Genomic DNA, 407,448 nt, shown 5'->3' on the forward strand with positions numbered 1-407,448 from the left:
TCATCAAACATGTCGGCAACTATGGCGAAATCTATGAACGCCATGTTGGTCCAAATACCCCAATTGGTCTGGATCGCGGTATCAACGCGCTCTGGACGCAGGGTGGCATCCAGTATGCTCCGCCCATCCGTTAAGACTTAAGACTTTGACCCGGCTTTCAATGAGAGCCGGGTCTTTCGTTTCGACGCCATTGGGCAAATTGGCTCGGAATTCATCAAGTCACGGTTGCACCTAACGGGGGTTGTATGGCCGCACAGGACTCAGAGCGCGCTCCGGCGCCACAAACTTCATTCTTTAATGATCCAGTCATTCGTGGCCGAATTTACCAGCTAATCGTGGCTTTGGTCGTACTCGTTTTCTTCTGGTTTATCGCCCAGAACACTGCTGAAAACCTGGCGCGCCAGAACAAGACCACCGGGTTCGATTTCTTCTTTGCGACTTCGGGCTTTGATATCTTTTTTACACTTATTCCCTATAGCCGAGCGTCCGAATATTGGCAGGCATTTGTGGTCGGGCTGCTGAACACATTGCTTGTGTCCCTACTCGGTATCATTTTCGCTACGATCTGGGGTTTCATCCTCGGCATTGCCAGATTGTCGAGCAACTGGATCATTTCGCGCTTGGCGGTCGTTTATATCGAGACGCTGCGGAATATTCCATTGCTGCTGCAGTTGTTCTTTTGGTATTTTGCTGTTCTCAAAGCCATGCCATCGGTCAAGCAGAGCTTCATTTTCTTCGGCGAGTTTGCACTCAACAATCGCGGCCTCAATATTCCGCGGCCGGTCTTTGACGACAAATTCTTTCTGGTCGTGATTGCAATCGTTGTGGCAATAGCCGGGGGCATTGTGCTCGCGAAGTGGGCGCGCAAACGTCTAGAGGCTACAGGGCAGAGATTTCCTACCCTTATTACCAGTTTGGCTGTCCTTATTGTGCTGCCGGCCATTGTCTGGCTGATATCAGGCACAAATGTCGGGTTGGATGTTCCCAAGCTTGCTGGCTTTAACTTCAAGGGAGGTATTTCGTTGCCACCTGAGTTCGTGGCGCTTCTCGTGGGGCTGATCCTTTATACGTCCACCTTCATTGCTGAAATTGTACGTTCGGGTATCCAAGCCGTCAGCCACGGTCAAACGGAGGCAGCAGCGGCACTTGGACTGAAAGAAGGGGACAGGCTGCGTCTTGTGGTCATTCCACAGGCAATGCGTGTCATCATTCCACCGTTGACGAGCCAGTATCTCAATCTGACGAAGAACTCGTCTTTGGCCGCAGCTATCGGTTATCCCGAACTCGTATCGGTATTCATGGGAACGACGCTAAATCAGACGGGTCGCGCCATCGAGGTCGTGTTTGTGACCATGATGGTTTACTTGACGCTGTCGTTGCTCACGTCGGCATTCATGAACTGGTACAACGCGCGCGTCGCGCTGGTTGAGCGGTAGGGGCAACAAGATGGTTGTTCAATCATTCAACTACGTTCGCACGGAAATGGAAGCCGAGGCGCCCGCGCCGGGCACCAGCGTCGGCTTTGTCGGCTGGATGCGGAAAAACCTGTTCTCCACGCCGGGAAATTCGTTGCTCACGGTCCTTGGGGTGCTGCTGCTGGTATGGGCTGTCCCACCGCTCTACAATTTTCTGATCGGCAAGGCTGTTTTCATTGCTGAGAACGGCGAGACCTGCCGTGTCGAAGGAGCGGGGGCATGCTGGGCGTTCATCTGGGCGCGCATCAATTTCTTCATATACGGATTTTATCCGATGGAGGAACAGTGGCGGGTAAACATCTGCTTTGTGCTCGGCATCATTCTAATCGTGCCCCTGCTTTGGCTGGATCTTCCAGGCAAAGTGCTCAATGCAATCCTGTTCTTCGTGATCTATCCGATCGTGGCGTTCATTTTGCTCAACGGCGGCATATTTGGACTTCAGTCCGTGCCCACCGAGAATTGGGGTGGATTGACCGTTACCCTTATTATCGGGATCACGGGGATTGTGGTTAGTTTGCCGATCGGAATAGTTCTGGCGTTGGGTCGGCAATCAAATCTGCCGGTCATCAAGACGCTCAGCATCATGTTCATCGAGCTCTGGCGCGCGGTGCCGCTGATTACGGTTCTATTTATGGCCTCGGTAATGTTGCCCTTGTTCGTTCCAACCGGGATGACCGTCGACAAGTTGCTGCGTGCCCTTGTTGGGGTTTCACTATTCTCGGCTGCTTACCTTGCCGAGGTTGTGCGCGGCGGTTTGCAGGCTTTGCCACGTGGCCAATATGAAGCGGCGAGCGCTATGGGTCTGAACTACTGGAAATCCATGTTGCTCATTATTTTACCGCAGGCCCTGAAACACGTCATTCCGGGCATCGTGAATAGCTTCATTGCGTTGTTCAAGGATACGTCACTTGTGTCTATCGTGGGCATTTTTGACCTGTTGCAGACGGTTCAATCGTCCAGCTCTGACCTAAAATGGGCGGGACCGCATCAGGCGATTACCGGCTATATTTTCGCAGCAATGGTATTCTGGATATTTTGCTTTTCGATGTCGCGCTACTCGATCTTTACAGAGCGTCGACTTGACACCGGACATAAGAGGTAGCGCAGATGAGCGTTCAAGAAACAGGCGAAGTGCTGACTGGAGTAGACCGCTCAAAGATGACGGTTTCCGACACCGATGTCGCAATAGATATTGTTGGCATGCACAAGTGGTATGGCGATTTTCATGTGCTGCGGGACATTAATCTGCGGGTCATGCGCGGCGAGCGTATCGTCATTGCCGGCCCTTCAGGGTCGGGTAAGTCGACACTGATCCGGTGCGTCAACCGACTCGAGGAGCATCAAAAGGGTCAAATCATTGTTAATGATGTCGAACTGACCAGCGATTTGAAGCGTGTCGATGAAGTGCGGCGCGAAGTGGGGATGGTGTTCCAGCACTTTAACCTGTTTCCGCATCTTTCCATTTTGGAAAATTGTACTTTGGCGCCGATCTGGGTACGTGGGACTCCCAAGGCGGAAGCTGAGGCAACTGCCATGCATTTTCTGGAGCGGGTCAAAATTCCGGAGCAGGCGCTTAAATTCCCAGGCCAATTGTCGGGTGGTCAACAGCAGCGCGTGGCAATCGCCCGCTCGCTGTGCATGAATCCCAAGATCATGCTGTTTGACGAGCCGACCTCGGCGCTTGATCCCGAAATGATCAAGGAAGTGCTGGATGTCATGGTGGGGCTGGCTGAAGAAGGCATGACGATGATTTGCGTTACCCACGAGATGGGGTTTGCACGTCAGGTTGCCAACCGCGTGATCTTTATGGACCAGGGCCAGGTCATCGAGCAAAACGAACCGGAAGAGTTCTTCTCGAACCCCCAACACGAACGTACGAAGTTGTTCCTGAGTCAGATTTTGCATTAGCCGCCAGGTTGGAGAAACAAGTAGCCATCCTGATTCCGGTCGGGATGGCTTTGTTCTGTGTGTTGCGAGGCAATTGGGGGGTTGGTGCTTGACCCCGGCCATGCGCTTGCCAATATGGCGGTATGGGAAGGCACATTTCTAGTATGGCGTTGGCGTAGATCATGAAAGCAAGAGTGGTTGGCGCTGCGCGCATCATTCTCATCTGCATTGGATATTTGATGATTGTCCAGGCCAGCGCTTGGGCCACTACGCTTGAGACGGTCCGCGAGCGCGGCTTTCTGATTTGTGGTGCAAATGCAGCGTTGCCGGGGTTTTCCGAGCAAGACGCCAATGGGCGTTGGTCTGGATTCGACGTCGATCTCTGCCGCGGGATTGCCGCAGCCATTTTTGGGAATCCCGACATGATCGAGTTTCGTCCCTTGCCAGGTGAGTCACGGTTTGCGCCACTGCAGACCGGCGATATTGACGTTATGACGCGTGATGGACCGTGGACGCAGAAGCGCGATAGCGTTTTCGGCGTGCGCTATGTGACGACGTCATTCTTTGATGGACAGGCCTTCATGGTGCCCCAGTCATTGGGTGCGGTTTCGGCGTATGAGCTGGACAATATTTCGATCTGCGTGCTCGACGGGGGCGACGAGCAGTCGCAGTTGCAGGATTTTTTCTTTTCCAACCAAGCCAGTTACACCGAAATTCTATACGAGGACGTTGCCGATCTGGGCGTCGCCTATCGGGCGGGGCTTTGTAAGGGAGTTTCGGCGCCCGCGCGCCAGTTGCAGGTTGTTCGTCGTAGTTTGCCAGATCCGGCCAATCATCGCATCTTGCCTGAACGCATTTCTAAGGAGCTGCTGGGACCGGTGGTCCGTGTCGACGACGATCAGTGGTTCAAGATTGTTCAATGGACTGTTTTTGCGCTCATCAATGCAGAAGAGGTGGGCATAACCTCGCTCAATATAGACTCGCTTTCGGCAGCGCGGACGCAAGGTGTACGCCGGATATTGGGCACGGAAGGGGATTATGGCAAACCGCTTGGATTGTCCGCGACGTTCATGAAAGACGCGATCCGGGCTGTCGGCAATTATGGCGAACTATACGACCGCAATTTTGGTCCGCAGACCGGGGCAGCTCTACTGCGTGGCCAGAACGCGCTTTGGAGCAATGGTGGGCAAATGTATGCGCCACCTATCCGCTAACCCCACGTATTAAAGCACGGGCGAGAGCAATTTTGCAGCTTGAGCAGCAAAATGGGCAGCCCATGGGCGGTTTTTTACTTCATCCAACTCGACTTTGCGGCAATTGGCAAAATCGCCCAGAAGCATGGTTTCAATTCTCGAGATCGTATCGGAGTTGGCAAACCAGAGGGTAATTTCGAAATTGATCGCAAATGATCGGTTGTCGAAATTGACGCTGCCGATGCTGGCGATCCGGTCGTCCATCAACAGAACTTTCTGGTGAAGAAATCCTGTGGTGTAGCGGTACATCGAGATGCCGTGACTGACCATGGCGTCAGCGTGGGCGATGCTGGCCAGATAAACAAGTAGATGGTCGGGCTTTTCGGGCAGCATGATGCGCACGTCAACGCCTCTTAACTGGGCCGCGTAAAGCGCCGTTCTGACATCGGTATCGGGAACAAAATAGGGGCTGACAATCCACAAACGTTCGCGCGCCTGGGCGATGACGTCGGTAAAGGCAATGGCGCATTCTTCGAGTTTGTCGGCTGGGCCGGTTCCCATGACGAGTACCGAATTGTCTCCGGGCGTGGGTACTTCGTGTGGGGGATTTGCTGGAAGGAGTTCGCCGGTTGCCCATTGCCAGTCCTCGCGAAATAGCAAAGCACACGCCAGCGCAGCGGGACCTTCGACGCGTGCATGCGTGTCGCGCCAGCGCCCAAGTTTTTCATCTTCGCCCAGATATTCAACCCCGACATTATGACCGCCGACCCAGGCACTTTTCCCGTCGGCGACAACAATTTTGCGATGATTGCGATAGTTGATGCGGGTGGGGCCATAAAACCGCAAAAATTTGTGCCGGTGGTTGAAGCCTGAGACCCTAATGCCGGCTTCGCGAAGACGATGCCGATAGGCCTTGGGCATGCCATTGCTGCCCACATCGTCATAAAGCAGGAATACGCGGACGCCGGCGTTGGCGCGTTCTATCAATCGTTCGGCGAGCTCCCGGCCCAATCGATCGTCGCGTACAATGTAGAATTGCACGAGCAGATAGGATTGGGCGGATGAAATGCCCTCGAAAATTGAATCAAAGGTTGCCTTGCCATCGACGAGTAATTCAACGGCATTGCCGGCCAAAAAAGGCACCTCGGAAACATTCTGGAGCACTGGCCATTGTGCGCCAGTTTCTCGATCGATCAACGCAAGATCCTTGGCCCGGAGTGGTCGTTGGGAGCGTCCGTTTTTCAGCCGGTCGGTGGCATAGTCGTCAAAAAATTTCCAGCCAAAAATCAGATAAAAAATGACGGTTGGAAATGGCAATAGGGCTAGTGACAAGAGCCATGCGATTGACCCTTGGGAAGTGCGTGAGTTCATGATTTCGCGAAAAGCGCACACAACCGCGAGAAAATAGACGGCGGTTAGCACGACGGCGATCAAATAGTAGTCTGCGGCGAAGGCGCGCAGAACGTCGTCGATGCCGAACACTGCTTTTCCATCAATTCGTTACATTCAACGTCAGCTTATCAGGAATGGACTGGCTTACAACCGGCGCTCAGGCGGGTTCGGTTTCATAGAGCTGGGCGATATCAATATCGGAGGCGCGCTCGAGCCAATCAGGAACGGGTAAATTTTTGGATCGTAAAAAATCGGGGTTGAACAATTTGGATTGATAGCGGTTGCCGTAGTCGCAAAGCATCGTGACGATGGTCTTGCCGGGGCCTAGGTCCTTGGCCATTTTGACCGCGCCTGCAATATTAATGGCGCTGGAGCCGCCGACGCAAAGACCCTCGTCCGTAAGCAAATCGAAGATATATGGTAGGGCTTCGGCATCGGAAATTTGATAGGGATTGTCTATCTCCAGCCCTTCAAGATTTGCCGTAATGCGGCCCTGACCGATACCCTCGCTGATGCTGCCACCGGACGATTTCAGCTCACCCGTCGTGTAGTAGCTAAAAAGCGCCGCCCCCTCGGGATCGGCCAGGCCGATTATTATTTCAGGATTTCTGGCACGAAGCGCCTCGGCGACACCTGCGAGTGTGCCTCCCGATCCAACTGCGCAGATAAAGCCATCGATCCTGCCGTCAGTCTGCTGCCAAATTTCGGGACCCGTTGTTTCTGCGTGGGCGCGGCGGTTGGCTGTGTTGTCAAACTGGTTTGCCCAAACTGCGCCGTTGGGCAGTTCGCGGTTCAGCTTTTCGGCCAGCCGCGCGGAAACCTTGATGTAATTGTTGGGATTACGGTAAGGCTTGGCGGGGACTTCAATCAATTCAGCGCCATAGAGCCGCAGGGCATCTTTCTTTTCCTGGCTCTGCGTATTGGGGATGACGATGACCGATTTATACCCCAGCGCATTGGCAACAAGCGTCAACCCGATGCCGGTATTGCCTGCCGTGCCCTCGACAATGGTACCGCCGGGTTTCAAGGCGCCCGAGGCGATAGCGTCGCGAATAATATAAAGCGCTGCGCGATCCTTGACCGACTGACCGGGATTCAGAAATTCCGCCTTGCCCCAAATCTCGCATCCCGTTTCCTTGGAGGCCTGATTTAGTCGGATCAATGGCGTATTGCCGATTGCGGATATCATGTCGGGGTGGTTTTTCATCATCGGCCATAATTTGGTTTAATGCACAAATGGTAGGTGCAGGCGCTAGGAGGAACAAGTCGAAACCGTTGCCGTGGAATGGGTTTTTCTCCGGGCGACAATATACGAAACTGGCGTGTCGCTGACACGCGAAACCGGCAAGCCCATTCCATACAGCCGGTCAACGACGGACGTGAAATCAGCTCATATTGATGGTGTCCGTCTTGGAACGTTGGCCAATTGGGTTCTGAAAGGTTCAACTGAAGGCCGAAACAAGAGTCGGCTGCCCGATTGATCAAGTTTGCCGTAGGCTCCAATTGCTTTCATGACATTGCGACATTATGGTGCGCGCCAATTGCATGCTCCATATTCAAGGCGTTCCATGTCCCAGGACAATATTTTCCGCGAAGTTGACGAAGAACTGCGTTCCGATCGCATGCGTGCGCTGTGGAAACGCTTCGCGCCACTGGTCATTGGGGCCGCTGTCGGTGTCGTCGTGCTGGTTGCAGTCAATGAAGGATGGAGCTGGTATCAGTCCTCCAATGCCGCACAATCTTCGGACAAGCTTTACGCGGCGTTCGACGCCGTAGACGGAGGCGATTCTGCCAAGGCAGAAACCATTCTGGATGATTTGATGGCCAATGGTTCGGGGGGTATCCAACATTGGCGCGTTTCCGCGATGCCGGCTTGCTCGCCAAAGATGGCAAGAGTGAAGCAGCAATTGCAGCCTATGACACTTTGGCAAACAACGAAACCAATCCGCGGCTGCGCGAATTGGCATTGGTGTTGGCGGGAAATTTGCTAGTTGACGGCGGCTCTCTGTCTGACGTTGAAGCGCGCGTATCCACACTTGCTGCCGAAGGTGGGCCGATGCGCAATGCCGCGCGGGAGGCCTTGGGCCTGGCTCAATACAAGGCTGGTGATTTTGATGCGGCTCGCGCCAATTTTCAGGCCGTCGTTGATGATCCGCGCAGCCAGAGCAGCGTGCGAAACCGCATGAGCTATTATCTGGCTCAACTGCTTTCTGAAGGGGCGATTCCTCCAGAGGCGCCAACCAGCAAAGCCGATGAAATTGAGAGCGTGCTCAACGGTAATTCTGACGCTGCCGATTCACCCGCAGCGCCTGAGTCAGTACCAACCGAATGATTTCGGTAACACTGCTGACTGATTGGACATCAAAGTCATGACCGTTACTGTTGCTATCGTCGGACGGCCAAATGTTGGCAAGTCCACGCTTTTCAATCGGCTCGTGGGACGAAAGATCGCTCTGGTTGACGATACCCCCGGGGTGACGCGAGATCGCCGCGAGGCGGAGGGCCGTATCGCCGATCTCACCTTTCGGGTGCTCGACACCGCTGGGTATGAAGATATCAAGGACGGCAGCCTCGAAGACCGGATGCGCCAGCAAACCGAACTGGCAATTCGTGAAGCGGACGTCATATTGTTTATGATTGATGCGCGTGCGGGCGTTGTTCCTCTCGATCAGCGGTTTGCCCAAGTCTTGCGCAAGGCTGGAAAGGTTGTTCATCTGGTCGGGAATAAGGCCGAAAGTACTGCCGCCGAAGCGGGGCTGGTTGAAGGCTTCAAGTTGGGATTTGGTGAACCCATCCCACTTTCAGCTGAACACGGATTGGGCTTATCGGAACTCTATTCGATTGTTTCAAAGGCTATCGACGAGGCCGCAGCGTCCATCAGCGCCGTTCAAAGTCGCAACCTCGAAGAAATGCCCGAAGTTGATGTCGATATCACCGAGGACATGCTTGAGGGGGAGGGCGAAGAGGCAACGCTTCGCTGGAATCCCAAGCGTTTCTTGAATGTGGCCATTGTCGGTCGCCCAAACGCGGGAAAATCCACATTGGTCAACCGGCTGGTCGGCGAGGACCGTGTGCTGGTCGGGCCCGAGGCTGGCATTACCCGCGACAGCATTCTGGTGCCGTGGGAATGGGAGGGGCGCGTCATCAATCTGGTGGATACAGCAGGCATTCGCCGGCGGTCCCGTGTTACCCAGAAACTAGAAAAACTGGCTGTTGGCGACAGTTTGCGTTCCATTCAGTACGCAGAAGTCGTGGTGCTGATGATTGACGCGACAATGCCATTTGAAAAGCAGGATCTGCAATTGGCCGATCTGGTTGAGCGCGAGGGCCGGGCAATGGTCATTGCAATCAACAAGTGGGATCTGATTGAAGACAAGAATGCAACGCTGGCGGCATTGCGTGAATCCTGCGAGCGCTTGCTGCCACAATTGCGCGGCATACCGATGGTGACATTGTCGGGATTGCAAGGGCGTAATATCGACAAGCTTATGGCGGCGATTTTCAAGATCGAGCGAAGCTGGAACTCGCACGTTTCCACAGCGCGTCTTAATCGCTGGTTGCAGGGAATGATCGAGGGGCATCCGCCGCCGGCTGTTTCGGGGCGTCGTCTCAAAATTCGCTACATGACACAGGCGAAAACCCGTCCGCCCAGTTTTATCCTTTTTGCCTCACGCCCGGACGCGCTGCCAACTTCATACTTGCGCTATCTCACCAACGGATTGCGCGAGGCGTTTGATATTCAAGGGACGCCAATCCGGCTCTGGGTTCGTGCGGGAAGTGAAAATCCATATTTCGATCCGAGTAAGCGGCGGATAGGGTAGAATATTTGATGGGTGACCCGGCGCCGAATTCGCGCCGCCCATAGTGCATCTGTGCAATTTTTCGATATAACTAGCGCGCCCAGAGTGACCCGATGCTGAGTGCGGGGCCGCCAACCAAGTAAAGCCCTTGTTCGCCGAAATCCTGATCGTTGTCGTCCTAACCATCACCAATGGTTTGTTGTCCATGTCCGAGTTGGCGGTTGTTTCCGCTCGGACGGCGCGCCTGAGGGTTCTTGCCGATCAGGGAAATCTGGGGGCTGGTGTTGCGCTGCGGTTGGCAGATAATCCGGGACGGTTTTTGTCGTCAGTTCAGATTGGCATTACGCTCGTTGGTGTTCTTTCCGGGGCATTCTCTGGAGCAACGCTGGGGCTAAGGCTTAGTCATTGGTTGCTTACCGTGGGAGTGTCTCCCAGTATTTCGAGTGTGCTTGGCGTTGGTCTGGTCGTCGTCAGCATCACCTATATTTCCCTAATACTGGGCGAGTTGGTTCCCAAACAGATCGCCCTTCGTGATCCTGAACGCGTGGCCGCACGCGTTGCGCCCGCCATGGAAATGTTGGCCAAAATTGGTGCCCCGATTGTTTTCATTCTCGACATATCCGGAACGGCCGTGTTGCGGATTTTGCGCCAGCATGGCGAAGGGGAAGATACGGTTACCGAGGAGGAGGTTAAAACCATCATCGCTGAAGCAACAACCGCAGGTGTCATTGAAAGCGATGAACATTCAATGATATCGGGCGTGATGCGGCTGGCAGATCGCTCTGCGCGTGGATTAATGACGCCGCGACTTGATGTGGAACTGATTGATCTTTCAGATGAGGCCGACGAAATCCGCAAGACCATACTGGCGACGCACAGGTCGCGTTTGCTCGTTCAGGATGGCGATGCCGATCTCGATCATCGGTGTGGTCGCAATCACTGATCTGCTTAGCGTTTTTGCCAACGGGCAGCCCCTCGATACCCGCAAATATGTGCGTCCGGTCCCTGTGGTGATGGATCATGCGGATGCGTTGGATGTTGTCCGCGCCATCCGCAATTCAACGGTCCATATGGCGCTGGTAGTAGACGAATATGGCCATTTCGAAGGCATTGTGACGTCGGGTGACATTCTTGAAGTCATCACCGGGGTCTTCCAGGAGGAAACGGGCGATGATCCCGCGCTGGTGCGTCGCGAGGATGGTTCGTATCTCGTGGCAGGCTGGATGCCGGTGGATGAGTTCGGCGACAAGCTGGGAATTCCGATATCGCGCGACGCAAAATATGAGACGGTTGCCGGCTATGTATTGTCGGCGATCAATCGGCTTCCCAATGAGGGGGAGAACTTTACCATTGACGGGTGGCGCTTTGAAGTGGTCGACCTTGATGGTCGGCGGATCGACAAGGTCCTGATGAGCAAAGTTGAATAGCCCATCAAGACCCGAAATTCAGGGGAGAGCGTTCTTATAGGGCACGATCCAATTCACCTTAGAGGTCTTCGAAACTGTCAGTGCTCACGTTGAACACTCGGCCGTTTTCGCTAAGGCTTGGTGCAATCAGATCCACGAGCCTGGGTGCGATGTCGCTGGGACGGGGAAGCGTCTCTGGATCTTCGCCGGGCATGGCCTTGGCCCGCATGGCGGTGCGGACGGCGCCGGGATAGAATACATTGGTGCGCACCGGAGTTTGGATCATTTCCCCCGCATACGACTTCACCATCGCGTCGACGGCAGCCTTGCTGGCAGCGTAAAGCCCCCAGTATGGTTTGGCGGAACGGGCAGACGAGGACGAGACAAAAACTGCTCGACCGGCGTCAGCCTGGCGCAGCAACAGGTCCATCGACCGCAGCAGCCGGAAGTTGGCGGTCACGTTTATGGCCATGACCTTGTCGAACTCTTCAGGCGCGATGTGGGGCAGGGGCGAGAGCGTTCCCAACAAAGCTGCATTGGCAATGAGCCCATCCAATGCGCCCCAGCGCTCGAAAATGGCAGCACCCAGTCGGTCTATTGCTTCACCGTCCTTGAGGTCAAGCGGCACCAGTGTCGCGGAAGACCCCATATCCTGGATTTCGTCATCCAATTCTTCGAGCCCACCGACTGTGCGTGCGATAGCCACCACATGGGCTCCGCGTGCGGCTGCCTCGCGGGCGGCTGCATAGCCGATTCCGCGCGAAGCGCCCGTCACCAGAACGACTTTTCCGGCTAATTCCTTGGCCTGCGGCCCCTTTGTCTTTGGCATCAGCCAGCCTCTTGCAGCATGGAAAACTGTTTGGGGTCGTTCTTGGTGCGCCCATTGAGGTCAGTCAACTGCGTCGGATAGTCGCCCGTAAAATAGTGGTCGGTAAATTGTGGCGCCTTGGGATTGCGTTTTTCGCCACCGACAGCCTCATAAAGTCCGTCGATTGACAAAAACTGCAAAGAATCGGCGCCGATGTATCTGCACATCGAAGCCAGGTCGGCGTGCTGGTTGGCCAACAACTTTTCGGGATCTGGCGTATCAATTCCATAATAGTCCGAATGGAAAATCATGGGGCTGGCAACGCGGATATGAACCTCGGTGGCGCCAGCCTCGCGGATCATCTGGACGATCTTGAGCGAGGTCGTGCCCCGCACGATCGAGTCATCCACCAAAACGACGCGTTTTCCTGCAATCTCAGCGCGATTGGCAGAGTGCTTGAGTTTCACGCCGAAGGCGCGAATTGACTGGGTCGGCTCAATAAATGTGCGCCCGACGTAGTGATTGCGGATGATGCCCAATTCGAACGGAATACCGCTCGCCTGCGCATAACCAATTGCGGCAGGTGTTCCCCCGTCGGGCACAGGGACGACGACGTCGGCTTCCACCGGCGCTTCTCTGGCTAGATTGATGCCCATATGCTTGCGCACCTTGTAGACGCTACGTCCGGCCACAACCGAATCGGGGCGGGCGAAATAGACATATTCAAAAAGGCACATAGCGCTCGCGGCGCGGCTTGAATGGGCGCAGGGATTCAATCGTGATTTGGCCGTCGGGCTGGATTTCGCAAACGACAACTTCGCCATTTTCTACATCACGCACGAACTTGGCGCCGATAATGTCGAGTGCACAGGATTCTGAGGCGAAAATTGGCTTGCCGTCGAGATCACCGAGAACGAGCGGACGAATTCCGTTGGGGTCACGTGCACCGATCAGCTTGGTGCGGGTCATTGCCACCATAGCATATGCCCCCTCGACAGCCCCGATTGCATCAACAAACCGATCACTCGATGAGGAACGCTGCGAGCGGGCGATCAGGTGGAGGATAACTTCGGTGTCAGAAGTTGATTGGCAAATGGCGCCCTGAGCAATCAATTTGCGTCTGAGCGTTAAACCGTTGGTAAGATTGCCGTTGTGAGCGATAGCGATGCCGCCAACTTCGAGTTCTGCGAAAAGAGGTTGCACATTGCGCAGGATGGTTTCGCCTGTCGTTGAATAGCGAACGTGGCCCATGGCCATGGTGCCAGGAATGCGCTTGAGTGTAGTTGGGTCAGTAAAGTGATCGCCAACGAGCCCCAATTGCCGTTCGGAATGGAATTGGCGTCCATCAAAGGTCACGATGCCTGCGGCTTCCTGACCGCGGTGCTGCAGCGCGTGCAAACCCAGCGCAGTCAGTGTGGGGGCGTCTGGATGGCCTAAAATGCCAAACACCCCACACTCTTCGCGCAGGGTGTCGCCATTAAGATCGAACGAGTCGTCGCTCGGATGGTTCAACGGGCTCTCCATTCCATACCGCAATCACTGCAGAACTGGTTTTCGGACCAATGGTACCGGCGCCAAAGCGTCGGACGGTGGGCGCTGGCCCATCAAATCTACTATCCCTGCACCGCTGCATCGGTGAAGGGGCTGCTGTCTTCTGTCTGGTCAGTTCCTTCTTCGGACAGCGGCGCATTGGTCGCGTCGGGAGGAGCCGAACCGTCATCGCGCGAAATATTGCCCTTTAGCAAATTGTCCAACTGGGTTTGTAATTGTGTGGGCAACAGGGTGCGCAGCGTATCGCCCATCTGGGTCAAATGGGGCAGAGTCTGGGAATCTGCAATGCCGGGCGGCAATTTGCCGGCAAGTAGCCAGTTGCCAAATATCACCACCACGATGGCAATAAGCAGGCCTCGCAGCAGTCCGAAGATGAAACCGAGCGTTCGATCGATTGGGCCGATCTTGCTGTCGACCACAAAATCGGCAATCCGCATGGTCAGTAAGTGTAGCACGATCAAAGAAACAATGAAGGTGACAATGACCGTTGCGATTTTAGCCACCGTCTCATCGGCAATATAATTCTGAGCAATTTCAGGATGATAAAGCAGCATATATACAGCGATTGCTGCCGATCCCGCCCATGTAGCCAGCGACAGCACTTCGCGAGTCAAGCCGCGTGCGGTCGCCAGAATGGCCGAGATCAGGAGGAGCACCCCGACTCCAACGTCAAATGCAGTCAACATATCGAATTCGCCCGTCCCAGCGTTTGCCCTGAGCCTATCTCGGGCATCGTTTAGCCGCTTTGTCCGCCTCTGCCAAGGGAGGGAACGCCACTCGTGGTCGATGTTCCCAGAAAGCATGACATTGCTGCAACATTTATTTTATTCTGCGGCTTCCGCTGGCCGGCCTTTAGCCGCGATACCGGCGACCAGGTCGGCAAGGGCAGTGAATTCAGCAATTTGCAGACCACTGTTTCGATCTGATGCGTTCATCCGTCCAGTCGAGACTGATCCGAAGCCGAGTTTTTCCGCTTCTCGCAGACGAAGCGAGCCATGGACGACGGGCCTAATGCCGCCAGCGAGAGAGATTTCACCAAAGTATACCGCGTCGGACGGTAAGGGTGAGCCGGTAAGTGAGGAAATCAATGCGGCAGCCACCGCCAGATCGGCGGCCGGTTCGTTGATCTTTAAGCCGCCAGCAACATTGAGGTAAATATCGTTGGCACCGATGCGCACGCCGCAGCGAGTCTCGAGGACGGCCACAACCATCGACAAGCGAGACGAATCCCAGCCGACGACGGCCCGACGTGGTGTCCCGAGTGGGGAGGGGGCAACCAACGCCTGGATCTCGACCAACAATGGCCTGGTTCCTTCCATTCCGGCAAAAACGGCGGATCCTGCGGCGCCTTCGTCGCGTTGATCGAGAAATAATGCCGAAGGATTGGCAACTTCGGCCAGCCCGAGCATGGTCATTTCGAAAACACCGATTTCATCGGTTGCACCGTAGCGGTTCTTGACACCGCGCAGGATGCGGAAAGTGTGACTGGTGTCGCCTTCGAAATAGAGAACGGCATCAACCATATGTTCGACGACGCGCGGTCCGGCGATCTGGCCATCCTTGGTGACGTGCCCGACCAAAACCACCGCCGCACCGCTTTTCTTGGCAAAGCGGGTCAGCGCCTGTGCTGATGTGCGAACCTGGGTGACAGTGCCGGGTGCGCTGTCGACGCGATCCGTCCACAGTGTCTGAATTGAATCGATGATGACCAGATCGGGCGCGGGACCACTTTCGAGTGTGGCGAGGATGATCTCAACGTTTGTCTCGGCCGCCAGCATGACGCCCGCTTCCCCCAAGCCAAGACGCTGGGCGCGGAGTCGAACCTGGGCAACAGCTTCTTCTCCAGATACGTAAATTACCCGCTTGCCCTGATTGGCCAATGCCGCTGCAGCCTGAAGCAACAGGGTTGATTTACCGATTCCCGGATCGCCGCCTACCAAAAGGGCGGATCCCATAACGAAGCCGCCGCCAGTAACACGGTCCAATTCGGCAATGCCGGATACGACACGTGCAGCGCTTTCGGTCTCGCCCGAGAGCGGTACCAATTGAGCCGGACGACTTCCGGCTTTTGCCGATTTGGGACCGGCGCCGACCCCGCTATCGGCCAATTCTTCGACTACGGTGTTCCAGTCGCCGCACGCCTCACAGCGACCTTGCCAGCGGCTATATACGGCGCCGCAGGCCTGACAGACGAAACTGGACTTGGTTCTGGCCAATGCGTTGATCCCCAAAAAAGGCTCAGTCGTCCAATACCGCCAAAATTGCATCAGGGCAAGAACAAATAGTGAACTTTAGCTCTCGATTTCGCCCAAATAGCTGCGGGTATAGCGGCCCTTCAGTGATGTGAGCACTTCGTAACCGATGGTTCCGGCAGCGTCGGCGACATCGTCCACGCCAATGGTTGGACCCAAAATTTCGACACCCTCGCCGGGTACCGGCAGATCGCCACCGAGTTCGGTAATATCCACGGCGATTTGGTCCATCGACACGCGTCCAACGACTGGACAGATATGTCCGCGGATGGCAACGGCGCCGCCTTTGCGGCCTGTTGAACTCGAAAGCGAGCGAAAGAAACCGTCCGCATAACCGATACCCACAATTGCAAGCCTTGTCTCCCGAGACAATGTAATGCCTGCACCGTATCCAACTGATTCTCCGGTTCGTGCTTCCTTGACCTGCAGGATAGGTGCGTGGAGCGTGACGACGTGTGCCATTGGATTTGTGCGGCCGATCACGGCCCGTCCACCGTAGAGAGCCACGCCCGGCCGGACCATCTGGAAGTGATAGTCCCGACCTCCCATGACGCCGGCTGAATTGGCAAGTGAGGCTGGAATGCCGGGGAACCGTGAAATTATTGACTGGAACAGGGCCAATTGGGTTCTATTTTTTTCGTGGTTCGGCAGATCAGCGCAGGCAAGATGGCTCATGATCATCTGCGGCGCAAAGCCTAGTCGTTCGATCTGTTCGGCCACAACCGCAGCTTCATTGAGCCTAAATCCGAGCCTGTTCATGCCGGTGTCGAAATGGAGGGCGGCGGGATAGGCTTCATTGCGCTCGACGCATTTTGCCAGCCATTCCTCTAGCATGGATGTTGAGGAAAGGACGGGCATCAGATTTTGTCGGACGTACAGATTGGCCGCGCCGGGATAAAGGCCGTTCAATACAAAAATGTGAGCGTCCTGCAGAACCGCACGCACGGCAATTGCTTCATCGACGGTTGCTGTGAAGAAGAAACGCGCACCCGCCGCGTATAAGGTCTTGGCGGCAGGAACAATGCCCGTGCCGTATGCATCCGCCTTGATGACCGCGCCGGTCAGCGCGCCGGCGCTGACTTTGTCCAGGGCACGCCAATTGCGCACCAAAGCGCCAAGATCAATGGTGAGGTGACCGCCGAGGCCGGATTGCAATGCCATGCCTATTCCATGCGCTCGGGCAGATAGTCGGCGCGAGCAAGATTGCCGAAGCGTGTAAACTGCGCCTCGAACGATAATTGGACTGTGCCGGTGGGGCCGTGTCGCTGCTTGCCGATGATGACCTCGGCCTTGCCGTAAACTTTTTCCATTTCCCCTTGCCACGCCAGATGGTCCGGTGAGCCCTCTTTGGGTTCCTTGTTCTTTAGATAGTACTCTTCGCGATAAACGAAAAGCACGACGTCGGCGTCCTGCTCGATAGAGCCTGATTCGCGCAAATCCGCCAATTGTGGATGTTTGTCGTCGCGGTTTTCGACCTGACGGGAGAGCTGGGACAGCGCAATAATGGGGACTTCAAGTTCCTTGGCGAGCGCCTTGAGGGTGGTTGTGATTTCAGTCAGCTCCTGCACGCGATTCTGGCTGGAAGCCTTGCTCGAGCCGGAGAGGAGTTGCAGATAGTCAACGATCAATAGATCGAGGCCCTTTTGACGTTTCAACCGACGTGCGCGCGCGGCAAGCTGGGCAACGCTGATGCCGCCGGTATCGTCGATGTAGAGAGGTACCTGGGCCATTTGCGCCGATACGTCGACCAGTTTGGAGAACTGACTCTCGTGGATGTTGCCGCGCCGAATGTCGGACGAGGAAATTTCGGACTGCTCTGCAAGAATACGCGTTGCGAGTTGTTCAGCGCTCATTTCGAGGCTGAAAAAGCCAACTACACCGCCATTGACAGTCTTGCTGCGCCCATCGGGGGTGACGTCGGCCTGCCATTCCTTTGCGACGTGGAACGCAATATTGGTCGCAAGCGAAGTTTTTCCCATAGCGGGGCGGGCGGCAAGGATAATCAAGTCCGATCGCTGCAGGCCACCCATTAACCGGTCGAGATCGCTTAGGCCCGTTGCTGTACCCGAAAGGCTTCCGTCGCGACTATAGGCGTCACCCGCCATCCGGATGGCATCTTTGAGCGCTGCGTTAAATCCTTGGAAGCCGCCATCATAGCGGCCTTTCTCGGCAAGTTGGAATAGCGCGCCCTCGACCTCTTCGATCTGCTTGTCGGGGGTGGTTTCAACTTCGGATTCGTAGGCGGTCGAAACCATCTCCTCGCCGATGGCGATGAGGCTACGGCGAATCGCCAGATCATGAACACTGCGGCCATAATCGGCCGCGTTGAGCACTGTGGTGGCCTCGGCGGCCAGGCGTGCCAGATATTGGGCCATGGTCATGTCGGCCAACAGCGCTTCGGGCAGATGCGTCTTGATGGTAATGGGGTCGGCGGACTTCCCCGCCCGGACAAATTTGCCGATTACATCGTAGATTTCGCGGTGAATAGGTTCGTAGAAATGATCCGACTCAAGGAAGTCCGAGACACGATAAAAGGCTTCGTTGTTGACGAGAATGGCACCCAGCAGCGCCTGTTCAGCTTCCACGTTGTGGGGCGCCAGACGAAAAGCTTTTTCTTCGGCCATGGGTAGCCGCGCGATTTCTGCCATTGCTGCCTCAAAAAGTTATCGCTTCTTAACCACGCGAGCGAGGCGTGTCGATTCACGAAGCGCGCACAACTCTGCTTTGTTTCCCATAGTTGATAACCGAAGGTTAACACTGTGATGAGCGGGGAAAAACGCGCCTGGCCATTGCATTTGCACAAGCGCGAATTGTGCCCGAGTCGGATTGTCGATGGCAACGGTAAGGGATGCACAGCGCAAAAAAAGGTCGGGCAAAATGCCCGACCCCTCGGCGTTCAGTTTTGGAATACTAGGCTTCGTCGTCGAAGCGGTCGTCCTGCTTGGCGTCTTTCTGGCCAGCTGCAAAGTCGCCGTCAACGTCGTCTTCATAAACGGTGACGGTCAAATCTTCGCCCAGATCCTGACGGGCTGCCTCGTCAGTGGAACGCGCAACGTTCACATTGATCGAAACAGCAACCTCGGCGTGCAGGCTGAGTGATACCGTGTGCATGCCAACTGTCTTGATCGGATCAACCAGATCAACCTGCGAACGCTGGACGGTGAATCCCTCGGCGGCCAGCGATTCCACGATATCGCGGGAGGCCACTGAACCGTAAAGCTGACCGGTTTCACCAGCCTGACGGATCATGACAACGGTGGTTCCATTGAGACCTTCGGCAATACCTGCGGCCGCTTCGCGGCGCTCGTCGTTGCGCTTTTCAATATTGACGCGCTCAACCTTGAACTTTTCGCGGTTGGCGGCTGTGGCGCGGAGCGCCTTGCCCTGAGGGAGCAGGAAGTTGCGGGCGAATCCGTCCTTGACGTCCACTTCGTCGCCGATGTTGCCGGTGCGCGCGATGCGCTCGAGCATGATCACTTTCATTGGATATATCCTTTGAGCTGTCCCGCCCTTACAGGACGGTTAGGAGCCGCAAACCATTCGCGACCCCAGCGATAGCGTCCCGTTTGGACGCTGGGTATTATTTGACCGCGTAGGGCATGATGCCGATGAAGCGGGCGCGCTTGATGGCACGGGCCAGTTCGCGCTGTTTCTTGGCCGAAACGGCCGTGATGCGGCTGGGAACGATCTTGCCGCGCTCGGATACGTAACGCGAAAGCAGGCGCACGTCCTTGTAGTCGATCTTGGGAGCGCCTTCGCCCGAGAATGGGCAGGTCTTGCGCCGACGCTGGAAAGGACGGCGGGCCTGGGCGGTGGTTAGGTCACGAATTGCCATAGCTTTGTTCCTTGTCTCTTAGAAGCGGCGTGGACGACGGTCGCCGCCACGGTCGGGGCGGTCGTCGCGATCGCGCTTCTGCATCATTGCTGAAGGGCCTTCTTCAAGTTCGTCCATACGAACGGTTAAGAAGCGCAGGATGTCTTCGTTGATGCGCATCTGGCGTTCCATTTCAGCAACCGCGGTCGCTGGAGCGTCAATATTCATCAGCGAGTAATGCGCCTTGCGATTCTTGCGAATGCGGTAGGACAGGCCTTTCAGGCCCCAGTATTCATTCTTGGTGACCTTGCCGCCATTGGCGGTCAGAATTTCGGTCAATGCCGTCGTCAGTTCTTCAACCTGCTGGGCGGAAACGTCCTGGCGGGCCAAAAAGATATGCTCATAGAGGGCCATTAACAGCGCCTTTCTAAGTGGGTTTCACTCAACATCTGTCGGGCGCGGAGCCTCTTTGAAGCCGGAAAGGCGACAAAGCAGTCTTGCAAAGAGCGGGAACACGGGAGGCCGGGATATTTCACCCTATCTGCATGCGCAAACCCTCCGTTCAGCCCCCGGCCAAACGAATGTTGGCGTTCAATTAAGCGAGCAAAAGGGAAAAGGCAAGGGAAATAGCCGACATTGGCGCCATCCTGATGGTGTCTGTCTTGACACCGTGCTCCAGTTTGGTCAAACGCCGGGCAACTGGACATTGTTGAGGCGTCGGGCCAATCTTATGTCAAACGGAGGCAACATGACCAAGCGCGCATTCACTTTTCCGGGGCAAGGAAGCCAGGTCGTTGGCATGGGCAAGGAACTGGCGGCTGCATTTTCAGATGCCAAGGCCGTTTTCGAGGAAGTTGATGCTGCATTGGGCGAGTCACTGTCGGCGACAATGTTTGATGGCCCTGAAGACAAGTTGCGCCTCACGGAAAATGCGCAACCGGCGTTAATGGCGGTCAGTATGGCTGTGGTGCGTGTTCTCGAGGCCAAGGGTATCAAACTCGCGGACCATGCGGCGTATGTCGCTGGGCACTCGCTGGGCGAATATTCAGCGTTATGCGCGGCTGGCACGTTCAGCCTGGCCGACACGGCGCGGTTGCTGCGGACGCGTGGGCTTGCCATGCAAAGAGCGGTTCCGGTGGGTCAGGGAGCGATGGCGGCACTATTGGGACTGGATGTGCCGACGGCGCGTTCTGTGGCTGCTGAGGCCAGTCAAGGTGAGGTTTGTGATGTTGCCAATGACAATGCGCCGGGGCAGGTCGTCATTTCCGGGGCCATCGGGGCCGTCGAAAGAGTACTGGAAATTGCCAAGTCCAAAGGGGCAAAGCGCGCATTGCTGTTGCCGGTGAGTGCGCCATTCCATTGCTCCCTGATGCAGCCAGCAGCGGAAGCCATGGCGGCGGCGCTGGCTGATATCGACATGAAAGCGCCCACTGTGCCTCTCGTGGCCAATGTGCTGGCAACACCGATCGAAACGCCGACTGACATTCGGCAGCGACTAATCGAGCAGGTGACCGGGGTGGTACGTTGGACTGAGAGTGTGGCGTGGTTGGCAGGGGCGGGCGAAGTCACCAATTTGCTGGAATTGGGGACTGGAAAGGTTTTGACGGGCCTTGCCAAGCGGATCGATTCAAATCTGGTGGCAGCTGCGATCGGTACTCCTGCAGATATTGAGGCGCTTGTCGCGGAACTGGGCGTTTGAGATCTAAATTTGACTTCGATTTGATTCTGACGGGAAGAGCATAGATGTTTGATTTGTCTGGAAAACGTGCGTTGGTAACCGGCGCGAGTGGTGGTATCGGCCGCGAGATCGCCAAGGCATTGGCTGCCGCAGGCGCCAGCGTTGCGCTCAGCGGTACGCGCCTCGGGGCACTCGAGGACGTCGCAGGCGAAATCGGCGGCAATGTTGCGGTCCTGCCGTGCAATCTCTCGAAGCTGGACGATGTGGACAAGCTTGTGCCAAGCGCTGAGGCGGCGTTGGGTGGGCTTGATATTCTGGTCAACAATGCCGGGATGACGCGCGACAATTTGTTCATGCGTATGAAAAACGAAGAGTGGGACGAGGTCTTGGCGGTCAATCTGACAGCCGCGTTTCATCTCACCCGCGCGGTCCTGCGTGGTATGATGAAGCAGCGTTTTGGCCGGATCATCGGCATTTCTTCGGTTGTGGGAGTTACCGGAAATCCGGGGCAGGGCAACTATGCCGCTTCAAAGGCTGGCTTGATCGGCATGAACAAGGCGTTGGCCCATGAGGTCGCCTCACGCGGCATTACCGTCAATTCGATTGCGCCGGGTTTTATTGCTTCGGCCATGACCGATGACCTCAACGACAAACAGCGCGAAGCTATTCTTTCGACGATTCCATCCGGACGTTTGGGCACAGCACAAGAAATTGCGGGATGCGCTGTTTTCCTTTCGAGCGACGCTGCTGGCTACATCACGGGGCACACGCTGAACGTTAATGGTGGCATGGCTATGGTGTGATAGTTCATCAAAAGGGAAATAAAGCTGGCGTGTGCCTTATGGCATTGCCAAAAGAAGTATGCTAATCGGCGCCGCTGTTGAACATGGCAAGCTATCTTGCGAGTGTCGCGCCGCCCGCTTACAGTTGGTGTGTGCAAGCCAACACCGTGCTTGAATACTTGGCAATGCGCCAATAAGAAGCGAACGAAACGTCGATTTCAAAAAGGGAAGTCAAACATGAGCGATGTCGCTGATCGGGTCCGCAAAATCGTTGTGGAACACCTCAATGTGGATGCCGAGAAAGTGGTCGAAAAGGCCAGCTTTATTGATGATCTGGGCGCAGACTCGCTTGATCAGGTCGAGTTGGTGATGGCTTTCGAAGAAGAATTTTCCGTCGAAATTCCAGACGACGCAGCCGAATCTATCCAGACTTTTGGGGACGCAGTGTCCTTTTTGACCAAGGCAGTTGGCTGATTCCTGCCGTTTTTTGTTAGTCTGGTAGGTAGATCATGGAATTGCGCCGCGTTGTCGTGACCGGGATGGGTATCGTCAGTCCTTTGGGCTGCGGTATTGAGACCACGTGGTCCAACATTCTGGCTGGAAAGAACGGTGTCAAACGCATCGACGATTTCCGGGTAGATGATATTGCCTGCCAGATTGCGGCTCGTATCCCTCTTGGGGACTATGCCGATGGCAAATACAATCCTGACGAGTGGATGGACGTAAAGGATCAGCGCAAGGTTGATCCCTTCATTGTCTACGCCATGGCAGCCGCCACCCAGGCGATCGCCGACGCCGGGGTTGAACCCAAGACCCAGGAAGATCAAGAGCGCACCGGTGTTTTGATTGGTTCGGGTATTGGTGGGGTCGGCGGCATTTACGAAGCTTCCGTCGCCCTGCACGAAAAGGGTCCCCGTCGGATAAGCCCATTTTTTATTCCGGGTCGTCTGATCAATCTGGCGTCGGGATATGTTTCCATTCGCTTCGGGCTCAAAGGCCCTAATCACTCGGTGGTCACGGCTTGTTCCACCGGTGCACATGCCATTGGTGATGCTGCACGTTTGATCGCTTTGGGTGATGCTGATGTGATGGTTGCGGGCGGTACCGAAAGCTGCGTCAATCGGTTGGCAATGGCGGGATTTGCTGCTTGCCGCGCCCTATCAACCCATTTCAATGACACTCCCGAAATAGCTTCGCGGCCTTATGACAAGGACCGGGACGGTTTTGTCATGGGGGAAGGCGCCGGAATTGTTGTTCTCGAAGACTACGAGCGTGCCAAGGCGCGAGGCGCCAAAATTTACGGCGAGATCATAGGCTATGGACTTTCGGGGGATGCGCACCATATCACTGCGCCGTCTGAAGACGGCGATGGCGGCTATCGCTGTATGATGGCCGCGATCAAGCGTGCAGGCATCACACCGTCCGAGATCGACTATGTAAACGCCCATGGCACATCGACCCCGCTGGGTGATGAAATTGAACTTGGATCGGTAACCCGGATGCTTGGTGACGCCGCTTCAACTGCAGTCATGTCTTCGACAAAATCGGCAGTTGGCCATTTGCTGGGCGCTGCGGGATCGGTCGAGGCGATTTTCTCTCTGTTGGCCATTCGCGACAATATGGCGCCGCCAACGCTTAATCTTGACAATCCTTCGGTCGAAACTGAAATCAATCTGGTGCCCAAAATGGCGATCGAGAAGGAAATCAACGTTGCGCTATCCAATTCCTTTGGGTTCGGCGGCACAAATGCAACGCTGGTAATGCGTCAGGTTGAATAGCTCGGCTGGTTGATTGAGATCGGTACATAACGGCGGCTTTCTTGGGTGATCCTTTATCAGGCTCTGCCAAGGCCGAGATTATGCCACGCTTGAGTGAGACAAATAGCCAAGTTTTATTGAACCATCGGCGCTGGGCGTCATGATGGTCGTGCTGGGGTTTTGAGCAAGATGAATGATCGCAAGTCACGCCGCGCCAAACCCCGTCGCCGCAACGGCTTCATCGACATCCTCAATGGTATTCTGACGCTGTTCGTATTGGGCATGCTGGTTGTCTGTGGAATCGTACTTTACGGCGCTTCCCAGTTTTATGGCGACGGTCCCATTTCAAAGGAAACAGTATTTCGGGTTGAATCGGGCAATGGCCTCGGCCTAACCGGCCAGCGGCTTGAGGCAGAAGGACTAATCAGCAACGGCATGATTTTTCAGATCGGCGGACGGGTTCTGGATATCAAAAAGCCGATCAAGAAAGGGGATTTCAAGATTCCCGCTGGCGCCAGTATGGCCGACATCCTGCGCGAACTGACCGAGGGTGATCCGATCCGCTATGCTGTAACCATCCCCGAGGGCTGGACCTCTTGGGAGGTCGTGCAACGGCTCAATGCTGATGCCAACCTCAAGGGTGAAATTTCCACATTACCCGCTGAGGGATCCGTTTTGCCCGGGTCATACGATTATGTGCCAGGGGACGACCGCAAGGACGTGCTTGGGGTGATGCAGAAGGCAATGACAGATGCGGTGGCTGAGGTCTGGGCGTCCCGCGCACCTGATTTGCCTATAGATACGCCCGAAGAAATGGTCGTTCTGGCCTCAATTGTCGAAAAAGAGACGGGCATTTCAACCGAGCGCCCCGAAGTGGCGGCCGTATTCGTAAATCGGCTGAAACAGAGTATGCGGCTGCAGTCAGATCCTACGATCATCTATGGAATTACCAAGGGGGAATCCAAGCTGGGACGTGGGTTGAAGCGCTCGGAAATCGAGCAGCAAACGCCTTTCAATACTTATCAGATTGATGGTTTGCCGCCGACGCCAATTGCCAATCCGGGCATTGATGCCATCAAGGCGGTAGCCCATCCTGATAGCCACGACTACCTCTATTTCGTGGCAGCGACGGCCAACCCATCGGATGGTCATATCTTTGCAACTAACTACAAGGATCATCGCGCCAATGTCGCAAAATTGCGTGCCATTGAACGTGAGGCGGCGAAAAATGCTGAGGCTGATGTTGAAGCTGCCAAGGATGCGATAGAAGCCGACCAAGCGGGTGAAGCGGCACCTCAATAATCGGGCGCTGATCGGATGCTGGTCTTGACCTCCCAACGATGATCGATCAACTAGGCGTCCAAGACTTTTCGGACAAGCAGGGCAGGGTATCGGAATGGAATATGCACGTCGCGGCGTCATGCTGGTCATTGCATCGCCATCGGGTGCGGGTAAATCCTCGATATCGCGTTCGCTGTTTGGGCAGGATCCCAATATCCGTTTGTCCGTATCCGTGACCACGCGCGCGCGGCGGACCGATGAGGTGGACGGCACGCACTATTACTTCATTGATGTACCGACCTTTGAGCGTATGAGGGCAAATGATGAATTGCTCGAGTGGGCGCAGGTTCACGACAATTTTTATGGCACGCCACGGGCCAAAGTCGAAGAACAGCTCTCGGTTGGCAACGATATTCTGTTCGACATAGATTATCAGGGCACGTTGCAGCTTTACGAGAAAAGCCGCGCCGACATGGTGACGGTGTTCATTTTGCCACCCACGATCAAGGAATTGCGGGCGCGGCTCGAGCGACGGGCGCAGGACAGTGTTGGCACAATTGAAAAGCGCTTGCGCAATGCCAAGCTTGAGATGCAGCACTACAACGAGTACGACTACATCATTATCAACGATGATCTGGAGGCGTCGTCACAAAAGGTGCGTTCGATTTTGGCCGCTGCCCGGCTGACCCGTCCACGGCTGATACAACTGGACGATTTCGTGAAAGATCTGCAATTGCAGATCGACCAGCTATAGGCCCGTTTTTCTAGGCGTTTCGGAGTGCCGGGAGCGCGCGGGCCATGGCCAGGAAGGCCTGGATTGGTAGCTCTTCGGCCCGTTCGTTGCCTTGGAGCCCCGCGGTTTTGAGCAGGGCCGGGACTGCAACACCTAGCGATTTAAGGCTCTGACGCACCATTTTTCGGCGCTGGCCGAAGGCGGCCTTGGTGACGTTCTCGAGGTCGCGGACAGCCACCGTGGGATCGACCGCACGTGGCTTGAGGTGAACGACAGCCGAAGTCACGTTGGGCTGTGGGGTAAAGGCCTCGCGGCTGACATTGAAGGCAATTCTCGCTTCGCTGCGCCATCCCGCCAGAACCGCCAGGCGTCCATAGGCTTCATCGCCGGGGTGGGCGCAGATGCGCTCGGCCACTTCGCGCTGGAACATCAGCGTAAGGCTTTCAAAGAACGGCGGCCACGGCGCGGTGGTCAGCCAGCCCGTCAACAGGGGCGTAGCTATATTGTAGGGCAAGTTGGCGATAATGCGGGTCGGCCCGGCGGCCAAAGAGTGGTAGTCGACCTCCAGAGCATCGCCTGAGACGACGGTAAGTTTGCCGGGGTAGGCGTCAGCGATCTGGGCGAGGGCGGGCATGGTGCGCGGGTCCCGCTCAATGGCGATCACTTCGGCTGCCCCTTCAGCGAGCAGAGCGCGTGTTAGCCCGCCTGGGCCAGGGCCCACTTCGATAACGCGGACACCCGTGAGTGCCCCTCCTACGCGGGCTATTCGGGCCGTCAGATTGAGATCGAGCAGGAAGTTCTGGCCCAGTTCCTTTTTGGCGCGCAGGCCATGTTTGGCAATGACTTCGCGAAGGGGCGGCAGCGCGTCGATCTGGCTCATTCAATCGCGTCCACGCGTCAACTCGTCCGCCACCCGGACTGCCGCGAGGAGGCTTCGCGTTGAACCACGACCGGTTCCGGCGAGTTCAAATGCGGTACCATGATCGGGCGAAGTGCGCACAATTGGTAACCCCAGGGTAACGTTGACGGCCTCTTCAAATGCTATTGTTTTGATCGGGATCAATGCCTGATCATGGTACATGGCGATGACCACGTCGTACCTGCGCCAATGGCGGGGATAAAAAAGTGTATCGGCGGGGAAGGGGCCTTCGACGTTGATGCCATTATAGCGCAGCTGATCGATGGCCGGGCCGATGACGTCGAGTTCTTCGGTCCCGATGTTACCGCTTTCCCCGGCATGCGGATTTAGACCTGCGACGGCAATGCGCGGCTGGCTGATGCCAAAGCGAAGTCGCAAATCATAATGGGCGGCGTTGATGGTTTCTACGATGCTGTTCCGCGTCAATTTTGCCGGGACATCCTTGAGGGGCGTGTGGATGGTAACCGGAATGACGCGCAGATCGCCGTGGGCGAGCATCATGACAGGCCGACGCTCCTTGCCACCGTTGGCGCAAAGGTAAGCCAGAAACTCGGTATGGCCGGGATGCTTGAAGCCAGCGTGATAGAGCGCCGCCTTGTGGATAGGAGCGGTGACCAGCGCGCGACACGTACCGGTCTGGACGGAGGCCACGGCCTGCTCGATAGCGCCAATGACTACTTTGCCAGTAAGGGCACTCGCTTTGCCGGGACTATCGGAAATGAGCCCGGCAATCGAAACGACTGGTAAGGCATCGGCAAAGATCTTTTGGGCCTCACCGGCATTGACGGCCGCAATGTCAAGTTTCAGGCCAAGCCTTTTGGCCCGCGTCTGCAAAAATCCGCATTGCCGAACAGGCAAAAGGGCGGAAGATCGTGCTTGGTGCGGTTTTCATAAAGTTGAAGGATGAGGTCCGGACCTATACCGGCCGGCTCCCCCATGCTGATGGCAAGCGGCTTTTCCATTCTGCCCCCAATACGCAGAACAACAGTGTGCGCCCGGTTTTCCGGGCGCTACTATCAATTGTAGATGATTTTTGCGCGGCTGCGCAGGTCTTCAAGATAATTGTTGGCCTTGGTTTCAAGGGCAGCGTTGCCAGCATTGGCGCGGAGATCGCTTTTGATAAAGGTCAAGTCCTCGGCCTCGGCCTTCTCGCAAACAGCGAGCATGGACACACCACTGTTCATGACACGGGGACGCGTGATGCCGCCCACGTTGAGCCCGGCCAATTCCTTGGCAACAGCTTCAGGCAACTGTGTCGCATTACGTCGACCCAAGTCGATGACCGCGGCGTCGGTATAGTTGAGCGACAAGTCGACTGCAGTGTCACAGCCCTTGAACTGCTGGCGATAACGATTTGCCTGCGAGGTGCGTCCACTAGCACCGCGTCCGCCAGGCGCCACGAAAATCACTTCCTTCAAAATATAGTCGAAGCCATTGTAGGCATTCATCTTTGCGGCAGCCTGCTGGTCTAACTCCAATTCTGAAACCTGAACTTGGGGCATGATGGCGGATTCGGTGATGCCGTTCCACGCGATGGCGGCCCGAAGACGATCTTGCAGTGATTCAATGCTGACACCCTGTCCCTGAAGCATTTGGGTCAACTTGTCCTTGCTGATCTTGATATTGCGGGCGACCTGCTGGTAGGCGCTGTCTACTTGCGCGTTGGAGACATTGATCCCCAGCCGCTTGGCTTCCTGCATTTGCAGTGCTTCGTCGATTAACTGCTTGGTCGCGCCAGTCCGTCCGGTCTTGTTGCCTTCGAGCGAGAAAAGCTTGACGCGCTGGGCAATCTGCACGTCAGTAATTGGCTGGCCGTTCACCGTCACCTTGACCGCGGCGGCTTGGCTCGGCGCTGCCGCTGCAAGACACAGAACTGCCCCGAGTAGAACAGCTCCAGCGGCCCGTTTCATTTGAGCAATCGCCATCATCTTCATCCGTCAGTTGTTGGCACTAGAGCCAATGGTTGCTGCGCAACGTGCTAGGCAAAAATTGCGGCTAAAATCCGGGCAGATTGCCTGTGTAGCCAACATTGAAACCCGCCGGGGCTTTCAACTTGACCGAACCAGTAATCCGCGTTTCATCAGGGCTGGTATGTGTGGGCCCCGTTCGGCTCGCCGTAGCCTGCAGCAAGAGGTAGCCATCGTCATACTGCAATTCGCCCCCTACCTGCAACCAGCTGTTGGCGCGCAAATCCCAATATGTACTGCCAGCGACAGACCAGTAATCGGCAATTTTCAGGCGGAGGCTGGTGCCGATTTCGTGTTGGTCATCCAGCACACCAGTAGCCGCGTTGGCGGCGATGAAGTCGTAGTCCAGCAGCGCCGAAAAGTTCGCATTGGCATAGCTGACGCCAAGTCCCGCGCGTGAAACCCCGCCGGTTGTGGTGTCAATCTGGACTTTTCCGCCGCCCATGATACCGGCAGTCATTGCACCATAGGCGCCGATGACTGCATAGGAGGAGGATATGTCCATGCCTGAACCAAGGCCGGTTTGTGCCTGGTCGGGCATGGCAAACGCATTGGGCCCCGCCAATTGGAAGGATTGACCGGCAATCAACTCAAGGTAGCTGCCGTCTGTGAAGTTGGCCTGATAGCGGCCGCCAATATTGGCCCTGAGGCCCGTTTCCTGACGATCTGAGCCCGAGAAACGATTATAGCTGAACAAATTTGTGTCATCGAAAACAAAGCTTTGGGCATTGTCATTGGTGATGCCGACGGCCGTGGTATCGCTGCCGCGATAAACCAGCTGTGCAATTGGTTCAATCAATTGAACGGTGGACCCGTCACTGGCAGCCATGGGGAAGCGGACATCCATCGCTGCTATCGGGGTGGCGCTGAACAATGATGTCGCGCCGCCGGGGAAAGTGCCGGTGCCATCGTATTGGGCAAGATCAAGGCGGGTGCCGAGATAAGGCGTAGCAACGAAGCCACCTGCTCCAATATACTGATTTTGCCAGCCGGCCTGCAGGGCAACATGAAGCTTGTTACCCGCGTAGCCGAATTTATAGGGCACGCCATTTATGGTGCGGGTCGGCGGTTCGTCGCTGCGCTGGATCCCTAGGAGGCGGCCGGATAACTCAAACTGGCCCATGCCTTGGGCTAGCCGTGTGACATTGTCAAACCGGACGACCGGCAAATTGCTGCCCTGGCGGTTTTGGGCTGCAGCAGTGACTTCGCCCAGCTGATTGAATTGTTGCAATCGGGCGTCGATGAATGTGTCCTGCGTCAGGTTTTGCGCATAAACTTCATTGATGCTCGATTTGTCGGTCGACAACGCATAGTCGCTAAAATAGGCGGCGTCGGTAAAGGCAGTATACGACCAACCTACTGTCCAGTCCTGAACCGGGCGAAATTCGCCTGATGTCTGAATGGCACCGCGCCAATCACGATCACCGATACGACCGGCAAATTTGGAGCGCCCGAACTGATAGAGGCCCGATGCCTTGATGCGGATGGCACCATTGTCAAATCGTTGTCGCCATTCTGCGCCGACCAGCAAACCCTGCTGGCTCAACAGTGTTGGCGTCAGAATTACGTCGGTATAGCGGCTGCTGTAAGCGCGATAGGGGACGGTGACCTTGGTTCCGTAATCCTCGCTATAGTCGACAGAAATGGTTTCGATGTCGTCGAGAATGGTGTCGCTGGTATCGGGCAACCACAGAAATGGCAGCCAGGCGATTGGTATGCCCAACACCTCGAGATGCGGTTGCTCCATATAGAGCGAACCATCCAGCTCGTTGGTGGTGATGGTTCTTGCCGAAACGGACCAACCAATGCGGCGACCCTTGTCGTCAACGCAACTGCCGCAGGGCGTGTATTTCGCGTTGGTCAACAAGGTCTGGAGCGCTGCGTCGTAGTCGGCGCTGTCGGCGGTCAGGCGCGAACCATCATAGGCCGTGATGGTGAAGCTGGAGATCAGGGCCCTCTTCATGCCCCCGGTCATACTGAAGTTTTCGGTTTCAAGTACGTTGCCGGAGGGATCAATAATCGTAACGGTGCCAATAAATTTAACATCGTTCGTCTGTCGATTGAAGACCAGTCTTTGGCCCTTGATCCGGTAACGATCATAGTCGAATACAACATCGCCAATGGCAGTGATGATGCCTGTTTTTGCATCAAACGTCAGCGATTGTGCATCGACCGCAGCGGGCGCGTCGTCGCTGATTGGCGCGTTAAACAGATCTTGGGGCATCAGGCTTTGCCCGAGTGTCGTACCGCCGATGCACAAGCTGATCGCTGCGCTCGCAATGGCGAGTCGCACCAAGCCTGGTGTTAGCATCTGTCGATTTACGCTCGTCACGTTCGCCCGTCCTCCTTGTAGAGGAGTACAGTTACTCCGATGACGATCGCCACAACGGCCGGCCCAATTGCTGCAAACCCCGGATCGAGTACGCCGCTGGACCCTGCTCGGTCAGCCATCTCGGTAATCATAAAAACCACAAAACCCAAAACGATCCCGTAGAGGATCGCTGCACCATATTTATCGGACCTTCGATAACCTGCGGTAAATGCAAATGCAATTAGCAGCGAGCCGCAAAGCACAAGCGGCAACGCCAATAGTTTGATGACCCGCATTTGTGCGGCCGCATGAATGCTCGGATCGGCGACCCCCCGGTTAAGCAGGTCCATCAACTCAAAAATGGTCATGTCTTCGGTGGAGGAAAGCTTCAAGCTGATTTCAGCCGGGGTCGATGTTGTGGGCAAAGTGTAATTGGGGAGGGGTTCGGGAGGGCGGTCGGGACTATCGCCGACAGCACCAGTTAGCAGCCAATGTCCATTGATGAGGCTGGCCTTATCTGCCGTAATGCGTTTTTGGGTGATTGCGCCAACGTTGAAAATGGTGACGCCGTTGAGAACGGCGCCGCCGGGTTCCATGCCGAGAGCCATCAAGACATAGCGCGTATCGCCGCTGCGCTGTTCGAGCCAAATTTCACCGGGCGGGGTGAGCGATGCGGCGGCGCCGGGCGGGGTGGGGCTCAATTCACGATTGATCCGGGTGCTTATTGTTTCAAGCCCCACAGATACCACCAGTGTTGCCAGAAACAGACCGATGAGCGGAGCGCGCACTACGCGCCAGATTGAGATGCCGCTGGCGTTGATGACTGTCAGCTCGCGATGTGACTTGAGATCCATTATCCCCAATATGGCGCCCATCAGCACTGTTACGGGCAGGGTCTTAATGGTCCAGCGTACCGCGCTGGCCATTACCATCAGAATTGCGACTGGGGTGCCAAATTTTCCCGACACATGTTGAAAGCGCCATGTGTCCAACGATTCGACCAGCGCAATTATGCAATAGATGACGAGCAGCGTTACGCCAATCCGGCCAGCAAGTCGTCGCAGTACCAGCCAGTCAATCGTGTTCATGAGGCCATACCCGGGATTGATCGGGGACGGGTGCGCACGAAAATCAGCGTCATGCCGAGGACAATCATGATCATCGCGCCACTGGTGGGGCCGGTGGGACTGTAGGTGCTGACCCCGCGTTCGGCAAAGCCCATGGCCAACACTGCGGCTTCCATCGGAATAACGAAGCCGGCGCGTCGGCCGCTCGGAAAGCCGCTGATGCCGACAACCAGCACGCATATGCCAAGGACACGAAGCCCCTCAGCAAACCGGGATGTCAGTGTGTCAATGACCTTGGGAGACCAGCTGGGGCTGTTCATGGCATCCTGAATGATGGTCAGGCTGTCCTGATCCTGCAGGCCCCCGTCAACTGGAGTGGCGCGTGTCAGCTGATCGATGGCCAAGTCATAGCGGTCAAAGGTGATTTCGGAAAAGCGGCCTGCGTCAATGGTTTGCAATGATCCCTTGCGCAATTCCAGCGTGTAGCCTTCGGTGGTGCGGGCGATGGTGGCAGACCGGGCGATGTAAGTTCGGCGAATGTCGGGCTTGCGCCGGTCGTCGGCAAAGAACTCGTTGATCTGTCCGGTTCCCGAGCGCCCACCGATCAAAAGCAGTACGCCGGGCGTTACCTGCGTGAACCGACCGGGTTTTAGGGTTGAACTGACCAGATCGGCTGCTATGGCGTTGGTGAGGTCATTGGACTGTCGCGCGGCCAAAGGGGCTATGAAATTGGACAGCGCCAATGCGCAAATGGCACCGATTATCGCGACCAGTGCCACGGCGCGGAACATGGCACCCATGCCGTTCACGGTGTGCACGATGTGCAATTCATGGCTTGATTGCAGTGCCTGCAGCGCGCGCGCCAGTCCGATGCCTACGCAAATGAACAGGAATGTCATGGCCAAAGGGGGCAGGTTGAGCAGAGCCTGCCAACCAAGTGTCGCAATGCCCTGACCTTTGACCGAAATAAGATCGAAGGCGCGAAGACAACCAACCAGCCACAACAAAAAGCAAACGACAGCGAACAGGATTACTGCGTCGGTTGCAAACAGGCGCGCCAGGTAAACCGTCAGTCTTTTCATAGGTCTGGGCGCATCCGGGGGTAATGGCGTCGACTGAATGGGGTGCGGCGCTGAATTCAACTAAACATTGTTGCAATATTTAGCCAGACTCAAGGGCATGTGCCACATTAGCTTGAATCCATAACGGTTTGAATGTCAGTGTTGCGGGATTGACGCGGACGTCAAAGCCAATAATTCTTTCCGCTGCCGCGTCCTGCGGCGAAAAAAGTGTTCTCCTGCCAGCAAGGCCATTCTTTATGCCCCAATATCTTCTCGTCCGGACCGCCCCATTGTCGGGTGCGTCAGCCGATCTACTCGTGATCTATGCGGCAGAAGGGAAGGCGCCTTCCGGGATGGGGCAAGCGGTATGGGCGGGTACCGGCCATGATTGGGAGCAGACCGCCAAGTCCGGTTCGTTTGCTGGCAAGCAGGGGCAGGTGCTCGATATCATGGGGCCGGCTGGAACGGATTGCCAGAGGTTGCTGGTTCTTGGTTCGGGCAACGCGGAGGCTTCGTCATTGACGGCTTGGACAGACCGCGGTGGCTCGTTGATGAACAAGATCGCAAATACGCGGGCGCGCAATATTGCGGTGATTGTCGATGAGGCCGACGCAACGCCTGAAGCGATCGCGGAATTGGTGGCGGGGGTGCGTCTGCGGCATTATCGGTTTGATAAATACAAATCGAAGGCTGATGAGGATCGGGCGGGCGATTTGACCATTACGATCCATGTTGCCGATGTCGCCAAGGTTGACGCTGCGATTGCTGATCGAGGTGCGGTTGTCGCCGGCACGATGTTGGCGCGGGATCTGGTCAATGAGCCGGCCAATGTGCTGGGCCCGCTGGAATTTGCCGAGAAAGCATCGGGTCTTGCAGCGCTGGGGGTTGAGGTTGAAATATTGTCGCCTGAAGAAATGCGGGCGCTGGGCATGGAATCGCTGCTTTGCGTGGCGCAGGGCTCGGAACGGCCGGCGCGGTTGGTTGTGATGCAGTGGCATGGCGGAGAGACCGGGGATGCGCCGCTGGCGTTTGTCGGGAAGGGCGTGGTTTTTGATACGGGCGGCATTTCGATCAAGCCTGCCAGTTCCATGGAAGACATGAAGGGCGATATGGGCGGCGCTGCGGCCGTTGTGGGGTTAATGCATGCGCTGGCGACGCGCAAATCCAAGGCCAACGTTGTCGGTGTAATCGGGCTGGTTGAAAATATGCCGGATGGCAAATCGGTGCGGCCGGGCGACGTTATCAAGGCAATGTCCGGGACAACGATTGAGGTGATCAATACCGATGCCGAGGGACGGTTGGTTCTGGCCGATGCACTTTGGTACACGCAGGATCGGTTCAAGCCCAGGTTCATGATCGATCTGGCAACGCTGACTGGTGCCATTCTGGTGGCGCTGGGGCATGAACATGCGGGATTGTTCGCCAATGACGACGCGTTAGCGGGCAAATTGCTGGCGGCGGGAATGGCGAGCAATGAAAAGCTCTGGCGTTTGCCACTCGCGCCCAGCTACAACAAGATGATTGAAAGCCGGGTTGCCGATATCAAGAATTCAGCGGGTCGGCTTGCCAGTTCTATAACGGCGGCACATTTTCTGGAACGGTTCGTCAATGGTGTCCCATGGGCGCATCTGGACATTGCGGGCATGGCGTTTGGCGGTGGTAGCACCAAGATCAACGAGTCATGGGGATCGGGATTTGGCGTTGCCTTGCTCGATCGCCTCGTCAGAGACAGTTACGAACTCTAGTTTTGCGATCCACCCTGAAGTGAACCATGGCTGACGTTTTATTTTATCACCTTGAACAGCGCCCGCTCGAAGCGGTTCTACCCCAGCTTCTGGAGAAGACGCTTGAGCGTGGCTGGCGCGCGGTGATCGAGGTGGGGAGCACTGAGCGGGCCAATTCCCTTGATGCTCATCTCTGGACTTATCGTGATGACAGTTTTTTGCCGCACGGACAGGCGGGCGACGATATGGATCCGTTGCAGCCAGTGTTGATCACAACGGGTGCGGACAACCCCAACGGGGCCAATGTGCGATTTTTCGCGGATCGGGCAGTGCCTCAATCGGCAGACGGATATGAGCGCATTGTTTATCTGTTTTCGGGACTTGATCCTGAAGCGGTGAGCGAAGCGCGATCGGCCTGGAAGACGCTACGCGAGGACAATCAGGTTACCTATTGGCAACAGGAAGGTTCGGGCCGCTGGGTCAAGCGCGCCTAGCGCCTCAATTGGCTCTTCCGTTGCGTCGGCTTTGGCCGGGTGCAGTCATGCCGTCCGGTACATCGTTGACGAAGAGTGAAATGAAATCGTCCATCAATTCATAGCAGTAGATGATCTCAACGGTGTCGGCGTCATAGTATGAATTGGCATCTCCATCGCATCTCTTGGCGGTGAACAGTACCTTGTGGCGCAAATGGTAGTTTCGGCGCAACTCATCGGCCACCCGGTCGAAAACGCCGCTATTCCGGAAGGCATCTGCTGCCTGTCTGAGGCTACCCGATACGGCTTGATAGTTCACAGTGACCTTTGTAGCGTCGGGGTTTTTCATTGTGCGACTGGCGAATACACCTTTCAGGCTCCGGCTGATCCGGCGGTAATCGTCGGCGCAGGAGATTTGTCGCACGATATCCATGCCATAGCCGTCGGCGATTTTATGAAATCGCTTTTCGTTGTTGCCAACCATCAGGCAGACGATTTGATAGGCGCGCTGGCGATCAAGACTGTGAGCGGCATAAAAATCGCTCTCGGTCGAGCCACTGTTGTAGGCGAGGCCGGTCAGTATCCAGCCGTAGGCAGCATCGTCCAACGCCTGCTCGGATTTTCCATCGGGCTGATTGAGCAGGGTCCAGGTGGCGAGATTGTCTGCCGCATCCTCTTCACGCCCCAGGATTGGAATGTTGAGCTGATCGAACAGCAGGTGGGCGACCTCATGATAAAGGACAAAAAGGCTGTTATTGGCTGCAAATCGCAGTGCCTGCCGTTGTGGCGTCAATGGCATGGCGCCGGCTGATGCGGCACTTGTGATTGCACCCAGGATCAGCAAAGCAACGAGAATTATCTGACCAAAACGCATGTACTGCTTCCGACAAGAATGCCAAGCACCAGCAGATGGCAATAGGGGCGAGGTGTCAACAAACCCCGGCGGGCGCGGTTAACCTGCGTTGTGTGACCAGTCGGGTTGGGTTGTGTCGAAGCTCGAAAATTGAAATCCGGGCGGCACCCTACATCCGACCAAGGTCCATTCGCCAGATGTGCGGGCACTTTGCCAGCTTTTGCGCGGTAAAATCGTCTGGGCGCGTTGGCCGGCTTTTGTGTCTGGCCCAAGAGTAATGGGTTCGCGCGTCAGCCCATCAGTGATCGTCAGTTCCAGTGGCGCGCCGGTGAAATAGTTCCAGATTTCAGCCGCATCGATCTGATGCCAGTTGCTTTCATCATTTTGTTCGAGCAACAAATAGATTGCCTTGGTTGGATTCGGGCCGTCCTGCTCAGTGCCATCGCCCAGGGTGCGGGCGTACCAGCCCCCTGCGGGATGACGCTTGAGCCCGAGGGTGAAAATCACATCCTTGGCGGTCAGTTCACTCATGCGCTCTCGAGACTTTCCAGTTCGGCACTCAATGTCAGCCAACTTTCCTCAAGCGATTCAAGATCGGCGGCGAAACGGGCCTTTTCCTTGCCCGCAGCGATAAGGCGATCCGCAGAGCCATTATAGAACTCGGGGTCGTCGAGTCGGTTGTCAATTTTTGCGATTTCCACTTTCAAACGAGAAATCTTGGTTTCTGTTTCCTTAATGGATTGCTTGATCGGAGCGACCTGGGCTCTTTTGGCAGCGGCTTCGGCCTTGGCGGCCTTGCGCTCTTCCTTGCTCATCGACGCGTTGCCGCCGCGGTCCTTGTTGCCGGTAATCGAACGCTGGTAGCTGTCCAGATCCTCGTCCAGTTCCTTGATTGTGCCGTCGGCGGCGATCCACAAGGTATCGCAGGTGGCTTCGATCAAGTGACGATCATGGGAGATGATTAGCACCGCGCCTTCATAGTCATTGAGTGCATGCACCAGCGCATCGCGACTGTCGATATCGAGATGGTTGGTAGGCTCGTCTAGGATCATCATGCCGGGGCCATTGAAGGTAATCAGCCCCATCAGCAGGCGCGCGCGCTCGCCGCCGGAAAGATTTTTTGCCAGCGTATCCATGCGCGACTTGGTCAGGCCCATTTGTGACAGGCGCGAGCGGCGCCTTGATTCACTATCGGTCGGCATCAAATCAATGACGTGCTCAAATGGGGTCCATTCCGGTTTGAGCTTGTCCATCTGATGTTGAGCGAAATGGGCGATTTCGAGCTTCTTGCCCTTGTTGAAGTAGCCGCCCATTGGCTGAATGTCGCCAGCCAGAAGTTTTGCAAAGGTGGACTTGCCGTTGCCGTTTACGCCGATCAGGGCAATGCGGTCCTCGGGATCTATGCGCATGTTGATGTTGCGCAGGATTTTCTTGTCACCGTAGCCGGCCGATACGCTATCCAGCGTGATCATTGGTGTTGCGACTTCGGCCTTGGGCTGCTGGAAGGTGAAAGGGGACGAATATTCGTCAAACATGGCGGCGGGTGGCTTGAGCTTTTCAATCATCTTGACGCGGGCCTGGGCCTGCTTGGCCTTGGACGCCTTGGCCTTGAAGCGGTCAACGAACTTTTGCATGTGCGCGATCTGATCCATGGTCTTTTCGCGGCTCTTGTTGTTGAGCTCCATCTGCATGCGGCGCGTGGCTTCAAATGTGTCGTAGTTGCCCTTGTAAAAAGTCAGCTGTTTATGTTCGAGATGAATGATCGAGGACACCGACTTGTTAAGCAGGTCGCGATCATGGCTGATCATGAAAACGGTATAGGGGTAGGTGGCGAGGTATTTTTCCAGCCACAGGGTGCCTTCAAGATCGAGATAGTTGGTGGGCTCATCGAGGAGCAACAGGTCGGGCTGGGCAAACAAAACGCCCGCCAGCGCAACGCGCATGCGCCATCCGCCCGAAAGCTCATGGGTGGGTGAATTTTGGCGATCCTGCTCAAATCCCAAGCCCTTTAGAATGGCAGAGGCGCGCGCTTCGGCGGTATGGGCGTCGATATCGGCCAGCCGGACGTAAATTTCCGAAATGCGATCCGGATCGATGGCGGTTTCGGCCTCCTTCATCAGGCTGGTGCGCTCAAGATCTGCCGCCAGCACAACATCGAGTACGCTGACTTCGCTGGCTGGCGCTTCTTGTGCTACCGCGCCAATCCGTGCCTTCTTGTTGAGTTCAATGCTGCCTGCGTCGGGGGCAAGGTGTTGTTGAATCAAGTGAAACAGCGTCGTTTTACCGGTACCATTCTTGCCAACAAAGCCAGTTTTTGCGCCGGTCGGCAGCACCACGGAGGCACCTTCGAACAATTCACGTCCCTGGATGCGATAAATGAGATTGTTGATCGTAAGCATGGCGGTACAGTTCGAAACAGAGGGCAGGGATATTGGCTGCGGGCGCTGGCAGGGCCAGAAAGGCGCGGGCAACCCTTATGCATGGGTGCTGGATAGAGTTTTGTGGCTCGATTGGCAACCGTTGCGGCTATGGGACGAGTGCGTCGGAAACGATCGGTAAGATTTCTGAGGCCGCGACATGAGGTGGTCTTGTCTATGTCATCGTCTGCCGTTACAAGGCGCCACCATTCGGACAGACCGATCCTAATTCATCAAGGACCTCACCATGGCTCTCGAGCGTACTTTTTCTATCATCAAGCCTGATGCGACCCGCCGCAACCTCACTGGCAAAATCATTGCCAAGTTTGAAGAAGCCGGCCTTCGGGTTGTTGCTTCCAAGCGCATCCACATGACACGGGCACAGGCCGAAGGCTTCTACGCTGTCCATAAAGAGCGCCCATTTTTTGGCGAACTTGTCGAACAGATGATTGCCGAGCCAGTGGTTGTGCAGGTTCTGGAAGGCGAAAACGCCATCCTCAAGAACCGCGAGATCATGGGCGCTACCAACCCAGCAAATGCTGACGCTGGCACCATTCGCAAAGAATTTGCCCTGTCGATCGGTGAAAATTCTGTCCACGGTTCCGATGCGCCTGAAACTGCTGCTGAAGAGATCAAGTTTTTCTTTAACGACGACGAAATCGTCGGCTAATCTCTTGGACGCGATGGGCGTTGCCGCCGGTTCGGCAATGCTCAACTGATTTAGGCCGCCCGCCGGGCGGCCTTTTTGCTTGTTTGTGCTATATCACTCCGCTGCCCCATTGAAAGAAACACAGTGTCCTTGCCTGAAACCATCGTTGCCCCACTTGCCCGCGCCCTGGCTGCCAAGGGTTATGAAAATCTGACAGAAGTGCAGAGCGCCGTGTTGACCGATGATGCGCAGGGGCAGGATCTTCTCGTTTCGGCGCAAACCGGTTCGGGCAAAACCGTCGCCTTCGGGATGGCCATTGCGCCAACATTGCTTGAAGGCGAGGAGCTGTTCAGCTCACAAGGGGCGCCCCTGGCGCTGATCATCGCACCGACGCGCGAACTGGCGCTGCAGGTTCAACGTGAACTTGACTGGCTCTATGCGGAAACCGGGGCCAAGACAGCATCATGCGTTGGTGGCATGGACATGCGCACCGAACGCCGGGCGCTGGAGCGGGGCGCTCAGATTGTTGTTGGGACGCCGGGCCGGTTGCGGGACCATATTACCAAGGGCGTGCTCGATACTTCGGCGTTGCGGGCGGTGGTGCTCGATGAAGCCGATGAAATGCTGGACCTCGGGTTTCGCGAGGATCTCGAATTCATTCTGGATGCGGCGCCCGCAGAACGCCGGACGCTATTGTTTTCGGCGACAGTGCCGCGCCAGATCGCTAATCTGGCCAAGACTTTCCAGAAAGACGCGCTGCGGATCGCGGCGACCAATGCAAGCAGCCAGCATGCTGACATTGATTATAAGCTGGTGCTGATCCCCGCTGCTGAGCGGGAAAATGCGATCATCAATACACTGCTGTTTTTTGACAGCGCCAATACCATCGTTTTCGCTTCGACCCGGGAAGGCGTGAAGCATTTGTCGGCGCGGCTGCACAATCGCGGGTTTGATGTGGTGACGCTGTCGGGCGAGCTGAGCCAGGCCGAACGCACCAATGCGCTGCAATCGATGCGCGACGGTCGGGCCCGAATTTGTGTGGCGACCGACGTTGCGGCACGCGGCATCGACTTGCCCAATCTGGATCTGGTTATCCATGCCGATATGCCGACCAATCCTGACACGCTGTTGCATCGATCGGGCCGGACGGGCCGTGCGGGGCGAAAGGGTACGTGCGTGCTGATCGTGCCGATGCATCGTCGCAATGCGGTGCAGCGCGTACTCAAAATGGCCAAGCTCGATGTGTCTTATATGGCCGCGCCGACAAGCACCGATATTGAGGCGCGTTATCGTGAGAGTATTCTCAACGATGCTTCGCTCAGCCAGGCACCAAGTGAGGAAGAGGCTGCGTTTGTTGCTGAACTGATGGCGCTTCACACGCCAGAGGCGATAGCTGCGGCCTATTTGCGCCAGCAGATTGCGGCCCGCCCATCGCCCGAAGAGCTGTCGGAAAATATGGCACCAGACAAGCCGGGGCCAAGCAATCCGCGCGAAAAGGCGCGATTTGAAACTGGGGTCTGGTTCAGGGTTTCGGTGGGACGCAAACACCGCGCCGAGCCGCGCTGGCTGTTGCCGATGATTTGTAAGGCTGGCGGGGTTACCAAGACGGCCATTGGCTCGATCCGTATTTTTGATGCGGAATCGCACTTTGAGGTGGCAACGCCAAAGGCGGATGTCTTTGCGGCGGCGATTGCGCAAAATGGGTCTGGTGAGCGCGGTGTGACCATTTCTGTGATCGAGGGCGATAGCCCGCCGTCTAACAAGCGGACATTCCCCAAGTCACCTCGTCGTCCCGAGGGGCCAATCGAGCGGTATGACCCGATGGCTGCGCGTCCAGAACGTGCGGACCGGGCGGCGCGATATGCGCCCGACAATCGTCGTCCTGACAGTGACGACGCGCGCCCAGAACGTGCTGCACGCATAGAGACGAAGCGCCCAGACACAGACAGGGCGCGTCCAGCGAAGGTCAATCCCAAGGATAAAGGCAAGCCCAAGTGGAAAGACAAGGTGCAGCCTGCCGCGCCGGGCGAACCGCGTCCCAAGAAGGAAAAAGTGTTCAAGAAGAAAGATCACAAGCCAAAACGTAAGCCGCAGCTTTAAGTTTTCGCGCATTGATGCGTGATCAATGCTGTTGCAAAAATGGCGGAATTCGGTCGAAAATTGGGCGCTCGCTACATTGTTAATAGCGTTTTGAGAGATGTTTGCTAGCCTTTGGGGGTCGGGATATTCCCGGCCTTAGTGATTTGCCGATCCGCGTCGCCGGCGTAAACCATTGGAGAGCATATTGCCTTTGCGCTGGCAGGAAGTGGCTATGCCACTGTTGATGATCGTTGTTCTTATTGCCCTGAAACATATCCCCATCGCCGAGGAGTGGCCGCTCGCGCGGACGGCGGGGGTTGTTGCCTTTGGCTCTGCGGCCTTTCTGGCTCTGCGCCTAGTGCAGAGCGAAGAGCCGGTTCAGGCCGATGGCTGGTCTGAATTGCGGCCGTCGATGGTTGAATATTTTGCGGTTTATGGTGCGGCAGCGCTGGCCGCAGCTTTGATGCTTGCCATAATCATTGGGGGGTTCAAGGCGGTCAATCCGGCCGAAATGGTTGCCGCGTTCATTGCCTCGATGGCGTTGGCTGGTGGCGCGGTTGCATTGGGACTGATGGGGCTCTTCGTCAAAATTCGCTGGAACCATGCGCAACTTGAATATTGCGATGCGTTCGGCCGCAAAACCATTGTGAAATGGGCGGAGGTACGCAGCGTGCATCCAAGCTGGCGCGGTGTGAACATTTCGACCAATGCGAAAAGCATCACGTTTTCCCAGTTCCACTCGGGTGCGGCCCATCTCGCCAAGCACGCGACCAACCGCGCGCGGCGCAATACCGAAACTGCGTCCAAGGCATTTGCAGGCCGCTAGATCAGCGCGACGGCACTGGCAATGAACGTCAGAAGGCAGTAGCGTGCACTGATCACCAGTAAGAGCCTTTAGATGAACAAGCCCGTTGCCGCCCGTACCGTTCGTTCGGTGTGCCCGCATGATTGCCCGTCGGTGTGCGCGCTTGATGTAGATCTGATCGACGCCCACACCATCGGGCGGGTGCGTGGTGCCAAGGATGACCCGTATACGGCGGGGGTTATCTGCGAAAAGGTCGCGCGATATGCCGAGCGGATCCATCATCCGGACCGTTTGCTGCATCCCATGCGCCGTGTTGGCCCAAAGGGTGCTGGGCAGTGGCAGAAAATCGAGTGGGACGAAGCGCTGGACGAGATCGCGGCGCGCTTTTCCGCAATTGAAGATGCGTTCGGAGCGGAAAGCATCTGGCCCTACTATTATGCCGGGACCATGGGACATGTGCAGCGCGATGGCATTGACCGACTGCGGCACGGCAAAGGTTATTCGCTGCAATATGATACGATCTGCACGGGCACGGCATGGCCTGGCTACATTGCAGGGACTGGTCTTTTGGGCGGCGTCAATCCTGAACAGATGGCTGAATCCGACTGTGTGGTTATCTGGGGCACTAATGCGGTTCATACCCAAGTCAATGTGATGACGCATGCGATGCGGGCCCGCAGGGAACGTGGCGCCCAAATTGTGGTGATCGACGTCTATGATACTGCCACAATGGCTCAGGCCGATATGGGGCTGGTGCTGCGACCTGGTTCGGACGGAGCGCTTGCTGTTGCAGTGATGCATGTGTTGCTGCGCGATGGCTTGGCCGACAGGGCCTATATGAGCCGTTTTACTGACTTCGATGCGGGATTTGAGAGCCATTTGGCCAGCAGGACACCGGAATGGGCTTCCGGGATTACTGGGTTGAGTGTGGAAGAAATTACTGCCTTTGCGCACTTGGTGGGTATGACGCCTGCTAGCTTTTTCCGGCTGGGATTTGGATTTACCCGCCAAAGGAATGGGGCCAGCAACATGCATGCCGCGCTCTGCATTCCGGCAATGACTGGCGCCTGGCGGCATCGCGGCGGTGGGGCATTCCATTCAAATTCAGGCACGTTTCGGCTCGATAAGACGCGTTTGACCGGTGCGGATCGCGCCAAAGGACAACCGCGTTGGCTGGACATGTCCGAAATTGGCCCAATCCTGACCGGCGACGAACGCGCTCTTCACGGGGGTGGGCCGGTAAAAGCCATGATTGTGCAGAATACCAATCCTGCGGCCGTTGCGCCGGATCAAACGCTGGTTCGCAAGGGATTTGCGCGCAAAGACTTGTTCCTCGTTGTGCACGAGCAATTCATGACCGAGACGGCGGAAGTGGCAGACATTGTGTTGCCCGCCACAATGTTTCTGGAACACAATGATTACTACACGCGAGGCGGGCACACGCGGGTTCTCTATGGGCCGCAGGTCGTTGAGCGGCCGGGCGAGGCGCGTTCAAATCACGAGGTCATCAACGCCCTGGCAGTTCGTCTTGGTCTGGACGATCCAAGTTTTGGGATGGACGACAAGGCGGTCGTGGCCGATACGTTTTCTCGCTCGGGATATGGCGACCTCGCGGAGATCGAAAAAACCGGGTTCGTTGATCGCGAACGGCCCGACGCTGAGGCACGGTTTGCCAACGGATTTGCTTGGCCGGATGGTAAGTTTCGGTTTGCGCCCAACTGGCAGGGAACCGCGGATATTAAGGGTTATCACTGGGTATGTGACCCTGCAGATATGCCAAGATATGCCGATTATCACGATGTGAACGAGCGCGCCGATGCCGAACACCCGTTTCGGCTGGCAACCAGTCCGGCCCGCGCGTTTCTCAATTCTACTTTCAACCAGACACGTGGCAGTCTGAAAAAACAGGGCGAACCGTCGGTGTTTATTCATCCAGACGATGCAAACGGTCTCAAAATCGCTGATGGGGATGCTGTAACGCTGGGCAATCGTCGCGGTACGGTTGAACTCACGGCTCGTTTATCGACGAGCACGCGAGTTGGTGTGCTGGTGGCCGAAGGGCTACACCGCAACAAGGCGCACAGACAGGGCAGGGGTATCAATACACTGACCAATGCCGCTCCAGCATTGCCATTTGGCGGTGCCAGCTTTCATGACGCTGCCGTCTGGCTGCGACCATCCGAGGCAAAGCATACGGCCTGACGTCCAGGCCAATTCGGCTTAACCAGGCAGTTGTAAACCGTACTATTCAGGGAGCTTCATTGTATTGGATTTAACTTGTGACAAAATTGTCTAAATAATTTTATGCCTACTCTTGCGAATGAATTTTGATTAAGACAATCCGTGGTTCATCAGGTGTAGTTGAAAGTAAAACTGAATCTTTTAGGATTAAATTGTTAGTACAGGAGGAACATTTCAGACCGAATCCGGATGAGTGGGCGGCGCTTAGTCATTGGTTAATATTAACAATATCCTAAAGACCTTGTTTTCAAAGCATGTAGATAGTGGCAATTACGTACTTACCGAAGTGTAGGTGCGGATTGTCAATGGTCTAATCGTCATCTTTAAGCGAATCGCTTTATTTGATGCATGGTTGTTCTTCTCAATTCAATCCTTGCCATTTTGACAGGAGATAGAACCATGAGTGCAGATAGCGAAACTCAGATGCCGACTGAAAGTGTACAGGCAGCTGCGGCCGCAAATCGCAACAACAATGGCCTTGCCGTCGCGGCAAGCAGCGATCCGGTTTCGATCAACTCGAACCGCTACTTTGACCCCAAGGTACACGACGAACTCGACCATCAGTTGCGTCGCCACCGGGCGGACCTTCACAATATCGATGGCAATATTGCCAAGTTGGAAGAAGCCATCGACGCCGACCAGAAGCGGATTCAGGAATTCAAACTGGCATTGGCCGATAAGTCGCAGGCTCGCACCCGTCTGGTCGCAGTCCGTACTGCAATGGCCCGCTTTATCCAGGGTCTGCAAGCCAAGGATGGCCGATAGACCACTATCGGCCCGTCCCTCTGTATTCAGATTGCGGAGCAAGCCAGATGCTAACACAAGATGATCTTCAATCACTTATGCGTACGATTGACCCCATTTCCCCCAACGTGCCTGCGGGTTCGAATCAAGACCCCACTGCTGAACTGGTGGAGAGACTTGAGGCCCACCGCGTCGACAACATGCTGCTGGCGATGATGGAAGAAACGCTGTTTTCGGCCGACACCGAAGCAGAAATGGTGCCACCGCCGGTTCGGGCCAAGCCGAGGAAACGCGCACCAAAAAACCAGCCAAGAGCCAGGCCAGGGTGGCGAAGACAGCGAAGACCCGGTCAAAGACCGGCTCCAAAAAGTCGCAGCCGAAGTCCGCCGAGGGCGCCGATCACGTCAGCCCTGAGGCCGAGGCGCAAATGGACGAACTGGTTTGGCAGTTGACGTCACATCGGCACGAACTTGTGGTGATTGACACCCAACTGTCGCAGCTCGACGACCTGATCGGGTCGGAGAAGACCGCACTGTCGCAACATCGCGACATGTTACGATGCAAAATGCAGGATCGAGCTCGCCTGTTGCGTTTGCGCAAGGCCACGGCACGCCTTGTCAGTGCGTTGCAGCCACTTTCGACGGCAAGCGCGCAAGCATCCGACGAGACGCCGCTCGCGGTTTGAATTCGCTGGCCAGTCAGACGATGATGCGCCAGAAGAAATAGACGGTGGTCACCAATCCGTAGACTATGACGGCAAGCCTTATGGCCTTGGCGGGGACGAGATGTGCGTAGCGCGCTGCCAGGTATCCGCCGATGGTCACGCCAACCAAAGCCAATGAACCGTGGTACCAGTCGATTGACCCGCTTATGGCAAAGCGGATGACGGCGACGCTTGCTACGACGGCTGAAATCCAGAGTTTTAGCCCGTTCATGGCATGAATATCGGTCATGCCGGCGGTGGCCAGGAACGCCAAAAGCAAAATGCCGAGTCCGGCGTTAAAAAAACCACCGTAGATGCAGACCAACGCCAGAAATGCCAACAGCAGTGCTGCTCCGGCGAGCGCCATCCGGCGGCTGGCACCAGCTCTGGCTGCCACAAAATTGTTGATCTGCTTGCCAAAGGCGAACAGGACTACGGCGAATAGCATGAGCCAGGGAACAACAAGGGAAAACTGCCGGTCCGACACCACGAGCAGCAATTGGGCGCCTATATAGCCAAAAATGGCTGCGACTATCGAGTACAGCACAAGGCGATGACGGTATTGCAGAATGGCTTTCCAATAACCGATCGCGCCGCTGGCATAGCCGGGCAGGGCAGCATAGGTGTTTGAGGCATTGGCAATGACCGGCGGGACGCCAGCCAGCAACAGGGCAGGGAACACAATAAAGGAGCCGCCGCCCGCAAGGGAATTTACAGCGCCACCCAATAGGCCGGCCAGCAGCAAAAGCAATTCAGTCATTCTTGGATCCCGTTCGCACAGTCGGTCTTGACATTATCTCTATTCAATATCATTTAGCGGAAAGGTTGTTGACGCCTGCCGCTCGCCGGGATGTTCCCGATGGTGAAGTCAATCACGCACCGCGTGCCAATCGCATGAACAGTCTTGATAGTGAGGCATTCATGGCAAAGCGAGCCCCATGGGACTTTGGCCTCTTGCTATGAAGGACTTTATTCATGTCATATTCTCTCGATACGCCCAGCATTCAAACTCTTAAAGCCGAAGCCAGATCACTGCGCGACGAGCGCGTCAAGGCTGGGGGCGCAATTACCCACGCCATGGCGCTGGAAGAAGTCGCCAAAACCCATGGATATCGTGACTGGAATACCGCTGTCGCGATGTTGCCCGAGAGGGTTGCTGTACCTGTGCAGGTCGGTGATCGGGCGAGTGGCCATTATCTTGGGCAGCCGTTCAAAGGGCTGGTGATTGGCGTGCAAATACTAAGCGACATGCAGCATTATCAGGTGACTGTAAAATTTGACAACCCGGTGGACGTTGCAACCTCGAAGCTGTTTTCCGCGTTTCGTCATAGAGTTACGGCCACGATTGATGTGCACGGCGTTTCCCCCGCCCACACTAGCAACGGCGTGCCGCAAATGCGGGTGCGCCGCATTTGACCCGGCGGCAACGAGCGTAAACGGCGCTCGTTGCTTGCCATTCATCGTTAAATGACGATATAAGGCGCTGATTGAATATTCCCCTGCATCAGCAGGCGACACATGGATGACGGCATGACCGCGCAGAACAAACCGATCGAACTCTACTTTTTCCCAACGCCCAACGGCTACAAGATTTCGGCGATGCTTGAAGAATTGGGCGTTCCTTATGATCTGCGGATCATCCATATCGGGAAGGGCGACCAGTTTACGCCAGAGTTCCTGTCGGTTTCGCCGAACAACAAAATTCCCGCAATTGTCGATCCAGAAGGGCCGGACGGCGTGTCCATCTCGGTCTTTGAGTCAGGTGCCATTTTAAAATATCTGGCGACCAAGTTTGGCAAATTCTATCCAACTGATCAACGATCACAAGTTGCCGTGGACGAGTGGTTGTTCTGGCAGGTTGGTGGGTTCGGCCCCATGCTGGGTCAGAACCACCATTTTGCTCTCTATGCGCCCGAAAAGATTGAATATGCCATCAATCGGTATCGCGACGAGACGCACCGGCTGTACGGCGTTTTGAACAAGCAACTTGATGGCCGGGACTATATTGTGGGCGACTTTTCCATCGCTGATCTTGCCTCGATTGGATGGGCGCGCGGTTGGGAGCGTCAGGGGATGGATATCAAGGATTTTCCGAATGTCGCTGCTTGGATCGAGCGTGTCAGCGAGCGGCCGGGCACCAAGGCTGGTCTTGCTTTGACGCTGGAGAGTGGCGAACGCGTTGATTTGACCAAGGATGTCAATGCCAAAGCCGTGCTATTTGGTCAGCGCGCGCGCTAATGAACTGCCGCGCCACCTTGGAGGTGACGCGGCGCAGGGCTGCCCTTCAATTCGTTGAGGAAATTTGGGTGGTCGCCGGATTATCGCTTGCCAACTCCGGCTCTCATCGTTAGACCGACCGGCGGAGAGGTGGCCGAGTGGTCGAAGGCACGCCCCTGCTAAGGGCGCAGATGGTGTTGAACCGTCTCGAGGGTTCGAATCCCTTCTTCTCCGCCACCACACCCCTAAGCCTTTGATGTTGCAGAAAACCCTTGTGTTATATGGGGTTTGGTCGCAAAACGAGTCACAAAACTGGTGACAAAATCGAGCGGCTGGCATGAAACATCTACATCAGATTAGGGGGCGGTGGGCGGTTCGGATCGGTGTGCCCGACACTCTTCGCAATATCATCGGGAAGCGCGAGTTACGCGAGTGGCTTGGCACCGATAAGAATGTTGCGCAGCGTAGCGCACCCGCAGTAATCGCTCGATTCTATCAACAGATCGACGAGGCAAAAGCTCTGCTTGAGGGTTCCTCCCAAACCCTAAGGGCCGCAGCACAGCATCACTACGCCCGCGAGCTTGCCGCCGATGACAGGGAGAGAAGCGCCCTTGGCGGAACTGCCGAGTTCCGCAGTTTTACCGCACCCATTAAAGCGGCCAAGTTGCGCCTGCTTGTAGCTCATCAACTCCCCAGGGACGAGGCCGAGGCACTAATTGGATATGCGGCGGATGATGCCATCGCTGACGGTGCCGTCAATCCGGCGCTTGAGCGTGGCGAATTGCTCCGCGTTCTTGCCGAAATTCATCTTGAGGCTATGGCACGCTTTGAAGAGCGCGACGCCGGGCGAATTGCCCTAAGTGATCCGAAAAGTGAATGGTTAGCTGCTGAACAGCCTGCCGGAGTTGTATAGACTCACCGACCCGCCGTGCGGGCCGATGGTCCGCCACTATCGGAACTTGTGACTGAAATGCACAAGGAGCGTCGCGCCGGAAACGGCAATCTATCTGAAGGAACGATAAACGAGCAGGTCGTAGCGGTTCGGATGTTGGAGGAATTTCTGGGAGGCCCGACGCCCGCCTGTGCCATCACCAAAGCTGATATGCTCAATTACAAGCGCGCTCTGATGGATACGCCGACAAATTATCGACTTCGCTTCCCTGGCAAGACGCTACCCGAAGCTATTACCGCCAATGCAAAGCTCGAAAACCCGCACAAAGTGCTTAGCCCCCAAACGATCAATATCAAATGGCTCACTCATATTGGCACGATTATGGGATGGTGCGTGGCGAATGATTTGATTGAGGCAAACCCGGCGCGCGGCGTGAAAGTGGCGACAAAAAAAGGAAAGAGTGAGCCGACGCGCGTCCCATTCAACCAAGATGATTTACAGAGAATTTTCGGCAATGAGCTATTCTCTGATCCCAAATCCTTCGAGACAAAGCAGTGGTCATTGCTCCTGGCACTTTACACGGGCGCCCGATCTTCGAGTGAAATTGCACGCATCAAGCTTTCGGATATTTTTCAAGAGCAATCGGTGAACGTCATTCATTTGGAGGATGCCAGCAAGAATGTCCGCTCGAAGAGGTTGGTGCCTGTTCACCGTGACCTAATTGACTTAGGATTTTTGGATCATGTAGAGGCGTTGCGCAAACAAGGTAAGAGGCGACTATTTTGGGATTGGGAGCCGGAGGACAAAATTAACCGCTGGTTTCTTCGCACTTTCAAACCGCAAGTTGGTATTTCTGACAGCCGCAAAGTGTTTCATTCATTTCGCCATTCACTCAAAACTGAGTTGGCGAAGCGTGGTGTGAACCGTGATGTATCTGATCTGATCACCGGTCATAAAGACCAGGCCGAAAGTGGCACCTATATCCACGATGCGAGTGTCACAATGATAGCTGCAATGAATGAAGGGTTGAATCGGGCAAACTTCAATTTGAAACTTCCTAGGAAAATAAACTTATATGTTTGAAAAAATTCCTATTTAGGTTAGAATGGGTTGTTCAATTAATTAGGAGCAACCGACTTGCCTATTTCCAAAATCATCGGCGGCTTGTTTGCCCGCAACACGAAGTCAGAGCCAATGTCCCCTGTCAGTCAGGCGGATCCATTGGCTGGGCTGTTGCTGGGATTTGCGCCGACCATCGCAGGCCCATCGGTCACGCCACAGAATGCAATGCGTGCGCCCGCCGTTGCTTCAGCCATTCAACTAATTTCTGAAACGGTTGGCACACTGCCCACCAAAGTTTTTAAGCGCACGAGCGGTGGCAAGGAGGCGGACGCCAAACATGGTGCCTATCGCCTGGTGCACGATGAGGCCAATGATTGGACCAATGCGGCCCAGCTTCGCACCCAGCTCACCGCCGACGCGCTGAAATATGACCAGGGCGGCTTTGCTCTGGCAAATCGCGTCAATGGCGGTGTTGTAGAGTTCATCCGTCTTGACCCCGCCAACGTTGCCATCAAAGCCGATGATGCGGGCGAACCAACCTATTTGGTCGGGAAGGGGAGCAAGCAAAAGACATACGGTTTTCGGGATATTTTGCATATCCAGGCCTTTGATGGTGTTGCGCCGATCAAACGAGCACGGGACGCGATTGGACTTTCGTTAGCCCTTGAAGAATACGCGGCCCGGTTGTTCCGGAACGATGCCCGCCCATCGACTGTTTTGGTCCTGCCTGAACGTATGCCCGGCGGTGATAATTCGACGGCGCTGCAAAACATGATGGCAAGTTGGACCGCAACCCATGGCGGTTCGGCCAATAGCGGCAAGCCCGCAATCGTGCCAGCTGGATCACAAATTGTGACCCTTTCCAATACAGCTACAGATGCACAGTTCGAGCAGATGCGCCGGTTTCAGACTGAAGAAATAGCCCGCGCCTTTCGAGTGCCGCCGACGATGCTTTTCGACTTGTCGCGCGCCACCTGGTCAAACTCCGAGGAAATGTGGCAGCAATTTTTGACGATGACGTTGCGGCCCTGGCTTGATGCCTGGCAGTGGGCATATGCGCGCGTGCTGCTTACCCCTGAAGAGCGTGCCGACCACTACATAGAATTTGTGACCGATGATCTTTTGACCGTGAGCCATGCCGCCCGCGCCGAAAGCTACGCCAAATATCGGGCCATGGGCGCGGTCACTGCCAATGAAGTGCGCGCGGGCTTGAACCTACCAGCGCTGCCCGGTGGCGACAGGTTGGAAAACCCAAACATTACGCCCGGCGCTGCCAATTCCGATGCACCCAAACCAGATCAGGAAGCGGCATGATGACCAAAGCATTTCTTTGGCGACAGCGAGCGGGATTTCTCGCTATCGCCCAATCTGATCCCAGAGCTCGAGCGAAAAACCAATCGCGGTATTGGCTCGCTTTGCCGTGATCTGATCGCTGGAAATTTCCACCTTGCGGAAATCACCGAAACAATCCGGCTTGCCATGATCGGCGGCGGCACCGCGCCTGAGGAGGCCGCCGCACTGGTTGGCACTTACATCGCGGCCCGTCCGCTTGCCGAGGCCCATATTCTTGCCGCCGACATTCTTGGCGTTGTTTGGGTTGGATCGTTAGATGCCACCGAACAAACCATGAAACCCAAGGAACCCGTCGATGACTTCTAAGCTCGAACTTAAGGCCGATATTGCGGTTGATGATGCTGGCACCATTACGGGCGTGGCGTGGCCATTCGGTGAACCGGACAGCGTCGGTGACGTGATTGAAAAGGGCGCGTTCTCTTTCCCCGCTGCCTTGCCCATTGTGCTTGAGCACGACCAGGGTGCGGTGATTGGTGTTTGGGAATCCTATTCTGAAACCGACGCCGGGCTTGAAGTTAAGGGCCGTCTATTTGTTGAGGGCGTTGCGCCGTCCAAAAAGGCCCATGCCGAACTTCGCAAAGGGCGCATGGCAGGCCTGTCGTTAGGTTTCAAAGGCAATGCGTTCACCGACCGCACCGGCGGCGGGCGCACATTCACCGACATTGACGTTACCGAAATTTCGCTATGCCGCAATCCGGTTCATCCCGGTGCGCGGATAACCGCCGTTAAGGCAACCCCTCCCAAGGAAAATCTAATGGACCCCGAAACTATCGACGAAACCGAAACTAAAGCCGCGCTCGAACTTAAAGCGGCAAATGACAATTTGACCAAGTTGACTGCCCGGCTGGAAAAACTTGAAGCCAAGGCACAGCGTCCGGTGGCAGCAAACGACAACGAACCGACAGCGACTGAAGAACGCAAGGCGTTCGCCCAATATCTTCGTCTGGGCAACACCGCTGGCGACACCGTGCTAAAGGCGCTCAATGTGAGCAATGATGCCCAGGGTGGCTATCTGGCACCGGCTGAGGTTTCGAGTGAGTTCATTCGTGAGCTGGTTGAGTTTTCGCCGTTGCGCACCGTCGCAACCGTGCGCAATACCGGCGCGCCATCGGTCATCCTGCCAAAGCGCACCGGCCAGACCAATGCCAAGTGGAAGGGCGAACTTCAGGCGACTACCGAAAGCGAAATCGGTTTTGGTCAACTTGAAATCCCGACCAAAGAATTGGGCACCCACGTCGATATTTCTGCCCAGCTATTGGACGACGCGCCGGTTGCTGAAGCTGAAGTGCGTTTGGCGTTGGCTGAAGACTTTGGCCAAAAGGAAGGCGTCGCCTTTCTTAATGGCGATGGTGTACTCGCACCACGCGGCTTAATGACCGACGACGCAATCACCCACACAGCCAACGGCCACGCCACCAACCTTGCCGCTGATCAGTTGATTACGCTCATGTATGCCTTGCCTGCTACCTATCGCAATCGTGGCACCTGGCTATTGAACGGCACCACGCTGGCAACAATCCGCAAGCTCAAAGACGGGCAGGGCAATTACCTTTGGCAGCCGTCTTACCAGGCTGGCCAGCCGGAAACGATTTTGGGCCGCCCGGTGGTTGAAATGGTCGACATGCCCGACGTTGAAGCTAATGCCTTCCCAATCATCTTTGGCGACTTTGGCACGGCATACCGCATCTATGACCGGCTCGAAATGTCGGTTTTCGCCAACCCCTATTTGCTCGCTACTGAAGGCCTTGTTCGCATCCATGCCCGTCGCCGCACTGGTGGTGATGTTGTGCAACCCAAAGCCGTCCGCAAACTCAAAATGGCCACGGCCTAAAAGGAGACTAGAACCATGCGTGATCACGCTTCCAATATCGCTTTGGCTTCGGCCATTGCGCCCGCCGTGCAAACGGCAACCGTCACCGGTGCGGCAATCGACGTGCAAGAGGCCAACGGCGTAACTGTTATCGTCCATACCGGTGCAATTGCTGGTTCTGGTGACTTCACCGCCAAACTTCAGGAAAGCGCCACAACCGCCGACGAGGATTTTACCGACGTTGAACACCTGATCGGCAGTTTCCCCGACAGCCTTGAAGCCAGCGCCACCATCAAGGTGGGCTACGTCGGTTACAAGCGCTACGTGCGCGCCGTGCTGACCAAGAATAGCGGCACCTCAATTGCAGCAAGCGCCTTGGTCGAGCTTTCCGCCTTGCGCGCCCGTCCGGCGGTCTAGAACGATGCGGCTCGCGGAGACAATCAATGTGGTCATTGCCGGTCAGCAAGTGACCTTGCACCGGGGCCGCCCTACGCCTTGCCCGTAAGCACGGCGATTTTGGCAAACTGGCGTCGGCGGTTATCCAAGGCCGCTTGGAAACCATGGCCGAATTGATAGGCGAGGGAACCGGTTCGCCCAAAGACGCCGAAACGTTCGGTTTCGATATTCACCACCTGGGTGCGCGCGCCTTGAGTGAATTTCAAATGCCCTTGCTCGAATTTATTACCTGCCTTGCCGGAATTGAGCCGGGCAGTAGGCAAGCGCCCACCACTGGCAATGCCATGCCGATGACCGATTATTTTGAGCACTTGTTCAAGATCGCCACCGGCTGGTTGGGCTGGACGCCAGACCAGGCCTGGGAAGCAACCCCGGCGGAAATCATTGCCGCAAAGGAAGGCCGCACTGATCTGGTTTCCGACATTCTAAAAGCAGTATTCGGCGGGGAAAGCGATTCAGATCAAGTGCAGTCGCCAACCGCCAATGACGAATTTGACCGCGCCGCCTTTAACGCGCTCAAAGCCAAGATTGCGAGGGGCTAGTATAAAGCCAGTCGCACCACCTAGGCTATGTGCCTGCGGCAAGATCGTCGCTTCTGGTGAACGCTGCCAGTGTCAGATCATCAATGACCGTGCCCGCAAGGCCCGGCATGATCGCCGCCGCCCATCGGCCCGCCAACGTGGTTACAATCATGAATGGCGCAAAGCGCGCCAAGAGTTCCTAAAGCACAACCCGCGCTGCGCAATGTGTGGCCAGCTAGCCAACACCGTTGACCATATCATTCCGCATAAGGGCGAAGACCGGTTGTTCTGGGACAAGGCCAACTGGCAGGCGCTTTGTGCCCACCATCATAACAGTGCCAAACAGCGTGAAGAGCACAGGCCGGTGCAGTCATGACGGTGAGGCACTTGTCAGTCGTTATGAAAGCAGAAGTCGCACATTGGGATATTTGCGTTGCCGCCTTTGGCAGCGTCAAACTCATTGCCGCAGTGAATGCAGGTCAGCATATGACCGTTGCTCCAAGTAGTTTGTGCATTCGCCCTGCGCAGTCTTTTAAGTTCAGCAGCAACTTCGGCCTCGGAGAATGGCGATGATTTGGGTGTTTTCTGGCTCATTTCAATACGCAATCAAATCCAACAGTAAAAAGCAACAACTAGACCCCCGGGTGGTTAGCAATTTCCCAGCCTTTAAGGGGACCGGCGCGGGGAGCGTCGCGCAAGATTTTTCCGAAATAGAGTTTTCACAATGACCGCGCTTGCCGACCTGAAAAACCAGCTTTCAATGACCGCCGACGATGACGTTGATGATGATTTCATCGCTGCCAAGATCGCCGCCGCTGAAACCTACACCACCGCAATGATCGGTGCGGAAACGCCCGTCGCCTATGATGAGGCGTCCGCCGACCTGCGCCAAGCGATCCTGATGCTTGCGGCCCATTGGTTTGAAAATCGGGAAGCCAGCACCATCGGCACTAGCGCTGCAATCGTGCCTATGGGCTACGCCGATCTTGTCGCTACCCATCGAAAATGGGTGTTTTGACATGGCAAAATCTAACCAATTGGCCCGGTTTGAGGCGCGAATGAACGCTATTCCGAAGGCCGTTCGTGAGGCTGTGCAACCGGCACTGGCGAAAAACGCCGACGAATTGGCGAGTGCCATGAAACACCTTGCCGAACCGTCGCGTGATACCGGGGCACTAATCGACAGTATTCACGCCACTTTGCCCGGCGAACGAACCCCGCCTTATTCCCAGCCAGGAGGCAACCAGACCGCAAGTGAGCTCGAAGCCCTGGTAACAGCTGGCAACAGTGAGGTGCGCTATGCGCACCTGGTTGAATACGGCACTAGCGACACCGACGCCCAGCCGTTCTTTTGGCCATCGGTTCGCTTGCTCAAAAAGCGGCTCAACAACCGCATGAAGCGCGCGATCAGCAAAGCCGTGCGCACGAAGTGGGACCAATGACAGAACCATCACTCGCTTTTCAGATTGCAATCCGGAACCACCTAGTTACCGCATCTAGCGTGACCGATCTGGTTGCGCCTGATTGGATCATCGACGGACCGACGCGCCCGGAACATTTTCCCTGCATCATTGTCGGCGAAAGCCAGACATTGATGGTCGGGCGCTCTTACCGCACGCGATCCATTGAGATTTTCTCGGACGTGCACATTTGGTCGGCCCAAGAGGGCGGGCTTGCCGTGGTCAAGGAAATCGGCGGCGTGGTTTGGAATGCGCTGGAAAGCCTTGGCGAAATTCCTGGGTTTTCTATGCCGGATGGCATTCGAATTGGAAGCCTTCGCACCATGCGAGACCCCAAAGGGCACGGCCACGCGGTGATTAACGTTCAGGCCATGCTTGAGGAATTGCATTATGCGTAGTGGCAGTCTCACCCACACCGTCAATATTGAACGCGCGGCCCGAACGGTTGAGCAATCCGGTGCGGTTGCTGCGACCTGGATGCCACTTTTTACGCTCAAAGCCGCCATCGATACCTTTGATAAAACAGAAATCGACGAACCGTTTGGGGAAGCCGCCGACGCACTAGTTATTTTCTCAATGCGCTACCGGCCCGGCGTTACCACCGATGATCGGCTGATCTATCAAGATGAGGCCTTCCATATTCGTGCCATTCGATTGATTGGGCGGCGCGAAATGCAGCTCAAAGCGGAAAGAGCCAACTGATGCGCGGGCGCAATCCAGCCAGCATTGTCGCTGGCACTTCACCGGTCACCAAGGTGCCACCAGCACCGTCTTATCTTTCAAAAGACGGCAAGGCCGAATGGCGCAAAGTCGCGCCGATCCTGATTACTGAACGCAAGACGTTGACGCACGCCGATTTAGCCACGCTGGAAAACTACTGCAATGCCGTTGCGATCATGCGCGAGGCCCGGCGGGTGTTAAACGCTGAAGGCTTGATAACGAGCACCGGCAAGCGGCACCCAGCGTTTGGGATCATGAACGCGGCCCAGACCACCCAAAGGCTTTGTGCCGCCGAACTTGGCCTTACGCCGGTGAGCCGGTCACGGCCCGCCGTGCGCAATGACGATAGAGACCATGACAACCCTTTCGGAATCTAGCACCTATCCCGCCTGGATTTATGACGGCACACCAATCGACGATACCTTTGGCCATGGCGAAAAGGCCGTCGAATTCTTACGCTGGTTGAAGCATCCCAAGAGCGGGCTACCAGGCAAGGCATTCCAGCTTGATCCATGGCTTGAACGTATCGTGCGCCGCATCTATGGGCCACGGCACCCTGATGGCTCACGCATTATCAAAACGGTGGTGTTGTTGTTGCCGCGTGGCAATCGCAAGACCAGCACCGCCGCCGCCTTGGCCCTGTTGCACACCATTGGGCCGGAGCGGGTGCCGCATGGCGAGGCAATCTTTGCTGCCGCCGACCGCAAACAGGCCAGCATTGCCTTCAAGGAGGCGCTGGGTATTGTGCAGGCGCGCCAACAAATAGCGGGTGCTGTGAAGGTCTATGATGCACACAACAGCGCCAAGAAAATCGTCTATTCCAAGGAACACGTGACCCTAGAAGTCATTTCTGGTGATGCAGGAACCCAGCATGGCCGGACGCCCAATTTCGTCCTGGCTGATGAGCTGCACGTTTGGCCTAACTTTTATCTCTGGGAAGCTTTGCAATCGGGTTTGGACAAGTCTGACAACACGCTGATGGTGGTGGCAACCACCGCCGGACGCGGGCAAGAAAACGTTGCCTGGGAGCAGATCGAAGACGCCCGCAAGGTTGCGCGTGGCGATATTGCCGACCCTTCAATTCTGCCAATACTTTTTGAAGCAGACCGGGGTGCCGATTGGCGCGATGAAGCCATTTGGTGCGCGACCAATCCCGGCTTGGCCCATGGCTATCCCAGCCTTGAGGGTTTCCGTCGCGCCGCCGCCGCCGAACGCAGCATGCGCGAACGTCAGAGTTTCAAGCAGCTAAAGTTGAATATCTGGCTGGATCAAAGCACCGAGCCTTTTGTGGATATGGAAGTCTATGACACCGGTGCAGGTGAAGTTGAGCCAATGGACAATGAGCCTTGTTGGATCGGCGTGGATATGAGCACCACCACCGATTTGACCGCCGTTGTTGCTGCATTCAAAGACGAGGACGGCATTGTTTCGGTGTTGTCGCATTTTTTCTTGCCCGCCGATCTGTTGCGCGACCGAGGTGACCGCGACGGCGTGCCCTATCCCGAGTGGGCAGCGCAGGGCTATTTGACCGCAACGCCCGGCAATGTGATCGATTATGGTGCCGTGACTGAGCACCTTCGCGAACTATGCGCGCGCTTTGATGTGCGCGAATTGAACTTTGACCCACACTTCGCCCAGCCAGTTATGGCACCGCTCATTGATGATGGCCTGCCAGTGCTCACCATGCGCCAAGGCTGGGTAACCCAATCACCAGCACTTAATGAACTTGAGCGCGTCATCGTCGGTGGAAAATTCCGGCATGGCGGGCACCCGCTGTTGCGTTGGTGCTTTGCCAATATTGCCATCCACACCGACAGCGCCGGAAACCGCACGATGCACAAGGGCAAAAGCACCGGGCGCATAGATGGCGCGGTTGCCACCTGGATGGTCGTTAGCCGTGCCGCAGCCAACGACAATGCACCCAGCTATTGGGACGACCCAGATTTAGCACAATCACTATATGGAGTGGCCTAACCATGGCAGATGAAGAACGCCTTGTTGTCGCGCTTGAGGCGCGCATTACCCAGTTTGAAAAGAACTTTGCCCGCGCCACGCGGACTAGCTCTGACAGCTTTCATAAAATGGAGACCCGTAGCAAAGAGGCGGCAAACAATCTTGAGAAAAGCATGGGTGGTGCTGCCAGCCGCACGGCCTATGTTGAGGTGGCGCGCAAGAATGGCAAATCGGTGCTGCTTGCCGGTACTGCGCTTTATGCCCTTGTTGCCGATGGCGAGCTGGGCGCGCATGTCTATTCCGCGGCGACAACCCGTGACCAGGCGCGCATCGTCTTTAGCGAGGCAAAGCGCATGGTAGGAGCAAGTAGCGCGCTACAGGCGAGGGTTACCCGTACAGTCAACAATCTTGCCGTTTTGCCGACCTCGTCCTGGTTTCGGCCTCTGTCGGCGGACGCGACGAAAATGGATGGTCTGAACGTTCACTTTGCTGCGGTTGATGAGGTGCACGAGCACCCGGGGCCTGAAATTATCCAGAAGTTGAACACCGCAACCGGCGCGCGCCGGCAATCGCTGATCTTTGAAATCACCACAGCGGGCTATGATCGCCATTCGGTCTGCCGCCAGCATCACGAGTTCTCGGTCAAGGCGCTGGAAGGCACTGTGCCGACAGAGTCCGCAGATAGTTGGTTTGGCTATATCGCCACCATTGATGCGGGCGATGACTGGACCGATCCTAAAGTGTGGGTGAAGGCCAATCCCAGTCTCGGCGTCACGGTGAAGACGGATGATCTGAAGCGCCAGATCGATGAGGCAAAAGAAATGCCGGCCCAGCAGAACGCGATCCGGCGGCTGCGCCTCAACGAATGGACTGAGCAGGTGACGCGCTGGCTCGACATAAGCGTTTGGGAGGAGGGAGGCCTCCCCGTCGCCACCGACTGGTGCGTCGTCAAACACGAGCTTGAGGCGCTAGAGCTGAAGCTGCTGGGCCGCGAATGCTACGGCGGACTTGATCTTGCCCGCGTCAACGATTTGTCGGCGTTCGTGCTCGCCTTTCCACCGACGCTGGAGGGTGACCTCGGCAATCTGGCGGACAAATGGATCGTGCTTTGCCGGTTCTGGATCCCAGAGGAAGACATCCTGCGTCGCGTGCGGCGCGACCGCGTGCCGTATGACGTCTGGCGCGACCAAGGATATTTGACCGCCACGCCGGGTAACGCGACGGACTTTGCCTTTGTGGAGACAGAAATCCTCGAGCTGGCGTCGCGATACGACATGCGCGAGCTTTCTTATGACCGGACCTTTGCAGGCGAAATCGTTCAAAACTTGCAGGACGAGGGCCTGAGCCTGGTGCAGTTCGGTCAGGGCTTTTTGAGCATGGCCGCGCCCACCGCGGAACTGGAGCGACTGTCGGTCTCGCGGTCCCTCTGGCATGGCGGTCATCCGGTATTGCGCTGGAACGCCTCCAATGTTGCGGTTCGCCACGATCCCGCCGGCAATATCAAGCCGGACAAGGAGCGCTCAACCGAGCGGATCGACGGCATCGTGGCTATTTGCAACGCACTCGGTCGGGCACTGGCCCGTGACGTCAATGCCGGCCGCTCGGTCTATGAGAGCCGCGGCATGCTGATGCTTTAGCAGCGCGGAAGAGAAACCAAATGGCATTCTGGTCAAACTGGTTCGGTGGTGCAAAACCGCCGAGCGCCTCTCTGCACGCGTCGTTCCAGGATGCTGGGGGTGGGATTGTCATTGCGACCAGTCAGCAGCTGGAAGAGGCATTGCGCGCCGGCAATGTGACGGGATCGGGGGCGACGGTCACCCCAAATAGGGCCATGCGGGTGGCCGCTGTCTATGCGTGTGTACGCATCATCTCCGGCGCCGTCGCTACCTTGCCGTTGCACATCAAACGCTGGGTGGATGAGCGCATCCGTGAGGATGCCTCCGACACGCTGATCTGGTCGGTGCTGCGACGCAAGCCGAACCGATGGCAGACGCCTTCTCAATTCCGCCGCATGCTGCAGGCGCATCTGCTACTGCGCGGCAATGCCTATGCCATGATCGTCCGCTCGCGTGGCCTGGTTCAGGAGTTGATCCCACTGCATCCCGACCGGGTCGCCGTAAGCCAGGCCGATGATCTGACGCTCGATTATCTTTATACGCGCGCGGATGGCCGCCGCATCAAGCTGTCGCAGGACGAAGTCTTTCACCTCGTCGGACTGACACTCGATGGCGTGCATGGTGTCTCCGCCAGCGGTAATCCTGCTTGCCATCGGCATCGGCGGCATCACGTTCTCCGGCTCGAACAAGATCGAGTTTGTGCTGACCCACTCCAATGATGACGTCAACTATTCGGCGGTCACTACCGACGACATGCTTGGCTGCACTGTTGGCACTGGCGGCATCATCAAGGCGCTTATCACTCTCCAGGCTGCCGCTGCGACCTATCGCTACGGCTACAAGGGCGGCAAGCGTTACCTGAAGCTGCTGGCCGACTTCACGGGCACCCACGGCACCGGCACCCCGATTGCCGCGATCGTGCTCAAGGGCCACGGCGCCGACAACCCACAGGCCAACCAGGCTTAACGAATTGGGGCGGCTTCGGTCGCCCCGTTCTCTTTTCTAGGGGCACTCATGATGCACAAACCCGTCCTTTTGACCGCCCCGACCATGACGCCCGTGTCTCTGGCTGAAGCCAAGGTGCAGCTGGCCGTCGACCATAATGAACATGACGACATGATCTTGAGTTTCATCGCGGCTGCGGTAGGCCATCTGGATGGATGGGTGGGCATCCTTGGCCGTTGCCTTGTCGAGCAGACATGGCGGCAGGACTTTGACAGCTTCAGCGGTTGTATGCGCCTGCCGCTCTATCCAGTGTTGTCCGTCACCAGCGTTGTTGCGAGCGATCGCGCGGGAGCACAGACAACCATCGCTGACAGCGATTATCTGCTGATGGATGACGCCGCTGGCGCATTCGTTCGTTTTAAGAGCGGCGCGGTGCTGCCTTCGGATTTGTACGCCATCAAGCCAGTGGCAGTGACCTATAAAGCTGGATATGCGACGGTCCCGGAAGTGCCGGGGGATCCTGCTATCCCGGCACAATCCTCCATCCCCGCCGCCATCAAAGCGGCAATCCTAATCCACGTTCGGCTGATGTACGACGCCTATCGACTTGGTGCGGATGCTGGACCGATTCCAACAGACGCGATTGACGCTCTGGTCGCGCCTTTTCGCCGGGTATCTTTCTAATGCTAAACGCCGGGAAACTCGACCGCCGCATCACCCTGGAGCGGCATGGCATCAGCTATAATAGCGACAACGAGCCTATCGAAGGCTATACCGCGATAGCCACGGTCTGGGCGTCATGGCGGCGAGCATCGGCGCGCGAGCAACTGGCAGCCGCAGAAATTCAGGCGACGGTCACCGACATCTTTGTCGTGCGATGGAGCACCACGACGGCAACAGTCACGCCAATGGATCGCTTGGTCTACAATGAACGCACGTACAACATAGCCGAGGCCACGGAGATCGGCCGGCATGAAGGGGTGATGTTGCGTGGATCGGCGATGGCTGAATAACGAGGGGAGCGGGCGCCTTGTTCTTTCGTCTTGTCACGACATTGCGTGTACGGACTATTACCGGCTAATAAAACGGCAGACTATTTTTTGCTGACGGGGAACCTTTGCAGCCTATCGTTGGATCATTTGTACGCCTTAAGTCCGACCCAACCCGCGCTGGTGTACTTCAGCCAGGCGAGCCGCGTTCTCGTGCGGGTAGCAAGATGCTCCCAGTTCTATTTCCAGATGGAAGCCAGGCTTGGCTACCTGAGTCAGCCCTTGAAGTGGTGCCTTTGGCGCTCCCTCCACTAGATCAAAGGTTCGAAGACGGCAGCTTTGCTGATCCCGAATGGTTGCGTCGCACCCTTGCTCGCCTCCGAGTCACCGGTCGACTCACCAACGTCATTTACAGCATGGAGGCTACGGACACTGACTTCTACGCTTTCCAGTTCAAACCCGTCCTTAAGCTGCTGAACTCGCCAAGAGATGGGTTGCTCGTCGCTGATGAAGTCGGTCTTGGAAAGACAATTGAGGCCGGACTTATTTGGACAGAGCTGCGTGCAAGGCTGCAGAGCAATCGCCTTTTGGTGATCTGCCCGAAGACGCTTTGCCAGAAGTGGCGCAGCGAACTTCACCAACGGTTTGGCGTTGATGCGCGCATTGTCAACGCTGATGAACTTTTGGAACTTGTTAGCGGTTCGGCCGGCGCTAACAGCGGCTTTGCGGCTATCGCGAGCATGCAGTCGCTGCGGCCACCAAGAGGGTGGTCTGATGATGAGACAGTTGGGCAAGGTAGAAGGTTAAATCCTCGCGCATTGCTGGCACGATTTCTAGATGCAGCCGCAGAAGAAACACCGCTTCTCGATTTGCTGGTGATCGACGAAGCGCATCATATGCGCAATCCAGAAACAGCACTTCATGCCCTTGGCTCACTGCTCAACTCAGTAAGTTCGCACAGGGTTTTCTTGTCAGCGACGCCAATTCACCTGCGCAACCGTGATCTTCAATCCCTACTCCGGCTGATTGATCCGGACACCTTTGAGTACGAGGATACCCTTTCCGAGCTTATTGAAGTCAACGCTCCAATTGTACAGGCCCGGGATCTGGTGCTTAAGCCTGATACAACCGCGGCCGATATTTTGAGGCGGCTAGACGAAGCAATGCGGTACCAGCTTCTCGCCGACAGCGCAGCTTTGCGATTAGTTCGAAAAGAAATCGAGAGCGCGGAACTGACAATGAGCAAGCGGGCGGAAATTGCTTCAAGACTGGAGCAAGCCAACCAACTCGCAAATTATGTTACCAGGACTCGCCGCCGGGACGTCGAAGAATTCCGAGTCAGAAGAGATGTGAAAGCTCCTACTCTGACTATGCTGCCGGTCGAATCTGTCTTCTATCATGCAGTGACCGAAGAGGTCCGTCAGTACGCTATTGAGAACGACGTGAGCGATGGCTTCTTGCTATCTATGCCACAGCGCTTGTTATCGTCGAGCCCCGCTGCAGCTTCGGCCTACTGGTCGAGCCTAGCTGCCGGGCAAATTTCTTCATTGGTGGATGAGGACGACGGGTCGGATGAGCTGGACGAACAAGACATGCCCTCGCCACACATCGGGCCGCTAGTGTCGCGCTTAGCCTTTCTTTCGAGCCGGTTAGGTTACACCCAACAGCTTCGCGCCTGTGACAGTAAGTACACGTTGCTGCTGGATCAGCTTCGGAAAGTGTGGGCCGACGACGCCCTAGCAAAGGTTATAGTATTTTCCACGTTCAAGCACACACTGGGCTATCTGCAAGAGAGGCTTACGGAGGACTTTGGGAGGGACAGCCTTGAGTTGCTGCACGGTAGCATTCGGGAGCCACGAGAAGTAGTGCTTCAGCGGTTTAAGGCTGATGTCAATCGAAAGGTCCTCCTGTCATCCGAGGTAGGCAGCGAGGGCATAGACCTTCAGTTCTGCTGGCTGGTTGTGAACTACGACCTTCCCTGGAATCCAATGCGGCTCGAGCAAAGGATTGGCCGCGTTGATCGCTTGGGACAGAAGCAGGACGTGGTTGTCATTCTGAACCTCGTGTTCGACGGCACTATCGATCAGCGCATATATAACCGGCTTTATGTCAGGTTGGGACTCGGTCAGAAAGCACTGGGAGAGTTTGAGGCAGTCTTGGGAGAGCCCATTCGTGACATGACAAGGAAGCTGGTCAATCCCCAACTGACAGATGCTCAGAGGATCGAGGCGATCGAACAGGCAGCCCAGGCGCTTGAGGTGCTCCGCCAGCAGGAGGACGCCCTGGAGGAGCAGGCGGGTGCCCTAATTCGGCACGGCGACTACATACTTCAGTCGATCGCAGACAGCCGCCGAATGAACCGTTGGCTTAGTGGAAATGACGTTCTGGTTTACGTGCGCGACCGCCTACATCGCTCGTTTCCGGGAAGCATGATCGAGATGAGCCCTGCGGGGTCAGATCGCTACCGTATCAAGCTCTCGACCGAAGCCGTGGAAAACTTTTCAAGCTATCTCGCTCGCAGAGGGCTGAAGGGCACCACCCGAATCCTTGGCGGAAGCGATCAACAGAGGTATCGCTTTGAAGCATCGGTGGCGCGAAAGCGAGACGGGGACGCCGAGGTGATTTCTCAGATTCATAGTCTGGTTCGGTTTGCAGCCTACCTAGACTCGACAGACGAGCTCCAACAGCCACAGCCCGTAGCTGCCACTCTACGCCAGTCTGACCTAGATTTTGAGTGCTCCACCGGCACCTTCGTGCTGGGAATCAGGCGCTGGAATGCCAGCACCCCGGAGGCCAGTGTCGTCGCAAACAACCGTATCGCATATGCTGGCGCTCATCTCGAAACAGGGGCTGCACTTTCTCCAGAAGAGGCGGAAGTGCTTGCATCTGCAATCGCAAACAATGGCAGGGTACTGCCGAACATTGCTTCTGACCCCCGACTGCCGGCTGGGGCCGCACTGTTGAGAATGAGTGTACTCACCGAGCTTGATGATAGGTTCGTTAACTTCGTCGCACAGGCGCAGGCGCAGGTCTCTGACCGGGTTCGCATCCGGCGGCGTGCACTTCAACGCCATCAAGACGCGAAAACACTGACCCTGGTACAAACTCGTGACAAACACTCTGAACGAGCAACAGATTTTGAGAAGAGGGGGCAGACCAAAGAGGCGAGGCAACGTCGATCCTTGGTGGAAGCTACAGAAGGAAAGCTACGAAGATTGCACGAGAGCTGTAGACAGAGACTAACAGAATTGGAAGTATTGGATAACATCACCCCAGAAATGAGCGACGTCGCGGTGGTAATGGTTCAGATAATTTAGGGGCTTGTGGGGGGGATTATGGGAGGACTAAGACGCGATGAACGCGGCTCTGTGGTGCGGAATACACTTTCAGACGATAATTTGCGTAAGCTTTCCGACCTACGTGCTAAGCTCGGCGACAAGGCCATGGCGACGATTGCCATTCAGAAACAGGCAGGGTCGGCTCATTCAACTCGAAAAGCGGAGCTTGCGATTGCTAAGCGTGTTCCGAATCGACCATCTGCAGCGGCTAAGCTGCCAAAACCGCCGAAGGTATTGGCAAGGAAACCCAGGCGAGGGTTGAAGCTGCGACCTGCGAAACCCGTCGAAATGTTGCCTGAGGAAAAGGCGCCTCCGTTTCAATGGTGGGAGTTGCCAGAGGGAGCGTCGGTTCGAGAGGTGCCACCGAACCGCATCTCTGAAAGCAGTCACGCTATCTTGGACTCCCTATTGACCCCCGGAGGGGGTGAAGAAGTTCGAGACGATCTCCAAGAACTTTTTGCGGTGATCGGTCTCGACTTTGGCACCAGCTGTACCAAAGTCGTCGTGCGGTTCCCATACGAAACCGGCGAACTGACGGTGGCGATACCCGCACCAGAGTATTGCGTAAGCAACAATCAGCCACACCTATGGCAGACTGTTCTGTGGCTCCGTCCGGATGGACAGTTCCTCGCTTGGCCGGAGGAGGGGGCGGTGCTGCTTCATGCCCTTAAGCAGGGCGTTATGGCGTCCGGTGCTGATGGCAATGTTACGCCGGGCAAATATCGCGGTCTATCCGTGTCAAAAGCCGACGCCGCCACCGCCTATTTGGCTTATGTGATCAGGTATACACGCGGGTGGCTTAGGACTCATCGACCAAACCTGTTTAGAGGAAGACATACCAGGTGGCTGCTTAACCTTGGCCTACCAGCAGAGAAGGCAGACAACGGCCAGCTGACGGCCACATATCGCCAGATCGCAGCAGCCGCGCTTCTTTGCGCGAATTACACTGACCGGCCAGACATTGAGATCATAAAGCTCTTTTTGACCGATGATGCAGTCGTCACGGCAGGCATGTCGGAAGACAAGGCTCTTGAACTCGGTATAGGCGTCTTTCCCGAGACGGTCGCTGAAGCAGTAGGTTTTGTGAAGTCAAATCTAGCCTCACTCGATCTCTACCTCATGGTAGATGTAGGAGCATCGACGCTGGATATCTGCACCTTCAGGCTCCACCGTTGGGAGCCAGGAACGTATCAGTATGCACTACAGAGCGGCATGGTTAGGCCGTTAGGTGTCGAGGCGATGCACTGGTTCCTCGGGCAGGGACGGACTGTCGCGGCTTTTATTCAACAGTGTGAGCGCGGTCTGTGGGAAGTTGTCTGGGCGACGCGAACAGACAAAGACCCCAACGCGCAATGTTGGCAGGACGGTCAAGACTTGTCAGTATTTCTTGTAGGGGGCGGGGCGAAAAGCTTGATTCACCGTAAGGTTATTGACGACCTTACCCCATGGCTTCGCACGAACACGAAGGGTAACGGTGTGAGGCTGGTTCAACTTCCAGTACCCAAAACATTAGACACCTCCACCCCCGTCATCGATTTCGGTAGGTTGGCAGTCGCTTGGGGTTTGAGTTACCCGGAAGACCAGATCGGCAAGGTGGTTCCCCCGTCTCAAAGTACAAATGTCCCGATGGCCGTACGCAGGGAGGTCTCCGAGGAATACGTGAGTAAAGATTTGGTGTGACCCAAATTTCCATCCCTAGCCGGAGCTGGCTTAGATTCAGCTACAACAAGCAGGCCGGCCTATTACACTTTTATCAGGGGCTATTCTCCAGAAATTTACATCGTCATAATCTATTGTTTAAGTGAACATTTTGCTACTGAAATTCCGCGAGGATATATTGTATAAAATTTTGGGAAAACAGTGAGGGACATCGACGGTCGCGCATTTCTGTCCGCCTCCGATCTCATGCGCTTCATGGGGTGCACGCACGCGACCACGCTCGATCTGGCACAAATGCGTGGCACCGGCCCGAAGCCGCGGGAAGACAGCGAAGATGCCGCCCTTTTGCAGAAGCAAGGCAACGCTCATGAGGCTGCGCACTTGGCGCGGCTCAACGCGGCGGGCCGAGGTATCGTCGAGATTACGCGTGGTACGCGTCTCGACGTGGCGGTCTCGCGGGCCAAGGGACTGGCGCTGGCTTTCGGTGCACCGCGATTGCGCGAAGCGAAATGTGAGACGGTCGAGCAGATGCGGCTGGTGAACACGCTTTGTGCATTGAACAAACCTTGCTCGCCACGCACGTTGCCGAGTAGCGCAATATCCTCTGCTAGTTGCGGCCATGAAAACACAGACAGCATGACTGCAGAGATCCCAAATGCTTAATGAAGCTTCCTTAGTTGATAGCCGCAAGCCAACGCGCCCCAGCACGCTCGAGGCCGTTATTTGCGCAGAGACCGGCGGCAAGATTCGCAGTTTTCTCTATCAGCTTGCAGAAGGGGTGACCGATTACCGGTCCATCCATAGCCTAACCGAGCAGGTACGGCACCAATACCACGGCCGCTTTGCCATCGAGCTGATCCAGAACGCTTACGATGCTGTCAGCCGGGCCGCGGATCGCAAAGCCTCACAATGCCGCATCGAGATGCGACTGGAAATGGATGGTGAGTTGGGAACGCTTTACGTTGCCAATGATGGTGCTCCTTTTTCGCATAGCAACTTTGAAAGCGTTTCCCGGCTTGGTCAAAGCGACAAGGATCCGGCCACCTCTGTAGGCAACAAAGGGATCGGCTTTCGCAGCGTACTCGAGATCAGTCAAAAGCCCCGCATCTGGTCCCGGCGACAGGAGGCCAGCCCAACATTCGACGGCTATTGCTTCGGCTTCGATCCTGAATTTGCTTGGTCGCTCCTAGACCCTTTGGTCGCCATCCTCGAAGATAGGCCGCTTCCATTCGAACAGAGATGGTTTGCAGAGATTGTCGATGAAGATCCAAGCCTTTCCGGGCGTTTGCGCGCCGGCGCGCTACGCCGTCAAGCACAAGGCGCTAATTCGACCCCGAGCTGGTTGCGCGAAGAGATCGGCTACCTTTCGCCGTATCTCTTGCCCTGGCCGCAGTCAGCGCGCAGCCCCGTGATCGACGACCTCGAAGCCCGCGGATTTGCATCCGTCCTGGCCTTGCCGTTGCTTTCTCCCGCAGCCACCACGCTGGTGGAACGCAAGCTCGCCGAGATCACAGCCGATTCCATGCTGTTTCTCGACCACCTGAAGGCGCTGACCATCACCACTCCGAATGGTTCCAGAGCGTTCCATCGTCGCGTCCTACAGGAAGCGACCGGACCGAGAGGTTTTGGCAAGATCTCAATCTGCTCGGGCGACACTACGAGGCACTATTCCATCTGGCGGCGTGAACTTGCGGTATTGGACATGCCAAAGGCAGTCCAGGAATCTATTCTCGGCTTGCCCGGCCATTGGCCAAAACTGGAACGGGCAGAGATTTCCATTTCGGTCAGCGATGACCATGAGCCAACACCGGGAAAACTCAGCATTTTCCTTCCGACCTCGCTGGAGACCGGTGCCGCCCTGCACATCAACGGGCCGTTTTTCGGCGACATGAGCCGCACGACGATCAGCTTTGATACCGAGGCAGAGGGCGCACAGGCCGGTGGAAGCTACAACGACTTCCTGCTGCATCAGACTGCCGTTCTCGCTCTGGAGGCGGTTGCCGGCGACTTGGCCGGATGCTCTGCGGCACAGGCAGCCGGAATCCTAGACATCCTAGCGCCACTTGCCACTGAGAGCACACCAAAGGAGCGCTGGCAAAACCACTTGCGCCAAGCTGCGGCGGATATGGGGATCAGCATTGAGACCGCCCCCTGGATGCTCAGCGATTACGGCTGGCGCTCGCTGTCAGAGACATCCCTGCTGCCGCTGCCAAACGACCCCAAGTTGCTGGATGCGAGCGTGCTTCGCCAGCATGCAACCTTCCCTGCCTATACCGCGGCACTGGATTCCCGCATGGGTTCAATCGAGCGCCTCTCCGAGCACTTTGACATCGACGTCATGCCTGCAGAAGCAGATCAAGCGACAATGATCGAAGCCGCCGCAAAGCGCTAGCGGGAGAAGCGGAGCTGAATTGGGATCACTTTTGGCGGGATGTCTGCGAAATTTTCTCAGACGACCTGTCCCACCTCAAGGGTAAGGACGTACTTCTATGCACAGATGGCAGACTGCATTCCGGCGGTGTTGCCGGGCAGGCCATCTATTTTCGTCCGCGCCAATTCGGTCAAGACGATGTGATAGCCCGGACGAGCCCGGCATCGACCAGATTCCTGCAGCGCTACAGTCGTTCATCGCTATCCTGGATCCGCAGATACCCGTCAGCGAAGTTCGCGATGGCCGCAGGCAGAACACCGAACTTCACAAGCGCCTGACCGATGCCAAACTGGTCAACACCTTCAGGCGCGAAGACGTACTTGCGGACATTCTGGTCCCTAATCTTCCCCAGATGCCCGTTGCTCGCAGGACCAGCGAAGCCGAATTGTGTCGCGATGCCCTTTCCTACGCGCTCCGTCTCGCTGCTTCTTTGGAGGCGCGCGGCGACGGGGAGAGTGTCACAAAAGCCATGGCCAAGATCCCCGTTCCCTGCCGGGGCGGATGGTATCCTCTTTCGCAGGCGATTTTTGGGGGGGCTGGCCGGGAACCCAAGGAGCCACGGTGGAGCGGTACCTACGACTTGCTGGCACCGAAAGCACCAAGGTCGTGCGTGCCCGGTTGCTCAGCGACCCCGATGACCCTAACTGGGGTGAGTTTGGTGGATACGCACGTCCGGTGCTTGAAAGCGCCGGTGTTTCCGACGGTTTGCCGCTCATGATGATCGGCGGTGACAAGCCTGCATTGACGTGCGAGGTCAGCTACCACCGTTTTCAGCAGCTCTCATCCGTCCCACCGCCCATAGACGATGAGACGTGGGGAGCTTTTAGCGACAATCTGCGCGGTTTGCAGAGCTATTACAAATCGGGACGGTCTAAGATCGACACTTTCCGGTGGCTGCCGGGGCTAGAAAGCCGCTCGTCGTTCGACAACGGCACCAAACAGGCATTCCTTGATGTCGTCATGGGCAGTGCTCTGCATTGGGGCAGCGGTTGGCAAAGCGTGGATCTCATGAGGAACACGGGGACCTATGAGCGCATCACGCTAGACTCACCGCTATCCTTGGCCTTGGCCATGTTTGACTGGATTCCCGATGGGGATCTGGAAAGCACCCGAAGCTGGAGTAAGCCCGCCGGACGCTGGTTTGTCCCGAGCCGTTACACCGCAAACGGCAGAACCTGGACCTTTGAGCATCTTGACCCGCTGCCCGCCCAAGTCGCGGTGCGGATCGAGCAGGACGACACCCTCAAGTCATTGTTTACCCGTCTCGGGGTCGCCCATTACGACCCAGAGACGCAAACAGACGATGTGCGTCTGCTAGACAGTCTAGGCAAAGCCGTCGAGAGCCGCTCATTCCGCAACGCGAGCATCTTGATCGGGCAACTCCGCGCGGCTTGGGACGCCTTTGATCCGGCATCACCGGCCGCTTTCCCTGCGCAGATTGTTGTGCAGCAGCCCGAGGGCAATCTGGCCTTGGTAGAACCTACCGCGGCTAGCCCGGTTTATCTGCCCAGCAACCGCTCATCTACTTCCGATCTCCGCGAGCTCGGCCTTTCGGTCATTGCGATCGAATCCAAGGCAGCGCAGCGCCTTGCCGATGGCTTTTCAGGACGTTTTGGGGTCGCGGTGAGGAATTCGGAACGCTTCGAATTGGTTGCGCTGTCAGGTGGTCGACCTCTCGCAGATATCGAGTCCATCGAGCTACCGTCATTTCGGGATCTCGATGGGGTTATTCCCATGGTACTGACGATCGCCGCCTTTCACGGGCAGAACGCCCAAGGGACGATGTCCGTGGGGTTCAACGACCTTGTCGCTGCGTTCCGCGAGGCGAGAGTGGCCGTCGTGCCGGAACTTTCGGTTGTGCCCATGGTAACCGACCAGCCCATTGCAGATCCCATGCCCCAGATGGCCTCCTGGCTTGCACGCAAAAGAACGCTCGTTCTTGATGCAAACTGGAAATCCGACATCCAATCAGTCGCTGACTCGATGTCGCAACTGATTGGTCGGTCCGACTTACGAGTGCAGATCCGTACCGGTCTCGATGAAATTTGGCTTAACAATGAGGATGTGATCCCTGAACGGACCTTGAGACTCCTTGATCTGTCGCCGGATCATTTCCACGAGGTTCTCGAACTCTGGCGCGGCGACCTTGGCCCGTTGGTTTCTCGGTTGTCAAAGCTTCTGCGTGTTCTTGCGCAAGAAGAGCTGGCTGGTCGTGTTGAGGCATCCGAGCAGCGCGACCAACTGAACTCCCTTCTTGATGAGGCTTTCCCGTCCCAAGAGCTCGCGCGGGAAGTGTTGAATGCAGCTGTTATATCACGAGAAAGCCTGCAATTCGGCATTGTTGCGCGCGATCTCTTGGGTCCACAGGTCGAGCTTGCACAATGGAACCGCGAGGGAGCTCGGCGCGGTGAGATCGCAATTTCCAACCCCTTGTACGAAAACCAATTCAGCCAACATCGCGATCGGATGCTTCCAGTCGTGAGGCGTATGGTTGCAGCACTTGCCGCTCGGACGCCTAGCGCGCCGCCTTTTACCACGATGGTGAAGCGCCTCGATGACATGGTGCCCCCCTCGGCTGCCGCCGAAGCTTATTGGGAGCTTCCGGCCTTAGTAGTGGCAGGGGCGATCGCTGGGGAGCTGGGACAGGCAGGTTTCGCGTTTGATGAAGCCGTCTTGCGCGACCTGCTGGCCTCACCTGAGCCTGGGCACGCCATCGCCTGCCTTCCGTTCGAAGTTTCACTGATTGACCCCGTGGAAACGGCAGCAGTGAACCGTCGGTTTTTAGAGGAGTTGCACAGCCAGCTCATGTTGATCGCGACAGCGTGGCATGCCGCAGCCGAGATGAACGAAAGCTCTGCTTGGCGCGCGATGAAGCTCGGTGACCCGGCTTCATCACCACGCCCCGAGGATCGCGACGTCTTCACCTTGCGTTGGAACGAGGCGCGCGCCCTGGACTACCTCCGCGCGGAATTGCCCCAGGCCACGCCACAGGCAATCCGTGACGCTATATCAGACGCAGGGTCGCTCAACGCGGTGATGACAGCACTGCAAGTGAACCCTGAGGAGATGGACCATGCACAGGACCGGCTGGCGGCCAAGCAGGCGGAAGACGAACGTAAGAAACGCGTGGTCCAGGTCTGCGGCGGCGATATCGATAATTCGGAGAGCGGTCTCGCAGGGCTCTTCGCACATATTTCGGCGCATGTTCCCGACGCCGGCGTCAGCGCACTTGCAGGATTCGATTTGACGGCGGTCACGCTTCCGCAAAAGGTAAAAAAGCCGAAGCCGAGCGATACGAAAGACAGGACCAAGCGCACACGAGTGCCTCCGAAGACGCGCCGGCACATGGAGGATCTGATCGGGGCAGCGGGCGAAATCCATGCCTTCCGTTGGTTGCAGTTCAAATACGGGCCCGAGATCATCACTCCAACAAGCTGGGTATCGGCCTACAGTGAGAAAGCCTTTCCAGATAACGCGTCATTCGTACATGAGGGGAAAGGCTGCGATATCTCGTTCATACTGGATGGGTGCACCTACAACATCGAGGTTAAATCCAGCGAAGAGGATGGCACCGGCTTCACGCTCGGCACCTCCGAGATCGGCCTCGCGAGAGAGATCGCCCGAAAGAGTCGGAGGCGGCAGCGCGAGGAGTTCTTCGTTCTTAAGGTGGATCGCGTACTGACGCCCGAGCCCAAGTTCACGCTGCTGCCAAACCCCTATGATCCAGCGCATCAGGATCGTTTTGCTATCATCGATGAGGGTGCTCGGGTAACCTACCGACCGTAGACCTACCGTGGACGGAGGTAGAGAAGGTTGGCTATCAGGCCCATCCCCTCCGCCATAAAACATCGATAAGCCGATGTATTTTTTAGGGTAATTTCTAAACCTTGTAGCTGTATGTACTTGGGTGCGCACTCTGTGCGCCCAACATCTAACGTGCAGCCTCCCCGAAAAGATGGGTTGGCTGCAAACCTTCGGTTGGGCTGCCAATAGCACATCTCTAAACGGCGTTGTCTCGCGGGAAATCCCGAGAGCCTAATACCTCGGTCGGCGCGTATCTGGCCCGGGCTCACGCTGCTCATGTACCGCCGCTGGTCCGTTCAGCCTGCCCAAGGCGGCTAAGCCTTCCAGTAAGGGGGCGACGCTGGTGGTGCGGGTGCGGGCGAAGCGGCGGGGCGATTTGTTCGGGGCTGGCTTCGCCCATATCTAACAGGGTTTCGCGCACGGCGGCGATCTGGCTGGGCAGCGTTTTGGGCCAAGGCTATTTTTCGATTTTGTCGGCGACTCCCATATCCAGCTCTGCCTGCTCGTCTTTGGCTTCGGCCACATGCCCTTCTGGATTTTGATAATCGAGACGGCCTCGGCCACGGCGGCATCGATAATCGTGCAGATCGCGCAAAATGCCGACGAGGCCTTGGTGGTGGATTTCTTTGTCTTTGCCCTAGGCTCAGGACTCATTGATTGAGCCAGAAGATGACGGTTGCAGCGATGCAGATGGCGGACATGAAGGTGTGTGCGCATCGGTCGTAGCGGGTGTGGATGCGTCGCCAGTCCTTGAGTTTGCCGAACATGTTCTCTCCCTTGTGGCGCTGGCGGTAGAGCCCTGCGTCGTGAGCGATCGGGACCTTGCGGTTGATCTTTGAGGGGATGCAGGCGGCAATGCCGCGCTCGGCCAAGGCGGCTCGGAACCAGTCGGCATCGTAGCCCCTGTCTGCCAGCAGCGTCTTGGCCTTGGGTAAGGCGTCGATCATCAGCGCTGCGCCCTTGTAGTCGCTCATCTGCCCTTCGCTGAGCAGCATGACCAGTGGTCGGCCCTTGCCATCGCAGACCGCGTGCAGCTTGGAATTCAGGCCACCTTTGGTGCGTCCGATACGTCTGGGAACGGCCCCTTTTTAAGCAGGCTGGCCGCCGTGCGGTGCGCTTTGAGATGGGTAGCGTCGATCATCAGTTGCTCCGGCTTGCCGCCCTTCGCCGCCAATGCCGCGAATATCTTGTTGAACACGCCCATCCGGCTCCAGCGAATGAACCGGTTGTAGATCGTCTTCGGCGGACCGTAAGCCGCAGGCGCATCACGCCACCGCAGACCGTTGCGGATCACAAAGATGATGCCGCTGATGATCCGTCGGTCATCAACCCGCGGCACTCCGTGCGACAACGGAAAATATGGCTCGATCCGGCGCATCTGCGCCTCCGACAGCCAGATCAGGTCGCTCATGGCAACGCCTCCTCGCGCTGCCAATGAATCAACTCATCGCCCGCTCTGCAAGCAATTTAATAGGGCCTGAGCCTAGATCACGTCGCCGACGCGCAGCTTTTCGAGTACGTTAAATATGTTTGTCAGTGTCAGCTTGGGATGGCGGCCTGTTGGCGTTTGCGGTGGGCGTCGAGGTTTTCGCCGATGGTGGCGGAGGTGGTTTTTTTGTGGGTCGGTACGATTTGGGGAGGGGAATTTATTGAAGCAGTTTGAATGGTTCTACCCAGGTTCGTTTCGAACGCCGAGCCATCCGCCTGCAGTTAAAGAAAAGGTTTCATGTATGTGAGACTTAGGATGGTCAGTTCGCCAGCACCGGACAGGGCAATCGCAAACATTTGCTTTCCGCTACAACCTCACTGTCAATGAGTTGAAAAAAGTCGAAATTTTGCGGTCCTTGTTGTCGCGATAAATCTAGTTTGGCCACCGATTGCTCGTCTCAAGTCCGGATGTGTCTTGCCGAGAATCCATCATTTTTTGGCATATTGGGCCGCATTTTTTTAGTTGGTAACTTTGGCGTAAAACGGCGGATTGCCAATGATGAATTCACCTTTGGGCCGTTTGTTTGCCTTGGGCTTCATATGCATAAACCTGCACGAGCACCGCCGGGTCTCTACACTGTTAAGTGGAGCGAGGGCTCGCATGACTTGGTCGATTGATGCAACAGTCCACACATTGTTGTTAGCGTATGCGATTACCGTCGGTGCCGAACAGCAAGACACTTGTCGGATTAAAACGCGCGACGAAATTTTGGCCGGGCTTGACGGCACGGGCATCCCGCGCGGCAACAGTGATCACCTCGCCATCATTGTGACTGGCATAAACATAGGTTTCGCCGCCGAGGTGCTCGATCATTTCGATTTTGAGATCGAGTTTTGTTCTGCCGTCCGGCTCGAATTGTTCGGGACGAATGCCAACGGTGACGTCAGTGCCCGCTGCAGGCCGGGCCACGCTGTCGTGCAGCGGGATGATCTGGTCACCATATTCGGGCAGCCGCACATCCGCGCCGGATTCAGCGACAACGCCCTTGAGGAAATTCATCTTCGGCGACCCGATAAAACCGGCCACAAACAAATTATCGGGGTCATCATAGAGCGTCAGGGGGCTCCCCACTTGTGCGACCGATCCATCGCGCATCACCACAATCTTGTCGGCCAGGGTCATCGCTTCGACCTGATCGTGGGTGACGTAAATGATTGTTGTCGCCAGTTCCTTGTGCAGCCGCGCAATCTCGATGCGCATGTGAACACGCAACTCGGCATCGAGGTTGGAGAGCGGTTCGTCGAAAAGAAATACTTCGGGATGGCGCACGATGGCGCGTCCGATGGCGACACGCTGGCGCTGCCCGCCCGACAGCTCTCCGGGCCTACGGTGCATGAGCGGCGCCAACTCCAGAATGCGCGCTGCTTCATCGACCTGCCGGTCGATCTCGTCTTTGGCGACGCCGGCGAACTTGAGCGCAAACCCCATGTTCTGACGCACACTCATATGCGGATAAAGCGCATAAGTCTGGAAAACCATGGCAATACCGCGTTTGGACGGATCGACATCGTTCATGCGCGTCCCGCCGATATCCAGCTCACCCTCGGTAATTCCCTCAAGCCCGGCAATCATCCGCAATAATGTGGATTTGCCGCAACCGGACGGACCAACGAAAACCACGAACTCGTTCGGCTCGATATCGAGATCAATGCCCCTGATAACTTCGACGCTGCCGAAGGATTTGCGAACGCCGCGCAGTTTCAATCCACTCATGCGATTTTCCTCATTCCGCTTTGAGTTGAACAGTTGTTGTGCCCAAGCGTTCGCTTGTCACAGTAACCGAGACAGGTCCGGTCGTGCCCGTCGATTCCAGCCAGAATCCCGTCGCGCCGCCACGCAGTGATACAAGTTTCGGGCCATGCACAACCGCCGGGCCCTCAACAGAGATACTAACCGGCTCGAACAGGAACGGCATCTTGTTGCCCGCCTGATCCAGTGCCCGCACCATGACGCGGACGCTATCCTTGCCTTGGGCGGCCAACATCTCGCGATCCGGTGCGACTTGCAGCGTTGTGAGCGCGGGATTGGCAACAAATCTGGTCGTCTTCATCGGTTTGCCGTCGACATAACCGACAATCTTGGCATCTTCCCATACCATCCCCCAGCGTCCCAGCTCGTCGGCGGAAAAATGCCGACGGTCGATGATAACTGGCGGATGGGGCAGGTGCGGGAAGCGCTCGACGTCGGGTTTAATCCGTTTTGGTGGATTGTCGCCGTAGGTAAACTCAACTTCGTCGCAATTGGTCAGAACGATCAATGGCAGCACGCCGCCAATATTGCGTTCGCCCCGCGCCCAGAAGGTCACTGGCGCCAAAACGGGATCATTGTCGGGCTCGGCCTGGCTGGCATAAGCGTAGGCGGCAAATTTGGGCTCGCGATACATATCCATCACGCCATGATGGCAAATGCGATCGCCCGAGCCGAAATCGGCATGCGTGTTATAGTCGAATGCACACCAGCCGATGCACCCCGAAACGGCCGGATCGCCATAGGTTGCGTTGAGTACCTCAAGATGACGGATCACATGCTCGGCCTGCCGCTGCTCCTGATCGTAGCTTTTGGTTGGATACATGTGCCCGTTATATTCGGTCACCAGATAGGGAACGGGTCGGTCTAGTCCAGTGGTTTCGGCAACGGGGCGCAGGGGCGTCCGTGGCCGATTGCCCCCCAGTTCCTCATTGCCCAGGATGAAGTCGTTCATCGTATAGACGTCTTCGAGCATTTCGCTTTCGGTGATGTAGCGAACGCCGCCGGTCTGCCGGGTGGTGTCGAGTTCATGGGCCACGCGGTTAGTCTCGGCATAAAAGTCGTGATCGTCCTGACTTTCGTTGATGCGCACGCCCCAGATGATGATCGAGGGGTGGTTCCAGTCTCGTTCGATCATGCGGCGGACATTCTTGACCGATTCCGCCTTCCATTCGGTACCGCCAATATGTTGCCAGCCCGGAATTTCCTCGAAAACCAGCAAGCCGATCTCGTCGCAGCGGTCAAGGAACCAGCTCGATTGCGGATAGTGCGAGGTGCGTACCGTATTGAGTTTTAGCTCATGCTTGAGGATATCCGCATCCCGCTCCTGTGCGGCGCGTCCCAGCCCATAACCCGCGTGGGGAAAGGATTGATGCCGGTTAAGGCCGCGGATTTTGAGCGGCTGGCCATTGAGCAGGAAGCCGTCCGGCGTGAATTGGGCACTACGAAAGCCAAATTTGGTCTCGGTGGCATCGGTGCCATGCGGGGTTTCGAGCACAAGCTCCATCGCATAGAGTTTGGGGGCGTCGATGTCCCACAGTTCAATGTTTTCGAGGCCATCAAATGCGAGGGCGATATCAGGCCCGGTCACCGGCGACGACGTCGTTGCCAGCACCGTGTCGCCGTCCCGAAGTGTGGCCCGGATGGTGCCGGAAAGGGCTTTGCCCTGCGGATTGGCCAGCGCAACGGCAATCCTGACCGATCTGCGCCCTTCAAGCACATTCGGTGTCTCGATCTTCTGGTTGGCGATAAAGAGGGGTGGCGTCACCCTTAGCCAGGCATCACGGTAGATGCCGGCATAGGTGAGATAGTCGATCATGGCGCCGAACGGTGGAATCTGAGGGTTTTCGCTGCCGTCGATTGTCACGGTCAAAAGGTTGCCGCCATCCTTGAGAAGACCGGTCAGTCTGGCCTCGAAGGGCGTATACCCATCCTTGTGCGCGGCGATTTCATGGCCGTTGAGATAGACCTTGGCATCGGCCATGGCCGCATCGAAACGCAGCGTGACTTCCTTGTCTGCCCAGGCGGGGTCAGGGTGAATCAGTTTTTGATAGGCATATGGTTTTTGGTAGGTCTTTTCATCGAAATAGTTGAACGGCAGTTCGAGCGCGTTATGCGGCAGCACAATTGGTTCGCCCTCCACGAAAGCCGATTTCACTGCATCGGTGGGATCGGCGTGGAACTGCCAGTCGGTATTGAATGATTGGATCGAACGCATCGTGAAAAGTGTGCCTATTTGACGGAGCCCAACATTCCCTGCACAAATTGTCGTTGCAGGACGAAGAAAATGATGAGCGTGGGAAGAGTGGCGAGCACGGTGGATAGCAGGATCACACCGAAATCGGGTGTATAGGCCGACGTCAGAGACGATATCACGAGGGTGATAGTCTTTTTGTCCTCAGTCTGAAGTACGATGAGCGGCCACAGATAATTGTTCCAGCTCGTCATGAAGACGATGATGGTTGCGGCCGCATAGGTCGAGCGCATCGACGGCAGATAAACATAAAGGAAAATTTGCCATTCCTTCAGGCCATCAACGCGCGCGGCATCGCGTAATTCACCGGGAAAAGCCTTGGTGGCCTGCCGGAAGTAGAAGATGATGAAGATCGAGGCGACCGTGGGCAGAATGACCGCGGTAAAGGTGTTTGACAGGTGCGCCCGGGAAATCATGACAAAAAGCGGCACCATGAGGGCGGCGAACGGAATCGACAATAGCAGCAGCAGTATCTGGAAAATGCGTTCGCGCACGCGCGATCTGAAGATCTCAAATCCGTAGCCGGCTAGCGACGATACGGCGAGTGTCAGCACTGTTGCGGCAATCGCCACCACGGCCGAATTCCAGAACACTTGCGCCAGGTCGACCTGGGCCAGCAAATTCTGAAAATTCGCCACAAGGTTGGTGCCTATAGTGCTCTTGCCGGTCACGATGTCACGGGACTCGTTGGTGGCCCCTACCACCATCCAGTAGAACGGAAATATCGAAATGAACGTGGCAATGGAAAGTGACAGATATACCGCCGCCCGGCGAACGATCATGAAGTTCATGCCGTCCTCCGGCGGTCGCGGGCGATCATGAACTGGGCAATGCTCAGGATCGCCACCATGATGACGATGACATAGGACACCGTTGCCGAATAGCCGAAGCTGGGCATGAAGCGGAATGTCAGGTTGTAGATGTAAAGCGACAGGGTCAGCGTCGCGTCCCCGGGACCGCCTTGGGTGATGTTGTTCACTTCATCGAACAATTGCAGCGTGCCAATGGTAGAAATGATGGTGGTGAACAGGATCACCGGCTTCAACATTGGAATGGTGATCTGGGTAAAACGGGCCCATGCCGGAACACCATCAATACGCGCCGCCTCATATATCGATTTATCGACATTTTGCAGCGCCGCCAGGTAGAAGATCATGTTGTAGCCGGTCCAGCGCCAGGTGATGGCAAGAATGATGACGATCTTGGCCCAGAACGGATCGGTAAGCCATGGTATGGGGTCGTTGACCAGATGGGTGGCCAGCAGCACATTATTGACAACGCCGTCACCGGAAAACATTGATTTGAACAAGACAGAATAGGCGACGAGTGAGGTCACGCAGGGCAGAAAGATTGCGGTGCGGAACAGGCCCCTGAAGCGCAGCGTGGAGTCGTTGAGTGCCACGGCGAACAGCAGGGCGAGGATGATCATGATGGGCACCTGCACGATGAAAAATATGCAGGTATTGGTCAGCGCGCGCAGAAAAACCGGATCATTCAGCAGCCGCTCGACGTTGGCGAGGCCACCGAATTTGAAATTAGTGCCGCGCCCAACCTGAAAACTCATCCAGAGCGACCACAATATCGGATAGACCATGAAGATACCGATGAGCATCATGGCGGGCATGATGAATGCCCATCCATTTAGCTGCGCGTTTCGGTCGAAACGAGTTTGAGCCATGCCGCCCTCCAAATCACGCTCAATCGTACCACCATGGCCATGCCAATGCCGTTTGATGGACGGAGAGGAGCGGGCCTAGCCCGCTCCTCGAAAATTCGTGGTTATTGAATCTGCTGACGGAGTTGGCCGTCGATCGCCTGGAGCGCTTCGTCGATGTTGCCACCGTTGGCGATGGTAGGAAGCTGAGCCTGGACCGCAGCACGGGCTTCGGGTGTGAATGTGCCATAGTTGACCGAGGGCACTTTGCTGAGCCAGTCCGAGAAGTTCTGCCAGACTGGCTCGCCACCAAAGAAGTCGTCGCTGGCTTTGTAAGCGTCGCCGTCGCGCGCTGCCAACAGCGAGCCAACGGCACCCTGATTGACGAGGATGCCCTGATAGAAGTCGACATCACCAGCCCAGACGGTCTTCAGGAAGTCGACGGCTTCGTCCGTGTGCTCGGACGAGGCCAGAACGTACCAGCTTGAGCCACCATTGTTGGAGTAATGCGTTGCGCCATCGACACCATCGAGCTTGGGCAAGGGTGCAACACGCCAGTCACCGCTCTGATCAGGCTGCGATTTGATTGTGCCGGTGATCCAGACGCCCTGTGGCACAGCGGCAACCTCGCCGGAGGTGAAGGAACCGGTATAGTCTGTCCAGCCGGTGATCGACTTGACCAGACCGGCCTGCGCCATCTTCTGGAAAGCTTCAAGCGATGCCTTTAGTGCCGCATTGTCGACGATATTGGGCTCGCTGCCATCCTTGAGATACCACTGCCCGGTGGACTGCATCATCATGATGATCATGCCGTCATCATTATAATCCATGCTCAGCAGCTGATGGCCGGTCTTTTCCTTGACGTCCGTACCGATCTTGATCAGCTGATCCCAGGTGATGTCGTTGAGATCGTCAGCGCCGTAGCCAGCCTGTTCAAGATAGTCGGAACGGTAGAACAATCCACCAACGCCGGAATCGAACGGGAGTGAATAGGATTTGCCCTCATAGGTTGCTGCGGCAACCTTGTAGGACGCGAATTTCGTCATGTCGATGGAATCAGACAGCGGGACGAAAGCGCCCGGAAATGACTGAAGAAAGCGCTGTGCGTTGTCGTCCTGGATCAGCACCATGTCGGGCAACCCGTCAGTAACTCCGGCAAGAAGCTGGGTTTGGAGCTTCTGGTTGATATCGTCCTGAGAGATGTTGTTGACGTTGAACGTTGTGTCCGGGTGATCCTTGGTATACCGGGCACCGGCATCGGTCATCGCCGGAATGTTGAAGTTTGGATCCCAGCACCAGACCGTCAGTTCACTGGCAGACACAGCGGTCGCCGTGAGCATGCCAACGCCAGCCATGGTGGTGCCGAGCAAGCGGCTCCATCGCGAAGCAAACAGATTCATGAATTCCTCCCAATTCATGGCAGGCTCTCTCCCTGCCAGATATCAATCCTTAACGGGTGTGGAGGGCTTGTGCAATATTTTAGTAAATATTTATCTCAGGCAATTTTTATCTCTTCCGGGGTGCGCGTACTGCGCCGCCAGATGATGCGGTTTGCGATGCTGACGTGTCGCGTGAGGTCACTGCCGTCGAGGCGCTCGATCAGTAGATCGACGGCGGTTTTTCCGATATCTTCGGCGGGCAGGCGGATGGTTGTCAAGGGCGGATTGAGAAACTGGGCCACGGAAATATCGTTAAAGCTGGCCACGGCAATATCGTCGGGAATACGCAGGCCGCGTTCGTGCAAGGCGCGATATATGCCCACCGCGATATTGTCGTTGGATGTCAAAATGGCATCAGGTAGCTCGGGTGAGGACAGCAGCCGAGGTGCGAGGCGATGCCCGAACTCTTCGGTGGTTCGATCCAAGCTGTGTTCGGTAACGCAACGGTTGGGCTCAAAGGTCGCAAATTCCCGAGACCACTCAACGTAGGCCCGGCAACGTGTTTCCGCGTACGGTTCATCGGGCGAGTCCGCCCATCCGGCAAACCCGATCCTGTTGTATCCCATGGATTTCAAGGCATTCAACATCTTGCGTGTTGCCGCCCGCAGGTCGCTGTCCACGCTGTTGAATTCATCACCGGGCGGCGAAAAGTCAGCAAAGACCAAATGTCGGCTATGTTCGCGAAGCCAGTCGATCTCCGCTGAGGAATGTATCCCGATGGCAATGACACCGTCGGCGGAGTGCAGCAAAGTCGGATCGGGCATACTGACGGTATGATAGACTTTTATCGTTTCAATCTTAAGCTCATGGCAGCGGCTTTCGATGCCAAGCCGCAATCCGACATAATAGGGGTCGATCAGTTCCTGTTCGGGCCGAAGAAAATGCACGAGAGCCACACGATGCAAATTACGTTGGCGCGTGCGCTTGCGTGCACGCGGGGTCGCATAGCTCAGCGCTTCAGCAGTTTCGATGATCGCCTGCCGTTTTTGAGGCGCGACCGACAAGGTGGTGTCGAAATTGAGCACGCGAGAAACCGTCGCAGGCGAGACGCCAACTTTTTTGGCAATTTCCTTGAGCGTGACCATTTTGAAATGCCTGAGAACGGTTGTATGCGACAGTGGCATGACTTAGCGCAGCGTCGTGCAATTGGCAAAGCGCTAGTTTTGGCTGGGCATCAGTTGCTCTTATAGACTGCCGCGTGCAGAGGCGCTTTAGAATACCCTTGCTACCCTGAAATGGATAAAATTGATTTCGCCCTGCCAATCCTTTGCCAAACCCTGCGAATATCTCCGCCGCGTGTGTCTGAGCCGCTAGAAATTCAGTTCGACGAAAAATCCGAAATTCGTTCGTCATCAGCAAAAATGACGCCCAAAGTCACCTTCTATGCACCGGAAGTTGGCAACATCGAGTTCCAGCTTCGGCAAACACAAGGCGCTATAAAATTATAAAACGACGTGAATCCAACTTGATGCAGGCAGGGATTTTCTGACGTTGCACAATTAGTCGCGCGCCGCAGCAGGCATGTTGTGCATCCGCTATTCTTCCGACCCAAAGCATGCCGAATGATCATATTCATGCCGGTCGTGAATATAAGAAATCTGGGCGATGTGAAGGCCGCCTCCATCACGGTTGATATATGCGGAGATTGTTCGGACACATTGATCATCGCTGCATCCGCATGGTTTGGAGATGAATTCAACTTAGTAATACTGGGATGTTTGCTTGGTGCCGGCAACAGGATTCGAACCCGTGACCCCCTGATTACAAATCAGGTGCTCTACCAACTGAGCTATACCGGCGCTGGGCGGGGAAATAGCAGGCAGCGCGGGCGTTTGCAAGGGATTTGGTGCTGACCAGTATGATTGAGTGTCAATTTGGGCTGAAAATGATTTTTCTGCACAACTCGCGTACAACGGGACGAAATCACGTCGATCGAAGGACTGGAGCGCCAGCACTTTTGTGTGCGGGGCAACAGGCAGACGAATTTGCTGCCGCCGATTTTCCATCCGAATTTGCGCTTGCCGTCGAGGCGATGACGGCCTTACCAATCATCCGAAATAGTGGCATGGTTTTTAGTGCACTTTTTGACGGGGGCCAGGCAAATGCCGACACTAGATATGAGTCACTTGCGCGCGCTTGAAGCGGAAAGCATTGAAATTCTGCGCGAAGTTGCGGCAAGTTTTGAGCGACCCGTGATGATGTATTCCATTGGCAAGGATTCAAGCGTGCTGCTGCATTTGGCGCGCAAGGCGTTCTTCCCGTCCAAAATTCCATTCCCGTTGCTGCATGTGAATACCACCTGGAAGTTCCGCGAAATGATCACTTTTCGTGATCGCATGGCCGAGCAATATGGGTTTGATCTGATCAGCCATACCAATTCGGATGGTTTGCGCGATGGCATCAATCCTTTCGATCATGGCTCATCGCGCTTTACCGACATCATGAAGACGCAAGCGCTTCGGCAGGCGCTGGACGCGGGGCGCTACGATGCAGCAATAGGGGGCGCCCGTCGTGACGAGGAAAAGTCGCGGGCCAAGGAACGAATTTTTTCTCATCGCAACGCTCAGCACGCCTGGGATCCTAAACATCAGCGTCCTGAGTTATGGCGCGTTTTCAATACTCGGTTGAATCCGGGCGAAAGCATGCGCGTATTTCCTATCTCGAACTGGACCGAGTTGGACGTGTGGACGTATATTTATGCCGAGCAGATTGAACTTCCAGCGCTCTATTTCGCCAAAAGCCGTCCGGTCGTTGATCGCTCCGGGACATTGATCATGATTGACGATGATCGCTTCCGCTTTGAACCGGGCGAAAAGCCTTGCGACGAAGTCGTAAGATTCCGCACGCTGGGCGATTATCCTCTGACGGGTGCCATTCGCTCCGAGGCTGCGACTTTGCCAGAAATCATCATGGAAATGCAGGCCAGTCGGACCTCTGAGCGAGAAGGACGACTGATCGATAGCGACAGTGTCGGTTCAATGGAAAAAGAAGCAGGAAGGCTATTTCTGACATGCAAACTGCTGCCAATCCTTCGCCCGACACCGATATCGCCCTCTGGCTTAGCCAGCAGACCAATAAATCGCTTCTCCGGTTTTTGACCTGCGGCAGTGTCGACGACGGCAAATCGACCCTGATCGGTCGGCTGCTCTATGACAGTCAGCTGATCCTGGATGATCAATTAGCCAGTCTGCGCAATGAGAGCCACAATCGAACAACTGGCGAGGAAGGCATTGATTTTTCGCTTTTGGTAGACGGGCTCACTGCTGAACGGGAGCAGGGCATCACTATTGATGTAGCTTATCGGTTCTTTTCGACCGACCAGCGTAAATTCATTGTCGCCGACACGCCGGGTCACGAGCAGTACACGCGCAATATGGCGACCGGTGCGTCCAATGCCGATCTGGCCCTGGTGTTGATAGACGCACGCAAAGGGGTGCTGACTCAGACCCGTCGCCACAGCTTCATTTTGTCCCTGTTGGGCGTGAAACACGTCGTGGTTGTCATCAACAAGATCGATCTGATCAACTATGACCAGCAAGCGATAGAGGGCATTGAACGTGAATATCGCTCATTTGCGCAAACTCTCGGGTTCAAGACTTTGGCTGCCATTCCCGTGTCGGCTCTCAAGGGTGACAACATGCTGGCAACCAGTGCCCGAACGCCTTGGTACAAAGGGAAGTCGTTGGTCCCTTATCTCGAGACAGTCGACATCAGCGAGGACAAATCTGAACGCCCGATGCGGTTTCCTGTTCAGTGGGTAAATCGACCAAATCTTGATTTCCGCGGTTTTTCTGGAACGGTTGCTTCGGGACAAATTGCGGTCGACGACGAGGTTTTGCTTTCCGCCTCTCGCCAGCCGGCAAAGGTTGCGCAAATTGTCACCATGGATGGTCAATTGCAGCGGGCGAGCGTCGGCGAGGCCGTCACGCTTGTGCTGGATCGCGAGATTGATGTTTCGCGCGGCGATGTGTTTTCCCACCCTGGCGAGATGCCCGAATATTCTAATCAATTTCAGGCACGGCTAGTTTGGATGAGCCAGGACTCAGCCTTTCAAGGTCGCTCCTATCTGCTCAAGATCGGGACGCAAATGGTGCCGGCGACTATCACTGATATCAAGTTTCGCACGAATGTGAACACGCTTGAACAGGCAGCGGCCAACAAGCTTGATCTCAATGAAGTCGGGACCGTAACCATTGCGACCGACAAACCGATTGCGTTTGACGCCTATTCCACCAATGCGTTGACCGGCGGGTTTATTCTGGTGGATCGGTTGACCAATGCTACACTGGGCGCTGGTACTATCGACTTTGGGCTGCGGCGTGCACAAAACCTGACCTACCAGTCTTTTGATGTGAACCGCGAAGTTCGCGGCGCCATGAAAAAGCAGACGCCGCAGATCGTCTGGTTTACCGGCCTTTCTGGGTCGGGCAAATCCAGCATTGCGAACCTTTTGGAACGGCGCCTTACGGCACAAGGCAAGCACGCTTACATTCTTGATGGCGACAATGTGCGCCACGGCCTCAACAAGGATCTGGGCTTTACCGAGGCGGCTCGTGTTGAAAACATTCGTCGCGTTGCCGAGGTGGCGCGATTGATGGCCGATTCCGGCTTGATCGTTCTGGTGTCGTTTATCTCACCCTTTGCCAACGAACGCCGACTGGCCCGCGAAATTGCTGGCGACATTCAGTTCGCGGAAATTTACGTCGATACGCCGCTTGAGGTTTGTGAGGCCCGCGATCCCAAGGGTCTTTACAAGCGCGCTCGGGCAGGTGAAATCAAGAACTTCACCGGTTTGGATAGCCCGTTCGAGCCGCCTGTCGGCGCCGATCTGGTTTTGCATGGCGCCGAACATGATCCGTCAATATTGTCCGACGAACTCTATGGTTGGCTGAAAATTGACTGATCTCGCAGGGGTGGTGATCGCAGTACGCTGCCCCACGGTCGCATTGCGATAGGCTTGCCCATGTGCGACACCTAGGCGATTGATTTGCCTGGGAGTTGCCAAATGAAGACGCGCGCCGCCGTTGCCTTTGAGGCTGGAAAACCACTCGAAATTGTCGAACTGGATCTCGAAGGCCCGCGCGCTGGAGAAGTTCTGATCGAAATCAAAGCCACCGGCATTTGTCACACCGATGAATTCACGCTTTCAGGTGCCGATCCCGAAGGTCTGTTTCCGGCAGTTCTGGGCCATGAAGGCGCGGGCGTTGTTGTGGAGGTGGGGGCAGGGGTCACCAGCGTCAAACCTGGTGATCATGTCATTCCTTTGTACACACCCGAGTGCCGCGAGTGCCCATCCTGCCTGAGTGGCAAGACCAATCTTTGCACGGCCATTCGCGCCACCCAGGGACTAGGACTTATGCCCGACGGTACGACGCGCTTTTCCTACAAGGGCACGCCGATCTTTCATTATATGGGCTGCTCGACTTTTTCCAACTATACGGTTCTGCCGGAAATTGCGGTCGCAAAGATCGACGCGGCAGCGCCTTTTGACAAGGTCTGCTACATCGGTTGCGGTGTTACTACCGGCGTTGGCGCGGTGCTCAACACGGCCAAGGTGGAGCCGGGCGCTACGGCTGTGGTGTTCGGCCTGGGCGGCATTGGCCTGAATGTCATTCAAGGGCTGAGGTTAGCCGGTGCCGACATGATCATTGGCGTAGACCTCAACAATGACAAGAAGGAATGGGGTGAACGCTTTGGAATGACGCACTTTGTCAATCCAAAGAAAATCGATGGCGACATCGTTCCTCATCTTGTCAATTTGACCAAACGACGTGGGGATGAGATCGGAGGAGCCGATTACACCTTTGACTGTACCGGCAATACCAACGTTATGCGCCAGGCACTGGAAGCCAGCCATCGCGGCTGGGGCAAGTCGGTGGTGATTGGTGTTGCGGGTGCCGGGCAGGAGATTTCGACGCGGCCATTCCAGCTCGTTACCGGGCGCACGTGGATGGGGACTGCCTTCGGCGGCGCGCGCGGCCGTACCGATGTGCCAAAAATCGTCGACTGGTATATGGATGGCAAGATTGAGATTGACCCGATGATCACGCACACCCTTCGTCTCGAAGATATCAACAAGGGGTTCGATCTGATGCACGCGGGGCAAAGCATTCGCAGCGTTGTGCTGTTCTGAAGGCAAAGCCGATGTCAGACCAGCCGCAAATTTATGTCGATGCCGATGCCTGCCCAGTCAAAAATGAGGCAATCAAGGTTGCCGAGCGACTGGGGTTGGTGATTTCGCTTGTTTCGAATGGGGGCGTGAGGCCATCGCGCGATCCCATGGTTCGCGTGGTCGTCGTGCCACATGGTGCCGATGCTGCGGACGACTGGATTGTCGAACAGGCAAATCCCAATGACATCGTTTTGACGGCCGATATCCCGCTGGTCGGCCGCGCGCTGGAAAAGAAATGCCACGTGCTTGGGTTTACCGGCAAGCTCTTTACCGAAGCATCGATTGGCATGGCGCTGGCCATGCGCGAATTGAACCAGCACCTGCGCGAAACCGGCGAGAGCCGGGGTCTAAACCCAACGTTTCGGCCAGCTGATCGTTCTGCTTTCCTCAGCGCCCTCGATACCTTGGGCCGCAGGGCGTTAATTTCCATTAAGTAAAAACCCCGCGTTGCCCAAGGGAATATTAACCATAATCATAAAAACTGGACTCTGTTGTGATTTAGCAGAGTTCATGCCGTGTCAGTCTCGCGTCTTGTTGTGTCTTTCGTTGTAGCTGGCATGTTGCTGGGTGGGTGTGCAAAGCCCCCACAAAAACACGCTGGCGATCTTTCGACCACGGGTAAAATGGCGACTGATGGCGTAGAGGCCATAGATACAAGCGCCGTTACGGGAAGCATTATGCGCACCGCGTTTGCCCCCGATTATCAAGCGATGCCACAATCTTTATTTTCGACCAGCCCACTTACCGGGCGAACGCTGGCAGTTGCGTCAGCAAACGACATTAAACTTGATCCCGGTGAAGTCATCCTGACTTTTGATGATGGACCGCGTCCAGGAAAGACCGATGCCATTCTTGATACGCTCGATAATTTCGCGGTCAAGGCGACATTTTTGATGGTGGGGCAGGCGGTGGCCGCTCATCCGCTGACCGCCCAACAGGTTGCTTTGCGCGGCCACACCATCGGCAGCCACTCTTATGACCACGCCGACCTTACGAGTTTGTCGCGGCATGAGGCGGTCAACGATATCGCACGCGCCGAGGATACGATTGTGCGGACATTGTCTAGGATTGGCGACGAACCTGCGCCATTCTTCCGCTTCCCATATCTGGCGCAGAACGGGTTTTTGCGCACCAGCTTGAACCGTGGCAGTGCGGTCATTCTTGGTGTCGATATTGATAGCAAGGATTACTACAACGACACTCCTGGGGCAGTGGCGGCGCGGACATTGAAACGACTGGATGAGCGCGGCAAAGGCATTATCCTGTTCCACGACATCCATGCGCGCACGGTTGCCATGCTGCCTGACTTTCTGCAGCAGCTTGAGGATCGGGGTTACACGGTTGTGCGATTGGTGCCCAAGGTCAATGGGCCGTTCGGCTCCGACATCATCAAGGCCGAAGCGCGCGCTGTGTCCATGCCGACTGCTGTCGAGGCGAGCGACAGTCTTTAGATTCGATCAGTCGTCATCATCATCGGTTTCATCCACCAGATAGACGGATAGCTCTATATCAATGTCGCAAAGCGCGATCGCCGCCGCTACATGCGCGGGCAGGCGAGCCGACATGGCTTCACCTTCGGTGGGGAAGTCAAACGCGAGATCGAGCACGGCCAGTCCGATTTGACGGGTTGCCAGCAGCTCTTTGATTACTTGTCCCGGACCTGACGCCAGTTCCAGCAATGCCCGGACCGGTTTGTCGTTATCCAGATCTATCTGGGCATAATGGCTATTGGCTGCGTCTTCGGGTTCGAACCGCACAACGTCCTGTCCCAGGGCCATGGTCAGTTCAGGCTGAGTCATGGTCACCCCGCTGAGACGCAGAGCCATGGCGAAGGGCTCGAAACTGCTCACTATGCTCGACCGGCGGTTGCGGCGAAAAGGGCAATTGCCGCAGCGTTTGAAACGTTGAGCGATTTGATCGGGCCGGGCATGTCCAACTTGACCATTTCGTCGCAAAGCTCGCGGGTGCGCTGGCGCAGGCCTTTGCCTTCGGCACCCATGACAATAGCCAGCGGAACATCTGCGTCGCGTGGGCGCAGTTGCTGTTCACTTTCCGAATCAAATCCGAGCACCAGCATGCCGCGTTTTTTGAGCGTTTCGAGCGCATCGCCAAGGTTGCGCACTTCAATCATCGGCACCAGATCCAGCGCGCCGGAGGCAGACTTGGCCATGACGCCGGTTTCTCTGGGGGAGTGCCGGGCTGTGGTTATCACCGCGTCCGCGCCAAAAGCGCAGGCGGTGCGCAAAATGGCGCCCACATTATGTGGGTCGGTAATCTGATCCAGCACGACTACCAGTCTGAGCGGCTCGATATCGTTGAGGCCAAAACGGTTGACCGGATCGACCTCGAGCGCCGCTCCTTGATGAACCGCGTCATCACCGAGCAGCTTGTCCAGCTCTTTGGGCGTGACCTCGCGGACCGGAACCTTGCCGATTTCACCGTTCTCGCGCAGGCGGTTGAGAGCATTTGGGGTTGCCAGAAGATTTTTTTGACGCGGCTGGCATTGTCCAGCGCCGCGCGCACCGTGTGGATACCGTAAAGGTAGACCGGTCCATCATCAGGGTTGTATCGTGGCTTGGGCGGAAATTTGTTGTAACTCATGGCGCAGCGATACCGCCTTTAGCCCGTCCCAGCAAGCGAACAAAATCAGGACAATTCATCATAGTGTGCGGATTTCTTGCGAGCAATCCTGATCGGGTGTTGACACAATCGGACAAGGCCAGCATAAACCGCCAACGAAACACTTCGGTGCTTCGTTTCTCGCTCTGGCGACTTTGTCCGTGGAGGGGTGGGAGAGTGGTTAAATCCATCAGACTGTAAATCTGACCGCTTAGCGTACACTGGTTCGAATCCAGTCCCCTCCACCATTCACCTTTTCTCAGACGCCGTCCCTTCAAGAAAATGCTGCGCGCGGCCTTTGGGTAATTTGGTTTCGGCGCCGGTTGGGTTGTCGCTATTATCGCGATAAGCTCGCGGTTTTGGTCTTTTCGGCCACGCGGATACGCCGTGCGACCGGCGGCCGACGGGTATTGGGTGAGCAACGATGGCGAGACCGCGGTCTCGTTGGAAATAAAGTCAGGTGAAACCGGGGTCTCGCCATCGCGTCGGGATTTTGCGCACACGCCTTAAGCAGCCACCCCTTTCGGGGCTGGTGACAAGACATTGGCAACTGAGCCCGGTCGTCCGGCTCCCATCCCCTTTGCCCCGCCACCGGGCTGGTGGGCAGCATCCATGCGAGAGACTGGCGCCCCAACCTCCCCGACTGTCCCCAAGCTCATCACGCGTCATGATCGGCTCTGGCCTGGGCGATGAATGAAGTTTACGTGGGGTTTTGAGGGCGGGGATATTTTTTGCATTCGGGCGTTGCGCCGGCTCGCGGTATTGTTCATTCGTCATTCAGGGGCACTAAAATACTTTGGCAAATGTTGAAACGGATCGCACTGTCAGGAGAGTATAAATGCGACATTTTGCAATGACTACACTGTTTATGACTGCCGCAATTACTGCGGCGGCAATGATTACCCCGGCGCAGGCAGCTTGCGTTAACTCACAATGGACCAAAATTTCGGGCGACGGACTGGCGAACACCATCAGGGGTCGGCTGTGTGGAAACAACATGGCAGTCAGATTGAATGGTATTGTCGATACTGGCTGGCTTGCCATGCACAATATCGGCGTCGGCAGATTTGATGCCGAATATGTCGACAATGACGTGACGACGAAAATCGACATGCAAACCAAGCTCAACGTCATGACGGTCAAGTTCACTCATGAGGCCAACAATGGTTCGGTTGGCCATACCCAGAGCAACTACAAGCTGGACTTCATGAACTAGATTTTTGTCACGGTTGATCTGGTTTTGCCCGTGAGATGAAACGTAACTGGCGCGGTCTCGCAATCTGGGATCGGCGCCGGTCGGCCAATCGGGTTCATCGAAATCCCGGCAGCGGCCGGGGTCCATTGTGATGTTTTTCCGCGCACGGAGGGCTGGGGCATCTCACGATGGGCCCCGGGTCCGGCCCGGGGTGACATGGTAGGGTTTTGGGATGGTGGTGAGGTGTTGGGCGCTGTGGTGCTGGGCGCGGAGCCTTTCCCAGTCGCGGTGTCACCCCGGCGGAGGCCGGGGTCCATCTTGAGGTTTTTCCACGATCACGGCGGGTTGGGGGATCTGAGGATGGGCCCCGGGTCAGGCCCGGGGTGACATGGTGAGGGTGGAATGATCGAGCGGGCGCGGAATGAACTGGTGGGAGTTGAAAGCGCCGAGGTGTCGTGCTTTGGTTTTCGCATGGACAAGATTTATCTCGTTTACATCATGGCCAATCGTAAGCACGGCGCGATCTATGTCGGTGTCACCGGCGATCCTGTAGCGCGCATGTGGCAGCACCGCGAACATATGTTTGAGAAGAGTTTCACCGCCCGTTACGACTGCACCTTGCTGGTCTGGTACGAGGTTCACGAGGACGCCGAGGCTGCCATCGTTCGCGAGAAGCGGATCAAGGAGTGGAAGCGTGCCTGGAAGGAGCGGTTGATCGAGGAGATGAACCCCGATTGGCGGGATTTGTCCCCCGATATTGATTTGTGACTGACGCTGGACCGAGTACTGTTCCGAAATATCCCCAATACGCCATGTCACGCCGGCGAAGGCCGGGGTCCAGCTTGATGTCTTTCCGCGCGCACGGAGGGCTGAGGCATCTCATGATGGATTCCGGCCTTCGCCGGAATGACCCGGTGGGGGTTGAGGGATGGTGGTGAGGTGTTGTGGTGCTGGGCGCGGAGCCTTTCCCAGTCACGGTGTCACCCCGGCGGAGGCCGGGGTCCAGCTTGAGGTTTTTCTGCGTGCACGGAGGGTTGAGGGATCTCAGGATGGATTCCGGCCTTCGCCGGAATGACCCGGTGGGGTCCGATACTTCCGCCCTGATGGGAGGGGCAACACAAAGTGTTTGTAGATCAGAGATGAGTAATTGTCCTTGGACGGACTCTAGTCTGCAAAACAAATTTACTTTTGACCCTGCTCTTCCTGCCGTGCGAGGACGCGAGCGCCCGGATCCGCGGATCCATACTGCACTGCGATAAGGCGTTTTTGGAGATGAAGAAAATCCAAGCGGGTGGCTTCCCAACTGACAGCTACTGCTCCAAGAGTGGTAGCTATCATTTCAGCCGTTATTTTATCCGCTGGTGCAGATACGTTTGATTTAGCATTTTGGAATAACTCAACAATATCCGAGATCAATGATGGCTCAAGAAGACCCATTTTGGGGATGCTAGCGTCGAATATCGGGGTTGGTGCCCCTAAAATTTCAATTCTGGCGCCAGCAATCAGTGATTCCTTGGGTATTGATTCGTAGATCAACTGCTGCATTTTCAAGACGCGCGCCCGATTGTTCAAATGTGTGTAGACAGCTAGGAGTTCTCCGTTGAGGGCGGCAGCGAGCGCCTTTTTCTGCAACTGCATTGTATGGTTGTCGTGCTCGGTTTGGAGTTCGAACTGATCGCGCCTAGCCTCTCGGTCAAGCTGTGCTTGTTCGTGTTGTGCAAGGCGAGCCAAACTTGCCTGGTGAACTTGAGATTGTCGCAAATTGCGAAGGCCAATTCTGGCCTGAAGAGCAACGATTGAGAGACCAACAACTGCGCCTATTAAAGTTGCCCAGCCTTGATCAATCTGCTTGGGGAACCAAAGCTTCCCGTTCAATAGCAAATCGATGAACGCGCTTGCCGAAAGGCCGAATAAGAGAATGGCGGCGCAAAACAGCGCCGCCGATCGCTTGAGAAACCATCTATTGGTATAACTTGTCACGCAGCGCGTTACCATCGCCAATGTTGTTGTTTACAACGCCCGCTCAACTACACCCCGTCGTTGTCCCGCACGTGTCGCACTTCAAACAGGTGCCGTTGCGGACCATGGTGAAGTTGTGGCACTCGGTGCATTGGTCGCCGGTGTAGCCTTTCATTTGGGCTTCGGCGCGGAGAACGACCGTGTCCTTGCTGGGCGGTGGGCTGGGGATCGGGTCCAGTTCGGCGGCGGAGAAGGCGGCCGGGGCAATCTGGGAGTCGGGTTTTAGCGCGGTTGCCGCATTCAGCGCCGTTACGGTTGAGGTTTGCATCGCCTGAACCGGGTTCAGATGCTGTTCGCCCGAAACGATCATCAGGGACTTGTTGGCCGTCTTGCCCCGGGTCATGCCGCGCGACACAAAGCGTTCGGCGGGAATGGGGGCCTGTTGGCTTGACTTGGGTGCCTGATCTTCGGCGGCACCCTTGCCCAGAGAGGTTGGGCTTTCGGGATTGACGTGCGCCAGATCATCGCGGTCGAGATAGGAAACCGCCAGTTCGCGGAACACATAATCCAGAATGCTGGTGGCGTTCTTGATCCGGTCATTGCCCATGACCATGCCGGCAGGCTCGAACCGGGTGAAGGTGAAAGCCTCGACATATTCATCGAGCGGCACGCCATATTGCAAACCAATGGAGATGGCGATGGCGAAATTGTTCATCATGGCGCGGAAGGCGGCGCCTTCCTTATGCATGTCGATAAAGATTTCACCGATGCGACCATCGGCATATTCGCCGGTGTGCAGATAGACCTTATGGCCGCCAACGATGGCTTTTTGGGTATAACCCTTGCGGCGATCCGGCATTTTTTCGCGGTCGCGGGTGACCGTTTCAACGATGCGCTCGACGATTTTCTCGGCGATCTGGGGGACACGCGCGGCGGCAGTTTGAGCCACCAGCGTTTCGACCGTATCGTCTTCGTCGTCTTCCTCGACGGCCAGAAGCGAAGAATTAAGCGGCTGGCTGAGTTTGGAGCCATCGCGATAAAGCGCATTGGCTTTTAGCGCCAGACGCCAGGACAGCATGTAGCTTTCCTTGCAGTCTTCGACTGTTGCGTCGTTTGGCATGTTGATGGTTTTGGAAATGGCGCCAGAAATAAACGGCTGGGCGGCGGCCATCATCAGGATGTGGCTTTCAACACTCAAATAGCGCTTGCCGATCTTGCCGCAGGGGGTGGCGCAATCGAACACCGGCAGATGGTCTGCCTTGAGGTGCGGCGCGCCTTCAAGCGTCATGGCGCCACAAATGTGAACGTTGGCGGCTTCAATGTCCTTTTTGGCAAAGCCAAGGAAGGGCAAGAGCTCGAACGAGAAATCGTTCATCTGGGCGTCGGTGACGCCGAGCGACTTCAGGAAATCAACGCCAAGCGTCCACTGATTGAAGACGAACTTGATATCGAAGGCCGATTTCAGCGCGGCGTTGAGCGCCTCGATCCTGTCGTCGGCAAAACCCTTGGTGCGCAGGGTTGCCGGATTGACGCCCGGTGCCTGATTGAGATTGCCGTGACCAACGGCATAGGCTTCGATCTCGGCGATCTGGCTTTCATCATAGCCAAGGGTGCGCAGGGCTTCGGGCACGGCGCGGTTGATGATCTTGAAATAACCGCCACCGGCCAGCTTTTGAATTTTACCAGGGCAAAATCGGGCTCGATGCCGGTGGTGTCGCAGTCCATCACCAGACCGATGGTGCCGGTCGGGGCAATGACGGAGACCTGGGCATTGCGATAGCCATGCTGCTCGCCAAGGGCAAGGGCATTGTCCCACGCCAGCTTGGCGCGCTTGGACAGGGCCCGATCGGTGAGCGAAGCATGATCAAGCGGCACGGGCAGGATGGAGAGGCCTTCATAGCCTTCAGCATTGCCATGGGCGGCGTTGCGATGATTGCGGATGACGCGCAGCATGTGCTGGGCGTTGCGCGGATAGTCCTTGAAGGCGCCCAGTTCCTTGGCCATTTCGGCCGAGGTTGCATAGGAAACGCCGGTCATGATGGCAGTCACAGCACCAGCAATGGCACGGCCTTCCGCCGAGTCATAGGGAATGCCCGACGTCATCAGGAAGCCGCCAATATTGGCGTAGCCGATGCCCAGGGTGCGATATTCATAAGAGCGCTCGGCAATGGCCTTTGAGGGGAATTGCGCCATCATCACCGAGATTTCGAGCACAATGGTCCACAGGCGCACCGTGTGCTCATAGGCGGCGGTGTCGAACGAGCCATCCTTGTTGCGATAAGGCAGCAGGTTTACCGACGCCAGATTGCAGGCGGTGTCATCAAGGAACATATATTCCGAGCAGGGGTTCGATGCATTGATCGGACCCGCTTCAGGGGAGGTGTGCCACTCATTGATGGTGGTGTGATATTGAATGCCGGGATCAGCGGAGGCCCAGGCGGCATAGCCAATGGTTTCCCACAGATCGCGGGCCTTGAGGGTTTTGGTGACCTTGCCATCCTTGCGACCCAGCAAATCCCAATCACTATCGGCCTCGACGGCGTTAAGGAACGCATCGGACACGCGGACCGAATTGTTGGAGTTCTGGCCGGAAACGGTCAGATAGGCTTCGCTGTCCCAATCGGTGTCGTAGATGGGGAAATCGAGATCGGTATAGCCCTGCTTGGCGAACTGGATGACGCGGTAGATGTAATTTTCCGGTACCAGCGACTTTTTGGCGGCGCGCACTTCGCGCTTGAGGGCCGGGTTCTTTTGCACGTCGAAGCAATCATCGCCCTGACCTTCGCAGTTGACGGCGGCTTTCATGATCAGCTTGAGGTGCTTGGAAACCGTCTTGGAGCCAGTGACAAGAGCGGCAACTTTCTGCTCTTCCTTGACCTTCCAGTTGATATATTCCTCGACGTCGGGATGGTCGATGTCGATCACGACCATTTTGGCGGCGCGACGGGTGGTGCCGCCCGACTTGATGGCGCCCGCTGCGCGGTCACCGATCTTGAGGAAACTCATCAGGCCCGACGATTTGCCGCCGCCGGAGAGCTTTTCGCCGCCGCCACGCAATTTGGAGAAATTGGTGCCGGTGCCGGAGCCATATTTAAACAGGCGCGCTTCGCGGACCCAAAGGTCCATGATGCCGTTTTCATTGACCAGATCGTCGTTGACCGACTGGATGAAGCAGGCGTGCGGCTGGGGATGTTCGTACGAAGACTGCGACTGCACCAGCTTGTGGGTGAACGGGTCAACATAGAAATGGCCCTGGCCGGGGCCGTCAATGCCGTAGGCCCAGTGCAGGCCGGTGTTGAACCATTGTGGCGAGTTCGGCGCGACACGCTGAGTGGCCAGCATATGGGCCAGTTCATCAAAAAAGGCGCGGGCGTCGTCTTCACTATCGAAATAGCCGCCCTTCCAGCCCCAATAGGTCCAGGTGCCAGCCAAGCGATTGAAAACCTGACGGCTATCCATTTCCGAACCATAACGCTCGTCTTCGGGTAGTTTGGCGAGCGCTTCCTCGTCGGGCACCGAGCGCCACAACCATGAGGGAACCGTGTTTTCCTCGACCTTTTTCAGGACTTTGGCGACACCGGCCTTGCGGAAGTATTTTTGCGCAATAATGTCAGCAGCAACCTGGCTCCAACTGGCCGGGATGGCGATATCTTCCAGCTTGAAGACGACCGAGCCATCGGGGTTGCGGATCTCGCTGGTGGCCGAACGAAATTCGAGGCCGGCATAGGCCCCCTTTTTGGCTTTGGTAAATCGGCGTTCGATGCGCATTCTTCTCGTAATCCCCAAATTACGCGGCCAAAATGAACCGCTGCCTGCAAAAGGCTTCACTGCTTAAATCTGTTTGACGCTGTACCAGCTTCACCGAAGCGACCCTGGTTTTGCCCTGTGCCTCACTCACCGCCCGGTCTTGATGCCAGTGGTTTATCGCGAGGTCCTGCCAGCGTCGCCAAAGCCTTGCTGACCGTCGTAAACTTTCTGCCGATTCAAACGCGGCGTCAACGTTGAATAATCAAGCCCTAGTGGTGCGTGCGGGGTAAAAAACTACAACTAGTAGGCTATATATGTGAATTATGGGGATAATCTGCAAGCGCTGCGAACACGATCCACACCGAAAATTGATGGTTCGGTGCGCCGCGCAATGATGCCAAATCAGAGCAGATATTTGGTATAAACCAATGCAAAATCTCGCAGATCGTGGGGTGGCGGCACCATGGGTGATTTCAACCTGCTAAGATGGGTGAAGTCGCGAGATCGAGCGTTGTCATTGTCAAGTCGATTATTGTTGGGGATGCTCGCAATGAGAGTGGCAAGTTGATCGACACGGGCTCGCTGGGTCTAGGCTTGCGGGCGGTGGCGTGATACATCGTGGCAACGGCAGCGCGTGGGCTGCAATACGACGGATAGCTAGAATGAAACAGTTCCTCGCGGAGATCTTTGTTTGGTGGCACGGACAGACTTGGGGCACGCGTTTGTGGTTGTGGCGTTTTGCCAAGCATGTCGGCACCGATGAACTTGGCAACAAGTACTACCTCGATGCCAAGTCCGACCGGCGTTTTGTTACCTACAATGGCCCAGCAGATGCATCCGCGATTCCAATGGGATGGAACGGCTGGATGCACCACCGCACCAACGTTATTCCCAGCGAGTCCAATTATAAGCCTCACACTTGGGAAAAACCGCACCTTCCCAATATGACCGGGACGTCGGCCGCTTATGTTCCTGATGGCAGCATGTTGGCAAAGGGCGAACGCCCCCGTGTTTCGGGCGATTATGACGCCTGGTCGCCAGAATAGTCCTTGGCATCTATTGCAGTGATAAAGCGCGTTACCCAATTGGCGGGGCTGGTAATGCTGGCGGGAAGCGTAGCGCTTCCCCATGTCAGTGCCGCGCCTATTGCCAATCGAGTCGCCACATTTGCGGGGCTCGACAAGATCACGGCGCGAGATCACACATTTTGACGTCTATATCGGCGAGACGGTGTTGTTCGGCGCTCTCGAGATAACGCCGAGGGCGTGTTACAGCCATCCGCCCAACGAGGCACAGCGCACGTCCTCCTTCATCGAGGTTGATCAGCGCAGCCTCACCGGATCGAGCCAGCGTATCTTTACCGGCTGGATTTTTGCCGATAGCCCGGCCCTTAATGCCATAGACCATGCCGTTTATGATGTTTGGCTGGTCGACTGCAAGAACGTGACCGATGTGCCCCCGCCTGATGAGCGCGGTACGTCCACAGAGTAGTGAGCGCGATCCCTCGGGGGTGGCTTTCGCGGCCGGGTGTCGCGTGTATTTCCATGGCCATGGCGGGCTAAGACATCTCAGGATGGATTCCGGCCTGCGCCGGAATGACCCGGTGGGGAGTGGGATGGCGCCTGGGTAGAGCGGCTTTATGCGGCGGGGTTATGGGGCGTGCGGATGGTCCAGGGCGGACCAGTTGGCATCGCGTTCCAATGCGTCGGCCAAACGCTCTTCATAGTCGGCGCGCGAAATTTCAACGCCGCCAAGGGACGCGAGGTGATCAGTCAGGAATTGGGTATCGAGCAGGGTGAAGCCGCCGACGTTCAAGCGATCGACCAGATGGGCCAGTGCTATCTTGCTGGCGTCTGTGCGGCGGTGAAACATCGATTCGCCACAAAAGACACCGCCGATGGCGAGGCCGTAAAGCCCGCCAACCAATTCCAAACCATCCCAGACTTCGACTGTGTGCGCGACGCCACGGCGGAACAGTTCGGCATAGACAGCACGAATTGAAGCATTGATCCAGGTGGTGCCGCGGTCTGAACCAACGGTTGCGCAACCCTCGATAATGGCGGAAAAATCTGTGTCCACGCAGATCCGAAAATTATTGCGGCGTATGGACTTGCGCAGGCTTGCTGAGATCTTGAATCCGTCTAGCGGGATTATACCGCGCAGATCCGGGCTGACCCAAAAGAGATCTTGGGACGAAGCATCTTCTGCCATGGGAAAGATGCCAGCGCGATAGGCGCGGATAATGAGTTCGGGTGTGATTTCGATGTCGAAGGGATCGGCGCGCGAGGCCATCACTGCCTCCAGTTCACAATTCGAAAACCGGACCTGCCTGGTATGCCGCACCGGATCACTGCGTTGAACCGATGCGGCGGAATATTCGTGGGCGCTTTTGCGACAGCGTTACGCCTTGTTTTCGGACAAATATTTTTCCAGCCAATGGATATCATAATTGCCCGCAATGATATCTGGTTCGCGGATCAACCGCTGAAACAGCGGCAACGTAGTCTTGATGCCGTCGATCACGAATTCATCCACCGCGCGTCGCAGGCGGTGCAGGCACTCTTCGCGGGTGCGGCCATAGACAATCAATTTACCAATGAGCGAGTCATAGTAGGGCGGGATCTTGTAGCCCTGATAGACCGCCGAGATCGACGCGAATGCCGACACCGCCAGCAGGATGATAGAATGTGATCGTGCCCGGTGAGGGGGCGAACGTCTGGGGATCCTCAGCATTGATGCGCACTTCAATGGCATGGCCATAAAAGCTCACTTGCTTCTGGCTCATCGACAGTTTTTCGCCCGAGGCCACGCGGATCTGTTCATAAACGATATCGACGCCGGTAATGCGCTCGGTGACGGGGTGTTCGACCTGCAACCGAGTGTTCATTTCGATGAAATAGAACTCGCCGTCCTCGTAGAGGAATTCGACCGTGCCAGCGCCGGAATATTTGAGCTTGCGCATGGCGGCGGCGCAGATTTCGCCGATCTTGTCGCGTTCATCGGGCTTGATCGTCGGGCCACCGGCCTCTTCCCAAACCTTTTGATGCCGACGCTGCAATGAACAGTCGCGCACACCGAGGTGCACCGCGTTGCCATGTCCGTCGCCAAGTACCTGCACTTCGATGTGCCGGGGCTTGCCGAGGTACTTTTCCATATAGACCGAATCATTGCCGAATGCGGCTTTGGCTTCGGTCCTCGCGGTTGACCAGGCAACCAGAACATCGGCTTCGCTGAGGGCGACCTTCATGCCACGACCACCGCCACCAGCGGTCGCCTTGATCAGAACTGGATAACCGATTTCCTTGGCGGTCTTAAGCGCTTCCTCGTCGGATTCCACAGCGCCGGCGGAACCGGGGACAACAGGAATGCCAAGTTCTACGGCGGTCTTTTTGGCCGTGATCTTGTCGCCCATGATGTCAATATGGTGGGCAGACGGGCCAATGAAGGTGACATTGTGTTCGGTCAGGATCTGGGCGAACCGGGCATTTTCGGACAAAAAGCCGTAGCCGGGATGCACGGCATCGGCGCCGGTGATTTCGCAGGCGGCCATGATCGAGGGAATGTTGAGATAGCTGTCCTTGGCCGATGGCGGGCCAATGCAGACGCTTTCGTCGGCCAGCCGCACATGCATGGCGTTGGCGTCGGCGGTGGAGTGAACCGCGACCGTCTGGATGCCAAGCTCTTTGCAGGCACGCAGGATGCGCAGGGCAATTTCGCCGCGATTGGCGATCAAAACCTTCTGGAACACGAGGTAGCCCTCCTATTCGATGACAACCAGCGGTTCGCCGTATTCGACTGGCTGGGAATCCTCGACCAGGATGCGCGTGACCGTGCCGGAGCGGTGTGCGGGAATCTGGTTCATGGTCTTCATGGCTTCAATGATCAGCATGGTCTGACCTTCGATGACCTTGCTGCCCACCTCGATAAATGCAGCCTTGCCAGGCTCAGGCGAGCGATAGGCGGTGCCGACCATTGGCGAAACGAGGGTGCCGGGGTTGCCTGAGAGGTCTTCAGCCTCTGCCGGTACGGCCGCAGGCACACTGGCCACGGGCGCTGCTGCCGGGGCCGCTGGTGCGTGAGCGACAGGCGGGGCAGCATAGGTCACAGTCTCATTGGCGTAGGAACGCGTCACGCGGACCCTGAAATCTTCCTGCTCGATTTCGATTTCGGCAAGATTTTCCTTGTTGAGCAATTCCGCAATTGCCCGGATCAAATCCTGATCTACTTGAGATGCCTTGGTCATTTTCTGGGTCTCCCGCGCCAACGCGATGATCCTTGTTTTAGAGTTTTTCGGCCAACGCGCGAAGGGCCAGAGTATACCCCGCCGCGCCCAGGCCGCAAATGACGCCCGTCGCCACGGCTGAAACATACGAGTGATGCCGGAACGCTTCGCGTTGATGGATGTTGGAAAGATGCACTTCGACTGTCGGCAGGCCGACGGCCTTGAGTGCATCGTGAATGGCAACCGATGTATGGGAATAGGCTGCCGGGTTGATGATTATGGCGTCGGCGTCCTTGCCAGCATCCTGAATCCAGCTGACCAGTTCGCCTTCGTGATTGGATTGGCGAAAGTCGATGGACAGACCTAGTTCGGTGCCGGTATCCGCGCATAACTGCCCGATATCAGCGAGCGTTTGCGCGCCATAGATGCCGGGCTCCCGAGTGCCGAGAAGATTGAGATTCGGCCCGTTGATGATGAGTATGCGTTTCGCCATGATAGAGCCTTTTGCACCGGCCCCTGCGCCAGCGCAAGGCTGACTATACGAATTGCACTAAAAACACAAAGGGATCGGGCGTATACCCACTTTATCCCTCACATTGTGTCTGGCCACAGGCACGCATATTGGCGATCCGGCTGCGCAGATCGTCAATCCCGATGGCGCCGGGAATGACCTCGTTGCCGATGATATAGGTCGGCGTGCCGGTAATATTGAGTGCCTTGGCGATATCGTAGGAGTTCTGGATGGTTTTACCGACCAACTCTGAATCGAGTTCAAGCTGCAGATTGACCGGGCTCAACCCCACATCCTTGGCTGCGGCAAGGGCGGTGTCGAGATCGTTCTGACCCCGTCCGGTGAACAGTGCCTGATGGAACGTCCAATAATCTGCGTCGCTCTTGCCGACCAGGACAGCCACGCGTGCTGCATCAAGTGATCCTTGAGATAAAATCGGGAACTCCTTGAGAACGACTCTTAATTCTGGATCGTCGGCCAACAAGTTGACCAGATCGGGCAGGGCGCTGCGGCAGTAGCTGCAGTTGTAGTCAAACATTTCGACCAGTGTCACATCCCCATCGGGATTGCCCAGAACGACCTGATTGGGATCGTTGAAAATGACATCTTTCATCGATGCGATGGCCGTCCGGGAAGCATCGGCTTCTGCGGTGCGGGTCTTGGTTTCGAGGGCATTTGACAGGCGTTGGAGAATTTCGGGGTCGCTCATCAGATAGTTTTCAATCATCGGATTGAGCTTGGCTGGATCAATTTGGGCGACTGTGGGCTCAGCGGGCTGTGTGGTCGCGAGGGCTAAATCGTGCTCGGTGAGCATATCGGCAACGATTGCTTCGACGCCGGCCTTGTCGATCGGGGCAGGTGGTGCCTCCTGTTTGGCCAGTACGTCGGAAACAATGGCGGTAATGGCGCCTGTATCGGGCGCAGGCTGGTTCAGCAACGATACGCCAAGTCCACCAGCCAATATGCCGGCTATCGCAATCAGGGCAGCAGTCAGACGTGGCATGGTAGCTCCAGGGGATGAATCGATTTGTTTGCTGGTAACACAATTAGCCCCAATAGAGCATGGGGTGTTAAAGGATCGGTTTGTTGTGACATCAATTCTGGTTGAGCCTGCGTGAGGTTCTGGGTAGGTGAGGGGTTGAACGGAGACATTCATGCCGACAGCAGCTGCCGATCTAATGCCTTTCAGGGCGATGGAAATATTGAAACGCGCCAAGGCACTGGAGGCGGCGGGCCGCAATATCTGTCATCTGGAACTGGGCGAACCGGGAGCGCCGCCTGCGCCAAAGGTCATTGAGGCGGTTCGAAAGGTCTTGCCAAAGGTTCAAAGCTATACAAATGCCATGGGCATGATTGAGCTGCGTGAACGTATCGCTGGATACTACCAGTCCCAGCACGGCGTTTGCGTTCACTCCGACAATATCGCGGCAACCACCGGATCGTCGGCGGGTTTTATTCTGGCGTTTCATGCCGCTTTTACGCCGGGGGCTCGGATCGCCATTACGCGGCCGGGCTATCCCGCCTATCTCAACACATTGGTTGGCCTTGGTTTTGACCCGGTCGAGATAGAACTGTCGGCGCAAAATGGTTGGGTGCTGACGGCGGCCGACATCGAGGCCGCCTACGCGCGGCAGGCCTTTGCGGGGCTATTGTTTGCCAGTCCGGCCAATCCAACCGGTGCGGCGGTTGACCGGGATGGGTTAGGCGAGATCGTTGCCTGCTGCAAAAAGCTTGGCGTTCGCTTGATCTCGGACGAGATCTATCATGGCCTTGATTATCGCGGCCCTTCGGTTTCGGCGCTCGAACTGGGGCGCGATGCCATCGTTATCAATAGTTTTTCAAAATACTACTGCATGACCGGATGGCGCATTGGCTGGATGGTGGTGCCGGATGAATTGATCCGCAGGACTGAAATGCTGCAACAAAATCTGTTCATCTCGGCACCGACCCTCAGCCAGATTGCTGCGACGGCCGCGTTGGGAGAGCGAGACTATTCCGAAGAGCAGAAGCGGAATTATGCAGAAAACCGTCGACTGCTCAGTGCTGGCCTGCAAGACCTCGGGTTTGATCTGGAACACGCCTCGGATGGCGCGTTTTACGCCTATGCCGGCATCAGGAAATTTTCCAATGACTCATTGGCATTTTGCAGCACTCTTTTGGAACAGGCAGGCGTGGCGGCGACGCCGGGCGTCGATTTCGACCGGAGGGATGGGCACAATTTTGTGCGCTTTTCCTATGCGGGTAGTCGCGAAACGATGACGATGGCTTTAGCGCGAATGGCAGCTTTTCTGCGCTAGCGTTCGAGCATGTACAAAAAAGGCGACCCGGAGGCCGCCTTTTTTGTTTCTAGCCGAGGCCGAGGCGGCGTTGCCACCATCCGCCCTTTTTCTTTTTCTCGGGTTCCGACGCGCCTTCAGCTTCAGCAGCGGCAGAGCTGGATGAGACCACGATGCCATCGGCCGGGAGTTCTTTCCTGGCGCGACGCGGCTTATCATCAACAGGCGCCGCTTCGGCTTCTGCTGCTACCGCGTCCACCGGCTCAGGGGCAGGCTTTTCAGCCGGTGCCTCTACTGTGGGCATCGGTGTTGCCTCTGCTGCTGCAACCTCGGTTTCGGCCGTAACTTTTGGCTTGCGCACGCGGGGTTTGCGTTTTGGCTTTTCAGGCGCGGGTTCGGCTTCCGGTGCTGCTCCCTCAACCGCTGTTGCGGCGGCGGCATCGGCAGCTTCAGCGGCTTTTTGAGCCGCGGTCTTGCGTGGACGACGAACCTTTTTGGGTTTTTCCGCTGCAGCCGCTACTTCAGCATCGCCTGGCGCTTCGGCGGCGGGAACGTCAGCTGGCGCGGCCTCGCTGACGACGGCTGGCGTTTCTGCCACGTCGGCGGGTTGCTCAACCTGAGCAACCTCAGGTGCGGGCGTTTCGGCCGGGGCGGCATCTGCCTGCTCGCCTGCAGTTGCGGAAATTTCTGCGCCTTCCTCATCACGACGATTGCGGCGACCACCACGACGGCCGCGGCGGCGGCGCTTCCGGGGGCCGTCGTCGTCGCCATCAGCGGCGGGTTCTTCGCCATTCTCGGCGGAGTCTGCCGGAGCGGCCTCATCGTCGGTCGATGCTTCTGCTTGGGTGACTGCCGGTTGGGTTGCGCCCTGACGTCCATTTTCGTCATTGCGCTCACCGCCACGACGGCGACGACGACGGCGACGACCACTACGGCCTGTTTCACCATCGCCAGCCTCGGCGGCAGGTGTTTCTTCTTCTGCTTCAGCCTCATCGGCGGCTGCTTGGTCAGCAGCATCGTCGTCAATGACGGCGCTGTCGACCCGGACGTGCTGGGCTGCGCGCTGCTCAAGGTGCGCGTTGGCGCGAGCCTCGCCTTTTTCAATACCGAACTGACTGCCGGTCAGTTTCCCGTCGGCTGTTACGGTGATCGACAATTGATATTTGTCCTCGAGCGCTGTCAGGCTGTCGCGCTTGAAGTTGAGAATATAGAGCGCCACGTCGACCGGGACGCGCACATTGATCGACTGGCCGGGGCGGCGCAGCACGTGATCTTCCACATTGCGCATAACCATCAAGGCGAGGCTCTCGACCGAACGGACCAGGCCGGTGCCGTCGCAGATCGGGCACTTGTGGGTCGAGCTTTCGACAACGCCGAAACGAATGCGCTGCCGGCTCATTTCCATCAGGCCGAAATGGCTGATGCGGCCAACCTGAATGCGGGCGCGATCATCCTTGAGCGCTTCCTTGAGGCGTCGTTCCACCGCGCGATTCGAGCGGTTTTCAACCATGTCGATAAAGTCGATTACAACGAGACCGGCCAGATCGCGCAGGCGCAACTGGCGGGCAACTTCGTCGGCAGCTTCCAGATTGGTCTGGAGCGCGGTGTCCTCGATATTGTGCTCCTTGGTGGAGCGTCCCGAGTTGACGTCGATTGAGACCAGTGCCTCGGTGGGGTTAATCACCAGATAGCCGCCAGAGGGCAGGGTGACCTGAGGCGAGAACATCGAGTCCAGCTGCTGTTCGATGGTGTATTTGGAGAATAGCGGCTGATCATCCTTGTAGAGCTGCACGTTCTTGGCGTGGCTCGGCATGATCATCCGCATGAAGTCCTTGGCTTCGCGGTAGGCGTCGTCGCCTGCCACGAAAACTTCGTCGATGTCCTTGTTGTAGAGGTCGCGAATGGTGCGCTTGATCAGCGAGCCTTCCTCGTAAACAAGGCAGGGTGCCTGGCTCTTGAGGGTCAGCGAGCGCACATTCTCCCAAAGACGCATCAGATATTCGAAGTCGCGTTTGACCTCGGCCTTGGTGCGACTGGCCCCTGCCGTGCGCAGAATGACGCCCATGCCCTGTGGTACTTCCAGATCTGAGGTGATTTCCTTGAGGCGCTTGCGGTCAGCCGCGTTGGTGATCTTGCGCGAGATACCGCCGCCCCGCGCGGTATTTGGCATCAGCACTGAGTAGCGACCGGCAAGCGACAGATAAGAGGTTAGTGCTGCGCCCTTGTTGCCGCGCTCTTCCTTGACCACCTGCACCAGCATGACCTGGCGGCGCTTGATGACTTCCTGGATTTTGTAGTGACGCTTGGTAACCGAACGGCGGCGCTCGGGGACTTCTTCGAGCGCGTCAGCACCACCGATGGATTCCACTGGTTCTGAGTCAGCGGGTGCTTCCTCAATGTGGCCAGTGCCTTCCATGTCCTGGGTGTCGGTTTCGGCGTCCGGCTCGGTTACGCCCTCGGGCAGCGAGACGTGATCATCGGCATCATCTTGCTTATGGTCATCTTCCTCGTCGCGCAAAAGCGCTTCGCGGTCAGCAACCGGAATTTGGTAATAGTCGGGGTGGATTTCGGAAAAAGCGAGAAACCCATGGCGATTGCCGCCATATTCAACGAAAGCAGCCTGTAGTGAAGGTTCTACGCGGGTGACCTTGGCGAGGTAAATATTGCCTCGTAACTGGCGACGTTGCGCCGATTCAAAATCGAATTCCTCCAGCCGGTTACCGGATGTGACGACAATCCGGGTTTCTTCGGGGTGGATGGCATCCACCAGCATTCTCTTGGTAGCCATAGTAAATTGCTCCGCGCCGTCGCGCGCCGACAAGGGGCAGCCGGTAAACCGACGTCCTGTGCAAGGCGCCATGCGAGGCGAATGGTTTGAGTTGGGTGACGTCGGCGACATTGATGCCGAGAGCGCCGGGTGTGTTGGTCACCAGCCCACAATTGATCGTGACAAAACGGCAATCGGATAGTTCGATCGCGTCGCATTTTGTCAGTCCGTGGGCCATATGACCTCTTCCTAATGGGCACCGCTGCCACGACTGGTCAGCTGTAACCGTCCGGCAAAAAGTGCCGAAATTCCTTGGGGAGGCGCAGGATTGCCGCTTCTGTGCCGGGAGCCGACACGATGCCGACCTCTTCGTCCCGACCACTTTTCGCGCCGATGTGAGAGCCTGTGGCTGCTCAAACGGGTCCGACGAAAAGCTGACGCCTCTATCTATAGCGTGTAGGGGGCCTGCACCAAATTGGCAACAGGAAAGTCATTGGCGCGGGCTTCTCACACAATTTAGCAACGAGTTTACCAAACTGATTCATGATTGCTTGACCTTGGTGTTTATGCCGCAGAATCGCCGTTTGAGTGATAGAGACCGGCCAGCAACTGATATGGGAGCGCCTCTTCATTGTTCAAATTGCTCGTTTTCGCCGTTGTCGCGGTCTGCCTGACATTTGTGTCAACGGCAGGCATGGGGCAGGAAGTTTCGCAACAGTCCACAGCGCTGCCTGTGGTGGAGGATGTGCGCGTTTCAGCGACGCCAGAACGGGCGCGGCTGGTCATCGACCTTGGTGCGATGACCGAGTTCGCCATGGTCTCGCTCGACGGGCCGGACCGTTTGGCGATTGATGTTCGCGCCTCCAGTCTGGCTGTCACGGAGCCAGGCAAGGTTGCGGGCCAGGGTATTGTATCGGATTTTACGGTTGAACAGGTGGCGTCCGACCGGGTTCGCACAATCCTGACACTTGCAGCGCCCGCGCAGGTTCAGCAAGCCTATGTGCTGGACCCGTTTGAAGACCAGCCAGCGCGTCTGGTGGTCGATGTCATTACTGCCACGCCCGAGATTTTTGCAACCAACGTTGCCAAGGATCTGGCAGCGACCGATGACATCGCCCAGCTTGGCGACAAAGAAGGGTCAACGCCTGCGGGTGGCTCCAATCTGCCTATGGCCACCAACCCCCTGGTCGTCATTGATCCAGGGCATGGCGGCATCGACGGCGGTGCCGAGTCTCCCGATGGGGTCAAGGAAAAGGACATTGTGCTGGCCTTTGCCCTTAAACTTCAGGAGCTTCTGGTCGATTCGGGGCGTTTTGATGTGGCGTTGACGCGTGAGGGCGATAATTATCTCAAACTTGAGGATCGCGTAGCGCTCGCCCGTCAGAACAAGGCGGATCTGTTCATTTCCATTCACGCCGATACGTTTCAGAAGTCCGATATTCGCGGCGCCAGCATTTATACACGCGACGAGAATGCGACCGATGTTCTGGACAAGATTTTGGCCGACAATGAAAACAAATCCGATGTGATTGCTGGCTATTCGATGCCGCGAATGCCACCGCAGGTGGTGGATATTCTGGTTGATCTGATGCGGCGCGAGACGCGCGTACAATCGTTCAAGGCGGCGCGTGACATTGTGCATCAGATGGAGCCGAGTGTGCAGCTTCGTCGATACCCCGAGCGGCAGGCGGATTTTTTCGTGCTGCAGTCGCCTGACGTGCCGTCGATCCTGCTGGAGCTTGGTTTTATCTCCAACCCGACAGACATGGCCAATCTACTCAAGGTCGATTGGCGTGATCGCACGGCGGAGGCCGTTGCGCGCGGCATTTCGAGTTATTTTGATTCCCTCAAGGCCGATGAATAGATGTGGCCTTTTTGCAACCTGCGCATCTAAGCGGCTGCGGGGTGCCATACTTGCATGCTTGTGATCCACATTTGCCCGCCGCTCTGCTATTGATTCCCCATCGAAAAATGGTGCGCAACTGATTTGCGCCGTTGATTGTGATGCTGTCGAGGGGTGCCTCGACCCTAGGGATATTGACTAGATGCTGCGGTTGCTCGGCGCGATTTTCGGATTTGGCGTATTTGTGGCTCTGGGAGTTGTGGTTGTCGCGGTGGTCTATCTGGCCAGCGTGGCGTCGCAATTGCCCGACTATACCGTTCTCAAGGATTACCAGCCGCCGGTCACAACGCGCCTGCATGCTGCCAACGGGACGCTGCTGGCTGAATATGCGCGCGAGCGCCGCTTGTTTCAGCCCATCGAAACCATGCCACCGTTGCTGCTCAATGCGTTCCTGTCGGCGGAAGACAAGGATTTTTATAATCACGGCGGCATTGCGATTGATGGTGTGGTGCGCGCCATGCGTGACAATGTCCTGCAGCAGTTGGATGGCGGGACTGGTCCGCTGGCGGGGGCGTCAACGATCACGCAGCAGGTGGCCAAGAACTTCCTTTTGTCCAGTGAGCAGACGTGGGATCGTAAAATTCGCGAGGCCATTCTGGCTATCCGGATCGATGCCACCTTTTCCAAGGACAAGATTTTTGAACTCTATTTGAACGAGATATTTCTTGGCCTCAACTCATATGGCGTTGCCGCAGCCGCGCTGAATTATTTCGACAAGGCCCTCTATCAACTTGATCTGGCCGAGGTGGCCTATATTGCCGCCTTGCCGAAGGCGCCGAACAATTATCATCCGTTCCGCCGTCCTGAGGCCGCGGTCGAGCGGCGCAACTGGGTCATCGACCGGATGGTCGAGAATGGATATGTCACGACCGATGAGGCTGAAGCGGCAAAAGCGGAGCCGCTCAATGTGATTCCACGTGTGTCGGGCAGTCAGATCTATTCGGCTGAATATTTCACCGAGGAAGTGCGGCGAGAGCTGGCCAAGCTCTATGGCGAGGATCAACTCTATGGTGGGGGACTTTCAGTCCGCACGACGCTCGATCCGCAATTGCAGGGTTATGCGCGCCGTGCGCTGATGGATGGGTTGATCGCCTATGACCATGGACGCGGATTCCGTGGACCGGTTGCCAGCATTGAAATAAGTGACGACTGGGGACTGGACATTGCCAAGATCCGCCCCTTGAGTGATGTGCCCGAGTGGACATTGGCTGTTGTGCTCGAAGTTTCCGGCAATCAGGCCAAAATTGGTTTGCGTCCGGGCTCGGACGTTGATGGTGGCCTGTTGGGGGATCGCACCGAAGGGACGCTGGCAGGGCCGGATGTCAAATGGGTCAGCAAGTCCATATCCAGCCTGCTCAAGGTGGGGGATGTGGTCTATGTTTCTCCGGTTTCAGGGAAGGTTGGCAATTATACGCTTGAGCAGGTGCCCGAGATTGAGGGCGCGCTTGTGGCCATGGATCCGCGTACCGGTCGGGTTCTGGCGATGGTCGGGGGATTTTCCTACGCAGAATCCGAGTTCAATCGCGCCACGCAGGCCATGCGGCAGCCGGGGTCATCGTTCAAACCCATCGTTTATTCGGCGGCGCTCGACAATGGCTATACCCCGGCATCCGTGGTTCTGGATGCGCCCGTTGAAATCCGCCAGGACGACGGCAGTATGTGGCGTCCCGAAAATTATGCGCAGCAGTTTTATGGCCCGCAGACCTTGCGGCGCGGCATTGAACGGAGCCGCAACGTCATGACGGTTCGGCTGGCCCGCGACATTGGCATGCCGCTGGTGGCTGAATATGCGCGCCTGTTTGGTGTTTATGACACGATGCAGCCGGTTCTCGCCATGGCGCTGGGGGCAGGCGAGACCACGGATATGCGTATGACGGCTGCCTATGCCACGATTGCCAATGGCGGCCGCAAGATTGTGCCGACGCTGATCGATCGTATTCAGGACCGCTATGGTCATACGGTTTACAAACATGACCAGCGCCAGTGCGAAAACTGCAATGCCAAGGATTGGCACGAACAGGGCGAACCGCGAATTCTGGATAATCGCGAGCAGGTTCTCGATCCAATGACCGCCTACCAGATTACCTCGATGATGGAAGGCGTGGTCCAGCGCGGTACCGGCACTGCTGCCAAAGTGCTCAATCGGCCCGTTGCTGGCAAAACTGGCACGACCAATGACTATAAGGATGCATGGTTTATCGGGTTCACACCTGAACTGGCGGTTGGCGTTTATGTTGGCTATGACCGGCCCAAATCGATGGGCCGGTCAGCAACTGGCGGCACGTTGGCGGCGCCGATTTTTACTGAATTCATGCAGAAGGCCCTCAAAGGCAAACCGGCGACGGATTTTGCCGAACCGCCCGGCATGGACGACGAATGGATCAGTCCATCGTCGGGCGTCCGCACCGCCGGTGGCAGCGGCTCAATTCGGGAGGCCTTCAAGCCGGGTACCGGCCCCAACCTGGCGTCTTCAGTCATTGGCGTCGACTCCGGGTCGTTCGTTTCGGTCCAGGAGCAACAGCGCATGGTCGATAATCCGGGGCAGGGCACATTCATGGACCCCAACCTTGGGCGCGGTGGCCTGTTCTAAGTGCCGGAATTCGTGCGCTATCCAGACCCGGTTCTGGAGCAGATCGCGGGCTTTTGTCCGGTAGATGCCAATCTATTGGCAATTGGTCGTGACCTGCTGGCGGCACAGATGGATGCGCGCTCATATGGGCTAGCGGCCGCGCATATCGGGATTTGCGCGCCCGTGATCATCATAAATCTGGCCTCCGAGGCCGCGGCGCGCAACGATGTGTTGTTGTTTAATCCTTCCATTGCAGCGGTTTCGGAAACGACCGGGCTGGGTAACGAAGGCTCAGTCTCGATGCCCGGCATTGAGGTGCGGATTGCGCGACCCGTCTGGGTGATCCTTGACTATCAGGACGCGGACGGACGGGACCAGCAAAAGCGTCTGGAAGGCTTTGCTGCCCGTTGCGCGCTGCATGAAACCGATCAGGTCAATGGCGTGTTTTTTCTCAAGCGACTGTCGCGTCTCAAGCGGGAAGCGGCAATCAAGCGGTTTCGGAAAAGTCAGTCGGCAGGTTGATTGCCCACAAGTCTTGATCGCCGCTGCGGGCTCGGCTACACGAACGCCACGAACAAAGGAACCTGTGATGCGTACGGAAGTTGAAAAGGCCGTGGCCGGAATTGAGCAGGTGTTGACCCTGCTGAGGAGGCATCTTTGACTGGGATACAGCACAACTTCGCCTCGACGCGCTGAACGCGCAAACTGAATCTCCCGATTTCTGGAACGACCCGGAAAAGGCGCGCGCTGCGATGCGTGAGCGCGATGATCTCGATGTAGCAGTTAAATCGGTCCACGAGCTTGAAAGCGGCATTTCTGACAATGTCGAATTGATCGAACTTGGCGAGGCCGAGGGCGACGATGAAATTGTTGTCGAAGCTGAAACTGCGCTGTTCGACCTGCAATCGATGGCCCGCCGGCGTCAGATCGAAACGCTGCTTTCGGGTGAAGTCGACAGCAATGATTGCTATCTGGAAATCCATTCTGGCGCAGGCGGCACCGAAAGTCAGGACTGGGCCAACATGCTTTTGCGCATGTACACCCGCTGGGCTGAACGCCGCAAGATGAAGGTCGAGACCATCGAAATGCACGATGGCGAAGAGGCAGGCATCAAGTCAGCCACGATCCAGATCAAAGGGCACAACGCCTATGGCTGGCTCAAGACCGAAAGCGGTGTGCATCGGCTTGTGCGGATCAGCCCCTATGATTCGGCAGCGCGGCGCCACACCAGCTTTTCCAGCGTCTGGGTCTATCCGGTTGTCGACGATAGCATCAACATCGAGATCAATGAATCCGATCTCAAGGTGGACACCTATCGGGCTTCGGGTGCGGGTGGGCAGCACGTCAATACGACCGATTCCGCCATCCGAATTACCCACGTGCCGACGGGAATTATCGTGGCCTGTCAAGCCGAGCGCAGCCAGCACAAGAACCGGGCGACCGCCATGGCGATGCTGAAGGCGCGGATGTATGAGGCGGAAATGCAAAAGCGCGAAGAGGCCGCCAATGCCCAGGCGGCCAGCAAGACCGACATCGGTTGGGGCCACCAGATCCGCTCCTATGTCCTGCAGCCCTATCAGATGGTCAAGGACCTGCGCACAAGCGTGGAAAGCGGCCAACCGGCGCTGGTGCTTGATGGTGACATCGACCAGTTCATGGAAGCAGCGCTTGCCGAGCGTGTTGGCGTCGCAACCGATACTGACGGCGACTAGCCGAGCAGCTGTTGCAGGCGCTTGCCGGCGTTGAGATAGTTGAGGGGATTGACGGCCTGACCGTTGCGCCGCACTTCAAAATGCAGGTGTGGCCCGGTCGAGCGTCCAGTTGAGCCGACCTTCGCAATGGGGGTGTCGGCGCTCACCGCCTGACCTTTTTCGAAAGGAAGGCAGACAGGTGGCCATATCGAGTTATGAGGCCGCTAGGATGGGTCACCTCAACGACATTGCCGTAGCCTGATTTTCGACCGACATAGGTGACGGTGCCAGCGCCTGCACTATAGACAATGGTGCCGGTTGCCGCGGCAAAATCCAATCCCGAATGGAAGGCGCCCTTGCCGGAAAACGGGTCGGTTCGGTTGCCAAAGCCGGAACTGCGCCGAAATGCACCGTTTAGCGGCATGTGCACGGGGGCGTCGCCAATGGCATTGCGCGCTGTCTTGTAGCGTACCAGCGCCGCCATCGTCGAATTTGCGTCATCAACAATGGAACCGCTTTGCGCGCCCGGTACCGCTGGCAAGAACGGACCACCGACGCCCAGTTCGTCATCGTCCGGCATGTTGATCTTGATGCCGATCTTGTTGAGTTCGCTTACGATACCTGTGGTTTTTTCCGTCGCGGACTGAGAAATCGCGCTCATGGCATAGCGGGTTTCGTGCATCATTTGCGAGACTGAGCGGGCCGTCTCGTCAATTTTCGCGTTGCCGGTAACCACCGGGGCGACTTCGTCGCTGTCATCGATGGCCGCCTTCTGATTTTCCGGCGGCGGAACGGCGTCGATTCCCAAGGCCTCGGCTTTGCCGACAAGAACCTTCACCAATTGCTGCTGCTCGAGCAAGACTTCCTGCTGCTGGGATACTTCCTGAAGCTGCAGGTTCAGATCGCCAGCCTGCGCGTAGCTGCGCGAATTGAGCCGATCTACTTCGATGCGAAGCTGGTCGATCCGCTCTTCGTAGGCATTGACGATCTGATCGTTCTGACCATTGGCAATCGCCGCAATATCTGGCGCAAACAGAAAGGCGGTACCCAGCAAGGCGTTGCCGGCCAGAAGCACGGTAAACATGGAATAAAACAGGGCCGGGTGAATGCCAGATTTTCGTGTCGACGCCGACTTTGCGGCGCTTTTATCTCCACCGCGGGCAAACCCACTCTGCTGACGCATACAACTGACCCCGAACGCTCGCTATATTTTGGTAAGGGTAACTGTGTATGGTTAACAAGCAGGTAAACCAGCCAATTCAGCCTGCCGGCCATTGGCGATTTAACTCCGCCAGTCGGGCAAGAACCTTTCCCGCATGGCCCTTGATCCGGGGTGCCGCGATGATGTCGGCGATGGTGCCATCCGGCGCAACGATCACGCTCGTGCGCACCACGCCCATATATTCGCGACCATAGTTCTTTTTCAGCCGCCAAATATCGTAAGGGCCGATGGCCTGGTGCTCTGGATCAGCGGCAAGGGCAACGCTCAGTTTGTACTTGTCACGAAAGGCGCAATGGCTGGCAATATCGTCCGGCGATATGCCGAGGAGTATTGCCCCAAGCTGTTCAAATTCCGGGGCCAGCGCAGAAAAGTCGAGGTTCTCAATTGTACAGCCTTCGGTGTCGTCCTGCGGGTAGAAGAACAGAACGACGGCTTGCCCACGATGTCCGGATAGCTGGAATTGGGTGCCTTGATCCGTTGGCAATGAAAAGTCTGGCGCTGCCGTGCCAACTGTCAGTGTTTGCATCGTTGCTTCCTTAGCTGTGGTAACAGTGTTTTCACCGTGTATCGCCATATTCCAGCCGGTATGATTGGCCAAGACGAGCGAAGTGGCAGTGATTCCACAATCTTGTCAGTAGACAGTGCCGCATTTGGCAGCAATTTGGCATAACTCAATTTGGCTGATCTGGCTGAGCCCAAGGTTGGCAGGACCAGACAGGAGGGGACAACTATCGCTGCAATTCCCCTATCTGGCCGCCAGTGAATAGCCAGCCAAAGGCCATGGAATCGCCATCGCCACGCCTGATAAAGCGACGCATGCCGCCGCTGCCGCGCGCCGCCCGAATTGTCGCGTGGGTGCTGGGTCTGCCTGCGCTTTTATCGCTCCTGCTTTATGCTGTCATGTTGATCACGCCGATCAAATTGCCATTCGGCAGCAATGCGGTGCAAGCGATTGTTGCTTCGGCACTGCCGCCGAGCAGCACGCTTGAGTTGGGTGACATGGCGTTGGCGCTGGAATCCGGCGTTTGGCCAGTCGTCCGGTTTAGCCCGGTGTTGCTGACCGATGCCAAATCCGGTGCGCGGGTAAATATCGGTGCGCTGGAAGTCGGCTTTTCACCGGTTCGGGCACTATTTGGCCAGCCCGGCGCGACTATCACCGTCGTGGCGCCCCATGTTCAAATCGTACAGGATCTCCTGGGCCCGCGCGTTTCCAGCTTCGATGTGGTTGATGATCCAGATGGCGGGCCGCCGACCGTGCGGGTGCTCGAAGGTGCGGATACATTTCCTTCGTTTGACATATCCACTGATGGCATTGATGTCAGCGGGCAGACGCCGGTGTCGCCCGGCTCCAAACTGCGCTCGGACAATGACTGGCTGATCTATAATCTGGAGGCGATGGAGCAGGGCGTTGCCCAGATTGTTGAACAGGCGACCCACGGACGTTTTTCGAAACTGGTGGTTCGCGATGGGATCGTTGATACAACGGATTCGGTCTATGGCCTGTTCAGGCGCATGGAAAAAGTCTCGCTGAACATTGCCCCGGGAACCGCAACTGGAAGCGCGACCGGCAGTTTTGCCGCAACGCTGGGCGGACGGACCATGTTTGGCTCGCTTGAGCGCAGTCTGGATCCCGACGGTGGTGCGCGGCTTGAAGCTGATGTTACAAATATTGATTTTTCCTCGGTGCTTCCCTTTCTAGACGATCCTGAGAGCCTGCTGGCGGTGCGCGGCGCTGGCGCATTGTCGGTGGATGTCCGTTTTGCACCAGGATCGGGAAAGCCGGAAAGCGGGCAGTTCAAGGTCGATTTGACGGGCCTGGATTTGTGGATCAAGGACGATAGTTTTCCCATTGCCAGCTCGATCCTTGACATTGACTGGTCGCCAAAGGATGCGCGCTTCACGTTGGGCGAATCAACGCTACAGGTTGGTGAAAGCCGCGCCCGACTTTCGGGCGTGTTCGTCATGGGGCTGGACAAGTCATTTGGACCGACGTTGGGCATCGCACTGCACGCCAGCAACGTGGCCATCCAGCCGCCCGACCTGCCTGCGCCTGAAGAGCCCTTCACATCCGTTGATTTTTCTGGCTGGTCTGCGCCGCTTTATGGCGCGATCGGCATCGACCGGTTGCTGGCGGTCAAGGATGATGCGCGGATTGAAACCACGGGGCGCGTCGATATGTTGCGGGCAGGGCTAGGCCTTCAACTTACAATTGCGGGCGAAAATGTTGGCGCTGACGATTTGAAAAGGATCTGGCCATCGCTGACCGGCAGCGACAGCCGCAACTGGTTCGTCGCCAATGTGCCGCAGGGGATGGTCGACAGTGCGACGCTAAAATTCAATTTTCCCGTCGGCACACTGGGTCTTGATGGCGAAGAAAAGCCGATCCCCAAGGATTCTATGACCATCGACATGGTTGGGACCGGGGTTTCCGTCAAACCAACGCCCGCGATGGATGCGATTGCCATCGAGGGAAAGACCCGATTGCAGGTGCGTGATTCCGACGTCACCATATCGGCAGATGGTGGGTCGCTGCAGACGGAGAACGGACCAATCAAGGTGGGCAATGCCGCCCTGATCATGGACAATTCCAACCCCAACGAAAGCGTTGTCGAAGTTTCAGGCGATATCGACGCTACCATTCCGGCGCTGGTGGCGCTGGCGCGCGAGCAACAACCCGAAACGCTCGATGCTCTAGCGCTGCCACTCGATCTCAAGTCATTGGCCGGATCGGTGGATGTGGGCATGGTGACGACCATAAAGCTGGCGAATGAAACCACCGGCGCACCGATGAAAATTGATTATGTGCTCAATGGTTCGGTCGATAATTTCGCCAGTTCCGAGCCCATTCAGGGACGCAAGATCGGCAACGGCCAGATCAGGTTCAGCGCCTCCCAGAATGGCTACCAGATGGCGGGTACTGCCGATGTCGATGGGATGAACGCTGAAATATCGGTCGATGGCACGCCCGATTCAGATCCTCGGTTCAAATTGTCCTCGGTGATCGACACAAAGGATCTGGCCGCGTTCGGGTTTGACGGATCTGAATATATTTCGGGTCAGGCGCGCTGGGTGGCCCAACCCATGCCCGACGGCACTATTCAGGTCGCGGTCGATCTGACGAATTCGGCCCTGACGATCAAGGATCTGGCGATCAACAAGGCCGTTGGTGTGGCAGGCATGCTTCGTGCCGTCGTTAAGATGGACGGGGACGTGACAGAGTTGAGTGACGTCGATTTGGCTTTCGATCAGACCCACCTTGCGGGCAGCTTGAGGTATGACGCCAAGAAAGGGCTGGAATCGGCCGATTTCACTCAGTTTGCACTGAGTGCGGGCGATAGTGCGCAAGTTTCGCTCTCGCCCACCACCGGCGGATATGAGGTGCGCATTCGGGGTGCACAGCTGGATCTGAAGCCGATGTTGCAGCGCTTTTTCGGTCTGGGGGAAGGCACGGGGGGCGTTGAGGCTACTCAGTTTACGCAAACGCTGGCGCTGGATATCAAGCTCGACCGGGCCTTGGGTTCATATGCGACCACCGCCTTTAATCTCAGTGCCAATATGCTGTTGCGCGGTTCGGACCTGCGGCGTGCCAGTCTGACGGCGCAATTTGGCGAGAACAACGCTGTTTCGATTACGACAAACCCGACGCCCGAGGGTCGCACCATGCTGGTGGCCTTCAATGATGCCGGGACGATCCTGCGCCTGCTGGGTGTATATTCTCAGCTTGCCGGTGGGGAGGGAAGCCTGGTGCTCAACACCATAACCGACCAGAAGGTGCAGGCGGGCGAATTGCAGATGCGCAATTTTGCTATCGTTGACGAGGCCAACGTCGCCCAGATTTTGGGCAACCATCAGGATTCTCGGACGGCGATCAGCAAGCAGAACCGGTTGGATTTCAATAGTGGCGAGGTCAAATTCGTTCGCCGTTCAGACCGGGTGGAGGTGAGCGAAGCCATCCTGAGTGGCGCAACTGTGGGTGGGACGGCGCGGGGTTTTATCTATACCGATCAGCGCCAGTACGACCTGACCGGCACTTATGTACCCCTGTTCGGCCTCAATAGCGCCTTTCAGAAAATTCCATTGATCGGCCCCTTGCTGGGCGGCCGTGAGGGTGAGGGGCTGGTGGGGGTTACGTTCGCGGTCACGGGACCGCTGGACAATCCGAAATTCAGGATCAATCCGCTGTCAGCGCTAGTACCGGGCGCGTTCCGGGAACTGTTTGAGTTCCGGGCAAAAGAACAGCCGCGCGCTGAGGAATAGCGCGTGGCTGCCGAATGGGCGGCGATCACACGGGTTTTAGAAGCGCGTGACGTTTTTTGCCGACAGATAGTTTTAAGACGCCTTCGGGCAACAAGGCGTTGTCGCCAAGGTTGAGGCGTTCGTCTTCGATCAGGGCGTCATTGACCCGCACAGCGCCGGATTTGACGTGTCGCCGCGCCTCACCGTTTGAGTTGGCGAGGCCGGCAAGCACCAGAGCGGCCTGAATGCCGATGCCGTTGGCCAGTTCGGCATGATTGAGGGTGACGGTGTGCAGCGACAGGTCCAGTGCACCGGTTTCAAAAGTCGAGCGCGCTGTATCAGCCGCTTCTTCTGCGGCCGAGCGGCCATGCAGCATGGCCGTGACTTCGGTTGCCAGTCGCTTCTTGGCTTCGTTGATGTCGCCGTTTGCGACGCGATCAATCTCGTCAAGCGGTAAGGTCGTATAGAGCTTGAGGAAGCGATTGACGTCGGCGTCATCGACATTGCGCCAGAACTGCCAGAAATCATACGCGGAAAGCAAATCCTTGTTCAGCCAGATGGCGCCGTTGAGCGATTTGCCCATCTTTGCGCCAGACGCCGTCGTCAGCAGGGGTGTGGTCAACGCGTAAAGCTGCGGGGTACCCGTGCGGTGTCCGAGATCAATGCCATTGATGATGTTGCCCCATTGGTCCGACCCCCCCATTTGCAGGCGAACGCCGTAGCGCCTGTTCAGCTCCACGAAATCGTAGGCCTGCAGGATCATGTAGTTGAATTCGAGGAAGGACAGCGATTGCTCGCGATCAAGGCGTTGTTTGACCGAGTCAAAGGCCAGCATGCGATTCACCGAAAAATGCTGGCCGTAATCGCGCAGAAATTCGAGGTAATTGAGCGGCAGTAGCCATTCAGCATTGTTAAGCATCAGGGCATCTTTGGAGCCCTCGCCAAAATCCAGATAGTTGGCGAACACCTGCTTGATGCCGTCGATATTGGATTGAATGGTGTCGGTGGTCATGAGTTTGCGCGCTTCGTCCTTGAACGAAGGGTCGCCCACCATACCGGTGCCGCCGCCCATAAGGGCCACGGGGCGGTGACCGGCTTTTTGTAGCCAATGTAGCATCATGATCTGGATCAAGCTGCCAACGTGCAGGCTGGAAGCGGTCGGATCAAAGCCGATATAGGCCGTCACCATTTCTGTGCTGAAAAGCTCATCGAGCCCGGTATTATCCGATGTCTGATGGATAAAGCCGCGCTCAAACATGGTGCGCATGAATTCGGATTTGAATTCGGACATGGAAGCCCTCGAAATTTGGTATTCTGAAGTGGGCGCGGCCTAGCGGCCCTTGCCCTCGGCGATTTCCTGACGGCGGCGGTCCAGATATTCGGCGCTGCGTTCAGTCAATTCGTCGATCTTGCCTTCAAAGAAATGGTTGGCGCCGTCAACAATCTGCTGCTCGATGGTGATGCCCTTTTGCGTCATCAGCTTGTCCACAAGCTTTTGTACTGACGTTGGCGGGGCAACGCGATCCTTGTCGCCATGGATAATCAGGCCGGAAGACGGGCAGGGGGCGAGGAACGAGAAGTCGTAGAGGTTTTCCGGTGGCGCCACAGAAATGAAGCCTTCCACCTCAGGACGGCGCATCAGCAACTGCATGCCGATCCAGGCGCCGAACGAAAAACCGGCGATCCAGCAGCCGCGGCTTTCGCGATTGATCGCCTGCAGCCAATCAAGCGCCGCCGCCGCGTCGGACAGTTCACCAACGCCATGGTCGAACAAGCCCTGCGAGCGCCCAACACCGCGCGAATTGAAGCGCAGAACCGAGAAACCGCGTTCGACGAACATATAGAACAGATTATAGACAATCTGATTGTTCATCGTGCCGCCAAATTCAGGATGGGGATGCAGCACGATGGCGACGGGAGCGTTTGGCTCCTTTCCGGGCTGGTAGCGACCTTCAAGACGCCCCTCGGGGCCGTTGAAAATGACTTCTGGCATGTGTTTCTTCCGGGGCCGATGTGGCTCTGTTGGTGTGGTTATGACGGCCCAAAAGACAGGCGAAGCGGCTTGACTAAGCGAACTCCGCTGCCTAAAACATGGGTCGAAAAACCAGTTTAGAATTATTCGAAACAGGTTTTCAGGCCGCCAGGCGGCTGATTAAGTGCGCCCCTTGTAATGAAAGTGGGCCTCGGAATTCAAGAAGTGTTTGTCCCGAGGTCGGCGCGATGGCGTTGTAGGGGCTATTTTGAACGGCGCATGGGCGTCATGGGTGCCAAAAAATGGCCAAATTGGCGATCTATCTTGATCACAACGCTGCCGCGCCGCTTTTGCCAGAAGTGCGGGCCGCGTTGATTGCTGCGCTGGAGTTGACGGGCAATCCATCTTCGGTTCATGCCCATGGGCGCAAATTGTATAATTTGATAGAAAATTCCCGCGATCAGGTTGCAGGTTTAGTCGGAGCCGAGCGGACGCAATTGGTCTTTACCGGCTCGGCCAGCGAGGCGATCACGCAGGCGATTGTTGGTGGCGCGACGGCATTGCCCGTTCAGCGCATCATTATGTCTCACGGTGAACATTCTGCCAGCATGAGTGCTGCGGATGCTAGCCGATTGCCAATTCACAAGATTGGTCTTGATGGGGACGGTGTGATCCGTGTCGGTGAGCTTGCTGACGCCTTGCGCCGCGCCGAAGCGGCTGGCGAAACGGTTCTCGTCGCGGTCCACTGGGTCAACAATGAGACCGGTGTTGTCCAGCCGATGGCAGCCATCAATGCCTTGGTTGGCGCGTCGCCTCATTATCTTTTTGTCGATGCGGTTCAAGCACTTGGCAAGCTGGATCTGGAATTTTCTGCCAACGCATCCGATATGATGGCTATCAGCGGTCACAAGATCGGCGCGACGGCTGGTGTTGGTGCCCTGTTGATGAAAAGTCACGCCGATCAGGTGCGCCTCATTCCGGGCGGCGGACAGGAGCAGGGACGCCGAGGCGGCACCCAATCTGCCGCTGTCATCGCCGGGTTTGGCGCGGCGGCCGCCGCTTTTGGTGAGTATTATCAAGCTGCTGAGCCGAAGACGCTGGTTCAGGAACTTGAAAACGGTCTAAAGCGATTGGCTTCGGACCTGATTATATTTGGGGCCAATGCCGAACGGATTGGCAATGTCGTCAATTTTTCGGTGCCGGGAATGAGTAGCGCGGTGGCGATGATGGGACTGGATTTGTTGGGCCTTTCGGTGTCATCAGGCTCGGCCTGTTCTTCAGGCAAGGTAGGCCGCAGCCATGTGCTGTCGGCGATGGGCATTGAACCTGAAATTGCAGACTGTGCCCTCCGGGTCAGTCTGGGCTGGAATTCGACGTCCGATGACGTTGCTGCCTTTCTGGCGGGATTTGAAACAGTGCTGACGCGTCAGCGCAGTCGGGCGGCATAGGCCGCCAAGCAAGTGATTTACAACCTAAGGCGTCCTTGAAACGCCGGTGGTCATAGGAGAAGTGATGATGTCTGCGCTCGATATTCCGACGCTCAAGGAAAATATTGATCGGGAAACCGTTGATCAGGTGCTTTCGCTTGACGTCGACAAGTACAAGTATGGATTTTCGACCGATATCGAATCCGATATGGCACCCCAAGGGCTGTCCGAAGATATCGTCCGGTTCATTTCCGCCAAGAAGAACGAGCCGCAGTGGATGCTGGATTGGCGTCTGGACGCTTACCGGCGCTGGCTGACGATGGACGAACCCGCCTGGGCAAAAGTGCATTATCCGCAGCTCGACTTTCAGGACATGTACTTTTATGCCGCGCCCAAGTCGACGCCGGCACCGACGAGCCTGGATGAAGTCGATCCAGAATTGCTGGCTATGTACGACAAACTGGGCATTCCGCTGAAAGAACGCGAAATCCTTGCCGGGGTCGAGCGGCCCAACGTAGCGGTAGATGCGGTGATGGATTCGGTTTCCGTCGTCACGACGTTCAGAGAAGAACTGGCCAAGGTCGGCATCATTTTCTGCTCGATCTCGGAAGCCATTCGCGAGCATGCCGAACTGGTCCAGAAGTATCTGGGTTCGGTTGTGCCGGTCACCGACAATTATTATGCGACACTCAATAGTGCCGTTTTTACGGACGGCTCATTTGTTTACATCCCAAAGGGCGTGCGCTGCCCGATGGAGCTGTCGACCTATTTCCGGATCAATGAAAAAAAGACCGGCCAGTTTGAACGCACGCTGATCATCGCCGAAGACGATAGCTATGTGAGTTATCTTGAGGGCTGCACGGCACCAATGCGCGATGAAAGCCAGTTGCACGCGGCTGTCGTTGAGCTCGTGGCGCTTGAGAATGCCGAGATCAAATATTCCACAGTTCAGAACTGGTATCCGGGCGACAAAGACGGCAAGGGTGGCATCTATAATTTCGTCACCAAGCGCGGCGATTGCCGTGGCAACGGTTCCAAGATCAGCTGGACCCAGGTGGAAACCGGATCGGCTATCACCTGGAAATATCCAAGCTGCATCCTGCGGGGCGACAATTCGCGCGGTGAATTTTATTCAATCGCGATTTCCAACGGCTATCAGCAGGTCGATAGCGGCACCAAAATGATCCATCTGGGCAAGAACACCTCCAGCAAGATCATCGCCAAGGGCATTGCCGCAGGCTTTTCGGACAATACCTATCGTGGGCAGGTTTCGGCACATGCCAAGGCAAAAGGGGCACGCAATTTCACGCAGTGCGACTCGCTGCTGATCGGCGACAAGTGTGGGGCTCACACGGTGCCTTATATCGAAAGCCGGAACGCTACTGCGGTGTTTGAACACGAGGCCACGACGTCGAAAATTTCCGACGATCAGATGTTCTACTGTCAGCAGCGCGGTCTGAACGAGGAAGAGGCGGTTGCGCTTATCGTCAATGGTTTTGTGCGGGATGTGCTTCAGCACCTCCCCATGGAATTCATGGTCGAATCGCAGAAGCTGATTGCCATTTCGCTCGAAGGCAGCGTCGGCTGACTACTTTTTAATTGCGGGTGGCGCCGTTGGCGACCCCGCTCCCTTTTTGGAGACAATCAATGACCAATCCAATTCTCGAAATCCGCAACCTGCATGCGCGGATCGAAGACCGTGAAATTCTCAAGGGCGTCAATTTGGCGATCCCAGCCGGTGAATTGCACGCGGTCATGGGCCGTAATGGTTCGGGCAAGTCGACGCTGAGCTACGTGCTGGCGGGCAAGGAAGATTATGAAATAACCGAAGGCGAAGTGCTGCTCGATGGCGTGGACTTGCTTGGCATGGAGCCCAATGAGCGCGCCGCTGCCGGCTTGTTTCTGGCCTTCCAGTATCCAATCGAAATTCCTGGCGTTGCCACGATGACGTTTTTGAAAGCTGCGATGAATGCGCAGCGCAAGTCTCGCGGCGAAGGGGAAATATCAACGCCCGACTTCATGCGCGCGGTCAAAGAGGCCGGGGCCTCGCTCAATATCGACGCAAGCATGCTGAAGCGCCCGCTCAACGTTGGATTTTCGGGCGGCGAGAAGAAGCGCGCCGAAGTTCTGCAGATGGCGCTGCTGGCGCCAAAAATGTGCATCCTTGACGAAACCGACAGCGGTCTGGACATAGACGCGCTGCAGGTTGTTTCAAAGGGCGTCAATGCCTTGCGCTCAGAGCAGCGCTCCATGCTGGTGATCACCCACTATCAGCGCCTGCTCAATCACATTGTTCCCGATGTTGTGCATGTTTTCTCGGACGGTCGAATTGTGGAAAGCGGCGACAAGTCGCTGGCGCTGCAGCTTGAGGCCAAGGGTTATGCCGATTTTGACAGCGAGCCCGCATAATGTTGAAGCCAAAAATGCCAGTGCGGCTGAACGCAGCCGAAGAAACATTGATTGCACAATTGACGGGAGCTGGTGACAGCGCGCAAGCCGAGCGCCTCAGCGTGACGGGTCTGCCGACACGGCGGGTCGAAAGCTATCACTACACCGACCTCAAAATGTTGCTGAAATCGGTCCCACCTCTGGTTGGGGCGGCCAATACGGCCAGTGCCCCCGCTTTGCGTCTGGCTGGCGCTTATCGGTTGCTGATTGCCAATGGCGAGCCGCAGGCCAGTGCCACCGCGCCAGCGGGCGTGATCGTCGGTTCATCTGACGGTGCGGCGCTGAGCGTCCACGATGATGTGCTGGTTCGGCTCAATACCGCATTTGCAAAAAAGAGCCTGAGCCTGACGCTCGAAGGCACGGTCGATCCGATCATCCAGATTGATCGGCGTACCGAAGGGACCGCAGCGCATTCCGCCAGTTCGGCACGCATCTTTGTGGCGGACGATAGTTCAGCGACAATTTTGGAGACCTATTCTGGATCCGACGAAGCGCACCTGACCAATAACGCCAGCTATATTGCCGTTGGCCGCAATGCGCAGGTTACCCATATTACGGTGGACCTATCCAGTGATGGAGTAACGCACTTTGCCACCAACGAGTATGTGCTGGCCGAGGGAGCCAAGTTGCGCACTTTGGCGATCCATGCCGGTTCAGCGCTGGCACGCACCCAGATATTCGCAAAATTTGCGGGTGAGGGCGCGCATGCTGACATTGCCGGATTGAACCTGGTTGATGACGGTCAACATCTTGATTTCACACTCGACGTCAATCACGCCGTGCCAAATACGACCAGCCAGGAAGTGTTCAAGCAGGTAGGGCGAGGGCGATCAAAGGCTGTGTTCCAGGGCAAAATCGTGGTTGCGCGGGACGCTCAGAAGACCGATGCAAAAATGATGATGCAGGGTTTGATGTTGTCGGATCAGGCGGAAATCCTCTCCAAGCCTGAACTTGAAATTTATGCCGATGACGTGGTGTGCGGGCATGGCTCGACGTGCGGCGAGTTGGATGCAGATTCCATGTTCTATCTGATGAGCCGCGGCATTTCCCGCGCTGAAGCAGAGACCATGCTGGTTCGCGGTTTCCTTAAGGAAGTGCTGGATCCGATTGAGGACGCCGAACTCAACGAGGCTTTGACCGCTGTCGTTGACGACTGGCTGGTTGGCGGCAAGTAGCGGCAGACGCTTTAGCCGCAAGGACACAATATGAGCTTTGATCTCGCAGCAGTTCGCGCCGACTTTCCTATCCTGGCCGAGCAGATTCACGGACATCGACTGGTTTATCTCGATTCTGGGGCTTCGGCGCAAAAGCCGGCTCAGGTGCTGGATCGCATGGATTACGCGTTCCGCCACGAATATGCCAATGTTCACCGTGGTTTGCACACGTTGGCAAGTCGGGCAACCGAGGCCTATGAGGGCGGTCGTGAGGTTGTTCGCAAATTTTTGAACGCGGCACGGCTCGAGGAGATCATATTTACCCGTTCTGCCACCGAAGCGATCAATCTGGTTGCGGCTTCCTTTGCCGGGCCGCGCATTGGTGAAGGAGATGAGATCGTCACCACCGTCATGGAGCATCATTCCAACATTGTGCCGTGGCATTTTCATCGGGAACGCAAAGGCGCGGTGATCCGTTGGGTAGACGTCCACGATGACGGCGGGTTTGATCTAGACGCATTCGAAGCGGCGCTGTCGCCACGGACCAAAATGGTCGCGATCACGCATATGTCGAATGTGACCGGTACGATCACGCCGATCCGGCAGGTCATCGAAATCGCACATGCGCGCGGCATTCCTGTTCTGGTGGACGGTAGCCAGGGTGCCGTTCATACGGAGGTCGACGTTCAGGCGCTCGACGCGGATTTCTATGTGATGACAGGGCACAAGCTTTATGGGCCAACCGGGATCGGTGTGCTCTATGGCAAATATGATCTTCTGGCGGAAATGCAGCCCTATCAGGGTGGCGGCGAAATGATCGAGTCGGTTACGCTCGATGATGTGACCTACAATGAACCGCCACACCGGTTTGAGGCGGGAACGCCACCCATTGTGCAGGCTATTGGACTGGGTGCTGCGCTTGGCTATATGGAAATGCTCGGGCGCACCGCAATTGCGGCACACGAAGCCGATGTTGCTTCTTACGCGATGGAAAAGCTCCAAAAAATAAACTCCCTGCGCCTTATTGGCACTGCTGAGGGCAGGGGCGGGATTTTTTCGTTTGAAATCAAGGGCGCTCATGCCCACGACATATCCACCATTCTGGATCGCTACGGCATTGCTGTGCGGGCCGGGACACATTGCGCGCAGCCACTACTGCAGCGATTTGGCGTCACCTCTACCTGCCGGGCCTCGCTGGCCCTATATAATGGCAAGGACGATGTTGATGCTCTCGTTGAGGGCATTGAACGTGCCCAGAAATTTTTCGCCTAGATTGCGGGGTTACCATGACTGAAGAATCTGAAATCGCACCCGCTCCGGCTTTGCCCGTTGATAATCGTGTTTTGCCGACTCATGATGGCAATCTGCCCGCCGATGAGGTCGAACGGATTACCAACGATCTGATCGGAGCGTTGAAAACCGTCTATGATCCGGAAATTCCTGTCGATATTTACGAGCTTGGGCTGATCTACAAGGTCGATCTGGATGATGATCGCAATCTGGCCATCGACATGACGTTGACGGCACCGGGATGCCCGGTTGCCGGCGAAATGCCCGGCTGGGTCGAGAATGCGGCCCTTTCGGTCGAAGGTATTCAGGGCGTTACGGTAAGCATGGTGTTTGATCCGCCGTGGGATGCCAGCCGGATGAGCGAAGAGGCTCAAGTTGCGCTGAACTGGTGGTAATTTGCCGCTAGAGTCGCTATATATCGCAAAAGGCCGATGAATGAGGTTGTGCGATGGCATTCAAGATCATGACGCTGAGTGATGCCGCTGCCGAGCGGATCAGGGAAATTATTGAAGACTCCGACAAGCCGGTAATCGGCGTGCGCGTTGGCGTGCGCAATGCCGGTTGTGCTGGCATGGCCTATACGCTGGACTATGTGACAGAGGCCCTTGCGGGGGACGATCACGTCGAAGACCAGGGGCTAGACGTTTATGTGGAGCCCAAGGCGACGATGTTTTTGCTTGGCACCGTCATGGACTTCGAAGAGTCCAAAATGAGCTCGGGGTTCACCTTCAAGAACCCCAATCAGACAGGCGCCTGCGGATGTGGGGAAAGCGTTCAGCTTGAACCGGCTGACCTCAAGGCCATTGCAGAGGCTCGCGCCAGCGCCTAGGCGTTGCGTTAGGCAGAAACTTGTCATAACAGTCGGCCATATTTTGCCGTGCTGCGAGTTAAGTTCATGAATATGTTGCCCCCAGCACTCACCATCGTCCCACCGAACCGTCCTTTGGTGGGGCGCGTAGCGCCTCCGGGTTCCAAATCCATTACCAACCGTGCCTTGTTATTGGCCAGCCTTGCCGACGGGACCAGTCGATTGACGGGTGCGCTCAAAAGCAAGGACACAGCGCTGATGGCTGCCGCTTTGGGGCAGATGGGCGTTCGTGTCGGCGAGCCTGACGATACCAGCTTTGTTGTCTCTGGGACTGGGAAATTGCAAGCGCCGAGCGGTCCGTTGTTTTTGGGCAATGCCGGGACAGCGGTGCGGTTTTTGACGGCGGCGGCAGCAACAATTGACGGGCAGGTGGTCATCGACGGCGACGAGCACATGCGCAAGCGTCCGATAGCGCCGATGGTTTCTGCAATCGCTTCGCTGGGGGTTGATATCAGTTCAGAAACAGGCTGTCCGCCAGTGTTGGTGCGTGGCGGCGGCAATTTTGGCCAAGGACGCGTCGAAATTGATGGCGGGTTGTCCAGTCAATATGTTTCGGCTCTATTGATGGTTGCGCCTCTGGGACGCGGGCCCATTGAGGTGGCGCTGACGGGCGGCAATATTGGTGCGCGTGGCTATATTGATCTCACATTGTCCGCGATGCGCAGTTTTGGCGCTGAAATCGAGCAAATTGATGATGGCACGTGGCGCGTTGCGCCGACCGGCTATCGAGCAACTGACCTTGCAATCGAGCCCGATGCTTCGGCCGCAACGTATTTGTGGGGCGCGCAGGCACTGACAGGTGGCGAAATTGATCTGGGCATCGCTGCGGACAAATTTACCCAGCCAGACGCGCGGGCCGAGGCGTTCATCGCTTTGTTCCCCAATATGCCTGCTGTCATTGACGGCTCGCAAATACAGGATGCCGTGCCGACACTGGCGGTTTTGGCGGCGTTCAACAACAACCCTGTTCGCTTCGTCAATATTGCTAATTTGCGCGTCAAGGAATGTGATCGGGTCGCTGCGGTTGCCAGCGAGTTGGACAGAATTCGTCCCGGTCTTGGCCGAGAAGATGGTGATGATCTTATTGTAGCAGCCGATCCGGGATTGGTAGGCCAGAAGTTGCCGACGCGAATTGAAACCTATGCCGATCACCGAATTGCAATGAGCTTTGCGCTGGCAGGGCTGAAGATTGAGGGCATTACGATCCTTGACCCCGCATGCAGCGGAAAGACCTACCCAGGATATTGGGATACTCTGGCGGGCCTAGGTGTCGAAATGAAGCCGGGGAATTGATCAGGCAGCGATGATTTTTGCCAGTTCCTGTTCGCTTACAACGCGATTGCGACCGGAATTTTTTGCTGCATAAAGGCATCGATCGGCGCGCTCGATCAGCGATGCCGACGTGTCTGAAGGCATAAACTGCGCCACGCCGAATGATGCTGTAATGCGTCCCAACTTCTCGTTGGTCGAGCGTTTCAGCAGTTCTTTGGCGTGAATAGCTTTGCGGATGTTTTCGGCCACGATCACTGCCCCAGCAATATCGGTCGTTGGCAATATGGTCATGAACTCTTCGCCGCCGTAGCGTGCGGCAAGGTCTCGGCCTTTGATATTGGCTTTAAGTGTGGTCGCGACCAGTCGCAAGACCTGATCGCCTGTTTGGTGTCCAAAGGTATCGTTGAAAGTTTTGAAGTGATCAATGTCAACGATAATCAGGCATAGGGGCTCACCCGTGCGGACAGCATCTTCGACAGCGTTGTCGATACTTTCATCAAAGCTCTTGCGATTGGCGATCTTTGTCAGCGAGTCGATCATTGACTCCCGCCGCACCTCTTCCAGATCGCGTTGAAGGGCGGAAATATCTTCGCGCGACGCTTCCAACTGATCTTCAAGATTGCTGTTGGTCTTTTGCATGTGCTGCGTTTCGCTGAGCAATTGCCGCGTCATTGATTTGAGATCATCGGCGCTTACGCCTCGATCCAGATCACCGCTGGCCACCTTCAGGGAGCCCGAATAGGATTCGGCGGTCAACATCGCCGTGTCGATAGCGTCATTTACTGATTCAATGCGTGCGTGCATGCGCTCGGAGACATTGGTAATCCGCTCGTTGACGTCATAAGACTTCAAGAATTCGACGCACAACGCCTCCACGACGTCAGTAGTCAGTGGCTGGCCGGAACGAAATAATTCATTCATCCGCGCATTCAGGGGCACGTTTACGCCAGTGGCATAGGTATAAAGTAACTCGTAAAAATGAGGATAGGCCGGAATCTCGCAACGCTTCAACAGCTTCATGGCTGCGTTTGCGTAGCTCAATGCGAGTTTGAATTCCTGCTCGGACAATGTTTCCTCACACCCATCACGTCATCCTGGGTTCAGCCTACATTTTGAATCGAATGTTCTTAATTTTACCTAAATGGCGGCATTAGCAAAAGTGTGTCAAGCAGCAACCAGCAATAGTTATACTGTCATCAACATGAAATACTCTTACAATTAGATTGGATGCGAATGAACGACGGTTGCTGTCGCCAACCGAATTAACAAGCAGGTCAATTGCTCCAGGCGCTGGTGCGGAGCAAAAAGGCCGGAATTGGGCCGTCATTGCCAAATGGGTTGCCGTTGTCGTTGCTTTCCTTTTCGGGCCGCTTTGACTGCTCGCGTCGGGGTGAACGTGACCGGGCAGGGGGCTTGGCTTCGGTGTTCGCTGCAACGCTGGTTTCGGTATCCCCTGGCTGCTCGGCCGGCTTGGCCTCGGTCTGTTGGCTAGCATCCGCACCGGAATTTGACTGGCCGCGGCCACGGGTTGCGCCGCGCCGCCGACGCGTGGGCTTGGTCTCTTCGGTAGGGGGGCCTCAGCTGATCGTTCCGCAGGCGCCGTGGGCTCATCATTTTCGGCGTAGGGAATATCTCGCTGAATGAGCTTGATGATCGAATCAAGGTGCTTGCCATCGGCAGGCGCTACCAGCGTGGTAGCAACGCCGGAACGACCGGCACGACCCGTGCGGCCGATGCGATGGACATAGTCTTCGGCATGAACGGGGACGTCAAAATTGTATACGTGGCTGACGGCTGGAATATCGAGGCCACGGGCGGCAACATCACTCGCCACCAGGATGGTCAGACGGTCACCGCGGAAGGCATCAAGCGTTTCGGTGCGGCGCTTCTGGTCCATATCCCCGTGCAATTCGCCAGCATCAAAACCGTGCCGCGACAGAGATTTGGCGACCATGGCTACATCGCGTTTGCGATTGCAAAAAACGATGGCGTTGGTCAGGCCATCCGCGGCGCGAATTTGCTGACGTAGTGCCTCGCGCTTCTGATCGGGCTTTGACCCAACGCGTACCAGTTTTTGGTCGATGTTCTCGGCCGTTGAATTTTGCCGGGCAACCTGAATGCGAACTGGATCACGAAGGAATTTCTTGGTGAGCTTTTCGATCTCGGGCGGCATGGTCGCGGAAAAGAACAGGGTTTGACGCCGCGCTGGCAGAAGTGAGCAGATCCGCTCAATATCGGGCACAAAGCCCATATCCAGCATGCGGTCGGCTTCATCGATTACCAGTAGGTCGACGCCATTCAACAGAATGCGGCCGCGCTCGAATTGGTCGAGCATACGACCGGGCGTGGCGATGAGCACATCAGCACCGCGATCAAGTTTTTTGTTTTGTTCTTCAAAGGAAACGCCGCCAATCAGCAGCGCCACGGAAAGGCGGTGGTTAATGCCGTATTTTTCGAAGTTCTCATGAACCTGCGCCGCAAGTTCGCGCGTTGGCTCAAGAATAAGGGTGCGCGGCATCCGCGCCCTGGCGCGGCCGCTTTCAAGCAAGGTCAGCATCGGTAGGACAAACGAAGCGGTCTTGCCGGTTCCCGTTTGTGCAATTCCGATAATGTCCTGTTTTTGCAGAACGTGCGGAATAGCCTGGGCTTGAATATCGGTGGGTTTGGTGTATCCCGCAGCGGCAACCGCATCGGTTACTTTCTGTGAAAGTCCAAGCCCGGTAAAATCATCGGTCAAATCTAGTAGTCCACTCATGGTGAAGGATTGGCGCGCAAGCAGCTCAACTCAAACGCATCCGTGACACGGAATTGGCCATTCGGACGCTTGTGCAGGAACTGCATATCGTTGGAGTGGCCCTGGGGCGTAGTCAGCATGGGCTGGCGTAAATATACATGGTCGCGATCGCCAAGCCGGAAAATGCTCCAGCGACGGGACCATAACGCAAAGGCCTTTTGAGTCAACGGTATTCGGGCCTCTTCCTTAATATGGCACGTTGAAATCAAATATCAAGGTCGGTAACGAACGCCGCATTTTCCTGAATGAAGTCAAAGCGGGCTTCGGGCTTGGTGCCCATCAGTCGATCAACAGTTGAGCGAGTGCCTTCCAGGTCCTCTTTGATCTTGACCTGCAACAGCGTGCGCGAGCGCGTTGACATTGTTGTTTCGCGCAAGTGTGCAAACGGCATTTCGCCGAGGCCCTTGAACCGAGTCATGTCAACCTTGGACTTGCCGGTAAACTCGGTGGCCATCAACTCGCTCTTGTGCGCATCGTCGCGGGCATAGAGCGTTTTACCGCCCTGGCTCAATCGATACAGTGGCGGCATTGCGAGGAACAGATGCCCGCCATCAATGAGTTGGGGCATTTCCTGAAAAAAGAAGGTGATCAGGAGCGATGCGATGTGGGCGCCGTCGACGTCGGCATCGGTCATGATGATGATCTTGTCGTAGCGCAGATCATCTTCGCGATAGCGATCACGCGTGCCACATCCGAGCGCCTGGATGAGGTCGGAAATGAGTTGGTTGGCAGCCATTTTTTCGCGGGATGCGCCTGCGACGTTCAGGATTTTACCGCGTAGCGGCAATACGGCCTGGCTTTTGCGGTCGCGCGCTTGCTTGGCGCTTCCCCCAGCACTGTCGCCTTCGACGATGAAGAGTTCGGCGCCCTGGGCTGCCCCCTGGGTGCAGTCGGCCAATTTGCCCGGAAGCCGTAACTTGCGGGTGGCGCTGGCGCGGTCGATTTCTTTTTCCTTACGGCGGCGTAGTCTTTCTTCGGCGCGCTCAACGGCCCAGTCGAGCAATTTTCCGGCCTGATTGGGTGAGGCGGCGAGCCAATGGTCAAAGGCGTCGCGCATGGCGTTTTCGACAATGCGCGCTGCTTCGCCGGACGCCAGCTTGTCCTTGGTCTGGCCAACAAATTCAGGCTCGCGGATAAAGACCGACAGCATGGCGTTGCAATGGGCAAAAACATCGTCGGCGGTCAGTATTGTTGCCGCCTTGTTTTTGGTCAGTTCTGCATAGCTTTTCAAACCGCGCAGCAGGGCGCCGCGTAGACCTGTCTCGTGGGTTCCGCCATCGGGGGTGGGCACGGTATTGCAGTATGAAGAAACAAAGCCATCACCCAATGACCAGGCGATTGCCCATTCAACCGCGCCCTGGGTGCCGGGTTTGCCTGCTCGCCCCGAGAAAATTTCGTCGACGATCCGGGTTTCCCCTTCAATGCGCGTCGTCATGAAATCGCGCAGACCATCGGGATAGTGGAAAGTCGCGCGGGCAGGGACCTCGTCGGTCGCCAATTCTTCGTCGCAGGACCAACGCAGTTCCACGCCGCCAAACAGATAGGCCTTGGCCCGGGTCATGCGGAAAAGACGCTGGGCCGAGAATTTTGCGCTGTCCCCAAATATTTGTGCATCGGGATGAAAGCGAACGGTCGTGCCGCGCCGATTGTTCACCCGTCCGACAGATTCAACATCCGACATTGGCTTGCCACGCGAATAGATTTGGCGGAACAATTGCTGGTCGCGGGCCACTTCAATAATGAGGTCGTCCGACAGGGCATTGACCACAGAGATGCCAACGCCGTGCAAGCCGCCTGAGGTTTCATAAGCCTTGGAGTCAAACTTGCCGCCCGCGTGGAGCGTCGTCATTATGATCTCGAGCGTTGACTGTGTTGGAAATTTTGGATGTTTTTCAACGGGGATACCGCGACCATTGTCCGTTACGGTCAGATAGCCGTCGGCGCCAAAATTGACTTCAATCCGGCTGGCGTGACCGGCAATGGCCTCGTCCATGCAATTGTCGATGACTTCGGCAAAAAGATGATGCAGCGCATTGGCGTCAGTGCCGCCGATATACATGCCGGGACGCCGGCGAACGGGTTCGAGACCTTCGAGAACTTCGATGTCGGCGGCGGTATAGGACGATGGCGCGCCGGACGGCGCTGCCGGCTTGGTCGCCGCTGGTTGCGGCGCGGTTGTGCGTCGCTGGGGATTATCTGCAAAAAGGTCTTCGACTTCCGACATTGAACATCCGTGTTGCGGCCACCGAATCGGGGTGCCTGCTTTTTATCATATAGTAGCGCAAGGCGGGATTGGACGTTCCCGGAACGCCTCTCCAACGAAATCGTTCACCCCCGACATGAACCGAAAATGAACATGTTGGTGCGGTTTTGTTCAAGATGGCGGTGCTAGCGTTCCTAAATCGCTCAGGCGCGAAAGCTAATGTGGGAACATGGCCAGCGTCGGGCATTTGCGGAGGGGAATGGCGGTTGTGGTCTTCAAGTCAATCTTGGTAACTAGCGATTGCCGATGCACCTGATTGGTGCGGTATGTACGGAAGGGATATGCTGATGTCGCACAATCGTTGGTTCTTGCCATCCAAACTGCGGTTGACTGCGGTTGCCGCCGGACTTTGTGGAATTGCCCTGTTGATACAGCCGACAGCTGCGCAATCCCGCAGCCCGGCATTTGGCTTTCAGTTTCAGCCGCCAATGCTGGATGGTGATTTTTTGGGCGATCCGCGCGATTTTGATTATCGCGCGCCGCAGCTACCGATGTGCCTGACTGATCGGCAAATACGCGATGAGATTGCAGCGCGTGGTTATTCCGCCGTTGCGCTGAATGTGCCCAACGACAAGCGAATTCAAGTGCGTGCGGTCAAAGACGGTTGGATTTATCTGTTAAATTTCAACTTCTGCACCAACCAGATCGAAGGTCGAACGCGGCTTCGATCGGCCAGCCGAAATCAATAGAGTCCCAACTTGGGCATTCTGTTTACCAAGCGTTTGTTTCTTGGCGACACTTTTTTAAAGGGCGACTGCTAAATACATGGGCATACGGTTTTTGTTTGGAGTTGCCGTATGCGTGCCGCCGCGAACAATAGTATTGCGTATCAAGACGTTCGCGAAAGCGCGTCGCCGTCTCATGGGTGGCAGCAGGCCGGGTTTATCAGTATTGCGTACCGGCTTGCCCATTTCCATGTTTCGCGCCCCGCTGTCACCATCGCTGTAGCGGCATTCTTCTATTTGGCTTGAACTGCAATTGCAGGTTGACGACGCGCGTCGGTCAGCGGTTTGTTCGCCATTTTTTCAAACAAACCCACCCATTACAATCATCGGTTTGACAGGACGCAACTGCTGATCGTTGCGCACGCTACAGTGTTAACTAAACTACGAATTTTTCTGTTTGGCCATTAGTAATGGTCCTTAAATGATTGCCCGTATAATGGAAGTAACATTGATCTGAAAAAGTATTTGGGGCCCATGTCTGCACTGGCAAAAAATGAAACGCCCTCCAATCCATCGTCCCAGTCGCTGGATGTTCGATATATTGGTGCAATTGCTGGATGTTTTTCGTTCTCGGATCGTGAATTGATCGAGGGCGAGCCACGACCGGTCTATGCTTGTCGTCTGTGCTCGATAACGCCGAAGAATGCAGTCATCATTGCTTCTGTGGCGGGGGCGCCCGGTGAAAATGTGGCGGCCCATTTCGAACCATTTGGTGTGTTGCGGGCAACGGTGGGCCGTCGGGTCCCTACCGGCTTTTCGCTCGAGTTGCTGCTGGGCGCAGCCGAGCAGGAAAAACTAGCCGCCAGAATTGAGTGGCAGAAGCGCCGGGTTCAGAGCACCGTCCCGGATCTGCGTGAGTTCAAGAGAATTTTACCCCGCAACCCGCGCGCCGTCATGGTTTTGAAAGACGGCACCAAAATGGATTGTTTTGTGGTCGACATATCGAGTTCGGGTGCGGCGATATCGGCGGAAACCCGTTTGCCACGCGGCACCCCGGTGGCGCTTGGCCAGTTGATCGGCCGGGTGGTGCGCCAGCTAGAAGTCGGGTTTGCGGTACAGTTTACGCGAACTTATGAGCCAGAGCAGCTTGAGACCTTGATGGCAACGCCGATGAAAACCAAGTAAGAACAAAAAAAGGGGCCGCGAAGCCCCTTTCTTCGATATCCAACCAATCAGGCCGAATAGTACATTTCGTATTCGGCTGGGTGTGGTGTGTGCTCGAACTTGATCACTTCGGCCATCTTCAGTTCGATGTAGCTATCGATCTGATCGTCGTCAAACACGCCGCCGGCCTTGAGGAAGTCACGGTCCTTGTCGAGGCTTTCCAGCGCTTCACGCAGCGAGGCAGAAACGGTCGGGATTGCCATCAGTTCCTGGCGGGGCAGTTCGTAAAGATCCTTGTCCATTGGGTCGCCAGGATGGATCTTGTTCTTGATACCGTCCAAGCCAGCCATCAGCAGAGCTGCAAAGGCCAGATATGGATTTGCCAGGGGATCGGGGAAGCGCACTTCAACGCGCTTGGCTTTTGGCGACTGACCAAAAGGAATACGGCACGAAGCGGAGCGGTTGCGGGCTGAATAGGCCAGCAGAACTGGTGCTTCAAATCCCGGAACCAGACGCTTGTACGAATTGGTGGTTGGGTTGGTGAAGGCGTTGATGGCCTTGGCGTGCTTGATGATGCCGCCGATATAGTAGAGCGCATCCATCGACAGGCCTGCGTACTGGTCGCCGGCAAACAGAGGCTTGCCATCGCGCCAGATCGACTGGTGGCAGTGCATGCCGGAGCCATTGTCGCCATATACCGGCTTTGGCATGAAGGTAGCGGTTTTACCGTAGGCGTTGGCGACCTGATGGACAACGTATTTGAAAACCTGAACGTCGTCGGCCGATTTGATCATCGGCTGGAACTTGATGCCAAGTTCGTGCTGTGCCGAGGCCACTTCGTGGTGGTGCTTTTCAACTACAACGCCCATGTCGGCCATTGCGGCCAGCATTTCGCCACGCATGTCCTGTGCGCTATCGAGTGGGGGAACCGGGAAATAACCCTTCTTGAGGCCGATATGGTGACCGTTGTTGCCGGTTTCATAGTCAGCGTCATTGTTGCTGGGCAGTTCGGAGTGATCGACCGAGAAGCCAACTTTATAGGGTGTGTTGGAATATTTCACATCATCGAAGATGAAAAATTCGGGCTCGGGACCGAAGACGACGCTATCACCAACGCCTGAAGACGTGACAAACGCCTCGGCCTTCTTGGCCGTCGTGCGCGGATCGCGGTTGTAGGGCTGATAGGTGAGGGGCTCGAGAATATCGCAGACGATACACAGGGTCGAAGCGCCAAAGAACGGGTCCATATAGGTTGCCGTCGGATCGGGCATCAGCACCATGTCGGATTCGTTGATGGCCTTCCAGCCGCCAATCGAAGAGCCGTCAAACATTGTGCCTTCTTCGAAAAGATCCTCATCGACGATGGTTGCGTCGAGGGTTACGTGCTGGAGCTTGCCGCGCGGGTCGGTAAAGCGCAGGTCGAGATACTTGATGTTCTCGTCTTTCATACGCTTAAGGATATCGCTACCGGTCGTCATTGGGTTCTTCCCCTGTATATTAGGAATGTGGGTTGGTTCGTGCGGTCGTAAGGCTCGTTGGGCGCTGTTCCCCTATAGGGCGTCGTCGCCAAACTCACCGGTACGGATTCGGATGGCCTGCTCGATTGAGTAGACGAAGATCTTGCCGTCGCCAATACGGCCTGTTTGAGCAGCGTTACGAATAGCTTCAATTGCTTTTTCGGTCAGATCATCTGGGCAGACAACCTCGACTTTGACCTTGGGCAGAAAATCGACGACATATTCGGCGCCGCGATATAGCTCAGTATGGCCCTTCTGGCGGCCAAAGCCCTTTGCTTCGGTAACGGTAATACCTTGCAGCCCGACCTCCTGGAGCGCCTCTTTGACTTCATCGAGCTTGAACGGCTTAACGATGGCCTCGATCTTTTTCATTGCGTGCCTCTATGTCGCTTGGTCGGTTGTGGCCCCATCTATGCACACTGCATGCCAGCGTGCCTGCGGGTCATTAAATAATTTAAATTCAAACAGTTACGCGAAATCATTTCTCTCACGCCAGTCAGGTGCCAAAGGGTTGTCGCTTAATGAATGATCAGGTTGCACATAAATTGGGCAGTTCAATATATCGAGGATGGCGACATTATAAGCATCGCATTTCGCCGCTGTCTAAAAAATACCGCAGAATGAGGCTTTGACTGGCACTTCAAGTTAGGTTAGACCCACGCCCAACCCGGCCAGCGGGTTTTTTTGCGGGTGTGGCGGAACTGGTAGACGCACTGGATTTAGGTTCCAGCGCCGCAAGGCGTGAAGGTTCGATTCCTTTCACCCGCACCAAATTTCCTTGGCACAACATGGTGCGCTGGCCTGATGAAGATCAATGAAGACGGGATTGAACCGAATGCAGGTTACTGAAACCCAGAGCGAAGGCCTGAAGCGCAAATTGAGCGTCGTCATTCCGGCCAATGACCTTGTGTCGCGGCTCGATGCGAAATTGGAAGAATTGAAGGGCACTGCCAACATCAAGGGCTTCCGCCCCGGCAAAGTGCCAACTGCCCACCTCAAAAAGGTATATGGCCGTTCGGCCATGTCCGAAGTGATGCAGGACGCAATCAACACCACTGTTTCAGAGACGCTGGAAAAGCGCGAAGAACGCGCTGCAGCCCAGCCTCAGGTTGATTTGCCTGATGATCAGGCGGTGATCAACGAGGTTCTCGAAGGCAAGGCAGATCTGGCATTTGATGTCAGCTATGAGGTGTTGCCGCCTGTTGAATTGATGGATTTCAAGGGCATTGCCATTGAAAAGCCCGTTGTCGACATTGCCGACGAAGAGGTTGAAGCCGAGGTAACCCGTGTCTTCAACCAGAATCGCGGCTTCACTGACAAGGGTGATGATGCGGTGGTTGAGGATGGTGATCGTCTGGGCCTGTCATTTGTCGGTAAGGTTGACGGTGTGCCGTTCGATGGTGGTACATCCGATCATGCACATCTGACCATTGGATCGGGCGAGTTCATTCCCGGCTTTGAAGAGCAGCTGGTCGGTGTCAAAAAAGGCGGTGCCAAAGAGGTCAAAGTCACTTTCCCCGCCGATTACAACAGTGCTGAGCTGGCAGGCAAGGAAGCCACTTTCGACGTCTCCGTTTTGCATATTGACGGGCCGAACAAGGGCGATCTGGACGATGAATTCGCCAAGAAGCTCGGGCTGGACGATGTGGCCGCCTTCCGGGCCGCGGTAAAGGATCAGATGGCAGCGGCTTTGGCTTCGATGAGCCGCCAGCACGCCAAGCGTCAGATTCTCGATGCGCTGGACGAAGGCCACAAATTCACCGTTCCCCAATCACTGGTAGATGCTGAATTCGAGTCGATCTGGACCCGCGTCAAGCACGAGATCGAGGCCCACGGTCGTAGTTTTGAAGACGAAGGCACCACGGAAGATGCTGCACGTGAGCAGTATCGTACCATTGCCGAGCGCCGCGTTCGCCTTGGCTTGGTAGTTGCTGAAATCGGCAACAAGAACGACGTCAATGTAACAGACGAGGAACACCAGCAGGCGTTGATCGCTGAAGTGCGTCGTTTCCCCGGTCAGGAACAGCAGGTCTACGATTATTACCGCAAGAATCAGCAGGCTCTGGCTGGGTTGCGCGCGCCTGTGTTTGAAAACAAGGTCGTGGATTTTGTTGCCGAGCTCGCCAAGCAGACCGACAAGAAAATGTCGCGTGAAGAACTGGCCAAGCTTATTCAGGCAGACGAAGATGAGGTTCCTCAAGAGCACCACCACTAAGGTGCACTGAGACCAGTTTGAAAGCCGCCCCGAAATGGGCGGCTTTTTTTATTGCAATGTTGTCGTCCACGTCTGATTTGCTGTAGGCAGGTTGCTGATGATCATGTCCAGCCAAACTCTTTTGACACCTGCACAAATGGCAGAGGCGGATCGTCTCGCCGTTGATGCCGGGGTGCGTTCGATCAAACTCATGGAGGCGGCGGGCCGGGCCGTCGCTGACGCCATTGTTGACCGGTTCTATCAGCGCTCGGTCATTGTATTGTGTGGCCCTGGCAACAATGGCGGCGATGGCTTTGTTGTTGCCCGTCTTCTCAAGGAGCGTGGGTGGCCTGTCCAGGTGCGGTTGTTCGGTGATCGGGCAGGGCTAAAGGGGGATGCCGCAGCCATGGCATCGCTATGGAGTGGGCGTTGCGACTATCCAACTGTTGAAAATGTTGGCGGCACTGATCTGATTGTTGACGCCCTTTTGGGGGCGGGAATTGATCGGGACGTCGAGGGGGACCTCAAAACTGTTATTGGGGCAATCAACGGCAAGGACCGGCCAGTCGTTAGCATAGACGTGCCGAGTGGCATGGACGGGGCATCAGGTGCCATTCGGGGCGCTGCCATCTCGGCGACGCTGACCGTCACATTCTTCCGCCGGAAGCCTGGGCATTTGTTGATGCCGGGGCGCAATCTGTGTGGCGACGTTCTTCTTGTCGATATCGGAATTCCAGAAACAGTTTTGGCGCAGATTGGCGCGCAGGTATGGGGCAATACGCCTGACTTATGGGAAATTCCGACTGCAGCAGCCAGCGGAAACAAGTTCAATCGAGGCCATTGCGTCGTGGTTTCCGGCGGGCCGCTGCAAACCGGCGCTGCCCGGCTGGCGGCCTGGGGGGCGTTTCGTTGCGGCGCAGGTCTGGTCACGCTTGCCGGGTCGAACGCGGCACTGATGGTGCACGCCAATCACGTCAGTTCAATCATGCTGAAGCTTGCCGATGAAGCGGACGATCTTCGCGATCTGCTCAAGGATGATCGCATCAATTCGGTGGTGATCGGACCGGCTGCGGGTGTTGGCCAAGAAACGGCAAACTGCGTCGAGGCGGTGCTTGCCTGCGGCGCCAACGTGGTTCTTGACGCCGATGCGCTGACCAGTTTCAAAGACCGGTGCGATGACCTTTTTGCGGCCATCAGATCAAATGAACACCGCTCGGTGGTGATGACCCCACACGAGGGGGAATTTGAACGTTTGTTTGGCGATACACACGGATCAAAGTTGGAGAGGGTAAGCAGGGCGGCGGCGCGTTCCGGCGCTGTTGTGATCCTCAAAGGAAGCGACACGGTCATTGCCTGCCCTGACGGGCGCGCCGCAATTAATTCGAATGCGCCGTCGATCCTGGGCACGGCCGGCTCTGGCGATGTGCTGGCGGGGATCGTGGGTGGCCTTTTGGCGCAAGGCATGTCCGGTTTCGAAGCGGCGGCGGCGGCGGTCTGGATGCACGCGGAAGCGGCCAATGCCTTTGGCAAGCCAGGCATGATCAGCGAGGATTTGCCGCGGTTGTTGCCTGAGGTGTTAGCGCGATTGATGACCGAGCAGGATAAACTGCGGTCACCAGGCCACGTCTAATCGCTGCAAGCCATGAAAATGATAGACATTGGCATAACTGGGCGGTTCGGCCAGTCGCAAGTGGGGCAGGCGGCGAAATAGCTCGCTGAAGGCGATTTGTAGTTCAATCCGCGCCAAGGGTGCGCCAATGCAAAAGTGGATGCCTGCCCCAAAACTGACATTGCCGCCATCATTGCGAAATGGATCAAATTTGTTGGGTTGGTTGAACCGCTTGGGATCGCGGTTCGCCGCGCCCAGCATCAGGCCGATGGTTTCGCCCTTTGTGAATTGGCGACCCCCGAATTCGATATCTGCTAGAGCGTAGCGGGTGAACATGTGCAATGGCGCGTCAAAGCGCAGGCATTCTTCAATGGTTGCCGCAACCTGCGCTTCGCTGGCGAACAGCGTTGCGGGGGCGATACCGCTTTCCAGTATTGATTTCACGCCATTGCCTGTTGTGTGCACCGTGGCTTCGTGGCCGGCGTTGAGTAGCAAAATAGCGGTCGATATTACTTCGTCGTCATTGAGTCTGGTGCCGTCTATCTCCGCGGTCAGCATGTGGGTTAGCAGGTCTTCGCGGGGCGCGCGGCGGTGCTGAGTAATCTGCGAGCGCAAATAGTCCATGAACTCGATCGACGCCTGATTGGCATCGCGTTCGGTCGCCTCCGTGACCCCAAACATGTACATGGCAACCATGCGATTGGACCATTTGAGCAGTTGGGGCGCCATTTCTGCAGGCAGACCAATCATTTCGGCGATGACAATGGCCGGGATTGGTGCGGCAAAATTCTGGATGAGGTCCGTGTCGCCGCTGGCGATGAACGTGTCGATCATTTCGTTGGCAAGTTGGGCAATGCGCGGGCGTAGCTGCTCAACGTGTCGAGAGACGAAGGCCCGGTTGACCAATCCACGAAGCCGCGTGTGCTCGGGTGGCTCCAGTGCCAGGAGTGAGTGTTTCTCGGTTTGGTCGAAGTCGGCAACATGCGGTTTGGGCGGTGGCAGGCCAAGCTCGTCGCGGGTTGCGACGTGCAAAATCTGGCGGCCAAAGCGCCGGTCGCGGAGCAGGGAACTGACGTCCTTGAAGCCCGTAAAACACCAATGATCGTAATTTTTCCAGAAGAATGTCTGATCGCCTCGGTGAATGAGGTCATACAATGGATAGGGATTTTGATAAAATTCTGGATCGCGCGGATCGACCGCGATGGGCGTGGAATTTTTGTCACGGTCTGAATCGGGTGCCAACTTGCCTCACCTGTGGTCGTAAATTCGGCCAAAGGGTGCCTGATTGCACGGAAAGGTGCAACGCGCGCCATCTTGGTCTTGCGATAGCGCCAAAAATGGCTAGTTCATAGCGCGAACGAATTCTACCGGAGACAAGACCCGTGACCGAACCAACCATGACCGAGGCGGTTGAAACCATCTATGCCTCACTGGCCAACAACAACGAGGACCTTGATATCCATATTGCGTCGCTCAAGGCCGCGATGGCCCGCGAGGGTGCCAAAGAAGCCATATTTGAGCCGTCCAAGCTCGCACAGAACAACCGACAGGGCCGCAAAACCATGCAGTCGTATTTCAAAAAGCGCGGGATCGCCGTCAGTTTTAGCGCCTGATCGATTAACCGTGGTGGCGCTCGCGGCAAGCTGGGTATTGAACCGCAGGCCAATGCCGCCTATCTGTCTTTTACCGCGTGTTAAGGCGGAATCTATGCAATCAGCACATCGCGCTGATTCGAATTCAAGGCATGGTCCCGGAAATTGGGATGTCCGGTTTCGGGATTAGACCATGCGCAACACGAGAAGTGGCCGAAGCGGTTTCGCGCAGACCCTCGGCTCAAGGGGCATCCGAAGAATGAGAGATCCACACGATCTTTATATGAACACGCTCATCCCAATGGTGGTTGAGCAGTCAAATCGCGGCGAACGTTCGTTCGATATCTACTCGCGTCTTTTGCGCGAGCGCATCATTTTCGTGACCGGTGTCGTCGAGGACAACATGGCGTCGGTTATCGTTGCGCAGTTGCTGTTTCTGGAATCGGAAAATCCGAAAAAAGAAATCGCTATGTACATCAATTCGCCCGGTGGCGTGGTTACGGCCGGCCTGAGCATTTACGACACGATGCAGTTCATTCGCCCGCCTGTGGCCACCCTTTGCATGGGGCAGGCCGCTTCGATGGGCTCGCTGCTGCTGACCGCTGGCGAGGCTGGTATGCGCGGTTCGCTACCGAATTCGCGCATCATGGTGCATCAGCCATCTGGCGGGTATCAGGGGCAGGTGACGGATATTCTTATCCATGCCAAGGAAGTTGAAGGATTGAAGCGGCGCCTCAATCAAATCTACGAAAAGCATACGGGCCGGACCTATGAGGAAATCGAGAACGCCCTTGAGCGTGACCGCTTCCTTTCTGCCGAAGAAGCCAAGACATTTGGGCTGATCGACAATGTGTTTGAGAAGCGCGCGGCGCCTGAGGCCACCCCCTGATCGGCATTAACGCCAAATCAAATGCTCCGTGGACTGTGACATACACGGAATTGCACCGAGCCGGATCGACCGTTAAGGTTGGTTCGGCTTAGATATTCTTTAGGCCTCATGCGTTAGCCTCTGAGTCAACGCAGATTTTGGGAACGCTTTTGCTCCCGGGAGTACCAGGATGTCCAAAGAGACAACAAACGGCGAAACCTCCAAGAATACGCTTTACTGCTCGTTCTGCGGTAAATCACAACACGAGGTTCGCAAGCTTATCGCCGGTCCAACCGTGTTCATCTGCGATGAATGCGTTGAATTGTGCATGGACATCATTCGAGAAGAGAACAAGACCTCGATGGTCAAGTCCTCTGATGGCGTGCCAACACCAGCCGATATCTGCAAGGTCCTTGATGATTATGTCATTGGCCAGTTCCGTGCCAAGCGGGTGCTGTCGGTGGCCGTGCACAACCACTACAAACGGTTGCACCACTCGTCCAAAAATCAGGATATCGAACTATCCAAATCCAACATTCTGCTGATCGGGCCGACAGGTTCGGGCAAGACCCTGTTGGCACAGACATTGGCGCGTATCCTCGACGTGCCGTTCACCATGGCCGACGCGACAACGTTGACCGAGGCTGGCTATGTCGGTGAAGACGTGGAAAATATCATCCTGAAACTGCTGCAATCGGCTGATTATAATGTCGAAAAAGCGCAACGCGGCATTGTCTATATCGACGAAGTGGACAAGATTTCGCGCAAGTCCGACAATCCTTCGATTACCCGGGACGTTTCGGGCGAAGGCGTTCAACAGGCGCTACTCAAGATCATGGAAGGGACGGTTGCCTCGGTGCCGCCCCAGGGTGGGCGCAAGCATCCCCAGCAGGAATTTTTGCAGGTCGATACCACCAATATCCTGTTCATTTGCGGTGGTGCGTTTGCCGGGCTTGAAAAGATCATTCAGGCACGTGGCGAAAGCTCCTCAATCGGCTTCAGTGCAACGGTCAAGGATCCTCAGGATCGACGCGTCGGTCAGATTCTGGCGGAAGTCGCACCCGAAGATCTGGTTCGCTTCGGTCTGATCCCCGAGTTTATCGGGCGACTGCCTGTGCTTGCCACGCTCGAGGATCTTGATGAATCGGCCTTGATCGAGATTTTGACGGCGCCCAAGAATGCGCTGGTTCGTCAATATCAGCGTCTGTTCAACATGGAAGAGGTCGAACTGACTTTCCACGAAGACGCTCTCAAGGCGATTGCGAAGCGCGCAATCGAACGCAAGACCGGCGCTCGTGGGCTTCGTTCCATCATGGAAGCGATCCTGCTGGATACCATGTACGATCTTCCTTCATTGGAGGGCGTGCAGGAGGTGGTCATCTCGGAAGAGGTGGTCAACGGCAAGGATGTGCGGCCGCTCTACATTTACGCTGACAAGAAAGAAGACGTGCCAGCGGAGGCATAAGGTCTTCTGGATTTTGAGACCAGGAGCCGGGGCAATTGCTCCGGCTTTTTTATACCCGTCGATAACATCGTTCTCGCGTTGACGTCAGGCAGCGACCGGGTGGCCGCCAGCCGTTCGGGCCGGTTGCCTGTCATTCCACTGTCATCGGTCATGTTCAATCCTGATTTTGTTTGACAAAACGCAGATGTTTGACGCCTTGCGGCTAGTCAAAAATGTATTCATTGGCTACACCTTGACCAGCCCGAAACCCTTCCAGCAAAGGGCCTTCAATGAGCACTGATACCGGCACACCACCCGATCACGAGGATGGGGTAGATCCAAATGGTCTGCGCGATAGCTCGGACTACATCAATCCGATCTGGATAGAGCGATTGCGCGTGCACTTGGGTGCCCACGATTCTGCTGAATTAATGGATATGATGGGTCCGTTGCATTCTGCGGACACGGGCGACGTGCTCGAAGCGCTGGAGTCAGCTGAACGTTTCGAGTTGGTCAAACTATTGGGCGACCAGTTCGATTTCTCTGCCCTCACGGAGGTCGATGAGTCGGTTCGTATCGAGTTGATGGACCTGCTGCCCAATGCGGACATTGCGCGCGGTGTCAGCGGCCTGGACAACGACGATGCGGTCTTCATTCTTGAAGATCTTGAACATCACGACCGTGAGGAAGTGCTTTCGGCGCTGCCCACGTTCGAGCGACTGAGCCTCAAGCGAAGCCTCGATTTTCCCGAAGAATCCGCTGGCCGGCGGATGCAGACCGATTTTATCGCCATTCCGCCATTCTGGACGGTCGGCCAGACCATTGATTATCTGCGCAATGAAGAAGATCTGCCGGACGAGTTTTACCAGATCTATGTGGTCGACGTTTCCTACAATGTCCTGGGGATTATTCCACTGGACAAATTCCTGCGCTCCTACCGGCAGCGCCGCATTCAGGAGATCATGAACACCAATGTGATCCTGGTGGATGCCAATGAGGATCAGGAAGAGGCGGCTCGCGATTTTGAGCGCTACGATCTGGTTGAAGTTGGGGTGGTCGACGAAAGTCGCCGGCTGGTAGGCGTTTTGACGGTCGATGACATGGTGGACGTCATTCACGAAGAGGCCGACGAAGACATCAAGCGTCTTGGCGGCGTGGGCGACGAAGACATTTCCGACAATATGCTCGATACGGTGCGTAGCCGAACACCCTGGCTGGTCGTCAATCTGTTTACCGCAATTGTGGTTTCGATGATCATCGGATTATTCAACGCCACTATTGAACAGATGGTGGCGCTGGCCGTGCTGATGCCAATCGTTGCCTCAATGGGGGGGAATGCTGGCACGCAAACCATGACGGTTACGGTACGGGCCCTTGCCATGCGGCAACTGGATGGGCGGAAGCTGCGAAGGCTCATTACGCGCGAAATGGCGGTCGGTCTGGTCAATGGCCTGATTTTCGCGATGTTGATCGGCGTGGTCACGGCGCTGCGGTTTGGCAATATCCAGCTCGGAATTGTTATCGGGCTCGCGATGGTCATAAATTTGATTGTTGCCGGTACCGCGGGGATTTTGATCCCGGTCACGCTGGATAAGCTTAAGGCGGACCCGGCAATTGCATCGTCTGTATTCGTTACAACAGTGACCGATGTTGTTGGTTTCTTTGTGTTTTTGGCACTTGCGGGCCTATGGTTCGGTCTGTTCTGAGTGGCGATAGTGCGCTGGGAAGACCCTGTTTCAATTGGATTGATCTCGCTTGGTCAACTGTTAACGAAAGGTTTTCAAAACGGTGCGCTGTGGCAGTTTCGCCGCTTGCAAAGCTCTTATGACGCGGTTAACGTTTTGCTACCGGATGCGATTTGCGGGACATATCGCGGTGATCCGGAGTGAACGGCTGACAAGGAGCACACATGCGAAGTCAACCGAAGGCCAATATGTGGCGAGCGGCAACCTGGACACTGGTTTGCCTATTGTCGATGGGATTGGTGCTTACCGTGGTTGCTGGCGTTTAATACGCAGAGTTCTTCACTAAGAAATTATGGTAAGGGCGCCCGGCCACCGGCGCCCTTACTTTTTTGGGCAAGGCTAAATCGATGAAACTTCTGATCGGCAATCGCAATTATTCGACCTGGTCGTTGCGGCCGTGGTTGGTTCTGGCTCACTTTGACATCGAGTTTGAGCACGAACTTTTGCAATTGAGTGGCCCACATTGGCGTGAAACGCTGCGGGAGCGTTCGCCCACCGGCAAGGTTCCAGTATTGATCGACGGCGATCTGGTTCTGCCAGAGACTATTGCCATCATCGAATATCTGGCCGACCGCTTTCCGAGCAAACAAATTTGGCCTGAAGACGTGTCGCAGCGGGCGTTGGCGCGTGCGGCCAGTGCGGAAATGCACGCTGGATTTCCTGACCTGCGTAGCAATGCACCGATGAATTTGAGGGCCAGCCACTCCGGCAAGGTTGCGCTCGATGCGGTTGCAAAGGATTTGCACCGGGTGGAAACGTTGCTGGGAGATCTGCTGGCGCGCTCGGGTGGTCCGTTCCTGTTTGGGCATTTCTGCGCAGCCGATGCGATGTATGCACCGCTGGCGACGCGTTTGCGGACATACGATCTGCCGATGTCGGATGTGTTAAATGAGTATGTCGAGGCGATTTACGGTTTGCCAGCGTTTCAGAGCTGGTTGGCCGAGGCACTCAAGGAGCCGTGGATCGTTGACGAAGATGAGATTGATGTGATTCAGGGCAGGGTGGCGCGAGGCACCCTGACGTGATTCATCTGGTCAAATTGTGTGTTGGCATTTCCAATGTCGAGGAACTGGAAAGCTACCGCAATGAGCGCTCGCATTGGTGGGGCGCAGATTATGGCGAAGATGTCCATGTTCATCGCACGCGCATGATGCCGAAGCGCTTCAGTGAAATAGAGGGGGTGTCATCTATCTATTGGGTAATCAGTGGTCTGATCAGCTGTCGGCAGCCCATTTTGCGCCTTGCACCCTATACCGACGTTGAGGGGAAGAGTTATTGCGACATCATTATGAGTCGCGATCTGCACCGGACATTGCCTTATCCCAAAAGGCCGTTTCAGGGATGGCGCTATCTCAATCCCAAGGATGCGCCGCCCGACTTGGGCGTGGACGGGAATGAGGGGTCCGAAGAGTTGGCCGCCGATTTGGTGCGGCTCGGCCTGATTTGAGGACGATCCGACCCTGATTTACTCGTGGTAGCCAAGTTTCATCCGGACGGCGCGTTTGCCGTTTGGTGCAAAAACATCAATATCGACCTGGGTGCGCGGGCGTCCGTGACGACGGGTGCGGGCGGACAGGGCCAGCACAGCTCCCAGCAAATCGCCAACCGTTCGGCGCACCGGACGAGGCTGCAGTCGGGAGATGATTTCATTCATCGTCCGACGGCGCTGGGTGGCGTCCTCGGATGTCAAGGTCGATTTACCAACAAAATTGGCCAGTTCGGTAAGCGCTGTCACTTCACTCATTGGGCTACTCCATACACAGGCGCCAAAAAGTCGTACTCGGGTCGTTCGTAAACTCAGCTTTGCATAGCCAGGCAGCTCAGCTTTTGCTGCTTGAGCTGATTGCAAACATTGATCGCGTCGTCTCGGCCTCCGAAGCCGATGAAGCGGGCGCGGAAGAAGATTTTGCCGTTCTTTTCGAAGCGCTCGACGTAGGAACGGGCGTTCTTGAGACTTCCCAACTTGCCCGAGGCGTCGCTCAACATGGTGCGGGCGCTGGATTCAGAAGGCGCTGCACCAATTTGCACGACCCAGCCACCGGGGGTTGGAGCGTCGTTTTCGGTGATGCTGCCACTGGTCATCAAATCAACTGGCTGTTGATGATCGCCAACGCTGACCGGGGGCAACAAGGGGGCGGAAGGCGCTGTTTGCCCCAAAGCTGTTGGGGGGCGCCTAGCTTGTAGGTATCACTGAGCCACGCGCCAATGACATCTTCTGACGGATAGGCCGGTTGAGGCGCCTGCGAGGGCGCAGCAAGAATGTTTGCGGCTTGCACGGCAGGCTGAAGACCAAGGTCTGCCGGCATGGGGGCAGGTGTTGGGGCGACGCTGGCGACTTGAACATCAGCCGGGGCGGGCGCTGCAACCGGCGCCGGACGTGCGCCATTTTGGGCAACCAGCTGGGCCAAGCGGAAGCCGGGAACCGGCATTGGTTCAACGAAGGTATTTTCCGGCGCGGTTTGCGCCACTGCAACGCGGGTGCTGCCTTCGCGGCCGGGCTGCGGGATCATTGCGCTCCGGAAATAGTCGCCGCGGCGGCTTCTGGGCAGATATTTTGCTACCAGCTCACGGACCTTCTGGTCGCGCGAGGCGGATGAGTTGAAGCCAAAGGCGACCACAACGATGTGGCGGTTGTCCTTGCGGGCGGCGGTCAGCAGGTTTGAGCCAGCGGCATTAATGTAACCGGTCTTGATGCCATCGACGGCGCCCATGTACCCCAAAACGCGATTGTGATTGCCGTAAGTTTTCCGGCCATAGGAAAAACTGCGGGTCTGGAAATAGCTATAGTAAGTGGGAAAGTGCTGATAAACGGCAATGCCAAGGATGGCCTGATCGCGCACTGTCGTGCGTTGCGCGCCGTCGGGCAGGCCAGATGCGTTGCGATAGGTTGTGTTGCGCATACCCAACGCCCGCGCCGTCGCTGTCATTCGCTGTGCGAATTTTTCTTCGGTTCCGGAGATATTTTCGGCGATAACCCGCGCCATATCGTTGGCCGAGATGGTCACAATCGATTTGATTGCATCTTCAACCGAAATGGTCGAGCCGGCCCGCAATCCCAGTTTGGTAGGGACCGCTGCTGCTGCGTGGGCTGAAACCTTCAGCTTGGTTGAAAGCTTCAGATTACCAGCCGACAGTTCCTGGAACAGGATATAAAGGGTCATGACCTTGGTGACGGAGGCGGGATAGCGGGGGCTATCGGCGGCGCTCTCATACATCACCTTGCCGGACTTGGCGTCCACCACGATACCTGCGTATTTGCGCAGATTTTCAATGGCTTGTGCAGGTAGTACTGTTGGCGCTAATGCGGCCAAGCATATTACTGCGGTCGCGAGGGCACGTGCTAATGTTGCACGCCAATGGGATTGCGCCTGAGAAGCCACCCGGTACTCCAACTCATACTCTCGGACACTTCTGTGTCCGTACACAACTGATTACTAACGACGCGAAATCGACTGCCCCCAATCGAAATCGACGCCTCTAAACTGGTTGCACGTTATCGCCGGGCCGTTACGAATCAGTAAAATGCAATGGAGTTTTGCCGGTTTTTCGCGGGAATTTCCGTACGCGGGTCAAAAGGGCGCGGAAACCGGAGGATTGTGACTCCATTTTCGTGGTCACAAATATGGGAAGGATTGGCCCTTAACACCGGCTCGTTTTTGCCTACATAATGGGCTCACTATGCTGCTTCGCTTTTACCTCGATCGGCAATTTGCCATGAACACACGACCGACCATTCACATTGTGCCACAGACACGTGGAGGGCCACCCGTTGCGGCTGCCGCATCGCGTTTGGGACCTGATGGGGAAGATGCCGATGACGGCAAGACCGGGATCGAAACCGGGACGGTTACGAAAACCCGGCCCAAGACCAAGCGCCCGAGCCTATATCGGGTGCTGCTACTCAACGATGACTACACCCCGCAGGAATTCGTCGTTCTGGTGCTTCAAGACGTGTTTAACAAGTCCAGGGAAGATGCCTTCCAGATCATGATGCATGTGCATCAAAAAGGCGTGGGTGAGTGTGGTGTCTATCCATACGAGGTGGCCGAAACCAAGGTGACTCGCGTGATGGATATTGCACGAAAGAACCAACATCCGCTGCAATGCGTGATGGAAAAACAATAGGAGCCTGACAATGCCCTCATTCTCTCGCGGACTTGAGAAAGCCCTGCATCAGGCAATGAATCTGGCTCGCGAGCGTTCGCACGAATTTGCAACGCTCGAGCATTTGCTGCTTGCCCTGACCGATGACCGTGAAACCATCGCGGTGCTGGCCGGGTGTGATGTGGATGTTGACGCCCTCAAGGGCGATCTGGAAGATTTTATCAATGAAGAGCTCGACAGCCTGATTGTCGCCAATGGTCAGGATGCACGTCCGACCGCGGCATTCCAGCGGGTGATTCAGCGCGCCGTCATCCACGTTCAGTCGTCGGGGCGTGAAGAGGTGACCGGCGCCAATGTGCTGGTTGCGATCTTTGCCGAACGCGAAAGTCATGCTGCCTATTTCCTGGAGCAACAGGATATGAGCCGGCTCGACGCCATCAATTTCATCTCACACGGCATCACCAAATCGGGTCCTAATGTTGATCGGAAGATCCACGGCACCGAAGAAGGCGAGGAAGGTGCGTCCGAAGGTGGGCGCGCTGAAAATGCCAAAAGCTCGGCACTGGCCGATTTCTGCGTTGATCTGAATGCCAAGGCACGCTTGGGCAAGATTGATCCGCTTATCGGGCGGGATAGTGAGCTGCGCCGCACCATCCAGATCTTGTGCCGCCGTTCAAAGAACAACCCGATCTATGTCGGCGACGCCGGCGTCGGCAAGACGGCCATTGCCGAAGGGCTTGCCCGCAAGATCACCGAAGGCGACGTGCCCGAAGTGCTCAAGGAAACTGTGATCTACGCGCTTGATATTGGCTCATTGCTGGCCGGGACACGCTATCGCGGCGACTTTGAAGAGCGTCTGAAGGCGGTAATGAAAGAGCTGGAAAAGCATCCAAATGCGGTGCTGTTCATTGATGAAATTCACACCATGATTGGTGCGGGAGCGACGTCAGGGGGCGCGCTGGACGCATCCAACCTGCTCAAACCTGCTCTGGCTTCGGGCACTATTCGGTGTATCGGGTCCACGACCTACAAGGAATATCGACAGTTCTTCGAAAAGGATCGGGCGCTGGTGCGTAGGTTCCAGAAGATCGATGTCAATGAGCCCTCAATCACCGATACAATCGAGATCATCAAGGGCTTGCGGCCGTACTACGAAGAGTTTCACAAGCTCAAGTTTACCGATGAGGCGCTGACTGCGGCGGTCGAGTTGTCGGCACGCTATATCAATGATCGGAAATTGCCCGACAAGGCGATTGACGTCATTGATGAAACGGGCGCCAGTCAGATGCTGTTGGCCGAAGACAAGCGTAAGGCGATAATTGATGTCGCTGACATCGAAGCTACAATCGCCACGATTGCACGCATTCCACCAAAATCGGTTTCCAAGACCGATGCGGAGATGCTGTCGAGCCTTGAAAGTAATCTCAAGACTGTTGTGTTCGGACAGGACGCCGCCATTACTGCGCTCTCGTCAGCGATCAAGTTGGCGCGTGCCGGATTGCGTGAACCCGAAAAGCCAATCGGCTCGTACCTGTTCACCGGCCCGACTGGCGTGGGCAAGACCGAAGCCGCCAAGCAACTGGCTGATACGTTGGGCGTTGAATTGCTGCGCTTCGATATGAGCGAGTATATGGAAAGGCACACGGTTTCTAGATTGATTGGTGCGCCTCCGGGATATGTCGGGTTTGATCAGGGCGGTCTGTTGACCGATGGCGTTGACCAGCATCCGCACTGCGTCGTGCTGCTGGACGAGATCGAGAAGGCGCATCCGGACCTCTACAACATCTTGTTGCAGGTGATGGATCACGGCAAGCTGACCGATCACAACGGCAAGTCCGTGGATTTCCGCAACGTCATTTTGATCATGACCTCAAACGTTGGGGCCATGGAGTTGCAGAAGTCGCCAATCGGGTTTGGGCGCAAGCGTGAACAAGGCGACGATGAAGAGGCGATCAACCGGCTGTTCTCGCCCGAGTTCCGCAACCGTCTGGACGCCATCATTTCCTTTGCTCCGTTGCCAGGCGATGTGGTTCGCCGGGTTGTCGAAAAGTTCGTTTTGCAGCTTGAAGGCCAGTTGGCCGAACGCGGGGTCACAATCAATCTGACACCGGAAGCCGCAGATTGGTTGGCCGAGAAGGGCTATGACGAACGAATGGGCGCGCGTCCGCTTGGCCGGGTGATCCAGGAGTATGTCAAGAAGCCGCTGGCTGAGCAGGTCCTGTTCGGTGAATTGGTCAATGGCGGCACGGTGACTGTTGCCGTGGTTGGTGTTGGTGATGAGGCCAAGCTGGAGCTGATCGCGGTTCCGCCACGCCCGGCCAAACCAAAGGCCATTCCCGGACCGCGCAAGAAGTCTTCCAAGGCAGCCCAAAAGAGCTGATTTGGTCAATGAGGTTTGAAAGGTCGGGGTTCGCCCCGGCCTTTACGTTGCTCTAGCTTCGTGCTTGGACCGCCACCCAGAAAGATCGGACGCCTAGCCCGAGATAGATGATGAGCGGCACGAGGAGGGCGTATATGCCAAACCGGGCATGAATAATTGCGCCCCAGACCGCCCCTATAAGAAGCGCACCCCAGATAGCAAGGTGTTGAATCCAGACCCGACTTGCTGTCTTTTCAATTAGTGTTCGAGCCAGTTCCTGGCTGGCCATAAACAGGGTGCCGGTCACAAAAGTCGTGCCCAGTCTGGCACTGCCGACCGGTCGCAAAATGGCGTTCTGTGCTCCAGCTGACGCAGCCAGAAATAGTAACGCCTGCGCCGCTGGGACACCGAGGCCAATCAGGACGAGCGTTACGGCCAGATAGCCCGCAGTTAGAGCAGTTACGGCCACATTGGTCCATCGGCTGTTCCAATGGGCAAGCAGACTGCCGGTCAGTCCGCCAGCAAAAAAGAACAATATCAATGCGGCCAGCGTCGCAATGTTGCCGAGTGTTCCGGTGGTCAGTTCGATGCCTAATTGGGTCGTGTTGCCGCTCATGAACGAGGTGAAAAAGCCACCCAGCTCAACAAAACCGATTGCATCTGTATAGCCGGCTGCCAGCGTCAAAAGCAGACCCACGGACAGTTTCGAAATGGGCGTCACGTCAGAATTGCAGCGATTTTTTTTGCAAGATCGGCAAGCTCAGCGTCGTCGGCCTTCTGGTTGCTGTGGGCGCCCAGCGGAACGTCGTCGTAGACCGGCATAATATGAAAGTGCAGGTGGAATACGCTCTGACCTGCGGCAGCCTCGCTGAACTGGGCCAGCCGGATGCCGTCGGCGTTGGTTACCTGTTTTACCGCGTTGGCAACGCGCTGGATCAACGGCATCATCGCGGAAAGGACGGCGGGGTCAGCGTCCAGAAGATTGCGAGCCGGAGCTTTGGGGATGACGAGCACATGGCCCCTGGTTTGCGGAAATGCGTCCATGATGACTAGGGCGGTATCGGTCTCGGCAACCTTGTGGGCTGAAAACTCGCCCCTGATCATCTTGGCAAAGATGTTGCTGGAATCATATTGCATAGCGCGCCTCGTTGAATTGCGAGGGCACGCTAGCGTGCTCGGTTGATACTGCCAAGGGGCGGCGGCTACTGCGCCGGTTTTGTCGTTTCTGGTTCGGTTTTTTGAAAGTAACGAAACCGGAAATAGTTCCAGAGAGCCATAGTGGTCAGTGTAACCGGCACATAGCTGAAACCTCGCCGAACGAAGAATAGCGTCATGGCGACCGCTGTCTTGGCGCTCATGGCACCTTTGCCCATGGAAGAGGTAAAGGACGAGGGGACAATATGGCGGTAAATGAGGGCAGGGCTTGCATAGTATTCACGTGCGCGCGCCGCGAACGCACGTTTTGAAGCGGCATAGTCCTTGAGTTCATCCATACCAAGATCGCCGTGCAACTCGATTTCGGAACCCAGTGCCCAGACTTCAGGCGGGGCGAGGCGCGATTTTCCGATCTCGATGAACCGGTCGATCATATCGACGAATGTCGTATAATTGGCATCCCAGCAGTGATCAGTCTTGGCGCCGTGCGCCAGGACAAGGACATCGGCACGTTCCAGTTTTTCTTGCATGGCCGAATAATCGCCGGGCGCAAAATCGGCACCGGACTTGGCGGTTTCCACAATACCGCCGAGCGATTTCAATTTTTCGACCATGGCAGCGCCATAGGCGCCGTTCGAGCCGGTAACCAGAAAATGTCGGCCCATTATCTGACATGTCGTGCCAAACATCAGATCGAAGATATTGACGAAGGACGAGAAAAAATTGTGCGGGTAGACATGGTGCATGGCGTGATAGTTTTGATTGACCCACAGCAACCCCTGCTGTCCGCCGACCCGATCCATCGACATGTGATTGAAATCCAGCCCTTCTTCCTTGAGTGTGCCAAACAGCATGAAGGTGCGGATGGCCGCAACAAGTGCGACAGGTGGCCAGGGAAAAACCAGCAGGAAGATCAGCGTTCCGGACATCGAGGTCAAATACTCGGGCAGGATATGAAGCCAGATATTTTGCCGCGCATAGGCGGGGTTGATCTGCATATCGAGGCCGAGGAACTTATGGTGCACCCAATGCCATGACGAAAATGTTCTGAGTAGTTTGAACCGCGAGCCTTCCCAGCGATGCAGAATGTAATGAAGCGCATCAAACAGCAGGGTTGAAACGACGAACACAACAAAAGCCTGTACGGCAAATATCGGAATATCCCAGAGGCTCATGCAAAATGTCCGGTTTGTGGCTTGGTGGGATACATATCCCCATCGACGCCCGGGAGAAAGGGGCCAGACCTATTGATCTGTCCTTTCGCCTTTTCGGAAAGGGGTGAATTGTCCAAGCAGATCCTGCTGTCGCGAGACTGCTCGACGTTCCTGCTCCAGAAAATCGGCCACAGCGCGGCGCAGGCCGGGATGGGCTATCCAGTGTGCCGAGTAGGTGGTGGCTGGAGCATATCCGCGGGCCAGCTTGTGTTCTCCCTGAGCGCCCGCTTCTACGACTTTTAAGCCGTTGGCGATGGCAAAATCCATGGCCTGATAGTAGCAGACTTCAAAATGCAGGAACGGCACATCACGGATGGCGCCCCAGTTTCGGCCATAAAGTCTGTCCTTGCCGATAAAATTGATTGCGCCAGCAATGGGCGTTTCGCCGTCATAGGCCAATATTAGCAGGGTCCTGTCGGCCATTGACTGGTTGAGCAGGGAGAAGAATTCCCGATTTAGATAGGGGCGGCCCCATTTGCGCGCGCCGGTGTCTTCGTAAAAGTCGTAAAATGCATCCCAATGGTGCTCCATCAGATCGGACCCGGTCAGGCACTTCACGGTCAAGCCATCAGCCAAGGCATCGCGACGTTCACGCTTGATGGCCTTGCGTTTGCGTGATGTCAGCGTGCCGAGGAAATCATCGAAACTGGCGTAATCATTGTTATGCCAATGAAATTGGGTGTCGACGCGCTTCAACCAATGATCGTGTTCTACTAGTTCTACTTCGGTCGATGGCAAAAATGTGAGGTGGACCGAGGAGGCGCCGCGCTGCGCCGCCAGCTGCTGGGCGGTGTCCAACAGGGCGCGGGATATCTCCGGATCGCCTGATTGAACCAACAACTTGGGGGCGGTGGCTGGCGTGAAGGGAACCGAACACTGCAGCTTTGGGTAATAGTCGCCGCCTGCCTGTTCAAAGGCGTTGGCCCAGCCATGGTCAAACACATATTCGCCCATCGAATGGGACTTGAGGAACAGCGGCATCAGGCCGACGATCCGACCGACCTGATCATGCAGAACGATATGTTGAGGTTGCCAGCCGGTATGGCCAGTGGCGCAGCCCGATTGCTCTAATGCCAGAAAAAATGCGTGGTCGAGAAATGGGTTATCGACCTTTCCATTTGTCGAGGGCACGAGCTGGTTCCAACTGCCCGCCGGAATTTCGGCGGTCGAAGGGTAAATGTTGGCAGTGAAAACGGGGGAAGCGGTCACGCAATATCCAGCAGATTGGCTACAGGGACAAGATAGTGCTCTTGTCCCGACTTTGCCAGCCCGAGATCGGTAGCTCTGATACTCAATTGCATCACGGGATCAGGGCGGAAAGCCCTCGAACACGATCTGATCGCATAGCGATTTGACGGCTTCTGCCTCGGCTTTGTTTCGTATGGTCCAGCTGGTAATCGGCTTGCCCAACTCCCGCCAAAAATTGAGAGCTGGCAAGGTCAGGGCTGACTTCTCGCAGGAAATGAAATCAAATTGTGTCTGATGCCAATGCAGCAAGTGACGTAGATTGTAACGCTCCTGGTCACTCAGGGACAGGTGGGAATCGGTGTTTGCATAATCATAGGTTATGATTCCGCGTGGACCATCAAAACCGCACTCACGAACGAGCGTGATCAGTTCCGGATCGAACGACTCAACAGTGGCCGGGCCAGCGTACGACTCCAAGCGTAGCGCCGCAGCGCTCGCCAGAGCATGGGTTGCCTCTGCGTTGCGCTGACGCTTCAATTCTATCTGCAGCAAAGTGCGACCCTTGACCAGCGTCAGAAATTCAGCAAATGGCAGGGGACAATCGTGATTGCTGCTTTGGAGCAATGGGGTGGCGCACAAAGTTGCCGCATCTATTTCGCGAACCAGTCCTTCCAGCCCCAAAAGCCGTTTGGGCGCGTCATCGTGAAAGACAACGACCTCACCGTCGCTGGTCAATTGCAGATCGCATTCGATGGCAAAATTGCCGACAATGGCCGCCTCAAAGGCGGTTGCACTGTTTTCAATGATGCCATTGGTGCGATCATGAAGACCGCGATGGGCAACAGGTTGCGGGAAAAGTAGTCCGGTCATGACCGCCTCGTGGGATCGGTATATTCAACCACCGACCATTTAGGTGTGACAAGGTGGTAACGGCGCGCGGCCCGGTTGAATTTGGCTAGATTTCAACGACCGCGTCGATCTCGACGGCCGCGCCAAATGGCAGCGAGGCGACCCCGAACGCTGCGCGCGCGTGTTTTCCCTTGTCCCCCAATACGCCGACAAGCAAGTTTGAAGCGCCGTTGGCGACCAGGTGCTGCTCGAAAAAATCGGACGTTGAGGCCACAAGGACAGTCAGTTTGACAATGCGTTTGATGTCGGCGAGAGGAACGCCGGCACCATGTACTATTTGGGAAAGTACGTTGAGAATGGCGAGTTCGGCGGCATTGCCGCCCTGAACAACGTTCAACGTCTCGCCCAACAGTCCGGTGACAACACCCTGTTCATTGCTTGATATCTGGCCAGATACATAGACCAGATTGCCGGTGGTGACCACCGGGACATAGCTGGCAACGGGCGGTTTGGGCGCCGGCAACTCATAGCCATATTCGCGGAGTTTTTCGGTCGGGCTCGTCATCTTGCTTTACCTTCAGTTTCGTCAGTAGGGCCGGGGCCCGTTGGTTCAGTCTTGGGTCGGTATAATTTTCCGCGCACAACGGCGTCACGGCCAAATCGCCCGCGTACGTGATCCATAGCACGTTCAGCGGCGGCCTTGCGGGCAATTGCTGGTTCCAGAAGATCGCTCGGATCACCTTGAAGGGCATTGTGAACGCCCGAAACGCCGATCCCGATGAGCCGGTATGCCGTACCATCGATTTCACGCGCCAACAGCTGTTGCCCAGTTTCATATAGTATATTGGCCAATTGGGTTGGAATCATCAAATGGCGTGCGCGGGTGCGCAAGCGAAACCCTGTTGATTTTAGCTTGAGCGTGACCGTGTCTGCGGTCAGTTTTTTCGCCTTCAATCGTTCGGACAGGCGTTCGCACAACCGGAGGAGTTCTGTCGACAGTGGCTCGAACGTGCTCAGGTCGTGGTTGAACGTGGTTTCGCTCGATACGGATTTTTCTTCGCGCGTCGACGAAATGCGGCGGACGTCCTGACCTCGCGCGAGTCGGGCCAGACGCGCGCCGGTTTCTCCGTAGCGCCGCATCAAGTCCTCGTCGGGGTGCTGTTGCAATTGGCCGATGGTTACAAAGCCATCGCGCCGAAGGGTTTCAGTGAGAACTTTTCCAACGCCGTAAATCAGGCTAATTGGCTTGGGCGCCAGAAAATCCAGCGTTTCGGCCTGACCGATAACCGCAAAGCCGCGCGGCTTGTCCAGGTCCGATGCGATTTTGGCCAGAAACTTATTGTGGCTCAATCCCACCGAGACGGTAATGCCCAATACGTTTTGAATATCGCGCGCCAAGCGGGCGAGCACCAGCACAGGCGGGGCGCGATGGACGGCCTCGGTCCCAGACAGGTCTAGAAAGGCCTCATCAATCGATAGTGGTTCGACCAGCGGCGTCAATGTATCCATCATGGCGCGGATTTGTCGGCTGATGCCAACATACTTGGCCATGTTCGGCTTGATGATGGTAGCGTTCGGGCATAGCTTTCTTGCCTGAAACATTGGCATCGCGGATCGAATGCCGCTTTGACGGGCGATGTAGCAGCATGTCGCCACAACGCCGCGGGTGCCACCACCGATAATAACCGGCTTGCCGGCCAGCTCGGGATTGTCGCGTTTTTCCACCGACGCATAAAAAGCGTCGCAATCGATATGGGCCACCGAGAGTTTCAGAAGCTCGGGATGACGTAGAACGCGGGGCGATCCGCACGTTGGACAGCGATCAATGGAGTTTGCAATTTTCCCGATGGCGAGACAGTCGCGGCAAAGAAATGCCTGCGTGGTCATCGCCTCAGCCAGCCGGGTTTAGTATTTGCCATACGCGCATGAAATTTTCCGGCTGGATTTGCGCATTTGCGCACAGGGCGAGCAGAATCGTTTCATTTGAGGCAAAGTAGTCGATGAGGCCATTGGTCATTTCGGAGGTTCCGATGGCTTGACGAAATGCTGAAGGATCATAACCGGCGTGCCCCATGAATCTGGCAAGATCCTCTGGGTTTTCGGCCAAATAGCCAATGCAGAGGTCTGCCATTGCGTTGGTTTGCAACTCGGTATGGTCTGACGCCTTCACGGGTGGTCTCATTTCAGGTTTTGTAACGGATTACATGGTAGCCCAATCAAGCGGCACTGCGAAGTGCCAGCGACGCCAGAACGGCGCAGGTGAGGAAGTATGGCCAAGACGGTAATGATCGTTGAAGACAACGAGCTTAACATGAAGCTGTTCAACGACCTGCTCGAATCACGCGGATATTCCGTCATTCAGACACGAAGCGGTCTGGAAGCACTTGATCTTGCCAAGGCGCATCATCCCGACTTGATCCTGATGGACATTCAGTTGCCCGAGGTTTCGGGACTGGTTGTGACCAAGTGGCTCAAAGATGATGATGAGGTTGCGCATATTCCCGTAATTGCCGTCACAGCCTTTGCGATGAAGGGCGATGAAGAGAGAATTTTGCAAGGCGGTTGTGAGGGTTACATCTCCAAACCAATATCTGTGCATCACTTTTTGGAAACCATTGCACGCTATATTGGTCCGGCCTGAGGATTTGGGAATTGGGCTGATCTGACCCGCTGTCACGCCATTTGCGTGTTGGCGGAGTTTGACCGTTTTGACGAATTTGAGTGAGGCCGGTAGTGACAGCGCGCGTATTGATCGTTGATGATATTGCAACCAACGTACGCCTGCTGGAAGCCCGACTCAGCGCGGAATATTTCGACGTCGTAACCGCAACCAGCGGCCCCGCGGCGCTGGATATCTGCGCCACTTCTGATGTCGATATTGTGTTGCTTGATGTCATGATGCCCGACATGGACGGGTTTGAGGTCTGTCGTCGATTGAAGGCGAGCCCGAAAACCCACCACATTCCGGTCTTGATGATCACCGCTCTTGATCAGCCATCTGATCGCGTGTTGGGGCTCGAGGTAGGGGCTGATGATTTTCTGACAAAGCCAGTTGATGATGTTCAACTCATGGCGCGCGTGAAAAGCCTTGTCCGATTGAAGGCATTAACCGACGAACTGCGGGCCCGGGCAACCACCGGACAGCAAATCGCTATTGAAGACGCCATTCGCGCCATGGATGAGATTGACACCAAAGGTGGTTCAATGCTGATCATCGACACGGATCAGCGCCATGCGGACCGGATCAAGAATCATCTGAGTGGCCAGCACAAGGTCGACATACTGGTGCATCCGGCGGATGCCGTTTTTCAGGTGACCGGCGCGCAATATGAGTTGGTGTTGGTGTCGATGGCGCTTGAGGATTTTGACCCGCTCAGGGTGTGTTCGCAAATTCGGACGCTGGAGCATACGCGCACATTGCCGATCATATTGATGGCTGACGAGGCCGATCGACCCCAAGTGGTGCGGGCGCTTGATCTGGGGATCAATGATTTCATTTCCCGGCCTATCGAGCGCAACGAACTGGCGGCGCGGGTGAGCACGCAAATCAGGCGGCATCGCTACGCTGTGGAGTTGCGCGAAAGTGTCAACAACACGATGGCGATGGCGGTGACGGACGATTTGACTGGACTGTACAACCGTCGGTACTTTGATCGTCATATTTCCCTGATGCTGGGCAAGGCGCAGCAGCAGGACCGGGACATGGCTGTGATGATGCTTGATATCGACCATTTCAAGCAGGTCAACGATAGCCATGGGCACGATGCGGGCGACATTGTGCTGCGTGAATTTTCCCAACGAATGCAGCGAAATATTCGCGGGGTCGACCTTGCCTGCCGGTTCGGCGGCGAGGAATTCGTGGTTCTAATGCCTGATACCGATGTGCGCCAGGCTGAGAGCGTGGCAGAGCGGGTGCGGGTGGCTGTGGCCGAAACACCCTTTGATATTGGGTCTGGCAAAAAACTGACGGTGACGGTCTCGCTGGGTGTGGCGTTGAATGAGGGCGCGGCGGATTCTCCTGAATCGCTGATGAAGCGAGCTGACGTCGCCCTGTATCGCGCCAAGCGCGAGGGGCGGAACCGCGTGGTATTCGACGCAGCTTAACCCTGTTTGTTAGGGTTATTTCTTATACTTAACAAAGGATTAGCCGGACAGTTATGCCGGTTTTCCTTGTGTTTGACGCGGCCGCTAGTAGGTTGAGTTCAACGAGCGTCGTCGCAAAGAAAAGCGGCGGGGTTCACGAGTTCCCTACGGTTTTACCCAGGTCCGCCGCAACGCCCGGGTCCGTAGGGCGGCTGGTCCGGACGTGGACAGAGTGGCCTCTTCGACATGCCACCCCGGATCAGCCACTCACTATTTTTCGGCCACAATTTGCTAGCATAGTGTTAGCACTGAGAACGACGCACACGTCACACGCATTCCTGCTCACGTCACAGAGTACAAAAAAGCCCCGCATCGGCCGATGCGGGGCTTTTTTCATTTCAGTATCAAAAACCAGATTACTTGATCTTGGTTTCCTTGAATTCGACGTGCTTGCGAACGACCGGGTCGTACTTGCGGAACGAGAGCTTCTCGGTCTGGGTACGGGCGTTCTTTTTGCGACATAAAAGAAGCCTGTATCAGCCGACGACACGAGCTTGATCTTGACGGAAGCGGCTTTGGCCATTTGGGTATCCTCTAAACAGCAAGAAGCGCCACGAAATCCATGGCGCTGGAATTTGGCCGCAAACTACGGATTTGGCGGAAATTGTCAACTGCTTGTTGCACGGGGCAGCGGTTTACTGAGGAAGCGCGATCCGGTGTGGCAGAAACGCCATTCGCGTTCGCGGGCCTTTGAGATGCCGATGCGTGTTGAGGCAGTAATTGGCAGAGTGTCTTCAGCGCGTTCCAGCCGAAACGGTGGCTGGTCGAGGGACAGACTATCGAACGAGCCGTCGATGCCGAGGGCCTGGGCTAGGCGACCGGGGCCGGCACAAAGCAGACGGGGCTGGGACAGGCCGCGTCGGTGCGCCATAGCATCCAACCCTGCCATTGGCTGGATGGCGCGGATCAGGACGGCATGAGCGGGGCGGCAAACGAAATTCAGACACCAATGGATGCCGTAGCAGCGGTAAACATAGGCGTGCCCGTGGGGGCCGAACATGACGCGATTGCGCGGCGTGGGGCCTTTGAAGCTGTGCGAGGCTGGATCGTCGGGGGTGTACGCTTCGGTCTCAACGATGCGACCGCCGACGCCGTTAACGAGGAGGGTAGTGCCGATCAGATCGGCGGCCACGCAAACGGCGTCGCGATCAAAGAAATCGCGGTCTAACGGAATTACGCGCCTCGGTAGGCAGGATCAAAACCATGCATGCGGTTGGCCCACTGCATGCCAACGACCGCGCCCTTGACCGATGGGAGCATGAGCAACGGCAGAATTATAGCCAACGGCCCTAGAGTAAAGAGGTAGACGGACGGGGTGACGTGCCAAGTCATATCCATGTGCAGCATGATGCCGATCAGCAGGTGGCCGACGATGACAATGGTGATGTATGGCGGGAAATCGTCGGCGCGGTGGTGATGGAGTTCCTCACCGCAGCTATCGCAGGTCTGGGCAACCTTGAGGTACGAGGAGAACATACGGCCGTTGCCGCAGTGTGGGCACTTGAGTCTCAGTGCCGCGCCATATGGACTGACCAATGTTGCGATCATCTGGCGTTTTGACCTTCACACCCATCATACTACCTCTTCTTGCGGCCCCGGGGACCGTACGACTTAGATGGTCGTTTTGAGCTGCGACGGGAAGACGACGGATTGACGCGGCTTCCCTCTGACAATAGCTCGAACCGCAGGGCACCTGCAAGCGGCGCGGCTTCGAGCAAGCGAACGGTTACGTCATCGCCCAGCGCAAATTTTTCCCCGGAACGATCGCCGATCATGGCCTGCTGTTCCTCGACATATCTGTAATAGTCCTGTCCGAGACTGGAGGCCGGAATAAAGCCGTCGGCGCCTGTTTCTCGCAAGCGGACGAACAGACCGGAGCGGGTGACGCCGGAAATCCGCCCCTCGAAGCGTGCCCCGATCTGGCTGGCCAAAAACTGCGCCAGCAGCCGATCATTGGTTTCGCGTTCAGCGATCATGGCGCGGCGCTCGGTGGCCGAAATATGTTGGGCGATTCCCGCCAGTTTTGTCGTCTCGGCGTCACTCAGGCCATCATCGCCAAAGTCGAGCGCTGTGATCAGACCGCGATGCACAATGAGATCGGCATAGCGACGGATCGGGGAGGTAAAGTGAGCGTAGTGATCAAGGTTCAGGCCGAAATGGCCATAGTTTTCGGGGGAATATTCGGCTTGGGCCTGACTGCGCAGGACCATTTCGGACACTTGCTGGACGTTACCGGCCTTACGGGCCTGATGCAGGATGCCGTTGAAATCACTGGGCCGCACGGCGTCGGACTTTTTGACAGCTATGTCGAGTGTGCCAAGAAATTCACGCAGGGCCATAAGCTTTTCGCTGCTGGGGGCATCATGGACACGGAAGAACAAGGGAGTCTGCTTCTTTTCAAGCGTTTCGGCGGCGGCAACGTTAGCCGCGATCATCATTTCTTCGATCAACCGGTGGGCATCGAGCCGGTCGGGGACATGGACGCGGGCAACCAGGCCATTTTCATCGAGAATAATCTTGCGTTCGGGCAGGTCCAGATCGAGTGGGCCGCGCTGGTCGCGCGCCTTGGCCATGGCAGCGTAGGCGGCCCATAGGGGCTTGAGGATGGGGCTAAGCAAAGGGCCGGTCTGATCGTCTGGCTGGCCGTCGATGGCGGCCTGCGCCTGCTGATAACTCAATTTGGCGGCGGAACGGATTAGGACGCGGTGGAAGCTATGGGTTTTCTTGCGACCATCGGCGCCGAGAACAAGGCGGACAGCAAGGGCCGGACGCGGCACACCCTGTTTTAGCGAGCACAAGTCATTGGAAATGCGTTCGGGCAGCATGGGGACAACCCGATCCGGGAAGTAAACCGAGTTGCCGCGCAAATAGGCTTCGCGGTCCAAAAGGCTACCCGGCAGCACATAGGCGGCAACATCGGCAATGGCGACGAGGACAATAAAGCCGCCGGGGTTGGCAGGGTCGGTGTCGGGTTCGGCAAAAACCGCGTCGTCGTGATCCTTGGCGTCGGCTGGATCGATGGTAACGAAAGGGATGTCGCGCCAGTCTTGGCGGCCCTTGAGCGTTGCTTCTGTTGCGGCCTCGGCTTCGCGCAAGACAGTCGCTGGAAAGTGATAAGGGATTTCCAGATTGTGAATGGCGATGAGGCTGACGGCGCCTTCGGACATCGGATTGCCGATAACAGCGGTTACCCTGGCGCGCGGGATCATCAAGCGCCCGGCCAGCTTGACCTCAACTTCGACCAGATCGCCATCCTTGGCATCGGCCAGATCGCCGAGCTGGATGCGCATTTCCCTGGATTTTCGATCAACGGGAATAAGCCGCGCGCCGTCGTCGTCCATACGCACAATACCAATGGTTCCCCGACGCGGTTTGTCGAGAATTTTCATAGGTTTGGCGGTATAGACCGGAACAGCGCCTTCGCCCGCGTCGATGCGCGCCAAGATGCGGTCACCGGGGCCGGGTACGACCCTTGCGCCCTTTAATTGCAAAATACTGACGCGGGGCTTTTCGCCTCCTTCATCGTTCCATTGCGCGGGAAAGGCATGCAGATCGTCGGGGTCGGCGTCACCTGGAATATCAAGGACGGTCACTGGGGGCAGGGCGGCGGTGCGGCGCAAAGTCTTGCGGGTGCGGGTGATGATACCTTCGCCTTCAAGATCCTTCAGCATGGCTTTGAATGCGGTGCGCATGTCGCCGCGAATGCCGAAGACTTTTGCCAGATCGCGCTTGCCCTTGATATCGGGATCGCGGGCCATGGCTTCGAGAACCTGCTCACGTGTCGGCAAGTCACCCGCTGCAATCAGTCGGGCGCGCTTGGGGCCGCTGGACGATTTCGATTTGGTGGGTGGCTTGGGCATGGTTGGCTTTCAATTGAACGGAGCCCAAAGATAGGGCATCCGTTCCAGATTCGCCAATTGGTCACGACGCAATGCTGCCGTGCTATTCGCTGGCAGCGGCGGCTGGCTTTTTGGCGGGTGCTTTTCGCGCTGCCGGTTTTTTGATTGTCGTCGATTTGGCCGCAGTCTTTTTAGCCACCGGTTTTTTGGCTGTAGCTTTTTTGGCCGGGGCCTTTCGCGATTTGCCGCCCGTTGCAGCGGCGCGGGCGGCGATCCACTCGACGGCCTGTTCCTGGGTCACATCGGCGGGGGCAATGTCCTTGGGAATGGTGGCGTTGATCTTGCCTTGATTGACATAGGGGCCATAGCGGCCTTCGCGCACGGCAATCGGGCCGCCGGGCGCATCGGCAAAAGTCTGAATGGCAGCGACCGCGCCGCCGCCGCGCTTGAAACCGTTGGCAGCCTTTTGAGCCAGCAGGTCGACGGCGCGATTGAGCCCGACGGAAAAGACTTCTTCGACATCAGGCAGGTTGGCATATTTGCCATCGTGCAGGATGAAGGGGCCATAACGGCCCAGCCCGGCACTGATGGGCAAGCCGCTTTCGGGGTGCATGCCAACTTCGCGTGGAAGGCGAAGCAGTTGAAGCGCTTTGTCGAGCGTCAGGCTGGCGGCATCCCAGCCTTTGGGAATCGAGGAGCGCTTGGGCGCCTTGTCGTTACCCAGTTGAACATAAGGGCCAAAGCGGCCGGTCTTGAGGAGGACCTCTTCGCCGCTTTCCGGGTCAGCGCCCAAGATACCGTCGCCGACAGCGGCTTCTGGCGATTGGCCCGAAGCCGCATCGGAAAGCTGCATGGTGTGCTTGCACTCGGGGTAGTTGGAGCAACCGATGAAGGCGCCGTATTTTCCGAGCTTGAGCGATAGCTGACCTTCGCCGCAGGTGGGGCAGAGACGACGATCCGAGCCATCTTCCTTGACCGGGAAAATGCGGTCTTCGAGCAAATCATTGAGCGCGTCGAGTACCTCGGTAACGCGCAGGTCCTTGATCTCGGTGGTATGACGGGAAAATTCTTTCCAGAAATCGCGGAGGACGGTTTTGTAGTCGAGATCACCCGCCGAGATTTTGTCCAACTGTTCTTCAAGACCAGCCGTGAACCCATATTCGACATAAAGGGCGAAAAAGCTCGAAAGGAAGGCGGTTACGATGCGGCCCCGATCTTCGGGGTGCAGGGCCTTGCCCTCAAGGCGCACATAGTCGCGGTCCTTGAGTGTCGTCAGCGTTGCGGCATAGGTCGAGGGGCGACCGATGCCGAGTTCTTCCATCTTCTTGATCAGGCTGGCTTCGGAAAACCGGGCCGGGGGCTGGGTGAAATGCTGGTCGATTTCGACCGACTTCAGATTCGGCTGATCGCCAACGGCAAGGGCTGGCAGCTCGCGGCTGTCTTCATCGTCGCTATCGTCATTGTCTTCCTTGGCTTCGACGCCATAAAGGGCCAAAAAGCCTGGGAATGTAACGACCGACCCGATGGCGCGCAGTTCGATAGCGCGGCTGGGCGCGTTGACGTCGATGTCAGCGGTGGTGCGGGCGATTTCAGCTGATTTCATCTGGCTGGCCAGGGTGCGACGCCAGATCAGGCCGTAGAGCTTTTTCTGGTCGGCATCCAGACGCAATGAGTCTGGATTTTTGAACATATCAGTGGGTCGGATGGCCTCGTGCGCTTCCTGGGCGTTCTTTGCCTTGGTCTGATAGATGCGGGCTTTTTCAGGCAAATAGTCATTGCCAAATTCCTTGGCGATGGCGCTGCGGGCCATGGCAATGCCTTCAGGCGCCATTTGCACGGCGTCAGTACGCATATAAGTGATCAAGCCGTCTTCATAGAGCCGCTGGGCGATCTGCATTGTGCGCGAGGGCGATAGGCCCAGCCGCGAGGAGGCATCTTGCTGGAGGCTCGAGGTGGTGAAGGGGGCGTACGGATTGCGCTTTGTGGGCTTTTTCTCGACGTTGGAGACGACGAAATTGCCGCTGGCGATGGCGGCCTTGAGCGCTTCGGCGTCTGCAGCATTCTTGACGGCGAGCTTGTCGGTTTTCTTGCCGTCTGCCGAATAAAGGCGAGCTTCAAAGTTCTTGCCAGACTGGCTGAGTTTTGCGGCGATCGACCAATATTCTTCCGGCTTGAATTTTTCGATCTCGGCTTCGCGGTCGCAGACGAGACGCAGGGCAACAGATTGCACGCGGCCAGCCGAGCGCGAGCCGGGTAATTTGCGCCAGAGAATGGGGGAAAGCGTAAAGCCAACCAGATAATCGAGGGCGCGGCGAGCGAGGTAAGCATCGACGAGCGGCTGGTCGATGTCGCGCGGATGCTTCATTGCCTCGGTGATGGCGTCCCTGGTGATGGCGTTGAACAGAACGCGGCGGACCGGGACGCCCTTTTTGATGGCTTTTTTCTGATTGAGCACATCAAGAACGTGCCAGGAAATGGCTTCACCTTCGCGGTCAGGGTCAGTCGCCAGGATCAGTTCGTCGGCGTCTTTGAGGGCCCTGGAAATGTCGGTCAATCGCTTGCGGGAGGCGGTGTCGACTTCCCACGACATGGCGAAATCTTCGTCGGGACGGACGGAACCATCCTTGGCCGGCAGGTCGCGGACATGGCCGAACGAGGCTAGAACTTCATAGTCCGAGCCCAAATATTTGTTGATTGTCTTGGCCTTAGCCGGACTTTCAACGATGACGACCTTCATACCGATCCCAATCCGCAACGCAGTTCACATTTGGCCGCAACATGGTGAAGGACCGGGGCAGTGTCAACGGGGACAGAAGCAGAGCCCGTGCGACGTCGGGCCGCTCCCCTTCGGGGAGGTGACTTGTCAAACTGGCAAGAATTGTGCTGAACTGTGGTAGCGCGATATCTGCGCCGCTCCCAGTGTTCATGCCATTCCCCCAGCTTTCGGTTAGCGCCGTTGTTGCGCTTTTGCCTTTGCTGCTGTGGCGACTGCGGGCGAATATTTTTGGAGGATATGTCATGGAATATCGCAAACTCGGCAATAGCGGGGCGGTGGTTTCCGCCTATGCAATCGGGACGATGACTTTTGGGGCGGAGGCGGATGAAGCCACCTCATTTGCCCAGCTTGACGACTATGCGGCCGCGGGCGGCAATTTCATCGATACCGCCGATGTCTACAGCAAGGGCGCGTCAGAGACGATTGTCGGGCGCTGGCTCAAGGATCGCAAATCGGTGGCCGAGCAGATGGTTGTGGCGACCAAAGGGCGTTTCCCGATGGGCGATGGGCCAAACGATCTGGGGCTGTCACGACGCCATCTGGGCGTGGCGCTGGATGCATCGCTCAAGCGGCTGGGGGTTGAACGGATCGACCTCTATCAGATGCATGCATTCGATGCGTTGACGCCACTCGAAGAGACGCTGCGGTTTCTTGATGATGCGGTGCGCAATGGCAAGATCGCCTATTATGGGTTTTCCAACTATCTCGGATGGCAGCTGACCAAGGCTGTTCATTTGGCCAAGGCACAGGGGTTTGCCGCGCCGGTGACCTTGCAGCCGCAGTATAATCTGCTGGTGCGCGATATCGAGCACGAGATTGTGCCCGCAGCGCTGGATGCTCAAATCGGGCTGTTGCCGTGGTCGCCGCTGGGTGGCGGGTGGTTGTCGGGCAAATACAAGCGTGATCAGGCGCCGACCGGGGCGACTCGATTGGGCGAAAACCCCAAGCGGGGGATGGAAGCCTATGAGCAGCGCAATGCCGAAGAACGCACATGGCAGGTGATTGATACAGTTGCCGAGATTGCCAAGGCGCATGGCGTGAGTGCGGCCCAGGTGGCGCTCAAATGGGTGGCGGTGCAACCGGCCGTGACCTCGGTTATTTTGGGTGCGCGGACGCAAGAGCAACTGGCGGACAATCTGGCGGCTGACAAGCTGACCTTGAGTGCGGCGGATATATCGCGGCTCACTGAGGTCAGTACGCCGCAAATGCGCGAATATCCCTATGGCAACGCCGGGATCGCACAGCGCCATCGCAAGTATGAGGGCGGCCGGTAAAGAAACTGGCGCTGCGGCTACGGGCGCAGCGCTACCAATTGGCCGCTGGACCATTCAAGCTGGCCGGACAGGTCAAGTTCGAGTAACAGCATCTGGACTGTGCCTGCGGCCAGATTTGACTGCTGCACCAGTTCGTCAACCTCAACCGGCGTGGTGCTGAGGGCGGAGCGAAGGCGGGTCAGATCATCGGGCGAGGGCAGAGATTGATCCAGAGGCTCGCCAATGCCGTTGTCTGGCTCCCACTCGCGGTCAAACAGTCCGGCGCTGGCTGGATCGGCTACGCTGAGCGTTTCAACAATGTCATTGGCACCGGTGATCAGCCGCGCGCCCTGCTGGATCAAGGCGTTGCCCCCTTCGGCGCGTGGATCGAGCGGGGAGCCGGGGACAGCAAAGACGTCGCGGTTTTGCTCAAGGGCCAAACGGGCCGTGATCAGCGAGCCGGATCGCTTGGCCGCTTCGACAACCACAATGCCCAAAGAAATGCCAGAAACGAGGCGGTTGCGACGGGGGAAATCGCGGGCGCGCGGCTCCCAGCCTAGGGGCATTTCGGTCAGGAGAGCGCCGCCATTGTCGATAATATCGTGGGCGAGCGGGATATTTTCGTCGGGATAGATCTTGTCGAGGCCCCCGGCGAGTGCGGCAACGGTCCCGGTTTGAAGCGAGGCCTTGTGTGCGCCTGTGTCGATGCCCCGGGCCAGACCCGATACAATTGTGTAACCGCGTTCGCCCAGATCCTGGGCCAGCAACCGGGTCATTTTCAGGCCGGCGGCTGAGGCGTTGCGTGCGCCGACGATGCCGACGGTTCGCTGCCAGTCAAGGTTTTCGCCGCCGATCATGGCCAGAAGTGGTGGCGCGCCTGCGATGTGGCGGAGCAGCGGGGGATAGTCGGGATCGGCCGTGGTAACCAGACGTGCGCCGTATTTTGCGAGACCGGCGATTTCATCTTCGGCGGCGGTGCGGGATGTTATGCGGGGTGTCTTGCCGACATTCTTGACGAGGTTGGGCAGGGCTTCGAGCGCGGCCTCGGCTGAGCCAAAGCGATTGAGCAATTGTCGAAAGGTGACCGGGCCGACATTTTCGGTACGGATAAGGCGCAGCCACGCGATTTTTTGAGCGGGCGTCAGTACCATGCCGTTTGGCGCATTAGCCAATTCACTGTGCCTTTTTGTCAGAACCGATCTTGGGTTCGGTGCCGCGCAACAACCGCACAAGATTGGTGCGATGCTGGATAAAAAGGATGACGGCCAGAACTCCAGCGGTGGCGGCCAGCCATTCGCCGTCGACAACATAGGCAAAGATGGGCGCGGTGGCCGCGGCGGTCAGGGCCGCGAGCGAGGACATCTTTTGCGCAAAGGCGATCACGAGCCAGACGGCGCAGAAGATGAGGGCAACGGGCCAGGAGAGTGCCAGGAGAATGCCAATAAAACAGGAAACGCCCTTGCCGCCCTTGAAATTGAGCCAGACAGGAAAGCAATGGCCGAGAAATGCCGCGATGCCCGCAACCATGCCAGCTTGATCGCCCCAATAATATTGCGCAAACAGAACCGGCAAAGCGGCTTTGGCGGCATCGAACAACAGTGTAAGAAGTGCCACCCAGCGATTGCCAGTGCGCAACACGTTTGTGGCCCCGATGTTGCCGGAGCCGATTGAGCGGATATCGCCGAGCCCGGCAGCTTTGGTCAAAAGCAGGCCGTAGGGAACGCTGCCGCTTAAGTATCCGATTACGGCGGCGATGAGTAAATTCATGATCACGGCGCTGTCTCCATCTCATGAGTGAAGACGGTTTGACCGCCCACAATGGTACGCATGACTTTGCCAGCAAGTCTGGCGCCTTCAAAGCTGGTATTGTGTGAACGCGAACGAATTTGCGTTTCGGTTACCTGCCAAGGGTAGTCGAGATCGAACAAAATTACGTCAGCTGGCGCGCCTTTGGCAATGCGACCGCTGTCTAGCCCAAGGATTTCAGCGGGGCGGGTGGTCATCGCCTTGAGCACGGTCTTGATGTCCACATCGTCGGAGTGGACGAGGCGCAGGGCGGCTGCCAGCAGGGTTTCAAGGCCGATGGCACCATCAGAAGCCTCCGCGAATGGCTGGCGCTTGACTTCAACGTCCTGTGGGTCGTGGTCCGAATGAATGGTGTCAATGGTGCCATTGCGCAGCCCATCAATGACAGCCTGGCGCTCGTCCTCGCAGCGTAGGGGCGTTGAGAGTTTGAAAAAGGTGCGGTAGCGGCCAATGTCGTTTTCATTGAGGGCGAGATTATTGATCGAAACACCGCAGGTGATGCGTTTGGAGCGTTTTTTCGCAGCGGCCACCAGCTCGACCGAATAGGCGGTTGAAATCTGGGCGGCGTGATAGCGCACACCGGTCAGAAGCGCCAATTGCAGGTCGCGGGCCAGGGGAATGGTTTCGGCTTCCCTGGGGATGCCCATGAGGCCCAGAATGGTCGCAAACAACCCCTCGTTCATGACGCCATTTGCAGCAAGATCGGTGTCGCAAAGGTGATGGACAATGGTCATGTCATAGTTGGCGGCGTAGCTGAAGGCAGTGCGCAGCAATGCAGTGGACTGGATCGATTTTCGCCCGTCCGACAGACAAACAGCGCCGGCTTCCCTGAGGAGACCAAACTCGGTCATGTCCTCGCCCTTGAGGCCCTTTGTGATGGCGGCGGCGGGCAGAATATTGACGACCGAAGTTGCCTTGGCGCGGCGCACCAGAAAATCGACCAGCGCCCCGTCGTCAACCGGCGGGGCGGTATCGGGCATCATAACAAAGCTGGTGACACCGCCAGCGGCGGCGGCCTGACCGGCTGAGGCCAGGGTTTCGCGATATTCCTTGCCCGGTTCGCCAGTAAAGACACGCATGTCAATCAGGCCGGGCGCGAGCACGAGGCCTTTGGCGTTGACGACTTCGGCGCCCTCCGGCACGCCAACCGGGCCGCCGGTCGAGAGGTCGGCGATGAGGCCGTTTTCGATGAGAACAGCGCCACGATGATCCATGCCACTGGCGGGATCAATGATGCGGGCGTTTTCAATGAGCAGGGGTTGGGTCATGGGGTGTTGTCTCCTGCCGGGAGCAAGGCATCCAGCACGGCCATGCGCACGGCGACGCCCATCTCCACCTGCTCGATAATCACGGCGGCCGGGCCATCGGCAATCGCTGGGTCAATCTCGACGCCCCGGTTCATGGGGCCGGGGTGCATAACGATGGCGTCGGGTTTGGCGAAGGCCAGCTTTTCGGCATCGAGCCCATAGAAGCGGTAATATTCACGCACTGAGGGAATCATTTTGCCGGTGGCGCGTTCGTGCTGCAGGCGCAGCATCATGACGACATCGGCGCCTTCAAGGCCTTCTCGCATGTCGGTGAAAACCTCGGTGGCGATATTTTCAATGCCGGCAGGCAAAAGGTTGCGGGGGGCGATGACGCGGGTGCGCACATTTAGGGCACCGAGCAACAACAGGTTGGATCGCACAACGCGAGAATTGGCGATATCGCCGCAGATGGCGACGGTAAGACCCGATATGCGGCCCTTTTGGCGGCGAATTGTCAGGGCATCCAGCAGCGCCTGCGTCGGGTGTTCATGGGCGCCATCCCCGGCATTGATGACCGCGCAGCCCACTTTTTGACTGAGCAGTTCGACGGCGCCTGCCGCTGAGTGGCGCACCACGATGACATCGGGGCGCATGGCATTAAGGGTTGCGGCGGTATCGATCAGTGTTTCGCCCTTGGTCACTGAAGAGGATTTGACCGCCATGTTCATAACGAGCGCGCCAAGACGTTTGCCGGCGATTTCGAATGAGCCTTGCGTGCGGGTGGAGGATTCAAAGAACAGGTTGATCTGCGTTTTGCCCGCCAATGTCGGGTGGGATTTGCGCTCCTGGCGAGAGATCGGCACCATTTTTTCGGCACGATCAAGCAGGTCTATGATCTCGTATGGCTGGAGATCGGCGATGGAAAGCAGATGGCGCTGACTGAATGGAGGATAATCACCAGTAGAACTGGTTTTGACGCTGGAAGCTTTGCTTGAGCGTGATTGAGCCATGCGCCTCTATCCCTCTGATTTGTTGCGGTCTAACCGAGGGCAAGGGTATTTTCAACCAGCGCGATAAATTATCCCCGGCGCAGACGATCCAGTGCGCCCTGAAGAATGTAGCTGGCGGCGAGCTTGTCGACGACTTCGGCGCGTTTGTTGCGGCGCATGTCGGCTTCGATCATCATGCGGGTGACGGCGCTGGTTGACAGGCGTTCGTCCCAGAAAACGATGGGTAAATCGATGCGCTGGCCGAGGCTGCGTGCAAAGGCGCGGGTCGACTGGACGCGCGGGCCCTCGCTGCCATCCATATTGAGCGGCAAGCCCAGGACGATGCCAACCGCCATGTTCTGAGCGATCAGTTCATCAAGACGAATGGCGTCGGCGGTGAATTTGGTGCGCTTTATGGTTTCGAGTGGGGTGGCCGAATAGCGCATGCCGTCGGATACGGCGACGCCAATGGTTTTTGTACCCAAATCAAGGCCCAGCAGCTTACCGGTGGCGGGCAGGGCGCTGAGCGGATTTTCGAACGGTTCGTCGGACATGGTGCGGTTCGCCTTGAGTTCTTGTGTCTCTCCTATAGTTTTGCGGCCGATTTGGCGACGGGGCAAAGCAATGAAACTGACGTGGTTTGGCGGCACGACGACGCGTATTCATATTGGCGGGCAGATATTGGTGCTGGATGCCAATGGTGCACCCGGCGGGATTGATCAAACGGAGTTGGTTTCGGGCGCCGACCAGACTTTGGAATTTGGAGGCGAATTGCCTGTGGCCAGCGCTGCAGATTGGGTGCGGCGGCTGGCGCCAAAGGTTCTAGATGATGATGGCGTTGTCGCGCCGGTGCAAATCTGGCGATTGTCGGCGGGCGTGTTGCTGGTCGACGCGACGGGGGAGGCGCCATTGGTGTTGGCGCGTGGGGAGGCACCGGGATTCGGACGCTGGGGACGCGATGCGGTGGTGGTGATTTTTGGCGATGGGGCAGAGTTGATCACGTTCGGTCGGGCGGTGTTGAGCGAGAATGGACCCCGGCTGTTGGCGCTGGCGGGAGCCGAGGTGGCTGTGGACATGGCTGTGCCCGCATTGAGCGCGCATTTGGACGGCGCCGGATTGTTGGCACTTGAAGCGGGGATGGGTGTCGAGGTCTAACGCCGGTGATGCGCCGTGGCAAAGGGGCATTGCAACTTGGGGTGGAGCATTGTTAAAAGCGCTGCAAAGCGGAATTTTGCCGCAACTCTCCCACTCTCTGGAGGATGAACATGTCGGTCGATGCCGCAACGGTCAAGCGTATCGGAAGTCTTGCCCGTATAAGAATTGAAGACAGCGAAGTTGGTACCTATCAGGACGAGCTCAATGTGATCCTTGGGTTCGTCGAGCAATTGTCCGAAGTTGATGTGAGCGGCGTCGAGCCGATGACATCGGTGATGCCGATGAGTTTGCGTCGGCGCGATGATGTGGTCAGCGATGGCGGTTATCCCGAAAAGATTGTGGCCAATTCGCCGTTGAGCGAAGACAATTTCTTCATGGTGCCGAAGGTCGTGGAGTAATCCATGGCCGTTTCCGTCGCCATAGAAACACCATTGCAGGACGATGTACGTCGGCTGGTTGCGGCACTCAATGCGCATTTGGTGCCGTTGTCGCCGCCCGAGTTTCAGTTCAAGATGACCGTCGAGCAGATGGCCGGTGAGGATACATCGGTGTTTGTTGCGCGGCGTGAAGACGGCTCGGCGGTTGGTATTGGTGCGCTCAAGGTGCATGCCGATGGGTTGGGTGAAGTCAAACGGATGTATACCGATCCGACAGTGCGCGGGCAGCGGGCCGGTTCGGCTTTACTCGAGGCCATAGTGGCGCTGGCGCGGCACAAGGGATTGACCAGAATGATGCTCGAAACGGGCGAAGGGCCGGGTTTTGCCGGTGCGTTTCGGCTCTATGAGCGAGCGGGCTTTACTGTGCGCGGTGCTTTTTTGGACTATCCGGCGAGCGAGTGGTCGCGGTTTTATGAAATGGCGCTCAGTCCGGAGGTTTCGGCATGAAGCGCATATTGGGCGCACTGGCGCTGGCAATGTTGCCGGGCGTTGCGTTGGCGCAGACTGATCCGGTCGAGCAGGACAGGCTTTATGTCAGCGATCCGGCGGCTTGCCAATTGTTGGAAACCAAGGGCGTTAGCGCGTTTGAAGATCTGGATTTTACCACGCTCAGTTTTGAACAAGGCATTCAATCGCTGGAATTTCACTGCAATTTCTTTGATGTTAAAACCAAGCCGGGCAATGCCTTCACGCTGGTTTCCGCTGTTTGCGAAACGCCGGGCGAGAACTATCCCGACATGTTTTCGATTGGCCGCTATAACGACGACACCATTCAGGTTACCTCGATGTCCGATTCCATGTTTTCTCTGTTGAGCGATGGGGAGGGCGCTGGGGAGGCCGAAGAAAATCCACTGCCGCTGGGCGTGACATTATATCACCGCTGCGAAAATCTAAGCGAGTTACCGCGTTGACCGAATTGAACAAACTAAGCCTTGCCGCCGCCCGGAAGGGTCTGTTGGACAAGAAATTTTCCGCAACCGAGCTGACCAGCAGCTATCTGGACGCGATTGGTGCGGCCAATCCGGCGCTTAACGCCTATGTGGCGGTGACGGGCGAGCAGGCGTTGGATAAGGCCAAGGCCAGTGATGCCAAGCTGGCGGTTGGTGAGGCGGGCACGCTTGAGGGCATTCCGCTAGGGGTCAAGGATCTGTTTGCGACCAAGGGCGTGCACACCCAGGCGGCGAGCCATATTCTGGATGGGTTCAAACCTGAATATGAATCGAGCGTCACGGCCAATCTTTGGCGCGACGGCGCGCTGATGCTGGGCAAGTTGAACATGGATGAGTTCGCGATGGGCTCGTCCAACGAGACGTCGTATTATGGACCGGTGGTGAGCCCGTTCCGGGCGGAAGGCTCCAACGCCAATCTGGTGCCCGGGGGATCCTCAGGTGGTTCGGCGGCGGCGGTTTCGGCGTGGCTTTGCGCCGGGGCCACGGCAACGGATACGGGCGGTTCAATCCGCCAGCCAGCGGCATTTACCGGCACCGTGGGAATGAAGCCGACCTATGGGCGGTGTTCGCGCTGGGGGACGGTGGCGTTTGCATCCTCGCTGGATCAGGCCGGGCCGATTACGCGCACGGTTGAAGACGCTGCGATGCTGATGACATCCATGTCGGGGTTTGATCCCAAGGATTCGACCAGCGTTGATATTGCGGTGCCCGATTTTGCGGCCGCGATCGAGCGCGGGGTCAAGGGGCTGACGATTGGCGTACCGCGTGAATATCGCATGGATGGAATGCCACAGGAGATAGAAACACTCTGGCAGCAGGGGATAGAGTGGCTGAAGGCTGAGGGTGCGACGTTCCAGGACATTTCGCTGCCGCACACAAAATATGCATTGCCGGCCTATTATATCGTCGCACCGGCTGAGGCCTCGTCCAATCTGGCGCGCTATGACGGGGTGAAATACGGGCTCAGGGTGTCGGGCAAGGACATCACCGACATGTATGAATTGACGCGGGCCGCCGGATTTGGCCGTGAGGTCAAGCGCCGTATCATGATTGGCACCTATGTGCTGTCGGCGGGTTATTATGATGCCTATTATTTACAGGCACAGAAGGTCCGCACGTTGATCAAGCGTGATTTTGAGGAGGCGTTCAATTCGGGCGTGGATACAATCCTGACCCCGGCGACGCCTTCTGCGGCATTTGGGATTGGCGACGAAGCCATGGCTGCAGACCCGGTAAAAATGTATCTCAATGACGTTTTCACAGTAACGGTCAATATGGCTGGGTTGCCGGGCATTGCGGTGCCCGCTGGTAAGGATGGCAAAGGGTTGCCGCTGGGGCTGCAACTGATCGGCAAGCCGTTTGACGAAGAGACATTGTTTGCCGCAGGCCGGGTTATCGAGCGCAGCGCAGCGATGGATTTTTCGCCCAAAGCCTGGTGGTAATTACCCAGGCGGCATTTGACGCGGCGGTTCGCGCCGGTGATTTTGTCGAGGGGCATGATCTTTCGGCGATAGACTGGCGCGATTTACCATCGGGCGATGTGCGGGTGCGCAATTGCTCGCTTGTGGCCGGCGACCTGTTGCAGGGTGAATTGAACGAAGCCGATTTTGAGGCGGTCACATTTGTTGACTGCCGGTTCGGTGGAGCGGAATTGACCAATGCCCGCTTTTCCCAATGTAGTTTTTTCGATGCTGAGCGACGGCTTGGTTGTGATTTTGCCGACGCGCAAATGCGTGGAGCAAGCTTTATCGACTGCAACCTGTCGATGAGCCGATTTGCCGGTGCCAACCTGCATGCTGTGCATTGGCAGGGATGCAAGGGGGCGGGCGCCGATTTTGAGGATGCCAGTTTCTCCCGCAAGAGCGGTCGGACGGTTTCGGTTGCCGGCAGGTTTGTCGATTGCGCGCTAGATTACGTCAATTTCACCCGCGTTTGTCTTGATGATTGTGTTTTCGATGGCAGCAGCCTGCGTCAGGCGGATTTCAAACGGTGCAGCATGGTGGGTGCAAGTCTGCAGAGAGCGGATTTGATTGGCGCGGTTTTTGATCAGGCGCGATTGGACAATGGGGACTTGCGCGGTGCGGTCCTCACGGGCTTTGACATCACCGGCCTTGAGGGTTTTGCCGGGATAAAACTCAACGATTCTCAATTGGGTGCCGTGGTCGGGCCGCTCGGGGTTCGCGTGTTCCCCGGCTGAATTTTTGGCGCAAACTTGATTGCCGCGGCCATGAAGGCTATGTGCGGCGCAATAGATATTTAGGCGATGGTATTGCCAAGAGTTCAGGTGCATTGAATGGCGACAGATATTTTTACAACGCTGGATTGGTCCGAACCGCCAAAAGACTTGTCCAAACCATTGCAAGCCCTGTGGTGGCTAAAGAAGGGTAGTTTGCGCGTTGGACCCGAGTGGGAACAGGCGCATAATATCGTGCAGGCCATGGAAGGCGTGCAGGCGTTCGATTGGGTGCATGCGTTGATGCACTGGATCGAGGCCGACATGGGCAATGCAGATTATTGGTACCGCCGCTCGGGCAAGAAGCGCGCGACAGCCAGCGTTTCGGCTGAGTGGGAACATATCGCTGTGGCGCTCAGCGAGATGACCAAGCACTAAGCGGGTTTGGTTTTCCGGCGGTGACGGGTTTCAGGTAGCCGAGAAGGATCATCGCCCCTGTCGTCATGTACCAAAGCGTATTGGGCCAGGCGGCGAAGCGTTCCATGACGCCGCGACCCAGTCCGAGATAGATTTCGCTGCCGTAGAGCACGGATGCGAGGACGCACACAACGCCGGTCAGGATCGAATAAATAGCGTAGCCCGCGTTTGTGCGTAGCGTTGCCAGACCAATCGCCATAAAGCCCAGCGCCCCGACGAGAAGAGCAAACGTCGCGCCCAATGAATGCAGCGTCATGCTGACATTGAAGGGGAAGATGCCGGCGATGAAGGCGCCGTCGCCGCCTAGCGCGAGCAACCACAAGCCAGCCAGAACAATGCGCCGACGCGGCCAGATGCTGCGCGTCGCCCATGTGCCCAGCACAACCAGAATGCCGTTGATGGCCAAACCGGCGTTAAAGACGAGGTTGAGCGGGGAACAAACATATTCGATTCCATCGGGGGCCGGATTTTCAACCCCGCACAATGTTGCGCCCAAAAGGCTGATGTCATTGGGAATCATGGAATAGTCGGACCAAAATGCCTGCGCCAGAAACTGGGCGAGGAAAAATTCGACCGTGAGGAGCCAGATGATCGCGCCGGTACGGAGTGATATATGCATCGGCGCGATCCTCTTTTGGTTAGCACTTTCCACCAGTCAGCTGCGGCAAACTAACGATTATCGACCTGGCTGCGCACCAGTTCGAGACCGCGCCGTGTGATCCGATAAGGCTTGCCGTTTGCCGAGGCGATCGCCTTTTTTGCTTTCAGTTTTCTGAATAGGCGCAAGTCGCAATTGTACATCAACCACCCCTCCCGATTGAAAAACTCGAGCCCGATGGGCTTGCCCCTATGGTCTTTGAGCAGCGCAATGCGACCGCCCTGGGCAAGTGCATGAAGCACCCGCTGTTCGTCTCTGGAAATATCCATGAATAATATGCCCGGCAATGGGCGGTAGTCGTGCCAAATTACGACCAATCCGCGCAAACAAACGCTCACGCCACCAGCAGTCGCATGGTGACGTCCAGTTCGTTTAGGCCCCGTCAACTCGTGGACGGGGCGTTAGCGGGTCTCAGACTGGTTAGACATAAACTTGGCCTTCTTTGCCAGCATAGGTTATGCCCAAAACATCGCGCCGCCAACGACGGCGTGAGAAAATTTTGAATTTAAAGCGGGGTCAGTGCAAACTGGCCACACCAACGACCGGACGAGCATTGGATGACGTCGTGAAAAGTGCCAAAATGCCTACTGAATGCGTAACCAAGGATGATGTTCGGGTTGAAATCGACCGAATCGATCATGCATTGATAAATTTGTTTGCTGAACGGCACCACTATGTGACCCGGATGGCAGAGATCAAGACCGACCCGCACGAGGCGCGCGATCCGGCACGGATCGAGTCTGTCATTGAACGCGTACGAGAACGCAGTTTGGCACTTGATCTTGATGAAGATCAGGCTGAACTTGTGTGGCGGACCCTGATCGACTGGAACATCAACTACGAGAAGGGGATTATCGCCGCGCGACGCGCGAGATAGCGGAGGAATGCATGCAGGCCGTCAGCATCCGCAAAGCAGAGACAACAGATGCTTCGATCCTGATCGAGATCGGGTTTCAGGCCTGGGAAACCAGTATTTTGCCGATCCTGGACCCGGCGCCCAATTTGCGCGAGATCGAGATGCAGCGGTTAAGACAGGCCGTCAGCGCTTCGCTGGACCGCGTCATCGTTGCCGAAATGGAGCGCGAGGTCGTGGGGTGGTGCTCACGATTGGCGGGTCGCGCCTATATCCCATATCTGTTTGTGACGCCCGACATGCAGGGGCACGGTATCGGATCTATGCTGTTGCGGCGCATGGAATCGATGATTGAACTGTCGGGCGCTGACCGGGTTCGACTTGAAACGCCGGCTGACAATGTCCGGGCTGTGCGGTTTTATGAAAAGCAAGGCTATCACATTATGTCGCGCCCGGCGGATCAACCAGCACATCGAGCCTATTTGAGCATCTGGCTGGAAAAGCCGCTGTCGCCATTTTTGGGGGCGATTGCAGACGACGAATGACGGCGGCAAAATTCTTGCTCCGAAGGGCGGGTGTCGGAGAGGCGCCAATTCTGGCCGCAGTCGGCATCGGAGCATGGTCAGCCAGCGCCTTTGCCGATTTTGACAGGGGACGCACTGACAGGTTTGAACTGGAAACCGAATTTTGCCGGTTCTGTCGCGAGTATGCTCATTTGATTACGGTGGCGTGGCGCGATGACCGAGCCTTGGGTTGGGGCGCGCGCGAACATGATGATTTTCGAATTTCGGACTTGTGGGTGACGCCATCGGCACAGGGGCAGGGTGTTGGTGCGGCCTTGCTTGTGAAGCTGGAAAACGATATCCGCAAAGCCGGACACAGGTTCGCAGAGCTTGAGACCTATGCTGGCAATTCTGGCGCGATCCGATTTTATCGCCGACAGGGGTATGAGATTGTCTGGCAAGGCCTTAAGCATTCGGACAGTTTGAACTACGCATTGGAAAAAGTGCGACTCGTGAAGTCTTTTGAACGCGAGCCGCCGAATGACACAAGGTTTCCGGCACCATGAGCCTCATCGATACGCGCACGCCCAACCCCAAATATTTCATCGCCGGGGCAACAGGGGATTGGGAAATTGTTGTCGGCATGGAAGTGCACGCGCAGGTGACCTCGGAGAGCAAGCTGTTTTCGGGTTCATCGACCGAATTTGGCAAGGCGCCCAATTCTAATGTTTCGTTCGTTGATTCCGCCATGCCAGGCATGTTGCCAACCATCAACGAGGAATGTGTGCGCCAGGCGGTTCGGACCGGGTTGGGCCTAAAGGCCGCGATCAACAAGCGGTCGGTTTTTGATCGCAAGAACTATTTCTATCCGGACCTGCCGCAGGGTTATCAGATTTCCCAGTTCAAGGACCCGATTGTGGGCGAGGGCATGGTCTTGCTCGATATGGGCGAGGACGGCGAGATCGAGATTGGTATTGAGCGGCTGCATCTGGAGCAGGATGCGGGCAAGTCCATCCACGATCAGCATCCCAATATGAGCTTTGTGGATTTGAACCGCTCGGGCGTGGCGCTGATGGAAATTGTCAGCAAGCCCGATCTGCGATCGTCTGAAGAAGCCAAGACATATCTGGCAAAATTGCGCACGATCCTGCGCTATCTGGGCACCTGCGACGGCAATATGGAGCAGGGTTCGATGCGCGCCGACGTCAATGTTTCCGTTCGGCGGCCGGGCGGCGAGTTCGGCACGCGCTGCGAAATCAAGAATGTGAACTCGGTGCGGTTTGCCGGGCAGGCGATTGAATATGAAGCGCGACGCCAGATTGATATTTTGGAGGACGGCGGCTCGATTGATCAGGAAACGCGCCTGTTTGATCCCAAGCTGGGCGAGACGCGCTCGATGCGCTCCAAGGAAGAAGCGCACGATTATCGCTATTTTCCGGACCCCGATTTGCTGCCGCTCGAATTTGATGATGCGTTCGTTGCAGACCTTGCGGCGCATATCCCTGAATTGCCTGATGAGAAGCGGGCGCGGTTTGTCGGCGAATATGGTGTGACGCCCTATGATGCGATGGTGTTGACGCTGGACCGCGAGGCCGCTGATTTTTACGAAACCACAGTCAAGTTTGGTGACAAGGCGCGAGACGGCAAAGCGGTGGTCAATCTGATCATGGGAGATCTGTCGGCCTATGCGAATACGCAGCAGGTCAGTTTCGCGGAAACCCATGTGACCCCGAGTCAGATTGCGGGAATTGTTGATCTGATCGCCAATGACACGATTTCGACCAAGATCGCCAAGGATGTGCTGGCGATGATTCTCAGCGATGAAAAGGACGCGGACCCCGCTGAATTGGTGGAGCGCAAGGGCCTCAAGCAGGTAACCGATACTGGCGCAATCGAGGCGATTATTGATGAGATCATTGCAGCCAACCCGGATCAGGTCGCCAAGGTATTGGCCAAGCCGACAATGGTGGGTTGGTTTGTCGGTCAGGCGATGAAAGCGTCAGGCGGCAAGGCCAATCCGAAGGCGCTTAATGAGTTGATGAAGAAGAAACTGGGGCTGGAATAGGCATGGCAAAGGGCTATTGGATCGTCAGTCTCGATATCACGGACACTGAAGCCTATGGCGCTTATCAGGCGTTCGTTCGGCCGTTCCTTGTGGCCAATGAAGGGCATTTCATTGTGCGGGGTGGCCAAAGCGAGGTGGTTGAGGGCAGTTCGCGGTCGCGGCTGGTGATCGTCGAATTTCCAAGCCTTGAACACGCGCGTGCCGCTTACCACTCCGATGCCTATCAAGAGGGCATGCAGAAGCGATTGAAGGCGAGTGTTGCGGATTTCGTGATCGCCGAGGGTTTTGACGCTTAAGCGATTGCGTCAGTTCCCCAGCGTTCAAACGCTGGCGCGTTGCCAGCGTCGGACGATGCGACCATCTATTAGAAGCAGACCAACAAAGATCGCGGCCATGCCCAGATAGTGCGAGGGTTGCAGGGTTTCGCCCAAGAGCGTTACACCCAGCATGATGGCTACCACCGGCGCGATGAAGGTGTTGGACGCGAAGTTGGTGGCCCCAATGCGTGGCAGGAGCCGATACATGATCTGGAACGCCAAGGCGGTTGAGATCAAGCCGAGCGCCAGCCATGCGGCCCAGGTTTCGATGTGGGTTACGTGGGGAATGCCTTCGCCGACCAGGGCGACCGGCACGGCAGCGATAGAGGCACCGGTCAGGGCGATTGTTGCCAAAACGGTCGGTTCGACGGCCTTGAAGCTGCGGGCGACGTTTAGGGTTATCGCATAAAGAATGGTGGCCATCAGGCAGGCGGCAATGCCCCAGAGGCGGGTGGAACCGCCCGCCGAAAGCGCGGGCCAGGCGATCAGCGCGGCACCGGCAAAGCCTGCCAGGACGCCAAAGCTCTTGTTGGTGCTGGCTTTTTCGCCGCCGGGCCAGAAATTTGAAACAATCACAGTCATGATCGGGGTGAGGGCATTGATGATGGCGGTCAGGCCACTGGGGATGACCTGTTGGCCCAAGGGAAAGAGCGTGAAGGGGATGGCATAACTGAAAACGCCTAGAAGCATGAGTTTGCCGATCAGCGCCGGATCGCGGGGGACGGGCTTTTTCATGGCCATCAGAGCAAGCCAACTGGCAATTGCCGCAATGGAGACGCGTCCGGCGGATACCCAGATGGGGCCGATTTCGCGAATGAGCACGGCGTTGAACAAAAACGAGCAACCCCAGATGCTGCCGATGAAAATAATTAGTAACCAGTCACGCACGGACATTGATTCCACTCCAGTTAGACGTGGCAGGCTATTCCTGTGAGATGGCCAGGTCGAACCGATTTTGACAATGGGTGTGATCAAAATGCGTTATGGACGCCAAAATGGAGGCAGATGGGCTGGCTTGCCTAATGGGGCAACCCATGACAAAAACGCGCAATAGTCTGGGGAGAGTAGAAGTGGCCAAGCTGGTGGGGTTTTACCCCGGTTCATTTGATCCGGTGACCAACGGTCATCTTGATGTTGTTGAGCGGGCCTGCAAGCTGGTGGATACGCTGGTGGTGGCCGTTGGTTCCAACGCGACCAAACAGCCCCTGTTGGCGCATGAAGCGCGGTTGGTTCTGCTGGAGCAGGTGTTGGCGCCGGTGGGCAAACGCACCGATACCGAATTCAGGATCGTGGATTTTTCCGGGCTGATGGTGCATGCGGCGCGCGACCATGGCGCCAAGCTGATCATTCGCGGCCTTCGCGATACCACCGACTATAATTATGAAATGCAGATGGTGGGCATGAACGCGCAAATGGCGCCGGACCTGCAGACGGTTTTCCTGCCCTCCAGTCCGCACGTGCGGCACATCTCGGCCACATTGGTGCGCCAGATAGCGCAGATGGGCGGCGATATTTCCGCCTTTGTTCCACAGATCGTTCTCAAGGCTTTGAACCCATGAATATTTTTTCATCGTCGCGCCGCTCGTTTATTGCCACCGTGGCATTTGCTGGTGCCGCAGTAGTTGCCAGTCTGTTTCCGGGTGCTGCGTTGGCGCAGACGCCGGCAGGCACGCCGCACATGATGCTGCAGCTTGAATCCGGTACGGTTGATATTGAGCTGGAACCCAGCCTAGCGCCGAACCACGTGGCTCAAATCGTCACGCTGGCCGAGCAGGGTTTTTATGATGGAATCGTATTCCATCGCGTGATTGAAGGTTTCATGGCCCAAACCGGCGACCCGACTGGTACGGGTATGGGCGGATCTGATTTGCCGGACATTAATGCCGAGTTCACCAGTGAGCCATTTGTGCGCGGCACTGTGGGCATGGCGCGTTCGCAAGACCCCAATAGCGCCAATTCTCAGTTCTTCATCATGTTCGCTGATGGCAGCTTTCTGAACGGGCAATATACCGTGTTCGGCAAGGTGGTTTCGGGCATGGAATTTGTCGACCGGCTGAAAAAAGGTTCCCAAGAACAGAACGGCACGGTTGCAAATCCCGACAAGATCGTGAAAGCAACCATTGAATACCGCGAGTAGCAGCGCTACCTGCATTTTCACAAACAACAGGAAGTGAGCCTCATGGCCGATTACGCCGATCCCGAAAACACCCTCGTCATTGAAACCTCGCAGGGCAATGTGGTTATTGCCATGCGCCCCGACCTCGCGCCAAACCATGTTGCGCATATCAAGAAGCTGGCGCGCGAAGGCTTTTACGATGGCATCGTGTTCCATCGCGTAATCGAAGGCTTCATGGCGCAGACCGGTTGTCCGCAGGGTCGCGGTACAGGTGGTTCGAAGTATCCAGACCTGAAGCAGGAATTCAATGCTGAGCCACATGTGCGCGGCACGACGTCGATGGCCCGCTCGTCCAATCCCGACAGTGCCAACTCGCAATTCTTCATCTGCTTCGACGACGCGCCATTCTTGAACAAGCAGTACACTGTCTGGGGCAAGGTCGTTGAAGGCATGGAGAATGTCGACAAGATCAAGCGCGGCGAGCCTGTGCAGAACCCTGACAATATGGTTTCGGTTAAAGTTGCAGCCGACATCGCTGCTTAATACCAACACCTGATTTTCGTTCGGCGGCGTGGGTTTTGCCTGCGCCGCCGATCTTGTTCATGCCAGCCGAAAATTGCGATGAGCCCATGCGCGTTTCCGATTTTGATTTCGAGTTGCCCGAGCGTCTGATTGCATTGCATCCGGCTGAACCGCGCGACAGCGCGCGCCTGTTGGTGGTTGATCCCGTCCACGGGTTATCAGACCGGCATGTGCCAGACCTCGAACGGCTGCTCAGGGCGGGCGACGTTCTGGTTATTAATGACACGCGCGTGCTGCCTGCTGAACTAAAGGGGCAACGCATTCGGGGCGAGAATCGCGCCAACGTATCGTTCAACCTGCACAAGCGGGTTGATGCGTACACCTGGCGGGCCTTCGCGCGCCCCGCCAAGCGTCTGGCACTGCTGGATCGGCTGGCGCTGGGCAATGGGGAGGCCGACGCGCTTGTCGCCAAGGTTTCGGGCAAGGGCGATACCGGCGAAGTTACCCTTGAATTCGAATTGGGTGGGGCGGTTCTCGACGAGGCGATCAAGGCGCACGGCGCGATGCCGCTGCCACCCTATATTGGTGCCAAGCGCGACGCTGAAGAGCGCGACAAGACTGATTATCAGACCGTTTATGCACGCAAGGACGGCGCGGTTGCTGCGCCGACGGCGGGTTTGCATTTTACCGATGCGCTGCTGGAACGCCTGCAAGACAAGGGCGTGGTGATCGAGCGGATTACGCTGCACGTTGGTGCGGGCACATTTTTGCCGATGAAGGTGGATGACACGCGCGACCATGTGATGCATTCGGAATGGGGCGTGATTGACGCCGATACCGTGGCGCGCATTGTTGCGGCGCGAGAGGCGGGGCATCGCGTCGTGGCGGTTGGCACCACAAGCCTGCGCCTTTTGGAAGCGGCTTCCCAGGCTACAGGGACGCTGCGCGCGTTTAGTGGCGACACCGATATTTTCATCACGCCGGGCTATAGATTTCGTACAGTTGATGCGTTGATGACGAATTTTCACCTGCCCAAATCGACCTTGTTCATGCTGGTTTCAGCGTTTTCCGGCATGGGCTTGATGCGTGAAGCGTATGAGTACGCTATTAACGATGGCTACCGCTTCTATTCCTATGGCGACTCATCCCTGCTATTGCGGGCTGAACAGCCAGAACCAGAAGACGAATGAAACAAGTCAGCTTTACCCTAGTCGCCACCGATGGTGCAGCCCGGCGTGGCCGCATTGACACGCCCCGAGGCGATATCCAGACCCCGGCGTTCATGCCTGTCGGCACCGCCGGCACCGTCAAAGCGATGTATCCCGAACAAGTGCGCGAGACGGGCGCCGACATTGTTTTGGGCAATACATATCATTTGATGCTGCGGCCGGGCGCGGAACGGGTGGCGGGGCTGGGTGGCCTGCACACATTCATGGATTGGGAACGGCCGATCCTGACTGACAGCGGCGGATTTCAGGTCATGTCGTTGAGCCAGTTGCGCAAGCTGACCGAACATGGCGTGACCTTCAAATCCCATATTGATGGGTCCTCGCATGAGTTGACGCCCGAGCGTTCGATCAAGATCCAGACGCTTCTTGACAGCGATATCATCATGCAACTCGATGAGTGCATTTCGCTGCCAGCTGAGCGTAAAGAAATCGAGCGGGCGATGGAATTGTCGTTGCGGTGGGCAGACAGATCCAAGTCCGCGTTCAACAATCAAGCCAACCGGGCATTGTTCGGCATTGTGCAAGGGGGCGACGATGCCTCGCTGCGGGCTCGATCTGCCCAAGGGCTGACCTCTATCGGGTTTGATGGTTATGCGGTTGGCGGTCTTGCGGTGGGTGAACCACAGGAAGTGATGTTTCGGGTTCTGGATGAAATCGTGCCGGAATTGCCCGAGGACCGTCCGCATTATCTGATGGGTGTTGGCAAGCCAGACGATATTTTGGGCGCCATTGGGCGTGGTATCGACATGTTTGACTGTGTGCATCCGACGCGGGCGGGCCGACATGGGCATGTCTATTCGCGGTTCGGCGTCATCAATTTGAAAAATGCACGGCATAAGGACGATCATCGGCCGATCGACGAAGCCTCGCCGAATTCAAACTGTCGACGGTTTTCGCGCGCCTATCTGCACCATCTGGTGCGGACCGAAGAGATCCTGGGGGCCATGATCCTGTCACAGATCAATCTGGCCTATTATCAGGAACTTGTGCAAGGCGCGCGGGCGGCAATCGAACGCGGTGGATTTACCGATTTTGCTGCGCAAACCCGGGCAAGCTGGTCCGCGGGCGACCTGCCACTACTTTAGCTAATAGTACTTCGCAACATGAAGGGTTCATCGCGATATGGCCAAATTCGGACGCAAGGCTGCCTTTGCGGCGCTGACCAAGCACAAGAAGCGGCTGGAAGATCAACCAATGCGCGTGCAGTTTGCGCTCGATCCGAACCGGTTCAAGCGCTATTCGGCGCAGGCGGGGGATATCCTTCTCGATTATTCAAAAAATCGCATCGATGAAGACGCCATGGCCGCCTTGTTCGACCTTGCGCGGGCTGCTGATGTCGAAGGGCATCGCACCGCAATGTGCGAGGGCGAGCATATCAATGTGACGGAAGATCGCGCCGTCATGCACATGGCGCTGCGCTATCAGGGCGATCATCCGATCCCGGTGGATGGTGAGGACGTCATGCCGGGCGTGCGCGACGTGCTGGCGCATATGAAGCAGTTTACCGACGCGGTGCGTGGTGGGGATATCCGTGGGCATACGGGCGAGCAGTTCACCGATATCGTCAATATTGGCATTGGCGGCTCCGATCTTGGACCCGCTATGGTCACGCTGGCGTTGTCGCCCTATGGGCGCGCCGAATTGCGGGCGCACTATGTGTCCAATGTTGATGGGGCGCATATTCATGACACGCTCAAGGGCCTTGATCCGGCCCGCACTATGTTTGTTATTGCCTCCAAGACATTTTCTACCGACGAAACGATGACCAACGCCGCCTCGGCGCGGGCGTGGCTCTCGGGTTCTCTGGGCGACGCGGCGGTCAATGATCATTTTGCCGCCGTTTCGACCAACCTTGAGGCCACAGGTAAATTTGGCATTCGCAGCGACCGCACGTTTGGGTTCTGGGACTGGGTTGGCGGGCGCTATTCGGTCTGGTCAGCGATTGGCCTGCCGATTGCGCTGGCGGTTGGGTTTGAAAATTTCGAAAAGCTGCTCAGGGGCGCCGACGCGATGGACCGGCATTTTTTGAGCGAACCGCTGGAAAAGAATTTGCCAGTGATCATGGCGGTGTTGGGGGTCTGGTATCGCAATGTCTGGGGTTTTTCGACCCATGCGGTGCTGCCCTATGATCAACGCCTGTCGCGTTTTGCGGCCTATTTGCAGCAGCAGGATATGGAATCGAACGGCAAGTCGGTGACGCTGTCGGGCAAGGCCGTCAACTGGTCTACGGGTCCCATCGTCTGGGGCGAGCCGGGCACCAACGGGCAGCATGCGTTTTATCAACTGATCCATCAGGGTACCGATGTTATTCCGCTGGATTTCCTTATTGCCGCTCGACCGCAAGAATCCTTGCCGCCGCATCACGACAAGTTGGTGGCCAACGTGTTGGCGCAGTCTGAAGCGCTGATGCTGGGCAAGACGATCGAGGAAGTGACAGAGGAACTCAGGGCGCAGGGGCTATCGAAGGCAGAAATCAAGGCGATGGCCCCGCATAAGGTGTTTCCGGGCAATCGCCCCTCCAACACGCTGTTTTATCAAAAGCTGACGCCCGAAACGCTGGGTAGTCTGATTGCACTTTATGAGCACAAGGTTTTTGTGCAAGGCGTGATCTGGAACGTCAATTCGTTCGATCAATGGGGGGTTGAGCTGGGCAAACAGTTGGCAAAGGCACTGTTGCCTAAGGTCGAGGGTAAGGTTTCGGGCGAGGGGCATGATAGTTCGACGCAGGGATTGCTGGGCTATTATTTGGCCAACAAGGATCAACAGGATTGATTGTTACCAGTGACGAGCAACTTGATAAGCTCAAGACCATCGGTAGTATTTGTGCTGTGGTTCTCAACAAGATGGCTGAAGCGCTTCGCCCCGGTATGACGACGGCGGAACTGGATGATCTGGGGCGGATATTGCTCGAGCAGGCCGGTGCACGTTCAGCGCCCCAGCTGACGTATGATTTTCCTGGCGCCACCTGCATTTCGATCAATGAGGAAGTGGCGCACGGCATTCCAGGGGACCGGGTGATCGGGCCAGGCGATCTGGTCAATATTGATGTTTCGGCGGAGAAAGATGGTTATTTTGCAGATATGGGGGCTTCCTACGTAGTCCCGCCGCAAAACGAGGTGTTGATGCGTCTGTGTCGGGATGGGCGCAAAGCGATGTGGGCGGGCATCCGTGAGGTTGCGCCCAAGGCACCGCTGGCCAATATTGGCAAGGCGATAGGCAAATTCGCCAAGAAGGGCGGCTACACGCTTATCACCAATCTGGCCAGCCACGGGGTTGGCGAAAGCCTGCACGATGAGCCGGGTGAAATTCCGACGTGGCCGGACAAATCCGAGCGGCGCAATATCGACGAAGGGCTGGTTTTCACCATCGAGCCATTCCTGTCGTTGGGCGGCAAATATGCGCGTGACAGTGATCTGGATGATGGATGGACGCTGGTGAGTGATCCCAAAGCGCCGTGCGTGCAATATGAGCACACGATTGTGGCGACCAAGCGTGGACCGGTGATTGTGACTGTGCCGCAAGGGTGATGCGGCGCGGGCGGGGTAAGGGCTCGGCTACCCATGCGTTGGTCAGGTCGGGAAATCGGAAAAACCGTCCTGTTCCCTCTGCCGCCTTGTCCGATTGACGCGCGCCGCATCGCTTGAACAATATCCGTAGAGCCGGTTTGGTTCCCCGATGGCGCGCTAAAAATGAAAGTTTGCGCCGAGCCGAATGGCACCGAAACGGAAGCTTGTGTCGGTCGGCGCGCCAGCACCGCTGAAGTAGGTTTGGGTGCCGAGATCGGTGTAGTCGTATTCGAGCTTGATGCTGACTTGTTCGCTCGCGGCGTACTCCACGCCGACGCCAGCGGTCCATCCGGAATGGTTTTGCGACTGGGAGAATGTGCCACCGAGTTGGGAATAGCTGCCGGTACCGCGACCAATGGCATATCCAGCGGTAATGAAGGGCATGAACTGATTGTAGGCGAGACCGGCGCGGGCGCGGGCTGTGCCATAATAGTCGAGGCCAAATGAGCTGTTGGTGATGCCGGCCACCGTCTGGGTGTGGTTTATGTTGGTGAATTGGCCGTCGATTTCGCCGCCAAGTATGAAGCCACCGAGGCTGAAATTGAAACCGGCCTGTGCGCCGCCGCCGAAGCCGCGCATGTCGTTTTGCTGGCTGGTGCCGGTCGCGGTCGAGGTTACGCTGCCAAAGCCATAGCCAAGACTGCCGCCTGCGTAAAAGCCATCCCAAGTGAATGCGGAGCCGCCGTAGGCGACGCTGGAAGATGGATCAACCCAACCTCCATCCTGCGCCTGGGCTGCCGTCGAGAAAATGGCGATGCAGGCGCTCAGAACGAGCGCCGCCGAAAAAGATTTTTGCATGGGATTGTCTCATTTTTGGTGTCGCGATCATCGCAAACGAGCGCAGCAGTGTCCAAGACGAACGGTTGGAAGGGCTAATTGTACGTAAACATTGAATGAATGGATTAGGCTTGGATTAACCAAGTTTGGTCAGTTACTTGGGGCACAAAGTGGCGATAGAATGTGGGCGGCGCGTATTTGCTGCGTTATTGCGGTTGACAGAACAGGGCCAGTAGCTATGTTCCGCCGCGACGCCAAAGGCGTCTGCGTGTGCCGGTAGCTCAGTGGTAGAGCATTCGACTTTTAATCGAATGGTCGAGGGTTCGACCCCCTCCCGGCATACCATCTTTCCCCATGACGGTTTGGACGATCATTGCCCTAAAGCGGGGTTCCGGAAAACGGAACCGGCATGCAGGCAATCGATATGCGCTCGAGCCGGGAACAAAGCGCTGTCGCTTCGCTCATCTGGGTAATGGGCCCGACCACGATACGCTTGTTTTCCGTATTGACCTGATCAACCAGCAAGGGGCCCAGGCCGAACAGCAATGGTCCCAATTTGATTGAAAGATCTTCCCATTCGGACTGCGCCTCGGAGAAGGGCACGCTGTGGCCAATGGCGATGCCAAAGGCATTTTCGTCGGGCGTTACCGTGGGTGCGTCGAGCGGTGCGGGAATGGGTTGCTGAGCGGACGAGTTGAGGGTTTCCAGCGGTTGCTGGCGAATTTTCACCGAGCCGCCGTCGGCGTCATAGGACAATGATTCGCCTTCCTTGATGCCGCCGGTCAGTGCAGAGCGATCAATCTGGGCCGAAGGGGGCAGCGCTTCGAGAAGTTTTGGCAGGCTGACCTCAAGGGAGCCAACGCGACGCGTGACTTCATTGTTGGCCTGTTCCTGTAGTGAAAAACGCGTCACCAAGGTATTGTTTTCGCGACGGAGGCGGGTGGCTTCATTGCGCAGGTCGCCGACCTGGCCCCGCAATTGTTCGAGGTTGGCACCCTGCAAGCGGGTAGCGTGCAGGCCCGAGAGAATTTCTGCTGGCAAAATGGCTGAGATGTTGGCGCTCATCACGGCAATGCCGCAACAAGCCAGCGCCACAATTCCCCAAATGGCGATGTCGGATTGCTGAAATTGGGCGGATGCTTTAGCCAATGCCGGACTCCGTGGCAGACAGTCGAATCAATGCGTCGGATGATGATACCATTGCTGACACGTTAGCGGTTCGCCAACGGAAGCGTGCGATATATTTGCGCAACTGAATTTTGCTGTGCCTGGAGAAGTGGACCATGACTGATTTGCTGTCGATTATTCTGGCTGCGGGCGAGGGCACGCGGATGCGATCGACAACCACCAAGGTTCTGCATCCTGTGGGTGGCATGCCCATCGTGGGGCATGTGGCTCGGGCGGCCCGCAGAGCTGGTTCAAACCGTATTGCCATGGTCACCGGTCCTGAACACCAGTCGATCCGCGATGTTGTCGGGGCCATGGACCCCGATATCCAGTTTTTCGAGCAGAGTGAAGCCAAAGGCACCGGGCACGCGGCGGCCATGGCGCGCGACGCATTTGCCGACGCTTCGGGTTACGTCGCGGTGGTTTATGGTGACCATCCATTGCTGCGAGGCGAAAATTTCCGGGTGGTGCTTGATCGGCTCGACGCGGGGCTGGATGTGGCAATTCTGGGGTTTGAACCGAACGACCCCACGGGCTACGGGCGCTTTATCACCGAAGGTGAGCGGTTATTGGCGATACGAGAGCATAAGGACGCGAGCGACAATGAGCGGCAAATAGGCTTGTGCAACGCCTGTATCCTGGCGTTTCGGGCTGAAGTTTTCCGCGATCTGATCGGCAAGCTGGGCAATGACAATGTGCAGGGCGAATACTATCTGACCGACATGGTTGGGTTGGCCAATGATGCGGGACACAAGGTTGGCTATGGCGTTGCGCCAGAAAACGATGTGATGGGCGTCAATGATCGGGCCCAGTTGGCGCGGGCGGAAGGGCTGTTTCAGGACGTGCGCCGCGACGACTTCATGGCGGCGGGCGTGACTTTGCGTGACCCGCGCAGCGTCTATTTTTCTTACGACACCGAGATTGCACGTGATGTGGTGATTGAACCCAATGTGGTGTTTGGGCCTGGCGTCGTGATTGATGAGGGCGCAACGATCCATGCGTTCTCGCATATCGAAGGCGCTCATATTGGGCCGAAGGCATCGGTGGGGCCATTCGCGCGATTGCGCCCGGCGGCCAATATTGGTGCCGGTGCCAAGGTGGGCAATTTTGTCGAGATCAAGAAGGCTGACGTCGGGGCGGGTGCCAAGATCAGTCACCTGAGTTATGTCGGCGACGCCATTGTCGGCGCTGATGTTAATATTGGCGCCGGGGTCATCACCGTGAACTATGACGGGTACAACAAGGCCCAAACGGTGATTGGTGCCAACGCCTTTATTGGCTCCAACACCTCCCTGGTGGCCCCGGTCAATATTGGTGAAGGTGCTTTGGTCGCCAGCGGCAGCGTAATTACCGAAGATGTGGAAGCTGATGCATTGGCTTTGGGGCGAGCGCGCCAGACCAACAAGGCAGGTCGCGGCAAGGCGGTGTTTGAACGAGCAGCGGCGTTGAAGGCCAGCAAGACCAAGGAGAAATAGCCGATGTGCGGTATTGTTGGAATTGTGGGCAGCGGGCCGGTTGCCGACAGGCTAGTCGATGCGCTCCGGCGGCTGGAATATCGCGGCTATGACAGTGCCGGGATTGCAACGCTGGATGGTGGCCTTATCGGTCGACGGCGGGCCGAAGGCAAACTGGGCAATCTGGCGCAGAAACTGGTGGGCGATCCGCTGGTGGGGCGGATTGGCATCGGCCACACCCGTTGGGCAACCCACGGCGCGCCGACCGAGCAGAATGCGCACCCGCATGCGACTGAGCGGGTTGCAATTGTCCATAATGGCATTATTGAAAATTTCCGTCAGCTGCTGGAGGACCTGGCCAGGGATGGTTATTCCCCCAAGACGCAGACGGACACCGAGTCCGTGGCGCTGTGGGTTACGCGGGAACTGGATCGTGGCGTGGCGCCCGAGCAGGCGGTTGCCAATACGCTCAAGCAATTGCGCGGGGCATTTGCGCTCGCTTTCATGTTCAAGGGCGACGAAAATCTTTTGATTGCGGCCCGTAGCGGCGCGCCTTTGGCCATCGGGTTTGGCGAGGGCGAGATGTATCTCGGGTCCGATGCGATGGCGCTGGCGCCGTTTACAGCCAAGCTTGCTTATCTCGAGGATGGCGACTGGGCGGTGATTACGCCGACCAGCGTTGTTATTCGCGATATGGATGGGGCGGTCGTTGAGCGCGCGCGGCAATTGTCGCAGGTTTCGGCGCTGCTGGTGGATCGCGGCAACCACCGCCATTTCATGGCCAAGGAAATTTACGAACAGCCAGAAACCATTTCGCACACGCTGAGCCATTATGTGGATATGGGCGCGGAGAAGGTTTCCATCCGCGAAACGATGCCGTTCGACTTTGCCAAATTGACCCGATTGACGATCAGTGCCTGCGGGACCGCCTATTTTGCTGGTGCCGTGGCAAAATACTGGTTTGAGCGCTATGCGCGCCTGCCGGTCGATATCGATGTGGCATCGGAATTTCGCTATCGCGAGCCACCGATGGAAATGGGCGGGCTTTCGCTCTTCATTTCGCAATCGGGCGAAACGGCGGACACTTTAGCCGCCTTGCGCTATTGCGCCGCGCAGGGGCAGCACGTTGCATCACTGGTCAACACGCAGGAATCGACCATCGCGCGGGAATCCGATGTGGTGTTTCCGATCTTGTGTGGGCCCGAGATCGGCGTGGCTTCGACCAAAGCGCTGTCGGCTCAATTGACGGCCCTGGCCAGTCTTGCCATTGCTGCGGGCCGGGCGCGCGGGGTGCTGAACGCTGAGCAGGAAGCGGACCTTGTGCGGGCGCTTATTTCGGTGCCAAACGCCGTTTCGCGCGCTTTGGGGCAAGAAGACCGGATCGTCGAGATTGCCAAAAAACTCTCCAAGGCCAAGGACGTGCTTTATCTTGGTCGCGGGGTGATGTTCCCGATTGCCATGGAGGGGGCGCTCAAGCTCAAGGAAATTTCCTATATTCATGCCGAAGGCTATGCAGCCGGGGAACTCAAGCACGGGCCGATTGCGCTGGTTGATGAAGCGATGCCGGTGATTGTGGTCGCACCGTCTGACGAGCTGGTCGACAAGACGCTGTCCAACATGCAGGAAGTGGCGGCGCGTGGCGGCAAGATTATTCTGATTACCGACGAAGCGGGCGCGGCTACCGTTGGGCAAGGTGTCGCGGAAACCATCCTGATACCGCAGGTATCGAATTTTGTGGCGCCGATTCTGGCACTGATACCCGTGCAGTTGCTGGCCTATCATACAGCTGTGGCAATGGGGACCGACGTTGATCAGCCGCGCAATCTGGCCAAGTCAGTGACGGTGGAATAGATCTTATCCCGCGCGAATGAGCGGGATGGCGAGGTCTTTGCGGAAGACATAGAGCAGGGTGCGCAGGGCGTCGCCTTCGGGACCGGTCAGGCCCGGATTTTTGGCAAGAGCGGCCTTTGCGTCGTCGTGCGCATAGTCGATCAGGTGGCGATGAACATCTGGCACGGCAAGGCGATAGCCGGGCATGCCGGACTGGCGGGTGCCCAGGACATCGCCCTGACCGCGCAGTTCGAGATCGCGCTCGGCGATGATAAAGCCGTCTTCGGTTGATTTGATGGTTTCAAGGCGGGCCTTGGCGGTTTCGCTCAAGGGATCCTTGTAGAGCAGCAGACAGGCGGAGCGAATGGCACCGCGCCCGACGCGGCCGCGAAGTTGGTGGAGTTGGGCCAGGCCGAAACGTTCGGCATGCTCGATGATCATGATCGACGCGTTGGGGATATCGACGCCCACCTCGATGACGGTGGTGGCGACCAATAATTTGACTTCGTTGGCAACAAATCGCTGCATGGCTGCCTGCTTGGCAGAAGCGCTCATTCGCCCATGGACAAGCGCTACCTGATCGCCAAACGCTTTTTGCAGTTCAGCAAATCGGTCTTCGGCAGATACGACGTCCAGATGTTCGCTTTCTTCAACCAGAGGGCAGACCCAAAAGGCCTGAGCACCTTCCTCCAGACGGGCGCGGAGGCGCTCGACGACCCGGGAATAGTCGGCGGCGGAAACGACGGCGGTGTCGATGGGTTGGCGGCCCTTGGGTTTTTCGCGCAGGGTACTGACAGCCATATCGCCAAAATGGGTGAGGACGAGGGTTCGCGGGATCGGGGTTGCGGTCATAACCAGCAAATCGGTGTGACGACCTTTTTCGGACAAAGCGAGACGCTGATGGACGCCAAATCTATGTTGTTCGTCAACGACATTGAGGCCCAGATTGTCAAAATCAACGCCGGACTGGAATAGCGCGTGTGTGCCAACAGCTATGGTCGTTTGGCCATTGGCGAGGCCAGCAAGGATCGAGCGACGTTCGGCTGCGCCCATTTTGCCCGTGAGCAGGGCTATGCCGATACCGGCTGCATCGCACAGTGGCTTGAGTGTCTTGTAGTGCTGGGTGGCCAAAATTTCGGTGGGTGACATCAAGGCAGACTGGGCATCGCTTTCGGCCATGGCGGCCATCGCCATAAGGGCAACAACGGTTTTGCCCGAGCCGACATCGCCCTGGAGCAAGCGCGACATACGGTCGGAGGAGCCGAGATCGGTACGGATTTCGTCTATCGCCGCGAGTTGGCCGGCGGTGAGGGAAAAGGGCAGGGTGTCGGTGACGCGGGTGGTGATCTCGCCAGTAAAGGTGCGGGCAACGCCGCGCGCGGCGACCATGGATGAGCGGATCAGCTGCAGCGTCAATTGGCCGGCGAAATATTCATCATAGGCCAGACGCATCCGAGCTGGACCCCAGAGTTCGGCGTCGGCAGGCGCATCCGGGACGTGAACAGCATGCATGGCGGTCGAGAAATCGGGCCAATTGAAATTGGCGACAGTGGCGGGTGGGATCCACTCGGGGATAGAGGGAATGGTTTCTACAACCTGCCGCACCAGTTTAGAGAGCGCCTTGGAGCTGAGACCATTGGTGAGCGGGTATATTGGTTCGACGAGAGGTAGCGTCGAGAACTTGTCGGGTTCAACGATATAGTCTGGATGGGTGATCTGCTTCTCGCCATTGAAAAAACCGATCTGGCCGGAAACGTAGCGCTCTTCGCCGACCGGCAGGGATTTTTCGACCCAACCGCCGTGGGCGCGGAAAAAGACCAGCTGGATTTCGCCGGATTCGTCGTGGGCGAAGACGCGATGGGGCACATACTGGCGATTGCGCGGCGCAGGCTGGTGACGGTCGATGAGCAGTTTCAAGGTAACGATCTGATTGAGGTAGGCGTCGGCAATGCCAACCTGCCGACTGCGATCAACGACGCTTGCTGGCATATGCATCAGGATATCGAGGGCGATGGCCTCCTGACCGTCGGGCGCGCCGAAAAAGCGGCTGAGCAGCGCAGCCAATTTGTCGCCCACCCCTTTAATGGTGTGAAGCGAGCGAAAGAGCGGGTCGAGACTGGTCGGGCGAGACACGATTCGGGGTTTCCTGTTGCGCCTTCAAGCTAGCCGCAGGTGCGTTGTTGCCCAAGCCCTAAGGTGCTGTTGGTCAGGCATTGATCGAATTGCGCGCAAAATACTGACAAGCGGGTGCAATGACGATATGAAAGCGGTCCAATCAACCATCACTCAGGATCATGGCGCTCAATGACTGCCGGTGACGACATTGCTATTCGCCGCAAGATGATACGCTATCGCGCGTGGCATCGCGGAACGCGGGAGATGGATCTGGTACTGGGGCCGTTTGCGGATGCCCATGTCGAATCGATGAATTCCGAGGGGTTGGATCGGCTGGAGAAGCTGATGAGCGAGGAGGATCCAGCGCTTCTAACCTGGGTCATGGGGCAGGCGGTGCCGCCGGAAAATGTTGACCGGGCCTTTCTCGACATAGTCATTGCCGACCATAGCGTGCGGGCGCGTTCATGAACGAGATGGTTCCGATCAAGCCAACGCGCACGCTATCGAATGTGCCCGACGGCATGCAGCCCATGGTTTTGGCGCGGCTGGTTGAGGAGCGATTGAAGGTGGCGCCGGATGACGCGGCCAGCGTCGTTTTTGTAGCGCGCGATGGACGGCGTTTGCAGCGTATGGCGGAGATTTTGAGCCAGATGTTGCCCGGCCATCCGGTACTTACACTACCTGCCTGGGATTGTCTGCCCTACGACAGGGTCTCGCCGAACGGGGTGACGATCGCGGCGCGGATGAATACACTTGCGGCGTTGACCTCGGGTGGGGTTAAGGGTGTGGTGGTGCTGACGGCAGTCAACGCGTTGATCCAGCGACTACCGCCGCGCGATGTTGTGGCTGGCATGTCGTTTTCAGCGGTTTCAGGCCGCATGGTGGACAGCGAAAAGCTGATTGGCTGGGCGGCCAATAATGGCTATCTGCGGGTGCCGACGGTTCGGGAGTCGGGCGAATATGCGGTGCGTGGCGGGTTGGTTGATCTGTTTCCAGCCAATGCCGAGTTCCCACTTCGATTCTGACTTTTTCGGGCAGACGCTTGAATCTATTCGTACATTTGATTCCGACACACAGCGCACCAATGGAACGCTTAAGCACATCGATTTGACGCCGATGAGCGAACTCGTCTTGACCCAAGAGACGATCAAGCGCTTCCGGCAAAATTATACCCGCAGCTTTGGTGGTAATACCGCTGACGATCAGCTTTATGCGGCTGTCAGCGGCGGTGCGCGCTATTCAGGTAGCGAGCACTGGTTGCCGTTTTTTTATGATCACCTGGACACGCTGGCTCAATATTGCGGTGATGCGCCGTTTGTTTTCGATGATCAGGCGATTGAGGCCTACTCGGATCGGCGGGGGCAGATTGACGACTATTACGAGGCGCGCGAAACTGCACGGGTGACGCCGCAGGTGGCCGGTAGCGGGGCACCGTACAAGCCTGTTCCGCCTGCCTTGCTGTATGCGGTGGACGACCATCCTTACGCGTTGGCGGGAGCCAGCGTCGTACAATTGTCGCCGTTTCTGGCGCCCAATGCGAACGACGATGAGGGTGGGCATATAGCGCCCAGTTTTGCCGCCGAACGTGCAGCAACCGATACCAATCTGTTTGAAGCAGTTGTTGAGCGGCTAATGGCGGAACGCCGCGCCGGGCGTCGCACCATCATTGCATGTTGGAGCGAGGGCACCCGCGACCGCATGGTGCAGGTGCTCAAGGACCATGGACTGACCAATCCGCGGTTGGCCGAAAATTGGCGCGATGCCGCAAGCACTAGCGCTGCGACCACGTCTCTAGTGGTGTTGGGACTTGAATCCGGGTTTGAAACCAAGGACTTGCTGGTTTTTTCCGAGCAGGACATTCTTGGCGAGCGCATTTTGCGGGCGCAACGCAAGAAGAAGGCCAGCGATGCGCTGACGGAAGCTACCAGTTTGGCTGCGGGCGATCTGGTGGTGCATGTCGATCATGGTATCGGCCGGTTTTTAGGCCTCAAGGTCATTTACGCGGGCGGGGCGCCGCATGAATGTGTCGAGATCGAATATGCGGGCGATACAAAGCTCTATCTACCGGTAGAAAATATCGAACTGCTGTCGCGCTATGGTGCGGAGGACGCCGGGGCGCAGCTGGACAAGCTGGGCGGCGTTGCCTGGCAGGCCAAGAAGGGACGCCTCAAAAAACGTATCCGCGAGATGGCGGAACAATTGATCAGGATTGCAGCGGCACGACTGCTCAGTCGTTCCGACCCAGTTGAAATCCACCCGGGTGCCTATGACGAATTCGTAGCGCGGTTTCCCTATGAGGAAACCGAGGATCAGTTGGCGGCGGTCGACGCGGTGTTTGAAGATTTGACCGCTGGCAAAGTGATGGACCGGCTGGTGTGCGGCGATGTCGGGTTCGGCAAGACCGAAGTTGCGTTGCGGGCAGCATTTGCAGTGGCCCTTGGCGGTCAACAAGTTGCGGTCGTCGTGCCAACCACTCTATTGGCCCGGCAGCATTTCAAGACCTTCAAGGAGCGTTTCGCCGGGTTGCCGGTCAATGTGCAGCATGCATCCCGGCTGGTGACATCGGCCGAGATGAAAGCGACCAAGGAAGGGCTGGCAGATGGTCAGGTCGATATTGTCATCGGTACGCACGCCCTGCTGGCCAAATCAATAAGCTTCAAAAATCTTGGCATGCTGATCATTGATGAAGAGCAGCACTTTGGCGTTGGCCACAAGGAGCGCCTCAAAGAACTCAAGGACAATGTGCATGTTCTGACCCTGACGGCGACGCCGATTCCGCGAACCTTGCAGCTGGCACTGACCGGCGTGCGGGATTTGTCGCTGCTGGCCACGCCGCCGGTCGACCGACTGGCGATCCGCACATTCATTTCGCCGTTTGACCCGTTGAGTGTGCGTGAGGCGCTGTTGCGGGAGAAATATCGCGGTGGGCAGTCATTTTATGTGGTACCACGGATCAAGGATCAGACCGAGATTGCCGAGTTCCTGATCGCTCAAGTGCCAGAGGTTTCCTTCGTGATTGCCAATGGGCAAATGGCGCCGGGGCAGCTCGATGACATCATGAATGCCTTCTATGATGGCAAGTTTGACGTGCTGGTAGCGACAACAATTGTTGAATCCGGGTTGGATATTCCAAACGCCAATACGCTGATCGTTCACCGAGCCGACAATTTCGGGTTGGCCCAGCTTTATCAGATACGTGGCCGTATCGGTCGGTCCAAGGCACGGGCTTACGCGCTGTTTACCGTGCCACCTGATCGGAAAATGACCGATACAGCAGAGCGGCGTCTCGGCGTGTTGCAATCACTAGAAAGTCTTGGTGCAGGCTTTCAACTGGCAAGCCACGATCTGGATATACGCGGGGCCGGCAATTTGCTGGGCGACGAGCAATCAGGCCATATTCGCGAGGTCGGGTTCGAACTTTATCAGTCGATGCTGGAAGAAGCCGTGGCGAACCTGCGCAGCGGGGAGGGGGAATATCAGGACGATAATGAATGGAGCCCCCAGATATCGCTTGGCATGCCGGTGATGATTCCAGAGACCTATGTGCCGGATCTGCAAGTACGGATGCAGCTTTACCGACAGTTGGGCGACCTTTCGGATGTGCGCGAAATTGATGCGGCGGGCGCAGAGTTGATCGACCGGTTCGGGCCTTTACCCGAGGAAGTTGAAGGTCTGCTCAAAGTCATCCTTGTCAAAGCCTTGTGCAGGGTTGCAAATGTTGAGAAAGTGGACGCCGGTCCGAAGGGAGCAGTGATAACTTTGCGCAATAATGAATTTCCGAATCCGGTGGCTCTGGTCAGGCTGGTTTCTGATGTCGCCAATCAAGTTCGGATCAAACCTGATCAAAAACTAGTGTTCGCGCGCAACTGGCCAACCGCCGAAGCGCGCCTCAAAGGGGCCGCGGGCATATTGTCGCGAATGGCCAAACTGGCCGAAAACGCTGACGGATGAGCACTTTCGCGGCAAATATTTACCTCTCGGACGACGATCCGCCACACTTTGTCTTTAAAGCTTTGGCAAGAACGTATGGTCATGTTATTGCCCGAATTCAGCACTTGAAGGGCAATTCATTGAAGGTGGCAAAGATGGCCACCGGGACTGCCAAGGAAGCCAAGGAAATTCTATGAACCTCAGGAAACCTCTAGTCGCCGGGATTTCGGTGGCTGCGATGCTGCTGTCCGCGATGTCGGCATATGCCCAGGATAATTCAGCGCCAGTTCCGGCCACGGCAACGCCCGTGCCGGCACAGAGCGATGCGCCCACACCGCCAGCCGTCGCGAGCCCGTGGCTCAAGGTTTGCGGCGACCCGATGGAAGATGGCAAGAAAGCCTGCATCATGAGCCAACAGGTCGTGGTCAACGGGCAACCACTCGCCTCGTTCACACTGCGTGACGATCCGGGTCAGGAAAGCCGGCTTCTGGCTGTGGCGCAGTTGCCGCTTGGCGTGCTGTTGCCGTTTAGCCTGACATGGCAAATCGACAGCGCAAAGCCTGTTCGCGTACCCTTCATGTTGTGCGATCCCGGCGGGTGTAGCTCGCAGCTCGTTATCAACGAGGCCTATATCAACTCGCTCAAGCACGGCAACACGCTTAAGCTGATCGCCAAGAACCGTTTCAACAAAGACCTTGTCATCAGTGTCAATCTTTCGGGCTTTACCGCCAAGTATGACGGTGAGCAGGACTATTCCTGGGACGAGTTCCAGAAAATCGCCAGCGGTCAGAGTGCACTGGATCAGAACAGTGGCGGTGCGGCACTCGAAAAGGGTGTTGCCGATCAGGCCGAAGAATTGCGCAAGAAGCTTACCGAGAGCGTCAAGCCCGATGGTGCTGCGCCCGCCAACTAGGATTGGCCAATTATCGAATATGGAAAGGGTGCCGGTGGCACCCTTTTTTGTTGGCTATCGCCGGCCCATGCCAATTGCGAAGGCTTGTTTGCGCAGAGCGGGCAAAAGTTTGAGCGCCCATAGGCCGCCGGAACGCAGCGCCTGGGCGGGCAGCATTTCCAACAGTAGTGACCGAAACAGCGCGTCGACGACCGAGCCGGTCTGGACCAGATCGGCATGGCGCAGCTGTGCATAGTCAGTGCTGGCGCGGCTTGCCCAATTGGGATCGGATTTGTTGATTGAACCGGCGATCTGGGCCAGATCGGCGACGTCGCGCAAACCGAGATTCAGGCCTTGCGCACCAATAGGAGGAAAGGCGTGCGCTGCTTCGCCGATAAGTGCGATACCGTTGCCGCCAGCTTTGTTTACGGTCAACGTGCTCAGCGGGAATATGAAACTGGACGACAAGATTTCCAGAGACCCGAACAACCGTTGCGATTTTTCCATCAGGCGGGCCGTTAGTGCCTCGGTGCCGCCCGATAGGGCTTGCCGGAGAGTTGAGTCCTGATCGATCCAGACCAGATTGGCGCGGTTGGCCCCGGCGGGGACCAAGGTGAAAGGTCCGTTGGAATAGTGGAATTCGACCGAGGCTCCGTTCAGCGGACGCCCAAGGGCGAGGTCGCACACAAGAGCGGATTGAGAAAAGGCGTGCTCGCGCGTCGAAAAGCCCGCCGCGCCGCGGACAAACGACTTTTTCCCGTCGGCACCGATGATCAGATTGGCGCAAAGTGTGGTGCCATCGGATAGCGTTAGGGTGTGAAACGCATCGCTCAAGGTAAGCGCAGCGAGAGTGCAGGGGGATGTCGTGATATTTTCAAGCGTTGCGGCGATATTTTTGAAGCTTTCGGTGAGCTTGATGTTGGCAAAATTCCAACCGAAGGCAGGAATATCTGCTTGTTGAGCGTCGAAGAGCGTTTCGGGTGCGCGCAACAGGCGATTTGTGGCGTCGATAATGCGAATTTGCGTCAAGGCATGGCCGAGCGCCTCGGGCGTATCGATCAATCCAGAGTCGGTGAGAAACTGAACGCTTGGCATCATCAGGGCAGAGGTACGCCGATCGGGCGGCACCTCTGGCGACAGGTGCAGCGTTTCAAGTCCTGCCTTTGCCAGAGTAATGGCGGCGGCCAGCCCGGTCAGACCGCCGCCGACGACAACGGCATCATATTGTGGTTCGAACTGGTTCATTGAGCATTGGCAAGTCGTTTGGCGTGCCCGCTGGGCACAAGGGCGCTGCCAGCATACGACCCGATGAACAAGGCGACCAGATAGATCCACAAATCATTGGGCAAAAAGGCAATCAGTGAAATTGCAGGGCCGGGGCAGATGCCGGACATTCCCCAGCCGACACCGAACAGGGCGGCGCCAATGATCAGGCGGCGATCGATCTTTTGATATTCGGGTTCATGAAAGGTCGTGTCAAAAAGGGGTTCTGCGCGGGCGCGACTGAAACGAACCGCAAAAAACATGACAAGAATGGCGGGAACAATAACAAATGCCAGGCTTGGGTCCCAACCCCCGGTTGGTATGGCGGTGAAATCCAGAAAGCGCAGTACTTTTAGCGGGTCAACCATTTGGGAGACGTAAAGCCCAGCACCAAACAAACCACCACTTAAGGCAGCCGTTGCCAGATATGGGAGGTGCAATCTGTGCATCAGACTATTCCTGTAATGGTGACGGTAATGATGGCGACGCCGAAAAAGACCAGTACTGCAACAAGCGAGCGCCTCGATAATCTGGCAAGCCCGCAGACCCCGTGCCCCGAGGTGCAGCCATTGCCGATTTTGGTGCCGATACCGGTCAAGAGACCGGCGATGGCAACCCAGACCGGGGTTGGAATTGACCAACCTGCTGGCGGGGCGACGAGTTGGGCTGGTTCGGTGCCGCCGACCCCGAGGTCAGGAAACAGACGCGATGCCAGAAATGTCGCAGCGATAAGGGCGGCAAGAAATACCAGACGCCAGATTACCGTCTGGGCCGGCGGAAGGAGCTGACCGAAAATGCCGGAAATGCCCGCGAGGCGACCATTGCCCAGCCAGAGCACGGCACTGGCGAGACCGATCAAAACGCCCCCGATTGTTGCGGTTAGCGGGGAAAATGCTTCCATAATTCATCAATCCAATTGGGTCGGGTTCGTTGAATATTAGCATTTGCGAATATGGTGAACTAGCGTCTGTCTTGCTCTAGCTTGGGGTGGAAGTGAAAAACTAGTGCGCAAATCAGCCCGGTTTTGGCTTTTATGTGCGAGCCGGTACCTCTAGATATAGGGACCGAATTGAATCGTCATGGAGCGTTAGATGCTTGAGTTGTTGAGTGATCCCAATGTCTGGATCGCCCTTGGAACGCTTACCGTTATGGAAATCGTGCTGGGCATCGACAACATTGTTTTCATATCCGTTCTGGTTTCGCGGTTGCCCACCGAACAGGCGGATCGGGCGCGCAAGTTGGGATTGGCGCTGGCGCTGGTGTTCCGCATCCTGCTGCTTTTGGTCATCAGCTGGATCATCGGGCTGACCCAGCCTGCCATCAGCGCCTTTGGGTTGGACCTGTCCTGGAAAGACATTATCCTGATCGCGGGTGGTGTGTTCCTTGTCTATAAGGCGACCCACGAAATGCACGCGGCAATTGAAGAGCCGCATGAGGTTGACCTGATACAGGCCGCCAAAGCCTCATTTTCGGCAATCATCGTTCAGATCATCATCATCGACATGGTGTTTTCCATCGATTCGATTGTGACGGCCGTGGGGATGGCTGAGCATGTCGAGGTAATGATTGCTGCAGTGATCATTGCTGTCGGCGTCATGTTTGTTGCCTCGGGGCCCGTTGCCAAGTTCGTTTCCGACCATCCGACGGTCAAGATGCTGGCGCTGGCGTTCCTTCTCCTAATCGGGGTGTCGCTGGTGGCTGACGGTCTTGGATTCCATATCCCCAAGGGCTACATCTATTCGGCAATGGGTTTTTCGGTGTTAGTGGAAGCCGTCAATATGGCCATGCGGCAGCGAAAGCTTGCCAAAGTAGGGGCGCACAAGGCCAAATCACAGGTCGAAGCGGTTTTGCCTGACGCAACGCAGGCCAAACGGAAATCCAAATCGACTTCGGCGGCGCGGGCGCAATCGCGCCCTAAATCGGCGCCGCGTAAACCCAAGGTATAGGCATGACCCAAGCTATTGTTGTTGAAAAGAACGGTGGGCCCGAACAACTCTCGGTCCAAAATATTTCCGTGGGCGCGCCAAAGACCGGGCAGTTGCGCATTCGCCAGACTGCAATTGGTGTGAATTTTATCGATACCTACCAGCGCTCGGGCCTCTACAAGATTGAAATGCCATTTGTGGCGGGCAATGAAGGGGTTGGCGTAATCACCGAGATCGGCCCGAACGTTTCGGGTTTTTCGGTCGGTGATAAGGTGACCTACCAAGGGCAGGTTGGCGCGTATAGCGCCGAGCGGCTGCTGGATGCCGAACGGGCCATACCCGTGCCGGATGGCATTGAGGATCAAACCGCTGCAGCGATCATGCTCAAGGGCATGACTGCCTATTATTTGATGTTCAAGACATGGCCGCTTGCCAAGGGCGAAGCGGTACTGTTTCACGCGGCAGCGGGCGGGGTAGGGCTGATCGCCTGCCAGTGGGCCAAGGCAATCGGTGCGCGCGTTATTGGCACGGCGGGCAGCGCCGAAAAGCTGGCGCTGGCCAAGGCGCACGGCTGTGATGAGGTGATCAACTATCGCGAGGAGGACTTTGCGGCCCGCGTCAAGGAATTGACCAATGGTCGTGGTGTTGATGTTGTTTACGACGGGGTTGGCAAGGACACGTTTGAAAAGTCGCTGGATTGTCTGCGGCCGCGCGGACTGATGGTCAGTTTTGGCAATGCATCAGGACCGGTTTCGGTGCCCGATCTCGGCATTCTGGCGCGCAAGGGGTCGCTTTATGTAACCCGACCGACTTCGGCGCACTATTTTGCTGATCGCCAATCAATGCTGGAAGCGGCCAACGCCGTATTTGACGTGGTCGCTTCAGGCAAGGTCAAAGTCGAAATTGGTGCGACCTATCCGCTGGCAAATGCGGCCGAGGCGCACGAGGCACTGGAGGGGCGGAAGACCACAGGGTCGGTAGTGCTTACGCCATAGTGAGATTGTGAACCATCGCCGTGAGTTTTTCACACCTGCAGTTGTACGGTGAACGAGAGTGCCTTGACAGACAAAGTCAAACCCCTGAAAAGGCACGCAGAGGCCACGTGGCGGAGTGGTGACGCAGCGGATTGCAAATCCGCGTACCCCAGTTCAATTCTGGGCGTGGCCTCCAAATTCCAGAAAATCTAAAGCACTCGCCCAAAATGATCGGTAGCTTTTTGCCGCATTGCAGGATGGGCGCTTGCGCATGCCGGGGGAAGGGGATATTCACGTCGAGCATATGAGCAGAGTCAGGGCGGCCACGAATGGATGAATATTTGAAGGCGCGCAAATACATGGTGGATAACCAGTTGCGCACCAGTGGAATAACTGATTGGCGGATACTGCTCGTCATGAGCGATATTCCAAGAGAAGACTTCGTTTCTGATTCAGCAAGTGTGGTTGCCTATTCTGATAATCATATGCCGGTTGCAGTCGGCACTGGCGCCAAGCGCTATCTCGCTGCGGCAGCGCCGTTCGCCAAACTCATTCAGTTAGCCGAAATCGGACCCACTGACACGGTTCTCGATGTTGGCGCCGTTACCGGCTATTCAACGGCAGTTATCGCGGGATTGGCCGCCACCGTAACCGGGCTTGAAATTGATCCAGCCATGGTCACCGCGGCAAACGCCCACCTTTCAACCCTCGGGATCAGCAATGCCAAGGTCATTGCCGGACCGCTGGCCGAAGGCGTTGCAGGACAAGGACAATACAGCGTTATCGTTCTTGAAGGCGTGGTTGCGGCGGTGCCGCAGGCACTTTTGGATCAACTGGCAGATGGTGGGCGGTTGGTTGCCCTGATTTCAAATGGCGGACCGGCAGTTGCTCATATTTTCGTGCGATCGGGCAGCGAAGTTGCCGGACGGGCCGAGTTCAACGCGAATATGCCCCAGCTTCCAATAGAAGTTCCGGAGCGGGAATTCGAATTTTAGGCATATTTTCCGATGTGTGTTGCTCGGCGAACACGCTTCAACATTAAATATTCAACAAATTGCGTCACCATCGTTCGATTAGTTGTGTGGCGTGAGTACCCGGCATAGTGTTTGCGGGATTGGAGAGGCTGATAATGAAATTTAGTGGTCAAATATTCGCTAGTGTTCTGGCGATGACGGCAGCCTTTGGCGTTACCGGTGTACAGGCGCAGTCCATTGCGGAAGCACTCACGCGGGCTTATCAGTACGCACCTGATCTGGCGTCGGCGGAATTAGCGGCCAAGGTTTCGAGTGAAGGTATCGTTGCTGCCAAATCTGCGAAACTGCCGCAGTTGGGAGCCACAGTCAGTGGTGATTATACCGTGCGCGGCGTTGGTGGTTCATTCACAGATACGCAGTCCCTGTCAGCGGGGCTCGGCTACAATCAGACGTTATTTGACAGCAACAAGACTGACTCCAATGTTGAAGCGGCGCGGGCGGGCGCCCAGGCGGCCGAATATAACATCCGTAATACGGAGCAGAATGTGCTGCTGGCGGTTGTGCAGGCTTATATGGCTGTGCTTGGCGGGCGTCAGTTGGTGCAGTTGCAGTCCGAAAACCAGACCTTTTATCAGGCGCAGCTGAAATCGGCGCGCGACAGACTGGACGTTGGTGAGGGCACCCGCATTGATGTGGCGCAGGCCGAGGCGCGGTTGGCGCAGGGCGTTGCCACCTATCGGGCAGCGGTCAACCAGCTCGAAATTAGCCAGGCGACCTTCCAGCGTTATGTCGGCCAGAAGCCTGGCAACCTGAGCCCATCGCACAATTTCACCCGTCTGGTACCACGTTCGCTGGATGCGGCGATTGCGGAAGCAGAGGGTGGGCATCCCGCCATTTTGATGGCCAAGGCCGCAATTCGGGCGGCACAAGCGGGCGGCGAAGCGGCCAAGGCCGCGTTCGGACCTACGGTTGCTTTGACCGGGTCGGTTGGGATGGGACTGACCGATACGGCGCCAACGCCCGTGGTTTCGGGCGCCGTCGGGTTCAAGATTTCTGTGCCGATCTACGCGGGTGGGGCTATCGGTTCGGGGGTTCGCAAGGCGAACCTGCAACAGATCAAGTCAGAGGTTGACGCCATGTCGGCCTACGATCGGGTTCGTGAATCTGTTATTTCGGCGTGGTCAGGTGTGCAAAGCGCCGACTCCCAAATCCAGGCGGCGCAGTCGGCCGTGTCCGCTGGTCAGGAAGTTTTGAGCGGGGTTATTCAGGAACGTGATCTGGGTGCACGCACGACATTGGACGTCCTTAATGCACAAAGCGATTTGACGACCGCCAGGCAAAGTCTGATCAATGCATCGACAAACAAGGTAGTCGCGACATTTTCTCTTCTGTCCGCCATGGGTCATCTGACGGCGACCGATCTCGGTTTGGGTGTCAAGATCAAGACCGCAGAGCCTTACACGGCGACTGTCGAGGATGTTTGGCAAGAATTGCGCTCCGTTAGCGACAATTAGGCGATCACGCCAAATTTAGACGCAAGTTATGGTGGTCGGGCAAGTCCCGGCCACAAGTTTTAGGGGAAGACCTAATTCTGTCGCCTTGCAGCGATTCCTTAATTCATGCGCTCGGTCTAAGGTACCTGCGCGAATCAGAGTAACGGCCAGTGCGGATGGTGGAGTTCTCTGGTGTCAGTGCATGAGTAAGAGGCGGATATGAACAAGCCTGCGACCAAAGAACCGTCGATGGACGAGATCCTATCGTCGATCCGACAGATTATTGCGGACGACGATGCGGCAGGAGCGCCACGCAAACCTGTGCTGCAGGCCGCGCCGCCACCCATGCAGGCAACACCGGCACGCACACAAATCACTGACGATGCGGATGACGGCTTTGACGAGATGGAGCCATTGGCGCTGTCTTCGGCCCAGATGTTGCCCGAGCAGGAGCCCGAGGTGCCAAGTGGTGGTGGTGGCTTGAGTTTTGACGACATTCTTGCTGATGCCGAGGACGAGGACGAGGAAACCGTGGATGTGGCGGGTTTGGTAGAACCCGATGATATTGGCTTTGAAGCCGATCCTGAGCCAGAAGCCGAACCAGAAATTGCGCGGGCACCGGTATCCGAACCTGAACCTGTTGTTGCGGTGCCCGAGCCCGAACCCGAACCAATCATGGAACGGTCGGCTGAGCCTGCGCCAATACCAACAGTGGAGCTGGTCCAGCCGGCACCACAACAAGCACGTGCAACGGAAAAGGCGCCTCCGATGCCAGATGCGACTTTAAGCCGGGACATGGCCGAACAACTGGTGGAACCCGCAACAAATGCTGCCGTTCGGAGCACGTTTGCGCGGCTCAACAACCTTGGCCTCGGCGCTCAGGGCGTGACCATTGAATCGATAATGCGCGATATGCTGCGTCCGATGCTCAAGGAATGGTTGGATGAAAATCTGCCTTCGGTGGTCGAGCGTATGGTTGAAAAAGAAATAGCGCGCGTTTCGCGCGGCGAGTAGCTGATTGGCCGTTTCGTTGGCGAGATAAGTCGTCGGGCCGCTGCAACGCAGTTGACCCTGCGGTCAGCATTTGCTTGAAGACATGCAATTCCCTATCGGCCCGTCCGAATCCGAATGTGGATTTTGGCGGGCTGTTGCTGTTGTGAGTGACAATATGATTGAAAAGACCTATCAGCCCGGCAGCGTCGAAGGGCGCATTTTCGAGCAGTGGCTGGAAGCCAACGCCTTTGCTGCTGGTGCCGGCGCGGCACCGGGCGCGGAACCCTTTTCAATTGTCATCCCGCCACCCAATGTCACTGGATCGCTGCATGTGGGGCACGCGCTCAACAACACGATCCAGGACATTCTGGTGCGGTTCAACCGGATGCTGAAAAAGGATGTGCTGTGGCAGCCGGGGATGGACCACGCGGGCATTGCCACCCAGATGATAGTCGAACGTCGCTTGATGGAAGCGCAGGAGCCATCTCGCCGCGACCTGGGGCGCGAAGAATTTTTGCGCCGCGTCTGGCAATGGAAAGGCGAGAGTGGCGGCACAATCATGAATCAATTGAAGCGCTTGGGCGCTTCGGCCGATTTTTCGCGCGAACGTTTCACCATGGGCGAGAACGGCGCGCCGGACGACCAGATGGTTCGCGCTGTGACCAAGGTTTTTGTCGAGTTGCACGAGCGTGGTTTGATTTATCGCGCCAAGCGGTTGGTCAATTGGCATCCGGGACTGGAAACGGCGATTTCAGATCTTGAGGTCGAGAATATCGAAGTGAAGGGCCATATGTGGCACCTGCGCTATCCGTTGGCAGATGGGGTCACTTACCAGTTTCCTATCGGCCACGATGATGATGGCACGCCGATTGAATTTGAAACGCGCGACTATATCATTGTTGCAACGACCCGGCCCGAGACGATGTTGGGCGACAGCGGTGTCGCGGTGCATCCCGATGACGAGCGTTATGCCTCGTTGGTCGGCAAATTTGTCGAACTGCCTCTCGTGGGGCGGCGCATCCCGATTGTTGCTGACGAATATGCTGATCCAAGTCTGGGCTCGGGTGCGGTCAAGATCACGCCGGCCCACGACTTCAACGACTTTGAAGTTGGCGTTCGCAACGATCTCGAGCAGATCAACATTCTGACGACCAGAGGCGAAATCGTTGACACGGCACCGGAAGTCTACCGGGGGCTGGATCGGTTTGTGGCGCGCAAGCGCATTGTTGCCGATCTTAGCGCTTTAGCGGAAGGGGATCCGACGCGTGGTCTGGACCATATTGAAGACAAGAAAATCATGGTTCCCCATGACGAAAAGTCCAAACTTGTAGTCATCGAGCCGTTTCTGACCGACCAATGGTGGGTCAAAGCCGACGTTTTGGCCGAACCAGCGCTTGCCGCGGTGCGCGAGGGCCGAACCCGGTTCGTGCCCCAGCAGTATGAAAATACCTATTTTGCCTGGCTTGAGAACATCAAGCCATGGTGCATTTCGCGCCAGCTGTGGTGGGGGCATCAGATACCGGCGTGGTACGGGCCGGACAATCATGCGTTTGTGGCGCAGAATGAAGCCGAAGCTCAGGCTGCGGCCAATTTGCACTATGGCAAGCCAGTCGTGCTGCGCCGCGACGAGGATGTGCTGGACACCTGGTTCTCCTCGGCGCTTTGGCCGTTTTCGACGATGGGGTGGCCTGACGAGACACCGGAACTCAAGCGTTATTTCCCAACCAGCGTGTTGGTGACGGGATTTGATATCATCTTTTTCTGGGTTGCCCGGATGATGATGATGAGCCTTGAGTTTGAAAAGACCGAGCCATTTCACACCGTTTACATGCATGCCCTGGTCCGCGACGAGAAGGGCCAGAAAATGAGCAAGACCAAGGGGAACGTGATCGATCCTCTGGCTTTGATTGACCAGTATGGAGCCGATGCGACCCGGTTTACGCTGGCGGCAATGGCGGCGCAGGGGCGCGATATTCGGCTGGCGATCAATCGTGTTGAAGGCTATCGCAACTTTGTCACCAAGCTTTGGAATGCGGCGCGCTTCCTTGAAATGAATGAGTGTCGTCGGGTTGAGGGATATGATCCCAAGGCGAACCGTCTACCGTTGAACCGTTGGATTGTTGGGGCCACGGCTCGTGCTGCGACCGCAATCACCAAAGGCATCACCGACTATAAATTCAATGAAGCGGCCAATGCTGCCTATGACTTTGTGTGGGGGACTTTCTGCGACTGGTATGTCGAGTTCGCCAAGCCGATTTTCATGGGTGACGATGCTGCTGCAAAGGCAGAGACCCGCGCAACAGCGGCATTTGCACTCGATCAGATTTTGAAGTTGCTGCACCCATTCATGCCGTTCGTTACGGAAGAATTGTGGGCTGAGACCGGCAAGCACGGACCGGCGCGCGATGGTTTGCTGATGTTGCAGGAATGGCCGCAGATGGATGGCCTTGAGGATGCTGAGGCGGATGATGACCTCAATTGGCTGTTGAATGTCATTTCGAGCGTTCGTTCGGTGCGGACTGAAATGAATGTACCGGCGTCGGCCAAATTGCCGCTGATATTGGTGGGGGCGGATGAGACGACGCTGCGTCGACTTGTGGCCAGCACGACACTGATTACCCGGCTCGCCCGGCTGGAAGAAATTTCGCCTCAGAGTGAAATTCCAAGCGGATCGGCCCAATTTGTCGTTGGGGAAGCCACATGGGCACTGCCGCTGGCGGGGTTTATCGACCTGGACGTAGAAAAGGCGCGGTTGACCAAAGATATTGGCAAGCTCGAGGGCGAAATTGCGGGTGTCGACAAGAAGCTGGCGAACGAGCAATTCGTCGCCAAAGCGCCCGAAGAGGTCATTGAAGAGCAAAAGAGCCGACGCGAAGTTGCGATTGATCGACGTGACCGCATCAAGGCTGCGCTGGCGCGACTGAGCTAGGCCATTTCTGTGCCCGACATGTCGACTGCTTTTGGTCGGCACCGTGCGGTGGGATGGATCGGCGGCAGGTTCTGTCGTCAACTCCAAATTTGTGACGATTCCGCAACAGCGATTGGCGATTCAATCGTCGTTGGTGCTTGTCAACGATTTGGCGATACATCTTGCCACAATGTAACCCCATAAAGAGCGAATGAACGAGAGAGGCAAGGTCGTGCTCGCAAGCATGTGAGAGCTTTGCCACGTTTTTGGCCTTAGATGGCGTTAATCTCAGTGCAAGGGGTGCGAAAACCCCGCCAATTTGTCCTTTGGGCAATGCGGAACAGGGCGACGAGATGACAGATACTCCCCATTGGGGAGGCAGAAGGAGAACTATGCGGAATTTTGGGGTTAAATCCCTGATCTCCGTTACGACGGCAGCATCGATCATCTTTTCGGTTGCAACAATGCCGACGTACGCACAGACCGCGCTCGACGCGACGCTGGAGATGGCAAAAATGCTGGACGGTGCCTCAAGTGGCATATCCGGCGACGAATTGGTTGTCGCCTTGCAAGAGGCAGCTGCGGCCGGACAGGCTATGGCCATGTGGCAACTCGGCACCATGTATGAGAATGGTGAAGGTGTCGCCAAAGATCCTGCCAAGGCTTTTGGCTATTTTTCCCAGATTGCTAACGACAATGCCGACACGGCGCCTAGAGGGCTTGAAGCCGATATCGTCGCGCAGTCTTTTGTGAAGGTTGGCGACTATTACCGCGATGGATTGCCGAGCGCAGGCATAAAGGTGAATCCTGCCCGATCTCACGCCTTATTGCTGCACGCCGCCTCCTATTTTGGCGATGCGGACGCTCAGTATCGTGTCGGGGAGCTATATCTCGAAGAAAATGAGCTTGGGATCAACCCTTTGCAAAGTGCTCGGTGGCTTTCGCTGGCCGCCCACAAGGGGCACGTTCGGGCGCAGGCGCAATTGGGTGACCTGTTGTTCAACGGCATCAAGGGAATCGAACCGCAGCCAGTTGAGGGATTGATGTGGCTGACGATTTCGCACCAGCGTTCAAACGGCACACCCGATGGCGATTGGGTTAACGAATTGTTCAACCGGGCTGCGTCGGTTGCAACTTCGGACCAGCGCGCACAGGCAACCGAACTTGCGGCCCGGCTGGGGCCACAGTTTTCGGGTGGGCAGTGACGCTTAGAAGCTGAACTGCCCCTCGACCGGCACATGGTCACTCGGCTTATCGCGGGCGCGCAAATCCTTGTGCACGAGTGAACCTTCAAGGCGATCTGCCGCTTGGGGCGACAGCATCAGGTGATCGATGCGAATGCCGGCATTGCGACGCCACGCACCGGCCTGAAAATCCCAAAAAGTATAGGACGGTTCATCGGTCATGGCGCGGATGGCGTCGGTTAATCCAAGGTTGGCCAGTTGGCGGAATCTATCAAGGCTTTCGGGCCGATAGAGTGCGTCGCCCCACCAAGCATCCGGATCATGAACATCAACCGGTGTGGGTATGAGATTGAAATCGCCCAACAAGATGAATGGCTCTTCAAAAGTCAGGCGCTGTTGCGCAAAAGCGATCAGCCTGTCCATCCATGCCAGTTTGTAGGGAAATTTTTCGGTATCGACCGGATTGCCATTCGGCAGGTAAATATTGCAAACGCGGACGGCGCCGCTGGGGACAGAAAACACGCCTTCAATCAAGCGGGCCTGCTCATCGGTGTCGTCGCCGGGCAATCCGCGCTGCACATCATCGAATGGCACTTTTGACAGTATGGCGACGCCGTTCCAGCTTTTCTGGCCATGCGTTTCGACATTGTAACCCAGCGCCTCAATAGCTTCGCGCGGGAAGCCTTCGTCAACCGACTTGATTTCCTGAAGGCATACGATATCGGGCTGTTCCTGCTCAAGCCAAGCCAGTAGCAACTCCAACCGAGCTTTGATGCCGTTGATGTTCCAGGTAACAATGCGCATTTTTCAATCCCTTAGCCGTGCCACCAGGCTAAACGGCGAGATCGGGGCGCGTCATCAGTTGTGTGCGCGGATACCGCCAGCATGGTGTTGTTTTTCTGGCGCAAGCCGATGCTGAGACAGCGAAGCTGGTACCGCAGCCACAGGATGCGACGGCATTGGGGTTCTTGATTTGGAACGACTGGCCGATCAGATCGTCGACATAATCGATCTCGGCGCCGCCCATGAACTCAACGCTCATGGAATCGATCAAAATAGTCGCGCCGTTGCGGCTTAAGACCAGATCGTCGCCGGTTGGCTTTTCCTGAACCAGATTGTACTCGTACTGGAACCCAGAGCAGCCGCCACCGGCGACCGCAATACGCAACACCGTACCTTCGGGCTCTTTGGAAATAATCCGGGCAACCCGCTTGGCAGCACGGTCGCTCATGGTTACTTCGGGGGCAATTGTCGTGTCGGTCATTGGTGCATCCATGCCGTTGGTGTAATTCCATAACGGTCAGGGTAAAATAGTAACTCTCAATGCCAATGAAAAGGGCCTTGTTGTCAAAGATGAGCGATCACGCTTCATACGCCGCAAATCCAGAGCAATCGCGCGGGCGCCTGTTCAGCACCGGGTCAAGCCCAACGCGCTCGGCGTTTCAACGCGACCGCGATCGCATAATTCATTCAACCGCCTTTCGACGGCTTCAAAACAAGACCCAGGTTTTTTTGCACCATGAAGGGCGGCATTTTCGCAATCGTCTGACGCACACACTGGAAGTCAGTCAGATGGCGCGTTCCATGGCGCGGGCGTTGTCGCTGGACGAAGATCTGGCGGAGGCTGTGGCGCTGTCTCATGACTTGGGGCACACCCCGTTCGGGCACGCAGGGGAGCGTGTATTGGATGAAAAACTGGCGCGGTTCGGCGGATTTGATCACAATGTGCAGGCGATACGTGTGGTCACCCGGCTGGAAAATCGCTACGCGGAACACGATGGGCTCAACCTGACTTGGGAAACGCTTGAAGGCATTCTCAAACATAATGGGCCGCTCACTGACAAAAGCGGCAAGCCAGTGGGAAAATACAGAAAAGATGGGCTACCGGTGGGGCTCGATGACATTCCAGTCAGCGAGGACCTGCAACTTTGGAACTATGCGAGTCTTGAAGCGCAAACAGCGGCGATTGCGGACGATGTGGCCTATAATTCGCACGATATCGATGATGCGTTGCGCGCCAATCTGATATTGTTGCGCGATCTTGAGGATGTTCCATTGGTCGGGCCGATCGTGAACGAAGTGCTTTCGCTTTATCCCGATATTGCGGGGGATCGACAGGCTCACGAAGTGCAGCGGCGGCTGATCACGCGCTCCATTGAGGACGTTATTGCGACGACCCGCAGCGCAATTGCGGGAGCCGGCATTGAAAATATCGAGGATGTTCGAAATTCCGGTCAGATGCTGGTGCGATTCTCGGATGAGATGGCGGCGGCTGAAAAAGGGCTGAAGGGTTTTCTGTTTGAACGCGTTTACCGCCACAAATCGGTGATGCAGTTGGTCGGCGAGGCTGAAGGAATGGTCGCGCGACTCTTCGATCAATATTTGAGTTCTCTCGAAATGCCGGGGCGCTGGGGCATTGCGGCCAAAGCAGCGCCAAACGATGCGGCACAGGCACGCGTTGTTGCCGATTTTGTCGCGGGGATGACCGACCCCTATGCGATTGATGAATATGTGCGGTTGTTTGACGCTCGGCAGTAATTCCGTTAACCGGGGCATAGTTTTTCAGTCAGGTTTGTCATGGACGTTTTCGCCCTGTTCGCCGCGCGTATTACTGACGCGCTCAAAGTGCTCTATCCTCAGTTGGATGATGAGGTAATTGCGCGCCTTGTGGTGGAACCGCCGCGCGATCCGGCGCATGGCGATTTGTCGACCAATGCGGCGATGGTGGTGTGCAAACCTTTGGGCATGAAGCCGCGCGATGTTGCCAGCGTCATTGCAGCACATTTTTCGGACAATGCTGATGTGGAATCGGTCGAGATTGCAGGGCCGGGCTTTATTAATTTCCGCCTGACCCTTCTGGTCTGGCACAAGGTACTGCGCTCAATCGCAGCGCAGGGCGATGACTATGGCCGGTCGAACCTGGGGCAGGGAGAAGCGGTCAATATTGAGTATGTTTCGGCCAATCCCACCGGCCCTATGCATGTCGGGCACACGCGGGGCGCGGTTTTTGGCGACACGTTGGCGGCGCTAATGGCCTATTCTGGCTATGCGGTGACGCGGGAATATTACATCAATGACGCCGGCAGCCAGATCAACACGTTGGCGGCCTCGACGCTTTTGCGCTACCGCGAGGCCCTTGGCGAAAAGATCGAAATTCCATCGGGGTTCTATCCAGGAGACTATCTGGTTCCGGTGGGTGAGGCGCTCAAGACCGAGTTCGGCGATAGCTTGCTCACCGTGCCCAAGGCCGAGGCCATTGTATTGGTCAAGGAACGAGTGCTCGCAGCGATGCTCAAACTGATCAAGGCTGACCTCGCCCTGCTGGGCGTGCATCACGACGTCTTCTTTTCGGAGCGCTCGCTGCATGGGCCGGAAGGCGACATTGCCAAGACGCTTGCCTGGCTGCGTGATCAGGGCATGATTTATGAGGGGCGGTTGGAGCCACCAAAGGGCAAGACACCCGAGGAATGGGAAGATCGCGAGCAGACCTTGTTCCGCGCTACCGATTATGGCGACGACGTCGACCGGCCGCTGGTCAAATCCGATGGTTCCTACACCTATTTTGCGGCTGACATCGCCTATCACCGCAACAAGTTCCTGCGCGGCTTTACCCACATGATCAATGTGCTTGGTGCTGATCATTCGGGGTACGTCAAACGGCTCGAGGCGGCGGTCAAGGCTGTGTCGCTGCAGGCGGCGGACATGGATGTGCGTATTTGCCAGCTGGTTCGGCTTATGCGAAATGGCGAGCCATTTAAAATGTCAAAGCGCTCTGGCGATCTGGTGACGCTTGCCGATGTTGTCGAGGAAGTTGGCGCGGACGCAACCCGGTTCATGCTGCTGTTCCGTCGCAATGACGCGGCCATGGATTTTGATTTCGCGCTGGTCAAGGAGCAAACAAAGGACAATCCGGTGTTTTATGTGCAGTATGCACATGCGCGGGCCTATTCAATATTTCGCAACGCGGCAAAAGAATTGCCGACCCTTGACATCAGTTCTGCGGCACTAAAGACGGCTGAAATCGAAAGGCTGGAATCGCCAGAGGAATTGGAGCTTGTTCGCGTGTTGGCGGCGTGGCCGCGGGCCGCGACTGCTGCAGCAATTGCCCATGAACCGCACCGAATTGCCTTTTATGTGCATGAACTTGCGGGTGCTTTCCATTCCTTCTGGGCAAAGGGCAAGGATAATGCTCAATTACGGTTTGTTAACCATGACGACCCAACATTGACGTTGGCTAGAACTCGCCCTCGTCGATGCCGTTCGTCAGGTTATTGTTAATGGTCTGCGAATATTGGGGGTTACTGCGCCCGAGGAACTTTCATAATTCGGGCGCAATAATGTGAAGACTGGCGGGAAATGCCCTGAGTAGGCGTACCGTTTCAGTAACATAGAGGGCGCTGATTTAATGACAACAGCGAAACCACAACAGACATCTGGCAATGGCGAAGCCGCCGATGATCTGATCGCTGAACTGGCAAAGTTGATGGCGCAGGATGCGCAGGCCGAACGACCCGAAGCAAAGTCGACGCCTGAACCCGCCCCGACGCCAGTTCGAATTCCCGGTGTGACGCACGATACCAATGCGCCCAAGGACACGGTTGTACCGCGCTCTGAACAGGTTCAACTTGAGCCCTCGCAAGGCGAAGTTCCTCCAGCGCAAGCCGACGGGCCTGTTGAGAAACAGTTTGTGCCGGCATCGCCGCAAACTCGGAGCGCGCCGCATCGTCCGGCACCTGACGAAAATGTAACGACGCCTGAGGTGGCATCTGATGACCATGACGCAATCGCTGACCTGATTGCGGCCGAAGCTGAATCCCCAACTCCGGCCGCGGAAAAAGCAGTGGACGAGCAGACGGACGCGCCAGAGCCTCTGGCGCTTTCGGGAAAGGGGTGGGCCGCATCAGAACATCTCACCCAGCCGTCCGGGCCGTCGTCACCGATTCGACGTGCCAATGTTCCCGTCGCGCCGTCAACGCCCGATGCAAGCGAGCAGTCTCATGCAGGCGGACGGGTTGAACCCGAGATGGGCACACCTGCCGGATCGTCACGCGATGACAATTTCAAGGTTGCGCCGATATTCGGATTGGGCGGTCCCAAAATCGATGGTCCATCCGAGGGCAATGCGCCTGAAACGCAGTCCAATGCTGCGGTGCAGGCAGAGTCGATTGTGGACAATACGCCGGTCGAGCCGTCAGTGACCGCTGACAAACCTCGGGTGGCTGAGAAGTCGGAGGATGTAAGTGCGGCGGAAACCGATCCAATTGCCGAGATCGAAAATCTGATTGGGCAGGCCGTTCGTGTGCACCTTGATCCGCAGCCAAAACCGGTGGCCAGCAATGCCTTGCGCGATCTGGCGGGGCAAGAGTCTCAATCGGCTCGGGTCGCACCGGAATTAGCTTCTCATGAAGGCGGGTCGGACAGCGATGCAGCAATATTGGCTGCGGCGCAAAGCCGCGGCGCGGAGGTCAGTTGGGCCGACACGGGCGAAATTGATGAAGCGGACGAATTGGACCCGCCACCGCGGTCCAACCGCAAGCGCCGAACAGGTGGTTTGACGCGCGCATTTGCGGGCCCAGTTGTTGCTGTAGCGCTGCTGCTTGTCGCCGGAATCGGGCTCTATTGGGTGCTTGGCATGGACGGGCCCGACAATGGTCCGGTGCCTACATTGTTGGCGGATACCACCCCAACAAAAGGTGCTCCTGAAACGCCACCCGCCGCTGAAACACCACAACAGTCTGTGGTTTTCAACGAGATTGACGGGGTAACGCCGACCGAAAATGAAACGCTGGTTTCCCGAGATCAAAGCCAGGCAGACGAAGTGACGCAACTGACAGCGTCAGCGGTCACTACGGAGGAAGGGCTGGCCAACCGCAAGGTGCGGACGGTTACCGTGCGCCCGGATGGAACGATCGTCAGTAGTGACGAGGCGGTTGCGGGGACGGCGATATTACCGGTTGACCGCCCTGACGTGCCCGATGTTCCGGGGGCTGGTACTGCTTCACCTGAGTTGTTGGCCGCGGCATCGGGCGATGTCGCTACCGCTGTTGCTGCAACTGAACCCGAACCCGTAACCATTGCGCCGGCTACGCCCGGTTCGATGGTTCCGGCTGTGGATGGCAATGGCGTGCCCATTCCCGGAAAGACGGCTCCGGTGGCAATGCTGCGCCCCAGCACCTTTACCAACACCAACGTGGCTGCCCCACCGGTTGAAGTTGCGCCAACTGTGCCAACCTCGCCAATCAATGCCGTGGTTTCCGAGCCGACGCAGACAACGCAAACATCAGCAGTCAGCACGGCGCCTGCCTATGTCCAACTGTCGTCCCAACGCTCTGAAGAAGATGCGCAGACAACGGTTGCCAATTTGCAGAGCCGTTTCGGAAGTCTATTCGGTGGTAGCTCATTGCAGATCCAAAGGGTCGATCTGGGGGCTAAGGGCATCTACTTTCGCGTACTGTTGCCATCGAGCTCGTTGCAGGTGGCCACCCAGACCTGTAGTAGCGTTAAAGCCAACGGTGGCGATTGCTTCGCATTTTAGCGCAAATTGTCCCAACGGACGGCGTCATTGCGCTTTGGCGCTTGACGCCGTCGCGCCGAAAACGCCAAGGTTTGCCATCAATTTACTCTGATGCGGCCTTATATTGATGACGAGCGTGCCGACAGACTGGTTTGAAGCGCCACCGGCAGCCAACGCCGATGATGTCATGTATGTTGACGTCAACGGCTATGAAGGACCGCTTGATCTTTTGCTGGAGCTGGCGCGGCGGCAAAAAGTCGATCTCGGGGCGATTTCCGTATTGGCTCTGGCCGAGCAATATCTTGGTTTTATCGAAACCATTCGCGAAAAGCGCATTGAAATTGCTGCCGATTATCTGGTGATGGCGGCATGGCTGGCCTATCTCAAGAGCCGGTTGATGGTGCCGCAGGCGAGTAGCGACGATGAACCGTCCGGCGAGATGCTGGCGGCAATGCTGCAATTCCGACTCAAGCGTCTGGAAGCGATGCGGCGCTCGGCCAGCCTGTTGATGAACCGACCCAGACTTGGGTATCAAGTTTATCCGCGCGGTAGGCCGGAGCCAATTGCGGTTAGCCGACGCAGCGTTTGGGAGGCGTCTCTTTTTGATTTGATCCGGGCGTATTCGTCGTTGCGAGACCGCTCAGCGGTGACCGACTACGCGCCGACCCTGCGTAGCGTATGGTCGTTGCAGGAGGCGAGCGACATTCTGGTGCGGCTCATCGGCGAGAGTTTTGACTGGGTGCCGATGGATCAATATCTGGCGGAATATCTGGGCACACCAATGGAGCGCGCAACCGTTCGGGCATCCAGTTTTTCGGCAAGCCTCGAATTAGTGCGGCAGGGCATGATTGATCTGCGGCAAACCGAGACATTTGGACCAATTTTGATGCGCAGGCGCAGGAATGAAGACGGTGATGTGTGAGCGCGGATAATATGCAGTCCGAGTACCGGGAGGTTGGGGAGCGCAATTTGCGTATTCTTGAAGCTTTGCTATTCGCATCGCGTGAACCTCTTACGGAAACGCAGTTGGCGACCTATCTTGGCGAGGGGGCGGACGTGGTGAGCCTGCTCGAAGTTCTGGCTCAGCGATATTCCCAGCGTGGGGTCAATTTGGTTCAGCGCGGTGGCGGTTGGGCCTTTCGAACTGCCGAAGATTTGGGACTGCTGCTGCGCCGCGAAGAGGAGGAAAATCGCCCCCTGTCGCGTCCGGCACTAGAAACTTTGTCGATCATTGCCTATCACCAGCCAACCACGAGGGCCGAAATTGAAGAAGTTCGCGGCGTGGCGACAGGCAAAGGGACGATCGACATTTTAATGGAAGCGGGGTGGGTCCGGATGCGCGGTCGTCGGCGAACCCCAGGTCGACCGGTAACCTATGGAACGACCGAGGCTTTTCTGGACCATTTTGGTCTGGAAACATTGGGTGATCTTCCCGGCCTGGAAGAACTGAAGGGGGCGGGACTGCTGTCGGGGCGATTGCCACCTTCGATGCAAATTCCACTGCCATTTGACGGCGCGCTTCGGGATGACGAAGACCCGCTTGATGAGGGGGACCCATCGGGTGATGAAGTTATGGAAGACAATTCACAGCCATGAATACAACAGATACGCGCGACGAACTGACGGGTTGGGGCGCGCGCGGCACCTCTGGCGTTAGCTTTGCGTCGGCGCTCAAATTTGACAATGTCGATGTAGCGCTTGGTGGGCGCACTGTTCTCGATAAATTTGAGCTTCAGTTGAACCCGGGCGAAATCGTGTGTCTGCTTGGTGAGTCCGGGTCGGGAAAGTCAACGGCACTGCGGGTCGCCGCCGGTATTCAGGCGGTTCACGGTGGACGCGTCTGGATCAATGATGAGGTTGTGTCGGCGCCCCATCGAACGTTGCCACCAGATCAGCGCGGCATTGGCTTGATGTTCCAGGATTTTGCTCTGTTCCCACATTTAAGTGTTCTGCAAAATGTGTGTTTCGGGCTTAAGGGGCTGGGCAAGGCAAACGCGCTGGTGCAAGGGCGTGCGGCGTTGCGGCGAGTCGGGCTTGGGGGCGGGAAGGGGACTTTCCGCACGTGCTTTCAGGCGGACAGCAGCAGCGTTTGGCCCTTGCACGAAGTGTTGCGCCACGCCCGGGGCTGCTTTTGCTCGATGAGCCTTTCTCGAGCCTGGATGCCCGCCTACGCGAAACCGTGCGCACGGAAACACTGGCGGTTCTGCGCGAAACCCATGCAACTAGCCTCATCGTCACCCATGATCCCGAGGAGGCGATGGTGCTGGGCGACCGCGTTGCGCTGTTGCGGCAAGGCCGGATTGTGCAGATCGGCACTGCGGCGGAGGTTTATCGCCAGCCCATCGACCTGAGTGCTGCGCGGTTTTTTTCACCATTGAGTGAACTTGAGGCGATTGTGAAAGACGGTCACGCGGAAACACCTCTTGGACCGCTGGCAACACCTGGCCTTGCCGAGGGTAGTGCCGTGACCATTGCGATCAGGCCTGCCGGGGGCGTCGAAATAGCGCAGCAGGGGCCGGGCGTTATTGGGCGTATTGTGTCAAAACGTGATGCAATTGGCGTGGACATATGCGAGGTCAAGGTCAATGGTATTGACGAACCGGTCGGTGTTCGACAACCGTCAAATGCGGCGCTGGCAGTCGGGCAGGAAGTGTTCCTTGCGCTAAATGGGGAACACGTTCTTGTGTTTGGGCGCGATTAAACCTATTTCTCAAGGTATCAAAAGCGTCTAACAGCGAATTTAGAGTTTAGGAGTTTATCATGCACGCACCAGGTATTTGGGGCATTCTCGTCGTCGCCGTTGTTGTTATTCTTCTATTCGGTCGGGGCAAGATCTCGGGCGTGATGGGCGAAGTTGCCACCGGCATCAAGGCTTTCCAAAAAGGCATGAAGGACGATGACAAGCCATCTGAGCGTATTGATACCGCGACAACGGTTGACGCACGCGAAGTTGACAAGAGCAAAGACGCCTAACAGCATCACTTTAATTTCCGGCGACCAAACAGGCTGCCGTATGGGTGCACCAAGGGAATACACATATGCTCGGTTTCGGCTGGTCTGAAATGATGATCATCGGCGTCGTGGCGCTGATCGTTATCGGGCCGAAAGATTTGCCCATGGTCATGGGGCGCGTCGGCAAGGTAATTGGTCAGATCAAACGCATGGGCAATGAGTTCCAGCGCGAGATCAACAAGACCACCGGTCTGAACGAAATTCGCAATCTGCGCAGTTCGATTACCGAGCCGCTCAAGAAAACTACGGACGAAATCCGCAAAGAGTTCAATGCGTTGACGCCTACAGGCGTTGAGCCGTCGGGTGCATTGAAGCCCAAGGATCCCAAAGTCGAAAGTGTCGTCGATGAAATTCATGCCGCCGCTGGCATGACTACTGCGAGCGCTAAAACCGAGCCACTCAAGGCTAATCCTGCACCCAAAAAGAAGCCTGCCAAGGCCAAGGCCGTCAATTCGAGCCGTGTCGCGTCAAATGATCTGGCGGCTGTCGGGACCGCAAGACCTGAAGCTGCCACATCAAAAAATGCTGCCGGGACCAGTACTGCCCGAGCCAGGCCATCGCGGGCGAAAGCCACGACAACCGCGAAACCTGCGGCAGCCAGGAAGGCGACGGCAAATTCCTCTTTCGCCCAAGTTGAGGCAGGCACAGCGCCGGGTTCGAAGCCTGCAGCCAAGAAAACCGTGACCAAGAAGGCCGCTGTCAGAAAGCCGGCAGCGAAAAAGGCCACGCCTCGCAAAGCTGCGGTTGAAAAACCTGTTGCCAGGAGCACGAATTCGGAGGCATCGGCAAACAAGCTTGACGTAGGCACCGTCACGGACAGCGCGAAAGCCGGGGAAGTTTAAGACATGGTCGACGCGCCGCAGATTGAAAATAAATCCACGGACGACGAGCTGGTAGGAAGCGAAGCCCCGCTGCTCGAGCATCTGATCGAATTGCGAAAGCGGCTGATCTATTCGGCGATAGCTCTAGTCGCACTGATGATCATTTGTTTTATTTTTGCCGGGCAGATATTCAACATTTTGTTGGGGCCATACCGGTCGATCTATTCCAATCCCGGTGATCTGGAACTTATTTATACCGCCCCTCAGGAATTTTTCTTCACCCAGCTCAATCTGGCGTTCTTTGGCGCGATGTTCCTGGGGTTTCCGTTCCTTGCTTCGCAAATTTATATGTTTGTGGCGCCAGGCCTATACAAGCATGAACGCAAGGCCTTCCTACCGTATCTGATCGCAACGCCGATATTTTTCCTTTTGGGCGTCTGTATGGTCTATTTTGCGGTTCTGCCGATGGCATTGCATTTCTTTGCTGGCATGCAGACTGACGAAATCAAGATGCTGACCAGCGTTTCGGAATATCTGGGGTTGGCTATGACGCTGATCCTCGCGTTTGGCGTCTGTTTTCAGTTGCCGGTCGTCCTCACGCTGCTGGCTCAGATTGATCTGGTAAACGTGGCCCAACTCAAGGTGGGGCGGCGTTACGCTGTGGTCGGTATCTTGCTGTTTGCTGCGTTCATCACGCCGCCAGACCCAATTTCTCAGCTTGGCCTTGCCCTGCCAATGTACCTGCTTTACGAGCTTTCCATCATGTCGGTGCGCTGGGTTGAGCGCAAACGCGCGGCTGCTGAAGCTGCTCGGGATGCCGATCTGTCGTAATCAGGGTTTTTATTTTACCCGCAATTCAGAGGCAGGTCCGTCGGGGCCTGACTGAACATGTTCGATATCAAGTGGATTCGTAACAACGCCGAAGCCTTTGATGCCGCTATGTTGCGTCGCAAGGGCGATTTTGCGACGGCAGCGGATCTGTTGAACATCGATGATCGGCGCCGTGACATCATCGTGCGGCTCAACGATGCGCAGGAAAAGCGCAACGCGATGTCCAAGCAAATCGGTCAAGCCAAGGCGCAAAAGGATGAGGCGAAGGCTTCTGAGTTGATGGCTGAGGTCGCCCGCCTAAAAGATATTATCCCAGTAGCGGAAGCTGATGAACGCCTGGTTGAGCAGGAACTGCACGTCGCCTTGTCTGTCCTGCCAAATTTGGTTTTCGATGATGTGCCGCAGGGCAATGACGAAAGCGACAATGTTGAATATTTCGGCAGAAACGGTACGGAGGAAACGGTTGCCAACGTTCGTGCGTCCAAGCCTGAATTTAGTTTTGCGCCCAAGGAGCATTTTGAAATTGGTGAGGCCAATGACGGGATGGATTTTGAAGTTGCGACAAAAATTTCCGGCAGTCGCTTTGTCGTGCTCAAGGGCCAGATAGCGCGACTGGAGCGCGCTCTTGGCCAATTCATGCTGGATCTGCACACAACCGAACATGGCTATACCGAAGTTCAGCCGCCGCTGCTGGTTCGGGACGAAGCGCTGTTCGGCACCAATCAGCTGCCCAAATTTGAGGAAGACCTGTTTTTCGCAGGGCATGGAGACGGCCGGCTGGCGCTGATCCCGACTGCAGAAGTGCCGCTGACCAATCTGGTTCGAGAATCAATTCTGTCCGAGGAAGAGTTGCCGTTGCGGTTTTCGGCTTTGACGCCGTGCTTTCGCTCAGAGGCGGGATCGGCGGGGCGCGACACACGGGGAATGTTGCGGCAGCACCAGTTCAACAAAGTCGAGATGGTTTCGATCACGCTGCCCAATGCGTCCTTCGATGAGCATGAACGGATGCTGGGATGTGCCGAGGCAGTGTTGAAAAAACTGGGGCTGCACTATCGGGTGATGGATTTGTGTACCGGCGATATCGGGTTTGGCGCAAAACGCACCTATGATCTGGAAGTGTGGTTGCCAGGGCAGGATACCTATCGCGAAATTTCGTCCGTATCAATTTGCGGCGATTTTCAGGCGCGGCGGATGAACACGCAATATCGTCCTGGCGGCGGTGAAAAACTCAAAGGCGGTCTGCCGTTCGTGCATACGCTTAACGGGTCGGGAACTGCTGTTGGGCGGTGTCTGATTGCGGTGCTGGAAAACTATCAGCAGGAAGACGGATCGGTTTTGATCCCCGATGTGCTGAAGTCGTATATGGGTGGGCTGACCTCCATTGGTGGGCGTAGTTGAGCCGGTCCATGCGCATTTTGATCACCAATGATGATGGCGTTGACGCGCCCGGCATTGCCATAATGCGCAAGATTGCGCAGTCGATTTCCGACGATGTCTGGATCGTGGCGCCGGATGGCAATCAAAGTGGAGCAGGGCATCGGTTTACGCTTGGACGAGAACTCTCGTTCGACCAACGCGAGCCGCAAGTGTTTGCAGTGGTTGGCGGGTCGCCGGCTGACTGTGTGGTCGCGGGATATACCCATTTGCTCAAGGATCGCGCGCCTGACTTGGTGCTGTCTGGGGTCAACCAGGGCCAAAACCTGGGGGATATCATCAATTGCTCGGGCACCGCTGCTGGCGCGCGCGAAGGTACTATGCAGGGCTCGCTGAGCATTGCGATGAGCCAAGCCGTCGACTATCAGGCGGGGAGCGACGTTGTCTGGGACAACGCCATTCAACATGGCGCGGCTGTCGTGCGGGCAATTGTTGCTCAGGCCCAGGGGCTTGATACCTACTATAATGTCAATTTCCCGCTTTGCGCGCCGACCGAAGTCAGCGGCATAGAGGTCGTGCCGCACCAGCGCTTCTCGCGCTCGGCCTTCCAATATTATGCCAGCGACAATGTCGGAAAATTTTTCATCGCGATTCCTGAAACGCCGATGCCGCTGGAGCGCACCCATGATTTTGAGGTGCTGCACAAGGACAGCGCCATCACTGTGACCCCGCTTAGCCTTATGCAGACCGATATGGGAACCGTTGGTCGCCTGCAGGGAAAGCTGGTGCTTTAGCGCAACAGCGCCGCGATTTTGCCAACGCGTGCACCCGGTTTGGTCTTAACCTTACCCAATTCAGAATCCCGATCACTAAACTTTGCGCAAATCGCATCGACTTTAAACTCGTCTTTACCTTACCGGCCTAGATTCAGGCTTGTGTTGAGTACCTGCGTACGAGTGAACTGATGAGTATCCGCGTATCCCTTCGGGCGCATAAAAGCGCCATTGCAATTGCGGGCGTTATGGCTAGTGCCGTTGCGCTTTCCGGGTGTACGGCGATTGGTGGTCGCGCTTTTAGCGACCCCACCGTCACAGGTTCGACAAACCAATATACCCCCGGCAATATCAACCAGCCCATGCCTGCATCGTTGGGGGCGCCAGCTGCCCAGGTTGCCGACGCGCGCTTTTTGCCGCCGCAGAATGTCGGATATGGGGGCGGCCAGGCGATAGCGCCGTCGCCGGCCGGGTACGCCGCACCCATGGCACAATTTCCATCCAGTCAGGGTGGCGCGCCGACGGTGACATCGCACGATTTACCAGTTCTGAACTCATCAACGGGAAACCAGCAAACCATGTCTGCACAGCAAAGCTTTGCCCCCGCTGCAGTCACTCCACCGACCGCCGCCATGGGTAGCCTACCAATCAATAGCGCAACCCCAACCATGGCGCCTGTCGCGTCGGCTGCGGCCAGTGGCGCGGTCTTCCGCCATACAATTGCGGGCGGCGAGTCTCTTTATACAATCGCCCGACGTTACGATGTGACAACGCAGTCAATCGTGCAGGCGAATAATCTCGGATCGCCGGATCGCATTGTGGTCGGGCAACAAATCATTATTCCCGGTCGCGCCGATCTTATTGGCAGCCAGATGGCGGCGCCAACGCCTGCGCCAACGCCTGCGCCGGCCCTCGTCGCAAGCGCTGCGCCTCACCTCATTGCTCCGACACCGGCAGGTCAGCGCCCAAGTCTGGCGCAAAGTGCCGTTCTTGCCCCTAAACCTGCCGCCGCGCAGCCGGTGGTCACCGCGCCAGTTGCCGCGCCTCAGGCTGCACCGGTGCAGCAGGCATCAATTGCGCCTCGTGAGCCCCAAATGTCGGGTTCGGACAAGTTCCGTTGGCCTGTCAGCGGTCGCGTTATTACGGACTTTGCCGCCTCCAAAGCTACGGGCATCAATATCGAAGTGCCAGAAGGCGCGTCGGTGAAGTCCGCCGAAAACGGAACCGTCATCTATGTGGGGTCCGGTGTCGAGGGGTATGGCAATCTCGTTCTTATTCGCCATCCCAACGGTTACGTATCGGCTTACGCCCACCTCAAGTCGATGAGCGTTGCCAAGGGTGCAGTCGTCAATCGCGGCGATGCCATTGGCGCAGCGGGCATGACTGGATCAGTTAGCAAGCCGCAGTTGCACTTTGAACTGCGCAAGGGCGCGACACCTGTTGATCCAGTGCCGCTTTTGGCCGGCTAAATTGAACACGGGGCCACTCGTGCGGGTCCCTGTGAAAACAGGGGCCTTTTTGTGTTCAGAGCTTCTTGCCTAGTTCACCGGCGAGAGTGCGGACCAATTGAATTGCAACCCGACCAGAGCGCGCGCCGCGTGTGGCTGCCCATTCGATGGCGCGGGCGCGCAACATTTCCTCATCAATCGGCAGGGCATAGTGGCTGGCATAGGCTCTGACCATGCTCAAGAATGTCTCCTGATCGCAATTGTGGAAGCCTAGCCACAGACCGAATCGATCCGATAGAGAAACTTTTTCCTCAACCGCTTCGCCGGGATTGATGGCAGTGGAGCGTTCATTCTCGATCATATCGCGGGGCATCAAATGACGTCGGTTCGATGTTGCATAGAACAGGACATTTTCGGGTCGCCCCTCCAAACCACCATCAAGAATGGTTTTGAGGGATTTGTAGCTCGCCTCGCCATTGTCAAAACTTAGGTCATCGCAAAAGACAATGAACTGGGCAGATTGGGACGCAATGGCGCGCATGAGGGCTGGCAGGCTCTCGATATCTTCGCGTGCGATTTCAATCAGAATCAGGCGGGCAAAACCCTCGCGACTGGCAATGTCGGCGTGAAGTGCCTTGACCAAAGAGCTCTTGCCCATGCCGCGCGCGCCCCACAGCAGCGCATTGTTGGCGCCATGACCGCGAGCGAACTGCTCGGTATTGCGCAGCAATATGTCCTGCACGGAATCAATGCCTTTGAGCATTGCCAACGGTACCCGGCTGACATTGGGGACCGGCATCAGGCGAGAATGGGCCGCATCCCAGTGGTAGGCGTCGGCATCGCTTAACGTTGCGGCATCAGCGTCTGATCCGGACGTAAGTGATTTCAGGGATGTCGCAATCGTGCTCAGCGATGATGCGATCTGGTCGAGATAGTCTTTGGTTTTCACCTGCAAGTCCTTGTCGAAGCCGCGTCAATTTGCGGCGTATTGAATGCCTTTGCAATGGAAGGTGCGCGAATGTATAGTCCGCGCGATTTTGTCCGGGGCGCAAGTGCAGATAGCTCCAAAAACGTCCAGTCGACGTTTGTTGGCTCAAACCGAGCCGCGACTTCTCTCAAGAAAAAGAACCCGTAAGGAACTCGACATATGTTTGTAACTCCAGCGTTTGCGCAAGCGGCAGGTGCTCCCGCCTCCGGTGGCTTCACCGATATTCTTGTACAGTTGGTGCCCATCCTGCTGCTGGTCGTCATTTTTTGGTTCCTGATCTTCCGGCCACAGCAGAAGCGGGTGAAAGCACAGCAGGCAATGCTCGGCGCTGTGCGTCGCGGTGATACGGTGGTTTCAACCGGCGGTATCGTCGGCAAGGTGACCAAGGCCGTGGATGGGGAAGACCTGGAAGTGGAAATCGCCCAAGGCGTGAAGGTCAAACTGGTTCGGTCCATGATCGCCGATGTCCGCTCCAAGGCGGAACCGGTCAACGACAACAAGCCAGCCTGATCTGACGTGAATGCCGGAGCCCGATTGGGCTCCGGTCTGTTTTTGCCCCAGGACATATCGATGAAATTCTCGCCGATCCGCACAGCCATTATCGTGCTCGTTACCCTTCTCGGGGTGCTTTTTGCCGTACCCAGCTTTTTGCCCAAGGCCGTACTTGATGCGTGGCCAAGCTGGCTACCGCAACAGACTATTGTCCTCGGATTGGACCTGCAGGGCGGTTCGCACCTGCTGCTGGAAGTTAACCGGGATAGCATTGTTACCGAGCGTTTGGGTGATTTGCGGCGCGACGCGCGCTCGATTCTGGCGAACGATAATGGTATCGGCAATATCATCACAACCGATGCGGCGACCAATTCACTCGACATCGAGTTGACCGATCCGACCCAGAAAGATACGGCGAAAACGGCCATCGAGGGCCTGCAAAACACGATTTCAAATTCGCTGTTCGCTTCTTCAGGTGTGGACGAGCTTGCGTTTGGCGAAACGTCGGACGGCAAGCTGACTATTTCGCTTACGGAAGCTGGTATTTCTGAGCGGATGTCGTCGCTGGTGGCGCAGTCGATTGAGGTTATCCGCAAGCGTATCGACGAATTGGGTACAACAGAACCGCTTATCCAGCGTCAGGGCACCAACCGGGTCCTGGTTCAGGTGCCAGGATTTGGTGATTCCGTACGACTCAAGGACATTATCTCGCGTACGGCGCGGCTGACTTTCCACATGGTCTATCCCGGAATGACTGCGGCGCAGGCCGAGACACAGGGCGTTCCTAGCGGAGCCGAGATCCTTGATAGCAATGACGGTGGCAAGGAACTGGTTTATGAAGACGTCGCACTTGGTGGCGAATCTTTGGTCGACGCGCAGCCCAGCTTTGATTCCCAGCGTGGTATTCCGGTTGTCAGTTTCCGTTTCGACACGCGCGGTGCCATAGCCTTTGGTGAAATTACCTCTGCCAACGTCGGCAAGCGGTTTGCCATTGTTTTGGATAATCAGGTTATCACGGCGCCGGTCATCCAGCAGGCAATCACCGGTGGCACGGGCCAGATTAGCGGTAATTTCACAACGGCAAGCGCCAACGATCTGGCGGTTCTACTGCGCGCGGGCGCGTTGCCTGCATCGCTGGACATTGTGGAAGAGCGCACGGTTAGCGCAGGACTGGGTGCGGATTCGATCCGCGCAGGTGTTCTGGCCGGCATTATCGGGGCAATTGCCGTCGTCACCTTCATGGTGATTGCTTATGGGCTGTTCGGCGTATTTGCCGATCTTGCCGTTATCGTGAACGTCGGGCTGATCCTTGGCGCGCTTTCGATGCTTGGGGCAACGCTGACGCTGCCGGGCATTGCCGGTATTGTTCTGACCATCGGTATGGCCGTTGACGCCAACGTGCTGATCTACGAACGAATACGTGAAGAACTGGCGGCGGGCCGCAGCAAGATTTCGGCGATTGAATCCGGCTTTCAGCGCGCCATGGGCACGATTTTGGATGCGAACATTACAACTCTTATCGCAGCGGTTGTGCTGTTCTATCTGGGCTCCGGTCCGGTTCAGGGCTTTGCTGTCACGCTGGCGCTCGGTATCGTTACGACCTTGTTCACGGCCTATATGGTCACCCTGTTCATCGTTGGACGCTGGTACAATTGGCGCCGTCCCAAGACGTTGACAATTCAGTTTGTTCGCCTGATTCCGGATGGCACCAAGATTCCGTTCATGGCAATCCGCAGGTATGCGATCGCCTTTTCGATCGTCACATCGATTCTGTCGCTAGGTTGGTTCGGCTATCATGGCCTCAACCTTGGTATTGACTTCCGGGGTGGCTCGTCAATCGAGATTCAGTCGAACGAGGGGCCTGCCGATCCGGGCGTGATCCGCGAGGCGCTGTCGCAACTCAATCTGGGTGACGTTCAGGTTCAGGGTTTTGGCGAGGAAGACCGTTTGCTGGTACGCGTTCAAACGCAGGACGGCGACAACTCGGCTCAACAGGAAGCGGTCAAGCGGATCGAGTCCACCGTTGTTGAAAAGGGATACTCCTTGCGCGGTACGGAAACGGTCGGGCCGACTGTTTCCAGCGAACTGGCGATATCGGGCGCAATTGGTTTGGCGGTCGCCATGTTCGGGGTGCTGATCTATCTGTGGTTCAGGTTCGAGTGGCAATTTGCGGTTGGTGCCATTATCGCTACGGGGCACGATGTCGTCCTGACCATTGGCCTGTTCGCGTTTTCCGGATTGGAATTCAATTCGTCCAGTATTGCGGCGATCCTGACGATTTTGGGTTATTCGCTCAACGACACGGTGGTGATTTACGACCGTATTCGCGAGTACCGAACGAAATACAAAAAGATCGATCTCGCAGAAATCATCGATATTGCGATCAATTCAACCTTGCCTCGCACGATCCTGACGGCGACAACGACATTCATTGCCTTGATGGCACTTGTGGTTTTCGGCGGCGAAGTCATTCGAAGCTTCACCATTTCCATGGCCTGGGGCGTGTTTGTCGGAACCTATTCGTCGATTTTCATCGCTGCGCCAATCCTGATCTATCTGGGTATCACCACCCGCGCGGATCAGCCTGAGGTTAAGGTCGAGGACAAGCGTGCGGATGGCGCGTCGGTCTGATCGACTGCCCAATACCAACAAATTTACGGTTTGACGGAGCAATTCTCCGCCAAACCGCTTTCGCGTTGTCCCAGCTGGAGGGGTAGATGAACGATATCGGACATTACCCCTATCAGGTTGGCATAGATGCCTACGGGAAGGGTGGCTTCCGGTTTGCGGACATGTCGCATCGGGGATCATTGCTTTGTCTACCGACCGGTATGCACGAGTGGCCTGTCGAGAATACGGCTCAACTGTCCCTATCGTCGCTCGATCCGGTACTGGCATTGTCCGAGCAGGTGGATGTGTTGCTCATCGGGCTTGGCGGCGACATAACCGCCCTGGGGCCTGATATTCGTGCCGCTTTGCGGGATAAGAAAATCATTGTTGAAGCAGTGGCGACCGGCGGCGCCGTGCGCACCTATAATATTCTGCTTGGCGAAAAGCGGGCGGTTGCGGCAGCGCTGATTGCGGTCGATACGGTTCGTTGATGCGTGAGACCAACCGCAAACTGACCGTAGAATTTTTGCGCGAGCATGATCGGGATAGATATCTGTCGTCATTGGTGTTGAGTGGAAACGCACGTGATGCGGTAACGGCTCTGCTGGCATTCAACGCAGATGTTGCGGCAATTCGTTCTCGCGTTTCCGAACCTGCGCCCGGTGAAATCCGGTTGCAGTGGTGGAACGACGCCCTGGCTGGGAGCGGGCATGGTGCGGTGCATAGCAATCCTGTTGCGGACTGCCTTCTCGCCACCCTCGATGAATTTTCGATACCCGTTGGCACGTTGCAGCGGTTGCTGGGCGCGCGGCGGTTTGATCTTTACGATGACCCGATGCCCGATCTGGAAAGCTTTGAGGGTTACGCAGGAGAGACCGCTTCCAGTCTTTACCAGATCAGTGCGATGATCTTGAATCAGGGAAATGTGGTGGAGGCCGGCGATGCGGCGGGTCATCTTGGCGTTGCCCACGCCATGATTGGTCACCTCCGAGCATTCGGTTTGAATGCCTCGGTGGGTCGCATATTTTTGCCGTGGTCGATTTTTGCTGCCAATGGCGTAAAGGAAGCAGAGATGTTTTCGGGAACCACCAGCGACGGCGTCGTTGAGTCACTCGGCCAGATTACAGAGTTGGCCGCGTCCCATCTCGACAAGGCGTCGGCAGCCATTGCGCAGTTGCCAAAGCAACTTCGTCCAGCCTTTGCAGCCATCGCGATGTTGCGCGCGCAGCATCGGCAATTGGATCAAATGCTGGAGCCGTATGCTGCGCCAGTCGATATGGCTGACTGGCGCAAGATTTTGGCGATGACTATCTGGACTTGGCGCAGCCGTTAATTAAGCCCATTCCATGATGTCCGTTAGCGCGCGGGACGTGATTGCCTTGCGCTTGGCTTTGGTTCTTTCGACGCTTTTCCAGCGGGTTACGCCTTCAGGCTTGGTGATGGTAACGGCCGGAAACAGGCCGAAATTGACATTCATCGGCTGAAAGCTTCGTGCGCCGCTATAGCCTTCAGCTTCGATATGCCCACCCGTGATATGGTTGATCAGAGCACCCATTGCCGTTGTCGGGCCAGGAGCGTCGAGCGGTTTACCGTGGAAATCACCTGCCGCCATTCGACCGGCCATCAGGCCGATTGCGGCACTTTCGACATATCCTTCTACGCCTGTCACCTGGCCTGCAAATCTGATACGCGGATCGGCCTTGAGCCTCAAGTTGCGGCCAAGCACTTTGGGGGAATTGAGGAAAGTGTTGCGGTGCAGCCCGCCCAGTCTTGCAAACTGGGCATTTTCCAGACCCGGTATCATGCGAAATATCTCGGCTTGTATGCCGTAGCGCATTTTGGTCTGGAAACCGACCATGTTCCACAGCGTTCCAAGCGCATTGTCCTGTCGTAACTGCACAATCGCGTAAGACTTGACGAGTGGGTCGCGTGGATTGGTCAGGCCAACGGGTTTCATTGGACCAAAGCGCAAAGTTTGTCGACCGCGCTCGGCCATTACCTCGATCGGCAGGCATCCATCGAAGTAGGGGACCTTTTCCCAATCCTTGAATTGATGTAGTTCGGCGCCAAGAAGTGCATCGACGAAATTATTGTACTCGTCCTCATTCATCGGGCAGTTGAGATAATCTGCGCCGTTTCCAGTTGGTCCAACCTTATCGTAGCGCGATTGGGCCCAGACGACTGATCGGTCAATGCTCTCTTCATGGACGATGGGTGCGATGGCATCAAAGAATGCCAACGAATCTTCGCCCGTCAGCGTGGAGATTCCCTCTGCCAACGCTGGGGAGGTGAGGGGGCCCGTAGCGATAACCACATTTGACCACTCTGCGGGCGGTAGTCCCGCAACTTCGCTGCGCTCAACTTCGATATTGGGATGCTGTTCAATGGCTTGGGTTACCGCAGCGGAAAAACCGTCGCGATCCACAGCCAGGGCACCACCTGCGGGCAAAGCATTCTTGTCAGCGGCTGCCATGATCAGCGAGTTGCAGCGGCGCATTTCTTCGTGAAGCAGGCCCACCGCATTGTGCTCATGGTCGTCGGACCGGAAGCTGTTGGAGCAGACGAGTTCGGCCAACCCTTCGGTCAAATGGGCGTCAGTCATACGCTGTGGGCGCATTTCGTGGATGATCACGTTTGCGCCGGATTGGGCGGCCTGCCATGCAGCTTCCGAGCCAGCAAGGCCGCCGCCGATGATGTGAATTGGTTCTGAATTTGCCATGCGAGGGGCCATAGCAAGCGGCTTGGCGCAAAGCAATCTCCATCGTTGTACGGCGATTGACCTGTAGATAAAACTCGGTAAACCGTGTGGTCAAAGGAGAAGAAAATGACAACCGATTTGACACTTTGGGGCCGCAAAAATTCTGCCAACGTCCAAAAGGCAGTCTGGGCGCTCGCCGAAGTTGGGAAAGAATATGAACACATTGCCGTGGGCGGTGCCTTCAAAGGACTGGACACACCCGAATACAGGGCGCTCAATCCCAATGGGCTGGTTCCGACGCTTCAGGATGGGGATCTGATCGTTTGGGAAAGTCAGGCGATCTTGCGCTATATCGCTGCTGAATATGGCGCGGAGAAACTTTGGCGGGCGACGCCGCGGGAGCGCGCTATTGTGGATCAATGGGCCGATTGGGGAGCGATAACATTTCAGCCTGCCTGGCTGGGAATTTTCATCAATGTGGTTCGCACGCCGAAGAGCAAGCAAAATCCAGACGCCATTGCGGCAGTAGTGAAGAAGTCGAACGATGCGATGGCATTGCTGGATGCACAACTGGCGGGGCGGGAGTTTGTCGCGGGAGATTTCAGCTATGCTGATATTGCCATCGGCGTGGCGTTATATCGCTGGTACACAATGGAATTTAATCGCCCGATACTGCCAAATGTTGATGCTTGGTATGATCGGTTGCAGTCCAGACCCACATTCAAATCGTCGATCATGGTCTCCTACGACGATCTTTACGTCCGCTAGAGCGGGTAAATTCCAGACACGAAAACGCCCGCTTTCTTTTGGAAGGCGGGCGTTCGAGCTTTTTGAGCGTTTTGGGTATTCTTTGCGGGCTTAGATGCTGCCGGCATGATCACGAGCAACGCGGCTGATGTCAGTGCGTGAAATGCCCAGATCATTGAGCTGACGGTTGTCGAGTGCAGTCAGTTCACGAACGGTCTGCTGATAAGCGGCCCACTTGCGGAAAGTCTTACGGATGTTCATTTGATAGTCTCCTTTGGTTACAAGACTATATCTAGTGGTGCGCACCCGATTTGAGCAGGGGTATATTGTTCAATAGAGCCATGCGCGGCCTGCAAGCCTTTAACCAATGCCGTTCATTCCGCGTTAACAATGTCCCAAATGCAAGGCCGCCGGACTTGATCCAGCGGCCCAATTTGCAATTGGTGGCAAAGGTCAGCGGTCGAACAGACCGCGTGCCATTTTTGAGAAATCTGGACCCGAAAGTCCCAAAAGGTCGGCATCACGTGTGGATGGTACGTCCATTTCCCGCAGCGTTTGCTTGATGTCGACTAGGCGCTTGACGCGCCAGACAGCACGGACAAACATTGGAAAATCCTCGAAAATTTCAACACCCCATAGTTGGGTGATTTGTTCAGGATCACCATACCCAAGCAGGCAAGTGAGCCATGTTGCGTATGCATGCCCAATTCGTCATCGCGACGATGATCCTGGCAGCCGATCTATTCGGCCGCGTCGCGCTCAAACTGGTGCCGACGACCTATCACCTCCTTGAGGAAGCGGCCGGTATGGGAACGCGGATTTGCGGCGATGTCTTCGGGCGTGCCAACGCCCACAATTTCGCCACCACCGTCGCCGCCTTCCGGCCCCAGATCAATTACCCAGTCTGCCGTCTTGATGACTTCAAGATTGTGCTCGATGACGATGACGGTATTGCCGCCCGCCACCAGCTCATGAAGAACATCCAAGAGTTTGGCCACGTCGTGAAAGTGCAGGCCCGTGGTGGGCTCGTCCAGCATATAGAGAGTTCGTCCCGTGGCGCGTTTGCTCAGTTCCTTGCTGAGTTTGACGCGCTGCGCCTCACCACCAGATAGGGTTGTTGCAGGCTGGCCGACCTTGACGTAGCCCAAACCCACACGCTGGAGCGTCGCGAATTTATCGCGAATAGAGGGCACGGCGGCGAAAAATTCGGCGCCTTCGTCAATGGTCATGTCCAAAATGTCGGAGATGGACTTGCCCTTGAACTGAACCTCCAGCGTTTCGCGATTATAGCGTTTGCCCTTACAGACATCGCAGGTGACATAAACGTCTGGCAAGAAGTGCATTTCAATCTTGAGCACGCCATCGCCTTCGCATTTGGCGCAGCGCCCGCCCTTCACATTGAAGGAGAACCGTCCGGGACCGTAGCCGCGGGTTTTCGATTCCGGCAGGCCAGCGAACCATTCGCGGAGCGGCGTGAAGGCGCCGGTGTAGGTCGCGGGGTTGGAGCGCGGGGTGCGGCCGATCGGCGACTGGTCAATGTCGATGACCTTATCCAGAAATTCCAAGCCGGTCAGGCTATCGTGTGGCGCGGGAATAACGCGGGCGCCGTTTAACCGTCGTGCAATCGTCTGATACATAGTGTCGATCATCAAGGTCGATTTGCCGCCGCCTGAAACGCCGGTGATAGCGACGAACATTCCCAACGGCACATCCACGGAAACGTTCTTGAGATTGTTGCCCGTCGCACCTTTAAGGCTCAATTTTCGCGATGGCGATGGTTCCCGGCGTACGGCGGGCATGGGGATGCCCATGCGACCCGATAAATACTTGCCGGTAATACTGTCTGGATGGTTGATGATATCTTCGGGAGAGCCCTCAGCAACGATATGGCCGCCATGCACGCCAGCGCCGGGACCAATGTCCAGAACGTAATCTGCGGTCAAAATAGCGTCTTCGTCGTGCTCGACCACGATCACTGTGTTACCGATGTCGCGCAGGCGCCGCAGCGTAACCAGCAATTGGGCATTGTCGCGTTGATGCAGGCCGATTGAGGGCTCGTCCAGCACGTAAAGCACGCCGGTAAGGCCGGAACCAATCTGGCTGGCCAAACGGATGCGCTGACTTTCGCCGCCCGACAATGAACCAGAATTTCGCGCCAGGGTGAGGTAGTCCAGTCCGACGTCGTTGAGAAAATTGAGGCGTTCACGAATTTCCTTGAGGATGCGTTCCCCAATGGTTGCCTGAGTTGGCGTCAGTTTGGCCAGCAGTGTGTCGAACCACTCCGCGCTCTTGCGAATGGACTTTTCAGTAACCTGACCAATATGCAGACCATCGATCTTGACGGCCTGCGCCTCGGGCTTGAGCCGGTAACCATCGCAGGCAACGCAGGGGGCCGAAGACATGTATTTTTCGATTTCTTCGCGCATGCCTGCGCTTTCGGTTTCCTTGTAGCGCCGCTCAAGGTTGCCAATAACGCCTTCAAAGGGCTTGGTTGTCTTGTACTGGCGCAAGCCATCGTCATAGACAAAATTAATCGGCGTCTTGCCGGTACCGTAAAGTACTGCTTCCTGAACGTCTGCGTCGAGCTCGTTCCAGGCGGTCCCTGTCGATGCGCCGAAATGTCGGGTCACTGCTTGCAGCGTCTGCTGATAATAAGGAGCAGATGTCTTGGACCAGGGCAAAATCGCCCCATCGCGCAGCGACAGCGTGTTGTCGGGCACGATCATGTCGCGGTCGATTTTCTTCTCAGTCCCCAGACCGTCACATACGGGACAGGCGCCGAACGGGTTGTTGAACGAAAACAGGCGCGGTTCGATTTCCGTAATGGTAAAGCCGGAAACAGGGCAGGCAAATTTTTCCGAGAGGGTGATCTGTCTGGCGGTACCGTCGGCCTCGGTTTCGTCGGCAAATTCGATCAGCGCAATGCCATCGGCAAGCTTTAGTGCTGTTTCAAAACTTTCGGCCAGCCGCCCACCGATATCCTCGGAAACAACAAGACGGTCAACGACCACCTCAACATCATGCTTTATCTTCTTGTCGAGATGTGGAGCATCCTCGATTTCGTGGAACTGGCCATCGATCTTGACGCGTTGAAAGCCTTTACGCATCAGGTCGGCAAGTTCTTTTTTATACTCGCCCTTTCGGCCGCGGATCATTGGGGCAAGCAGATAGATGCGGGTACCCCCGGGAAGCTCCAGTACCTTGTCGACCATTTGCGACACGGTCTGGCTTTCAATGGGCAAGCCTGTGGCGGGAGAATAGGGCACGCCGACGCGGGCAAAAAGCAGGCGCAGATAGTCATAAATCTCGGTAACGGTGCCTACCGTCGAGCGGGGATTGCGCGAGGTGGTTTTTTGCTCAATTGAAATGGCCGGGGACAGCCCCTCGATATGCTCGACATCTGGCTTTTGCATCATTTCAAGGAATTGACGCGCGTAGGCAGAAAGGCTCTCCACATAGCGCCGCTGGCCTTCGGCATAGATGGTATCAAATGCCAGGGAAGACTTTCCCGACCCGGACAGGCCAGTCATGACGATCAGGCTATCGCGGGGCAGCTTGACGTCGATGCCCTTGAGATTGTGCTCACGCGCGCCGCGAATGATGAGTTCACGATTTTGGCTGGGCTTTGTGGTCATCTTTTTTCCGTGGCTTAGATTTTTGGGGTGCGGGCCGCACCGGCGCGGCGGTACCCAGCCAGCTTCGCTGCAAGGCAATCGTTCAAATAGGCGCGGCATACAGCACAGACAAGCGTAGTGTGCCGAACAATGTTCAGATCACTCTCACCATATAGTGTCCGTCAAAATTGGCCAGACGGCGTCGCTGCATTCATGGAACATAAGCAGAACAATTAGGAGTCGGTCAAGTGCTGATATCTGTAGCCTAGATTCAAATGTACATTGACTCGCACGCGCAATGGAACATAAAATGAACAAAATTCGGTTCTGTCTGAAGCCGACGCCGTGAATGGCTTGTTCACAACCTGCATTTTCTGGCACTTTTGGGGCAGAGCCAAGGTAAGGTGGGGACAAGGCTCAAAGCTACCGCGGCGCGTGTTCGAGACGCGATTCAGTCGGGGCGAAAGCAAAATTCAGACCCCCGGCCAAGGGACACGGGGTTATCGCGAAAGGACATCACCATGGCGGGAAGCGTCAATAAAGTCATTCTGGTCGGCAATCTCGGCGCAGATCCCGATGTGCGCAGCATGACGAACGGCGGCAAGGTGGTAAATCTGTCGATTGCCACATCGGAACGTTGGAAAGATCGCAATTCAGGAGAACAGCGTGAACGGACCGAATGGCATCGCGTTGTAATTTTTTCGGAAGGGCTGGCCCGGGTAGCGGAAAGCTATTTGAAGAAGGGGTCCAAGGTATACATCGAAGGCCAATTGCAGACGCGCAAGTGGCAGGATCAGAGCGGACAGGACAAATATTCCACTGAAGTTGTCCTGCAGGGCTTCAATTCTAACCTTACGCTGCTTGACAGTCGCGGCGATGGGGACAGCGCTGGTGGGGGCGATGGCGGATTCCGCGGTGCTCGTCCGACCGAGAATGCTGGGGGCGGGGGACGCCGACCAGCTGCAAATGCGCCAGCATTCGAGTCTGGCGGTATGGACGACGATATTCCGTTCTAGTACAGCGGCGTCAGCCCAATTATATGGGCGGCCAAACGGCCGCTCTTTTCATTTGTCGGTTGGACCGATCACTGTGTGAACGGAATGTTGGCGCGGATTTTTTCGCCGCTTTCCACATACTCAACCTGAAACCGGACGTTGATCTTGCCGCTATCGAGCGCGATTTGTGCAGTGACAGTCACATCTTTGCCATTGGGGCCGTCTTCGCGGTCCCGCTCGTGCAGGTCGAATACGATGCTGCCATTGCGCTCCTGGCCGACGGCAATGCCACTAAAACGCGCGTTGGACGTCATGGCTGCCTCGAAACGGCTCTTGTCGGCGATATAGGCGAGGGTGCCTTTCAGGGCCAGGTTGTTACCGGCGACGACGCAGCGTCCCGAATAATTGACCTTGTCGCCATTTCCTTGCGTCAGTGAAAGGCGGCAAACGACCAGTTCGGTGTTTTTCCCTGTCAATGTGCCGCGCCCACGCCAGTCACCAATGTATGATTTGAGCAGGGCAACATCGCCCGGCGCTGCAGTCACCGGTGTTGCGTAGGCAGCGCCAGCGACCAACATTCCCACCATGGCGATTGATCGTGCCAAGGCACCAAGAAATTTCATGTCGACCATTCTCCCTGGGTCAATATCCCGCATGGCAGTTTCGTTGGCCGTTCTAGCAAATTTTTGAATCTCTTGCCCAGTGGATCCGGCCAAATTGAACGCCGCAACTTATTCTCGATGATCATGTTTTTTCGGATGGTATGGCTTGCCTGTGAGCCCGATCACCCAATCGAACGCGAAGTCGCCCCAATGGATTAAAAAATTTTCTACCCGACATCAAAATTGCCGGGAGCATGAACAAATCACCAATCAGGGCGAGTGCCAGCGACAGCACAAACAATGTACCGAACAGCGCCACTTGGGGCAGTTCCGAGAAGGCAACAATGACGGTTCCTGTGCACAGGATAACGGTAGTCGCCACGATGGCACCGCCAATTCGGAACAATGTGTTTTTGACCGCTTCTTCGTGATTGTGTTGATGATCGCGACGACTATGCACGTAATGGGCGAGGAAATGGATGGTGTCGTTGACGGCGATTCCGAAAGCGATTGTCAGGGCGATCACTGTGGTTAGTTGCAACCCGGACCCGCTGAACCACAAATAGGCCTCGGTTCCGAGGATGGGAAAGAGATTGGGCAGGATGGAAACCAGAGCAATGCGGAGCGACTGAAAAGCCAAGCCGATCAGAAGAATGTTGATCAGCACGCTTATGGCCAGCGAAATCTGTAGAGATCGCACGATATCGTCCGTCGCAAAGGTGGTCATGACGCGGAAACCACCCACCTCGGCATTGGGGATCCCTGCAGCGCGGATTTTTGTTTCGAGCCGATCTACCAGATCGGCAAGCTTTCCACTTTTGAGAATTGTCGGCATGAAGCCGGTAACCAGCGCCTGTGAGCCGTCGTCGGTAACGAAGCGCCGACGCATGAAAGGGCCCACAGCATCAAGAACCTGTGCCCGGCTAAATCCGCTTTGTGTGTAGTTGCTCATGCTGGCGGCGGAGATGACTTTGTTCACCCCCAACTCATGCTCAAGAATTTGATGCACGGTTCGGATCATCTCAAAATCACCGGGACCGATATCGGGGTCGTTTTCCTGCAGCGGTACGCGCACATAGATCGGGGCAACGCCACCAACGCCGGTGTCTATTTCTTCGGCGGTTTGCATGGCCGTGGAGTTCTTGGCCATGAAATCTTCAAGGGCGAACCTGGGCTCGATCAGAAAGAAGGGAATAAACAGCAGAATTACAGTTATTGCCGACAGCACTGTCAGTGGGCGGCCGTATTTCCTGGCCAGCTTCCAGGCGACCGGGATCGGCGCATTCAGTGCGAAATTGGGCGATCTTGGCAATTTGAAACCAAGCCTCAACGCGGTTCTAAGCAAAACCGGCAGCACCGTCATCATGCAGATAAACATGATTGCGCTGCCAACGGCGCCGGCAATCGAAAATTCCTCGACGCCGCGACCGGGCGAAAAATACAGCGAGGTAAAGGCCACAAGCGTCGTTAGAGTGGTGAGCGCCGTGGCTGGCCCAACCAACCTGAGGGTGGCATCAACGGCGTCGTAGGGATCCATGCCATCACGCCAATTGGCCAGCCAATTGAAGATAAAGAACATGCTCTCAGCGAAAGCCATCACAACCACCAGTGTCGTGACGATGATGGTCAGGAATGAAAACGAACCAAACATCATGATCACGGAGCCAATGGACCAGATGACGGCAATCAACGGGGTTGTAGCGACCAGAATTGCGCCAAAGAAGGACCGGAGGGCGAAAAACGCAATGAGCGAACCGATGGTGAACCCGTAGATAGTGAACTTGATTTGATCGTTGACGGCGGCGTCGAGCATTTCTGAAGTCCAGATTGGCGGACCGGTCAACTCTATCTGCAGGTTCGCGCTCTGATATTGCGCCGCCAACGCACGCAGGCTGGCCAACATCTCTTTTGTGCCACCATCCTTGCTCAGTTCGGAATTGGGAAACATGATGAGCACAACGCCAGTCAGGTCCGGCGTGATCAGATTGCGCATCATTGGATCGTTCTGCTGCAGATCGGCAAGAGCGTTTGCCACATGGGCTTTGTCAGTCATTCCTTCGGGCACCGCGGGCATTGACCCGCCAGTGCCGTCGGGTTTGCGCAGCGTGAATGGCGACATGGTGCCGTCAGCGAAATCGTTCAGTTCGAGATCGAAGGCCAGGTTGCGCACCTGCTCCAAAACCGTGGGGTCCGTCAGTTGGTCGGAATGGACCAGAACGTAGATGTCGTTTTCAAAGGTGCCAAACGTATCGGCCAGTCGTTGATACGCATCGAAATAGTGACCCGAATTGGCATAGACGCGCAGAAGGTTGCCATCAACATTGGCTTTTGGGAGCTGGAAAGCGCAGAGGAGGGTAAATGCGAGTACGCAAAGCGCCATGATGCGCGGAAAACGCAAAGTGGCGAGACCGAGATACTCAAGGCCAAATCCAATCGAGCGTTCAAGCGTCAAAATGCGCTGCAGGCGCGCGATCAAGGATTTTTGGCGCAACGGCTCGAATCTCCTTTTGTGGCCCTCAGAACAGAATTGGTAGGTGGTAAAGTCGGCGCCGTCCAGCGGGCGCGGACAGCAGCCATGGCAATCCTTGGCATTGTGGTGCGGAATCGCCTATAGGATATGCATGTTGGCCAACCAAGAATCAGCCCAGTGACAGATCAGCCAGAAGCCGGAAGCGGTTCGTCTCCTTCCGATATCGAGAACATCTCCATTACCGACGAAATGCGCAAATCATATCTCGATTACGCCATGAGCGTGATTGTGAGTCGCGCGCTGCCGGATGTCCGGGATGGTTTGAAGCCGGTGCATCGGCGAATTCTCTTCTCGATGAGTGAGAATGGCTACGAATGGAACAAAGCCTATCGCAAATCTGCGCGTGTCGTGGGTGATGTGATTGGTAAATATCACCCCCATGGCGATCAATCGGTCTACATGGCCCTGGTACGCATGGCGCAGGATTTTTCAATGGGACTGATGCTCATTGATGGGCAGGGAAATTTTGGATCGGTCGACGGCGATATGCCTGCTGCGATGCGCTATACTGAAGTGCGCATGGAGCGGGTCACTAATACCCTGCTGGACGATCTAGACAAGGACACGGTTAATTTCCGTGAAAACTATGACGGCTCGGAAAAAGAGCCAGTGGTGTTGCCGGCGCGGTTCCCCAATATGCTGGTCAATGGCGGCGGCGGCATTGCTGTTGGCATGGCGACCAATATTCCGACGCACAATCTGGGTGAAGTGATTGATGCAGCGCTGATGCTCATCGGTAATCCGGATGCAACTGTCGATGAATTGATGGATGTGTTACCCGGTCCCGATTTCCCAACGGCGGGACTGATTTTGGGGCGTCACGGAATTCGCTCCGCCTACGAGACGGGGCGCGGGTCGGTGATGATGCGCGGTCGCGTAGTCATCGAAGAGGTGCGCAAAGAGCGCGAAGCCTTGATCATCACCGAGATACCTTATCAGGTGAACAAGGCCTCGATGGTTGAAAAGATCGCTGAACTGGTGCGTGACAAGCGTATCGAAGGCATTGCCGACATGCGCGACGAGAGTGATCGCAACGGCATGCGCGTCGTGGTCGAGATCAAGCGTGATGCCTTGCCCGACGTCGTGTTGAACCAGCTTTATCGCTTTACTCCGCTGCAGTCTTCATTCGGGTGCAATTTTGTTGCGCTCAACGGCGGCAAGCCGCAGTTGATGAACCTGCGGGAAATTTTGACAGCGTTTGTAGCCTTCCGTGAGGAAGTGGTGACGCGGCGTGCGCGGTTCCTCTTGAACAAGGCGCGTGACCGCGCCCACATCCTGGTTGGTCTGGGCGTTGCTGTTGCCAATATCGACGAGGTTATTGCTTTGATTCGTACCGCGCCCGATCCGGCGACGGCGCGGCAGCAGTTGATGACGCGGAACTGGCCGGCTCATGATGTGGCGCCGCTGATTGCGCTGATCGACGACCCGCGCCACCGGATCAATGAAGATGGCACGTTCAACCTCTCAGAGGAGCAGGCGCGAGCCATTCTGGAATTACGTCTGGCGCGGTTGACCGCTCTGGGGCGCGATGAAATTGGCGAGGAACTCAACGGATTGGGCGTTGAAATCGCCGATTATCTGGAAATTTTGCGATCCCGCGAACGGGTAATTGCCATTATCCGCGACGATCTGACGGCGATCAAAGAGCAGTTCGCTTATCCTCGTAGAACCGAAATCACCGACAGCGCTGCTGATTTTGATGATGAAGATCTAATCGCGCGCGAAGACATGGTGGTTACGGTCACTCATGGCGGCTACATCAAGCGGGTGCCGCTGTCGACCTACCGTGCACAAAATCGTGGGGGCAAAGGGCGTTCGGGTATGTCGACGCGCGACGAGGATTTCGTGTCGCGGTTGTTTGTTGCAAACACTCACACGCCGGTTCTGTTCTTCACGTCGCGCGGTATCGTTTACAAGCTCAAGGTTTGGCGTTTGCCGATCGCGGCACCGCAAGCCCGTGGCAAGGCATTGATCAACATCCTTCCGCTGGAGCAGGGGGAGCGGATCACCTCGATCATGCCTTTGCCTGAGGATGAAAGCAGTTGGTCCGATCTGGACATCATGTTTGCCACAACGCGCGGTACGGTCCGCCGGAATTCCTTGGCCGATTTTGTCGAAGTACGCCAAAACGGCAAAATCGCCATGAAACTGGATGAAGGCGATGGCATTGTTGGTGTCGACACGTGCTCTGCCAGCGATGATGTGTTGCTGACCACTGCGCTGGGACAGGCGATCCGCTTCCAGGTTGGCGATGTTCGCGTCTTTAAGGGGCGCGACTCCATGGGCGTCCGTGGCATCCAGCTGGCAAGCGGCGACAAGGTCATTTCCATGGCCATCCTGCACCATTTTGAGGCGGTATCGGACGAACGATCTGCCTACCTCAAGATGAGCAGGGCGGTTCGCGGCGAGGCGGAAAACGAAGAGACCGCCGCAGACGATAGCGACGAGACAACCGTTTCGGGTGAGTTGAGCCAGGAACGGTACGTGGCAATGAGTGCGGCCGAACAGTTCATCCTAACGGTATCAGAGAATGGCTACGGCAAGCGTACGTCCAGCCATGAATATCGCATTACCGGACGCGGCGGCAAAGGCATCGTGGCGATGGCGGTCAACAAGCGGAACGGTTCGTTGATTGCCTCCTTCCCGGTTTCGCCGGAAGACCAAATTATGCTGGTGACCGATGCGGGACAGATGACCCGTATGCCGGTCGAAGGCAAAAAGCCGATCCGTATCGTATCGCGCGGCTCGCAGGGCGTTATCGTATTCGATACGGCCGAACGCGAGAAAGTCGTCTCGGTGGAACGGATCAGCGAGCCGGACGAGGATGAGGTTGAAGACGAAAATTCAGAGGCCGAAAATCCAGAGGCCAAAGGTGATCCGGAAACGCCGGACGAGCCCACCGCAGAGTGAATTTGAGATCGGGCTCCTTTTTGGAGCCCGTTTTTTTGCCTAGCTCAACGCGCCCGATGCCAGCAGGCGCAACGCCTCCGGGTAAATTCGATGTTCCTCGACCAGAATGCGGGCCGCTAGCGTTTCCGGTGTGTCACCGGGAAGGACCGGCACTTGTGCCTGAAGTATCGTGGGCCCTTCATCAAGGCCGGGCGTCACAAAGTGCACAGTGCAACCGTGCACTGAAGCGCCATCGGCCAGCGCGCGCGCGTGGGTGTCGAGTCCTCGATAGAGCGGCAAGAGCGAGGGGTGGATATTGATAAGCCGACCGGCCCAATGCAGCGTAAATTCGGGCGTCAGCATGCGCATGAAGCCTGCGAGGCAGACGATGTCGACATGCCATTCTTCGAGTTTTTGCGTGAGCGCCAAGTCGAAGGCCTCACGGCTTTCAAATTGGCTTTGGGCCAACGAGAAAGTTTTGAGGCCGTGGGATGATGCGATTTTCAAACCCGGCGCTGCCGCGCGGTTCGACCCGACGCCGACTATTTCGGCGGGGTAGTCGGCTGATTTGCAAGCGTCGATAAGCGCAGACATATTTGAGCCGCGTCCTGATATCAGAATGGCGACGCGCTTCTTGCTCACAATGCCAACGCACCATCGAATGATACCGCTTCGCCGGTCCGTTCGGTCAGTTTGCCAACGATCGTAGCGGTTTCACCCGCAGCCGTCAGTTGATTGGCCAATTCGGGTGCATCTTCGGGCGCAACAGCAATCAACATGCCGACACCGCAATTAAAGGTGCGCAACATCTCGCGTTGGCTCATGCCGCCGCTGCGCGACAGCCAACCAAATACCTTGGGCACGACAATCGCACCGAGATCAACATGAGCCGCAAGGTGGTCGGGCAGGACGCGCGGAATGTTGTCAATGAAACCGCCGCCGGTAATATGGGCCAATGCTTTGATGGACAGCCCCGATTTTAGCGCCGCCAGGAGCGGTTTGACGTATATCCGCGTTGGCGTCAGCAAGGCTTCGGACAGTGACTGGCCAGCAGAGAATGGTGCGTCCATGAACCAGTCGACGCCGGAAACTTCGACAATTTTGCGGACTAGCGAATATCCGTTGGAGTGGACGCCCGACGACGTCAGCGCCACGAGCACGTCGCCAGCAGCAATGTCCTTGCGCGGCAAAAGTGTTCCGCGTTCGGCAGCGCCAACAGAAAAACCCGCAAGATCGTAATCCTTGCCATGATACATACCCGGCATTTCTGCCGTTTCGCCGCCAATAAGAGCGCATCCGGCCTGTCGGCAGCCTTCGGCTATGCCCTCAACAATCGATGTCGCCTGTTCCACATCGAGGTGACCGGTTGCCAGATAATCGAGGAAAAACAGGGGTTCGGCACCCTGAACGATGATATCGTTTACACACATGGCAACGAGGTCGATGCCGATCGTGTGATGCCGACCGGTTTCGATGGCGATCTTGAGTTTGGTGCCGACGCCGTCATTGGCGGCAACCAGCACAGGATCAGTAAAACCCGCGGCTTTCAGGTCGAACAGGCCGCCGAAGCCGCCGATTTCCCCATCGGCACCGGACCGCCGTGTCGAGCGAACGGCTGGTTTGATTGCTTCAACCAGCGCATTGCCAGCATCAATGTCAACACCAGCCTGCTTGTATGACAGTCCGTTTGGTGGCAGGTTTTGCTTGTCGGACATGGGCCTCAGTGCCAATTTTTGGAAAATTCGGGTTTGTGGGCATCGGGAGCACCTAAGCAGTTGAACTTTACAGTGCCGACCGATAACAGGCTGATAGCTTTTCCACCATTGTGACGCAAGGGTCGCCCACCGTATGACATTGCGAAATCAAGTGTTGATCTGGATAGCGTTCCTCGTTGCATTGAGCCTGTTGGTTTGGCTGTTCAGAGGCATCCTGTTGCCGTTCGTGGTTGGCGCTGCGCTCGCCTACCTGCTTAATCCGCTGGTCAACCAGATGCAGCGCTGGCATTTTAGCCGCGGTTGGGCGACGGCCGTCGTGTTGCTCACTGTCATCACCGTAGTGCTTGGCCTGTTTTTCATGCTGGTGCCGCTGGTCGGGCAGCAGGTGGTGGGACTGGTGCAGCGATTGCCAGGATATGCGGCAGATCTCCAGGCATTGGCGCGACGTTGGGCGCCCGAACTTAATCAATGGCTGGGCCCTGAAAGAGCCGCCCAGGTCGAAGCGACCGTTACCGATCTGTTGGGCCGCATGGTCGGCATTGTTGCTGTGGTTTCTGGCGAAATTGTCTCCAGTGGAATGACTGTGCTTAGCGCCATCGGCTTTGCAATCTTCACGCCGGTCGTGGCGTTTTATCTGCTGCTGGACTGGGAAGGCATGGTCCGGGGGTTGCAGGGGCTTTTGCCACGCGATCATCGTAGCGAGATCAACGACATTCTGGGCGACATCAACAGCTCGATGGCCGGGGTGATCAGAGGGCAGGGCGGCGTCGTATTGATCGACATGGCCTATTATGCCACCGCTTTAAGCCTTGTCGGGTTGAACTTCGGTCTGGCAATCGGATTGATCGCCGGATTTCTCAGTTTTGTGCCGTTCCTCGGGTTTACGCTCGGGTTCGGTTTGTCCATGGGCATCGCATTTGTGCAATTCGGTGATAATTGGGTGCTGATTGCTGTAGTTTTTGCGATCTACATGATTGGCCAGTTCATCGAGGGCAATGTACTTTATCCCAAACTGGTCGGGTCGAGCATCAATATCAATCCGGTCTGGCTGATGTTTGCCTTGTTGGCTTTTGGGGCACTGTTTGGATTTGTCGGTCTGCTGCTCGCAGTTCCGCTGGCGGCCATCGGTGCTGTGCTAATCAGATTTGGCGTTGCAAAATACAAGGCGAGCACACTTTATCTCGGTCATAATGGTGGCTCTGGCGGCGATCCGGTATAAGATCGTGTCATGATATCGAGCGAAAGACCGCTGGTTGGTTCACGTGGGCAAATGGCGCTGGAATTGGGCCATACCCCTGCGCTGGCAATGTCTGACTTTCTGGTGGGTGATGGCAACAGGCTCGCCTATCGTCGGATCCTGGACTTTCCCGGTTGGGGCGACCCGTTCACAGTTGTTGTCGGTCCGCCGAAGTCAGGCAAGTCCCATTTAGCGCGGATATTCGCTGACCGCAGCGGTGCGGTGCCCGCCAGCCCCGATGAACTGGAAGGATTGGCTCGGTCGGGTGGAGATCATCCCTTGGTAATCGAGGACATTGATAGTGGAAAGTACGAGGAAACGTCGCTGTTTCACTTGTTAAACCAATCGCTGCGTGATCAACGGCCTCTGCTGATGACTGCCCGTTCAGAGGTCACCAAATGGCCATTTCAAACCAACGATGTGTTGTCACGCGCGCGGCGGGCTGTGGTGTTCAATGTTTCTATCACCGATGACATTCAATTGTCACAGATGTTGGTGAAACTGTTCGCTGACCGTCAAGTGAAGGTTGATCCCCGAATCGTGGGCTATGTCGTGGCGCGGATGGAGCGTTCGACCGAAGAAGTAGCCAAGCTCGTAGACTTGATGGATCGGCTGGCCCTTGCAGAAAAAAGTGCGATAACGCGCGGCATTGCCGCCGCAGCGCTTGAGCGTCGGCAGAGCGAGCGCGGCGAGTCGTTTCGCGATATTGAAGGTGAAAGTGATGAATGAAATGAGCGAGCTGAGCGAGTCTGAAGTCGCCGGACCTGATGTCCAGGCGCTGCGCTCCAGTCCGGCCCGCTTTGTCAATCGGGAAGTCAGTTGGCTCCAGTTCAACATGCGCGTGCTGGAAGAGGCCAGCAACGAGGCCCACCCATTGCTTGAACGGCTGCGGTTTGTTTCCATCTCGGCAAATAACCTCGACGAATTTTACATGGTGCGCGTTGCAGGTCTTAAGGGACAGATGCGGGCGGGCCTAACAAAACTGAGTGCTGACGGTCTGACGCCAACCGAACAAATCGATGAAATTGCGACCCTTGCCCAACATTTGCAGCTTGAGCAGCAGGACCAGTGGCAGACGGTCAGGGAAGCACTGTTCGAACAGAATGTTGTCATTCACGAAGCCGATGATCTGGGTGCCGAGCAAGTTGAGTACCTGCAAAAACTGTTTCGCGAAGAAATATTCCCCGTACTGACGCCGATTGCGGTCGATCCGGCGCATCCATTTCCGTTTATTCCCAATCTGGGTTTGGCGTTGGCATTTGAATTGAGCCGCCCCGATGGCGACACGCCGTTGACCGCGTTGGTTCGCCTGCCAAGCAATCTTGATCGCTTCATTAATTTGCCGACCAGTCTGGCGTCAGAGGGGCGCTCTGAAGTCGTCACCATTGATACGCTGGTGAAAATATTCTTTCATAAAATGTTTCCCGGCCATGAAGTGGTCGGCTCAGGCGCGTTTCGGGTTATTCGAGACAGTGAAATTGAAATCGATGATGAGGCCGCCGATCTCGTTGTCGAATTTGAAAGCGCTCTGCGCCAGCGGCGACGCGGACAGGTTATCCGCCTCGAGGTGGAAAGCTCGATGCCACGAGCGCTCAAGCGCCAGATCAGCGAGAAGTTGAGCGTCAAGGATGGCGATATTTTTGAAGTACAGGGATTTCTGGGTTTATCCGATGCCCGCAAAATCTGCGACATCGACCGCCCCGACCTGAAATTTCCGCCGTACCACGCGCGCTTTCCTGAACGTATTCGGGATCATAATGGCGATTGCTTCGCGGCAATCCGCGCCAAGGACATTTTGGTGCACCACCCATTTGAAACGTTTGACGTCGTGGCCCAGTTCCTGATGCAGGCAGCGCGCGACCCCGATGTTGTGGCCATCAAGCAGACACTTTATCGAACGTCAGCCGACAGCCCAATCATCAAAGCGCTGGTGATGGCGGCTGAAGCTGGCAAGTCAGTGACGTGTCTGGTTGAACTCAAGGCCCGGTTTGACGAAGAAGCCAACATTCGCTGGGCGCGCGATCTGGAACGAGCCGGGGCGCAAGTTGTTTTCGGATTTATTGAGCTCAAGACCCATGCCAAGCTCAGCCAGATCGTACGGCGCGAAAAGGGCAAGCTGGTAAGTTATTGTCACATTGGGACGGGAAACTATCACCCGATAACGGCTAAGATTTACACTGATCTAAGCTATTTCACAATTGATCCGGCGATAACCAGGGATGTCGCCCGCGTTTTCAATTTCATTACTGGCTATGCCCGTCCTACCGAACTCGAGACCATCGCGGTCTCACCGGTTAATCTACGCGATACGCTGATCGCGAATATCGAGCGGGAAGCCGCCTCCGCCAAGGACGGACGGCCTGCCTGGATCCTGTTGAAAATGAACTCACTCGTCGATCCGCTTTTGATTGATGCGCTTTATGACGCGAGCCAAGCGGGCGTCAAAGTCGATCTGATCGTTCGGGGGATATGCTGCCTTCGGCCTGGAATACCCGGATTTTCGGACAATATTCGGGTTAAGTCGGTGGTTGGGCGGTTTCTTGAGCACAGCCGGATCTATTGCTTTGGCAATGGTGAGGATATGCTCTCGCCGCGCGCTAAGGTCTATATTTCCTCAGCTGACCTTATGGGACGAAATCTGGACGGACGGGTCGAAGTGATGGTACCAATCCTGAATTCGACGGTGCACAAGCAGATTCTTGATCGCATTCTCGGTGCCTATTTGCGTGACAACCAGCAGAGCTGGGAAGTGTTGCCGGATGGCAGTTCGCATCGTGTGCGCACGCTGGATGGTGAGGAGCCTTTCAACGCACATGATTACTTCATGACCAACCCCTCTCTGTCGGGGCGCGGACGCGCTGGTGCCGGGGAGGGCGACGAGGGCATCGATTGAACCAGTTCTGGGGCGTAGACGCTGATCCCACTGCACAGGGACGGATCAAGGGCGCAAAACCTGTTGCCGTGCTCGATATCGGCTCCAACTCCGTTCGACTTGTGGTTTATGAGCGGCATGCCCGATCCCTTACTCCTTTATACAATGAGAAGGCTGCCTGTGCCCTGGGGCGTGGCATGGCCTCCAGCGGTCGGCTGGCTGACGACAATATGGAGCGGGCGCTTGTCGCCATAAAACGCTTCGCGCTGGTGGTGCGATTGATGCGCGTCGGCAAGGTCCACATTCTGGCAACATCAGCGGTCAGGGAGGCAACGAACCGCACGGAGTTTGTTTCAGCCGTCGAAGAAGTCATGGGCAGCCCGGTCAACGTGCTCAGCGGCGAACAGGAGGCACATTTCGCAGCGCTTGGCGTCGTTGCAGGCATCCCGGATTTCTTCGGCCTCATCGGCGATCTGGGCGGCGGAAGCCTTGAACTTTCAACCATTGCAGATCGAACAGATACCAATGGAGAAACCCATGAACTCGGCGTCATTCGCTTGCAGGACGATAGCGACGGGTCGCCGAGCAAGGCAGCCAATATTGTTCGGGACCGACTGAAAAACTCCAAACTTGATTTGGAAAATGTCGGCCGCACGTTCTGCGCAATTGGTGGCACATGGCGGTCGCTGGCCAAGCTGCATCAGGTTTTGCGCGATTATCCCTTGCATATGGTTCAGCATTATTCGGTCTCCGCGAGCGATATGAAATCGCTTTGTGCCGAAATCATAGATGGTGGAAAGTCTTATACCGGCTCGGAAAATGTCAGCTCCTCGCGCCGTGATCTGGTTCCGTATGGAGCCGCCGTGATGGGCGAACTGCTCAAGGCTGGCAAATTCGACAATGTGGTTTTCTCGGCCCTTGGTGTTCGTGAGGGGTATTTGTTCGGCATGCTGGACAAGCGCGAACAGGCGGTCGACCCGCTAATCCAGGCCTCTGAAGAACTGTCGGTGCTGCGTTCGCGTTCACCAGCCCACGCCGATGATCTGATGACGTTCACCAGTCAGTTTTTCCTGGCGACGGGATTGAAGGAAAACGATGCGATGCGACGGCTCCGCGAGGTGGCTTGCCTACTAGCGGATTTGGGATGGCGGGCACATCCTGACTATCGCGGCCCCCAGAGCGTGGACGCCATTGCCTACGGATCGCTTATTGGCATTGACCATCCGGGACGGGCTTTTCTCGCGCAGGCCATCGCGGTGCGCTATGGCGGGATAAAGAACAAGGTTACCGCCGGACCATTGCAGGATTTGGCGGGCGCCGAGGGCAACGCAAGAGCCCGGTTGATTGGTGCGCTATTCCGCGTTGCCTATCCAATGTCAGCGGCCATGCCCGGCATTTTGCCACGCATCAATTTTGAGGTGCATGACGGCGCTTTGGTCCTGTTGCTGCCAGCGGACCTGTTGTTTCTTGATGGCGAACACCTGCGCAGCCGCCTGGATCAGTTTGGTGGCGTAGCCGGTTTCAAGCAGACGTCCATTCAGGTCGCTGTCTAAAAATTTGCGGCCGCTACTCGGCGGCCGCGTCTGACTCGACCTGAAATTCCACAATTCCCTTGCGCGTCGCCACAAGGCCAATACGACCATGTTTGATATCCAAGGCCTTTTCACCGAATAACTTTCGACGCCATCCCCGAAGCGGCGCAACGTCCGCCTCATCGTCGAGAACCAGTGCATCAATGTCATCAGAAGTCGCGATGATACGCGCGGCAACGCCATTCTGTTCAGCTACCGATTTGAGCAAGACGCGAACCAGATCGCCAATGGCACCCTTCGGCGAGGGACCGCGATAACGCTCGGGAAGTTTTGGCAAGTCGGCTTTGCTTATTTCCTCGACGGGCTTGAGCAGGGCAATAATTTCGCCTGCTGCCGCGCTTCTGCCAAAACCGCGCGGGACAGCCCGCAGTCGCTCAAAAGCCTCTGGCTTCAGCGGACGCTGCATCGCCAGTTCGAACAGTACGTCGTCCTTGAGAATGCGACTGCGGGGCTGATCGCTATCCTGGGCGCGCTTTTCGCGCCAGGCGGCAAGCACTTTGAGCGCCGCCAGATCGCGGGGACGATTAATCTTGAGTTTCAGCCGTTCCCAGGCGCGATCGGGCTGTACGACGTAGGTATCAATACTTCGCAATACCGTTAGTTCATCGTCGACCCAACCGGCGCGGCGCGTGGCTGCGACCTGCTTGGTAAGTTCACGATAGACGTCGCGAAGATGGGTGACGTCGGCCGCAGCATAGAGCCGCTGCTTTTCAGAAAGCGGGCGAGCGGACCAATCGGTAAACCGGGACGACTTATCAAGCTCAACTGCGGTTATGGCGCGTACCAGATTGTCATAGGAGACGCTATCACCGAAGCCGCAAACGCTGGCCGCAACCTGGGTGTCGAAGATATTGAGCGGAACCTTGCCGGTCAGCTTTACGAAGATTTCGATGTCCTGACGGGCGGCGTGGAATACCTTGGTGACGTCTGGATTGGCCAGCAGCGCAAAGAATGAGCTAAGATCGAGGGAAACTGCCAGCGGATCAATCAAGACCACTTCGTCGTCAGTGGCGGCCTGGATCAGGCATAGCTTGGGCCAATAGGTGGTTTCTCGCAAAAATTCTGTATCAACTGTTACGAAATCAAATTTGGCGGCGCGGTCGCAAAATGCTTCAAGCGCATCGGTCGTTGTCATCAATTCCATGCGGGCGTCCGTCCCAATTCTTTCTCAACTGTTACTATCAGGTGAAGCTCAATCACTCCAGAAGGGATTTGTTAAGGAATGTGAGTTGGTTAGAGTCTTTTCCATGAAAAGGGTAGCCAAACGGGCGGCAATGCTTGACAAGCTGGGCCGCTCATGCGTTTTTCCCGCCCAAACTATCGGCCAATATTGAACGGTTCCGCAATGACAAATCATCCATATCGTTCCCACACCTGCGCGGCCCTGAGCGCTGAAAATGCTGGGGAAACTGTGCGGCTTAGTGGCTGGGTGCATCGCATTCGCGACCACGGCGGCCTGCTGTTTATGGATCTGCGCGACCACTACGGCATGACCCAGTGTGTCATCGATCCAGATTCTCCGGCATTCAAGGAGGCCGAGAAGGTTCGCGCAGAATGGGTCATCAAGATCGACGGCGAGGTCAAGGCGCGGGCCGATGATGCGGTCAATCCCAATCTGCCGACGGGGGCGATTGAAGTTTACGTTCGTTCGCTGGAAGTTTTGGGATCGGCCATCGAATTGCCGCTGCCAGTGTTCGGCGAGCAGGATTATCCAGAGGATGTGCGCTTAAAGTTTCGCTTTCTCGACCTTCGTCGTGAACGGCTTCACCGCAATATCGTTACCCGATCGAAGGTAATTTCTTCGCTGCGCAATCGAATGACTGAGCGTGGGTTCATGGAATATCAGACCCCGATGCTGACGGCGTCGAGCCCGGAAGGCGCGCGCGATTTTCTGGTGCCGTCGCGTGTTCATCCTGGCAAGTTTTATGCGCTGCCGCAGTCACCTCAGTTGTTCAAACAACTGCTGATGATTGCAGGTTTTGACCGTTACTTTCAGATTGCCACCTGTTTCCGTGACGAAGACGGTCGGGCGGACCGCGCCGCAGAATTCACCCAGCTCGATATTGAGATGAGTTTTGTTGAGCAGGAAGATGTCTTTCAGGCCATCGAACCCGTGTTGCGCGGAATTTTCGAGGAGTTTGGCAACGGGTGGCGTGTGACGCAGGATTTCCCGCGCATTCCCTATCTCGATGCGATCCGGAAATACGGCACGGACAAGCCCGATCTCCGCAATCCCATCGAGATGCAGGCCGTTACTGAGCATTTCGCGGGTTCGGGTTTCAAGATTTTTGCCGGGCAGATTGCCAATGATCCAAAGGTCGAGGTATGGGCGATCCCCGCGCCAACTGGCGGAAGCCGGGCATTTTGTGATCGCATGAATGCCTGGGCGCAGGGCGAGGGTCAGCCTGGGCTCGGCTATATCTTCTTTAAGGAGGGGGCCGGGTCTGGACCAATCGCCAAAAACATTGGCGAGGAACGGACTGCAGCAATCAAGGCACAGCTTAATCTTTCTGATGGCGACGCCGTATTCTTTGTCTGTGGCCGACCAGACAAGTTCTACAAGTTTGCCGGTGACGCGCGCACCAAAGCGGGCCAGGACTTGAACCTTCTGGATCTGGAACAGTTCGCGTTCTGCTGGATTGTTGATTTCCCAATGTTTGAGTGGCTTGAGGAAGAGAAGAAGGTGGACTTCTCTCACAATCCATTCTCGATGCCTCAAGGTGGTTTGGAAGCATTGGAAAGTCAGGATCCACTCACAATTAAGGCTTATCAGTACGACTCGGTTTGCAATGGATATGAGTTGAGTTCAGGCGCGATCCGTAATCATCGTCCCGATATCATGCGGAAGGCGTTCGAAATCGCTGGCTATGAAGAATCGCAACTCGAAGAGCAGTTCGGCGGCATGTTGCGGGCTCTTCAGTACGGGGCACCGCCGCATGGTGGCATTGCCCCCGGTGTTGATCGCATTGTGATGCTGTTGACCCATGAGCAGAACCTGCGCGAAGTTACGGCGTTCCCCATGAACCAGCAGGCAGAAGACCTGTTGATGGGAGCGCCGACGCCAGCTTCGGCGCGTCAGCTTCGCGAATTGCACATCCGGCCAAACGTGCAAGACAAGTAGCGCTCCTTCAAAAGCGATAGTTTGCAAAGGGCAGGGCATTGGTCTCCTGCCCTTTGTTGTTTTGGGCGTTTCCCACGTTCGGAGATGCTTAACTAGCATTAACAGTCCATTAAAGGCTGACTGCTACTCAATGAGTGCAGTTTAAGATTTTGTGGATTCGTAGCTTGCAGTGGAGATACTCACATATCCTGATGTTGGTGGGCGCCATTTTGGCGTTCCTTCCTATATTCGGGGTCGATTATCTGCTCGATAATTACGTCCGCGAACGTGAAAAAAATAATGTTCAGCAGGCGGTTAGTTCGATTACCAGCCAGATCGAACATGTTGCGGATAGCTCCATAGCCTCGCTACGCACGATAATCGCCGAGAGCCCGTCGCTGTGTACGCCGACCTTCGTTGCCAATGCCCAACGTGAGATTGAGGGTAGTCTCAATTTGAAGCAGGTGCTGGTCGAGAATTCAGATGGCGTTCAATATTGTGACGCTTTTGGGCGCCAGGTCGCCTACTCACCAATTTCAGAAAATCTTCCCATTCCGGGGCACACCGAAACCATTACTGTCGTCAAGCTTGGCGACCTTTCAATGCCCGCACTCAAAATCACACAGACTTTCAGTCAGAGTAGGCGCATTTCGGTTTTCATGCCGCTGTTAGGGCAGGGTGCTGAGACGTTGAGTAACGATTTGAAGCCTGCCGCCATGGTGCGGGTTGTGTTGACCAACGGCACACCGATCTTGACTGTGGGCGATCCTCAGCCGTTTGACCGGAGAAGCACGAGCACCGAGTTCGTATCTGGAGTGTCTTTTGCTGGCGTGTTGCCGCTCAGAGCCGAGGCCGCCGTGCCATTTGCGATTGTCCGCGCCGGCTATGCCGATCTTGATGTCGGGTTCACGATCATCGCCTGTATCATGAGCGGGAGTTTTTTGATCCTTGCGTTGAAATATGTGCGCCGATCGAAGGTGCCTGCATTTGATCTTGAGCGCGCCATCGCGCGCGGGGAATTGAAGCCCTATTATCAACCCGTGATCAATCTCAAGACCGGCGCACTGGAAGGCTGCGAAGTTCTCTGCCGCTGGGAAAAACGCAACGGGGAAGTTGTGCCGCCGGGGGCGTTCATTGACTACGCTGAGGTGACTGGCCTGGCCATACCCATGACGCTGTCTCTGATGGAGCAGGTCAAGGTTGATCTCCAGGATGTCTGTCTGCGCATGCCTACAATGAAGATTGCTATCAATTTGTTCGAGGGTCATTTTAGAGATGGTGCAATCGTCGAGGATGTGGAGGCCATATTTGGCGGAACAAATATTAATTTCCGGCAGTTGGTTTTTGAAATCACCGAACGCCGCCCGCTAGCGAACTCGACACAGGCGCTCAGTGTTATTTCGGGGTTGCATGCGCTCGGCGCGCGACTTGCGATGGATGACGTTGGCACTGGACATTCGAATCTTGAATATATTCAGACACTTGGCGTTGATATCATTAAGATCGACCGAGTTTTCGTAAACATGATTCAGGATGGCATCACGCAAGTGCCGGTGCTGGACGGTCTGATTACCATGGCGCAAAAATTGGGCACCGAAGTCGTCGCTGAAGGCGTCGAAACCGAAGCGCAGGCGATCTATTTGCGCGCACACGGGGTAACCCAGGCGCAGGGCTTCATTTTTGCGCCAGCCCTAAAGGTTGGGGCGTTCAAAGAGTTGGCTTTGGCGCTTCACGCCACACAGGTTCCAAGACAGCGCATTGGCGCGGTGATTGAGCAGGCTGCCTAGCTCAAATGCGCACCTATGTGCGACCTACTCTTTATTTCTGAATGATTTGGTGGCACGAACGGGCTAAATGACGCTGCGAGAATAAGTCGTGGCGCGACGGCAATGGGTGGAGGATAAATCTGTGTCATCGGATATGAATGAACAGCGCAAGGCATTGCGTGAAGCAGCTCTGCATTTTCACGAGTTTCCAAAGCCCGGTAAGCTTGAAATTCAGGCGACAAAACCGCTGGGCAATCAGCGCGACCTTGCACTAGCTTATTCACCCGGTGTTGCAGCGCCTTGTGAGGAGATAGCCGAAGCGCCGGACGCGGCATTCAAATATACCTCGCGGGGTAATCTCGTTGCTGTGATTTCTAACGGCACGGCTGTGCTTGGACTTGGCAATATCGGTGCCCTTGCGTCCAAGCCGGTGATGGAGGGCAAGGCCGTCCTTTTCAAGAAATTTGCAGGCATCGACGTATTTGACATCGAAATCGACGAAACTGATCCAAAGAAATTTATCGAGGTCGTTGCGCCCCTCTGGCCTACCTTTGGCGGCATCAATTTAGAAGATATCAAGGCGCCGGATTGCTTTGAGATCGAGGAGACCCTGCGCGAGCGCATGAGCATACCGGTTTTTCATGATGATCAGCATGGTACCGCTATTATTGTGGGTGCCGCGGTTACAAATGGTCTCGAGCTTGCTGGCAAAAAGATCAAGGACGTCAAGATATGTGCCTCGGGCGCGGGCGCCGCGGCCATCGCCTGTCTCAACTTGCTGGTGGCATTGGGTGCTCGGCACGAAAATATCTGGGTTGCCGACAAGGACGGATTGGTCACGCACAAGCGTAATGACGTCAATGACAAATGGCGCGGGCAGTTCCGCCGGCAGAGCGACGCGACTACGCTTGCAGAGGTGATCGAGGGCGCAGACGTTTTCCTGGGGCTGTCTGCGGCGGGCGTTCTAAAGCCGGAAATGCTCAAGAAAATGGCGCCGCGACCGCTGATTCTGGCGCTTGCCAATCCCAATCCGGAAATCATGCCCGAATTGGCGAAAGAGACCCGGCCCGACGCCATGGTCTGTACCGGGCGGTCCGACTATCCCAATCAGGTCAACAATGTCCTCTGCTTTCCCTTCATTTTTCGAGGCGCTCTTGACGTTGGCGCGACAACAATCAATGAGGAAATGAAGCTGGCCGCGGTTAGGGCAATTGCCAAACTGGCCCACCAGCCGGGGCTGGAAGTATCACCGTCAGGTTCGCCTGCCGTGTTCGGCGCCGATCACATTATTCCCAATCCGTTTGATCAGCGGCTGATATTGCGCATTGCACCTGCGGTTGCGCGCGCTGCAATGGAATCTGGTGTGGCGCGCCGCCCGATTGAGGATTTCAAAGCCTACGGCGACACGCTCAATCGCTTCGTCTTCCGCTCCGGGTTGGTTATGAAGCCAATCGTCGAGCGTGCGCAGGGGCAGAGCAAACGCATTGTCTTTTCCGATGGCGAGGATGAACGCGTCTTGCGGGCGGCTCAGGTGCTGCTTGAGGATCGCATCGCCAAGCCGATCCTGATTGGACGCCCCGCTGTGATCGAAGCCAGATTGGAGCGGTTTGGACTTAACCTGCGGCCGGGCACTGATTTTGAGATCATCAACCCTGAGGATGATCCCCGCTATCGCGACTATGTGTCATTGTTCCATTCACTGGTGGGCCGCAGCGGCGTAACGCCCGATACGGCGCGGCAGGTCGTGCGCACCAACACTACCGTGATTGGAGCTCTTGCGGTCAAGAGGGGTGAGGCGGACGGCCTGATTTGCGGGCTGCAGGGTCGCTACATCAAGCATGTGCGCGATATTCGCTCCATCATCGGCCTGCAGGATGGCGTTGCTGATGTGTCGGCCATGTCGATGCTGATCATGCCCAATGGGGCGTTTTTCCTTGCTGATACCTATGTCAATCTTGATCCGACCGCTGATGAAATCGTCGGCATTGCCTTGCAAGCTCGCGACCATCTCAAGCGCTTTAGTATCGAAGCCAAAATTGCCTTGCTCAGCTATTCCAACTTCGGCTCTCGCGATGGCGACAGCGCCTACAAGATGCGGGAGGCCTATAACAAGCTCAAGGCAATTGCCCCCGATCTGATTGTCGAAGGTGAAATGCAGGGCGATCTGGCGCTCAATCAGGATTTACGTGAACGCTACATTCCCGACAGCATATTGAACGGTGAAGCCAATCTTCTGATTTTTCCCAATCTCGATGCCGCCAACCTTTCAATGACTTTGCTCAAGGAAATGAACAATGGCTTGTCGGTTGGTCCGATCCTGATGGGGCCGCGCTCGCCTGCTCACATTCTGACGCCATCCACAACCAGCCGGGGGATCGTCAACGTGGCGGCCATTGCTGCCACTGAGTCCCTGAGTCTGGAGGGTTGAGCCGTGTCTGTACTGCAAGAAACGACAATCCGCCATTCCGTGGTGTTTACGCTCAAGCATGCCCCGGGTTCCGAGGAAGAGAAGGCGTTCCTCCGCGATGCCAAAATTCTTGCGAACATTCCGGGCGTACTGAACTTTGAGCAGCTAAAGCAGGTCAGTCCAAAAGCCAGCTATGGCTTCGGCTTCGTCATGGAATTTTCAACACCGGCAGATTACGCGGCTTATAACACCCATCCCGATCACGTTGGCTTTGTCAAAACCCGATGGGTGCCGGAAGTTGAAACGTTCATGGAACTAGATTTCGAGGCCGTCCAGCGAGGAGCAACGGGGCGTTAAGGCATTGCAGTCCATAATCGGACAATTCAACGCCGGTATATGTGTCCATGTCCACCCGACTGAAACGTCCCCCATTTTGGCGCCCGCTCGCATTGACGGCGGCGCTCGTTGGTTTTCTCGGCTATCTCGGATTTTCCGCGATTGGCGGGCAATTTGGTATTGAAAGTCGCAAGGATATCCTTGTCGACATCGCCCGTTTGAGTGGGCAATCTGCGGCTCTGCAAGCCGAGATCGATGCTTACAAGCATCGCGCGACGCTGCTCAATGCCGACCGCCTCGATCCCGATATCATCACCGAGAAGGCGAGGGCGCTGCTCAATATGGCCAACGCGGACGACGTTATCGTCATGGTTGATCCAAACACGGGTAAACCAATAATGAGTTCATCTCAAAATTTAACTGAAAACAAGTTCAACTAATTTAATTTATACAATTCAGCTAGTTGCACGTAAGATAGCACCATATTCAGATTGCTATTGCGGTGGCCGGGGTTGTGCTAGGGTGCGGCAACAGGGCAAAATGGCCTTGCGGCAAACTCAAACGATCCGGAGCGTAACAGATGGCGCGTAGGGCTGTGGCCACCAAGGCCAAGACGCAAACGAATTCTCCCCAATTCAACAAGGAGCAGGAGTTGTCGGCTTATCACGACATGCTTCTTGTTCGGCGGTTTGAGGAAAAAGCCGGCCAGATGTACGGAATGGGCCTGATCGGCGGGTTCTGCCATCTCTATATCGGTCAGGAAGCGGTCGTCACCGGCGTCACCATGGCTTCGAAAAAGGGCGAAGACGCACAGATCACCGGTTATCGCGACCATGGACACATGCTCGTCATGGGACTTGAGCCCCGTGGGGTTATGGCTGAATTGACCGGTCGCGCGGGCGGATTGTCGGGTGGCAAGGGCGGCTCAATGCACATGTTCTCTCTGGAACACCGCTTCTACGGCGGCAACGGGATTGTAGGCGCTCAGGTGTCGCTGGGTACCGGTTTGGCTTTCGCCAGCAAATATAAGGGCGACGGTTCGGTCAGCATTGCCTATTTTGGTGATGGCGCGGCCAATCAAGGACAGGTTTACGAGAGCTTCAATATGGCCAAGCTCTGGAATCTTCCGGTCGTTTACGTGATCGAAAACAATAAATACGCCATGGGCACATCGGTTGAACGTTCGTCGGCGACAACAGATTTCTCGCAGCGTGGCCAGTCCTTTGACATTCCCGGTGAGCAGGTGGACGGTATGGATGTCCGCCTGGTTCATGATGCAGCCGAACGGGCTATTGAGCATGCGCGCTCGGGTAAAGGGCCGTACATTCTGGAAATGCTCACCTATCGATATCGCGGCCATTCAATGTCCGATCCGGCGAAATACCGAAGCAAGGACGAAGTGACCAAATACCGGCAGGAGCGCGATCCGATCGAACAGGTCAAGGCACGAATTCTGTCGGAAAAGCACGCGACTGAGGACGAGCTCAAGGAAATCGAGACCAAAATTCGCGCCATTGTTACAGAGGCAGCTGATTTCGCCACCAACGATCCAGAGCCCGATGCCTCGGAGCTGTGGACCGATATTACAATCAGCGCGTAGCGAGTTCGGTCTTGGCCATTCTGGTTGGTGTCATCATTGTACTGGCTCTCCTTGCACTGGCACTTGCCGTCCGGGAGGCGCAGGCAATGGTGCGCTTGTCGCCACAAAGCGACGGTTTGGCAGGTTTTTTCTGGCTGGGCTGGTGGAAATTTGGGGCGATCAAGGCCCGGATCAGCCCGGATGCCGCAGCGCGGTATGCGACTTATACCCGGGCCATCACCACTTTTCTGGTGTTGATCGTTCTGGGATCGGTGCTTAGCAGCATGTTCGGTAGTGCCGCTAGCAATTGAGTTTGAATGAAAGTGTCGTTTCGGGCCTACCCGTTTCGGCTTTGCCTATTAACTGCGGTTTCCGCTCGTCCGTATTTTTGATGCCTGGACGTTTCGGCAGGAGAGTTGAATGCCAAATATCTTGATGCCTGCGCTGTCTCCCACGATGGAAGAGGGCAAACTGTCCAAATGGCTCGTCAAAGAGGGCGACACGGTTTCGCCGGGCGATGTCTTGGCCGAAATTGAAACCGACAAGGCCACGATGGAGGTCGAGTCGGTGGATAGCGGCGTGGTCAACCAGTTGCTGGTCGCCGAGGGGACTGACAACGTCAAGGTCAACACGCCAATCGCCATAGTATTGGGCGAGGGCGAAAAGGCGGAAGATATCGAGGTCGCAAAGACTGTTCCCGAACCTGCAGAAGCTCCGGTGGTTGCTGCTGAAAATGGTGTAGACCCGGCTGCCGAAAAAACTGCCGCAGCGCCAAAATTCGAACCCGCCAGCGATCCGGATCTTCCTGCGGATGTCGAAATGGTCGAAATGACGGTTCGGCAGGCTCTGAACGAGGCAATGGCTGAAGAACTGCGTCGCGACAAGGATGTCTTCATTATCGGTGAGGAAGTTGCCGAATATCAGGGCGCCTACAAGATTACGCAGAACCTTCTGCAAGAATTCGGTCCCGAGCGCGTCGTCGACACTCCAATTACCGAGCATGGGTTTGCTGGATTGGCGGTTGGCGCGGCCTTTGCCGGGCTGAAGCCGATTGTCGAGTTCATGACCTGGAACTTTGCCATGCAGGCAATTGATCAGATCATCAATTCGGCTGCCAAACAGCTTTATATGTCTGGTGGGCAGGTTACCGCGCCGATTGTGTTCCGCGGCCCCAATGGGGTTGCCTCGCGCGTTGGAGCGCAGCATAGTCAGGATTATTCGGCATGGTATTCCCATGTCCCCGGATTGACCGTTATCGCGCCCTATAGTGCGGCCGACGCAAAGGGGTTGCTCAAGGCGGCCATTCGGTCGCCCAATCCCGTGATTTTCCTTGAGAATGAAGTGCTTTACGGCTCGACGGGCGAAGTGCCCAAGGTTGATGACTTTGTCCTACCAATCGGCAAGGCGCGCATCGCCCGGGCTGGTGCGGACGTGACTATCGTCTCGTTCTCTATGGGCATGCGTTATGCGACCCAGGCCACCGAGAAACTTGTCGCGGCTGGTGTCGATGTCGAACTGATTGATCTGCGCACTTTGCGGCCACTCGATATGGATACAGTTATTGCTTCGGTCAAAAAGACCGGGCGGCTTGTTACGGTGGAAGAGGGTTGGCCGCAGGGCGGCATCGGGGCCGAGATTTCTGCTCAGGTCAACGAACAGGCATTTGATTATCTGGACGCCCCCGTCATCCGGGTCACCGGCAAAGATGTTCCCATGCCCTATGCCGCCAATCTTGAGAAGCTGGCGTTGCCCCACGTCGATGACGTCATTGCAGCGGTCAACGCTGTGACCTACCGTTCGTAAGGGAGAGTTCTGATGCCGATAGAAATTACAATGCCGGCGCTTTCCCCCACAATGGAAGAGGGCAAGCTCGCCAAGTGGCACGTCAAGGAGGGCGATAGCGTTTCCTCGGGCGATGTTATTGCAGAGATTGAAACCGATAAGGCCACCATGGAAGTGGAAGCGGTTGATGAAGGCAAGATCGGCAAGATTGTTGTGGCCGAAGGCACCGACAATGTGAAGGTAAACGCAGTCATTGCGGTTCTGCTGGAAGAGGGCGAAAACGCTGATGCCATAAAGGCGTCTTCAACAGCGCCCAAGCCCGAGGCGGCGCCTGAACCAAAGGCAGAAGCCAAATCTGAATCGGGTGCACCCTCGCGCGTAAATTCAACTACGCAGGCCGCTGCGGCACCGGCTCCTTCGCCAGCACCGGCAAAGGCAGACGGCGAAAAAGTCTTCGCATCGCCTTTGGCGCGGCGGCTGGCAAAAGAAGCTGGACTGGATGTCGCCGCTATTGCGGGATCTGGTCCGCGTGGCCGTGTTATCAAAGCTGACGTGGAAGCCGCCAAGTCGGGCAAGGGAACCGTCGCCAAGGTTGGTGCTTCGGCCCCAGCGGGTGCAGCAATCGCTGGGGGCATGAGTAAGGCACAGGTGATTGCGCTCTATCCTGAGGATAGCTACGAGATTGTCGCTAACGACGGGATGCGCAAGGTTGTTGCCGCCCGTTTGACCGAAGCCAAACAGACTATTCCCCATTTCTATCTATCGCTTGATTGCCAGATTGACGACCTGTTGGCGGCCCGGGCGCAAATCAATGCGACTGCCCCGAAATCCAAGGAAGGCAAACCTGCTTTCAAGCTTTCGGTCAATGATTTTGTGATGAAGGCCTGGGCTGTTGCCTTGCAGCGGGTGCCGCTCGCCAACGCGACATGGGCCGAAGATTCGATCCTCTATCACAAGCGCTCAGATGTTGCGGTTGCCGTCGCCGTGCCCGGCGGGCTTTTCACGCCTGTCGTTAAATCGTGCGATACCAAATCGCTGCGTGAAATCTCCGAAGAGGTCAAAGATCTGGCTGGTCGTGCCAAGTCCAAAAAGCTGGCGCCGCACGAATATCAGGGCGGGGCAAGTTCGGTCTCCAATCTGGGCATGTTCGGGATCAAGCATTTCTCGGCGGTCATCAATCCACCCCATGGCACCATTTTGGCGGTAGGCGTCGGTGACGAGCGCGTTTATGCAGACAAAGGGCAGGTCAAGGTCGGCAATTTCATGACAGTGACGCTTTCCTGCGATCACCGGGCTGTTGATGGCGCTCTGGGCGCTGAAGTGCTGGGCGTGTTCAAGGGGTTGATCGAAACCCCCGTGATGATGCTGGCCTAGGGGCAGGGCATGAAATCCATACTTTGCTTTGGTGACAGCCTGACCTTTGGTGCCAATCCTCAACCAGATGGTGCGCGGCACGCACACGAAGACCGCTGGCCCGGCGCTCTTGAGGCGGCCATGGTTGGCAAGGCCCGGGTGATTGCTGAAGGTCTAGGTGGACGCACAACTGTCTATGACGATTGGGGCGCCAACGCCGACCGTAATGGGGCCCGGATTTTACCAACCCTTTTGGCCAGCCACGCGCCATTGGACCTCATCGTCATCATGCTGGGCACAAATGACATCAAACCCTCGGTTTGTGGCAGTGCCCGAGAGGCTTCATTTGGGATGCGGCGTCTGATTCAGATCGTGCGGGGACATTTTGCCAGTGTCGGCGAGCCAATTCCGAAAATACTGATCGTGTCGCCTCCCTTGGTATGCGCAAGCGACAACGCCGATATGATGGGGCATTTTGGCGGGTATGAGTATGCCCGCGGGCAATCCTTGCAATTTGGCGAACACTATCGTCGTCGTGCCGACGAAGAAGGCGTTGCCTATTTCGATGCTGCCAGCGTTGCCGTCGCTGATCCAGCGGATGGTGTGCATCTGGATGCGGCAAATACCAAAGCCATCGGCGCAGCAATCGTTCCGCTGGTTACTTCCTTGTTGGATCTCTGATCCCACACAATTCGACTTCTGGAGGCCCTGATGGCTGACCCATATGATCTTCTCGTTATCGGCGCCGGTCCTGGCGGATATGTAGCTGCCATTCGTGCTGCCCAGCTTGGTATGAAAGTGGGCATTGTCGAGCGCGAGCATATGGCCGGGATCTGCTCCAACTGGGGTTGTATTCCTACCAAGGCGTTGTTGCGGACTGCCGAAATATACGGCCACATGGGGCATGCCAAGGACTACGGATTGACCGCCGAGAAGTTTGGCTTCGACATGGATGGGATCGTCAAACGTTCACGCGACATTGCCGCGCAGATGAACAATGGCGTTCAATTCCTGATGAAGAAGAACAAGGTGGACATCATCTGGGGCGAAGCGGTCATTACCAAGCCCGGTGAGATCAAGGTTGCGCCGACCAAGAAGAAGATTGTCGAGCCGCAGGGGCCAGTGCCCAAAAAGCCACTTGGGGAAGGCACCTACAAAGCCAAGAACATCATTGTGGCAACGGGCGCTCGTCCCCGCGTTCTGCCCGGCATTGAGCCCGATGGCGACAAGATTTGGACCTATTTCGAAGCACTGAAACCCGACGCCATGCCAAAGTCGCTGGTGGTCATGGGGTCCGGCGCCATCGGAGTTGAATTTGCATCGTTTTATCGCTCACTTGGCGCCGAGGTGACGATCATCGAACTTCTGCCGCAAATCATGCCGGTTGAAGACGCCGAGATTTCAGCCATGGCGCGCAAGCGCTTGGAAAAGCGTGGCATCAAGATTTTGACGGACACCAAAGTCACCAAGGTCGAGAAGACCAAAGATGGCGTCGTTGCCCATGTCGAAACCAAGTCTGGCGAGAAGCAGAAAATTTCTGGCGAGAAACTGATTTCAGCGGTCGGTGTGCAATGCAATACCGAAGGTCTCGGACTTGAGAGCATTGGCGTCAAAATTGATCGCGGCGCCATTGTTGTTGACGGTCACGGTCGCACCAATGTTAACGGGGTGTGGGCAATTGGTGACGTCGCGGGGCCCCCGATGTTAGCACATAAGGCAGAGCACGAGGCTGTCATAACGGTGGAAACCATCGCCGGCCAAAAAGTTCATGGGCTCGACAAAACCAAGATTCCCGGCTGCACTTATTGTGAGCCCCAGGTCGCCAGCGTTGGTTTGACCGAGGCAAAGGCCAAGGAAAGCGGACGTGAGATCAAAGTTGGCCGGTTCCCCTTTATTGGCAACGGCAAGGCGATTGCGCTTGGCGAGCCTGACGGGTTGGTCAAGACCATCTTTGACGCCAAGACCGGCGAACTGTTGGGCGCGCACATGGTTGGCGCTGAAGTTACCGAGTTGATTCAAGGGTTTGTCATTTCGATGAATCTGGAAACCACCGAGGAAGATCTCATGCATACGATCTTCCCGCATCCAACGCTTTCGGAAACCATGAAAGAAAGCGTGCTCGATGCGTACGGGCGAGCCTTGAACATTTAGTGCATAGCGGCAAGTCGCCAACTGGGGTTGAACCATTGCTCTCGGGGGGCGATATCAGTGCAAAAGCAGGCCCGCATGGCAGGCTGCTTAAGCGTCTAAGTTAGGACATGGTGTGGTCACACTCATCGACAGTAGCGTAGCGCGTCCGCGCCATCCGGAAAAACAGCATCGCCCCGATAGTGTGGTGTTACGCAAGCCGGATTGGATTCGGGTCAAAGCCCCAGGTTCGCCGATTTACAAGGAAACCCAGCAGATCGTTCGCGAAAATGGTCTGGTGACAGTTTGCGAAGAGGCGGGCTGTCCCAATATCGGCGAGTGCTGGTCCAAGAAGCACGCGACCTTCATGATCATGGGCGAAATTTGTACGCGCGCCTGTGCCTTTTGCAACGTGCGCACGGGTCTACCGGGTCCACTGGATGCCAGTGAGCCGGAAAAAGTTGCCGTGGCGGTGCAAAAGCTCGGATTGCAGCATGTTGTGATTACCTCAGTCGATAGAGACGACCTTGAGGATGGAGGCGCCAACCATTTCGCATCCGTTATCCGGGCTATTCGCGCGCGCAATCCCAACACCACCATAGAGATTTTGACGCCTGACTTCCTGCGCAAGGAAGGGGCCCTGGAAATTGTGGTGGCCGCCAAGCCTGATGTGTTCAATCACAATCTTGAAACGGTACCGTCGAAATATCTGAAGGTTCGTCCGGGTGCGCGCTACTTCCACTCGATCCGGCTACTGCAGCGGGTCAAGGAACTTGATCCCACCATGTTCACCAAGTCTGGAATCATGGTTGGGCTGGGAGAAGAGCGTAATGAGGTGCTGCAGCTCATGGACGATCTGCGCAGCGCCGATGTTGATTTCCTGACTATCGGGCAATATTTGCAGCCGACCAAAAAGCACCATCCGGTAATTGGGTTCGTCACACCAGAAGAGTTCAAGTCATACGCGACGGTGGCCAATGCCAAGGGATTTTCGTTGGTATCTTCCAGTCCGCTGACGCGCTCGTCCCATCACGCTGGCGAGGATTTTGCTCGCCTGAAAGCTGCTCGATTGGCAAAGCACGGGCACTGATGAAGCGATATTTTGAACTACACGTGCCTCATCTGCCGGACCGGATGTTTGAAATTGTGTCCGATTTGGCCGATTATCCCCGCTTCATACCCAATTGCAAAGCTATGGATGTCCGGTCTGATCCGACGGCGGGCGACAATACCAAACTTGCCAAAATGACATTATCGTTTGGCCCTATCACCCAAGCTTATACGAGCCGTGTGGTAGCCGATCCCGATGAAAGAACAATCAGGGCAAAGGCGGTGGATGGGCCATTTTCTTATCTCGATAGCGAGTGGCGATTTACGCCGGAAGGCATGGGTACGCGTGTGCAGTTCGAGATCGACTTTAAGATTTCCAACCCCCTTGTGGCAGCTGTCGCCGAGCCGGCGTTTGCTGCCAAACAGGACGAAATCATGCGCGCATTTGCGTCGGAAGCCGACAGACGTTTCGGTGTCTGAACCGGCACGCTGCGTTACTGAATTGGCGGTTCGACTAATACCTGCAGCATCAACTTCAGTGCGGCATGGACGCTTTCAGCCCGGATATTGTCGCGGCCAATGTCACCAAAGCGGTTTTCTATGACCAACGTGGCATTCTCCGAGGACACAGCCACATAGACCAAGCCGACGGGCTTCTTGTCCGAGCCACCATCGGGTCCAGCTATACCAGTTACCGCGATTGCAAAATCAGTGCGGGCGGTATTGCGCGCTCCATCCGCCATCGCCCGCGCCACTTGATTGGAAACGGCGCCATAATCGCGCACCAGGCGTGCGGGAACCCTGATCATGCGCGTTTTGGCGGTGTTGGCATAGGTAATGTAGCCGCCGTAGAGTACAGCAGAGGCGCCGGGAACGTCAGTTATTGCAGCAGCAACGAGGCCACCCGTACAACTTTCGACCGTGACGACGGTTTGCCCTGCTTCGGTAAGCAGTTGGACGACTTGACGGGCCGGATCAGCAGGCGTTTTTTTTGCCATCAATCCTGCCTCGGTATTTCGATACTTGCGCTGGCCATTGCGACAATTCCTTCTTCGCGTCCAGTAAAGCCCAGTTGTTCACTGGTTGTCGCCTTGATCGCCACACGAGACGCTGAAATTTGGCAAATTTCAGCAATTCTGGCACGCATATCGGCAACGTGGGGACCAATCTTGGGCTTCTCACAAACGATTGTCACGTCAAGATTGACTATGCGACCAGACCTTGCGGCAATCATTGCAACTGCATGTTGCAGAAAAATGCTCGACGCCGCCCCTCGCCACTGTTCATCGCTTGGAGGAAAATGCGATCCGATATCGCCTTCGCCGAGCGCGCCGTAAATCGCGTCTGTGAGGGCATGAAGCGCGACGTCAGCGTCTGAATGACCCTTTAGCTTGCGGTCGTGAGGAATCTCAATGCCCCCTAACCACACGGACTCGCCGTTTTCGAACGCGTGTACATCGAATCCGGTGCCGACACGTGTTTCCATCTGCATTGTATTCTCGACAAGGTTGGTGGCGCGGTTGAAGTCTTCGGCGTGGGTAATTTTGATATTTCTGTGGCTGCCCGGCGTTAGAGAGACGTGCATGCCAGCCCATTCGGCGATCTCGGCATCGTCAGTAAACTGTTGGGGGGCGGCCGAGGCGCGCAAGTGGGCTGACAAAATGGCGGGAAAGCGGAAGCCCTGAGGAGTTTGGGCTGCGAACAACGTGCGTCGGTCCTCGGTTGCCAAAACTCGTTGGCCATCGGAGCGCTTTATCGTGTCGGTAACGGCAATGGCGGGCAAGCTGGCGTCGCTCACATCAAGCGCTGCGATGACTGCCTCAATAACGGCAGGCTCAACAAATGGGCGCGCTGCATCGTGAATTAGGACCAGATCGGGCGGCGTATTCACAAGAAACTGCAGGCCAGCGAGAACAGATGCTTGTCGGGTGGTTCCGCCAACGACCGGTCCGCTCAAGCGTGGGTCATCACTGTGCAATTCGTCGTAGCGTTTGGCATGGTCAGCGTGAATAACGGGCAGAACGAGGCTAATGTTTGGCAATGCCAGGAAGGCCTGAATCGTGCGTGACAACATGGGGACGCCGTTAATAGGCCGATATTGCTTCGGCGGCTCGTTGCCAGAAATGCTGGCGCGTTCGCCTCGACCGGCTGCCACCACAATTACGGCTATTGATCTGGAACGCATAAAGTCTGGAGCTCACACACGAAAATGTCACACTCAAATGGTCTAGCGGCAGCTCTTGGCATCGGCAAGCTTTGCGTAGGGGATGGGCGTCATCTGCGTAAAGAAGTTGCACCTGCACATGTTTTGACTACTATGCAGGCAATGTTAGAAGATGGCTATTTTAGGGGCAAATGTGTCGGAAGCTACCTATCAGTTGAATATCGGCAAACAGAACGCTCGAAATAGTGCGTTTTTAGCGCCCATGGCTGGAATCACTGATCGTCCATTTCGGCAGATTGCTGAACGGTTTGGTGCGGGATTGGTCGTCTCGGAAATGATTGCCAGTGCCGCCCTGGGGACGGGGCACGCGGAAATGGTGCGAAAGCTGGGCAAGGCGGGATCATTGCCTCATGTGGTTCAATTGGCTGGCTGCGAGGGGCAGTGGATGCAACTCGGCGCCGAGATTGCGCACGATGCTGGTGCGGACGTCATTGATATCAACTTTGGCTGCCCATCCAAACGCGTTACCAACGGCTACGCTGGATCGGCGCTGATGCGTGTTCCCGATCAAGCGATGACGCTGGTCGAGTCGGTTGTCAAAGCGACTCCGCTACCGGTGACAGTCAAAATGCGATTGGGCTGGGACGACGATAATTTGAACGCCGCCGACATGGCGCGCCGTGCCGTTGATGCAGGCGTGCAGATGATAACTGTGCATGGCAGGACCCGGAAGCAGTTTTACAAGGGTGAAGCGCGCTGGGCGCCGGTGCGTGAAGTGGTTAACGCCGTCAATGTGCCCGTGGTCGTCAATGGCGATATCACATCAATCGAAAGCGCGCGTGAGGCGCTTGATCTGTCAGGTGCGGCGGCTGTGATGATCGGACGCGGGGCGCAGGGACAACCGTGGCTGGTAGGGCAGGTGGGGGCGCTGTTGGCGGGTGCGACACCGCCTGAAAGCCCCAAAGGTCCGGATCTTGTTGCGCTGGTGCAGGAGCACTACGAAGAAGTTTTGATTGAATATGGTACCGCAATCGGATTCCGCGCGGCCCGCAAGCATCTGGATTGGTATCTGGAAGCTAGTGAAATTGTGCTTGAGAAAGCGGACCGATCTCGGTTGTTAAATTGCGATCAGCCTGCGGAAGTCCTCGCCATGATCGAACAGTTCTACTCAGGTGAGTGCAGGGCGGCTGCATGAAAATTGTCACGGAGAACATTCCCGCCTTTGCCGTGCTGCAGTCACTGCCGCAGCCAATAATTGTTTGTACCGAAGACCGGCAGATCAGTTTCGCCAATTATGCCGCAGAAACCTTTTTCGGGGCGTCACAGAGCGTACTCGGCCGCCAGAAGCTTGATGATCTTGTCGCGTTTGGTTCTCCGGTGATCGGATTGGTAGAAACGGTCGCGGCGCGTCGGGCGCCGATGACCGAATACCGCGTGCGCATCGGGTCATCGCGATTTGGCGAGGAGCGGATCGCGGACGTCTTCGCTACGCCTATTGCCGACAATGATGGACGCGTGGTGCTGCTTATCCAGGAACGCACCATGGCGGACAAGATTGATCGGCAGATGGTCTCACGCGGGGCTGCCCGGTCGGTGACGGGGCTGGCCGCGATGCTTGCCCATGAAATCAAGAACCCGCTGTCGGGCATTCGTGGGGCAGCTCAACTCCTGGAACAGACGGTTACCAGTGACGAAATTGTTTTGGCGCGCCTGATCCGTGAGGAAACGGATCGCATCGTCGGCCTGCTCGACCGGGTCGAAGTTTTTGGGGACGACCGGCCGCTCGAAAGTGAACCTATCAATATTCACGCCATTCTGGATCGTGTGAAGTTGCTTGCCAGTAATGGCGTTGCGCGCGGCGTCGGCATATTTGAAGAGTACGATCCGTCGCTGCCGCCGGTACTCGGGCATCGCGATCAGCTCATTCAGGTTGTGCTAAATCTGATTAAAAATGCGTCGGAAGCTCTTGAAAAAACACAAAATCCTGAAATCAAGCTATCTACAGCCTTCCGTCCGGGTATCCGCATTGCGGTGACGGGGGTTTCCGAACGAATTTCGCTGCCGCTTGAAATTGTCGTCGAGGACAACGGACCAGGCGTGCCGCCCGATGTTCTGCCATTTCTGTTTGATCCATTTGTAACAACAAAAATCAATGGCTCGGGATTGGGGTTGGCGCTCGTTGCGAAAATCGTGGGTGACCACGGGGGGGTCATCGATTGCGATAGTCGACCTGGACGCACCCGATTCAGGATTTTGTTGCCGGTAGTCAATCGGTATTCGGACAGTTCGACGACAAAAGGAGCGTCCTGATGAGCCATGTTGTTCTGCTGGCAGATGATGACGCCGCCATTCGCATGGTGCTCAATCAGGCACTGACGCGCGCCGGTTACGAGGTGCGGCCGACCGGCAATATTTCCACGATGTGGAATTGGGTCAGTCGGGGTGAGGGCGATGTTCTGATTACCGACGTAGCAATGCCGGATGGCAATGCGTTTGAAGTCATGCCCAAGATCAAGAAATTGCGCCCAGACCTGCCCATGATCGTAATGAGCGCGCAAAATACCTTCATGACGGCCATTCGCGCCAATGAAGTCGGTGCTTACGAATATTTGCCGAAGCCGTTCGATATTACCGAGGTCCTGTCGGTGGTGGCGCGTGCGCTCGCAGACGCCAAGAAACCCACCACGGGCCAACGCAACGCCGATGAGGTCGGCGAGACGATGCCGCTCGTTGGGCGTTCGGCAGCCATGCAGGAAATCTATAGGGCGCTGGCGCGGCTAATGCAGACTGACTTGACGGTCATGATTACCGGCGAGAGCGGCACCGGCAAGGAACTTGTTGCGAGGGCCCTGCACGACTTCGGCAAACGCCGCAACGGCCCGTTCGTCGCCATCAATATGGCGGCTATCCCGCGCGATCTGATCGAGGCTGAACTGTTTGGGTATGAAAAAGGTGCCTTTACCGGTGCCAATGCGCGTTCTTCGGGGCGGTTTGAGCAGGCCGAGGGTGGGACGCTTTTTCTGGACGAGATTGGCGATATGCCGATGGATGCCCAAACGCGCCTGCTGCGGGTGTTGCAGGAAGGCGAGTACACCATGGTCGGCGGGCGGAGCGCCATAAAGACTAACGTGCGGATTGTCGCTGCTACGCACCGCGATCTCGGGCAAATGATTCGGCAGGGCCTTTTCCGCGAAGATCTATATTATCGGCTGAATGTGGTACCGATCCGACTGCCGCCATTGCGCGAAAGGGTCGATGATATTGGCGATCTTACCCTACATTTCCTCCGCGTTGCCCAACGCGAAGGCGAGCCGGTCAAAACCATAACGTCGGACGCCATCAAGCTGATGCAGAATTATTCATGGCCGGGCAATGTTCGTGAATTGGAGAACTTGGTTCGGCGGTTGTCCGCTCTATATGCTGACGAAAGCATTTCGGTTGAAATTGTCCAGAATGAGTTGAACATTGCCGAGCGTCCGCAGGTAAATTCCGGCGGGGGGCCAGTCGACGTCTCAGTCGCGGTGGAAGCACATATTGGGCAAGTGTTGGGAGAGTATGAACCCAATTTGCCGCCAGCTGGTTTGTACCAGCGGGTTATTGACCGCGTCGAGGCGCCGTTGATTGCCATGGCACTGAATGCGTGCGGCGGAAACCAGATCAAGGCTGCTGATCTGTTGGGGCTTAATCGCAATACGCTGCGCAAAAAAATCCGCGTCCACAGCATTGAAATTGTGAAACATAGTCGGCGCAACGGGTGAACGCAGCATGCGCCAGCGTGTTGCAGAGTGGTGTAACATTTTTACGACGTCGTATTTTGGCAACAATTATGTTGAAGGTTCGCCTCGATTGGGTCAGACTCGCGATTGCCCGACTGTGAATGAGGGAAGCCTTACGGCTTAGTGCATGATCGAGACGAATCCACCCACTACCGATACGGATGGTGTCTTGGCACCAAAAGGCGGATCGAAGTCAAACCGCCGGTTTTTTGGTGGACACAATAACCGAGGTTTGCGCGTCCTTGGGTTTCTAGTGGTGTTCGCCTCGGTGTTGATGTCGTCGCTGTCGTTCCTGATTTTGTCGGGAACCACCAATATCGAACCGTCACCGGAAGTCTGGACAGTCATTTGGGTCGTAACCGGCATTCTGGTTTTATTGGTCATTGCGTTGGTGGTCACTGAAGCCGCGTTGCTAATTCAAGCGCGCGTGCATGGTGAAGCAGGGTCCGGACTGCAAATACGCATGGTCACCATGTTCGCGTTCGTCGCGGCTGTTCCAGCCATAATTGTGGCAGTTGTAGCGACAATCGCGCTCAATCAGGGACTCGATCAATGGTTTTCAGAGCGAACGCGCACCATGGTGGAAAGCTCCCGCCTCGTGGCGCGTTCATATATGCTCGAGCATGCTCAGGTCCTGCGAGACGATATTATCTGGGTAGCGACTGAGCTGGAGCAGGCCCGCGGGACCTTTGAGACCGACAAAGATCGGTACCAACGCATTCTGACTGCTCTAGCCGTGACTCGTTCTCTGCCCTTTACGTCGTTGATTTCTGCCAATGGCGATACGCTGTTGCGCGCTCAAATCAATGCACAAGGACCTTATCCGAAGCTCCCTGACGGCATTACGCAAGGCGTGGTCGAGGGAACGCCGACGGCCATTGCGCCGGGGCGAACCAATTTGGTTGGCTCGGTTGTCAAGTTGCGTGGGTACGACAATACCTACCTGTTTGTAGCGCGACCGGTGGATGCAGAAGTACTTGAATATATGCGTCTAACTGACCAAAATATAACAGAATATCGCCAGTACGCGTCGAACAGGCTGGTGTTCCAGATTACCTTTACGATCATGTATGTCGGCCTGGCGGTCGTATTGTTGCTGGGTGCCCTGTGGATTGGCATTGCGCTGGCGAACAGGTTTGTTGATCCGATCCGAAATTTGATGATTGCCTCCAATCGCGTCAGCAAGGGCGATCTTGATGTGCAGGTTCCTGTGCAGGAGGGGAGGGGCGATCTTCGTGACCTTAGTGGTCGTTTCAATATCATGACGCAGCAGCTGAAGTCGCAGCGTGAAGCCCTTCTCAGCGCCAATGAAATGAACGAAAAACGCCGCCAGTTTACCGAGGCCGTGGTGGAAGGGGTTTCGGCGGGCATTATCGGGCTGGATCCCTATGGCGCTGTCACGCTCGTCAACGCACGTGCCTGCGAAATGCTCGATACGCCTGAAATCGATCTGATGGGGGACAAGATCGAGACAGTCGTTCCCCAACTTACCTCCACGCTTGAGCGCGCCCGTTCTGCACGGCGTGGGCAGGTTCGTGACCAGATCTATTTGGGCAATGAAACGGATCGCCGAACCTACCAGGTTCAGTTAACGCGCGAAGGCTCCATGACCGAGTCCAAAGGGTATGTTCTTACATTTGATGATATCACCGACCTGGAATCAGCTCAGCGCACCAGTGCTTGGGCGGATGTGGCGCGGCGTATTGCCCACGAAATCAAGAACCCTCTAACCCCCATCCAATTGTCGGCCGAGCGTTTGCGTCGGCGATACGGCGAAAGACTGGATGGCGACAGGGATGTTTTTGACAAATGTATCAATACGATTGTCCGCCAAGTGGGCGACATCGGGCGCATGGTGGACGAGTTCTCCGCCTTCGCCCGCATGCCTGAAGCCAGTCCGGAGATTGCCGATCTTTCTGATACCATACGTCAGGCAGTGTTCCTGGAGAGTGTACGGCTACCCGAAATCAATATTGAGACCAGTTTGCCCGAAACGGCGATCTACGCCTATTTCGACAATCGACTCATTTCTCAGTGCATGACGAACCTGATAAAAAATGCGGTAGAAGCATTTGAGACCGTTGATACATCGATCGATTTTGATCGCACCATCCGGGTTGCCGCCCAAATCGAACATAGTCAGGCAGTGATCTCGGTCTCCGACAACGGCAAGGGCTGGCCGCACGACAACCCACAACGATTGCTGGAACCCTATATGACCACTCGCGAAAAGGGCACGGGGCTTGGCTTGGCTATCGTTGCCAAGATTATCGAACAGCATGGGGGCATCGTGGAACTGATAGACGCTGAACCCGACGCCAACGGTCGCATTGGGGCATGCGTGACATTCACCCTGCCGTTGCGTCCAATCAAAATATTAGACGGGGATGAGAAATCCGGCGCGGCGCCGGATACGCATCCCAACCAATCAGAGGGGCCGCAGCTTTCTGCGGTTGTAGAAAAATAATGGCGCTCGATATTCTGATCATCGACGACGAAGACGACATCCGGGACTTGATCGCCGGCATTCTGGAGGATGAGGGCTATGAAACTCGCCAGGCCCATGATGCAGACAGCGGACTGAACGAAATTGCGCGGCGTCGGCCTAGTTTGATATTTCTCGACATCTGGATGCAGGGATCAAGATTAGACGGTTTGCAGTTGCTAGACGTATTTCAGGCCCAACACCCAGATATGCCCGTTGTCATGATTTCGGGACACGGCAATGTGGAAACTGCCGTTTCTGCGATACGGCGCGGCGCTTACGACTACATTGAAAAACCTTTCAAGATTGACCGTTTGCTGCACATCACGCAACGGGCCATGGAAGCCACACGTTTGCGCACCGAGGTTGCCGAGTTGAAAGAGCGGACGGCGGGGAAGGGGGCGGACATGGTCGGCACTTCCCCCGCGCTCCAGCAAATCCGAGGGGTAATCGAAAAGTCAGCCCCCACAAATTCGCGAATATTCATATCGGGTGCATCGGGTACGGGTAAGGGCATGGTCGCGCGGATGATTCATCAGCGCAGTCCGCGTGCTGATTCCCCATTCGTGGAAATCAATGCCTCTCTATATGCCCCTGACGAAGTTCCGGTCGTGTTGTTTGGACGCGAGGTCAGGGAGAAATCCGGAATATTACGTGCTGAGGTCGGAGCGCTGGAACGCGCCCATGGCGGAACATTGTATCTTTCGGAGGTATCAACGCTTCCTCAGGCAACCCAAGCGGCACTCTTGCGCACGTTGGTTGAGAACAGGTTCAATCGCGTCGGCGGTCAGGTCGCCGTGCCAATTGATGTCCGCATTATTTCGTCAAGTTCGCAAAATATTGCCGCACAGATTGAGGCGGGGGAGTTCCGATCGGACTTGTTCCACCGGCTTTCTATCGTGCCAATGCAACTTGTCCCGCTAAGAGAACGCCGTGAAGACGTGCCGCCTTTGGTCAGCGTTTTCATCGAACAGGTTTGCCGCATGCATAATTTGCAGCGTCTCGTTGTTGGTGAAGATGCGATTGCGGTGTTGCAGGCTCAGGATTGGCCTGGAAACGCCCGGCAGTTGCGCAACTCAATTGAACGGCTCCTCATTCTGATGAAGGATCAGGCGCCCGGCGATGGCATCATCACCGCAGCAATGTTGCCATCCGACATTGGCGAAGTCTTGCCGACTGTTGGGGATACGGACGCATCAGCCCATTTGATGAGCTTGCCATTGCGGGATGCACGCGAGGTTTTTGAACGGCAGTATTTGCTGGCTCAGATCGAGCGATTTGGTGGCAATATCTCCAAGACGGCCGAGTTTGTCGGAATGGAGCGCAGTGCGTTGCACCGAAAGATTAAGTCGCTGGGGCTCTAACGGCATACCTCTCATGAATTTGGGCGGTATGCAGAAAATGGCTTGTATGCGATAGTACGGAGCAACAAAACGATACCTCATGCTCGCCCCCTCGGTGGCGCGGCATGCGGGAACAAAGAAACGCAAAGGCAAAAAGAGGCCAAAAATGCCCAGCGACAAACAACAGAATTTGCAGGATTCTTTTTAAATCATGTCCGCAAGCAGAAAGTGCCACTGACGATTTTTCTGGTAAACGGGGTGAAACTCCAAGGCGTTATTACCTGGTTTGACAATTTTTGTCTGCTATTGCGTCGGGACGCTCAGTCGCAGCTTGTTTACAAGCACGCCATTTCGACCATCATGCCGGGGGCTCCCATCCAACTGTTTGATCCAGAACAGAACCAAGACAGCGACTGATCATAAATGGAAGATAGCGAAGACGGCAAAGGCCGACGCGGCGGCCCAAAGCCATTCGTTGATCGGCGCGAGATGCCAACGCGTGCCGGTCTGGTTTGTCCCGATGTTCGGGGGGCAATTTCACAGCATGGGCTAGAAGCGCGCAAGGCCGAGTTCGAAGGATTGGCCGAGGCCATCAATCTGGACATAGCCTTTTCGGAAGCCATAAAGGTCCGCGAAGTCAAACCAGCAACGTTTCTTGGTGGTGGGCACGTGGACACATTGCGTGAGCGCATCAAGGCCGAAGAGGTCGATTTGTTGCTCGTTGATGCCGCGTTAACGCCGATTCAACAGCGCAACCTGGAGCGGGAGACTGGTGCCAAGGTCTTGGATCGCACCGGCCTCATCCTCGAAATTTTTGGCGAACGCGCCGCAACGCGAGAAGGTGTGTTGCAGGTTGAACTAGCGCATCTGAATTATCAAAAAAGCCGTCTGGTCCGCTCCTGGACCCACCTTGAACGGCAGCGTGGCAGCGGCGGCTATGGCTTCATGGGGGGGCCGGGTGAAACGCAAATCGAAAGTGATCGTCGTCAGATCACCGACAGAATTGTGCTACTTGAAGACAGGCTGGAAAAGGTCAAGAAAACCCGCGCGCAGCAGCGTCGGCAGCGCGACGACACACCATTTTTGATTGTCGCTTTGGTTGGATACACAAATGCGGGTAAATCAAGCTTATTCAATCGGTTGACTGGGGCAGGGGTGTTTGCCGAGGACCTGCTTTTTGCAACACTCGATACAACTGTCCGAAAAATTGAACTGCCGCATGGCCGCGAGGTCATGTTGAGCGATACGGTTGGGTTTGTCGCGGACTTGCCGACGGATCTGGTAGCTGCATTTAGGGCAACCCTTGAAGAAGTAACCGAGGCCGACGTGGTCCTGCACGTGCGGGACGTAGCAAACCCGGATCATGCTGCGCAGGCCCGCGACGTACTCAAGGTTTTAGCAGACCTCGGCGTTTCGCCGGAAACCGTGCCCTTTGTGGAAGTCTGGAACAAGCTGGACCTCGTGCAGCGGGGCGATCGCGAAACCGACGACGCCGTCGAGGTCTTATCGCCGGTCAGCAAAGTATCAGCGGCCGTGCCGGTTTCAGCCAAAACGGGCGAGGGTCTGGATACACTTCGGCTGGCGATTGAGACAGCGTTGTCTCACCTTAGCCGAACCTACCATGTGGTTGTGCCGCACGCGGCAGGAGCCGATATCGGTTGGCTACACTCGCACGCCGAGATCATTTCGCGAAATCAGCCAGACGAACATGGATCAAGCTTTGTGGTGCGCATTGAACCGCGACATCTCACTGCATTTCTGGAACGTTTTAACGGTCGATTGGCAGCCGTTTCAAGTTAGGTTTTCGGCGTGTCGGTCCACTTGTCAGCGTGCCTGATTTCGTTCCAATACGTATCCAACCGGGCCAACCCCGCATCAGATACAGGGATTGCGTCGTCGCGGCATCTCTGTTCGACGTAATTGAATCGGCGGCTGAACTTGGTGTTGGCGTCTCGCAAGGCGGCTTCCGCGTCAACACCATGCTTCCGTGCCAGATTGGTGACTGCAAAAAGTAGATCGCCAATTTCTTCGTGGCGTTCAACGGGCGAACGCGCGGCATCAACTTCTTCGAGTTCCTCTCGAACCTTTTCGGCAACCAACTCGGCATCGGGCCAATCGAAACCAACCGTAGCGGCTCGCTTTGTCAATTTTGACGCGCGCGCCAATGCCGGCAATGTCGCAGGAACATCGTCAAGTACAGAAGGGGTTCTGTTGCCTGTGCGGGCAGCTTTACGCGCGCGCTCGTCAGCCTTGATCGCTTCCCAACGTTGCTGGGCGCCATCGGCGTCGTGCGCGTCGATATCGCCAAACACGTGGGGGTGACGCCGAATCAGCTTTTCGGTGATTGATAGTATGACATCGCCAATGTCGAACAGGCCGCGTTCGGAAGCCATCTGGGCGTGATAGATCGGTTGCAAGAGCAGGTCGCCCAATTCCTCCCGCAGGTCGTCAAAGTTAGACCGCTCAATAGCATCCGCGACCTCATAGGCTTCTTCGATCGTGTAGTGGCGGATGGTGGAGAAGTCCTGGACCAGATCCCACGGACAGCCATTCTCGGGATCACGCAGCGCCTTCATGATCTCAACTAGACGGGTTAAGTCGCGGGATGGCTGCATGGGTTTGGCTCACATAGCAAGAATCAGAGCGCCATAGTAGTCAGGTTAGGGCAATCAGGGGCAACAGATAGCTGCGTTCGTGTCCATATTGTTTTCGCATAATATATATTATGGAACTTTTCGGTGTCCGGTTGTCTGGAACTTTTCCGTTTCAGTTGCCGCATGCGAGGCTGTTTCTGACCTCGCATGCGGCGTAATCTTGGGTCGATCAGTCCTTGGCGCGTTCGACGTATGAGCGGTCTTCCGTGAGGATGACGACGCGCGTGCCGATGGAGATATGTGGTGGAACTGTCGTCTTGACGCCGTTGGCCAGCACGGCAGGTTTGAACGACGAAGAAGCAGTCTGACCTTTTACAACGGGTTCGGTGTCGGCAATTTCGAGGGTGATGCGCTGCGGCAACTCCATCGAGATCGCAATGTCGTTGTAAAGACTCAACGTCACCTGCATGCCGTCCTGCAGGAAAATCGCATCATCGCCGACGACGTCCACGGAGGCCGTAACCTGCTCATAGTTTTCAGGGTTCATGAAATGATACCCTTCGCCGTCTGAATACAGGAAATTGTATGTGCGATCATCGACGTTGGCGCGTTCGACCATTTCGGTAGTGCGCCAGCGCGCTACAACCTTCACGCCGTCACTGATGCGGCGCATGTTTACGTTAGTGATCGAATTTCCCTTGCCCGGATGAACATTTTCGGCTGTGAGTACGACGTAAAGTTTGTCGTCTTGTTCAACGATGCTGCCTTTGCGGAGTGAAGACGCGATGACTTTGACCATTATTTCTTCCTTGTTAGGGCGTGTGCGGCAGCCTAAACAGACAGGAGTCTCGTCCGACCCGGCCGCACTGAATTTTGTTCGGTGTCGCCCGATACCGCAATTTGACGGAAACTGCGAGTCCTGAGCACGAAAGACGCCACTATTGCCCCCTACTCCGCCAGATTTGTACGTTTCACCGTGGTGGTCGCCGTCGATGCACGCCGACCGGCGGCCGATTCTTTTGGCGCGCAACAGGATTGAGCTGGCACTTCGCGACTATCTGATGAACGACTGTTTTTTGATGATTGATCCGCCGGGGCTGCAAATTTCGCCCGGAAACGAGGCTCATCTGCATGCCTTTGCGACAAGTGCGATTGGCAACGACGGGCAAAGTTCGCCCTATTATCTGCATACTTCGCCCGAATTCAGTATGAAAAAGTTGCTGGCGGCAGGTGAGCGCCGAATTGCAAGCCTTTGTCATGTTTGGCGGAATCGCGAACGTGGGCCACTCCACCATCCCGAGTTCACAATGCTTGAGTGGTATCGGGCTGAACAGCCTTACGATGCGGTGATTGCGGACTGCGTCAACATGATCCGACTGGCAGCACATACCGTTGGCGAGCGCCAACTTAAATGGCGCGGGCGCAGCGCCGATGTGCTGGCTGAACCGGAATATATAAGCGTGACGGATGCGTTTCGGATACACGCTAATATTGATTTGCTTGAAACCATGGATCGCGAGGGTAAAACGGACGCATCTGCGCTGGCGGGACAAATGCGTCAGGTCGGCATCGATGTTCCGCAAGGTTACACGTGGTCCTACCTTTTCAGCCGTATTCTGACCGAGAAAGTCGAACCGCAACTTGGAAATGGCCGGATTACGATCTTGGATCGTTATCCATCCGCTGAGGCTGCATTGGCGCGCAAAGTGCCCGGCGATTGTCGGGTCGCTGAGCGGTTTGAGGTTTATGCGTGCGGCGTTGAATTGGCCAATGGATTTGGCGAGTTGACCGACCCAACGGAACAGCGCCATCGCTTTTCTGCTGAAATGGATGATAAGCAGCATCTCTATGGCGAACGTTACCCGTTGGATGAGGATTTCTTGTCGGCCCTGGCCGAAATGCCGGAGGCCAGTGGGGTTGCCCTGGGGTTTGACCGGCTTGTCATGTTAGTGACCGGCGCCCCAAGGATTGAACAGGTCATTTGGGTGCCAGTGGCGGAGGCGCGGCAATGACTGAACCAACCATCCGCTCCATTGATGGTCTGATAGACGCAGGGCTAGCCCAATCGCGCGATCAATCTGCACTAGAGCAAGTTGCCCAGCGATATACTGTAGCGATTACGCCCGCAATGGCAGCTCTCATTGATCATTCCGATCCCGATGATCCTATTGCCCGCCAGTTTGTTCCGCACATTGATGAGCTGACAACAACGCCACTCGAGCGCGAAGATCCTATTGGCGACCTAAGCCATAGCCCGGTCGAAGGTATTGTGCATCGATATCCAGATCGCGTTTTGCTCAAGGCGGTGCATATTTGCCCTATCTATTGTCGCTTTTGCTTCAGGCGGGAAATGGTTGGCCCACAAGGCCTCGGCACGCTGTCGCCCGAGGCGCTTGACGCTGCCTTGAACTATATCGCTGCGCATGAGGAAATTTGGGAGGTCATTCTTACTGGTGGCGATCCTCTGGTGTTGTCGCCCCGTCGCTTACGCGAGATGATGCAGCGTCTCGCTCAGATGCCGCATGTCAAAATTGTCAGGGTTCACACGCGTGTACCAGTTGCCGAACCGGATCGGGTTGTCCCAGAACTTGTTGCAGCACTACTCGCTAGCGGCAAAACTACCTATTTGGCGCTCCACGCCAATCATCCCCGAGAATTGACGTCGGAGGCCATCGCGGGACTGAAACTGTTAGTAAATGCGGGCGTCACGCTGCTGAGCCAAACGGTGCTTCTCAAGGGGATCAACGACAGTGTTGAGACGCTGGCGGAACTCATGCAGGCCTTCGTCGTCAACCGCGTTCGTCCATATTACCTGCACCACCCCGATCTAGCTCCGGGTACCGCTCATTTCAGATTAAGCCTTGCCGAGGGGCAAGCGCTAGTTGCGGGCCTGCGGGGCCGGATTTCGGGACTTTGCCAACCAACTTACATTCTGGATATTCCAGGCGGGCACGGGAAAGCGCCCGTCGGGCGACCTGTCGTCCGTCCAAGCGCAGATGGACGCCATGTCGTCACCGATTTTCGGGGGCTGGATCATGAATATCCGCCCAATGAATCGGATTAGGCCGCGACTACCTGGCCTGAATTCACATCGACGCGTAATCCGTCAAATCCCGGCACCACGCCGGACGGCAGGGATTTTTGTAGGCTCGCGTAGTCCATATCGACATGCATGTTGGTCAGTATCGCTTGCCGTGGTGCAATGCGCTCAACCAACGCCAGCGTTTCGGGCAGGCTTAAGTGACTTGGGTGTGGTGTGTGGCGCAGCGCGTCGACAATCCAAATGTCGAGGTCTTTGACGGCGCTCGACGACTGATGTGGCAGAGCCGACAAATCGCAGGAATAGGCAAGACCACCCACGCGATATCCCAATGACCGGGTGCTGCCATGGACTTGGTCGAAAGATTGAATGCTTATGGCCCCGCCAGGGCCGTCAATTGTGGTCGTGTCGCCGGCCGAAATTTCATGACCATTGAGTATGGCGGGATAATCACTGCCGCGCGGCGTTGTGAAGCAATATCCAAAAGCCTCGTGTAGCCGTTCGCCTGTGATCTTATTGAAATAGACATCAACGCGTCGACGCATATGGAGAGCCAACACGCGGAGATCATCAATGCCATGGGTATGGTCGGCGTGCTCATGCGTATAGAGTACTGCGTCGATCCTGTCTGCGCCTGCGGCGAGCATCTGTTCGCGCAAATCGCAACCTGTGTCGATCAAAACGCGGGTCGGTATAGGGCTGACCTTGCTATAACCTTCGATGAGAAGGGAACAACGACGACGGCGATTGCGTGGCTCCTTGGGATCGCAGTCGCCCCAGACATTTCCGACGCGTGGAACACCGCCAGACGAACCACAGCCCAGAATCGTTGCGAAAATTTTTTGGGCCGCCGGCACGGTTAGGCCAGCCCGGTCTTTGCGAACAGTCGGGCAAAATTTGCAGTGGTTTCCTGTCCCAACCGCTCAAGGCTGACACCGCGAACGTCGGCCAGTTTTTCGGCAGTATGACGCACGAATGCAGGTTCGTTGGACTGACCACGATGCGGGACTGGCGCAAGATAGGGTGCGTCTGTTTCAACGAGATAGCGATCCGCAGGCACGAACGCGGCCGCCTCGCGGATTTCTTCGGCATTTTTGAAGGTTATGATGCCCGAAAATGAAATGTAACCCCCGAGTGCGAGCCCGGTTCGGGCCAGCGCCGGGCTGGCCGTGAAACAGTGCAAAACGAACGGAAATTCGCCCTGCCCTGCTTCTTCGGTCAGGATGCGCGCCATATCATCATCGGCCTTGCGACTGTGGATAACCAGTGGAAGACCTGTGGAACGTGCGGCGGCGATGTGTCGGCGGAGCCCGGTCTCCTGGGCCTCGCGGGGCGCGTTGTCATAGAAGTAGTCCAGCCCCGCTTCGCCGATGGCAACGCACTTGGGATGGCTGGAAAGCTTGATCAAATCTTCAGTATGGATATGAAGTTCCTGGTCGGCATTGTGGGGATGCGTGCCGACAGAAAACCAGACGTTGTCGTGTGTCTCTGCCAATCCGGCGTATGTGGAAAACTTATCCACAAGTGTGGATATGGTCACCATACCATCGACGCCGGCGTCTCTGGCTCGACGCATGACACCACCGATGTCGCCTGAGAGGGCATCGAAATCGAGGTGGCAATGGCTGTCGATCAACATGTTATTCGGCCTTGGTTCGTTCCAGGCGGGCAAAGATTGGCTGCGGCGTTGGCAGCGACGCGCCGGACTGCAACATGTTTGCGTCGCCAGCGTGGGCAATCAGCCGTTCGGTGCTGGAAACCGCCAGCGTATCAAGAATTTTTCCAGCGGAATTCGGCGTAAATGCCTGCATTGGAATGGCCAGACGACGAATTACCTCGGCCGTCACGTAGAGCACTGTTCCCATGCGGTCGGTGTCAGTTTTTTTGAGTGCCCACGGCTCCTGCCCGGCAAAATAATTGTTGGCGGCTGTCAGGGCCGAAACGATCTCGGCGGTTGCCTGGTGGAGAGCCTGTTCGTCCATCGCTTTGGCGCAGCCAATAATGGCGGCATCTGCTGCGGTAAATATGGCCTTGTCTTCTGCTGAAAATTCTCCGCGGGCAGGCACCCTGCCCTCGCAATTCTTATTGATCATCGACAGCGAGCGTTGGGCAAGATTGCCCAAATTGTTGGCCAGATCGGCGTTCGAGCGCGTCACTAGTTTGTCGCGCGCATAATCGCCATCCTGCCCGAATGATACTTCACGGCAGAAAAAATATCGAACCGGATCGACGCCAAATTCTTCAATCAGCGCAAAGGGATCAATAACGTTGCCGAGTGACTTGCTCATTTTCTGTCCGTCGACCGTCAGGAAGCCATGGGCGAAAACGCGATGGGCGACATCAATGCCGGCGCTCAGGAGGAATGCAGGCCAATAAACGGTATGGAACCGAATGATATCCTTGCCAATCACGTGAAGATTGGCCGGCCAGTATTTGCGGAACCTATTGTCCTGATCGTCAGGAAATCCTAGACCGGTCAAGTAGTTGGTCAGAGCGTCGACCCAGACATACATGACGTGACCGGGCGCGTCTGGGACCGGAATGCCCCAATCGAAGGTCGTGCGAGAAATCGAAAGGTCCTTCAGTCCCCCTTTGACAAACGCCATGATTTCATTGCGACGTTCCTTCGGAGCGATGAAATCGGGATGTTGCTCAAAAAGATCGATCAGTTTCTGCTGATAGGCCGAGAGGCGGAAGAAATAGCTTGGCTCGACTACCCATTCCACCTCCGCTCCGGAAGGTGCAAACTTCTTGCCATTTGGACCCGATGTAAGCTCAGCCTCATCGAAATAGGCTTCATCGCGGACCGAGTACCATCCCTCGTAGGAATCCTGATAGATGTCGCCTTTTGCCAGCATTCGCCGCCAGATCTCCTGGGCGGCGGCATGGTGGCGCGGCTCAGTCGTGCGTACAAAATCATCGTTAGACAGGTTTAGTGCTGTCGCCAGTTGCCGGAACTGGTCTGAATTGCGTTTTGCCAATTCTTGCACAGGGATGTTCAATGTGTCTGCGGTTTGCGCCATCTTGATGCCGTGCTCATCGGTCCCGGTCAAGAAATAGACATCGCGCCCTTCCAGCCGCTTGAATCGAGCAATTGCGTCCGTCGTCAACATCTCATAGGCGTGGCCAATGTGGGGTGCACCATTGGGATAGGCGATTGCAGTGGTCACATAGAATGGCTTGGTGGTCATATTTACTCAAAGGGCGCTGGAGCGGTGGATCGGGCGTGCTTGCGGATCGCGTCGAAAATGGTGATCAGCGTCTGTTTCATATCCAGATTTATGCTGTCAGCTTCGGCGAAATGGGCATGTGCCTTGTCCCATAGCTCGTTTGCCGAGGCAAGCCGCATCCGACCCGTGGACATTGTCGCTGCCGTTCGGGCTTCAGAGGCAATCCAGTCGATTATCATTTCACGGGCAAACGACAATTCTGTCCGTTGGTTTGTTCCTGCCAACGCCTCGCTCAGTTTGAGATGTGCGAGTGTTTGCGCTTCGCTAGGTGCGGTCAGCCATGACCTCAGCGCGCCAAGCATTGAATCGGACGAAAGAGTTAACGTTTCAAATCCGCGACGCGGCCTTCCGCCTCCTAGTTCAATGGCCAAAGCTAGATCGTCTTTTGCGAGATCGGTGCGTTGTGCGAGCAGCGCGCCAGACATGTCGGCATCATTAAGTGGGCGCAAGGCCACACTCTGACAGCGCGACTTTATGGTAGGCAAAAGTTGACCCGGGCGATGAGAAATCAGGAAAAATACCGTGTCCGGTGGCGGTTCCTCGAGTGTTTTCAGCAAGGCGTTGGCGGCACTTGGATTGCAGTCGTCAATCGGATCGATGATGGCGATCCGGGCACCCGCTCGGCCCCGCGTTTGCTGCAGTTTCGAACGTAAATTACGAATTTCATCGACGCGAATAACCGTGTAAAAGCTCTTGCTGTCCTTTGGGGCCCGGCGCAGCACCCGAATGTTAGGGTGTCCGCCTGCGGTGATCTGTTCGTCGACCCTATGCGCATCCTCATCGCCAGTGGCGGCAAGGATCCTGCGTGACAGCTGGAATGCCAGGGTTGCTTTACCTACGCCCCGAGGCCCATGGAGTAATAAGGCACCCGGCAGACGCCCATCAGCCAGTTGCTGATCGACGGCCGAGATGGCAGCGCGGTGGCCGAATATCGAACTTTGTTGCTCTGGAACCAGGAGCCCCTCAAGTGCGTCGGGATCACTCACGCTTCATGCTCGATATGCAGCTCGGGGAACCGCGCCTGCACCGCGTTCCATATGGCAACTTCCAGAGAATCGACCTCTTGATCGGCAGAAATGAGCACGCAGCGTTCGGGATTGGCACGGGCAATTTCGAGAAAGCCATCGCGAAGACGTTTATGCCAGGCGATGTCTTCCTTTTCGAAACGGTCACCTGTTAATACCAATCCATCCTCCAATGCACGTTGTTCGACGCGCTGGAAAGCGATTTCGGGGTCCATGTCCAGCACGACGGTCATGTCAGGTGTGTGATCGTCGAGCGCCAAGGTTTCCAGCGCACTAATCAGGGTGTCGTCCACGCCGCCGGTCAACCCTTGATAGGCGCGGGTTGAATCGTGAAATCGATCAGAAATTACCCACTTTCCAGCTGCCAGGCTGGGCTCAACAAGCTCCTTGACATGATCAAGCCGGGCGGCCGCAAACAGTATTGCTTCTGCTCCCGCTCCCCAGCTTTCGGAACGGCCCTGCAGGATGAATGAGCGGATCGCCTCGGCACGCGGCGTGCCGCCCGGCTCGCGTGTACGAACAGCGGTGATGGAGCGGGATTCGAGCCTTGCGAGTAGCCGCTTTACCTGCGTGGACTTGCCAACGCCTTCGCCGCCCTCAAAGGTAATAAACCGGGCCCGCCGCTGCTGGGACGCCTCAAACATTTCTGACTTCCGTCCAGTGTCTAGAGCCAGCCCAACGCCAGCTGGCGCAATGCATCAGTGGCTTTTCGGACTATGCCGCCGGCCGCCACATCTCTTTCTGCGTAAAGTGGTGCGGTTTGCACCAGCTGGTCATCGCAGAAAACGCGCAACTCAGCAATCTGATCGCCCTGGGAAACTGGCGGTAGTAGCGGGGCGCGATAAACGACGTTGGCCTGCAAGCATTTGCGCGAGCCGCGCGGTAGGTACAATGACAACTCTCCGTTGCCTATCAGACCAACGCTTGCTTCCTCGCCTCCGTACACATCAGCGTAGGCAATGACTGCTCCTGCGGGAAAAGCCGACACCCGCTCAAATGCCCGCGATCCCCAGGTAATCAGCTTGCGGGCCTCCTCGGCACGTTCCGACATCGACGTGAGGCCGTGGACAACACCGATAATGCGCCGTCCGCCTTCGGTAGTGGATACAACAGAACCGTAACCCGCTGCTTCGGTATGACCGGTCTTGAGGCCGTCGACCCCTATTCCCATGTCCACCAGCGTATTGCGGTTGGATTGTTTGATACCGTTCCACTCAAATGAGTCCTCGGCAAACAGATAGTATTCGTCGGGGAATTGGCGAATGAGATAGCGCGCCAGCATGGCCAGATCGCGGGCAGTTACATATTGCTTTGGGTCGGGCAGCCCAGTCGGGTTGACGAAATGCGAGCCCGTCAGGCCAATATCATCGGCGAGCTCATTCATCATATTGGCAAAGGTTGTTTCAGATCCGGCAATGCCTTCGGCGAGCGCAATGGCGGCATCGTTGCCTGACTGAATAATAACCGAGCGCAGCAGGTCCATCACAGAGACCTTGGAGTTGACCTTGGCAAACATGGTCGACCCACCTGAGGCAGCACCGCCCGCCCGCCATGCGTGTTCGGAAATGAAGAACTCGTCGTCAGGTTTGATGCGACCTGCGTGAAGTTCATTAAAAACCACTGCAACAGTCATCAATTTGGCCATGCTGGCCGGTTCCATGGGCTCGTCAGCGTTCTTCTGGTAGATCGCAGTCCCCGACTCGGCGTCAATCAGGATTGCAAATTTTGCCTTGGTATCGAAATCAACCTGCGCAAAAGCCGGAGCTGTTGCGACGAGAAGAAACAAGGCGATGGCGAAATGCAGAAAACTCTTCACAATTGTTCAGCGTCCCATCATTCAATATTGGTCGACACCGTCACGTCGAAGTATCGCAAACTGGCCGACATTTATACTAATATAGAATGATATCGTTTAGGCCAAGTTCCCGCGCTAACGCCAGCACATCTTCGCGCGCAACGCCGGGTTTTAGATGCGTAAGCGTCAAGCTGGTTGCCGCCCGACCATTTACAGAGACCTGATCTTCTCGCACAGCTGCCAGCACCGCAAATTTTTCTGACAGTGCAATGGCGTTCTGCTGGTTCACAAAAACCCCCATCTGCCAGTTAATGTCACGGGCATCATCGTCAACGCTGGCAACCCAATCCTTAAGTGCATCCGAGCGTATCGCCATGGCAGTTGCCGCTGCATGGGCGTTGTCGATGGCTAAATTGGCTTCTTGAGGCGTTGTGTCTGCGTAAGAGAACAGTCCGGAGAAAAACTCTCCCGTCATGCCAACCAGGCTGCGGCTCTTGCCTGTCGACGCCATGCGCGTCGGGCCCTTATCGTAATCTGCGGGACCTTCATAACTCGCCATCAGCACGCGAGTGTCGTCCCCTTCCAGGGGCGCGCGACCGACATACTGGACGGAAACATCGGCGTGACCAGCGTTGATGTAACCCAGCATGGACGCGGCACGATAGGACAGATCCACCACGCGACCGGCCACATATGGGCCTCGATCATTGATGCGGACGATTACTGATCGGCCATTGTCCCTATTGGTGACACGGACATAAGATGGCAAAGGCAGCGTGGGGTGGGCGCCGGTTATGGCATTGGCCGAAAATATCTCGCCATTTGCCGTGCGGCGGCCATGGAAGTCGGCACCGTACCAGGAGGCAGTGCCATTGGCGCGGTAGTAGGGATCTTCCTTGGGCACATAAACCTTGCCGCGGACTGTATAGGGTTTGCCGACCTGATAGCGCCCGCCACCCTTAGGCGGATTGGGGTCTCGGGTTACGCGTGGCGAGGAGGTGACACCATATTCCTTGGAAGTGAACGCGCTGCGCTCTACCGTGGCGCCGAAGCTGCCGCCGCAAGCGGCTATCATTGGTGCCAGTAGGGCAGCCAGCGCAAAAAGACGAATTGAACTGGTCCATGGGGATGTCGAAATGGTCAAAGTCCTGCGCCCAATTTGCTTTGCATTGGCCCACTATAGCCGATGCGCCCTGCCCCCGCTCCCTTGGTCGGTCATTTGGGTTTAAGTTAAGTTAAGGGCAGCAAGGTGTTAACGGAATCGGACGCATTTAGTTGGCCGAGCACTCGTACGATTGGAATGGCCCGGGGTTGAAGATTCATTGACATAAAGATATCTTTATGTGACTTGCTGCGCCTAGAACATCGACGGCGAATAATCAGATTGGACGGCCATGAGCTCTCCCCGGACGAACGAAGCTACCAGCCTTTCTCTTCCAGATGGCGATGAGGTGCGTGCGGCCCTTATTGCGGCGGCGCGGGAACGTATTCTGGTGTTGGACGGCGCCATGGGCACCATGATCCAGCGGCTGGGTTATGAAGAAGAGGATTTTCGAGGTGAGCGATTTGCTGATTGGAAACAACCAGTTCGCGGCAATAATGACCTATTGATCCTCACTCAGGCGCAGGCGATTGAGGATATTCAGTATGAGTATGCCAAGGCCGGGGCTGACATTCTGGAGACCAATACGTTCTCGTGTACCTCGGTTGCCCAAGCCGATTACGGCATGGAAGAATTGATCTATGAGCTGAATTTTGAGGGTGCACGCGTGGCACGCCGTGCGGCAGAGCGTGCGACACTGGAAGACGGCAAAAGGCGTTTCATTGCGGGGGCCTTGGGACCAACGACCAAGACATCGTCGATGTCAACAGATGTTAACAGTCCGGGTCACCGATCCATCACGTTTGACCAACTTGTTGAGGCCTATGCAGAGGCGATCAATGGATTGATCGATGGCGGCTCCGACATGCTGCTGTTTGAAACGATCACCGATACGCTCAATACCAAAGCGGGGATATTTGCAGCCGAACGAATTTTTACCGAACGCGGATCGCGTCTGCCGATCATGATTTCGGGAACGATTACCGATTTGTCGGGACGCACCCTGTCGGGACAGACGCCGACAGCATTCTGGCATTCGCTGCGCCACGCCAATCCGGTAACTTTCGGGTTAAATTGTGCCCTGGGAGCCAACGCGATGCGGGCCCATCTGGCGGAATTGAGCGAAGTTGCCGATACGCTAATCTGTGCCTATCCCAATGCCGGGCTACCCAATGAATTTGGCGGCTATGACGAGAGCCCTGAGTTCATGGCCGAGCAAATCGAGGGCTTCGCACGCGATGGCTATGTCAACATTGTTGGTGGCTGTTGCGGTTCGACACCGGATCACATAGCGGCCATTGCGGCGGCGGTGAGCAAACACAAGCCGCGTGATATCCCGGAAGTGCCGCGACTAATGCGTCTGGCGGGGCTCGAGCCATTCACGCTGACCAAGGACATTCCGTTCGTCAATGTGGGCGAGCGCACCAACGTTACCGGGTCGGCACGGTTCCGCAAACTGATCAAGAATGGCGATTTGAACGCGGCGCTCGACGTGGCGCGTGATCAGGTGGCCAATGGCGCCCAGATCATCGATATCAACATGGATGAAGGCCTGATCGACAGCAAGCAGGTGATGATTGACTATCTCAATCTGCTCGCCGCCGAACCCGATATTGCGCGCGTGCCGCTGATGATCGACAGCTCCAAGTGGGAGGTGATCGAGGCCGGGCTGAAATGCGTGCAGGGAAAGGCGCTGGTCAATTCGATTTCCATGAAGGAAGGCGAAGCGCAGTTCCTTGAGCAAGCGCGCCTTGTGCGGGCTTACGGTGCCGCCGTCGTCGTCATGGCGTTTGATGAAGATGGGCAAGCCGATACGCTGGAGCGCAAGGTCCAGATCTGCTCGCGGGCCTACAAGCTATTGACCGAGGAGGTCGGTTTTCCGCCTGAAGACATTATCTTTGACCCCAATGTGTTTGCCATTGCAACCGGCATTGAAGAGCACAATGGTTATGGTGTGGCCTTTATCGAGGCGATCAAGCAAATCACCGAGAATCTGCCTCACGTCCATATCTCGGGAGGCATTTCCAACCTGTCATTCTCGTTCCGGGGCAACGAGCCGGTACGCGAAGCGATGCACGCTGTGTTCCTCTATTATGCCATTCAGAATGGCATGGACATGGGCATCGTCAATGCCGGGCAGTTGGCGGTCTATGACACGATCGATCCCGAACTTCGGGATGCCTGTGAAGACGTAATTCTCAACCGACGCGATGATGGTACTGATCGACTGCTCGAACTGGCCGAGCGCTATCGGGGCACGGCAGGCAAGGAAGCGGCTGCCAAAGATTTGCGCTGGCGCGAAGGCACGGTTGAAGAACGCATCAGCTACTCGCTGGTCAACGGCATAACCGAATTTATCGATGCCGATACCGAGGAAGCGCGGCAGAAGGCCACTCGACCGCTGCATGTGATCGAAGGCCCGCTGATGGCGGGCATGAGTGTGGTGGGTGACCTGTTCGGTTCGGGCAAGATGTTCCTGCCCCAGGTGGTCAAATCCGCGCGCGTGATGAAACAGGCCGTAGCGCTGTTGCTGCCCTATATGGAAGCCGAAAAGAACGCTGATGGAAATGCCACCGGGCGGCAGAGCGCGGGCAAGATCCTGATGGCGACAGTCAAGGGCGATGTGCACGATATTGGCAAGAATATCGTTGGCGTCGTTTTGGCCTGCAACAATTATGAGATCATCGACCTCGGCGTCATGGTGCCGGTTGCAAAAATTCTTCAGACTGCGCGCGACGAGAATGTCGACGCGATCGGGCTGTCTGGCCTGATTACACCGTCGCTGGATGAGATGGCGCACGTTGCGGCGGAAATGGAACGCGAGGGATTTGATATTCCCCTGCTGATTGGTGGCGCGACGACCAGCCGCGTGCATACGGCAGTCAAAATTCATCCGAAGTATCAACGCGGGCAAGCTGTTCACGTAAACGATGCCAGCCGCGCCGTGAATGTTGTTTCGAGTTTGCTGCAGCCAGATACAAGGGCCAGCTATATTGCTGACATTCAGGCGGAATATGCAAAATCCGCCGCTGCGCATGCACGGGCTGAGGCCGCCAAGACACGTTTGCCCTTGAGCCAGGCGCGGGAAGCTGCATTCAAGGCGGATTGGGTCAATTATACGCCGCCAAAACCCAGTTTTTTCGGCACGCGTGCCTTCGATGACAATGACTTCAGTTTGGAAACGTTGGTTAAGTATTTTGACTGGACGCCTTTTTTCCAGACTTGGGAGCTCAAAGGGCGTTTTCCGGCAATTCTTGATGACGAAAAGCAGGGCAAGGCGGCGCGACAGCTTTATGACGATGCGCAGGCTATGCTCAAGCGGATCGTAGACGAAAAATGGTACAGGCCACGCGGCGTCATTGGCTTTTGGCCGGCCAATGCTGTCGGTGATGACATCCGACTGTTTACCGACGAAACGCGCTCAAACGAGCGCGCCACAATGTTTACGCTTCGCCAGCAATTGTCCAAACGCGGCGGCAAGCCCAATATGGCGTTGGCCGATTTTGTGGCGCCGCTGGAGAGTGGCAAGGCCGACTATGTTGGTGGTTTTGCCGTTACTGCCGGGATCGAAGAAGTGGCCATTGCGCAAAAATTTGAGCAGGCAAATGACGACTATTCTGCCATTCTGGCCAAGGCACTAGCTGACCGATTTGCGGAGGCATTTGCTGAGTTGATGCATGAACGCGTGCGGCGTGAATATTGGGGTTATGCTGCGGATGAAAAACTTACCCCGCTGGAATTGGTTGGTGAGAGCTACCAGGGTATTCGTCCGGCGCCGGGCTATCCGGCTCAACCTGACCACACTGAAAAGACAACCCTGTTTAAACTTCTGGATGCTGAGAAACAGGCAGGCGTCAAACTGACTGAAAGTTTTGCCATGTGGCCGGGATCTTCGGTGTCGGGGATTTACCTTTCGCACCCGGATTCCTTCTATTTTGGTGTCGCCAAGGTCGAATATGATCAAGTCGAAGATTATGCGCGGCGCAAGGGCATGGAAATTGCTGACGTTGAACGCTGGCTTGGACCGGTGCTCAACTACATACCGGGGGCCAGCGTGGCGGCGGCTGAATGATCAAGCCCTATGGTAGCGTTGGCCGATCCATACCGGTCAGGGTTTTGGGCAAGGGGCAACTGGCCAACATTGGGGCAGAGACTGCATTCATCAGGGTGACTGCGGAAGCAGGCCATAGTCATGCGGCAGGCGAAAGCTGTATTGCATGCGCGGGGCGACTTGATATTCGCGCCCGGCTGTTTGAAGTTCTTGAAGAAGTACGGCAGGGACTGCGGGCTCCGGTTGCCGATGTGGTCGTGGATGCGTCGGCTCTTGTTGAAATTCAACCGATATTGGATGCCATTGCGGGGCGCCTGCCCGCTACCGCCATGCGCGATCACACTGTGGCGCGGGTATTCTATCTGGTGGATGCCATCTAAGGGTCTATCCTCTGCAAGTTCCCTCACTTATCGTGCACAAAATTTTGTTGGGAGATCGCGATCATGGCCAAGCCCGCCATCGCACTGGCACTGGGGAGCGGCGCAGCGCGTGGCTGGGCTCATATCGGGGTTATCGACGCTCTGGTTGAAGCGGGAATCAAGCCCGACATTGTGTGCGGCACGTCCTTGGGCGCTTTGGTGGGATCGGTTTATGCCAGCGGCAAGCTGGACGCCCTGCGTGATTGGGCCATGGGCGCAGACTGGCGCGCTGTCGCTGCCATGATCGATGTGGGTTTGCTGGCCGGTGGGCTAGTCGACGGGGTGCACATCGTCAAATGGCTGACGAAGCTAGGCCTGCCTGACGACATAGAAAACCTAAAAATGCCATTTGCCGCTGTGGCGACCGATATCGGTACCGGGCGCGAGATTTGGCTGCAGTCGGGGCCGTTGGCGCGGGCGGTGCGCGCTTCGATTGGAATGCCGGGACTGTTCAGCCCCACCAAGGTGGACGGACGCTGGCTTTCTGATGGGGGCCTGGTCAATCCGATACCGGTTTCGGTATGCCGAGCCATGGGGGCCGACTTCATCATTGCGGTCAACCTCAACGAGGACTTGTTGGGTCGCAGACTGGTGATGGAGCCCGATGCAAAATCGAGTGATGTTCCAGAGCAGTCCAAAGCCGCCAAGCCCGAGAGCCTGATGGCGCTGATCGCGTCGATTCCCGCCTCGGTACAGGCGCAAATGTCGTCACTTAATTTCTTCGGCGCAGGCAGCGCCACGCCGGGCTATTTCGACGTGCTGACCAACGCGATCGACATCATGCAGGATCACATTACGCGTTCGCGTTTGGCTGGCGAACCCCCGCACGCCACGGTCATGCCGCGCGTGGCTGATATTGGATTGCTGGATTTTCACCGGGCCGCCGAATCCATCGCGGAAGGGCGTTCCGCGGCTGAACATATGCTACCGGTCATCGAAGCCAAGTTGAGGGGGCGAAGTCGACTCTAGCGCTGCGCGTCTGCGGGCAGAAATGGCTGTAACGGGGTATCACCGCGCAGATAGAGAGGGTGTTTGGGCGAACCATCAGCATTGATGCCAAAACACCAAAGGGGCCGACTTTCGGCCCGCAACGCATCGACCAGCGCCCTGCCCGCCGGAGCCAACGCCTTGTTGAGTTTGCCATGGCACAACACTATCAGAGCCGCGTCGGCGGCGGCCTGATTGATGAGGGGAAGGTTTTCGGGCGAAACGGCTTCGACACCGGGCGCCAGCAGCATTTTGGGATCGGTGGCGCGATAGTCGCCGACATTGGCCTTGATCATGGCCGCATAGCCTTCGCGCTGGGTAAAACTCCATTCGCGGGCGCAGGTTGGGTCATTGACCTCGGCGTCGGCAGTGCTGGGATTCATGCCGATGAACAAGACGTAGCGGCTGGGGAACGCATCGCCGGTCCAGCGGCGCATAAGCTGACGATAGCGGCCATCGGCGCTGAATCGGGCATCGCCATTGACGCCCGACATCAGCGCGAGGCGCACCTTGCCGCCGGGGTCGTGACTGGCCGCGCTCATCGTACAGCACTCACGCGGTCAAGTCGCGTGGCGGCACCAGGCCGTTGATGAGCGAGGCAGTGGTAATCGTGTTGGCCAGCAGGCAGGCAATGGTCATGGGGCCGACCCCACCGGGCACGGGCGTGATGGCGCCGGCGGCTTGACTGGCAGACGCGAATTCAACATCGCCGACCAGCCGGGTCTTACCCTCTCCCCGCTCGGGCGCGGGGATGCGGTTTATGCCGACATCAATGACGGTGGCTCCCGGTCTGATCCAGTCGCCCTTGATCATTTGCGGACGCCCAACCGCTGCGATGACGATATCGGCGGCGTGAACCACCTCTGACAGGTCCCTGGTCCGCGAGTGCGCCATGGTCACAGTGCAATTGTCGCGCAACAGCAATTGGGCCATTGGTTTGCCGACCAGATTTGAGCGACCGACAATGACCGCGTTCAACCCGGAAAGCGACCCCAATTGGTCGCGCAGCAACATCAGGCATCCCAGCGGCGTACAGGATACGGGCCCTGGCAGACCGATGACCAGTTTTCCGACATTGGCGGGGGTGAAACAGTCCACATCCTTTGAGGGAGCAATGGCGTTAATGACCTTGTTGGCGTCAATGTGGTCGGGCACGGGCATTTGAACCAGAATACCGTGCACCGTGTCATCGCCATTCAGGCGCGCGATCAGTTCAAGAAGGTCACCCTCGGGCACTTCGGCTGACAGTTCATGCTTGAAGGAGGCCATGCCGACCTCCGCCGTTTGCTTGGCCTTGTTGGTGACATAAACCTGGCTGGCCGGATCATGCCCGACAATGACCACGGCCAGACCAGGTGTAATGCCGTGGTCTGACTTCAGGCGGCTCACATGGTCGGCAATTCGGCCGCGCAGGCCCTCAGCGAAGCGCTTTCCATCGATTACCGTGGCGGACATGGTGCACTCCATTCAGTTGGCTTGTTTGGTCTTAGTGATGAAATAGGCAAAACGGGACGATCCGTCCACGATTTTACGTGCCGTGTTAGATTGTGTCGCAGTTCTGGCGGTCGAGTGGAAAGGTGCGGAAGGCGATGGCAGGAAACAAGACCCGGCCGAGCGAGCGTAGCGTTAAAGATATTCTTGCCGCGGTAGCGCCCGAGCGGCGGGCGGACGCAGAAACCTTGTCGGCGTTGATGCAACGGATAAGCGGAGAACCACCCGTTGTCTGGGGATCGATAATTGGGTTCGGCAATTATCACTATCGCTATGGATCGGGCCGGGAGGGTGATTATTTTCCGGTTGGCTTTGCACCGCGCAAAGCAGCTTTCAGCATTTATTTGATGGGACTATATTTGCCGAAGACGCAAGCGGAGCGGGAACGACTACTGGCGCGGCTTGGCAAGCACACGATGACCAAGGCCTGCCTTTACGTAAAGAAATTGACGGATATTGATCTGGAGGTTCTCGAAGAGATGGTCGAGATGTCGATCGCTTCGATCAATAGTGCCTATCCCGACGAAAAATAGAGGCTGCAACAACATCTCTGTCGTTGCAGCCCGGACGATCACTTGCCGCACTGTTGAGGGCTTGGGGGACAAGCGGCTTGTGGCCATCCCTATTCACCGGTGCATGGGTCGCTTGCGTCTCCAGTGAACTACCATCAAGATGGTGATTGATTGCGGCGGGAAAAGTGCAATCACCGAAAGGTGAAAAAGACTTCAAATTGCCAAAATGCCGAATGGACTAAAGACAACTGATTGTCATGGCTAATTGGCAGAATAAGTGCTTCAAGACGCGATCAACAATTGGAATACGGACTCAATCCGGGGTCCGTGAATGAGAAGAATAGATGACAACAATTAGCCCGCCTGCCCTTGCCAAAAAATCTTTCACCGAACCGAATGAGGCGTGGGCCTATCTGGCCGAGATCTACCACCGCAATACCAGCTTCATTCGTGAACATCTGGCGAACCTGGCGAAGGGAATTGTGCCCGACGGGCGTGTGCGGGCCTGCTACCCACAGATTGAGGTTCGCTCGACGAGTTTTGGACGCAGCGCCTCGACCCTGCCGTACGGTTATTTGCATACGCCAGGACTTTACCGGACCACCGTCACGGCGCCTGATCTGTTTCGAACCTATATTGAAGAGCAATTTACGGTTTTACTCAAGAACCACGGCGGGACGATCGATGTGGGCGAATCGGACACACCGATTCCGCTGCATTTTGCAGTGGCGGCAAATGACCGGTTGGACGGCGATGCGTTGAATGCGCTCGATATTCCTTTGCGGGATGTTTTTGACGCGCCGGACCTGACCAACACTGACGATGAAATTGCCAATGGTACTTATGTGCCGCCAAAGGGTGGGCCGTATCCGCTGGCAGCGTTTACTGCGCCGCGGGTTGATTATTCACTCTATCGGTTGAGCCATTACACTGGCACGGGCGCTGAGCATTTTCAGAACTTTGTGATTTTCACAAATTATCAGTTTTACATCGATGAATTCTGTCGGGTAGCCCAAGAGCACATGGTCAGCGGGCATCAGCACTATGACAGTTTCATTGAACCCGGCAATGTCGTGACCAAAAATTCGCGCCATGGCGGGGGCACGACGGGAACCCATCCGCCGCGGATACCGCAGATGCCGGCCTACCACTTGACGGCGGGCCGTGGGCGCGGGATTACGATGGTCAATATTGGGGTTGGGCCATCCAACGCCAAGACCATTACTGACCATATCGCGGTCTTGCGACCGCATGCCTGGATCATGCTTGGCCATTGCGCTGGCTTGCGCAATTCGCAGGAGCTGGGTGATTATGTGTTGGCCCACGCCTATGTTCGCGAGGACCATGTGCTGGACGCTGACCTACCGCTTTCGGTGCCGATTCCGGCCCTGGCCGAGGTGCAGGTGGCGTTGGAAAAGGCGGTTGAGGAAGTCACCCAGCTTGAAGGGCTTGAGACCAAGCGCATCATGCGGACGGGGACGGTTGCTTCGTTTGACAATCGCAATTGGGAATTGCGCGATCAGTCCGAAATCACCCAGCGCTTGAGCCAGTCGCGGGCGGTTGCGCTCGATATGGAGAGCGCGACAATTGCAGCCAATGGTTTCCGGTTCCGCGTACCCTACGGGACGCTACTATGCGTCTCGGACAAACCGCTCCATGGCGAGCTGAAATTGCCGGGAATGGCGTCCGATTTCTATCGGACGCAGGTCAACCAGCATTTGCTGATCGGGCTGCGGGCCATGGAAATTTTGAGGGATCAGCCGGCGGAAAGGCTGCATTCACGCAAGTTACGCAGTTTTGCCGAGACTGCGTTCCAGTAATCTCTATCCATCAGCGTCCCGGCTACAATGCCGGGCCGCTTACGCAGTTTTTGCGGTCCACTGCAATATCTGGTTCATGACGTTTTGCAGTGATTTGTCGAGCGCGGCGATGGCTGTTGCCGTTGGATCCAGCGTGGCAGGCGTTGATGCGGTAAATATCTGGCTGGCAAATATGGCGCCGCGTCGCTCATCAACCAATTTTGCGTTGACGGTGACAGTGGCAACATTGCCGTTTCCGGCGTCGATCTCGAAGGCGCGAAGTTCGGTCGCGAGCGTAACGTCAACGCTCAACTGGTCGTCAGGACGGCCGATATTGGGGAAGTTGCTCGCTTCAAAGGTTTGGAGGAGACGCGTCTGGACCAGGCGCGGCAATGTGTCGGAAAGCTGTGCATCCGGCAAATAACTCAAGATATTGCCCGGTTCACGGACAACTACGCGCTGCGAGATCATAGGTTTGCACTGTCTTAGGCAGGGTGATCACTACAACGCGGGAAGTCCGTCGGCGAATGCGGGCGCCACCGGAACTGCCCAGATCGAACGTTAGTGGCGGCGTGGCACCCAGACATCCGGCCAATGCCAGCGTCAGGGCAGAAGCGCCAGCAACCATAAATGTACGGCGAGTGTTGTTCATGACTTCTGCCTTACCGCTTATTGTATTCCCGGACGGTTTCGCCGCCGAAGATCAACCCCTGAGGATTATTCTCGAGGTTTCTTACCACACGATCAAGGCGTTGTAGCGTTATGCGTGCCTCTTCGGCCAGCGTGCTGTAATTTGCCAGACCGCGTGATGTAAAATTGTTCAACCCGACCGCGATATTGCTGGTGCTAGTATTCAGCTGATCGGCCAGTTGGCGTACCGACTTTGCTGCGGCGGAAAGTTCTTCGAACAGCCCCTGCCCTTTGGTGCTGGAAACGGTGTCGTTGACCTTGGCCAAAATTTCGTTGAGGCGATCTACCGATCCGATCAAACTGTCGGATACCGTGGTCGCGTTGCCAACGATGGTATCGACATTGTCGGCGTTGTCGCCCAGTTTGCGGGAGAAGGCATCGACATTGTCGATGACGCGACCAATGGCCTGCGGGTCAATGGCTGCAGCGACCTCATTTATGACGCCCGCACTGGAATTCAGGCCGTCCACGAAACCGGTTATGCTGTTGGCCAGTGTGGTTGTGGTCTCAAATAATCTGTCGATTTCTCCGGAATTGCGCGCGAGACTGTCGGTGAATACACCGACATCGGTGATGACTTTTTGAATATCATTGGTGGGCACCGCAGCCACTATGTCACGAATGTCCGTGGTTAGGGTGGTCAGTTCCTGGGACACTGTATCGGCGTTGTCGATAATACGGCCAATCGCCTTGGGGTCGATTTCCGCGGCGACGGCGTTAATCACATCGACGCTGGAGGTAAGGCCATCAACGAGTGTGCCCAGCGTTTTCGAAAGATCTGACGCGGAAGCGAAGAAACTATCGATCTCGCCCGAATTGCGTGCCAGCGATTCGGTGAACGTACCGACGTCGGCGATCACTTCTTCAACCTGCCCAGCAGGAATGGTTTTGAGAATGCCATCGAGATTGGATGTAAGCGACGTCATATTGGCGGAAAAACTATCCACATTGTCGATCACGCGACCAACTGCGTCCGGATCAATCTGGGCCGTCACCTTGTCGATAACTGCCACACTATTCTTCAGGCCGTCCGTAATATCGGTCAGATCATCGGAGAAGGCCGTGGTCGATGTAAAAAATCATCGATTTTGCTCGAGTTGCGCGACAGGCTGTCGGTGAATTCGGTGACATCGTTGACGGCCTTGGCGACCTGATCCGGCGAGACGGCGTTGACCAGTTTGCGTGTGTCACTCGACAGTTTGGTGATTTCGTCGGCTAGGGGGCCGATTTCCTTGCCAGCATCGGAAACGCTGGCCATAAAGGCCTCAATGCCGTCGGAGTTTGACGCCAGTGCCGCACTGAAGGTTTCCACATTGGCAATTGTGGCGTTCAGCTTGGTATCGTTGGTATCGAGAAAACCGTTCAATCGGCTTACAGCAGTTGATGTTCCGTTGATAGTGGCTGACAGGCCATCCAGAATTGATTGGAAATCTGATACCTCGGCGAAGAGCGTCGGTACCGTGTGCCCTTCGGGTACCGCCGGCGCACCGGCGGCGTCAGTGCCGCCTGACAATTGAACAGATCCGACCCCGGTGAGCCCCTGAAAGCCCATGAGCACACGGGTGTCGGCCTTGACTGGTGTGCCGGCGTTGACTTCAATTCGGGCGACTACGTTGGCGGTGTCTGTCGGATCGAGGGCCACATTGCGGACCTGCCCCACCTTGATGCCGTTGAACTGAACGTCGGTTCCCCGGCCGATGCCAGACACTGTCCCCGTAAAAACAACGTCGTATGCCTTCATCGGTATGCTGCTGGAAGGACCCGCGAACCAATAGACAAAGGCGAAAAGCGCCGCAATGATCGCCGTGGCCAATGCCCCGACAAGTGCATAATTTGCATTGTTTTCCATGGGTCAGCTTCCGATATTGCGGGCCCGGGGGCCGTGAAAGTATTCTTGCAGCCAAGGCTGATCCGACTGAAGCATTTCAGCCATGGTACCAGCCTTGAGCAATTTGCCGTCGGCCAGAGCGACGATTCGGTCGCAGGCCATCGCCAGACTATCCAGATCGTGAGTGACCATCAAAACTGTCAAACCGAGCGTGTCGCGCAGGGTCACTATCAGTTCATCAAATTTGCCCGCGCCAATTGGATCAAGTCCGGCCGTTGGTTCATCCAGAAACAAGATTTGCGGATCAAGCGCCAGAGCGCGCGCCAATGCGGCACGCTTGATCATGCCGCCGGACAATTCCGCCGGATAGCTATGGGCAGCGGCGGCGGGCAATCCCACCAGATCAAGTTTGATCATGGCGATATCGCTGCGCAGTTTGGGCGACAAATGCAGATGCTCGCGCATTTGAAACTCGATATTTTCCTTGACGGTCAGTGAGGAAAATAGAGCGCCCTGTTGAAAAAGCACGCCCCAATTGCGTTGAGTTTCAACGCGTTGGCGACGGTTGAGTTGGGCGTAGTTGCGGCCCATAACCGTCACGTTCCCGCCGGCGTGGGGCAAGAGGCCAATCAAGGCGCGAAGTGTGACGGATTTCCCCGAGCCGGACGGGCCGATGAGGCCAAGAATTTCGCGTCTGTGCAGATCAAAATTCAAACCATTGATGATGGTTCTGCTGCCGATTTTGACGACAAGACCATCAACGGTGATTGCCGGGTCTGCTTCGGGGATCAGGGCGTTTATCATAGGCCAATGGCCGCAAAGAAAATAGCGAAGAGGCCATCGGCGACGATAACAACGAAAATCGATTTGACGACCGATGAAGTTGTGCGTTGACCAAGTGATTCAGATGATCCAGCGACCTTCATACCTTCAATTGAGGCCAGCAGTCCGACCAAAAAACCCATGAACGGCGCTTTGATAAGGCCAACAGCAACGCTGGTCACGGTCATCGCCCCACGCAGTCTGTCGGCGAAAATATCGAGCGGAATATCGCCATAGAATTTGGCGACGATGGCGGCACCCGCCAGCCCCGACATTGATCCAACAAAGGCCAGCAGGGGCATCCCGACGACCAAAGCTATAACACGAGGCAGCATCAATGCCTGATGGGGATCAACGCCCATGACTTGCAGAGCGTCGAATTCCTCCCGGATGCGCATGGCGCCAATTTCAGCGGTAATGGCGGAGCCGGAACGCCCGGCAACCATTATGGCGGCCAACAGGACCCCTATTTCGCGAAACATGAGAATTGCGGCAAGATCGACAACAAAAATTGTGACGCCGAACGTGCGCAGTTGCAGGATAGTTTGCTGCGTTATAATGGCCCCAACGACCAGCGAAATCAGCGCAACAATTGGAATGGCGCGCAAAACAATTTGCTCAAATTGATGCACAAAACTGGCAAAGCGCAACGGTGCCTGAAAAGTAAGCGTGCGCCCCAAAGCCACCATCAGATGTCCCTGAACAGCATTGGCGGCAAATATATCATTAAACGCGCCAATGACTATCCGCCCGAATTTGGCGAATGGAACAAGCAGTATGTTGGTCCGATGGGGGGATGGAAGCGTCTCGTGCGCGGCATCGCTGATCGCAGATAGCAGCGCAACGTGTTGCGCATTGCCACCAATGAGGCGGGCATCCCCCTGCCCCAAACCGCGTTGAAGTCTGGTCAACAGCCAAGCTCCAATGGTATCGAGTTTGTCGATGCCACCAATATCCAACTGGACGGGACCGGGGCCGTTTTTTGGCAGGCTCAGATGAGCGATCTCGGCTTCGAGGGATTGGGCACTGTCTGACGTCCAGTCGCCAGAACAGCTAATGCGTTGTTCTGCCCCCTCGCTGCGGCCAAGCGTTATCTGCAGAATCCATCACGCCTCTATGCGTAGTAATATCTGGTTTATTGTCTAGCACGTTTCAGCACCAATTTTTCAAGACGAACATGCCGCCCAAAACGTTACCTACTGCCTTGTTTTCCCGATGTTTCCAAAATGTCACGCCTACGCAGTGAAGGGAGGCCAAACAGAATCAGGAGAGCACAAGGGAAACGGGATGCGGTTGTTCTGTTCAATGACTGGTTGGTTGGTTAAGCGCGGCCAGCATTTGGAATAAACATTTCATTTATGGTTGGCTTGGGGACCCCTTGTTCAAGGGGAACGTAACTGGTTCGGACGAGGCCACGTCGTCTTGTTAGTGGCTTCGATAAGTGACGCCGAGGTCTGTTGTTCGATTGTTGCATGGTGTCGATGCGGGCATTTGCTGCCTTGTGCGTGCGACCTCATAACAGCGATACCAGAAACACTAAAGGCCTTTATTGCGCACGTATTTAGAACGAAATTCTTGTCATAAAACCTTCGCAGGGCTGTCAATGAACTGTCGTCCAAACATGGTCTTTGCGGCCCTGTTGGCGACCTGATTTCCAAGACAGCTTTCTGCTTGCAAAATTTTTCAGACGGACCATAGTCTTGGGTCAGGTCGGCTTAGATCGGCGAAACTGGAATGCAAACGGCAGGACCGTTTGGAACATTCACTCTAAAAATGGACCAGGGAGACGTAGTGATGAAAAGGCGCGATTTCATATTGGCGACCGGCGTAGCAGCCGGCGCACTTATGTTGCCGAAGATGAGCTTTGCTGAAGAAGGTCGCATCGACTGGTACACAAGTTCTGACTCCAACATTTTCGATTTTTGGGCCAACACGGTCAAACCGAAATTTGAGGCCGCAAATCCCGGCGTCACAATCAACCTCGTAGATGCCGGTGATAGTGCGGGGGTTCAGGCCATCGCGCAGCGGGCGATGGCTGCCATGCAGACCAACACCGATCCACAGGCTGACTATTTCGAGTCTGCCGACCCACTGTTGCCGCTCGATGCGATCGAAGCTGGTCTATATGTGAATATCAAGGAAGCTGGTCTTTCCAATTACGACAAGGTCAATCCGCTCGCGATCAACAGCGACTATAGCCTGCCCTACCGTGGATCTCAGGTTCTTTTGGCCTACGACACCACCAAATTGGCTGCTGCCGATGTTCCCAAGAATTGGGATGATCTGGTGACATGGATCAAGGCTAACCCTGGCCAGTTTATCTATAATCGCCCTGACAAGGGTGGTTCAGGCGGCAATTTCGTGCGCCGCGCTGTCCATCAGGCCAACGGTCTCGACCCGTCAGCATTCACGGTCGACAATTATACCGAGGAATTCGGCAACGAAGCGCTCGGCAAGGCTTGGGACATTCTGGCTGATATCGCCCCTTCGCTCTATGACGGCGGCGCCTACACCTCCGGCAACACCCAATCGATCCAGCTATTGGCGCAGGGCGTGGTCACAATGGTTCCGGTTTGGTCCGATCAGGTGCTTCAGGCTATTGATCAGGGCGTATTGCCGGATACCACCGGTCTGGTGCAGCTGCAGGATCTGGCACTGGTTGGCGGGTTCAGCCGCGGCATTGTTCTTGCCAATGGCACCAACAAGGAAGCGTCGTTGAAACTGGCTGATTTCCTGCTTACCGAGGAAATCCAGTCGGCGGTCCTGACCGAATTGGGCGGTTTCCCCGGCGTATCCTGGGACTATATCTCGGCTGAACTGCGCGAGCGCTTTGCTGATATCGTGCCAAAGTCCATTCCGATCTTCCCGAGCGGTAAATGGGAAGCAGCGATCAATGATGGCTGGTATCGAAATGTTGCACCGAATGTGGACCGCAACTCGTGAGTGATGCCTCCGGCGCGGCCAACGTTCGGCCGCTTCTCGAAAAAGCCGAGAGCAGGAGGCCATTTGGCCTTCTGCTCGTGGCGATGCCGGTACTTCTGGTCGGATGGCTCGTCATCTGGCCGATCATATCTGCGGTTATCCGAACCGTTTGGCACAAGGATGCGGCGGGCAATTACGGATTTGACCTCAGCACCTACGTGTTCTTTTTCTCGGACAAGTATAGCCTCGACAATCTGTCGATAACGCTTTGGACGACCGGCGTTTGTGCTTTTTCTTGCTCGTGGTGTGCCTGCCGATTGCGCTTTATTTGCGGTTCTCGGAGGGACGCTTGCCCGCCTATGTTCAGGGGCTGGCGATCTTTCCCATGTTCGTTCCCTCGATCATTCTCAGCTATGCTTTCATCCGCGTGCTGGGGCCGAACGGCATGGTTGATTTATTGTTGAATGCGGTCGGGCTGCCCAAAATTCGCACGCCGTATCTGACACCCTGGGGGCCGGTAATCGGGCTTGTCTGGGACAACATTCCCCTGACTGTTCTGATATTGCTTTCCGGGTTGGGTAATGTTGCCAACCAGTCGATTGAAGCGGCTCGCGACGTTGGAGCCAAAAGGCTCCAGGTCCTGTGGCACATCATCCTGCCTCGGATATCCAACTCCATTTTGGTGGCGCTTTCGTTTTCGGTGCTGGGAATTTTTTCGGCATTCACCCTGCCCTATGTGCTTGGGCCTGCGGCGCCTGAAATGATGGGACCGTTCATGCAGCGCACCTTCCGCGATCTCAATGATCCGCTTAACGCGATCACTCAAGCGGTTGTGACGTTCAGCTTCTGCATTGTGTTTGGTTTGTTTTACGTGCGCTCCGTTGCGCGCAATCAGGGAAATGAGCGTGGCACAGTCGCTATTTGCCAACCGTCCGCGCATCGATGGCGTCGGGATTGCCTTTGCTGTCCTGCTCTCAATTGCCATCATTTTTCCGCTTCTGGTCGTGGGTACATGGGCGTTTACCGAGGTTTGGCGCTATCCCAATGTCGTGCCGCAGCAGTTTGGCCTTAGGTTCTGGGGAGCAACTATTAGCAGGGCTGACGTCTGGTCGGCACTGATGTTGAGCCTTCAACTGTCCACTGTCGTGACGCTAATATCAGCGGCGATTTGCCTGCCAGCGGCCTATGCGTTTGCCCGCATGTCGTTTCCTGGAAGGAACATTCTGTTTTTCTCGTTCTTGGCGGGGCACGCCTTTCCAAAGTTTGGCCTGTTGATCGCTATTGCGGCCATTTTTCTGCAGTTCAATCTGATCGGCACCTTTTGGGGGGTGGTACTCATTCAGCTGGTAGGGACTCTATTGTTCATGATCTGGATTCCAGTGTCGGCCTTCCAATCAGTTGATCGACGAATGGAGGAAGCGGCGCGTGATGTGGGTGCATCACCGCTCCGCGTGTTCTGGTCGGTTACGCTGCCCCAGGCCGGGCCAACGATTGCCGCAGCATTGCTACTGAGCTTTGTTGGCACGTTTTATGAAACCGAGGGGGCCTGGTTAATTGGTGCGCCGGGTATTCGAGACCACGCCGGTGCTGATGATTTCGTTCATCAACAACCAGATGGTGGTTCAGTATGGCGCTGTTCTGTCAGTGATCCTGTGGGTGCCATCGTTTGTGGCGTTGATGTTTGCCCGCCGGGTTATCGGTGGCGGCGCGTTCGCGCGCGGTTTCGGCGGTTAGGAATAAATATGTCGGTATTGAAGATCACTGAAGTTTCTAAATTGTTCGGTGCGACGCGCGCTGTCGACAGCTTTTCGCTGACTGTAGAGGATGGCGAACTGGTTTGTCTGCTTGGACCTTCGGGGTCTGGCAAATCAACACTTCTGCGTATGGTCGGTGGCTTTGCGCAGCCGACAGCCGGCTCGATTTCGATTGATGGCGAGGAAATCATCCATTTGCCGCCCGAAAAGCGGCCAACAGGCATGGTGTTTCAAAGCCACGCCCTGTGGACGCATATGAATGTGTTCAAGAACCTCGCGTTCGGGTTGAAGCTACGCAAATTGCCGAAGGATGAGATCGACCGCAAGGTTGAGGAAGTTTTGGAACTGGTGGGGCTGAGCGGCTATGGTGGGCGGCTTACGCACCAGCTTTCGGGTGGACAGCAACAGCGCGTAGCCTTGGCCAGATCATTAGTGCTGGAACCAAAAATCCTGTTGCTGGACGAACCATTCGCCAGCCTGGACCAACATTTGCGCGAACGGCTTCGCGAAGAGGTTCGCGACATTCAGCAGCGACTCAAGATCACCACATTGTTCGTCACGCATGGACAGGACGAGGCGCTGGCGCTGGCCGACCGTATCGTTGTGATGCGGGACGGAAAGACCGAGCAGGTTGGACGTCCCGACATTGTCTATCGCGAACCAGCCACACCATTTGTGGCAGGCTTTATCGGTACGATGAACCTCATCAAGGGAGATGTCAGCAACAAAGCGTTCAATCGAGCGGGCTTTACGGTGCCGCTTGATGTCGCTGATGGTCCCATAATGTTGGCCGTCCGGCCTGAATCGCTGGATCTGACGGTGGCGAATGGCGCTGGGCAAGCCAAAGTGCACCGCGTCACTGACTATGGAACCCATGGGCTGGTGGATATGGATTTGCCTGACGGGGAAAGGTTGAAATCCATGGTCGGGCACCCCGATATGTTTTCGGCAGGACAGTCGGTCAATCTCAAGCCGACCGCAATTGCGGCCTACCGTGACAACAAGCTGGTGCACAGAAGCCAATGACCAACCCGATATCGATTGTGCGAAACGGCCACGTTACGTGGCTGAAGTGGCATCGTGGACGCAAGACGGCCAGCGACGCCAACTTTACCGGCGCCAGAATTCTCGAAGGTATGCGAGTGGGCGCCAGCGTCGAAGTGGACTTGGTGGTGCATGGAGATCGTGGTTATGCGGTCTTGCATGATCTAACGCTGGACCGCGAAACCATGGGGAGCGGCGTTACGGCGGAGCGATCGGCGGCCTATATTCGCGAATTGCGTCTGCGGGACAATGACGGCGTGCCGTTCGATGAAAAAGTCATGCTGCTTGAGGATCTTTGTGCCCTGCTCGCTAACAGCAAAATGCATCCCGATGCGGTTTTGCAGCTCGATTACAAGCAAGATGCGGCGGCGCTGGATTCCAGATCAATAGCCTCGTTCAAGGCCAGCGTTGGACCGGTGGCGCGGCATATGTTGCTCTCCTCGGGCGATGCCGAAGCAGTCAGGCTCTTGAGTGAGGGACTGCCCGAATTGCGCATCGGGTATGACCCCTGCCACGATGGTGCGCTGGAGCGGCTGCAACAAAGCCATGACTTTGCAGTGTTTATCGCCAACGCAATCGCAGCATCACCGCGCGCCGAGATCATCTACCTTTATTTTGGGATGGTACTGGAAGCGGCGAAGACGGGATTTGACGTTGTCGCCGCGTTGCATGCCGGCGGTCGTCGTGTTGACGCCTACACAATTCAGGTGCCCAGCTCAGAAATGCTGCCCGACATTATGGGATTGCTGGACCTCAAGGTCGACCAGATTACAACGGACGACCCTGAGCGCATGGCAGCGTTGGTCGGTGACCGCTAAGCGGGGTTCTTTACCGACGCGTCCTTGAGTTTTTCGAGAAGATACGCGTGGGTTGCCGGGTTGGCGACGATCACGCAGCCGGTTTTCTCGTAATACTCCGGCCCCCGGCCCCACCAATCGGTGACAATACCGCCGGCTTCCTCTGCGAGAAGCACGCCGACGGCCCAATCAACGAGACCCGACTCCTCATAATATCCCGTCAGGCGGCCGCACGCGACGTAAGCGCAGGAATTGGCTGAACTGCCAACGATTCGAACCGCACCAATCGGATTGCGCAGTTTTTCGAGGCGGTCATAGAAGCCTTCGAACGTGAAGATATTCGAAGTTGGCAAACCGGTGCCGACCGACATCAACCCAACATCAACCTGCTGGCTGACCTGGAGCTTGTCGCCATTGAGAAAGGCGCCCTGCCCCTTGATGGCGGTGAACATTTCATCTGATGCTGGATTATACAGTGCGCCGCACACGGTCTCGTTGCCGCGCCGCAAGGCAATGGAAATTGTGTAATGCATACCGTTGATGAAATTGGTGGTGCCATCAATGGGATCAACCAACCAGCGATATTCAGGGTCTGTGCCGGTGACGGGTGCAAATTCCTCGCCGGTAAAGCTCCAGTCGGGATACATGGCAAACAGGCGTTTGCGGATCAGCTGCTCAGATTCCTTGTCGGCGTCAGAGACGAAATCAGCGGGTCCCTTTATGCCGATTTCCAGGTCCCGAAATCGGGCAAAATAGCCTTGGGTCAATGCACCGGCTTCGCGTGCCACGCCCACCATATTGGCCAATATTTCTTCGTAGGAATTTTGCATCAGGTTTCTCCAGATTTTGCTTGTGGAACGGGCTTTGCATCGGGTTGGGCGCGCAGGCGGCTTTCGTCGAGCTGTCCCGTTTTTTCCAGAATTGGATAGGCAACAGAGGCTAGATGGGCGTTGATGCGCTTGAGATCACGCAGTGTATCGAGGTGCAGCGTGCTGGTTTGAATTGCGTCAGACAGGCCATCTCGTACACGCTGCAGATGGGCGTTTGATGACTGTGCCTCCAAGCGGCGGATTTCGACTTTGGCGGCAACGAGTTGCCGGGCCAGCTGAGCGTCGCGGGTCAGAAAAATCGATTGGGAAAGCTGCATGTTGTCGATGGTTTTTTCGTAAAGCCCGATGATTTCCAGAAGGCCCGCTTCCGAAAATCGGATCTGTCGCTTGGCGCGCTTGGCCGCGACTTCGGCAAGGCCACCTTCGATGATGTCGCCTACATGTTCGAGATTGATGGCAAAACTCATGATCTCGCTCGAGCGGCGGGCATCGTCGCTATCCAGTCCGGTCGTATCCAACTTGGTCAGATAGAGCTTTATGGCCTGCTGCAGGGCGTCCACATCATCATCAAGCGTTGCCATGTTGGACTTGGCGTCCGGCGTTGGGCGGCGCAGACCATCGAGACTTGCCTGCAACATCTGCAGAACGAGATCGCTAACGCGGAGTGCTTCGCGGGCCGCGCCAGCCAATGCCATTTGGGGCGTGTCGAGAACCGATTCGTCCAAGTAGTTGGCGCCTTTTTCCGGTTGTTGCGGCATCGGTAGCGCCATCGCCGAGAGTTTTGCAATTGGTGTGAGCAACGGCAGAAAGACCAGCAGCAAGGCAAGATTGAAGCCAACGTGCGTCGCGATTGCCAAATTGGGCGATCCTGGGATCAGATTTGCCACGAGACTGGCAATTGGTGCTGCCAAAACTGTCATTGTGAGGGCACCGATCCCCCGCACCAGCAAATTGGAAAAGGTCAGTCTTCTTGCCTGTGTTCCTTCAGCAAGGCTGGCGAGGACGGGGGGAACGGCGCCGCCCAGATTGGCTCCGGCAACGAGAATTACCGCCAAGGCCGGGGCGACAATGCCCGCCTGGGTCAGCAGGGCAACAAAAAGCACGACGGCGAGGCTGGACGAAGCGATGAATGCGAGGCCGGCCGCCAGCGTGAGTGCAAAAACCGGCGCATCGCCAAGTGCACCCAAGACCGTTATCACAACCTGAGACTGGCGCAGGGGTTCGGTCGCATCCCCGACAAGCTGTAGGGCCAGCAACATCAACCCCAAGCCCAGGACTGCGCGGCCCATCCCCTTTCCCATCGTATAGGTGCTCACGTTGAAGCCAACGACCCCGATCAAGATCATCAGGGAGGCAAACCAATGAACGTCTAACGATAGCACTACCGCGGCGATCGCCGTGCCAACATTTGCTCCCAACATCACGGCCTGAGCCATTTTGGGGTTGATCAGTTCCCGGCTCGCAAAGGATGCGGTGATGACTGCGGTAGCGGTGCTGGACTGCAGGGCGAGCGTTGCGGCGATGCCCGAAAGAGCGGCGGTTACCCGGTTGCCTGTACCTTTGGCGATCCACTGACGCAATGAGGCACCAAAAGCCCTGAGCACACCCGTCTTTATGAGACGAAGCCCCCAGAGCAGCAGGGCGCCAGCGCCAAGCAGGTCAATTAGCTGGATCGTAGATTGCATCGCTTTTTAGCACACCTCGCAGCGCGCTTGAGTATGCTGGATTCATGCGCTCGCGTCGATGATTGAAGGCCGTTTGACGCGGTATTTTTGCGTTGAATCGGAGATATGAATTCTGGTCAGGGCTTTTTCTTGCTGTCGCGCCGACTTCGGCGCCAAGTCGACCATTTTCGTGTGCCCCGAACGATAGCGAGATTGACTGGTCCCTGGAGAAAAACCAGATCGAGCGCCAGCAGCAGAAGTCCCAGAGGCAGCATCCAGATGCCGAGTACTGGGAGAAAACTGAAAATGCCGCCAAGCACCAGCAATATGCCGAGAGGAATTCGGACCAGGCGCGCCTGAGGACGTCGAAGCCACACCAACATTGACGACGCAAACGGCGGTATGCGGCGCTGCAATTTATCAAACTGGCGCTGAAGCCGATGATCGCTCTTGCTGTTCATGCGACATGCCTTCCGCTTTTCAGTACCCTAAAAGTGGGAATTTTCAGCGTGTTTTTCAAGGAAATTAAGTCTTAAGGGTTCGCTTACCTTGCCTTGCAGTCCTTCATTAATTCTAAATACGCATAATTCCGGGGAGAATTTTTCCCAAAGGCGCTAAGGATGTGCTGAAAATGCAAGCCAACGCCAAGAATCTCCTATCAATGGTGGCTGTGATAGTCGCGGCAACCAGTCTGGCTGGATGTTCAACTTTGTTTTCAGGATTCGGTGGTCCGCGGCTGAGTGAGCGTGAATGCATGATGCGGGCGATGTACTTTGAGTCCAATCGCTCCAGCGCAGAAGGCATGCTGGCTGTCGGTACCGTCGTCATGAACCGGGTCAATGATCGCCGTTACCCGCAAACCGTTTGCGGGGTCGTAAGCCAGAAAAATCAATTTGCGGCCGGTGTCACAACGCGCAAAATGAGCCGAAATGGCGGTGTTTTGGCGGCGCAGGTTGCCGATCAGGTCATGGCCGGATCGCGACACCCGGGCGTTCGTAATGCCCAGCATTTTCACACTGCGGGTCTAAGGTTTCCCTACAATAATATGCACTATGTGTTGATGGCTGGTGGCAACGAGTTTTACGAAAAATACTAGCCTATTTATAGGCTAGGGCCGGCAGGCAGCGCGATAACGAGTGCCACCGCCATGGCTACCATAAGCCACAGTGTCAGCTTAATTCCCCGAATGGTTTGGCGCGTGCGGTACAGCATGTGATGTCCTCCCGTGTGTAAAACGGCATTACATCACGGGGCGATTTAACCTCTGCTGGGGGACTGGTTCATGTCAGGTTCACTTGAAGATTTCGCGCTTGATTGAAGGACAAAGCCGATCACGATGGCAATGGCTTCGTAAAGCTCGATCGGGATAGTGTCATCCACTTCGACGCCAGCCAACGCTTGGGCCAGCACGGGGTTCGCCTCGATCTGTATGTCATTTTCGCGTGCCATCGCGATGATTTTTTCGGCGATCAGCCCGCGTCCTTTGGCGGTTACGCGCGGCGCAATTTTGCTACCTTTTTCGTACTGAAGCGCAACCGCGACTGTGGTGGGTTTTTCTGGATTGCTCATAGGGTCGCGTCCAGGAGGCCGCCGGACGGACGCGTTGGCGCACTGGGGGCGCCGACGCGCACGGCAATGGCGCTTACATCCAGCGACGCGCCTTCCAATTCCTCCCGTAGTTGGGGCAGCATCTCGCGCAAGGTCTGAGCGGTTTCTGCCTCACTGGCCCAGAGCATGACGCTGGTTCGCCTGCCCCGCAGACCAACTTGCGCGCCTACCTCGCCTGCCTCGTTCAAATTTATGGCGAAGCGCATTTGCCAATGACCGTCACCCTCGGCAGCATCGCCGCCGCCGTCGCGGGAAATCTGCATTTGCAAAACATTTTGCTGGTTGGCGATGATGACAGGCAGTTCCAGATTCCACTCGCGGTCAGTCCGATGGATCGGATCGGGAAGCGAGGCATTTTGATGGAGCCGGAGCCGCGACAGTGCATGATCCGTCCGGTCGAGCGCTGACCGCCCCAACTGCGGGGTCCCACCGACGGGCGATGGTTCATTGGCTGCGTCAGGGGCGCGCGGTATGCCGCCCCGCATTGGTGGCTGACGCTGGACGCGGGGCACTGCCGCAACGCCTCCGCCCAACCATGCCGATAGTGCCGCGCGAAGGCCAAGCAGGCTGGATTTAACGTCGGCTTGAGTAGTTGTCACGCCGCGTGCCAAGGACGATTCCTGGAAAATTCCAGAATTTTGAACTGCTTTCTGTAGAACGTCGCCGGAAATTTTTCCTGCAGATATATCGGTACGCGCGCCGAGAACTCGCGTAATTGCATTGGCAACTTCTGGTGGCAGTTGGGACTTGTCCCTGATCAGGCTGGCGAGCGTGCTCATCAAACCAATGGACACGTCCTGACGCCCTGCAGCCGCTTGCAACATTTGTGTGACGGCGGCAAGTTCGGTCTGTGGCGGCAATGCTGTGGCGACAATCGGTTGGAGGGGACCAGATGCGGGCGCGACGGACATCGGTTGAGCGGTTGTAGCGCCCGTCGTTGAAGTCTGACTTTGTGGAACGATGACGAATCGCTGTCCCAAAGGTGTTGCTTGGACGCGCAATTGCACTACCGCGCCAGACATGGGCGACCCCGGGAGAGTCAAACTGATGGTTTGCTGGCCGATGGTTAGTTGCGTGGTGCTGCCGGATGTTGTGCCAATTCGGGCTTCGACAATCTGACCGGATTTGAAAGTACTGGCCAGCGCCATTGCGGCACGATCCGGCGTAACCCGTTCGATTATGGTTGCAGCCGTTTGTTGGCTGGTGGGGGCAGCCTGAAGGGGAACAGTGCCCGATTTTCCCGTTGGCGCGGGGATAACTACAGATGTGGCCGTGATGGCGGATTTTGTGGCGAGATCCGGTGGCGTTTGGGAGAGAATGACAAAGCGTGGCCCGACTGAGGTCACATCAATTCGCATTTGCAGCGTTGTTCCCGTCGGCGGGCTTGGCTGCAGTGTCAGGGTTAGATGCTGCTTGCCCACCAAAACATCGGTTGCGCCCGTTGGAGTTTGCCCAACGACAACCGCTTCAAAGCCCTGCCCCGGCTTTAGGGCGAGGGTCTGAAGAAGGCCGGGCCTGATGGCCATTTGCACCGGATTCTGGCCGGGAATCATTGATTGTCCGCCTGCCCATTCCGTGAATAGGACACCAGTTTAAACGACAATTTGGCGAAAGGAAGTCCCGATCAGTCGGGACGAATATCAGTATAGTCCTTGGTCGCGGGCTTGCCGCGAAAGGTGACCCAGAAAAAGTTGAGCGTATAAGTGCCGGCAGTGCGGAATACGCCTTCTTTTTCGAGGCGCCGTCCGGACGTCATCATTTTAAGGGCGAACGTCCATTTGACATTGCCGACTTTGGAAAGGCGAACCGCGACGTCGGTGTCCTCGCCAAAAAACTGGATCGAGCGGTCATATCCCCCCACGTCGGCCCATGATTTTCTTTTGAAGACAAAATTGCCGCCCTGCACGACCGAACCGACCCGCAAAACGAACCGATTGAGAATGTAAATCAGATATGTCAGACCGTAAAAGGCATTGACCAGAAGGCGATTGTTCCACGACATGTCGTAGTAAACATAGGGGCCGCTGAGCGCGACAAGTTTGGGATCTTTTTCGAATTCGGATAGAACGGTGTCGATCCAGCCAGTCGGAACAATCGTGTCGCTATCAATATTGGCGATCAACTCGGCCTGGGTTGCATTGAAGCCTGCGTCCCGGGCATTCACCAGGCCCTTCTTTGGCTCGTCGACTACGCGTACCGTCGCAAAGCTGCGGGCGACTTCGCCAGTCCGGTCAGTTGAGGCGTTGTTGACCACAACGATTTCCGCGTCGGCGCCAGTACGTGCAATCTCGCGCGCCACCGATTCGAGGCATTTGCCGATCAGGGCTTCTTCGTTGTAAGCTGGGATTACGAAAGCAAGTTTCATTTCAAGCCTGGATCGCTGGCGGATTTGTCTCCTGCAATAGCCTGCCCAGCTCGTGGGAGCAACATCGGTCCGGACGATTGATAAGGTTAGCGTGCGACAATGCTGAACCGGCAAGCCGAGTAATCGTCGCCAAATTACAGGGCGGCTTTCCAGACGTTATTCAGCTACGGTTCATTGGTACGCTTCTAGGAATTGGGGCATGAAAATGCAGAAATTACTTTTGGCGCTTATTCTTACCGCATCATCCCTGACTGCAGCGCACGCTGCGGGCGAAGGTACCGCTGTCGGGGTAAAACCCGACGCGCGTGCGGAGGTCCAATCTGCCAGCCGCACTCTGGTGGTGGGCGATGACATATCTGTTGGGGATCGCCTTGTGACCGACAGATCGGGCGAGGTGCAATTGCTGTTTGCCGATCAGACGCGGTTGGTTGTGGGTCCGCAGAGTTCGCTGCTCATTGAGACCTACCTGCTGCGCAACAGCAATACAGTCGACCGACTGACGGTCAATGCGCTAGCCGGGACCTTTCGGTTTATCAGTGGTCGCAGTCCCAAATCGGCCTATCAGATCAAAACCCCGACGGCCGCCATTGCTGTGCGCGGCACCAAGTTTGATTTCATTGTGACGCGGGGCCAGACATTTGTAATGCTGTATGAAGGCGCCTTGAGCGTTTGTACAGCGGGCAACAATTGCGTTGGTCTGAACAATCGGTGCGAGGTTGCTGAGGCATCAGGATCGGGTGCGCTGCTATATGAGCAGGATAACCCGGACCGTCCGCCGATCGCCATGTCGTTTCGCTACGCTCAGGTACAATCACCATTGTTGCGGGACTTCCGCGTCGCAGGCGCGCAAAAATGCACCAAGAACGAAACCAACACCACGCCCAGCAGTCTAAGCGATAGCAGCGGCGAAGTTGGTGGTGACAAGGGGACTGTGGTGAGACAGCGGTCGCCCAATTCTCCATAGGGTCGGTCAATTCGCCTCAAACTTCGGGGCTGGTTGGCGCCACATCGACGCCAGCATCCTCAAGGGCACTTCGGACGTTACGTGCCAATTGGACAGCCCCGGGCGTGTCGCCATGCAGGCAGATGGATTGTGCTTTCGAAGTCAAAACAGTGCCGTCGATAGCAACGATTTCGCCCCTTCGAGCCAATCGCAGACAGCGCTCCACGACCGCGTCGGTATCCTCGATAACCGCGCCCGGGTCGCTGCGGGATACGAGTTGGCCTGCAGACGTATAGGCGCGGTCTGCGTAGGCTTCTCGGATAAGCGGCAAACCAACGGCCATGGCGGCGCGGACCTGCTGACTGTTATCAAGTGCCAAAACCGCCATTGACGGTGACATCGCGTGGATTGTGCCAAAAACACCCACTGCAAAGGCGAGCTCTTCCGCCGTCTGGTTGGCGAGCGCCCCATGCAATTTGACATACGCCAGCGATACGCCGACCTCGTCAGCTATGGTTCGGACAAGCATGATTTGGGACCGTAGCTGGTCAAGCAATTGTTTGAGCGGCATCACAAGCCTGAAACGGCCGAACCGTTTGCGATCGACGTATCCTGGATGGGCTCCGGCCCGAACACCCATTTCCCCGCACTGCGCCAGCACTCGGCGGATTGTTGACGCGTCCCCGGCATGTCCCCCGCAGGCAATCGAGGCGCTGGAAACGATGGCGAGGAGTTCATCATCTGTGTCCATCCCCTCCCCGAGATCGGCATTGAGATCAATAGTTGTCAGAGCCGCCTCCCGTGACGGTCCTGCGCTACGCTATGTTCAACGGTTACTGGTTTGAAACAGACCTGCGTTCCAGGTCGCAATTGTGCAAAACGATCTAAATCTGATGTCAAAATGGTGGCAATGCGTGGGTACCCCCCGTTGGCTGATGGTCGCGCATCAAGACGATAGGCGTGCCATCGCCCAATATTTGAATGTCGCCCGGCGCAACAGGATCCGAGACCAGCACGAGATTGTCTCCGGCTGCAAAAACGGGCCGCGCATCATTCAATTTGATGCCCATGCGGTCCATTTGCCCCGAAACCTGGAAAGGGGTGGTGACGAAATTCTGGCGCACATCGTGGTCGAACAGATCGGCGTGAATACCCCAGATGAAGCGAATTGGATCGCTGCGTTCCGGATTGATATGGTACGGTGCAGGGGCACTTTCGCCCTTTCCCGTGAAAGATAGCTGATCGTCGGCTTTCAATGATCTGCCCTCGAAGCCACCCAAACCAGCCCGCGTGTTGGTGGCGGAACTTCCCATAATGAGCGGAATATCCATCTCGCGGTCAAACCTCAGATAGCCAAAATTTCCAGTTGGCCCAGGCGTTATATCGAGCACGTCACCATCGACTAATTCGCGGTTCAATGGCCATTGCAAAAACGCACCATTGAGTTGTGCGAAAAATTTACCGCCTGCGCCACCGATTTTCAGATTTCCAGAGAGAAGGCGGAGGGCGACGCCGCTTGTGGTAAATTCAATGCCCGAACGCCCACTGGTCGTTATTTCGGCAGCAGCACAGGCGAAGCCAGACTGATCCATGGGGCCGGACGCTGAGACGCCATGATTAAGCGCGTTGCGCCGCCCGGTGTCCTGGACGGTTGTCATCGGCCCGGCCCGTTCAATTTGGATAACTGCGCTCATGACACCGCTTCAAATATCAGTCGATCGCCCGCGCGTAGCTTCGTTGGCGGCTGCATGGATGGGTCAAAATTTCGGAAGTCAGTCTGTCCAATAACATGCCAACCGGTCGGGATAGGGGTGGCAGCGATTGCCGTTTGGCCTACGGCAAAAAGAATACTTCCTGGCGACACGTGGTCTCGAACTTTTGCGCGGCGCGGTACTTGAAGATTGGCCTCATGGAAGCCGGCATAAACAAATCCCGGGGCAAATCCGGTGGCGAGTATCCGTAGTTCAGCCGCGTTGTGGGCGAGAATGAATTGGTTGACCGTCAACTCCAGCGAATTCGCTACGGCCTCAAGATCCGGACCCGCTGCGCCACCGAAACGCGTCGGCATTTTCCAGGTTCGGGCTGGGCCGGACGGCTCCGCTTTCATGCCCCAATACCTCAGGGACAATTCGGCGGAGAGCTGACTTCCTGATATTTGTGTCGGATCATAGTTGATCTGAACCGAAACCAGGCTTGGGACAATTTCGAGTGCGCCTTGGGGTGGCGCGTCTGCCAGATTTTGGGCGAAACCAATTGCGGCGGCGTTGGCTTCGGCCGACAGGCTTGTTGCAAAACGGACCAACAGAGCCCGGTCGCCCAGGGGCACAATCTTTGGCCGCAACTCTTGAATTTTGTCGGCCACTCGAACAAGTATCTCCGGTGCGCTTGAGCGCTACAAGCTGCCTTGCCGCCCCCGCAGTTCCCAGCCAAACACCGGTTCGGCCAAATATCTACACGGGGCCTGCCCAGCCCGGATGTTTCAGTCCCAACACAAACTAGCGGAGCGCTAGTTCGGGTCTTTGCCGTCCTGCTCCACCACAGCTTCGAAGAGTTGTTTTGCCTGCCCTGCCCCTATCGCTTCAATAGCGACAGCAGCAATTGCAGCGAACAATTCCGCGATTTCCTGGGGATCAGTGATTTCTGCTTCGTCGTCGGCGTCGGCGTTTATCAGAGTGAACACGATGCGCCTCCAAAGTGCCTAGAATTCGAGTGTGCGTCGATTCTTGTTACGGAACAAATAACCTCCTTGCTTTCATCAACATATGTTTCAAAATCTTATTATAGCATGGACACGGTTGTCTGGAATGGCTAAAGGGGCGGGCGACGGGTAGGTGGCAGAGTGGTCGATTGCTCCGGTCTTGAAAACCGGCGAGCGTGCAAGCGTTCCGGGGGTTCGAATCCCTCCCTACCCGCCATTTGAACAATTCGACCACGCGCAGCTTGCGTTGGAATTTTTTGGATCGAATTCACAATAAATTGCTTCAATCGTTTGTCGTACGCGGGCGAGGAATGCGTGCGGGCGTTGAATTGCCATTGCCAACTGCATTGCAAGCTTACGAACGCAGCCCGTCTGCGTATTGAAATCCCTTGAGCGATGATTGTTTAGGTTACCGCAATTTAATGTCTCAAAGGCCGGAAATCGTGCATTATTTAGATGCCCATGGTGTCGAGCCGGGCATCTGCACCAAATTTTCGAGGATACCCCCGCTCTTGCTTAGACAGTTGCTGATCTGCCTTGTAATTCTTATTGTCGCAGGCGCTGGCTGGGTGCTCTACGTCCCTAGCGCAAACCAGACGCTGGCGAATTTCGGGATTGTCCTGCCAAATTCAGATTCGACTGCGGTAGCCGCAACAGGATCCGGCGGAGCGGGGCGAGCTGGGACCGGCGCCGGTCGCCCGTCCGGGCGAGCTGGCCGTACATTGTCGGTGGTCACAAGTCCAGTGGTCATGGCCAGTATCAACGATACGCTTTCGGCCATTGGTCAGGGCAATGCCATCCACTCGGTCACAGTCGGGTCGCCGTCAGGAGGGACTCTCGAGGAACTATTGGTAGCCCCAGGCGATGTGGTCAAGGCTGGCCAAATTATGGGGCGACTGGACTCGACCAAGGAAAAGATCGATTTTGACTTGGCACAACTGGCGGCAAGCGATGCCGAAGCCACCCTTGCGCGCAATCAAGGGCTCGCGCTGTCGGATCTGGTTGCGGGATCGGCCCTGGCCACTGTGCAGTTGGCGGCCGACAAGGCGACCCTACAGTTGCGCACGGCCGAGGACGCGCTCCAGCGCCGCAACATTGTCAGTCCCATCAATGGAGCTGTCGGTTTGATACAGGTTCGTCCCGGCAATTATCTATCGGCACAGACGGCGGTCACCACTATTGAGGACGCATCAAGCATCCTCATCGACTTCTGGGTGCCAGAACGGTTTGCCAACTCGATATCGATGAACATGCCCGTGGAGGTTCATGCAATCGCCCTGCCCGGTCAGAACCTCAGCGGCGTTGTAAGTGCCGTCGACAATAAGGTTGACCAGCAAAGTCGCACCCTTCAGGTGGAAGCGCGCATTGCCAACGATGACAATATATTGCGCCCCGGCATGTCTTTCTCTGTCAACATGAAATTTTCGGGCGAAGAGTTTCCAGCGGTTAATCCTTTGGCGATCCAGTGGTCGGCTGAGGGCTCCTATGTCTGGACGTTCGTTGATGGAAAAGCGCACAAGGTCATGGCCGAAATTGTGCAGCGCAACAGTGATGGCGTTTTGGTCAAAGGTGACCTGACCCCGGGCGACGCCGTCATCTCGGAAGGAATATTGCAATTGAGCGAGGGAGCGACTGTTACGCTGCTCGATGGTCCCGGCGACGAGAAGACCGCCGACAGTGTGCGCCCTGCTATTTCCAAGCGTTAGGAACCTGCGTGTCAATTCAACAGCAAAACGAACGCGGTGGTATGTTGGCGGCGCTGTTCGTTCGACGTCCGGTTTTGGCCATGGTGATCAATGCCCTGATCCTGGTTGCTGGTCTCGCGGCATTTTTGGGTGTCGAAGTCCGAGAATTGCCCAGCGTCGAGCAACCCGTTCTCTCGATCAGCACTAGTTTTACCGGGGCGGCAGCGGAAACTGTTGACCGGGAGATCACTGCCAAAATAGAGGGCGCTGTAGCGCGTGTGCAGGGCGTCGCATCGATTTCCTCGCGATCGTCGAACGGCAATAGCCGCGTGACACTGGCCTTTAATGATGGCACCGATCTGGACACGGCGACTTCTGACGTCCGCGATGCGCTCAGTCGAACCGGGCGCAATCTGCCAGATGGGGCTGATGACCCGGTCATATTCAAGGCCGACGCGGATGCGCAAGCGGCGATCCGGCTGGCAGTTACCTCGGATACGCTGAGTATCGCCGAAATGTCCGATCTGGTCGACAATGTGGTTGCCGAGCGTTTGGCGGCTGTTGAAGGGGTTGCAGATGTTCAGATTTATGGCACCAGGCAGACCGCTTTTGAAGTAGACATTGATCAGGCCAAGCTCGCCAGTCTTGGTCTATCGGTGGTCGATGTTCGCAATGCCTTGTCAACGATGGCCTTTGACGCGCCCGCTGGCTCGATCAATGGTGCCAATCAAAATATTTCGGTTCGCGCGGTAGCCGATGTTAATACGCCTGCCGAATTTGAGGACCTGACGATCAAAGGCAATACCCGGTTGGGAGACGTTGCCAGTGTCGTGTTTGACGCGGCAGCCAGCAGCACCGGATTGCGCTCGGATGGGAGCCCCGGCATCGGCCTGGGAATCGTTCGGCAAGCCCAATCAAATATGATCGAAATTTCACGCGGCGTGGAAGCCGCTGTTGAAACGCTCAATGAAATTTTGCCCGAGGGGGTTCATGTCAAGATATCGAGCGATGAATCCGTTTTCATCGACGGCGCCTTGCATGAGGTTGAGATTGCGCTCGGCGTTGCCTTGCTGGTCGTGTCCGGGATTATCTACCTGTTCCTGCTGGATTGGCGCGCTACATTGATCCCGGCGCTGTCGATGCCGATTGCGCTACTCGGTGCCGTTGCCGGTATCTATGTGATGGGGTTTTCGCTCAATATCCTGACGCTTCTGGCGCTGGTTCTGGCGACGGGCCTTGTGGTGGATGACGCCATTGTCGTGCTGGAAAATATTGTGCGACGACGCAGTATGGGCGCGGGGAACCGTGCAGCCGCCGTGTTGGGCACACAAGAAGTGTTTTTTGCCGTCATCGCGACCACGTTGACGCTGGTGGCAGTCTTTGTGCCGCTGTCGTTTTTGTCTGGGCAAACCGGTCGTTTGTTCCGCGAGTTTGGATTTACGCTGGCGATGGCTGTCCTCGTTTCATCCATTGTGGCACTGACCTTGGGGCCGATGTTGGCGTCGCGGTTGCTGAAATCGGGAGATGACGCCAAGCACCACGGAGGTGGTCCGCTGGGCTCGATTGGCCGGTGGTTGGGTGGACTTTATCGTGCAACCCTGCATCAGGCACTGAACAATCCTTTGGTCGTGCTGCTCGTTGCGGCGCTTTTTGCTGGCGCGTCCTATCTGGTCTTTACTCAGTTGCGCCAGGAAATTACGCCACGAGAAGATCGAGCACAGATCAATCTGCGCGTTTCTGCCCCGAGCACAGTCAGCCTTGATTTTGTGCGATCGCAAATGCAACGGGTCGAAGATTTACTGCAGCCGTTTGTCAAAAGTGGCGAGGTCACAAGTATTTTCGTTATCTCGGGGTTCGGCAATGGTGGTTTCCTGGGACTGCGTCTCGCGCCCTGGGATGAGCGCAGCCGTAGCCAGGCTGAAATTGTCGCCGACATCAATAGGTTGCTGCCGCAGGTGCCGGGGGTTCGGGCGTCGATTTTTCAATCCAACAGCCTTGGCATTCGCGGCGGCGGGAGTGGTTTGCAATTCGCCGTGGTGGGGGACAATTATGGCAGTCTGGCAGATACTGCCCAGACTATTGCCACCAAACTGGAGGAGAACCCTGCGTTCGGCAATGTCGACGTCAATTACGATACGACCCAGCCGCAGTTGACGCTGACGATTGATCGGGCGCGGGCGGCGGCGCTGGGCATTGATATCAATGGTCTGGCAACGACAATGCAGGCGATGATTGATGGGGCGGATATTGGTGATGTCTTCATCAATGACACCAGCTACACCGTTCGCATGCTCTCGACCAAAAATCCGGTCAATGATCCTCATGATCTGGAGAATCTGTTTATCAAGACGGGTGATGGGCGATATGTCCCGATGTCTACCATCGCCAATGTTGTTGAATCCCCGATTGCCCCTACCCTTGGACGAGAAGAACAAAGGCGGGCGGTGACGGTTACTGCCAGTCTGGATGGGCTGGCACTGGGGGATGCTTATCAGCAGGCGCTTACCATCGCTCGTCCTTTGCTGCCTGAGGGGATGGCTATTATTCCGCTTGCGGAAGCCAAGACGATTGGTGAGGCGAATAATGGGCTGCTGATTACCTTCGGGTTTGCGATTGTCATTATTTTACTGGTGCTGGCGGCTCAGTTTGAGAGCATATGGAGTGCGGTGATTGTCATGGTGACGGTGCCGTTTGGGGTCGCTGCTGCCATTTATGCGTTGTTTTTGACGGGGGGATCGCTCAACATTTACAGTCAGATCGGGCTGGTACTGGTCGTGGGGATCATGGCCAAGAATGGCATTTTGATCGTCGAGTTTGCCAACCAGTTGCGGGATCGGGGTTTGCCGGTTCGGCAGGCGGTTGAGGAAGCGGCCAATATTCGATTGCGGCCGGTGATGATGACGATGATTGCGACAATTCTGGGTGGCGTGCCGCTGGTGCTGGCGAAGGGGCTGGTGCGGAAGCGCGGCAGGCTCTTGGTTGGGTGATGGTTGGCGGCTTGAGCATCGCCGCGATCTCGACGCTTTATCTGACCCCGGTCGCCTATATGCTGTTGGCCCGTTTTTCCAAGGCGCGCATTGAAGAGGAAAATCGACTGCGGACCGAGTTGGACGCCGTCAATGATACATCGCCTGCGGCGGCTGAATAAGTGGCACGCCCGGCGGTGTCGCCGGGCGCTGAATGGCTAAATTAGCGGCCTTTGACTACTGAATAACCGGCATATCTGGCAGAGGAGCCGAGTTGCTCTTCGATGCGGATCAGCTGGTTGTATTTTGCCAGACGGTCCGAACGGGAAAGCGAGCCGGTTTTGATCTGGCCGCAATTAAGGGCAACGGCGAGATCGGCTATGGTTGAATCCTCGGTTTCCCCGGAGCGATGCGACATTACCGAGGTGTAACCGGCGCGGTGCGCGGTATCGACTGCGTTGAGGGTTTCCGAGAGGGAGCCGATCTGGTTGACCTTGACCAGGATGGAATTGGCCACGCCCATATTGATGCCCGATACCAGACGCTCGGTATTGGTGACAAACAAATCATCGCCCACGAGCTGAACCTTGCTCCCGATGGCCTCGGTCAGAGCCTTCCAACCGTCCCAATCGTCCTCGGCCATGCCGTCTTCGATGGTGATGATCGGATAGCGGTTGGCCAGATCTTCGAGGAAACGCACATTTTCGTCGGCGGACAGGGTTTTGCCCTCGCCGGCCATGGCGTATTTGCCGTTCTTGAAATATTCGGTTGCGGCGCAATCAAGACCAAGAAAGACATTTTCGCCGGGCTTGTAACCAGCCTTCTCGATCGACTTCATGATGAAGCCAAGCGCCTCGTCTGCCGATTTCAGATTTGGGGCAAAGCCGCCTTCATCGCCAACCGAGGTGTTGTGACCATCGGCCGATAGGGCCTTTTTGAGAGTGTGGAAAATTTCGGAACCGATCCGGACAGCGTCGGCGAGGTTTTCAGCACCTACGGGCAGGATCATGAATTCCTGCATGTCGATTGGATTATCGGCATGCTCGCCGCCATTGATGATGTTCATCATCGGTACAGGCAGGACATGGGCGTTGGGGCCGCCGATGTAGCGATAAAAGGGCAATTCGCTTGATTCAGCGGCGGCCTTTGCAACTGCCAGCGAGACACCGAGAATGGCGTTGGCGCCCAGTTTTGACTTATTGGGCGTGCCGTCAAGATCGATCATGGCCTGATCAACGCCGATCTGGTCTAGCGCGTCCATGCCCTGAATTTCGTCAGAAATTGCATTGTTGACGTTATCAACGGCCTGGGTCACGCCCTTGCCGTTATATTTCTTGCCGCCGTCGCGCAGTTCCACGGCTTCGTGGGCGCCGGTGGATGCGCCCGAGGGCACGGCTGCACGGCCAAAGCTTCCATCATCGAGTACCACATCAACTTCTACAGTTGGGTTGCCGCGGCTATCATAGATTTGGCGGCCAGATACGTGGATGATTGATGACATGGAAAGCCCTTCCCAAGAGAATGTACTGAGTGTGGTGTCTGTCTAGACGCGCTTTATGACAATGCAAATAGGCTGGGGCAAAATATTTGCGGCGGGCAAGCCGATTTGCCGCCGGGCACGAGGCCTGCGGTTTAAAAGATTGCGACATGCGGCGAGAACCGGCCTCATGTGATTTTTAAGTTACGAGACTGGTCTCGCCGCATGCGATGGGCTTTCAGGACTATGGAGCGCTTTGTTCCAGCCTTGCCGGACAAACCCGTCACACGGACCCAGGAGCGCGCGACCGCCTCCCACCCATCTGCTCTCCCACGGACCGTTCGTCGCGACCCCGCAATCGCGTGGGGAGTGCAACCATTGTGGCAGAGGTTTTGGGGGTGGGGATAAGTTTTGCGTGGGGGGTGCTGACGTTCCATCGCCATAGGGTCATTCCAGTGGAGGCCGGAATCCATCGTGACGGTCGTACTGGTCGTGAGGGCGGACAAATCTCATGATGGACCCCGGCCTTCGCCGGGGTGACACCGAGAGTGGGAGATCGCGGTGTGAAGGGGGGCAAATGTGAGTGGGAAGGCGTCGCGCTGACCTTTCACCCTCACAAGGTCATTCCGGCGGAGGCCGGAATCCATCATGACATGCCGCAACCAGCCGTGCGGGCGGAAAAATATCACGATGGGCCCCGGGTCAAGCCCGGGGTGACACCGAGAGTGGGAAGGTGAATGGCGGTGTAGAATATTCGCTACGCCAATGATTGTATCATTGTGGCTTTGCGGCTTTTGCCCCAAAGCCGCCGTTCAAACATCTCCCAGTTGATGGCCGAGATGGGGTGGGAAGGGGACTGACAGGTTTTGTGCTTGTAACCCGAGGTGCGGACGGCTGAGCTATCGAAGGTCCGTGGTCCTAAGGGCAGGACCCTCCCCTGAAACAGAATTGTCAGTTCTGTTTCAGGAGTCCTACGAACGTCTTCGGCTGCCTACTGCGCAATAGTCGAAACTGTGTCAAAAAAAGCCGATGCTAAAATTCGCCTAGCGACGGTTCCAAGCAAACCAAACCGCAGCGCATCCGGCCAACAAAAGCACCAAGCCAGAAATTGCCCACTGCATTGATGGCCCCTCGACGGATTCGCATTCACCGACACAAGCAATAGGTTCCATTACAACTAAACCGGTCCCCTGAAGGAACCATAGGCTGCCTAGCAGAAAAGCCAATAATCCCACGAGGCCAACGAGGCCGGAAACCCATTTCATCTGCTTCTCCATTTTTTCGATGTTCTCTAGCGTTGAAAGGTGACGTGCACAGTGCCGCTCTCGGCCGTCTCCGACTTCACCGTGTACCCGGCCTCCAGGCCGCGCAGATCGTCCCAGAGGCGTATGCCCCGCCCCAGCAGAATTGGAGTAATGGCAACATGCAGGCGGTCGACAAGTCCGGCCTTCAGGTAGTCGTGCACCATGCTCGGTCCGCCGCCAATTCTCACGTCCTTGCCATTTGCAGCCGCTAGAGCCTGCTGCAGCGCCTCGGCGGGATCTGCAGCGAGGAAGTGGAACGAAGTGCCGCCAGCCATCTCGATTGAAGGTCGCGGCGTGTGCGTCAGGACGAAGACCGGGCAGCGGAACGGTGGTTCATCGCCCCACCACCCTTTCCAGTTCGGGTCATCGGGAAAATTGTGCAACCCGAACTTGCCGGCCCCCATGATCTCGGCACCGATGTTGTCGAAGTAGTCCTTCGCATACTCATCGTCCATGCCAGTTGTCCCCTTGCCGCTGGTGTCTTTGAGCACGCGGTCCTGGAATGTCCTCGTCGCGACATAGGCGCCGACAAGGCGCGGCCAGTCTTCGCCAAAGGGCTTTTCGGGGGTTTGGTCGGTGGTGGTCGCGAAGCCATCAAGTGAAACGATAAGATCAACACGAACGGCCATGAGCAGGCTCCTTCTGAAGGTTTTGCAAACTACCGGAGATCCGGCAGACCTGATACTAAGGTGAGTGCCTTTGTATTTTACGCCAGATAATAAGACAAGTGCCTAATTATCATTGATCCGCCACGCAATCCGTTCTAAGTGAGTTTGATGCCTTACCATTCGACCCCACTCGATCTTGCCTTTCATGCGCTCAGCGATCCGACCCGCCGCGCGGTGGTCTCTCGGCTTGCTGAGGGGGAGGTGCCGGTCAGCGTTTTGGCCGCGCCATTCGACATGGCGCTTCCCTCGTTCGTTCAACATCTCAGAGTGCTGGAAGATTGCGGGTTGATCATAAGCGAAAAACGTGGACGTAGCCGCTGGTGTCGGCTGGAGCGCGGGCGCTTTGACGAGGCTGTAAACTGGATGGAAGCAGAGCGCCGGCGCGCCGCCGAGCAGCTCGACCGGCTGGAAGTATATTTGGACAAGAGGGAGGAGAGTGACGATGGAAAAACTTTTTGAAACCTGGTCGCTCGATCGTGAAATCGTAGTGGTCAAGGTACTGAAGCACCCCATCCATAAAGTCTTCGCCGCTTGGATAGACCCGGCGGCGCTGGCGCAATGGTATGGCCCGGCTGGCCTCAACATCGAGACCCACGAGGCCGATATTAGCGAGGGCGGAGTCTGGCGCTTCGATATGGTGGGCGTGTTCGAGGGCCAAGAGCAGCGCATCCCCAATCTCATGCGCTTCCTGAAGTTTGTGCCGAACGAGCTGATCGTAGTGGACTACGGCACGCCGGACCCCGACGACCCCGAGCGCTTCTATATGACGATCACCTTCGATGAGCAGACCGACGGCAAGACCGTGTTGACCATGCGTCAACTTCACTCAAGCCGCGAACGCCGCCAAGCCGTCGTCGGCTTCGGTGCGGTGGAGTATGGGCTGCAGACGCTGGACGGCCTCGCCGCTTGGCTTGATGGTTGAACGCTGCTCATCTGGAGTTCCGCGGTCGCCGCCATAGTGCCATGATTGACCGCTTTCAGGACTTTATGACCCAGTCCCGAACGACCGAAATGGGGTCGAAAGCTGCAGTTCGGCTATTTCGTCAGCTAATCCCACGCCACTATTCATCTCGTTTGTGGCCGTCGAGTTTTTTGGTGGCTTGATCGGCTTCGGACTTGGAGAGGGATTTTTCGGCCTTGGTGCGGCCGAATTTTTGGCGGTTTTGGGCGGCTTGATCGCTTTCGGCAGCCTTGGCCTTGCGTTTGCGGGCGGTGCGGAGGTTGACGATTTCAGCCATCGCCCTGCCCTCTCCTAAACCAGACGGCTTTGATCCATTGCCGCGTTGATGAAAGACGCGAACAAGGGGTGGGGTTCGAAGGGTTTTGATTTCAGTTCGGGATGAAATTGCACGCCGATAAACCATGGATGATCGGTGCGCTCAACGATTTCGGGCAGTTTGCCATCCGGGGAAACGCCGGAAAAAAGCAGGCCGTTTTTTTCGAGCACCTTGCGATAGGCCATGTTGACTTCGTAGCGGTGGCGGTGGCGCTCGGAAATGTGGGTGGTGCCGTAAATGTCGGCGACGCGGCTGCCGCGCGTCAGCTGGGCGGGATAGGCGCCAAGGCGCATCGTGCCGCCCAGATCGGCGTCATCTCCGCGCTTTTCGGTGTCGTTGCCTTTTACCCACTCGGTCATCATGCCGACAATCGGTTCCTTGGTCGTACCGAACTCGGTGGAACTGGCGGTCTTGATGCCGGCGGTGTTGCGCGCGGCCTCGATGCAGGCCATCTGCATGCCAAAGCAGATGCCGAAATAAGGCACGTCCTTGACGCGGGCGAACCGGGCAGCCTGAATTTTGCCTGCGGAGCCGCGTTCGCCAAAGCCGCCCGGCACCAGAATGCCGTGGACATGTTCAAGGTAGGGGGCCGGATCCTCGCGCTCGAACACTTCGCTGTCGATCCACTGGATATTGACCTTGACCTTGTTGGCGATGCCGCCATGGGCCAAGGCCTCGGACAGCGACTTATAGGCATCCTTGAGGCCGGTATATTTGCCGACGATGGCGATATTGACTTCGCCCTCGGGGCTATGAAGACGCTCGGAAACCTCGGCCCAGGCAGAAAGATCGGGGTCGGGCGCATCGGTGATACCGAAGGCGGCGAGGACTTCGCGATCCAGACCCTCCTTGTGATAGGACAGCGGCACATCATAGATCGAGGCAACGTCCAGACCCTGAATAACCGCCGATTCCCTTACGTTACAGAACAGGGAAAGCTTGCGCTTTTCGCCCTCGGGAATTGGCCGATCACAGCGCACCAGCAAGATGTCGGGCGCGATACCGATTGAGCGCAATTCCTTGACCGAGTGCTGGGTTGGCTTGGTTTTTAGCTCACCAGCGCTTGGAATATAGGGCATCAGGGTCAGATGCATGTAGACAGCGTCACCGCGCGGCAAATCATTGCCAAGCTGGCGGATGGCTTCAAAGAATGGCAGGCCTTCGATATCGCCGACTGTGCCGCCGATTTCGACGAGAACGAAATCAAAGTCCTCATTGCCGTCGATGACGAAATTCTTGATGGCGTCAGTGACGTGGGGAATGACCTGCACTGTGGCGCCGAGATAGTCGCCGCGCCGCTCCCTGGCGATGATGTCGGAATAAATCCGACCGGTGGTGACATTGTCCTGCTTGTTGGCAGAGCGGCCGGTGAAGCGCTCATAATGGCCAAGATCAAGATCAGTTTCGGCGCCATCGTCGGTAACAAAAACCTCGCCATGCTGGGTTGGCGACATGGTGCCGGGATCAACGTTGAGATACGGGTCCAGCTTGCGCAAGCGCACCTTGTAGCCGCGCGCCTGCAGGACAGCGCCCAATGCTGCCGATGCAAGACCCTTGCCCAATGAGGAGACCACGCCTCCGGTGATGAAAACATACCGCGCCATGGGCGTTCACCTTACACATCTCAGATTCGATTCGAAGAGCCCAAATTGAGCTCTACACGTAAAGAAGAAGGGGATGTTGCCATCCCCTTTTTTCGTGTGCCTTGCGGCAGCTAGTTCGTTGTTGGCGCCACCGGCGTGTCGCCGGGAGAAGCGTCGGTCGCGGCAGGGGCTGCCGCATCAGCGGGTGCTGATGTATCGGCGGGGGCGGTTGGAACCGGCAGATCGCTGGCGGGTGCCGCAGGCGTTGCCGCTTCGGCAGGCGCAGCGTCAGTTGCAGGAACCGGCAGATCCGAATCGCCCTGGAGGGCGTTCAGCGCATCAAGGACGTTGGTTGCGCCGTTACCGTCGGTGGATTGAGCGGCACGGTCCAGAATGGCGGTCGAGCCGCGATCAAACTGGCTGAGAACTGTCAGGCCAATGGCGGTTGCGAAGAACAGCGCGGCCAGAATCGCGGTCGTCCGGGTCAACAGATTGGCGGATCCGCGTGCGGTCATCAGGCCGCCGCCACCGCCGCCGATGCCCAGTGCACCGCCCTCGGAGCGCTGCAGCAATATAACCGCTATCAGCGCCAGCACGATCAGCAGATAGGCAACAATGAGGACGTTAGCCATTCTTGTCTCAGTCTTGGAAGTGTCAAATGTTGGCGCGTCATACACGCCCAGCAAAATAAATGCCAGTCGATTGCTCCGTTTTTTAGCGCAACCGAGATATGACGCACTGCTCTATATAGCGGAGATAATGGTGTAAAAGTCTTTTGCCAAGAGGCTGGCACCGCCAACAAGCCCCCCATTGACGTGATCGACCGCCAGTATTTCGCGGGCGTTAGTGGGCTTGAGCGAGCCGCCATAAAGGATTTTGATGCTGGCACCGCGGGCGGGGAAACGCTCGATCAGGATTGCGCGGATGCGGGAATGCATCTGGCTGATTTCCGCAATGGTGGGCGTGCGCCCGGTGCCGATGGCCCAGACGGGCTCATAGGCAACGACAACATCGTGCTGATCGGCAGCGGCGGGAATTGAGGCCAGCAATTGACTTTCAACGACGGCTTCGGCTGTGCCTGCATCGCGCTCGGCTTCCGTTTCGCCCACGCAAATGATCGGCTGCAGACTGGCGCCGAGAGCGGCTTCGGCTTTGGCGCGCACCATTTCGCTGGTTTCACCGTGATCGGCGCGACGTTCCGAGTGGCCGACAATGACGTATTGTGCGCCGGCGTCGGCAAGCATGGTTGCACTGATGTCGCCGGTGTGGGCGCCTGAATTTTCGGCGTGGCAATCCTGTCCGCCGAGCGCAATACCGGCCGAAGCGGTTTTGGCGCAGGCGGGAGCGATCAGCGTTGCGGGGGGCAGAGGACGACAATTGCGCGTGGGGCTTCGCCCGTTGTCAGCAGTTTTGCCAATGCCTGCAGTTCATCGAGCGACGCGGACGTGCCGTTCATTTTCCAGTTACCCGCAATCATGGGGGTTATTTTCGATGTCACTGTAAAAGCTCCTGCCTCTTGCACCGGGGCCAGTATTGCCCTAACCCGGCGTGGTTGTCTTGTTACGTTGGTCGTCCGGCGTGGCGAAACCACATGTGCCTCAAGGAAAAGTGGAATGGACTTTTTCTCTGGGCGCTTTACTAGTATCTCCGCCTAGCAGCGGTAAAGCCTAGACCTCGCGTATTGGAACGTCTGACATGCTCGATAGTTTGCGTATTTTTGCAAAATCCTGGCCCGGCAAGATCATGGGTGGCTTTTTGCTGGTCGGATTGGCCGGATTTGGCATCAATAATGTTATCACGAGCCTCGGCTCCAATACGGTGGCGCGCGTTGGCGATGTCGAGATTACGTCACGTGATTTTCTGCGGGACTATCAGAATCAGCTCAATCGCGTTGCTAGTCAAATTGGACGGATGCCAACCAGCGAAGAGGCCGTGAGCCTGGGCGTTCCTTCCATGGTCATTGGCGATCTGGCGCAGAACGCGGCGCTGGATCAGATGGCAAGCAATTATGGGCTGGGGGTTTCAGATGACCGCCTCAGTAACTTGCTGCGAAAGGACCCCAATTTTGCGGGAACGCTCGGCAACTTTGATCCGACCACTTTTTCGGACGTGTTGCGGCGCAGCGGAATAACCGAATCCGAATATCTGGAAAATGAGGCCAAGTCAGCACAACGGCAGCAGCTGGTCTTGTCGCTGTTTGGCGATACGCAATTGCCCGAGGCGGCATCAAAGCTGATCAACCGGTTTATCGGCGACAAACGCACCATTGATTATATCGTGCTGAACGAGACCGATATCGAGACACCGCCCGCGCCGACCGAGGACGAGTTGGCGGCCTATCTCAAGGACCATCAAAGCGAATATCGCACTGTGGAAACGCGCTCGGTCAAGGTTATGGCGCTGTCGCCCGAGATCATGGCGCAGAGCAAGTCCATCGACGATGCGGCGATTGCTGCGGAATACGAGAAGACCAAGGCAAGTCTGATCAAGCCGGAAACGCGCACGATTGAGCAGGTTGTGCTGGGTGATGATCTGGTGAAGACGTTTGAAGACGGCAAGTTGGCGGGCGAGAGCTTTGACGACCTGGTTGCCGCGAATAATCTGTCGCCTACCGAATTGGGCACGCTGTCGCAGGCGCAGATCAATGATGGTGATTTGGGCGATGCGGCGTTTTCATTGCCAGCAGATGGTTTTGCGGTGATCGACGGGGTTGCGGGCAAGCGGGCGATCCATGTCAGCGCGATTGATGTTGGTGGACAGACGTCTCTGGATGACGCCAAGTCCGATATCGCCGCCAAGCTGGCGTTGGCTGAAGCCAAAAATGATTATGCAACGATCCTCGATCAGATCGAGGAGTTGCGCGCGGCGTTCCGACCAATTGATGAAATTGCACAGCGCTATGACCTCAAGACATACGACCTCGTCGTCAGCGCTGATGGTAGTGCACTGGCTGCGGTTGACGGGTTAAAGGACGCGGATCGCGGTAAGGTTTCGCAGGCGATTTTTTCAGCTGAAGATGGCAAGCTGTCGCCGACGGTGACGCTCGGTGCCAATAATAATGTCTGGTTTGATCTAGGCACTATCGAGCCGGCGCGCGATGAGACACTCGATGAAGTGCGCGAAGAAGTATCGACCGCCTGGACTGCCGAAAAAGTCGACGCTGCCATTTCCGACACTGCCGACAAGATCGTCGCGCGTCTCGACGCTGGTGAAGCGCTGGGCGACATTGCCGCGTCGATGAATACGTTTCCGCAGTTGTCGCTGCAGTTTGGTCGGTCAGGCGAAGCAGATACATCGATTGATTCTGCAGTTGCCTCAAAGGTCTTTGCGGGTGGACCAGACAATCATGGTACGGCGCTCAACAATGATGGCGAGCAGATTGTATTTTCGGTGGCCAGCGTCGTTCCCGCTGACGGACCGCTAGAAGCCCAGGCGCTCGATTCGATCAACACCGATCAGCGCAACGGGCTTTATGCCGAATTTGTCACCGGCGTGAGGGACGAAGCAGGCTTGCGGATCAATGAGCAGGCATTGCAGCAGACGCTGTCGCTGGTCGGCCAATAGCAGTTTTAACTAGCAGGCGAGTTTTATGGGCGACGATCACTTTCGGCAGTTCGCGGATCTATACGATGCGGGAAAGTCTCAGATCGTCTGGCGTCGCATTGTTGCCGACCTCGAAACGCCGGTTGGCACCTATCTGAAGCTTGCTCAGGACCGGCAGAACACGTTCTTGCTGGAGTCAGTGCAAGACGGCGCCATTCGCGGCCGATATTCAATAATCGGGATGGAGCCGGATGTCATCCTGAAGGTGGAAGCTGGCACCGCGCTGATCAATCGCGCCGTCCATACCCACCCCGATCGGTTTGATCCGATTTCTGACGCTCCGCTGGATGCGTTGCGCGCGCTTGTAGCCAGCTCGAAAATAGAGGTGCCGCCCGGCCTGCCGCCGCAGTCAGCCGGGATTTATGGCTATCTGGGCTATGAAATGGTCCGCTATATGGAAGTGTTGCCCAATAGCAATGTTGACCATCTTGGCCTGCCAGAAGCTGTGTTGATGCGGCCCTCGCTGTTGGCCATTTTTGATACACTCAAGGATGAGCTTTATCTGACCGCACCGATCTATGTGCGCGATGGTGTCAGCGCCAGGCAGGCATGGGAAAGCGCACAGTCGCGCATGGATGAGGCCATGGAACGGCTAAGCCGGGCCCTGCCGACAGCGCCGGTTCTGCCGGATCTGGAAAATCTTGAAGTGACTAGCAATACCAGTCGCGAACGCTATTTTGAGATGGTTGCCGCCGCTAAGGACTATATCACCGCCGGTGATGTCTTCCAGGTGGTGTTGAGCCAGCGGTTTGAGGCTGAATTCACCCTCCCCCGACGGCGCTATATCGCGCTTTGCGTCGGACCAATCCCTCGCCTTATATGTATTTTCTGGATTTTGGCGGTTTTTCGATTGCCGGGTCCAGCCCGGAAGTCCTGGTGCGAGTGCAGGATGGGGAGATTACCATCCGGCCAATCGCTGGAACGCGCAAGCGCGGGTCAACGCCGACACGAGATCAGGAGTTGGCGGCCGAACTATTGTCCGACCCCAAGGAGCTTGCTGAACATTTGATGCTGCTTGATCTGGGGCGCAACGACGTGGGGCGCGTGGCCAAGACAGGCACGGTCAAAGTCACCGACAAGTTCTTTCTTGAATTTTACTCACACGTCATGCACATCGTTTCCAACGTGGTGGGCGTGCTTGACCCGAAATATGATTTTGTCGACGCCTTGAGCGCGGGCTTTCCAGCGGGCACGCTTTCTGGGGCGCCCAAGGTTCGTGCGATGGAAATCATTGACGAACTCGAAATGTCTCGCCGCGGTATCTATGGCGGATGCGTTGGCTATTTTGGCGCTGACGGGGCGATGGACACCTGCATTGTGCTGCGCACCGCAATCGTCAAAGATGGTAAGCTCTATGCGCAGGCGGGCGCAGGCATTGTTGCCGACAGCAAGCCCGAGCTTGAACAATTAGAATGTGAAAACAAGGCAAGGGCCCTGTTCAGCGCTGCTGAAGAAGCGCTGCGCTACGCGGGTGAAGCCAGGATCGGGCAATGACCAAAACGCTTGTCATCGATAATTATGACAGTTTCACCTACAATCTGGTGCATTTCCTCGGAGAGCTCGGCGCCGATATCAGCGTGCACCGCAACGACAAGATTACCCTGGACGAAATTGCAGCGATTGTGCCCGATGCCATCGTTCTGTCTCCTGGCCCCTGCACGCCGAACGAAGCGGGCATTTGTCTGGCGTTGATCGAGCGGTTTGCTCCGACAACGCCATTGCTCGGCGTGTGTCTGGGCCATCAGGCCATTGGTCAGGCCATGGGCGGCAAAGTTATCCGCGCACCGCATTTGATGCACGGCAAGACAAGCCCGATCAATCACACGGGCAAAGGCCTGTTCCGTGGGCTGAATGCCGGTTTTGAGGCAACGCGTTATCATTCGCTGATCGTTGAGCGCGATAGCCTGCCGGACGTTCTGGAAATTACCGCGTCAAGCGATGACGGCCTGATCATGGGCATGCAGCACGCCGAATGGCCAGTGCACGGCGTGCAGTTTCATCCCGAAAGCATTGCCTCGGAAAACGGGCATGCCTTGCTACAGAATTTTCTCAATCTGGCCCGCGATTTCAATTTGGGGAAGGCTGCCTGATGGATATCAAATCAGCGCTCAACAAGATCGCGGACAGCCGCGATTTGACCGGCGAAGAAATGCGCGGCGTCATTGATATCATCATGTCGGGCGACGCCACGCCCTCCCAGATTGGCGCTTTCTTGATGGGCATGCGGGTCAAGGGCGAAACGGTTGGTGAGATTGCGGCGGCTGTGTCGATCATGCGCCAGAAAATGGTGAAGGTTGACGCCCCCGAAGACGCGATTGATATTGTGGGCACCGGTGGGGACGGATCTGGAACGCTGAATATTTCCACTGCCAGCGCCATTGTCGTCGCGGCGGCGGGAGTGCCGGTCGCCAAGCATGGCAACAAGGCGCTGTCGTCCAAATCCGGCTCTTCGCAGGCGCTCGAAGCGCTGGGCGTCAAGCTTGATCTGTCACCAGACCAGATCGGGCGCTGTATCAAGCAGGCCGGAATCGGCTTCATGTTTGCCCCCCAGCATCACCCGGCGATGCGCCACGTCGGCCCTGCCCGCGTTGAACTGGGCGTGCGCACCATGTTCAATCTGCTGGGGCCACAATCGAATCCGGCGGGCGTGCGCCGTTATATGCTCGGCGTTTATGATCAGGAATGGGTTGAACCAGTTGCGGCGGCGCTGTTGGCCAACCGGGCCGTCAAGGCCTGGGTTGTGCATGGCAGCGACGGCCTGGACGAATTGACCACCACCGGGCCGAGCTTTGTCGCCCAGATCGCCAATGGTGATTTGCGCAGCTTTGAAGTCACGCCAGAAGATGCGGGCCTCAAGCGCGCCAGCATCGAAGACATTGCCGGCGGCGACCCCGAATACAATGCCGGAGCAATTACAGAACTGCTGGCTGGCGCGCCGGGCGCCTATCGCGATATAGTGCTGCTCAACAGTGCGGCGTCATTTATCGTAGCCGAGCGGGCTGACGACCTCAAATCGGGCGCGGCGCTTGCTGCCGAAATGATTGATAGTGGCAAGGCCAGACAGACATTGGAGCGATTGGTCGCCATATCCAACGAGACCGGGCAATGAACGACATTCTTCAGCAGATTGAATCTTACAAGCGTGAGGAAATCGCAGCCGCAAAGACCATGCGGCCCTGGGCGGAAGTTGTGGCACAGGCGCATGATCAGCCTGCCCCGCGCGGATTTGTCAATGCGATCAAGACCAAGCGGAGCGAAGGCAAATATGCGCTGATCGCCGAGGTCAAGAAGGCCAGCCCGTCCAAGGGTCTGATCCGGGAAAATTTCGATCCGTCCGCCATCGCGCGGGCCTATGAAATGGGCGGCGCTGCCTGTCTTTCGGTGCTGACCGATCGGCCATCGTTTCAGGGGTCGCCGAGCTATCTGATCGAGGCGCGCGCGGCCACGCGATTGCCGGTTCTACGCAAGGATTTTTGTTCGAGACCTATCAGGTCGTCGAGGCGCGCGCCTGGGGAGCTGATTGCATTTTGATCATTCTCGCCGCCGTGGGCGATGATGTTGCGCGCTATTTGCTCGACGCCGCCGAAGAATGGGGCATGGATGCGCTGGTTGAGGTGCATGACCAGCTCGAACTGGATCGGGCATTGGCGCTCGATGCAAAATTTATTGGCATCAACAACCGCAATCTGCGCACTTTTGAAACGCGTTTGGAAACCTCGGTTGATCTTTCGGTAGGTGTTCCGCCCGGCATTCTGCTGGTCAGCGAAAGCGGTATTGGCGATCATGCCGACGTCAAACAGCTCGATGAAAAGGCTGGAATCGGTACGTTTTTGATCGGTGAAAGTCTGATGCGGCAGGCGGACGTTGCTGCGGCGACCCGCGCCCTACTGTTTGGTGAAACCGTCAGTTCGTAATGGCGGCCCCCCTCACCCATCTCAATGACCGGGGCGAAGCCCACATTGTCGATGTTGGCGACAAGGCGATAACGCGCCGACAGGCCGTGGCCGCAGCGCGGCTGGTCGCCAAAGCCGAAACCATTGCTGCCATAGCGGGTGGTTCGCTCAAAAAAGGCGACGCATTGGCTGTGGCGCGTGTTGCCGGGATCATGGCTGCAAAGAAGACGGCTGATCTCATCCCACTCTGCCATCCGATCGCATTGACCAAAATCAGCGTCGATATAGACGTTGAAGCTGGTGGATTGAGCCTGCGAATTTTGGCGCGCGCCGAAACCACGGGGCAAACCGGGGTTGAAATGGAAGCACTTGTCGCGGCGTCGACCGCGGCGCTGACGCTATACGACATGGCCAAGGCGATTGATCGAGATATGGTCGTTACCGATGTCTGTGTCCTCGAAAAATCGGGCGGCAAGTCGGGCGATTATCGGAAGCACCCATGAGCCTGTTGCCGGTTGAAGATGCCATCGCCGCCATCCTGGGACGTGTGCCGGCGCCAACCGGTGAGCGGGTTGGATTGGCAGAGGCCAACGGGCGCGTGCTGTTTGAGCCCCTGATTGCCAGCCACAACCAGCCGCCGTTCAACGCCAGCGCCATGGACGGCTATGCCGTTCGTGCGGGCGATATGGCGCCGGGCAAGTCGTTCTCAGTCATTGGTGTGTCGCAGGCGGGTGCTGGGTTTTCAGGATCTGTTGGCGCCGGACAGTGCGTGAGGATTTTTACCGGTGCACCGGTGCCGGAAGGTGCCGACGCGGTGATCATGCAGGAGGAGGCGGAGGCGCGCGACGGCGCAGCGACGTTTTCCAGCCGACCTCCTGTTGGGCGCAGCATTCGGCCGATTGGCAACGACTTTGCCACTGGGCGGCAGTTGATGGCGGCGGGGGATGTGTTGGGGCCCTATTCGCTGGCACTAGCAGCGGCGGCGAACAAGGCAGAAATTGTGGCGAGCCGACGCCCTCGGATCGCCGTTTTGGCGACGGGCGATGAGTTGCAGTTGCCGGGCCAACCACTGGGCCCGGATGAAATCGTGGCGTCGAACAATTTCGGGCTGGTGCCAATGTTTGCCCCCTATGCCCAGGAGGTTCTGGATCTGGGTATTGCGCGAGATGATCGGGTTACTCTGCGCGCCAAGCTGGTTGAGGCTTTTGATCGTGGCATCGACATGCTGGTGACGACGGGCGGGGCGAGCGTGGGGGATCACGATATCGTTCAGGAAGTACTGAAGGATATTGGCGTTGAGCTGGATTTCTGGCGCATAAACATGCGGCCGGGCAAACCATTGATGTTCGGTACCCGGGGCAGCACATTGGTTTTCGGACTGCCGGGCAATCCGGTTTCGGCCATGGTGACGGCGGCACTGTTCATCAAACCGGCACTGCGGCAGTGGCTGGGAATGAAAATGGCGGTCCCGACCCCGATGCGCCTGCCGCTCGCCGGGCCGACACCGCCCAATTCGTCGCGCCGTCATTTCATGCGGGCAAGGCTTGTGTCTGGCAGCGTTGGCATGGCGGTTGAGCCGATCAGCCAGACGGACAGCGGGCACACCTCATCGCTGGCGCAGGCCGATGTCTTGATTTTCCAGCCGGAGAATGATCCGGGGCAGCCGGTGGGTACGGTGGTTGATTGCGTTAGATTGGATGCGTTTTAGCGGCGGGGATAGCTGTGAGCGGGCAGTTGGAAAAAATTTTGGGGGAAGCGCGGCGCTGCCAGATTTGTGCCCACGAGTTGCCGATGGGCCCGCGACCGATCATTCAGGCGGGGACAGGCGCGCGGATATTGATTGTCGGGCAGGCACCGGGTCGAAAAGTCCATTTGAGCGGCGTTCCGTGGGACGATCAGAGCGGGGACCGGCTGCGCGAGTGGATGGGGATCGACAAGGCGCGGTTTTATGACCCCGACTGTATTGCCATTCTGCCGATGGGGTTTTGCTATCCGGGCGCGGTTGCCGGTGGCGGCGATCGACCGCCGGACAAACGCTGCGCCCCTGCCTGGCATCAACGCATTCGTGAAGAGTTGCCCAACGTCGAGTTGACGCTGTTGGTGGGCGGTTATGCGCAGAAATACTATCTGGAACAACCATCGGGATCGCTGACCGACACAGTGGCGGCATTTGAGAAATTTATGCCAACCACCCTGCCCTTGCCGCATCCAAGCTGGCGGGTGGTTGGCTGGATGCGGCGCAACGGTTGGTTTGAAAGCAAGGTGTTACCTGCGTTGCGCGAGCGGGTGGCAGCGTTAGTCAGTGACGATCATTGATTTCTCATGGGCCGTGACGTGACCGGTCTTGATCCCATATTGCGGCTTATCTGCAAATGCGCGCCGACTACCATTTCTGGCGGTCGTACCAATCATCGACCTCCTTGCGGACATCGTCCTTGGCCTTGCCGTATCGCTCCTGAAGTTTACCCTCAAGCTGCTCGCGGTTGCCGTTGATCTGGTCGATGTCGTCGTCAGTGAGTTTGCCCCACTGCTCCTTGACCTTACCTGTTATCTGCTTCCAGCTGCCTTCAACACGATTCCAGTCCATGACCTTCTCCCTTGATTGAGTGTGGGAAAACAACGTCCTTGGCTTGGCTATGTTCCAATGGCTGGTGAACGAAGCGGGCATGCGCAAATCAGACCCTTGCTATTGGGGGGGCAGATCATCCATCGTGCGCCCGAACGGAGAGGCAGACATGACGCAGGCATTTTTGGAGCACATTCGTGACACGCTCGAGCAGATCGAAGTGGATGGGCTGTATAAGCGCGAAAGGCTGATAGCTGGAGCGCAGGGTGCGCGCGTCAACGTGCGGCAGAATGGGCATGAGCGCTCCATGATCAACCTGTGCGCCAATAACTATCTCGGCCTTGCCGACCATCCGGATATCAAGCGTTCCGCACGGGATGCGATTGATGAATTCGGGTTCGGGATGGCCTCGGTGCGGTTCATTTGCGGTGCCCAGACGCTGCATCGTGAACTGGAGCACACCATTGCCCGCTATCTTGGCAAAGATGATGCCATTCTGTTCGCTGCCTGTTTTGATGCCAATGGCGGTGTATTCGAAACGCTGCTTGGTCCTGAAGATGCCGTCATTTCCGACAGTCTCAACCACGCCTCGATCATTGATGGGGTGCGGCTATGCAAGGCGAAGCGTTACCGCTTTGCCAATTCAGACATGGATGGTTTGGAGGATCAGCTCAAGCAGGCGCAAGCCGACGGCGCGCGCTTTAAGCTGGTGGTGACCGACGGGGTGTTTTCCATGGATGGTTATGTCGCCAACCTGCCCGATATCTGCGCTTTGGCGGACAAATATGGGGCGATGGTGCTGGTCGATGATTGTCATGCGACCGGTCATCTCGGCCCCGAAGGTCGCGGCACGCCTGCCCTGACAGGCGTCGGCCAGGCAGTTGACATCGTGACGGGGACGTTTGGCAAAACTTTGGGCGGCGGTATGGGTGGGTTCATTGCGGCCGCCCAACCAGTCATCGACCTGTTGAGGCAGCGTGCTCGTCCCTATTTGTTCTCCAACAGTCTGGCCCCGACAGTCGCAGCCGGGTCGTTGAAGGCCATTGCCATTGCCGAGCAGGCCGACGATTTGCGCGAAAGACTGCAAAACCATACGCGCCGTTTCAGGGACAGTCTTGGCGAGGCTGGATTTGAGCTGTTGCCCGGCGAAACTCCTATCATTCCGGTGATGACGCATGAAGCGCCGCTGGCACAGAGGTTGGCGGCAGCGCTGGACGAACGGGGAGTCTATGTGGCCGGGTTCTTTTTCCCCGTGGTGCCGAAAGGCAAGGCGCGCATTAGAACGCAAATGTCGGCGGCCCTGTCGGAACAGGATGTGGACGACGCCATCGCTGCGTTCATTGATGCAGGCAGGGCCACCGGCCTTATCTAAGGAATTTATTGAATGAAAGCGTTGAGCAAGCTCAAAGCCGAACCCGGCATCTGGATGGTGGACGCACCGATTCCTGAAATTGGCACTGAAGACGTTCTTATCAAGGTTCACAAGACCGGTATTTGCGGCACGGATGTTCATATCTACAATTGGGATGAATGGGCGCAAAAGACAGTGCCTGTGCCGATGATTACCGGGCACGAATATGCCGGCGAGATTGTCGAAGTCGGGGCCGATGTCACCAAGCTGAAAACGGGCCAACGCGTTTCCGGCGAGGGTCATGTCGTGGGCATGAACAACCGTGCTTCGCGCGCCGGAAAATATCACCTGGACCCCGAAACCAAGGGGATTGGCGTTAATTTGCCCGGCGCCTTTGCCGAATATGTCAAAATACCGGCGTTCAACGTCATCCCTCTTCCCGATGGCATTGACGATGAAATCGGCGCCATCCTTGATCCGCTCGGCAACGCCGTGCACACGGCGTTGGCATTTGATCTGGTTGGTGAGGATGTCATCATTACCGGCGCGGGTCCCATTGGCATCATGGCCGCAGCGGTCGCCGATCGGGCGGGTGCTCGACGCGTGGTGATTACCGATGTCAACACCGAACGCCTCAAGCTGGCAACACAGGTTGCCAAGGTTCGCACCGTCAATGTCGCGACGGAGAACCTGCGCGAAGTGATGGCCGAAATGGGCATGAAGGAAGGGTTTGATGTCGGGCTGGAAATGAGCGGTGCGCCTGCAGCGCTTGATCAAATGATCGACCATCTGGTCATGGGCGGTCGTATCGCCCTGTTGGGTGTACCGGCCCGCCCTTTTGTTTTTGATCTATCCAAAGTCGTCTTCCGCATGGTCAATCTCAAGGGCATCTATGGCCGAGAAATGTTTGAGACCTGGCACAAGATGCTGGCGATGCTGGAAAGCGGGCTCGATGTGCGCAATATCATTACGCACCGTATGAACGCCGCTGATTACGCACAAGCATTCGAAATTGCCGCCAATGGACAGGCTGGCAAGATTGTTCTTGATTGGACTGACCTTTAGGCCGGGGTGATCAGCCGAGGGGCTAGATTATTTCATCCTCGTCAAATAGGGGATCAGCATCAAGCTGGGCCGCTACGCTTTCGATTGTTGCCTGCGGGTCGAGGTCTCGTTCGACGGCGGCGATGTGGAACATGCCGTCGCCTTCATTGGCGATGGGCAGATTGGTTCGCCCGATGATCAGCCCGCTGGTGGGGGCCAGAAGTTCGCTTTCGACTTCGCCGAAAGGATCAGCGATCATGCCCAGCAAATCGCCTTCTGCCACTTCTTCGCCAATTGTCTTGAAGGTTCGCAACAGGCCGCCCGCTGGTGCCCTCACCCAGGTGCTTGAACGGGACAGGATCGGTGGGTGGCGCAGCTTTGGAATGCTTTTGGCCGAAATCATGTCCAGCTGGTGCAACACCCGCAGAATGCCCGATAGGCCAACGCGGACACCCAACTCATCGAACCGAAGCCCCTCGCCTGCTTCGTAGAGCAGAATATCCACGCCTTCTTCGGCGGCCGAGGCGCGCAGCGAGCCTTCGCGCAGTTTGGACGTCAAAATCAACGGAGCGCCAAATGACTGAGCCAATGAAATTGCTCTGGGACTGCCCGGTGAAATCCGAATTTGCGGCAGGTTGGTGCGGTGGATCGCCGCCGAATGCAGGTCGATGCCGACGTCGCTGCGTTTGACGATCTGATTAAGAAACAGATCGGCCAAGCGCCCCGCCAACGATCCCTGCGCACTGCCTGGGAAAGAGCGATTAAGATCGCGACGGTCGGGCAGATAGCGCGAATGGTTCATGAAACCGAAAGCATTGACGATCGGCACGGCCAACAAAGTGCCCTTGAGCCGATCGAGATTGGGCACGCGCAGCAACCGCCGCACGATTTCCACGCCAATGACCTCGTCACCGTGGATCGCAGCGCTGACAAAGACGGTTGGCCCCGGCAACCTGCCGTGCACAACGTGCACGGACATGGTCACCGGGGTATGATCGGACAATACACTGACTGGCAGGTTCACGGTTGATCGTGAACCCGGCGCAATCCGGCTGGATCCCAGCTCGAAGGCTTTGCGGGCGACCACTAGCCCTTACCACGCGTCTTGGTTTGATTGGGACGGGCGCTGTGGACCAGAAAATCAATGATCTTGCTGGCAATATCGATGCCAGTTGCCTTTTCAACGCCTTCCAGACCGGGCGAGGAATTAACCTCCATCACCACGGGTCCGTGGTTGGCGCGCAGCATGTCGACGCCGCAGACGTTCAGCCCCATGGCCTTGGCCGCGCGAATGGCGGTGGAGCGTTCTTCAGGCGAAATCTTGATCGGTTGCGCGCTGCCGCCACGATGCAGATTGGAGCGGAACTCGCCCTCGGCGCCTTTTCGCTGCATGGCAGCGATGACCTTGCCGCCAACCACAAGCGCCCGAATGTCGGTGCCGCCGGCTTCCTTGATAAATTCCTGCACCAGAATGTTGACGCCGGCACCACGAAACGCCTCAACCACTGACTTTGCCGAGCGTTCGGTATCGGCCAGCACCACACCGATGCCCTGCGTACCTTCAAGCAGCTTGATCACCAATGGCGCGCCGCCGGCAAGTTTCAGCACTTCTTCGGTTTGCTTTGGATCGTGGGCAAAAGTGGTGACCGGCAGGCCAATGCCGTCGCGGGCCAACAATTGCATCGAACGCAATTTGTCGCGCGACCGGCCAATCGCTACCGATTCGTTGAGTGGGAACACGCCCATCATCTCGAACTGGCGCAGTACGGCCAGACCATAAAAGGTCACGGAGGCACCGATACGTGGAATAACCGCGTCGTAAAATGGCAATTTTTCGCCGTTGTAATAGACCTCGGGTCGGCGCGAGGCGATGTTCATGTAACAGCGCAGCGTATTAATGATATCAAGTTCGTGCCCACGCTCTTCAGCGGCCTCTTTCAGGCGCTTGTGCGAATATAGTTCAGCGTTTCTCGCCAGCATTGCTATTTTCATCGTGGTCTCCTCTCTTCGGAGTGGCCGGGTTTCGGCAGATTTGCCAGATATCTGGCGCGCGTCGTTAGGACGCCTTTGCTTGATCCCCGGACGCAATCGCGTCGCTCGCGAGGAACGAACGTCCCGGATTGATCAACAGATTGCGGCGGCGGATTGCCGTTCTTCCCAGGATGAGATCGAACGACATGGCCCCCCTGTCGGCCAGTGACAATTCGATTGGCCAGCTTCGGCCTGCCAGCATCATCGAGGTCTGGATGATGAAGCGCATCTCGGTTTTGCCGCCGGTGTTTTTGATCGACCGTGTGTCGAGCAATGGCGCAGTGCAGAGTTGTTCATGACCCGCACCCGGCACGATAAATTCAACGAACTCATCGCCAAGGTGCCGGATCACCTTCACATTGCTGGCGTGCAATGCCGAGGTGCGGGCGCCGGTATCAATTTTGGCGGTGATCCGATCCAGCCCCAATTGCGGCAGGGACACCCACTCCCGCCAGCCGATCGTGATCGTCGCGCGCGGCGCTTTGCTCATCTAATCCGCCACATCGTCGTTGGCACGACGATAGTTGGTAAATGTGTTGGCGCTGAGCACCACGAAAAAACTATCCATATCGATCAAGACATATCCCCGTTCCAGCATGGCCCTTGTCAACGTGACGATGTCCGCCTCGTAGAGGCGTTTTTTGCCTGTCATGGCACGCACCAGCTTAGCGGCAATTCGGTAGCGCCCCGATGGTTTGCCGCCGAAGGTTTCGCCATAAAGTTCACAGAGCCGGTCGGCGGCTTCTTCAATCAATGCTTCGATCATCATGGCTCGTTCATATCAGGCAATATATTTTTGTCTATAGATAAATTATTTTTGTCTTTTGGCGATTCCTCTGTTATCCGAGTTGAGAAAGAGGAATTCGCCATGATCAATGAACAAGACGAATTGACCGTCACAGAGCGCATTCGAATCTGTCTGGCCGAAGCTGACGCAAAAGCGCTGGAAGTGCTGCTGGATCCGCTAACGCTGAGTGACACGTTGCGCGAAATTCTGCTGCTGGCGCCCGAAGAACGTTCGGCGCTGTTGTCGCTGTTGCCCGCCGATCTGTCGGCCGAGATCATTGAGGAAGCGCCGCATGAATTGGCTGCGGAGCTGGTCGAGGCGCTGGCCGCACCAAGTGCTGCGGCCATTTTCGATGAACTCGATTCGGACACGCAGGCCGACGTTATCGGCGAGATGGATGATGAGGACGCAGAAGCCATTCTGGCCGAAATGGACGAGGACGATGCCGCCGATGTTCGACGGCTGGCGGCCTATGACGAAGACACGGCTGGCGGGCTGATGTTTGCCGAAGCGTTCACCTTCGCCAAGACCGACACCGTTGGTCTGGTTTTGCGCCGTTTCGCCAGTGATGATGATGATTTTGAGCGTTACCGGGGTCAGCATCCTTATATTCTGGACGAGGGTGGCCGCCCCGTCGGCGTTGTGTCGCTGCGGGGGCTATTGACGGCCAAGCGCAGCGCAAGCCTGACTGACATCATGGTTCAGCCGCTCACAGTCAGCGTTGATACCCCACTGGACGCGCTGCGTGATGTTTTTGACCTCCACCCATTTCTGGGATTGCCGGTCGTTGAGGCTGATGGGACGCTGGCGGGGGTTCTGTCGCGTTCGGCAGTTGATACGGCGGTGTTGGAGCGGTCGGAATCGGCCAACCTAAAGATGCAGGGTCTGGTGGGCGACGAGGTTCGCTCCATGCCACTCTGGTTGCGCTCGCGGCGGCGGTTGGCGTGGCTGTCGGCCAATATTGTGCTCAATATTATCGCGGCGAGTGTGATCTCGGCTTATGAGGGTACATTGGCGGCGGTTATCGCCATTGCGGTGTTCCTGCCGATGGTTTCGGACATGAGCGGTTGCTCGGGCAATCAGGCCGTCGCCGTGTCGATGCGCGAATTGTCATTGGGACTGGTACGTCCGCAAGACCTGTTTCGGGTCTGGCGGAAGGAAGTTTTGGTCGGGCTGATTAATGGCCTTGTGCTCGGCACGCTGATTGCGCTGGTTGCCTGGGTGTGGAAAGGCAATTTCATGCTGGGGGCGGTTATCGGGACGGCGCTGGCGCTCAATACGGTCATCGCGGTGTCGATTGGCGGCGTTGTTCCGCTGTTGCTCAAGCGGACAGGACAAGACCCCGCCGTGGCCAGCGGGCCATTGCTGACCACGATCACCGATATGGCCGGGTTCTTTCTGGTGCTCAGCCTGGCAGCTCTGGCGATGCCCTATCTGGTCTAGCTGGGGGCGGTGAAAACAGTTTTCCCATCAATCCATGTCGAGCGAACCGCATGATCCTCGCTGAGGTGGACGAAATTGGCGATCGCGCCGGGTTGGAGATGGCCGAATCTTTGCTCGATCCTGATGGCCTGGGCGGGGTAAAGCGTTGCCATGCGCAGCGCCTCCTCGAATGACAGACCGATGGTGCGATGCATGAACGTTATGGCGTCAATCATGGTCAGGTCGGCGCCCGCCAATGTGCCGTCGGCCAGCCGCAGTGCGCCATCGGTGCGGGTGATCAATCGACCGTTGAGGGTGAAGCTTTTGTCTGCCACGCCCGTCAACGACATGGCATCGGTCACCAGAAAGATGCGGCCGGGTCCGCGCTTGGCTCGCAGGGCGATACCAATGCTGTCGGCATCGACGTGAATACCGTCGGCGATCAACCCTGCGTACAAGGCGCCGTTACTCAGTACCGCCCCGACGAGGCCGGGTTCACGATTGCCCATCTGGCTCATGGCGTTGAACAGGTGGGTTGCCATTCTGGCACCGGCGTCAACCGCCGCATTGACCTGATCGCGCCGCGCCTCGGAGTGGCCGATGCTGACGATGGCACCGTTCCCAACGATGGTCTTGATCTGATCGGACGGCACGGTTTCGGCGGCAAAAGTCAGCAAAAGGTTGGGGAGCGCTGCGCTTGCCCTCGCAAAGCGGTCAATATCGGCTTGTTCCACCGGCCTGATTAAATCCGGGTCATGTGCGCCCTTGCGCGCAACTGACAGATGCGGCCCTTCAAGATGCAGGCCGAGAAATCCGGGAACGTTGGCGGCATAGGCGGCGATGCCTGCGTTGATTGCCTTGTCGGTAATTGCCGGGGTGTCGGTTATCAGGGTTGGTAGCAAGGCGCAGGTACCGAACTGGGCATGAGCATTGCAGATGGTGCGGATGCCATCGAGTGTTGGGACATCATTGAGCAAAGCACCGCCACCGCCATTGACCTGAAGATCAATGAAACCTGGCACCAGCAGGCCGCCGTCCAATAGGTCCTGCTGTTCGGTTCCGGCGAGTTGATCAACTGGCAGAATGGCGGAAACGACACCGTTTTCAATCACTAGCGCCGACTGGTCGTGCCAGTCGTGGCCATCGAAAATCCGGGTACCGGTGATGGCGGTCGTCGTGCTCATAGAGTTTCAGTCACTTTCTTGAGCAACGGCGGTGCGTCGGGATTGAGGCCGCGATGTCGCGCCAGTGCTTCGACAAATCCATAAAATGACACGATCAGCGCCAACGGGTCGGTCAATGGGTGTCCGGTCGCCGCGAATGGGAGCTTGTGGGCGCTGCCCTGCCTATCCGAGGTGACAAAGGCCAAGGCGCCCTGCCCGGCCAGTTTATGCGCCATGTCGGCGACCGATGCTTCGGCGGCGTCGCGCGCGGCCAATGCGAGAACGGGATAGCCTTGGCCGACGATAGACACCGGCCCGTGCATGACCTCGGCGGCGCTAAAGGCTTCGCCCTGAATGCCGCAGGTTTCCTTGAATTTTAACGCAGCCTCATTGGCTATTGCCCAGCCAGGTCCACGTCCCAGGACGTAAAGTGCATTTTGGCCGTCCAAGGCCTCGATCATTTCGGACCAGTCGCAAGCAACGGCACGGGAAAGGCTCTCAGGCAAATGGGCAACGGCATTGTCCAAAGACTGGTCGCCACTCCACTTTGCCAGTAGCGCCAGACCGGCAACAATCGAAGTTGCGAATGTCTTGGTGGCGGCAACGCTTTTTTCAGCGCCAGCGTGCAGATCAATGGTGAAATCGGAAACCTGGGATAGCGGTGATCCAGCCGTGTTGGTGATGGCAATCGAGGTCGCGCCGCTCTTGCTGGCCGATTGGGCCATGCCGACAATGTCGGGGCTTTTGCCTGACTGAGATATGGCGATTGAGGCACAACGGTCAAGCTTGAGGCTGCGCCCATAGATCGAGGCGACAGAGGGGCCAATCGAAGCGACGGGCAGCCCCAAGGTCAACTCGATGGCATATTTGAGATAGCTGCACGCGTGATCGGAAGATCCACGCGCGATGGTTGCGACCATCACCGGGTTCTGTTCACGTAAACGCGCCGCAGCGTCGGCGACACTGTTCGCGCTTTCGTTTAAGAAATTAGCGACAACATCAGGAATTTGCTCGATTTCCCGACGCATATCTGTTTGGGAGGAGGATAGGGGTTGTGGACTCAAAGCTTTGGGCCTCCAGGGGTTGGATTGTCGCCAAGTCGCAGTTCGGCAACAAAATCATAGGTATCGCCACGATAGATCGAGCGGGTAAATTCGATGACGCGACCGGACGGCAGGTATGATGTGCGCTCAATGTTGAGGCTGGCTGACCCCACCGGCACGTCGAGCAATTTTGCGTCGTCTGCATTGAGGTTTTCGGCGCGAATACGCTGGATGGCGCGCGTGGGGCGATTGCCGCTCTTGTCCAGGTGTTTATAGAGGCTGTCGCCAATCTCCATTGGATCGGCCAAAATCTGGGCCGACAAAGATGCTCGTTCGATGGCCAGGGGTGCATCGCCGGTCAGACGAAGTCGGGCAATTCGGGCCACACGCTCGCCGGATGAAAGCCCCAACACAACCGTTTCTTCGGGAGACGGCTGATACAGCCCCCGGTCCAGCCATTCAGCCCGTACCTGCATTCCGCGTCGCGCCATATCATCGGTGAAGGAGGTCAATTGGGACAGCGACTGTTCAACGCGCTGGGTGCGTGGGGCCACAAAGGTGCCAGACCCGTGGCGCTGCAACAGCACGCCTTCCTTGACCAGTTGCAAAACGGCCTTGCGCACTGTGACGCGTGAGACGTCGACCTTTTGCGCCAGATCGCGTTCAGACGGCAGGGCATCGCCGGGATTGATCGTGCCTGAGGCTATCGCATCTTCGATCCAACGTTTCAGCTGTAGATACAAGGGGCCGCCGCTGGGCAGGACAACGGCCTGGTCGGGCAGAAACAATTCCGATAATTCAGCCACGATCACTCCTCTGCGCTATCCGCTAACCGGCAAAGTCACACTGCGAACCCCGTGACGTCGTCGTCCGTCAACACAATACCAATAAAATACCATTATCCAAGACCAAAGCGACAAATATTGTGATCTGACAGCTTCAGCCGGCGGCGTGTTGGGTGGTGATCCCAAATTTCTGGCGTTCAGGCGGCAAACCCGACTCTTGGCAAGTGGTATGAGTTTGGCATTAGCGTGGCGGGGTCGGCAGACAACTAAATGGTCTGCGCCGCTCCGAGCACGTCGGTGACAAACCGCAGATTGCCGGCTGTCAGGCCACCATCGACCGGAAGAACCGCGCCAGTGATACCCGAGGCCATGGGCGAGGCCAGAAATAGCGCAGTATTGGCCACTTCTTGCGGGATGACCAAGCGTCCCAGCGGATAGTGGGGCAAGACGTTGTCCAGCAATCGCGGGTTGTCGGCCAAACGGTGATCCCAAGCAGTGGTACGGACGGATCCAGGACAGATGACATTCGCCCTCACACCGCGGCCACCACGCTCGACTGCGATTGCCTTGGCATAGGCGAGCATACCCGCCTTTGCCGCCGCATAGGCCGGATTGCCGTAATGTGCCAGGCCATTGACCGAGGAAATAAACACCAGACTGCCGGAGCCGCGTTGCGCCATGGCTTCGACAATGGGGGCGGTCATTGCGTAGACACCATTGAGATTGATCGCCATCTCCGATTGCCAATTATCGGTTGTGACATCCTCAAAACGTTCGGCTCGGGTGAAGCCGGCGTTGGAAATGACGATGTCGGGCGCGCCTTGCTGGTCAATATGGGCTTTGAGCGCAGCACTCGTCGCCTCGATATCGGACAGATCAAAAGTCAGGCGATGTTCAAGATCAAGATGCTCAAGCATGGGGAGGCCTTGATCTGTGCCAGTTACCCGTGCGCCCGCCTCGGCAAAGGTCTGGACTAGCGCACCGCCGATGCCCCCTCCCGCGCCGCTGATTAGAACTGTCTTGCCCTCGAGCTGAAACGGCGACGCGGTCATGGACGTTCTCCCTATGGCACCTTGTAGGCTACGCAATCAATTTCGACCTTGCAGTCGACCATCATGTGGGACTGCACGCAGGCGCGCGCGGGTGGATTTTCGCCGAAATAGCTCTTGTAGACCGCGTTGAACGACCAGAAATCGCGCGGATCATCCAACCAGACGCCGCAACGCACAACGTCTTCCAAGCCATATCCCGCCTCTTCAAGGATGGCGACGAGGTTGGCAATGGTGCGGTGAGTCTGCTCGACAATGCCACCGTTGACGATTTCGCCATCCTCCATGGCCACCTGCCCCGAGACGAACAGAAAGCCGCCCGCTTCAACAGCACGTGCGAAAGGAAGGTTTTGCCCTCCTGCACCGGATTTTTCCGCTCCAAAACGTTTGATCGACATGCTCCGACTCCAATCGGTTGATGAAAGTGAGTTACTTAAAACAAGCACCACGGGGTAATTGATAGGCCACATTCAGTGCAAAATGGACCGCCAATGTAAATTAATTTCTCAAATGACCCTATGGATCATGCTAGCATAATAGGCAATGTCACCTCACCACCCCGACCCGACCATTCCTAATGAGCCCATCTTGCGTATTTTTACAGCAGCCCTTGCCACCGAAACCAACACTTTTTCCCCCATTAGCGTGGATAAGCGGTCGTTTGAGGCATCGCTGCATGTGGGGCCGGGGCAGCATCCCGCCACGCCGACCCTTTGCACGGCGCCCATTACGGTTGGGCGGGAGGTCACAGCGCAACTGGGCTGGACCCTGATTGAGGGTTCGGCAAGCTGGGCGGATCCAGGGGGACTGATCAACCGCGCCACCTACGAGGAATTGCGCGACGAAATTCTTGCTGAACTGAGTGCCGCCATGCCGGTGAATGGCGTGGTTCTCGGTTTACACGGCGCAATGGTCGCCAGCGGCTATGACGACCCGGAGGGCGATCTGCTGTCGCGGGTCAGGGATATTGTCGGCAACGACATTCTGATCTGCGCTGAACTGGATCCCCATAGCCATCTCACAGCCAAACGCGTCGCCGCCGCCGATTTCTTTGTGGCCTTCAAACATTTTCCGCACGTGGATTTTGTTGATCGCGCGCGCGACCTCTGGGCCATGACTGTCGATGCGATCAAGGGAGAAACTGCACCGGTCATGTCAACGTTCGATTGTCGAATGATCGACATTTTTCCGACTTCCAAAGAGCCGATGAGCAGTTTTGTCGAGAAGATCAAACAAATCGAACAGGCTGATCCAAAAGTCCTGTCGATCTCGGTTATTCACGGGTTTATGGCCGCCGACGTCCCCGAAATGGGGACCAAGATCATCGTGGTCACCGATGGCGATCAATCCAAAGGTGATGCGCTGGCTGAAGAACTGGGCCGCGAACTGTTTGCCATGCGCGGCACCTTCATGGTGGAGCAGGTTGACCCCGCCACGGCGGTTAGCCTGGCGCTGTCGGCGGAACAGGGCCCTGTTGTCATTGCCGACATGTGGGACAATCCGGGTGGCGGCACGGCGGGCGATGCGACCGTGTTGCTGGCCGAACTGATCGCCCGTGGGGTGACCGATGTGGCGGTCGGGACGATATGGGACCCGATAGCGGTTCAAATCTGTTTTGCGGCGGGTGAAGGCGCGGAGATCATGTTGCGGTTTGGCGCAAAATCAGCGCCGGAAACTGGCCACCCCATCGACAAGAAAGTGCGCATCGTCAAGGTGGTGAGCGATGCGCAGATGCGGTTCGGTGCCAGTTGGGCGCCGTTTGGCGATGCGGTTTGGATTACCTTTGATGGCATCGACGTTATTCTCAATTCAACCCGGGCGCAGAGTTTCGATCCCAGCCTGTTTTCGGCGATGGGGATTGATCCACTGTCGCGCAAAATTCTTCTGATCAAATCGACCAACCATTTTTATGACTCGTTTTCGAAAATCGCGAGCCAAATCATTTATTGCGCGGCTGGCAGGCCCTATCCAAACGATCCGAGCACGACGCCTTATGTGAAGGCGCCGTGCACAATTTGGCCGATTATGGAAGATCCGTTCGCACTCTAAGCGTCGGTCACTCGGCCCAATGTCCGTACATGATGGGCATCAGTCCGGCGAATGCGCTGAACCGGGGCCACGATTTGTTCTCCGGTTCGGTCCAACCCGCCTCTGCAACCGCCGAAAGGCGTGGAAACACCAGTCGGTCAAAAATTGCCCGATCGGTCATCGGTTCCGACCAGATGCAGGATTGCACGCCCATCAGGTGCTGGAGTTGTTCCTCTGTCCAGCCTTGGCGCGGCTCGAACTGATAAGTTTCCTCGGGGCCCGACCAGCCGGCCCAGCCGGCACCTGGTTCTGACCATGAGAGTGAATTGGCCATATCGAGATAATAATGCTGGCCCGGAGAGACGACGATGTCGTAACCGTCCGCAGCCAGGGCAGCATTGATGGCGACGTTACGCCAGCCCACCAGATAGGTCTTGGATTTATCGACCACATTGCCGTGCGCAGCCTCCTCCCAGCCGCCGGTGGTCGCGCCTTTGGAGGCGATATATTCGTGGACGCGACGGATGAATTCGGCTTGCAGGATGGCAGTGCCAGACCCTTCGATCTCGTCGGCACCGTGCAAGTTGCCGATGGTGTTGACCAGCTGGGCGTGTTTATCGGCCGTTTCCTTGCCCGCCAATTCAGTCAAGAGTTCGAGCGCCATAGGCGATCCAGACCATGCAGCGAGAGGCACTTCGTCGGCGCCCAGGTGGAAGATGCCGGCAGGGAACAATTCGAGCATTTCATCTATGATGATCTCCATGAACCTGTAAACGGCTGGGTTTCCGGGGTTCAGGCAGTTGTTGGGGAACCCCTGCACTGACTGGTACTCGCCAACTTCGTTAGGGTCGCGCAATTGCGGCAGGGATTGCAAGAGGGCGTAGCAATGGCCGGGAATGTCGATTTCGGGGACAATGGCAACGCCAATGCTTTCGCCGAGCGCCACAATGTCGCGAATGGCGGCTTTGGAGTAATAACCGCCGGTTGGTTGCGGTCCACTGCCCAAAAGAGGTGGCAGCGCCTTGCCGTGACCGCGCCACGCGCCGATTTCGGTCAGTTCGGGAAAGGCGTCAATCTCAACGCGCCAAGCCTCGTCCTCGGAAAGATGCCAGTGGAACCGGTTCATTTTATTCCAGGCCATTACCTTGAGCAGGCGACTGACCTCTGCGCTGGAATAGAACTGGCGGGCGACGTCCAAATGGCAGCCGCGCCAAGCCAGCCCGGGCGCATCAATGATCTTTCCGCCATTGGGAAATACCAACTGCTGCGGGTGTTGTTTTGCGCCGCGCAGTATCTGGCCAAGTGTAATCAGGCCATACAAGAAACCAGAGTGGGTGGTAGCAAAAATGGTCGCAGAAGCCTCGAAGAACTGGATTTCATAGGCTTCGGCATCCATGCCAGGCTTGTCGGCAAGTCGCACTGTGATGCCACCCTCAGCCGCAGGCCGCACCAGGCCTTCAACCGGGAACAGGTCAGCCACCAGATGGCCAAAGGCAGCGGTTGCTTTTCGCGCGTCGGCGCTTTGGGGCTGCAGGTCCAGACCAGCCGGAACTGTCCGGGCGCCCGTAATGGTAACGCTGTTTGGCCATGGGATGACCGAAATCGTTGCTGGGACTTTTGATGGCATCGGAAACCGCATGGCGCCTTTGAGCAGCGGCGCGTTGACACCCACGGCCAGTGTCGGGGTGGTCGAAACTGTCTGCGTTGTTCCGTCGTCAAGGATTACGTAGGCCGAATTGGCTCCATCGCTCCAATGGCGCAGGCCGTAGGACAGCCCGTGAACGACAATTTCCCAAGTTTGCCCTACCCCGAGTTCAAAGGTCGCATCGTGGGCAAATACCGTATGGTTGGAAAGTCTGGCCTCGAGGGACGCGCCTTCAATTTTGGCCAATGGGTCGATCCGGGCGGGGCCATTGATGGCGAGCTTGAATCCGCGCAAGGCATTCGCGCCATTGTTGGTTAGCTTGATCACGTATGCGAGGGCGTCTTCCCCGGTGGCGGGTTTCCAGATTGTCTCCAGATTGAGCACGTGGCCGCTGGTCATGGGCAGTATCCTTGAAAAAAATTGAGTTGGCAGCCGGGGACTGTTCAGTCGCCCAAAGGTTGGGAATCATCGCCGTCCCGCGTGACCACCAGTTGGTGCTTGATGCGACGCATGCTGGCAACGGCGCTAGGTCCGAGCCGGGTGGCAACGGTTTGCGCTAAAATGTCGGTCACTGCCAATAGCGCGTAACGCCCCGGTGTCGGCCGGAAGATGTCGACGTTTTCTTCCCGGTCTATCGGGATCAAAATATCAGCTTCGGATGAGACCGAAGATCCAGACCGGGTGATGACAATGCGCGAAATGCCATACTCGCCTGCGACCTTGAGCGCTTCAACGAGGGGGACATTATTGCCGCTCAGGGAAAACGCGATCAGCACAGTGTCCGCTGGTGCGCCAGCGGCGCGCATAATTTGGGCCTGATGATCGATCGATGAACTGGCTTTGAGTCCGAGGCGATAAAGCCGGGTTTCCATTTCCGTTGCCGCCATCGACGACGAGCCGCCAGAGCCGTAGCTCAAAACATAGCTGGAATTTATGATGGTTTCAGCGGCGCGTTCCAGCGCGTCAATCGCCAGGCGATCAAAGGTATCAAATATTGTCGACTGAATACCGGTGATCACGCCGTGGGCGATTTCGCGCACGGTTTGTGGGCCGCTTTCGGGCACGACATAGCGCTGTCCGACAAAGCGGCTTTTGGCCAACCGCACTTTGAAGTCTGCGTAATTGTCGCAACCGAGCCTTCGGCAGAAGCGCGTCACCGTTGGCGGGGAAACGTCGGCCCGGGCCGCCAGGTCAACAATCGGGAGCTTTAGCGCTGCCTCGACATCGTGCAGGATGAGGTCCGCCAACACTCGTTCGGAACGCGTGAACGCATTTTTTTCGGATTGCAGTACTCCAACAATATCGAGCATATTCACACTGTTCGTCCAATTGTCTAATGCGGCACTTAATATACCGCCATGCCATCTGCATCAAACAGGTGCGTATCGATGGCATTGAACCCAATCTTGACCGGCGTTCCTTCCTTGACCGCAGGATCGCCCTCAAACATGCCCGTAAATACCTCGCCATCAGGTTGGTCGGCATAGACGATGGCGTGAATACCAAGGTGCTCGACGATGCGCGGCACAAGATTGAGGATGAAATCGCCCTCATTAAGGGCCAGGTGTTCAGGCCGAATACCGATTGTTACCCGCTGGCCTACCTGCGCGGTCGAATTGCGCTCAAGTACAACGTTGCCAAGTTCGCCGAGATCAATGGTAATTTTCTTGCCGTCGGCGGCTGTGCAGGTGCCGTTGATGAAATTCATCTTGGGGCTACCGATAAAACCCGCGACAAACCGATTGTCGGGCTTGTGGTACAATTCGAGTGGGGAGCCAATCTGCTCAATGACGCCAGTGTTCATCACTACAATCTTGTCGGCCATAGTCATGGCTTCGACCTGGTCGTGGGTGACGTAGATCATCGTTGAACCAAGCTTTTTATGCAGCTCCATCAGCTCGATGCGCATCTCGGACCGCAAAGCGGCGTCGAGATTGGAAAGCGGTTCGTCAAACAGGAAAATGCGGGGTTGCCGGACGATGGCGCGGCCGATGGCGACACGCTGGCGTTGGCCGCCTGAAAGTGTGCCCGGCCGTTGCTCGAGGCGCGCGTCCAGTTGCAACACTTTTGCGGCGCGGTCTACCCTCTCATTGACCTCATCGTTGGGGAGGCGTTCAACCCGCAACGGAAAGGCGATATTCTCAAAAACCGTCATATGCGGGTAAAGGGCATATGACTGAAATACCATGGCGATCCCGCGCTTTACGGGAGCCAGATCATTTACAACTTTGCCGCCAATTTGAATTTCGCCGTCGCTGACATCCTCAAGACCGGCTATCATGCGCAGCAAAGTTGACTTGCCGCAGCCGGATGGTCCGACAAACACGACAAATTCACCCTCGCTGACGTCGAGGTTGATGCCCTTAATGATTTCGGTCTCGCCAAATGACTTCCGGAGCTGGGTGAGGCTTAGTTCGGACATGGCACTGATATCTCCGGCGTTGCACACAGTGGGGATACCACCGTCACCAAAAAGATTGGCGACGGCGGCAGGTTTTCAAGCCTACTTGAACTCTTCCAGGGCAGCAGCGGCCTTGGTGAGTGCGTCTTGAGGTTCGGCTGCGCCGGTCACGACCGACTGCACCATTTCAATCATGGTGTTCTGCAAGCCTACATAGTCGGTCAACAGAGGTTCAGGCCCGCCATATTCGATCGAGTCGAGGAATGGCTTCCATGTTGCGTCCTTGGCCACCATCGCATCGACAACCGGGCCGGGGCGCAGTGGCGTCAGTCCCTGCTCTTCTTCATAAGCAGTCTGGTTTTCAGGATTGGTCAGGAATTTGGCCAGATCGACGGCCTTGTCCTCGTACCCTGTTCCCTTGAACACTGCCATGGAGTCTGTGATCAACAGTGTACCAGGTCCCTTGGCTTCAGGGCCAAGCGGCAACAGGGATACACCCCAGTCGAATGGCACATCAGCCATCAGGTTGCGGGTACCCGAAGCGGCATGGATCATGCCCAGCTTGCCATCAAGGAAAATGGCGCGCACTTCGTTCTGCTCATAGGCCGTTGGGCCTTCTTCAGCGTAGGCAGTGATGTCCTTGAGGGCCGTCAGCGCCTCAAGATTGTTCTTGCTGTCGAGCGTGATGTTGCCATCAGCATCAATTACCGAACCGCCGTTGGTATAAACCCAGTGCAAGAACTGGTGCATGGTGTTGTCGAAGGTCTTGGCAACGACGCCAAAGCCCGCGGCATCGGTGTTTTCAGCGATTGCCTTGGCGTCGGCGATCTCTTCTGCCCAAGTGACCGGTGGCTTTTCGGGATCAAGACCAGCTTCCTTGAACAGGTCCTTGTTCCAGTAAAGAGCCTTGGTCGAGAATGCGACCGGGGAGCCCCACTGAGTGCCATCAAAGGTGACCGTGTCGGGGATGTAATTGTAATAGGCTGCTTTTTCGGCATCGGACATCGGCATTGCAACGATCAAATCGTTGGCGGCGAGCTGCTTGAGGGCGCGCGAGCCGATATATGCCAAGCCAACAGGGGTGCCGGCGACAGCAAGGGTTGTTACCTTGTTCTGGCATTGCCCCCAACCAACGACCTCGACTTCGACCTTAAAGCCGGGATTGGCAGCTTCCCATTTCTTGATCGTATCAAGGTGCACCGGGCTTGGTGTATCACCGCATTCGACGAACGAGATCGACTGGTCCTGGGCAACGGCCAGTGCGGTCGACGCCAGCAGCGCTACCAGCGCACCGCTGAGGATTTTTCCGTGTTTGTTCATATTATTCCCTTCCCTTCCTGCTACTGCCCCAAATCGGGGCGAGTTCTATTGCTTCACGGCACCGGCCGTCAGGCCAGCAACGAGATAGCGTTGTAGAAATACTATCAGAATGAGCACTGGCGTTATGCCAACAAAGCTGGCAGCCATTAGCTCGTTCCACACCACTTCCTGACGGCCGAAATAGGCAAACAGACCAATCGGTAAGGGCATGAACTCGGTCTTGGAGTTGAATGTCAGCGCAAAGATGAACTGCTGCGCGTAGGCTCCAATAAATGTTGTGATGGCGACGACAATGATGCCGGGCATGGCAATCGGCAGGATGACGCGGCGCAATGTATAGAGGCGGCTGGCGCCATCCACCCAGGCGGCTTCATCCAATTCGCGTGGGATGCGCATCATATAGGTGCGCAACAGCCAGATCGCCGTCGGGATCAAAAATGCTACGCCGGGCACGATCATGGCAAAATAGGTGTTGAGCAAGCCAAGAGAGCGCATCAGGCGAAACAATGGGATCAGCAGTACAGCGCCCGAGAACATGTTGACCGCGAGGAACGCCCCGAGGAGCGCGCCACGTCCGGGGAATGGAAACCGCGCAAAAGCGTAGGCGGCGGGCACGACCAGGATCAGCACGACAATGGTTGCCACCGATGAGATAAACATTGAATTGGCGATGTAGCGCCAAAAACCCGGCACGCTTTCCCACATGGTGAAATAGGCGGTCAGCGAGCCGTTCTTCGGCCAGAAGCTGTAGGGCGAGGAGAACAGCGCTGACAATGGCTTGAGCGAGACCATGAAGCCTTCGATGAAAGGCGCCAGCACGAAGAACAGGAACAGCGCGATACCGGCATAGATCCCGACCACTTCATACCATTTGTAGCGGTCGATCATGGGCTTGTTGCTCATGCCTTTTCTCCCGTATTGATTTTGCCGACCACGCGGAAATAGGCGAGGCAGAATAGAGACAGGAAGATACAGATCATCACGGCACGGGCGGCACCCTCACCATATTTGTAGGAGCCGATTGCCACGCGATAGGTATCTATGATCATGGTCGTGGTGGAGCCCGACGGCCCGCCGCGCGTCAAAATCCAGATGATGTCGAAGGAATTGAACGTGGCAATCAGGGACAGCATCGACATGGTCACGAGTGCCGGGATGATCATTGGCAGCGTTATGCGGCGGAAGCGGTAGAGGCGCCCGGCGCCGTCTGTCCAGGCAGCTTCATAAAGATCGCGCGGAATGGACTGCATGGCGGCCAATAGATAGATGGTGACCAACGGCACGCCGATCCACACGTCGGTGACAATTGTTGCCCAGAACGCTGTGTCACCATAGGCGAGCCATGCAACCGGGCCATCGACGAGGCCGAAATTTTGCAGCAGGCCCGAGATCATGCCGAACTGGCCATTGTACATCCAGCCCCACATGAAAATGCCGATAGCCATCGGTACAATCCAGGGCGGCATGGTCAAAATACGGAACAACGCCCTACCCGGTACTGCCGCATTGAGCATCACGGCCCCCAGTGTGCCGATGACCATTTTGAACAAGACTGAAAAGAACGTCCAAACAAAGGTCCGGATGATAACCTGCTCGAAATTGGCCCGGAAAATCTTCTCGTAATTTGCGCCCCCAACCCAATCATAAGTTGGACGGAGAGCAGCGTTGGTAAAGCTGAGGTTGACGGTATCAACCAAGGGATAGGCGACGATCCCGATAATATAGAGCAGCGCGGGGGCTAACAGGGCGAAGGCAAACAATGAAGCATTTCGGGACCCTGTCATGGCCACCTCCTACTGGTTTTTGCCGAGAGCAGCGTCAAATCGCTGCCAGATCGGGGCCATGTCAATGACTGTCCGCGTCTTGCGCGCCTCATCCATGGTGAGAGCCAAAATGCCGGCCTCAAGCGCATCGACCACGGAAACCGGCAGTGGCTCGCCACCCACAATATGTTTGGCAAGATCAGCGGTCATTTGCTCATCTGCCCCATAGTGCTGGGAAAGCTCGGTCGTCACATAGGTTTTGTCAATCAACTTGTCGGCCGTTCGACTGTCGTGAACGCGGAAATAGTTGCGGATAAAGTCGCCCTCAGCCATTCCCTTGGCGCCCATGACGGCAAAGCGTCGGAAGTCGTCGGGAACATTGAGGTTGGTGTGAAATGCCAGCGATGAGCCATTCTCATATTGGACGATGGCGGTTTGAAAATCGATGATGTCGCCGTCGCTGTCAAAAACCTTGTCGGTGCCCATCCAGCCACTCGGCTTGCGATGATAGACTTCCATGTCATTGATGCCATTGGCTTCTGGCGCATTTTTGGGAATGAACGTCTTGCGCCCGCCAAAACTCGAAACATAGGCAGGCCGACATCCCATTACCCCATTGTACAGGTCGAGGTCGTGACAACATTTTTCGAGCATGAAACTGCCTGAAAAACGCTCGTAACGCCGCCAATCCCGCATGAAAAATGCCCCGTGATAGGGCGGGATATGCTCGGAAGCCTCGATAGAAACGATATCGCCGAGCATCCCCTTTGCCTGAGCCATGCGAAGATCGACATACAAGGGCGCATAGCGCAACACCAGGCCGACCATCAGATTGTCCGAACCATACCGGGCAATCAGCTCTGCCAACTCCATGGTCTCTTCGATGGTCGTAACCACCGGCTTTTCAGTGAAAATCTTCTTGCCGCGTTCCAGGCCCGTACGAATGTGGCCGAGATGCATGTGATTGGGCGAACCAACCATGAGCAGATCAAGGTCCTCGGAATCAAGCATGGTTTCGAGGCTGGGGATTGATCGTCCCATCGAGACGCCACGCTCCTCGGCGTAGCTCAAACCAGCGGGGGCATCGTCGACATAGCCGACGACGTCAAAGTCTGAAACCGTCTCGGAAAAGACGTGGGCAAGATATCCCATCCTGAAACCGAGACCGACAATCCCTACCTTCATGCGCCCCTGTCCGTAACTTTCGCCCGATTTTCAGTCAGGCGATGCCGCATCGCTTTTTCTGTAAACTATTTTCAAGATTAGGTTCATAATCCCGAACATGTCAACACTATTTCCCAACCAATTCAATACCAATCCAGACCACCTTGATTTTGCTTAATAATTGGTCGGTACCGCTTAAAATCCGGGCAGAATGGCTGTCATATTTTTGTATTCCCCTGTGGACAGGCGAACAAAAAACAGGAAGATATTGCGACTAGTGTGTTGGTCTGGCGTCCAATTGGTGAAAGTTTGCATGGCCGATTATGAAAATTTAGAACACGACAGCCGCGCTTATGGTGCCCAGACATTCGGGGGCTACGCATGACCGGGCCACGGTACGTCCAACGGTTGACCATGCTGATTTTCTTCCTGCAACCCATCGCGTTTGGTAGCTGGCTGCCTCGGATCCCGGATATTCAGGGCTTTCTGGGCCTTGGCCCCGCCGCATTGGCCTTTGCGCTACTGGGCCTGCCCTGCGGCACTCTATTGACCTTACCATTTGCTGGACCACTGGTCGAGAAACTGGGCGCGCGCCGCGCGATATGGCTGGGCTTTATCTTTTATTGCGTCGCCATCAGCTTGCCTGGATTTTCGACGAGTGTACCGTTTCTTTTTGGCGCCCTGTTGTTGACCGGGTCGTCAATGTCATTTCTCGAGCTTGGTTTGAACGTCAAAGCGGATCGCGTTGAGAAGGCGACTGGCGACGGCATCATGAGCCGCTCTCACGGCTTCTGGTCACTGGGCATAATGGCAGGCAGCATCATTGGGTCGGTTCTTGCCGGCGTTGGCGTGCCGCCGCAATGGGCGATCATGGGCGTGTCCATCCTCACCCTGCCCTTCGCCCTGCTGACTGCCGGTAAATTGCCCGACTATGGGCGGCGGCCCGCCAGCCCGTCGGTGACGCGCACCTCGCGATGGAGAATGCCCGATTGGGCACTGATTGGCATTTCGCTATTTGTGTTCGGCATCACCATGACAGAAGGCGCGATTGCAGATTGGTCTGCTGTATTCCTTCGCACCATATTTTCGGCCTCACCGGCCGAAGCGGGGCTCGGCTACTCTGTCTTTGCGCTGATGGTTGCGAGTGGACGCTTCGGTGGCGATTATCTGCGCAAGCGGTTCGGCGCCGTCGCGTTGGCGCGGGTCTGTGGCGTTCTGGCGATTGTGGGTGTGGCGACGTTGCTGGCGGCACCGACTTCGGTCGTTGCGCTCGTCGGCTTTGCTGTGGTGGGGCTCGGGGTATCCGTTGGCTTCCCGTTGGCCGTTACCGCCGCCGCGGCGCTCACGGGCCGAGCATCGTCAACCAATCTTGCCGTGCTTTCGTTTATCGCGCTGCTTGGTTTTCTGGTCGGGCCACCGGTGATCGGATTTATCGCTGAGCACGTTGAAATGCGGCTGGGCCTTGCGGCATTGGTGCCGTTTCTTGTTATCAGCTTGCTGTTGACAGGCAGGCTTTCGCCCAAGCCGCAACATCCCCTTGAAGAAAATCCCGAGAGCCGGGTGCCAGGAGTTTTATGATGCGTATTGCCGTGGCCGGTTTACACACCGAATGCAGCACCTACAATCCGGTGCTGGCCCGTGAGGAAGATTTCACCGTGGTGCGTGGGGCGGCGATGCTCAAGAGCGACTATTTCAATTTCCTGACCCACTTTCCTGCCGAGTTCGTCACCATCCTTCACGCTCGTGCCATCGCAGGTGGTCCGGTTGAGCGGACAATTTATGAGCAGTGGAAAGCCGAGATCATTGAGGGCCTGAGATCGGCCATGCCGCTGGACGGTGTCTATCTGGCATTGCACGGGGCGATGTTCGTTGATGGTATGTTTGACGCTGAAGGAGATCTGATTTCCGCGGTGCGCGAGACAGTTGGTGACAAAGTACTGATTGCCGCGAGCTATGATTTGCACGGCAATCTGAGCCAGAAAATCGTCGACAATCTCGATATGTTTTCCACATACCGCACCGCGCCGCACATCGACGTGCCGGATACGATGCGTCGCGCCGTTTCCATGCTGGTTCGCGCGCTGCGGACGGGCGTTCGGCCTTCGATAATCTGGGCACCAGTGCCGGTTTTACTGCCGGGCGAACGCACCAGCACGCAGGACGAGCCAGCGCGTAGTTTTTATGTCCAATTGTCAGCTCTTGAAAACCGAACTGGTGTTTGGGATGCGTCTTTTCAGGTTGGCTATGTCTGGGCGGATGAGCCGCGTGCGACCGCCTGCGCTGTTGTTACCGGCACCGATCAGTCGGCTATGCAGCAAGTTGCGACCGAACTTACCCAGCAATATTGGGATCTGCGCGGCGCTTTTAAATTTGGCACAAAGACGGGAAGCATTGACGAGTGCGTCAAATGGGCGATGGCTGCGACAACCGCCCCGGCGATTATTGCAGAATCGGGTGACAATCCCACCGGGGGTGGCGTTGGTGATCGGGCCGAATTGTTGGCAGCCCTAATGGAACGAAATGCGCTGGGCGTTATTTTTGCGGGCATTGCCGATGCTGCAGCAACCAAAGCTGCATATGAGGCGGGTGTCGGCGAGGTAATCCGTGTCAAAATCGGGGGAAGCCTTGATCCATCAAGCGCTCCGGTTGAGGTTGCGGCAGAGGTCATTTTATTGCAGGCAACCGACAAGGAGCTATTGCGCGAGGCCGTGTTGCGCATCGGTGGGATTGATCTGGTTGCAACAGCCAGGCGGCGGCCGTTTCACAATTTTGGGGATTTCGAGCGTTTGGGGCTGAACCCGCGCGATGCCAAAATTGTGGTGGTGAAATCGGGTTATCTGTCGCCGGATCTGGCGCCGATCGCCAATCCTTCGCTGATGGCGCTGTCGCCGGGGGTCGTTGACCAGTTTGTTGAGCGGCTGCCCCGCGCCCATAAACTCGGTTCAGTCTATCCTTTTGACAAGGAGTTTGAGTGGAGCCCGCACGTGCGATCGTCGGCGCGTACTAACAGTTGAGCAATTGAGGAAAGCGCTTTGCTTTGCCTGCCGTTTTGCCTAGCTTGCGGGCGCCGATGACTTAGGAGTGCCCGGTGAGCCAGCCATCCAGCGCCGTTCAGCAAAATGTTCAGCCGGGGCAGTATGTTCAGCCAGTCATTGCCGGGGCGCTGGCAGCCATAGTTGGCTATGCCAGCACCTTTGCGCTGGTGCTGGCGGCATTGGCGGCGGCTGGTGCGTCGCCGATACAGGCGGGGTCTGGGCTGCTATCGCTCTGCCTTGCAATGGGTGTGCTCAATATTGCAGCTAGTTGGCGCAGTCGCATCCCCATCAGCTTTGCCTGGACGACGCCGGGGGCCGCATTTCTGCTCAGTGTCGGTGAACCTGTCGGCGGGTACCCAGCCGTAACGGGTGCCTTTCTTGTTGCTGCTGCACTGATTGTGCTGGCGGGGATGATTAAACCCTTTGCGCGTCTCATAGCACTGATTCCCGCCCCGCTTGCCAATGCCATGTTGGCGGGAATGTTGCTGTCCCTGTGTCTGGCGCCCTTTACGGCCATTGCCGAATTACCCTGGTTTGCCCTGCCGATTGTGCTGGCCTGGGCGTTGGGGCTGAAAATCGCCCGGCGCTATGCAGTGCCGCTCGCGGTGGCGGTTACCGGTATCATTTTGATCACTACGACTCATTTGCCGCCTGGCACGTTTGATAGCGGTTGGCCAAGCCTCAACTTTGTCACGCCGGTGTTCACCATGGACGCCATTGCACGCATCGCGCTGCCGCTCTTTATTGTCACGATGGCCTCGCAAAACCTGCCGGGGCTGGCCGTAATGCAGGCCAATGGATTTCAGCCCAAGCCCGCCCCCTATTTATCGTCACTGGCATCGCCAGCGCCGTTACTGCGCTGTTTGGAGGGCTAACGGTCAATCTGGCCGCTATAACGGCGGCGATTTGCGCTGGACCCGAGGCGCATCCAGACCAGACCAAACGCTGGCCTGCGCCGATGTCCACCGGCGTGGTCTATTTGTTGCTTGCCCCCGCCGCCAGCCTCGCCGCCGCCTTTGTTGCCGCCTCGCCGCCGCTGTTGATTCAAGCTGTGGCAGGACTGGCGCTGATGACCAGCCTGGCTGCAGCGTTGAACGGTGCCCTCGATGCGGAAGACACCCGCCTGCCAGCAATCGTCACCTTTGTGGCGACGGCATCGGGCATTACCATTTTTGGCATTGGTGGTCCGTTCTGGGGGCTTGTCGCCGGCATCAGCCTATTGGTCATCATCCGGGTGGGAAAACAAGGAACCGCGCAGTGAATGAAACTGTCGGTTTGATTCTTGCTGGAGGATCGGGACAACGCCTTGGCGGTGTGCGCAAAGCTGATCTCAAGCTGGGCGGCACGAGGCTGCTTGATCGGGTTTCTGCGAGCACGGGGCTTGCCGACGTCATCGTTTCAATTGGCCACCATCCACCGTCAACATTCTCCAAATTTGAATCAGTGGTTGTGCCCGACCTTACAACCGAGACGGGCGGGCCGTTGGCGGGGCTTGCAGCTGCGGTCAAGCATTTGAGCAAACGGGCGCAAACACCTGAATTTATTCTGAGCACGGCAGTTGACGTTCCTTTTTTGCCCGCCAACTTCGGCTGTCGAATGCGGAATGGCATTGGCAGCAACGCTGCCGCCTTCGTTCAATGGGGTGACAATTTTTACCCGACCAACGCGCTTTGGCGGCTCAGAACCCTTGCCGACCTGCCCGACAGGGTTCAGCGCGGCGCAGCGCCAAAAAACCTTAAGCGCCTGTTGCAGGAAATCGGAGCAGTCCCTGTTACCTGGGACGATGCGTTCGATCCGTTTTCCAACGTCAACACGCTGGCGGACCTACTCGAACTTACCCGGCGTATCGACCGCAATTGAAGTCGATGGCACAAGATATTCACTTCAATATGAATTCAGGGCTTGGCAAAGCAAATCAACTTCGCTAAACGGACCTCGCTTTCATACGAAGCACACAAATGAGCATTCCGCGGTAGCTCAGTGGTAGAGCAATCGGCTGTTAACCGATTGGTCGTAGGTTCGAATCCTACCCGCGGAGCCATTTTGGTTCAGGCAGAACTGCCCATTTTCCCATGCACATTGGTCTGTCTGTCGTTCGTCGGCGTGGCGCTAGTGACCTTATTGCAAGGACATGTTGCGCTCTGGTCTTGGAGGCGGAAAAAACATTCTGGGCTATATAATTAGGTCAGCCAGATTGCTGACGGTCAGGTCGGGCTTGATGGGCGAGTGATGCTCTTCCGGTACACCGGTCTGGACCAGAACGGAGTAGACCCCTGCCCTTTGCCCGGCGGCAATGTCGGTTGCGATTTGATCGCCGATCATGATCGTTTGCTCGCGTGGCACGCCCAAAGCGGTGATCGCCCTTTCGATCAGGAAGGGCTCAGGTTTACCAATGATTTCGGGTTCTGTGCGACAAGCGGCGGCAATTGAGGCCAGTACGGCCCCGTTGCCGGGCAAGAACCCGCCTTCGGAGGGCAGCAGCAGGTCGGGATTGGTTCCCATGAACACCGCGCCACCAAGGATGAGCCGCACGGCCTTGCTCATTTTGACATAGTCGAACGCTGGATCCAGACCGACAACGACGCAATCGGCTTGCTCTTCACACAGTTCGAATCCAACAGCCTGAATGGCATCTGCAAGCGCGGTGCTGCCAATGACATAGGCCCGACTGCCGGAGGGCCAGCGCGAAGCCATAAGCGCGGCGGTGCCATTTGCGCTGGTTACAATGTGCTCGGGCACTGTAGCAACGCCGAGTTTGTGCAGTTTGTCGCAGACTTCTGCGGGCGTCCGGGTGGAATTGTTGGTGACAAAACAATAGGGAATGCAGCGTTCGTGCCAAGCCTCGAAGCTCTCGACGGCCCCTTCGATGGCCTCGCTGCCCCTATAAACCACGCCATCGAGATCGGCGATGATCCCCTTAACGGTGGGCATCGGCCGGGGACTTGGGTTGTTATTGGCCATTGAGTGCTCCGTCGCCGCGAAAAAGCGCATTGAACCCGACGAGATCCCGATAGAGCATTTGATATTTATCGAAGCGATCATTGTGGTAGGTCGCCATTGAAGGATCCGGCTCAAAGGTTTTGTCGAACTGCACCAGCCTGCCGACGGCATCGGGAAGCGATTTGCCAATCCCTTGCGAAAGGCCAGCAAGAATTGCGGCACCTAGTGCTGCAGTTTCGGGTGAGGCGCAACGCTTGAGCGGTTTGCCCAGAACGTCAGCGCGAATTTGGCACCAGTCGTCCGACATCGCGCCGCCGCCGCCGATGTTGATTTCGACCGGATCGCATGCAGCAGATTGTTTCAATGCATCAAAGGCGAGGCGCACCGAGTAGGCGACACCTTCCAACACGCCGCGTGCCATTTCGGCACTACCCGATGATGGATCAAGCCGAGCGAATACGCCACGGGAGGCACTGTCCCAAAGTGGCGCGCGTTCGCCTTGCAGATGTGGAAGAAAAATTGGTATGGAGGCGCCAGGTTCGGCTGCTCCACCCAAAGCCGCCGTTTCAGCTGCGGTTCGGCCCAACACATTCGCGAACCAGCCAAGCGCGGCACCGCCCGATTGGGTGGGCGCTGCATGCATCAGGATACCCTCATAGGGCGGAAATGTAATAACACCCGGTGTTGGGACTAGGGTCGAGGAGACAATGCCGGGGATTTCGCTGGTGCCGCTCTGATACATCGCGTCGCCGTCATTGACGACCCCCACACCGAACATACCGCCCCATGCGTCCATGGCACCGACCACCACCGGGGTTCCTGCACAAGGAAGGCCGTGCCTTACGGTTCCGACGACGTCAGTGAACCCCGCCAGCGGCGGCAACTTGTCGGCGGCGCCTTCGACCAGGTTGAGCAAATCCGCCACATAGCCATTCTTGTTGACCAGGCCAACGGCCGAAATCGGATCGCTCTGGACTGTACCGGTCAATTGCAGCACACAGTAGTCCTTTGGCAGCAACACGTGGGCTGTGCGGGCGTAAATATCTGGATCGGTGCGCGCCACGTGCGCCATGCGAGAAAGGGCATGGCTTGCATCAATGGGCATGGGCGCGCCAAGCCAAGCCGTTTTTTGCTCATTGCTGGTTCGCGCCTCGATCCCGGCGGCATCCTCGGCTGACCGGCCATCCTGCCATGTCATAGCTGGCAAAAGCGGTATGCCGCTTTGATCGACAAAGATATGGGTGTTGACCTGACTGCAAATGCCGATGGCCTGCAATCCTGCTAAATCGTGGGCTTTGGCAAAGCTTTCCAACGCCCCCGACACTCCCTTCATCCAGTCAGTGGGGTCTTGTTCGGCATAACCGGGCTTCGGACGACGGGTTGGGTGAGGAAGCGAATAGCCTGCCAGTCGGAAACCTTTCTCATCAATCAGCACGGCTTTTGTTGCGGTCGTGCCGACGTCGATACCGATCATAGTGTATTTTGCCACGTCCGGTTCCCAATATCTCTAGCCCTAATTCAACCTATCCCATATGGTGCCCAACGGAAAAAAGAAACCATGTGCAAGCCGTTACCGATCGCACAGCAGGGGGAACAATCAACATGACGCAACGTAACCGGACACTTCGCACCTTTCTTGCAACAACCGCACTGGTCGCAACCGGCCTCGCCGCCACAGGTGCCCTTGCGCAGTCCAAGGTAGCCGTAATTACACCCTATCTGGCCCAACCGGGGACGCAGTTCTATGTCGAGGCGTTTGAGGCCGCTGCGAAGGACAAGGATTGGGACGTCAATGTCATTGATACAGCGGGCGACGTCGCTGCTGTCATCAGCCGCATTGAAGATATGGTCACCCAGAACGTTGACGCCATTGTTCTCAATGTCGATCCCAGTCAGGTCAGTGCCGGATTGCAGGCTGCGGCAGAAGCTGGCATTCCGGTTGTTGGTATGGATGCGGGCAGCGATCCGTTGCTGGTCACCAATGTTACCAGCAACGGCTATGCCATGGCGGCTGAAACCTCGACATATGTTGCAGACCGAATTGACGGCGAAGGCAATGTGGTGATGTTCGTTTTTGAAGCGTTCCCACCTGTGCAAGTGCGCAGTGTTGTTGCCGATGCGGTGTTTGGCAATTTTCCCGACATCAATATTCTCGACCGGGTGACCCCGGACGTCTCAGATGGCGGCATTGCCGATTCTCGCGCCAAGATGGAAGCCATTCTGGCCGCAAATCCGGAGCCGGGCAGCATCAAGGCAGTCTGGGCTGCCTGGGATCAGCCAGCACTGGGTGCGCTGCAGGCAATCGAGGCCGCTGGCCGCGACAACGAAGGCATTGTCATCACTGGCATTGATGCCAATCCGCAGGCGCGCGAAGCCATTGAATCGGGTGGCAATTTCGAAGCAACGGTCGCTCAGGATTTTAAGGGAATTGGCTCGACCGCCGCTGACGTTGTCAGCCGCATTTTGGCAGGTGAGGAGATCAAGCAGGGCGTTGTATACGTACCAACCAAGCTTGTGACCATTGCCAACGCGATGGCTGACTGACGATCCCACATTGCTGCCAGCGGGATTGCCCGCTGGCAGGGAAATCTGCATGCCCCTGCTTACCCTTAAAGATGTGACCAAGGCCTACGGCGGGGTTCCTGCCCTCAAGGGCGTGGATATGGACATTGCGCCGGGCGAAATTCATGCGCTGATGGGCGAGAATGGCGCAGGTAAATCCACGCTGATCAAAATTCTTGCCGGTGTTGTGGCGCCTGACCGAGCCGACATCCGTTTTGATAATGAGCCGGTCAGTATCGGCAATCCACAAAGTGCCCATCGACTTGGACTACGTTTCATACATCAGGAGTTCAACGTTGTTCCGGCGCTGTCGGTCGCAGAGAACATCTTTTTGGGCCGCGCCTATCCGCGCCGTGGCGGCTTCCTTGTCGATTGGCGGGCGCTGAACCAAGCCGCCAGAACGACGTTACACCGCCTCGGCATCAGCCATATTGACCCTCGCCGGGCTTTGGGCAGCCTGACTCTCGGGGATCAGATGCTGGTGCGAATTTCCAGTGCTTTTGTGGGGGAAGCAGGCACACCAGCGCGCCTATATGTTTTGGACGAGCCTACAGCATCGTTAAGTCGCGACGAGTCCCAGCGCCTCTTTACCGTCCTTGACGAGTTACGCAACAGTGGCGCTTCTGTGCTTTATGTTTCTCATCGGCTCGATGAGATCATGTCGATCTGCGACAAGGCGACGGTTATTCGAGACGGTCGAAGTGTCGATACAGGCTTGATCGCCGACATTACCCACGACGATCTGGTGACGCTGATGATCGGCCGGAGGGTAGAAGAAGCCTATCCACCACGGGTTGGCGTACCTTCAACTACGGTCATGTTCAGCGCCCAGAGTCTTGCAATTCGAGGCGGTAGATCGCTGACATTTGACGTCAAGGCGGGAGAAATCCTCGGCATTGCGGGGCTGGCGAATGTCGGACAGCGCAACGTCTTGAGGACACTGTTCGGGGATATTTCCGCTGCTGGTGGGGCAATGCTGCTTGGTGACGCGCCCTATCGGCCGAAAAGTCCTGCGGACGCCTGGCGGACGGGTATCGGTTATGTGCCGCGTGAACGGCGGTCTGAGGGATTGATCCTGTCCCGACCAATATTTGAGAATGCCTCCCTACCCCATCTGGCGCAGCAAAGTCTTTGGCGCAGTTTTCTGACCCCTCGACGGGAACAGCGTAGCGCCGTGTCGCAGGGAGAGCTGGTGCGGCTCAAGGCTGCCGGACCCAAGCAGCGGGTGCGCGAACTTAGCGGCGGCAATCAGCAAAAGGTTGTGTTTGCTAAAGCGCTTGCGGGGGAAGTGCAATTGCTTCTGCTTGATGAACCGACCCGAGGGGTCGATGTTGGGGCCAAGTTTGATATTTATACGATCATTCGCGAAATGGCGGCACGCGGTATGGGGGTGGTTCTGGTCTCCTCGGATCTGCCCGAGCTGTTGGGCATGGCCGACCGCATTGCCGTGATGCGCGAGGGCGCCATCACTGACATTATCAACGCCGCCGACACCGACGAAGAACAGCTTCTCAATCTTTGCTACGGTCGCACCACAGGTTAACATCATGCTCACATTACTGCGGCGCTACGGCACCCTTATCGGCTTTGCTGCTATTCTCCTGTTTTTCTGGATCAGCCTGCCCGACACATTCATGACGGCGCGCAACTGGCTGAATATTTCACAGCAAATGTCGATGTTGATCGTAGTTGCGGCGGGCATGACAATTGTTATGGTCATGGGTGATTTCGATTTGAGCGTTGGCTCAATGGCCAGCCTTGCCGGTATTGTCGTGGCGGTAATGTTCACCTTCGACCTACCCATCTGGGCGGCGGTATCGCTGGCTCTGATGGTGGGGCTGGCTGGCGGCGCCATCAATGGCGTTTTGATTAGCGTTATCGGCATATTGCCGTTTGTTGCCACTTTGGCGACCTTGACCATGCTGTCGGGTCTGGCGTTTGTGGTGAGTGGCGGCAAGACGATTTCAGGGAGGGTTATTCCCGAAGGATTTTCCGGGTTCGCGCGTGGCGGGTTGTCATTGGGCGAATGGAACGGGGTTGCGATTGCCCTTCCCAATCTGACGCTGGTTGCAATCGTCATCGTGGCGTTGGTTTGGGTTCTGTTGGAGCAAACGACATTTGGACGACGGCTTTATGCCATTGGCGGTAATATTGAAGCGGCTCATTTGAGCGGGGTGGCGGTGCGCAAGCTCAAGCTGATTGCCTTTGCCCTTACGGGTAGTACTGCAGCACTTGCCGGCATCATGTACGCCAGCCGCGTTGCCTCTGCCAATCCGACGCAGGGCAGCAGCCTGATGCTCAACGCGATTGCCGGGGTTTTCCTTGGCTCTACCTTCAGTGAACACGGTGAACCCCGAATTCTCGGGACCATTCTCGGTGTGCTCATTCTGGGCATTCTGGATAATGGGCTTACCCAACTGAGCGTTGACAGCTATGTGCGCCAGATTCTTGTGGGGGGGATCATCATTCTCGCAGTTTCCACCAGTTCGCTGACAAAGCATTTGCGCGCCTGATTTACGCGTCTACGTTGAGCAACGTTAGCAACAGGGAACCTCCTGAGTTGTTCGCTGTTGTCTTTTTATGTCCGGCACTTGTCCTCGAAATATAACGAAACGATTTTATTCAGGGTCTACAATCACCACGATCGCGAGGAGGGATTGATGCCCAGCGATGCGGAGTTGGCAGCACAAGAGGATCGTGGGCGACAGGCAAATAGGCCGGGTGCCATCCCCCTTAAGGGTTGGAAAGACATCGGTTGGAGGATATTCCGCTCTATCGGTCAAGACAGAATTTTGCTGACCTCGGCCGGGGTAACATTCTATCTGCTCTTCGCCCTCGTGCCGACACTGACGGCGTTCGTGTCGGTCTATGGGCTGTTCAATGAACGCTCCACTGTTATCGATCAGGTGTCACTATTGGTTGGGATCGTGCCGACCAGCGGCATCAATATCATAACCGATCAATTGACCCGACTGGCTGGGGAGAGCGACGGCGCGTTGGGATTTGCTCTAGTCATATCGCTCAGTGTCGCCTTCTGGAGCAGCAGCGCAGGGATCAAAGCGCTTTTTCAAGCAATGAACGTCGCCTATCTGGAAACCGAAAAACGCTCATTTATCGTGCTGAACCTGATAGCACTCAGTTTCACGGTGCTGGGTGCCATCGCGGGGCTACTGATTGTTGCTGTGGTATTGGTAATGCCAACGGTGCTCAATTTTCTGCCGGGAAGGAGCGGGCTGGAGTGGCTGGTTCGGATTACCGGTTATCTGGCGATGCTGATGGTGTTGGTCGTTGGCATAGCCTCGCTTTACCGATGGGGTCCGAGCCGCGAGGATGCCAAATGGCGCTGGCTCACACCGGGTGCCGGGTTTGCGTTGATAGCGCTGAGCGCAACTTCAATTGGTTATTCCTGGTATGTCTCCAATGTGGGAGACTACAATGCTGCCTATGGGTCGCTTGGCGCCTTGATCGGCTTTTTGACGTGGATCTGGATATCGGTGACGATTGTCATTCTTGGCGCAGAATTCAATTCGGAACTGGAACATCAAACCGCGCAGGATACCACGACCGGACCTGACGAACCCCTGGGCGAAAGGGGCGCCTACATGGCCGACACCATCGGCCAGGTGTGGCCGCCGGCGCGCGGGGACAAATAATTTTCCTGTGATGCCAGACCGGCCCGATTTTCCAGATTCAGGGGCAACTCTCCCAGGCAATGTGCGTTCTGCCCATAGTCGCAACGCAAGGAGAGCTTTCATGGCCGCACTCACCGAGACCGAAATCCGCGAACGCGCTTATCAGCTTTGGCAACAAGCTGGATCACCATCTGATCAGGAAAAGCAGTTTTGGTATGAAGCTGAGCAAGAGTTATCCGATGGCAGTCGCCAGGCCCAAATATTGGACAATGTTTCTGCGCCGAAATCACCGCTGCCGTCTGGGGTATTGAGCCGTTAGCAAAGCTGCCGGGTCGCTGCGATTTTCGCGACGACCCGGCCAATTTTTGCAGCAGCGCAAAACGCGCACGTCGCATTTTGGTCACGGGCGGACCTGACGTCGCAAACGCATCCACGATCTCGATATGGGTGTCGTGGACCGCCTCATATTGCGGTGCGACCGTCGCAAACGCTCTTCAACTACTTTGCAACACTTGACCAAGAAGTCGCGTCATTTTCCCCAGCGAAGCGATTTTGCTTTGAATGCAAACGTGTTTGCTGAATAAGGGACACTCTTTCAGCTTGGGTATCGTCGCGTTCTATGTTGACACTTCTCCGCAAAAAACTAACTGGCCTTTCAAGGCCATGGAAGCGCGCCGTATTAATGGGCTTCGACGTCGTTGCGCTGCTTTTGGTGCTTTGGCTTAGTTATTCGCTCCGACTGGGAACGCGATTTGTTCCCGATGATAGCCAGCTAGCCCTGATGGCCCTGGCGCCGATTGTCGCTTTGCCGATCTTTGTCCGAATGGGACTTTATCGCGCGGTTATCCGCTACCTGCCCGAGCGGGCGATCTGGACCATTTTTTGGGCCATGACGCAGGCGACGCTGATCTGGCTTGCCATCCTGTTTTTTGCCGAAATCACGCGCGTTGTGGTGCTGCCCAGATCTATTCCGGTCTTTTACTGGATGTTCGGCCTGATCGTGATTTCGGGAAGTCGCTTTGCCGCCAAAGCGCTCCTGTGGTCACCGATTCGCAAAGCCTTTCAGGGCGGTGAGGTCTTTATTTATGGCGCTGGATCGGCGGGACGTGAACTTGCCATGGCGCTCCGCGCACAGGGTTCCCAGTATGTCGCGGGTTTCCTTGATGACGACAAAGCGCTGCAAGGGCGTGACGTTTTAGGCATTCCCGTTCACGCGCCCCAACATCTGGATAAGCGAATTGGGGATTTCGGCGAAACCGAAGTACTGCTTTCCATTCCTTCGATCAGTACCGAGCGTCGCCGTCAGATTTTCAACGATCTGAGCAAGCATGAGGTGAAGATCCGTACGCTTCCAGCCATCAGCGATCTGGCGTCAGGAAAATATCTGGTCGGCGAACTGCGCGAAATCGACATTGACGATCTCCTGGGTCGCTCTTCGGTGCCGCCCGATCCAAATTTGCTGCGCGAAATGGTTGCTCACAAGGTCATTCTGATCTCCGGTGGTGGCGGTTCAATTGGATCTGAACTGGCAAAGCTGGTGGTAAAGTGGGCGCCCCGGAAACTGGTTATTCTAGAAGCAAATGAATTCGTTCTGTACCAGATTGAGCGCGTGCTCAAAGGGCTGGGCGACCTGGATGTGATCCCCGTGCTGGGATCAATCACCGATGCAACATTGGTCGCTCGCACCCTTCGGCGCCATGGCGTTCAGGTTGTGTTTCACGCGGCGGCCCACAAGCACGTACCGTTGGTTGAAGCGAACGTGTTGGAAGGGGTCCGAAACAATGTTTTCGGAACCCAGACGTTAGCGCGGGCAGCGCTCGATGGTGGTGTCGAGTCGTTCGTCTTGATCTCGTCGGACAAGGCAGTCCGTCCAACCAATGTAATGGGTGCAACCAAGCGTTGGGCCGAACTGATCGTTGGGCACTGCGGTGCAATTGCCAAGTCGGAAGACAGAAATCAGCGCTTCTGCGCCGTTCGATTTGGCAATGTCTTGGGCTCCAACGGCTCAGTGGTCCCGCTGTTCAAGGAACAGATAGCCGATGGCGGGCCGGTCACTTTGACGGATGATCGAATGACGCGATACTTCATGTCGATCCACGAAGCGGCCGAACTGATCGTTCAGGCTGGCGCTCTATCTGAGGGTGACGATATTTTCCTTCTGGAAATGGGCGAACCCGTACGCGTTCGCGATCTGGCTGAAAACATGATCCGGCTGGCCGGTTTGACCGTTCGCGATGACAATAGTCCCGCCGGTGACATTGAGATTTCGACCATTGGACTGCGTCCTGGCGAGAAACTTTATGAAGAGTTGTTTTACGATACCAATAACGTTGACCGGACCATTCATCCAAAAATTTTACGGGCGGTGAATGGTGCCCACGCCCACAACGATGTCGAAAGTGCGTTGGAGGAACTCAGACAAGCATTTACCGACGAGAGTGAACCGGAAGTTCGCCGCATTCTTTTTGAATTCATTCAAAAAGATAACGTTGATGGTGCAACGGGCAGCTAGAATAACCATGGTGACCAATGTCTCGCCCTCAGTTTGCGCAAAAGACCGGTGCCAAGCCAAATGCACGAACCTCAGGGCCCAGGCCGCCCAAGTGGCGATCTTGATCATCCATGTTAGGCACTGCGGCCACGCAACAAAAATCGGGATTGAACCATGACTATTGCCGTTGTCGGAGGCACCGGATTTATCGGGGTTGAACTGGCCAAGCGCCTGCACGCCCACGATCAGGATGTCGCGGCGATTGCTCGGGGTCGTGAGGCGGTTCGCCTGCCCAAAGACGTGGCCTTCGTCGAGGCGGATCGGATGGACGCTGCACGCATGGCCGCAGTCCTTGATGATATCAGGCCAAGTGCGGTCATAGATATTTTCACGATCAGCCTGCGGAACACACAATCGGTGCTCGATGCCGTTGGTCGTATCGGTGGGCGCTATGTGATGGTGAGTTCTACTGATGTTTATGCCAACTATGGCGGTTTGCTGAAGATGGAGGCACCTCCTGTTCGAAGCGAACCCGCGACGGAGGATCTGCCGTTACGGTCATTGCGATATCCCTACCGTGGTAATCCAAGGCGTCCCAAAGGGGTCAAAGACGATCTGTTTGAAGATTACGACAAGCTGCCGATTGAAGAAGCAGTGCGAGCTGACAATCGATTTGAGACAACTATCGTTCGCCCGCCGATGATTTTTGGCGAAAATGACAAACAAAACCGGTTCGGTTGGGTTATCGACAATACCGAACGTGGCAAACCACTCACCATTGACCGCCGCGCCGCCGGCTGGCTGAACTCCTATAGCTATGTGGCCGACGTCGCAGAGTCTCTGGCGTTAGCCGCGGTCCATCCTGCCGCTGCGGGGCGCACATATAATGTGGCGCAGCCTAAGGACAGAACCGTAAAACAGTGGGCCGAGACCATCATTGATATTATGGGGCTTGAATGCGAAGTGATCACTGTCGAGCCTGAGGCGAACGGGATCATGGCGGATAGAGCGCAAAGTTCCGATTTGCGCTATCCGCTAACGCTGGACAGTCGACGCATCAGGGACGAATTAGGATTTGTCGAAACGCTCCCTGAGTCAGAGGCATTGCGCAGGACTATCGCGTGGGCGAGGCCCAAACCCTAAGGCCACAATCAGGCATTGACTTTGATTGGCCATAATTTAGTCTGGCTAAAATTGACAGACTGGAGAACTTATTGTCGGTGCCTGGGATCGAAGTCACGACTGCCCTGAAAGCGAGTGAATCGTCCATCAGCGCAACGCTGGGAGAACGTTTGCGTGCGCGCCGAAAAGCCATTGGCAAGACGCTGAAACAAGTGGCGGACGACGCTTCGCTGACGGTGGGCTTTATTTCCCAGATCGAGCGTGGCATTTCCACGCCGTCCCTCGCCTCACTCTACAATGTTGCTCACGCACTGGATTCAAGTGTCGATCATTTCCTGTCCAAGGCGCCCGCGCGCCATCATAGCGTTGTCAGCCATTCCGGGCAGCGCCAGATCTATCATGTTGGCGACACGACACGATTTTACGAGTTTTTGGAAACCGGCTTTCCCGGCGCCAAGCTCAACGCCTGCCTGTCTCACGTACCGCCCGGCCACGTATCGGAAACGATGAGCCACGAAGGCGAGGAGTTTGTTTATCTGGTGAGTGGCAAAATGCGCTATGCCGTCAATGGTGTGGAGTATCTACTCAATGCGGGTGACACGCTGCACATTGACTCCAGAACGCCGCATAGCAGCGCCAATATTGGCAGTGAAACGGCGATTGAACTCTGGGTTGGTACCATGCAGTTGTTTCCCCAATGAGTACCTCACGCCGCCCACCCACGATCGAATTGTTGGCTGCGTTGGCACGCGGCCGAGACCCGTTCATCGATGTCTTCAACCGGACAATGCTGGACATCCCAGCTATCGAGTGCGTCACGCTGCTGGCAACAGCGCCAGACCGCTCCGTCATTCATCGGGTTGGCTCCAGCGATCCGGGACGATTTCCGATTGGTGGGTTTGATCCCATTGATGACGGCACCTGGTGCCGGCGGATATTTGGCGACAAGCAACCAATCGTTGCCAATGATCCATTGCAAATGCGAGCCTTTGTCCCTGAAACGGATGATCTGGTCGCGATGGGTTACGAAGCCATTGTTTGCATGCCAATTGTTATCGCCACTGATATGCGCGGCACGCTGAACGTTTTGGGCGAGGCCGGGGCATTTGCTCCCCCTGCCCTCGCCGAAATCGAAGCGATGTTGCCGTTTGCGGCGCTCATCTTTACTTTCGAGGGGATCGAACTGCCATGATCCCTTTTCAACCGGCAAAGACCGGACTTTCAATAACAACTAGGGAGACTGCCATGCGCCTGTACAAGACCATTGTGGCGGTCGCGCTTGGAGCGGTTATGTCCGCTTCAGGGGCGATTGCCGAAACGCCGAAAAATACGTTGGTCATCGCCGACGCCATTGACGACATCATTACGCTTGACCCCGGTGAAGTCAGCGAAGTTGCCGGAGTGCTGACAAGCCAGCAGATTTATCAACCGCTGGTGACATTCGACGTCAGCGACCCGACCAAAATTACGGGCGTTCTGGCCAAAAGCTGGGAGGTCTCACCCGACGGCAAGACCTTTACCTTCAAGATGAACCCAGATGCCAAGTTCGCGTCGGGCAATCCTGTCACAGCTTATGACGCAGAATTTTCCCTGCAGCGCGTTGTGCTGATGGATTCGCGCATTTCGTTCATCCTCACCCAGTTCGGTTTCAACGCCGATAATGTGAAGGATTGGATCAAGGCAACCGATGACTCAACGTTGGTCATTCAGGTTGGCGACGTCTATGCGCCAAGCTTTTTCCTCTATTGCCTGTCCTCCTATACGGGCGGCATCGTCGACTCCAAAACTGTCATGGAACATGTGGTCGATAATGACTACGGCAATGCTTGGCTCAAGCAGAACAACTCGGCCGGTTCGGGACCCTATGTGTTGGGCAAGTGGGATCCAAAGCAGTCAATCCTATTGAACCGCAATGAGAATTACTGGGGCGCGGCGCCTGGCGTTGATCGCATTTTCATCCAGCAAATGCCCGAGAGTGCAACCCAGCGTCTTGCGCTTGAGAAAGGCGATATCGATATCGCCAACAAACTGCAGCCGGATGATTTTGACGCCATCGAGAACAATCCCGACATCAAGGTGCTGGAAGGCAATTCGAGCACGCTCTACTATTTTGGATTGAACGTGCGCAATGAAGCACTGAGCAACCCCAAAGTGGTTGAGGCGATGAAATATCTCGTCGATTACAAGGGAATTGCGGATACCATCGGTCGCGGCACACTTAATGTGCACCAGACGATGATCCCTGCCGGTTTCCTTGGGGCCATCGACTACAACCCCTACACGCTCGATATCGACAAGGCCAAGGAATTGCTGGCTGAATCGGGTGTGACGTTGCCGATTAAGCTTGAAACCGTGGTGTGGAATACACCGCCCTATACCGAGTTTGCTCAGGCAGTTCAGGCAACCATGTCCCAGGCGGGCATCAATCTCGACCTGCAGGTTGTTGACGGCCAGCAGTGGCTTGACCGGTATCGCTCGCATGATCTGGATATCTGGGTTGGACTTTGGGGTCCTGATTACCCCGATCCGCATTCCAACGTGAAAGCGTTCACCGTCAACACCAAGGACACGCCAGACGGTTCTGAAGGTCTTGCCGATCGCTTTGGTTGGGACGCCGGCAAGCTTTCCGCCGAGGCCATGGCTGCGGTGCGCGAGCAAGATACTGACAAGCGTCGTGCCATGTATGAAGCGATCCAGAAGGAACACACCAATAGCTCGCCATTCATCTATATGTTCCAGGATGCGCGCAAGGTTGCCGTTCGTTCGGACGTCAAGGGGCTGGTGCTGGGCATCACCTATTCCGATGATCGCTACGGCGGCGTGACGAAACAATAATCACCACACTCGGCCGGGGGCAACTCGCCCCCGGTTTCTCTTGTCGATTGGCAAATTCTTGACCCGTCCTGTTCCACCCGCGTTGCGTTTCGTTTTCGGCATCGGTTCTTGGCTGTTGACCGTGGCCATAACCCTTGTAGGTCTGGCTGCGCTGACATTCCTCATCGGACGGGTGGTGCCGATTGATCCCGTGCTCAGGATTGTTGGGGAAAAAGCGCCGCAGTCCGTTTATGACCGGGTGTTTCTCGAACTGGGACTGAACAAGCCGCTGTACCAGCAATTCTGGGAATATCTGGCGGCCTTACTCCGCGGCGATTTTGGCACATCATTTTCCACCACTCGACCGGTGCTGACTGATCTCCTTGATTTTTTTCCCGCCACGCTCGAACTCTCATCCCTGGGTCTGGTCTTGGGAATTGTTTTTGGCGTGCCCATGGGTGTGGCCTCTGCCTATTGGCATGAAAAGTGGCCTGATCATCTGATCCGTGTCATTGGACTTATCGGCTATTCCGTGCCGATTTTTTGGCTCGGGCTGGTCGGGCTTTTTGTGTTTTATTTCAAACTGGGCTGGGTCTCCGGGCCTGGACAGGTGGATGTGTTCTTCCAGGGTGTCGTCCCCCACGTCACCGGCTCAATCCTGATCGACAGTTCGCTCGCTGGGGAATGGGAAATCTTCTGGAACGCCGTCAGTCACATGACGTTACCGGCACTGCTGCTTGGCTATTACAGCCTTGCCTATATTTCGCGGATGACGCGCTCCGTCATGCTCGACCAGTTGAGCCGCGAATATGTGCTGACGGCGCGGCTCAAGGGGGCAAGTGAACTGCAGGTCGTAGTCGGCCACGCGCTGCGCAACGCAGCCATTCCGCTAGTAACGGTTGTGGCGCTGTCGTACGGCGGCCTGCTTGAAGGGTCGGTACTGATCGAAACAATCTTCTCGTGGCCCGGGATCGGCAATTACATATATTCCTCGCTTTTTGCCGCCGATATGAACGCTGTGCTGGGCGGTACCTTGCTCGTTGGTTGTGCCTTTGTTTTCCTCAACATGTTGTCTGACGTGCTGTATCGCACGCTGGACCCACGTTCGCGCTAGGGGCCGCCGATGACATTGCCGACGCAATCAGAAGACATCCGCAGCGACCTTCGCGCCGCGCGCCTGGCCGAGTTCAAGAGCTTTGCCCGTAGATTCATGCGCAATCCACTTGGGATTGTCGGGCTGGTGATCGTTATTGCGCTATTGGTTTGTGCAGCTGCGGCACCACTGTTGGCGACCCACGATCCTTATTTGCCCATTCTTTCGGATCGTTTGAGCGCGCCCAGCGCCGAATACTGGTTTGGTGCCGATGAGTTGGGTCGCGATATTTACTCGCGTATTATTTATGGTTCGCGCCTGACACTGTTGATCGTTGGGCTGGTGATCGTGACCTCTGCGCCCGTGGGCCTGGTAATTGGCGCTGTCGCCGGCAATTATGGCGGCTGGATCGACCGCATCTTCATGCGCATAACCGACGTTTTTCTCGCAATTCCGAAATTGCTACTGGCGCTGGCATTCGTTGCTGCGCTCGGGCCGGGCATCGTCAATGCTGCGCTGGCCATTACGCTGACAGCTTGGCCGCCCTATGCGCGTCTGGCGCGCGCAGAGGCGCTAGTGGTCCGCAATTCCGACTATGTCAACGCGATCCGCCTGGCTGGCGCCAGCCAGTTCCGCATCGTGGTGTTTCATATCATGCCGATGTGCATGTCCTCGGTGATCGTGCGCATGACGTTCGACATGGCCGGAATCATTCTGACGGCCGCCGGTTTGGGGTTCATTGGACTCGGTGCGCAACCACCGCTGCCCGAGTGGGGGGCAATGATATCGACGGGCCGCAAGTTCATTTTCGATCAATGGTGGGTCGCCACGGTTCCCGGAATCGCCATTTTCGTCGTCAGTCTGGGATTTAATTTGCTGGGCGATGCGATGCGCGACCTACTCGATCCGCATCTGAGGCAACGCAATTGAGCGACAATCTGGTTGAAATCGAAAACCTGCGTATCGGCTTTCCTGGCGAAGACGGCAGTTTGACCGAAGCCGTTCGGGGCATGTCTTTCAAGCTCGGGCGAGAAAAACTTGGGATTGTTGGCGAGAGTGGATCTGGAAAAAGCCTTACGGGACGCGCGCTGCTAGGCGTCCTGCCTCCTTACGCACGGGTCAATGTCGACAAGATGAGTTTTGACGACATTGATTTAACGCGCACCTCGCCCGGCGAACGTCGTGCGTTGCGTGGTGGGCGCATGGGGATGATCCTGCAGGATCCAAAATTTTCACTCAATCCGGTGATGAGAGTTGGCATGCAGATCGTTGAAGCCATCCGGATTGGCGATCGCAAAATGTCGAAACGCGTAGCGCGCGAAATGGCTCTGGCGACTTTGGAAGCGGTTCACATCCGCGAACCCGAGCGGGTATTCTCGCTTTACCCGCACGAATTGTCCGGCGGCATGGGACAACGGGTGATGATCGCGATGATGGTTGTGCGCGAACCGGACTTGTTGATTGCAGATGAACCGACGTCGGCGCTCGATGTCACTGTCCAAAAACAGGTGCTGTCCATCCTTGAAGAACTGGTGACGCGGCGCGGTATGGGGCTGATATTCATCAGCCACGATCTGCGGCTGGTGTCTCGCTTCTGCGACCGCGTTCTGGTGATGTATGCTGGACAAGTTGTTGAAACCATTCGCGCTGACCGCTTGGAAGAGGCCGAGCATCCCTATACGCGAGGGCTGCTGTCTTGCCTTCCGTCCATTGATGGTCCGCTCGCGCCGTTGCCAGTCCTACAGCGCGAGGCAAGCTGGCTTGAGGAACGACCATGATATCGGTGGGTAACCTCAGCGTCCGGTTCGGCCCTTCAACCGCCGTCGACAACGTCAGTTTTGATGTTGCCGCGGGCGAAAGCTTTGGCCTGGTTGGTGAATCCGGCTCGGGAAAATCCACGATCCTGCGCACCATGATGGGCTTGAGCACCGACTGGTCGGGCTCGATCACGGTGGATGGGCTGGATACCAGCACCACGCATCGAAAAGAGTTGGCGCGGCGGGTGCAGATGGTCTTTCAGGACCCCTACGCATCGCTTCATCCGCGCTATGCCATCGGACAGGCAATCGCTGAGCCGTTGCACATCAATCGCATGCCCAATCCCGAAAAGCGGACCATCGAACTGCTGGAGTTGATCGGTCTGGGCGAGAAGTTCAGATTTCGCTTTCCGCATGAATTGTCGGGCGGCCAACGCCAGCGTGTCGCTATCGCTCGCGCCTTGGCGCTGGAGCCAAAGATACTGCTGCTCGACGAACCAACCTCGGCGCTCGATGTGTCCATTCAAGCCGAAATCCTCAACCTTCTCAATAAATTGCGCCAGGAATTGGGACTGACCTATGTGATCGTCAGTCACGACCTGGCCGTTATCTCCTACATGTGTGAGAGGTTGATGGTGATGCGCAACGCCGAAGCGGTCGAAATATTGACGCGCGAACAATTGCGCGCCCGCGATATTCGGCATGACTATACCCGTGATTTGTTGACGGCCAGCTAGATCGGCATCGACTACGACGCGATACCTGCCCTGAGGAACTATCGGTGATTTACCCCGTTTATCCCTGACCGATACCATCCCGGCTCTTTTCATGTCAGACCGACCGATTTTTGGCGCCCAGTTCAATTTGGACGGAACGACCTTCAGAGTGTGGACACTCGGAAAGAATTCGGTTGATGTCATTTTGGATGGTCGAGATGTTCACGCCATGAATGACGACGGAGCGGGCTATTTTTCGCTCCTTATGCCAGACGTTGCCGTGGGGACACGTTATCAGTTCAGCATTGACCGCGGGCCGTGGCTACCAGATATCGCGTCGCGGTGGCAGCCTGATGGCAGTGACGGTGCGTCTGTTGTCGTTGATGATGCATTCGATTGGACGGATGCAGACTGGCGCGGGCTGACCCGGCGCGATCAGATATTTTATGAAGTCCACATCGGCACATTTACGCAAGAAGGAACGTGGCGCACTGCCATCGAACGGCTTGCTGCATTGAAAGCATTGGGCGTGACTGCACTGCAGATCATGCCGATCGCAGCTTTCAAGGGAAATTTTGGCTGGGGTTACGATACGACCCTGCCCTACGCGCCCTATGCGCCCTACGGGTCGCCAAACGATGTTCGGGCTTTTGTTGATGCGGCACATGGACTTGGTCTCGGCGTCATCCTTGACGTTGTTTATAATCACGTTGGGGTCGGCGATTATTTTGGGCACTACAGCGACCACTATTTCACCCATAGCCATGACAACGAATGGGGAACTGCGTTCAATTATGATGACGAGGGTTCGCACGCCGTGCGCGACTTTATCGTCGGCTGTACCGTCTACTGGATCGAAAAATTTCATTTCGACGGGCTGCGGATTGACGCGGTTCAGGCCATGTTTGATGACAGCGCGGAACACATTGTCGCTGAACTAACGCGCGCAGTACGCGCTGCCGCCGCGCCACGGTCGGCGTACGTCATGGTTGAAAATCAACCTCAGCAACGGTTGATGATCGAGTCCCAGCGGACGGGTGGATGCGGGGTTGATGCGATGATGAATGATGACTTTCACCACGCAGCCCACGTCGCCATCACCGGCCACAATGATTTTTATTATCGCGACTATTTGGGCACGCCGCAGGAATTGGCATCGTCGGCCAAGTACGGGTTTCTCTATCAGGGGCAACGATCCGATATGCGGGAGGCGGTCTATGGAACTTATAATTTGGCAACGCCGGCCGAACATTTTGTCCATTTCCTCGAGAACCACGATCAGGTCGCCAATTCGGCGCGTGGTTTCCGCCTTGCCGCCCTGGCCTCACCTGCCCGAGTACGTGCCATAACGGCGCTGCTCCTGTTGGGTCCGCAGACGCCGTGCCTGTTTCAGGGGCAGGAATTTGCCGCCTCCAATCCGTTCTTGTATTTTCATCATCTAGAAGGCGACGAAGCGGCGGTGGCGGCCAAAGGGCACAGGCAATCTCTCACCAATTTTCCCAGCGTTTCTGATCCCATCATGCAGGAAAAGCTTCCCAATCCGGCAGCCAGAGCAACGTTTGAGCGGAGCAAGCTCGACTGGACTGAAGCCGAGCGCAATATCGGCATGTTTGGACTGCATCGCGACCTGATCGCTCTTCGCAAGCGGGAGGCTGCATTTTTTCAGCATTCGGGACGTCGCATCGACAGCGCGGTCATTGGCGACGCTGCGCTGGTCGTACGCTATATAATGCCCGATCCAAGCCAAGAGCGACTGCTATTGCTCAATCTGGGCCGCGATCTCAATATCGGCGTGTTGGCCGAACCATTGTTGGCACCGCCCGACGGGCTGCAATGGCGGGTAAATTGGTCCAGCGAGCACCCGGATTATGATGGCGCGGGGCGTCGGCAGATTGATCCGGCAAAGTTCTGGGTACTGCCGGGCGATTGCGCTTTGGTGTTTTGTGGCGATGCGCCTTCATGACTATTCCGCGCGCAACCTACCGGCTTCAACTGAACAGGAATTTTACATTCGCTGACGCCGAAGCGCTCGTGCCCTATCTTTCACAACTGGGTATCAGTCATGTCTACCTGTCACCAATTCTTAAAGCCCAGCCAGGAAGCACGCATGGCTACGATACCGTTGACTATCAGCAACTTAACCCGGAACTTGGCTCGCTCGATCAGTTTCGAGCGTTGACCAAAAGCCTCCATCGCCATGATATGGGGGCAATTTTGGATTTTGTGCCTAACCACATGGGCGTGGGTGGCGCAGACAATGCGCAGTGGCTCGATGTGCTCAAGCATGGTGCCGCAAGCCAATTCGCCGATTGGTTCGATATCGACTGGAACCCACCCCGACCCGACCTTGTTGGCAAGATTCTTGTGCCGTTCCTTGGTCAAACGTATGCGGAGTGCCTGAAAACTGGGGGGTTGGAAGTCCGCCGGGATGGCACCGGCTTTGCGGTTTGGGCCAACGATAAGGATAAACTGCCAATTCGCCCAGAGGACGAGGAATGTCTCTGCAGGGAATTAGGCACCGCGGACGCTGCCATAGCAGCGCTCAATGGATCGCCGGGCAATGCCGACAGCTGGTCCGGGCTGGCTGCACTAATCAACAGGCAGCATTGGCGGCTCGCGCACTTTTCCGTCGCCGCCGATGATATCAATTACCGACGATTTTTCGTCAATAACGAACTGGCTGGAATAAAAATCGAACGTCCAGACGTGTTTGAACATGCCCATTCTCTTGTGTTCAGCCTGATTGCAGAAGGGCTGATTAATGGACTGCGGATCGACCATATAGATGGCTTGCTCGACCCCAAGAACTATCTGGAGACGTTGCGCGCAAAATCGCCGCGCCCAATCTATCTGGTGGTCGAAAAGATCCTCGCGCCACATGAGGGATTGCGCTGCAATTGGCCCATCGAGGGCACAACTGGCTATGAAGTTGGCGCGCAATTGACCCGCGTATTAATGCAAAGGGACGCCAAACTCACTGTCGACGCGGCGTACGAAGACTTTGTGGGTGCCGTTCCAAGTCCCGAGGATGAGGCATACCGATGCAAATTGCGGATTATGGACAATGAACTGACCGCCGAACTCGCTGCTTTGGCACGCCTGTTTGCTCGCTGCGCATGGTCTGCGCCAGCCACCAGTGATTTGACCAAAGCAGGACTGCGCCGCGCGCTGCGTGAAACTATTGCCCATTTGGCCGTGTACCGGACCTATCAAGACGGCGCCATTTTCAGTCCACGCGACCGGCGAGAGACTGCCATTGCCATCGCCAAGGCGCGAAACGCTCAACCTCAAATTCAGCCCGATGTTTTTGATTTTATCGCCGATGTGTTTGGGGGGCGGCTAAAATCACCCTATGATCTTGATTTTGTTGAGCGAGCTATCGGTCGCTTCCAGCAGTACAGTGGGCCGGTCATGGCCAAGGGTCTGGAAGACACCGCGCTCTATCGGTTCAACCGGTTGATTGCCTTAAATGAAGTCGGTGCGCATCCGGACCGGTTTTCGCTCAGTATCGCAGCATTTCACGATGCAAATCAGCGGCGTTTGCGCACGTATCCGTGCAGCATGATTGCAACTTCCACGCACGACACAAAACGCAGCGAGGATACGAGAGCCATTATTGCATCGATTGCCGACGCGCCGGATCTGTGGCGCACCTCTGTATTGGGCTGGCGCGCGGCGCTGAGCGAGGTCGGTGGTGGATCAATCGCGCCGAACGACCTCTATTTGTTTTTACAATTGTTGCTGGGCGGTTGGCCACTATTTGGCGCTCCCACCGATTTGGGTGATCGGCTAAAGAACGCCATGATCAAATCAATGCGTGAAGCACGGCAGCGCAGCGACTGGGGTGTCAACAACACGGCATATGAAACCACTGTTTGTGTTTTCATTGGGCGCGCTATGACGCATGCTTCTTTTATGGATCGTTTTCTAGAGGTCCGGGGCACCTTCGCGACCATCGCACGCCGTAAAATATTGATCCAAACGGCGCTGAAACTCACGATTCCAGGTATTCCCGACATATATCAGGGCACGGAAAGCTGGGATCAGAGCTTTATGGATCCAGACAATCGGCGACCGGTGAATTTTGCAGATCTCAGTCAGAGGCTGCAATTTCCCGATCCCGAAATCGACGAAAAACTGATCCTGACTCACACGTTGCTAGGTCTGCGCAAGGAAGCAGCAGGCCTGTTCGCGCTCGGCTCATACGAAGCGATTGACGGTGGTGAGGACGTTTTGGCGTTCGAGCGCAGACATGGACAAAACCGGGTTCGAATTTACGTTGACCTGTCAACTGGGCATTGCAACACCCGGCACCTGCCGCTCCATGAAGTGGGAAGCCAATCGATGAATTTGGTCTATGGATCGACCAAGGGTCCTGTCGCCATTCTGGCTGAAAAGCAATAGTTTGGGCGTGAGACGTAAAGCTGCTGCAGCCTCATCCTGGGATCGACCGTAATCGCTAAGTTCATTGCTGAGTTCACCAATAATGGCTCCAATTATTCTCGTTGGCTCAATAGCGCGCGACACTTTGAGATAGATATTGCAGAACATAACTAGAACGGTTATTGTCGTTCAGTCTTTGTTCCGATTCCAGCCTGAGGGGCGCCATGCTGACGCGCAAGCAACACGAACTGCTAATGTTCATCCACGAACGGATGAAGGAAAGCGGTATTCCACCTTCTTTTGATGAAATGAAGGATGCGCTGGATCTGGCTTCCAAGTCCGGAATTCATCGCCTGATTACGGCGCTGGAAGAGCGCGGCTTTATTCGCCGACTGCCCAATCGGGCGCGGGCGCTTGAAGTGGTCAAGTTGCCCGATCTCGATGAATCCGTCGCTTGGTGGCCGCCGCGCGCGTTTCGAGCCCAGCGTAATTGAAGGTAATTTGGGCAAAGTTGCTTCGCCACCATCGCGGGTGAGCACTGCGACAGAGGACTATGCCCGGCCAGCCTCGATACCGGTTATGGGCCGAATTGCGGCAGGTACACCTATCGAGGCGATCCAAAGTCACTCCCACACCATCATGGTGCCGCCAGAGATGCTTGGCGCGGGTGAACATTACGCCTTGGAAGTTCGCGGCGATTCGATGATCGAGGCCGGAATCTTTGACGGCGATACGGTCTTGATAAAAAAGCAGGATTCTGCCGGGACCGGGGAAATTATTGTGGCATTGGTCGATGATCAGGAAGCCACGCTCAAGCGGTTGCGACGCAAGGGCAATACTATTGCGCTGGAAGCGGCTAATCCGGCGTACGAAACGCGAATTTTTGGCTCTGATCGCGTCAAGGTTCAGGGACGTCTGGTCGGTTTGTTGCGCAAATACTGAGGCATTCCTCAGCTGAATATATGGGGCCCGCCGGTTGGCGGGCCTTTTTTGATGCGGCTCAGTGATTGTCGCGCGGCACGCCCTTGGACTGGGCAATGCGTTGGTAATTGACCGCAGGCTTAAGCACGGCGCCGTCGCCCAGCTGATCGATAAGACCGCGCTGGATTTCCTGCCAGGGCGTTTGATGTGCTGGATACTTGTAGCCGCCATCTGCAGCGAGTGCGGCGCGGCGCGAGACGATCTCTTCATCTGAAATCAGAATGTTAGCCTGACCTTGATTGAGGTCGATACGGACGCGGTCGCCCGTCTTGAGAATGGCGATATTACCGCCGGCTGCGGCCTCGGGTGATGCGTTCAGGATTGAGGGCGAGCCGGACGTGCCAGACTGGCGACCATCACCGATACAGGCAAGCGCCGTAATACCCTTCTTGATCAGGTAGGACGGCGGCCGCATATTGACCACTTCGGCAGCGCCCGGATAACCGACAGGACCAGCGCCGCGCATGAAGAGCAACGTATTTTCGTCGATTTCAAGCGCAGGATCATCAATGCGGCGGTGGTAGTCTTCAGGGCCGTCAAAGACCACGGCTTTGCCTTCAAAGGCACCGGGGCTTGCCGGGTTATTCAAATAGCGGTCACGGAATTCGGTCGAGATAACGCTGGTCTTCATGATGGCATTGTCGAACAGGTTGCCACGCAGCACCAGGAAACCAGCATCTTTCATCAGCGGATTGTCGAAATGGCGGATGACACGGTCGTCCTGCACGGTCGTGGAACGACAGTTTTCGCCCATAGTCTTTCCATTGGCCGTCAACGCGTCTTCGCGGATCAGGCCCTGCCCCATCAATTCGTTGACGACAGCAGGAACACCGCCGGCATGGTAGAAATCCTCGCCGAGATATTCGCCAGCCGGCTGCAAATTGACCAGCAACGGAACCTTATGGCCGTGAGTCTGGAAATCCTGCAGGTCGAGATCAACACCAATGTGGCGTGCAATTGCCTTGATATGAATGGGCGCGTTGGTTGAACCGCCAATGGCAGAATTGACGACGATAGCGTTGCGGAACGCATCCTTGGTCATGATGTCTGAAGGTTTGAGGTCTTCTCGCACCATGTCGACGATGCGCTTGCCAGTACGATAGGCCATTTCCTGCCGGTCGCGATAGGGCGCGGGAATGGCTGCCGAACCGGGAAGTTGCATACCCAAGGCTTCGGCCAGCGAGTTCATCGTGGTTGCCGTACCCATCGTATTGCAAAAACCGGTCGAAGGTGCGGATGAAGCGACGAGCTCGATAAATTCGGCATAGTCAATCTCACCGGCAGCCATCATCTGGCGTGCCTTCCATACGATTGTACCCGACCCAGTGCGCTCGCCCTTATGCCAACCATTCAGCATCGGGCCGACGGAAAGTGCGACCGAAGGAATATTGACCGTTGCAGCGCCCATCAGCATCGCAGGTGTTGTCTTGTCGCACCCGATGGTCAGAACGACGCCATCGAGCGGATAGCCATAAAGGACTTCAACCAACCCGAGATAGGAGAGGTTTCGATCAAGGCCGGCCGTGGGGCGCTTGCCGGTTTCCTGAATGGGATGCACTGGAAATTCTATGGCAATGCCGCCAGCTTCGCGGATGCCTTCGCGCACGCGTTCGGCCAAAACCATGTGGTGACGGTTGCATGGCGACAGATCTGAGCCAGTTTGAGCAATGCCAATGATCGGTTTGTTGGACTGCAACTCCTCGCGCGAAACGCCGAAATTCATGTAACGCTCGAGATAGAGTGCGGTCATGTCCGGATTTTCCGGGTTATCGAACCAGGCGCGTGAACGCAATTTCTGTGATGCGTTGTCCTTGTTTTCCGTCATTGTCTGAATTCCTCAACACACACGGCCTGGGACTGGCCGCGCCATATCTGTATAGATTGGCTTTTAACATGTCGGACAAAAGAATGAACTGGTATCTGCCACTAAATTCATGTTTTTGCGGGGACGACGCTTGAAATATCTTATCAGATGAGGCGACAGAAGGGCGGCGCGTTGGTACACCGCCGGTACGCGCGCCCTCGCCATCAGAAAAATGTTGGGCGTTTTGGTCTGGCTGAAATGAATTGATGCAACTAGGGTCGCCGACATCGCGGCAATGGGGCCGGGCGACATTACACAAGAGGCAATATTGACTTCAAAAGCTGAATGGATCGCGGTCGACTGGGGCACTTCTAACCTGCGCGCATGGGGCATCGATGCCTCTGGCGAGATTGTATTCAGCCGCACCTCGCCCAAAGGTATGGGAAAGCTGGACCGCGACGACTACCCCGCTGCGTTGAGTGAAGTGGTCGCCGGCGAAGATTTTGCCACCAGTTCGGTTGATGTGTTGATTTGTGGCATGGCTGGGGCGCGGCAGGGCTGGATTGAAGCGCCTTATCTTGATGCCCCCGCCAATCTGCAGGCGTTGGCCAATGGTGCCGTTCAGCCGAAAATGCCAAACGATAGGTTGCGTCCAGCCATTCTGCCCGGCGTCTGCCAGAAAACACCAGGCAACGAGAACGTCATGCGTGGCGAGGAAACCCAGCTACTGGGCCTGAGCGCGCTGATCCCAAATTTCGACGGAGTCGTTTGCATGCCCGGTACCCATTCCAAATGGGTGGCGTTGAGCGGTGCCCGTATTTCGCGCTTTGCCACCGCTATGACCGGCGAGCTATACGAAGTGTTGCGCACCCATTCCGTGCTGCGTCATTCGCTGAACGGCGATCTGGATGGGCCTGACCGCGATGCGGGATTTGACGCGGGCGTCGATGTCGGCCTTGGACGACCGGACGATTTGCTAGGCCTATTGTTTGGTGTTCGCGCCGGGTCGCTTCTTTCGAACCGTCAGCCGGATTGGTGCGCGGGATATCTATCGGGGCTGTTGATCGGTTCGGAAATCGGCGGCCATCGCGATTGGCTGGGCGAGTCCGAAGTGCCTCTGATTGGGGCCACAGCTCTTTGCGAGCTTTATAAACGTGCCTTGTCCAGGGCCGGCGCAAAATCGCGCCTGGTTGATGCGACCGAAGCCGTCCTCACTGGCCTCAAGGCCGCTCGCCAGTTTGCAGCATAAGGAATCGAGTTCATGACCCACCGCCACATCATCGCCATCCTGCGCGGCATCACCCCCAAGGAGTCTATCGCAGTTTGCGAGGCGCTTATTGCGGCAGGCATCAACCGTATCGAAGTGCCTCTGAATTCACCTGATGCGCTTACCAGCATTTCGCTGGCATCAAACACATTGGCCGACAAAGCCGAAATCGGTGCCGGTACCGTATTGACCAAAAAGCAGGTTTGGGCGGTAGCTGACGCAGGCGGCACATTCATTGTTTCTCCCGACGCCAACAAGTCGGTCATCGAAGAGACGGTGCGTATTCAGCTTGAATCATACCCCGGTGTCATGACACCCACCGAAGCGTTCCGGGCCATCAGGTCCGGCGCAACCGGGCTCAAGTTTTTCCCCGCCGAAGTCCTTGGTCCCAAAGGCATCAAAGCAATGAAGGCCGTGTTGCCGCCTGAAATTCCGCTTTATGCCGTTGGTGGTGCCAACCCCGATAATTTCAATGAGTACTTTGCAGCTGGCTGCATCGGCTTTGGATTGGGGACCTATCTGTACAAGCCGGGCATGAGCGCCGATGACGTCGCCGAACGCGCCCGGACTGCTGTTGCAGCGTATGACTTGGGATCAGCGGCATGAACAAGACCGCCAATCTGTTGATCGACAGTCAGTGTGCGTTGGGGGAAGGCCCGATCTGGCATCCCCTTCGCCAGCAATTGTTCTATTTCGACATTGTCGCGCAGGCTCTTTTTGCGGCCAGCACGGAAGGTGAGGTCGTCGGGCAGTGGCAGTTTGATGAGGTGGTTGCCGCTGCGGGCGTGATTGACAGGAACACGCTTGGCATCGCAACCGAAACCGGTCTTAAACGATTTGATCTTGAGACAGGCGCTCAGTCGCTGATAGTTGCCATCGAAGCTGACAACATTGCTACCCGTACCAACGACAGCCGGGTCGATCGCGCTGGCGGCTTCTGGATCGGGACCATGCGCAAAGATGAAGGCGAACCCGAAGGCGCAGTTTATCACTATCGCGCCGGAAAACTGACAACTGTTCTGCCCAGGGTCGCCATTCCAAATGCAACCTGTTTTTCGCCAGACGGCACGGTTGCATATTTTGCCGACACGCCGACAAAGCGGATCATGCAGTGTCAAACCAACCCACAAACTGGTCTACCAGTGGGTGAATGGAGGTTGTTCCACGAAGTTGTCGATGGTCGTGGCGCGCCGGATGGTGCTGTTACGGACAGCGAAGGCTATTTGTGGAACGCCCGTTGGGGTGGAAATTGTGTTGTGCGGCACGCGCCGGACGGGTCGATTGATCGCGTAATTGAAGTACCGGTCAGCCAGGTGACTTGCCCGGCATTTGGCGGTCCCGATTACAAGACGTTGTTCCTGACCAGTGCAAACACGGGTATGTCGGCGGAAAAACTGGCGGCAGAAAAAGTCGCTGGCGGGATTTTCAGCGTTACGATCGACGTGCCCGGGCTTCCCGAAACATTGCTCCAACTATAGTGCCCAAATGCGGCGGGCGTCAGCGTTGCAGAATTCGCCACGGTCGATTGAGGCTGGTGATCGCGGGTCTGATTTCAAATTGACTTGTGCCTGATTGCCAGCGAAGCCACTGCACGCCGCCGCGTTTGAGATCATCGATATCGATGACCGTGGTTTGATCTCGGCACAATTTCGGTGCGCGCAAGCGCGTAACCACCAGTTGGTTTCGACTACAATCCTCGGGGAAAGCCGAATAATCTTTGACCAATGATACGGAAAATCCTTGTCCGGGGGCAACGCAGGCCTGATCGTCGCACCGGATGCCGAACGCCTTGGCGGCAATTGGTTCAGAAAACTGTTCGCTCCAGACCTTGACGGCGAAACTCCGGTTTCGCCCACCGAGCAACCCAAAGCCATTGTCGCTTCGGACGGCAACCGCCTGTGTTGTGTCGGCAACCAACACATCTGGCAAGGCCGCAAATCCAAACAGCACAATAGCCGGAATGGCGAGGATTGGCCCGGCATAGCGCCAATAGCCTTCGAGAAACGCGAACCAGGCCAGAGCGGCCAATCCGATCAATAGCGCGGTGGCGGACAGTAACGGATGGGCTTCAAGCCCGGCGCTCCAACTCGCCACCAGACGCGCAATTTCCAGCATCACGTCGATTCCCCAGCCCATCGCCTGGAAGAAATATCCTTCGACGCCGAGCGGCATGAATAGAAGACCGAGCATGGCGGCGGGCATGATGACGAGGCTGACAATGGGCAATGCCATGACGTTACCTAGAACGCCGAGCGGCGCGGTTTGCTGGAAGTGATAGGCCGAAAACAGCAATGTTGCCGAGCCTGCAATAAAACTGGTCATGGCGGTCGCCGCGACGGTTTTGCCAATTCGGCCAAACCAACCCAGGTTGCCGCGCATTCCCTGCCGCGGCATTTCATAGACACCAATCAGACCAACAACGGCGGCAAATGAGAGCTGAAAGCTTGCTCGAAAGATACTCGGTGGATCGATTAGAATGATAACAATGGCCGCCAACGCCACGTTGCGCATGGTCAACGCGCGCCTGCCCGCCAAAACCGCGCCGAACACCAGCGCCAACATGAGCGTCGAGCGAAAGGCTGGCACGTTCGACATGCCACCGGCGAGCAACAGATAGCCGCAAGCGGTAATGATACCGCCAACGGCCGCGATTTTCTTTATCGGCAGCGTCTGGGCGGCGCCATGCATGCAGGCAAGCAATAGGCGCAGCAAAGCAAACATGCCGCCCGCGACCAGCGACATGTGCAATCCTGAGATTGAATAAATATGGGCCAACCCTGCCCCTGACATGACCTCGCGTGTTTCATCGCTGATCAGGCTTTGATCACCAACAACCATTGCCCAGCCAATGGCTGCCGCCTGCCCCGTCAATACGCGATCGATACGCCCCCCGATCTGGCGACGGATGGTATCCACCCAGCGGATCAGATCAAATTCAGGCCCGGCGCTGACCAGCTCCAATTCACTCGTTACGTTGCCGTAGGCGCCGATGCCGTCAAAGTAGGCATGAAACTGCGCATCAAACGCCCCCGGAAGCACCGGCCCGGGGACGGGCGCCAACCGCAGCTTGGCGCGAATGATATCGCCTGGTGACAGCGGCGGTTGTGGCGCCAGGAACAGCCGGGCGCGGCGAATGGATACGGCGTCGCGAGGATCGTCTGGTTGCAGGTTTGATACGATTATTCGCCTTGCCTCAGGGCTGGCGGAAATTATTTTGTCAACGTGGGCCGTGAATTTTCCATAGACCGGATAAGCCAGCATTGGCGTGCCAAACAACGCACCGTGAAGCGGCAATATTGCAAATCCCAGCCATACGGCAGCCAATAATACGAGGACACGCAAGCGTTGAATTGTCGCGCCCGAGAATGCCATGGCGATGGCCAAAGCCACACCTATGGCGGTTAAAGCCCAGTGAAACGGTTCGGAATCCATGCCGGCGTAAATCACCAATCCGACGATCATGGCAAAGGGCAAAAGAACAATCAGGCGGCGACGATGCAGCGCTTTTTCGATGTCGCTGAATACAGCAAAGCGCTTTTCGGACGCCCGCTCAAATCGGGTTCCTGGTAGCTGGTGTTTGAAGGGTGAAACCGGGGTTTTGCGGCTGGCTAATTCTGCATCAATCACTGCTTGCCTCGGCAACTGGCGCACCCCTACCCTTGCGCTCATGCTTGCCTATGGTACACACGGCGCACAATCTGTCCAACCGTTCTGGTTATCATGTCTCAAGTTGTCACCCGTTTCGCGCCGTCTCCCACCGGTTATCTTCATATCGGCGGTGCGCGCACTGCCTTGTTCAGTTGGGCCTACGCGCGCAAGCTGGGCGGCAAAATGCTGTTGCGCATCGAGGATACCGACCGTGAACGCTCTACTGAAGCTGCGGTCGACGCCATCAAGGACGGCTTGTCCTGGCTCGGTCTGAACTGGGATGGGGACGCCATCTCGCAGTTTGGCCGCGCCGACCGCCACGCCGAAGTTGCCCACCAGCTGGTGGCCAAAGGGCTGGCTTACAAATGCTATTGCTCGCCTGAGGAATTGACCCAGATGCGGGAGGAAGCTCGCGCGGCCGGCAAGGCACCGCGCTACAACGGGTACTGGCGCGACCGGGATCCTGCCGATGCCCCTAGTGAGATCGCGCCGGTCGTGCGCATCAAAGCACCGCAATCTGGCGAGATCGCCGTCAACGATCATGTCCAGGGCAAAGTGGTATTCAAGACCGAAAATCTGGACGATTTTATCATCCTGCGTTCCGACGGTACGCCGACCTATATGCATGCCGTGGTGGTCGATGACCACGACATGGGCGTCACCCACATCATCCGAGGCGACGACCATCTGACCAATGCGGCGCGTCAGATAATCATTTACAACGCCATGGGTTGGGCAGTTCCAGAAATGGCTCACATTCCCCTGATCCACGGGCCTGACGGCGCCAAGCTTTCCAAGCGACACGGCGCGTTGGGTGTCGAGGCCTATCGACATATGGGCTACTTGCCCGAGGCATTGCGCAACTATCTGGCGCGGCTTGGATGGTCCCATGATGACGACGAGATTTTTAGCACCGAGCAGATGGTCGAATGGTTCAGCCTTGAGGCGCTTAACAAGGGCGCCGCGCGGTTCGACTTCGTCAAACTCGAGAATATAAACGGGATCTACATACGTGAAACCGACCCGGCATACCTGTTTCAGGTAATGGTGGATACGGCGGCCGAGGTCGGTCGAAGCGTTGATCACAACGGTTTGGTTGCCAACAAGGCAACCGTGCTGGCCGCCCTGCCTGAGTTGCAGCCGCGCGCCAAAACGGTTCTGGACTTGATTGATCTGGCCCAGTTCATTTACGCTGTACGTCCGCTGACGATCGACGCGGCAGCGGCTGCTATATTGAGCGACGACTCACGCGCACTGCTGGCAGATATCGTGCCCGTCTTGCGCGAACTCAATGATTGGGCTGTTCCGGCAATTGATGCCGAAATGCGCGCTCTAGCCGAACAGAAGGGCCTGAAACTGGGCAAACTGGCGCAACCATTGCGCGCAGCTTTGACTGGGAGAACGGTTTCGCCAGGCATCTTTGAAGTCATGGTGCTGATAGGAAAAGACGCCAGTCTTGACCGCTTGTCAGACCAGACCGGGCAATAGCCGGGCGAGCAAATGAGGGTAAGCCTTGCTTACCCTTCGATTGCCTGCGATAGACACAGAACGCTACGTCAGAGGTAGAATACGCCTGAACCACTTTGCTGGCCCCGCCTGCCGCGTACTTCCTATCAATTTTGGTGTGGGCCATCCAGGAGAGCTAAATGACCGATAAAGTCGCCAAACTCGTCATCGGGGACGAAAGCTACGAGTTCCCCGTTCTTGAAGGTTCCGTCGGGCCGGATGTCATTGATATCCGCTCGCTTTATGCCAAGACTGGCATGTTTACCTATGATCCGGGATTTACCTCGACTGCCGCATGCGACAGCGCCATAACCTTCATTGATGGCGACAAGGGTGAGTTGCTCTATCGCGGTTACCCCATTGATCAACTGGCGGCCAAAGGCAGCTTTATTGAAGTCTGCTATTTGCTGCTTTATGGCGAATTGCCGAACAAGCAGCAGTTGCGCGAGTTTGAAGCGTTGGTGACCCGCCACACCATGGTGCATGAGCAAATGCACTATTTCTTCCGCGGATTCCGTCGCGATGCCCATCCGATGGCTATCATGACTGGCGTGGTCGGTGCCATGGCTGCGTTTTACCATGACAGCACCGATATCAACGATCCCGAACAGCGTGAGATCGCCTCGATCCGCATGATCGCCAAGATGCCGACCATTGCTGCGATGGCGTATAAGTATTCGGTGGGGCAGCCCTTCGTCTATCCGCGTAACGATCTTGATTTTGCATCCAATTTTCTGAGCATGTGTTTCTCGGTCCCGGCAGAACCCTACGAGGTCAATCCGGTGATCGCCCGCGCCATGGATCTGATCTTTACGCTACATGCCGATCATGAGCAGAACGCGTCAACATCAACTGTCCGTTTGGCAGGATCGTCCGACGCCAACCCATTTGCCTGCATCGCTGCCGGCGTTGCTTGTCTGTGGGGTCCTGCGCACGGTGGCGCCAACGAGGCGGCATTGAACATGTTGCGCGAGATCGGCACCGTCGATCGCATCCCCGAATTCATCGCTCGGGCGAAGGACAAGAACGATCCGTTTAAGCTGATGGGCTTTGGCCACCGGGTCTACAAAAACTTTGATCCACGTGCCACGGTCATGCAGGCTACCGCAAAGGAAGTCCTGGATCTTCTTGGCGTCGAAAATAATCCAACGCTGCAGGTTGCCCAGGAACTGGAAAAAATCGCGCTTCAGGATCAGTACTTCATCGACCGCAAGCTCTATCCAAATGTGGATTTCTATTCCGGCATTATTTTGGACGCCGTCGGCTTCCCGACCTCGATGTTCACCGTACTGTTCGCCATGGCGCGCACCGTGGGCTGGATTGCCCAGTGGAAGGAAATGATCGGCGATCCGCAAAAGAAAATCGGCCGTCCGCGGCAGCTCTACAACGGCTCGCCATCGCGCGACTACGAAGAAATCAGCAAGCGCTGAATTTTGGCAAGTGCGCCAGTATCCGATCTTCCGGGTTCTGGCGTGGAGCGTCCGGTGCACCCGACTGCATCAATTTAGCGAGCTCGTCAAACGCCGCAACCTGGCGTTGGCGGGCTTCTTCATTTTCGACCAAATGCACGGCCGCAGTCGCAATTTCTTCCAGGTTTGGGCTCCGGGCCACAAATTCAGGAACGATGGCTGAACCGGCAATGATGTTGGGTAGCCCGACCAATGGCTTTCCAATCCGCCGGTACGCCGCCGCCTGAGCCGCATCCATGGAGTAGATCAGGATCATAGGTAGTTTTGCCAGCGCCAGTTCCAGGGTGGCAGTGCCTGCCACACTTAGCGCCATCAGTGTTTGCCCGTAGTGATAGGCCCGCTCAGCACGGACCGCCCCAATTTCGACGGGCATTGGCCACCCGGCTACCTCAGTACGCATCTTTTCGGCGAGATGGGGCAACGTTGGGATAAAAAATCCTTCAACCCCAGGATGATCCATGAAGCGTTCAGCCAGAATACGCAGCAGCGGCATATGGCGCCGCAATTCGCCGGATCTGCTACCGGGCAGTAGCGCGATCTTGCCGGTCGCACGTCTACTTGAAACAGCCACATCCTTAAGCGCTGGGTGACCAACATAGCTTGTTGGCGGCCCACCAAGCCGTGCCATCACCTCCGGCTCGAATGGCAATACGGCTAGGACTTCGTCGAACAACGGCTGCAATTTTGCGGCACGTTCGGGTCCGCGCGCCCAAACGGTGGGGGCGCCAAAAAGGATCATTGGCCCTTTGAATCCAAGTGCCCGCGCCCGTTTTGCAACTCGTTTGGAAAAGTCCTGAGCATCGACCAACACGACAACGTCTGGCACCCGCCGCACAATTTCTCGTGCTGTCTGTTCGACCCGCCACAACAGCAAGGGCAATCGCTTGATAACGTCGGTTAGTCCCATGACCGACAGGTCATCCATAGGAAAAATCGGGCTAAGGCCGAGTGCCGTCATTTCGTCGCCGCCGACGCCTGCAAGGTTCAACGGTAAGCGCGATTGCAACCTCCGCACCAAATCACCAGCTATTCTGTCCCCTGAGGGTTCGCCCGCCACAATAAAAAATTTAAGTGAATCAACCATGGTTCAGGGGCATCCCGACTACCGTTACCCCATGCCTATCGGCATACTCGGCGACGCCGGTCCGATTGATTACCAGGCTGTGTCCTGCTTCTACTGCAACAATGCTGATGCCGTTTCTGGCACAGTTTTCGATGGTCGTTGGACCAATGGCCGGCAAATCAGCGAATGCTGGCTGCTGCGGTTTCATGGCTTTGGCCAATACAAGCGGGGTCGAACCGTCGCCAGCCAGGCCGTCGCGCACCAGCTCTCCGACGCGGGCGATCAGGGCATCCGTTCCACCGATGTCCTCAACGGCAATAACACGCATGCCCGACAGGACAACAGCCTGCCCAATGTCCAGTGCACCAATCGCTTTGGCCGTTTCGAGCGCTTGGGCCAACGACGGTTCAATGTTGGCATTGAACTCCGGTCCGCACATCAGTCCGCGATTGGCAAGAAGTTCGGGGGCAATCTCTTCGATGCCGACCAATTGCGCACCGGTCATCTTCTTGAGCACACTGCCCAGTCCAGCCAATGCGGCGTCACCAACAGGCACTGCTGCAGCATCGGCGGTATCCAAACCTTGAGCAAAGCGAATTAAATCCTGCCGCGCCTTGTCAGGAAGGTGAATGCCTCCAGCCAAAATGATGTGACTTGTGCGGAAAATCTTGAGCGACCAGATAATTCCAAGTGGATTAGCAATATCAGCGGCGACGACCTTGACCCCCGCGAGATCGGTGCGCGAGGTCAAGGTCAGCACTTGAACCTTGTATCCGGCAGCCTTGGCCGCTGCGACGGCGTGTGGCACCAGATCGCCAGAACCGGCGAATATGGACAATCTTCCCGCCACGCTGTCGGCCTCGAAAGGTTAGGTGTTGGCGCCATTGCGCGGCGTCATGATCGGTCGATCTGATGCCGCACCGATAAAACTGACCACGTCCTGAACCAAAGCATCATTCTTGAACAGCTCGGCCGCGTCTTCCACGCGTTCCTGCAATGTGCCTTCGCTGGCAAAAATCAGCCGATAAGCCGCACGCAAACTATGGATGGCGTCCCGATCAAATTTTCGACGCCGCAGGCCAACGAGATTCAAACCTGCAAGGCTTGCGCGATTTCCCAACGCCATCCCATAGGGAATTACATCGGCATCAATCATGCTTTGGGCACCAATAAAGGCATGCGATCCAATGCGGGTAAACTGGTGCACCACAACAATTCCGCCAAAAATCACGTTATCGCCGATGATACAGTGACCAGCGACGCCCACACAATTGGCCATGATGACGTTGTTGCCAACGATGCAGTCGTGGGCAACATGCGAGTTGGCCATGAGAAGGCAGTCATCACCGACCTGGGTGAGCATACCTCCGCCCTTCGTGCCTGGATTAAGTGTCGCCGCCTCACGAATGGTACAGCGTTTACCTATGACAAGGCGCGATTCCTCACCCGCATATTTAAGATCCTGCGGTTGGTGACCGATAGATGCGAACGGATAGATCTTTGTGCCTTCGCCAACTTCGGTTCGCCCATCAATGGAAACGTGGGACACGAGTTCGACGCCGTCATGCAGCTCAACAGCGTCGCCGACAATGCAGTAAGGTCCGATGCGGACATCCGCACCTATGCGGGCACCCTCACCAACAATGGCGGTTGGATGAATTACAGGTTGGCTCACTGAGGTGCCCCGACGATCATCGCGGTAATTTCTGCCTCGGCAATGACGGTCCCGTCTACCATCGCCTTGGCCGAATACCGACCTACGTTGCGGCGCCGCTGGATCTTGGCGATGTGGTACTCAATTCTGTCGCCCGGCACCGCTGGCTTGCGGAATTTTGCCTTGTCGACGCCCAGCATCAAAACGATGTTCTTGTTTCCTGAATTTGAGTCGTGACGGATCACGATAGCACCGGCAGTTTGTGCCATGCCTTCGATTATCAGAACGCCGGGGAAAATCGGATTGTCAGGGAAGTGCCCCTGAAAAATCGGCTCGTTGAATGTAACGTTCTTGATCCCGATAGCCGTTTCGTCGGCGTCAATCTTGATAATCCGATCGATCATCAGCATGGGATAGCGATGCGGGAGTGCCATGAGAATCTCGGCAATACTCATCGCAGTGAGTTCTGCGTTTTCGGTCGAGATTTCATTCATTTCCGTGGTTCTCCCTTGGACATTTTACGCATCGTCGCCAACTCTCGCCAAAAGTCTCTTATATCCTGCGCGGGCGCACCAGCAAGCTTGGAACCGGCCGGCCAATCCTTGGTGACGGCGGCCCGTCCATGAACAACCGACCCGCTACCAATGTTGAGATGGCCCGAAGTGCCGACACCACCCCCCATGAGCACACCGTCTCCGACAATCGTTGACCCGGAAAGGCCCGACATCGCCGCGATCAGGCAATTGCGCCCAATGCGGCAATTATGCCCGATCTGCACCAGATTATCGATCTTGGTTCCCTCGCCAATAACCGTATCGCCCAGCGCACCGCGATCAATTGTGGAATTCGCGCCAATTTCTACGCGGTCCTGCACGATCACGCGGCCCAGCTGCGGTACTTTGCGATTGGTGCGGCCAAAATCCAGCCATCCGAACCCTTCAGTTCCGATGCGAACGCCTGAATGAACAACCACATCATTGCCGATATGTGCACAGTCAATGGTGGCGTTGGGCCCAATTACGCAATTGCGGCCAATTGTAACGCCGCTGCCGATTACGGTGTTAGCACCAATAACGCTACCGCGACCAATTTCTACATTTTCGCCAATGACGGCCCCCGGACCAATGGCAACGTCGGCCTCAATCAGTGGGGACTGCGGCTCATCGCTCGCTAAAGTGAGATCAGGAATGCGGCCCTTCGGATATAGGTGGTCCAGGATATCTGCAAAAATTTCGTGAGGACGCTCGGCTTCGATTGCAAAGGTATGGGGAGGAACAGCATCCCGCAATGCAGGCAATATGATTGCGACGCCAGCGTGCGTGCGGCTAAGCTCCGCAGTATAACGCGCATTGGCCGCAAGAACGAGCTCTCCAGAGTCTGCGAGCGCGACTTCGTTGGCGCCTTGGACGACGAACGCAGACGCGTCGGCCGCAAGACCGGGCGCAACAAACCCAATATCGGACAGAATTTTGCCCAGCGGGGTCGGACCGGAAAATCGGTGGAAGCGTATATCGACCATGACATCACTTAACAATTAAAGGAGCCGCGGCGCTACCGCCCCGCGGCTCCATGAAATTCTACACGCGTTGTGACCTAAAGTAGCGTCGACAGCGTCAGCTGGAAGACCTGTGTCCGGTCGGACGTAGCCTTGTTGAGAACATGGGCGAAATCGCCGCGCAGAGGTCCGAATGGTGAATCCCAGATGAGCGATGCGCCGATCGAAGAACGCCACTTGTTGTCGACGCTGCCTGCATCAAGAGGAACGCCACCACTATTGGCAGCTGTTCCGTCAACCCAGGCCGCATCTGCCCAAACTGCACCACTGACGCCGTAGCTTTCTGGCAATACAGGGATCGGGAACATGATTTCAGCCGATACGCCCGCATACATTGTCGCGCCAAGATATTCGCCCGATGCCAAACGCGGTCCAAGACCACGGCTTTCAAAGCCACGGATCAGGCTTGAACCGGGCTTGTAGGCCTCAACAACCGGAACGCCGGCTCCACTAAAGTCATTAATGACCCCAGCCTGACCCTTGACGCTCGCCACGATACCACTGTCTTCAAGCAGCGGCACGAAATAGCGGGCCTTGGCTTCGGTACGCATGTAGTTGAAGTCCCACCCGACATACTGCTGGGTGAAAGTGGCATAGATGCCTTCGGTCGGCTTTTTGACGTCATCGACACTGTTCCAGGTCAGGGTATATCCAACAAAGGCCTTGTTGAACTCCTGCCCATCAGCGACCAGGCTGGAATTAGGTTCACCCACAACATTGTCAACTATGACCTTGTGTTCACCACCGGCGAATACGGTCGTCGACAGGTCACGTGTGATTGGAACACCAAAGCGCAGCTGGCCGCCGGTCGCTGTCGAACCATAAAAGCTCGTCGCAGTTTCATCATCAATACGATGATAGGCATCAACTCCGGCCGACACCTTAAGACCCATGAAACGGGGTTCAGTAAAGGAGAAATCAAAGGTCTTGCCAGACTGAGACGCACCAATTGCTGCGCGCAGATATTGTCCACGACCCAGAAAATTGCGTTCCGTCAGCGAAATTTCGCCCAGAATACCATCGACGGTCGAATAACCCGCTGTTGCACCATACTCACCGGTCGACTGCTCGATCACCGCGATATTGATAACAACCTTGTCTGGCGACGAACCCGGCTCAGTCGTGATATCGACGGTTTTGAAGAACCCAAGATCTTGGATCGCGGTACGGCCACGCACTACCATGGAACGGTTGAACGGGTCGCCTTCACCAAACTCCAACTCACGGCGGATCACAAAGTCACGGGTTTTCGTATTGCCGGTGATGTTGACGCGCTCGACATAAACGCGCGGACCTTCATCGACCAGATAGGTGATGTTGAACTTGCGATTTGAAATATCACGGTCCAGACGCGCTCGAACGTCGGCGAAGGAATAACCCTGCGCCGTGGCTTCGTAGGACATGTCCTCAATGGTCTTTTGCAGATCGGTTATCGAATAGCGCCGATTGGTATCGGTCCGAGATCGACCCCTTCAATTC

347 protein-coding genes, 8 tRNA genes and 27 pseudogenes (1 of these 382 running past the window's edge) are annotated in these 407,448 nt (G+C 56.5%); 227 read left to right on the forward strand and 155 right to left on the reverse strand.

From position 1 onward, the window contains the following. The 5 genes from PSQ90_RS15085 to PSQ90_RS15105 form a co-directional block, all read left to right on the forward strand. Positions 1-134, forward strand: the end of a protein-coding gene (locus PSQ90_RS15085) for an amino acid ABC transporter substrate-binding protein (protein ID WP_282211096.1). It extends 883 nt beyond the left edge of the window; 134 of the gene's 1,017 nt are visible here — the last part of the coding sequence; its start codon lies beyond the left edge, outside the window; the stop codon is at positions 132-134. Between the two features lie 111 nt (positions 135-245). Further along, positions 246-1,436, forward strand: a complete 1,191-nt coding sequence (locus PSQ90_RS15090) for an amino acid ABC transporter permease (RefSeq protein WP_282211097.1) — start codon at positions 246-248, stop codon at positions 1,434-1,436. Positions 1,437-1,446: 10 nt separating this feature from the next. Next, a complete protein-coding gene (locus PSQ90_RS15095; protein WP_282211098.1) occupies positions 1,447-2,577 on the forward strand; it encodes an amino acid ABC transporter permease in 1,131 nt (376 codons plus the stop codon). A 5-nt stretch (positions 2,578-2,582) separates the two neighbouring features. Beyond that, positions 2,583-3,383, forward strand: a complete 801-nt coding sequence (locus PSQ90_RS15100; protein WP_282211099.1) for an amino acid ABC transporter ATP-binding protein — start codon at positions 2,583-2,585, stop codon at positions 3,381-3,383. Between the two features lie 161 nt (positions 3,384-3,544). Next, positions 3,545-4,576, forward strand: coding sequence for a transporter substrate-binding domain-containing protein (locus tag PSQ90_RS15105; protein WP_282211100.1), 1,032 nt, complete (start codon positions 3,545-3,547; stop codon positions 4,574-4,576). 9 nt (positions 4,577-4,585) lie between these two features. Here PSQ90_RS15105 and cls read toward each other — a convergent pair whose 3' ends face one another. Continuing rightward, entirely contained in the window at positions 4,586-6,037 is a 1,452-nt protein-coding gene (gene cls, locus PSQ90_RS15110; RefSeq protein WP_282211101.1) for a cardiolipin synthase, read from the reverse strand. A gap of 67 nt (positions 6,038-6,104) precedes the next feature. Continuing rightward, positions 6,105-7,154: a cysteine synthase A gene (locus PSQ90_RS15115; RefSeq protein WP_282213086.1), complete on the reverse strand. Its 1,050-nt coding sequence runs from the start codon at positions 7,152-7,154 to the stop codon at positions 6,105-6,107. A gap of 415 nt (positions 7,155-7,569) precedes the next feature. Between PSQ90_RS15115 and PSQ90_RS17170 the strand changes: the two are divergent. The 4 genes and pseudogenes from PSQ90_RS17170 to PSQ90_RS15135 all read left to right on the forward strand — a co-directional run. After that, positions 7,570-7,719: pseudogene (locus tag PSQ90_RS17170) on the forward strand (tetratricopeptide repeat protein); the annotation flags it as partial. Between the two features lie 77 nt (positions 7,720-7,796). Next, on the forward strand, positions 7,797-8,279 hold the full coding sequence (locus PSQ90_RS15125) for a hypothetical protein (protein WP_282211103.1): 483 nt from the start codon (positions 7,797-7,799) through the stop codon (positions 8,277-8,279). Between the two features lie 37 nt (positions 8,280-8,316). Next, the gene (gene der / locus PSQ90_RS15130; RefSeq protein ID WP_282211104.1) at positions 8,317-9,768 is read left to right on the forward strand and encodes a ribosome biogenesis GTPase Der; all 1,452 of its coding nucleotides are present in this window, start codon (positions 8,317-8,319) and stop codon (positions 9,766-9,768) included. A 127-nt stretch (positions 9,769-9,895) separates the two neighbouring features. Continuing rightward, positions 9,896-11,174 (forward strand): annotated as a pseudogene (locus tag PSQ90_RS15135) (hemolysin family protein). A 58-nt stretch (positions 11,175-11,232) separates the two neighbouring features. On the opposite strand, the gene PSQ90_RS15140 reads toward PSQ90_RS15135, so the two are convergent. From PSQ90_RS15140 to rpsF, 9 genes and pseudogenes are all read right to left on the reverse strand, one after another. Continuing rightward, on the reverse strand, positions 11,233-11,982 hold the full coding sequence (locus PSQ90_RS15140; RefSeq protein WP_282211105.1) for an SDR family NAD(P)-dependent oxidoreductase: 750 nt from the start codon (positions 11,980-11,982) through the stop codon (positions 11,233-11,235). Beyond that, positions 11,982-13,485: pseudogene (purF, locus tag PSQ90_RS15145) on the reverse strand (amidophosphoribosyltransferase). Before purF ends, PSQ90_RS15140 begins: the two are co-directional and overlap by 1 nt. An 89-nt stretch (positions 13,486-13,574) precedes the next feature. Continuing rightward, positions 13,575-14,198 (reverse strand): CvpA family protein, encoded by a 624-nt coding sequence (locus PSQ90_RS15150; protein WP_282211106.1) that lies wholly within the window; start codon positions 14,196-14,198, stop codon positions 13,575-13,577. A gap of 138 nt (positions 14,199-14,336) precedes the next feature. Next, positions 14,337-15,728, reverse strand: coding sequence for a DNA repair protein RadA (radA, locus tag PSQ90_RS15155; protein WP_282211107.1), 1,392 nt, complete (start codon positions 15,726-15,728; stop codon positions 14,337-14,339). A 75-nt stretch (positions 15,729-15,803) separates the two neighbouring features. Continuing rightward, positions 15,804-16,925: an alanine racemase gene (alr, locus tag PSQ90_RS15160; protein WP_282211108.1), complete on the reverse strand. Its 1,122-nt coding sequence runs from the start codon at positions 16,923-16,925 to the stop codon at positions 15,804-15,806. 2 nt (positions 16,926-16,927) lie between these two features. Then, positions 16,928-18,412, reverse strand: coding sequence for a replicative DNA helicase (locus PSQ90_RS15165; RefSeq protein ID WP_282211109.1), 1,485 nt, complete (start codon positions 18,410-18,412; stop codon positions 16,928-16,930). A gap of 262 nt (positions 18,413-18,674) precedes the next feature. Next, on the reverse strand, positions 18,675-19,247 hold the full coding sequence (gene rplI / locus PSQ90_RS15170) for a 50S ribosomal protein L9 (RefSeq protein ID WP_282211110.1): 573 nt from the start codon (positions 19,245-19,247) through the stop codon (positions 18,675-18,677). 97 nt (positions 19,248-19,344) lie between these two features. Next, positions 19,345-19,599, reverse strand: coding sequence for a 30S ribosomal protein S18 (gene rpsR / locus PSQ90_RS15175; protein ID WP_407648133.1), 255 nt, complete (start codon positions 19,597-19,599; stop codon positions 19,345-19,347). A gap of 24 nt (positions 19,600-19,623) precedes the next feature. Further along, positions 19,624-19,992, reverse strand: a pseudogene (rpsF, locus tag PSQ90_RS15180) (30S ribosomal protein S6); the annotation flags it as partial. 334 nt (positions 19,993-20,326) lie between these two features. On the opposite strand from rpsF, the gene fabD reads away from it, so the two are divergent. The 6 genes from fabD to gmk all read left to right on the forward strand — a co-directional run bounded on the left by fabD (position 20,327) and on the right by gmk (position 25,830). Continuing rightward, complete coding sequence (gene fabD, locus PSQ90_RS15185; RefSeq protein WP_282211112.1) at positions 20,327-21,277, forward strand: ACP S-malonyltransferase; 951 nt, start codon at positions 20,327-20,329, stop codon at positions 21,275-21,277. A 44-nt stretch (positions 21,278-21,321) separates the two neighbouring features. Next, positions 21,322-22,059: a 3-oxoacyl-[acyl-carrier-protein] reductase gene (gene fabG, locus PSQ90_RS15190; protein ID WP_282211113.1), complete on the forward strand. Its 738-nt coding sequence runs from the start codon at positions 21,322-21,324 to the stop codon at positions 22,057-22,059. A 216-nt stretch (positions 22,060-22,275) separates the two neighbouring features. Next, entirely contained in the window at positions 22,276-22,512 is a 237-nt protein-coding gene (locus tag PSQ90_RS15195) for an acyl carrier protein (RefSeq protein WP_035100440.1), read from the forward strand. A gap of 41 nt (positions 22,513-22,553) precedes the next feature. Beyond that, positions 22,554-23,816, forward strand: coding sequence for a beta-ketoacyl-ACP synthase II (gene fabF / locus PSQ90_RS15200; RefSeq protein WP_282213088.1), 1,263 nt, complete (start codon positions 22,554-22,556; stop codon positions 23,814-23,816). Between the two features lie 168 nt (positions 23,817-23,984). Further along, the gene (gene mltG, locus PSQ90_RS15205; RefSeq protein WP_282211114.1) at positions 23,985-25,097 is read left to right on the forward strand and encodes an endolytic transglycosylase MltG; all 1,113 of its coding nucleotides are present in this window, start codon (positions 23,985-23,987) and stop codon (positions 25,095-25,097) included. A gap of 94 nt (positions 25,098-25,191) precedes the next feature. Continuing rightward, complete coding sequence (gmk, locus tag PSQ90_RS15210; RefSeq protein WP_282211115.1) at positions 25,192-25,830, forward strand: guanylate kinase; 639 nt, start codon at positions 25,192-25,194, stop codon at positions 25,828-25,830. Between the two features lie 10 nt (positions 25,831-25,840). Here the strand turns inward: gmk and rsmA are convergent, their stop codons facing one another. From rsmA to PSQ90_RS15240, 6 genes and pseudogenes are all read right to left on the reverse strand, one after another. Further along, complete coding sequence (gene rsmA, locus PSQ90_RS15215; RefSeq protein WP_282211116.1) at positions 25,841-26,689, reverse strand: 16S rRNA (adenine(1518)-N(6)/adenine(1519)-N(6))-dimethyltransferase RsmA; 849 nt, start codon at positions 26,687-26,689, stop codon at positions 25,841-25,843. Beyond that, positions 26,690-27,690: pseudogene (gene pdxA / locus PSQ90_RS15220) on the reverse strand (4-hydroxythreonine-4-phosphate dehydrogenase PdxA). It abuts the gene before it with no gap. Positions 27,691-27,744: 54 nt separating this feature from the next. Beyond that, the gene (locus PSQ90_RS15225) at positions 27,745-28,638 is read right to left on the reverse strand and encodes a peptidylprolyl isomerase (RefSeq protein ID WP_282211117.1); all 894 of its coding nucleotides are present in this window, start codon (positions 28,636-28,638) and stop codon (positions 27,745-27,747) included. A gap of 85 nt (positions 28,639-28,723) precedes the next feature. Beyond that, positions 28,724-30,919, reverse strand: coding sequence for an LPS-assembly protein LptD (locus tag PSQ90_RS15230; RefSeq protein WP_282211118.1), 2,196 nt, complete (start codon positions 30,917-30,919; stop codon positions 28,724-28,726). Between the two features lie 104 nt (positions 30,920-31,023). Then, entirely contained in the window at positions 31,024-32,094 is a 1,071-nt protein-coding gene (locus tag PSQ90_RS15235) for an LptF/LptG family permease (RefSeq protein ID WP_282211119.1), read from the reverse strand. After that, a complete protein-coding gene (locus PSQ90_RS15240; RefSeq protein WP_282211120.1) occupies positions 32,091-33,155 on the reverse strand; it encodes an LptF/LptG family permease in 1,065 nt (354 codons plus the stop codon). The genes PSQ90_RS15235 and PSQ90_RS15240 overlap by 4 nt, the downstream gene beginning before the upstream one ends. Positions 33,156-33,391: 236 nt before the next feature. On the opposite strand from PSQ90_RS15240, the gene PSQ90_RS15245 reads away from it, so the two are divergent. Both PSQ90_RS15245 and PSQ90_RS15250 read left to right on the forward strand, forming a co-directional pair. Further along, the gene (locus tag PSQ90_RS15245; protein ID WP_282211121.1) at positions 33,392-34,879 is read left to right on the forward strand and encodes a leucyl aminopeptidase; all 1,488 of its coding nucleotides are present in this window, start codon (positions 33,392-33,394) and stop codon (positions 34,877-34,879) included. Positions 34,880-34,905: 26 nt separating this feature from the next. Continuing rightward, on the forward strand, positions 34,906-35,352 hold the full coding sequence (locus PSQ90_RS15250; protein WP_282211122.1) for a DNA polymerase III subunit chi: 447 nt from the start codon (positions 34,906-34,908) through the stop codon (positions 35,350-35,352). A 4-nt stretch (positions 35,353-35,356) separates the two neighbouring features. On the opposite strand, the gene PSQ90_RS15255 is transcribed toward PSQ90_RS15250, so the two are convergent. The 3 genes from PSQ90_RS15255 to PSQ90_RS15265 all read right to left on the reverse strand — a co-directional run bounded on the left by PSQ90_RS15255 (position 35,357) and on the right by PSQ90_RS15265 (position 38,583). Then, a complete protein-coding gene (locus PSQ90_RS15255; RefSeq protein ID WP_282211123.1) occupies positions 35,357-36,205 on the reverse strand; it encodes a DUF4344 domain-containing metallopeptidase in 849 nt (282 codons plus the stop codon). Positions 36,206-36,283: 78 nt separating this feature from the next. Then, on the reverse strand, positions 36,284-36,715 hold the full coding sequence (locus PSQ90_RS15260) for a cupin domain-containing protein (protein WP_282211124.1): 432 nt from the start codon (positions 36,713-36,715) through the stop codon (positions 36,284-36,286). Continuing rightward, complete coding sequence (locus PSQ90_RS15265; RefSeq protein WP_282211125.1) at positions 36,712-38,583, reverse strand: ABC-F family ATP-binding cassette domain-containing protein; 1,872 nt, start codon at positions 38,581-38,583, stop codon at positions 36,712-36,714. Before PSQ90_RS15265 ends, PSQ90_RS15260 begins: the two co-directional genes overlap by 4 nt. Before the next feature lie 265 nt (positions 38,584-38,848). Here PSQ90_RS15265 and ndk point away from each other — a divergent pair, with 265 nt between their 5' ends. The 6 genes from ndk (at position 38,849) to PSQ90_RS15295 (ending at position 45,804) form a co-directional block, all read left to right on the forward strand. Next, positions 38,849-39,271: a nucleoside-diphosphate kinase gene (ndk, locus tag PSQ90_RS15270; protein WP_282211126.1), complete on the forward strand. Its 423-nt coding sequence runs from the start codon at positions 38,849-38,851 to the stop codon at positions 39,269-39,271. A 123-nt stretch (positions 39,272-39,394) separates the two neighbouring features. Next, complete coding sequence (locus PSQ90_RS15275; RefSeq protein ID WP_282211127.1) at positions 39,395-41,350, forward strand: DEAD/DEAH box helicase; 1,956 nt, start codon at positions 39,395-39,397, stop codon at positions 41,348-41,350. Positions 41,351-41,534: 184 nt separating this feature from the next. Continuing rightward, entirely contained in the window at positions 41,535-42,155 is a 621-nt protein-coding gene (locus PSQ90_RS15280; RefSeq protein WP_282211128.1) for a hypothetical protein, read from the forward strand. 72 nt (positions 42,156-42,227) lie between these two features. Further along, complete coding sequence (locus PSQ90_RS15285; protein ID WP_282211129.1) at positions 42,228-44,336, forward strand: molybdopterin-containing oxidoreductase family protein; 2,109 nt, start codon at positions 42,228-42,230, stop codon at positions 44,334-44,336. Between the two features lie 438 nt (positions 44,337-44,774). Then, on the forward strand, positions 44,775-45,140 hold the full coding sequence (locus PSQ90_RS15290; protein ID WP_282211130.1) for a hypothetical protein: 366 nt from the start codon (positions 44,775-44,777) through the stop codon (positions 45,138-45,140). A 304-nt stretch (positions 45,141-45,444) separates the two neighbouring features. Continuing rightward, positions 45,445-45,804 carry a hypothetical protein gene (locus PSQ90_RS15295; RefSeq protein ID WP_282211131.1) on the forward strand — a complete coding sequence of 120 codons (360 nt, stop codon included), beginning with the start codon at positions 45,445-45,447 and terminating at the stop codon, positions 45,802-45,804. Positions 45,805-45,817: 13 nt separating this feature from the next. Here PSQ90_RS15295 and PSQ90_RS15300 read toward each other — a convergent pair whose 3' ends face one another. Then, the gene (locus PSQ90_RS15300; RefSeq protein ID WP_282211132.1) at positions 45,818-46,582 is read right to left on the reverse strand and encodes a sulfite exporter TauE/SafE family protein; all 765 of its coding nucleotides are present in this window, start codon (positions 46,580-46,582) and stop codon (positions 45,818-45,820) included. Positions 46,583-46,797: 215 nt separating this feature from the next. On the opposite strand from PSQ90_RS15300, the gene PSQ90_RS15305 reads away from it, so the two are divergent. From PSQ90_RS15305 to PSQ90_RS15350, 10 genes and pseudogenes are all read left to right on the forward strand, one after another. Further along, entirely contained in the window at positions 46,798-47,238 is a 441-nt protein-coding gene (locus PSQ90_RS15305; RefSeq protein ID WP_282211133.1) for a glyoxalase superfamily protein, read from the forward strand. A gap of 114 nt (positions 47,239-47,352) precedes the next feature. After that, on the forward strand, positions 47,353-48,060 hold the full coding sequence (locus PSQ90_RS15310; RefSeq protein WP_282211134.1) for a glutathione S-transferase N-terminal domain-containing protein: 708 nt from the start codon (positions 47,353-47,355) through the stop codon (positions 48,058-48,060). 123 nt (positions 48,061-48,183) lie between these two features. Continuing rightward, positions 48,184-48,276 (forward strand) — tRNA-Ser (locus PSQ90_RS15315). Between the two features lie 100 nt (positions 48,277-48,376). After that, positions 48,377-48,952, forward strand: coding sequence for a DUF6538 domain-containing protein (locus PSQ90_RS15320; RefSeq protein WP_282211135.1), 576 nt, complete (start codon positions 48,377-48,379; stop codon positions 48,950-48,952). A 57-nt stretch (positions 48,953-49,009) separates the two neighbouring features. After that, a complete protein-coding gene (locus tag PSQ90_RS15325; RefSeq protein WP_282211136.1) occupies positions 49,010-50,014 on the forward strand; it encodes a site-specific integrase in 1,005 nt (334 codons plus the stop codon). 54 nt (positions 50,015-50,068) lie between these two features. Beyond that, positions 50,069-51,307: a phage portal protein gene (locus tag PSQ90_RS15330; RefSeq protein WP_282211137.1), complete on the forward strand. Its 1,239-nt coding sequence runs from the start codon at positions 50,069-50,071 to the stop codon at positions 51,305-51,307. Between the two features lie 24 nt (positions 51,308-51,331). Continuing rightward, a pseudogene (locus PSQ90_RS15335) lies at positions 51,332-51,652 on the forward strand (gene transfer agent family protein); the annotation flags it as partial. Further along, positions 51,642-53,177, forward strand: a complete 1,536-nt coding sequence (locus PSQ90_RS15340; protein ID WP_282211138.1) for a phage major capsid protein — start codon at positions 51,642-51,644, stop codon at positions 53,175-53,177. The pseudogene PSQ90_RS15335 and the gene PSQ90_RS15340, both read left to right, overlap by 11 nt. A 15-nt stretch (positions 53,178-53,192) precedes the next feature. Continuing rightward, entirely contained in the window at positions 53,193-53,573 is a 381-nt protein-coding gene (locus PSQ90_RS15345) for a hypothetical protein (RefSeq protein WP_282211139.1), read from the forward strand. 143 nt (positions 53,574-53,716) lie between these two features. After that, on the forward strand, positions 53,717-54,154 hold the full coding sequence (locus tag PSQ90_RS15350) for a hypothetical protein (RefSeq protein ID WP_282211140.1): 438 nt from the start codon (positions 53,717-53,719) through the stop codon (positions 54,152-54,154). 25 nt (positions 54,155-54,179) lie between these two features. Here the strand turns inward: PSQ90_RS15350 and PSQ90_RS17060 are convergent, their stop codons facing one another. Beyond that, entirely contained in the window at positions 54,180-54,305 is a 126-nt protein-coding gene (locus PSQ90_RS17060; protein WP_328517510.1) for a hypothetical protein, read from the reverse strand. Between the two features lie 51 nt (positions 54,306-54,356). Here PSQ90_RS17060 and PSQ90_RS17065 point away from each other — a divergent pair, with 51 nt between their 5' ends. Further along, a complete protein-coding gene (locus PSQ90_RS17065) occupies positions 54,357-54,509 on the forward strand; it encodes an HNH endonuclease signature motif containing protein (RefSeq protein ID WP_328517511.1) in 153 nt (50 codons plus the stop codon). Positions 54,510-54,523: 14 nt separating this feature from the next. Here PSQ90_RS17065 and PSQ90_RS15360 read toward each other — a convergent pair whose 3' ends face one another. Next, positions 54,524-54,727, reverse strand: coding sequence for a hypothetical protein (locus PSQ90_RS15360; RefSeq protein ID WP_282211141.1), 204 nt, complete (start codon positions 54,725-54,727; stop codon positions 54,524-54,526). Positions 54,728-54,857: 130 nt separating this feature from the next. Between PSQ90_RS15360 and PSQ90_RS15365 the strand changes: the two genes are divergently transcribed. The 17 genes from PSQ90_RS15365 (at position 54,858) to PSQ90_RS15445 (ending at position 73,709) form a co-directional block, all read left to right on the forward strand. Continuing rightward, positions 54,858-55,151, forward strand: a complete 294-nt coding sequence (locus PSQ90_RS15365; RefSeq protein ID WP_282211142.1) for a head-tail connector protein — start codon at positions 54,858-54,860, stop codon at positions 55,149-55,151. A 1-nt stretch (position 55,152) separates the two neighbouring features. After that, entirely contained in the window at positions 55,153-55,575 is a 423-nt protein-coding gene (locus tag PSQ90_RS15370) for an HK97-gp10 family putative phage morphogenesis protein (RefSeq protein ID WP_282211143.1), read from the forward strand. Further along, on the forward strand, positions 55,572-55,991 hold the full coding sequence (locus PSQ90_RS15375; RefSeq protein WP_282211144.1) for a DUF3168 domain-containing protein: 420 nt from the start codon (positions 55,572-55,574) through the stop codon (positions 55,989-55,991). Before PSQ90_RS15370 ends, PSQ90_RS15375 begins: the two co-directional genes overlap by 4 nt. Continuing rightward, complete coding sequence (locus PSQ90_RS15380) at positions 55,984-56,295, forward strand: head-tail adaptor protein (RefSeq protein ID WP_282211145.1); 312 nt, start codon at positions 55,984-55,986, stop codon at positions 56,293-56,295. The genes PSQ90_RS15375 and PSQ90_RS15380 overlap by 8 nt, the downstream gene beginning before the upstream one ends. Beyond that, positions 56,295-56,690: a phage terminase small subunit P27 family gene (locus tag PSQ90_RS15385; RefSeq protein WP_282211146.1), complete on the forward strand. Its 396-nt coding sequence runs from the start codon at positions 56,295-56,297 to the stop codon at positions 56,688-56,690. Before PSQ90_RS15380 ends, PSQ90_RS15385 begins: the two co-directional genes overlap by 1 nt. Continuing rightward, on the forward strand, positions 56,668-58,287 hold the full coding sequence (locus PSQ90_RS15390; RefSeq protein WP_282211147.1) for a terminase large subunit: 1,620 nt from the start codon (positions 56,668-56,670) through the stop codon (positions 58,285-58,287). The genes PSQ90_RS15385 and PSQ90_RS15390 overlap by 23 nt, the downstream gene beginning before the upstream one ends. A 2-nt stretch (positions 58,288-58,289) precedes the next feature. Continuing rightward, positions 58,290-59,903, forward strand: coding sequence for a terminase large subunit (locus PSQ90_RS15395; RefSeq protein ID WP_282211148.1), 1,614 nt, complete (start codon positions 58,290-58,292; stop codon positions 59,901-59,903). A 20-nt stretch (positions 59,904-59,923) separates the two neighbouring features. Continuing rightward, positions 59,924-60,601, forward strand: a complete 678-nt coding sequence (locus PSQ90_RS15400) for a phage portal protein (protein ID WP_282211149.1) — start codon at positions 59,924-59,926, stop codon at positions 60,599-60,601. Then, the gene (locus PSQ90_RS15405) at positions 60,582-60,848 is read left to right on the forward strand and encodes a hypothetical protein (RefSeq protein ID WP_282211150.1); all 267 of its coding nucleotides are present in this window, start codon (positions 60,582-60,584) and stop codon (positions 60,846-60,848) included. The genes PSQ90_RS15400 and PSQ90_RS15405 overlap by 20 nt, the downstream gene beginning before the upstream one ends. Positions 60,849-60,896: 48 nt before the next feature. After that, on the forward strand, positions 60,897-61,511 hold the full coding sequence (locus PSQ90_RS15410; RefSeq protein WP_282211151.1) for a head-tail connector protein: 615 nt from the start codon (positions 60,897-60,899) through the stop codon (positions 61,509-61,511). Beyond that, positions 61,511-61,840 (forward strand): phage head closure protein, encoded by a 330-nt coding sequence (locus PSQ90_RS15415; protein WP_282211152.1) that lies wholly within the window; start codon positions 61,511-61,513, stop codon positions 61,838-61,840. Before PSQ90_RS15410 ends, PSQ90_RS15415 begins: the two co-directional genes overlap by 1 nt. Before the next feature lie 203 nt (positions 61,841-62,043). Continuing rightward, positions 62,044-65,133 carry an SNF2-related protein gene (locus PSQ90_RS15420; RefSeq protein WP_282211153.1) on the forward strand — a complete coding sequence of 1,030 codons (3,090 nt, stop codon included), beginning with the start codon at positions 62,044-62,046 and terminating at the stop codon, positions 65,131-65,133. An 81-nt stretch (positions 65,134-65,214) separates the two neighbouring features. Next, on the forward strand, positions 65,215-66,834 hold the full coding sequence (locus PSQ90_RS15425; RefSeq protein WP_282211154.1) for a hypothetical protein: 1,620 nt from the start codon (positions 65,215-65,217) through the stop codon (positions 66,832-66,834). A gap of 180 nt (positions 66,835-67,014) precedes the next feature. After that, a complete protein-coding gene (locus PSQ90_RS15430; protein WP_282211155.1) occupies positions 67,015-67,476 on the forward strand; it encodes a hypothetical protein in 462 nt (153 codons plus the stop codon). Then, positions 67,469-69,205 (forward strand): sacsin N-terminal ATP-binding-like domain-containing protein, encoded by a 1,737-nt coding sequence (locus PSQ90_RS15435; RefSeq protein WP_282211156.1) that lies wholly within the window; start codon positions 67,469-67,471, stop codon positions 69,203-69,205. Before PSQ90_RS15430 ends, PSQ90_RS15435 begins: the two co-directional genes overlap by 8 nt. A 600-nt stretch (positions 69,206-69,805) precedes the next feature. Continuing rightward, positions 69,806-73,030 carry a hypothetical protein gene (locus PSQ90_RS15440; protein ID WP_282211157.1) on the forward strand — a complete coding sequence of 1,075 codons (3,225 nt, stop codon included), beginning with the start codon at positions 69,806-69,808 and terminating at the stop codon, positions 73,028-73,030. Positions 73,031-73,571: 541 nt separating this feature from the next. Beyond that, positions 73,572-73,709: a hypothetical protein gene (locus PSQ90_RS15445; protein ID WP_282211158.1), complete on the forward strand. Its 138-nt coding sequence runs from the start codon at positions 73,572-73,574 to the stop codon at positions 73,707-73,709. Here PSQ90_RS15445 and PSQ90_RS15450 read toward each other — a convergent pair. The 7 genes from PSQ90_RS15450 to PSQ90_RS15480 all read right to left on the reverse strand — a co-directional run bounded on the left by PSQ90_RS15450 (position 73,699) and on the right by PSQ90_RS15480 (position 82,715). Then, positions 73,699-74,459 (reverse strand): IS5 family transposase gene (locus PSQ90_RS15450; RefSeq protein ID WP_282211159.1). Its coding sequence is split into 2 segments (ribosomal slippage): positions 73,699-74,129 and positions 74,129-74,459, totalling 762 coding nucleotides; the frame shifts between segments, so codons are not numbered across the junction. The two genes, PSQ90_RS15445 and PSQ90_RS15450, sit on opposite strands and share 11 nt — an antisense overlap. 717 nt (positions 74,460-75,176) lie before the next feature. Beyond that, positions 75,177-76,250, reverse strand: a complete 1,074-nt coding sequence (locus PSQ90_RS15455; protein WP_282211160.1) for an ABC transporter ATP-binding protein — start codon at positions 76,248-76,250, stop codon at positions 75,177-75,179. Positions 76,251-76,260: 10 nt separating this feature from the next. Continuing rightward, positions 76,261-78,501: a glycoside hydrolase family 2 protein gene (locus PSQ90_RS15460; RefSeq protein ID WP_282211161.1), complete on the reverse strand. Its 2,241-nt coding sequence runs from the start codon at positions 78,499-78,501 to the stop codon at positions 76,261-76,263. 14 nt (positions 78,502-78,515) lie between these two features. After that, positions 78,516-79,328, reverse strand: a complete 813-nt coding sequence (locus tag PSQ90_RS15465; protein ID WP_282211162.1) for a carbohydrate ABC transporter permease — start codon at positions 79,326-79,328, stop codon at positions 78,516-78,518. Continuing rightward, a complete protein-coding gene (locus PSQ90_RS15470; RefSeq protein ID WP_282211163.1) occupies positions 79,325-80,215 on the reverse strand; it encodes a carbohydrate ABC transporter permease in 891 nt (296 codons plus the stop codon). The genes PSQ90_RS15465 and PSQ90_RS15470 overlap by 4 nt, the downstream gene beginning before the upstream one ends. A 101-nt stretch (positions 80,216-80,316) precedes the next feature. Then, a complete protein-coding gene (locus PSQ90_RS15475) occupies positions 80,317-81,591 on the reverse strand; it encodes an ABC transporter substrate-binding protein (RefSeq protein ID WP_282211164.1) in 1,275 nt (424 codons plus the stop codon). A 95-nt stretch (positions 81,592-81,686) separates the two neighbouring features. Further along, on the reverse strand, positions 81,687-82,715 hold the full coding sequence (locus tag PSQ90_RS15480) for a LacI family DNA-binding transcriptional regulator (protein WP_282211165.1): 1,029 nt from the start codon (positions 82,713-82,715) through the stop codon (positions 81,687-81,689). Positions 82,716-82,865: 150 nt separating this feature from the next. Between PSQ90_RS15480 and PSQ90_RS15485 the strand changes: the two genes are divergently transcribed. Continuing rightward, positions 82,866-83,078 (forward strand): hypothetical protein, encoded by a 213-nt coding sequence (locus PSQ90_RS15485; protein ID WP_282211166.1) that lies wholly within the window; start codon positions 82,866-82,868, stop codon positions 83,076-83,078. Positions 83,079-83,353: 275 nt separating this feature from the next. Here the strand turns inward: PSQ90_RS15485 and PSQ90_RS15490 are convergent. Further along, positions 83,354-83,429, reverse strand: a tRNA-Thr gene (locus tag PSQ90_RS15490). Between the two features lie 303 nt (positions 83,430-83,732). On the opposite strand from PSQ90_RS15490, the pseudogene cysD reads away from it, so the two are divergent. The 5 genes and pseudogenes from cysD (at position 83,733) to PSQ90_RS15515 (ending at position 89,253) form a co-directional block, all read left to right on the forward strand. Continuing rightward, a pseudogene (cysD, locus tag PSQ90_RS15495) lies at positions 83,733-84,639 on the forward strand (sulfate adenylyltransferase subunit CysD). A gap of 1 nt (position 84,640) precedes the next feature. Next, on the forward strand, positions 84,641-86,533 hold the full coding sequence (gene cysN / locus PSQ90_RS15500) for a sulfate adenylyltransferase subunit CysN (RefSeq protein ID WP_282211167.1): 1,893 nt from the start codon (positions 84,641-84,643) through the stop codon (positions 86,531-86,533). Between the two features lie 102 nt (positions 86,534-86,635). Next, a complete protein-coding gene (locus tag PSQ90_RS15505; protein ID WP_282211168.1) occupies positions 86,636-87,763 on the forward strand; it encodes an S-(hydroxymethyl)glutathione dehydrogenase/class III alcohol dehydrogenase in 1,128 nt (375 codons plus the stop codon). An 11-nt stretch (positions 87,764-87,774) separates the two neighbouring features. Then, complete coding sequence (locus PSQ90_RS15510; protein ID WP_282211169.1) at positions 87,775-88,239, forward strand: YaiI/YqxD family protein; 465 nt, start codon at positions 87,775-87,777, stop codon at positions 88,237-88,239. Positions 88,240-88,317: 78 nt separating this feature from the next. Next, positions 88,318-89,253 (forward strand): polysaccharide deacetylase family protein, encoded by a 936-nt coding sequence (locus PSQ90_RS15515; protein ID WP_282211170.1) that lies wholly within the window; start codon positions 88,318-88,320, stop codon positions 89,251-89,253. Between the two features lie 6 nt (positions 89,254-89,259). Here the strand turns inward: PSQ90_RS15515 and PSQ90_RS15520 are convergent, their stop codons facing one another. Both PSQ90_RS15520 and rlmB read right to left on the reverse strand, forming a co-directional pair. Beyond that, entirely contained in the window at positions 89,260-89,628 is a 369-nt protein-coding gene (locus tag PSQ90_RS15520; RefSeq protein WP_282211171.1) for a hypothetical protein, read from the reverse strand. A 23-nt stretch (positions 89,629-89,651) separates the two neighbouring features. Continuing rightward, the gene (gene rlmB, locus PSQ90_RS15525; protein WP_328517551.1) at positions 89,652-90,281 is read right to left on the reverse strand and encodes a 23S rRNA (guanosine(2251)-2'-O)-methyltransferase RlmB; all 630 of its coding nucleotides are present in this window, start codon (positions 90,279-90,281) and stop codon (positions 89,652-89,654) included. A 303-nt stretch (positions 90,282-90,584) separates the two neighbouring features. Between rlmB and PSQ90_RS15530 the strand changes: the two genes are divergently transcribed. From PSQ90_RS15530 to PSQ90_RS15540, 3 genes are all read left to right on the forward strand, one after another. Beyond that, positions 90,585-90,669, forward strand: a tRNA-Tyr gene (locus PSQ90_RS15530). A gap of 749 nt (positions 90,670-91,418) precedes the next feature. Continuing rightward, positions 91,419-91,637, forward strand: a complete 219-nt coding sequence (locus PSQ90_RS15535) for a hypothetical protein (protein WP_282211172.1) — start codon at positions 91,419-91,421, stop codon at positions 91,635-91,637. 381 nt (positions 91,638-92,018) lie between these two features. Further along, positions 92,019-92,384, forward strand: a complete 366-nt coding sequence (locus PSQ90_RS15540; protein ID WP_328517512.1) for a GIY-YIG nuclease family protein — start codon at positions 92,019-92,021, stop codon at positions 92,382-92,384. A gap of 414 nt (positions 92,385-92,798) precedes the next feature. Here the strand turns inward: PSQ90_RS15540 and PSQ90_RS15545 are convergent, their stop codons facing one another. Next, positions 92,799-93,596: a hypothetical protein gene (locus PSQ90_RS15545; protein WP_282211173.1), complete on the reverse strand. Its 798-nt coding sequence runs from the start codon at positions 93,594-93,596 to the stop codon at positions 92,799-92,801. A 370-nt stretch (positions 93,597-93,966) separates the two neighbouring features. Then, positions 93,967-97,343: pseudogene (locus PSQ90_RS15550) on the reverse strand (vitamin B12-dependent ribonucleotide reductase); the annotation flags it as partial. 641 nt (positions 97,344-97,984) lie between these two features. Here PSQ90_RS15550 and PSQ90_RS15555 point away from each other — a divergent pair. Beyond that, on the forward strand, positions 97,985-98,368 hold the full coding sequence (locus PSQ90_RS15555; RefSeq protein WP_282211174.1) for an NADH:ubiquinone oxidoreductase subunit NDUFA12: 384 nt from the start codon (positions 97,985-97,987) through the stop codon (positions 98,366-98,368). Positions 98,369-98,422: 54 nt separating this feature from the next. Next, positions 98,423-98,813: pseudogene (locus PSQ90_RS15560) on the forward strand (DUF2155 domain-containing protein). 159 nt (positions 98,814-98,972) lie between these two features. On the opposite strand, the gene aat reads toward PSQ90_RS15560, so the two are convergent. The 5 genes and pseudogenes from aat to PSQ90_RS15585 all read right to left on the reverse strand — a co-directional run bounded on the left by aat (position 98,973) and on the right by PSQ90_RS15585 (position 103,058). Continuing rightward, positions 98,973-99,614 (reverse strand): leucyl/phenylalanyl-tRNA--protein transferase, encoded by a 642-nt coding sequence (aat, locus tag PSQ90_RS15565; RefSeq protein WP_282211175.1) that lies wholly within the window; start codon positions 99,612-99,614, stop codon positions 98,973-98,975. A 108-nt stretch (positions 99,615-99,722) separates the two neighbouring features. Then, a pseudogene (gene accC, locus PSQ90_RS15570) lies at positions 99,723-101,070 on the reverse strand (acetyl-CoA carboxylase biotin carboxylase subunit). Between the two features lie 12 nt (positions 101,071-101,082). Next, positions 101,083-101,565 (reverse strand): acetyl-CoA carboxylase biotin carboxyl carrier protein, encoded by a 483-nt coding sequence (accB, locus tag PSQ90_RS15575; RefSeq protein WP_282211176.1) that lies wholly within the window; start codon positions 101,563-101,565, stop codon positions 101,083-101,085. A 37-nt stretch (positions 101,566-101,602) separates the two neighbouring features. Beyond that, positions 101,603-102,037, reverse strand: a complete 435-nt coding sequence (aroQ, locus tag PSQ90_RS15580) for a type II 3-dehydroquinate dehydratase (protein ID WP_282211177.1) — start codon at positions 102,035-102,037, stop codon at positions 101,603-101,605. 91 nt (positions 102,038-102,128) lie between these two features. Beyond that, positions 102,129-103,058 (reverse strand): DsbA family protein, encoded by a 930-nt coding sequence (locus PSQ90_RS15585; RefSeq protein WP_282211178.1) that lies wholly within the window; start codon positions 103,056-103,058, stop codon positions 102,129-102,131. A gap of 151 nt (positions 103,059-103,209) precedes the next feature. On the opposite strand from PSQ90_RS15585, the gene PSQ90_RS15590 reads away from it, so the two are divergent. Next, positions 103,210-104,352 carry a pyridoxal phosphate-dependent aminotransferase gene (locus tag PSQ90_RS15590; RefSeq protein ID WP_282211179.1) on the forward strand — a complete coding sequence of 381 codons (1,143 nt, stop codon included), beginning with the start codon at positions 103,210-103,212 and terminating at the stop codon, positions 104,350-104,352. A gap of 49 nt (positions 104,353-104,401) precedes the next feature. Here the strand turns inward: PSQ90_RS15590 and PSQ90_RS15595 are convergent, their stop codons facing one another. Beyond that, positions 104,402-107,119, reverse strand: coding sequence for an Rne/Rng family ribonuclease (locus PSQ90_RS15595; protein ID WP_282211180.1), 2,718 nt, complete (start codon positions 107,117-107,119; stop codon positions 104,402-104,404). 610 nt (positions 107,120-107,729) lie between these two features. Between PSQ90_RS15595 and PSQ90_RS15600 the strand changes: the two genes are divergently transcribed. The 4 genes from PSQ90_RS15600 to prfB all read left to right on the forward strand — a co-directional run bounded on the left by PSQ90_RS15600 (position 107,730) and on the right by prfB (position 113,282). Beyond that, positions 107,730-108,962 carry an N-acetylmuramoyl-L-alanine amidase gene (locus PSQ90_RS15600; RefSeq protein ID WP_282211181.1) on the forward strand — a complete coding sequence of 411 codons (1,233 nt, stop codon included), beginning with the start codon at positions 107,730-107,732 and terminating at the stop codon, positions 108,960-108,962. Between the two features lie 181 nt (positions 108,963-109,143). Continuing rightward, on the forward strand, positions 109,144-111,591 hold the full coding sequence (locus PSQ90_RS15605) for a penicillin-binding protein 1A (RefSeq protein WP_282211182.1): 2,448 nt from the start codon (positions 109,144-109,146) through the stop codon (positions 111,589-111,591). Next, the gene (locus PSQ90_RS15610) at positions 111,592-112,092 is read left to right on the forward strand and encodes a peptide deformylase (protein WP_282211183.1); all 501 of its coding nucleotides are present in this window, start codon (positions 111,592-111,594) and stop codon (positions 112,090-112,092) included. It begins immediately after the preceding gene. A 67-nt stretch (positions 112,093-112,159) separates the two neighbouring features. After that, positions 112,160-113,282 (forward strand): peptide chain release factor 2 gene (gene prfB, locus PSQ90_RS15615; RefSeq protein ID WP_282211184.1). Its coding sequence is split into 2 segments (ribosomal slippage): positions 112,160-112,228 and positions 112,230-113,282, totalling 1,122 coding nucleotides; the frame shifts between segments, so codons are not numbered across the junction. On the opposite strand, the pseudogene PSQ90_RS15625 reads toward prfB, so the two are convergent. Both PSQ90_RS15625 and PSQ90_RS15630 read right to left on the reverse strand, forming a co-directional pair. Further along, a pseudogene (locus PSQ90_RS15625) lies at positions 113,279-114,444 on the reverse strand (M23 family metallopeptidase). The gene prfB and the pseudogene PSQ90_RS15625 overlap by 4 nt on opposite strands. A gap of 76 nt (positions 114,445-114,520) precedes the next feature. After that, the gene (locus PSQ90_RS15630; protein WP_282211187.1) at positions 114,521-115,009 is read right to left on the reverse strand and encodes a peroxiredoxin; all 489 of its coding nucleotides are present in this window, start codon (positions 115,007-115,009) and stop codon (positions 114,521-114,523) included. 254 nt (positions 115,010-115,263) lie between these two features. On the opposite strand from PSQ90_RS15630, the gene PSQ90_RS15635 reads away from it, so the two are divergent. Beyond that, positions 115,264-118,740 carry an AsmA-like C-terminal domain-containing protein gene (locus tag PSQ90_RS15635; protein WP_282211188.1) on the forward strand — a complete coding sequence of 1,159 codons (3,477 nt, stop codon included), beginning with the start codon at positions 115,264-115,266 and terminating at the stop codon, positions 118,738-118,740. A gap of 25 nt (positions 118,741-118,765) precedes the next feature. Here the strand turns inward: PSQ90_RS15635 and tyrS are convergent, their stop codons facing one another. Continuing rightward, complete coding sequence (gene tyrS / locus PSQ90_RS15640; RefSeq protein ID WP_282211189.1) at positions 118,766-120,010, reverse strand: tyrosine--tRNA ligase; 1,245 nt, start codon at positions 120,008-120,010, stop codon at positions 118,766-118,768. A gap of 39 nt (positions 120,011-120,049) precedes the next feature. Beyond that, entirely contained in the window at positions 120,050-120,712 is a 663-nt protein-coding gene (locus PSQ90_RS15645; RefSeq protein WP_282211190.1) for an alpha/beta hydrolase, read from the reverse strand. Positions 120,713-120,993: 281 nt separating this feature from the next. On the opposite strand from PSQ90_RS15645, the gene PSQ90_RS15650 reads away from it, so the two are divergent. The 8 genes from PSQ90_RS15650 to PSQ90_RS15685 all read left to right on the forward strand — a co-directional run bounded on the left by PSQ90_RS15650 (position 120,994) and on the right by PSQ90_RS15685 (position 129,171). Next, positions 120,994-122,139, forward strand: coding sequence for a cysteine desulfurase family protein (locus PSQ90_RS15650; protein ID WP_282211191.1), 1,146 nt, complete (start codon positions 120,994-120,996; stop codon positions 122,137-122,139). A 67-nt stretch (positions 122,140-122,206) separates the two neighbouring features. After that, the gene (sufB, locus tag PSQ90_RS15655) at positions 122,207-123,706 is read left to right on the forward strand and encodes a Fe-S cluster assembly protein SufB (protein ID WP_282213092.1); all 1,500 of its coding nucleotides are present in this window, start codon (positions 122,207-122,209) and stop codon (positions 123,704-123,706) included. Between the two features lie 59 nt (positions 123,707-123,765). After that, entirely contained in the window at positions 123,766-124,527 is a 762-nt protein-coding gene (gene sufC, locus PSQ90_RS15660; RefSeq protein ID WP_282211192.1) for a Fe-S cluster assembly ATPase SufC, read from the forward strand. Next, positions 124,527-125,741 (forward strand): Fe-S cluster assembly protein SufD, encoded by a 1,215-nt coding sequence (gene sufD / locus PSQ90_RS15665; RefSeq protein ID WP_282211193.1) that lies wholly within the window; start codon positions 124,527-124,529, stop codon positions 125,739-125,741. Before sufC ends, sufD begins: the two co-directional genes overlap by 1 nt. A gap of 30 nt (positions 125,742-125,771) precedes the next feature. Further along, on the forward strand, positions 125,772-126,992 hold the full coding sequence (locus PSQ90_RS15670) for a cysteine desulfurase (protein WP_282211194.1): 1,221 nt from the start codon (positions 125,772-125,774) through the stop codon (positions 126,990-126,992). A 14-nt stretch (positions 126,993-127,006) separates the two neighbouring features. Beyond that, the gene (locus PSQ90_RS15675; protein ID WP_282211195.1) at positions 127,007-127,405 is read left to right on the forward strand and encodes an SUF system Fe-S cluster assembly protein; all 399 of its coding nucleotides are present in this window, start codon (positions 127,007-127,009) and stop codon (positions 127,403-127,405) included. A 53-nt stretch (positions 127,406-127,458) separates the two neighbouring features. Beyond that, the gene (locus tag PSQ90_RS15680) at positions 127,459-127,839 is read left to right on the forward strand and encodes a HesB/IscA family protein (RefSeq protein WP_282211196.1); all 381 of its coding nucleotides are present in this window, start codon (positions 127,459-127,461) and stop codon (positions 127,837-127,839) included. 72 nt (positions 127,840-127,911) lie between these two features. Continuing rightward, on the forward strand, positions 127,912-129,171 hold the full coding sequence (locus tag PSQ90_RS15685; protein ID WP_282213093.1) for a 3-phosphoshikimate 1-carboxyvinyltransferase: 1,260 nt from the start codon (positions 127,912-127,914) through the stop codon (positions 129,169-129,171). On the opposite strand, the gene PSQ90_RS15690 is transcribed toward PSQ90_RS15685, so the two are convergent. The 3 genes from PSQ90_RS15690 to parE form a co-directional block, all read right to left on the reverse strand. After that, complete coding sequence (locus tag PSQ90_RS15690) at positions 129,172-130,218, reverse strand: GGDEF domain-containing protein (RefSeq protein ID WP_282211197.1); 1,047 nt, start codon at positions 130,216-130,218, stop codon at positions 129,172-129,174. Between the two features lie 82 nt (positions 130,219-130,300). Beyond that, complete coding sequence (locus PSQ90_RS15695; RefSeq protein ID WP_282211198.1) at positions 130,301-131,905, reverse strand: DEAD/DEAH box helicase; 1,605 nt, start codon at positions 131,903-131,905, stop codon at positions 130,301-130,303. Positions 131,906-132,149: 244 nt separating this feature from the next. Then, entirely contained in the window at positions 132,150-134,168 is a 2,019-nt protein-coding gene (gene parE / locus PSQ90_RS15700; RefSeq protein WP_282211199.1) for a DNA topoisomerase IV subunit B, read from the reverse strand. 326 nt (positions 134,169-134,494) lie between these two features. On the opposite strand from parE, the gene PSQ90_RS15705 reads away from it, so the two are divergent. Further along, positions 134,495-134,896: a hypothetical protein gene (locus tag PSQ90_RS15705; RefSeq protein ID WP_282211200.1), complete on the forward strand. Its 402-nt coding sequence runs from the start codon at positions 134,495-134,497 to the stop codon at positions 134,894-134,896. 510 nt (positions 134,897-135,406) lie between these two features. Beyond that, the gene (locus PSQ90_RS15710) at positions 135,407-136,057 is read left to right on the forward strand and encodes a PilZ domain-containing protein (RefSeq protein ID WP_282211201.1); all 651 of its coding nucleotides are present in this window, start codon (positions 135,407-135,409) and stop codon (positions 136,055-136,057) included. Between the two features lie 47 nt (positions 136,058-136,104). On the opposite strand, the gene glnA is transcribed toward PSQ90_RS15710, so the two are convergent. Beyond that, complete coding sequence (gene glnA, locus PSQ90_RS15715; protein ID WP_282211202.1) at positions 136,105-137,514, reverse strand: type I glutamate--ammonia ligase; 1,410 nt, start codon at positions 137,512-137,514, stop codon at positions 136,105-136,107. Between the two features lie 72 nt (positions 137,515-137,586). Next, entirely contained in the window at positions 137,587-137,925 is a 339-nt protein-coding gene (locus PSQ90_RS15720; protein ID WP_282211203.1) for a P-II family nitrogen regulator, read from the reverse strand. A gap of 314 nt (positions 137,926-138,239) precedes the next feature. Between PSQ90_RS15720 and PSQ90_RS15725 the strand changes: the two genes are divergently transcribed. The 3 genes from PSQ90_RS15725 (at position 138,240) to PSQ90_RS15735 (ending at position 141,377) form a co-directional block, all read left to right on the forward strand. Next, positions 138,240-138,324: transfer RNA gene (locus tag PSQ90_RS15725), tRNA-Leu, on the forward strand. Between the two features lie 64 nt (positions 138,325-138,388). Further along, positions 138,389-139,768: a trigger factor gene (gene tig, locus PSQ90_RS15730; protein ID WP_282211204.1), complete on the forward strand. Its 1,380-nt coding sequence runs from the start codon at positions 138,389-138,391 to the stop codon at positions 139,766-139,768. 97 nt (positions 139,769-139,865) lie between these two features. Next, on the forward strand, positions 139,866-141,377 hold the full coding sequence (locus PSQ90_RS15735; RefSeq protein WP_328517513.1) for an NAD(P)H-hydrate dehydratase: 1,512 nt from the start codon (positions 139,866-139,868) through the stop codon (positions 141,375-141,377). Here PSQ90_RS15735 and PSQ90_RS15740 read toward each other — a convergent pair. Beyond that, positions 141,360-142,598, reverse strand: a complete 1,239-nt coding sequence (locus tag PSQ90_RS15740) for a cytochrome P450 (protein ID WP_282211205.1) — start codon at positions 142,596-142,598, stop codon at positions 141,360-141,362. The genes PSQ90_RS15735 and PSQ90_RS15740 overlap by 18 nt on opposite strands. A 155-nt stretch (positions 142,599-142,753) precedes the next feature. On the opposite strand from PSQ90_RS15740, the gene PSQ90_RS15745 reads away from it, so the two are divergent. From PSQ90_RS15745 to PSQ90_RS15770, 6 genes are all read left to right on the forward strand, one after another. Continuing rightward, a complete protein-coding gene (locus PSQ90_RS15745; protein WP_407648223.1) occupies positions 142,754-142,969 on the forward strand; it encodes a hypothetical protein in 216 nt (71 codons plus the stop codon). 238 nt (positions 142,970-143,207) lie between these two features. Then, entirely contained in the window at positions 143,208-143,837 is a 630-nt protein-coding gene (locus PSQ90_RS15750) for an ATP-dependent Clp protease proteolytic subunit (protein ID WP_282211207.1), read from the forward strand. A gap of 169 nt (positions 143,838-144,006) precedes the next feature. Further along, the gene (gene clpX, locus PSQ90_RS15755; protein ID WP_282211208.1) at positions 144,007-145,281 is read left to right on the forward strand and encodes an ATP-dependent Clp protease ATP-binding subunit ClpX; all 1,275 of its coding nucleotides are present in this window, start codon (positions 144,007-144,009) and stop codon (positions 145,279-145,281) included. Positions 145,282-145,550: 269 nt separating this feature from the next. Then, positions 145,551-146,966, forward strand: coding sequence for a magnesium transporter (gene mgtE / locus PSQ90_RS15760; RefSeq protein WP_282211209.1), 1,416 nt, complete (start codon positions 145,551-145,553; stop codon positions 146,964-146,966). Positions 146,967-147,352: 386 nt separating this feature from the next. After that, positions 147,353-148,030, forward strand: coding sequence for a glutathione S-transferase family protein (locus tag PSQ90_RS15765; RefSeq protein WP_282211210.1), 678 nt, complete (start codon positions 147,353-147,355; stop codon positions 148,028-148,030). Beyond that, positions 148,027-148,452 (forward strand): DUF1489 family protein, encoded by a 426-nt coding sequence (locus PSQ90_RS15770; protein WP_282211211.1) that lies wholly within the window; start codon positions 148,027-148,029, stop codon positions 148,450-148,452. The genes PSQ90_RS15765 and PSQ90_RS15770 overlap by 4 nt, the downstream gene beginning before the upstream one ends. A gap of 18 nt (positions 148,453-148,470) precedes the next feature. Here the strand turns inward: PSQ90_RS15770 and PSQ90_RS15775 are convergent, their stop codons facing one another. From PSQ90_RS15775 to PSQ90_RS15785, 3 genes are read right to left on the reverse strand one after another with little or no spacing between them, the layout of a single operon-like run. Further along, on the reverse strand, positions 148,471-148,749 hold the full coding sequence (locus PSQ90_RS15775) for a hypothetical protein (RefSeq protein ID WP_282211212.1): 279 nt from the start codon (positions 148,747-148,749) through the stop codon (positions 148,471-148,473). A gap of 53 nt (positions 148,750-148,802) precedes the next feature. Continuing rightward, positions 148,803-149,087: an SPOR domain-containing protein gene (locus PSQ90_RS15780; protein ID WP_282211213.1), complete on the reverse strand. Its 285-nt coding sequence runs from the start codon at positions 149,085-149,087 to the stop codon at positions 148,803-148,805. Further along, positions 149,087-150,316 (reverse strand): D-alanyl-D-alanine carboxypeptidase family protein, encoded by a 1,230-nt coding sequence (locus PSQ90_RS15785; protein WP_282211214.1) that lies wholly within the window; start codon positions 150,314-150,316, stop codon positions 149,087-149,089. Before PSQ90_RS15785 ends, PSQ90_RS15780 begins: the two co-directional genes overlap by 1 nt. A gap of 403 nt (positions 150,317-150,719) precedes the next feature. On the opposite strand from PSQ90_RS15785, the gene clpS reads away from it, so the two are divergent. Together clpS and clpA are read left to right on the forward strand one after the other, a co-directional pair. Next, positions 150,720-151,130 carry an ATP-dependent Clp protease adapter ClpS gene (gene clpS, locus PSQ90_RS15790; protein WP_282211215.1) on the forward strand — a complete coding sequence of 137 codons (411 nt, stop codon included), beginning with the start codon at positions 150,720-150,722 and terminating at the stop codon, positions 151,128-151,130. 10 nt (positions 151,131-151,140) lie between these two features. Then, on the forward strand, positions 151,141-153,489 hold the full coding sequence (gene clpA / locus PSQ90_RS15795; RefSeq protein ID WP_282211216.1) for an ATP-dependent Clp protease ATP-binding subunit ClpA: 2,349 nt from the start codon (positions 151,141-151,143) through the stop codon (positions 153,487-153,489). 52 nt (positions 153,490-153,541) lie between these two features. On the opposite strand, the gene PSQ90_RS15800 is transcribed toward clpA, so the two are convergent. The 8 genes from PSQ90_RS15800 to PSQ90_RS15835 form a co-directional block, all read right to left on the reverse strand. Continuing rightward, positions 153,542-154,189 carry a YoaK family protein gene (locus tag PSQ90_RS15800; protein WP_282211217.1) on the reverse strand — a complete coding sequence of 216 codons (648 nt, stop codon included), beginning with the start codon at positions 154,187-154,189 and terminating at the stop codon, positions 153,542-153,544. Then, on the reverse strand, positions 154,186-154,605 hold the full coding sequence (locus PSQ90_RS15805; protein ID WP_282211218.1) for an HIT family protein: 420 nt from the start codon (positions 154,603-154,605) through the stop codon (positions 154,186-154,188). The genes PSQ90_RS15800 and PSQ90_RS15805 overlap by 4 nt, the downstream gene beginning before the upstream one ends. A 65-nt stretch (positions 154,606-154,670) precedes the next feature. Continuing rightward, positions 154,671-155,798 carry a hypothetical protein gene (locus PSQ90_RS15810; protein WP_282211219.1) on the reverse strand — a complete coding sequence of 376 codons (1,128 nt, stop codon included), beginning with the start codon at positions 155,796-155,798 and terminating at the stop codon, positions 154,671-154,673. Between the two features lie 69 nt (positions 155,799-155,867). Further along, complete coding sequence (locus PSQ90_RS15815) at positions 155,868-157,046, reverse strand: GNAT family N-acetyltransferase (protein ID WP_407648134.1); 1,179 nt, start codon at positions 157,044-157,046, stop codon at positions 155,868-155,870. Positions 157,047-157,145: 99 nt separating this feature from the next. Next, positions 157,146-157,895, reverse strand: coding sequence for a glycerophosphodiester phosphodiesterase family protein (locus PSQ90_RS15820; protein WP_282211220.1), 750 nt, complete (start codon positions 157,893-157,895; stop codon positions 157,146-157,148). A gap of 85 nt (positions 157,896-157,980) precedes the next feature. Continuing rightward, on the reverse strand, positions 157,981-158,439 hold the full coding sequence (locus tag PSQ90_RS15825) for a RidA family protein (RefSeq protein WP_282211221.1): 459 nt from the start codon (positions 158,437-158,439) through the stop codon (positions 157,981-157,983). Then, positions 158,436-159,773 carry a DNA polymerase IV gene (locus PSQ90_RS15830; protein WP_407648224.1) on the reverse strand — a complete coding sequence of 446 codons (1,338 nt, stop codon included), beginning with the start codon at positions 159,771-159,773 and terminating at the stop codon, positions 158,436-158,438. Before PSQ90_RS15830 ends, PSQ90_RS15825 begins: the two co-directional genes overlap by 4 nt. Continuing rightward, positions 159,766-159,981, reverse strand: coding sequence for a DUF3572 family protein (locus PSQ90_RS15835; RefSeq protein WP_407648135.1), 216 nt, complete (start codon positions 159,979-159,981; stop codon positions 159,766-159,768). Before PSQ90_RS15835 ends, PSQ90_RS15830 begins: the two co-directional genes overlap by 8 nt. A 162-nt stretch (positions 159,982-160,143) precedes the next feature. On the opposite strand from PSQ90_RS15835, the gene PSQ90_RS15840 reads away from it, so the two are divergent. Both PSQ90_RS15840 and PSQ90_RS15845 read left to right on the forward strand, forming a co-directional pair. Beyond that, a complete protein-coding gene (locus PSQ90_RS15840; protein ID WP_282211223.1) occupies positions 160,144-160,515 on the forward strand; it encodes a response regulator in 372 nt (123 codons plus the stop codon). 92 nt (positions 160,516-160,607) lie between these two features. Then, entirely contained in the window at positions 160,608-161,978 is a 1,371-nt protein-coding gene (locus PSQ90_RS15845; protein WP_282211224.1) for a PleD family two-component system response regulator, read from the forward strand. A 395-nt stretch (positions 161,979-162,373) separates the two neighbouring features. On the opposite strand, the pseudogene rpmG reads toward PSQ90_RS15845, so the two are convergent. From rpmG to topA, 5 genes and pseudogenes are all read right to left on the reverse strand, one after another. Next, positions 162,374-162,540 (reverse strand): annotated as a pseudogene (gene rpmG, locus PSQ90_RS15850) (50S ribosomal protein L33). Between the two features lie 84 nt (positions 162,541-162,624). Beyond that, entirely contained in the window at positions 162,625-163,191 is a 567-nt protein-coding gene (locus PSQ90_RS15855) for a DNA-3-methyladenine glycosylase (RefSeq protein WP_282213097.1), read from the reverse strand. Beyond that, positions 163,191-163,493, reverse strand: coding sequence for a DUF983 domain-containing protein (locus tag PSQ90_RS15860; RefSeq protein ID WP_282211225.1), 303 nt, complete (start codon positions 163,491-163,493; stop codon positions 163,191-163,193). The genes PSQ90_RS15855 and PSQ90_RS15860 overlap by 1 nt, the downstream gene beginning before the upstream one ends. Positions 163,494-163,594: 101 nt before the next feature. Continuing rightward, positions 163,595-165,877 carry a ribonuclease R gene (rnr, locus tag PSQ90_RS15865; protein ID WP_282211226.1) on the reverse strand — a complete coding sequence of 761 codons (2,283 nt, stop codon included), beginning with the start codon at positions 165,875-165,877 and terminating at the stop codon, positions 163,595-163,597. A gap of 82 nt (positions 165,878-165,959) precedes the next feature. Then, the gene (gene topA / locus PSQ90_RS15870) at positions 165,960-168,593 is read right to left on the reverse strand and encodes a type I DNA topoisomerase (protein WP_282211227.1); all 2,634 of its coding nucleotides are present in this window, start codon (positions 168,591-168,593) and stop codon (positions 165,960-165,962) included. 281 nt (positions 168,594-168,874) lie between these two features. Here topA and PSQ90_RS15875 point away from each other — a divergent pair, with 281 nt between their 5' ends. Further along, entirely contained in the window at positions 168,875-169,906 is a 1,032-nt protein-coding gene (locus PSQ90_RS15875; RefSeq protein ID WP_282211228.1) for an aldo/keto reductase, read from the forward strand. Between the two features lie 17 nt (positions 169,907-169,923). Here PSQ90_RS15875 and dprA read toward each other — a convergent pair whose 3' ends face one another. The 5 genes from dprA to ruvX all read right to left on the reverse strand — a co-directional run bounded on the left by dprA (position 169,924) and on the right by ruvX (position 174,481). After that, positions 169,924-171,036, reverse strand: a complete 1,113-nt coding sequence (gene dprA, locus PSQ90_RS15880) for a DNA-processing protein DprA (protein ID WP_282213098.1) — start codon at positions 171,034-171,036, stop codon at positions 169,924-169,926. A 22-nt stretch (positions 171,037-171,058) separates the two neighbouring features. Further along, positions 171,059-171,652, reverse strand: a complete 594-nt coding sequence (plsY, locus tag PSQ90_RS15885; RefSeq protein ID WP_282213099.1) for a glycerol-3-phosphate 1-O-acyltransferase PlsY — start codon at positions 171,650-171,652, stop codon at positions 171,059-171,061. 2 nt (positions 171,653-171,654) lie between these two features. Further along, entirely contained in the window at positions 171,655-172,959 is a 1,305-nt protein-coding gene (pyrC, locus tag PSQ90_RS15890; protein WP_282211229.1) for a dihydroorotase, read from the reverse strand. Beyond that, positions 172,956-173,948: an aspartate carbamoyltransferase catalytic subunit gene (locus PSQ90_RS15895; RefSeq protein WP_282211230.1), complete on the reverse strand. Its 993-nt coding sequence runs from the start codon at positions 173,946-173,948 to the stop codon at positions 172,956-172,958. The genes pyrC and PSQ90_RS15895 overlap by 4 nt, the downstream gene beginning before the upstream one ends. 68 nt (positions 173,949-174,016) lie before the next feature. Beyond that, on the reverse strand, positions 174,017-174,481 hold the full coding sequence (gene ruvX / locus PSQ90_RS15900; protein ID WP_282211231.1) for a Holliday junction resolvase RuvX: 465 nt from the start codon (positions 174,479-174,481) through the stop codon (positions 174,017-174,019). A gap of 70 nt (positions 174,482-174,551) precedes the next feature. On the opposite strand from ruvX, the gene PSQ90_RS15905 reads away from it, so the two are divergent. The 7 genes from PSQ90_RS15905 to PSQ90_RS15935 all read left to right on the forward strand — a co-directional run bounded on the left by PSQ90_RS15905 (position 174,552) and on the right by PSQ90_RS15935 (position 179,080). Further along, the gene (locus tag PSQ90_RS15905; RefSeq protein WP_282211232.1) at positions 174,552-175,082 is read left to right on the forward strand and encodes a hypothetical protein; all 531 of its coding nucleotides are present in this window, start codon (positions 174,552-174,554) and stop codon (positions 175,080-175,082) included. 110 nt (positions 175,083-175,192) lie between these two features. Further along, the gene (gatC, locus tag PSQ90_RS15910; RefSeq protein WP_282211233.1) at positions 175,193-175,480 is read left to right on the forward strand and encodes an Asp-tRNA(Asn)/Glu-tRNA(Gln) amidotransferase subunit GatC; all 288 of its coding nucleotides are present in this window, start codon (positions 175,193-175,195) and stop codon (positions 175,478-175,480) included. Positions 175,481-175,483: 3 nt separating this feature from the next. Then, entirely contained in the window at positions 175,484-175,966 is a 483-nt protein-coding gene (locus PSQ90_RS15915; RefSeq protein WP_282211234.1) for a GNAT family N-acetyltransferase, read from the forward strand. Continuing rightward, positions 175,963-176,430 carry a hypothetical protein gene (locus tag PSQ90_RS15920; RefSeq protein WP_282211235.1) on the forward strand — a complete coding sequence of 156 codons (468 nt, stop codon included), beginning with the start codon at positions 175,963-175,965 and terminating at the stop codon, positions 176,428-176,430. Before PSQ90_RS15915 ends, PSQ90_RS15920 begins: the two co-directional genes overlap by 4 nt. After that, the gene (gene gatA, locus PSQ90_RS15925) at positions 176,427-177,911 is read left to right on the forward strand and encodes an Asp-tRNA(Asn)/Glu-tRNA(Gln) amidotransferase subunit GatA (protein WP_282211236.1); all 1,485 of its coding nucleotides are present in this window, start codon (positions 176,427-176,429) and stop codon (positions 177,909-177,911) included. Before PSQ90_RS15920 ends, gatA begins: the two co-directional genes overlap by 4 nt. Next, positions 177,905-178,666, forward strand: coding sequence for a pentapeptide repeat-containing protein (locus tag PSQ90_RS15930; protein ID WP_282211237.1), 762 nt, complete (start codon positions 177,905-177,907; stop codon positions 178,664-178,666). The genes gatA and PSQ90_RS15930 overlap by 7 nt, the downstream gene beginning before the upstream one ends. A 96-nt stretch (positions 178,667-178,762) precedes the next feature. Next, a complete protein-coding gene (locus PSQ90_RS15935) occupies positions 178,763-179,080 on the forward strand; it encodes a hypothetical protein (protein ID WP_282211238.1) in 318 nt (105 codons plus the stop codon). Here the strand turns inward: PSQ90_RS15935 and PSQ90_RS15940 are convergent. Then, on the reverse strand, positions 179,058-179,738 hold the full coding sequence (locus tag PSQ90_RS15940) for a DUF998 domain-containing protein (RefSeq protein WP_282211239.1): 681 nt from the start codon (positions 179,736-179,738) through the stop codon (positions 179,058-179,060). The two genes, PSQ90_RS15935 and PSQ90_RS15940, sit on opposite strands and share 23 nt — an antisense overlap. 50 nt (positions 179,739-179,788) lie before the next feature. Continuing rightward, positions 179,789-180,046, reverse strand: coding sequence for a YjhX family toxin (locus PSQ90_RS15945; protein ID WP_282211240.1), 258 nt, complete (start codon positions 180,044-180,046; stop codon positions 179,789-179,791). Positions 180,047-180,342: 296 nt separating this feature from the next. On the opposite strand from PSQ90_RS15945, the gene PSQ90_RS15950 reads away from it, so the two are divergent. From PSQ90_RS15950 to PSQ90_RS15970, 5 genes are read left to right on the forward strand one after another with little or no spacing between them, the layout of a single operon-like run. Then, positions 180,343-180,654 carry a chorismate mutase gene (locus PSQ90_RS15950; RefSeq protein WP_282211241.1) on the forward strand — a complete coding sequence of 104 codons (312 nt, stop codon included), beginning with the start codon at positions 180,343-180,345 and terminating at the stop codon, positions 180,652-180,654. 11 nt (positions 180,655-180,665) lie between these two features. Then, a complete protein-coding gene (locus tag PSQ90_RS15955) occupies positions 180,666-181,175 on the forward strand; it encodes a GNAT family N-acetyltransferase (protein ID WP_282211242.1) in 510 nt (169 codons plus the stop codon). Continuing rightward, positions 181,172-181,699, forward strand: a complete 528-nt coding sequence (locus tag PSQ90_RS15960) for a GNAT family N-acetyltransferase (RefSeq protein ID WP_282211243.1) — start codon at positions 181,172-181,174, stop codon at positions 181,697-181,699. Before PSQ90_RS15955 ends, PSQ90_RS15960 begins: the two co-directional genes overlap by 4 nt. Next, positions 181,696-183,198, forward strand: coding sequence for an Asp-tRNA(Asn)/Glu-tRNA(Gln) amidotransferase subunit GatB (gatB, locus tag PSQ90_RS15965; RefSeq protein ID WP_282211244.1), 1,503 nt, complete (start codon positions 181,696-181,698; stop codon positions 183,196-183,198). Before PSQ90_RS15960 ends, gatB begins: the two co-directional genes overlap by 4 nt. A 2-nt stretch (positions 183,199-183,200) precedes the next feature. Further along, on the forward strand, positions 183,201-183,494 hold the full coding sequence (locus PSQ90_RS15970; protein WP_282211245.1) for a DUF1330 domain-containing protein: 294 nt from the start codon (positions 183,201-183,203) through the stop codon (positions 183,492-183,494). A gap of 24 nt (positions 183,495-183,518) precedes the next feature. Here PSQ90_RS15970 and PSQ90_RS15975 read toward each other — a convergent pair whose 3' ends face one another. Next, entirely contained in the window at positions 183,519-184,409 is an 891-nt protein-coding gene (locus PSQ90_RS15975) for a DMT family transporter (protein ID WP_282211246.1), read from the reverse strand. 140 nt (positions 184,410-184,549) lie between these two features. Between PSQ90_RS15975 and coaD the strand changes: the two genes are divergently transcribed. The 7 genes from coaD (at position 184,550) to map (ending at position 190,909) form a co-directional block, all read left to right on the forward strand. Next, positions 184,550-185,074, forward strand: a complete 525-nt coding sequence (coaD, locus tag PSQ90_RS15980) for a pantetheine-phosphate adenylyltransferase (RefSeq protein WP_282211247.1) — start codon at positions 184,550-184,552, stop codon at positions 185,072-185,074. After that, positions 185,071-185,652 carry a peptidylprolyl isomerase gene (locus PSQ90_RS15985; RefSeq protein WP_282211248.1) on the forward strand — a complete coding sequence of 194 codons (582 nt, stop codon included), beginning with the start codon at positions 185,071-185,073 and terminating at the stop codon, positions 185,650-185,652. Before coaD ends, PSQ90_RS15985 begins: the two co-directional genes overlap by 4 nt. 42 nt (positions 185,653-185,694) lie before the next feature. After that, positions 185,695-186,174 (forward strand): peptidylprolyl isomerase, encoded by a 480-nt coding sequence (locus PSQ90_RS15990; RefSeq protein ID WP_282211249.1) that lies wholly within the window; start codon positions 185,695-185,697, stop codon positions 186,172-186,174. Between the two features lie 86 nt (positions 186,175-186,260). After that, positions 186,261-187,343 (forward strand): tRNA preQ1(34) S-adenosylmethionine ribosyltransferase-isomerase QueA, encoded by a 1,083-nt coding sequence (queA, locus tag PSQ90_RS15995; RefSeq protein WP_282213100.1) that lies wholly within the window; start codon positions 186,261-186,263, stop codon positions 187,341-187,343. Next, positions 187,340-188,467 carry a tRNA guanosine(34) transglycosylase Tgt gene (gene tgt, locus PSQ90_RS16000; RefSeq protein WP_282211250.1) on the forward strand — a complete coding sequence of 376 codons (1,128 nt, stop codon included), beginning with the start codon at positions 187,340-187,342 and terminating at the stop codon, positions 188,465-188,467. The genes queA and tgt overlap by 4 nt, the downstream gene beginning before the upstream one ends. Before the next feature lie 37 nt (positions 188,468-188,504). Next, positions 188,505-190,154, forward strand: coding sequence for a glucose-6-phosphate isomerase (gene pgi, locus PSQ90_RS16005; RefSeq protein WP_282211251.1), 1,650 nt, complete (start codon positions 188,505-188,507; stop codon positions 190,152-190,154). Further along, positions 190,151-190,909: a type I methionyl aminopeptidase gene (gene map, locus PSQ90_RS16010; protein WP_282211252.1), complete on the forward strand. Its 759-nt coding sequence runs from the start codon at positions 190,151-190,153 to the stop codon at positions 190,907-190,909. Before pgi ends, map begins: the two co-directional genes overlap by 4 nt. A 156-nt stretch (positions 190,910-191,065) precedes the next feature. Here map and PSQ90_RS16015 read toward each other — a convergent pair whose 3' ends face one another. Further along, positions 191,066-191,746 (reverse strand): outer membrane protein, encoded by a 681-nt coding sequence (locus tag PSQ90_RS16015; protein WP_282211253.1) that lies wholly within the window; start codon positions 191,744-191,746, stop codon positions 191,066-191,068. A 249-nt stretch (positions 191,747-191,995) separates the two neighbouring features. On the opposite strand from PSQ90_RS16015, the gene PSQ90_RS16020 reads away from it, so the two are divergent. Then, positions 191,996-192,070, forward strand: a tRNA-Lys gene (locus PSQ90_RS16020). Positions 192,071-192,103: 33 nt separating this feature from the next. On the opposite strand, the gene PSQ90_RS16025 is transcribed toward PSQ90_RS16020, so the two are convergent. Beyond that, complete coding sequence (locus PSQ90_RS16025; protein ID WP_282211254.1) at positions 192,104-192,874, reverse strand: hypothetical protein; 771 nt, start codon at positions 192,872-192,874, stop codon at positions 192,104-192,106. 134 nt (positions 192,875-193,008) lie between these two features. Between PSQ90_RS16025 and glmU the strand changes: the two genes are divergently transcribed. Further along, the gene (gene glmU / locus PSQ90_RS16030) at positions 193,009-194,367 is read left to right on the forward strand and encodes a bifunctional UDP-N-acetylglucosamine diphosphorylase/glucosamine-1-phosphate N-acetyltransferase GlmU (RefSeq protein WP_282211255.1); all 1,359 of its coding nucleotides are present in this window, start codon (positions 193,009-193,011) and stop codon (positions 194,365-194,367) included. Positions 194,368-194,370: 3 nt separating this feature from the next. Then, positions 194,371-196,197 (forward strand): glutamine--fructose-6-phosphate transaminase (isomerizing), encoded by a 1,827-nt coding sequence (glmS, locus tag PSQ90_RS16035; protein WP_282211256.1) that lies wholly within the window; start codon positions 194,371-194,373, stop codon positions 196,195-196,197. 3 nt (positions 196,198-196,200) lie between these two features. Here glmS and recG read toward each other — a convergent pair whose 3' ends face one another. Further along, on the reverse strand, positions 196,201-198,309 hold the full coding sequence (gene recG, locus PSQ90_RS16040) for an ATP-dependent DNA helicase RecG (protein WP_282211257.1): 2,109 nt from the start codon (positions 198,307-198,309) through the stop codon (positions 196,201-196,203). 171 nt (positions 198,310-198,480) lie between these two features. On the opposite strand from recG, the gene PSQ90_RS16045 reads away from it, so the two are divergent. From PSQ90_RS16045 to PSQ90_RS16055, 3 genes and pseudogenes are all read left to right on the forward strand, one after another. Beyond that, on the forward strand, positions 198,481-198,759 hold the full coding sequence (locus PSQ90_RS16045) for an FAD assembly factor SdhE (RefSeq protein WP_282211258.1): 279 nt from the start codon (positions 198,481-198,483) through the stop codon (positions 198,757-198,759). Continuing rightward, positions 198,756-202,242 (forward strand): annotated as a pseudogene (gene mfd, locus PSQ90_RS16050) (transcription-repair coupling factor). Before PSQ90_RS16045 ends, mfd begins: the two are co-directional and overlap by 4 nt. A 172-nt stretch (positions 202,243-202,414) precedes the next feature. After that, positions 202,415-203,134 carry an invasion associated locus B family protein gene (locus PSQ90_RS16055; protein ID WP_282211259.1) on the forward strand — a complete coding sequence of 240 codons (720 nt, stop codon included), beginning with the start codon at positions 202,415-202,417 and terminating at the stop codon, positions 203,132-203,134. A 54-nt stretch (positions 203,135-203,188) separates the two neighbouring features. On the opposite strand, the gene PSQ90_RS16060 is transcribed toward PSQ90_RS16055, so the two are convergent. From PSQ90_RS16060 to PSQ90_RS16070, 3 genes are read right to left on the reverse strand one after another with little or no spacing between them, the layout of a single operon-like run. Beyond that, the gene (locus PSQ90_RS16060; protein WP_282211260.1) at positions 203,189-204,358 is read right to left on the reverse strand and encodes an FAD-dependent monooxygenase; all 1,170 of its coding nucleotides are present in this window, start codon (positions 204,356-204,358) and stop codon (positions 203,189-203,191) included. Next, positions 204,355-204,825 (reverse strand): DUF6691 family protein, encoded by a 471-nt coding sequence (locus tag PSQ90_RS16065; protein ID WP_282211261.1) that lies wholly within the window; start codon positions 204,823-204,825, stop codon positions 204,355-204,357. The genes PSQ90_RS16060 and PSQ90_RS16065 overlap by 4 nt, the downstream gene beginning before the upstream one ends. Beyond that, entirely contained in the window at positions 204,825-205,277 is a 453-nt protein-coding gene (locus tag PSQ90_RS16070) for a YeeE/YedE family protein (RefSeq protein ID WP_282211262.1), read from the reverse strand. The genes PSQ90_RS16065 and PSQ90_RS16070 overlap by 1 nt, the downstream gene beginning before the upstream one ends. 190 nt (positions 205,278-205,467) lie before the next feature. Between PSQ90_RS16070 and PSQ90_RS16075 the strand changes: the two genes are divergently transcribed. The 8 genes from PSQ90_RS16075 (at position 205,468) to PSQ90_RS16110 (ending at position 214,848) form a co-directional block, all read left to right on the forward strand. Then, positions 205,468-206,322: a TerC family protein gene (locus PSQ90_RS16075; RefSeq protein WP_328517515.1), complete on the forward strand. Its 855-nt coding sequence runs from the start codon at positions 205,468-205,470 to the stop codon at positions 206,320-206,322. 2 nt (positions 206,323-206,324) lie between these two features. Then, positions 206,325-207,296: a quinone oxidoreductase family protein gene (locus PSQ90_RS16080; protein ID WP_282211263.1), complete on the forward strand. Its 972-nt coding sequence runs from the start codon at positions 206,325-206,327 to the stop codon at positions 207,294-207,296. A 101-nt stretch (positions 207,297-207,397) separates the two neighbouring features. After that, positions 207,398-207,471, forward strand: a tRNA-Cys gene (locus tag PSQ90_RS16085). 133 nt (positions 207,472-207,604) lie between these two features. Then, positions 207,605-208,270: a protein-L-isoaspartate O-methyltransferase family protein gene (locus PSQ90_RS16090; protein WP_282211264.1), complete on the forward strand. Its 666-nt coding sequence runs from the start codon at positions 207,605-207,607 to the stop codon at positions 208,268-208,270. 134 nt (positions 208,271-208,404) lie between these two features. Beyond that, the gene (locus PSQ90_RS16095) at positions 208,405-209,763 is read left to right on the forward strand and encodes a TolC family outer membrane protein (RefSeq protein WP_282211265.1); all 1,359 of its coding nucleotides are present in this window, start codon (positions 208,405-208,407) and stop codon (positions 209,761-209,763) included. Between the two features lie 198 nt (positions 209,764-209,961). After that, positions 209,962-210,756 (forward strand): PopZ family protein, encoded by a 795-nt coding sequence (locus PSQ90_RS16100; RefSeq protein WP_282211266.1) that lies wholly within the window; start codon positions 209,962-209,964, stop codon positions 210,754-210,756. A 154-nt stretch (positions 210,757-210,910) separates the two neighbouring features. After that, entirely contained in the window at positions 210,911-213,664 is a 2,754-nt protein-coding gene (locus PSQ90_RS16105; RefSeq protein WP_282211267.1) for a valine--tRNA ligase, read from the forward strand. A gap of 371 nt (positions 213,665-214,035) precedes the next feature. Next, a complete protein-coding gene (locus tag PSQ90_RS16110) occupies positions 214,036-214,848 on the forward strand; it encodes a tetratricopeptide repeat protein (protein WP_282211268.1) in 813 nt (270 codons plus the stop codon). A gap of 3 nt (positions 214,849-214,851) precedes the next feature. Here the strand turns inward: PSQ90_RS16110 and xth are convergent, their stop codons facing one another. Continuing rightward, positions 214,852-215,631 (reverse strand): exodeoxyribonuclease III, encoded by a 780-nt coding sequence (gene xth / locus PSQ90_RS16115; protein ID WP_282211269.1) that lies wholly within the window; start codon positions 215,629-215,631, stop codon positions 214,852-214,854. Positions 215,632-215,746: 115 nt separating this feature from the next. Further along, a pseudogene (gene erpA / locus PSQ90_RS16120) lies at positions 215,747-216,091 on the reverse strand (iron-sulfur cluster insertion protein ErpA); the annotation flags it as partial. An 89-nt stretch (positions 216,092-216,180) separates the two neighbouring features. Between erpA and PSQ90_RS16125 the strand changes: the two are divergent. The 13 genes and pseudogenes from PSQ90_RS16125 to PSQ90_RS16185 all read left to right on the forward strand — a co-directional run bounded on the left by PSQ90_RS16125 (position 216,181) and on the right by PSQ90_RS16185 (position 229,621). Further along, entirely contained in the window at positions 216,181-217,365 is a 1,185-nt protein-coding gene (locus tag PSQ90_RS16125) for a deoxyguanosinetriphosphate triphosphohydrolase (protein ID WP_282211270.1), read from the forward strand. A gap of 39 nt (positions 217,366-217,404) precedes the next feature. After that, positions 217,405-219,151 (forward strand): annotated as a pseudogene (argS, locus tag PSQ90_RS16130) (arginine--tRNA ligase). 81 nt (positions 219,152-219,232) lie between these two features. After that, on the forward strand, positions 219,233-221,362 hold the full coding sequence (locus PSQ90_RS16135) for an SPOR domain-containing protein (RefSeq protein WP_282211271.1): 2,130 nt from the start codon (positions 219,233-219,235) through the stop codon (positions 221,360-221,362). Positions 221,363-221,468: 106 nt separating this feature from the next. Next, positions 221,469-222,263 carry a segregation and condensation protein A gene (locus PSQ90_RS16140; RefSeq protein WP_282211272.1) on the forward strand — a complete coding sequence of 265 codons (795 nt, stop codon included), beginning with the start codon at positions 221,469-221,471 and terminating at the stop codon, positions 222,261-222,263. Between the two features lie 11 nt (positions 222,264-222,274). After that, entirely contained in the window at positions 222,275-222,937 is a 663-nt protein-coding gene (scpB, locus tag PSQ90_RS16145) for an SMC-Scp complex subunit ScpB (protein WP_282213101.1), read from the forward strand. Next, positions 222,934-223,320: pseudogene (locus tag PSQ90_RS16150) on the forward strand (ATP-binding cassette domain-containing protein); the annotation flags it as partial. The gene scpB and the pseudogene PSQ90_RS16150, both read left to right, overlap by 4 nt. 110 nt (positions 223,321-223,430) lie before the next feature. Next, positions 223,431-224,042, forward strand: coding sequence for an ATP-binding cassette domain-containing protein (locus tag PSQ90_RS16155; RefSeq protein WP_282211273.1), 612 nt, complete (start codon positions 223,431-223,433; stop codon positions 224,040-224,042). A 59-nt stretch (positions 224,043-224,101) separates the two neighbouring features. Then, on the forward strand, positions 224,102-224,314 hold the full coding sequence (gene tatA, locus PSQ90_RS16160; protein WP_282211274.1) for a twin-arginine translocase TatA/TatE family subunit: 213 nt from the start codon (positions 224,102-224,104) through the stop codon (positions 224,312-224,314). Positions 224,315-224,379: 65 nt separating this feature from the next. After that, entirely contained in the window at positions 224,380-225,195 is an 816-nt protein-coding gene (tatB, locus tag PSQ90_RS16165; protein WP_282211275.1) for a Sec-independent protein translocase protein TatB, read from the forward strand. Positions 225,196-225,198: 3 nt separating this feature from the next. Beyond that, positions 225,199-226,005, forward strand: a complete 807-nt coding sequence (tatC, locus tag PSQ90_RS16170) for a twin-arginine translocase subunit TatC (protein WP_282211276.1) — start codon at positions 225,199-225,201, stop codon at positions 226,003-226,005. A 57-nt stretch (positions 226,006-226,062) separates the two neighbouring features. Continuing rightward, positions 226,063-227,403: a serine--tRNA ligase gene (gene serS / locus PSQ90_RS16175; RefSeq protein WP_282211277.1), complete on the forward strand. Its 1,341-nt coding sequence runs from the start codon at positions 226,063-226,065 to the stop codon at positions 227,401-227,403. Between the two features lie 8 nt (positions 227,404-227,411). Next, positions 227,412-228,173, forward strand: coding sequence for a 5'/3'-nucleotidase SurE (gene surE / locus PSQ90_RS16180; protein ID WP_282211278.1), 762 nt, complete (start codon positions 227,412-227,414; stop codon positions 228,171-228,173). Positions 228,174-228,343: 170 nt separating this feature from the next. Continuing rightward, positions 228,344-229,621, forward strand: coding sequence for a M23 family metallopeptidase (locus PSQ90_RS16185; protein ID WP_282211279.1), 1,278 nt, complete (start codon positions 228,344-228,346; stop codon positions 229,619-229,621). A gap of 55 nt (positions 229,622-229,676) precedes the next feature. Here PSQ90_RS16185 and PSQ90_RS16190 read toward each other — a convergent pair whose 3' ends face one another. Then, positions 229,677-230,549, reverse strand: a complete 873-nt coding sequence (locus PSQ90_RS16190) for an ATP-binding protein (RefSeq protein WP_282211280.1) — start codon at positions 230,547-230,549, stop codon at positions 229,677-229,679. 198 nt (positions 230,550-230,747) lie between these two features. Here PSQ90_RS16190 and yajC point away from each other — a divergent pair, with 198 nt between their 5' ends. The 4 genes from yajC to PSQ90_RS16210 all read left to right on the forward strand — a co-directional run bounded on the left by yajC (position 230,748) and on the right by PSQ90_RS16210 (position 235,023). Then, positions 230,748-231,098 (forward strand): preprotein translocase subunit YajC, encoded by a 351-nt coding sequence (yajC, locus tag PSQ90_RS16195; RefSeq protein WP_282211281.1) that lies wholly within the window; start codon positions 230,748-230,750, stop codon positions 231,096-231,098. A gap of 60 nt (positions 231,099-231,158) precedes the next feature. Then, complete coding sequence (secD, locus tag PSQ90_RS16200) at positions 231,159-233,711, forward strand: protein translocase subunit SecD (RefSeq protein WP_282211282.1); 2,553 nt, start codon at positions 231,159-231,161, stop codon at positions 233,709-233,711. A gap of 86 nt (positions 233,712-233,797) precedes the next feature. Further along, on the forward strand, positions 233,798-234,181 hold the full coding sequence (locus tag PSQ90_RS16205; RefSeq protein WP_282211283.1) for an Mth938-like domain-containing protein: 384 nt from the start codon (positions 233,798-233,800) through the stop codon (positions 234,179-234,181). Then, a complete protein-coding gene (locus tag PSQ90_RS16210; protein WP_282211284.1) occupies positions 234,181-235,023 on the forward strand; it encodes a phytoene/squalene synthase family protein in 843 nt (280 codons plus the stop codon). The genes PSQ90_RS16205 and PSQ90_RS16210 overlap by 1 nt, the downstream gene beginning before the upstream one ends. On the opposite strand, the gene trmFO is transcribed toward PSQ90_RS16210, so the two are convergent. Beyond that, positions 235,024-236,409, reverse strand: a complete 1,386-nt coding sequence (trmFO, locus tag PSQ90_RS16215) for a methylenetetrahydrofolate--tRNA-(uracil(54)-C(5))-methyltransferase (FADH(2)-oxidizing) TrmFO (protein WP_282211285.1) — start codon at positions 236,407-236,409, stop codon at positions 235,024-235,026. Between the two features lie 105 nt (positions 236,410-236,514). Between trmFO and PSQ90_RS16220 the strand changes: the two genes are divergently transcribed. Next, entirely contained in the window at positions 236,515-237,156 is a 642-nt protein-coding gene (locus PSQ90_RS16220) for a glutathione S-transferase family protein (protein WP_282211286.1), read from the forward strand. A gap of 90 nt (positions 237,157-237,246) precedes the next feature. Here the strand turns inward: PSQ90_RS16220 and PSQ90_RS16225 are convergent, their stop codons facing one another. From PSQ90_RS16225 to uvrA, 3 genes are all read right to left on the reverse strand, one after another. After that, positions 237,247-237,396, reverse strand: a complete 150-nt coding sequence (locus tag PSQ90_RS16225; RefSeq protein ID WP_282211287.1) for a DUF1127 domain-containing protein — start codon at positions 237,394-237,396, stop codon at positions 237,247-237,249. A 192-nt stretch (positions 237,397-237,588) separates the two neighbouring features. Then, positions 237,589-237,741, reverse strand: a complete 153-nt coding sequence (locus PSQ90_RS16230; protein WP_282211288.1) for a hypothetical protein — start codon at positions 237,739-237,741, stop codon at positions 237,589-237,591. A 134-nt stretch (positions 237,742-237,875) separates the two neighbouring features. Next, positions 237,876-240,770 carry an excinuclease ABC subunit UvrA gene (uvrA, locus tag PSQ90_RS16235; protein WP_282211289.1) on the reverse strand — a complete coding sequence of 965 codons (2,895 nt, stop codon included), beginning with the start codon at positions 240,768-240,770 and terminating at the stop codon, positions 237,876-237,878. A 500-nt stretch (positions 240,771-241,270) separates the two neighbouring features. Here uvrA and ssb point away from each other — a divergent pair, with 500 nt between their 5' ends. Beyond that, entirely contained in the window at positions 241,271-241,765 is a 495-nt protein-coding gene (ssb, locus tag PSQ90_RS16240) for a single-stranded DNA-binding protein (protein ID WP_282211290.1), read from the forward strand. Positions 241,766-241,833: 68 nt separating this feature from the next. On the opposite strand, the gene PSQ90_RS16245 is transcribed toward ssb, so the two are convergent. Further along, complete coding sequence (locus tag PSQ90_RS16245; protein ID WP_282211291.1) at positions 241,834-242,367, reverse strand: hypothetical protein; 534 nt, start codon at positions 242,365-242,367, stop codon at positions 241,834-241,836. Between the two features lie 121 nt (positions 242,368-242,488). Continuing rightward, positions 242,489-244,837 carry an efflux RND transporter permease subunit gene (locus PSQ90_RS16250; RefSeq protein WP_282211292.1) on the reverse strand — a complete coding sequence of 783 codons (2,349 nt, stop codon included), beginning with the start codon at positions 244,835-244,837 and terminating at the stop codon, positions 242,489-242,491. Between the two features lie 156 nt (positions 244,838-244,993). Between PSQ90_RS16250 and gyrA the strand changes: the two genes are divergently transcribed. Beyond that, positions 244,994-247,786 carry a DNA gyrase subunit A gene (gene gyrA / locus PSQ90_RS16255; protein WP_282211293.1) on the forward strand — a complete coding sequence of 931 codons (2,793 nt, stop codon included), beginning with the start codon at positions 244,994-244,996 and terminating at the stop codon, positions 247,784-247,786. Positions 247,787-247,825: 39 nt separating this feature from the next. Here gyrA and purN read toward each other — a convergent pair whose 3' ends face one another. Then, positions 247,826-248,407, reverse strand: a complete 582-nt coding sequence (purN, locus tag PSQ90_RS16260) for a phosphoribosylglycinamide formyltransferase (protein WP_282211294.1) — start codon at positions 248,405-248,407, stop codon at positions 247,826-247,828. Beyond that, complete coding sequence (gene purM / locus PSQ90_RS16265; protein ID WP_282211295.1) at positions 248,404-249,480, reverse strand: phosphoribosylformylglycinamidine cyclo-ligase; 1,077 nt, start codon at positions 249,478-249,480, stop codon at positions 248,404-248,406. The genes purN and purM overlap by 4 nt, the downstream gene beginning before the upstream one ends. A 133-nt stretch (positions 249,481-249,613) precedes the next feature. Between purM and PSQ90_RS16270 the strand changes: the two genes are divergently transcribed. The 4 genes from PSQ90_RS16270 to PSQ90_RS16285 are packed head-to-tail and all read left to right on the forward strand — an operon-like array spanning position 249,614 to position 255,142. Further along, positions 249,614-250,699 (forward strand): AI-2E family transporter, encoded by a 1,086-nt coding sequence (locus PSQ90_RS16270; RefSeq protein WP_282211296.1) that lies wholly within the window; start codon positions 249,614-249,616, stop codon positions 250,697-250,699. A 9-nt stretch (positions 250,700-250,708) separates the two neighbouring features. Continuing rightward, complete coding sequence (locus PSQ90_RS16275; protein WP_282211297.1) at positions 250,709-251,446, forward strand: P-loop NTPase family protein; 738 nt, start codon at positions 250,709-250,711, stop codon at positions 251,444-251,446. Beyond that, a complete protein-coding gene (locus tag PSQ90_RS16280; RefSeq protein ID WP_282211298.1) occupies positions 251,439-253,610 on the forward strand; it encodes an RNA degradosome polyphosphate kinase in 2,172 nt (723 codons plus the stop codon). The genes PSQ90_RS16275 and PSQ90_RS16280 overlap by 8 nt, the downstream gene beginning before the upstream one ends. Next, complete coding sequence (locus tag PSQ90_RS16285; RefSeq protein WP_282211299.1) at positions 253,607-255,142, forward strand: Ppx/GppA phosphatase family protein; 1,536 nt, start codon at positions 253,607-253,609, stop codon at positions 255,140-255,142. The genes PSQ90_RS16280 and PSQ90_RS16285 overlap by 4 nt, the downstream gene beginning before the upstream one ends. A gap of 13 nt (positions 255,143-255,155) precedes the next feature. Here PSQ90_RS16285 and rnd read toward each other — a convergent pair whose 3' ends face one another. Beyond that, complete coding sequence (gene rnd, locus PSQ90_RS16290) at positions 255,156-256,325, reverse strand: ribonuclease D (protein WP_282211300.1); 1,170 nt, start codon at positions 256,323-256,325, stop codon at positions 255,156-255,158. A gap of 201 nt (positions 256,326-256,526) precedes the next feature. Between rnd and aspS the strand changes: the two genes are divergently transcribed. The 13 genes from aspS (at position 256,527) to PSQ90_RS16355 (ending at position 271,161) form a co-directional block, all read left to right on the forward strand. Next, positions 256,527-258,302, forward strand: a complete 1,776-nt coding sequence (aspS, locus tag PSQ90_RS16295; RefSeq protein WP_282211301.1) for an aspartate--tRNA ligase — start codon at positions 256,527-256,529, stop codon at positions 258,300-258,302. A gap of 164 nt (positions 258,303-258,466) precedes the next feature. Beyond that, positions 258,467-260,068, forward strand: a complete 1,602-nt coding sequence (locus PSQ90_RS16300) for an EAL domain-containing protein (protein ID WP_282211302.1) — start codon at positions 258,467-258,469, stop codon at positions 260,066-260,068. Between the two features lie 133 nt (positions 260,069-260,201). Then, on the forward strand, positions 260,202-262,475 hold the full coding sequence (locus tag PSQ90_RS16305; RefSeq protein WP_282213102.1) for an NADP-dependent malic enzyme: 2,274 nt from the start codon (positions 260,202-260,204) through the stop codon (positions 262,473-262,475). Positions 262,476-262,478: 3 nt separating this feature from the next. Continuing rightward, complete coding sequence (locus PSQ90_RS16310; protein ID WP_282211303.1) at positions 262,479-262,811, forward strand: Dabb family protein; 333 nt, start codon at positions 262,479-262,481, stop codon at positions 262,809-262,811. Positions 262,812-262,903: 92 nt separating this feature from the next. Next, positions 262,904-263,230, forward strand: coding sequence for an FtsB family cell division protein (locus tag PSQ90_RS16315; RefSeq protein WP_282211304.1), 327 nt, complete (start codon positions 262,904-262,906; stop codon positions 263,228-263,230). Positions 263,231-263,370: 140 nt separating this feature from the next. Further along, complete coding sequence (gene pdhA / locus PSQ90_RS16320; RefSeq protein ID WP_282211305.1) at positions 263,371-264,390, forward strand: pyruvate dehydrogenase (acetyl-transferring) E1 component subunit alpha; 1,020 nt, start codon at positions 263,371-263,373, stop codon at positions 264,388-264,390. An 11-nt stretch (positions 264,391-264,401) separates the two neighbouring features. Then, positions 264,402-264,680: a hypothetical protein gene (locus PSQ90_RS16325; protein ID WP_282211306.1), complete on the forward strand. Its 279-nt coding sequence runs from the start codon at positions 264,402-264,404 to the stop codon at positions 264,678-264,680. Positions 264,681-264,789: 109 nt separating this feature from the next. After that, positions 264,790-266,172: a pyruvate dehydrogenase complex E1 component subunit beta gene (locus tag PSQ90_RS16330; RefSeq protein ID WP_282211307.1), complete on the forward strand. Its 1,383-nt coding sequence runs from the start codon at positions 264,790-264,792 to the stop codon at positions 266,170-266,172. A gap of 12 nt (positions 266,173-266,184) precedes the next feature. Continuing rightward, entirely contained in the window at positions 266,185-267,525 is a 1,341-nt protein-coding gene (locus tag PSQ90_RS16335) for a pyruvate dehydrogenase complex dihydrolipoamide acetyltransferase (RefSeq protein ID WP_282211308.1), read from the forward strand. A gap of 9 nt (positions 267,526-267,534) precedes the next feature. Then, entirely contained in the window at positions 267,535-268,185 is a 651-nt protein-coding gene (locus PSQ90_RS16340; protein ID WP_282211309.1) for an SGNH/GDSL hydrolase family protein, read from the forward strand. Positions 268,186-268,215: 30 nt separating this feature from the next. After that, positions 268,216-269,655 carry a dihydrolipoyl dehydrogenase gene (gene lpdA / locus PSQ90_RS16345; RefSeq protein ID WP_282211310.1) on the forward strand — a complete coding sequence of 480 codons (1,440 nt, stop codon included), beginning with the start codon at positions 268,216-268,218 and terminating at the stop codon, positions 269,653-269,655. 112 nt (positions 269,656-269,767) lie between these two features. Continuing rightward, entirely contained in the window at positions 269,768-270,721 is a 954-nt protein-coding gene (gene lipA, locus PSQ90_RS16350) for a lipoyl synthase (RefSeq protein ID WP_282211311.1), read from the forward strand. After that, complete coding sequence (locus PSQ90_RS16355; RefSeq protein WP_282211312.1) at positions 270,721-271,161, forward strand: type II toxin-antitoxin system RatA family toxin; 441 nt, start codon at positions 270,721-270,723, stop codon at positions 271,159-271,161. The genes lipA and PSQ90_RS16355 overlap by 1 nt, the downstream gene beginning before the upstream one ends. Before the next feature lie 14 nt (positions 271,162-271,175). Here the strand turns inward: PSQ90_RS16355 and PSQ90_RS16360 are convergent, their stop codons facing one another. Together PSQ90_RS16360 and PSQ90_RS16365 are read right to left on the reverse strand one after the other, a co-directional pair. Beyond that, positions 271,176-271,679 carry a CinA family protein gene (locus PSQ90_RS16360; protein WP_282211313.1) on the reverse strand — a complete coding sequence of 168 codons (504 nt, stop codon included), beginning with the start codon at positions 271,677-271,679 and terminating at the stop codon, positions 271,176-271,178. Next, positions 271,679-272,866: a bifunctional 2-C-methyl-D-erythritol 4-phosphate cytidylyltransferase/2-C-methyl-D-erythritol 2,4-cyclodiphosphate synthase gene (locus PSQ90_RS16365; protein WP_282211314.1), complete on the reverse strand. Its 1,188-nt coding sequence runs from the start codon at positions 272,864-272,866 to the stop codon at positions 271,679-271,681. Before PSQ90_RS16365 ends, PSQ90_RS16360 begins: the two co-directional genes overlap by 1 nt. A 172-nt stretch (positions 272,867-273,038) precedes the next feature. Between PSQ90_RS16365 and dusB the strand changes: the two genes are divergently transcribed. From dusB to hflX, 7 genes and pseudogenes are all read left to right on the forward strand, one after another. Next, the gene (gene dusB, locus PSQ90_RS16370) at positions 273,039-274,040 is read left to right on the forward strand and encodes a tRNA dihydrouridine synthase DusB (protein WP_282211315.1); all 1,002 of its coding nucleotides are present in this window, start codon (positions 273,039-273,041) and stop codon (positions 274,038-274,040) included. Further along, positions 274,037-275,155, forward strand: a complete 1,119-nt coding sequence (locus PSQ90_RS16375) for a two-component system sensor histidine kinase NtrB (protein ID WP_282211316.1) — start codon at positions 274,037-274,039, stop codon at positions 275,153-275,155. The genes dusB and PSQ90_RS16375 overlap by 4 nt, the downstream gene beginning before the upstream one ends. After that, positions 275,155-276,603 carry a nitrogen regulation protein NR(I) gene (gene ntrC / locus PSQ90_RS16380; protein ID WP_282211317.1) on the forward strand — a complete coding sequence of 483 codons (1,449 nt, stop codon included), beginning with the start codon at positions 275,155-275,157 and terminating at the stop codon, positions 276,601-276,603. The genes PSQ90_RS16375 and ntrC overlap by 1 nt, the downstream gene beginning before the upstream one ends. Positions 276,604-276,748: 145 nt before the next feature. Beyond that, positions 276,749-279,088 carry a sensor histidine kinase NtrY-like gene (locus PSQ90_RS16385; RefSeq protein ID WP_282211318.1) on the forward strand — a complete coding sequence of 780 codons (2,340 nt, stop codon included), beginning with the start codon at positions 276,749-276,751 and terminating at the stop codon, positions 279,086-279,088. Next, positions 279,088-280,470 (forward strand): nitrogen assimilation response regulator NtrX, encoded by a 1,383-nt coding sequence (gene ntrX / locus PSQ90_RS16390; protein WP_282211319.1) that lies wholly within the window; start codon positions 279,088-279,090, stop codon positions 280,468-280,470. Before PSQ90_RS16385 ends, ntrX begins: the two co-directional genes overlap by 1 nt. 145 nt (positions 280,471-280,615) lie before the next feature. Beyond that, positions 280,616-280,866 (forward strand): annotated as a pseudogene (hfq, locus tag PSQ90_RS16395) (RNA chaperone Hfq). A 6-nt stretch (positions 280,867-280,872) separates the two neighbouring features. Beyond that, on the forward strand, positions 280,873-282,249 hold the full coding sequence (gene hflX, locus PSQ90_RS16400; protein ID WP_282211320.1) for a GTPase HflX: 1,377 nt from the start codon (positions 280,873-280,875) through the stop codon (positions 282,247-282,249). On the opposite strand, the gene mazG is transcribed toward hflX, so the two are convergent. Further along, on the reverse strand, positions 282,246-283,064 hold the full coding sequence (mazG, locus tag PSQ90_RS16405; RefSeq protein WP_282211321.1) for a nucleoside triphosphate pyrophosphohydrolase: 819 nt from the start codon (positions 283,062-283,064) through the stop codon (positions 282,246-282,248). The two genes, hflX and mazG, sit on opposite strands and share 4 nt — an antisense overlap. A gap of 208 nt (positions 283,065-283,272) precedes the next feature. After that, complete coding sequence (gene efp / locus PSQ90_RS16410; protein ID WP_282211322.1) at positions 283,273-283,842, reverse strand: elongation factor P; 570 nt, start codon at positions 283,840-283,842, stop codon at positions 283,273-283,275. Positions 283,843-284,035: 193 nt separating this feature from the next. On the opposite strand from efp, the gene epmA reads away from it, so the two are divergent. After that, the gene (gene epmA / locus PSQ90_RS16415; RefSeq protein ID WP_282211323.1) at positions 284,036-285,055 is read left to right on the forward strand and encodes an EF-P lysine aminoacylase EpmA; all 1,020 of its coding nucleotides are present in this window, start codon (positions 284,036-284,038) and stop codon (positions 285,053-285,055) included. After that, on the forward strand, positions 285,052-286,107 hold the full coding sequence (locus tag PSQ90_RS16420) for a lysine-2,3-aminomutase-like protein (RefSeq protein WP_282211324.1): 1,056 nt from the start codon (positions 285,052-285,054) through the stop codon (positions 286,105-286,107). Before epmA ends, PSQ90_RS16420 begins: the two co-directional genes overlap by 4 nt. Here PSQ90_RS16420 and PSQ90_RS16425 read toward each other — a convergent pair. The 7 genes from PSQ90_RS16425 to PSQ90_RS16455 form a co-directional block, all read right to left on the reverse strand. Beyond that, positions 286,104-286,940 carry an MBL fold metallo-hydrolase gene (locus tag PSQ90_RS16425; protein ID WP_282211325.1) on the reverse strand — a complete coding sequence of 279 codons (837 nt, stop codon included), beginning with the start codon at positions 286,938-286,940 and terminating at the stop codon, positions 286,104-286,106. The genes PSQ90_RS16420 and PSQ90_RS16425 overlap by 4 nt on opposite strands. Positions 286,941-286,942: 2 nt before the next feature. Further along, positions 286,943-287,722: a TatD family hydrolase gene (locus PSQ90_RS16430; protein WP_282211326.1), complete on the reverse strand. Its 780-nt coding sequence runs from the start codon at positions 287,720-287,722 to the stop codon at positions 286,943-286,945. A 1-nt stretch (position 287,723) separates the two neighbouring features. Continuing rightward, positions 287,724-289,274: a methionine--tRNA ligase gene (gene metG / locus PSQ90_RS16435; RefSeq protein ID WP_282211327.1), complete on the reverse strand. Its 1,551-nt coding sequence runs from the start codon at positions 289,272-289,274 to the stop codon at positions 287,724-287,726. Between the two features lie 2 nt (positions 289,275-289,276). Beyond that, positions 289,277-290,299 (reverse strand): AAA family ATPase, encoded by a 1,023-nt coding sequence (locus PSQ90_RS16440; RefSeq protein WP_282211328.1) that lies wholly within the window; start codon positions 290,297-290,299, stop codon positions 289,277-289,279. Then, a complete protein-coding gene (gene tmk, locus PSQ90_RS16445) occupies positions 290,296-290,982 on the reverse strand; it encodes a dTMP kinase (protein WP_282211329.1) in 687 nt (228 codons plus the stop codon). The genes PSQ90_RS16440 and tmk overlap by 4 nt, the downstream gene beginning before the upstream one ends. Before the next feature lie 20 nt (positions 290,983-291,002). Next, entirely contained in the window at positions 291,003-292,154 is a 1,152-nt protein-coding gene (locus PSQ90_RS16450; protein WP_282211330.1) for a D-alanyl-D-alanine carboxypeptidase family protein, read from the reverse strand. A gap of 76 nt (positions 292,155-292,230) precedes the next feature. Next, complete coding sequence (locus tag PSQ90_RS16455; RefSeq protein ID WP_282211331.1) at positions 292,231-293,277, reverse strand: septal ring lytic transglycosylase RlpA family protein; 1,047 nt, start codon at positions 293,275-293,277, stop codon at positions 292,231-292,233. Between the two features lie 250 nt (positions 293,278-293,527). Here PSQ90_RS16455 and metH point away from each other — a divergent pair, with 250 nt between their 5' ends. From metH to PSQ90_RS16470, 3 genes are all read left to right on the forward strand, one after another. Next, complete coding sequence (gene metH / locus PSQ90_RS16460; RefSeq protein WP_282211332.1) at positions 293,528-297,307, forward strand: methionine synthase; 3,780 nt, start codon at positions 293,528-293,530, stop codon at positions 297,305-297,307. Further along, complete coding sequence (locus tag PSQ90_RS16465; protein ID WP_282211333.1) at positions 297,304-297,666, forward strand: hypothetical protein; 363 nt, start codon at positions 297,304-297,306, stop codon at positions 297,664-297,666. The genes metH and PSQ90_RS16465 overlap by 4 nt, the downstream gene beginning before the upstream one ends. Before the next feature lie 63 nt (positions 297,667-297,729). After that, a complete protein-coding gene (locus PSQ90_RS16470; RefSeq protein ID WP_282211334.1) occupies positions 297,730-298,674 on the forward strand; it encodes a patatin-like phospholipase family protein in 945 nt (314 codons plus the stop codon). Here the strand turns inward: PSQ90_RS16470 and PSQ90_RS16475 are convergent. Both PSQ90_RS16475 and folD read right to left on the reverse strand, forming a co-directional pair. Further along, the gene (locus tag PSQ90_RS16475; RefSeq protein WP_282211335.1) at positions 298,671-299,234 is read right to left on the reverse strand and encodes a DUF1643 domain-containing protein; all 564 of its coding nucleotides are present in this window, start codon (positions 299,232-299,234) and stop codon (positions 298,671-298,673) included. The genes PSQ90_RS16470 and PSQ90_RS16475 overlap by 4 nt on opposite strands. Before the next feature lie 10 nt (positions 299,235-299,244). After that, positions 299,245-300,147, reverse strand: coding sequence for a bifunctional methylenetetrahydrofolate dehydrogenase/methenyltetrahydrofolate cyclohydrolase FolD (gene folD, locus PSQ90_RS16480; protein WP_282211336.1), 903 nt, complete (start codon positions 300,145-300,147; stop codon positions 299,245-299,247). A gap of 134 nt (positions 300,148-300,281) precedes the next feature. Here folD and PSQ90_RS16485 point away from each other — a divergent pair, with 134 nt between their 5' ends. Together PSQ90_RS16485 and PSQ90_RS16490 are read left to right on the forward strand one after the other, a co-directional pair. Then, positions 300,282-300,716: a DUF1801 domain-containing protein gene (locus PSQ90_RS16485; protein ID WP_282211337.1), complete on the forward strand. Its 435-nt coding sequence runs from the start codon at positions 300,282-300,284 to the stop codon at positions 300,714-300,716. 323 nt (positions 300,717-301,039) lie between these two features. Continuing rightward, positions 301,040-302,515, forward strand: a complete 1,476-nt coding sequence (locus tag PSQ90_RS16490) for an AMP nucleosidase (RefSeq protein ID WP_282211338.1) — start codon at positions 301,040-301,042, stop codon at positions 302,513-302,515. Positions 302,516-302,554: 39 nt separating this feature from the next. On the opposite strand, the gene PSQ90_RS16495 is transcribed toward PSQ90_RS16490, so the two are convergent. From PSQ90_RS16495 to PSQ90_RS16520, 6 genes are read right to left on the reverse strand one after another with little or no spacing between them, the layout of a single operon-like run. After that, positions 302,555-302,923: an ABC-type transport auxiliary lipoprotein family protein gene (locus PSQ90_RS16495; protein ID WP_282211339.1), complete on the reverse strand. Its 369-nt coding sequence runs from the start codon at positions 302,921-302,923 to the stop codon at positions 302,555-302,557. A 13-nt stretch (positions 302,924-302,936) separates the two neighbouring features. Further along, positions 302,937-303,146, reverse strand: coding sequence for a hypothetical protein (locus PSQ90_RS16500; RefSeq protein WP_282211340.1), 210 nt, complete (start codon positions 303,144-303,146; stop codon positions 302,937-302,939). Between the two features lie 10 nt (positions 303,147-303,156). Next, positions 303,157-304,197: an MlaD family protein gene (locus PSQ90_RS16505; RefSeq protein WP_282211341.1), complete on the reverse strand. Its 1,041-nt coding sequence runs from the start codon at positions 304,195-304,197 to the stop codon at positions 303,157-303,159. Positions 304,198-304,226: 29 nt separating this feature from the next. Next, positions 304,227-305,033, reverse strand: a complete 807-nt coding sequence (locus tag PSQ90_RS16510; protein WP_282211342.1) for an MlaD family protein — start codon at positions 305,031-305,033, stop codon at positions 304,227-304,229. A gap of 3 nt (positions 305,034-305,036) precedes the next feature. Then, complete coding sequence (locus tag PSQ90_RS16515; RefSeq protein WP_282211343.1) at positions 305,037-305,816, reverse strand: ABC transporter ATP-binding protein; 780 nt, start codon at positions 305,814-305,816, stop codon at positions 305,037-305,039. Beyond that, a complete protein-coding gene (locus tag PSQ90_RS16520; RefSeq protein WP_407648136.1) occupies positions 305,813-306,745 on the reverse strand; it encodes an MlaE family ABC transporter permease in 933 nt (310 codons plus the stop codon). The genes PSQ90_RS16515 and PSQ90_RS16520 overlap by 4 nt, the downstream gene beginning before the upstream one ends. Before the next feature lie 883 nt (positions 306,746-307,628). Here PSQ90_RS16520 and PSQ90_RS16525 point away from each other — a divergent pair. From PSQ90_RS16525 to PSQ90_RS16545, 5 genes and pseudogenes are all read left to right on the forward strand, one after another. Beyond that, positions 307,629-308,777, forward strand: coding sequence for an extracellular solute-binding protein (locus PSQ90_RS16525; protein ID WP_282211344.1), 1,149 nt, complete (start codon positions 307,629-307,631; stop codon positions 308,775-308,777). Between the two features lie 83 nt (positions 308,778-308,860). Beyond that, positions 308,861-309,651 (forward strand): annotated as a pseudogene (locus tag PSQ90_RS16530) (ABC transporter permease); the annotation flags it as partial. 4 nt (positions 309,652-309,655) lie between these two features. Beyond that, positions 309,656-310,490: pseudogene (locus PSQ90_RS16535) on the forward strand (ABC transporter permease). 8 nt (positions 310,491-310,498) lie between these two features. Continuing rightward, positions 310,499-311,536, forward strand: coding sequence for an ABC transporter ATP-binding protein (locus tag PSQ90_RS16540; RefSeq protein WP_282211345.1), 1,038 nt, complete (start codon positions 310,499-310,501; stop codon positions 311,534-311,536). Beyond that, complete coding sequence (locus PSQ90_RS16545; RefSeq protein WP_282211346.1) at positions 311,533-312,372, forward strand: glycerophosphodiester phosphodiesterase; 840 nt, start codon at positions 311,533-311,535, stop codon at positions 312,370-312,372. The genes PSQ90_RS16540 and PSQ90_RS16545 overlap by 4 nt, the downstream gene beginning before the upstream one ends. Here PSQ90_RS16545 and PSQ90_RS16550 read toward each other — a convergent pair. The 3 genes from PSQ90_RS16550 to PSQ90_RS16560 form a co-directional block, all read right to left on the reverse strand. Beyond that, entirely contained in the window at positions 312,369-313,181 is an 813-nt protein-coding gene (locus PSQ90_RS16550; RefSeq protein ID WP_282211347.1) for an inositol monophosphatase family protein, read from the reverse strand. The two genes, PSQ90_RS16545 and PSQ90_RS16550, sit on opposite strands and share 4 nt — an antisense overlap. Then, positions 313,181-314,866: a Na/Pi cotransporter family protein gene (locus PSQ90_RS16555; RefSeq protein WP_282211348.1), complete on the reverse strand. Its 1,686-nt coding sequence runs from the start codon at positions 314,864-314,866 to the stop codon at positions 313,181-313,183. Before PSQ90_RS16555 ends, PSQ90_RS16550 begins: the two co-directional genes overlap by 1 nt. 116 nt (positions 314,867-314,982) lie before the next feature. After that, positions 314,983-315,306 (reverse strand): hypothetical protein, encoded by a 324-nt coding sequence (locus PSQ90_RS16560; protein ID WP_282211349.1) that lies wholly within the window; start codon positions 315,304-315,306, stop codon positions 314,983-314,985. A gap of 200 nt (positions 315,307-315,506) precedes the next feature. Here PSQ90_RS16560 and PSQ90_RS16565 point away from each other — a divergent pair, with 200 nt between their 5' ends. Beyond that, complete coding sequence (locus PSQ90_RS16565; RefSeq protein ID WP_407648137.1) at positions 315,507-315,941, forward strand: cell wall hydrolase; 435 nt, start codon at positions 315,507-315,509, stop codon at positions 315,939-315,941. 161 nt (positions 315,942-316,102) lie between these two features. Here the strand turns inward: PSQ90_RS16565 and PSQ90_RS16570 are convergent, their stop codons facing one another. The 3 genes from PSQ90_RS16570 to PSQ90_RS16580 form a co-directional block, all read right to left on the reverse strand. Beyond that, positions 316,103-316,414 (reverse strand): EscU/YscU/HrcU family type III secretion system export apparatus switch protein, encoded by a 312-nt coding sequence (locus PSQ90_RS16570; RefSeq protein ID WP_282211350.1) that lies wholly within the window; start codon positions 316,412-316,414, stop codon positions 316,103-316,105. Continuing rightward, positions 316,411-317,979, reverse strand: coding sequence for a flagellar hook-length control protein FliK (gene fliK, locus PSQ90_RS16575; protein WP_282211351.1), 1,569 nt, complete (start codon positions 317,977-317,979; stop codon positions 316,411-316,413). The genes PSQ90_RS16570 and fliK overlap by 4 nt, the downstream gene beginning before the upstream one ends. A 98-nt stretch (positions 317,980-318,077) precedes the next feature. After that, positions 318,078-318,818, reverse strand: a complete 741-nt coding sequence (locus PSQ90_RS16580; RefSeq protein ID WP_282211352.1) for a glycosyltransferase family 2 protein — start codon at positions 318,816-318,818, stop codon at positions 318,078-318,080. Between the two features lie 199 nt (positions 318,819-319,017). On the opposite strand from PSQ90_RS16580, the gene PSQ90_RS16585 reads away from it, so the two are divergent. Next, the gene (locus tag PSQ90_RS16585) at positions 319,018-319,782 is read left to right on the forward strand and encodes a FecR family protein (RefSeq protein ID WP_282211353.1); all 765 of its coding nucleotides are present in this window, start codon (positions 319,018-319,020) and stop codon (positions 319,780-319,782) included. A gap of 16 nt (positions 319,783-319,798) precedes the next feature. Here the strand turns inward: PSQ90_RS16585 and PSQ90_RS16590 are convergent, their stop codons facing one another. From PSQ90_RS16590 to PSQ90_RS16605, 4 genes and pseudogenes are all read right to left on the reverse strand, one after another. Then, entirely contained in the window at positions 319,799-320,551 is a 753-nt protein-coding gene (locus tag PSQ90_RS16590; RefSeq protein WP_328517553.1) for a LamB/YcsF family protein, read from the reverse strand. After that, positions 320,548-321,455, reverse strand: a pseudogene (locus tag PSQ90_RS16595) (5-oxoprolinase subunit C family protein). Before PSQ90_RS16595 ends, PSQ90_RS16590 begins: the two are co-directional and overlap by 4 nt. Beyond that, positions 321,452-322,123: a 5-oxoprolinase subunit B family protein gene (locus PSQ90_RS16600; protein WP_282211355.1), complete on the reverse strand. Its 672-nt coding sequence runs from the start codon at positions 322,121-322,123 to the stop codon at positions 321,452-321,454. Before PSQ90_RS16600 ends, PSQ90_RS16595 begins: the two are co-directional and overlap by 4 nt. 144 nt (positions 322,124-322,267) lie before the next feature. After that, a complete protein-coding gene (locus PSQ90_RS16605; protein WP_282211356.1) occupies positions 322,268-322,441 on the reverse strand; it encodes a hypothetical protein in 174 nt (57 codons plus the stop codon). 145 nt (positions 322,442-322,586) lie between these two features. Between PSQ90_RS16605 and PSQ90_RS16610 the strand changes: the two genes are divergently transcribed. The 3 genes and pseudogenes from PSQ90_RS16610 (at position 322,587) to PSQ90_RS16620 (ending at position 327,292) form a co-directional block, all read left to right on the forward strand. Continuing rightward, positions 322,587-322,676: transfer RNA gene (locus PSQ90_RS16610), tRNA-Ser, on the forward strand. Positions 322,677-323,208: 532 nt separating this feature from the next. Then, on the forward strand, positions 323,209-324,165 hold the full coding sequence (locus PSQ90_RS16615) for an efflux RND transporter periplasmic adaptor subunit (RefSeq protein WP_282211357.1): 957 nt from the start codon (positions 323,209-323,211) through the stop codon (positions 324,163-324,165). A 14-nt stretch (positions 324,166-324,179) separates the two neighbouring features. Next, positions 324,180-327,292, forward strand: a pseudogene (locus tag PSQ90_RS16620) (efflux RND transporter permease subunit). 41 nt (positions 327,293-327,333) lie between these two features. Here the strand turns inward: PSQ90_RS16620 and eno are convergent. Then, the gene (eno, locus tag PSQ90_RS16625) at positions 327,334-328,611 is read right to left on the reverse strand and encodes a phosphopyruvate hydratase (RefSeq protein WP_282211358.1); all 1,278 of its coding nucleotides are present in this window, start codon (positions 328,609-328,611) and stop codon (positions 327,334-327,336) included. A gap of 1,267 nt (positions 328,612-329,878) precedes the next feature. Further along, positions 329,879-330,520, reverse strand: a complete 642-nt coding sequence (locus PSQ90_RS16630) for a dihydrofolate reductase family protein (RefSeq protein WP_282211359.1) — start codon at positions 330,518-330,520, stop codon at positions 329,879-329,881. Positions 330,521-330,667: 147 nt separating this feature from the next. On the opposite strand from PSQ90_RS16630, the gene PSQ90_RS16635 reads away from it, so the two are divergent. Together PSQ90_RS16635 and PSQ90_RS16640 are read left to right on the forward strand one after the other, a co-directional pair. Then, positions 330,668-331,018, forward strand: coding sequence for an ArsR/SmtB family transcription factor (locus PSQ90_RS16635; RefSeq protein WP_282211360.1), 351 nt, complete (start codon positions 330,668-330,670; stop codon positions 331,016-331,018). Then, a complete protein-coding gene (locus PSQ90_RS16640; protein ID WP_282211361.1) occupies positions 331,002-331,481 on the forward strand; it encodes an SRPBCC domain-containing protein in 480 nt (159 codons plus the stop codon). Before PSQ90_RS16635 ends, PSQ90_RS16640 begins: the two co-directional genes overlap by 17 nt. A 139-nt stretch (positions 331,482-331,620) precedes the next feature. Here the strand turns inward: PSQ90_RS16640 and PSQ90_RS16645 are convergent, their stop codons facing one another. The 4 genes and pseudogenes from PSQ90_RS16645 to tpiA form a co-directional block, all read right to left on the reverse strand. Continuing rightward, on the reverse strand, positions 331,621-331,797 hold the full coding sequence (locus tag PSQ90_RS16645) for a DUF4169 family protein (RefSeq protein ID WP_282211362.1): 177 nt from the start codon (positions 331,795-331,797) through the stop codon (positions 331,621-331,623). Positions 331,798-331,811: 14 nt separating this feature from the next. Continuing rightward, complete coding sequence (locus PSQ90_RS16650; protein WP_282211363.1) at positions 331,812-333,440, reverse strand: CTP synthase; 1,629 nt, start codon at positions 333,438-333,440, stop codon at positions 331,812-331,814. A gap of 110 nt (positions 333,441-333,550) precedes the next feature. Continuing rightward, positions 333,551-334,051, reverse strand: coding sequence for a preprotein translocase subunit SecG (gene secG, locus PSQ90_RS16655; RefSeq protein WP_282211364.1), 501 nt, complete (start codon positions 334,049-334,051; stop codon positions 333,551-333,553). A 111-nt stretch (positions 334,052-334,162) separates the two neighbouring features. After that, a pseudogene (tpiA, locus tag PSQ90_RS16660) lies at positions 334,163-334,917 on the reverse strand (triose-phosphate isomerase). A gap of 197 nt (positions 334,918-335,114) precedes the next feature. On the opposite strand from tpiA, the gene PSQ90_RS16665 reads away from it, so the two are divergent. From PSQ90_RS16665 to PSQ90_RS16700, 8 genes and pseudogenes are all read left to right on the forward strand, one after another. Next, a complete protein-coding gene (locus tag PSQ90_RS16665) occupies positions 335,115-336,983 on the forward strand; it encodes a peptidylprolyl isomerase (protein ID WP_282211365.1) in 1,869 nt (622 codons plus the stop codon). A 25-nt stretch (positions 336,984-337,008) separates the two neighbouring features. Continuing rightward, positions 337,009-338,516 (forward strand): annotated as a pseudogene (trpE, locus tag PSQ90_RS16670) (anthranilate synthase component I). Next, positions 338,513-339,112 (forward strand): anthranilate synthase component II, encoded by a 600-nt coding sequence (locus tag PSQ90_RS16675; protein ID WP_282211366.1) that lies wholly within the window; start codon positions 338,513-338,515, stop codon positions 339,110-339,112. The pseudogene trpE and the gene PSQ90_RS16675 overlap by 4 nt, the downstream one beginning before the upstream one ends. After that, a complete protein-coding gene (gene trpD, locus PSQ90_RS16680) occupies positions 339,112-340,131 on the forward strand; it encodes an anthranilate phosphoribosyltransferase (protein ID WP_407648138.1) in 1,020 nt (339 codons plus the stop codon). Before PSQ90_RS16675 ends, trpD begins: the two co-directional genes overlap by 1 nt. Continuing rightward, a pseudogene (gene trpC / locus PSQ90_RS16685) lies at positions 340,128-340,936 on the forward strand (indole-3-glycerol phosphate synthase TrpC). Before trpD ends, trpC begins: the two are co-directional and overlap by 4 nt. Continuing rightward, the gene (gene moaC / locus PSQ90_RS16690; RefSeq protein WP_282211367.1) at positions 340,936-341,418 is read left to right on the forward strand and encodes a cyclic pyranopterin monophosphate synthase MoaC; all 483 of its coding nucleotides are present in this window, start codon (positions 340,936-340,938) and stop codon (positions 341,416-341,418) included. Before trpC ends, moaC begins: the two are co-directional and overlap by 1 nt. After that, positions 341,415-342,623: a molybdopterin molybdotransferase MoeA gene (locus PSQ90_RS16695; RefSeq protein WP_282211368.1), complete on the forward strand. Its 1,209-nt coding sequence runs from the start codon at positions 341,415-341,417 to the stop codon at positions 342,621-342,623. The genes moaC and PSQ90_RS16695 overlap by 4 nt, the downstream gene beginning before the upstream one ends. 8 nt (positions 342,624-342,631) lie before the next feature. After that, complete coding sequence (locus PSQ90_RS16700) at positions 342,632-343,231, forward strand: uracil-DNA glycosylase family protein (protein WP_456077455.1); 600 nt, start codon at positions 342,632-342,634, stop codon at positions 343,229-343,231. Positions 343,232-343,298: 67 nt separating this feature from the next. Here the strand turns inward: PSQ90_RS16700 and PSQ90_RS16705 are convergent, their stop codons facing one another. Then, positions 343,299-343,502, reverse strand: a complete 204-nt coding sequence (locus PSQ90_RS16705; RefSeq protein WP_282211370.1) for a CsbD family protein — start codon at positions 343,500-343,502, stop codon at positions 343,299-343,301. A 148-nt stretch (positions 343,503-343,650) separates the two neighbouring features. Here PSQ90_RS16705 and PSQ90_RS16710 point away from each other — a divergent pair, with 148 nt between their 5' ends. Continuing rightward, complete coding sequence (locus PSQ90_RS16710; RefSeq protein ID WP_282211371.1) at positions 343,651-344,853, forward strand: glycine C-acetyltransferase; 1,203 nt, start codon at positions 343,651-343,653, stop codon at positions 344,851-344,853. Between the two features lie 12 nt (positions 344,854-344,865). Beyond that, positions 344,866-345,897 carry an L-threonine 3-dehydrogenase gene (gene tdh / locus PSQ90_RS16715; protein WP_282211372.1) on the forward strand — a complete coding sequence of 344 codons (1,032 nt, stop codon included), beginning with the start codon at positions 344,866-344,868 and terminating at the stop codon, positions 345,895-345,897. Positions 345,898-345,919: 22 nt separating this feature from the next. Here the strand turns inward: tdh and PSQ90_RS16720 are convergent, their stop codons facing one another. The 4 genes from PSQ90_RS16720 to PSQ90_RS16735 all read right to left on the reverse strand — a co-directional run bounded on the left by PSQ90_RS16720 (position 345,920) and on the right by PSQ90_RS16735 (position 348,676). Next, on the reverse strand, positions 345,920-346,900 hold the full coding sequence (locus PSQ90_RS16720; protein ID WP_282211373.1) for a succinylglutamate desuccinylase/aspartoacylase family protein: 981 nt from the start codon (positions 346,898-346,900) through the stop codon (positions 345,920-345,922). A 62-nt stretch (positions 346,901-346,962) separates the two neighbouring features. Next, positions 346,963-347,868 (reverse strand): 30S ribosomal protein S6--L-glutamate ligase, encoded by a 906-nt coding sequence (rimK, locus tag PSQ90_RS16725; RefSeq protein ID WP_282211374.1) that lies wholly within the window; start codon positions 347,866-347,868, stop codon positions 346,963-346,965. 64 nt (positions 347,869-347,932) lie between these two features. Then, on the reverse strand, positions 347,933-348,397 hold the full coding sequence (locus PSQ90_RS16730; RefSeq protein WP_282211375.1) for an ATP-dependent zinc protease family protein: 465 nt from the start codon (positions 348,395-348,397) through the stop codon (positions 347,933-347,935). Then, entirely contained in the window at positions 348,398-348,676 is a 279-nt protein-coding gene (locus PSQ90_RS16735; protein ID WP_282211376.1) for a hypothetical protein, read from the reverse strand. Between the two features lie 99 nt (positions 348,677-348,775). On the opposite strand from PSQ90_RS16735, the gene mgtE (PSQ90_RS16740) reads away from it, so the two are divergent. Continuing rightward, the gene (gene mgtE, locus PSQ90_RS16740) at positions 348,776-350,137 is read left to right on the forward strand and encodes a magnesium transporter (protein WP_282211377.1); all 1,362 of its coding nucleotides are present in this window, start codon (positions 348,776-348,778) and stop codon (positions 350,135-350,137) included. Here mgtE (PSQ90_RS16740) and nagA read toward each other — a convergent pair. The 5 genes from nagA to PSQ90_RS16765 form a co-directional block, all read right to left on the reverse strand. After that, entirely contained in the window at positions 350,134-351,300 is a 1,167-nt protein-coding gene (nagA, locus tag PSQ90_RS16745; RefSeq protein ID WP_282211378.1) for an N-acetylglucosamine-6-phosphate deacetylase, read from the reverse strand. The two genes, mgtE (PSQ90_RS16740) and nagA, sit on opposite strands and share 4 nt — an antisense overlap. Then, positions 351,297-352,307 carry an SIS domain-containing protein gene (locus PSQ90_RS16750; RefSeq protein WP_282213106.1) on the reverse strand — a complete coding sequence of 337 codons (1,011 nt, stop codon included), beginning with the start codon at positions 352,305-352,307 and terminating at the stop codon, positions 351,297-351,299. The genes nagA and PSQ90_RS16750 overlap by 4 nt, the downstream gene beginning before the upstream one ends. A gap of 32 nt (positions 352,308-352,339) precedes the next feature. Continuing rightward, a complete protein-coding gene (locus PSQ90_RS16755; protein WP_282211379.1) occupies positions 352,340-353,128 on the reverse strand; it encodes a GntR family transcriptional regulator in 789 nt (262 codons plus the stop codon). Positions 353,129-353,373: 245 nt separating this feature from the next. Then, entirely contained in the window at positions 353,374-354,159 is a 786-nt protein-coding gene (locus PSQ90_RS16760; protein ID WP_282211380.1) for an SDR family oxidoreductase, read from the reverse strand. An 11-nt stretch (positions 354,160-354,170) separates the two neighbouring features. Then, a complete protein-coding gene (locus PSQ90_RS16765) occupies positions 354,171-354,554 on the reverse strand; it encodes a RidA family protein (RefSeq protein WP_282211381.1) in 384 nt (127 codons plus the stop codon). Positions 354,555-354,744: 190 nt separating this feature from the next. On the opposite strand from PSQ90_RS16765, the gene PSQ90_RS16770 reads away from it, so the two are divergent. Continuing rightward, positions 354,745-356,205, forward strand: a complete 1,461-nt coding sequence (locus tag PSQ90_RS16770) for a M81 family metallopeptidase (protein WP_282211382.1) — start codon at positions 354,745-354,747, stop codon at positions 356,203-356,205. A gap of 7 nt (positions 356,206-356,212) precedes the next feature. On the opposite strand, the gene PSQ90_RS16775 is transcribed toward PSQ90_RS16770, so the two are convergent. The 7 genes from PSQ90_RS16775 to PSQ90_RS16805 all read right to left on the reverse strand — a co-directional run bounded on the left by PSQ90_RS16775 (position 356,213) and on the right by PSQ90_RS16805 (position 364,498). Next, a complete protein-coding gene (locus PSQ90_RS16775; protein WP_282211383.1) occupies positions 356,213-358,228 on the reverse strand; it encodes a beta-N-acetylhexosaminidase in 2,016 nt (671 codons plus the stop codon). A 44-nt stretch (positions 358,229-358,272) separates the two neighbouring features. Beyond that, positions 358,273-359,139, reverse strand: coding sequence for a MurR/RpiR family transcriptional regulator (locus PSQ90_RS16780; protein ID WP_282213107.1), 867 nt, complete (start codon positions 359,137-359,139; stop codon positions 358,273-358,275). A 35-nt stretch (positions 359,140-359,174) separates the two neighbouring features. Further along, on the reverse strand, positions 359,175-360,251 hold the full coding sequence (locus PSQ90_RS16785) for an ABC transporter ATP-binding protein (protein ID WP_282211384.1): 1,077 nt from the start codon (positions 360,249-360,251) through the stop codon (positions 359,175-359,177). An 81-nt stretch (positions 360,252-360,332) separates the two neighbouring features. Then, a complete protein-coding gene (locus PSQ90_RS16790) occupies positions 360,333-361,550 on the reverse strand; it encodes an extracellular solute-binding protein (protein ID WP_282211385.1) in 1,218 nt (405 codons plus the stop codon). 45 nt (positions 361,551-361,595) lie between these two features. After that, the gene (locus PSQ90_RS16795) at positions 361,596-362,453 is read right to left on the reverse strand and encodes a carbohydrate ABC transporter permease (RefSeq protein WP_282211386.1); all 858 of its coding nucleotides are present in this window, start codon (positions 362,451-362,453) and stop codon (positions 361,596-361,598) included. Further along, positions 362,450-363,334 carry a carbohydrate ABC transporter permease gene (locus PSQ90_RS16800; RefSeq protein WP_282211387.1) on the reverse strand — a complete coding sequence of 295 codons (885 nt, stop codon included), beginning with the start codon at positions 363,332-363,334 and terminating at the stop codon, positions 362,450-362,452. The genes PSQ90_RS16795 and PSQ90_RS16800 overlap by 4 nt, the downstream gene beginning before the upstream one ends. 9 nt (positions 363,335-363,343) lie before the next feature. Further along, positions 363,344-364,498, reverse strand: coding sequence for a Gfo/Idh/MocA family protein (locus PSQ90_RS16805; RefSeq protein WP_282211388.1), 1,155 nt, complete (start codon positions 364,496-364,498; stop codon positions 363,344-363,346). 360 nt (positions 364,499-364,858) lie between these two features. Between PSQ90_RS16805 and PSQ90_RS16810 the strand changes: the two genes are divergently transcribed. The 5 genes and pseudogenes from PSQ90_RS16810 (at position 364,859) to PSQ90_RS16830 (ending at position 369,553) form a co-directional block, all read left to right on the forward strand. Further along, positions 364,859-366,055, forward strand: a complete 1,197-nt coding sequence (locus PSQ90_RS16810; RefSeq protein WP_282211389.1) for an MFS transporter — start codon at positions 364,859-364,861, stop codon at positions 366,053-366,055. Further along, complete coding sequence (locus PSQ90_RS16815) at positions 366,055-367,491, forward strand: M81 family metallopeptidase (RefSeq protein WP_282213108.1); 1,437 nt, start codon at positions 366,055-366,057, stop codon at positions 367,489-367,491. Before PSQ90_RS16810 ends, PSQ90_RS16815 begins: the two co-directional genes overlap by 1 nt. A gap of 188 nt (positions 367,492-367,679) precedes the next feature. Next, a pseudogene (locus PSQ90_RS16820) lies at positions 367,680-368,773 on the forward strand (benzoate/H(+) symporter BenE family transporter). Beyond that, positions 368,770-369,372: a molybdenum cofactor guanylyltransferase gene (gene mobA, locus PSQ90_RS16825; RefSeq protein ID WP_282211390.1), complete on the forward strand. Its 603-nt coding sequence runs from the start codon at positions 368,770-368,772 to the stop codon at positions 369,370-369,372. Before PSQ90_RS16820 ends, mobA begins: the two are co-directional and overlap by 4 nt. A 106-nt stretch (positions 369,373-369,478) precedes the next feature. Then, positions 369,479-369,553 (forward strand) — tRNA-Asn (locus tag PSQ90_RS16830). A 131-nt stretch (positions 369,554-369,684) separates the two neighbouring features. Here the strand turns inward: PSQ90_RS16830 and PSQ90_RS16835 are convergent. Both PSQ90_RS16835 and PSQ90_RS16840 read right to left on the reverse strand, forming a co-directional pair. After that, entirely contained in the window at positions 369,685-370,473 is a 789-nt protein-coding gene (locus PSQ90_RS16835) for an HAD-IIA family hydrolase (protein ID WP_282211391.1), read from the reverse strand. After that, entirely contained in the window at positions 370,463-371,941 is a 1,479-nt protein-coding gene (locus tag PSQ90_RS16840; protein ID WP_282211392.1) for a xylulokinase, read from the reverse strand. Before PSQ90_RS16840 ends, PSQ90_RS16835 begins: the two co-directional genes overlap by 11 nt. Before the next feature lie 113 nt (positions 371,942-372,054). On the opposite strand from PSQ90_RS16840, the gene PSQ90_RS16845 reads away from it, so the two are divergent. From PSQ90_RS16845 to lexA, 17 genes and pseudogenes are all read left to right on the forward strand, one after another. Then, positions 372,055-372,996: a substrate-binding domain-containing protein gene (locus PSQ90_RS16845; protein ID WP_282211393.1), complete on the forward strand. Its 942-nt coding sequence runs from the start codon at positions 372,055-372,057 to the stop codon at positions 372,994-372,996. Between the two features lie 49 nt (positions 372,997-373,045). Next, positions 373,046-374,557 carry a sugar ABC transporter ATP-binding protein gene (locus PSQ90_RS16850; protein ID WP_282211394.1) on the forward strand — a complete coding sequence of 504 codons (1,512 nt, stop codon included), beginning with the start codon at positions 373,046-373,048 and terminating at the stop codon, positions 374,555-374,557. Positions 374,558-374,561: 4 nt separating this feature from the next. Continuing rightward, positions 374,562-375,527 (forward strand): ABC transporter permease, encoded by a 966-nt coding sequence (locus PSQ90_RS16855; protein ID WP_282211395.1) that lies wholly within the window; start codon positions 374,562-374,564, stop codon positions 375,525-375,527. Positions 375,528-375,674: 147 nt separating this feature from the next. Then, on the forward strand, positions 375,675-376,667 hold the full coding sequence (locus tag PSQ90_RS16860) for a YihY/virulence factor BrkB family protein (protein ID WP_282211396.1): 993 nt from the start codon (positions 375,675-375,677) through the stop codon (positions 376,665-376,667). Positions 376,668-376,767: 100 nt separating this feature from the next. Next, the gene (locus PSQ90_RS16865; protein ID WP_282211397.1) at positions 376,768-376,965 is read left to right on the forward strand and encodes a DUF2934 domain-containing protein; all 198 of its coding nucleotides are present in this window, start codon (positions 376,768-376,770) and stop codon (positions 376,963-376,965) included. Positions 376,966-377,328: 363 nt separating this feature from the next. Continuing rightward, complete coding sequence (locus PSQ90_RS16870; protein ID WP_282211398.1) at positions 377,329-379,158, forward strand: polysaccharide biosynthesis protein; 1,830 nt, start codon at positions 377,329-377,331, stop codon at positions 379,156-379,158. A 153-nt stretch (positions 379,159-379,311) separates the two neighbouring features. Then, positions 379,312-380,280 carry an NAD-dependent epimerase/dehydratase family protein gene (locus PSQ90_RS16875; RefSeq protein ID WP_282211399.1) on the forward strand — a complete coding sequence of 323 codons (969 nt, stop codon included), beginning with the start codon at positions 379,312-379,314 and terminating at the stop codon, positions 380,278-380,280. Between the two features lie 77 nt (positions 380,281-380,357). Further along, entirely contained in the window at positions 380,358-380,960 is a 603-nt protein-coding gene (locus PSQ90_RS16880; protein WP_282213109.1) for a helix-turn-helix domain-containing protein, read from the forward strand. Next, positions 380,957-381,451, forward strand: coding sequence for a hypothetical protein (locus PSQ90_RS16885; RefSeq protein ID WP_282211400.1), 495 nt, complete (start codon positions 380,957-380,959; stop codon positions 381,449-381,451). Before PSQ90_RS16880 ends, PSQ90_RS16885 begins: the two co-directional genes overlap by 4 nt. Before the next feature lie 53 nt (positions 381,452-381,504). Continuing rightward, positions 381,505-383,094 carry an ABC transporter substrate-binding protein gene (locus PSQ90_RS16890; RefSeq protein ID WP_282211401.1) on the forward strand — a complete coding sequence of 530 codons (1,590 nt, stop codon included), beginning with the start codon at positions 381,505-381,507 and terminating at the stop codon, positions 383,092-383,094. Positions 383,095-383,152: 58 nt separating this feature from the next. Beyond that, a complete protein-coding gene (locus PSQ90_RS16895) occupies positions 383,153-384,187 on the forward strand; it encodes an ABC transporter permease (protein WP_282211402.1) in 1,035 nt (344 codons plus the stop codon). Between the two features lie 9 nt (positions 384,188-384,196). Beyond that, positions 384,197-385,096: an ABC transporter permease gene (locus PSQ90_RS16900; RefSeq protein ID WP_282211403.1), complete on the forward strand. Its 900-nt coding sequence runs from the start codon at positions 384,197-384,199 to the stop codon at positions 385,094-385,096. After that, on the forward strand, positions 385,093-385,944 hold the full coding sequence (locus tag PSQ90_RS16905; protein ID WP_282211404.1) for an ABC transporter ATP-binding protein: 852 nt from the start codon (positions 385,093-385,095) through the stop codon (positions 385,942-385,944). Before PSQ90_RS16900 ends, PSQ90_RS16905 begins: the two co-directional genes overlap by 4 nt. Further along, positions 385,941-386,660 carry an ABC transporter ATP-binding protein gene (locus PSQ90_RS16910; RefSeq protein ID WP_282211405.1) on the forward strand — a complete coding sequence of 240 codons (720 nt, stop codon included), beginning with the start codon at positions 385,941-385,943 and terminating at the stop codon, positions 386,658-386,660. Before PSQ90_RS16905 ends, PSQ90_RS16910 begins: the two co-directional genes overlap by 4 nt. 91 nt (positions 386,661-386,751) lie before the next feature. After that, positions 386,752-388,602: an alpha-amylase family glycosyl hydrolase gene (locus tag PSQ90_RS16915; RefSeq protein ID WP_282211406.1), complete on the forward strand. Its 1,851-nt coding sequence runs from the start codon at positions 386,752-386,754 to the stop codon at positions 388,600-388,602. After that, complete coding sequence (treY, locus tag PSQ90_RS16920; protein ID WP_282211407.1) at positions 388,599-391,043, forward strand: malto-oligosyltrehalose synthase; 2,445 nt, start codon at positions 388,599-388,601, stop codon at positions 391,041-391,043. Before PSQ90_RS16915 ends, treY begins: the two co-directional genes overlap by 4 nt. A 203-nt stretch (positions 391,044-391,246) precedes the next feature. Continuing rightward, positions 391,247-391,964 (forward strand): annotated as a pseudogene (gene lexA / locus PSQ90_RS16925) (transcriptional repressor LexA). A 58-nt stretch (positions 391,965-392,022) separates the two neighbouring features. On the opposite strand, the gene PSQ90_RS16930 reads toward lexA, so the two are convergent. Continuing rightward, complete coding sequence (locus PSQ90_RS16930; RefSeq protein WP_282211408.1) at positions 392,023-393,828, reverse strand: IlvD/Edd family dehydratase; 1,806 nt, start codon at positions 393,826-393,828, stop codon at positions 392,023-392,025. Between the two features lie 307 nt (positions 393,829-394,135). On the opposite strand from PSQ90_RS16930, the gene PSQ90_RS16935 reads away from it, so the two are divergent. From PSQ90_RS16935 to PSQ90_RS16945, 3 genes are read left to right on the forward strand one after another with little or no spacing between them, the layout of a single operon-like run. Further along, positions 394,136-395,056 carry a 2-dehydro-3-deoxygalactonokinase gene (locus PSQ90_RS16935; protein ID WP_282211409.1) on the forward strand — a complete coding sequence of 307 codons (921 nt, stop codon included), beginning with the start codon at positions 394,136-394,138 and terminating at the stop codon, positions 395,054-395,056. 12 nt (positions 395,057-395,068) lie between these two features. Continuing rightward, entirely contained in the window at positions 395,069-395,680 is a 612-nt protein-coding gene (locus PSQ90_RS16940) for a 2-dehydro-3-deoxy-6-phosphogalactonate aldolase (RefSeq protein WP_282211410.1), read from the forward strand. Further along, positions 395,677-396,552 carry an SMP-30/gluconolactonase/LRE family protein gene (locus PSQ90_RS16945; RefSeq protein ID WP_282211411.1) on the forward strand — a complete coding sequence of 292 codons (876 nt, stop codon included), beginning with the start codon at positions 395,677-395,679 and terminating at the stop codon, positions 396,550-396,552. The genes PSQ90_RS16940 and PSQ90_RS16945 overlap by 4 nt, the downstream gene beginning before the upstream one ends. Positions 396,553-396,571: 19 nt before the next feature. On the opposite strand, the gene PSQ90_RS16950 is transcribed toward PSQ90_RS16945, so the two are convergent. Beyond that, positions 396,572-398,743 (reverse strand): ComEC/Rec2 family competence protein, encoded by a 2,172-nt coding sequence (locus PSQ90_RS16950; protein ID WP_282211412.1) that lies wholly within the window; start codon positions 398,741-398,743, stop codon positions 396,572-396,574. Positions 398,744-398,791: 48 nt separating this feature from the next. On the opposite strand from PSQ90_RS16950, the gene gltX reads away from it, so the two are divergent. Beyond that, on the forward strand, positions 398,792-400,210 hold the full coding sequence (gene gltX / locus PSQ90_RS16955) for a glutamate--tRNA ligase (RefSeq protein ID WP_282213110.1): 1,419 nt from the start codon (positions 398,792-398,794) through the stop codon (positions 400,208-400,210). A gap of 158 nt (positions 400,211-400,368) precedes the next feature. Beyond that, positions 400,369-401,658, forward strand: a complete 1,290-nt coding sequence (gene gltA, locus PSQ90_RS16960; protein ID WP_282211413.1) for a citrate synthase — start codon at positions 400,369-400,371, stop codon at positions 401,656-401,658. On the opposite strand, the gene PSQ90_RS16965 is transcribed toward gltA, so the two are convergent. From PSQ90_RS16965 to bamA, 6 genes and pseudogenes are all read right to left on the reverse strand, one after another. After that, positions 401,645-402,781 carry a lipid-A-disaccharide synthase gene (locus PSQ90_RS16965; protein ID WP_282211414.1) on the reverse strand — a complete coding sequence of 379 codons (1,137 nt, stop codon included), beginning with the start codon at positions 402,779-402,781 and terminating at the stop codon, positions 401,645-401,647. The genes gltA and PSQ90_RS16965 overlap by 14 nt on opposite strands. After that, positions 402,774-403,598, reverse strand: coding sequence for an LpxI family protein (lpxI, locus tag PSQ90_RS16970; protein ID WP_282211415.1), 825 nt, complete (start codon positions 403,596-403,598; stop codon positions 402,774-402,776). Before lpxI ends, PSQ90_RS16965 begins: the two co-directional genes overlap by 8 nt. A gap of 30 nt (positions 403,599-403,628) precedes the next feature. Next, positions 403,629-404,435 (reverse strand): acyl-ACP--UDP-N-acetylglucosamine O-acyltransferase, encoded by an 807-nt coding sequence (gene lpxA / locus PSQ90_RS16975; protein ID WP_282211416.1) that lies wholly within the window; start codon positions 404,433-404,435, stop codon positions 403,629-403,631. Next, positions 404,432-404,908, reverse strand: coding sequence for a 3-hydroxyacyl-ACP dehydratase FabZ (fabZ, locus tag PSQ90_RS16980; protein ID WP_282211417.1), 477 nt, complete (start codon positions 404,906-404,908; stop codon positions 404,432-404,434). The genes lpxA and fabZ overlap by 4 nt, the downstream gene beginning before the upstream one ends. Then, positions 404,905-405,933: a UDP-3-O-(3-hydroxymyristoyl)glucosamine N-acyltransferase gene (gene lpxD, locus PSQ90_RS16985; RefSeq protein ID WP_282211418.1), complete on the reverse strand. Its 1,029-nt coding sequence runs from the start codon at positions 405,931-405,933 to the stop codon at positions 404,905-404,907. Before lpxD ends, fabZ begins: the two co-directional genes overlap by 4 nt. 74 nt (positions 405,934-406,007) lie before the next feature. Further along, positions 406,008-407,411 (reverse strand): annotated as a pseudogene (gene bamA / locus PSQ90_RS16990) (outer membrane protein assembly factor BamA); the annotation flags it as partial. Positions 407,412-407,448: the final 37 nt, after the last annotated feature.

The organism is Devosia rhodophyticola (assembly GCF_028816475.1).
GTDB classification, from domain to species: domain Bacteria; phylum Pseudomonadota; class Alphaproteobacteria; order Rhizobiales; family Devosiaceae; genus Devosia; species Devosia rhodophyticola.

Bases quoted from the DNA above. Each gene is read 5' to 3' on its own strand.
- PSQ90_RS16565 (WP_407648137.1), top strand. From the start codon at position 315,507: ATGGTGGCTGTGATAGTCGCGGCAACCAGTCTGGCTGGATGTTCAACT.
- PSQ90_RS15285 (WP_282211129.1), top strand. From the start codon at position 42,228: ATGAACAAGCCCGTTGCCGCCCGTACCGTTCGTTCGGTGTGCCCGCAT.
- PSQ90_RS16940 (WP_282211410.1), top strand. From the start codon at position 395,069: ATGACCCACCGCCACATCATCGCCATCCTGCGCGGCATCACCCCCAAG.
- PSQ90_RS16815 (WP_282213108.1), top strand. From the start codon at position 366,055: ATGCGTATTGCCGTGGCCGGTTTACACACCGAATGCAGCACCTACAAT.
- PSQ90_RS15140 (WP_282211105.1), bottom strand. From the start codon at position 11,982: ATGCCAAAGACAAAGGGGCCGCAGGCCAAGGAATTAGCCGGAAAAGTC.
- PSQ90_RS16795 (WP_282211386.1), bottom strand. From the start codon at position 362,453: ATGAGCAACAAGCCCATGATCGACCGCTACAAATGGTATGAAGTGGTC.
- PSQ90_RS16385 (WP_282211318.1), top strand. From the start codon at position 276,749: ATGATCGAGACGAATCCACCCACTACCGATACGGATGGTGTCTTGGCA.
- PSQ90_RS15290 (WP_282211130.1), top strand. From the start codon at position 44,775: ATGAGTGCAGATAGCGAAACTCAGATGCCGACTGAAAGTGTACAGGCA.
- PSQ90_RS16135 (WP_282211271.1), top strand. From the start codon at position 219,233: ATGACAACAGCGAAACCACAACAGACATCTGGCAATGGCGAAGCCGCC.
- PSQ90_RS16705 (WP_282211370.1), bottom strand. From the start codon at position 343,502: ATGGACTGGAATCGTGTTGAAGGCAGCTGGAAGCAGATAACAGGTAAG.
- PSQ90_RS16900 (WP_282211403.1), top strand. From the start codon at position 384,197: ATGACATTGCCGACGCAATCAGAAGACATCCGCAGCGACCTTCGCGCC.
- PSQ90_RS16930 (WP_282211408.1), bottom strand. From the start codon at position 393,828: ATGACGGAAAACAAGGACAACGCATCACAGAAATTGCGTTCACGCGCC.
- tgt (WP_282211250.1), top strand. From the start codon at position 187,340: ATGAAACAAGTCAGCTTTACCCTAGTCGCCACCGATGGTGCAGCCCGG.
- uvrA (WP_282211289.1), bottom strand. From the start codon at position 240,770: ATGACCACAAAGCCCAGCCAAAATCGTGAACTCATCATTCGCGGCGCG.
- PSQ90_RS16580 (WP_282211352.1), bottom strand. From the start codon at position 318,818: ATGAAACTTGCTTTCGTAATCCCAGCTTACAACGAAGAAGCCCTGATC.
- metG (WP_282211327.1), bottom strand. From the start codon at position 289,274: ATGACCACCAAGCCATTCTATGTGACCACTGCAATCGCCTATCCCAAT.
- PSQ90_RS15410 (WP_282211151.1), top strand. From the start codon at position 60,897: ATGATGCACAAACCCGTCCTTTTGACCGCCCCGACCATGACGCCCGTG.
- PSQ90_RS16500 (WP_282211340.1), bottom strand. From the start codon at position 303,146: ATGAACAACACTCGCCGTACATTTATGGTTGCTGGCGCTTCTGCCCTG.
- PSQ90_RS16305 (WP_282213102.1), top strand. From the start codon at position 260,202: ATGAATGAACAGCGCAAGGCATTGCGTGAAGCAGCTCTGCATTTTCAC.
- PSQ90_RS15675 (WP_282211195.1), top strand. From the start codon at position 127,007: ATGACTGAAGAATCTGAAATCGCACCCGCTCCGGCTTTGCCCGTTGAT.
- sufB (WP_282213092.1), top strand. From the start codon at position 122,207: ATGTCTGCGCTCGATATTCCGACGCTCAAGGAAAATATTGATCGGGAA.
- PSQ90_RS15420 (WP_282211153.1), top strand. From the start codon at position 62,044: ATGCTCCCAGTTCTATTTCCAGATGGAAGCCAGGCTTGGCTACCTGAG.
- PSQ90_RS15395 (WP_282211148.1), top strand. From the start codon at position 58,290: ATGGCAGATGAAGAACGCCTTGTTGTCGCGCTTGAGGCGCGCATTACC.
- PSQ90_RS15630 (WP_282211187.1), bottom strand. From the start codon at position 115,009: ATGCAAACACTGACAGTTGGCACGGCAGCGCCAGACTTTTCATTGCCA.
- tatB (WP_282211275.1), top strand. From the start codon at position 224,380: ATGCTCGGTTTCGGCTGGTCTGAAATGATGATCATCGGCGTCGTGGCG.
- surE (WP_282211278.1), top strand. From the start codon at position 227,412: ATGCGCATTTTGATCACCAATGATGATGGCGTTGACGCGCCCGGCATT.
- PSQ90_RS16090 (WP_282211264.1), top strand. From the start codon at position 207,605: ATGGATGAATATTTGAAGGCGCGCAAATACATGGTGGATAACCAGTTG.
- PSQ90_RS16865 (WP_282211397.1), top strand. From the start codon at position 376,768: ATGGCCGCACTCACCGAGACCGAAATCCGCGAACGCGCTTATCAGCTT.
- PSQ90_RS15825 (WP_282211221.1), bottom strand. From the start codon at position 158,439: ATGACGAGCCCGACCGAAAAACTCCGCGAATATGGCTATGAGTTGCCG.
- pdhA (WP_282211305.1), top strand. From the start codon at position 263,371: ATGGCGCGTAGGGCTGTGGCCACCAAGGCCAAGACGCAAACGAATTCT.
- nagA (WP_282211378.1), bottom strand. From the start codon at position 351,300: ATGAGCACGACGACCGCCATCACCGGTACCCGGATTTTCGATGGCCAC.
- PSQ90_RS15325 (WP_282211136.1), top strand. From the start codon at position 49,010: ATGCACAAGGAGCGTCGCGCCGGAAACGGCAATCTATCTGAAGGAACG.
- PSQ90_RS15805 (WP_282211218.1), bottom strand. From the start codon at position 154,605: ATGCAATATGATTCCAGCAACATCTTTGCCAAGATGATCAGGGGCGAG.
- PSQ90_RS15940 (WP_282211239.1), bottom strand. From the start codon at position 179,738: ATGCATATATCACTCCGTACCGGCGCGATCATCTGGCTCCTCACGGTC.
- PSQ90_RS16890 (WP_282211401.1), top strand. From the start codon at position 381,505: ATGCGCCTGTACAAGACCATTGTGGCGGTCGCGCTTGGAGCGGTTATG.
- PSQ90_RS15345 (WP_282211139.1), top strand. From the start codon at position 53,193: ATGCGTGATCACGCTTCCAATATCGCTTTGGCTTCGGCCATTGCGCCC.
- PSQ90_RS15510 (WP_282211169.1), top strand. From the start codon at position 87,775: ATGTCAGACCAGCCGCAAATTTATGTCGATGCCGATGCCTGCCCAGTC.
- folD (WP_282211336.1), bottom strand. From the start codon at position 300,147: ATGTCCGCCACGGTAATCGATGGAAAGCGCTTCGCTGAGGGCCTGCGC.
- PSQ90_RS15305 (WP_282211133.1), top strand. From the start codon at position 46,798: ATGTCATATTCTCTCGATACGCCCAGCATTCAAACTCTTAAAGCCGAA.
- PSQ90_RS15535 (WP_282211172.1), top strand. From the start codon at position 91,419: ATGGCAGTCAGATTGAATGGTATTGTCGATACTGGCTGGCTTGCCATG.
- tyrS (WP_282211189.1), bottom strand. From the start codon at position 120,010: ATGTCCGAATTCAAATCCGAATTCATGCGCACCATGTTTGAGCGCGGC.
- PSQ90_RS16695 (WP_282211368.1), top strand. From the start codon at position 341,415: ATGAGCCTGTTGCCGGTTGAAGATGCCATCGCCGCCATCCTGGGACGT.
- PSQ90_RS16560 (WP_282211349.1), bottom strand. From the start codon at position 315,306: ATGAACAGCAAGAGCGATCATCGGCTTCAGCGCCAGTTTGATAAATTG.
- epmA (WP_282211323.1), top strand. From the start codon at position 284,036: ATGCACGCCGACCGGCGGCCGATTCTTTTGGCGCGCAACAGGATTGAG.
- PSQ90_RS16640 (WP_282211361.1), top strand. From the start codon at position 331,002: ATGGAAAAACTTTTTGAAACCTGGTCGCTCGATCGTGAAATCGTAGTG.
- mltG (WP_282211114.1), top strand. From the start codon at position 23,985: ATGAATGATCGCAAGTCACGCCGCGCCAAACCCCGTCGCCGCAACGGC.
- sufD (WP_282211193.1), top strand. From the start codon at position 124,527: ATGTTGAAGCCAAAAATGCCAGTGCGGCTGAACGCAGCCGAAGAAACA.
- PSQ90_RS16800 (WP_282211387.1), bottom strand. From the start codon at position 363,334: ATGACAGGGTCCCGAAATGCTTCATTGTTTGCCTTCGCCCTGTTAGCC.
- PSQ90_RS15780 (WP_282211213.1), bottom strand. From the start codon at position 149,087: ATGACCAGTGGCAGCATCACCGAAAACGACGCTCCAACCCCCGGTGGC.
- PSQ90_RS16675 (WP_282211366.1), top strand. From the start codon at position 338,513: ATGACCAAAACGCTTGTCATCGATAATTATGACAGTTTCACCTACAAT.
- PSQ90_RS16360 (WP_282211313.1), bottom strand. From the start codon at position 271,679: ATGGCAAAAAAAACGCCTGCTGATCCGGCCCGTCAAGTCGTCCAACTG.
- PSQ90_RS16785 (WP_282211384.1), bottom strand. From the start codon at position 360,251: ATGTCCGAACTAAGCCTCACCCAGCTCCGGAAGTCATTTGGCGAGACC.
- PSQ90_RS16760 (WP_282211380.1), bottom strand. From the start codon at position 354,159: ATGACCGCGTCGCCGTTTCAGCTCGAGGGCAAGACAGTTCTAATCAGC.
- queA (WP_282213100.1), top strand. From the start codon at position 186,261: ATGCGCGTTTCCGATTTTGATTTCGAGTTGCCCGAGCGTCTGATTGCA.
- PSQ90_RS17065 (WP_328517511.1), top strand. From the start codon at position 54,357: ATGTGTGGCCAGCTAGCCAACACCGTTGACCATATCATTCCGCATAAG.
- PSQ90_RS16540 (WP_282211345.1), top strand. From the start codon at position 310,499: ATGTCGGTATTGAAGATCACTGAAGTTTCTAAATTGTTCGGTGCGACG.
- fliK (WP_282211351.1), bottom strand. From the start codon at position 317,979: ATGGCCATCAGGCCCGGCCTTCTTCAGACCCTCGCCCTAAAGCCGGGG.
- purM (WP_282211295.1), bottom strand. From the start codon at position 249,480: ATGTCCGACAAGCAAAACCTGCCACCAAACGGACTGTCATACAAGCAG.
- ssb (WP_282211290.1), top strand. From the start codon at position 241,271: ATGGCGGGAAGCGTCAATAAAGTCATTCTGGTCGGCAATCTCGGCGCA.
- glmS (WP_282211256.1), top strand. From the start codon at position 194,371: ATGTGCGGTATTGTTGGAATTGTGGGCAGCGGGCCGGTTGCCGACAGG.
- coaD (WP_282211247.1), top strand. From the start codon at position 184,550: ATGACAAAAACGCGCAATAGTCTGGGGAGAGTAGAAGTGGCCAAGCTG.
- PSQ90_RS15090 (WP_282211097.1), top strand. From the start codon at position 246: ATGGCCGCACAGGACTCAGAGCGCGCTCCGGCGCCACAAACTTCATTC.
- PSQ90_RS15710 (WP_282211201.1), top strand. From the start codon at position 135,407: ATGTCTGCACTGGCAAAAAATGAAACGCCCTCCAATCCATCGTCCCAG.
- PSQ90_RS16105 (WP_282211267.1), top strand. From the start codon at position 210,911: ATGATTGAAAAGACCTATCAGCCCGGCAGCGTCGAAGGGCGCATTTTC.
- PSQ90_RS15360 (WP_282211141.1), bottom strand. From the start codon at position 54,727: ATGAGCCAGAAAACACCCAAATCATCGCCATTCTCCGAGGCCGAAGTT.
- PSQ90_RS15555 (WP_282211174.1), top strand. From the start codon at position 97,985: ATGAAACAGTTCCTCGCGGAGATCTTTGTTTGGTGGCACGGACAGACT.
- PSQ90_RS15635 (WP_282211188.1), top strand. From the start codon at position 115,264: ATGGAATCGCCATCGCCACGCCTGATAAAGCGACGCATGCCGCCGCTG.
- PSQ90_RS16080 (WP_282211263.1), top strand. From the start codon at position 206,325: ATGACCCAAGCTATTGTTGTTGAAAAGAACGGTGGGCCCGAACAACTC.
- PSQ90_RS15105 (WP_282211100.1), top strand. From the start codon at position 3,545: ATGAAAGCAAGAGTGGTTGGCGCTGCGCGCATCATTCTCATCTGCATT.
- PSQ90_RS16430 (WP_282211326.1), bottom strand. From the start codon at position 287,722: ATGTTGATCGACAGCCATTGCCACCTCGATTTCGATGCCCTCTCAGGC.
- gatB (WP_282211244.1), top strand. From the start codon at position 181,696: ATGAGCCTCATCGATACGCGCACGCCCAACCCCAAATATTTCATCGCC.
- PSQ90_RS15705 (WP_282211200.1), top strand. From the start codon at position 134,495: ATGTCGCACAATCGTTGGTTCTTGCCATCCAAACTGCGGTTGACTGCG.
- tdh (WP_282211372.1), top strand. From the start codon at position 344,866: ATGAAAGCGTTGAGCAAGCTCAAAGCCGAACCCGGCATCTGGATGGTG.
- PSQ90_RS15975 (WP_282211246.1), bottom strand. From the start codon at position 184,409: ATGTCCGTGCGTGACTGGTTACTAATTATTTTCATCGGCAGCATCTGG.
- PSQ90_RS16615 (WP_282211357.1), top strand. From the start codon at position 323,209: ATGGCCAGTATCAACGATACGCTTTCGGCCATTGGTCAGGGCAATGCC.
- dprA (WP_282213098.1), bottom strand. From the start codon at position 171,036: ATGGTACTGACGCCCGCTCAAAAAATCGCGTGGCTGCGCCTTATCCGT.
- PSQ90_RS17060 (WP_328517510.1), bottom strand. From the start codon at position 54,305: ATGATTGTAACCACGTTGGCGGGCCGATGGGCGGCGGCGATCATGCCG.
- PSQ90_RS15840 (WP_282211223.1), top strand. From the start codon at position 160,144: ATGGCCAAGACGGTAATGATCGTTGAAGACAACGAGCTTAACATGAAG.
- PSQ90_RS16750 (WP_282213106.1), bottom strand. From the start codon at position 352,307: ATGCGTCGGGAAATCGAGCAAATTCCTGATGTTGTCGCTAATTTCTTA.
- PSQ90_RS15735 (WP_328517513.1), top strand. From the start codon at position 139,866: ATGATCATGTCCAGCCAAACTCTTTTGACACCTGCACAAATGGCAGAG.
- PSQ90_RS16585 (WP_282211353.1), top strand. From the start codon at position 319,018: ATGAAAATGCAGAAATTACTTTTGGCGCTTATTCTTACCGCATCATCC.
- PSQ90_RS15445 (WP_282211158.1), top strand. From the start codon at position 73,572: ATGCCCTTCTGGATTTTGATAATCGAGACGGCCTCGGCCACGGCGGCA.
- PSQ90_RS15875 (WP_282211228.1), top strand. From the start codon at position 168,875: ATGGAATATCGCAAACTCGGCAATAGCGGGGCGGTGGTTTCCGCCTAT.
- PSQ90_RS16340 (WP_282211309.1), top strand. From the start codon at position 267,535: ATGAAATCCATACTTTGCTTTGGTGACAGCCTGACCTTTGGTGCCAAT.
- glnA (WP_282211202.1), bottom strand. From the start codon at position 137,514: ATGACGACCGGTAGCGATATCCTTAAGCGTATGAAAGACGAGAACATC.
- sufC (WP_282211192.1), top strand. From the start codon at position 123,766: ATGACCAATCCAATTCTCGAAATCCGCAACCTGCATGCGCGGATCGAA.
- metH (WP_282211332.1), top strand. From the start codon at position 293,528: ATGAGCTCTCCCCGGACGAACGAAGCTACCAGCCTTTCTCTTCCAGAT.
- PSQ90_RS16055 (WP_282211259.1), top strand. From the start codon at position 202,415: ATGAACCTCAGGAAACCTCTAGTCGCCGGGATTTCGGTGGCTGCGATG.
- PSQ90_RS15505 (WP_282211168.1), top strand. From the start codon at position 86,636: ATGAAGACGCGCGCCGCCGTTGCCTTTGAGGCTGGAAAACCACTCGAA.
- PSQ90_RS15905 (WP_282211232.1), top strand. From the start codon at position 174,552: ATGAAACTGACGTGGTTTGGCGGCACGACGACGCGTATTCATATTGGC.
- PSQ90_RS15100 (WP_282211099.1), top strand. From the start codon at position 2,583: ATGAGCGTTCAAGAAACAGGCGAAGTGCTGACTGGAGTAGACCGCTCA.
- tatA (WP_282211274.1), top strand. From the start codon at position 224,102: ATGCACGCACCAGGTATTTGGGGCATTCTCGTCGTCGCCGTTGTTGTT.
- PSQ90_RS15775 (WP_282211212.1), bottom strand. From the start codon at position 148,749: ATGAGTGAAGTGACAGCGCTTACCGAACTGGCCAATTTTGTTGGTAAA.
- PSQ90_RS16780 (WP_282213107.1), bottom strand. From the start codon at position 359,139: ATGCTCGATATTGTTGGAGTACTGCAATCCGAAAAAAATGCGTTCACG.
- PSQ90_RS15115 (WP_282213086.1), bottom strand. From the start codon at position 7,154: ATGAAAAACCACCCCGACATGATATCCGCAATCGGCAATACGCCATTG.
- clpA (WP_282211216.1), top strand. From the start codon at position 151,141: ATGCCCTCATTCTCTCGCGGACTTGAGAAAGCCCTGCATCAGGCAATG.
- PSQ90_RS15390 (WP_282211147.1), top strand. From the start codon at position 56,668: ATGACAACCCTTTCGGAATCTAGCACCTATCCCGCCTGGATTTATGAC.
- PSQ90_RS15370 (WP_282211143.1), top strand. From the start codon at position 55,153: ATGGCAAAATCTAACCAATTGGCCCGGTTTGAGGCGCGAATGAACGCT.
- PSQ90_RS15415 (WP_282211152.1), top strand. From the start codon at position 61,511: ATGCTAAACGCCGGGAAACTCGACCGCCGCATCACCCTGGAGCGGCAT.
- PSQ90_RS15895 (WP_282211230.1), bottom strand. From the start codon at position 173,948: ATGGCTCAATCACGCTCAAGCAAAGCTTCCAGCGTCAAAACCAGTTCT.
- PSQ90_RS16635 (WP_282211360.1), top strand. From the start codon at position 330,668: ATGCCTTACCATTCGACCCCACTCGATCTTGCCTTTCATGCGCTCAGC.
- PSQ90_RS16355 (WP_282211312.1), top strand. From the start codon at position 270,721: ATGAAGCGATATTTTGAACTACACGTGCCTCATCTGCCGGACCGGATG.
- serS (WP_282211277.1), top strand. From the start codon at position 226,063: ATGTTCGATATCAAGTGGATTCGTAACAACGCCGAAGCCTTTGATGCC.
- PSQ90_RS15650 (WP_282211191.1), top strand. From the start codon at position 120,994: ATGGCCAAATTGGCGATCTATCTTGATCACAACGCTGCCGCGCCGCTT.
- PSQ90_RS15645 (WP_282211190.1), bottom strand. From the start codon at position 120,712: ATGCCAGAAGTCATTTTCAACGGCCCCGAGGGGCGTCTTGAAGGTCGC.
- PSQ90_RS16220 (WP_282211286.1), top strand. From the start codon at position 236,515: ATGACAACCGATTTGACACTTTGGGGCCGCAAAAATTCTGCCAACGTC.
- PSQ90_RS15585 (WP_282211178.1), bottom strand. From the start codon at position 103,058: ATGCCACGTCTGACTGCTGCCCTGATTGCGATAGCCGGCATATTGGCT.
- PSQ90_RS15540 (WP_328517512.1), top strand. From the start codon at position 92,019: ATGATCGAGCGGGCGCGGAATGAACTGGTGGGAGTTGAAAGCGCCGAG.
- tatC (WP_282211276.1), top strand. From the start codon at position 225,199: ATGGTCGACGCGCCGCAGATTGAAAATAAATCCACGGACGACGAGCTG.
- PSQ90_RS16015 (WP_282211253.1), bottom strand. From the start codon at position 191,746: ATGCAAAAATCTTTTTCGGCGGCGCTCGTTCTGAGCGCCTGCATCGCC.
- PSQ90_RS15375 (WP_282211144.1), top strand. From the start codon at position 55,572: ATGACAGAACCATCACTCGCTTTTCAGATTGCAATCCGGAACCACCTA.
- PSQ90_RS16365 (WP_282211314.1), bottom strand. From the start codon at position 272,866: ATGCGTTCCAGATCAATAGCCGTAATTGTGGTGGCAGCCGGTCGAGGC.
- PSQ90_RS16225 (WP_282211287.1), bottom strand. From the start codon at position 237,396: ATGAACATCCGTAAGACTTTCCGCAAGTGGGCCGCTTATCAGCAGACC.
- PSQ90_RS15235 (WP_282211119.1), bottom strand. From the start codon at position 32,094: ATGAACACGATTGACTGGCTGGTACTGCGACGACTTGCTGGCCGGATT.
- PSQ90_RS16525 (WP_282211344.1), top strand. From the start codon at position 307,629: ATGAAAAGGCGCGATTTCATATTGGCGACCGGCGTAGCAGCCGGCGCA.
- lpxD (WP_282211418.1), bottom strand. From the start codon at position 405,933: ATGGTCGATATACGCTTCCACCGATTTTCCGGTCCGACCCCGCTGGGC.
- PSQ90_RS16945 (WP_282211411.1), top strand. From the start codon at position 395,677: ATGAACAAGACCGCCAATCTGTTGATCGACAGTCAGTGTGCGTTGGGG.
- PSQ90_RS15595 (WP_282211180.1), bottom strand. From the start codon at position 107,119: ATGGCTACCAAGAGAATGCTGGTGGATGCCATCCACCCCGAAGAAACC.
- ruvX (WP_282211231.1), bottom strand. From the start codon at position 174,481: ATGTCCGACGAACCGTTCGAAAATCCGCTCAGCGCCCTGCCCGCCACC.
- xth (WP_282211269.1), bottom strand. From the start codon at position 215,631: ATGCGCATTGTTACCTGGAACATCAACGGCATCAAAGCTCGGTTGGAG.
- PSQ90_RS16810 (WP_282211389.1), top strand. From the start codon at position 364,859: ATGACCGGGCCACGGTACGTCCAACGGTTGACCATGCTGATTTTCTTC.
- PSQ90_RS16835 (WP_282211391.1), bottom strand. From the start codon at position 370,473: ATGGCCAATAACAACCCAAGTCCCCGGCCGATGCCCACCGTTAAGGGG.
- PSQ90_RS15260 (WP_282211124.1), bottom strand. From the start codon at position 36,715: ATGAGTGAACTGACCGCCAAGGATGTGATTTTCACCCTCGGGCTCAAG.
- PSQ90_RS16270 (WP_282211296.1), top strand. From the start codon at position 249,614: ATGACATTGCGAAATCAAGTGTTGATCTGGATAGCGTTCCTCGTTGCA.
- PSQ90_RS16765 (WP_282211381.1), bottom strand. From the start codon at position 354,554: ATGTCGATCAAACGTTTTGGAGCGGAAAAATCCGGTGCAGGAGGGCAA.
- PSQ90_RS16775 (WP_282211383.1), bottom strand. From the start codon at position 358,228: ATGACCAGCGGCCACGTGCTCAATCTGGAGACAATCTGGAAACCCGCC.
- mazG (WP_282211321.1), bottom strand. From the start codon at position 283,064: ATGCAGCCATCCCGCGACTTAACCCGTCTAGTTGAGATCATGAAGGCG.
- PSQ90_RS15380 (WP_282211145.1), top strand. From the start codon at position 55,984: ATGCGTAGTGGCAGTCTCACCCACACCGTCAATATTGAACGCGCGGCC.
- cysN (WP_282211167.1), top strand. From the start codon at position 84,641: ATGCAAACTGCTGCCAATCCTTCGCCCGACACCGATATCGCCCTCTGG.
- PSQ90_RS15860 (WP_282211225.1), bottom strand. From the start codon at position 163,493: ATGTTCTCCTCGTACCTCAAGGTTGCCCAGACCTGCGATAGCTGCGGT.
- PSQ90_RS16965 (WP_282211414.1), bottom strand. From the start codon at position 402,781: ATGGTTGATTCACTTAAATTTTTTATTGTGGCGGGCGAACCCTCAGGG.
- clpS (WP_282211215.1), top strand. From the start codon at position 150,720: ATGAACACACGACCGACCATTCACATTGTGCCACAGACACGTGGAGGG.
- yajC (WP_282211281.1), top strand. From the start codon at position 230,748: ATGTTTGTAACTCCAGCGTTTGCGCAAGCGGCAGGTGCTCCCGCCTCC.
- PSQ90_RS15985 (WP_282211248.1), top strand. From the start codon at position 185,071: ATGAATATTTTTTCATCGTCGCGCCGCTCGTTTATTGCCACCGTGGCA.
- PSQ90_RS16095 (WP_282211265.1), top strand. From the start codon at position 208,405: ATGAAATTTAGTGGTCAAATATTCGCTAGTGTTCTGGCGATGACGGCA.
- PSQ90_RS16075 (WP_328517515.1), top strand. From the start codon at position 205,468: ATGCTTGAGTTGTTGAGTGATCCCAATGTCTGGATCGCCCTTGGAACG.
- PSQ90_RS16470 (WP_282211334.1), top strand. From the start codon at position 297,730: ATGGCCAAGCCCGCCATCGCACTGGCACTGGGGAGCGGCGCAGCGCGT.
- PSQ90_RS15955 (WP_282211242.1), top strand. From the start codon at position 180,666: ATGCAGGCCGTCAGCATCCGCAAAGCAGAGACAACAGATGCTTCGATC.
- topA (WP_282211227.1), bottom strand. From the start codon at position 168,593: ATGAAGGTCGTCATCGTTGAAAGTCCGGCTAAGGCCAAGACAATCAAC.
- fabD (WP_282211112.1), top strand. From the start codon at position 20,327: ATGACCAAGCGCGCATTCACTTTTCCGGGGCAAGGAAGCCAGGTCGTT.
- tig (WP_282211204.1), top strand. From the start codon at position 138,389: ATGCAGGTTACTGAAACCCAGAGCGAAGGCCTGAAGCGCAAATTGAGC.
- PSQ90_RS15310 (WP_282211134.1), top strand. From the start codon at position 47,353: ATGACCGCGCAGAACAAACCGATCGAACTCTACTTTTTCCCAACGCCC.
- PSQ90_RS16210 (WP_282211284.1), top strand. From the start codon at position 234,181: ATGCGTGAGACCAACCGCAAACTGACCGTAGAATTTTTGCGCGAGCAT.
- PSQ90_RS15460 (WP_282211161.1), bottom strand. From the start codon at position 78,501: ATGCGTTCGATCCAATCATTCAATACCGACTGGCAGTTCCACGCCGAT.
- PSQ90_RS15970 (WP_282211245.1), top strand. From the start codon at position 183,201: ATGGCAAAGGGCTATTGGATCGTCAGTCTCGATATCACGGACACTGAA.
- aroQ (WP_282211177.1), bottom strand. From the start codon at position 102,037: ATGGCGAAACGCATACTCATCATCAACGGGCCGAATCTCAATCTTCTC.
- PSQ90_RS16475 (WP_282211335.1), bottom strand. From the start codon at position 299,234: ATGAGCGCGGCCAGTCACGACCCCGGCGGCAAGGTGCGCCTCGCGCTG.
- PSQ90_RS16065 (WP_282211261.1), bottom strand. From the start codon at position 204,825: ATGCACAGATTGCACCTCCCATATCTGGCAACGGCTGCCTTAAGTGGT.
- secD (WP_282211282.1), top strand. From the start codon at position 231,159: ATGAAATTCTCGCCGATCCGCACAGCCATTATCGTGCTCGTTACCCTT.
- PSQ90_RS16850 (WP_282211394.1), top strand. From the start codon at position 373,046: ATGCCCCTGCTTACCCTTAAAGATGTGACCAAGGCCTACGGCGGGGTT.
- PSQ90_RS15920 (WP_282211235.1), top strand. From the start codon at position 175,963: ATGAAGCGCATATTGGGCGCACTGGCGCTGGCAATGTTGCCGGGCGTT.
- PSQ90_RS15245 (WP_282211121.1), top strand. From the start codon at position 33,392: ATGCCCCAATATCTTCTCGTCCGGACCGCCCCATTGTCGGGTGCGTCA.
- PSQ90_RS16490 (WP_282211338.1), top strand. From the start codon at position 301,040: ATGACAACAATTAGCCCGCCTGCCCTTGCCAAAAAATCTTTCACCGAA.
- PSQ90_RS15680 (WP_282211196.1), top strand. From the start codon at position 127,459: ATGGCATTCAAGATCATGACGCTGAGTGATGCCGCTGCCGAGCGGATC.
- PSQ90_RS15385 (WP_282211146.1), top strand. From the start codon at position 56,295: ATGCGCGGGCGCAATCCAGCCAGCATTGTCGCTGGCACTTCACCGGTC.
- aspS (WP_282211301.1), top strand. From the start codon at position 256,527: ATGACAAATCATCCATATCGTTCCCACACCTGCGCGGCCCTGAGCGCT.
- PSQ90_RS15165 (WP_282211109.1), bottom strand. From the start codon at position 18,412: ATGGCAGAAATCGCGCGGCTACCCATGGCCGAAGAAAAAGCTTTTCGT.
- mgtE (WP_282211377.1), top strand. From the start codon at position 348,776: ATGATCAATGAACAAGACGAATTGACCGTCACAGAGCGCATTCGAATC.
- tmk (WP_282211329.1), bottom strand. From the start codon at position 290,982: ATGTTTGAGGCGTCCCAGCAGCGGCGGGCCCGGTTTATTACCTTTGAG.
- PSQ90_RS16790 (WP_282211385.1), bottom strand. From the start codon at position 361,550: ATGAACAAACACGGAAAAATCCTCAGCGGTGCGCTGGTAGCGCTGCTG.
- efp (WP_282211322.1), bottom strand. From the start codon at position 283,842: ATGGTCAAAGTCATCGCGTCTTCACTCCGCAAAGGCAGCATCGTTGAA.
- PSQ90_RS16875 (WP_282211399.1), top strand. From the start codon at position 379,312: ATGACTATTGCCGTTGTCGGAGGCACCGGATTTATCGGGGTTGAACTG.
- gmk (WP_282211115.1), top strand. From the start codon at position 25,192: ATGGAATATGCACGTCGCGGCGTCATGCTGGTCATTGCATCGCCATCG.
- clpX (WP_282211208.1), top strand. From the start codon at position 144,007: ATGTCCAAAGAGACAACAAACGGCGAAACCTCCAAGAATACGCTTTAC.
- PSQ90_RS15255 (WP_282211123.1), bottom strand. From the start codon at position 36,205: ATGCGTTTTGGTCAGATAATTCTCGTTGCTTTGCTGATCCTGGGTGCA.
- treY (WP_282211407.1), top strand. From the start codon at position 388,599: ATGACTATTCCGCGCGCAACCTACCGGCTTCAACTGAACAGGAATTTT.
- fabZ (WP_282211417.1), bottom strand. From the start codon at position 404,908: ATGAATGAAATCTCGACCGAAAACGCAGAACTCACTGCGATGAGTATT.
- PSQ90_RS16275 (WP_282211297.1), top strand. From the start codon at position 250,709: ATGATATCGAGCGAAAGACCGCTGGTTGGTTCACGTGGGCAAATGGCG.
- PSQ90_RS15765 (WP_282211210.1), top strand. From the start codon at position 147,353: ATGAAACTTCTGATCGGCAATCGCAATTATTCGACCTGGTCGTTGCGG.
- PSQ90_RS15605 (WP_282211182.1), top strand. From the start codon at position 109,144: ATGCTGCGGTTGCTCGGCGCGATTTTCGGATTTGGCGTATTTGTGGCT.
- PSQ90_RS15340 (WP_282211138.1), top strand. From the start codon at position 51,642: ATGACTTCTAAGCTCGAACTTAAGGCCGATATTGCGGTTGATGATGCT.
- PSQ90_RS16860 (WP_282211396.1), top strand. From the start codon at position 375,675: ATGCCCAGCGATGCGGAGTTGGCAGCACAAGAGGATCGTGGGCGACAG.
- PSQ90_RS16060 (WP_282211260.1), bottom strand. From the start codon at position 204,358: ATGAACCAGTTCGAACCACAATATGATGCCGTTGTCGTCGGCGGCGGT.
- PSQ90_RS16070 (WP_282211262.1), bottom strand. From the start codon at position 205,277: ATGGAAGCATTTTCCCCGCTAACCGCAACAATCGGGGGCGTTTTGATC.
- PSQ90_RS15520 (WP_282211171.1), bottom strand. From the start codon at position 89,628: ATGGCTCTGCGTCTCAGCGGGGTGACCATGACTCAGCCTGAACTGACC.
- PSQ90_RS16100 (WP_282211266.1), top strand. From the start codon at position 209,962: ATGAACAAGCCTGCGACCAAAGAACCGTCGATGGACGAGATCCTATCG.
- glmU (WP_282211255.1), top strand. From the start codon at position 193,009: ATGACTGATTTGCTGTCGATTATTCTGGCTGCGGGCGAGGGCACGCGG.
- accB (WP_282211176.1), bottom strand. From the start codon at position 101,565: ATGACCAAGGCATCTCAAGTAGATCAGGATTTGATCCGGGCAATTGCG.
- PSQ90_RS16870 (WP_282211398.1), top strand. From the start codon at position 377,329: ATGGGCTTCGACGTCGTTGCGCTGCTTTTGGTGCTTTGGCTTAGTTAT.
- lpdA (WP_282211310.1), top strand. From the start codon at position 268,216: ATGGCTGACCCATATGATCTTCTCGTTATCGGCGCCGGTCCTGGCGGA.
- PSQ90_RS15685 (WP_282213093.1), top strand. From the start codon at position 127,912: ATGTTGCCCCCAGCACTCACCATCGTCCCACCGAACCGTCCTTTGGTG.
- mgtE (WP_282211209.1), top strand. From the start codon at position 145,551: ATGAGCACTGATACCGGCACACCACCCGATCACGAGGATGGGGTAGAT.
- PSQ90_RS16330 (WP_282211307.1), top strand. From the start codon at position 264,790: ATGCCAAATATCTTGATGCCTGCGCTGTCTCCCACGATGGAAGAGGGC.
- PSQ90_RS15475 (WP_282211164.1), bottom strand. From the start codon at position 81,591: ATGAATCTGTTTGCTTCGCGATGGAGCCGCTTGCTCGGCACCACCATG.
- ndk (WP_282211126.1), top strand. From the start codon at position 38,849: ATGGCTCTCGAGCGTACTTTTTCTATCATCAAGCCTGATGCGACCCGC.
- PSQ90_RS15480 (WP_282211165.1), bottom strand. From the start codon at position 82,715: ATGGTCACGCTCAAGGAAATTGCCAAAAAAGTTGGCGTCTCGCCTGCG.
- PSQ90_RS16545 (WP_282211346.1), top strand. From the start codon at position 311,533: ATGACCAACCCGATATCGATTGTGCGAAACGGCCACGTTACGTGGCTG.
- rnr (WP_282211226.1), bottom strand. From the start codon at position 165,877: ATGCCCAAGCCACCCACCAAATCGAAATCGTCCAGCGGCCCCAAGCGC.
- PSQ90_RS15990 (WP_282211249.1), top strand. From the start codon at position 185,695: ATGGCCGATTACGCCGATCCCGAAAACACCCTCGTCATTGAAACCTCG.
- plsY (WP_282213099.1), bottom strand. From the start codon at position 171,652: ATGAATTTACTCATCGCCGCCGTAATCGGATACTTAAGCGGCAGCGTT.
- pyrC (WP_282211229.1), bottom strand. From the start codon at position 172,959: ATGACCCAACCCCTGCTCATTGAAAACGCCCGCATCATTGATCCCGCC.
- aat (WP_282211175.1), bottom strand. From the start codon at position 99,614: ATGGCCTCGCGCGCCGATCCCTTCGACATCGAAATCACACCCGAACTC.
- PSQ90_RS15300 (WP_282211132.1), bottom strand. From the start codon at position 46,582: ATGACTGAATTGCTTTTGCTGCTGGCCGGCCTATTGGGTGGCGCTGTA.
- PSQ90_RS16125 (WP_282211270.1), top strand. From the start codon at position 216,181: ATGAGCGATCACGCTTCATACGCCGCAAATCCAGAGCAATCGCGCGGG.
- PSQ90_RS15095 (WP_282211098.1), top strand. From the start codon at position 1,447: ATGGTTGTTCAATCATTCAACTACGTTCGCACGGAAATGGAAGCCGAG.
- PSQ90_RS16915 (WP_282211406.1), top strand. From the start codon at position 386,752: ATGTCAGACCGACCGATTTTTGGCGCCCAGTTCAATTTGGACGGAACG.
- PSQ90_RS15590 (WP_282211179.1), top strand. From the start codon at position 103,210: ATGCCGACAGCAGCTGCCGATCTAATGCCTTTCAGGGCGATGGAAATA.
- rimK (WP_282211374.1), bottom strand. From the start codon at position 347,868: ATGAAAATAGCAATGCTGGCGAGAAACGCTGAACTATATTCGCACAAG.
- PSQ90_RS16185 (WP_282211279.1), top strand. From the start codon at position 228,344: ATGAGTATCCGCGTATCCCTTCGGGCGCATAAAAGCGCCATTGCAATT.
- PSQ90_RS15915 (WP_282211234.1), top strand. From the start codon at position 175,484: ATGGCCGTTTCCGTCGCCATAGAAACACCATTGCAGGACGATGTACGT.
- PSQ90_RS16335 (WP_282211308.1), top strand. From the start codon at position 266,185: ATGCCGATAGAAATTACAATGCCGGCGCTTTCCCCCACAATGGAAGAG.
- PSQ90_RS15810 (WP_282211219.1), bottom strand. From the start codon at position 155,798: ATGAGCCTCTGGGATATTCCGATATTTGCCGTACAGGCTTTTGTTGTG.
- PSQ90_RS16950 (WP_282211412.1), bottom strand. From the start codon at position 398,743: ATGAGCGCAAGGGTAGGGGTGCGCCAGTTGCCGAGGCAAGCAGTGATT.
- scpB (WP_282213101.1), top strand. From the start codon at position 222,275: ATGCAGTCCGAGTACCGGGAGGTTGGGGAGCGCAATTTGCGTATTCTT.
- PSQ90_RS16110 (WP_282211268.1), top strand. From the start codon at position 214,036: ATGCGGAATTTTGGGGTTAAATCCCTGATCTCCGTTACGACGGCAGCA.
- PSQ90_RS16805 (WP_282211388.1), bottom strand. From the start codon at position 364,498: ATGAAGGTAGGGATTGTCGGTCTCGGTTTCAGGATGGGATATCTTGCC.
- rplI (WP_282211110.1), bottom strand. From the start codon at position 19,247: ATGAAAGTGATCATGCTCGAGCGCATCGCGCGCACCGGCAACATCGGC.
- PSQ90_RS15240 (WP_282211120.1), bottom strand. From the start codon at position 33,155: ATGAAAAGACTGACGGTTTACCTGGCGCGCCTGTTTGCAACCGACGCA.
- PSQ90_RS16510 (WP_282211342.1), bottom strand. From the start codon at position 305,033: ATGGAAAACAATGCAAATTATGCACTTGTCGGGGCATTGGCCACGGCG.
- PSQ90_RS16665 (WP_282211365.1), top strand. From the start codon at position 335,115: ATGCTCGATAGTTTGCGTATTTTTGCAAAATCCTGGCCCGGCAAGATC.
- trmFO (WP_282211285.1), bottom strand. From the start codon at position 236,409: ATGGCAAATTCAGAACCAATTCACATCATCGGCGGCGGCCTTGCTGGC.
- PSQ90_RS15455 (WP_282211160.1), bottom strand. From the start codon at position 76,250: ATGAGTGGATTGAAACTGCGCGGCGTTCGCAAATCCTTCGGCAGCGTC.
- PSQ90_RS15465 (WP_282211162.1), bottom strand. From the start codon at position 79,328: ATGAACTTCATGATCGTTCGCCGGGCGGCGGTATATCTGTCACTTTCC.
- PSQ90_RS16230 (WP_282211288.1), bottom strand. From the start codon at position 237,741: ATGTTTGTCCGTGCTGTCTGGCGCGTCAAGCGCCTAGTCGACATCAAG.
- PSQ90_RS15150 (WP_282211106.1), bottom strand. From the start codon at position 14,198: ATGTTGACTGCATTTGACGTTGGAGTCGGGGTGCTCCTCCTGATCTCG.
- PSQ90_RS16735 (WP_282211376.1), bottom strand. From the start codon at position 348,676: ATGATGATCGAAGCATTGATTGAAGAAGCCGCCGACCGGCTCTGTGAA.
- PSQ90_RS15365 (WP_282211142.1), top strand. From the start codon at position 54,858: ATGACCGCGCTTGCCGACCTGAAAAACCAGCTTTCAATGACCGCCGAC.
- PSQ90_RS16550 (WP_282211347.1), bottom strand. From the start codon at position 313,181: ATGCAAAATTCCTACGAAGAAATATTGGCCAATATGGTGGGCGTGGCA.
- PSQ90_RS16140 (WP_282211272.1), top strand. From the start codon at position 221,469: ATGACGAGCGTGCCGACAGACTGGTTTGAAGCGCCACCGGCAGCCAAC.
- PSQ90_RS15695 (WP_282211198.1), bottom strand. From the start codon at position 131,905: ATGAGTGGACTACTAGATTTGACCGATGATTTTACCGGGCTTGGACTT.
- PSQ90_RS16730 (WP_282211375.1), bottom strand. From the start codon at position 348,397: ATGAGCAAAGCGCCGCGCGCGACGATCACGATCGGCTGGCGGGAGTGG.
- PSQ90_RS16710 (WP_282211371.1), top strand. From the start codon at position 343,651: ATGACGCAGGCATTTTTGGAGCACATTCGTGACACGCTCGAGCAGATC.
- PSQ90_RS15265 (WP_282211125.1), bottom strand. From the start codon at position 38,583: ATGCTTACGATCAACAATCTCATTTATCGCATCCAGGGACGTGAATTG.
- moaC (WP_282211367.1), top strand. From the start codon at position 340,936: ATGGCGGCCCCCCTCACCCATCTCAATGACCGGGGCGAAGCCCACATT.
- PSQ90_RS16570 (WP_282211350.1), bottom strand. From the start codon at position 316,414: ATGAGCAATCCAGAAAAACCCACCACAGTCGCGGTTGCGCTTCAGTAC.
- PSQ90_RS15960 (WP_282211243.1), top strand. From the start codon at position 181,172: ATGACGGCGGCAAAATTCTTGCTCCGAAGGGCGGGTGTCGGAGAGGCG.
- fabG (WP_282211113.1), top strand. From the start codon at position 21,322: ATGTTTGATTTGTCTGGAAAACGTGCGTTGGTAACCGGCGCGAGTGGT.
- PSQ90_RS16205 (WP_282211283.1), top strand. From the start codon at position 233,798: ATGAACGATATCGGACATTACCCCTATCAGGTTGGCATAGATGCCTAC.
- parE (WP_282211199.1), bottom strand. From the start codon at position 134,168: ATGTCGGAAGTCGAAGACCTTTTTGCAGATAATCCCCAGCGACGCACA.
- eno (WP_282211358.1), bottom strand. From the start codon at position 328,611: ATGTCATCAATCATCCACGTATCTGGCCGCCAAATCTATGATAGCCGC.
- PSQ90_RS16245 (WP_282211291.1), bottom strand. From the start codon at position 242,367: ATGAAATTTCTTGGTGCCTTGGCACGATCAATCGCCATGGTGGGAATG.
- rnd (WP_282211300.1), bottom strand. From the start codon at position 256,325: ATGGAATTGATGACAACGACCGATGCGCTTGAAGCATTTTGCGACCGC.
- ntrX (WP_282211319.1), top strand. From the start codon at position 279,088: ATGGCGCTCGATATTCTGATCATCGACGACGAAGACGACATCCGGGAC.
- PSQ90_RS16555 (WP_282211348.1), bottom strand. From the start codon at position 314,866: ATGCAATCTACGATCCAGCTAATTGACCTGCTTGGCGCTGGCGCCCTG.
- PSQ90_RS15935 (WP_282211238.1), top strand. From the start codon at position 178,763: ATGGCGACAGATATTTTTACAACGCTGGATTGGTCCGAACCGCCAAAA.
- pgi (WP_282211251.1), top strand. From the start codon at position 188,505: ATGGCCAAATTCGGACGCAAGGCTGCCTTTGCGGCGCTGACCAAGCAC.
- PSQ90_RS15250 (WP_282211122.1), top strand. From the start codon at position 34,906: ATGGCTGACGTTTTATTTTATCACCTTGAACAGCGCCCGCTCGAAGCG.
- PSQ90_RS15745 (WP_407648223.1), top strand. From the start codon at position 142,754: ATGACCGAGGCGGTTGAAACCATCTATGCCTCACTGGCCAACAACAAC.
- gatC (WP_282211233.1), top strand. From the start codon at position 175,193: ATGTCGGTCGATGCCGCAACGGTCAAGCGTATCGGAAGTCTTGCCCGT.
- ntrC (WP_282211317.1), top strand. From the start codon at position 275,155: ATGAGCCATGTTGTTCTGCTGGCAGATGATGACGCCGCCATTCGCATG.
- PSQ90_RS16485 (WP_282211337.1), top strand. From the start codon at position 300,282: ATGGCAGGAAACAAGACCCGGCCGAGCGAGCGTAGCGTTAAAGATATT.
- PSQ90_RS15195 (WP_035100440.1), top strand. From the start codon at position 22,276: ATGAGCGATGTCGCTGATCGGGTCCGCAAAATCGTTGTGGAACACCTC.
- PSQ90_RS16375 (WP_282211316.1), top strand. From the start codon at position 274,037: ATGAAAATTGTCACGGAGAACATTCCCGCCTTTGCCGTGCTGCAGTCA.
- trpD (WP_407648138.1), top strand. From the start codon at position 339,112: ATGGATATCAAATCAGCGCTCAACAAGATCGCGGACAGCCGCGATTTG.
- alr (WP_282211108.1), bottom strand. From the start codon at position 16,925: ATGGCATTGCAATCCGGCCTCGGCGGTCACCTCACCATTGATCTTGGC.
- PSQ90_RS15750 (WP_282211207.1), top strand. From the start codon at position 143,208: ATGAGAGATCCACACGATCTTTATATGAACACGCTCATCCCAATGGTG.
- PSQ90_RS16280 (WP_282211298.1), top strand. From the start codon at position 251,439: ATGAATGAAATGAGCGAGCTGAGCGAGTCTGAAGTCGCCGGACCTGAT.
- PSQ90_RS16420 (WP_282211324.1), top strand. From the start codon at position 285,052: ATGACTGAACCAACCATCCGCTCCATTGATGGTCTGATAGACGCAGGG.
- gltA (WP_282211413.1), top strand. From the start codon at position 400,369: ATGACCGATAAAGTCGCCAAACTCGTCATCGGGGACGAAAGCTACGAG.
- PSQ90_RS16045 (WP_282211258.1), top strand. From the start codon at position 198,481: ATGACTGCCGGTGACGACATTGCTATTCGCCGCAAGATGATACGCTAT.
- PSQ90_RS15470 (WP_282211163.1), bottom strand. From the start codon at position 80,215: ATGGCTCAAACTCGTTTCGACCGAAACGCGCAGCTAAATGGATGGGCA.
- PSQ90_RS16855 (WP_282211395.1), top strand. From the start codon at position 374,562: ATGCTCACATTACTGCGGCGCTACGGCACCCTTATCGGCTTTGCTGCT.
- PSQ90_RS15670 (WP_282211194.1), top strand. From the start codon at position 125,772: ATGAGCTTTGATCTCGCAGCAGTTCGCGCCGACTTTCCTATCCTGGCC.
- PSQ90_RS15350 (WP_282211140.1), top strand. From the start codon at position 53,717: ATGGCCGAATTGATAGGCGAGGGAACCGGTTCGCCCAAAGACGCCGAA.
- secG (WP_282211364.1), bottom strand. From the start codon at position 334,051: ATGGCTAACGTCCTCATTGTTGCCTATCTGCTGATCGTGCTGGCGCTG.
- PSQ90_RS15820 (WP_282211220.1), bottom strand. From the start codon at position 157,895: ATGACCGGACTACTTTTCCCGCAACCTGTTGCCCATCGCGGTCTTCAT.
- rpsR (WP_407648133.1), bottom strand. From the start codon at position 19,599: ATGGCAATTCGTGACCTAACCACCGCCCAGGCCCGCCGTCCTTTCCAG.
- PSQ90_RS16630 (WP_282211359.1), bottom strand. From the start codon at position 330,520: ATGGCCGTTCGTGTTGATCTTATCGTTTCACTTGATGGCTTCGCGACC.
- PSQ90_RS15720 (WP_282211203.1), bottom strand. From the start codon at position 137,925: ATGAAAAAGATCGAGGCCATCGTTAAGCCGTTCAAGCTCGATGAAGTC.
- PSQ90_RS15320 (WP_282211135.1), top strand. From the start codon at position 48,377: ATGAAACATCTACATCAGATTAGGGGGCGGTGGGCGGTTCGGATCGGT.
- PSQ90_RS16845 (WP_282211393.1), top strand. From the start codon at position 372,055: ATGACGCAACGTAACCGGACACTTCGCACCTTTCTTGCAACAACCGCA.
- PSQ90_RS16465 (WP_282211333.1), top strand. From the start codon at position 297,304: ATGATCAAGCCCTATGGTAGCGTTGGCCGATCCATACCGGTCAGGGTT.
- PSQ90_RS15225 (WP_282211117.1), bottom strand. From the start codon at position 28,638: ATGAAACGGGCCGCTGGAGCTGTTCTACTCGGGGCAGTTCTGTGTCTT.
- PSQ90_RS16645 (WP_282211362.1), bottom strand. From the start codon at position 331,797: ATGGCTGAAATCGTCAACCTCCGCACCGCCCGCAAACGCAAGGCCAAG.
- hflX (WP_282211320.1), top strand. From the start codon at position 280,873: ATGGAAGATAGCGAAGACGGCAAAGGCCGACGCGGCGGCCCAAAGCCA.
- PSQ90_RS15945 (WP_282211240.1), bottom strand. From the start codon at position 180,046: ATGGATATTTCCAGAGACGAACAGCGGGTGCTTCATGCACTTGCCCAG.
- PSQ90_RS16910 (WP_282211405.1), top strand. From the start codon at position 385,941: ATGATATCGGTGGGTAACCTCAGCGTCCGGTTCGGCCCTTCAACCGCC.
- PSQ90_RS15435 (WP_282211156.1), top strand. From the start codon at position 67,469: ATGCTTAATGAAGCTTCCTTAGTTGATAGCCGCAAGCCAACGCGCCCC.
- der (WP_282211104.1), top strand. From the start codon at position 8,317: ATGACCGTTACTGTTGCTATCGTCGGACGGCCAAATGTTGGCAAGTCC.
- PSQ90_RS15485 (WP_282211166.1), top strand. From the start codon at position 82,866: ATGGATAAAATTGATTTCGCCCTGCCAATCCTTTGCCAAACCCTGCGA.
- PSQ90_RS15400 (WP_282211149.1), top strand. From the start codon at position 59,924: ATGGCATTCTGGTCAAACTGGTTCGGTGGTGCAAAACCGCCGAGCGCC.
- PSQ90_RS16650 (WP_282211363.1), bottom strand. From the start codon at position 333,440: ATGGCGCGGTATGTTTTCATCACCGGAGGCGTGGTCTCCTCATTGGGC.
- PSQ90_RS16885 (WP_282211400.1), top strand. From the start codon at position 380,957: ATGAGTACCTCACGCCGCCCACCCACGATCGAATTGTTGGCTGCGTTG.
- PSQ90_RS16515 (WP_282211343.1), bottom strand. From the start codon at position 305,816: ATGATAAACGCCCTGATCCCCGAAGCAGACCCGGCAATCACCGTTGAT.
- rsmA (WP_282211116.1), bottom strand. From the start codon at position 26,689: ATGAGCCAGATCGACGCGCTGCCGCCCCTTCGCGAAGTCATTGCCAAA.
- PSQ90_RS15230 (WP_282211118.1), bottom strand. From the start codon at position 30,919: ATGCCCCAAGATCTGTTTAACGCGCCAATCAGCGACGACGCGCCCGCT.